Annotated in this window: 365 protein-coding genes, 10 tRNA genes, 13 pseudogenes and 1 riboswitch (1 of these 389 only partly in view); of the genes and pseudogenes, 215 read left to right on the forward strand and 173 right to left on the reverse strand. The window is 70.8% G+C overall.

The genetic code is table 11. The annotated features are described in order from the left end of the window. Both ACIQHQ_RS00450 and ACIQHQ_RS00455 read left to right on the forward strand, forming a co-directional pair. Positions 1-277, forward strand: the 3' portion of a protein-coding gene (locus ACIQHQ_RS00450; protein WP_283972987.1) for an IclR family transcriptional regulator. Its footprint begins 365 nt before the window's first position; only the last 277 of its 642 coding nucleotides appear in the window; the start codon falls outside the window, past its left edge; it ends in the stop codon at positions 275-277. A gap of 76 nt (positions 278-353) precedes the next feature. After that, positions 354-1,145: a S16 family serine protease gene (locus ACIQHQ_RS00455; RefSeq protein ID WP_402608621.1), complete on the forward strand. Its 792-nt coding sequence runs from the start codon at positions 354-356 to the stop codon at positions 1,143-1,145. On the opposite strand, the gene ACIQHQ_RS00460 is transcribed toward ACIQHQ_RS00455, so the two are convergent. The 6 genes from ACIQHQ_RS00460 to ACIQHQ_RS00485 all read right to left on the reverse strand — a co-directional run bounded on the left by ACIQHQ_RS00460 (position 1,142) and on the right by ACIQHQ_RS00485 (position 5,307). Then, on the reverse strand, positions 1,142-1,315 hold the full coding sequence (locus tag ACIQHQ_RS00460) for a hypothetical protein (RefSeq protein ID WP_402608623.1): 174 nt from the start codon (positions 1,313-1,315) through the stop codon (positions 1,142-1,144). The genes ACIQHQ_RS00455 and ACIQHQ_RS00460 overlap by 4 nt on opposite strands. A gap of 11 nt (positions 1,316-1,326) precedes the next feature. Next, the gene (locus tag ACIQHQ_RS00465) at positions 1,327-1,899 is read right to left on the reverse strand and encodes an ArsR/SmtB family transcription factor (RefSeq protein ID WP_402608625.1); all 573 of its coding nucleotides are present in this window, start codon (positions 1,897-1,899) and stop codon (positions 1,327-1,329) included. A 210-nt stretch (positions 1,900-2,109) separates the two neighbouring features. Further along, complete coding sequence (locus ACIQHQ_RS00470) at positions 2,110-2,916, reverse strand: ABC transporter permease (protein ID WP_402608627.1); 807 nt, start codon at positions 2,914-2,916, stop codon at positions 2,110-2,112. Further along, positions 2,913-4,178 (reverse strand): betaine/proline/choline family ABC transporter ATP-binding protein, encoded by a 1,266-nt coding sequence (locus tag ACIQHQ_RS00475; RefSeq protein WP_402608629.1) that lies wholly within the window; start codon positions 4,176-4,178, stop codon positions 2,913-2,915. The genes ACIQHQ_RS00470 and ACIQHQ_RS00475 overlap by 4 nt, the downstream gene beginning before the upstream one ends. Beyond that, a complete protein-coding gene (locus tag ACIQHQ_RS00480) occupies positions 4,171-4,818 on the reverse strand; it encodes an ABC transporter permease (protein WP_402608631.1) in 648 nt (215 codons plus the stop codon). Before ACIQHQ_RS00480 ends, ACIQHQ_RS00475 begins: the two co-directional genes overlap by 8 nt. 18 nt (positions 4,819-4,836) lie before the next feature. After that, complete coding sequence (locus ACIQHQ_RS00485) at positions 4,837-5,307, reverse strand: Lrp/AsnC family transcriptional regulator (RefSeq protein WP_402608633.1); 471 nt, start codon at positions 5,305-5,307, stop codon at positions 4,837-4,839. 123 nt (positions 5,308-5,430) lie between these two features. Here ACIQHQ_RS00485 and hppD point away from each other — a divergent pair, with 123 nt between their 5' ends. Next, positions 5,431-6,576 (forward strand): 4-hydroxyphenylpyruvate dioxygenase, encoded by a 1,146-nt coding sequence (gene hppD / locus ACIQHQ_RS00490; protein ID WP_402608635.1) that lies wholly within the window; start codon positions 5,431-5,433, stop codon positions 6,574-6,576. 51 nt (positions 6,577-6,627) lie between these two features. Here the strand turns inward: hppD and ACIQHQ_RS00495 are convergent, their stop codons facing one another. Beyond that, positions 6,628-8,058, reverse strand: coding sequence for a tetratricopeptide repeat protein (locus ACIQHQ_RS00495; RefSeq protein WP_402608637.1), 1,431 nt, complete (start codon positions 8,056-8,058; stop codon positions 6,628-6,630). A gap of 92 nt (positions 8,059-8,150) precedes the next feature. Here ACIQHQ_RS00495 and ACIQHQ_RS00500 point away from each other — a divergent pair, with 92 nt between their 5' ends. Then, a complete protein-coding gene (locus ACIQHQ_RS00500; protein WP_402608639.1) occupies positions 8,151-9,557 on the forward strand; it encodes an FAD-binding oxidoreductase in 1,407 nt (468 codons plus the stop codon). Between the two features lie 11 nt (positions 9,558-9,568). On the opposite strand, the gene ACIQHQ_RS00505 is transcribed toward ACIQHQ_RS00500, so the two are convergent. After that, positions 9,569-9,979, reverse strand: a complete 411-nt coding sequence (locus ACIQHQ_RS00505; RefSeq protein WP_402608641.1) for an SsgA family sporulation/cell division regulator — start codon at positions 9,977-9,979, stop codon at positions 9,569-9,571. A 244-nt stretch (positions 9,980-10,223) separates the two neighbouring features. Between ACIQHQ_RS00505 and ACIQHQ_RS00510 the strand changes: the two genes are divergently transcribed. Beyond that, a complete protein-coding gene (locus ACIQHQ_RS00510) occupies positions 10,224-11,906 on the forward strand; it encodes an RDD family protein (protein WP_402608643.1) in 1,683 nt (560 codons plus the stop codon). Positions 11,907-11,966: 60 nt separating this feature from the next. Continuing rightward, positions 11,967-12,674: an RDD family protein gene (locus ACIQHQ_RS00515; protein WP_402608645.1), complete on the forward strand. Its 708-nt coding sequence runs from the start codon at positions 11,967-11,969 to the stop codon at positions 12,672-12,674. A gap of 44 nt (positions 12,675-12,718) precedes the next feature. Here ACIQHQ_RS00515 and ACIQHQ_RS00520 read toward each other — a convergent pair whose 3' ends face one another. Next, a complete protein-coding gene (locus ACIQHQ_RS00520; RefSeq protein ID WP_402610585.1) occupies positions 12,719-12,997 on the reverse strand; it encodes a hypothetical protein in 279 nt (92 codons plus the stop codon). Between the two features lie 415 nt (positions 12,998-13,412). Here ACIQHQ_RS00520 and ACIQHQ_RS00525 point away from each other — a divergent pair, with 415 nt between their 5' ends. After that, on the forward strand, positions 13,413-15,764 hold the full coding sequence (locus tag ACIQHQ_RS00525) for an immune inhibitor A domain-containing protein (RefSeq protein ID WP_402608647.1): 2,352 nt from the start codon (positions 13,413-13,415) through the stop codon (positions 15,762-15,764). Between the two features lie 121 nt (positions 15,765-15,885). After that, positions 15,886-16,230, forward strand: coding sequence for a hypothetical protein (locus ACIQHQ_RS00530; protein WP_402608650.1), 345 nt, complete (start codon positions 15,886-15,888; stop codon positions 16,228-16,230). 25 nt (positions 16,231-16,255) lie between these two features. On the opposite strand, the gene ACIQHQ_RS00535 is transcribed toward ACIQHQ_RS00530, so the two are convergent. Both ACIQHQ_RS00535 and ACIQHQ_RS00540 read right to left on the reverse strand, forming a co-directional pair. Continuing rightward, the gene (locus ACIQHQ_RS00535) at positions 16,256-16,846 is read right to left on the reverse strand and encodes an isochorismatase family protein (protein WP_402608652.1); all 591 of its coding nucleotides are present in this window, start codon (positions 16,844-16,846) and stop codon (positions 16,256-16,258) included. A 113-nt stretch (positions 16,847-16,959) separates the two neighbouring features. After that, entirely contained in the window at positions 16,960-18,306 is a 1,347-nt protein-coding gene (locus tag ACIQHQ_RS00540; RefSeq protein WP_402608654.1) for a nicotinate phosphoribosyltransferase, read from the reverse strand. 107 nt (positions 18,307-18,413) lie between these two features. Here ACIQHQ_RS00540 and clpS point away from each other — a divergent pair, with 107 nt between their 5' ends. From clpS to ACIQHQ_RS00575, 7 genes are all read left to right on the forward strand, one after another. Further along, complete coding sequence (gene clpS, locus ACIQHQ_RS00545; RefSeq protein WP_384153606.1) at positions 18,414-18,731, forward strand: ATP-dependent Clp protease adapter ClpS; 318 nt, start codon at positions 18,414-18,416, stop codon at positions 18,729-18,731. 32 nt (positions 18,732-18,763) lie between these two features. After that, positions 18,764-19,372 carry a DUF2017 domain-containing protein gene (locus ACIQHQ_RS00550; RefSeq protein ID WP_402608657.1) on the forward strand — a complete coding sequence of 203 codons (609 nt, stop codon included), beginning with the start codon at positions 18,764-18,766 and terminating at the stop codon, positions 19,370-19,372. Between the two features lie 364 nt (positions 19,373-19,736). Beyond that, a complete protein-coding gene (locus ACIQHQ_RS00555; RefSeq protein WP_402608659.1) occupies positions 19,737-21,161 on the forward strand; it encodes an amino acid permease in 1,425 nt (474 codons plus the stop codon). Between the two features lie 132 nt (positions 21,162-21,293). Beyond that, the gene (locus tag ACIQHQ_RS00560; protein WP_190899287.1) at positions 21,294-21,716 is read left to right on the forward strand and encodes a Mov34/MPN/PAD-1 family protein; all 423 of its coding nucleotides are present in this window, start codon (positions 21,294-21,296) and stop codon (positions 21,714-21,716) included. A 98-nt stretch (positions 21,717-21,814) separates the two neighbouring features. Next, positions 21,815-21,910: a putative leader peptide gene (locus ACIQHQ_RS00565; RefSeq protein WP_311688247.1), complete on the forward strand. Its 96-nt coding sequence runs from the start codon at positions 21,815-21,817 to the stop codon at positions 21,908-21,910. 116 nt (positions 21,911-22,026) lie between these two features. Further along, positions 22,027-22,359, forward strand: a complete 333-nt coding sequence (locus tag ACIQHQ_RS00570) for a MoaD/ThiS family protein (protein WP_402608661.1) — start codon at positions 22,027-22,029, stop codon at positions 22,357-22,359. A gap of 6 nt (positions 22,360-22,365) precedes the next feature. Continuing rightward, positions 22,366-23,316: a PLP-dependent cysteine synthase family protein gene (locus ACIQHQ_RS00575; RefSeq protein ID WP_402608663.1), complete on the forward strand. Its 951-nt coding sequence runs from the start codon at positions 22,366-22,368 to the stop codon at positions 23,314-23,316. 60 nt (positions 23,317-23,376) lie between these two features. On the opposite strand, the gene ACIQHQ_RS00580 is transcribed toward ACIQHQ_RS00575, so the two are convergent. Continuing rightward, positions 23,377-23,877 (reverse strand): type II toxin-antitoxin system PemK/MazF family toxin, encoded by a 501-nt coding sequence (locus ACIQHQ_RS00580; RefSeq protein ID WP_402608665.1) that lies wholly within the window; start codon positions 23,875-23,877, stop codon positions 23,377-23,379. A gap of 212 nt (positions 23,878-24,089) precedes the next feature. Between ACIQHQ_RS00580 and ACIQHQ_RS00585 the strand changes: the two genes are divergently transcribed. Continuing rightward, the gene (locus ACIQHQ_RS00585) at positions 24,090-24,842 is read left to right on the forward strand and encodes an MBL fold metallo-hydrolase (RefSeq protein WP_402608667.1); all 753 of its coding nucleotides are present in this window, start codon (positions 24,090-24,092) and stop codon (positions 24,840-24,842) included. 84 nt (positions 24,843-24,926) lie between these two features. On the opposite strand, the gene ACIQHQ_RS00590 is transcribed toward ACIQHQ_RS00585, so the two are convergent. Next, positions 24,927-26,189: a PTS transporter subunit EIIC gene (locus ACIQHQ_RS00590; RefSeq protein ID WP_402608669.1), complete on the reverse strand. Its 1,263-nt coding sequence runs from the start codon at positions 26,187-26,189 to the stop codon at positions 24,927-24,929. Positions 26,190-26,365: 176 nt separating this feature from the next. Continuing rightward, a pseudogene (locus ACIQHQ_RS00595) lies at positions 26,366-26,730 on the reverse strand (PTS transporter subunit EIIC); the annotation flags it as partial. 332 nt (positions 26,731-27,062) lie between these two features. On the opposite strand from ACIQHQ_RS00595, the gene ACIQHQ_RS00600 reads away from it, so the two are divergent. The 4 genes from ACIQHQ_RS00600 (at position 27,063) to rdgB (ending at position 29,414) form a co-directional block, all read left to right on the forward strand. Beyond that, entirely contained in the window at positions 27,063-27,296 is a 234-nt protein-coding gene (locus tag ACIQHQ_RS00600; protein ID WP_086602225.1) for a glucose PTS transporter subunit EIIB, read from the forward strand. 107 nt (positions 27,297-27,403) lie between these two features. Next, positions 27,404-28,141 (forward strand): ribonuclease PH, encoded by a 738-nt coding sequence (gene rph / locus ACIQHQ_RS00605; protein ID WP_390981733.1) that lies wholly within the window; start codon positions 27,404-27,406, stop codon positions 28,139-28,141. 144 nt (positions 28,142-28,285) lie between these two features. After that, the gene (locus tag ACIQHQ_RS00610) at positions 28,286-28,684 is read left to right on the forward strand and encodes a hypothetical protein (RefSeq protein ID WP_402608672.1); all 399 of its coding nucleotides are present in this window, start codon (positions 28,286-28,288) and stop codon (positions 28,682-28,684) included. A 127-nt stretch (positions 28,685-28,811) separates the two neighbouring features. Then, entirely contained in the window at positions 28,812-29,414 is a 603-nt protein-coding gene (rdgB, locus tag ACIQHQ_RS00615; RefSeq protein ID WP_402608674.1) for an RdgB/HAM1 family non-canonical purine NTP pyrophosphatase, read from the forward strand. A gap of 44 nt (positions 29,415-29,458) precedes the next feature. Here the strand turns inward: rdgB and ACIQHQ_RS00620 are convergent. From ACIQHQ_RS00620 to bcp, 4 genes are all read right to left on the reverse strand, one after another. Beyond that, positions 29,459-29,533 (reverse strand) — tRNA-Leu (locus ACIQHQ_RS00620). Between the two features lie 15 nt (positions 29,534-29,548). After that, positions 29,549-30,043, reverse strand: a complete 495-nt coding sequence (locus ACIQHQ_RS00625; protein WP_402608676.1) for an HNH endonuclease signature motif containing protein — start codon at positions 30,041-30,043, stop codon at positions 29,549-29,551. Continuing rightward, positions 30,040-30,702 carry an HNH endonuclease signature motif containing protein gene (locus tag ACIQHQ_RS00630; RefSeq protein WP_402608678.1) on the reverse strand — a complete coding sequence of 221 codons (663 nt, stop codon included), beginning with the start codon at positions 30,700-30,702 and terminating at the stop codon, positions 30,040-30,042. Before ACIQHQ_RS00630 ends, ACIQHQ_RS00625 begins: the two co-directional genes overlap by 4 nt. A gap of 141 nt (positions 30,703-30,843) precedes the next feature. Further along, positions 30,844-31,311 carry a thioredoxin-dependent thiol peroxidase gene (gene bcp, locus ACIQHQ_RS00635; RefSeq protein ID WP_033308146.1) on the reverse strand — a complete coding sequence of 156 codons (468 nt, stop codon included), beginning with the start codon at positions 31,309-31,311 and terminating at the stop codon, positions 30,844-30,846. A 95-nt stretch (positions 31,312-31,406) separates the two neighbouring features. On the opposite strand from bcp, the gene ACIQHQ_RS00640 reads away from it, so the two are divergent. The 3 genes from ACIQHQ_RS00640 to ACIQHQ_RS00650 all read left to right on the forward strand — a co-directional run bounded on the left by ACIQHQ_RS00640 (position 31,407) and on the right by ACIQHQ_RS00650 (position 32,614). Then, entirely contained in the window at positions 31,407-31,736 is a 330-nt protein-coding gene (locus tag ACIQHQ_RS00640) for a DUF3618 domain-containing protein (RefSeq protein ID WP_402608680.1), read from the forward strand. Positions 31,737-31,780: 44 nt separating this feature from the next. Continuing rightward, positions 31,781-32,137, forward strand: a complete 357-nt coding sequence (locus ACIQHQ_RS00645) for a co-chaperone GroES (RefSeq protein ID WP_031140106.1) — start codon at positions 31,781-31,783, stop codon at positions 32,135-32,137. A gap of 51 nt (positions 32,138-32,188) precedes the next feature. After that, a riboswitch (guanidine-III (ykkC-III) riboswitch) is annotated at positions 32,189-32,259 on the forward strand. A 34-nt stretch (positions 32,260-32,293) separates the two neighbouring features. Continuing rightward, positions 32,294-32,614, forward strand: a complete 321-nt coding sequence (locus tag ACIQHQ_RS00650; RefSeq protein ID WP_053669887.1) for a multidrug efflux SMR transporter — start codon at positions 32,294-32,296, stop codon at positions 32,612-32,614. Positions 32,615-32,627: 13 nt separating this feature from the next. Here the strand turns inward: ACIQHQ_RS00650 and ACIQHQ_RS00655 are convergent, their stop codons facing one another. Next, a complete protein-coding gene (locus ACIQHQ_RS00655; RefSeq protein WP_402608682.1) occupies positions 32,628-35,036 on the reverse strand; it encodes a transglycosylase domain-containing protein in 2,409 nt (802 codons plus the stop codon). Positions 35,037-35,512: 476 nt separating this feature from the next. Between ACIQHQ_RS00655 and ACIQHQ_RS00660 the strand changes: the two genes are divergently transcribed. Genes ACIQHQ_RS00660 through ACIQHQ_RS00675 form a run of 4 tightly spaced genes read left to right on the forward strand, consistent with a single transcriptional unit; the run spans position 35,513 to position 38,877 of the window. Continuing rightward, positions 35,513-36,313 carry an ABC transporter permease gene (locus ACIQHQ_RS00660; protein ID WP_402610586.1) on the forward strand — a complete coding sequence of 267 codons (801 nt, stop codon included), beginning with the start codon at positions 35,513-35,515 and terminating at the stop codon, positions 36,311-36,313. Further along, entirely contained in the window at positions 36,306-37,127 is an 822-nt protein-coding gene (locus ACIQHQ_RS00665; RefSeq protein WP_402608684.1) for an ABC transporter permease, read from the forward strand. Before ACIQHQ_RS00660 ends, ACIQHQ_RS00665 begins: the two co-directional genes overlap by 8 nt. Before the next feature lies 1 nt (position 37,128). Further along, entirely contained in the window at positions 37,129-38,130 is a 1,002-nt protein-coding gene (locus tag ACIQHQ_RS00670; protein ID WP_402608686.1) for an ATP-binding cassette domain-containing protein, read from the forward strand. An 18-nt stretch (positions 38,131-38,148) separates the two neighbouring features. Further along, positions 38,149-38,877 (forward strand): DUF1707 domain-containing protein, encoded by a 729-nt coding sequence (locus tag ACIQHQ_RS00675; RefSeq protein WP_402608688.1) that lies wholly within the window; start codon positions 38,149-38,151, stop codon positions 38,875-38,877. A gap of 226 nt (positions 38,878-39,103) precedes the next feature. Here the strand turns inward: ACIQHQ_RS00675 and ACIQHQ_RS00680 are convergent, their stop codons facing one another. Next, positions 39,104-40,438 carry an SGNH/GDSL hydrolase family protein gene (locus tag ACIQHQ_RS00680; RefSeq protein ID WP_402608690.1) on the reverse strand — a complete coding sequence of 445 codons (1,335 nt, stop codon included), beginning with the start codon at positions 40,436-40,438 and terminating at the stop codon, positions 39,104-39,106. A gap of 194 nt (positions 40,439-40,632) precedes the next feature. On the opposite strand from ACIQHQ_RS00680, the gene ACIQHQ_RS00685 reads away from it, so the two are divergent. Both ACIQHQ_RS00685 and ACIQHQ_RS00690 read left to right on the forward strand, forming a co-directional pair. Next, positions 40,633-41,976, forward strand: a complete 1,344-nt coding sequence (locus ACIQHQ_RS00685) for a DUF445 domain-containing protein (RefSeq protein ID WP_402608692.1) — start codon at positions 40,633-40,635, stop codon at positions 41,974-41,976. A gap of 74 nt (positions 41,977-42,050) precedes the next feature. Next, a complete protein-coding gene (locus tag ACIQHQ_RS00690; protein ID WP_402608694.1) occupies positions 42,051-43,532 on the forward strand; it encodes an MFS transporter in 1,482 nt (493 codons plus the stop codon). A 603-nt stretch (positions 43,533-44,135) separates the two neighbouring features. Here the strand turns inward: ACIQHQ_RS00690 and ACIQHQ_RS00695 are convergent. Together ACIQHQ_RS00695 and ACIQHQ_RS00700 are read right to left on the reverse strand one after the other, a co-directional pair. After that, positions 44,136-45,560, reverse strand: coding sequence for an alginate lyase family protein (locus ACIQHQ_RS00695; RefSeq protein WP_402608696.1), 1,425 nt, complete (start codon positions 45,558-45,560; stop codon positions 44,136-44,138). A 304-nt stretch (positions 45,561-45,864) separates the two neighbouring features. Beyond that, entirely contained in the window at positions 45,865-46,173 is a 309-nt protein-coding gene (locus ACIQHQ_RS00700; RefSeq protein ID WP_402608698.1) for a hypothetical protein, read from the reverse strand. A gap of 222 nt (positions 46,174-46,395) precedes the next feature. Here ACIQHQ_RS00700 and ACIQHQ_RS00705 point away from each other — a divergent pair, with 222 nt between their 5' ends. The 10 genes from ACIQHQ_RS00705 (at position 46,396) to ACIQHQ_RS00750 (ending at position 57,687) form a co-directional block, all read left to right on the forward strand. After that, positions 46,396-46,818, forward strand: coding sequence for an Hsp20/alpha crystallin family protein (locus ACIQHQ_RS00705; RefSeq protein ID WP_402608700.1), 423 nt, complete (start codon positions 46,396-46,398; stop codon positions 46,816-46,818). 114 nt (positions 46,819-46,932) lie between these two features. Further along, positions 46,933-47,391: a DUF2267 domain-containing protein gene (locus tag ACIQHQ_RS00710; RefSeq protein WP_402608702.1), complete on the forward strand. Its 459-nt coding sequence runs from the start codon at positions 46,933-46,935 to the stop codon at positions 47,389-47,391. A 97-nt stretch (positions 47,392-47,488) separates the two neighbouring features. After that, positions 47,489-48,301, forward strand: coding sequence for an alpha/beta fold hydrolase (locus ACIQHQ_RS00715; protein ID WP_402608704.1), 813 nt, complete (start codon positions 47,489-47,491; stop codon positions 48,299-48,301). Positions 48,302-48,319: 18 nt separating this feature from the next. Then, the gene (locus tag ACIQHQ_RS00720) at positions 48,320-48,805 is read left to right on the forward strand and encodes a MarR family transcriptional regulator (protein ID WP_402608706.1); all 486 of its coding nucleotides are present in this window, start codon (positions 48,320-48,322) and stop codon (positions 48,803-48,805) included. Between the two features lie 72 nt (positions 48,806-48,877). Next, the gene (locus ACIQHQ_RS00725; RefSeq protein WP_402608708.1) at positions 48,878-49,264 is read left to right on the forward strand and encodes a VOC family protein; all 387 of its coding nucleotides are present in this window, start codon (positions 48,878-48,880) and stop codon (positions 49,262-49,264) included. Between the two features lie 479 nt (positions 49,265-49,743). Beyond that, entirely contained in the window at positions 49,744-51,273 is a 1,530-nt protein-coding gene (locus ACIQHQ_RS00730) for an ATP-binding protein (RefSeq protein WP_402608710.1), read from the forward strand. Between the two features lie 146 nt (positions 51,274-51,419). Then, positions 51,420-52,301 carry a PD-(D/E)XK motif protein gene (locus ACIQHQ_RS00735; RefSeq protein WP_402608712.1) on the forward strand — a complete coding sequence of 294 codons (882 nt, stop codon included), beginning with the start codon at positions 51,420-51,422 and terminating at the stop codon, positions 52,299-52,301. Between the two features lie 51 nt (positions 52,302-52,352). Beyond that, the gene (locus ACIQHQ_RS00740) at positions 52,353-55,331 is read left to right on the forward strand and encodes a Z1 domain-containing protein (protein WP_402608714.1); all 2,979 of its coding nucleotides are present in this window, start codon (positions 52,353-52,355) and stop codon (positions 55,329-55,331) included. Between the two features lie 75 nt (positions 55,332-55,406). Next, positions 55,407-56,450 (forward strand): DNA cytosine methyltransferase, encoded by a 1,044-nt coding sequence (locus ACIQHQ_RS00745; protein ID WP_402608716.1) that lies wholly within the window; start codon positions 55,407-55,409, stop codon positions 56,448-56,450. A gap of 61 nt (positions 56,451-56,511) precedes the next feature. Next, a complete protein-coding gene (locus ACIQHQ_RS00750; protein ID WP_402608718.1) occupies positions 56,512-57,687 on the forward strand; it encodes a DNA cytosine methyltransferase in 1,176 nt (391 codons plus the stop codon). Between the two features lie 924 nt (positions 57,688-58,611). Here the strand turns inward: ACIQHQ_RS00750 and ACIQHQ_RS00755 are convergent. The 6 genes from ACIQHQ_RS00755 to ACIQHQ_RS00780 form a co-directional block, all read right to left on the reverse strand. Next, complete coding sequence (locus ACIQHQ_RS00755; RefSeq protein ID WP_402608720.1) at positions 58,612-59,580, reverse strand: DUF6339 family protein; 969 nt, start codon at positions 59,578-59,580, stop codon at positions 58,612-58,614. Next, complete coding sequence (locus tag ACIQHQ_RS00760) at positions 59,580-60,554, reverse strand: hypothetical protein (protein ID WP_402608722.1); 975 nt, start codon at positions 60,552-60,554, stop codon at positions 59,580-59,582. Before ACIQHQ_RS00760 ends, ACIQHQ_RS00755 begins: the two co-directional genes overlap by 1 nt. Then, entirely contained in the window at positions 60,551-62,668 is a 2,118-nt protein-coding gene (locus ACIQHQ_RS00765; protein WP_402608724.1) for a helix-turn-helix transcriptional regulator, read from the reverse strand. Before ACIQHQ_RS00765 ends, ACIQHQ_RS00760 begins: the two co-directional genes overlap by 4 nt. A gap of 132 nt (positions 62,669-62,800) precedes the next feature. Next, on the reverse strand, positions 62,801-63,223 hold the full coding sequence (locus ACIQHQ_RS00770) for a very short patch repair endonuclease (RefSeq protein ID WP_402608726.1): 423 nt from the start codon (positions 63,221-63,223) through the stop codon (positions 62,801-62,803). A 45-nt stretch (positions 63,224-63,268) separates the two neighbouring features. Continuing rightward, positions 63,269-64,285 (reverse strand): SEC-C domain-containing protein, encoded by a 1,017-nt coding sequence (locus ACIQHQ_RS00775; RefSeq protein ID WP_402608728.1) that lies wholly within the window; start codon positions 64,283-64,285, stop codon positions 63,269-63,271. Between the two features lie 128 nt (positions 64,286-64,413). Further along, positions 64,414-65,889 carry a beta-1,6-galactanase gene (locus ACIQHQ_RS00780; protein WP_402608730.1) on the reverse strand — a complete coding sequence of 492 codons (1,476 nt, stop codon included), beginning with the start codon at positions 65,887-65,889 and terminating at the stop codon, positions 64,414-64,416. Between the two features lie 223 nt (positions 65,890-66,112). Between ACIQHQ_RS00780 and ACIQHQ_RS00785 the strand changes: the two genes are divergently transcribed. From ACIQHQ_RS00785 to ACIQHQ_RS00795, 3 genes are all read left to right on the forward strand, one after another. Next, complete coding sequence (locus ACIQHQ_RS00785) at positions 66,113-66,442, forward strand: DUF6412 domain-containing protein (protein WP_402608732.1); 330 nt, start codon at positions 66,113-66,115, stop codon at positions 66,440-66,442. Positions 66,443-66,513: 71 nt separating this feature from the next. Next, complete coding sequence (locus ACIQHQ_RS00790; protein ID WP_402608734.1) at positions 66,514-67,224, forward strand: YidC/Oxa1 family membrane protein insertase; 711 nt, start codon at positions 66,514-66,516, stop codon at positions 67,222-67,224. 143 nt (positions 67,225-67,367) lie between these two features. Beyond that, the gene (locus tag ACIQHQ_RS00795) at positions 67,368-68,225 is read left to right on the forward strand and encodes a fumarylacetoacetate hydrolase family protein (protein ID WP_402608736.1); all 858 of its coding nucleotides are present in this window, start codon (positions 67,368-67,370) and stop codon (positions 68,223-68,225) included. Positions 68,226-68,325: 100 nt separating this feature from the next. Here the strand turns inward: ACIQHQ_RS00795 and ACIQHQ_RS00800 are convergent, their stop codons facing one another. From ACIQHQ_RS00800 to ACIQHQ_RS00810, 3 genes are all read right to left on the reverse strand, one after another. Next, positions 68,326-69,192, reverse strand: coding sequence for an LLM class F420-dependent oxidoreductase (locus ACIQHQ_RS00800; RefSeq protein WP_402608737.1), 867 nt, complete (start codon positions 69,190-69,192; stop codon positions 68,326-68,328). A 90-nt stretch (positions 69,193-69,282) separates the two neighbouring features. Beyond that, positions 69,283-69,804, reverse strand: coding sequence for a heme-degrading domain-containing protein (locus ACIQHQ_RS00805; RefSeq protein WP_402608739.1), 522 nt, complete (start codon positions 69,802-69,804; stop codon positions 69,283-69,285). Beyond that, positions 69,801-70,892 (reverse strand): Gfo/Idh/MocA family oxidoreductase, encoded by a 1,092-nt coding sequence (locus tag ACIQHQ_RS00810; RefSeq protein WP_402608741.1) that lies wholly within the window; start codon positions 70,890-70,892, stop codon positions 69,801-69,803. The genes ACIQHQ_RS00805 and ACIQHQ_RS00810 overlap by 4 nt, the downstream gene beginning before the upstream one ends. Positions 70,893-70,988: 96 nt before the next feature. Between ACIQHQ_RS00810 and ACIQHQ_RS00815 the strand changes: the two genes are divergently transcribed. Next, complete coding sequence (locus tag ACIQHQ_RS00815; protein WP_402610587.1) at positions 70,989-72,098, forward strand: ROK family protein; 1,110 nt, start codon at positions 70,989-70,991, stop codon at positions 72,096-72,098. A gap of 179 nt (positions 72,099-72,277) precedes the next feature. Here ACIQHQ_RS00815 and ACIQHQ_RS00820 read toward each other — a convergent pair whose 3' ends face one another. Then, a complete protein-coding gene (locus tag ACIQHQ_RS00820) occupies positions 72,278-73,111 on the reverse strand; it encodes a TetR/AcrR family transcriptional regulator (RefSeq protein ID WP_402608743.1) in 834 nt (277 codons plus the stop codon). 123 nt (positions 73,112-73,234) lie between these two features. Between ACIQHQ_RS00820 and ACIQHQ_RS00825 the strand changes: the two genes are divergently transcribed. The 6 genes from ACIQHQ_RS00825 (at position 73,235) to ACIQHQ_RS00850 (ending at position 78,145) form a co-directional block, all read left to right on the forward strand. Continuing rightward, positions 73,235-73,450: a hypothetical protein gene (locus ACIQHQ_RS00825; protein WP_402608745.1), complete on the forward strand. Its 216-nt coding sequence runs from the start codon at positions 73,235-73,237 to the stop codon at positions 73,448-73,450. Between the two features lie 99 nt (positions 73,451-73,549). Then, on the forward strand, positions 73,550-74,371 hold the full coding sequence (locus ACIQHQ_RS00830; RefSeq protein WP_402608747.1) for an LPXTG cell wall anchor domain-containing protein: 822 nt from the start codon (positions 73,550-73,552) through the stop codon (positions 74,369-74,371). Between the two features lie 107 nt (positions 74,372-74,478). Next, positions 74,479-75,258, forward strand: coding sequence for an HAD-IIA family hydrolase (locus ACIQHQ_RS00835; RefSeq protein ID WP_402608749.1), 780 nt, complete (start codon positions 74,479-74,481; stop codon positions 75,256-75,258). A gap of 121 nt (positions 75,259-75,379) precedes the next feature. Beyond that, the gene (locus ACIQHQ_RS00840; protein WP_402608751.1) at positions 75,380-76,078 is read left to right on the forward strand and encodes a hypothetical protein; all 699 of its coding nucleotides are present in this window, start codon (positions 75,380-75,382) and stop codon (positions 76,076-76,078) included. Position 76,079: 1 nt separating this feature from the next. Then, positions 76,080-76,775, forward strand: coding sequence for a class F sortase (locus ACIQHQ_RS00845; RefSeq protein WP_402608753.1), 696 nt, complete (start codon positions 76,080-76,082; stop codon positions 76,773-76,775). A 338-nt stretch (positions 76,776-77,113) separates the two neighbouring features. Then, positions 77,114-78,145, forward strand: coding sequence for a glycoside hydrolase family 6 protein (locus ACIQHQ_RS00850; protein ID WP_402608755.1), 1,032 nt, complete (start codon positions 77,114-77,116; stop codon positions 78,143-78,145). 75 nt (positions 78,146-78,220) lie between these two features. Here the strand turns inward: ACIQHQ_RS00850 and ACIQHQ_RS00855 are convergent, their stop codons facing one another. The 4 genes from ACIQHQ_RS00855 to ACIQHQ_RS00870 all read right to left on the reverse strand — a co-directional run bounded on the left by ACIQHQ_RS00855 (position 78,221) and on the right by ACIQHQ_RS00870 (position 83,393). Beyond that, entirely contained in the window at positions 78,221-80,161 is a 1,941-nt protein-coding gene (locus ACIQHQ_RS00855) for a galactose oxidase-like domain-containing protein (RefSeq protein WP_402608757.1), read from the reverse strand. Beyond that, positions 80,158-82,143: a glycosyltransferase family 2 protein gene (locus ACIQHQ_RS00860; RefSeq protein ID WP_402608759.1), complete on the reverse strand. Its 1,986-nt coding sequence runs from the start codon at positions 82,141-82,143 to the stop codon at positions 80,158-80,160. Before ACIQHQ_RS00860 ends, ACIQHQ_RS00855 begins: the two co-directional genes overlap by 4 nt. Before the next feature lie 325 nt (positions 82,144-82,468). Further along, complete coding sequence (locus tag ACIQHQ_RS00865; RefSeq protein WP_402608761.1) at positions 82,469-83,182, reverse strand: FadR/GntR family transcriptional regulator; 714 nt, start codon at positions 83,180-83,182, stop codon at positions 82,469-82,471. A gap of 137 nt (positions 83,183-83,319) precedes the next feature. Then, positions 83,320-83,393 (reverse strand) — tRNA-Lys (locus tag ACIQHQ_RS00870). 200 nt (positions 83,394-83,593) lie between these two features. On the opposite strand from ACIQHQ_RS00870, the gene ACIQHQ_RS00875 reads away from it, so the two are divergent. The 4 genes from ACIQHQ_RS00875 (at position 83,594) to ACIQHQ_RS00890 (ending at position 87,424) form a co-directional block, all read left to right on the forward strand. After that, entirely contained in the window at positions 83,594-84,913 is a 1,320-nt protein-coding gene (locus ACIQHQ_RS00875) for a peptidoglycan-binding protein (protein WP_402608763.1), read from the forward strand. Positions 84,914-85,028: 115 nt separating this feature from the next. Beyond that, positions 85,029-86,150: an SPFH domain-containing protein gene (locus tag ACIQHQ_RS00880; protein ID WP_402608764.1), complete on the forward strand. Its 1,122-nt coding sequence runs from the start codon at positions 85,029-85,031 to the stop codon at positions 86,148-86,150. Between the two features lie 101 nt (positions 86,151-86,251). Then, complete coding sequence (locus ACIQHQ_RS00885) at positions 86,252-86,857, forward strand: lytic polysaccharide monooxygenase (protein ID WP_402608766.1); 606 nt, start codon at positions 86,252-86,254, stop codon at positions 86,855-86,857. 99 nt (positions 86,858-86,956) lie between these two features. Further along, positions 86,957-87,424 (forward strand): hypothetical protein, encoded by a 468-nt coding sequence (locus tag ACIQHQ_RS00890; protein WP_402608768.1) that lies wholly within the window; start codon positions 86,957-86,959, stop codon positions 87,422-87,424. Positions 87,425-87,484: 60 nt separating this feature from the next. Here ACIQHQ_RS00890 and ACIQHQ_RS00895 read toward each other — a convergent pair. From ACIQHQ_RS00895 to ehuB, 6 genes are all read right to left on the reverse strand, one after another. After that, positions 87,485-87,558, reverse strand: a tRNA-Lys gene (locus tag ACIQHQ_RS00895). Positions 87,559-87,653: 95 nt separating this feature from the next. Next, positions 87,654-88,412 carry an IclR family transcriptional regulator gene (locus ACIQHQ_RS00900; RefSeq protein ID WP_402608770.1) on the reverse strand — a complete coding sequence of 253 codons (759 nt, stop codon included), beginning with the start codon at positions 88,410-88,412 and terminating at the stop codon, positions 87,654-87,656. A gap of 479 nt (positions 88,413-88,891) precedes the next feature. Beyond that, a complete protein-coding gene (gene ehuA / locus ACIQHQ_RS00905) occupies positions 88,892-89,677 on the reverse strand; it encodes an ectoine/hydroxyectoine ABC transporter ATP-binding protein EhuA (protein WP_402608772.1) in 786 nt (261 codons plus the stop codon). Beyond that, positions 89,667-90,317, reverse strand: coding sequence for an ectoine/hydroxyectoine ABC transporter permease subunit EhuD (gene ehuD / locus ACIQHQ_RS00910; protein ID WP_402608774.1), 651 nt, complete (start codon positions 90,315-90,317; stop codon positions 89,667-89,669). Before ehuD ends, ehuA begins: the two co-directional genes overlap by 11 nt. Continuing rightward, entirely contained in the window at positions 90,314-91,024 is a 711-nt protein-coding gene (ehuC, locus tag ACIQHQ_RS00915; RefSeq protein WP_402608776.1) for an ectoine/hydroxyectoine ABC transporter permease subunit EhuC, read from the reverse strand. The genes ehuD and ehuC overlap by 4 nt, the downstream gene beginning before the upstream one ends. Continuing rightward, on the reverse strand, positions 91,021-91,962 hold the full coding sequence (ehuB, locus tag ACIQHQ_RS00920) for an ectoine/hydroxyectoine ABC transporter substrate-binding protein EhuB (protein ID WP_402608778.1): 942 nt from the start codon (positions 91,960-91,962) through the stop codon (positions 91,021-91,023). Before ehuB ends, ehuC begins: the two co-directional genes overlap by 4 nt. Before the next feature lie 107 nt (positions 91,963-92,069). Here ehuB and ACIQHQ_RS00925 point away from each other — a divergent pair, with 107 nt between their 5' ends. Next, positions 92,070-92,564, forward strand: a complete 495-nt coding sequence (locus tag ACIQHQ_RS00925; protein ID WP_402608780.1) for a DUF3830 family protein — start codon at positions 92,070-92,072, stop codon at positions 92,562-92,564. On the opposite strand, the gene ACIQHQ_RS00930 is transcribed toward ACIQHQ_RS00925, so the two are convergent. Both ACIQHQ_RS00930 and ACIQHQ_RS00935 read right to left on the reverse strand, forming a co-directional pair. Then, positions 92,545-93,954, reverse strand: coding sequence for an amidase (locus ACIQHQ_RS00930; protein ID WP_402608782.1), 1,410 nt, complete (start codon positions 93,952-93,954; stop codon positions 92,545-92,547). The genes ACIQHQ_RS00925 and ACIQHQ_RS00930 overlap by 20 nt on opposite strands. A gap of 18 nt (positions 93,955-93,972) precedes the next feature. Continuing rightward, positions 93,973-94,920 (reverse strand): D-2-hydroxyacid dehydrogenase, encoded by a 948-nt coding sequence (locus ACIQHQ_RS00935; protein ID WP_402608784.1) that lies wholly within the window; start codon positions 94,918-94,920, stop codon positions 93,973-93,975. Between the two features lie 197 nt (positions 94,921-95,117). On the opposite strand from ACIQHQ_RS00935, the gene ACIQHQ_RS00940 reads away from it, so the two are divergent. Both ACIQHQ_RS00940 and ACIQHQ_RS00945 read left to right on the forward strand, forming a co-directional pair. Next, on the forward strand, positions 95,118-95,933 hold the full coding sequence (locus ACIQHQ_RS00940; RefSeq protein ID WP_402610588.1) for an aspartate/glutamate racemase family protein: 816 nt from the start codon (positions 95,118-95,120) through the stop codon (positions 95,931-95,933). After that, positions 95,930-96,661, forward strand: a complete 732-nt coding sequence (locus ACIQHQ_RS00945; RefSeq protein ID WP_402608786.1) for an aspartate/glutamate racemase family protein — start codon at positions 95,930-95,932, stop codon at positions 96,659-96,661. The genes ACIQHQ_RS00940 and ACIQHQ_RS00945 overlap by 4 nt, the downstream gene beginning before the upstream one ends. A 58-nt stretch (positions 96,662-96,719) precedes the next feature. Here the strand turns inward: ACIQHQ_RS00945 and ACIQHQ_RS00950 are convergent, their stop codons facing one another. Both ACIQHQ_RS00950 and ACIQHQ_RS00955 read right to left on the reverse strand, forming a co-directional pair. After that, a complete protein-coding gene (locus ACIQHQ_RS00950) occupies positions 96,720-96,860 on the reverse strand; it encodes a hypothetical protein (RefSeq protein ID WP_402608788.1) in 141 nt (46 codons plus the stop codon). A gap of 272 nt (positions 96,861-97,132) precedes the next feature. Beyond that, complete coding sequence (locus ACIQHQ_RS00955; RefSeq protein WP_402608790.1) at positions 97,133-97,333, reverse strand: hypothetical protein; 201 nt, start codon at positions 97,331-97,333, stop codon at positions 97,133-97,135. A 327-nt stretch (positions 97,334-97,660) separates the two neighbouring features. Here ACIQHQ_RS00955 and ACIQHQ_RS00960 point away from each other — a divergent pair, with 327 nt between their 5' ends. Both ACIQHQ_RS00960 and ACIQHQ_RS00965 read left to right on the forward strand, forming a co-directional pair. Continuing rightward, positions 97,661-97,933, forward strand: coding sequence for a hypothetical protein (locus ACIQHQ_RS00960; protein WP_402608792.1), 273 nt, complete (start codon positions 97,661-97,663; stop codon positions 97,931-97,933). 91 nt (positions 97,934-98,024) lie between these two features. Next, positions 98,025-99,116, forward strand: a complete 1,092-nt coding sequence (locus ACIQHQ_RS00965; protein WP_402608794.1) for an LLM class flavin-dependent oxidoreductase — start codon at positions 98,025-98,027, stop codon at positions 99,114-99,116. On the opposite strand, the gene ACIQHQ_RS00970 is transcribed toward ACIQHQ_RS00965, so the two are convergent. Further along, on the reverse strand, positions 99,092-100,951 hold the full coding sequence (locus tag ACIQHQ_RS00970; RefSeq protein ID WP_402608796.1) for a putative bifunctional diguanylate cyclase/phosphodiesterase: 1,860 nt from the start codon (positions 100,949-100,951) through the stop codon (positions 99,092-99,094). The two genes, ACIQHQ_RS00965 and ACIQHQ_RS00970, sit on opposite strands and share 25 nt — an antisense overlap. A 307-nt stretch (positions 100,952-101,258) precedes the next feature. Between ACIQHQ_RS00970 and ACIQHQ_RS00975 the strand changes: the two genes are divergently transcribed. After that, the gene (locus ACIQHQ_RS00975) at positions 101,259-102,524 is read left to right on the forward strand and encodes a M6 family metalloprotease domain-containing protein (protein ID WP_402608798.1); all 1,266 of its coding nucleotides are present in this window, start codon (positions 101,259-101,261) and stop codon (positions 102,522-102,524) included. Between the two features lie 133 nt (positions 102,525-102,657). On the opposite strand, the gene ACIQHQ_RS00980 is transcribed toward ACIQHQ_RS00975, so the two are convergent. The 7 genes from ACIQHQ_RS00980 to ACIQHQ_RS01010 all read right to left on the reverse strand — a co-directional run bounded on the left by ACIQHQ_RS00980 (position 102,658) and on the right by ACIQHQ_RS01010 (position 109,083). Beyond that, positions 102,658-102,731 (reverse strand) — tRNA-Lys (locus ACIQHQ_RS00980). After that, positions 102,722-103,372 carry a bifunctional DNA primase/polymerase gene (locus ACIQHQ_RS00985; RefSeq protein WP_402608800.1) on the reverse strand — a complete coding sequence of 217 codons (651 nt, stop codon included), beginning with the start codon at positions 103,370-103,372 and terminating at the stop codon, positions 102,722-102,724. The genes ACIQHQ_RS00980 and ACIQHQ_RS00985 overlap by 10 nt, the downstream gene beginning before the upstream one ends. Before the next feature lie 125 nt (positions 103,373-103,497). Further along, complete coding sequence (locus ACIQHQ_RS00990) at positions 103,498-103,866, reverse strand: hypothetical protein (protein WP_107455154.1); 369 nt, start codon at positions 103,864-103,866, stop codon at positions 103,498-103,500. Positions 103,867-104,044: 178 nt separating this feature from the next. Beyond that, positions 104,045-105,379, reverse strand: a complete 1,335-nt coding sequence (locus tag ACIQHQ_RS00995; RefSeq protein ID WP_402608802.1) for an AAA domain-containing protein — start codon at positions 105,377-105,379, stop codon at positions 104,045-104,047. Then, positions 105,376-106,968, reverse strand: a complete 1,593-nt coding sequence (locus ACIQHQ_RS01000) for a hypothetical protein (RefSeq protein ID WP_402608804.1) — start codon at positions 106,966-106,968, stop codon at positions 105,376-105,378. The genes ACIQHQ_RS00995 and ACIQHQ_RS01000 overlap by 4 nt, the downstream gene beginning before the upstream one ends. Continuing rightward, positions 106,959-108,182 carry a hypothetical protein gene (locus tag ACIQHQ_RS01005; RefSeq protein WP_402608806.1) on the reverse strand — a complete coding sequence of 408 codons (1,224 nt, stop codon included), beginning with the start codon at positions 108,180-108,182 and terminating at the stop codon, positions 106,959-106,961. Before ACIQHQ_RS01005 ends, ACIQHQ_RS01000 begins: the two co-directional genes overlap by 10 nt. Continuing rightward, entirely contained in the window at positions 108,133-109,083 is a 951-nt protein-coding gene (locus ACIQHQ_RS01010) for a phosphatase PAP2 family protein (protein WP_402608808.1), read from the reverse strand. Before ACIQHQ_RS01010 ends, ACIQHQ_RS01005 begins: the two co-directional genes overlap by 50 nt. Before the next feature lie 187 nt (positions 109,084-109,270). Between ACIQHQ_RS01010 and ACIQHQ_RS01015 the strand changes: the two genes are divergently transcribed. Further along, the gene (locus tag ACIQHQ_RS01015) at positions 109,271-109,864 is read left to right on the forward strand and encodes a histidine phosphatase family protein (protein WP_402608810.1); all 594 of its coding nucleotides are present in this window, start codon (positions 109,271-109,273) and stop codon (positions 109,862-109,864) included. Between the two features lie 19 nt (positions 109,865-109,883). Here the strand turns inward: ACIQHQ_RS01015 and ACIQHQ_RS01020 are convergent, their stop codons facing one another. Next, positions 109,884-111,335, reverse strand: a complete 1,452-nt coding sequence (locus tag ACIQHQ_RS01020) for a hypothetical protein (protein ID WP_402608812.1) — start codon at positions 111,333-111,335, stop codon at positions 109,884-109,886. A gap of 297 nt (positions 111,336-111,632) precedes the next feature. On the opposite strand from ACIQHQ_RS01020, the gene ACIQHQ_RS01025 reads away from it, so the two are divergent. Both ACIQHQ_RS01025 and ACIQHQ_RS01030 read left to right on the forward strand, forming a co-directional pair. Further along, complete coding sequence (locus tag ACIQHQ_RS01025; RefSeq protein WP_402608814.1) at positions 111,633-112,040, forward strand: hypothetical protein; 408 nt, start codon at positions 111,633-111,635, stop codon at positions 112,038-112,040. Between the two features lie 70 nt (positions 112,041-112,110). After that, positions 112,111-112,980 (forward strand): spermidine synthase, encoded by an 870-nt coding sequence (locus ACIQHQ_RS01030; protein ID WP_402608816.1) that lies wholly within the window; start codon positions 112,111-112,113, stop codon positions 112,978-112,980. Positions 112,981-113,020: 40 nt separating this feature from the next. Here ACIQHQ_RS01030 and ACIQHQ_RS01035 read toward each other — a convergent pair whose 3' ends face one another. Continuing rightward, complete coding sequence (locus ACIQHQ_RS01035) at positions 113,021-113,539, reverse strand: hypothetical protein (RefSeq protein WP_402608818.1); 519 nt, start codon at positions 113,537-113,539, stop codon at positions 113,021-113,023. Between the two features lie 131 nt (positions 113,540-113,670). Here ACIQHQ_RS01035 and ACIQHQ_RS01040 point away from each other — a divergent pair, with 131 nt between their 5' ends. The 6 genes from ACIQHQ_RS01040 (at position 113,671) to ACIQHQ_RS01065 (ending at position 120,567) form a co-directional block, all read left to right on the forward strand. Beyond that, positions 113,671-114,375 carry a response regulator transcription factor gene (locus tag ACIQHQ_RS01040; RefSeq protein ID WP_402608820.1) on the forward strand — a complete coding sequence of 235 codons (705 nt, stop codon included), beginning with the start codon at positions 113,671-113,673 and terminating at the stop codon, positions 114,373-114,375. Next, on the forward strand, positions 114,372-115,781 hold the full coding sequence (locus ACIQHQ_RS01045) for a sensor histidine kinase (RefSeq protein ID WP_402608822.1): 1,410 nt from the start codon (positions 114,372-114,374) through the stop codon (positions 115,779-115,781). Before ACIQHQ_RS01040 ends, ACIQHQ_RS01045 begins: the two co-directional genes overlap by 4 nt. Before the next feature lie 173 nt (positions 115,782-115,954). Continuing rightward, positions 115,955-117,268 (forward strand): ABC transporter substrate-binding protein, encoded by a 1,314-nt coding sequence (locus ACIQHQ_RS01050; RefSeq protein WP_402608824.1) that lies wholly within the window; start codon positions 115,955-115,957, stop codon positions 117,266-117,268. Positions 117,269-117,301: 33 nt separating this feature from the next. Beyond that, positions 117,302-118,285 (forward strand): carbohydrate ABC transporter permease, encoded by a 984-nt coding sequence (locus ACIQHQ_RS01055; protein ID WP_402608826.1) that lies wholly within the window; start codon positions 117,302-117,304, stop codon positions 118,283-118,285. Then, positions 118,282-119,223, forward strand: a complete 942-nt coding sequence (locus ACIQHQ_RS01060; RefSeq protein WP_402608828.1) for a carbohydrate ABC transporter permease — start codon at positions 118,282-118,284, stop codon at positions 119,221-119,223. Before ACIQHQ_RS01055 ends, ACIQHQ_RS01060 begins: the two co-directional genes overlap by 4 nt. 27 nt (positions 119,224-119,250) lie before the next feature. Next, positions 119,251-120,567: a glycoside hydrolase family 36 protein gene (locus ACIQHQ_RS01065; protein WP_402608830.1), complete on the forward strand. Its 1,317-nt coding sequence runs from the start codon at positions 119,251-119,253 to the stop codon at positions 120,565-120,567. Positions 120,568-120,622: 55 nt separating this feature from the next. Here the strand turns inward: ACIQHQ_RS01065 and ACIQHQ_RS01070 are convergent, their stop codons facing one another. The 4 genes from ACIQHQ_RS01070 to ACIQHQ_RS01085 form a co-directional block, all read right to left on the reverse strand. Then, positions 120,623-122,059 carry a GH1 family beta-glucosidase gene (locus ACIQHQ_RS01070; RefSeq protein WP_402608832.1) on the reverse strand — a complete coding sequence of 479 codons (1,437 nt, stop codon included), beginning with the start codon at positions 122,057-122,059 and terminating at the stop codon, positions 120,623-120,625. 94 nt (positions 122,060-122,153) lie between these two features. Next, positions 122,154-123,062 (reverse strand): carbohydrate ABC transporter permease, encoded by a 909-nt coding sequence (locus ACIQHQ_RS01075; RefSeq protein ID WP_062927022.1) that lies wholly within the window; start codon positions 123,060-123,062, stop codon positions 122,154-122,156. A gap of 12 nt (positions 123,063-123,074) precedes the next feature. Further along, positions 123,075-124,088 carry a carbohydrate ABC transporter permease gene (locus tag ACIQHQ_RS01080; protein ID WP_402610589.1) on the reverse strand — a complete coding sequence of 338 codons (1,014 nt, stop codon included), beginning with the start codon at positions 124,086-124,088 and terminating at the stop codon, positions 123,075-123,077. 5 nt (positions 124,089-124,093) lie between these two features. Next, positions 124,094-125,413, reverse strand: coding sequence for an ABC transporter substrate-binding protein (locus tag ACIQHQ_RS01085; protein WP_402608835.1), 1,320 nt, complete (start codon positions 125,411-125,413; stop codon positions 124,094-124,096). 408 nt (positions 125,414-125,821) lie between these two features. Here ACIQHQ_RS01085 and ACIQHQ_RS01090 point away from each other — a divergent pair, with 408 nt between their 5' ends. After that, entirely contained in the window at positions 125,822-126,877 is a 1,056-nt protein-coding gene (locus tag ACIQHQ_RS01090) for a LacI family DNA-binding transcriptional regulator (RefSeq protein ID WP_402608837.1), read from the forward strand. 74 nt (positions 126,878-126,951) lie between these two features. On the opposite strand, the gene ACIQHQ_RS01095 is transcribed toward ACIQHQ_RS01090, so the two are convergent. From ACIQHQ_RS01095 to ACIQHQ_RS01120, 6 genes are all read right to left on the reverse strand, one after another. Continuing rightward, positions 126,952-127,482, reverse strand: coding sequence for an NUDIX hydrolase (locus ACIQHQ_RS01095; RefSeq protein ID WP_402608839.1), 531 nt, complete (start codon positions 127,480-127,482; stop codon positions 126,952-126,954). 21 nt (positions 127,483-127,503) lie between these two features. Beyond that, positions 127,504-128,694 (reverse strand): MFS transporter, encoded by a 1,191-nt coding sequence (locus ACIQHQ_RS01100; protein ID WP_402608841.1) that lies wholly within the window; start codon positions 128,692-128,694, stop codon positions 127,504-127,506. A 101-nt stretch (positions 128,695-128,795) separates the two neighbouring features. Further along, a tRNA-His gene (locus ACIQHQ_RS01105) sits at positions 128,796-128,868 on the reverse strand. Between the two features lie 115 nt (positions 128,869-128,983). Continuing rightward, the gene (gene orn, locus ACIQHQ_RS01110; protein ID WP_402608843.1) at positions 128,984-129,586 is read right to left on the reverse strand and encodes an oligoribonuclease; all 603 of its coding nucleotides are present in this window, start codon (positions 129,584-129,586) and stop codon (positions 128,984-128,986) included. 101 nt (positions 129,587-129,687) lie between these two features. Further along, positions 129,688-130,923 carry a helix-turn-helix domain-containing protein gene (locus tag ACIQHQ_RS01115; RefSeq protein ID WP_402608845.1) on the reverse strand — a complete coding sequence of 412 codons (1,236 nt, stop codon included), beginning with the start codon at positions 130,921-130,923 and terminating at the stop codon, positions 129,688-129,690. Between the two features lie 377 nt (positions 130,924-131,300). Further along, positions 131,301-131,633, reverse strand: a complete 333-nt coding sequence (locus ACIQHQ_RS01120) for a hypothetical protein (protein WP_402608847.1) — start codon at positions 131,631-131,633, stop codon at positions 131,301-131,303. Between the two features lie 318 nt (positions 131,634-131,951). Here ACIQHQ_RS01120 and ACIQHQ_RS01125 point away from each other — a divergent pair, with 318 nt between their 5' ends. Continuing rightward, on the forward strand, positions 131,952-132,479 hold the full coding sequence (locus tag ACIQHQ_RS01125) for a universal stress protein (protein WP_402608849.1): 528 nt from the start codon (positions 131,952-131,954) through the stop codon (positions 132,477-132,479). A gap of 112 nt (positions 132,480-132,591) precedes the next feature. Beyond that, positions 132,592-133,190 (forward strand): annotated as a pseudogene (locus tag ACIQHQ_RS01130) (hypothetical protein). A gap of 139 nt (positions 133,191-133,329) precedes the next feature. Here ACIQHQ_RS01130 and glmS read toward each other — a convergent pair. Next, positions 133,330-135,147: a glutamine--fructose-6-phosphate transaminase (isomerizing) gene (gene glmS / locus ACIQHQ_RS01135; RefSeq protein ID WP_402608851.1), complete on the reverse strand. Its 1,818-nt coding sequence runs from the start codon at positions 135,145-135,147 to the stop codon at positions 133,330-133,332. Between the two features lie 12 nt (positions 135,148-135,159). Beyond that, positions 135,160-135,417, reverse strand: a complete 258-nt coding sequence (locus ACIQHQ_RS01140) for a hypothetical protein (RefSeq protein ID WP_402608853.1) — start codon at positions 135,415-135,417, stop codon at positions 135,160-135,162. A 185-nt stretch (positions 135,418-135,602) separates the two neighbouring features. Between ACIQHQ_RS01140 and ACIQHQ_RS01145 the strand changes: the two are divergent. Continuing rightward, positions 135,603-135,764 (forward strand): annotated as a pseudogene (locus ACIQHQ_RS01145) (phosphoesterase); the annotation flags it as partial. Here the strand turns inward: ACIQHQ_RS01145 and ACIQHQ_RS01150 are convergent. Next, a pseudogene (locus ACIQHQ_RS01150) lies at positions 135,760-135,855 on the reverse strand (Tat pathway signal sequence domain protein); the annotation flags it as partial. The pseudogenes ACIQHQ_RS01145 and ACIQHQ_RS01150 overlap by 5 nt on opposite strands. A gap of 145 nt (positions 135,856-136,000) precedes the next feature. On the opposite strand from ACIQHQ_RS01150, the gene ACIQHQ_RS01155 reads away from it, so the two are divergent. Continuing rightward, entirely contained in the window at positions 136,001-137,536 is a 1,536-nt protein-coding gene (locus ACIQHQ_RS01155; RefSeq protein ID WP_402610590.1) for a beta-N-acetylhexosaminidase, read from the forward strand. A gap of 229 nt (positions 137,537-137,765) precedes the next feature. Here ACIQHQ_RS01155 and ACIQHQ_RS01160 read toward each other — a convergent pair whose 3' ends face one another. From ACIQHQ_RS01160 to ACIQHQ_RS01205, 10 genes are all read right to left on the reverse strand, one after another. Beyond that, on the reverse strand, positions 137,766-139,535 hold the full coding sequence (locus ACIQHQ_RS01160; RefSeq protein ID WP_402608855.1) for an IucA/IucC family protein: 1,770 nt from the start codon (positions 139,533-139,535) through the stop codon (positions 137,766-137,768). Further along, on the reverse strand, positions 139,532-140,083 hold the full coding sequence (locus ACIQHQ_RS01165; RefSeq protein WP_402608857.1) for a GNAT family N-acetyltransferase: 552 nt from the start codon (positions 140,081-140,083) through the stop codon (positions 139,532-139,534). The genes ACIQHQ_RS01160 and ACIQHQ_RS01165 overlap by 4 nt, the downstream gene beginning before the upstream one ends. Continuing rightward, complete coding sequence (locus tag ACIQHQ_RS01170) at positions 140,080-141,357, reverse strand: lysine N(6)-hydroxylase/L-ornithine N(5)-oxygenase family protein (protein ID WP_402608859.1); 1,278 nt, start codon at positions 141,355-141,357, stop codon at positions 140,080-140,082. The genes ACIQHQ_RS01165 and ACIQHQ_RS01170 overlap by 4 nt, the downstream gene beginning before the upstream one ends. Then, a complete protein-coding gene (gene desA, locus ACIQHQ_RS01175; RefSeq protein ID WP_402608861.1) occupies positions 141,341-142,783 on the reverse strand; it encodes a lysine decarboxylase DesA in 1,443 nt (480 codons plus the stop codon). Before desA ends, ACIQHQ_RS01170 begins: the two co-directional genes overlap by 17 nt. Positions 142,784-142,942: 159 nt before the next feature. Continuing rightward, positions 142,943-143,797, reverse strand: coding sequence for a siderophore-interacting protein (locus ACIQHQ_RS01180; RefSeq protein WP_402608863.1), 855 nt, complete (start codon positions 143,795-143,797; stop codon positions 142,943-142,945). A 34-nt stretch (positions 143,798-143,831) separates the two neighbouring features. Beyond that, entirely contained in the window at positions 143,832-144,875 is a 1,044-nt protein-coding gene (locus ACIQHQ_RS01185; RefSeq protein WP_402608865.1) for an ABC transporter substrate-binding protein, read from the reverse strand. 755 nt (positions 144,876-145,630) lie between these two features. After that, positions 145,631-146,791 (reverse strand): acyl-CoA dehydrogenase family protein, encoded by a 1,161-nt coding sequence (locus ACIQHQ_RS01190; RefSeq protein ID WP_402608867.1) that lies wholly within the window; start codon positions 146,789-146,791, stop codon positions 145,631-145,633. A gap of 5 nt (positions 146,792-146,796) precedes the next feature. Further along, positions 146,797-147,747: a hydroxymethylglutaryl-CoA lyase gene (locus ACIQHQ_RS01195; protein ID WP_402608869.1), complete on the reverse strand. Its 951-nt coding sequence runs from the start codon at positions 147,745-147,747 to the stop codon at positions 146,797-146,799. Further along, entirely contained in the window at positions 147,744-149,660 is a 1,917-nt protein-coding gene (locus tag ACIQHQ_RS01200; RefSeq protein ID WP_402608871.1) for an acetyl/propionyl/methylcrotonyl-CoA carboxylase subunit alpha, read from the reverse strand. The genes ACIQHQ_RS01195 and ACIQHQ_RS01200 overlap by 4 nt, the downstream gene beginning before the upstream one ends. 14 nt (positions 149,661-149,674) lie before the next feature. After that, positions 149,675-151,291: a carboxyl transferase domain-containing protein gene (locus ACIQHQ_RS01205; protein WP_402608873.1), complete on the reverse strand. Its 1,617-nt coding sequence runs from the start codon at positions 151,289-151,291 to the stop codon at positions 149,675-149,677. Between the two features lie 87 nt (positions 151,292-151,378). On the opposite strand from ACIQHQ_RS01205, the gene ACIQHQ_RS01210 reads away from it, so the two are divergent. The 3 genes from ACIQHQ_RS01210 (at position 151,379) to ACIQHQ_RS01220 (ending at position 154,916) form a co-directional block, all read left to right on the forward strand. After that, the gene (locus ACIQHQ_RS01210) at positions 151,379-151,972 is read left to right on the forward strand and encodes a TetR/AcrR family transcriptional regulator (RefSeq protein WP_402608875.1); all 594 of its coding nucleotides are present in this window, start codon (positions 151,379-151,381) and stop codon (positions 151,970-151,972) included. 851 nt (positions 151,973-152,823) lie between these two features. Further along, positions 152,824-153,981 carry an acyl-CoA dehydrogenase family protein gene (locus tag ACIQHQ_RS01215; protein WP_402608877.1) on the forward strand — a complete coding sequence of 386 codons (1,158 nt, stop codon included), beginning with the start codon at positions 152,824-152,826 and terminating at the stop codon, positions 153,979-153,981. Between the two features lie 44 nt (positions 153,982-154,025). Next, positions 154,026-154,916, forward strand: a complete 891-nt coding sequence (locus tag ACIQHQ_RS01220; RefSeq protein ID WP_402608879.1) for an acyl-CoA thioesterase — start codon at positions 154,026-154,028, stop codon at positions 154,914-154,916. Here the strand turns inward: ACIQHQ_RS01220 and ACIQHQ_RS01225 are convergent. Then, positions 154,909-155,697, reverse strand: coding sequence for a phosphatase (locus tag ACIQHQ_RS01225; protein ID WP_402608881.1), 789 nt, complete (start codon positions 155,695-155,697; stop codon positions 154,909-154,911). The genes ACIQHQ_RS01220 and ACIQHQ_RS01225 overlap by 8 nt on opposite strands. Positions 155,698-155,790: 93 nt before the next feature. Continuing rightward, entirely contained in the window at positions 155,791-157,377 is a 1,587-nt protein-coding gene (locus tag ACIQHQ_RS01230; protein WP_402608883.1) for a helix-turn-helix domain-containing protein, read from the reverse strand. A gap of 176 nt (positions 157,378-157,553) precedes the next feature. On the opposite strand from ACIQHQ_RS01230, the pseudogene ACIQHQ_RS01235 reads away from it, so the two are divergent. The 3 genes and pseudogenes from ACIQHQ_RS01235 to ACIQHQ_RS01245 all read left to right on the forward strand — a co-directional run. Further along, positions 157,554-157,779 (forward strand): annotated as a pseudogene (locus ACIQHQ_RS01235) (sodium:solute symporter); the annotation flags it as partial. A gap of 56 nt (positions 157,780-157,835) precedes the next feature. Continuing rightward, on the forward strand, positions 157,836-158,816 hold the full coding sequence (gene speB / locus ACIQHQ_RS01240; protein ID WP_030838119.1) for an agmatinase: 981 nt from the start codon (positions 157,836-157,838) through the stop codon (positions 158,814-158,816). After that, positions 158,813-160,498, forward strand: coding sequence for a thiamine pyrophosphate-binding protein (locus ACIQHQ_RS01245; RefSeq protein ID WP_402608885.1), 1,686 nt, complete (start codon positions 158,813-158,815; stop codon positions 160,496-160,498). The genes speB and ACIQHQ_RS01245 overlap by 4 nt, the downstream gene beginning before the upstream one ends. A gap of 16 nt (positions 160,499-160,514) precedes the next feature. Here ACIQHQ_RS01245 and ACIQHQ_RS01250 read toward each other — a convergent pair whose 3' ends face one another. Next, positions 160,515-161,117 (reverse strand): hypothetical protein, encoded by a 603-nt coding sequence (locus tag ACIQHQ_RS01250; RefSeq protein WP_402608887.1) that lies wholly within the window; start codon positions 161,115-161,117, stop codon positions 160,515-160,517. A gap of 178 nt (positions 161,118-161,295) precedes the next feature. Next, positions 161,296-161,898, reverse strand: a complete 603-nt coding sequence (locus tag ACIQHQ_RS01255; RefSeq protein ID WP_402608889.1) for a hypothetical protein — start codon at positions 161,896-161,898, stop codon at positions 161,296-161,298. Between the two features lie 398 nt (positions 161,899-162,296). On the opposite strand from ACIQHQ_RS01255, the gene ACIQHQ_RS01260 reads away from it, so the two are divergent. From ACIQHQ_RS01260 to ACIQHQ_RS01280, 5 genes are all read left to right on the forward strand, one after another. Further along, complete coding sequence (locus ACIQHQ_RS01260; protein ID WP_402608891.1) at positions 162,297-163,151, forward strand: serine hydrolase; 855 nt, start codon at positions 162,297-162,299, stop codon at positions 163,149-163,151. A gap of 121 nt (positions 163,152-163,272) precedes the next feature. Then, a complete protein-coding gene (locus ACIQHQ_RS01265) occupies positions 163,273-164,259 on the forward strand; it encodes an esterase-like activity of phytase family protein (protein WP_402608893.1) in 987 nt (328 codons plus the stop codon). A gap of 135 nt (positions 164,260-164,394) precedes the next feature. Then, positions 164,395-168,126: an ABC transporter ATP-binding protein gene (locus ACIQHQ_RS01270; RefSeq protein WP_402608895.1), complete on the forward strand. Its 3,732-nt coding sequence runs from the start codon at positions 164,395-164,397 to the stop codon at positions 168,124-168,126. Between the two features lie 114 nt (positions 168,127-168,240). Continuing rightward, positions 168,241-168,633, forward strand: a complete 393-nt coding sequence (locus ACIQHQ_RS01275; RefSeq protein WP_402608897.1) for a hypothetical protein — start codon at positions 168,241-168,243, stop codon at positions 168,631-168,633. Between the two features lie 115 nt (positions 168,634-168,748). Continuing rightward, entirely contained in the window at positions 168,749-170,185 is a 1,437-nt protein-coding gene (locus ACIQHQ_RS01280) for a S28 family serine protease (RefSeq protein WP_402608899.1), read from the forward strand. A gap of 27 nt (positions 170,186-170,212) precedes the next feature. Here ACIQHQ_RS01280 and ACIQHQ_RS01285 read toward each other — a convergent pair whose 3' ends face one another. From ACIQHQ_RS01285 to ACIQHQ_RS01295, 3 genes are all read right to left on the reverse strand, one after another. Then, positions 170,213-170,869, reverse strand: a complete 657-nt coding sequence (locus ACIQHQ_RS01285; RefSeq protein ID WP_402608901.1) for a hypothetical protein — start codon at positions 170,867-170,869, stop codon at positions 170,213-170,215. A gap of 112 nt (positions 170,870-170,981) precedes the next feature. Beyond that, complete coding sequence (locus tag ACIQHQ_RS01290; protein WP_402608903.1) at positions 170,982-172,817, reverse strand: glycoside hydrolase family 3 N-terminal domain-containing protein; 1,836 nt, start codon at positions 172,815-172,817, stop codon at positions 170,982-170,984. A 334-nt stretch (positions 172,818-173,151) separates the two neighbouring features. Further along, a complete protein-coding gene (locus tag ACIQHQ_RS01295) occupies positions 173,152-174,069 on the reverse strand; it encodes a LysR family transcriptional regulator (RefSeq protein WP_402608905.1) in 918 nt (305 codons plus the stop codon). 90 nt (positions 174,070-174,159) lie between these two features. Between ACIQHQ_RS01295 and ACIQHQ_RS01300 the strand changes: the two are divergent. After that, positions 174,160-175,066: pseudogene (locus ACIQHQ_RS01300) on the forward strand (EamA family transporter). A 470-nt stretch (positions 175,067-175,536) separates the two neighbouring features. Here the strand turns inward: ACIQHQ_RS01300 and ACIQHQ_RS01305 are convergent. From ACIQHQ_RS01305 to ACIQHQ_RS01315, 3 genes are read right to left on the reverse strand one after another with little or no spacing between them, the layout of a single operon-like run. Next, the gene (locus tag ACIQHQ_RS01305; RefSeq protein WP_402610591.1) at positions 175,537-176,334 is read right to left on the reverse strand and encodes a sugar phosphate isomerase/epimerase family protein; all 798 of its coding nucleotides are present in this window, start codon (positions 176,332-176,334) and stop codon (positions 175,537-175,539) included. A 32-nt stretch (positions 176,335-176,366) separates the two neighbouring features. Continuing rightward, positions 176,367-177,518, reverse strand: coding sequence for a dihydrodipicolinate synthase family protein (locus ACIQHQ_RS01310; RefSeq protein WP_402608907.1), 1,152 nt, complete (start codon positions 177,516-177,518; stop codon positions 176,367-176,369). Beyond that, positions 177,515-178,666, reverse strand: coding sequence for a Gfo/Idh/MocA family protein (locus ACIQHQ_RS01315; protein ID WP_402608909.1), 1,152 nt, complete (start codon positions 178,664-178,666; stop codon positions 177,515-177,517). The genes ACIQHQ_RS01310 and ACIQHQ_RS01315 overlap by 4 nt, the downstream gene beginning before the upstream one ends. A 331-nt stretch (positions 178,667-178,997) precedes the next feature. Here ACIQHQ_RS01315 and ACIQHQ_RS01320 point away from each other — a divergent pair, with 331 nt between their 5' ends. Further along, the gene (locus tag ACIQHQ_RS01320) at positions 178,998-180,047 is read left to right on the forward strand and encodes a LacI family DNA-binding transcriptional regulator (RefSeq protein WP_402608911.1); all 1,050 of its coding nucleotides are present in this window, start codon (positions 178,998-179,000) and stop codon (positions 180,045-180,047) included. Positions 180,048-180,250: 203 nt separating this feature from the next. Here ACIQHQ_RS01320 and ACIQHQ_RS01325 read toward each other — a convergent pair whose 3' ends face one another. Next, a complete protein-coding gene (locus ACIQHQ_RS01325) occupies positions 180,251-180,823 on the reverse strand; it encodes a dihydrofolate reductase family protein (RefSeq protein WP_402608913.1) in 573 nt (190 codons plus the stop codon). Between the two features lie 228 nt (positions 180,824-181,051). Here ACIQHQ_RS01325 and ACIQHQ_RS01330 point away from each other — a divergent pair, with 228 nt between their 5' ends. The 3 genes and pseudogenes from ACIQHQ_RS01330 to ACIQHQ_RS01340 form a co-directional block, all read left to right on the forward strand. Next, positions 181,052-182,017, forward strand: a complete 966-nt coding sequence (locus ACIQHQ_RS01330; RefSeq protein ID WP_402608915.1) for a GNAT family N-acetyltransferase — start codon at positions 181,052-181,054, stop codon at positions 182,015-182,017. 11 nt (positions 182,018-182,028) lie between these two features. Further along, positions 182,029-182,832 (forward strand): sugar phosphate isomerase/epimerase family protein, encoded by an 804-nt coding sequence (locus ACIQHQ_RS01335; RefSeq protein WP_402608917.1) that lies wholly within the window; start codon positions 182,029-182,031, stop codon positions 182,830-182,832. Between the two features lie 155 nt (positions 182,833-182,987). Further along, a pseudogene (locus ACIQHQ_RS01340) lies at positions 182,988-183,202 on the forward strand (IS5/IS1182 family transposase); the annotation flags it as partial. Between the two features lie 113 nt (positions 183,203-183,315). On the opposite strand, the gene ACIQHQ_RS01345 reads toward ACIQHQ_RS01340, so the two are convergent. Both ACIQHQ_RS01345 and ACIQHQ_RS01350 read right to left on the reverse strand, forming a co-directional pair. Continuing rightward, positions 183,316-183,516 carry a DUF397 domain-containing protein gene (locus ACIQHQ_RS01345; protein ID WP_402608919.1) on the reverse strand — a complete coding sequence of 67 codons (201 nt, stop codon included), beginning with the start codon at positions 183,514-183,516 and terminating at the stop codon, positions 183,316-183,318. Further along, on the reverse strand, positions 183,503-184,327 hold the full coding sequence (locus ACIQHQ_RS01350) for a Scr1 family TA system antitoxin-like transcriptional regulator (protein WP_402610592.1): 825 nt from the start codon (positions 184,325-184,327) through the stop codon (positions 183,503-183,505). Before ACIQHQ_RS01350 ends, ACIQHQ_RS01345 begins: the two co-directional genes overlap by 14 nt. Positions 184,328-184,656: 329 nt before the next feature. On the opposite strand from ACIQHQ_RS01350, the gene ACIQHQ_RS01355 reads away from it, so the two are divergent. After that, entirely contained in the window at positions 184,657-184,965 is a 309-nt protein-coding gene (locus tag ACIQHQ_RS01355; protein WP_402608921.1) for a hypothetical protein, read from the forward strand. Positions 184,966-184,975: 10 nt separating this feature from the next. On the opposite strand, the gene ACIQHQ_RS01360 is transcribed toward ACIQHQ_RS01355, so the two are convergent. Next, positions 184,976-185,569: a CGNR zinc finger domain-containing protein gene (locus tag ACIQHQ_RS01360; protein WP_402608923.1), complete on the reverse strand. Its 594-nt coding sequence runs from the start codon at positions 185,567-185,569 to the stop codon at positions 184,976-184,978. A gap of 86 nt (positions 185,570-185,655) precedes the next feature. Here ACIQHQ_RS01360 and ACIQHQ_RS01365 point away from each other — a divergent pair, with 86 nt between their 5' ends. Further along, positions 185,656-186,456, forward strand: coding sequence for an MBL fold metallo-hydrolase (locus ACIQHQ_RS01365; protein WP_402608925.1), 801 nt, complete (start codon positions 185,656-185,658; stop codon positions 186,454-186,456). Positions 186,457-186,463: 7 nt separating this feature from the next. Here the strand turns inward: ACIQHQ_RS01365 and ACIQHQ_RS01370 are convergent, their stop codons facing one another. Together ACIQHQ_RS01370 and ACIQHQ_RS01375 are read right to left on the reverse strand one after the other, a co-directional pair. Beyond that, positions 186,464-187,111, reverse strand: a complete 648-nt coding sequence (locus ACIQHQ_RS01370; protein ID WP_402608927.1) for a dihydrofolate reductase family protein — start codon at positions 187,109-187,111, stop codon at positions 186,464-186,466. 81 nt (positions 187,112-187,192) lie between these two features. Further along, on the reverse strand, positions 187,193-187,558 hold the full coding sequence (locus tag ACIQHQ_RS01375) for a hypothetical protein (RefSeq protein WP_402608929.1): 366 nt from the start codon (positions 187,556-187,558) through the stop codon (positions 187,193-187,195). Positions 187,559-187,790: 232 nt separating this feature from the next. On the opposite strand from ACIQHQ_RS01375, the gene ACIQHQ_RS01380 reads away from it, so the two are divergent. The 5 genes from ACIQHQ_RS01380 (at position 187,791) to rbsD (ending at position 193,643) form a co-directional block, all read left to right on the forward strand. Further along, a complete protein-coding gene (locus ACIQHQ_RS01380) occupies positions 187,791-188,810 on the forward strand; it encodes a LacI family DNA-binding transcriptional regulator (RefSeq protein WP_402608931.1) in 1,020 nt (339 codons plus the stop codon). Beyond that, the gene (locus ACIQHQ_RS01385) at positions 188,807-190,339 is read left to right on the forward strand and encodes a sugar ABC transporter ATP-binding protein (protein WP_402608933.1); all 1,533 of its coding nucleotides are present in this window, start codon (positions 188,807-188,809) and stop codon (positions 190,337-190,339) included. The genes ACIQHQ_RS01380 and ACIQHQ_RS01385 overlap by 4 nt, the downstream gene beginning before the upstream one ends. After that, complete coding sequence (locus ACIQHQ_RS01390) at positions 190,329-192,278, forward strand: substrate-binding domain-containing protein (protein WP_402608935.1); 1,950 nt, start codon at positions 190,329-190,331, stop codon at positions 192,276-192,278. Before ACIQHQ_RS01385 ends, ACIQHQ_RS01390 begins: the two co-directional genes overlap by 11 nt. A gap of 76 nt (positions 192,279-192,354) precedes the next feature. Then, positions 192,355-193,257 carry a ribokinase gene (locus ACIQHQ_RS01395; RefSeq protein ID WP_402608937.1) on the forward strand — a complete coding sequence of 301 codons (903 nt, stop codon included), beginning with the start codon at positions 192,355-192,357 and terminating at the stop codon, positions 193,255-193,257. After that, positions 193,254-193,643: a D-ribose pyranase gene (gene rbsD, locus ACIQHQ_RS01400; RefSeq protein WP_402608939.1), complete on the forward strand. Its 390-nt coding sequence runs from the start codon at positions 193,254-193,256 to the stop codon at positions 193,641-193,643. The genes ACIQHQ_RS01395 and rbsD overlap by 4 nt, the downstream gene beginning before the upstream one ends. 292 nt (positions 193,644-193,935) lie before the next feature. Here rbsD and ACIQHQ_RS01405 read toward each other — a convergent pair whose 3' ends face one another. The 3 genes from ACIQHQ_RS01405 to ACIQHQ_RS01415 are packed head-to-tail and all read right to left on the reverse strand — an operon-like array spanning position 193,936 to position 195,092. After that, positions 193,936-194,466: a GNAT family N-acetyltransferase gene (locus ACIQHQ_RS01405; protein WP_402608941.1), complete on the reverse strand. Its 531-nt coding sequence runs from the start codon at positions 194,464-194,466 to the stop codon at positions 193,936-193,938. A gap of 15 nt (positions 194,467-194,481) precedes the next feature. Continuing rightward, complete coding sequence (locus tag ACIQHQ_RS01410; protein ID WP_402608943.1) at positions 194,482-194,925, reverse strand: NAD(P)H-dependent oxidoreductase; 444 nt, start codon at positions 194,923-194,925, stop codon at positions 194,482-194,484. After that, entirely contained in the window at positions 194,922-195,092 is a 171-nt protein-coding gene (locus tag ACIQHQ_RS01415; RefSeq protein WP_402608945.1) for a hypothetical protein, read from the reverse strand. Before ACIQHQ_RS01415 ends, ACIQHQ_RS01410 begins: the two co-directional genes overlap by 4 nt. Before the next feature lie 542 nt (positions 195,093-195,634). On the opposite strand from ACIQHQ_RS01415, the gene ACIQHQ_RS01420 reads away from it, so the two are divergent. Together ACIQHQ_RS01420 and ACIQHQ_RS01425 are read left to right on the forward strand one after the other, a co-directional pair. Beyond that, the gene (locus tag ACIQHQ_RS01420) at positions 195,635-197,914 is read left to right on the forward strand and encodes an ATP-dependent RecD-like DNA helicase (protein ID WP_402608947.1); all 2,280 of its coding nucleotides are present in this window, start codon (positions 195,635-195,637) and stop codon (positions 197,912-197,914) included. A 179-nt stretch (positions 197,915-198,093) separates the two neighbouring features. Beyond that, positions 198,094-199,383 carry a citrate synthase gene (locus ACIQHQ_RS01425; protein WP_363121849.1) on the forward strand — a complete coding sequence of 430 codons (1,290 nt, stop codon included), beginning with the start codon at positions 198,094-198,096 and terminating at the stop codon, positions 199,381-199,383. A 714-nt stretch (positions 199,384-200,097) separates the two neighbouring features. Here ACIQHQ_RS01425 and ACIQHQ_RS01430 read toward each other — a convergent pair. From ACIQHQ_RS01430 to ACIQHQ_RS01440, 3 genes are all read right to left on the reverse strand, one after another. Continuing rightward, the gene (locus ACIQHQ_RS01430) at positions 200,098-202,335 is read right to left on the reverse strand and encodes a heavy metal translocating P-type ATPase (protein WP_402608950.1); all 2,238 of its coding nucleotides are present in this window, start codon (positions 202,333-202,335) and stop codon (positions 200,098-200,100) included. A gap of 142 nt (positions 202,336-202,477) precedes the next feature. Beyond that, positions 202,478-202,717, reverse strand: a complete 240-nt coding sequence (locus ACIQHQ_RS01435) for a heavy-metal-associated domain-containing protein (protein WP_402608952.1) — start codon at positions 202,715-202,717, stop codon at positions 202,478-202,480. 84 nt (positions 202,718-202,801) lie between these two features. After that, on the reverse strand, positions 202,802-203,653 hold the full coding sequence (locus ACIQHQ_RS01440; protein WP_402608953.1) for a TetR family transcriptional regulator: 852 nt from the start codon (positions 203,651-203,653) through the stop codon (positions 202,802-202,804). 162 nt (positions 203,654-203,815) lie between these two features. On the opposite strand from ACIQHQ_RS01440, the gene ACIQHQ_RS01445 reads away from it, so the two are divergent. Together ACIQHQ_RS01445 and ACIQHQ_RS01450 are read left to right on the forward strand one after the other, a co-directional pair. Beyond that, positions 203,816-206,032: an MMPL family transporter gene (locus ACIQHQ_RS01445; protein ID WP_402608955.1), complete on the forward strand. Its 2,217-nt coding sequence runs from the start codon at positions 203,816-203,818 to the stop codon at positions 206,030-206,032. A gap of 99 nt (positions 206,033-206,131) precedes the next feature. After that, a pseudogene (locus tag ACIQHQ_RS01450) lies at positions 206,132-207,173 on the forward strand (zinc-dependent alcohol dehydrogenase family protein). A gap of 103 nt (positions 207,174-207,276) precedes the next feature. Here the strand turns inward: ACIQHQ_RS01450 and ACIQHQ_RS01455 are convergent. Continuing rightward, complete coding sequence (locus ACIQHQ_RS01455; RefSeq protein WP_402608957.1) at positions 207,277-207,477, reverse strand: helix-turn-helix transcriptional regulator; 201 nt, start codon at positions 207,475-207,477, stop codon at positions 207,277-207,279. 446 nt (positions 207,478-207,923) lie between these two features. On the opposite strand from ACIQHQ_RS01455, the gene iolC reads away from it, so the two are divergent. The 13 genes from iolC (at position 207,924) to ACIQHQ_RS01520 (ending at position 224,937) form a co-directional block, all read left to right on the forward strand. Next, positions 207,924-208,874, forward strand: coding sequence for a 5-dehydro-2-deoxygluconokinase (gene iolC / locus ACIQHQ_RS01460; protein WP_402608959.1), 951 nt, complete (start codon positions 207,924-207,926; stop codon positions 208,872-208,874). Then, on the forward strand, positions 208,871-209,752 hold the full coding sequence (locus ACIQHQ_RS01465; RefSeq protein WP_402608961.1) for a deoxyribose-phosphate aldolase: 882 nt from the start codon (positions 208,871-208,873) through the stop codon (positions 209,750-209,752). The genes iolC and ACIQHQ_RS01465 overlap by 4 nt, the downstream gene beginning before the upstream one ends. Positions 209,753-209,762: 10 nt before the next feature. Beyond that, the gene (locus ACIQHQ_RS01470) at positions 209,763-210,269 is read left to right on the forward strand and encodes a 5-deoxy-glucuronate isomerase (protein ID WP_402608963.1); all 507 of its coding nucleotides are present in this window, start codon (positions 209,763-209,765) and stop codon (positions 210,267-210,269) included. Next, a complete protein-coding gene (gene iolD, locus ACIQHQ_RS01475; protein WP_402608965.1) occupies positions 210,266-212,152 on the forward strand; it encodes a 3D-(3,5/4)-trihydroxycyclohexane-1,2-dione acylhydrolase (decyclizing) in 1,887 nt (628 codons plus the stop codon). The genes ACIQHQ_RS01470 and iolD overlap by 4 nt, the downstream gene beginning before the upstream one ends. A 14-nt stretch (positions 212,153-212,166) precedes the next feature. Beyond that, positions 212,167-213,669 carry a CoA-acylating methylmalonate-semialdehyde dehydrogenase gene (gene mmsA, locus ACIQHQ_RS01480; protein ID WP_402608967.1) on the forward strand — a complete coding sequence of 501 codons (1,503 nt, stop codon included), beginning with the start codon at positions 212,167-212,169 and terminating at the stop codon, positions 213,667-213,669. Between the two features lie 193 nt (positions 213,670-213,862). Further along, entirely contained in the window at positions 213,863-215,254 is a 1,392-nt protein-coding gene (locus ACIQHQ_RS01485; RefSeq protein WP_402608969.1) for an APC family permease, read from the forward strand. 192 nt (positions 215,255-215,446) lie between these two features. Then, positions 215,447-218,101, forward strand: a complete 2,655-nt coding sequence (locus tag ACIQHQ_RS01490) for a CocE/NonD family hydrolase (RefSeq protein ID WP_402608971.1) — start codon at positions 215,447-215,449, stop codon at positions 218,099-218,101. Beyond that, positions 218,098-218,964: an ABC transporter permease gene (locus ACIQHQ_RS01495; protein WP_402608973.1), complete on the forward strand. Its 867-nt coding sequence runs from the start codon at positions 218,098-218,100 to the stop codon at positions 218,962-218,964. Before ACIQHQ_RS01490 ends, ACIQHQ_RS01495 begins: the two co-directional genes overlap by 4 nt. An 801-nt stretch (positions 218,965-219,765) precedes the next feature. Next, positions 219,766-220,110: a hypothetical protein gene (locus ACIQHQ_RS01500; protein WP_402608975.1), complete on the forward strand. Its 345-nt coding sequence runs from the start codon at positions 219,766-219,768 to the stop codon at positions 220,108-220,110. Between the two features lie 949 nt (positions 220,111-221,059). After that, positions 221,060-221,458: a hypothetical protein gene (locus ACIQHQ_RS01505; protein ID WP_402608977.1), complete on the forward strand. Its 399-nt coding sequence runs from the start codon at positions 221,060-221,062 to the stop codon at positions 221,456-221,458. A 749-nt stretch (positions 221,459-222,207) separates the two neighbouring features. After that, a complete protein-coding gene (locus ACIQHQ_RS01510) occupies positions 222,208-222,990 on the forward strand; it encodes an LPXTG cell wall anchor domain-containing protein (RefSeq protein ID WP_402608979.1) in 783 nt (260 codons plus the stop codon). Positions 222,991-223,496: 506 nt separating this feature from the next. Further along, positions 223,497-224,087 carry a tyrosinase family oxidase copper chaperone gene (locus ACIQHQ_RS01515; protein ID WP_402608981.1) on the forward strand — a complete coding sequence of 197 codons (591 nt, stop codon included), beginning with the start codon at positions 223,497-223,499 and terminating at the stop codon, positions 224,085-224,087. Next, positions 224,071-224,937 carry a tyrosinase family protein gene (locus ACIQHQ_RS01520; RefSeq protein ID WP_402608983.1) on the forward strand — a complete coding sequence of 289 codons (867 nt, stop codon included), beginning with the start codon at positions 224,071-224,073 and terminating at the stop codon, positions 224,935-224,937. Before ACIQHQ_RS01515 ends, ACIQHQ_RS01520 begins: the two co-directional genes overlap by 17 nt. Before the next feature lie 163 nt (positions 224,938-225,100). Here ACIQHQ_RS01520 and ACIQHQ_RS01525 read toward each other — a convergent pair. Next, positions 225,101-225,477 (reverse strand): annotated as a pseudogene (locus ACIQHQ_RS01525) (NAD(P)-dependent oxidoreductase); the annotation flags it as partial. Positions 225,478-226,669: 1,192 nt separating this feature from the next. Here ACIQHQ_RS01525 and ACIQHQ_RS01530 point away from each other — a divergent pair. From ACIQHQ_RS01530 to yjfF, 4 genes are all read left to right on the forward strand, one after another. Continuing rightward, positions 226,670-227,674 (forward strand): substrate-binding domain-containing protein, encoded by a 1,005-nt coding sequence (locus ACIQHQ_RS01530; protein ID WP_402608985.1) that lies wholly within the window; start codon positions 226,670-226,672, stop codon positions 227,672-227,674. A gap of 97 nt (positions 227,675-227,771) precedes the next feature. After that, entirely contained in the window at positions 227,772-229,310 is a 1,539-nt protein-coding gene (locus ACIQHQ_RS01535; protein ID WP_402608987.1) for a sugar ABC transporter ATP-binding protein, read from the forward strand. After that, a complete protein-coding gene (locus ACIQHQ_RS01540; RefSeq protein WP_402608989.1) occupies positions 229,307-230,401 on the forward strand; it encodes an ABC transporter permease in 1,095 nt (364 codons plus the stop codon). The genes ACIQHQ_RS01535 and ACIQHQ_RS01540 overlap by 4 nt, the downstream gene beginning before the upstream one ends. Beyond that, positions 230,398-231,420, forward strand: coding sequence for a galactofuranose ABC transporter, permease protein YjfF (yjfF, locus tag ACIQHQ_RS01545; RefSeq protein ID WP_402608991.1), 1,023 nt, complete (start codon positions 230,398-230,400; stop codon positions 231,418-231,420). Before ACIQHQ_RS01540 ends, yjfF begins: the two co-directional genes overlap by 4 nt. A 542-nt stretch (positions 231,421-231,962) precedes the next feature. Here yjfF and ACIQHQ_RS01550 read toward each other — a convergent pair. The 5 genes from ACIQHQ_RS01550 to ACIQHQ_RS01570 all read right to left on the reverse strand — a co-directional run bounded on the left by ACIQHQ_RS01550 (position 231,963) and on the right by ACIQHQ_RS01570 (position 236,243). Then, on the reverse strand, positions 231,963-232,439 hold the full coding sequence (locus ACIQHQ_RS01550; protein WP_402610593.1) for an AbfB domain-containing protein: 477 nt from the start codon (positions 232,437-232,439) through the stop codon (positions 231,963-231,965). A gap of 155 nt (positions 232,440-232,594) precedes the next feature. Continuing rightward, positions 232,595-234,028, reverse strand: a complete 1,434-nt coding sequence (locus ACIQHQ_RS01555) for a glycoside hydrolase family 43 protein (protein WP_402608993.1) — start codon at positions 234,026-234,028, stop codon at positions 232,595-232,597. A gap of 915 nt (positions 234,029-234,943) precedes the next feature. Beyond that, positions 234,944-235,372 (reverse strand): VOC family protein, encoded by a 429-nt coding sequence (locus ACIQHQ_RS01560; RefSeq protein WP_402608995.1) that lies wholly within the window; start codon positions 235,370-235,372, stop codon positions 234,944-234,946. Positions 235,373-235,528: 156 nt separating this feature from the next. Further along, the gene (locus ACIQHQ_RS01565) at positions 235,529-235,984 is read right to left on the reverse strand and encodes a type II toxin-antitoxin system VapC family toxin (protein ID WP_402608997.1); all 456 of its coding nucleotides are present in this window, start codon (positions 235,982-235,984) and stop codon (positions 235,529-235,531) included. Further along, the gene (locus tag ACIQHQ_RS01570; protein WP_402608999.1) at positions 235,974-236,243 is read right to left on the reverse strand and encodes a type II toxin-antitoxin system Phd/YefM family antitoxin; all 270 of its coding nucleotides are present in this window, start codon (positions 236,241-236,243) and stop codon (positions 235,974-235,976) included. The genes ACIQHQ_RS01565 and ACIQHQ_RS01570 overlap by 11 nt, the downstream gene beginning before the upstream one ends. Before the next feature lie 749 nt (positions 236,244-236,992). On the opposite strand from ACIQHQ_RS01570, the gene ACIQHQ_RS01575 reads away from it, so the two are divergent. Beyond that, the gene (locus tag ACIQHQ_RS01575; protein ID WP_402609001.1) at positions 236,993-237,376 is read left to right on the forward strand and encodes a VOC family protein; all 384 of its coding nucleotides are present in this window, start codon (positions 236,993-236,995) and stop codon (positions 237,374-237,376) included. 843 nt (positions 237,377-238,219) lie between these two features. Here ACIQHQ_RS01575 and ACIQHQ_RS01580 read toward each other — a convergent pair. After that, positions 238,220-238,292: transfer RNA gene (locus ACIQHQ_RS01580), tRNA-Arg, on the reverse strand. 321 nt (positions 238,293-238,613) lie between these two features. On the opposite strand from ACIQHQ_RS01580, the gene ACIQHQ_RS01585 reads away from it, so the two are divergent. From ACIQHQ_RS01585 to ACIQHQ_RS01610, 6 genes are all read left to right on the forward strand, one after another. Next, entirely contained in the window at positions 238,614-240,221 is a 1,608-nt protein-coding gene (locus ACIQHQ_RS01585; protein WP_402609003.1) for a dynamin family protein, read from the forward strand. Between the two features lie 3 nt (positions 240,222-240,224). Further along, complete coding sequence (locus ACIQHQ_RS01590) at positions 240,225-242,051, forward strand: GTP-binding protein (RefSeq protein ID WP_402609005.1); 1,827 nt, start codon at positions 240,225-240,227, stop codon at positions 242,049-242,051. Between the two features lie 424 nt (positions 242,052-242,475). Then, a complete protein-coding gene (locus tag ACIQHQ_RS01595; RefSeq protein ID WP_402609007.1) occupies positions 242,476-242,952 on the forward strand; it encodes a single-stranded DNA-binding protein in 477 nt (158 codons plus the stop codon). A 278-nt stretch (positions 242,953-243,230) separates the two neighbouring features. Then, positions 243,231-244,640: a Cys-Gln thioester bond-forming surface protein gene (locus tag ACIQHQ_RS01600; protein WP_402609009.1), complete on the forward strand. Its 1,410-nt coding sequence runs from the start codon at positions 243,231-243,233 to the stop codon at positions 244,638-244,640. 228 nt (positions 244,641-244,868) lie between these two features. Beyond that, complete coding sequence (locus tag ACIQHQ_RS01605; protein WP_402609011.1) at positions 244,869-245,414, forward strand: hypothetical protein; 546 nt, start codon at positions 244,869-244,871, stop codon at positions 245,412-245,414. Between the two features lie 551 nt (positions 245,415-245,965). Further along, positions 245,966-246,175 (forward strand): DUF2180 family protein, encoded by a 210-nt coding sequence (locus tag ACIQHQ_RS01610; RefSeq protein WP_344456402.1) that lies wholly within the window; start codon positions 245,966-245,968, stop codon positions 246,173-246,175. A gap of 86 nt (positions 246,176-246,261) precedes the next feature. On the opposite strand, the pseudogene ACIQHQ_RS01615 reads toward ACIQHQ_RS01610, so the two are convergent. From ACIQHQ_RS01615 to ACIQHQ_RS01630, 4 genes and pseudogenes are all read right to left on the reverse strand, one after another. After that, a pseudogene (locus ACIQHQ_RS01615) lies at positions 246,262-246,636 on the reverse strand (transposase); the annotation flags it as partial. A gap of 185 nt (positions 246,637-246,821) precedes the next feature. Further along, positions 246,822-247,208 carry a hypothetical protein gene (locus tag ACIQHQ_RS01620; protein WP_402609013.1) on the reverse strand — a complete coding sequence of 129 codons (387 nt, stop codon included), beginning with the start codon at positions 247,206-247,208 and terminating at the stop codon, positions 246,822-246,824. Next, positions 247,209-248,294: a CU044_5270 family protein gene (locus ACIQHQ_RS01625; RefSeq protein ID WP_402609015.1), complete on the reverse strand. Its 1,086-nt coding sequence runs from the start codon at positions 248,292-248,294 to the stop codon at positions 247,209-247,211. Continuing rightward, the gene (locus ACIQHQ_RS01630) at positions 248,291-248,935 is read right to left on the reverse strand and encodes an RNA polymerase sigma factor (protein ID WP_123990613.1); all 645 of its coding nucleotides are present in this window, start codon (positions 248,933-248,935) and stop codon (positions 248,291-248,293) included. The genes ACIQHQ_RS01625 and ACIQHQ_RS01630 overlap by 4 nt, the downstream gene beginning before the upstream one ends. An 872-nt stretch (positions 248,936-249,807) precedes the next feature. Here ACIQHQ_RS01630 and ACIQHQ_RS01635 point away from each other — a divergent pair. Further along, positions 249,808-250,128, forward strand: a pseudogene (locus ACIQHQ_RS01635) (UTRA domain-containing protein); the annotation flags it as partial. A gap of 663 nt (positions 250,129-250,791) precedes the next feature. Here the strand turns inward: ACIQHQ_RS01635 and ACIQHQ_RS01640 are convergent. After that, complete coding sequence (locus ACIQHQ_RS01640) at positions 250,792-251,337, reverse strand: HAD domain-containing protein (RefSeq protein ID WP_402609017.1); 546 nt, start codon at positions 251,335-251,337, stop codon at positions 250,792-250,794. A 242-nt stretch (positions 251,338-251,579) separates the two neighbouring features. Between ACIQHQ_RS01640 and ettA the strand changes: the two genes are divergently transcribed. The 3 genes from ettA to ACIQHQ_RS01655 are packed head-to-tail and all read left to right on the forward strand — an operon-like array spanning position 251,580 to position 254,329. Then, complete coding sequence (gene ettA, locus ACIQHQ_RS01645; protein WP_390981344.1) at positions 251,580-253,244, forward strand: energy-dependent translational throttle protein EttA; 1,665 nt, start codon at positions 251,580-251,582, stop codon at positions 253,242-253,244. A 6-nt stretch (positions 253,245-253,250) separates the two neighbouring features. Next, positions 253,251-253,664, forward strand: a complete 414-nt coding sequence (locus ACIQHQ_RS01650) for an acyl-CoA thioesterase (protein WP_402609020.1) — start codon at positions 253,251-253,253, stop codon at positions 253,662-253,664. Then, entirely contained in the window at positions 253,661-254,329 is a 669-nt protein-coding gene (locus ACIQHQ_RS01655; protein WP_402609022.1) for a hypothetical protein, read from the forward strand. Before ACIQHQ_RS01650 ends, ACIQHQ_RS01655 begins: the two co-directional genes overlap by 4 nt. A gap of 18 nt (positions 254,330-254,347) precedes the next feature. Here ACIQHQ_RS01655 and ACIQHQ_RS01660 read toward each other — a convergent pair whose 3' ends face one another. After that, a complete protein-coding gene (locus ACIQHQ_RS01660; protein ID WP_402609023.1) occupies positions 254,348-254,761 on the reverse strand; it encodes a globin in 414 nt (137 codons plus the stop codon). Positions 254,762-254,820: 59 nt separating this feature from the next. Here ACIQHQ_RS01660 and ACIQHQ_RS01665 point away from each other — a divergent pair, with 59 nt between their 5' ends. Then, the gene (locus tag ACIQHQ_RS01665; protein WP_402609025.1) at positions 254,821-255,804 is read left to right on the forward strand and encodes a methyltransferase domain-containing protein; all 984 of its coding nucleotides are present in this window, start codon (positions 254,821-254,823) and stop codon (positions 255,802-255,804) included. A gap of 8 nt (positions 255,805-255,812) precedes the next feature. On the opposite strand, the gene ACIQHQ_RS01670 is transcribed toward ACIQHQ_RS01665, so the two are convergent. The 14 genes from ACIQHQ_RS01670 to ACIQHQ_RS01735 form a co-directional block, all read right to left on the reverse strand. Continuing rightward, on the reverse strand, positions 255,813-257,228 hold the full coding sequence (locus tag ACIQHQ_RS01670) for an FHA domain-containing protein (protein ID WP_402609027.1): 1,416 nt from the start codon (positions 257,226-257,228) through the stop codon (positions 255,813-255,815). A 32-nt stretch (positions 257,229-257,260) separates the two neighbouring features. Next, complete coding sequence (locus ACIQHQ_RS01675) at positions 257,261-258,607, reverse strand: VWA domain-containing protein (protein WP_402609029.1); 1,347 nt, start codon at positions 258,605-258,607, stop codon at positions 257,261-257,263. Between the two features lie 99 nt (positions 258,608-258,706). Continuing rightward, positions 258,707-260,122 (reverse strand): PP2C family serine/threonine-protein phosphatase, encoded by a 1,416-nt coding sequence (locus tag ACIQHQ_RS01680; RefSeq protein WP_402609031.1) that lies wholly within the window; start codon positions 260,120-260,122, stop codon positions 258,707-258,709. Between the two features lie 3 nt (positions 260,123-260,125). Further along, a complete protein-coding gene (locus tag ACIQHQ_RS01685) occupies positions 260,126-262,681 on the reverse strand; it encodes a tetratricopeptide repeat protein (protein WP_402609033.1) in 2,556 nt (851 codons plus the stop codon). A gap of 17 nt (positions 262,682-262,698) precedes the next feature. Continuing rightward, a complete protein-coding gene (locus ACIQHQ_RS01690) occupies positions 262,699-264,030 on the reverse strand; it encodes a hypothetical protein (RefSeq protein WP_402609035.1) in 1,332 nt (443 codons plus the stop codon). 79 nt (positions 264,031-264,109) lie between these two features. Then, positions 264,110-265,081: a glutamate ABC transporter substrate-binding protein gene (locus ACIQHQ_RS01695; RefSeq protein ID WP_402610594.1), complete on the reverse strand. Its 972-nt coding sequence runs from the start codon at positions 265,079-265,081 to the stop codon at positions 264,110-264,112. 68 nt (positions 265,082-265,149) lie between these two features. Then, entirely contained in the window at positions 265,150-266,601 is a 1,452-nt protein-coding gene (locus ACIQHQ_RS01700) for a hypothetical protein (protein ID WP_402609037.1), read from the reverse strand. Positions 266,602-266,783: 182 nt separating this feature from the next. After that, positions 266,784-267,755: an N-acetylglucosamine kinase gene (locus ACIQHQ_RS01705; protein ID WP_402609039.1), complete on the reverse strand. Its 972-nt coding sequence runs from the start codon at positions 267,753-267,755 to the stop codon at positions 266,784-266,786. Continuing rightward, on the reverse strand, positions 267,746-269,011 hold the full coding sequence (locus tag ACIQHQ_RS01710; RefSeq protein WP_402609041.1) for a 6-phospho-beta-glucosidase: 1,266 nt from the start codon (positions 269,009-269,011) through the stop codon (positions 267,746-267,748). Before ACIQHQ_RS01710 ends, ACIQHQ_RS01705 begins: the two co-directional genes overlap by 10 nt. Before the next feature lie 89 nt (positions 269,012-269,100). After that, positions 269,101-269,994 carry a carbohydrate ABC transporter permease gene (locus tag ACIQHQ_RS01715; RefSeq protein ID WP_402609043.1) on the reverse strand — a complete coding sequence of 298 codons (894 nt, stop codon included), beginning with the start codon at positions 269,992-269,994 and terminating at the stop codon, positions 269,101-269,103. After that, positions 269,991-270,935, reverse strand: a complete 945-nt coding sequence (locus tag ACIQHQ_RS01720; RefSeq protein WP_402609045.1) for a carbohydrate ABC transporter permease — start codon at positions 270,933-270,935, stop codon at positions 269,991-269,993. The genes ACIQHQ_RS01715 and ACIQHQ_RS01720 overlap by 4 nt, the downstream gene beginning before the upstream one ends. Positions 270,936-270,938: 3 nt before the next feature. After that, the gene (locus tag ACIQHQ_RS01725; RefSeq protein WP_402609047.1) at positions 270,939-272,276 is read right to left on the reverse strand and encodes an ABC transporter substrate-binding protein; all 1,338 of its coding nucleotides are present in this window, start codon (positions 272,274-272,276) and stop codon (positions 270,939-270,941) included. Between the two features lie 61 nt (positions 272,277-272,337). Then, entirely contained in the window at positions 272,338-273,549 is a 1,212-nt protein-coding gene (locus tag ACIQHQ_RS01730) for an ROK family protein (protein WP_402609049.1), read from the reverse strand. Between the two features lie 284 nt (positions 273,550-273,833). Then, entirely contained in the window at positions 273,834-274,913 is a 1,080-nt protein-coding gene (locus ACIQHQ_RS01735; RefSeq protein WP_402610595.1) for a mechanosensitive ion channel family protein, read from the reverse strand. A 342-nt stretch (positions 274,914-275,255) separates the two neighbouring features. Between ACIQHQ_RS01735 and ACIQHQ_RS01740 the strand changes: the two genes are divergently transcribed. After that, positions 275,256-275,792: an HNH endonuclease gene (locus ACIQHQ_RS01740; protein WP_402609051.1), complete on the forward strand. Its 537-nt coding sequence runs from the start codon at positions 275,256-275,258 to the stop codon at positions 275,790-275,792. A gap of 91 nt (positions 275,793-275,883) precedes the next feature. On the opposite strand, the gene ACIQHQ_RS01745 is transcribed toward ACIQHQ_RS01740, so the two are convergent. The 4 genes from ACIQHQ_RS01745 to ACIQHQ_RS01760 all read right to left on the reverse strand — a co-directional run bounded on the left by ACIQHQ_RS01745 (position 275,884) and on the right by ACIQHQ_RS01760 (position 281,436). Beyond that, positions 275,884-277,233 carry an FtsX-like permease family protein gene (locus tag ACIQHQ_RS01745; RefSeq protein WP_402609053.1) on the reverse strand — a complete coding sequence of 450 codons (1,350 nt, stop codon included), beginning with the start codon at positions 277,231-277,233 and terminating at the stop codon, positions 275,884-275,886. Continuing rightward, the gene (locus ACIQHQ_RS01750) at positions 277,230-277,928 is read right to left on the reverse strand and encodes an ABC transporter ATP-binding protein (RefSeq protein WP_402609055.1); all 699 of its coding nucleotides are present in this window, start codon (positions 277,926-277,928) and stop codon (positions 277,230-277,232) included. Before ACIQHQ_RS01750 ends, ACIQHQ_RS01745 begins: the two co-directional genes overlap by 4 nt. Continuing rightward, positions 277,925-278,458 (reverse strand): PadR family transcriptional regulator, encoded by a 534-nt coding sequence (locus ACIQHQ_RS01755; RefSeq protein ID WP_402609057.1) that lies wholly within the window; start codon positions 278,456-278,458, stop codon positions 277,925-277,927. The genes ACIQHQ_RS01750 and ACIQHQ_RS01755 overlap by 4 nt, the downstream gene beginning before the upstream one ends. Before the next feature lie 98 nt (positions 278,459-278,556). Further along, complete coding sequence (locus tag ACIQHQ_RS01760; protein WP_402609059.1) at positions 278,557-281,436, reverse strand: beta-N-acetylglucosaminidase domain-containing protein; 2,880 nt, start codon at positions 281,434-281,436, stop codon at positions 278,557-278,559. Between the two features lie 225 nt (positions 281,437-281,661). Here ACIQHQ_RS01760 and ACIQHQ_RS01765 point away from each other — a divergent pair, with 225 nt between their 5' ends. From ACIQHQ_RS01765 to ACIQHQ_RS01775, 3 genes are all read left to right on the forward strand, one after another. Beyond that, the gene (locus ACIQHQ_RS01765) at positions 281,662-281,919 is read left to right on the forward strand and encodes a hypothetical protein (RefSeq protein ID WP_402609061.1); all 258 of its coding nucleotides are present in this window, start codon (positions 281,662-281,664) and stop codon (positions 281,917-281,919) included. After that, positions 281,920-284,004 (forward strand): 4-alpha-glucanotransferase, encoded by a 2,085-nt coding sequence (gene malQ, locus ACIQHQ_RS01770; protein ID WP_402609063.1) that lies wholly within the window; start codon positions 281,920-281,922, stop codon positions 284,002-284,004. Positions 284,005-284,067: 63 nt separating this feature from the next. Further along, positions 284,068-284,355, forward strand: coding sequence for a hypothetical protein (locus ACIQHQ_RS01775; protein WP_175432574.1), 288 nt, complete (start codon positions 284,068-284,070; stop codon positions 284,353-284,355). 56 nt (positions 284,356-284,411) lie between these two features. Here the strand turns inward: ACIQHQ_RS01775 and ACIQHQ_RS01780 are convergent, their stop codons facing one another. After that, on the reverse strand, positions 284,412-284,924 hold the full coding sequence (locus ACIQHQ_RS01780; protein ID WP_402609066.1) for a MarR family winged helix-turn-helix transcriptional regulator: 513 nt from the start codon (positions 284,922-284,924) through the stop codon (positions 284,412-284,414). Positions 284,925-285,030: 106 nt separating this feature from the next. Between ACIQHQ_RS01780 and ACIQHQ_RS01785 the strand changes: the two genes are divergently transcribed. After that, a complete protein-coding gene (locus ACIQHQ_RS01785) occupies positions 285,031-285,966 on the forward strand; it encodes an EamA family transporter (RefSeq protein WP_402609068.1) in 936 nt (311 codons plus the stop codon). Positions 285,967-286,056: 90 nt separating this feature from the next. Here the strand turns inward: ACIQHQ_RS01785 and pepN (ACIQHQ_RS01790) are convergent, their stop codons facing one another. Beyond that, positions 286,057-288,636: an aminopeptidase N gene (pepN, locus tag ACIQHQ_RS01790; RefSeq protein WP_402609070.1), complete on the reverse strand. Its 2,580-nt coding sequence runs from the start codon at positions 288,634-288,636 to the stop codon at positions 286,057-286,059. Positions 288,637-288,806: 170 nt separating this feature from the next. Between pepN (ACIQHQ_RS01790) and ACIQHQ_RS01795 the strand changes: the two genes are divergently transcribed. Next, the gene (locus ACIQHQ_RS01795) at positions 288,807-289,298 is read left to right on the forward strand and encodes a DUF1203 domain-containing protein (protein ID WP_402609072.1); all 492 of its coding nucleotides are present in this window, start codon (positions 288,807-288,809) and stop codon (positions 289,296-289,298) included. Positions 289,299-289,397: 99 nt separating this feature from the next. Here ACIQHQ_RS01795 and ACIQHQ_RS01800 read toward each other — a convergent pair whose 3' ends face one another. Beyond that, positions 289,398-290,417, reverse strand: coding sequence for an aspartate-semialdehyde dehydrogenase (locus ACIQHQ_RS01800; protein WP_402609074.1), 1,020 nt, complete (start codon positions 290,415-290,417; stop codon positions 289,398-289,400). A gap of 347 nt (positions 290,418-290,764) precedes the next feature. Between ACIQHQ_RS01800 and ACIQHQ_RS01805 the strand changes: the two genes are divergently transcribed. Together ACIQHQ_RS01805 and ACIQHQ_RS01810 are read left to right on the forward strand one after the other, a co-directional pair. After that, on the forward strand, positions 290,765-291,319 hold the full coding sequence (locus tag ACIQHQ_RS01805; protein WP_402610596.1) for an RNA polymerase sigma factor: 555 nt from the start codon (positions 290,765-290,767) through the stop codon (positions 291,317-291,319). Position 291,320: 1 nt separating this feature from the next. Beyond that, entirely contained in the window at positions 291,321-292,406 is a 1,086-nt protein-coding gene (locus ACIQHQ_RS01810; RefSeq protein ID WP_402609076.1) for a hypothetical protein, read from the forward strand. Between the two features lie 67 nt (positions 292,407-292,473). Here ACIQHQ_RS01810 and ACIQHQ_RS01815 read toward each other — a convergent pair whose 3' ends face one another. Beyond that, positions 292,474-295,782: a S8 family serine peptidase gene (locus tag ACIQHQ_RS01815; RefSeq protein ID WP_402609078.1), complete on the reverse strand. Its 3,309-nt coding sequence runs from the start codon at positions 295,780-295,782 to the stop codon at positions 292,474-292,476. A 224-nt stretch (positions 295,783-296,006) separates the two neighbouring features. Between ACIQHQ_RS01815 and ACIQHQ_RS01820 the strand changes: the two genes are divergently transcribed. Then, the gene (locus ACIQHQ_RS01820) at positions 296,007-296,465 is read left to right on the forward strand and encodes an NUDIX hydrolase (protein WP_402609080.1); all 459 of its coding nucleotides are present in this window, start codon (positions 296,007-296,009) and stop codon (positions 296,463-296,465) included. Positions 296,466-296,696: 231 nt separating this feature from the next. Beyond that, on the forward strand, positions 296,697-298,457 hold the full coding sequence (locus ACIQHQ_RS01825; RefSeq protein WP_402609082.1) for a TIGR03767 family metallophosphoesterase: 1,761 nt from the start codon (positions 296,697-296,699) through the stop codon (positions 298,455-298,457). A 226-nt stretch (positions 298,458-298,683) separates the two neighbouring features. Here the strand turns inward: ACIQHQ_RS01825 and ACIQHQ_RS01830 are convergent, their stop codons facing one another. Together ACIQHQ_RS01830 and pepN (ACIQHQ_RS01835) are read right to left on the reverse strand one after the other, a co-directional pair. Beyond that, positions 298,684-299,724, reverse strand: coding sequence for a hypothetical protein (locus tag ACIQHQ_RS01830; RefSeq protein ID WP_402609084.1), 1,041 nt, complete (start codon positions 299,722-299,724; stop codon positions 298,684-298,686). 196 nt (positions 299,725-299,920) lie between these two features. Next, the gene (gene pepN, locus ACIQHQ_RS01835) at positions 299,921-302,500 is read right to left on the reverse strand and encodes an aminopeptidase N (protein ID WP_402609086.1); all 2,580 of its coding nucleotides are present in this window, start codon (positions 302,498-302,500) and stop codon (positions 299,921-299,923) included. 137 nt (positions 302,501-302,637) lie between these two features. Here pepN (ACIQHQ_RS01835) and ACIQHQ_RS01840 point away from each other — a divergent pair, with 137 nt between their 5' ends. Further along, entirely contained in the window at positions 302,638-303,276 is a 639-nt protein-coding gene (locus ACIQHQ_RS01840) for a DsbA family protein (RefSeq protein ID WP_402609088.1), read from the forward strand. Positions 303,277-303,279: 3 nt separating this feature from the next. Here the strand turns inward: ACIQHQ_RS01840 and ACIQHQ_RS01845 are convergent, their stop codons facing one another. The 10 genes from ACIQHQ_RS01845 to ACIQHQ_RS01890 all read right to left on the reverse strand — a co-directional run bounded on the left by ACIQHQ_RS01845 (position 303,280) and on the right by ACIQHQ_RS01890 (position 313,263). Continuing rightward, positions 303,280-303,507 (reverse strand): hypothetical protein, encoded by a 228-nt coding sequence (locus ACIQHQ_RS01845; RefSeq protein WP_402609090.1) that lies wholly within the window; start codon positions 303,505-303,507, stop codon positions 303,280-303,282. Next, the gene (locus ACIQHQ_RS01850) at positions 303,504-304,541 is read right to left on the reverse strand and encodes a glycerophosphodiester phosphodiesterase family protein (RefSeq protein ID WP_402609092.1); all 1,038 of its coding nucleotides are present in this window, start codon (positions 304,539-304,541) and stop codon (positions 303,504-303,506) included. Before ACIQHQ_RS01850 ends, ACIQHQ_RS01845 begins: the two co-directional genes overlap by 4 nt. Before the next feature lie 26 nt (positions 304,542-304,567). After that, a complete protein-coding gene (locus ACIQHQ_RS01855) occupies positions 304,568-305,998 on the reverse strand; it encodes an FGGY family carbohydrate kinase (RefSeq protein WP_402609095.1) in 1,431 nt (476 codons plus the stop codon). A 19-nt stretch (positions 305,999-306,017) separates the two neighbouring features. Further along, on the reverse strand, positions 306,018-307,049 hold the full coding sequence (locus ACIQHQ_RS01860) for a 2-hydroxyacid dehydrogenase (RefSeq protein ID WP_402609097.1): 1,032 nt from the start codon (positions 307,047-307,049) through the stop codon (positions 306,018-306,020). After that, positions 307,046-308,125, reverse strand: a complete 1,080-nt coding sequence (locus ACIQHQ_RS01865; RefSeq protein WP_402609099.1) for an ABC transporter ATP-binding protein — start codon at positions 308,123-308,125, stop codon at positions 307,046-307,048. Before ACIQHQ_RS01865 ends, ACIQHQ_RS01860 begins: the two co-directional genes overlap by 4 nt. A gap of 116 nt (positions 308,126-308,241) precedes the next feature. Then, complete coding sequence (locus tag ACIQHQ_RS01870) at positions 308,242-309,051, reverse strand: DeoR/GlpR family DNA-binding transcription regulator (protein ID WP_402609101.1); 810 nt, start codon at positions 309,049-309,051, stop codon at positions 308,242-308,244. Further along, entirely contained in the window at positions 309,048-310,136 is a 1,089-nt protein-coding gene (locus tag ACIQHQ_RS01875; protein ID WP_402609103.1) for an ABC transporter ATP-binding protein, read from the reverse strand. The genes ACIQHQ_RS01870 and ACIQHQ_RS01875 overlap by 4 nt, the downstream gene beginning before the upstream one ends. Then, positions 310,133-310,957 (reverse strand): carbohydrate ABC transporter permease, encoded by an 825-nt coding sequence (locus ACIQHQ_RS01880; protein WP_402609105.1) that lies wholly within the window; start codon positions 310,955-310,957, stop codon positions 310,133-310,135. The genes ACIQHQ_RS01875 and ACIQHQ_RS01880 overlap by 4 nt, the downstream gene beginning before the upstream one ends. Next, complete coding sequence (locus ACIQHQ_RS01885; RefSeq protein ID WP_402609107.1) at positions 310,954-311,838, reverse strand: carbohydrate ABC transporter permease; 885 nt, start codon at positions 311,836-311,838, stop codon at positions 310,954-310,956. The genes ACIQHQ_RS01880 and ACIQHQ_RS01885 overlap by 4 nt, the downstream gene beginning before the upstream one ends. Before the next feature lie 3 nt (positions 311,839-311,841). Next, positions 311,842-313,263, reverse strand: a complete 1,422-nt coding sequence (locus tag ACIQHQ_RS01890; protein WP_402609109.1) for an ABC transporter substrate-binding protein — start codon at positions 313,261-313,263, stop codon at positions 311,842-311,844. A gap of 156 nt (positions 313,264-313,419) precedes the next feature. Here ACIQHQ_RS01890 and ACIQHQ_RS01895 point away from each other — a divergent pair, with 156 nt between their 5' ends. From ACIQHQ_RS01895 to ACIQHQ_RS01905, 3 genes are read left to right on the forward strand one after another with little or no spacing between them, the layout of a single operon-like run. Beyond that, positions 313,420-314,892 (forward strand): FGGY-family carbohydrate kinase, encoded by a 1,473-nt coding sequence (locus ACIQHQ_RS01895; RefSeq protein WP_402609111.1) that lies wholly within the window; start codon positions 313,420-313,422, stop codon positions 314,890-314,892. Beyond that, the gene (locus ACIQHQ_RS01900) at positions 314,889-315,512 is read left to right on the forward strand and encodes a histidine phosphatase family protein (protein ID WP_402609113.1); all 624 of its coding nucleotides are present in this window, start codon (positions 314,889-314,891) and stop codon (positions 315,510-315,512) included. Before ACIQHQ_RS01895 ends, ACIQHQ_RS01900 begins: the two co-directional genes overlap by 4 nt. Before the next feature lie 12 nt (positions 315,513-315,524). After that, a complete protein-coding gene (locus tag ACIQHQ_RS01905) occupies positions 315,525-316,301 on the forward strand; it encodes an SAM-dependent methyltransferase (protein ID WP_402609115.1) in 777 nt (258 codons plus the stop codon). A gap of 124 nt (positions 316,302-316,425) precedes the next feature. Here the strand turns inward: ACIQHQ_RS01905 and ACIQHQ_RS01910 are convergent, their stop codons facing one another. Both ACIQHQ_RS01910 and ACIQHQ_RS01915 read right to left on the reverse strand, forming a co-directional pair. Beyond that, entirely contained in the window at positions 316,426-317,073 is a 648-nt protein-coding gene (locus ACIQHQ_RS01910; RefSeq protein ID WP_402609117.1) for a superoxide dismutase, read from the reverse strand. Positions 317,074-317,207: 134 nt separating this feature from the next. Beyond that, positions 317,208-318,590, reverse strand: a complete 1,383-nt coding sequence (locus ACIQHQ_RS01915; RefSeq protein ID WP_402609119.1) for an amino acid permease — start codon at positions 318,588-318,590, stop codon at positions 317,208-317,210. 609 nt (positions 318,591-319,199) lie between these two features. On the opposite strand from ACIQHQ_RS01915, the gene ACIQHQ_RS01920 reads away from it, so the two are divergent. Next, positions 319,200-319,820: a biotin transporter BioY gene (locus tag ACIQHQ_RS01920; RefSeq protein ID WP_402609121.1), complete on the forward strand. Its 621-nt coding sequence runs from the start codon at positions 319,200-319,202 to the stop codon at positions 319,818-319,820. A gap of 85 nt (positions 319,821-319,905) precedes the next feature. On the opposite strand, the gene ACIQHQ_RS01925 is transcribed toward ACIQHQ_RS01920, so the two are convergent. Continuing rightward, positions 319,906-320,631 (reverse strand): hypothetical protein, encoded by a 726-nt coding sequence (locus ACIQHQ_RS01925; RefSeq protein WP_402609123.1) that lies wholly within the window; start codon positions 320,629-320,631, stop codon positions 319,906-319,908. Between the two features lie 242 nt (positions 320,632-320,873). Here ACIQHQ_RS01925 and ACIQHQ_RS01930 point away from each other — a divergent pair, with 242 nt between their 5' ends. Next, positions 320,874-322,760 (forward strand): protein kinase, encoded by a 1,887-nt coding sequence (locus ACIQHQ_RS01930; protein ID WP_402610597.1) that lies wholly within the window; start codon positions 320,874-320,876, stop codon positions 322,758-322,760. 89 nt (positions 322,761-322,849) lie between these two features. On the opposite strand, the gene ACIQHQ_RS01935 is transcribed toward ACIQHQ_RS01930, so the two are convergent. Next, positions 322,850-324,340 (reverse strand): amino acid permease, encoded by a 1,491-nt coding sequence (locus tag ACIQHQ_RS01935; RefSeq protein ID WP_402609125.1) that lies wholly within the window; start codon positions 324,338-324,340, stop codon positions 322,850-322,852. Positions 324,341-324,616: 276 nt separating this feature from the next. Here ACIQHQ_RS01935 and ACIQHQ_RS01940 point away from each other — a divergent pair, with 276 nt between their 5' ends. Both ACIQHQ_RS01940 and ACIQHQ_RS01945 read left to right on the forward strand, forming a co-directional pair. Continuing rightward, positions 324,617-325,102, forward strand: coding sequence for a ribose-5-phosphate isomerase (locus ACIQHQ_RS01940; protein ID WP_402609127.1), 486 nt, complete (start codon positions 324,617-324,619; stop codon positions 325,100-325,102). A 272-nt stretch (positions 325,103-325,374) separates the two neighbouring features. Continuing rightward, positions 325,375-326,184 (forward strand): Fpg/Nei family DNA glycosylase, encoded by an 810-nt coding sequence (locus ACIQHQ_RS01945; RefSeq protein WP_402609129.1) that lies wholly within the window; start codon positions 325,375-325,377, stop codon positions 326,182-326,184. Positions 326,185-326,275: 91 nt separating this feature from the next. On the opposite strand, the gene ACIQHQ_RS01950 is transcribed toward ACIQHQ_RS01945, so the two are convergent. Beyond that, entirely contained in the window at positions 326,276-327,526 is a 1,251-nt protein-coding gene (locus ACIQHQ_RS01950; RefSeq protein ID WP_402609131.1) for a GNAT family N-acetyltransferase, read from the reverse strand. A 162-nt stretch (positions 327,527-327,688) separates the two neighbouring features. Between ACIQHQ_RS01950 and ACIQHQ_RS01955 the strand changes: the two genes are divergently transcribed. Further along, positions 327,689-328,867 (forward strand): PP2C family protein-serine/threonine phosphatase, encoded by a 1,179-nt coding sequence (locus ACIQHQ_RS01955; RefSeq protein ID WP_402609133.1) that lies wholly within the window; start codon positions 327,689-327,691, stop codon positions 328,865-328,867. 134 nt (positions 328,868-329,001) lie between these two features. Further along, on the forward strand, positions 329,002-329,439 hold the full coding sequence (locus tag ACIQHQ_RS01960) for an HD domain-containing protein (protein WP_402610598.1): 438 nt from the start codon (positions 329,002-329,004) through the stop codon (positions 329,437-329,439). 15 nt (positions 329,440-329,454) lie between these two features. Here ACIQHQ_RS01960 and ACIQHQ_RS01965 read toward each other — a convergent pair whose 3' ends face one another. Next, positions 329,455-330,639: an acyltransferase family protein gene (locus ACIQHQ_RS01965; protein WP_402609135.1), complete on the reverse strand. Its 1,185-nt coding sequence runs from the start codon at positions 330,637-330,639 to the stop codon at positions 329,455-329,457. A 620-nt stretch (positions 330,640-331,259) separates the two neighbouring features. Between ACIQHQ_RS01965 and ACIQHQ_RS01970 the strand changes: the two genes are divergently transcribed. Continuing rightward, positions 331,260-331,454: a hypothetical protein gene (locus tag ACIQHQ_RS01970; RefSeq protein WP_086603929.1), complete on the forward strand. Its 195-nt coding sequence runs from the start codon at positions 331,260-331,262 to the stop codon at positions 331,452-331,454. A 104-nt stretch (positions 331,455-331,558) separates the two neighbouring features. Then, on the forward strand, positions 331,559-333,925 hold the full coding sequence (locus tag ACIQHQ_RS01975) for a PQQ-binding-like beta-propeller repeat protein (RefSeq protein WP_402609137.1): 2,367 nt from the start codon (positions 331,559-331,561) through the stop codon (positions 333,923-333,925). A gap of 222 nt (positions 333,926-334,147) precedes the next feature. On the opposite strand, the gene ACIQHQ_RS01980 is transcribed toward ACIQHQ_RS01975, so the two are convergent. Then, positions 334,148-334,221, reverse strand: a tRNA-Gly gene (locus ACIQHQ_RS01980). Positions 334,222-334,385: 164 nt separating this feature from the next. Here ACIQHQ_RS01980 and ACIQHQ_RS01985 point away from each other — a divergent pair. The 5 genes from ACIQHQ_RS01985 (at position 334,386) to clpX (ending at position 339,192) form a co-directional block, all read left to right on the forward strand. Next, positions 334,386-334,462: transfer RNA gene (locus ACIQHQ_RS01985), tRNA-Pro, on the forward strand. A gap of 193 nt (positions 334,463-334,655) precedes the next feature. Next, positions 334,656-336,044: a trigger factor gene (gene tig / locus ACIQHQ_RS01990; RefSeq protein ID WP_402609139.1), complete on the forward strand. Its 1,389-nt coding sequence runs from the start codon at positions 334,656-334,658 to the stop codon at positions 336,042-336,044. Positions 336,045-336,302: 258 nt separating this feature from the next. Further along, positions 336,303-336,908, forward strand: a complete 606-nt coding sequence (locus tag ACIQHQ_RS01995) for an ATP-dependent Clp protease proteolytic subunit (protein ID WP_030818448.1) — start codon at positions 336,303-336,305, stop codon at positions 336,906-336,908. A 109-nt stretch (positions 336,909-337,017) separates the two neighbouring features. Beyond that, positions 337,018-337,725, forward strand: coding sequence for an ATP-dependent Clp protease proteolytic subunit (locus tag ACIQHQ_RS02000; protein ID WP_306925332.1), 708 nt, complete (start codon positions 337,018-337,020; stop codon positions 337,723-337,725). A gap of 180 nt (positions 337,726-337,905) precedes the next feature. Beyond that, complete coding sequence (clpX, locus tag ACIQHQ_RS02005; protein ID WP_010041898.1) at positions 337,906-339,192, forward strand: ATP-dependent Clp protease ATP-binding subunit ClpX; 1,287 nt, start codon at positions 337,906-337,908, stop codon at positions 339,190-339,192. A 60-nt stretch (positions 339,193-339,252) separates the two neighbouring features. Here clpX and ACIQHQ_RS02010 read toward each other — a convergent pair whose 3' ends face one another. After that, complete coding sequence (locus ACIQHQ_RS02010) at positions 339,253-340,197, reverse strand: hypothetical protein (protein ID WP_402609142.1); 945 nt, start codon at positions 340,195-340,197, stop codon at positions 339,253-339,255. 138 nt (positions 340,198-340,335) lie between these two features. On the opposite strand from ACIQHQ_RS02010, the gene ACIQHQ_RS02015 reads away from it, so the two are divergent. The 26 genes and pseudogenes from ACIQHQ_RS02015 (at position 340,336) to ACIQHQ_RS02140 (ending at position 375,800) form a co-directional block, all read left to right on the forward strand. Next, complete coding sequence (locus ACIQHQ_RS02015; RefSeq protein WP_402609144.1) at positions 340,336-342,960, forward strand: valine--tRNA ligase; 2,625 nt, start codon at positions 340,336-340,338, stop codon at positions 342,958-342,960. Between the two features lie 161 nt (positions 342,961-343,121). Then, positions 343,122-344,645, forward strand: coding sequence for a bifunctional folylpolyglutamate synthase/dihydrofolate synthase (locus ACIQHQ_RS02020; RefSeq protein ID WP_402609146.1), 1,524 nt, complete (start codon positions 343,122-343,124; stop codon positions 344,643-344,645). Between the two features lie 5 nt (positions 344,646-344,650). After that, on the forward strand, positions 344,651-345,007 hold the full coding sequence (locus tag ACIQHQ_RS02025; RefSeq protein WP_402609148.1) for a DUF4233 domain-containing protein: 357 nt from the start codon (positions 344,651-344,653) through the stop codon (positions 345,005-345,007). 65 nt (positions 345,008-345,072) lie between these two features. Beyond that, complete coding sequence (gene ndk / locus ACIQHQ_RS02030) at positions 345,073-345,486, forward strand: nucleoside-diphosphate kinase (RefSeq protein WP_402609149.1); 414 nt, start codon at positions 345,073-345,075, stop codon at positions 345,484-345,486. A gap of 274 nt (positions 345,487-345,760) precedes the next feature. Further along, positions 345,761-346,780 carry a rod shape-determining protein gene (locus ACIQHQ_RS02035; RefSeq protein ID WP_030569938.1) on the forward strand — a complete coding sequence of 340 codons (1,020 nt, stop codon included), beginning with the start codon at positions 345,761-345,763 and terminating at the stop codon, positions 346,778-346,780. Between the two features lie 144 nt (positions 346,781-346,924). After that, the gene (gene mreC / locus ACIQHQ_RS02040) at positions 346,925-347,872 is read left to right on the forward strand and encodes a rod shape-determining protein MreC (protein ID WP_402609151.1); all 948 of its coding nucleotides are present in this window, start codon (positions 346,925-346,927) and stop codon (positions 347,870-347,872) included. Positions 347,873-347,885: 13 nt separating this feature from the next. Then, entirely contained in the window at positions 347,886-348,557 is a 672-nt protein-coding gene (gene mreD, locus ACIQHQ_RS02045; protein WP_402609153.1) for a rod shape-determining protein MreD, read from the forward strand. A 148-nt stretch (positions 348,558-348,705) separates the two neighbouring features. Next, positions 348,706-350,952 (forward strand): penicillin-binding protein 2, encoded by a 2,247-nt coding sequence (gene mrdA / locus ACIQHQ_RS02050; protein ID WP_402609155.1) that lies wholly within the window; start codon positions 348,706-348,708, stop codon positions 350,950-350,952. Beyond that, positions 350,949-352,151: a rod shape-determining protein RodA gene (gene rodA / locus ACIQHQ_RS02055; RefSeq protein ID WP_402609157.1), complete on the forward strand. Its 1,203-nt coding sequence runs from the start codon at positions 350,949-350,951 to the stop codon at positions 352,149-352,151. The genes mrdA and rodA overlap by 4 nt, the downstream gene beginning before the upstream one ends. 55 nt (positions 352,152-352,206) lie before the next feature. Further along, positions 352,207-353,709, forward strand: coding sequence for a CHAD domain-containing protein (locus tag ACIQHQ_RS02060; RefSeq protein ID WP_402609159.1), 1,503 nt, complete (start codon positions 352,207-352,209; stop codon positions 353,707-353,709). Positions 353,710-353,799: 90 nt separating this feature from the next. Beyond that, a complete protein-coding gene (locus ACIQHQ_RS02065; RefSeq protein ID WP_402609161.1) occupies positions 353,800-355,764 on the forward strand; it encodes a TIGR03960 family B12-binding radical SAM protein in 1,965 nt (654 codons plus the stop codon). 706 nt (positions 355,765-356,470) lie between these two features. Next, a pseudogene (locus ACIQHQ_RS02070) lies at positions 356,471-356,966 on the forward strand (DUF2975 domain-containing protein). Continuing rightward, complete coding sequence (locus ACIQHQ_RS02075) at positions 356,966-357,196, forward strand: helix-turn-helix domain-containing protein (RefSeq protein ID WP_402609163.1); 231 nt, start codon at positions 356,966-356,968, stop codon at positions 357,194-357,196. The pseudogene ACIQHQ_RS02070 and the gene ACIQHQ_RS02075 overlap by 1 nt, the downstream one beginning before the upstream one ends. After that, positions 357,196-357,567 carry a hypothetical protein gene (locus tag ACIQHQ_RS02080; RefSeq protein WP_402609165.1) on the forward strand — a complete coding sequence of 124 codons (372 nt, stop codon included), beginning with the start codon at positions 357,196-357,198 and terminating at the stop codon, positions 357,565-357,567. Before ACIQHQ_RS02075 ends, ACIQHQ_RS02080 begins: the two co-directional genes overlap by 1 nt. Then, positions 357,528-357,662, forward strand: coding sequence for a GNAT family N-acetyltransferase (locus ACIQHQ_RS02085; protein ID WP_402609167.1), 135 nt, complete (start codon positions 357,528-357,530; stop codon positions 357,660-357,662). Before ACIQHQ_RS02080 ends, ACIQHQ_RS02085 begins: the two co-directional genes overlap by 40 nt. Positions 357,663-357,760: 98 nt before the next feature. Further along, positions 357,761-358,933: a hypothetical protein gene (locus ACIQHQ_RS02090; RefSeq protein ID WP_402609169.1), complete on the forward strand. Its 1,173-nt coding sequence runs from the start codon at positions 357,761-357,763 to the stop codon at positions 358,931-358,933. A gap of 48 nt (positions 358,934-358,981) precedes the next feature. After that, positions 358,982-359,764, forward strand: coding sequence for a TIGR03936 family radical SAM-associated protein (locus ACIQHQ_RS02095; RefSeq protein WP_402609171.1), 783 nt, complete (start codon positions 358,982-358,984; stop codon positions 359,762-359,764). Positions 359,765-360,024: 260 nt separating this feature from the next. Next, the gene (locus ACIQHQ_RS02100) at positions 360,025-364,215 is read left to right on the forward strand and encodes an Rne/Rng family ribonuclease (RefSeq protein ID WP_402609173.1); all 4,191 of its coding nucleotides are present in this window, start codon (positions 360,025-360,027) and stop codon (positions 364,213-364,215) included. A gap of 266 nt (positions 364,216-364,481) precedes the next feature. Further along, complete coding sequence (gene rplU, locus ACIQHQ_RS02105; protein WP_402609175.1) at positions 364,482-364,802, forward strand: 50S ribosomal protein L21; 321 nt, start codon at positions 364,482-364,484, stop codon at positions 364,800-364,802. A gap of 14 nt (positions 364,803-364,816) precedes the next feature. Next, the gene (gene rpmA / locus ACIQHQ_RS02110) at positions 364,817-365,071 is read left to right on the forward strand and encodes a 50S ribosomal protein L27 (RefSeq protein ID WP_062926831.1); all 255 of its coding nucleotides are present in this window, start codon (positions 364,817-364,819) and stop codon (positions 365,069-365,071) included. A 139-nt stretch (positions 365,072-365,210) separates the two neighbouring features. Further along, positions 365,211-366,647 carry a GTPase ObgE gene (gene obgE, locus ACIQHQ_RS02115; protein WP_161367408.1) on the forward strand — a complete coding sequence of 479 codons (1,437 nt, stop codon included), beginning with the start codon at positions 365,211-365,213 and terminating at the stop codon, positions 366,645-366,647. A gap of 137 nt (positions 366,648-366,784) precedes the next feature. Next, a complete protein-coding gene (locus tag ACIQHQ_RS02120) occupies positions 366,785-368,278 on the forward strand; it encodes an FG-GAP-like repeat-containing protein (protein WP_402609178.1) in 1,494 nt (497 codons plus the stop codon). A 168-nt stretch (positions 368,279-368,446) separates the two neighbouring features. After that, a complete protein-coding gene (locus ACIQHQ_RS02125) occupies positions 368,447-369,997 on the forward strand; it encodes an alkaline phosphatase D family protein (protein ID WP_402609180.1) in 1,551 nt (516 codons plus the stop codon). Between the two features lie 592 nt (positions 369,998-370,589). Next, positions 370,590-372,086, forward strand: coding sequence for a D-ribitol-5-phosphate cytidylyltransferase (locus tag ACIQHQ_RS02130; RefSeq protein WP_402609182.1), 1,497 nt, complete (start codon positions 370,590-370,592; stop codon positions 372,084-372,086). Between the two features lie 173 nt (positions 372,087-372,259). After that, entirely contained in the window at positions 372,260-374,392 is a 2,133-nt protein-coding gene (locus ACIQHQ_RS02135) for a hypothetical protein (protein WP_402609184.1), read from the forward strand. Between the two features lie 250 nt (positions 374,393-374,642). Continuing rightward, positions 374,643-375,800: a glycosyltransferase family 2 protein gene (locus tag ACIQHQ_RS02140; RefSeq protein WP_402610599.1), complete on the forward strand. Its 1,158-nt coding sequence runs from the start codon at positions 374,643-374,645 to the stop codon at positions 375,798-375,800. A 16-nt stretch (positions 375,801-375,816) separates the two neighbouring features. Here the strand turns inward: ACIQHQ_RS02140 and ACIQHQ_RS02145 are convergent, their stop codons facing one another. Beyond that, complete coding sequence (locus ACIQHQ_RS02145) at positions 375,817-377,853, reverse strand: hypothetical protein (protein ID WP_402610600.1); 2,037 nt, start codon at positions 377,851-377,853, stop codon at positions 375,817-375,819. Between the two features lie 346 nt (positions 377,854-378,199). On the opposite strand from ACIQHQ_RS02145, the gene proB reads away from it, so the two are divergent. The 5 genes from proB (at position 378,200) to ACIQHQ_RS02170 (ending at position 383,189) form a co-directional block, all read left to right on the forward strand. Then, positions 378,200-379,306, forward strand: a complete 1,107-nt coding sequence (gene proB, locus ACIQHQ_RS02150) for a glutamate 5-kinase (RefSeq protein WP_402610601.1) — start codon at positions 378,200-378,202, stop codon at positions 379,304-379,306. Positions 379,307-379,440: 134 nt separating this feature from the next. After that, the gene (locus ACIQHQ_RS02155; protein WP_402610602.1) at positions 379,441-379,899 is read left to right on the forward strand and encodes a hypothetical protein; all 459 of its coding nucleotides are present in this window, start codon (positions 379,441-379,443) and stop codon (positions 379,897-379,899) included. 72 nt (positions 379,900-379,971) lie between these two features. Beyond that, positions 379,972-381,258 carry a glutamate-5-semialdehyde dehydrogenase gene (locus ACIQHQ_RS02160; protein WP_402609186.1) on the forward strand — a complete coding sequence of 429 codons (1,287 nt, stop codon included), beginning with the start codon at positions 379,972-379,974 and terminating at the stop codon, positions 381,256-381,258. 165 nt (positions 381,259-381,423) lie between these two features. Further along, a complete protein-coding gene (locus ACIQHQ_RS02165) occupies positions 381,424-382,026 on the forward strand; it encodes a hypothetical protein (RefSeq protein ID WP_402609188.1) in 603 nt (200 codons plus the stop codon). A gap of 89 nt (positions 382,027-382,115) precedes the next feature. Next, a complete protein-coding gene (locus ACIQHQ_RS02170; RefSeq protein ID WP_402609190.1) occupies positions 382,116-383,189 on the forward strand; it encodes a hypothetical protein in 1,074 nt (357 codons plus the stop codon). 87 nt (positions 383,190-383,276) lie between these two features. On the opposite strand, the gene ACIQHQ_RS02175 is transcribed toward ACIQHQ_RS02170, so the two are convergent. Continuing rightward, positions 383,277-384,401 carry a M48 family metallopeptidase gene (locus tag ACIQHQ_RS02175; protein ID WP_402609192.1) on the reverse strand — a complete coding sequence of 375 codons (1,125 nt, stop codon included), beginning with the start codon at positions 384,399-384,401 and terminating at the stop codon, positions 383,277-383,279. Positions 384,402-384,525: 124 nt separating this feature from the next. Here ACIQHQ_RS02175 and ACIQHQ_RS02180 point away from each other — a divergent pair, with 124 nt between their 5' ends. From ACIQHQ_RS02180 to ACIQHQ_RS02225, 10 genes are all read left to right on the forward strand, one after another. After that, on the forward strand, positions 384,526-384,684 hold the full coding sequence (locus ACIQHQ_RS02180) for a hypothetical protein (RefSeq protein ID WP_402609194.1): 159 nt from the start codon (positions 384,526-384,528) through the stop codon (positions 384,682-384,684). A gap of 163 nt (positions 384,685-384,847) precedes the next feature. Beyond that, entirely contained in the window at positions 384,848-385,012 is a 165-nt protein-coding gene (locus tag ACIQHQ_RS02185; RefSeq protein WP_192583393.1) for a hypothetical protein, read from the forward strand. A gap of 85 nt (positions 385,013-385,097) precedes the next feature. Then, a complete protein-coding gene (nadD, locus tag ACIQHQ_RS02190; protein WP_402609196.1) occupies positions 385,098-385,841 on the forward strand; it encodes a nicotinate-nucleotide adenylyltransferase in 744 nt (247 codons plus the stop codon). 16 nt (positions 385,842-385,857) lie between these two features. Continuing rightward, the gene (locus tag ACIQHQ_RS02195) at positions 385,858-387,573 is read left to right on the forward strand and encodes an LCP family protein (protein ID WP_402609198.1); all 1,716 of its coding nucleotides are present in this window, start codon (positions 385,858-385,860) and stop codon (positions 387,571-387,573) included. Positions 387,574-387,677: 104 nt separating this feature from the next. Further along, a complete protein-coding gene (gene rsfS, locus ACIQHQ_RS02200) occupies positions 387,678-388,124 on the forward strand; it encodes a ribosome silencing factor (RefSeq protein WP_390981140.1) in 447 nt (148 codons plus the stop codon). Further along, positions 388,121-388,789, forward strand: coding sequence for a histidine phosphatase family protein (locus ACIQHQ_RS02205; RefSeq protein WP_402609201.1), 669 nt, complete (start codon positions 388,121-388,123; stop codon positions 388,787-388,789). The genes rsfS and ACIQHQ_RS02205 overlap by 4 nt, the downstream gene beginning before the upstream one ends. A 72-nt stretch (positions 388,790-388,861) precedes the next feature. Then, a tRNA-Ala gene (locus ACIQHQ_RS02210) sits at positions 388,862-388,934 on the forward strand. 201 nt (positions 388,935-389,135) lie between these two features. Continuing rightward, positions 389,136-389,309 carry a hypothetical protein gene (locus tag ACIQHQ_RS02215; protein ID WP_283971272.1) on the forward strand — a complete coding sequence of 58 codons (174 nt, stop codon included), beginning with the start codon at positions 389,136-389,138 and terminating at the stop codon, positions 389,307-389,309. 3 nt (positions 389,310-389,312) lie between these two features. Then, positions 389,313-389,546: a hypothetical protein gene (locus ACIQHQ_RS02220; protein WP_006136074.1), complete on the forward strand. Its 234-nt coding sequence runs from the start codon at positions 389,313-389,315 to the stop codon at positions 389,544-389,546. 128 nt (positions 389,547-389,674) lie between these two features. Next, a tRNA-Ala gene (locus tag ACIQHQ_RS02225) sits at positions 389,675-389,747 on the forward strand. 107 nt (positions 389,748-389,854) lie between these two features. On the opposite strand, the gene ACIQHQ_RS02230 is transcribed toward ACIQHQ_RS02225, so the two are convergent. Continuing rightward, positions 389,855-391,465, reverse strand: a complete 1,611-nt coding sequence (locus tag ACIQHQ_RS02230; protein ID WP_402609204.1) for an NADH-ubiquinone oxidoreductase-F iron-sulfur binding region domain-containing protein — start codon at positions 391,463-391,465, stop codon at positions 389,855-389,857. Next, positions 391,462-392,718, reverse strand: a complete 1,257-nt coding sequence (locus tag ACIQHQ_RS02235) for a cytochrome b/b6 domain-containing protein (RefSeq protein ID WP_402609206.1) — start codon at positions 392,716-392,718, stop codon at positions 391,462-391,464. The genes ACIQHQ_RS02230 and ACIQHQ_RS02235 overlap by 4 nt, the downstream gene beginning before the upstream one ends. 470 nt (positions 392,719-393,188) lie before the next feature. Between ACIQHQ_RS02235 and leuS the strand changes: the two genes are divergently transcribed. The 7 genes from leuS to ACIQHQ_RS02270 all read left to right on the forward strand — a co-directional run bounded on the left by leuS (position 393,189) and on the right by ACIQHQ_RS02270 (position 403,853). After that, complete coding sequence (gene leuS, locus ACIQHQ_RS02240; RefSeq protein WP_402609208.1) at positions 393,189-396,068, forward strand: leucine--tRNA ligase; 2,880 nt, start codon at positions 393,189-393,191, stop codon at positions 396,066-396,068. 136 nt (positions 396,069-396,204) lie between these two features. Continuing rightward, positions 396,205-396,993, forward strand: coding sequence for a hypothetical protein (locus ACIQHQ_RS02245; protein ID WP_402609210.1), 789 nt, complete (start codon positions 396,205-396,207; stop codon positions 396,991-396,993). A 72-nt stretch (positions 396,994-397,065) separates the two neighbouring features. Beyond that, complete coding sequence (locus ACIQHQ_RS02250) at positions 397,066-397,911, forward strand: DegV family protein (protein WP_402609211.1); 846 nt, start codon at positions 397,066-397,068, stop codon at positions 397,909-397,911. A 119-nt stretch (positions 397,912-398,030) separates the two neighbouring features. Then, the gene (locus tag ACIQHQ_RS02255) at positions 398,031-399,185 is read left to right on the forward strand and encodes a helix-hairpin-helix domain-containing protein (RefSeq protein WP_402609213.1); all 1,155 of its coding nucleotides are present in this window, start codon (positions 398,031-398,033) and stop codon (positions 399,183-399,185) included. Continuing rightward, a complete protein-coding gene (locus tag ACIQHQ_RS02260) occupies positions 399,182-401,647 on the forward strand; it encodes a ComEC/Rec2 family competence protein (protein WP_402609215.1) in 2,466 nt (821 codons plus the stop codon). The genes ACIQHQ_RS02255 and ACIQHQ_RS02260 overlap by 4 nt, the downstream gene beginning before the upstream one ends. Before the next feature lie 184 nt (positions 401,648-401,831). After that, on the forward strand, positions 401,832-402,095 hold the full coding sequence (locus ACIQHQ_RS02265; RefSeq protein ID WP_364903993.1) for a hypothetical protein: 264 nt from the start codon (positions 401,832-401,834) through the stop codon (positions 402,093-402,095). A 789-nt stretch (positions 402,096-402,884) separates the two neighbouring features. Further along, positions 402,885-403,853, forward strand: a complete 969-nt coding sequence (locus ACIQHQ_RS02270) for a helix-turn-helix domain-containing protein (protein WP_402609218.1) — start codon at positions 402,885-402,887, stop codon at positions 403,851-403,853. Between the two features lie 917 nt (positions 403,854-404,770). On the opposite strand, the gene ACIQHQ_RS02275 is transcribed toward ACIQHQ_RS02270, so the two are convergent. The 6 genes from ACIQHQ_RS02275 to ACIQHQ_RS02300 all read right to left on the reverse strand — a co-directional run bounded on the left by ACIQHQ_RS02275 (position 404,771) and on the right by ACIQHQ_RS02300 (position 411,516). Further along, the gene (locus ACIQHQ_RS02275; protein WP_402609220.1) at positions 404,771-404,989 is read right to left on the reverse strand and encodes a hypothetical protein; all 219 of its coding nucleotides are present in this window, start codon (positions 404,987-404,989) and stop codon (positions 404,771-404,773) included. 1,065 nt (positions 404,990-406,054) lie between these two features. Then, a complete protein-coding gene (locus tag ACIQHQ_RS02280; protein ID WP_402609222.1) occupies positions 406,055-406,810 on the reverse strand; it encodes a hypothetical protein in 756 nt (251 codons plus the stop codon). Positions 406,811-407,333: 523 nt separating this feature from the next. Further along, on the reverse strand, positions 407,334-408,773 hold the full coding sequence (locus ACIQHQ_RS02285) for a phage/plasmid primase, P4 family (protein ID WP_402609224.1): 1,440 nt from the start codon (positions 408,771-408,773) through the stop codon (positions 407,334-407,336). 2 nt (positions 408,774-408,775) lie between these two features. After that, positions 408,776-409,066 carry a hypothetical protein gene (locus ACIQHQ_RS02290; RefSeq protein ID WP_402609226.1) on the reverse strand — a complete coding sequence of 97 codons (291 nt, stop codon included), beginning with the start codon at positions 409,064-409,066 and terminating at the stop codon, positions 408,776-408,778. Between the two features lie 27 nt (positions 409,067-409,093). Then, positions 409,094-409,297: a hypothetical protein gene (locus tag ACIQHQ_RS02295; protein WP_402609228.1), complete on the reverse strand. Its 204-nt coding sequence runs from the start codon at positions 409,295-409,297 to the stop codon at positions 409,094-409,096. Positions 409,298-409,848: 551 nt separating this feature from the next. Then, positions 409,849-411,516, reverse strand: a complete 1,668-nt coding sequence (locus ACIQHQ_RS02300; RefSeq protein WP_402609230.1) for a recombinase family protein — start codon at positions 411,514-411,516, stop codon at positions 409,849-409,851. A 237-nt stretch (positions 411,517-411,753) separates the two neighbouring features. On the opposite strand from ACIQHQ_RS02300, the gene ACIQHQ_RS02305 reads away from it, so the two are divergent. From ACIQHQ_RS02305 to holA, 4 genes are all read left to right on the forward strand, one after another. Continuing rightward, entirely contained in the window at positions 411,754-412,584 is an 831-nt protein-coding gene (locus tag ACIQHQ_RS02305) for an arylamine N-acetyltransferase (protein WP_402609232.1), read from the forward strand. A 173-nt stretch (positions 412,585-412,757) separates the two neighbouring features. Continuing rightward, complete coding sequence (locus ACIQHQ_RS02310) at positions 412,758-413,639, forward strand: YceI family protein (protein ID WP_402609234.1); 882 nt, start codon at positions 412,758-412,760, stop codon at positions 413,637-413,639. Positions 413,640-413,677: 38 nt separating this feature from the next. Next, positions 413,678-413,923: a hypothetical protein gene (locus ACIQHQ_RS02315; protein ID WP_402609235.1), complete on the forward strand. Its 246-nt coding sequence runs from the start codon at positions 413,678-413,680 to the stop codon at positions 413,921-413,923. 75 nt (positions 413,924-413,998) lie between these two features. Next, the gene (gene holA / locus ACIQHQ_RS02320; protein ID WP_402609237.1) at positions 413,999-414,988 is read left to right on the forward strand and encodes a DNA polymerase III subunit delta; all 990 of its coding nucleotides are present in this window, start codon (positions 413,999-414,001) and stop codon (positions 414,986-414,988) included. Between the two features lie 316 nt (positions 414,989-415,304). Here the strand turns inward: holA and ACIQHQ_RS02325 are convergent. After that, positions 415,305-415,727 (reverse strand): annotated as a pseudogene (locus ACIQHQ_RS02325) (VOC family protein). A gap of 104 nt (positions 415,728-415,831) precedes the next feature. On the opposite strand from ACIQHQ_RS02325, the gene ACIQHQ_RS02330 reads away from it, so the two are divergent. Continuing rightward, complete coding sequence (locus ACIQHQ_RS02330; protein ID WP_402609239.1) at positions 415,832-416,227, forward strand: nuclear transport factor 2 family protein; 396 nt, start codon at positions 415,832-415,834, stop codon at positions 416,225-416,227. Positions 416,228-416,403: 176 nt separating this feature from the next. On the opposite strand, the gene rpsT is transcribed toward ACIQHQ_RS02330, so the two are convergent. Next, on the reverse strand, positions 416,404-416,670 hold the full coding sequence (gene rpsT / locus ACIQHQ_RS02335) for a 30S ribosomal protein S20 (protein WP_053669127.1): 267 nt from the start codon (positions 416,668-416,670) through the stop codon (positions 416,404-416,406). 241 nt (positions 416,671-416,911) lie between these two features. Between rpsT and lepA the strand changes: the two genes are divergently transcribed. Together lepA and ACIQHQ_RS02345 are read left to right on the forward strand one after the other, a co-directional pair. Continuing rightward, the gene (gene lepA / locus ACIQHQ_RS02340; protein WP_402609242.1) at positions 416,912-418,780 is read left to right on the forward strand and encodes a translation elongation factor 4; all 1,869 of its coding nucleotides are present in this window, start codon (positions 416,912-416,914) and stop codon (positions 418,778-418,780) included. A 246-nt stretch (positions 418,781-419,026) separates the two neighbouring features. Continuing rightward, the gene (locus tag ACIQHQ_RS02345) at positions 419,027-420,901 is read left to right on the forward strand and encodes an AMP-dependent synthetase/ligase (protein WP_402609244.1); all 1,875 of its coding nucleotides are present in this window, start codon (positions 419,027-419,029) and stop codon (positions 420,899-420,901) included. 90 nt (positions 420,902-420,991) lie between these two features. Here the strand turns inward: ACIQHQ_RS02345 and ACIQHQ_RS02350 are convergent, their stop codons facing one another. Beyond that, a complete protein-coding gene (locus tag ACIQHQ_RS02350) occupies positions 420,992-421,462 on the reverse strand; it encodes a two-component system response regulator (protein ID WP_402609246.1) in 471 nt (156 codons plus the stop codon). Further along, the gene (locus ACIQHQ_RS02355) at positions 421,459-425,604 is read right to left on the reverse strand and encodes a HAMP domain-containing protein (RefSeq protein WP_402609248.1); all 4,146 of its coding nucleotides are present in this window, start codon (positions 425,602-425,604) and stop codon (positions 421,459-421,461) included. Before ACIQHQ_RS02355 ends, ACIQHQ_RS02350 begins: the two co-directional genes overlap by 4 nt. 285 nt (positions 425,605-425,889) lie before the next feature. Between ACIQHQ_RS02355 and ACIQHQ_RS02360 the strand changes: the two genes are divergently transcribed. Together ACIQHQ_RS02360 and hemW are read left to right on the forward strand one after the other, a co-directional pair. Continuing rightward, a complete protein-coding gene (locus ACIQHQ_RS02360; protein WP_402610603.1) occupies positions 425,890-428,010 on the forward strand; it encodes a SpoIIE family protein phosphatase in 2,121 nt (706 codons plus the stop codon). Between the two features lie 27 nt (positions 428,011-428,037). Then, positions 428,038-429,270, forward strand: a complete 1,233-nt coding sequence (gene hemW, locus ACIQHQ_RS02365; protein WP_402609250.1) for a radical SAM family heme chaperone HemW — start codon at positions 428,038-428,040, stop codon at positions 429,268-429,270. A gap of 6 nt (positions 429,271-429,276) precedes the next feature. On the opposite strand, the gene ACIQHQ_RS02370 is transcribed toward hemW, so the two are convergent. Together ACIQHQ_RS02370 and ACIQHQ_RS02375 are read right to left on the reverse strand one after the other, a co-directional pair. Further along, positions 429,277-430,086, reverse strand: a complete 810-nt coding sequence (locus ACIQHQ_RS02370) for a DUF3097 domain-containing protein (protein WP_402609252.1) — start codon at positions 430,084-430,086, stop codon at positions 429,277-429,279. A gap of 31 nt (positions 430,087-430,117) precedes the next feature. Further along, entirely contained in the window at positions 430,118-430,849 is a 732-nt protein-coding gene (locus ACIQHQ_RS02375) for an MBL fold metallo-hydrolase (RefSeq protein WP_402609254.1), read from the reverse strand. Between the two features lie 171 nt (positions 430,850-431,020). Between ACIQHQ_RS02375 and hrcA the strand changes: the two genes are divergently transcribed. Beyond that, positions 431,021-432,037: a heat-inducible transcriptional repressor HrcA gene (gene hrcA / locus ACIQHQ_RS02380; protein ID WP_086603820.1), complete on the forward strand. Its 1,017-nt coding sequence runs from the start codon at positions 431,021-431,023 to the stop codon at positions 432,035-432,037. After that, on the forward strand, positions 432,037-433,170 hold the full coding sequence (gene dnaJ, locus ACIQHQ_RS02385) for a molecular chaperone DnaJ (protein WP_402609256.1): 1,134 nt from the start codon (positions 432,037-432,039) through the stop codon (positions 433,168-433,170). The genes hrcA and dnaJ overlap by 1 nt, the downstream gene beginning before the upstream one ends. Positions 433,171-433,339: the final 169 nt, after the last annotated feature.

Here is a 433,339-nt window from a genome sequence, read left to right on the forward strand (position 1 = left end):
TCACGTCGCCTACCGGGCCGGGTTCCGGCACCCGCTGGACCGGGGAGCCGCCGGCAAGGCGATCCTCGGGGCCCGGCAGCACCCGATGGCCGGTCCCGGCTACACCCTGACCCACGGGGAGCTGGAGGCGGGCGCGTGCGGGGCGGCGGCGCCGCTGCTGGGCGTGACGGGCGTCGAGGGCAGCGTGGGCGTGGTGATGCTGGCGGAGGCGGTGCCGGAGCGGGTGGGACCGCGGGTCGTCGACGCGGCCCGGGAGGTCGCGGAGGCGCTGCGCTGACGGACGCCGGGTCGCGGGGGAGGGCCGCCGACGCCCTGATCCCGGGCGTACCGCACGCCCGCGTTAGATTGATCCCGTGTTCTCTCGCCTCACACGCCCCCAGGCCATCGCCGTCTGCGCCCTGCCCGTCGTGGCCCTGTTCGCCACGGCGGTGTTCGCGCCGCTGCCGTTCTCGGTGGCGCAGCCGGGGCTGACGGCGAACGTGCTGGGCGAGAACAAGGGCACGGAGGTGATCACCATCTCCGGGGCACCGGTCCGGGACACCCGGGGCCAGCTGCGGATGACCACCATCGAGGCGACCTCCCCGGGCACCCGCGTCTCGCTCCCCGACATCATCGACAGCTGGTTCCGCACCGACCAGGCGGTCATGCCGCGCGACTCCGTCTACCCGAGCGGGAACAGCGTCAAGGAGATCGAGCGGCACAACGAGAAGCAGATGAGGGAGTCCCAGGACGCGGCGACGCGGGCCGCGCTGGGCTACCTCGGTCTCGACGGCGAGGACGTCGAGGTCAGCCTGAAGCTCGCGGATGTGGGCGGGCCCAGTGCGGGGCTGCTCTTCTCCCTCGGGATCATCGACAAGCTCGACGGCGACGGCACGGGTGGCGATCTCACGGGTGGCCGGGTCATCGCCGGTACGGGCACGATCGACGCGACCGGCCGGGTCGGTGCGGTGGGGGGCGTCGCCCTCAAGACGCAGGCCGCGAAGCGGGACGGTGCGACGGTGTTCCTGGTGCCGAAGGCGGAGTGCGGGGACGCCCGCGCCGAGCTGCCGAAGGGCTTGCGGCTGATTCCGGTGACCACCCTCAAGGGCACGGTGAGTTCCCTGGTGGCCCTGGAGACGGGCAAGGGGTCCGTGCCGAGTTGTTAGTGGGCGGTGGCCGCTGTCCCCGGCCGGGTGGCGAGCCGTAACCCGACTTCTATCAGGGTCCAGCCGAGGCGTGCGCGGAGGTCGGGACGGGGCGTCGGGTGGGGTCCGGTCTCGGCTCGGAGTTCCGCGGAGCGGGCGTGGTGCAGGGCGAGGTGGATGTCCGGGTGCATGGCGAATCCCTTCAGTCGGTGCGGACGGGGAAGACGTGCGTGTGGACGCGTACCGACTCGGCGTCCGGGGTGCCCTCGGGCAGCGGGCTGTAGCTCTGGACGAGCTCGTGCATCCTGCCGATCAGCTCACGTGCGAGTTCGGGAGTGAGCCGCAGTGTGAAGTCGCTCAGATCGGTCGCGCCGTCCCACTGCGCGCCCCATTCGCTCGTGTTGCCGAGATAGGTCGCGACCTCCCGCGTGTGCACGTTCGCGAGCTCGTAGCGGAACAGGGCGACGGCTCCGCGTACGGTGGGATCCGGATCCTGGATGAGCGTCTCGTCGAGTTGGACGCCCCGGTCCACCGCCTTCCACCAGCGCTCCCGCCCCTTGCCACGCTCCGGGTCGTCGGTGACGAAGCCGTGCGCGGCGAGTTGCCGTAGGTGGTAGCTCGTGGCACCGCTCGACTCGCCCAGCCTCTCCGCCAGTTGGGAGGCAGTGGCGGGTCCGCCCCGCCGTAGTGCGGTCAGCAGCTGCATCCGCAGGGGGTGGGCCAGGCCGCGCAGGGAGCGGGCGTCGAGCAGTCGCGGAGCCGGTTCGTCGGGCATGCATGCAAAGATAACGTTGCAAAGAAACCCTTGCAAGGGTTTCTTTGCAACTCTGGGGGCTAGCCCTCTCTGGCAAACGTCTTCCCCACCAGCCACTCCCACGCCACCTGATGTGGATCCTCGCCGTCCGCATCCGCCTTCGCGTTCAGCGAGGTCCTGAACCCGGTGACGGCGCGGCCGAACAACTTCGTGGCGCGGACGTACGCCGCTTCACGGCCGCAGCCCTCGCGGCCGCAGCAGCAGTTCGGCGATCGACGCCAGCCAGTCCACCAGCAGTGCCAGCACCACCGTGAGGACCGATCCCAGCACCAGCACCGGCATCCGCTGGTTGGTGATGCCGGTCGTGATCAGCACACCGAGGCCGCCGCCCCCGCCGAAGACCGCCAGGGTCGCCGTACCGACGTTCAGGACGAGGGCCGTGCGCACGCCCGCGAGGATCAGCGGGACCGCCAGGGGGAGTTCGACTCGCGCCAGCACCCCCCACGGGGACATGCCGATGCCCCGGGCCGCCTCCAGCAGGGTCGGGTCGTTCGCCTTCAGGCCGGTGATCGTGTGGGAGAGCACGGGCAGGACGGCGTAGACGATGATGCCGGTCAGGGCGGCCCTGCGGCCGATGCCCAGCCAGACGACCAAGAGGGCCAGCAGGCCGATCGCCGGGGTCGCCTGACCCGTGTTGGCGAAGGCCATCACCACCGGGGTGGCCCTGCTCACCGCCCCGCGGGTCAGCAGGATGCCCAGCGGGATCGCGATGCCGAGCACGAAGAACGTAGAGAGCACGGTCAGTTGGATGTGCTGCCACAGCGCCTTGCTCACCTGGCCGCCCGACAAGGCGTCGCGGGTGAGCGCGTCCAGGTCGGCCTGCTGGAACCACAGCCAGGTGGCGAGCAGCACGGCGATCAGGGCAACCGGCAGGAACGTCAGCTTCCGCCAGGTGAGGCGGGTGGGCCGGCGCTCCGGTGGGGGCGCCGCGGCCTCCTCGAGAGGCACGGAGGTTTCCTCGACCTCCGTGGCGCTCACCGTTCTCCTCCCGGGCCGCTCAAGGCCGCCGGGCCGGATGCCCCCTCCTGCTCCGCGTGCGCCTGCGAGGCCCGCAGCGACTCCAGCTCGTGCTGGTCCTCCATCGCGTCGAGCCGCAACCGGTCGGCCACCAGCATCTCGTGCACGGAGTTCATGAGGGTCTCCATGTCGACGACGCCCGTGTACTCGCCGCGCCGCCCGGTCACCGGCACTCGGCCCACGTTGTCGGTGAGCACGGCCTCCAGGGCGTCCCGCAGGGTCGCGTCCCGGGTGACGGTGTCGTGCACCGGTGTCCCGGCGCGGGCCAGCGAGCCCCGGGCCCGCATCAGATCGCCGCGCCGTAGCCACTTGTAGGGCCGTCCGCGCCGGTCGAGCAGCAGGACCTCGTTGCTGCCGCTGGTGCGCAGCCGGTTGAAGATCTGCTGCAACGGGTCGTCGACCGTGACCGTCGGATAGTCGGTGATCTCCACGTCCCGTACCCGGGTCAGGTTCAGCCGCTTCAGTGCCGCACCGGCGCCCACGAACCCGGACACGAAGTCGTCCGCCGGGTTGGTCAGGATCGCCTCGGGGGTGTCGAACTGCGCGATGTGCGACCGCTCGCGCAGGACGGCGATCCGGTCGCCGATCTTGATCGCCTCGTCGAAGTCGTGGGTGACGAAGACGATCGTCTTGTGCAGTTCGTGCTGCAGCCGGATCAGCTCGTCCTGGAGGTGGTCCCGGGTGATGGGGTCCACCGCCCCGAACGGCTCGTCCATCAGCAGCACCGGGGGATCGGCGGCCAGGGCCCGGGCCACGCCCACACGCTGCTGCTGCCCGCCGGACAGCTGACGCGGGTAGCGGCCGTGGAACTCCCCGGGGTCCAGGCCCACGAGGTCGAGCAGCTCCTCCGTCCGCTCCTCGATCCGTGCCTTCGGCCAGCCGATCATCTTCGGGACGATCCCGATGTTCTGGGAGACCGTCATGTGCGGGAAGAGCCCGGCGGACTGGATGGCGTAGCCCACCTTGCGGCGCAGCTTGACCGGGTCCATGTCGGTGACGTCCTCGCCGCCGATGCGGATGCGGCCGCAGGTCGGCTCGATCAGGCGGTTGATCATCTTGAGCGTGGTCGACTTCCCGCAGCCCGACGGGCCGACGAAGACGACGACCTCGCCCGCCTCGATCTCCATGCTCACGTCGTCCACCGCCGGCTGCGCACTGCCGGGGTAGCGCTTGGTCAGGCCCTCCAGCTCGATGGAGGCACCGTGGCCGCCGGTCTCAGGCACGGATCCCCCTGGGGATGGTCAGCCGTCCCATCAGGACGTACGCGGCGTCGAACAGCAACGCCAGGACGACGATGCCGAGCGTCCCCGCGAGGACCTGGTTGAGCGCGTCGGCGCTGCCCAGCGAGGCGAGGCCGCGGAAGATGACGTTGCCGAGACCGGGCCCCGAGGCGTACGCCGCGATGGCCGCGATGCCCATCAGCATCTGGGTGGAGACCCGGATCCCGGTCAGGATCGGCGGCCAGGCCAGCGGCAGCTCGACGCGCAGCAGCCGGGCCGGCCGGGACATGCCGATGCCCGCGGCGGCGTCCACCAGTGTCGGGTCGACGCGGCGCAGCCCGACGATCGCGTTGCGCACGACCGGCAGCAGCCCGTACAGCGTCAGCGCGACCACCGTGGGCGGCACGCCGAGGCCCACGACGGGAATGAGCAGGCCGATCAGCGCGAGCGCCGGCACGGTCAGGATGGTGGCGGTGGTCGCGGTCGCGAGGTTCCCGGCCCACTCGCTGCGATAGCCGGCGACACCGATCAGCACGCCGAGCACGGTCGCCACGACCATGCACTGAAAGACGACGCTCGCGTGCTGGTAGGCGTCCGTGAGCAGCTGCTGGTGCCGGCTGACCAGGTACTCCCAGAAGTTCACAGGCGCTCACCCCACGACTCAGGTCTCCTCCGCGGCCTGCTCCACGAGCGGGATGATCCGCAGCGGAACGGGGTTCTCCATGACGATCGCCGTGGAGGCCCGGACGATGCCATCAAAACCGACGACCCGGTCGATCACACGCTGGAGATCGGCGTTCGAGCGGGCCACGAGCCGGCACAGCATGTCCCCGGTGCCGGTGGTGGTGTGCAGCTCCAGCACCTCCGGCACGGTCGTCAAGTGGGCTCGTACGTCGGGCCCTTGCCCCTGCCGGATCTGCAGCGTCGCGAACGCCGTGACCGGGTAGCCGAGCGCGGCGGGATCCACCTGCGGACCGAACCCCCGGATGACTCCGTTCGACTGAAGCCGGTCCAGCCGGGCCTGCACGGTGCCGCGGGCCACACCCAGCCGCCGGGACATCTCCAGCACCCCGATCCGCGGCTCCCGGGCGAGCAGCAGGATGATCCGGCCGTCCAGATGATCGATCGCCACAGCAGCCTCCCGGCATGGTCATCCTGTACAGAAGGGCGGCCTGTACGGCCGTATTGCTGAGCAGATTGCCCAGCAGAATCGCCAACTATTGCGCACCTTGCCGGTCGGGGAGACCCTGCGGCTATGACGCAGACCACACACCACACTCCCGACACCGCCCGGCAGGCCGACCCCTTCCCGGTCAAGGGAATGGACGCGGTCGTCTTCGCCGTGGGCAACGCCAAGCAGGCGGCGCACTACTACTCCACCGCCTTCGGCATGAAGCTGGTCGCCTACTCCGGACCGGAGAACGGCAGCCGCGAGACCGCGAGCTACGTGCTGGAGAACGGCTCCGCCCGCTTCGTCCTCACCTCGGTCGTCAAGCCCTCCACCGAGTGGGGCCACTTCCTCGCGAAGCACGTGGCCGAGCACGGCGACGGCGTCGTCGACCTCGCCATCGAGGTCCCGGACGCGCGCGCCGCCTACGCCTACGCCCTGGAGCACGGCGCCCGCTCGGTCGCCGAGCCGTACGAGCAGAAGGACGAACACGGCACGGTCGTCCTGGCCGCCATCGCCACCTACGGCGAGACCCGCCACACCCTCGTCGAGCGCTCCGGCTACGACGGCCCCTACCTGCCCGGCTACGTCGCGGCCAAGCCGATCGTCGAGCCGCCCGCCCAGCGCACCTTCCAGGCGATCGACCACTGCGTCGGCAACGTCGAGCTCGGCCGGATGGACGAGTGGGTCGGCTTCTACAACAAGGTCATGGGCTTCACGAACATGAAGGAGTTCGTGGGCGACGACATCGCCACCGAGTACAGCGCGCTGATGTCCAAGGTCGTCGCCGACGGCACGCTCAAGGTCAAGTTCCCGATCAACGAGCCGGCCATCGCCAAGAAGAAGTCCCAGATCGACGAATACCTGGAGTTCTACGGCGGGGCGGGCGTGCAGCACATCGCCCTCAACACGGGCGACATCGTCCAGACGGTCCGCACGATGCGGGCGGCCGGCGTCGAGTTCCTCAACACGCCCGACTCCTACTACGACACGCTCGGGGAGTGGGTGGGCGAGACCCGCGTCCCGATCGACACCCTGCGCGAACTGAAGATCCTCGCCGACCGCGACGAGGACGGCTACCTGCTGCAGATCTTCACCAAGCCGGTCCAGGACCGTCCGACCGTGTTCTTCGAGATCATCGAGCGCCACGGCTCGATGGGCTTCGGCAAGGGCAACTTCAAGGCCCTGTTCGAGGCGATCGAGCGCGAGCAGGCCCGCCGCGGCAACCTGTGATCCGATGGCCCCACCGAGCTCGTGCGGGTGTCACGGGGCACCCGCACGAACTCATGGCCCGGCCATCTCCGGAACATTCTCGTCGGGCGGTTCCCCCAGCTCCTGCGACGCCTTCCGGGCCGCACGCGCGTGCAGGGGAGAGAAGTGCGGGTTGATCCGCAGCGCCTCCGCGAGGTGCCGGCGGGCCGCGCCGTAGCGCTTCAGTTCCCGCTCGATCACGCCCCGGTGGTACATGGACACCGCGTCGCGCACCCCGCCCCCGCGTTCGGAGTCCGTCGCCGCCAGCGCGAACCGCAGGGCCTTCTCCGGCTCCCCGGCCCGGTACAGGGCCCAGCCCAGCGCGTCGGCGACCTCCGTCCCGGGCTGGCGCCCCCACTCCGCCCGCAGCCGCCGCACCGCCGCCTGCGGATCGCCGTGGTCGGCCTCGAAGCGGCCCAGCACCAGCTCCTCGTCCGCCCCGCCCGCGGCGGCGGCCCGCACCCGCTCCCGCAGCAGGTCGTACTGCACCCGGGCCGCTTCCGGCATGCCCAGCGACTCGTACAACTCGCCCAGTTCCAGGGCGTACCGCGGGCACGGCTGCCGGGCGAGGGCCACCCGGTAGGCGTTCAGGGCCTGCGTCGTCCGGCCGAGGGCCGCCAGCGCCCGGCCCTGACCCGCCTGCGCGGCCCGCTGGTCGGGGTCGAGCCGGACCGCCTCCCGGAAGTGCCGCAGCGCGACCTCGGGGTCTCCGCGCTCCCAGGCCAGCTGCCCGGCCCGCTCCAGGTAGGCCGCCCGCTCGGCGGGGGTCCGCGCGCCCGCCGCCGCGTCCGCCAGCGAGGCCGCCGCGTCCTCCTGCCGGCCCCGGTCCCGGTACACGGCCGCGGCCCGCGCGAGCACGGCGGGGCCGGAGCGCAGCTCGGTCAGCCGCTCCAGCGTCCGCTTGACCGCCTTGTGCTCGCCGAGCCCGGTGTAGGCGTCGATGAGCAGCGGATACGTCGTCCACCGCCGCGGCTCCAGCCTCAGCGCCGCCTCGCCCCACCGGCGCGCGGCACGGAAGTCCCGGCGGGCGTTCGACAGCGCGGCCAGCCCGGCCAGGGCCCGGGTGTTGCGCTGCGGACGCACCGCCAGCGACGTCCGCAGCGCGTGCTCCGCGCGCGGGTAGTACGCCGGGTCGGCGAGGCGCCGCCCCTGCTCCACATAGGCCGCCCCGAGCACCGCCCAGGACGTCGCGTCGCGCGGACGTGCCCGCACGGCCTTCTCCCGCTCGTCGATCAGCTCCGCCAGGCCGGGCAGCGCGGCCGGCACCCCGTTGCCGACCGCGGCCATGGCCTGTGCCCCGGGGGACGGCGGGGCGGGCTCGGCGGGCCGCTCCCGCGGCAGCAGCACCAGCACCCCGCCCAGCACGGCACACCCCGCGACGGAGGCGATCAGCACCGGCCGGGTGCGCACGCGGCGCTTCGAGCCGCTCTCCCGCCGCACCGGACCCTCCTGCTGCTTCTCCATGCCGTTCACTGTGCGTCAATACGACGACCACACCCGGGCAGGTGAAGGGTGCCGCCGACGGGGTTCACACCGATGGCCCCGGGTGCGAACCTGTGATCATGAGCCGTATCGAAGCGCCCGGCGACGAAACGACCTCCCACCTGGCCGACCTCCTGCTCGGCGGCCTCCCCGCCGAGGCGGTCCTCACCGACCCCGACGTCACGGCCTCCTACGCCAACGACATGGCGAGCTTCTGCCCGGCCGGCACCCCGGCCGTCGTCGTACTGCCCCGCACGACCGAGCAGGTACAGCACGTGATGCGCACCGCCACCGCCCTGCGCGTCCCGGTCGTCCCGCAGGGCGCCCGCACCGGCCTGTCCGGCGCCGCCAACGCCTCCGACGGCTGCATCGTGCTCTCCCTGACGAAGATGGACCGGATCCTGGAGATCAACCCGGTCGACCGCATCGCCGTCGTCGAACCCGGCGTGATCAACGCCGCCCTGTCCCGGGCCGTCGGCGAACACGGCCTGTACTACCCGCCGGACCCCTCCAGCTGGGAGATGTGCACCATCGGCGGCAACATCGGCACCGGCTCCGGCGGCCTGTGCTGCGTGAAGTACGGGGTGACCGCCGAGTACGTCCTCGGTCTCGACGTCGTCCTCGCCGACGGCCGCCTGATGTCCACCGGCCGCCGCACCGCCAAGGGCGTCGCCGGGTACGACCTGACCCGCCTGTTCGTCGGCTCCGAGGGCTCGCTCGGCATCGTCGTACGAGCCGTCCTCGGGCTGCGCCCCAAGCCGCCCGAGCAGCTGGTGCTGGCCGCCGAGTTCGCCTCCGCGGCAGCCGCTTGCGACGCCGTGTGCCGCATCATGGAGGGCGGCCACGTCCCGTCACTCCTCGAACTCATGGACCGCACGACGGTCAAGGCCGTCAACGCCATGGCGCAGATGGGCCTCCCCGAGACCACCGAGGCCCTGCTGCTGGCCGCGTTCGACACCACCGCCCCGTCGGCCGACCTGGCCGCCGTCGGCGCGCTGTGCGAGGCGGCCGGCGCCACCCAGGTCGTCCCCGCCGACGACGTGGCCGAGTCCGAACTGCTCCTTCAGGCACGGCGGTTGTCGCTCACCGCGCTGGAGGCGGTCAAGGGCGTGACGATGATCGACGACGTGTGCGTGCCGCGCTCCCGGCTGGCCGAGATGCTCGAAGGCGTCGACCGGATCGCCGAGAAGTACCAGCTCACCATCGGCGTCGTCGCCCACGCGGGCGACGGCAACACCCATCCGACGGTCTGCTTCGACCCCGCGGACCCCGGCGAGTCCCGGCGCGCCCGCGAGTCCTTCGACGAGATCATGGCCCTCGGCCTGGAACTCGGCGGCACCATCACCGGCGAGCACGGCGTCGGCGTGCTGAAGAAGCAGTGGCTGGCGCGCGAGATCGGCCCCGTGGGCATGGAGATGCAGCGGGCCGTCAAGCAGGCCTTCGACCCGCTGAACCTCCTGAACCCGGGCAAACTCTTCTGAGGCCCGGGCTCTCACCGGGCGAGCAACTGGGCCAGCTCGTCGTCGAGTCCGAGCTGCTCACCCTCCGTCCCCGGCGGGACCACCCGCAGCGTCCTTTCCAGCCAGGCCGACACCGCCGCCGCGGGGGCCTCCAGCAGGGCGTCCCCGCCAGGTGAGCTCAGCGCCATCAGCACGACACCGCGCCCCTCGGTCTTCGTCGGCCACACCCGCACGTCCCCCTGCCCGCACGGCCGGAAGACGCCCTCCACCAGCAGGTCCCGGGCGAACGTCCAGTGCACGGGGTGCTCGGAGTCGATGTGGAAGGTGACGTGGACGGCGTAGGGGTCGCCGGTGAGATACCCCAGCCGGGCCGGCACCGGGATCCTGCACTCCGGCGACAGGACGAGTTTCAGCTCCAGATCCCGCTCCACCACGGTGTGCATGGCGGTGTTCCCTTCTCCTGACGGCTGCCCGTGAGGGCCGGTCAGGGGGAGAGAGCGGGCAGAGGCCGCGGCATTACGCGCCTTGCCGGAAGTTTTTTCGCGGGGGGACCCGCGGAGCGGTGCCGTGCGTAGCACATCGGTGCTCGAAAGGGGCGGGTCCCGTGGGAGCGACGGTGGGGCTTGCGCTCGTCTGATAGATGTGGAGGCCCCCATTTGACCCCCGAGCAGATACGGGACGACGGACATGAGCGCCCCAACCCCGGCCCCCGGTGACGACAGGCCCCGCGAAGGGTATTACCCGGACCCGTCCATTCCTGGATATGTCCGGTACTGGAACGGCGCCTCCTGGGTGCCGGGCACCAGCCGTCCGGCGCCCAAGGACGGCGAGTCGCTCGCGCCGCCCGGGGCGGGGGCCGCGCAGCCCGCCCCGGTGGAGGAGACAGGCCCGCACTTCTTCGACGAGGACCCGGTCGCACAGCCGTCCGCCGCCGAGGCCCAGCACGGCAGCCGTCCCGAGCCCGCGTCCGCCTGGGGCGCCGACCGCTCCCGCCAGTCCGGCTTCGGCGGCGACCAGGACCGCCGGGTCTCGTGGGGCGCGCCGCAGGGAGCGCAGGGTGCGGCCCCGCAGGGTGCTCTGAGCGCTGATCCGAGGGTGCCGCACGCCGACGGCCGGCCCGACGGGGAGTCCGCCCGCGCCGAGGGCACCGAGGGCGTCCCGCCCTCGGGTCAGGCGAACGCCGCGGCGGGGGACGGCACGTTCGTGTTCCGCCGCCCGACGGGCAACGCCGGGGGAGGAGCCTCGGCCGATGCCCAGGACGACGGCACGATGGCGTTCCGCGCGGTGGCCTCGCGCACGGGCCGGGCCGGCGGTCCGGACCGTGGGGCGGGTCCCGGCGACCACTCCGGCTTCGGACCGGCGGGCTCGGCCGGCGGCGCGGCGGCGTCCGGTTTCGCGGGGCAGGCCGGGGCGGCCGGCGGCGGCTTCGGGTCGGCCGAGGGCGCGGCGGCGTCCGCCTTCGGCGGTGAGCACGGACCGGCGGGCGCCGTAGGGGGCCCGTCGGGGCCCGCCTTCGGCGCCCAGGCCGGGCCGGCCGGCCCCGGGAGCGGCGCGTCGGGGCCCGGCTTCGGCGCGGGCAAGGCCGCCGCCGCCCGGGCCGCCGCGCAGGCGCCGGGCGGCAGCGCACCGGCCTCCGCGGCGGGTCCGACGGCCTTGTCCGGGCCCCAGGTGTCGCCCCCGATCCCCCCGCAGTCCGGCGGCCCCGGCGGTGCCCGGTCCGGCGCCGCCGTCTCCGCCCCCCTCAGTGCGGGCTCCGGTGGCGGTCAGTCGTCCTGGGCGCAGCAGGTGCACCGGCTCGCCGGGGGCGGCGGTGGTGACGAGCAGCCCGTCGCGCCCTGGAAGCCGCCGGTCGAGGACGTGTTCCAGGCGGCCGCCCGGCGCCAGGCGGAAGCCCGCCCCGCCGGGCTCGGCAAGCGGCTGGCCGCCCGGTTGCTGGACACCGTCGTCCTCGCCGCGCTCACCGCGGTGGCCGCCGTACCGCTCGGTGCCAAGGCGATCGACCACGTCAACGAGAAGATCGACGCGGCCAGGCTCTCCGGCGAGACCGTCACGGTCTGGCTGCTCGACGGCACGACCTCGGTCTGCCTCGGCATCGTCCTGGCGGTGTTGCTGCTGGCCGGTGTGCTCTGCGAGGTGCTGCCCACCGCCAAGTGGGGGCGCACCCTCGGCAAGAAGCTGATGGGTCTCGAAGTCCGGGACATCGAGGGCCACGACTCCCCGGAGTTCGGCGCGGCCCTGCGCCGCTGGCTGGTCTACAGCGTGCCCGGGCTTCTCGTCGTGGGGCTCGTCGGCGTCGCGTGGTGCCTCTTCGACCGGCCCTGGCGCCAGTGCTGGCACGACAAGGCCGCGCACACCTTCGTGGCGGGCTGAGCTCCCTCGGACGGCCGTCTGCCGGATGCGGAGGCCGGGTGTTCGCGGTCGACTCGGGCCATGAGCAGTGAACCGCCCCCCGGCTCCGGTCAGCAGCCCCCGGAAGACGACCCGTTCAGGAAGCGCCCCCCGGGCGAGCCGCCCGGTGAGGGCACGGGCTCGCCCTACGGCAGCGAACCCCCGTACGGGGGCGGCAGGCCGGGCGCCCCCGGTGGCGGGTTCGGGGGCGGCCCGCCCGGCGGTGGTGTTCCGCCCGGCGGCGGACCCTATGGCGGTGATCCCTACGGCGGCGGCTCCTATCCGACCGACCCCCTCGCCGGTATGCCCCCGCTCGCCGACAGCGGCAAGCGCACGCTCGCCCGCATCATCGACATGATCCTGGTGGGTGTCGTCGTCTGGCTGCTCACATGGGGCTTCGGCGTCAACGAGTACGACGTGGACAGCGACCGCATCGAGGTCGCCAAGTCGTTCTGGCAGTCGGCGGTCGCCGCCGTCCTCTACATCGGCTACGACACCCTCATGACCGCCAGGACCGGTCAGACCCTCGGCAAGAAGCTGCTGCACCTGCGCGTGGCCAACCTGGACAACGGCGCGACGCCCTCCGTGCAGAACGCGCTGGTGCGCGCCGCGGTGCTGTGGATCCCGTTCGCCTTCTGCTGCGCCTGTGTCTGGACCGCGATCTCGGGCGGCTGGAGCTTCTTCGACCGGCCCTACAAGCAGGGCCTGCACGACAAGGCGGCCAAAACGGTCGTGGTCAGCACCAATTGAGGCAGGCGGGGACCAAAAGGCGGTACCGAAGGATCAACGGGCGGTCAGGAGGCCGCCCGTTCGCGCACCGGCTTTTGGGCCGGCGCCGGGATGGAGGCCCGCACCGGTTCCCGGGGGGTGGGTCGTTCCACCGCGGCCGGGCGTTTGCCGGGCGATGGCACCGTCAGGGCTACCAGCAGTCCGAGGGCGAGCGCAGCGACGGCGATGATCGCGATCCCCACGCCCGAACTCGTCTGAGACAGCAGCAGCATGGCGAGGGTCGAGAGGATCACGGTGCAGGAACCGTAGGCGAGCTGTGCGGCAGTCGGACGGGGCATGGCCATCATGTCCTCGAAAGTGGGGGTCCACGGGGGTGTCGGCCCGGCTTTGCGCCGGCTTCCGGGCGTTCCGCCGAACGACATTCTCTCGGGCAGGGTGCCCGACCGGAACCGACGGTAAGCGTGACCTCGTCAACACGGCCGGTGCACAGGGGGCGCACGGAGTCATGACGTCCACGGAGTGGACACATGCACGCGCCCGCTCGGCCGGTGGAGGGGCCACGGGACAACCGTTCGGTTGTTCGTAAAACGAACGTCGCCTCCGCATAGTGCACTTGACCTGCTCAAGTCAAGGTCTGTCTTTTCTTCTAAACCTCTAGTCAAATGTCGTCACTTGACTACACGCGTTGATCACGCGCGCGCGGATTTCCATGACCGGGACCCTGCCTGCCGCGCGCCGCAACGCGGGGGAGGATCTCAAGTGATCAGTAGAACCCGGACGTTCAGAGCGGCCGCCATCAGCGTGGCGCTCGCGGCGGCCACCGCCACCGCATCGACGTACGCGGTGGCCGACGACGCCTCGGCACCCCGGTCCACCACCGTGGACCGGCACGACCCGGCGGATCGTCACCATGACGAGCACGACCTCGAAGGCCCGCTGAGCAAGACTCAGGACGCTCAGCGCGAGGAGGCCCTCAAGCAGGTCCTCTCGGGCAAGAGCAAGGTCAAGAACCGTGATGGTTCCAAGGTCGTCCAGCTCAAGAGCAAGAAGGGCGACGCGAAGTACGTCGAGCTCGGCCGCGAGAAGACCGACAAGATCTTCACGATCCTGGTCGAGTTCGGGGACAAGGTCGACAGCCGCTACGGCGGCACCCCGGGCCCGCTGCACAACGCGATACCCAAGCCCGACCGCAAGAAGGACAACTCCACGGCGTGGAGGGCCGACTACGACCGGGACTACTTCCAGGACCTGTACTTCGGTTCCGGCAAGGGCGTCGACTCGGTCAAGACCTACTACGAGAAGCAGTCCTCGGGCCGCTACTCGGTCGACGGCGAGGTCTCCGACTGGGTCAAGGTCCCCTACAACGAGGCCCGTTACGGCAACAACGCCTGCGGTGACACCAACTGCCCGAGTGTGTGGAACGTCGTCAGCGACGGTCTGAACGCCTGGGTCTCCCAGCAGAAGGCAGCGGGGAGGACCGACGCGCAGATCAAGGCGGACGTCGCGCGCTTCGACGAGTGGGACCGTTACGACTTCGACGGCGACGGCGACTTCAACGAGTCCGACGGCTACATCGACCACTTCCAGATCGTGCACGCCGGTGAGGACGAGTCCGCGGGGGGCGGCGCCCAGGGCACCGACGCGATCTGGGCCCACCGCTGGTACGCCTTCGGCACCGACAGCGGCGCCACCGGCCCCGAGAACAACAAGCTGGGCGGCGCGAAGATCGGCGACACCGGCATCTGGGTCGGCGACTACACCGTCCAGCCGGAGAACGGCGGGCTCGGCGTCTACGCCCACGAGTACGGCCACGACCTCGGTCTGCCGGACCACTACGACACCACTGGCGACGGTGAGAACTCCACCGGCTTCTGGACGCTGATGTCGTCCGGTTCCTGGCTCGGCACCGGCAAGAAGGAGATCGGCGACCTGCCCGGCGACATGACCGCCTGGGACAAGATGCAGCTGGGCTGGCTGAACTACGACAAGGCCAAGGCCGGGGTCAACTCCTGGCACAAGCTGGGTGTCGCCGAGTACAACACCAAGCACAAGCAGGCGCTCGTGGTGGACCTGCCGCAGAAGGCCGTCACCACCGAGCTCGTCACCCCTGCCCAGGGCGCCACCCAGTGGTGGAGCGGCAGCGGCAACAACCTGAAGAACACGCTGACCCGTTCCGTCGACCTGACCGGGAAGAAGTCGGCGTCACTGGCCCTCGACGGCTGGTACGAGATCGAGGCCAACTACGACTACCTCTACGTCGAGGCCTCGACCGACGGCGGCGCCAACTGGACGGCCCTGGACGGCACGGTGGACGGCAAGCCGATCCCGCGTGACGGCAGCGACAAGCCGGCCCTGCACGGCACGGTCGACGGTTACAAGAAGCTGGCCTATTCCCTGGATGCCTACGCGGGCAAGAAGTTCGACCTGCGCTTCCGCTACCAGACCGACGGCGGCCTGGCGATGAAGGGCTTCGCGGCCGACCGGATCGCCGTGACCGCCGACGGCGCCACCGTCTTCTCCGACGACGCCGAGTCCGCGGACGCGGCCTGGACGGCGAACGGCTTCTCCCGCATGGGCGCGTCCTTCACCAAGAACTACGCGCAGTACTACATCGCGGAGAACCGGCAGTACGTCTCGTACGACAAGACGCTGAAGACCGGCCCGTACAACTTCGGCTTCACCGAGCGTCCGGACTGGGTCGAGCACTACGCGTACCAGAACGGCCTGCTGCTCTGGAAGTGGGACACCTCCCAGGCGGACAACAACACCAGCAAGCACGAAGGCACCGGTCTCATCCTGCCGATCGACTCGCACCCGACCGCGCTCAAGTGGGCCGACGGCACGCTGATGCGCAACCGCATCCAGAGCTACGACGCGCCGTTCAGCAAGTACCGCACGGACGGCATGACGCTGCACAAGGCGGACGTGGCGAAGTACATCCCGGGCTCGAAGGGCGTCTCGGTCTTCAACGACCGGAAGAACGACTACTACGACGAGTCGACCCCGACCGCGGGTGTCAAGATCACTGACACCAACACGAAGATCAAGATCCTCAAGGAAGCCAAGGACGGCTCGACGATCGAGCTGGAGGTCGGCCCCGCGGGTAGGTAATTCGCATCCTTGCAGGTCAGAACATGATCGGCGGTGACCCACTGGCGGGTCACCGCCGATCCGTGTTTAGGTGCGTCCTGTGGCTCTCTTATTGACACCGACCGACACGGGGGATGACCGCATGGCCGCAGGAGGCTTCTGCAAGCTGCCGAACGGCATGGTGGTGGTGGCACTGAACCTGCCCAGCCCCGCCGCCGACGGCCCCGGCGCCGTCCGCGTCCTCGTGCACTCCGTGAACCGCGCCCGGGCCCTGACCAGGCTCCGCAACCTCGGTCTGCGGTCGGTCTACCTGCGCGGCAACGCCGCCCCGCCGACCCCGGACGAGATCACCGCGGTCCTGCACCACCCCGACGGCCTGATATGGCGCACGGCCCACGACAACGGTGTCGCGTCGAGCCCGGACCTGGTCCAGGAGCTCTGGCGCCCGATCAGAGCCCTCCTGCGGCGCCCGACGGCCCAGACCTGACCCACGGGGCCTGCGGGCCGCGGGGCTACTGCACGACCGGCTTGCCCGACAGCTCCACGCCCGCCTCGCGCAGCTCCTCCAGGGCCCGCTCGGTGCTCTCCGGGGCCACCCCGGCCGTCAGGTCCAGCAGGACCTGCGTGCGAAAGCCCTCCCGGGCGGCGTCCAGCGCCGTGGCGCGCACGCAGTGGTCCGTGGCGATGCCCACCACGTCCACCTCGGTGACCTCGCGCGAGCGCAGCCAGTCGGCCAGGGACGTGCCGTTCTCGTCGGTCCCCTCGAAACCGCTGTACGCCGCCGAGTACGCCCCCTTGTCGAACACGGCATCGACCGAGCCGGAGGCGACGGCCGGGGCGAAGTTCGGGTGGAAGCCGACGCCCTCCGTGCCGGCCACGCAGTGCGCGGGCCAGGAGCGGGCGTAGTCCGGGTTCGCGGAGAAGTGGCCGCCGGGGGCGATGTGGTGGTCGCGGGTGGCCACCACGTGCTGGTAGCCGGACCCGGCCGCCTGCCCGATCAGCTCGGTGACGGCGGCGGCCACATCGGCACCGCCGGCCACCGCGAGGCTGCCCCCCTCGCAGAAGTCGTTCTGCACATCGACGACGATCAAGGCGCGGCGCATGGTCGGTGTCCTTCGGCTATGAGGTCGGCAAGCCCGGCCGGTGAACCACCGAGCCTATTGACAGAGGAGAGCGGACGGGAGGGGGCACGGGTCGGCGCGTCACGGCACACCCCCTAGCTACCCGAGGTCTCGTGCAGGTACTCGGTGGGCAGGACGGGCTCCCCGCGCGAGAGCTGCGTGGCCGACATCGGGAGACCCGCGCGTGCCCTCGTGTGCCGCTCGCGCGCCGCGTCCAGCGGCTCCCGCGCCACGACCTCGCCACCCTTGACCAGCTCCACCAGCAGCTGCCGGCCCGCGAGCTCGCCCGGTACCGGTCCGGTGCCGATCACCTCGGCCTCGGCGATCCCGTGGGCGTCCAGCCGCCGCGCGGCCCACTTGCGTCCGCCGACGGACGTCTTGCCGCCGCTGGACTTCTTCGCCACCGGCACCAGCGGCGCCTTCGGGTCGGCGGACTCGGCGCGCGCGACCAGCTTGTAGACCATCGAGGAGGTGGGGTGGCCGGAGCCGGTCACCAGCTGGGTGCCGACCCCGTAGGCGTCCACGGGCGCCGCGGCCAGCGAGGCGATGGCGTACTCGTCCAGGTCGGAGGTGACGACGATCTTCGTCTCGGTCGCGCCCAGCTCGTCCAGCTGCTGGCGCACCCGGTGCGCGACCAGCAGCAGGTCGCCGGAGTCGATGCGCACCGCGCCCAGCTCGGTCCCGGCCACCTCGACGGCCGTGCGGACCGCCTCGGCGACGTCGTAGGTGTCCACCAGCAGCGTGGTGCCCCGGCCCAGCGTGTTCACCTGGGCCTGGAAGGCGTCGCGCTCGCTGTCGTGCAGCAGGGTGAAGGCGTGCGCGGAGGTGCCGACGGTGGGGATGCCGTAGCGGAAACCCGCCGCCAGGTCCGAGGTGGTCGCGAAGCCGCCGACGTACGCGGCCCGGGAGGCCGCCACCGCGGCGAGTTCGTGTGTGCGCCGGGCGCCCATCTCGATCAGCGGCCGGTCGCCCGCGGCGGCCGCCATGCGCGAGGCCGCCGCGGCGATCGCCGAGTCGTGGTTGAGGATCGACAGGATCACCGTCTCCAGCAGCACGCACTCGGCGAAGGTGCCCTCCACACGCATGATCGGCGAGCCCGGGAAGTACACCTCGCCCTCGGGATAGCCCCAGATGTCCCCGCTGAACCGGTAGCCGGCCAGCCAGTCCAGCGTCTCCTCGTCCACGATCCCCCGCTCGCGCAGGAAGGTCAGCACGGCCGTGTCGAAGCGGAAGTTCTCCACCGCGTCCAGCACTCGTCCGGTGCCGCCCACGACGCCGTAGCGCCGCCCGTCCGGCAGCCGCCGGGTGAAGACCTCGAACACGCTCCGCCGCTCGGCCGTGCCCGCCGTGAGGGCGGCCCGCACCATCGTCAGCTCGTACTGGTCCGTGAAGAGCGCCGTCGAGGGAACGTCCACCGGCAGCCCAAGGTCCGCTGTGTTCATGAGCGGGATCGTACCCCCATTTCGTCAATCTGACGATTGTAGGCCCGGAGGGCGCGATCGCCCTACGGCCAGGCCCGTTTGTGCGACTACCCCCCTCGGGTGGCAGCATGGGCAGTGTGACGTCACCCGCGCCCCTGGAGATCGAACGCACCGAGTCGGCGGAGGAGGTCTTCGCCGTACCCGAGCCGGACGTCCCGTGGGTCACCATCGTCCACAACGACCCGGTCAACCTCATGAGCTACGTGACGTACGTCTTCCAGTCGTACTTCGGCTACTCCAAGGAGAAGGCCACCAAGCTCATGCTCGACGTCCACCACAAGGGCCGGGCGGTCGTCTCCAGCGGCAGCCGCGAGGAGATGGAACGCGACGTGCAGGCCATGCACGGCTACGGCCTGTGGGCCACCCTCCAGCAGGACCGTAAGTAGCCAGCTCTCCGCCCAGCAGCGAAAAGGCGTTCATGCCCGGAACCTTCGAACCGCTCCCCGGCGGCGGCGCGGCCGTCGCGCTCGACGACGTCGAGATCTCCATCATCCGGTCGCTGGCCGTCCAGCTCCTGGAGCTCATCGGCCCCGGCCCCGCCGAGGACGTCTCCGGCGACCCGCTCGCCGAGCTGTTCGCCGAGGGCCCGAGCGAACCGCCGGCCGACCCGGTGCTCAGGAGGCTGTTCCCGGACGCCTACGGCGACCCCGACGGCGCCCCGCAGGCCCCGGAGGCCGAGGAGCAGCGGGCGTACTCCGCGGAGTTCCGCCGCTACACCGAGAACGACCTGCGCGCCGGCAAGCGGGACAACGCCCTGGTCGTGATCCGCTCCCTCGACGCGCTCTCCTCGGCGTCGGCCGGTGAGGGCGGTGCGGTGCTGAAGCTGTCCCCGGCTCAGTCGCAGCAGTGGCTGGGCGCCCTGAACGACCTGCGGCTCGCGATCGGCTCGCGACTGGAGATCACCGACGACGAGGACACCGAGCTCCTCTACCGCCTTCCCGACGACGACCCGCGCAAGCCGATGGTGATGGCCTACCTGTGGCTGGGCGGCCTCCAGGAGACGCTGGTCGGAACCCTTATGGCCTGATCGGTGCAGGTTTTGTGACCGCCGGATGGTCGATCGGTGTTCGCTCAGAGGACACTCAAATCCGGATAACGATCCCATCACCGCACCGGCCGTCTATGGCCCCTCCGAAAGTGTTTTGTCCGCTTTTCCTGTGCGGTGCGCCACATTCCATGCCGGTGATCAGTGTTGCGGCCGTGATAAATCTTCACGACCGCCCGGTCGGAACACCACCCGAATGTTCGGCCGGGTGCGCCACCGAGCCGGCAACCGCCGGCCAGGCACGAGCGGGCTTCCGGGCCCGCTCAGCTCCATCATCCGGGGGGATCGAAACCCGATCCGAGGCCGACGAGAGGCCCGGGTCGGCATGGAGAAAGGCGCACCACACATGACCTCTGCGCAGGTCGACACGGAAAACGTGCCCGAAGAGGGGTACGAACGCGGCCTCGGCAGCCGTCAAGTCCAGATGATCGCGATCGGCGGCGCCATCGGCGTCGGCCTGTTCATGGGCGCCGGAGCGAACATCGCGAAGGCCGGCCCCAGCATCATCCTCATGTACGCCCTCGCGGGCGTCGTGATCTTCTTCATCATGCGGGCCCTGGGCGAGCTGCTCCTCTACCGGCCCGTCTCCGGCTCCTTCGCCGAGTACGCCCGCGAATTCCTCGGCCCGTTCTTCGGGTTCGTCACGGGCTGGACGTACTGGCTCATGTGGGTGGTGACCGGCATGGCCGAGCTCACGGCCGCCGCGATCTACATCCACTTCTGGTTCCCGGAGATCCCCCAGTGGGTCAGCGCCCTGGTCTTCCTGGTGGTGCTCTTCGGCGTCAACCTGATCTCCGTCAAGATCTTCGGCGAGGTCGAGTTCTGGTTCTCGATGATCAAGGTCACGGCCATCATCGGCATGATCGTCATCGGTCTCGGCGTGCTCACCCTTGGCTTCTCCGACGCCGGTGACACCGCCGCAGTCTCCAACCTCTGGTCGCACGGCGGCTTCTTCCCGAACGGCATCGGCTCCAGCCTCATGACGCTCCAGGGCGTCATGTTCGCCTACCTCGCCGTCGAACTCGTCGGCGTCACCGCGGGCGAGTCCGAGAACCCCGAGAAGACCCTGCCCAAGGCCATCAACACCCTGCCCTGGCGCATCATCGTCTTCTACGTCGGCGCCCTGCTGGTGATCCTCTCCGTCGTCAAGTGGACCGAGTTCTCCGCCGGTGAGAGCCCGTTCGTGCACGCCTTCGGCAAGATCGGCATCCCGCTCGCCGCGGGCATCGTCAACTTCGTCGTGCTCACCGCGGCCCTGTCGTCCTGCAACTCGGGCATGTACTCCACCGGCCGCATGCTGCGCGACCTGGCCGCCAACAGCGAGGCGCCGCAGGCGTTCGGCAAGCTCAACGCCCGCAAGACGCCCGCCGTCGGCATCACGGTCTCCGTCGCGCTCATGGGCATCGGCGTCGTCCTGAACTACGTCGTCCCGGAGAAGGCGTTCCTTTACGTCACCTCCGTCGCCACCGCGGCCGGCATCTGGACCTGGATGATGATCCTCGTCAGCCACATCCGCTACCGGGCCGCGGTCGACGCGGGCCGGCTGCGCGCCTCGTCCTTCCCCGCTCCCGGCGGCGCGCTCTTCAGCTGGGTCGCGCTCCTCTTCCTCATCGGCGTGACCTGCATGATCGCGTACGACAAGGACGCGCGGGTCTGCCTTTACGTCGCGGCCGGCTGGGCCGTCGCCCTGGGTGTCGGCTGGGCGGTCCTCAAGCGCCGCAACCCGCAGCTCACCGGGCGCCGCGACGCGGAGTTCGAGAAGGTCGGCTGACCACCCCGAGGACGCCCAGCCGCAGGGAGTACTCGTGGCACCCCCTGCGGCTGCCGCTCAGGGCGTCCGGCATATGGGCCGTTCCGTACCAGTCCTCGGTACGGAACGGCCCTTCTGCTTATCCTTGCCGACATGCTGACCATCACCCAGGCCCTCGTCGACCAGATCGTCGCCCACGCGCGCAAGGACCACCCCGACGAGGCGTGCGGCGTCGTCGCAGGACCGGCGGGCTCTGACCGCCCCGAGCGCTTCATCCCCATGCTGAACGCGGCCATGTCGCCCACGTTCTACGAGTTCGACTCCGGGGACCTGCTCAAGCTCTACCGCGAGATGGACGACCGCGACGAGGAGCCGGTGGTCATCTACCACTCGCACACCGCGACCGAGGCCTACCCCTCGCGCACCGACATCTCCTACGCCAACGAGCCCGGCGCGCACTACGTCCTCGTCTCCACCGCCGACACCGACGGGGCCGGCGAGTTCCAGTTCCGCTCCTTCCGGATCGTCGAGGGTGAGGTCACCGAGGAGGAGGTCCGGGTCGTCGAGGCCTACTGAGTTCGCCTGAACAGCGCAGTCTCACTCCCCGGCCCCAAAACGTCCGCCATGTGGGATCACATTCCAGGACCCGGACCGGGAATCGATACGATGAGCCCATGGTTTTCCATGACGTGAGCGAAAAGACGCCGGGCGATCTGCTCGTGGCGCGGCTGCACGTCGACCTGTGCAGGCTCGCCAGCGCCATCTGTTGACGCCGGACCCTGCCGCCGTACGGCCGTCAGCCGCGGCGCCGCACACACGCACCACCCCGCTGTTCCTGCGCTGCCGCGCGCCCCGACCGACCACTCCCGACAGGAGCCCTGAAGCCATGGCCATCGAGGTCCGCATCCCGACCATCCTCCGCACGTACACCGACGGTCAGAAGGCGGTGGAAGGCAAGGGAGACACCCTCACCGAGCTCTTCAACGACCTCGAGACACGGCACCCGGGCATCCAGGCCCGCATCGTGGACGACGGCCAGCTGCGCCGCTTCGTCAACGTGTACCTGAACGACGAGGACGTCCGCTTCCTCGACGGCATCAACACCAAGCTGTCGGACGGCGACAACGTCACGATCCTGCCGGCCGTGGCAGGAGGTTCTGCCGCGGCGAAGCCGCGTCCGGCTGGGGTGGCGGTCGGGCGGCGCGCGGGAACGGTCTGATCACCGATGCGCTACGACTCCCCCCTGGCCGCGGTCGGCAACACCCCCCTGGTGCGCCTGCCGCGGCTGTCGCCGTCCGCCGACGTCCGCATCTGGGCGAAGCTGGAGGACCGCAACCCGACGGGGTCGGTCAAGGACCGTCCGGCCCTGCACATGATCGAGCAGGCGGAGAAGGACGGCCGCCTGACCCCGGGCTGCACCATCCTCGAGCCGACGTCGGGCAACACCGGCATCTCCCTGGCCATGGCGGCGAAGCTCAAGGGCTACCGCATCGTCTGCGTGATGCCGGAGAACACCTCGCAGGAACGCCGGGACCTGCTGGGCATGTGGGGCGCGGAGATCATCTCCTCCCCGGCGGCGGGCGGCTCCAACACCGCCGTGCGCGTCGCCAAGGAGCTCTCGGCCGAGCACCCGGACTGGGTGATGCTCTACCAGTATGGAAACCCGGACAACGCGGGCGCCCACTACGCCACGACCGGCCCCGAGATCCTCGCGGACCTGCCGTCGATCACGCACTTCGTGGCCGGCCTCGGCACCACCGGCACCCTCATGGGCGTGGGCCGCTTCCTGCGCGAGCACAAGCCGGACGTCCGGATCGTCGCGGCCGAACCGCGCTACGACGACCTGGTCTACGGCCTGCGCAACCTGGACGAGGGATTCGTGCCCGAGCTGTACGACGCCTCCGTCCTCACCACCCGCTTCTCGGTCGGCTCGGCGGACGCGGTCACCCGCACCCGCGAGCTGCTCCAGCAGGAGGGCATCTTCGCCGGCGTCTCCACGGGCGCCGCGCTGCACGCCGCGATCGGCGTCGGCAAGAAGGCCGTCAAGGCCGGGGAGCCGGCCGACATCGTCTTCGTCGTCGCCGACGGCGGCTGGAAGTACCTCTCGACGGGCGTCTACACGGCGGCCACCACGCAGGAGGCCATCGACACGCTCCAGGGCCAGCTCTGGGCGTAGCCGACGGAACGAACCGACACGAAAGGGCTGGAATCCGCGACTCCAGCCCCTTCGCGCTGCTCAGCCCGCCAGGTAGCGCACCTGGTCCCACAACGCCGGGTCCACCACGCCGACCCGCCGCCGGAAACCCCACACCGGGACCTCCCGCAGCTCGTCCGTCTCCAGGAAGCTCGCGCGGCCCTGGGCGTCGCCGGCCGAACCCGGGGGCAGCGGGATCACCCCGGCGCGTTCGTCACGGAACCGGGTGGTGATCTTCGCGACCGTCGCCCGCTCCCCGCGCACCGCCAGCACCAGGCAGGGCCGGTCCTTCGCCCGCCCGTCGCCCACCACCCTGCCTGACGCGCCTCGCGCGGCCCCCTCTGATTCCGCTTCGTCCTCGTAGGGCACCTCCGCCCACCAGATCTCCGCCGGCTGCGGCCGGCCCTCCGGAGCTAGCACCGGCGCCGCCGCCCCACCCCGCTGGGCCGACGGCCGCCGCCCCCGGCCCCAGCCGTCGACGAGAGTGGCGACGAGCGCGAGCAGCACCACCGCGGCGAGCGCCAGCCACCAGGACGTGTCCATACTGAGACGTTACCGGCGCCGCCCGCGCCGCGCGCCCTCCTCGCGAGGATCACCCCCGGCCTTGCCAGCCGAACCGGTGACAGCACAGGTGAGTTCGCCCACAACAGGCCTTTGTGGAGGAGCTACCGGAGGTTTTGCGCCTTACGCTCGACGGACCGCACGACCCCCCGACGCCCCTCTCAGACATTCCCGCCAGCGGAGGTTTCTGCTTCATGAAGCTCACCGTCGTCGGCTGCTCGGGGTCGTTCCCGTCCGCGGAATCGGCCTGCTCGAGCTACCTCGTCGAGGCCGACGGCTTCCGGCTGCTTCTCGACCTGGGCAACGGTGCCCTGGGCGAGTTGCAGCGCCACTGCGGTCTCTACGACCTCGACGCGATCTTCCTCAGCCACCTGCACGCCGACCACTGCATCGACATGTGCGCGTACTTCGTCGCGCGCTACTACCGCCACGACGGCGGCCGCTGCGATCCACTCCCCGTCTTCGGCCCCGAAGGCACGGAACACCGGCTGACCACCGCCTACGCGGACACGCCCTCCGCCTCCTCCATGAGCGAGGTCTTCGACTTCCACACGGTCAAGCCGTCCACCTTCGAACTCGGGCCGTTCACGGTGCACACCGAGCGGGTGGCCCACCCCGTGGAGGCGTACGGCATCCGCATCGAGCACGGCGGCCGGACGCTGGCGTACTCCGGAGACACCGGCGTGAGCCCCGCGCTGGACGAACTCGCCCGGGACGCCGACCTGTTCCTGTGCGAGGCGGCGTTCACGCACGGCAAGGAGAACATCCCCGACCTGCACCTCAACGGCCGTGAGGCGGGTGAGACGGCGGCCCGGGCCGGTGCCCGCCGCCTGGTCCTCACTCACATCCCGCCGTGGACGGACCCCCAGGTCAACCTCGCCGACGCCCGCGAGGTCTACGACGGCCGGGTGGACCTGGCCGCGCCGCGGCAGACGTACGAGATCTAGCGTCCCCCGCTCGGACCCCGGAACACGCGCGAAGGCCCCGGAACCACAGCTTGGGTTCCGGGGCCTTCGGCGTGTGCGAGTTCCTTACTTCGCCTCGGCCTTCTGGAGCTCGGCGAGTTCCTCGTCGGACTCCCGGCCCGGCGTCGGCAGGTTGAACTTGGTGATCGCGAAGCGGAAGACCGCGTAGTAGACCGCCGCGAAGCACAGACCGACCAGGGCCAGACCCCACGGATTGGTCGCGATACCCAGGTTGAGGAAGAAGTCCACCGCGCCGGCCGAGAAGCCGAAGCCGTCCTTCATGCCCAGCGCCCAGGTCAGCGCCATCGAGACGCCGGTGAGCACGGCGTGGATCGCGTACAGCACCGGGGCGATGAACATGAAGGTGAACTCGATCGGCTCGGTGACGCCCGTGACGAACGAGGTCAGCGCCAGCGACAGCATCATGCCGCCGACTATCTTGCGACGCTCGGGCCGGGCGCAGTGCACGATCGCGAGGCAGGCGGCCGGCAGGGCGAACATCATGATCGGGAAGAAGCCGGTCATGAACTGCCCGGCGCTCGGGTCACCCGCCAGGAACCGGGCGATGTCGCCGCTCTTGCCCTCGTAGGTGCCGGCCTGGAACCAGGGGAAGGAGTTCAGCAGGTGATGCATGCCGATCGGGATCAGCGCACGGTTGGCGACACCGAAGATGCCCGCGCCGACCGCCCCGGAGCCGACCAGCCACTCACCGACGTTGTGCAGAGCCGTGCCGAGGACCGGCCAGATGTAGCCGAAGACGATGCCGATGACCAGACCCGCGAAGGCGGACAGGATCGGCACCAGACGGCGCCCGCCGAAGAAGCCCGCCCAGTCGGGCAGCTTGGTCCGGTAGAACTTCTGGTAGAGCAGGGCCACGACGATGCCCATGACCACGCCGCCGAGGACCTTGGCGTCCACGGGAGCGTCGACCATGACGACCTTGCCGTCGACCGCCGTGGCGACCTTCGGCAGGTTCTTGTCGGTGAACGTGGCCAGCACGTTCTTGAAGACGAGGTAGCCGACCACGGCCGCCAGCGCGGTGGACCCGTCCGACTTCTTGGCGAAGCCGATCGCGATGCCCACGGCGAACAGCAGCGCCATGTTGTCGAGGATCGCGTTGCCGCCGGCCGCCATGAAGCCCGCGATCTTGGTGATGAAAGCAGGGAACGACTCGCGCCCGAGCATGTCGGTGTTGCCGAGTCGGACCAGCAGGGCGGCGGCGGGCAGGACGGCGACGGGGAGCATCAGGCTGCGGCCGATGCGCTGCATCACCGCCATCACCGCCGCCCCCTTCTTCGGGCTCGCGGGCGCGGCTGTGGCTGTGGACATGAACTTCCTCCAGGGGGCACGGCGCCGCCCAGGAAGAGTTCGACGGGGGACGGCGGCGTCTCAAAGAAAGGGGAACGCGGTCATCACCGCGCGACCTCCACCACTGAGTGGTGTAGACCAGTTGTAGCACGGTAGGCCGAACGAGTGGAACCCGCCAATTCCACCCGCTGTGACGATCACGCCTTGGCGCTGTCCTCGACGTCCTCCTCGGGTTCGCGCCCCACAGTGGCCAGATCCAACCTCGTGATCGCGAACCGGAAGATCACGTAATGGACGAGCGCGAATCCCGCACCGATCGGAAGGATCAGTCATGGCCCGGTCGCCGGATTCCAGTTGATGACGTGATCGATCAGCCCCGCCGAGAAGCCGAACCCGTCACGCATCCCCACCCCCACATCACCGCCATCGACACACCCGTCAGCAGCGCGTGCAGCACGTACAGACCGGCGCGACGAACAGGAACGAGCCCTCGATCGGCTCGGCGATGCCCGTGACGAACGACGTCAGCCACCGACGGCATCAGACCCCCGACCTCCAACCGGTCGAGGATCCCCGCCGTCGGCAGCACCGTGATCGGCAACTGCAGAGTGCGGCCCATCTTCTGCGACCCCTGGAACAACCGGTTCCAGCGAACACGGGGCGGGGTCGGCGGCAGCCTTGGCGCCGGCAGGGCTGCCGGCACTCGTTCCGATCCCCCCGGTCGAGACACTTTCGGCGAGAGACTTTTGTCGAGAGGCCCGCTCGTGGTGTAGACCAGTCGTTCGACGGTCGCACGAAGGTGACGCCACCAGCTGGTACACGACTTGGCCGCTCGCAAAGATGGGCCAACTGTGGGTTACTGCGACAAAGCGGTTCGGATCAGGGAGAACGAACATGGCCACCAAGGCTGAGAAGATCGTTGCCGGGCTCGGCGGCATCGACAACATCGAAGAGGTCGAAGGCTGCATCACCCGCCTCCGGACCGAAGTCGTGGACCCCGCCAAGGTCGACGAGACCGCCCTGAAGGCCGCCGGCGCCCACGGCGTCGTCAAGATGGGCACCGCGATCCAGGTCGTCATCGGCACCGACGCCGACCCCATCGCGGCGGAGATCGAAGACATGATGTGAAGCGCGGGGATCGTCCCGGGCCTCACCGCCTGACACCCCCAGCCCCACCGGGGCCCCGTCCCACCGCGGAAGGGGCCCCTTCCGCACGTACGGATAGGCTCAGCCGCATGTCTCGAATCGACGGCCGCACCCCCCAGCAGCTCCGCCCCATCACCATCGAGCGCGGCTGGAGCAAGCACGCCGAAGGCTCCGTCCTCGTCTCCTTCGGCGACACCAAGGTCTTCTGCACCGCCTCCGTCACCGAAGGCGTCCCGCGCTGGCGCAAGGGCAGCGGCGAAGGCTGGGTCACCGCCGAATACTCCATGCTGCCCCGCTCCACCAACACCCGCGGCGACCGTGAGTCCGTCAAGGGCCGCATCGGCGGCCGCACCCACGAGATCAGCCGCCTCATCGGCCGCTCCCTGCGCGCCGTCATCGACTACAAGGCCCTCGGCGAGAACACCATCGTCCTCGACTGCGACGTCCTCCAGGCCGACGGCGGCACCCGCACCGCCGCCATCACCGGCGCCTACGTGGCACTCGCCGACGCCGTCGCCTGGGCCCAGCGCAAGAAGCTCATCAAAGCCGGCCGCAAGCCCCTCACCGGCACCGTCTCCGCCGTCTCCGTCGGCATCGTCGGCGGCATCCCCCTCCTCGACCTCTGCTACGAAGAAGACGTCAAGGCCGACACCGACATGAACGTCGTCTGCACCGGCGACGGCCGCTTCGTCGAAGTCCAGGGCACCGCCGAAGCCGAACCCTTCGCCCGCGACGAACTCAACGCCCTCCTCGACCTCGCCGTCGCCGGCTGCGACGAACTCGCCGCCCACCAGCGCACCGCGCTTGACACCGTCCTCGAAAAGTAAAGGACACACCAAGAAGGCCGCTCGGTACGGGCAACCGCGCCGAGCACACACGCGTCTGAAGGAGTACGGGCGCACGGCTCATCCCTGTGCGCCCGGCCAGCCACGCGGGCCCGACCGGCCCCACCGAACGAGAGGGACCGCTCCATGGCCGCGAGCCGCCGACGCCGCACCGCAGCCGTCGCCGCCACCCTGGCGGCCGTCGCGCTGACCGCCGGACTCACCACCGGCTGCGCCGCCGTCGACAAGGCGCTGGACTGCGTCCAGACCGCCGACGCCATCGCCGACAGCGTCACCGAACTCCAGCAGGCCGTCGACAGCGCGGCGAACGACCCCACGCAGCTCGACGAGTCCCTCGACTCCATCGACAAGAACCTCGGCGACATCGGCGACAAGACCGACAACGCGGACGTCGGCAAAGCCGTCGACGACCTCAACAAGGCCGTGGACAACGTCCGCACTTCGATCGAGAACGGCGACGAGACACCCGACATCAGCCCCGTCACGGACGCGGCGGGCGAACTGACGAAGGTCTGCACGCCGTAACACCACCTCACCGGGCAGGGCTTCTCATGTGCCGGGTTTCCCACGGAGGCCGGATACGGGTCCGCGAGGGCTGGTCGCGCAGTTCCCCGCGCCCCTGACGGGGCGCGCCCCGGCCATACTGGTGGCCATGAGTCGCCTGATCCTCGCCACCCGCAACGCCGGGAAGATCACCGAACTTCGCGCGATCCTCGCCGAAGCCGGGCTGCCCCACGACCTCGTCGGCGCCGACGCCTACCCGGACATCCCCGACGTCAAGGAAACGGGCGTGACGTTCGCCGAGAACGCCCTCCTCAAGGCCCACGCCCTGGCCCAGGCCACAGGCCTGCCCGCGGTCGCCGACGACTCCGGCCTCTGCGTCGACGTCCTCAACGGAGCCCCCGGCATCTTCTCCGCCCGCTGGTCCGGCCGCCACGGCGACGACAAGGCCAACCTGGACCTCCTCCTCGCCCAGCTCTCGGACATCGCCGACGAACACCGCGGCGCCCACTTCGCCTGCGCCGCGGCACTCGCCCTGCCGGACGGCACGGAGAGGGTGGTCGAAGGGCAGCTACGGGGCGTCCTGCGCCACCAGCCCGCCGGCACGGGCGGCTTCGGCTACGACCCGATCCTCCAGCCGGAGGGCGAGTTGCGAACCTGCGCGGAGATGACCCCCGAGGAGAAGAACGCGATCAGCCACCGGGGGAAGGCGTTCCGGGCGCTGGTGCCGATGGTGGGGGAGCTGTTGGGCTGACGCGTGCGGAAGGGCGCCCACTGAAGTGGTGCGCCCTTCCTGGATGAGCCCGGTGGGACTCGAACCCACGACACACCGGACCTAAACCGGCGCCCTCTTGCCAGCTGGGGTACGGGCCCACAGCGTCGCCTACTCTACTGGGCCTCGCGGATCGCTCGTCGGCCTCCTCGGCACCACGTCTTGGTGATCGCGTGGCAATTGGGACACAACAGCTGCAGATTCTCGCGCCGGTCGTCGCTCCAGTCCCCGTTGATGTGATCCACCTCCAGCGTCATGGGTTTGCCGAGCCACTCGGGGCCGATGCCGCACCGCACGCACTGCTCGGGTACGCCGACGCTGCTGAGCGCTCGGCGCAACAGCGTGGTCGCGGTCCTGTGCTTGCTGTCATGACGGACCAGGATCTCCTCGGGGCGCTTGGCCGGGACGGTGCCCGGCTTGCCCCGGTTGTGTGCCTGGCCGAGGAAGTGCGCCGTGTCGAGGCGCTCCTGTGCGATGAGTCGACGCAACGCCGACCGCTGTCCGCCGTTGTCCGGCCGTCCCAGCCGGCGCAGCACCTCGGCGAGCGATAAGGACGCGGCGACCGCGACGCGCAGTTCTTCGGGCGTGGGCCAGGCGCGCCGCCCGCTCATGAGGCCCGCCTCCGCGCGCGTCCCCTGCCACGCCCTCGGTAACTGTCCGTCGTCGAGTGACAGTTGGGGCAGAGGAACCGAACGTTATCCACCCGATTGTTGCGCCAGTCGCCGTCGATGTGGTCGACCTCCAAGGACAGCGGCTCCCCCTGCCAGACGGCTCCGATACCGCACATCGCGCAGCGCTCCTCGACGCCCAGCTCGCGCATCGCCCTCTTGAGGCGGGCGCTCGGAACCCGTCTGGGGTGCGTGGAGGTGTCCTCGACGAGGATCTCCTCGGCCGTGCGGCGGCGCTGGTTGTGCCTCATCTTCTCCGTGCGGACCACAGGTACGAAGTGCGACGTGTCGATGCCGTATGCCTTGATGCGGCGGCTGATGTGAGTGTGGTGTCCCCCCACCAGCTCAAGCCCGACGTGCCGCAGCACGTCGTTCATGCTGGTCGAGGCGGACACGGCCGCTTGCAGAACTTTCCGGGTCCACCTGCTCCCCTCCCGCTCGAAGTGAGCGGTGTCCACCCCCAGCTTCTTCATTCGCTGCCGGATGTAGTCCCGCCTGGAACTCCGAGGATCCACCCCCAGCCTCTCCAGCGCCTCCGTCAACGACCTCGCCCCCCGGGCCGCCTCCTCCAGTCGCTCCCTGGTGTACGCACTGGCCCCCATGAAAAGCCCTCCGTCCCCGATCACCCGTTCGTGATCCCGTACGGAGTAACGAACCGCTTATCGGACCGTCACGCCCGAAACGCGGAGCGGCTCGTGCCGGACATCCCCGGTACGAGCCGCGCCACCACGAACAGCGGGATCTCAGACCCCCAGGTCCTTGATGATCTTCGCTACGTGTCCCGTCGCCTTGACGTTGTACAGGGCGCGTTCGACCTTGCCCTCCTCGTCCACCACGATCGTGGAGCGGATGACGCCGACGACCGTCTTGCCGTACAGCTTCTTCTCGCCGAAGGCGCCGTAGGACTCCAGGACCTGCTTGTCCGGGTCGGCCAGCAGTGTGACCTTGAGGGACTCCTTGTCGCGGAACTTGGCCAGCTTCTCCGGCTTGTCGGGGGAGATGCCGATGACGTCGTAGCCCGCGCCCGCCAGCAGCTCCAGGTTGTCCGTGAAGTCGCAGGCCTGCTTGGTGCAGCCGGGGGTGAGGGCGGCCGGGTAGAAGTACACGATGACCTTGCGGCCCTTGTGGTCGGACAGGGACACCTCGGTGCCGTCGGCGTCGGGGAGGGTGAAGGCGGGGGCCACGTCCCCCGGCTGGAGTCGCTCGCTCATCGGGCCAGGGTAACCGGGGGTGCTGACAGTGTGATGAGTCGTGGAGCTGACAGACTGTCCCCCACAGGCTTCACACCGACTTCGGAGGCGACACGGTGGCGGACACGGCGGACACCAGGACCCCGGCGCAGATCGAGGCGGACATCAGGCGCCGCCGCGCGACCTTGGCCGAGACCCTCGACGAGCTCGGGGTGCGGGTGCACCCGAAGACGATGGTCGGGGATGCCAAGGCCAAGATCGCGTCGAACATCGATCACACTCTCGGGCGGGCCTACGTGGGGGTCAACAAGGCCGTCACGGACGTCCGGGCCCGGTTCGTGGACGAGGACGGCGCGCCGCGGCTGGAGCGGCTCGTGCCGGTCGCGCTCGTCGTGGTGGGTGTGGTCGGGCTGCTCGCGCTCGGCACGCGGCGGCGCAAGGGCTGACCCGACTGCGTACGTTTGTGGGGAAGGCAGGTAGGTTTCAGGGCGTGAGCGCCAAGAGAAACGAGCACAGTACCCATCCGGACAAGCTGCCCATCCGGATGCTGCACGATCGCGTACTCGTGCGGCAGGACACCAGTGAGGGCGAGCGGCGTTCCGGCGGCGGCATCCTGATCCCCGCCACGGCGGCGGTCGGCCGGCGGCTGGCCTGGGCCGAGGTCGTCGCGGTGGGGCAGAACGTGCGGACCGTGGAAGCGGGTGACCGGGTTTTGTTCGACCCGGAGGACCGGGCCGAGGTGGAGGTGCGGGGGATCGCGTACGTGCTCATGCGCGAGCGTGATCTGCACGCCGTGGCCGCGGACCGGTTCGAGGGGGCCGAGGACTCGACGGGCCTCTACCTGTAGATCCATGCCCGTGACGCAGGGGCCGGTGACAACCGTCACCGGCCCCTGCGTCATGGGTCTTGCTACGGTGGGGACCCCCGACGAGACGCGCCGTACCGGGATCAAGGCAAAGACGACGCACCGACACCGTCAGCCCGTTTCCCGGAGGTGCCCGTCATGGCCTGGGTTCTGCTCGTCGTCGCCGGTCTGCTGGAGGTGGGCTGGTCCGTCGGTATGAAGTACACCGACGGGTTCACGCGCCCGCTGCCCAGTGTGCTGACGGGCGCCGGCATCGTCGCCAGCATGCTGCTGCTGTCGCAGGCCGCCAGGACCCTGCCGATCGGTACCGCCTACGGCGTGTGGGTGGGGATCGGTGCGGCCGGGGCGGCGGTGTTCGGCATGGCGGTGCTGGGTGAGCCGGCGACCGCCGCCCGGATCTTCTTCGTGTGTCTGCTGCTGGTCGCCGTGGTGGGGCTGAAGGCGACCAGCGGTCACTGATCCGCTCGCGTGTCTACTCGCGGCGGGCGCCCTGCGGGACGACGCCCCGGCCTGGGCCGGTCGGGCCGCCCGTCGCGCCGCCGTCGCTCGCGTCGCCGCCGCCCTCCGTCGTCCCGCCGTCGGTGGTGCCGCCGGTGGTCGTGCCGCCGTCGGTGGTGCCGCCGTCCGCGGTGCCGCCGCCGGTGGGGGACTCGCCGCCGGTGCCGCCGTCGGTGGTGCCGCCGTCGGTCTGGCCCTCGGTCTGGCCCTCGGGGGCGCTGGGTGTCTGGCCGGGCGTCTCGGTGCCGGTGTCCTCCCCGCCGGTGGTCGTGCCGCCGTCGGTGGTGCCGCCGGTGGTGGGGTCGGCCGGGGCGTCGCTGCTGGGGGCCTGCGAGAGGTTTGCGCCGGGCTGGAGCCTGAGGTCGAATTCCTTGGCGGGCTTGCCCTTGAGGGCGTCCTGGGTGAACTGCGTCCAGATCTCGGCCGGTGCGCCACCGCCGTTGATGCGCGGCAGGCCCATGGCGCCGTAGAGCGACTTGTGGGCGGCGGTGACGGGGTCCTGGCCCATGACGGAGACGACGGTGGCGAGGTCGGGGGTGTAGCCCGCGAACCAGGCCGCCGTGTCCTCCTCGGCGGTGCCGGTCTTGCCGGCGACGGGGCGGCCCGCGGCCTGGGCGGCGGAGGCCGTGCCGTTCTGGACGACGCTCTGCAGCATGGAGGTGGTGGTGTCGGCGGCCTCGCGGCTCACGGCCTGGCGGGTGCGCCGCTCGGGCAGCTCGACGGGCGTGCCCTCCTTGGTGACCTTCTCGACCATCGTGTAGGTGCCGTGCCGGCCGTGGTTGGCGAGCGTGGCGTAGGCCTCCGCCATGTCGAGGACGCTGGCGGTGGCGGTGCCGAGCGCGATGGCGGGGCCGTCGGCGAGGTCGGGGGTGGTCTCCGGGACGCCCAGGTCGATCGCGGTCTGCTTGACCTTCGCGGGGCCGACGTCGGCGGCCATCTGCGCGTACACCGAGTTCACGGAACTGTCGGTGGCCTCGGTGACGGTGATGTCGCCGTAGGAGTGCTGGTCCTCGTTCTCGGGGGCGTAGGGGTCGCCGGTCCAGCCCTGGACGGGGCGCTTGTTGGTGCCGTCGTAGATCGTGTTCGGGGTGATGACGCGGCCGTCCTGGGTCTCGGAGTGGTTCTCGACGGCCGAGGTGAACACGAACGGCTTGAAGGTGGAGCCGACCTGGAAGTCCCTGCGGGTGGCGTTGGGGGTGTACTGCTTGACGTAGTCGACGCCGTTGTACATCGCCACGACCTTGCCGGTCCTGGGGTCGACGGAGGCGCCGCCCGCGCGGACGTAGCGGTCCACCTTGTTGTTCTTCTTGTCGAGCTTGGACATCAGCTTGTCGTTGACGGCCTTCACGAACGCGTCCTGCTTGCCCTTCTGCAGGGTGGTCGTGATGCGGTAGCCGCCGGCGTCGAGCCGCCTCTCGTCGACGATCTTGTTCTGGACGAGGTAGTCCTTGACGATCCGGACGATGTAGCCGCGCTGTCCGGACATGCCGGTGGAGAGGGTGGACTCCTTCGGCATGGGGAACTTCATGCCGGTGCGCTCGGACGCGCTGAGCCAGCCCTTCTTGACCATGCCGTCCAGGACGTAGTTCCAGCGGGACTCGGCGGCCCCCCGGTTCTCGGGGTGGGCGACGACGTCGTACTGGCTGGGGGCGTTGACGAGCGCGGCGAGGTAGGCGGCGCGGGCCGGGTCGAGGTCCTTGGCGTCCTTGCCGTAGTAGGCCTGGGCGGCGGCCTGGATGCCGTAGGCGTTGCGGCCGAAGTAGCTGGTGTTGAGGTAGCCCTCGAGGATGTGGTCCTTGCTCACCTCGCGGTCCAGCTTGATCGCGATGAAGAACTCCTTGGCCTTGCGCGTGACGGTCTGGTCCTGGCGCAGGTAGTAGTTCTTCACGTACTGCTGGGTGATCGTGGAGCCGGACTGCTTGCCCTTGCCGAGGGCGGTGTTCCAGGCGGCGCGGACCATGGCCTTGGGGTCGACGGCGGACTCGGTGTAGAAGTCGCGGTCCTCGGCGGCCAGGATGGCGTGCTGGGCGGCCTTGGAGATCTGAGGGAGGGCGACGTTCTCCCGGTTGACCTCGCCGTCGCGGGCGATCACGGAGCCGTCCGCGTAGAGGTAGACGTTGGCCTGCTTGGTGGCGAGCGCGTTGGCCGGGGGGATCTTCACGAGGGAGTAGCCCAGGAAGAAGCCGCCGATCAGCAGCAGCACCACGATGACGAAGCCGCCGAGCGTCATGCGCCAGGTGGGGAAGATCCGGCGCCAGCCGGTCCGCTTCGGTTTCCCGGCCGCCGTGGCCCCGGGCGTGCCCGCAGTGCCGTCGGCGTTCGCCTGCGGCTCTGTCGGTGCCCAGCCCGGATTCGGCTGCTGCGGCTGAGGCTCGTCACTCATGTCGTGCACGGACTCCTGTTTCGCGTCGTACGTCGTTCCCGTACGTCTCTGCTCGCTCTTGTGCCCCTGTGATGAAGACTGTCCCATCCATTGATCAGTTCCCTGATCGAGGGCCGGGCTGTGAGCCGTGGTGAGGCGGGTCGTGCGCGGGTGAGCGCGCGGGCGGGCACGGGGTGGACCGCGCTGTTCCGCACGTCGGCCCGCATCGCGATCTCGCCTGTGCGACCTTCGCCCGAAGGGGGACACGACCGTGGCTGGTGACGGCTCGTACGCTCCGTCCGGCCGGCACCGCCGCCACGCTGCTCGCCCTGGCCACGGGCGCCTCGGCCCGCGCGGACGCAACGGATCGTACCGTCTGGGCCGGTGCGCGCTCGCCTCGCGCCACCTTCGCGCTCCCTGAAATTGCGTGGCATGCCCGGTCAGGGGGCCACTAGGCTCCTGCGCTTCGGTGCCGTGCGGCGAGGAGGGCGGTGGATGTGGGCTCGGGACGGTTGTACGCGGCCGTCGCGGCGGGCGGTTTCCGGCGGTACGCGACGTATCGGGCGGCCACGGCGGCCGGGGTGTTCACCAACACGGTCTTCGGCGTCATCCTCGTCTACACGTATCTGGCGCTGTGGGACGAGAAGCCCCATCTCGGCGGGTACGACCAGGCGCAGGCCGTGACCTACGTGTGGCTGGGGCAGTGCCTCTACGCGACGCTGGCGATCCAGGGCGGGGGCGCGGAGAAGGACCTGATGGAGCGCATCCGCACCGGTGAGATCGCGGTCGATCTGTACCGGCCGGCGGATCTGCAGTTGTGGTGGCTGGCGGGTGATGTGGGGCGGGCGCTGTTCCAGATGCTGGGGCGGGGGGTGATCCCGTTCGTGTTCGGCGCGGTCTTCTTCCCGATGGCGCTCCCGACGGACGTCGCCCGGTGGGCTGCTTTCGCGGTGGCGCTGCTGCTGGCGACGGTCGTGAGCTTCGCGATCCGCTACCTGGCGGCCCTGAGCGTGTTCTGGCTGATGGACGGCATGGGCGTCAGCCAGGTTCTGATGGTGACGGGGGTCTTCTTCTCGGGCATGGTGCTGCCGTTGAACGCGTTCCCTGGTGTGCTCGGGGAGGTGGTGCGGGTGCTGCCGTGGGCGGCGCAGATCCAGATGCCGGCGGACGTGCTGATGGGGGAGACCGACCCGCTGCGGGCGTTCGCCTTCCAGGCGGCGTGGGCGGTGGCGCTGCTGGGGGTGGGGCGGCTGGTGCAGTCGGCCGCGACGCGGCGGGTGGTGGTGCAGGGTGGGTGAGCGCGGTGCCCTGGCCGAGGGGGCGCGGGCCTATCGGCTGATCGCCGGGATGTGGGTGCGGTCCAGCATGACCTACCGGACCTCCTTCGTCGTCACGGCGATCGGGAACCTGGCGGTGACCGGCCTGGACTTCGTGGGGATCCTGCTGATGTTCTCGCAGGTCGACTCGCTGGGCGGCTGGTCGCTGCCCGAAGTGGCGTTCTTGTACGGGCTGTCGGTGACGTCGTTCGGGATCGCCGATCTGGCGCTCGGTTCGATGGACGTGCTGGGCGCCCGGATGCGTGACGGCTCGTTCGACACGCTGCTGGTGCGGCCGGCGCCGGTGCTCGCCCAGGTCGGGGCCGACCGGTTCGCGCTGCGCCGGCTGGGCCGGATCGTCCAGGGCGCGGTGGTGCTGGGCTGGGCGCTGGTGTCGGTGGACGTCGACTGGAACGCGGCCAAGGTGCTGCTGGTGCCGGTGATGGTGGTCAGCGGCGCGGCGATCTTCTCGGCGGTGTTCGTGGGGGGTGCGGCCTTCCAGATCTACGCGCAGGACGCCGCCGAGGTGCAGAACGCCTTCACCTACGGCGGGACGACGCTGTTGCAGTATCCGCCGGCGGTGTTCGGCAAGGACCTGGTGCGGGGCGTGACCTTCATGGTGCCGCTGGCCTTCGTCAACTGGGTGCCCGCCTCCCATGTGCTGGGGCGGCCGTATCCGGTCGGGCTGCCCGGGTGGGCGGCCTTCGCCTCGCCGCTGGTGGCGGTGGTCTGCTGCGCACTGGCCGGGGTGGCGTGGCGTACGGGGCTTCGTTCGTACCGGAGTACGGGGAGTTGAGTTGACCGGGTCGGAAAGCGGGTTCATCGAACTCGACGGTGTGGAGAAGGTCTTCGAGGTGCGCAAGAAGACCGGCTTCATGAAGCGGGAGCGGCGGCAGGTGCGGGCGGTCGACTCGGTCTCCTTCGGCGTGGAGCGCGGCGAGATGGTCGGGTACATCGGGCCGAACGGCGCCGGCAAGTCCACCACGATCAAGATGCTGACCGGCATCCTCACCCCGAGCGCGGGCCGGCTCCGGGTGGCCGGGATCAACCCTTCCGAGGAGCGGACGCGCCTCGCGCACCGTATCGGCGTGGTGTTCGGGCAGCGTACGACGTTGTGGTGGGACCTGCCGCTGCGGGACTCCTACCGGCTGATGCACCGCATGTACCGGATTCCGGACGCCCGTTACCGGGAGAACCTCGGCCGTCTGGTCGAACTCCTCGATCTGGGCGACCTGCTGGACGTGCCGGTGCGGCAGCTCTCCCTGGGGCAGCGGATGCGCGGGGACGTCGTGGCGGCGCTGCTGCACGACCCGGAGGTCCTGTACCTGGACGAGCCGACGATCGGGCTGGACGTCGTGTCCAAGTCCAGAGTGCGGGAGTTCCTGCGGGAGTTGAACGCCGAGCGCGGTACGACGGTGCTGCTGACCACGCACGACCTCCAGGACATCGAGCAGTTGTGCAAGCGGGTGATGGTCATCGACCACGGGCGTCTGATGTACGACGGTCCGCTCGCCGGGCTGCACGAGGCGGGGGAGAGCGAGCGGATCCTGGTGGTGGACCTGGAGCGGGAACTGCCGCCGATCGAGGCACCGGCGCCCGCGCGGGTGGTCCGTGTGGACGGGCCGCGGCAGTGGCTGGCGTTCCCGGCGGGGGCGTCGGCGGCGCCGCTCGTGGCGCGGATCGCGGCCGACCACCCGCTGGTGGACCTGTCGGTGCGGGAACCGGACATCGAGGCGGTGATCGCGAAGATGTACGCGGACCGGGCCGAGCGGGCGATCTCGTGGCCCCCGGCGGGGTGAACTCGTAATCTGCTGTGTATGACCGACGACGCAGTCCCGGACCTCCGCGCCTCCGACGCCGACCGTGACCGGGTCGCCGGCATCCTGCGGGACGCCGTCGCGGAGGGACGCCTCGACATGGAGGAGTTCGAGGAGCGGCTGGAGGCCACGTACAAGGCGCGGACGTACGGGGAGCTGGCCCCCCTCACACGGGATCTGCCGGCCGGGGGCGTCACGGTGCCGGTGGTGTCCCTGACGAAGGACCCGGCCGCCGGCCCGGAGTGGTCCGGGCGGATCGTCGGTGGCGAGGGGTCCTCGAACCGGGCCGTCGCCGTGATGTCCGGCTTCCAGCGCAAGGGGCGCTGGACGGTGCCCCGGCGGTTCACCTGCTTCGTCCTCTGTGGCGGCGGGGAGGTCGATCTGCGGGAGGCGAACTTCGCGGACCGCGAGGTCGAGATCAACGCGATCGCGCTCATGGGCGGGGTGGATGTGATCGTGCCGCCCGGGGTCGAGGTCGTCGTCCGCGGCATCGGCATCATGGGCGGCTTCGACCACCGCGAGGAGGGCGTGCCGGGGGAGCCGGGCGCGCCGCGGGTGGTCGTGACCGGGTTCGCGCTGTGGGGCGGCGTCGGGGTCCAGCGGAAGCTGACCCGGGCGGAGAAGCTGCGGGTCCGGGAGGAGCGGCGCCAGGAGAGGCTGGAGCGCCGGGCGGGGCGGCGGGGGGAGTTGGACGAGCCGCGTCGGCGCAGGGCGCACGGGGAGCACTGAGCGCCGGCAGCAGTGTGCCCGCCGCCTGCGGGCAGGCGACGGGCACGGGGCGGGACGGGGGCGGGGCTACAGCTCCGCCGGCGCAAGCCGGAGCGCCGGGCGGGCGGCGGGAGTTGGGCGAGCCGCGGCGCGTCGGCGCAGGGCGCACGGGGAGCACTGAGCGCCGGCAGCAGTGTGCCCGCCGCCTGCGGGCAGGCGACGGGCACGGGGCGGGACGGGGGCGGGGCTACAGCTCCGCCGGCGCCGACCCCTTCAGCATCTCCAGGTCGAAGGACTCCGCCATCCGCGTGTACCCCTTGTCGCTGGGGTGGAGATGGTCCCCCGAGTCGTAGTCGGTGCGCAGCCGCCGCGGGTCGTACGGATCGCGCAGCGCCTGGTCGAAGTCGGCCACGGCGTCGTACACCCGCCCGGCGCGGATCTCCGCGTTGATCGTCTGGCGTACCGCCTCACGCGCGTCGGTGTATCCGCGGTGCCCGTGGAACGGCATCAGGGTCGCCCCGACCACCTTCACTCCGCGCGCGTGTGCCTGCCCCACCAGAGTGCGCAGCCCGTCGAGGATCGCGTCCGGGTCGGCGAGGCGCGGGTTGCGCAGGATGTCGTTCACACCGAGGTCGATCACGACGACCTTCACGTTCGTCCGCTCCAGCACGTCCCGCTGGAAGCGGTTCAGGGCGCTGGGGTTGTCCGCGGGGCGGCCGAGGCCGTCGGTGAGGACCCGGTTGCCGCTGATGCCCTGGTTGACGACGCTGTAGCGGGGCAGGTCCCGCCCGGCCGCGATCTGAGCGCGCAGCCGGTCGGAGAGCACGTCGGTCCACCGGTTGTTGGCGCCCGAGGTGGAGGTGATGCCGTCGGTCAGCGAGTCGCCGAGCGCCACGATCGTGCCGTCGGACTCGTTGCTCAGCACGTCCAGCGCGGTCAGGTAGCGCCAGTGGACGCTCCGCTCGGTGTACGGCGTGCCCGTCGCGTCCTGCGCGTGGTCGCCCTGGGCGACGTAGGAGGTCTGGCGGGCGTGCCGGTGGTACGTCACCGGGCCGGAGCTGGTCGGCGTGTAGGTGGTGATCAGGACGTCGGTGTCGTGCGGGACGGCGATCCGGACCGCGTCGCTCATCACCTGCCGGCCGGGCGGGACGACGACCGTCGGTCCGCCGCCGAAGGTCAGCTGCCGCATGGTGTCCGCGAGTGCCGCGGCCGTGCCGCTGCCCGCGGAGACGGCGATCGTGGCCCGCGTGATGTTCAGCGGCGACTGGCCGTAGAGATTGGACAGCGTCACGCGGGCACCCGTACCGCCGACGCTGGTGTGGACGACGTTGCGCACCGACCGGTCCGCCATGCCCGTCGTCTCGGTGCCGGGTTCGGCGGCGGCCGGGGACGTGGACCAGGTGCTGACCCAGGTGCCGGTGGAGGCCGGGGCGGCCGAGTTGTGCGGGACCCGGCCTTCGCCGAGGGTGTTCTGGTCGCGTGTGCCGTTGTCGGACGCCACTCCGACGTACAGGGCGGTGGAAAGGGCCATGATCGCTGCGACGATCACACCCAGGAGGGCGTAACCACGTCCTCGGGTCATGCTGTGTTGTTCTCCTCGGGCGATGGGAGCCCAAGGCTCCGATCTGATGTGCCCATGATGCGTCATGGGCCGGGGGGAGCTCACAGGACCCCGTGACAATGCCCCCTCCCGACAGACGCCGGGAACTCCTGTTTCGTTCCAGGAGTCGGTCAGGAAGGGACAATGTGTGCGGGATCACCAAGCGGGTGGAGCGGATGAATCGAACGAAAGCAGAACAAAAGGGCGACGGTGTCGGAGGGCAGCATGCCCGGCCCGGTGCCGCCGTGAACCGTGCGATGACGACCTTCAGCCCGGCGGACGAGGAGAAACAGCGCGGCGTGCGGCAGATGAAGCTCACCGCCACCGGGCTGCTGTTGTTCGTGGCCGTGGTCTACGTCCTCGCCAAGTGGGCGCAGAACTCCGGCGCCGGCCCCTGGGCGGGCTATGTCGCCGCGGCCTCCGAGGCGGGCATGGTCGGCGCGCTCGCCGACTGGTTCGCCGTCACCGCCCTCTTCCGGCACCCCCTCGGCATCCCCATCCCGCACACCGCGATCATCCCCACCAAGAAGGACCAGCTCGGTGTCTCCCTGGGCGAGTTCGTCGGCGAGAACTTCCTCTCCCAGGACGTCGTGCGACAGCGGCTGCGCACCGTCGGCATCGGCAGCCGCCTCGGCGCCTGGCTCGCGGTCCCCGAACACGCCGACCGGGTCACCGCCGAGCTGTCCACCGCCCTGCGCGGCGCCCTGACGGTCCTGCGCGACTCCGACGTCCAGGCCGTGGTCGGCGAGGCCATCACCCGCCGGGCCAATGCCCAGGAGATCGGGCCCGGCATCGGCAAGATGCTGGAGAAGGTCGTCGCCGACGGCGGCCACAAACGGGTCGTCGACCTCGTCGTCAACCGCGCCCACGACTGGCTGGTGCTGCACCGCGAGGAGGTGATGGACGCCGTGGAGGGCGGCGCCCCAGGCTGGACGCCGAAGTTCGTCGACCGCAAGGTCGGCGAGCGGGTCTACCGGGAGCTGCTGCGCTTCACCACCGAGATGCGCGACATGCCCGGCCACCCCGCGCGCGGCGCCCTCGACCGCTTCCTCACCGACTTCGCCTCCGACCTCCAGTCCGACACCGACACCCGCGCCCGCGTCGAGCGGCTCAAGGGCGAGGTGCTGGGCCGCGGCGAGGTCCAGGACCTCATCGCCAGCGCCTGGACGGCCGTACGATCCATGGTCGTCGCTGCGGCGGAGGACGAGCGCAGCGAACTGCGGCTGCGGGTACGCGCCTCACTGCTCTCGCTCGGCTCCCGGATGGCGGCCGAGCGCAAGGTGCAGGACAAGGTCGACCAGTGGGTGGAGGACGCGGCCGTCTATGTCGTCACCACCTACCGCAAGGAGATCACCTCCCTGATCACCGACACCGTGGCGAGCTGGGACGCCGAGCACACCACACGGAAGATCGAGGCCAACATCGGCCGCGACCTGCAGTTCATCCGCATCAACGGCACGGTGGTCGGCTCACTGGCCGGCCTGCTCATCTACACGGTGTCGCACGCGCTCGGGGCGTGAGGAAACCAGCCCAGGGCGTAAGGGAAATCGCTCAGGGCACTAGAACCGGGTTCCGCTCGACGAGGAGGGAGCCCATGGGCACCGCGCAGGCCGAAAGAGGCCGAACCATCACCACCGACATCCCCGCCCGCCTCGACCGCCTCCCGTGGTCGCGCTGGCACTGGACGATCGTGTTCGGCCTCGGCACCGTGTGGATTCTCGACGGACTCGAAGTCACCGTCGTGGGCAACATCGCCGGCCGCCTGTCGGAACCGGGCAGCGGCCTGCCCATCACGTCCAGCGAGGTCACCGGCATGGCGGCCGCCCTGTACGTGGCGGGCGCCTGCCTGGGCGCCCTGTTCTGGGGCCGCCTGACCGACAAATGGGGGCGCAAAAAACTCTTCATGATCACCCTCGCGGTGTATCTGGGGGCCACCGCCCTCACCGCCATCGCCTTCGACACCTGGTGGTTCTTCCTCTTCCGCTTCCTCACCGGCTTCGGCATCGGCGGCGAGTACGCGGCGATCAACTCCGCGATCGACGAGCTGATCCCCAAGGAGTACCGCGGCCGCGTCGACCTGATGATCAACGGCAGCTTCTGGCTCGGCGCCGTCTTCGGCTCGCTGCTGTCGATCGTCGCGCTGGACACGGACATCTTCGCGGCGAACGTCGGCTGGCGCCTCACCTTCGCGCTCGGCGCGGTCCTCGCCCTGGTGATCCTCCTCGTGCGCCGGCACGTCCCGGAAAGCCCCCGCTGGCTGCTGATCCACGGCCGCGACGACGAGGCCGAACGCATCGTCTCCTCCATCGAGCGCACGATCGAGGAAGAGCGGACCGAACCGCTGCCGCGCCCCGAGGGTGAGATCACCATCCACCAGCGCCGCAGCGTCTCCTTCCTGGAGATCGGCCGCACGGTCTTCTCCGACTACCGCAAGCGCGCCGTCCTCGGCTTCTCCCTCTTCATCGGCCAGGCGTTCCTCTACAACGCGATCACCTTCGGCTTCGGCGCGATCCTCACGAAGTTCTTCGACGTCCCGAGCGGCAACACCGGCTACTACTTCGCCGTCATCGCCATCGGCAACTTCTTCGGCCCGCTGCTCCTGGGCAAGCTCTTCGACACGGTCGGCCGCCGCATCATGATCTCCGGCACCTACATCCTGTCCGGCCTGCTCCTCTTCGGCACGGCCTGGCTCTTCGACCAGGGCTCGCTGAGCGCGGCCACCATGACGGCCTGCTGGTGCGCGGTCCTCTTCTTCGCCTCGGCAGGCGCCTCCAGCGCCTACCTGACGGTCTCCGAGGTCTTCCCGATGGAGACCCGGGCGATGTCGATCGCCTTCTTCTACGCCATCGGCACCGCGGCCGGCGGCATCAGCGGCCCGCTCCTCTTCGCCAAGCTCACGGAAACCGGTGTCGTCAGCGACACGGTCCTCGCCTTCTCGATCGGCGCGACGCTGATGTGCCTGGCGGGCCTGGTCGCGGCGCTCCTGGCGGTCAAGGCGGAACGCCGCTCCCTGGAGGACATCGCCAAGCCGCTGACGGCGACGGAAAAGAGCGCGAGCACCGTCAGCGGAGGGTAGGAGCCCGCGGATTCCCCGTGTCGCGGGCGCGTATCGCGAGCCTGTTGCGGGGGGTATGGAAAACCCCCACGCCCCCGCAACAGGTCCCCCTCTGCACTGGGGCCATGACGCCCCACGCATCCCTGCCGACACCACCCCGCCGCACGCGCGGGTGCGTGTTCCGCGGCCTGGTGCTCCTCGGCCCGGCGGCCGCCGTGTTCGCCCTACGGCGGCCGCTCATGATGTCCGCCCCGACGCGCAGGACCGGGCGGTGCCGGTACGGCCCCCGCGGCGTCCGTGGCGCCCCGCCGCCGTCCGGACCTCCGGCACCGCACCCCGCACGCCCCGCGGCACCCACCGCTATCCGGCCCGCCCCCGTCGACGCAGCATCAGCAGCCCGCCGGCCACCGCGCTCACGCCCGCCGCCGCCACCCGCCCCGCCGCCGTCCGGACCTCCGGCACCGCACCCGGCACGCCCCGCGGCACCCACCGCTATCCGGCCCGCCCCCGTCGACGCAGCATCAGCAGCCCGCCGGCCACCGCGCTCACGCCCGCCGCCGCCACCCACCCCGCCGCCGTCCGGACCTCCGGCACCGCACCCGGCACGCCTCGCGCCGCCCGCCGCTATCCGGCCCGCCCCCGTCGACGCAGCATCAGCAGCCCGCCGGCCACCGCGCTCACGCCCGCCGCCGCCACCCACCCCGCCGCATCCCCGGTCCCGGTGGCGGCGAGGTCGTCGCGCGCCACCGGAGACGCAGTAGCCTGCGCCCGGACACCCCCACCGGCCGGACCCGAACCCGGATCCGAACCCGAACCCGAACCCGAACCCGGACCCGGATCCGAACCCGGCGTCTTCACCGCCGCCTCCTGGCGGTCCCGGCTGAACGCCAGTGTCCCGAACCCCAGCTGATCGAACCCCCCGCTGTTCGGCCCGTAGTCACCGCCCCCGCCCTCAGGCGCGGCCTTCGCCGCCGCCCGCGTGACGTACGACGCCGGCAACCCCCGCCGCTTGGTGTAGTGATGGGCGATCATCGCCCAGATGGGCCGGACCATCCCCGGGTCCACGCCCGCGACACCGGACGCGGTCTCACTGCCCGACCACCCCCCGATCGCCCCCTTCTTCCGCGTGTTCGCCGTGTACGGCACGTCCCCGCCCAGGCTCCACTTGGCCACGTACTGGGCGCCCTTGAGGAACCGGCTGTCGTCGTAGCCGTACAGATCGATCCCCTGGTTCCACGCCATCTCGCACACCGTGCCCATCAGCCCGACCCCCAGCAGCGCATGCCCCTGGTCGCGCCCGGCCTCGACCCACTCCCCGAGACCGTCCTCGTGCACCACGGGAATGGCGTGCTTCACCGACCCCATCCCGTCCCCGTGCTTGAAGTACTCCACGGCCCGTTCCACGACGGCGCGTTGATCGCAGAAGATCCCGGTCGCGAGCACACAGGCGATCGCCGCCAGATCCCAGTTGGGCCAGTAGTTGGTGACGACCGCGCCGTTGTGGCGGGTCAGGAAGTCGTCGCTGAGCGGATGGAACACGTTCAGCAGCAGATCCCGCGCCCGCCCGAGCTCGAAGTCCCCATGGTCCCGCACGAGTTCTGCGGCGTTCGCGAACTGGTACCCGTACAGCCCCGCCGCGAGGAACCGGTCCGCACTGCCCTCCAGCGCGGTCAGCTTCCCCGACCAGGCGTTGAGGATCGCCACGGCGGTGTCGGCGTGCGCCTCCTCGCCGCTGACGTGATAGCGCAGGGCGTTCTGGTAGGCGGCGTGGATGTCGTTGTAGAGGATCCGGTAGTTCTCGGGCGAACCCGACCCCCGGTACACGATCGCCTGCGGATTCGCCTGCCAGCCGCTCTGCGCGTGCCGGTTGGCGGTGAGCTTGGCGAACCCGGCGGCGTACGGTCTGGCACCCGCTCTCACCCCGGCCGCCATACGGTCCAGATCGGCACGGGTGTGCAGCAGCCCGGGGTGAACGAGAGGGGCGCCGGCAGCGCCGGCCGGGGTGGCGAGCGCGGTCGCACCGATAGCGATGCCCGCTGCCTTCAACATGCTCCGGCGGCTGATCTGTCGTGTCACGTCGTCGTACCTCAGCGTCGTAAGTCGCGTACCTGCGGGGGTCGGTGAGGAGACGGCCGGGCGGTGAAGGGGATAACAGAAACTTGCTATAGTTGATCTGCATCCGGTCGCCGGACTCCGGCAGACGGACGATGCGTTGGTGGTCCAAGGAAAGACGCCCCACTTCCTGTGGGGAGATGCAGGTGCAAGGCCTGCCCGGCGCTCTGACAAGAACCCCGGCCCTGGTTTCAGGGCCGGGGTTCTTTGCCGTAGGCACCGGCATCAGCCGGTCAGCCGGTCAGCCGCGCCGATCCGCCACCACCCACGACGCCAGCCCCACGGCCCCCGCCACCCCGAACACGGCGGGCCAGGCACCCACCTTCCTCGCCAGCGGATGAGACCCGGCGAAAGCGGCGACGTACGCGGCCGACAACGCCCCCGCGGCCACCCCACCGGCCTGCTGCCGCCACTGCCGCGCGGCCGCCACCCCGGCCGCGGCGAGCACGACCCCGCCGAGCGGCCGCTGCCTGGTCCAGCGGGCCACGCCGTACCCGCCCACGAGCCCGCTCGCCGCGACCACCGCACTGGGAACCCGAACCTTCGCCATACCTGCCTCCTGCGTACCGCGCCCTGCGCCGCGCCCTTCCTCCGGGCCCTGCTCGATCTTGAGGCTAACCCCCTCCCGGCGGGGCATCCGCGCCAGGGGCACAGCAGAGACCCTCCCTCAACCTGAGCCGGGGCTTGTCAACTTTCCTCCTCCGAGCTATATAAGAAGACGCAGACCGTAGGGCATCGCACCGACTGCACCCGAAGAGAGGAGTGACCAGTGATGCTCATGCGCACGGACCCCTTCCGTGAACTCGACCGGCTCACCCAGCAGGTCCTGGGCTCCGCCACCCGCCCGTCCGCGATGGCCATGGACGCCTACCGCTTCGAGGACGACTTCTTCGTCCACTTCGACCTCCCCGGCATCGACCCCGAGACGATCGAGCTGGACGTCGAGCGCAACGTCCTCAACGTGCGAGCCGAGCGCAGGTCCCCCGCCCCCGAGGGCGCGGAATCGCTGGTCGCCGAGCGTCCCACCGGCACCTTCACCCGCCAGCTCTTCCTCGGCGACACGCTCGACACGGAGCGCATCGACGCCTCGTACGAGGCGGGCGTCCTGACCCTGCGCATCCCGGTGGCCGAGCAGGCCAAGCCCCGCCGCATCCACATCACGGGCGGCGACACGCGCAAGCAGATCAGCGGCTGACCCCCGCGGCACCGCGGCAACCGCCCGTACACAGGTCGCGCCGCCGGCACGATCCCCCCGGCGGCGCGACACCCACCTCGCACCCACGCACACACCCGGAGGAAAACCCCACACATGAGCACGACGACGGTGCCCCGTGTGACGGCAAGAAGCGCCCCCCGCCTCGACGACGGCGACGGCTGGCCCCGGCTGATCGAAGCGGTCCGCGAGTCGGGCCTGTATCCCACCCGGTCGAAGGCGGAACAGGTCACCCGTACCGTCCTGGCCGCCCTCGGCACCCACGTCGTCGGCGACGAACGCGTCGACCTGGCCCGCGCCCTGCCCGGGGAGGCCGCCCGGCTGATCGCCTCCCAGGTCCCGGCCACGCACCGGCTGACGGCCGCCGAGTTCGTCGACTCGGTCGCGGCCCGGACACCGGCAGCCACCCCGGCCACGGCCCGCTGGGACGTCAGCTCGGTCCTCGGCGTACTGCCGTCCCTCATCGGCGACGACCTGGTCACCCGCATCCTGGCCCAACTCCCGGCGGGTTACGCCCTCCTGTTCGGCCGGGGTGACCTGACCCCGGCACCGTAGAACCCCAGGCTCCTGAAGCGCGCACGACGGTCGCCCCGCGACGCACAGGGAGCGGCCGTCGGCGCGGGCGCCCGAGCCGACGACAACGGGGGACCCTTTGACCCTCACGACGTCCGGAACCCTCACCACCCCCGACGGCACGCACATCGCCCACAGGACTCACCACCCCGCGGGCCCGCCCGCGACCACGTTCCTCCTCCTGCACGGCCTGGCAGGCCACCAGGGCGAGTGGGACACCCTCGCCGGGCAACTGCCGGCCGACGGCCACCGCGTGGTGACCTACGACGCACGGGGCCACGGCGCCAGCACCCGCACCCCGGCGACCACGACCCGCGAGGCCCACGTCCAGGACGCCGTCACCCTGATCGAGGAACTGGCTCTGGCTCCCGTGACCCTGCTCGGCCAGTCCCTGGGCGGCCACACGGCGATGCTGCTGGCCGCGTCCCACCCCCACCTGGTGGAGTCCCTGATCCTGATCGAGGCCGGCCCGGCGGGCCCGGCCCCCGACCTCCCGGCACAGATCGCGACCTGGCTGGACGGCTGGCCCACCCCCTTCACGTCCCTGGAGGAGGCGGAAACCTTCCTGGGCCACGAGGCGTGGACGAGAACCCTGCACCAGCGGGACGACGGCTGGTACCCGGGATGGGACCGCACCACGCTCATCGACACCATCGCCGAACTGGCCACCAATGCCTACTGGGAGGAGTGGTCCCGCATCACCTGCCCCACGCTCCTCATCCAGGGCGAACACGGCACGATGCGCCCCGACGAACCGGCCACGATGCTCGCCCACCGCCCGGACACCAGGACGGTCCGCATCCCCGGGGCGGCCCACGACGTCCACCTGGACCGGCCGGCCCGCCTCCACGCGGAGATCCGCGCCTTCCTCCTTGACCTCAAGCTCGGTTGAGCTCCTACGTTGACCGCTATGAGCGCACCGATCGACAACCTCAAGGAGTACTCCCAGGAGGAACTGGCCGCCCAGCCGATCGGGGCATGGACCGGCCAGGCCTACCGCAGGGTCGTAGGGGCCATACGAGGCCAACTGGCCGTGGAGAACCTCACCCAGCCCCACTGGTGGACCGTGAACCACGCCTCCGGCGCCCCGGCCACCTGGACCCGTGCCACCCTCACCGACCGCCTGACCCCCTACGACGACCAGAACACCGACTTCGACGCGATCTACGACGACCTCATCGCCCGAGGCTGGCTCACGGAGGACGCGACAGGCGGCATGACCCTCACCGAGGAGGGCGAGGCCGGCCGCCTCCGCGCCCGGGAACGCAACCTCCGCGTCCACCACCAGACCCACGAGGGCATCACCGAGGCCGACTTCGTCACCACGATCAACGTCCTGCGCCGCATGGTCGCCAACCTGGGCGGCGACGGGAACCTTCCCGAGGACCCGAAATAGATCGACAAGGCCCGGCCTTCCCACGCATCCTGCGACAACGCACCTGGCGCAGACCTCTCAGGGAGACAGGCGTTGAACCCGACCATCCGCCACATCACCTTCGACTGCACGGGCGAGCCTTACGAACTGGCTCGCTTCTGGTCCGAGTTCCTGGGCCACCCGATCTCCGAGATAGACAAGCCCGGCGACGACGAGGTCCTGGTCGAACTTCCGGACGGCACGCCCGGCCTCCTCTTCGTCAGAGTCGAGGAGGCCAAGGCGACGAAGAACCGCATCCACTTCGACCTGGGCCCCACGGGCCGCACCCGTGCCGATGAGGTCGAACGCGCCGTGGCCATGGGCGCCAGCATCCTCACGGACCGCGCCCTCCCGAATGGCAGAGGCTGGGTCGTGATGGCGGACCCGGAGGGCAACGAGTTCTGCGTCGAACGGGGAGAGCTGGACCGAGCGGAGGACTGAATGCCCCGGGGCCGACGACAACGGCGCCCTTCAACCCGAACCCGTCACTCGGCAACGCAAGCGGCACCCGACTCACGTCCCCCCGCCGCCCCACCCTCGCCCGGGAACCGCCAACCTCAGAAACCTCCCCGGTGGAAGTCATGATGGGCGGGAAGGCCGCCGCCAGGTCATGGTCGGCCATCGCTATGGATCGCGACTGCTGCATGACGGGGGAGTAGGCGGCCCCGCACCTCCACCTCTGCGGACTTTTGGACGAGCGGCCCTACTAGCAGTCGCTTGGGGGCTTGCGGGGTGCCGACGGCCGTCGGCCCGACAGGGGCCTGATGCTCCGGCCAGTCGACCCCGTGGCGACGGACTGCAGCAGGAGCGTTGTCCAAGTCCAAACCATGACGCTCGCTGTCGACTACGGTGATATCCGCGTCGCATCATGATGACGTCCGATACATCTATAAGCAGGTGCTCGCCCGAAAAGGCAGGTCATGGTCTCCGAGTGGCTGTTCGAGGTTCCCACGACGGGTAGCAAGCGCCTGCCTCCCGATGGGCGCTACATGGAAGCGCTCAGCAGCCAGGGCTATGGCTTCGACGCCGCCATCGCAGACCTGGTCGACAACTCCATCGACGCCGGGGCTGAAAACGTCGTCATCCACTTCCTGCGGGACGGGGACGATCTTGTCAGCCTCGTGATTGTCGACGACGGCAAGGGGATGGACGAGGACGAGCTCGATGTTGCCATGACCGTCGGCGGTCGTCGGGGCTATGAAAAGCGGTCACTCGGTATGTTCGGCACGGGTCTGAAGTCGGCTTCTCTCAGCCATGCCGAGTCGGTCACGGTGGTCAGTCGCACCAAGCGCAGTCGGCCCGCAGGCCGGCGCTGGCTCATGGAGCGTGCCAAGCGTGGTTTCGAGTGCGACATCATCGATCCATACTTCGCACAGGACTTCGTCGACTTCTACCAGGGCCGCCCCATTGCGTTCCAAGGAACCATCGTCCGTTGGGACGGTGTGAAGGATTTCCCGAGCCATGGTGGTGGCGGCCAAGTTGACCGCTATCTGCACCGAACAGTCAACAAACTCGGTCTACATCTGGGCCTTCACCTGCACCGGTTCCTCGCGCGGGAGAACTTCCACATCACCATCTCGATCCAGGACGTGCGCACGGGGGTGGAATACGCGAATTACGGAGTCGAATCGCTCGACCCCTTCGGGTACCCCGTCCCAGGGGACCCTGCATATCCGAGCGTCTTCACTGCCCTGGTCCCGTCGGTGGGACCCGTTGGTCTCACAGCGCATATCTGGCCCCCACGGTCCTCGCTTGACGAGTACAAGGCATTCGGGGCAGTAGTGGAGCGGGAAGGGTTCTACTTCTATCGTAACGACCGACTCGTACAAGCCGGCGGCTGGAACAACTTCCGGCAACCTGAGCAGCACCTCGCGCTCGCACGGGTGGCCGTCGATCTGCCGGACGACCCGGATGGCAAGGTCTTTCGGCTGACAGTCAAGAAGGAAGGGGTGCAGGCGTCTCCGGAGTTCATCGATTCGCTCGATGCCGCCGCAGATGCTCAGGGTCGTACGTTCGCCCAGTACGTTCTGGACGCAGAGCGGGTCTACCGGGACGCCCGCAAACGCGCCGGGGTAGAGCGCAAGCCAGTGGTTCCCCCTGGTCGCGGCATCGATCCGCAGGTACGCCAGGTGATCGAGGAGGAGCTGCCCGTCCTCTCGCACGAAGAGCCCTTGCAGTTCCGTTGGCAGAAATTGTCCAACGAAAAGTTTTTCGAGATCGATCAGGAGTCCCATGTACTCCTTCTCAATCAGCACTACCGCGCCGCCCTGCTCGGCGGTCGCACTGGGTCTCTCAACGACGCACCGATGGTCAAGTCTCTGATCTACCTCCTTATGCAGGATGCCTTCCGGCACGAGAGGATGGGCAGCCGCCTGAAGGACAACATCGAGTTGTGGCAGTCCGTCCTCGTTGCCGCCGCTCGTGCGGAGCTCGACAGAGTGGCCGACTGATGGGGCTGCGTAGGGGCGGGGGCTCGGAGACCGCGGCTGAGGGCCCCGTATCCTCTGTATCGCCGTCTGCAGAGCTGCCCTGGACCACGGTCGAGCACTATCTGGGTCGTGGGCTCGGCGCGAGCTATCGCCTCTCTTCCCTCGGTATGCCACTCGTTTCGTACGAGATATCGGATGGTGGGCGCGGCATAGCACTCCATGTGGAGCTCGACGGTCGGCATCTTCCACCCCGCTCACCCCTGCCTGCTGTGCGTGTTGATCAGGTCGCTCACGCCGGGCGACGCTTGGCACGTCTCACCACACCACAACCTGAGCTGCTCCGTGATTTCCACGACCTGCTGTTGGCTGTAGCGGATCGCATCATCTGCGGCGGACAGAAACTGGATGAGGCCTTCAGCGAGACAGTGCACGGCTGGAGCGCACTGCTCGGGAGGCCGCGAGGAATGTCGCTGGAGAAACGACTGGGTCTCCATGGTGAACTCGCCGTACTCGTCAGGATTGCCGGAGCCGTCGGTTGGCGGGCAGCGATCGACACCTGGGTGGGACCGACTGGCGAAGAGCATGACTTTGCCCTGGGCACAGACGACTTGGAGATCAAGACCACGGCGTCGGAGCGGCGCAAGCACACCATCCACGGCCTCGGGCAGTTGTCTCAGTCCCCGGGACGGTCTCTTTGGCTCGCATCCCTCCGTCTCACACGAGGAGGAGCCGGGGGTCGCACGCTGCGGGATTCGGTCACTGCTGCTCGTGATGCAGCTGCATCCGAAAGTATCGCCCTCGGACGACGTTTGGACCGGCTGCTCGAAGCCGTCAGCTGGGATCCGGATCAGCCGGATGATGAACGCTGGACCCCACGTGACAGTCCTTTGCTGTTGCGGGGCGACGACGTACCCCGCATCACGGACGTTGATGTGCCGGGCAGCAGTCGAGGGCGAATCGGTCATGTCGTCTACGACATCGACCTCACTGGTTTGCCGCCGGCCGAAGGATCCTCGCCAGTCGACCTCACCGACCTACCGCTCCCCTGAAATGCCATAGCCCACGCCCATCCGGCCACGTTCGGCACCTTGAGGAAGATCATGATCACCGGTTCCAGCGACGCTCTCCTCCTGCAGCTACACAATGCTGCTCTTTCGGATATGCACACCAGTCGTCCAAAGAAGCTGGAGAGGGCGCTCGCCTACCAGGCGGAGGACTTGTCGCCGGAAGCGGAGGAGCTGGCCACCGAGGATGCGCTGCGTGGGGCGCTGGAGAAGGCACGTTCCACGGATCCGCTGGTGGAGCTGTGGCGAAGGAAGCTCACGGAGTGGGATTTTGCGCCGCACGCCACCTGGTCGACGAGTCCGGAGCGCACCGAGATGCGGCGATCAGACGTCTATGCGCTCCTCGGTCTCACCCACGAGACCCGCAAGTTGTTGGACGACCTCATCCCCGTCTCCAAGACCGAAGCGCCGGTCGTCATCTCGGACGAGTTCACCCCCTGGTATACGCCACAGTCACAGCAGGGCCGTCCCTGGTACTGGCCGTCGTACCGCACGTACCTGGAACAGAAGGGGTGGGACTCAGCGGCAATCGCCGGTCTCGATGTGGCCACCGACGCTGTGGTCGAGCGCCTCGCAAACCCGACCCAGGCCACTGCCTACCAGTCGAAAGGACTGGTCGTCGGATATGTGCAGTCGGGCAAGACGGCCAACTTCAGCGGCGTGATCGCGAAAGCCGTCGACGCCGGATATCGACTGATCATCGTGCTCGGCGGCACTCTCAATATGCTTCGTGCCCAGACTCAGCGGCGCTTGGACATGGAACTTGTGGGTCGCGAGAACATTCTGCGCGGGGCGAGCGAGTTCGAATCTGATTACTCTGACGATCCGGCTTGGAGCCAGGGCAGATTCGTGACCTTCGGCTCTCTTCCATCGGCCCTCGGCGCCTTCGACATCGTTCGGTTGACCACGCGAGACGACGACTACAAGAGCCTGCTCCAAGGGATCACGGCGCTTGAATTCGAGAAGCGGGAGCCGGCGCTTCCCCTATACGACCAGCAGAACCTGCACCGGTCGTCGGCCCGGCTCATGGTGGTCAAGAAGAACAAAACCGTGCTCGGCAAGCTCGTCAAGGACCTCAAGAAGATCAAGACGCCGCTCGCAGAGATTCCCGTGCTCATCATCGACGACGAGTCGGACGAGGCCTCGGTGAACACGTCCAACCTCGCCAAGCCGGACTCCGAGCGCACCGCGATCAACCAGAAGATCTCCGAGCTTCTCCGGATGCTGCCGCGATCGCAATACGTCGGCTACACGGCCACGCCATTCGCCAACGTCTTCATCGATCCCAGCGACGCCGAGGACATTTTCCCGAAGGACTTCATCGTTTCCCTGCCCCGTCCGGAGGGATACATGGGGGCGAGAGATTTCCACGACCTCGACTCCCCGGTCCCAGACGAGGACCGAACCGTTGCGAACTCGAACGAGCTGGCTCACGTGCGCAACATCACCGTTGACGACGAGGGCGGGGAGGACGAGGTCTGCCTTCAGCGAGCCATGGACATGTTCGTGCTCACGGCGGCCATGAAGCTGTACCGAGAGGACCGAGGAGGTCTGGGCGACCGGTACTTCCAGCACCACACCATGCTCATTCACGAATCGGTCCGCACCAACGTTCACCGTGAGCTCCTGGGCAAGGTGAGCCAGATGTGGTGGAACGCCGGCTACATGGGACCACGTGGCCATGAGCGCCTCCGCGAGCTGTTCGAGAGCGACATCGCTCCGGTATCGGCCGTCCGAGCCGACGGCTATGCGGTCCCACCCTCCTATGACGACCTCAGCCGCTATGTCGGCCCGGCCGTCACTCGGATCGGTGGAGACGACAACCCGATCATCGTGGTAAACGGTGACAAGGACATCGAAACCGGCGAAGCCGACTTCGACAAGCGTTCCATCTGGAAGATGCTCATCGGCGGACAGAAGCTGGCTCGCGGCTTCACCGTGGAAGGGCTGACCATCTCCTACTTCCGCCGGCGAGCAGGCAACGCTTCCACGCTGATGCAGATGGGTCGATGGTTCGGGTTCCGCGAAGGATACCGCGACCTTGTACGTCTCTTCCTCGGCCGTGCCGAGACTGTGGGAGCAAAGGAAATCGACCTGTACACGGCGTTCGAGGCGATCTGTCTGGACGAGGAGAATTTCCGCACCGAGTTGAAGCAGTACGCCACGATGGTCGACGGGAAGCCGCAAGTCACCCCGGCGCAGGTACCGCCCTTGGTGTCCCAGCATTTGCCCTGGCTCAAGCCGACGAGCCCCAACAAGATGTACAACGCGCGCCTCGTCGAACTCCACTCGCCGGGGCAGTGGCAGGAGCCCACCGCCTACCCGACGAAGGCTGTCGATCTCCGGCACAACACGCAACTCTGGACGCCGCTCCTCGAAGCGTTGCCCCCTGCCGTGACATCGCTCGCGTACCACTTCCCTCCGGAGAAGGGACGTGCGGCGGTCACCCACAGGTTCGACGCGTGCGTAGGTCTGATCGCGTCGGCTGAGTTCCTGGACATCGTGAGCGAGCTGCGCTGGGGTGCTCCTTCTCAGTTCGCTCCCAACCTCGCGTACCTGAAGGAGATCACAAGAGCCGCTTCGCAAGGGGTGGACGAATGGTCGCTCATCGCGCCGCAGCACTCCAGGCGAGGTCAGCGACTGGTGCTCGGTACCGACGAACGCGCCTTTGCATGGTTCGCACGTGAACGTCGGCGCTATCCGCTGTTCGGTGCCATCAGCGAACCAAAGCATCGTGCGGTTCCTCTGCGCATCGCAGGATCCCTCGCCGATTCGGGCGACCTCGCTACCGAAAACCTCGTTGCACCCCGCCGAGGCGTAGTCATCGTCTACCCCGTCGTTGAAGAAAAGCATCGATCCGCGATTCCCGACGACGGTCGGCTCGCACCGGACAAGGTAGTCATGGCGTTCTCCTTCGTGGCTCCCGCCTCTGCTCGCCGCGACGACGGCCGCGTTCTCCGCTTCACCACTGTCGATTCGGCCAAGGAAGGCCAAGCCATCATCGATGCTCCGTGATCGGGCTGCGGATCGCGGGCAGAGGACGGGCGGCGAAATGAACTCGGCAGCGGGGACGAAGGGAGCCGGTGCTACATGACCCGGGGGAGCACGACGGTTGCCGCGCGCGATGGGGACAGCGCCCCACGGGGCCGGCTGCGTTCGCTGGAGATCTGCGCGGGTGCAGGAGGGCTGGCGCTCGGTCTCGAACGTGCAGGGTTCGATCCCGTGCTACTCATCGACAGTCGCCCTGTCGCAGGTGAGACGCTCCGTTGCAATCGTCCGTTATGGGACGTCCGCGAGGTGGACATCCTGCAGTTCGATCCGGCCGAGGAGCAGCAGGTGTACGACGTACACCTGCTCTCAGGCGGTCTGCCGCGGGTGAAGTCTCCTGCGGCCGTGGCACGAACACGCGGGGACGACGCGGAGCTGTCCGTGCTGAAAGCTGCAGTCGACCTCGTCTACGGTGTGCAGCCACGCGCCATCCTGTTCGAGAACGTGCCGGAATTGATCAGGAAGAGCGACTACGAGCCGATCCGGGAACTGATCGCCAAGGAGCTCGGTCACCTTGGCTACCAGTTCCGCTGGCATGTGTTGAACGCCAAAGACTTCGGCGTCCCCCAGAGCCGGGAAGTCGGTTTCCTCGTCGCATTCAAGGATGATCTGATCGATCGCTTCGAATGGCCGCGACCGCACGATGATCCGGCTCCTACCGTGGGGCAGACCCTGCAGGAGTCGATGGGCGCCAGAGGTTGGCCCGATGCAGCCAGGTGGGCCGCCCAGGCGGATTCGATCGCTCCCACCGTCGTGGGCGGTTCCTGGGAGCGTGGTGGGGCGGACTTGGGGCCGACGGGCGCCAAGGCGAAGTGGGGGCGCCTCGGGGTCGACGGTGCCACCGTGGCCGATCAGGTTCCGGACGCCGCCTTCTGTTGGAACCCGGCATTGGGGCGCCGAGGTCTGGTGCCGCTCACCGTTGATCAGGTGGCTCTGCTGCAGGGCTTCCCGCCGGATTGGCGGATCGCGGGCCGGAAGACTGCACGGTACCGGCAAGTGGGCAACGCCACTCCGCCGCCTCTTGCTCACGCTTTGGGGCAATCGATCGCCGAAGCGCTGCGGACGGCAAGTGGCGACGTGGTATGAGCAACCGGGGGACGACAGTGCGAACACCGCCTTGCCCAACCGGCCGATAGACTTCCGCACCATGACCAGCACGCCATCCGGCCAGGCCAATTGTCAGGGTTTCCGCATCGTTGACCTTTTTGCGGGGCCTGGAGGTCTGGACATGGCAGCGGAAGTGCTGGGCATCCCTTCCGTAGGCATCGAGTGGGACGATGACGCCGTGGCCACGCGGCAGGCGGCCGGGCTGCCGACCGTCCATGGGGATGTGCGCCTTTTCGGGCCGGACAACCCGGGGTTCGAGGATTGCAACGTGCTGGCCGGTGGGCCGCCATGCCAGACGTTCTCCATCGCCGGCAGCGGTTCGGGCCGTAAGGCGTTCGACCTCGTCACGGGCTTCATTCACCGCATACACGCCTGGTACAGGCGAGAGCAGGCGGGCGGCAAGGGTGAGACCTGGGAAGACATCCAGCGAGAGCTGGACAAACTCGATGACGAGCGCACAGGGCTGGTCCTGGAGCCGCTGCGGTGGATTTTCGAAGCGATGCTGCGTCCTCGTCACGGCAGCACGACTCCCGAGCCGTTCGAAGTGATCGTCCTGGAGCAGGTGCCGGCCGTTATCGAGGTCTGGCATGAGTACGAGAAGGTCCTGAACGACATCGGTTACACGACCGACGCGAAGGTCTTCCACACCGAGCAGTACGGAGTCCCTCAGACCCGTCGGCGTGCCGTTCTCGTGGCTCGCTACGGGGATGCGCCCGCTCGGTTGCCGGGCCCGACACACCAGCAGTATCGCAAGCGCACGGTGCCTGCCGACGCCCTCTTCGGCGGTCGCGAGGCGTGGGTCTCCATGGAGAAGGCACTCAACGAGGTGTACGCGCGTGTACCGGAGGCTCCCCGGCGTCACATGCCGTTCTGTGTCGTCTCCAACTACGGCAGCGGTGGTGACCCCAAGGCACGCGGACGCCGTTCGTCACACGAACCGGCAGCAACGATCACCGGCAAGTGGAAGCGCAATCGAATCGTCAGTGCAGATGCTCGAGAAGCAGACCTGGGGCGCTTGAGCAACGAGGAAGCAGGGGTCCTCCAGAGCTTCCCGTACCGGTACCCGTGGCGCGGAAACGAGCAGGCTCAGCAAATCGGCAACGCCGTGCCGCCGCGGTTCGGGGTACATGTGCTGAGCGCAGCCCTGAGCTTGGGCGACCCCGGAAGCGACGTGTGGGAGAAGCTGTTGCGGTGGCCGGAAGAAGAAACCGCCTGAGCCGTGTGCGAACATCACTCCGTTCACCGGCGGAGTTACTGCCAGGGCGCGTGTGTGACCGTCCTGCTTCCGATGTGACGAGGCCGGTCGCTCCTCCCATGCGGCAGACTGCCCCCTGTGACTGATCAGCAGTTCGAGGAGGCGTACCGCGCTTGGCAACTCTCCTTACGCACATTGATGTCGGATGCACCGCGGCTCGCACGCTGGCAGGAGCGACGGTTTCGGTTCGCCCATCACGTGGGCGAGTTGTTGACGAAGCCCTTCGGGAATTCACCCGCGACGACCGGCCCCGCGCTCTACGGGGTGTTTCTCGCCGGAGTGGAGCTTTGCTACGTGGGACAGACGTTGGAAGCCGACCGACGTCTGAGGGACCTTCCCGTGGGTGAAAGCCACCATTTGGCGAACACCGCCCCTCCTGAGGTCTGGGACAGGGTCGTCGTGGTGCGTTGGGCCGATCTCCTGGCGAGGACCCCGGGACCCGAACAGAAGGCTGCCACCGAGCTCGGGGACGGGGTCTGCGGCCTCGCTCTCGAGCACCGACTGCAATTGGAGTTCTTGCCTCCTCTGAACAGCCGCCGGCGGCAGCGCAGCGGAGAATGGCGTCCCCGCGACCACGCGCAGAGCCGGTCACGTGGCGCCGCCAACGCGCATGCATTGCCCGTGTTGTGGCAAGAGGTGTGTGCCACGTGGCAGCATCTCGCTGCATCCCCACCACCCGCGCAAGACGTCCCGATCCTCACCGCAGCGGCTGGTCGTGCAATCTTCCCCTCAAGAGACCGGGGCATGTTTCTCGCCGAACAACCGGAGTGACAGCCCTTGCCTTGCGTGCGGCAAAGGGAATGGGAGCGTCGGATACGAGCCACCGGTTGCGCAGAGCGGGCTCTCAGGGCCACGTCCCGACAGCTGCTGGAGATGCTGCGCGCACTAGGCCATCCAGGCAGGAAGATCCTTGGCGAGACTCACCCCCTCTCGCTGCGTCGGCACCGAGGACTGCTGTGGGATGTTGCCCGCCTCCTCTGCCGCAGACATGCTGCCTCGGCGGCGAATCGGTGCCTCGGCCAACAGTTTCTCGAACAGGGGTACCAGGGCGTCGATGGCGGTACGTGGCACCCGGCCGTCGTCGGGGCCCTCGGGGAGCCGGTCCCAGTGCACGGCGGGAGCCGTCGCGGCGTCAGCGATCCAGTCCTGCAGGTCCTCGACGAGGGGTGGATTGTCAGGAGCGAGTACGTCGTATACGAGGGTGCTGCCCGCGGCGTTGACCGCCGAAGACAGTGCGTTGATGTGGTCACCGGGGCGAGGGACGCCGGATGAGATCAGTCCCTTGAACACGGCCAACAGCGCCTGCGCCGTGGGCCGGTGGTCGATGACGTCCAGACGAAGCGTGGTGTTGAGGATGTCCTGAATGCTGCAGGCGACTTCGACGGGGCGATAGTCCGGTCCGTCACGGAACAACTCCGCAGCCCACCAGAGGCGGGAAAAGCATTGCGTGTAATGAGGGCCGGAGAAGCGCGAGCTCTGGGCGATCTCAGTGCCTTTGTGCCGCCACACCACGTAGTCGGGAGCAACCAGCATCGCCAGATGGTTCCACAGGTTCCCGTCGCCTGCTTCGGCGCGGGTCATGCGCAGTGTGGCGTGTAGACGCGGAGCGAGCCAGCCGTCGGCGGCCGTGCGGTTGGCGGCGAATCTTGTCATCGCGACCTCGAGGAGTTCGCGGATCGGAGCAGTGTGCCACCGTGTCTCGTCCTCGGGAAGGTGCGTGCTCGCCTTGTGCAACGCGACTTGGGGCGGGTTCTCCTGGCCCGACTGCATGCCTCTGCTGAGGTACTTGGCCACTGCTGCGTCCGGTAGCAGGCCGAGCAACGGGGGGACCTCGAAGGGCACGGCGCGCGGCATCAGTCGGTCCTATCTGCGCGGTCTGCGGTTCGCACTGCAGCGGTGAGTTTCTTGGAGATCTGCGCGCGGCGGCCGGCTGCGTACTGGATGCCGGTTTGCAGTTCCGACCAGCCAAATCCTTTCGTGCGACGCTCGCTGATCTCGAATAGGGCGTCTGTCAGTTGCCGCCCTGGTAGGACGTCGGGCAGCATCTGGCGCAGCACCGACTCACGCCATCCAGTCGGCATGACAGGAGTACCGTCCTCGTCCTTGTCGAGATCACTGACGGCGGTGTGGAACATGGCTGTCCAGGCGTCCTGGGCGATTTGCGAGGCCGTCATTTCCCGGACAACCTTCTCCGTGGGGATGCCACCGCGACTGCCGAGCAATTCCGTGAGGCCCTCGACGGCGGTGGTGTTGAGGTAGACGATCGGTATGTCCCCCGAGGTTTCAACGATCCAGGGCGACTCCTTGTACGGCCGCAGCCATTCGTGCGGGCCCTCACGGAAGTCGACTTCCATGATCTCGATCTCACGCTGACGGACCGGTGTGGCCTCATCGAGATCGACGTACCAGTCCTGCTCCAGCGCGCCCACGAGCCGTCCCGGAACGCCATGGACACTGGCCACCACCAGGACGGAAAGAGTTGCCCGACGATGATGCAAGGCTCGCGACAGCGTGATCGAGCCCGTGTGGACACCCTCGACAGTCGGAGTGAGGCGAGCGGTGGCGCGCGCGTTGGTCGCCTTCTCGGTCAAGGTTGCAAGGCAGGTCACGTCTTGCCACGGGCCTTCGGTCAGTTCCTTCGCAGGAAGGGTTGCCCGCAGGTCCAGAATGGCCTCACCCCAACCGGCTCGACCTGATTGGTGTAGGGCGACTACACGTTCATTCACCGACACGTTGGTATACGAGAGCGGTTTGCCGTCGACGCTGACGGAGACGACGTCGCACCCCACGTCGCCGAGAAGAGTCGGGTAGGGAAATACCGGCCTCACGCCGTACCTCCTCGGGCCTTGGGAACATCCACGGCCAGTCGGGCATAGCCTCCGCGGACGGGGTGAGTCGCAGGATCGGTCACACCGCTGAACACCGCAGTCCGAACGCCAGGTTGGACGATGATGGTGCCGCTCTCTGCGCGGCAGGACTCGGACCCGAGGAGCAATTCCCACTCCACGGATGGCCGGCCACCGGAGCGCACATCGAACTTGGCTACGGGAGCCAGCACCCAGGGGTCAGATGCATCCGGCAACCGCAGGTGGACGGTTACGTGCCAGGCGCCGCGTTCGTCGATGCGGGCCTCGACGTTTCGTACGGTCGGGAATGATTGGGTGCGGCGCCCCGTGGGACCGGCGTTCGTGTCGAGCTTGAGCAACTCGCGCAGCACCGCCGGGCCCCCGGTACGAACGATGTCTCGCTTACCCAGGAGTGTGCGAACGGTTTTGTCGATCGAGGACCTGAACTCTTTCAACCTTGTCAACGCCCCGCGTTCGTAGGCTGTGGTCAGTTCCTCGGTCCTGTCCCAACGATCGTGTTCCGGTGGCTCGGAGGCACGCAGGAAAGCCTCAGCGAGCACGACGTCCTCGGCGTCACGACCGGTCGCATAGCCCGCCAGTAGAACGGCTTGGAAGGGTGTGGTACCCAGAGGCAGGTCTCGTGGACGGTGCTCGGTGATGGTCATGCGATTGCCGCGCATACAGACGACACGGTTGATCTGCGAGTCGTTGTCGTCGGCCGGGGTGAGCAGGAGCACGGCGAGATGTTCGCGGCCCTTGTCACGCGCACGCCCTTGACCCTTGAGCGGAGTGACGATCATGGGAACGTCGGCACGGACCACCTGGCTTGCCGACGTCAGTTCGGTGACCGTGTCTCCGTCGAGATAAGCCTGGAGCGCGCGGCTGAGTGCAGGGTGATGAGCATGCGGATCGACCCTCTTCTCCGGGACGTAGACCTCGCCGTTTCGTAGGGTCGTGACCCGCGCCTCCAACAGCGGGCCGGCCGATTTTCCGCCCAACATGGCCGCCCAGAAGCCGTTGGCAAGTGCACGAACAAGCTTGTCATGCATCTCCTGCAGAGACTCGGCGTCCCCGGAAGCGTCGTGCGCGCCCACAATGAGGAAAGAGGTGCCTGCTTCGTCGCTCGCACGTCCGAGATGCAGTGCGCGCAGGGTTTCGTCGTCGGCCCACCAGGATCTCGCCACACCCTCGTGCTCCGGTTCGGTGTCCGGCTCTCCGAGCCAAGCCGGCCCCGCGAATGCCTCTCCGTCCACCTCGTGCCAGGGGAGATCGATGCGTCCGATGACACGTCCTGCGGTGCGTCCCTCGTGTGGCTCCGACAATGTCGAATTGATCAGCACGAGGCCGAAACGACTAGTCGCCCAAAGGGTGGCCTTGCCCAGGCCGTAGGAACCGCCCGCCCGCCCACCGGTGACTTTGTGGCTGTCGAGTTGGCGGCGGACCACGGCGGCGAATCGGCCGTCGCTGTACTCGGGGCCCGTCAGACCTGCAGCGTTGTAGTCATCGATGCGCAGGAGCCGCAGACGACGCTCCTTGGACAGGTCTTCCAGGGCGGAGCGAAGGCTCCGCGAGACCTTCTGATTGCCCCGTGAGGCCTCGGTGTAGTGGGGAAGCAGTTCATCCCATTGCAAGGCCGTCAGAAAGGCGTCGAGATGGGACCCGTCCAACTCGTGCAGCGTGTAGTGCACGCGCACGGGAGAACGGTCGTCGCAGCGCTCGTCCAAGGAGTTCTGCGTCGCTTCACGTGCCAACACCGAGAGGTCCGCATCGAAGGCGAAGGCGGCCGCGTTCCCATACTCGCGACCACCGTCGGCGTGCGCAGGCCGATGGTGCCAGATGACTGGTCGGCCCGTCGGAACGTCGACCGTGCGCGTCACGAGGGCGGCGAGATCGGTTCCGAGGATTTCTGCGATGCGTGCCTTTGTTTCGTCTCGGGGCTCTGCGCGGCCATTGATCCAAGCGGACACGGCAGCGCGGGTCTTACCCACTTGCGCGGCAAGATCGGCCTGAGACATGTCAGCTCGGCGAAGCTGGCGCCCCAACCATGGGCCGAAGGCCTCACCGCGTTCAACGGGCGGCGGAAGAGATTCGGGCATGGCGAGTCACGCCTCCTGACACTGGGACCCAGGGTAGTTCGGCAGATTGGGCCCCAGGCTACAGGCATGTTTGACACCCCAGGGTCATGTCAAAAAAGATCTGACGGTCCGCCTCGTGACCACATCAGGGCATCACCTCCGACGGATTGTCGCCTGCCGCTCCTTCACGACATCCCGAACGCGGAGCGCAGCCTCGATGGGATCCTCGTGCTCCCACACCCGCAATGCCAACCATCCGGCCGCTGCCAGCCGTTCGTCCGTGTCCTGGTCCCTCCGCTGATTGCCTTCGATTTTCGTGCGCCAGAACTCCGAGTTCCTCTTGGGCCACGTGGCGTGTTCCGGGCACCCGTGCCAGAAGCACCCGTCCACAAATACGGCTACTTTGCTGGGACCGAACAGGATGTCGGCTTCCCGCCGAACCCCTTTGAGCGGCTTTCGATGGACTCGGTAGCGCATACCCGCCGCGTGCAACGCACGCCGCAGCGCCATCTCGACATCCGTGTCCCGGCTGCGCTGCCGGCTCATCCGCGCACGCGTCTCAGGAGTGGTGTCCACTGTGGACCGTGCCTTCCGTTCCTGAGTTGATTCGTTGCTGCTTGGCTACGCGTCCGACCCGTGGCACTCCCCATAAGCCCGCCCCGACCCACACCAGCACCCCGCCCCCCGCTGCGGCGGCCAAGCCACCGCCCGACCCCGTGCCGCCAGCGTCGTCGCGTACTGCGGAAGGAGGGTCGTGTCGCCCGGGGACGAGCTCTCCGATGCGGCGAAGGCCTCGTAGGACGGGACCGTGCCGGTGACGATGCCCAGGTTGGGGGTGCCGGAGGCGGAGAGTTCGCGGAGGGACTGCTCTATCGAGGAGAGGTGGTCGGCGTGGGACGGGTACTCCGTCGACAGGGACGGATACGCGTCGAGGAGTTCCGTGAGTTCGGCTGCCGGCCAGTGCAGGACCGCCACCGGGAAGGGGCGGGAGAGGGCCTGTCGGTAGGCGCCCAGTTCCGCTCGGAGGCGGAGGATCTCCGCTTCCAATTCCGCGGGGTTCTCCGAGCCCAGGGACCACACGCGCTTGGGGTCGTGGAGTTCGTCCAGGGTGATCGGGAGGGAGTGGACCGAGTCCGCCAGGGCGTCCCACTCGTCGTGGGACTTGCCGAGCATGCGCCGTACGCGGTGGCGGCCGAAGAGGAGGGGACGGGTGGCGTAGGGGGGCTCCGCGACGTCCGTCAGGAGGCGGCGTACGGCCTCGGTGAAGGTGTCGTGGGCCGCTTCCAGTTCGTCGTGGGATTCCAGGGACTCCGCGACGATCACCCAGGGGGCCGGGTCCGCGGGGGACGCCACCCGGACGCCCTCGATGATCGCGCGGGCCTCGGCCTCGTGGCCGTACTCCCAGAGGTTGGAGGCCTTGAGCGCCCGTACCAGGTGGGGGTTCTCCAGGCCGTCGGGGGAGGAGAGCAGGCGGTCGTAGAGCGTGGTCGCGGTGGGGCGGTCGCCGGAGAGCTCCAGGTGGGCCGCTGCCCGCAGCAGCAGGGCCTCGGCGTCCTCGGGATACAGGCCGGCGGTCCGCTCCAGGCGTGCCGCCTCGGCGGTGTGGTCGACGTTTTCGGCAGGCGTGTCGGGGCGCATGGGGGACACCGTACTGCCGGGAGGTGACGAGCGTGAGAGATGCGCAGGCCAGACCACCCGGCCTCCCGACTTCCCACGCTCGCCACCCAGGTTTCACGGTTCGCCCCGAATCGCCGACCGCCGCAGACTTACAGCGTCACGCCGTCGATCTGCAGGGTCTGGACCGCCTTTGCCGCGAAGGGGACGCTTACCGACTTACCGGACAGGCGGATGTCGGAGCGGGCCGTGTAGAGGTCGCCGCCGCCTGTGGTGACCGTGTTCCAGCGGGGGACCAGGCCTCCTGAGCCGCCCGTCACCGTCGAGAAGCGGGAGAGGTCGAAGGTGAGGGTCTGGGCGGACGTGGCCGTGTTGACCGCGACGATCACCAGGCGGCGGGCCGTCGCGTCGTACGCCGCCACCGCGTAGCCCACGCCCGTGTCCAGGATCGTCATGCCGGGGCGGATGTGGCGGCTGAACTGGGCCATCACGTAGTGCTTGGTCTGGACGGTGGTCGGCTGGAGGGTGTTCGCGTCGTAGGCGATCATCGCCCAGCCCGCCGTCGGGTCCATGACCTGCCAGTAGCACCAGGCCGTGGGGTGCAGCCAGCGGAAGTCGAGGCAGAGGTTCGAGGCCATGGTCAGGCCGGTGCCGTCGCTGTCGCCCGTCTCGGAGTTCCACAGCTTCTTGCGGGAGGTGGTCACCACGTCCGTGTAGAGGAGGTCGCGGCGGCCGCCCGAGCCCTGGTAGCCGTGCACGTTGACCTGGGAGACCAGGCCCTTGGTCGTCGAGCTGAAGCTCGACCAGGTGGAGCGGGCCGTGTCGTAGTTCGTCTCGTCCGAGGCGGCGATGCGCAGGCTGGTGAGGCCGCGTTTGTCCAGTTCGCTGCGCATGTAGGGGAGGACGGCCGCCTGGACCGCCGGGTCCATGTGGCAGCCCTCCTGGGTGCCGGTCGCGGTCCACCAGGTGGAGGCCGGCTCGTTGAAGGGGTCGACGGTCGCGAAGTTCACGCCCCAGTTGTTCTTCGCGTACAGGGCCGTCGCCGCCAGGTGGGAGGCGTGCTGGCGGTAGTTCCAGGTCTGGAGGTTGTTGCCGCCGCCGGACGCGCCCGAGGGGTTGTGGTTGCTGCACATCCACCACATCGGGGAGTTGGCGAACAGTTCGGTGATCGCGCCCCGCTGCGTCGCCTTCACCAGCATCGCGCGCTGGTTGGCGTCCGCCGTCCACTTCCACGCCGAGGAGGTGGGGTCCTCGTTGTTCCAGTCCTGCCAGAAGCCCTCGATCTGCTTGAAGGCCGGGATGTTGGGCGACTTGACCATCGTCTCGCCGCCGACGCTGTTCCAGCTGCACGCGCCGAGGTTGTAGCGGGCGATGTTGAGGCCCAGGCCGGGCAGGGAACGGCCGTTGTACGTCACGGACTTGGTGGTGAAGAACAGATCGGCGAAGTCGTCCCGGGCGCCGAAGACGTTGGCCCACCAGGCGAGGGAGGTGCCCCAGCCCTCCCAGGTGCCGTACGTCGTCGAGGGGTTGACGGCGATGGTGGCGTCCGCGCGCGCGGTGCCGGTCGCCAGGGCGCTGCCGAGGAACGTACCGCCTGCTGCGGCCAGCAGGCTTCTGCGTCGGATCACGGCTCCTCCGTAAGGGAGATGAGGGCGCACGCCGGTCCCCGGCCCGGCGTCGCAGGGGTGTCCCGTTGTCGGGTGACGAGAAGCATCGGGTGTGGCGGGTGGGTTGTCGAGAGTTCTGACGAACCTTTCTCAAACCCGTGTACGAAGTCGCCGGCCCGCTGGCGGGGGTGATCCTGTATAACGAACAACAGGGCATGCACACGTATGAGAGGAGGGGCAGCCGATGAACCGGAGCTGGGCGACTCTGCGTCCCGCTCTCGCGCTGCTCTTCCTGCTCGCCGGGGTGGCGCTGCTCGACACCGGCAGTCTCTCCGCCACCGTCGCCCTCGCCGCGACCGCCGCGGCCTCGTCCGCCCTGGCGCTCTGCGCCCTCGTCGCCTCGCGCTGCGCGCCCGCCGTGCCGCGTACCCGCGTGCGGACGGCCATCCGCGACCGGGACCGGCGTACGGCCTTCCTGCCGCAACGCGATCCCGACGCCCGGGGGCGTACCCGTCCCCGAGCACCCGGCCACGCCCTCCGGGCGACCGTCGCGCAGGGGCACCTCCACATCTGAAGTGACCCCGCGCGGGTCGTCATGCCGCCATGACCTGTTCCGGCACGACGAGACCCCCGGAGGGCTCACCCATGTCCGTCTTCGCCAACCTGGTCGAGCACCTTGCCGACCTGCTCCAGCCGCTGTTCGGCGCCTCGGCGGCCGCCGCGGCGATCGTCCTGTTCACCGCGCTCGTACGGCTCCTCGTCCACCCCCTGTCCCGGGCCGCCGCGCGCGGCCAGAAGGCCCGGACCGCGCTCCAGCCGAAGATCGCCGAGCTGCGGAGGAAGCACGGGAAGAACCCCGAGAAGCTCCAGAAGGCCGTGCTGGAACTGCACGCCGAGGAGAAAGTGTCGCCGCTGGCCGGCTGTCTGCCCGGACTGCTCCAGGTGCCGGCGTTCTTCCTGCTCTACCACCTGTTCTCCAGCGACACGATCGGCGGCGAGGCCAACGGGCTGCTCGCGCACAGCCTGTTCGCGGCGCCGCTGGGGGAGCGGTGGGCGGACGCGCTCCAGGACGGTGTCCTCGGTGGCGCGGGCCTCGTCTACGCGGGGCTGTTCGTGGTCGTCGGATGCGTCGCCGTGTTCGGTTACCGGCTCAGCAAGCGCATGATGGCCGCGAACCCGGCCGCCCAGGCCGGGTCGGGGGAGCAGCCGCCCGGGCTGGGGGCGGTGACCAGGGTGATGCCGTTCATGTCGTTCTTCACGCTCGTCACCGTGGCCGTCGTACCGCTGGCCGCCGCCCTGTACGTGGTGACCAGCACGACGTGGAGTGTCGTCGAGCGGGCCGCGCTGTACCGGTGACCGGGCGGTCGGGGTCCAGTAGGTGAACCGGGTATTGCGGAGTGGACTCCCAGCTTGGAGGATCGACCAGTCCTCCGATGGCTGCCCCGCCGCATCCGGGTCGCGCGCATCGGTCGAGCGCCCGCGATCGAGGGAGACTGATCATGAAGCTGCTGCGAGTCGGTACGGCGGGGTCGGAGCGGCCCGCTCTGCTCGACGCCGACGGGACCCTGCGGGACCTGTCGGGCCTCGTCCCGGACATCGACGGCGCGCTGCTCGCCGACGAGGAGGCCCTCGGCCGCGTCCGGGCCGCCGCCGACGCCGGTGACCTGCCCGTACTGGACGACACCGGACTGCGGGTCGGGCCGCCGCTCGGGCGGATCGGCAAGATCGTCTGCATCGGGCTGAACTACCACGACCATGCCCGCGAGACCGGTGCGGAGCCGCCCGCCGAGCCGGTCGTCTTCATGAAGGCACCGGACACCGTGATCGGGCCGAACGACACGGTCCTCGTGCCGCGGCGGTCCCTCAAGACCGACTGGGAGGTCGAGCTGGCCGTCGTCGTCGGGCGTACGGCCAGGTATCTCGGGTCCGCGGAGGAAGGGCTCGCGCATGTCGCCGGGTACGCCGTGGCGCATGACGTGTCCGAGCGGGAGTTCCAGATCGAGCGGGGCGGGACCTGGGACAAGGGGAAGAACTGCGAGACGTTCAATCCGCTGGGGCCGTGGCTGGTGACGGCGGACGAGGTGCGCGACCCGCAGGACCTGTCGCTGAGGCTGTGGGTCAACGGGGAGTTGAAGCAGGACGGGACGACGGCCGAGCAGATCTTCCCGGTGGGGGAGGTCGTGCGGTATCTCAGTCAGTTCATGACCCTGTACCCCGGTGATGTCATCAACACGGGGACGCCGGCGGGGGTCGCCCTGGGGGCGCCCGAGCCCAAGCCGTTCCTGCGGGCCGGGGATGTCGTGGAGCTGGAGATCGAGGGGCTCGGGCGGCAGCGGCAGGAGTTCAAGGACGCGTAGACGCTCCGCTGGGTGAGCCGGGGAACTGCGGTCCGTTTCCGGCTGCGGGCAGCCCGTGGCCGGTCGCGCAGTTCCCCGCGCCCCTTGGGGCGCGCTCCCGTCACGCCAGTGCAGAAGCCAGCTCGCGCCACGCCTTCCTCGGGAGGTCGTCCCGCGGCTCGCCGGTCAGGACCTGGAGGGCCACGTGGTCCGCGCCTGCCTCGAAGAAGGCGTCGATCGTGGTGCGGATCGCCGTGTCGTCTCCCCAGGCGAACAGGGCGTCGACCAGGCGGTCGCTGCCGCCGTCCTTGAAGTCGTCCTCGGTGAAGCCGTGCCGGAGGAAGTTGTTGGTGTAGTTCGCCAGCGGCAGGTAGAGCTCCAGGAACTCCCGGGCCACGGCGCGGGCGCGGGCGGGATCCGTCTCCGGGATGACGCCCAGTTCCGGGGCCAGCAGCGGGGCCTGGCCCAGGATCTCGCGGGCGTGCGCGGTGTGCTCCGGGGTGACCAGGTACGGGATCGAGCCGGCCGCCCGGTCACGGGCCAGCCGCAGCGACTTCGGGCCCAGGGCGGCAAGGAGGCGGCGGTCCGCCGGCACTCCGGCGGCGTCCAGGCCGTCGAGGTGGCCGACCAGGGCCGAGTAGGGGCGGGCGTACTGCTCCACCCGCTTGGCGTGGCTCACTCCGAGGCCCAGCAGGAACCGCCCGGGGTGGGCCGACTCCAGCTCCGCGAAGGCCGTGGCGGCGGCGTCCGGCTCGTGCTGCCAGATGCTCTGGATGCTGGTGCCGACCGTGAGCTTCGAGGTCGCCTCGATCAGCGGGGCGGCGTTGGCGGCGGAGCTGTTGCCGCCCAGCCACACGGCGCCGTAGCCGAGTTCCTCCAGTTCGGCGGCGGCCTCGGCCAGTTCGCCGCGCCGGTCCGGGTCCTCCGAGCGCAGGCCTACGCTCCAGATGCCGTACCGGCCGACGGTCTCCTTCAGGGGGGTGGTCATCGGTTCGGGATCCCTCCGGTTGGGGCGCCGCGCCTGATCACGCGTACGCAGGTGCCAACCGGAGGGAGCCGGTGATGATTCCGGCGCGGGCTACGGGTTCAGGAACCGCTCCAGTGCCTCCACCACGAGCCGGTGGTCCTGGAGTTGGGGCAGCCCGGACACCGTCACCGCGCCGATCACGCCCACGCCCTCGACGGTGATCGGGAAGGAGCCGCCGTGGGCCGCGTAGGTGTCGGGGTCGAGGCGCGAGGACTCCTCGAACGTGCTGCCCTTGGCGCGGAAGCGGGCGCCGACCAGGTAGGAGGCGGAGCCGTAGCGCTCGACCACACGGCGCTTGCGGGCGATCCAGGCGTCGTTGTCCGGGCTGGAGCCGGGCAGCGCCGCGTGGAAGAGCTGCTGGCCGGAGCGGTGGATGTCGATGGCGACCGGGGCCTGCCGCTCCCGGGCCAGCTCGACGAGGAGCGAGCCGAGCGCCCAGGCGTCGTCGTGCGTGAACTGGCGGAACACCAGGAGGCGTTCCTGCTTCTCCAGCTCCTCCAGGCTCGGGGTGAGCTCGGGGTGGAACTTCGGGGTGAGTCCCTGGCTGTGGGAGGGGGTGCTCTTGTGGGTCACAGCGTCACCGTCACTTTCTCGCGGGCCGAACGACGGGCGGCTTCCAGTACGTCCAGGGCGGCGGCCGCCTCCCGCGCGGTCACCGGGTTCGGGGCGCCCTCCAGCAGGGCTTTCGCCACGGCCGCATAGTAAGCGGGGTAGTCGCCCGGGAGGGTGGGTTCGGGGCGGCCGCCACCGGTGACCGGGGACTCGCCGGAGCCCACGCGTCCCCACAGCGACTCGGGCTCCACGCCCCAGTCCGGGCCGGGGCGCAGTCCGTCCCGGAGCGCCGCCTCCTGGGGGTCGAGTCCGTACTTGACGTAGCCGGCGGTGGAGCCGAGGACGCGGAAGCGGGGGCCGAGTTGGGCGGTCGTCGCGGAGACGTAGAGGTGGGAGCGGACACCGTTGGTGTGGGTGAGCGCGATGAACGTGTCGTCGTCCGTCTCGGCGCCCGGGCGGCGGATGTCCGTCTCCGCGTAGACGGAGGCCGCAGGGCCGAAGAGGGCCAGGGCCTGGTCGACGACGTGGCTGCCGAGGTCGTAGAGCAGACCTCCGATCTCTGCGGGGTCGCCGGACTCCCGCCAGCCGCCCTTCGGCTTCGGGCGCCAGCGCTCGAAGCGGGACTCGAAGCGCAGGACGTCGCCCAACTCGCCCTCGTCCAGCAGCTTGCGCAGGGTGAGGAAGTCGTTGTCCCAGCGGCGGTTCTGGAAGACGGACAGGAGCAGTTCGCGCTCCTCGGCGAGGGCTGCCAGGACGCGGGCCTCGGCGGCCGTGCCCGCGAGGGGCTTGTCGACCACGACCGGCAGGCCGGCCTTCAGTGCGGTCGTCGCGAGCGGCACGTGCGTCTTGTTCGGGGACGCCACGACGATCAGGTCCAGCTCGTCGGCCCGGCCGAACATCTCCTCCGGGGTGGCGGCGAGGTGCACGTCCGGGAAGTCCGCACGGGCCTGCTGCTGCCGCTCCGGGTGGGAGGTGACCACCGTGTCGAGGGCGAGGCCCTCCGTGGCGGCGATCAGGGGGGCGTGGAAGACGGAGCCGGCGAGGCCGTAGCCGACGAGGCCGACGCGGAGGGGCGAGCCGGAGGCTGTGCCGAGGGGTGTGCCAGTCATGTCACCCACTTTCGCAACGCTGTTGCCAAAGTGCAAGCGCCGGGGACAATGGGCGGCGTGAACAGGGCGGACGACCGTACGGGCGGAGTGGGCGGCATGCACGGGCCGGGACGGACGGGGACGGCTGGGGCAGGGGGCGGGGTGAATCTGCTCGCCTTGCGCAGCCACAACACCGCGCTGGTGCTCGACCTGCTGCGGACGGCCGGGGACGAGGGCATCAGCCGCCTCGAACTCGCCGAGCGGACCGGGCTCACCCCGCAGGCCGTCAGCAAGATCACGGGCCGGCTGCGGGAGGACGGCCTGGTGGCGGAGGCGGGCCGCCGTGCGTCGACCGGGGGCAAGCCGCGCACGGTGCTGCGGCTGGTGCCGGAGGCCGGGCACGCGGTCGGGGTCCATCTGGACCGGGACGAGGTGCGGGCCGTGCTCGTCGACCTGCGGGGGACCGTGGTGGGGGAGCGGCGGGCCGCGCTGGATCTGGGAGCCGGGGCGGAGGCCGTGCTGGCGGCGGTGACGGGAGCGGTGCGGGAGTCGGTGGCCGGGCTCGCCGGCACCCTGCTGGGGGCGGGCGTCGCGCTGCCCGGGCCGCTCGACCATGCCCGGGGCGTGCTGCACCGGGTGACCGGATTCCCTGAGTGGGACGGCTTCCCGCTGCGGGAGGCACTCGAGGAACGGCTCGGGGGGCCGGTCGTGGTCGACAAGGACACCAACGCGGCGGCGCTCGGCCTGGCCGCCGGGGGCGAGGGCGGCTCCTTCGCCTATCTGCACCTGGGGACGGGGCTGGGAGCCGGGCTCGTGATCGGCGGCAGCGTGCACCGGGGTGCCAGGACCGGGGCCGGGGAGTTCGGCCACCAGGTGATCCAGCTCGACGGGCCGCCGTGCACCTGCGGGAACCGGGGCTGCATCGAGGCCCTCTGCCTCGAAGCGGTGGAGCGCGGCGATCCGGAGGAGGCGGCGCGGGTCCTGGGAGCCGGGGCGGCGAACCTGGTCGGGCTGCTCGACATCGACGTCGTCCTGCTGGGCGGCTGCACGGTGACGGCGGCACCGGAGGCCTTCGCGAACGGGGTCGGCACGGTCCTGAAGGCCCGGGCCCGGCGGACGGGCCAGGACACAGTGCCGGTACGCGTCGTGCCCGGGGGCGGCCGGGTGGTGGCGGTGGGTGCGGCCCAACTGGTGCTGGGGCCGGTGTTCGGGCGTGGGGGTGGGTGAGACGGGGATGCGGGGTTGTGAGGGCGGCTCGGCTCGTGCCCGGAGGGGTGTTCGGGCGGGGAGTGGCTGAGGTGGGGACGCCGGGTGGTGGGCTTGCTCGGCAGGGTGGCTCGGCTCGTGCCCGGAGGGGTGTTCGGGCGGGGAGTGGCTGAGGTGGGAACGCCAGGTGGCGGGCCTGCTCAGCCGGCGTCCGCCGGGTGATCGGACGGCAACGGTCGAGGTCCGGGCGCCGCGGTTTCGGCGGCCCTGGCGGTCTCGGTGGCCGCGGTGGGGAAGATCCTGGCCAGGTGGTAGTCCAGCACGGTCCGTACGCCCGCGAGGGACCGGCGCTCGTGCACGACGTCCAGGCCCAGCCCGACGGCTCCCGACACCAGGAGGTCGGCCTCGTATGCCCGGTCGATGCCCGGGGCTGTGATCCCCGCCGCCTCGCCGGCCCCGATGATGTCCGCGACGAGCCCTTCGAGCGGCTGCTCGGCCGCCAGGAAGACCGCCGCGAGCGCGGGATCGGTCAGGCTGCGCGCGTAGTACGCCGTGAACACGCGCAGCGCGAAGGTGCGTTGCTCGTCCAGCGGCAGGAACTCGTCCAGCACCGCCCGCAGCAGCCGGCACGGGTCTGTCACGTCGTACGGAATGCGCCCCCGGGCCAGCCGTTCGTTCTCCTCGTGCAGCAGGCGCAGCGCGTCGACCAGGAGGGCGTGCTTGGAGTCGAAGTGGTACTGCACGACCCGCAGCGACACCCCCGCCTCCAGCGCGATCCTGCGCATGCTCGCCGCGTCCAGGCCCTGCCCGGCCGCGATCCGCCACACCGCCTCGGCGATCCGGCGTCGCTGCCCCGCCCGGACGTCCGTCGGCCGGGACACGGGCGGTGTGCCCGGTTCGGGCAGCGGTTGCCTGCGTCGGCGGTAGGCCCGGGCCTGGCAGCTCCGCGAGCAGTAGACGGGCGGACGGCCGCGGCTCGGACGGGCCAGGGGCGTGTCGCACATCGAGCACGTCCGCATCTTTTCGTCACGCACCGCTTCACTTTAGCGCGTAGAAAAGGTGTGACGTAAAGGAGGGTTCTAGCGTGATTGCAGGCCAAAACCACACCCTCCTGTTGATACGTTCGTATCGTCACTCCTCGCGCGGAAAGGAAGGCTGTGAAATACGACGTCCTGCAGGTTTTCGGCATGCTGTTGCTGGCGGTGTGCATTCAGGGGCTCGCCCGGCTCGTCATCGACGACAAGCGGGGTCTGCTGGGAGGGCTGCCCGGCGGGTTCGCCCCGCTGCTGCTGACGTACGCGGTCCTCACCGCGGTCGGCGCCTGCCTGGCAGTGTGGGCCCACTCGCGCGCGAAGGCCCTGGGGCGCCGCTAGGCGGCGTGTCCGCCGACCGGGGGGATTCGCGCCGCCGTTCGGGGGCGGTTCGCGGGGGTGTCGTCTGCCGAGTGCCATCGGTCGGAAGGTCACATCATCATGCGACTCTGCACGCCCGCTCACCTCTGCCTGGCGGCGGCAGCGGCGGCTGCCGTCCTGCTTCCCGGTGCCCATCCGGCGCACGCGGACGCCCCGGCGCCCGCCTGTGCCGCGCCCGACGACCACACCTTCCCGCTCACCACCCGCGTCCACGGCGGCCCGGACTCCTACACGGCCGGCGGCGGGTTCGGGACCTGGTACGTCGACCTGACCAACACGACCGACCGGACCTGCACGGGCATCCACCCCGTCGTCGTACTCGTCGACGACAAGCGGGCCCTGGAACCGTCCCAGCCGCGCCTCGAATTCTTCGAGGGGGCGCGGGCCCACCCCGTGCGGTTCGAGAAGACCGGCGAGGACGAACTCGTCGGGGCGTTCGCCGACGAGGAGGACCGCTTCGCCGGGTTCACCGTCGGGCCGGGCGAGACCGTCACCGTGAAGGTGCGGCTCATGGTCACCTCGGACGCCGTGCCCAACGACGTCACGGCCAACGCCGCGGTGGTGCAGCGGCACGACGACGACGGCGACTGGGTCGGGCAGTCGAACGACTACCGGTTCGGGATCGACGACGGCGAGCCGGCCCCTGACACCGGAACCGACACCGATACCGGAACGGATACCGGCACGGGAACCGATACCGGACCCGGCACCGGCACCGAGCCGCGCCCCGACTCCGACGCCTCCGTCCCGCCTCGCGAGGAGCGGCTCCCCTTCGCGGAGGAACTGGCCCGGACGGGAAGCGGCACACAGGTCGCCGCGGCCGCCGCGGCCCTGCTGCTCGCCGGGGGCGGGGCGCTGCTCGTCGTACGCCGCCGCCGCTGAGCAGGCCGTCCGCCAGTCGGGACGCCGCACACGGGCCATTCCGCAAGATCCCGCCACTGTTTAGGCTGGGTCGCACGCTGGACCGCGTACGGCAGGAGATCCCGCACATGGCAGACCGCAAGCCCATCGAGTCGTGGCTCACCGACATGGACGGTGTGCTCATCCACGAGGGCGTACCGATCCCCGGAGCCGACGCCTTTCTGAAGAAGCTGCGCGAGTCCGGGAAACCCTTCCTGGTCCTCACCAACAACTCGATGTACACCCCGCGCGACCTGCACGCCCGGCTGCGCCGCATGGGCCTGGAGGTGCCGATCGAGTCCATCTGGACCTCGGCCCTGGCCACCGCCCAGTTCCTGGACGACCAGCGGCCGGGCGGCTCGGCGTACGTCATCGGCGAGGCCGGCCTGACCACCGCGCTGCACGACATCGGCTACATCCTGACCGACCACGAGCCGGACTACGTCGTCCTCGGCGAGACCCGCACGTACTCCTTCGAGGCCATGACGAAGGCGGTGCGGCTCATCCTCGGCGGCGCCCGGTTCATCTGCACCAACCCCGACGAGACGGGCCCCTCCACCGAGGGCCCGCTGCCCGCGACCGGCGCCGTGGCCGCGCTGATCACCCAGGCGACCGGCAAGAAGCCGTACTTCGCGGGCAAGCCGAACCCGCTGATGATGCGGACCGGGCTGAACGCCATCGGGGCGCATTCCGAGAGCAGCGCGATGATCGGTGACCGCATGGACACCGACGTGCTGGCCGGCATGGAGGCCGGGATGCAGACGTTCCTGGTGCTCACCGGCCTGACCCGGCCGGAACAGGTCGAGGACTTCCCGTACCGGCCCTCCCAGGTCGTGGACTCGATCGCGGACCTCGTCGAGAGGGTCTGAGCCCCGGACGGCAGCGCACCAGGCCTCAAACCCGCCGTCACCCGTACGGAGCAGCCGCCGCGCCCCTGAGGATGCGGCGGCTCACCGCGCGGGGGAGGCTCCAGGCATCTGGAGGTTCACGATGGGTTCCCTGAGAGTCACTGTCTGTACGAGCGTCCTGGCTGCCGTCGCCCTCGCCCCGGCGGCCTACGCGGCGGACGCGGGGAGCGTGTCGGTGACCCCGGCGGCCCCCGCCCCCGGCGGTGACGTCACGCTCCGCGTGACCGGCTGCGCGCAGCGCACGGCCGTGGCCACCTCACCGGCGTTCGTCGCGGACGCACGCCTGACCGCCACCGGCGCACACGAGCTCACCGGCGACAGTCGCGTCCGCTCCACGCTCGCAGCGGGTTCGTACGCGGTGCGGGTCGCCTGCGGCGACACGCGACGGACCGGCACGCTCACCGTCCACGACGGTGCACGGCACCGGTCCGGGGCCCTCCCGGTGCCGGACGCCGGCGGGCAGCCGCCCGTGCCCGGATCCGCCGGACAGCCGCCCGTGCCCGGCAAGGGCGGGCAGCCGTCCGCGCCAGGCAAGGGCGGACAGCCGTCCGCTCCCGGCGCCGACGAGCCGTCGTCCCTCTCCTCTCACCGGCCCGGCGCACCGGCCTCACCCGTCGCCCCCGTCCGGGCGGGCGGTGGTGGCGCCGCCGCTCTCGTCGCCGCCGAGGACCGCGGGACCGGTCCCGGTACGGCGCAGGGGGTGGCCGGGCTGCTGCTCGCGGGGGTGGCCGCGGTGGTCGTCGCCTGGCGCGGTGTCCGCCGGAGTCGTGGAACGGACTGACATGCGGTATCGAGACGAGGATCCCGACCAGGTGCGGGTTCAGGGACGCTTCTCGGGCACGGGACGGATGCTGGCCGGCCTGGCCTGGGTGGTGCTGCTGCTCGGGTTGTGGCTGTGGGGCCGCGAGGTCACCGAGATGCGGCACGGCATCTCCGCCCCCACCACCGGCGACATGGCGGCGGCAGGACGGCCCCCGGACATCAAGCTGCCGCCCGAGCACCGCCCGCTGGGCGACGCGCTGCCGCAGCGGGTCGACATCCCCGGGCTCGGCGTCCAGGCGCCGGTGGTGGCACGCGGCCTCGACGAACGCGGGGCGCCCGATCCACCGCCGTACGACCAGCCGGGCGTGGTCGGCTGGTACGCCGGCGGGGTCGCGCCCGGGGCGCCGGGGACCGCTCTGATGGTGGGCCACGTCGACACCGACGCCAGGCCCGCCGTCTTCTACAAGGTCAGTGCCATGCGGCCGGGCCAGACGATCAGGGTGATCCGGGCCGACGCCGAGGTCGCCGAGTTCACCGTCGAGTCCGTCCAGGTCCTCACCCGCGACCGCTTCGACGCCCACCAGGCCTACGGGCCGCGCGAGTCGGGGCGGGCCGAGCTGCGACTGGTCACCTGTGGCGGCAGTTTCGACCCTGCGACCCGCAGCTACACCGCGAACGTGGTCGTCTCGGCGTATCTGACGGGAACCGGCCTGTGAGGGTCCGACGCGAACACGGCTCCCCCACCCCGGTCGACGGCCCGCTTCCCCTGAAGCCGCCGACCGGGCCGGTCCTCGACCGCGCACACGGACCGCGGGAGTAACCCGGCGACTGCGCGGGAGGCCACGGGAGCCACGGTGGGTGAATCTCCGGCCGAAGGCCGGGCACGTGCTGAAAGGACTCTGGAACCAAAGGTCCGCCCCGGCCTGGAGGTTGGATGACGCCAAGTCCCGATACGGTGGCGCTGCGTCATCCGCGCAGGTGGAGTTCGCCTCGTGGGTGCCGCGGGACGTATGTCAGGATTGAGACTTGGAACGGTGCATCAAGGGGGAGTCGGATGTACGGCAGCAGGGGGGTCGGGGTGTTCGCCGGGAGGCGGATGTCCGCAGTGGTGCTGGGGGCGGCACTGCTGATCACAGGGTGCTCCTCCTCCGGAGGGGGAGACGGGTCGGACGAAGGTGCCGACGCGGAGATCACCCAACAGCCCAAGGAAAAGGCCCCTTTCTGGGTCAATCCGGACGGGACCGCGGCCCGGCAGGTCGCCGCCCTGGAGAAGTCCGGCAAGAAGCGGGACGCCGAGCAGATCCGCAAGATAGCCGAGCAGCCGGTCGCCGAATGGGTCGGCCCGGACGATCCGCAGGAGCAGACCCGGGGCTTCACCGAGGCCGCCGACAAGGCCGGCCGTACGGCGCTGCTCGTCCTCTACAACATCCCGCACCGCGACTGCGGCCAGTACTCACAGGGTGGCGCCGCCGACGGCAACGCCTACCGGGAGTGGCTCGACGGCGTGGCGGCGGGCATCGGCGACCGGTCCGCCACGGTCATCCTGGAACCGGACGCCCTGCTGCACCTGGTGGACGGCTGCACCCCGGAGCAGTTCCACGAGGAGCGCTACGACCTCCTCAAGGGTGCCGTCACCAAGCTGAAGTCCCTGAAGAACACGAAGGTCTACCTGGACGCGGGCAACGCCGGCTGGCAGAACCCCGACCAGATCTTCGAGCCGCTGAAGTGGGCCGGTATCGACAAGGCCGACGGCTTCTCGGTCAACGTCTCCAATTTCTACTCCACCGAGGAATCCATCGCCTACGGCAAACAGCTCTCCGCCAAGGTGGGGGGCAAGCACTTCGTCATCGACACCAGCCGCAACGGCAAGGGCCCTTACACCTCCGGCAACCCCGACGAGCGCTGGTGCAACCCGCCGGGCCGCTCCCTCGGCGAGACCCCGACGACGAAGACGGCCGACCCGCTCGTCGACGCGTACCTGTGGGTGAAGCGGCCGGGCGAATCGGACGGCGAGTGCAAGGGCGGGCCCAAGGCGGGCCAGTGGTGGGCGGACTACGCCCTGAAGCTGGCGAAGGCCACCGGCTGACGATCCGGCCCCGCCGGACCGGCTCACACGAAAGGGGCGCCCTCCCGGCGGGAGGGCGCCCCTTGGCGTCGGTTCTCAGGGCACCTTGACCCACTGGGCCTTGCTCGGGGTGCCCTCGGCGTCCGTCACGAACATCATGTACCAGCCCGCCTGGACCAGGTTCCGGTTCTCCGGCACGGTGACCGTGAGCTTGTTGCCGGACGCCTTGAAGGCCAGGGCGATCGACCGCTGGTCGACGTCCGTGACGTGCGTGGCGGCGCTCGGGCGGATCAGCCGGACCTTCTTGACCTTCGCCGCGTCCGACGAGGTGAACGTCCCCGTACCGCCGCGCTCGATGGTCTGAGGTCCGCCCGCCAGCGAGGGCCGGTCCGCGTCGCCGTACAGATAGGGCGGCGTGTAGATCTCGATGCGCTGCTCGAACTCGCCCGGCTTGGTGTTGGCCTTGTCGGCGTAGAGCGAGTCGGAGCCGAAGAACATCACGCGTCCGTCGGGCAGCAGGATCGAGCCGGAGTGGTAGTTGCGGCCCACGAGCGGGTCGGCGACGCGCCTCAGCTCGTTCTTCTCCGTGTCGTAGAGCCGCGCCTCGAAGATGTTCGAGTCGCCGCGGCCGCGGTAGTCCTGCGAGCCGCCGGAGATCAGCACGCTGTCGTCGGGCAGGATCGAGGCGTTCGGGTAGCGCGTGCCCTTGTCCAGCGACGGGCCGTCCGCGAAGCGCGGGTTCGCCTTCTTCAGGTCGACGATCCGCGTCTTCTCGCTGGACCGCTCGGACTCGCCGACGCCACCGCCGCCGACCACCATGTACTTCTCGTCCTGCGCCGGCGGCAGCAGCACCGTGCCGGACGTCTCCATCAGCGTGGGGTCGCTCAGGCCCGGGATCTTCCTGAACTTGTTGGTGTCCACGTCCCACACGCCCGGCTCACGGCCCACGTTGTCCGGCCCGTAGCCCGCGTTGGAGCCCGAGTAGAAGACCTTGCCGTTCTGCATGAGGAACAGCGCCGGGTAGGTCGGGAACTGCCGGACCTTGTCCGTGTAGGTCCACTTCTTGGTCTTCGGGTCGAATATCTCGTTCTTGCCCGGGACCAGCTGGCCGATGTCGTCGAGGCCGGAGACGCTGAGGATCTTCCCGTCGCTCAGGGTGGTGAGCGTCGGGTACCAGCGGGCCTCCTTCATCGGGTCGACCTTGATGTACTTCTCGGCGACGGGGTCGAACTCGAAGGCGTCCCGGATGCCCTGGAAGTCCTTCTTGTCCAGGGCGAGCTTCTGTGCGATGCCGTAGGTGTTCTTGGCGTCCGCGCCCTTCAGGCCGTGCACACGGTAGTTGTCCTGCGTGCCGGTCTCGAACTTCTTGCCGCGCTTTTGCGCCTCGACGTAGATCCGGCCGAGACCGGGGTCGTTGCGCAGGAACCTGCCGGTCGCCTTGTCGAAGACCTTCTTGGCGCGCGGCACCAGCACCGGGTCCTTGGAGACGAAGGTCTTGCCGTTCTTCTTGCCGGTGAACGTGGTGCCCGCGGGCAGGGTGATCGGCTTGTCCGGGTTCTCGTTGTGGACGATCATCAGGCCACCGGCCTTGGTGACGTCACCCTTGAGCTTCTCGTACCGCTTGGTGCCGCCCGCGATCAGCAGATTGCCGTTGGCGAGCTGGGTGTGGCCGGTGCAGAACAGGTCGGCGGGCGTGGGGACCTTCTTGACGGTGCCCTTGACCGGGTCCCAGATCCGGGTGTCGAACCTCTTCGCGTCGAAGTTGTCCTGGTCGTTGCCCGACCCCGCGACGAGCAGCACCTTGCCGGTGCGCAGCAGCGCCGCGTGGATGGTGTTCTGCCGGTACTCCTCGGGGAAATCGACGATCTCCCACTTGCCGTTGGCGGCCTTGTACTCCGGCTTGTTGATTGTGTACTGGTGGTATTTCTCGGTGCTGAAGCGGTAGAGCCACGGCCCGTTCATCCCGGCCAGCGCGAGTACCACCGCCGTGCCGATCGCGAGTCGACGGGCCCGGCGGCGGCCTGCACGGTCGTTCATTCCTTACGTCCCCCAAGTCCACCAAGGGCGATCTGCATGGTCTGGTCGGATCCCCCGACCTCCCCGTGTGCGCCCGGGGTCGCGGCCCACGTGGGCTTGTGCTGCGGGGTGTGCCCCGTCGGCTGCTGCGGGATGGGCGGCGGCTGCGCCGGGTCCTGCGGCTGTCCCCCGGCCTGGGCGGGAGGCTTCTTCGCGTCCTGCCGCAGCTGCCAGCGCCAGGCGAACACCGGCGAGGCGGTGATCAGCAGCGCGAACGTCGCCCAGATGATCATCGCGGGGTGGGAGTGGCCGAAGACGAATCCGGCGGCGATCGACCCACCGAAGATCGCGACGAAGTACCAGTGGTAGCGGAACGTGCCGAACCAGCGGTCCGGGCTCGCCGAGTCGCCCTTGGGCGTGACCACGAACTTGCTCTTGCGCCGCAGCACGGAGTCGATGAGCGCCTTCGCGTACAGCGGCGCCGACAGCGCGGACATCACCATGCCGGCCACACCGCCGGAGCCCTCCGGCTCGTGCGGCGAGACGTTGTGCCGGCGGTTCCAGACGTACAGGCCGATCTGCAGGGCGGAGGCGTTGCCGTAGAGCATCAGCCAGACCGCCGGGTCGATGTTCACACCCGAGGCGCCCAGGCCCAGGAACAGGCAGCAGCTCAGCGCCGCCAGGATCCAGTTGAGGGCTGACATCGGGTAGAAGATGATCATCATCGTGTAGTTGAAGAGCTTGCTCGGCGGCAGCGAGTACCAGCCCTTCCAGTACTGCCCGATGATCGTCTCGTACGTCCCTCGCGACCAGCGCATCTGCTGGGTGAAGAAGTCCGTCCAGGCGCTGGGGCCCTCACCGACGGCGAGCACGTCCGGCGTGTACACCGAACGCCACTTCCTGCCCGTCGCCGGGTTCTTGTGGCGGTGCATCTCGAAGCCGGTCGCCATGTCCTCGGTGATCGAGTCGTACAGACCGCCGATCTGCTTCAGTGCCTTGATGCGCACGGCGTTGGAGGTGCCGACGAACATCGGGGAGCCGTAGCGGTTGCCCGCGCGCTGGATCAGCGCGTGGAAGAGGAACTGCTGCGACTCGGCGGCCTTGGTGATGGGGTTGTCGTAGTTGCCGTAGACCTGCGGGCCGATGACGAAACCGACGTCCGGGTCGCGGAAGAAGCCGAGCATCCGCTCCAGGTAGTTGGGCAGCGGCACATGGTCGGTGTCGACCGAGGCGAAGAAGTCGTAGTCGTCGCCGTGCGCCTCGAGCCAGGCGTTGTAGTTGCCGTGCTTGGTCTTGGCGCGATGCGGGCCCTTGGCCTGGTTCCACTTCGCGACGCCCTTGCGGGAGAAGTGGTGCACGCCGAGACGCTCGCAGACCGCCTTCACGTCGGGGTCGTCGCCCTCGTCGAGCAGCCACACGTGCATCAGGCCCCGGTGGCGGATCCTGACGGCCGCCTCCAGGGTCTTCGTCACCATCTCCAGCGGTTCCTTGCCGGGCACGAAGGAGGTGAGGAAGGCCACTCTGGTGCCGGTCTCGGGCACCACCGGGATCGGGTCGCGGGCCACCAGCGTGGCGTGCGCGTTGGACAGCACGTTCATGCAGCGGAAGAACTCGATCAGGCCGATCGAGACGAGCATCACCATGTCGAGCGCGGGCAGCCAGTCGAAGGCCGGGTAGTCGCGCTCGGTCCAGTGCTCGGGCTGGAGCAGCCAGAACAGCAGCACCAGGGACAGCACCGGGGCCGCGGCCAGCATCAGGGCGACCCGGATGCGGTGCGGCTCCTGCGAGATGAGCGAGCGGTACTGCACCTTGTACGGCTTGCTCGGATCCGGCTGGGTGAGGGGACCCGCGAGCCGGCTGTAGTGCTCGTAGTCGTACCTCGGCAGGGTCTTCTTGATCCTCCGGAACGTCCCTGTCGTGCTCATCCGGTGTGACGGCACCCTGAGCTGGGTGGTCTGGGACGGGTCGTGGTCCTGCCGGGCACCCGTGGGCCTCGACGTCATGAGTCATCCCCCCACACGCGGACAACCGCGTGTTTCGTAGCTTCCTACCGTCTGCTGCAGGTCCCCCTCGACCTTCACAGACGTATCAGTGGTGGATCGCAGTCACCACGTCATCCACACCTTATAGACACGGCAACGCGACCTTCCGGTTGCATGATGCCCCCCTCGGCATCGGTTCACGAACGGGGGCCCCTAGCCCCGCCCAGTCCGCAACCGGCTCCAAAGCCCCCCAACTGCCGCGAACCCGCAGCATCTTGTAAAACCAGAAAACCAGGGTTCTACGGCGTCCATCATGATCGCAAGATGCGAAAGGCGGTGTTACCGGTCATACGCGTTCATTGTGGCGGGTGTGCGGGCTCTGTGGAGTCGTTGTGGACAGACGGGCGCGGATGTTGCCGAAGTGCTCCCTTATGGCCTCCTCCGCCCGCATCGAGTCGCCGGACCGCACCGCGTCGAGGATTTCCCGGTGCTGCCGACAGGTGACCTTCGGGTCCTGCGGTTCGCCCCCGAGATCCGTGCGAACCCGGTGGAAGGCTTCCCAGAACGCCTCCAGGACCTCGCACAGCAGGACGTTGTCCAGCCCCCGGTAGAGGGCGGCGTGAAAGGCCCGGTCGGTCTCGGCGAGGCCGGCTCCCTGCGCGGCATGCTCCTCCATACGGCCGGCGAGCGCGTCCAGTTCAACGAGGTCCGCTTCCGGCATCCGGCCGGCGAGCCGGGACACGAGCCCCGTCTCCACCGCCTCCCTCAGCTCCAGCAGCTGGAGCAGGGAGTCCTCGCCCCGGTAGTGCCCGGCGACCGTACGGAAGGCCAGACCCTCGATCATCGGGGCCAGGGACATCGGGCCGACGTACGTGCCGAAGCCGTGCCGGATCTCCACGATGCCCATCGCCTGGAGCGCCTTCAGCGCCTCCCGCACCGAGTTCCGGCTCGCGCCGAGGAACTCCATCAGCTCGGGCTCGGTCGGCAGCGGGGCCCCGGAGGCCAGCCGGCGGTCGATGATGAGCTTCTTGATCCGCTCTTGAAGGTCTCGCGCTGCCATGGCGAGAGGGTATCCGGCCAATCGTGCGGTGGGCCGGGTTCCGGCCAGAGCGAGGTTCGGGCCAGGGGGAGGTGGGGGCCGGGCTCTCCAGGGAACGCAAGAAGGCCCCTCGCTTTCGCGAGAGGCCTTCCGGTCGGTGCGCCGCCAGGGACTCGAACCCCGGACCCGCTGATTAAGAGTCAGCTGCTCTAACCAACTGAGCTAGCGGCGCGCGCTGACGTCGTAACTCTACAGGACGCCGCGAGGTGCCCCCGACCACCCCGGCCGGGCCCGGCCGGGGTCCCGCAAGGCGCCCGCGTACATCATTCGGACCGTCAGCATGCGCGTGCCGAAGACAGTTGCGAAACTGGCGACGCGCGCCCCGAGGTGCCCGGGTGCCGCATTTTCCGCCGGAAGTGTGAGGGGAATCGCATGGAGTCTCGGGTATTCGAGGAAATCGACCCCGCGAGCGACTGCGACTGCCCCCTCTGTCTCCACTGGCGCCGTGTCCTGCCGCATTCCCGGTCCGGCCGGACGAGTGCCCACCCGGCCGCCCGCCCCCAAGCTCTCGGCGGCGCTAGAGCAGGGGGGACCCCCATGGCTCTCGCGCTGGCCGCCGTACCCGCCGCAGCCGCCTCGTACGACCCCCACCGCCCGGGCGTTCCCGCAGGTGACGAGCCTGACAGCCCGCAGGGCGGCACAGCTTTGCCGCACGGCCCCGGCGGCCGGCCGGCGAAGCCCTCGGCCGCTCCCAAGCCCACCGCGATCACCCGCACCGAGATCATCGACCGGGCCAGGACCTGGGCCACCGCGAAGGTGCCGTACAGCGTGAGCGCCTGCTGGGCGGACGGTTACCGGCAGGACTGCTCCGGCTATGTCTCGATGGCCTGGAAGCTGCCCGGAAACGAATGGACGGGCAGCCTCGCCCGGTACGGGGAGGAGATTTCCAAGGAAGAACTCCAGCCGGGCGACATTCTGCTGTTCCACCATGCGTCCGACTCCGAGAACGGCTCGCACGTCACCATTTTCGGCGGCTGGACGGACTGGGCGCACACCCACTACACCGCCTACGAGCAGACCCGCCCGCACACCCGCCGGCAGTCCACCCCGTACGCCTACTGGAACAACTCCGACCGGTACGTGCCCTACCGCTACAAGGGCGTCACACCGGAGGAACCGGCGCCCGCATCCGACAGCGGCCGGCCGGGCGCCCCGGCCGGCACGCCGTACCCCGGAGCGGCGTATTTCGGCCCCGGCGCGAACAACACGTACGTCACGCAGCTCGGCCGGATGCTCGTCGCGCGGGGGGCCGGCGGCTTCTACGCCTCGGACCCGGGTCCGCGCTGGAGCGACGCCGGCCGGCGGGCGACCCGGGCGTTCCAGCTGGCTCAGGGCTGGAGGGGCGCGGATGCCGACGGGCTGCCCGGCCCGCGCACCTGGGAACTGCTGATCACGGGAAAGGGCAAGGACGTGAAGGGCGGGGTGGTCGGCCCGCCGCCCGCCTCCCACGGCGTCCCCGGCTATCCGGGGCGGGCGATGTTCCGTCCCGGCGCCGACAACACCTACATCACCCAGCTGGGCAGACAGCTCGTCCGGAAGGGATTCGGCAGGTTCTACTCGGCCGGGCCCGGGCCGCGCTGGGGCGAGGCGGACCGGCGCGCCGTCGAGGCCTTCCAGCGCACCCAGGGCTGGCGGGGCGGTGCGGCGGACGGCTGCCCCGGGCCGGAGACCTGGCGGCGCCTCTTCTCGTAGCGCGTTCACGGCCCGCTTCGGGCGGGCCCCGACATCCCGGTCGGCCCCCTCCGGCGGGTCCTGCACCCGGGAACCAACCGTTGTGACGCATCTGGCGCGGAGGCTGGAGGCACGCGTGAGCACGACCACTTCCCACCCGTCCGAACCCGACGGACCGGCCGACGGCACGGTACGCCCCGCCCGGCTCATCCAGAACGAGTCCACCACCGAGATCCCCGTCCACCTGCTGTTCCGCGACGACCCCGGACCGGCGACGGTACCGCTGAAACCGGCGGTCGTCGGCCGCAGGCAGGGCACGGGGGAGCAGCCGCGCCTGCGGCGTCCGGCGATCGCACCGAGGCGGCCGGTGCCACAGGTCGACCCCGGCATCGTGGAGCGGCCCGCGCGGGTGCTGCCCGGCGCGGCGGGCGTACTGGCCGGGGCGTGCGGTGCGGCCGGATGCGTGGCCACCTCCTGGTGGGCCGGGGTGCTGCCCCCGCTCGCGCTGGAGGCGCTGCGGTTGCCCGCGTACGCCGGGACCGGGCTCGGCCTCGCGCAGTGGGCGGCGTACGCGGGGGCCGGGGCACTCGGGCTGTTCGGGCTCGGCGGGCTGGCCCGGGGCCGCACCGGGCGCGCCTGGGTGCTGGACCTCTTCGGGCGCTACCGCGGGACCGTCCGGCGCACCGGCCTGCTGTGGGTCAACCCGCTGCTGCTGCGCCGCGGGGTCGACGTCCGGCTGCGGCACTGGCGCAGCGAGCCCGTGCCGGCGGCGGACCGGGCCGGGTTCGCGCTGCGGGTGGTCGTCCTGGTGGTGTGGCGGGTGCGGGACACCGCCCGGGCCACGCTGACGGTGGACGACCACGAGACGTATCTGCGCGAGTGCGTCGAGGCGGCGCTGGCCCGGGTGCCGGTGCAGATGCCGGGCGGGCCGAAGGGGGCCGGGGACGCGGTGGCCGAGGCGCTGACCCGGCTGGTGGCGGCGGACGCGGCCCCGGTGGGCCTGGAGGTGTTCTCCGTGCAGCCGGTCGGCGTGGAGTACGCCCCCGAGGTCGCCGCCGCGATGCACCGCCGGCGGATCGCCGCGCTCGACGCCCAGCACCGGGCGAGCGTGCTCACCTCGGTCGTGGACTCGGTGGAGGACACGGTGACCCGGCTGACCATGCGCGGGCTGGTCGAACTCGACGACTGCGAGCGGAAGGCGCTGGTGAAGGACCTGACGGTGGCGTTCTGCGCCGGCCGGGGAGAAACAGCTCCGTGATTGGTATGGACATGTTCAACTAGCGGCCATACTCTCGAACTTGGTCTAGACCTACATGCACGGCTCACTGAACCTCCCCCACGTTCTCCAGGAGCGGCAGCATGCGCACAAGGACCAAGTTGTCCGCAGCCGCGGTGGGACTGGCCACGACCGGAGCCCTCGTTCTCTCCTCCGGCGGCGCCAGCGGCCACGGCTACACCGACCTCCCCATCAGCCGGCAGAAGCTCTGCCAGAACGGCACCGTGACCAACTGCGGCTCGATCCAGTGGGAGCCGCAGAGCGTCGAGGGGCCGAAGGGCTTCCCCGCCTCGGGCCCCGCCGACGGGCAGATATGCAACGCCGGCCTCGGCCACTTCAGCCAGCTCAGCGCGCCGCGGACACCGTCCGGCGGGGACTGGCCGACCACCCGGGTGTCGGGCGGTCAGACCTACACCTTCCGTTGGCAGTTCACGGCCATGCACGCCACGACCGACTTCAAGTACTACATCACCAAGCCGGGCTGGAACCAGAACCACCGTCTGGCCCGGTCCGACCTCAACCTCACGCCGTTCTTCACGGTGCCGTACAACGGGCAGCGTCCGCCGTCCACGCTCTCCCACAGCGGCAGGCTGCCGTCCGGGCTGAGCGGCCACCACGTCATCGTGGCCGTGTGGACGATCGCCGACACCGCCAACGCGTTCTACGCCTGCTCGGATGTGACCTTCTGATACTTCTGAGCTTCTCTTGAGTCACCGGTGAGGCCGGCGTGGGTAGGTTCCTTCCACGTCGGCCGCTCGGGTCCGGCGCATCGACTCGGGGGATGCGCGATGGACGTGATGTTCTACGGCATACCAGGCCTGATCATGGCCGGCGTGCTCTTCATGGCGTACTGCGTGCTGCGTCGCTGGACGCAGATCCGCGGCGCCTGGGCCAGCGGCCTGACGGCTCGGGCGCGTTGCCTGCGGACGTACACGACGACCCATGGGGGCGGTCATGACACCTCCGTCCGCACCAGGCTGCACCACGTCTACGAGTTCTCCACGCACGACGGCCGGGTGATCCGGTTCGAGGAGGAGAACGGGCGGGGGACGATCCTCGAGGGCGACTTCGTCACCGTCCACTACACCGACGGCCCCCGGGTCCGGGCCACGGCTCACGCGCCGAGCCGGGGCAAGCACGCGGCGGCCACGTTCGGCGTCCTGGCGTTCCTCGGCGTGATCGTCGTGTTCTGCGTCAGCTTCATGGTGGTGTACACCGAGATGTCGGCGATGGCATCGGACGTCACCGGATTCTGAAACCGCCGAACCTCGAACGCGCTGAGGGGCCCCTCGCTCCCACGAGAGGCCCCTCATCCGTGCGCCGCCAGGGACTCGAACCCCGGACCCGCTGATTAAGAGTCAGCTGCTCTAACCAACTGAGCTAGCGGCGCATGACTCTCGCCTGCTGCTGGAACCGTGTTCCGCGGCGGGCGACGGAGAAAATACTACCCAATGCCGAGGGGTGCTCCGGACCACGCGGCGGCGCCTAGATCGCCATGGAGAGCAGCACCGGAGCCGCGTTGCGGTTGAGGGCGTCCGCGGCCCGGCGCAGACGGTGGGCGTGCTCGACCGGGAGGGACAGGGCCAGGCAGCCGACGGAGGAGCCGGCCGTGATCGGGACGGCCGCGCAGACCGTGCCGATCGCGTACTCCTGGAGGTCCAGGACGGGCACGGTCGGCGGCTGGGCCTCCAGGCGGGAGAGCAGGAGCCGGTCGCTGGTGATGGTGCGCGAGGTGAGGCGGGCCATCTTGTGCCGGGCGAGGTGGTCGCGGCGGCCGGCGTGGTCGAGCTGAGTGAGCAGGCTCTTGCCGATGGCGGTGGCGTGGGCCGAGGAGCGGAAGTCGACCCACTCGATGACCTTGGGCGCGGCCGGGCTGTCGGCGTACTGGGTGACGCTGATCTCGCCGTCGACGTACCGGCTCATGTAGACGGCGGCGCCGACCGAGTCGCGGAGCCGGTCGAGGGTGCGCTGGAGCTTGTCGCGCAGGGCCTGCTGGCGGTGCTGGGCGGAGGCGAGGCGGGCCAGGGTCTCGCCCGTGACGTACGCGCCGTCGGCGATCTGCTCGACGTAGCCCTCGCGGCGCAGCATCCGCAGGAGCGTGGTCAGTCGCTCCGGGGTGATGCCGGTGTGCCGGGTGATCTCGGTGTCGGTGACACCGCTGGAACCGTGAGCCACCGTCTCCAGGACGCGCAGGGCTTCCTGGGCCGAGTGGTACGGGGTGGTCGGCTCGTGCTTCAGCGCCACGGTGGTCTCCCCCTGCGCTTGCTTCGGCGGCCGTCGCCCAGTCGACGATCCCTTGTCACGATAGCCCTTGGGGCATGGCGCCGGAGGAGGCATCGCCCAGTTTCTTGACCGGATCGGGCGTTCCGCCGTACGGCATGACCTCTGGGTATGTCGGCCGAATATGTCAGGTGGCCGGCTCGGCTTCCTTCCGAGCGCCCCCGCCCCGGCATGCTCCCGGGGCGCTCCCCGGCGTTTCCGCCGCTGATCGACCGGCGGCCCCGGGCAAGCCCGCAGCCGCATCCATCGGCGCGGGCCGACCGCCCGGTCGGCCCGCACCGATGGATCATCGAGCGCCGCTGAATCCGGCTCGGCACCGCAACGCCCTGGCGGCTGCCGGGGACCTCGAACGCGCTGAGGAGGTGCCTCCGAACTCTTAGCAGAGGAAGTTGTCGCCGGTGCGCTTCGCGCCCTCGTGCCGCTGACGGTTTTCGCCCGCGTCGTCACAGCACGGCGCCGAGGAACTCCCTGGTGCGCTCGTGCTCCGGATCGCTGAAGATCTTGTCCGGATGCCCGGACTCGATGACGCGTCCCGAGTCGAACATCAAGACGTTGTCGGAGATGTCCCGGGCGAAGTTCATCTCGTGGGTCACACAGAGCATCGTGATGTCGGTGGAGCGGGCGATGTCCCTGAGGACGTCGAGGACGCCCGCGACCAGTTCGGGGTCGAGCGCGGAGGTCACCTCGTCCAGGAGCAGCACCTGCGGGCGCATCGCCAGGGCCCGGGCGATCGCCACCCGCTGCTGCTGGCCGCCGGAGAGCTGAGCCGGATGCGCGTCGCACTTGTCGGCCAGGCCCACCATGTCCAGCAGGTCCTTGGCCCGTTCCACCGCCTCGTCCTTCGACATGCCGAGGACGGTGACGGGCGCCTCGGTGATGTTCCGCAGCACCGTCATGTTCGGGAACAGGTTGAACTGCTGGAACACCATCCCGATCTTCTTGCGGACCTCGCGGACCTGCTTGTCGGAGGCCGGGAACAGTTGCCGCCCGTCGACCGTGATCGTGCCCTCGTCGGGCTTGAGCAGCGTCATCAGCAGCCGCAGGATCGTGGTCTTGCCGGATCCGGACGGCCCGATCAGGGTGACGTGTTTGCCGGCGTCGACCGAGAAGTCCAGGTGGTCCAGGACGGTGTTGTCCCCGAACCGCTTGGTGACCTGTTCCAGCCGGATCAGCTCGCCGGTGCTCCTGGCGGGGTTCTTCTCGGGGTTGGGGAGAGTGTCAGTGGGCAAGGCGTCGCTCCAGGACTCGCAGGGCAAGGGAGGCCACGTAGGAAAGGACGACGAAGGCCACGCCGATCACCGTCAGGGGTTCGGTGAACTGGAAGTGTTCACGGGCGAAGAGCTGCGCCTCACCGAGCATCTCCAGCACCGTGATCGCCATCAGGATCGGGGTGTCCTTCAACATCGCGATGACGTAGTTCCCGAGCGCGGGGACGACACGGCGGACTGCCTGCGGAAGGATCACCGCGGACCAGGTCCGGTGCAAGGGCAGGTTCAGCGCCGTGGCGGCCTCCCACTGGCCCACGGGCACGGCATCGATGCCGGCCCGGTACACCTGCATCGTGTAGGTCGAGTAGTGCAGGCCGATGCCCACCACGCCGGTGGTCAGCGCGGAGAAGGTGATGCCCCACTCGGGCATCACATAGAACAGGAAGAAGAGCTGCACCAGCAGCGGAGTGTTCCGGACGAACTCGGTGATCGCGCCGACGGGCCAGGTGGCCCAGCGCGAGGGCACCCGCATCAGCAGGGCCCACACCAGGCCCAGCACGAAGGAGATCACCGAGCCGATGACCAGGATCTGCATCGTGACCAGCAGACCGTCCCAGAAGTGCGGCATGAAGTCGGCCACCGCGTTCCAGTCCCACTTCACGAGACACCTCCCACACCGGTGGCCTCGGGCTGCCGCGTGACTTGGACGCCGGTTCGAGGCTCCTTCCCCACCCCTGCCTTCAGCTTCTTCTCCAGGCTCCGCATGAGCCGGGTGAGCAGGAAGGCGATGACGAAGTAGATCAACAGGACGTACATGTAGATCTCCGCGCTCTCCTGGAGCGCGAGGCGCACCAGGTTCCCGCTGAACGCCAGGTCGCCCATGCCCATGAGGGACACCAGCGCGGTGCCCTTCAGCAGTTCGACCAGCAGGTTGGAGAACGGCGGGATCATCTCCGGCACCGCCTGGGGCAGAAGGATCAGCCGCATCCGCTGCCAGGGGGTGAAGCTGAGAGCGATGCCACCTTCCCGCTGGGCCGGATCGACGGCGGCGATCGCGCCGCGCACGATCTCCGAGCCGTATGCCCCGTAGGTGAGCCCGAGCGCGAGCGTTCCCGCCCACATGGGTACGAGCTGCCAGCCGAAACTCAGCGGCAGCACGAAGTAGATCCAGAAGATCATGATGAGCGCGGAAGTCCCGCGGAACACCGTGGTGTACAGGCCCGCGAGGAACCTGACCGTCCGCGACCGGTGGGTGCGGGCGATACCCACGACGAACGAGACCGCCGCGCCCAGCAGGGCGCTGAAGACGAGCAACTGGACGGTCGTCCACAGGCCTCTGACGACGAGTTCCCAGAGTCCGGATGTCATCCGCCGCAGAGCTCCTTCGCGGTCATGTCCGTCATCTCGTTCTCGGTGAACCCGAAGGGCCTGAGAATCCGGAGCAGTTCGCCGCTGTCCTTGAGCTTGTGCAGCTCCCGGTTGAAGGCGTCACGCAGGCCGGTCTCGCTCCGCCGGAACGCGAAGGCGCCTCCGTCGACGTGCGGTGTGCCGTCGACGACCGGCCTGAACGGTTCGGTCACCTCGGCCTTGGTGGACTTCTTCACCACTTCCCGGGTGGTCAGCGCCGTACCGGCGAAGACATCGGCACGCCCGGTCTCGACTGCGTTGAGACCGGCTACCTGGTCCGGCACGATGAGGATGTCGCCCTGCCGGTAGCCGGCCTCCACGGCGTAGCCGATCTCGGCGTAGCCGGTGCCGGTGGCCAACGTCGCCTTCTTCTCGACGACGTCCTTGTAGGTGTGCAGCCCCTTCGGGTTGCCCTTGCGCACGATGAACGAGTCGAGCATCTGGTAGTCGGGGTCGGCGAAGATGACCTGCTCGCAGCGCTCGGGGGTGACGTACATCCCGGCCGCCACGACGTCGAACTGCTGGGAGTTCAGGCCCGGGATGAGCGAGCCGAACTCGGTCGGCACGGGCTGCACCCGGTCGACGCCGAGCCGCTTGAAGATCACCTTGGCCAGTTCCGGTGCCTCACCGGTCAGCTCGCCGTTCTTGTCGATGAAGCCGAACGGGATCTCGCCGGCGATGCCCAGGCGGACGACGCCCGCCGCCCGGAGCCGGCCGAGCAGGTCACCGCCCTTGGCGTCCGAGGCGGTGGCGACCCGGCTGCATCCGGCGGTACCCAGCGCGCCGAGCGCCGCCACCCCCGCGAGCAGCGACCGGCGTGTGGGCTCGGAGACGGACCGGGATGGGTGTGCGGGATGGCGCGGTGTGCTTGTGTGTGGGCTTCTCTTCGGTGGAGCCATGGGCGCGCCGCTACCCGACCGTCCGCGAGTCATGCCGACCTTTTCAAGCCCTGCACTCACCCCGCACGCCCTTGACCGCAGCGGCGCCGGGCACTCCCATGGAGGGCATGGCTGATCGCTACATCGAAGTCTCGCTGGTCAAGCGCGACGTGACCTGCACGGCCAGGCTGCTGGACGACCGCGCGCCGATCACCTGCGCGGCCGTGTGGGATTCCCTTCCGCTGGCCGGCGACGTCTACCACGCGAAGTACGCACGCAACGAGATCTACGCCCTTTTCCCGCCCCTCGCCGAAACCGAACCACCCCTGGAAAACCCGACCGTCACCCCGATCCCCGGCGATCTGTGCTACTTCACCTTCGCCGGGGCGGAGTTGGGGACCAAGGCCTACGGCTACGACCGCGAGGTCCGTGCCGGGACCACGCTCGTCGACCTGGCCCTGTTCTACGAACGCAACAACCTGCTGCTGAACGGCGATGTCGGCTGGGTTCCCGGCATCGTCTGGGGCCAGGTCGTCGACGGCCTGGAGACCATGGCCGAGGCGTGCAACGACCTGTGGAGGTCGGGAGCGGCGGGGGAGTCGCTCAGCTTCCGGAGGGCGTAGGCCGGCCGGCCGAGGCCGCCCCCGCCTCGTACAGCGCGTGGGCCGCCCGCAGCACCAGATCGTCCCGGTGCCGGGCGGCCACGAGTTGCAGCCCGATCGGCAGACCGTCCCCGTCCGCGCCCACCGGCACACTCGCCGCGGGCTGCTGCGTCATGTTGAACGGGTAGGTGAACGGGGTCCAGCCCGTCCACCGCCGGAGGCCGGATCCCTTCGGCACCTCGGCGCCCGCCTCGAACGCCGTGAGCGGCAGGGTCGGCGTGACGAGCAGGTCGTAGGAGTCGTGGAAGCGGCCCATCCGGCGGCCCAGGTCCATCCGGACGTCCACCGCGGCCAGATAGTCCAGTGCCGAGTACCGGGCACCCCGCGCGCAGATCTCCCGCAGGCCCGGGTCGAGCAACTCCCTCTGTTGCGGGCCCAGATGCTGCGTGACCCGGGCCGCCCCGCTGAACCACAGGGTGTGGAAGGCCTCCACCGGGTCGGTGAGGTCCGGGTCGGTCTCCGTGACGTACGCGCCGAGTTCCGCCAGCCGCTCCACCGCCCGCCGTACCGCTCTCGCGACGGCCGGCTGCACCGCCACCTGCCCGCCCAGTGACGGCGAGTACGCCACCCGCAGCCCGCGCACCCCGCCCGCCAGACCGTCCGTGTACGGACCGGCCGGGGCGGCCAGCGCCGACCAGTCGCGCGAGTCCGGGTGGCCGATGACGTCCATGAGCAGCGCCGCGTCCGCCGCGTCCCGGGTCATCGGCCCGACGTGCGCCAGCGTGCCGAACGCGCTCGCCGGGTAGAGCGGCACGCGCCCGTACGTCGGCTTCAGCGCGAAGATCCCGCAGAACGCCGCCGGGATGCGGACGCTGCCGCCGCCGTCCGTGCCCAGCGACAGCGGCCCCGCGCCGAGCGCCACGGCCGCCGCGCTGCCGCCGCTGGAACCGCCGGCGGTGCGTGAGGGGTCGTGCGGATTGCGCGTCACACCGCTGAGCGGCGAGTCCGTCACGCCCTTCCAGCCGTACTCGGGGGTCGTCGTCTTGCCGAGGAAGACCGCCCCGTGCTCGCGCAGCCGGGCCACGGAGGGGGCGTCCTCGTCCCAGCGCCCCGCGGGGTTCACGGCCTTCGACCCGCGCAGGGTCGGCGCCCCGCGCAGCAGCAGGATGTCCTTGACGGTGACCGGCACCCCGTCGAGCAGCCCCCGTGGCTCACCGCGCCGCCATCGCTCCTGCGACTCCCGGGCCCGCTCCAGCGCGTCCTCGGCGGTCAGCCGGACGAAGGCGTTCACCTGCGGCTGGATCGCCTCGGCGCGCTCCAGCGCCGCCCGGGTCGCCTCCACGGGACTCCACTCGCCCTTGCGGTATCCGTCGAGGAGCCGTGCGGCGGTCAGCTCGGTGAGCTCGGTCATCCACCCTCCCAAGGAACGTCAGTGACCAGGTACGTACCCACGCTGCTTGTCGACCACGTTCCCCAGTGGCTCCCCGGCCGCCCACCGTTCGTACAACTTCACGAATTGCGCGCCGAGTTCATCGCGCCAGCCGACGGTGTCGCCGCTCATGTGCGGGGACACGATCAGTCCCGGGGCCTGCCACAACGCGCTGTCGCCGGGCAGGGGTTCGGCCTCGAAGACGTCCAGGGCCGCGCCCGCGATCCAGCGTTTGGCCAGGGCCTCGGCGAGGGCGTCCTCGACGACGAGCTGCCCGCGGCCGATGTTGACGAACCGGGCGGACGGCTGCATCAGGCCGAAGCGGCGGGCGTCGAACATCCCCCGCGTCTCGTCCGTGAGCGGTGCCGCCGCGATCACCCAGTCGGCGCGTGCCAGCAGCCGGTCCAGGTCCTGTGGGCCGTGCACGCCGGAGCGCGCGGTACGGCCCACGAGCGCGGTCGTGATGTCCAGCGCCCCCAGCGTGCCCGCGATCGCCCGGCCGATCGGCCCGGAACCGACCACGACGGCCCGGCTTCCGGCGATCTTGTGCGACTCGCGGTGCCGCCAGGTCCGCTCCCGCTGGAGTTCCAGCGTCCTCGGCAGGTCCTTGGCCATGGCCAGCACGAGCGCGGCGACGTACTCGGCGATCGGCTGGTCGAAGACGCCGCGCGCGTTCGTCACCACCGTGTCCGAGGCGGCGAGCTCCGGGCACATCAGATGGTCCACACCGGCGCTCGCCGTGTGCACCCAGCGCGGCCGCGGACCCTCGCCCGGCCACGCGTCCCGTACGGCGCGCGAGGTGAAGTCCCACACCAGGAGTACATCCGCACGCGGGAGGCGCTCGGCGAGATGCGCCGCGTCGGTGTGCTCGATACGGGCGCGACCGGTGAGACGCCCGAGGCGGGGGAGGGGTTCGGCGTCCAGGACGAGGAGGGTGGGGGTGGGCATGAGCAGCCGTTTCTCCAGCCGTTCGGCGGGGGCGGACGGCCGTGACGCGGCCGCCTGTGACGACGGGTTGACCCGGTGTCGACCAAGGAGCGATCCGGGCGGATTGACCACGCTCGCACCCGAACCTACCGTCGTCAACACGGGCGTTCCCACGATCCGTTGCACACTCGTTGCCCAGCGTGAGGCCGGTGGCTGCCATGGACGTCTCCTTTCTCGACGGGCCCCGCCCGCAGCGTGGGGTCGGCGTGGTCGCCCCCTTCGACTTCGCCCTCGACCGTGAGCTGTGGCGCTGGGTGCCGGACGAGGTCTGCCTCCACATGACCCGCACCCCGTTCGTGCCGGTCGAGGTGAGTCTCGACCTGGCCCGCATGGTCAGCGAGCACGAGACGCTGGGCGAGGCGGTCCGCACGCTCACCGCGATCGCCCCCGAGGTGGTGGCCTACGCCTGTACGTCGGGCAGCTTCGTCGGCGGCATGATGGGCGAGCGGGCGATGTGCGAGGCGATGAGCCGGGCCGGTGCCGTACCGGCCGTCACCACCTCCGGCGCGCTGCTGGAGGCCCTGGTCGAGCTGGACGTACGGCGGGTGGCCCTGGTGACCCCGTACACGCTCTCGGTCACGCAGTCCCTGGAGGAGTACGTCGCCCAGGCCGGCGTCACGATCTCGGGCTGCGCCTTCATGGGGCTGACCCGGCACATCTGGAAGGTCCCCTACCGGGAGGTGGTGGACATGGCGCGGCAGGCCGTCCGGGACGACGCCGACGCGCTGTTCATCAGCTGCACCAACCTGCCCACCTACGACGTGATCCCGCAGCTGGAGGCCGAGCTGCGCATCCCCGTGATCTCGGCCAACCAAGTGACGATGTGGGCGGCACTGCGCCGACTGGGTACCCGTGCGGTGGGGCCGTACCAAGCGCTGATCAATCCGGCGGCGCGTTCCGGTCCCGTAGCACCGGGGGCGGACCCCGGTCCCGTACTGCCGGAAGAAGAGCAGCAGCAGGAAGGCTGGACATGACAGCGCTGGGATTTCTCTACCCGGGCCACTCCGCCGAGGACGACTATCCGCGCATCGAGCAGTTGCTGGGCAGCGACATCCGGGTGGACCTGGTGCACACCGACATCGGCGAGGACGCGCACCGGGTGGACGCGCTGCTCGAGATGGGCGCCGCCGGCCGGCTGGCGGCGGGCGTGCAGGAACTGCGGCACGCCGGTGCGGACGCCGTGGTGTGGGCCTGCACGAGCGGCAGCTTCGTCTACGGCTGGGACGGCGCGCAGGAGCAGGTCCGCGCCCTGGCTCAGACGGCCGGCATGCCCGCCTCCTCCACGTCCTTCGCGTTCGCGCACGCGGTGCGGGAGCTGGGGGTGCGGCGGGTCGCCGTCGGAGCGACCTATCCCGAGGACGTGGCCCGGCTCTTCAGCGAGTTCCTCCGCTCGGCCGGCGTGGAGGTCGTCTCGGTCAGCAGCTCCGGCATCATCACGGCCGCCGAGGTCGGCACGTGGGGCGAGACGGAACTCCTCGCCCTGGCCCGGGACTCCGACCACCCCGACGCGGAGGCCCTCCTCCTGCCCGACACGGCCCTCCACACGGCGGCCCACATCCCGGCCCTGGAGAAGGAACTCGGCAAGCCGGTCCTCACCGCCAACCAGGTCACGGTCTGGGAGGGCCTGCGCCTGGCGGACCGGCGGGTGAACGCCCCGGAGCTGGGCGCACTCTTCACGAGGGAGCCGCTCGTCCAGGTCTGAGGCCGACGGTCAGGACCCGCGCCGCCCGCGACGACACCGCCGAGGGCGGCGCGCAGCACTACGACCGATCACGCCGCTTCGCAGCGACGACCATCCACACGCAGACGAGCACGATGATCGCGACCGACACCCAGTCGGGCATCCCTCCCAACCCCTTGTAGGCCCAGGTGACATCGGCATGAGTCGGCACTTCCGGCATGGCTCATCCCCTTCGTTCCGGTGGTGGGGGCGGGGGGTACGGCGGTGGCGGGACGGCGGGCCGCTCCCGGCGGCGACGCGGAAGGACGGCGGGGAAGGCGAAGCCGACGGCTCCGCCGGCGACCGCCCCGACCGCCCCGACCGCCGAGGCCACAAGGAAATCCCATCCGACACCCGAGTCGAACAACCTCTGCGGCCCGGCGACCACCGCTCCGAAGAGGCCCGCCGCGCAGGCGGCCCGCCGACGGTCGCGCAGACCGGGCCTGTTCCTGCTCATGGACGCCCGGTCCTCGTGCGACGCCACCGCAGCACACGCAGCACGACGTAGGTGACGAGGGCGACGGCGAAGATCATGCCTGCGGCCGACCGGGCCGCTCGCCAGGCGATTCCGCCAGGGTCCCACAGGGCCTCGGCCAGATTCATGCCGACGGCCACCGTGAACGCCGCCTTGAGGCATGCGGTCGCTCGTGCCACCCGGTACGCCGGGGGCGCCGTACGCGTCGCGCCCCCTCCGCCGTGAGACCTCCCCCCGTTCGTCATGGAGCCCGGGTGCCCCCGGCGCACGGGCTGAAAGGCGCCATGCCCTCGAACACGCGCTCCATACGGGCCGGAATCGGTCCTACCCCTTCTACGGGGCGAAGCGGGGCATAGGTGCTCCAACGTGCCACCCGGAGCTGAGGAATGCTCAACTCCGGCGCATCAGAGGGCGCTTGGGTTGACCGAAAGCGCGTTCCCCTTTCGTGGTCCATCCCGTGCACACTGGCCACGTCCGCAGCCAGTCGTGCCGTGAAGGACTCCCCGATGGCCGAAACGGGCCCGTTCAGATTCTCCGCAAGCGCTGTCCAGCTGTCCGGTCGCCTGCTGTGCTGGAGTCTGGCCGCGGCCATGGCCTCGGCCGCCGCGGACGCCTTCCTCGATCCCCGGGCCGACTGGTGGGGCGTCGTGTGGCCGGTGCCCTGGTGGCTCGTCGGCGCGAGCACCCTCGCGTGGACCGTCCTGAGGGCTCGCGAGAAGGCCCACCGCCCGCCGCCCCCGCAGGGCAGTGTGCGCGGCGACTGGGAGCGGGCCGCCTGACGCCCGGGAGCAGTGGCCCGGAATAACCGGAGACAGTCCCCTGTTGGAGCCGGAACGACAGCACACGGCCCACAGCAGGAGGCACCCCACCGTGGCGGCAGACGAGATTCGCGGCGCAGCACAGGGCAGCGCCCCCGTCCCCCTCTCCGTACTGGACCTGGTCACCGTGGGGGCCGGCCGCACCGCCTCCGACGCCCTGCGCACCAGCGTCGACCTGGCCCGCCTCGCGGAGAACCGCGGCTTCCACCGGTACTGGGTCGCCGAGCACCACTCCATGCCGGGCGTGGCCTCCTCGTCCCCGGCCGTGATCCTGGCCCACCTCGCCGCGCACACCGACCGCATCCGGCTCGGCTCGGGCGGTGTCATGCTGCCCAACCACGCCCCGCTGGTGATCGCCGAGCAGTTCGGGACGCTGGAGGCCATGGCCCCAGGCCGGGTCGACCTCGGCCTCGGCCGCGCTCCGGGCACGGACGGCGCCACGGCCGCGGCCCTGCGCCGCACCGAACGGCTCAACGAGGGCGCCGACGACTTCCCGCAGCAGCTCGCCGAGCTGACCCGGTTCCTCGACGACGACTTCCCCGACGGGCACCCCTACCGCCGCATCCACGCGGTTCCCGGCCCGGTCCAGGCCACGTCCCCCGGCGGCGTCCAGTCCCCGCACCGCCCGCCGATCTGGCTGCTCGGCTCCTCCGGCTTCAGCGCCCGCCTGGCCGGCGTCCTCGGGCTGCCCTTCGCCTTCGCGCACCACTTCTCGGCGCAGAACACCATTCCTGCGCTCGACCTGTACCGCGAGTCCTTCCAGCCGTCCGCCGTGCTCGACGAGCCGTACGCCCTCGTCGGCGTCTCCGCCCTCGCCGCCGACGAGGAGCGCGAGGCCCGCCGGCAGGTGCGGACCGCCGCCCTGAGCATGGTCCGGCTGCGCACCGGGCGCCCCGGCCTCGTGCCCAGTCCGGAGGAGGCGGAGGCCCACGAGTTCAGCCCCATGGAGCGCGACTTCGTCGACTCCTGGAACGCCAACGTCATCCACGGCACCCCCGACGAGGTCCGCTCCGGCCTGGACGACCTCGCCAAGCGCACCGGCGCCGACGAGTTGATGATCACGGCGAACGCGCACGGCGGAGACGTCCGCGTCCGTTCCTACGAACTCATCGCGGACGCCTACGGGTTGCCGACGCCCGCCTGAACATCCGGCGTGCCCAGCAGCTCGGAGATACGATCCGGCGGCACCGGACGGGAGTAGAGCCAGCCCTGTCCGGTGTCGCAGCCGATGCGGCGCAGTCGGGTCGCCTGGGCCGAGGTCTCCACGCACTCGGCGGTGACGGTCAGCCCGAGCCGGTGCGCGAGCTGGATCATCGCCTCGACGACGACCTCGTCGGCCGGGTTGGCGCGGGCGGCCGCCTCGCGGTCGTCGTACTGGAAGCCGCGCACGAACGATCCGTCGAGCTTCAGCACCGACACCGGCAGCCGGCTCAGGTAGGCGAGGTTCGAGTAGCCGGTGCCGAAGTCGTCGATGGCGATGCGGACACCCATGTCGCTGAGGGCCTTCAGGGTCTGCAGCGGGCGGCCCGCCGAGCCCATCACCGCCGACTCGGTCAGCTCCAGCTGGAGCAGATGCGGTGCGAGTCCCGTCTCGGCCAGGGTCTCCGCGACGTCCGCCACCAGGTCGGAGTCCCAGACCTGGCGCACCGCCACGTTCACGCTGACGAAGATCGGCGGTTCGTCCGGGTGGTCCAGCTGCCACCGGCGGGCCTGCTTGCAGGCCGTGCGCAGCACCCAGCGGCCCAGCGGGACGATCGAGCCGTCCTCCTCCGCGAGTCCGATGAACCGATTCGGCGTCAGTACGCCGAACTGAGGATGATTCCAGCGGATGAGCGCCTCGACCCCGTGCAGCCGGTCGTCCTCCATGCCCACCAGCGGCTGGTACTCCAGCCGGAACTCACCCCGGTCGATGGCCGGGCGGAGTGTGGAGGCGAGGGCCTGGCGGGTCATGCGGTGGGCGTTGCGCTCCGGGTCGAACAGCGTCCAGCGGGCCTTGCCGTCGGCCTTCGCCCAGTAGAGCGTCGTGTCCGCCGCCTGCATCAGCGCGGTGGGGGTGGTGCCCGCCGCGTGCCGCTCGACGACACCGATCGACGCCGAGACCGACAGGCGCTGGCCGGAGATGTCGAACGGGTCCTGGACCGCCCGCAGCGCCGACTCGGCCAGTTCGGCCAGCTGTTCGGTGCCCGTGGAGTCCTCGACGAGCAGCGCGAACTCGTCACCGCCGAGCCGGGCCACCAGCGGGATGCTGGTCCGCGAGTGGCCGGCCTCGTCCGCGCAGCGCGTCAGGCGCTCGGCGACGGCGGCCAGCAGCCGGTCGCCGACACCGTGGCCGAGGGTGTCGTTGATGGCCTTGAAGCCGTCCAGGTCCAGGTAGCACAGCCCGATCCGGCCCGTACCGCTCTGCTCGTACGACTCCGCCTCCAGGGCCGCAGAGAGCCGCTCGAAGAACAGCGTGCGGTTGGGCAGCCGGGTCACCGGGTCGTGCATCTGCAAGTGCCGCAGCCGGGCCTGGAGTTCCCGCCGGGCACTGATGTCGGCGACGGACAGCAGCACACCGCTGTCCTCGGCGGGCAGCGGGGCGATCGTCACCTGCACCCACAGCGAGTGCCCGTCGGGGTGCTTGAGCCGGCGCGCGCAGCGCAGCCGTGACTGCCGACCACGCAGCACCTCGCGGTAGGCGTGCCAGGTGCGGGCGTCGGAGGTCAGGTCGACCAGGTCGGCGGCGACGGACCCGGCGAGCTCGTCCGGGGTGCCGCCGAGCAGCGCGGCGAGCGCGTCGTTGGCACTGACGACCGAGCCCTCGCGGTCCACCACGGCCATGGCGAGCGGGGCGGCCGTGAAGACGGAGCGATAGGGCTGCCGGGACGGGGGCTCGGTACGGGGGGACGTGTCGATCTCACTCTCTGTGACGACCGGCCGGTCCAGGTCTGCCGCGGGCGCCGGCCCTTCGGAGGTTCCGCTCACCGCTCGCTCCCGCATGTATTCGATCTCTGTCCGTGCAGGAAAGGTCAGGAAAGTGTGCCGATCATAGAGGCTGGCCCCAGGGCCTTCCAGCCGGTGTTCAGCCTTCCCGGCCAACCGGCCCTTCTGCCAGATCGTTTCTGCGCGCCTCTGGACGGCTCCTTCACGGCCCCGACCAGTTGTGACGTTCTGTGAGTGCTTCGGGGGTGTCGGCTTCCGTGATTTTTCGCCCCGTTCACCCGACCGGTGCAGGCGAACAGGGCGCGGTAGGACAAATCATCACAGGCTGGGTGCGGTGTCCCGCGAACCGCACTCGGAGGTACCCGTGCCGCGTCCGTTTCCGCGCGCCCGACTGCGCAGCACCGCGGCCGTGTTCACCACCATGTCCGCGCTCGCCGCCACCTCCCTGGGCGCCGGACCCGCGGCCGCCGGGGCCGACGCGCCCGCGCCCTGCGCCCTGACGCGCACCGACGCCCACCACTCGGAGGGCCTGGACACCTGGAACGCGGCCTATCCGCGCCCGGCCAGGACCCTGGACGCGGTCATGGTCTTCCTGTCCTTCCCGGACTCCCACCCGCTGACCACCCCGCGGGAGCTGACCGCCGACCACTTCCCGGCCACCACCCGCTTCTTCGAACGCGCCTCCTACGGCCGCTTCACCCTGCGCCCGCATGCGCTGCGGCACTGGATCGGGATGCCGCAGCCGTCCACCGCCTACGACATACGGCGCGACTGGAGCCCCGGGCGCCGGGCCGCGTACCTGCGGGACGCCCTCTCCGCGGCCGACCCGCAGGTGGACTTCTCGCGCTACGACGTCGTGTACTTCGTGGCCGACCCGGACGCGCCCGGCGTGGACTCCGACGCGACCAAGGTGGTGAACCTGACCAGCCCGCTGCGGGCCGACGGCACCGACCTGCGCCGGATCGTCACGGTGTTCGAACAGCACCCGCCGGACCGACTGGTCCTCGCCCACGAGACGGGGCACGTGTTCGACCTGCCCGACCTGTATCACCGGCCCGTGGACGGCAAAGGCGACTGGGACACACACGTCGGCGACTGGGACCTGATGGGCAGCCAGTTCGGACTCGCTCCCGACCTCTTCGCCTGGCACAAGTGGAAGCTGGGCTGGCTGAATCCGCGGCAGGTGCGGTGCGTGCAGGACGCCGGGCCCACCCGGCTGACCCTGGAACCGCTGGCGGCGGGTCCCGGAGGGCCGATGACCGGGACCGCGGGCGCGCAGGCCTTCGGTCTCGGGCGGGGCACCAAGCTGGCGGTGGTGCGGACAGGACCCGACAGCGTGCTCGCGTTCGAGGCGCGGGGGCCCGTGGGCAATGACGTGGCCGCCTGCCGGCAAGGGGTGCTCGTGTACCGGGTGCGGGGCGGAGCGCAGTCCGGGGGCGGACCCATCGAGGTGATCGACGCCCACCCCCGCACCGAGGCCTGCTGGGAGGACTCCGTCTACCCACCCCTCGCGGACGCGCCGATCGGCATCGGGGAGAGCTTCACGGTGCCGGGCGAGGAGGTGCGGGTCGAGGTGGAGGGGCGTACGGCGTCGGGGTCCTGGACCGTGAAGATCGCGGTGGGGCGTTGAGGGGGCGGCGGCGCGACGCCGGGAGGCGGGGGCGTGGGTGGCGCAGCCCCATGGCGCGCGGCGAAGCCGCGCACAAACGACGGTGGCGGCTTGTGTTCACGTTGTCCGTGAACACAAGCCGCCACCGGCACAGTGCGCCGCCAGGGACTCGAACCCCGGACCCGCTGATTAAGAGTCAGCTGCTCTAACCAACTGAGCTAGCGGCGCCTGCTGACGTCGTAGACCTTAGCATCCTGGTCGGCGGGAGGAAAAATCGAAATCCGCACGGCGGAGCGGGCCGCCCGGACGGCCGCCCAGAGCACTACCTCGGGACCGGGGAGCCAGGGCTGACGGGTGTCCGGGGCGACGAGCCAGCGGGAGCCGGAGCGGGACGGGATGGTGGCCCCGCCGGACCCCGACCCGGTGCGGGCGGCGGGCGCCGGGCCGGGGGTGGAGGCGCTCTGAGACGGGGCCGGGACGGTCACCGCGTCGCCGATGCCGTGGCACAGCAGCGGCGGCACCGCGTCCGTGCGGTGGGCCTCCCGACGGTCCCTCGCGCCCCACTCCTCCCACTCCAGCAGCGCGGGGAGCCGCTGAGCCGTCCCCGGGGCGGCGAAGAGCAGCATCCGGCCCCGGAACTCCGCGACCGGCCCCGAGCCGGGCCCGTCGTCCCACAGCCGGTCGAGCATCCGCCGGCCGAACATCGCCGGTGCGCTGACCACGTCGAAGACCGAGCCGCAGGGCAGGACGACCGGCGCGTCCGGCCGCTCCACCCAGAGGGCGAGCGTGCTTCGCGGATACGTTCCTGCCGAGGCGAGCCAGGCGGCCCCGGCCGGGGTGACATCGGAGGCGTTCCATGCGCTGCTCATGGCATCCAGGTCTACCCGCCGTGAGCACCCGGTTTCCATGGGTTGCGGGAAATCGGGACAGGAGGGGGCGGGGAGGGGTATCTTGCCCGCCTGGCATATGCCATGGGATCGGGGAGGGCCGGGTCTCAGGCGGTCTCGCCGGGTCCCCGGCCCTCGGCGTCGCCCCGCATCAGGTCCCGCCCGAACTCGACCATCTTCTTGGCGTAGTCCTCGGTCCACTCGGCCCGCTCGGCGATGTCCGCGGTCGTCAGCCGGTCGAACCTGCGCGGGTCGGCCAGCTGCGCCGCCGCCATCGCCTGAAACTCCACGGCCCGGTCCGCCGCGGCCCGGAACGCCAGCGTCAGCTCCGTCGCCCGGGCCAGCAGGGCCCGGGGGTCGTCGATCGACTCGAGGTCGAAGAAGTGCTCAGGGTCGGAGGCCGCCTCCGCGGGCTCGAAGAGCAGGGGCGCGGGGCGTAGCCGCGGTTCGTTCCGACGCGGCGTGGGCTCCGCCATGTCTTCTCCTCCTCGTACGTCGCGCTGACCCTCCTGGTGGAGCGGGCCACCGTCCATTGTCTCGCGGGCGCGCAAGTGGGCATCGCGGTAGTGGTACGGCCGCCCCACCACCCGGTGCTCGTCACGGCTCCCGGGACAGACGATGTCCGGCCACGCCGAAGGTGTTCGCCGGCGCCGGTCACGGGCGCCACACCACGCGGTGCTCCGCCAGATGCGCGAGCACCGCGTGATTGGCCTCCCAGCCGTCCGGGAACTTCACCACCGTCCCCAGCTGCACCGGCTCCGTCGACGGATAGTCGTCCAGCAGGTCGGTCACCCCCGCTCGGCAGACCACGATGCAGGCGTGCCGGTGGCGGGAGGCCAGGACGCAGAGGCGGCCGGTTTCCAGGTGGAACGCCGTGGCGTCGGGGCGGCCGGACAGGGGGTGGAGGACCACCGTCACGTCGTACTCACGGCCCTGCAGCCGGTTGGCCGTGTCCACGACCACGTCGGTGACACCGAGGCCGGCCAGGGCCGCGCGGACCGCGGCCGCCTGGTCCCGGTGGGCCGTGCCGACGGCGATCCGGTCGGAGGTCAGCGCAGAGGGAAGGGGAGAGCGCTCCGAGGTCGCCGCGCCGGCCCGGTCCAGCAGGCGCCGTACGACCGCGGCCACCGCCCGCACCGCCTCCGGGTCCGTGCGCGGGGTGTGCCGGGCGGGCAGTTCCAGCAGGCCCCAGCCCGACCGGGCCGCCTCGTCGATCACCCGGTCGGGGCCCGAGCCGTCCGACGGCACCCCGAAGGCCAGTGTCCGGTCACCGTGGCCGGTGCCGCTGCGGAACGGCGTGTACGGGTAGAACGCGTCCGAGACCAGGGGCGCCGCGGAGGCCGGGAGCCGCCAGGAAACCGGCAGCCGGTGCTGCGGAAGGTCCGGGTTGTGCGCCAGCAGGGTCGTCACCGCCGAGGCCGACGGGTCGTACGTCAGGCCCGCCCACTGTTCGCTGCCCACGATCGCGAACGGATCCAGCTGCCCCGGGTCGCCCACAAACAGCGCCCGCTCGAACAGCCCGGCCACCGCGAGCAGCGCGTCCGAGCGCATCTGGTACGCCTCGTCGACGATCGCGTGCCGCCACGGTTCGTCGACCTTCACGTGCGCCCACTTCGCGGCCGTCGAGATCACCACGCCCACTCCGGCGAGGTCGGCCGCCTTGGCCGACTTGCGCACGTTCGGCAGGTCGTCGAGCGCCTTGTCGTACGGGTCGGAGTCGCTGCTGTGCAGCCGGCCCACCGGCAGCTCGGGGTTCTTCTCGGCGAGCCGCAGGACCAGGTCGTCCACCTGGGCGTTGGTCTGGGCGACCACCATCAACGGGTGGCCCGCCTCGGCCAGTTCCAGGGCCGCGCGGACCACCAGCGTGGACTTGCCAGCGCCCGGCGGGGAGTCCACGACGACACCGCGCGCGGTGCCCCGCAGCGTGTCGCGCAGGATCGCGTCGGTCGCCTGCGCCGCGGCGGCCGAGGGATCGAACACCGTGGTCACAGCACATCCTCCTCGGTCACCGGGTCGGCGGCCTCCAAGGTCGCCTCACCGGGCGGCCCGCCGTGCGTCCACGGCGTTCGGTCCGGGTCGGGCAGCTTCGCGCCGCCCCGCTGCTCGTGCTCGAAGAGCGTGTAGCAGACCCGGTCGCCCTTCTCCGGCACCGAACCCGGCTCGGGCTCCTTTCCGCGGCCCATCTTGTCGAGGACCCGCAGCACCACGTACGCCCCGTCCTCCTCGGCCGCGACGAACTCCGCCGACTGCGGCTTCCCGCCCAGCGACCGGTACACCTTCGTCCGCTCGCCGAGATGCGGCCGGTCGTCCGTGCGCACCGTGACCAAGGGGCGCGGGCTGGGGCGCTTGCCCTCGCTGTACGCCATCACGACGTCGGTGACCTCACCCGCGAACGCCTCCCCGGCCAGCCGGCGGCCCGCCATCACCAGCGGGTCGTCGAGGGCCTCCTGCGCTTCCAGCCGGGCCTGTTCGCGCTCGCGCGTGGCGAGCTTGTTCGCCGCGGTGACGGCGTCGTCGCGGCGCGGCTGCGGGGGCTCGCCGGCCAGGACGCGGTCGCGGTGGCCGGTGAACGACCAGCGGTCGCGGGTCCACCGCTCCTCGACCCGCGTCCCCTCGGGCAGCTCCCGCAGCAGGTCGAGGCCGCGCCAGACCGCGTCCCAGGTGGGGCGGGTGCGGCTGAGCACCAGGTCGCGGATCTCCCGCTCGGCGGCGGTCAGCGCCCCGAGCCGGTCGTCGGCCTCCAGACCGTCTCCGGCGGCGGCGAGGGCGGTGCGGGCACGGTCGTAGCGCTCGATGGCCGGGGCGAGCAACTTGTTGTCGAACGCCGGGTCGGTGGCCGGGCCGGCCGGCGGGCAGATCAGCTGGCCCCACGCGTCCCGCTCCAGCTCGGCGCGCAGCGCGGCCTCCGCGCCGGTGACACCCTCCGGCGGGTCGATCCAGGCGAGCAGCGCCCCCAGGTGCTGGTCCTCCAGGGAGGACTGCCCGGTCACCCAGTGCCGGCCCAGCACGTCGGTCATCGCCAGCAGCAGCGAGGAGCCGGGCACCCGGGCCCGCTCCCCGAAGTGCGTCAGCCACCGCCCGAGCAGCGGCACCCGGGGCGGCGCCGGATAGGGGGCCTCCGGATCCTGCTCCGCCGTGCGCCGGAACCGCATCGAGCGCCCGAGCAGCCGCACGAGGTCGATGCCCGCGCGGCTCGGCACGATCAGCTGGGGCGCGTCCGCGCACAGGTCGACCTCGACCTTGACGCGCTTGCCGGTCTCCGGGTCGGTCTCGGTGCGCTCGGCGGCCTCCACGGCTTCGGCGTAGGCGTCGACGTACGGCAGCACGATGTCGGCCAGCTCGGTCAGGAACGCGAACCTGAGGTCGCGGTCGCGGGGCTGCGGGACGGCCAGCAGGCGCGGCGCGTCCCGGTCGGTGCCCACCAGCGCGCCGAGCGGGGCACCGGCCTCACCGGCGGTGGTCAGCGGCACGAACACCAGGGGGCGCTCGCCGAGATGACGGTGCCGGACGGTGGCGGCGGGCTGGGCACGGCCGGCGCTGACGGCTTCCAGGCGGGCCAGGGTGGCAATCAGCGACACGCCGCCTCCAGCGCCTCGGCGCGCAGGGCGGCCGCCCGTCGCAGGGCCGCCACGGCCGGGTCGTCGGGATCGCCCGCCTCGCCGCGCGCGGCCGCGAGGACGTCCTCCACGGTCGTCAGACCGCCCAGCTCCGCCCGGACGGGACGCCCGAGCGTGGTCACCGCGCCCTCCCGGCGGGACCGGGCCCGGCAGTGGAAGGCCAGCTCGCACGCGGACAGGCACTCGGGCGCGTACGTCGCCGGGACCGACTCCACGGCCGCCGACAGGTCCGGTGCGGGAAGCTCGGGCGAGAAGCACGTGCCCTCGGGGAGCGCGTCGGCGATCTCCTCGATACGGGTCAGCCGGGCCAGCTGGCGGGCCGTCACCGCCCGTTGCTTGCGGATGTCGACGGCGGACGCGGCCGGCAGGTTGGAGAAGTCCCGCGGGCAGACCAGCAGGATCCGGTGCCGCACGCGCGGGGCCGCCGTGGCCCCGTCCGGGGCGCTCCGCCTCCGGGGCACGTCAGCCGGTGCCGAGAGGGCGGCCGTGCTCGACCCTTCGACACCGGCGCGCCCCTCCGGTTCCGCGCCGAGACGTGCCGCGACCTCCTCCAGTGCCAGCACGTACACCGCCGCCTGCCGGGCCGCCGCCCCGACCTTCGCGGGGTCCGCCGAACCGTCCAGCAGCGGGAACGACTTGATCTCCACCACCGTCCAGCTGCCGTCCGGATGTACCACCACCGCGTCGGGCTCCAGGAAGGCGGGGGAGCCCGCCACGTCCAGGGAGAGCATCGGATGGTCGAGCAGCGTCCACGCGCCCGGGTGCGCGGCGGCCTCCCGCAGTTCCAGCGCCGTACGGGCCGTGCGCCCCTGGGGGCCGCTCGCCGTCAGGTCCGGCACGCGCGCCCGTGCGGGCGGCTCGGCGGACCGGTCGAGCTTCTCGTGCACCAGTCGCAGCAGCTCCGCGCCGCCGTCGGCCTTGACCTTCGCCTCGAAGGCGTTGCCTCTGGTGAGCGCGAACTGGGACTGCCCGAAGGCGGACGGCGAGCCCAGTGCGCTCGCCAGCGCCGCCTTGTTCACACCGGCGCCGTCGAGGATCGCGCGCCGTGCACAACCGGGGTTGGCGGCCAGTGCGGCCAGGGCGCGCGCGTCCAGCGCCTTCGCGGGTACGTCGGGGCCGCGCAGCTCAGCGAGCCGGTGCCGGAGCGCCGTCCCCCGCGTCCTTGGGAGAGGCACCCGGCTCGGCTCCCGCTCCGACCGACTCGCGCTGCCGTGGAATTCGCTCACCCGCGGAAGTCTGGCATCCGGCACTGACAATCGAGGAACCCGCGGTGGAGGAGTCCGCCGTGACCGGTGCGGCAGACGGCACGAACCGTGCCTTGATCCGGTCCGCGCCGCGCATCACGAGGGGTGCCAGCAGCAGTCCGACGCCCATGACGGCCGCGCCCGCGACCGCGTCGAGGAAGTAGTGGTTGGCGGTGCCCATGACCACGATCGTGGTGATCAGCGGGTAGGCGACACCGGCCGCCTTCGTCAGACGCGTACCGCCGTGACGCCACAGCATCACCCCGCACCATAGGGCCCAGCCCACGTGCAGACTCGGCATGGCAGCGTACTGGTTGGTCATGTCCCCCATGCCGCGCGGCGCGCTCGCCGCGCCGCCCCACCAGCCGTACGAGCTGTACTGCGCCATCGTGTCCACGAAGCCGTGGCTCGCGTCGAGGAGCCGGGGCGGACAGGTCGGCAGCAGCGTGAAGCCGATCAGGCCGATGAGGGTGGACGTCATCAGCCAGGTGCGCGCGGCGCGGTAGCGCACGGCGCGGGAGCGGAAGAGCCACACCAGGACGGCCGGTGTGACCAGGTAGTGCAGCGAGGCGTACCAGAAGTCGGCGGGTATGCCTATCCACGCCTCGCGTGTGAAGAGGCGGTTGAGCGGGTGCTCGAAGTTGAGGTACAGCGCCTTCTCGAAGCGCAGGATCGTCAGACCGTGGTCGACCGCGCCGGAGACGTCACCGCGGGCGAGGAGCCGGCCGGCCGAGTAAAACGCGTACACCACCAGGATCAGCGGCAGCTCGGTCCACCAGCGCAGCCTGGGCGCGGGGGCCGCCTCGGTGCCCGGTGTCTCGGTGTGCGGCATCCGATCGTCCTCCCCCTTCAGTCTCATGTGTAGCCCGGTCGGCCGTGCCACTTTACGGTGTGCGCGCCCGCCACGGGGGGCGCCTCCGGACCTCGAAGACGCAGAGATCGCCCCCCGGGTTGCCCGCAGCGGGCGTGCGCGATGATGGAGGAGTTCCCCTTGCGTTCCTTTTCCGGAAAGGTGCCTCATGGCCGCGCGCATCCTGCTGGCCCGCCACGGACAGACCGAGTGGTCCCTGTCCGGCAAGCACACGGGCAGGACCGACGTGCCGCTCCTGGAGGAGGGCCGGCGCGGCGCCAAGCTGCTCGGCGAGCGCCTGCACCGGGCACCGTACGAGGGTCTGGCCGGGGTCGAGGTGCGCACCAGCCCGCTGGCACGCGCGCGTGAGACCTGCGAGCTGGCCGGTTTCGGCGACCGTGCCCGGACCTGGGACGCGCTGCTGGAATGGGACTACGGGGCGTACGAGGGCATGACCCCCGCGGACATCCAGGCCGTCCGGCCCGGCTGGCTGATCTGGCGCGACGGTGTCCCGGACGGGGAGTCGCTCGCCGAGGTCACGGCCCGGGCCGACGAGGTGGTCTCCTGGGCACGCTCCGCGGACCGCGATGTCCTGGTCTTCGCCCACGGGCACATCCTGCGCTCCATCGGGGCGCGGTGGCTCGGCCTCCCGGTCGGCTTCGCGGCCCGGATACGGCTGAACCCGACGTCGCTGTCCGTGCTGGGCTGGGCCTACGGGGAACCGGCGATCGAGATCTGGAACGACGTGGGGCACCTGTCCTAGGGGGTGCCCGAGGCACCCTCTAGCTCATCCGCGGGGACGACGTGTGCCTCTCCAGGAACGCCGACACCCCGGCCGCCCCGCGATGCGGCAGCAGGACCCGCGCCGTGGCCGCCAGCATGGTCTGCACGCGGGACGACTGGACCTCCTCCAGCAGATCCAGCACCCGCATCCCCGCCACCGCGGCCTCGTCCGGCCGGCCACCGCGCGCGAGGTCGTCCGCCAGCTCCGCCGTGTACAGGGCGATGTTCCGGGTGAAGTGCGGATCCTGCAGCTCGGCCGCGCGCCGCGCATGCCGTGCGGCCCGGGGCCAGTCGCCGAGCGTGGACCAGCACTGCGCCTCCAGACCCTCCAGTTCGGCCTCCCCGTAGAAGCTCATCCATTCGGGGTCGGCGTCCGAGGGGCCCCGTTCGAAGAAGGCCTGCGCCCGGGCCAGCGCCTGCTCGCAGCCCACCCGGTCGGCGAGCCCCGCCCAGCCGCCCGCCTCGCGCAGGGCGAGCAGCGACATCAGCCGCGCCGAGCCCACCGGCCGGGCGACGCGCTGCGCGGCCTGGGCGGCCCGGACCGCCTCGCGCGGCCGGCCCGCGTCGCGCGCGAGGAACGCCGTGTTGCAGAAGGCGTGCGCCTCCAGGCCCGGGTCGGCGGTCATCCGGGCGGTCGCCAGTGCCTCCGCGTAGTGGGACCGGGCGTCGTCGAAACGCCCCGAGTCGTGGGCCAGCCAGCCCACGGAGATGGCCAGTTCACCGGCGCCCGAATAGAGCCGGTCCGCGGTCGTCTGCCGGGTCGCGCCGGCGTCCAGCAGGGCGTAGGCGGCCCGCAGCGGGGCAGCGGCACGACGGTAGAGACCGTCGGCCCCGTGCCGGTCGTCCAGCAGCCGGATCCGGCGGACGGCTTCTTCCAGGGCGCCCGCGTCACTCGCCCCGGCGCGGTGCACGGGGCGCTGTGCCGCCGTCGCGTCGAGGGCGAGGCCGACAGGCCCCAGTGAGGCGGCGGCCACTGTGGCTCCTCCGCCGGTCATGAACGCGCGACGCAGCACGTCGCTCTCCTCGTAGGTGTCGTGCGGGTGGTGCGGGTCGTACGGGTTCTGCGTTTCATACGGCTCGCACGCCCTGCTGGTCTCACTCGTGGCGTTCGCCGGGTTCGTGGTGCGCGTCGGGGGCGTGTCATCGGTGCCGCGCGCCCGGCGTCCGCGTACCGACGAGCGGGGCGCGAACCCGAGATCGGTGAGCGTGCGGTCTGGGAACATGTGCAGGAACACCCGTTCGTACGCGTAGTTGGGGCAGCGGATCTCGCCCGCCTCCACCCGGCCGATGTACCGCGCGTCACAGCTGACCTGCTCGCCGATCTCGAGTCCGGCCCGGCGGATCACCGCGGCGAACTCGGCCGGTGAGCGCTGTCCGCGCAGTCGCCGGAAGACGAGGTTCGGCCGTGCCGGCCGGTCGGGTGGAGACGAGGTCGGTGGTGACGACGCCATGGCCGGGTCCTCTCGTGCGAACCGTCGAACCATGCCGGATTCGAGGCGACCTGCTGTGAGTTGTCCCCATGTTCTTCCCCGTGTCCGGCGGGCAAGAACGTACCTGCTGTGATGAAGCAACCACGCTGAGTTTGGCTACAAACCGGATATCTCATCCGTGATCTGCCATGAAGTGCCATCCTTTGCGGCTGACTTCCGCCGTAGCCGTTGACGGTCTGCCGCGTTGAACCCTGCGGACCGGGAGGCCCCCGACTCCCGGCCGCTCGTCCAAGCAGGGTTTTCGTGGTGGAGGCCGGGATGAAGACCAGCCGGATCAACGATCCTCGTCCGCAACCGGGCAGACCGCCGGGCGCACCGGCCGTCGGCTGCGCTGTGGTGACGGTGCCGGCGCGGCAGGGACTGGAGGCGGTCGACATCCTGCGGCGCGGGCCGGGCGACGCGGTGGGACCCGTACTGCACGACGACGGTGGTGACACCCTCGGCTTCCTGGTCCCGCCGGGGACGGCGGCCGCGTGGGACGTGCCGGGGAGCACCTGCACCGAGACCGACGGACGCGGACTGTCCCTGACCCCCGAGCCACCCGTGGAGGGTTCGGACTGGCTGCTGCCGCCCGGCGAGGCCGACCTCGCGACGGACCCCGCGGTGCTGCGCGAGGCCCTCGGGGAGGCGGCCCGGATGATCAGGGCGGCGGACAGCTGCCGCTGAGGCCTCCTTTGATGCCGGGCGGCCGCCGGAGCGTGCGCCCCGCTCGGCGGCCCGCCCCGATAATGACCCCATGGGAAAGTCCAGGGGCGGCCGGCGCGGACAGGCCGAAGCGGAGGCCGTCGTCGAGAGCGTCGACGGCGGGCTCGCCGAGCTCATCCCCGACCGCGAGCGCGCCCGGGCCTGGACCCTGGTGATCGACGGGGCCCCGCAGTCGCACGTCGACCTGGACGACCCGTCCCACCTGTCCTTCGAGTACCAGCGCCGCCTCGGGCACGTGATCGACCTCGCCGCCCCGCCCGGCCGGCCCGTGCACGCCGTGCACCTCGGCGGCGGCGCGCTCACCCTCGCCCGCTACGTCGCCGCAACCCGGCCCCGCTCCACCCAGCAGGTCGTCGAACGGGACGGCGCCCTCGTCCAGCTGGTCCGCCGCGCGCTGCCGCTGGACCCGAACGCACGCATCCGGGTGCGGTCCGCCGACGCCCGCGAGGGCCTCGCCAAGGTGCCGGACGGCTGGGCCGACCTCGTCATCACCGACGTGTTCAGCGGGGCGCGGACACCGGCACACCTGACCTCCACGGAGTTCCTCGACGACGTGCGCAGGGCCCTCAAGCCCGGCGGTGTCCACGCCGCCAACCTCGCCGACGGACCGCCGCTCGCCCATCTGCGCGGCCAGATCGCCACCGCCGCCGCCCGTTTCGAGCAGCTCGCGCTGGTCGCGGACGCGCCGATGCTGCGCGGCAAGCGCTTCGGCAACGCCGTCCTGGTCGCCTCCGACCGTCCGCTGCCGGTCGCCGAGCTCACCCGGCTGGCCGCCTGCGACCCGCACCCCGCCCGCGTCGAACACGGCAGGGCGCTCACCGACTTCACCGGCGGGGCCGCGCCCGTCACGGACCTCGCGGCCGTGGCGTCGCCGGCCCCGCCCCCGTCGGTGTTCGGGTGACCGGGTACGGCACTCGGGCGCCGATGACCGCCCGCGGCAGTCAGTAGGTCCCGATCTCCACCCGGGGCGGCCCGTCGTGCCAGGTGCAGAACACCGACACCCGGTCCGCGCCCGAGGCGAACTCCACGCGGATCCACGACTCCGTCTTCCACACCTGCATCGACCAGCCGGCCCCGGGCGTCGCCGAGACGAGCGAGGCAGAGGTCTTCCCCAGGTCGAAGACCGCCCGGCCACCGGCGGTGTCATAACTCCTGACCCGGCCGGAGGCGCCCGGGGCGCTGCTCGGCGAGGGCGACGGCGTGGGGGCGGGGCTCGGTTTCGCGGACGGGGACGCCGGAGGCGTGCTCGGCTCCCGCCGCTGGGGCGAAGGCGTCCGTTCCGGCGCGGTGGCCGGAGCCTTCGGCTCCCGCGCGGACGCGTCGGCGGCCTTGACGGGCAGGGCGCGCGGCGGATCGTAGGCCGTCCCCGCCATCACGGTGTGGACTCCCCACCACGACAGCGTGACCGCCGCGCCCGTGGCGAGCAGCCAGGCCAGTACGTGTACGAGTCCTCTGCGCATCGCGGGCCATACTGCCTCACGGGTCCCACGCGTTGTCCACAAGGGGCCGCGCACGGGGGCCGGTTGTCCCCGGGCGGGGAGTTGTCCACAGGCCCGCACCCGGCTGTTCGAGATGGCGTACGGTGCGGCGCATGGCAAGTGTGCTCGTGGTCGAGGACGACCAGTTCGTACGGTCGGCGCTGATCCGGCACCTGACCGACGCCGCGCACACCGTGCGCAGTGTGGGGACGGCGCTGGAGGCGCTGCGCGAGGTCGCCCATCTCCGCTTCGACGTGGTGATCCTGGACCTCGGACTGCCCGATCTCGACGGGTCCGAGGCCTTGAAGATGCTGCGCGGGATCACGGACGTGCCGGTGATCGTCGCCACGGCCCGGGACGACGAGACGGAGATCGTCCGGCTGCTGAACGCCGGGGCGGACGACTACCTGACCAAGCCGTTCTCCGTCGAGCACCTGTCGGCCCGCATGGCGGCCGTCCTGCGTCGCGCCCGCTCCGGCGCCGGAGACGGGGAGCCGTCCCCCGTGATCCGGGTCGGCGGCCTGAGCGTCGACCCACTGCGCCGCCAGGCCGAGCTGGACGGCGCGCGGCTCGACCTCACCCGCCGGGAGTTCGACCTGCTCGCCTTCCTGGCCCGCCGGCCCGGCGTCGTCGTGCCCCGCAAGGAACTGCTCGCCGAGGTGTGGCAGCAGTCCTACGGCGACGACCAGACCATCGACGTCCATCTGTCCTGGCTGCGCAGGAAACTGGGCGAGACGGCGGCGCATCCGCGTTACCTGCACACCCTTCGGGGCGTCGGAGTGAAGCTCGAACCACCGGGGGCGGAGGCGCCGCGATGAGGTGGGCCCTGGTCAAGGTGTCGCTGGCGGTGACCACCATGGTCGTGGTCGCCTTCGCGGTGCCGCTCGGGCTCGTCATCCGCGAGATGGCCCGCGACCGCGCCTTCTCGGGCGCCGAGCGGGAGGCCGCGGCCGTCGCCCCCGCCCTGTCCATCACCACCGACCGCGACCAGCTCGAACGGGTCGTCGCCTCCGCCGGCTCCGACGCCCAGATGGCCGTGCACCTCCCCGCCGGCGACGGCCAGGAGGCCCTCGAACTCGGGCGGCGCCGCGCCGCCGACGAGGACATCGCGGCCGTGCGGAGGCTGGGCCGCGCCTCCACCACCGGCGTCCCCGGCGGCTCGACACTGCTCCAGCCGGTCGCGCTCAGCACCGGCAAGATCGCGGTCGTCGAGGTGTACGTGCCGGAGTCCGAGGTCACCAACGGCGTGGGCACGGCGTGGGCGGTGCTCGCCGCGGTCGGGGTGGCGCTGATCCTCGGCTCGGTCGCGGTCGCCGACCGGCTGGGCGTCCGCATGGTCCGCCCCGCACAGCGCCTCGCCGAAGGCGCGCACGACCTGGGGGAGGGCCGCCTGGGCGCCCGCGTGCCCGAGGAGGGCCCGACCGAGCTGCGGCTCGCGGCGGTCGCGTTCAACTCGATGGCCGACCAGGTCGTCCAGCTCCTGGCGAACGAGCGGGAGCTGGCGGCCGACCTGTCCCACCGGCTGCGGACGCCCCTGACCGTGCTGCGGCTCAACACCGCCTCGCTCGGCGAGGGACCGGCCGCCGACCAGACCCGGACCGCCGTCGAGCAGCTGGAGCGCGAGGTCGACACCATCATCCGTACGGCGCGGGAGGCCAAGCCGCAGACCGGCGCGGCCGGTCCGGGCGCGGGATGTGACGCGGCCGAGGTGGTCCGGGAGCGGATGGCGTTCTGGTCCGCGCTCGCGGAGGACGAGGGCCGCAAGTGGCGGGTGGCCGGGGCCGACCGGCCGGTGCGCATACCCGTGGCCCGCGCCGACCTGGCCGCCGCGCTCGACGCGCTGCTCGGCAACGTCTTCCGGCACACCGCGGAGGGCACCGCCTTCGCACTCGACGTGCACAACAGCGAGGACGCGGTGATCGTCCTCGTCTCCGACGCGGGCCCCGGCATACCCGACCCCGAGACGGCGATGGCGCGGGGCCGCGGCTCCGGGAGCGACGGCTCGACCGGGCTCGGCCTGGACATCGTGCGCCGGCTCGCGGAGTCCACCGGCGGAGACGTGCGGATCGGCTCCTCGGTGCTCGGCGGCACCGAGGTGCGGATCTGGATCCAGCTGGACGGCCGCGGCCCCGCGGGCCGAGGGCACCGCCAGATGCGGCGTCGCCGTCCCGGCAGGCTCACTGCCGTATACAGCCGCTCCCGGTCACGCCGACCGCTCTCGTGAGGGGCTTCACGTGTCGGTCACGTTTCGACAAATGAAGGGGACGGCTCTTGACGTATGACCGGACATGCGGCTGTCATTGCGCCACCGTGTTCGGTCAAGTTGATTTCTGGTCGATTGCGACTGGAATTCACGCCACACCCCTCGTGGCCGAACCCTGCCTTCAGGAGCCGTTCATGCACGACCTCTCTCCCTCCGGTCTCTCCCTCCCCGCACCCAGCCGCCGCACCCTGCTGCGCGGAGTGGGCGGTGCGGCCCTGCTCGGCGGCGGCATACCCCTGCTGAGCGCCTGCGGCGGCAGCGGTTCGTCCGCCGACCCGAAGACGGTCAGCCTCGGCTCCAACTCGTCGGACGCCGTGCCGAAGAAGGCGTTCGCCGAGATCTACGCCGCCTTCACCAAGAAGTCCGGCATCAAGGTCGACGTGAACACCAAGGACCACAACACCTTCCAGGAGCAGATCAACTCCTATCTGCAGGGCACGCCCGACGACGTGTTCACCTGGTTCGCCGGCTACCGCATGCAGTTCTTCGCCTCGAAGAAGCTGGCCGCGCCGATCGACGACGTGTGGCAGAAGATCGGCGGCAACTTCCCCGAGGCGATGCACAAGCTCAGCAAGAGCGAGGACGGCAAGTACTACTTCGTGCCGCTGTACACGTACCCGTGGGCGGTGTTCTACCGCAGAAGCGTCTTCGACCAGCACGGCTACAAGGTCCCCACCACCTGGGACGACTTCGTCGCCCTGTGCAAGCGGATGCAGAAGGACGGGCTGGTCCCGATCGCCTTCGGCGACAAGGACGCCTGGCCCGCGATGGGCACCTTCGACCAGATCAACTTCCGCACCAACGGCTACGACTTCCACGTCGAGCTGATGGCCGGCAAGGCCTCCTGGACCGACCCCAAGGTGCGCAAGGTCTTCGACCACTGGACGGAGATCCTGCCCTACCACCAGGAGGGCGCCGTCGGCCGCACCTGGCAGGACGCGGCGCAGACACTGGTGGCCAAGAAGGCCGGCATGTATCTCCTGGGCACCTTCGTCGGCCAGCAGTTCACCGACAAGGCCGACCTGGACGACCTGGACTTCTTCGCCTTCCCGGAGATCGACCCGCAGTTCGGGCAGGACACCGTCGAGGCGCCGACCGACGGCTTCATGCTCTCCAAGGCGCCGAAGAACCGCGCGGGCGCCGTCAAGCTCCTGGAGTACCTGGGCACGCCCGAGGCCGAGCAGATCTACCTCAAGGCCGACTCCAGCGTGGTGGCCGCCTCCACCAAGGCCGACACCTCCTCCTACACCGCGCTGCAGAAGAAGTCCTACGAGATGATCTCCGGCGCGAAGAGCCTGACGCAGTTCATGGACCGCGACTCCCGCCCGGACTTCACCTCCACGGTGATGCAGCCCGCGCTGCAGAACTTCGTCCGCAACCCGAAGAACATCGACAGCATCCTCTCGTCGATCGAACGACAGAAGAAGACGATCTTCGCCTCCTCCTGACCGGAAACGGAGACTCGACGACTCGGATCTGACATGACTGCCACCCCCGCGAAGGCTCCGGAGCCGGCCACCCCGCCCGCTCCGGGGCCCGGCCCCACGTCCCCGCCCGCCAAGACGCCCCACGGGCACCGGCGCCTGCTCACCCGCCGCGACCGCATCACGCTCGGCCTGATGGCGGGCGTGCCGACGATCCTGCACGTCGCCCTGGTGTGGCTGACGGCGCTGGCCTCGATCGCGCTGGCCTTCACCACCTGGGACGGCATCGGCTTCGACTCCATCCAGTGGGTCGGGCTGCAGAACTTCAGGGAACTGTTCACCAGCAACCCGCAGTTCTGGCCCGCCGTCGAGCACAACGTCATCTGGTTCGTGGTGCTCATCCTGCTGCCCACGCCGTTCGGCCTGTTCCTCGCCGTGCAGCTGGACAAGAAGATCCGCTTCAGCCGCGTGTACCAGACCGCGTTCTTCCTGCCGGTCGTGATGTCGCTGGCGGTCATCGGATTCGTCTGGCAGCTGATCTACAACCCGGACACCGGCCTGATCAACAGCCTGATCGGCGCCAACAAGCCCGGCCACTACATCGACTGGATCGGCGACCCGGACCTCAACCTGTGGGCCGTGCTCATCGCCGCCTCCTGGCGGCACGCCGGCTACATGATGATCCTGTACCTGGCCGGCCTGAAGAGCGTCGACCCCGCCTTGCGCGAGGCCTCCGCGCTGGACGGCGCGAGCGAGTGGCAGACGTTCAAGAACGTCGTCTTCCCGACCCTGCGCCCGACCAACACCGTCGTCCTGGTCGTCACGATCATCGAGGCCTTGCGCGCCTTCGACCTGGTCTTCGTCTTCAACAAGGGCGCCCAGGGCACCGAACTGCTGTCGATCCTGGTCACCAACAACATCATCGGCGAGTCCAGCCGCATCGGGTACGGCTCCGCCATCGCCGTCGTCCTGCTGGTGATCTCCCTCGCGGTGATCATCCCGTACCTGATCGCCACCTTCCGGAAGGAGCGGCGCGCATGAGCTCCCACCCGTCGCCCACCACCACCCTGAACGTGGCGCTTCACGCCGCCCCTTTGACCTCTGACGCCCCGCGCAAGCAGCGCGCCCCGATCCGCCCCGCCCGGATCCTGCTGCACACCTTCCTCGTCGTCACGGCACTGGCCTGGCTCGCGCCGCTGCTGTGGGCCCTGCTCGCGGCGATGCGGCCGTACGCGGAGACCAGCACCAAGGGCTACGTGTCCTGGCCCGACAAGCTCACCTTCGACAACTTCACAGACGCCTTCCAGCAGTCGGAGATGCTGCACTACTTCGGCAACACCCTGCTGATCGCGGTCCCGGCCGTGCTGCTGACACTGCTGCTGTCGTCGATGGTCGCCTTCTACGTCAGCCGCTTCGACTTCCGCCTCAACCTGTTCCTGCTGCTGGTGTTCACGGCCGGCAACCTGCTGCCCCAGCAGGTGATCATCACCCCGCTGTACCGGCTCTACCTGCTGATCGACCTGCCCGGCATCACCATGAGCGGCAAGCTCTACGACTCCGCGCTCGGCCTGGTGCTCATCCACGTGGCGTTCCAGGCCGGCTTCTGCGCGTTCGTGCTGAGCAACTACATGCGCTCCCTGCCCCACGAGCTCACCGAGGCCGCCCTCGTCGACGGCGCCTCCGTCTGGCGGCTGTACTGGCAGATCGTGCTGCCGCTGTGCAAGCCCGCGATGGCCGCCCTCGCCACCCTGCTCTCCATCTGGATCTACAACGACTTCTTCTGGGCCATCGTGCTGATCTCCACCGGCGAGAACATGCCGATCACCTCGGCCCTGAACAATCTCTCCGGCCAGTACTTCACCGACCCCAACCTGGTCGCCGCCGGCGCCCTGCTCACCGCGATCCCCACCCTGATCGTCTACTTCGCGCTCCAGCGCCAGTTCGTCAGCGGCCTCACCCTGGGCGCCAACAAGGGCTGACGCCCACTCCCCGAAAGAAGAAGCCCCGTGCACCACCCCTTCACCCCGGTCGCCTCCGTGCCGGTCGACCCCCGCAGGGCGCGCGTCCACGAGGAGGGCTGGCAGTCCTGGAGCCCGAGCGGCGCCTACGCCCTGCACGCGATGCCCTACCGGCCGACCGACGCCAACTGGGCCACGGTCTGTTACCGCCCGGGCGTCACCGTCCCCACCGGCACCTTCCAGGGCGAGGGCCTGCTGGCCCTCGACCCCGGCGACGGCTCACCGGTCCGGCTCTGGGCGGCGGCCGAACCGACGCGTGAAGTGCCGTCGATCCGACTGGCCCGCGAGGACGGGCGGATCGCCGAGATCAGCGCCGACGGGCCGGTGAAGGAGTGGACGGGCACGGACCTCCAGTCGGTCCTGGGCGACTGGGCCGAAGGCCTCGGTCTCGCCGCCCCCCGCCCGGCACCGACCGTCTGGTGCTCCTGGTACGAGTACTTCACGGCCGTCACCGAGGACGACATCCACGAGAACCTCCGTGCCATGGACACCCTCGACCTGCCCGTCGACGTCGTCCAGATCGACGACGGCTACCAGCGGGCCCTCGGAGACTGGCTCACGCTCTCCGGCCGCTTCCGCTCCCGCTCCGGCATCGCCGAGAAGATCCGCTCCCGGGGCCGCCGCGCCGGCATCTGGACGGCCCCGTTCCTCGTCGACCCGGCGAGCGAACTGGCCGCCGGGCACCCCGACTGGCTGGTGCGCGACACCGCCGGCGGCTTCGCGCACGCCGGCCGCAACTGGGGCCACGACCTGCGCGTCCTGGACACCACCCACCCGGACGCGGCGGCGTACCTCACCGAGGTCTTCACGACCCTGCGCGCGGAGGGCTACGACTACTTCAAGACCGACTTCCTCTACGCGGGCGCCCTGGACGGCGTGCGCCACGCGGACGTCGACGCCCTCACGGCCTACCGCACCGGCATCGAGCTGATCCGCGCGGCGATCGGGCCGGACGCGTACCTCCTGGGCTGCGGCGCGCCCGTCCTGCCCTCTCTCGGCCTGTTCGACGCGATGCGCGTCAGCCCCGACACGGCTCCCCACCGCCGCCCCGAGGCCGGTGACTACAGCCAACCCGGCCAGGACTCCGCCGAGTTCACGGGAGCGGCCCGCCAGTGGCAGCACAACCGCCTCTGGATCAATGACCCGGACTGCCTGATGGCCCGCCCGGCGGTCGAGACGCGCGAACGGTGGGCGGCCCATGTCGAGGCCACCGGGGGCCTGATGGCCTCGAGCGACCGGTTGCTGTCCCTGGACGGCTGGGGCGTGGAGACGACCCGCCGGCTCCTGTCGAGCGCTCCCCGCTGAGACGGAGCGGGGCGCGGCACCCCCCTCAGCGTGCCGCGCCCCCGTCCCCCGTCGGTCAGATCGCCTCCACCTCGGGCAGTGACCCGGTCCGCGCCGCCCGGCCGTACCACAGGGCGCTCGTCTTCGGCGTGCGCTCCAGCGTCGCGTAGTCCACGTAGACCGCGCCGAAGCGCTTGCCGTAGCCGTAGGACCACTCGAAGTTGTCCATCAGCGACCACAGGTAGTAGCCGCGGACGTCCGCGCCGTCGGCGATCGCCCGGCGCACCGCCGACAGGTGGCCGTGCAGGTAGGCGACACGCTCCGGGTCGTGCACCCGGCCGTCGGAGTCGATCTTGTCGTCGTAGGCCGCGCCGTTCTCGGTGATGTAGAGCGGCAGGCCCGGCGCCTCCCGGGTGTAGCGCATGATCAGCTCGTGCAGTCCGGTCGGGTCGATCGTCCAGCCCATCTCCGTACGGTCGCCGGGCGTCTGGTGGAAGGCGACGTCGTCGGCGGCCGGCCACGGCGAGTGCTCGCTCGCCCCGTGGCCGTCGGCACGCGGCGCCTTCGCCGACGCGTCCGCGGCCGAGACCAGCGCGGGCGTGTAGTAGTTGAGGCCCAGCGCGTCCAGCGGCTGGTTGATCAGCTCCAGGTCGCCGTCGAGGACGTGGTCCCAGTCCGTCAGGCCCGCCGTCGCCACGTACAGCGACTCCGGGTAGGCGCCGTGCAGCATCGGTCCGTGGAACACGCCGTTGGCCAGGTCGTCGATCCTGCGGGCCGCCGCCAGATCCGCCGGGTCCTGCGAAAGGGGCCGCACCACCGAGGAGTTGAGGCTGATCGCGACCGTGTTGCGGGCCGGCATCACCGACCGTAGCGCGGACGCGCCCAGCCCGTGCGCGAGGTTCAGATGGTGCGCGGCACGCAGCGAGGCCGCCGGGTCCGTACGGCCCGGCGCGTGCACCCCGGAGGCGTAGCCCAGGAACGCGCTGCACCACGGCTCGTTGAGCGTGATCCACTGCTCCACCCGGTCGCCCAGCGCCTCGCCGACGATCTGCGCGTACTCCGCGAACCGGTAGGCCGTGTCGCGCTCGGGCCAGCCGCCCGCGTCCTCCAGTTCCTGCGGCAGGTCCCAGTGGTAGAGGGTGACGGCCGGCTTGATGCCCTTGGAGAGCAGCTCGTCCACCAGCCGGCGGTAGAAGTCCAGGCCCTTCTGCACGGCCGGGCCCCGGCCGGTCGGCTGCACCCGCGACCACGAGACGGAGAAGCGGTAGGCGCCCAGGCCCAGCTCCGCCATCAGCGCCACGTCCTCGCGGTAGCGGTGGTAGTGGTCGACAGCGATGTCACCGGTCTCACCACCGGCCGTCTTGCCCGGCGTGTGGCTGAAGGTGTCCCAGATCGACGGCGTACGGCCGTCCTCCCGTACCGCGCCCTCGATCTGGTACGCGGACGTCGCCGCGCCCCACAGGAAGGCGGGCGGGAAGGACACCGCGGTGGCCGGGTTCTCGGAGTCAGGCATGGAAGCGCTCCCAAGGGGTCGTGTGGACCGACGAGTGAAGGGGAGGGGGGAAAGGGGCCGAGGCGGCTGTGGCTCGGCCCCCGGGAAGCAGGACTCAGCCCTTGACGGCGCCCTGCATGATGCCGCCGACGATCTGCTTGCCGAAGATCGCGAAGACGATCAGCAGCGGCAGCGTGCCCAGCAGGGCGCCGGCCATGATCAGCGACTGGTCCGGGGTGTAACCGCGCCCCAGCCCCGCCACCGCCACCTGCACGGTCGGGTTGCCGGTCTGGGTCAGGACCAGGAAGGGCCACAGGAAGTCGTTCCAGGTCTGCACGAACATCAGCATGCCCAGGACGGCCATCGCGGGCCGCGCGGTCGGGAACACCACGTGCCACACCACGCGCCAGCTGCTCGCGCCGTCCACCCGGGCCGCCTCGATGATCTCGTCCGGCAGCGCCTGGATCAGGTACTGCCGCATGAAGAACACACCGAAGGCGCTCACCAGCGACGGGAAGATCACCGCCTGGAGCTGGTCCGTCCAGTCGAGCTTGGCGACCATCATGTACAGCGGGATGATGCTGAGCTGCGGCGGCACCATCATCGTGCCGATCACGATCAGCATCGCCGCGCCACGGCCCTTGAAGCGCAGTTTGGCGAAGGCGAATCCGGCGATCGTCGACAGGAACACGATGGTGAACGACGAGATGCCGGCCACCAGGGTGGTGTTGAGGAAGGCCTCGCCCAGGTTGGCGTCCGTCCAGGCCACTTCGAGCTTGTCGAAGAGACCGGAGCCGAACCAGAACGGCGGCGGGGTCTGGGCCAGGCGCTGGTTGTCGCGCGAGGCTGCGATCGCCGTCCACACCAGCGGGAACAGCGAGATGACGGTGAAGAGGGCGAGGATGACGTACGCCACCGGGCCGGCGTGCAGCTGCCCGCCCGCGCGTGCCGCCTTCATGCCGCGTGACCGCTTCGGCGGCTCGGGGACCGCGTCGGCCGGGGGTTTCGTCAGGGTCGTCGTCACGGCCGGTTCTCCTTAGCTACTGGCGCGCAGCCGGCGCGAGATGACGTAGTTGACGACCCCGATCACGATGAGGATCAGGAACATCGTCCAGGCGATGGCGGAGGCGCGGCCCAGGTGCTGGTTGACCCAGCCCTGCTCGTACAGGTACAGGCCGAGCGTCTGGAACTGGTGCTGGGATCCGCCGGAGGCGCCCTTGTTCGCGTCGAACAGCAACGGCTCGCCGAACACCTGCGAGGCGCCGATGGTCGACACCACGACCGTGAACAGGATGGTCGGACGCAGCGAGGGCAGCGTGACGTGGAGGAACTGCCGCCAGCGGCTGGCTCCGTCCAGTGCCGCCGACTCGTAGAGGTCCTGCGGGATCGCCTGCATCGCGGCCAGGTAGATCAGCGCGTTGTAGCCCGTCCAGCGCCAGATGATGATGCTGGACACGGCGATCTGGGACGGCCACTTGTCGTTCTGCCAGTCGACGTGGTCGATGCCGACGGCGTTCAGTACCCAGTTGATCATGCCGTAGTCGCGCCCGAAGAGCAGCACGAAGACCAGCGAGGCGGCGGCGATCGACGTGGCGTAGGGGGCCAGCATCACCACGCGGTAGAAGGTGGAGCCGCGCAGTTTGTAGTTGAGGATGTGGGCGATGCCCATCGCCATCAGCAGCTGCGGAACGGTGGAGATGACGCCGATGGTCAGGGTGTTCTGCGCCGCGTTCCAGAAGAAGTCGTCGTCGAAGATACGGGTGTAGTTGCGCAGGCCCACCCAGGACATGTCCGTGGGTGCCGTCAGCTCCACCTGGTGCAGCGAGGCCCAGCCGGTGTACAGCAGCGGGAACAGGCCGAACGCGAGAAAGAGCAGGAAGAACGGCGAGACGAAGGCGTACGGGCTCCACTTCATGTCCCGCTGCCAGCGACGGGAGAGCCGGGCGCGCTTCTTCCTCGCCGCCTCCTGGTCCGCGTCGGCCGGCGGGCGGCCCGGGGCCGCGCCCCCCTCCTTCACGGGGGGCGCGGCGGTGTCGTGCCTGGTTGCCATTCCGGTCACTGGTCCAGGTTGTTGTCGATGGTCTTGACGGCCGTGTCCCACGCCTCCTTGGGCGACTTGCCCTGGGTGACGAGGATGACGCCGTTGTCCGTCAGACCCTGCTGGATGATCTGGTCCTTCGGGCCGATCGTCTGCACCGGGCTGCTCTTGGCGGCGGCGGCGAAGATGGTGCCGATCGGCGCGTCACCGGTCATCTCGTTCTTGGCGCTCTTCACCGCGTCCGACTCGTACGCGGCCGGGGTGCTCGGGAAGCTGCCCTGCACGGCGAACAGCTTGGCCTGCTGCTCGGGCGCGGTCAGCCACGCGGCCAGCTTCGCGGCCTCCTCGGCGTTCTTGCCCGACTTGGGAACCGCCAGGAAGGAACCGCCCCAGTTGCCGGACTTCGGCGACGCGGCCACGTCCCACTTGCCCTTGGCGTCCGGCTTCGACTTGCCCTTGATGTATCCGAGCATCCACGGCGGGCAGGACATCGCGGCGAACTTGCTGTTGGCGATGGTGGTGTCCCAGGCGGGCTGGAACTGTGTCTGGTTTCCGATCAGTCCGTCCTCGGCCGCCTTGGCGGTGAGGTCGAAGGCGGCCTTCACGGCCGGGTTCGACTTGTAGATGACCTTGCCGGAGGAGTCGTAGAAGCGGTCCTTCTCGCTGCTGAGGATCGCCTGGAGCAGACCACCGGGGGAGTCCAGGAAGGTGGTGCCCTTCGGCGCCTTCTTCTTGTAGTCCTCGCCGACCTCGATGAGCTTGTTCCAGTCACCGGCCCACAGCTTGGCGACCTCCTCGCGGTCGGTGGGCAGGCCGGCCTTCTCGAAGAGGTCCTTGCGGTAGCAGATGGCCATCGGTCCGACATCCGTGCCCAGGCCGACGGTCTGACCGCCCTCGGTGGTGGCCTGCTGCCACTTCCACTCCAGGTAGTCGCTCTTCTTGCCGTACTTGGAGAGGTCCAGCAGCTTGTCGGACTGGGTCTTGACGATCTCGGCGATGTTGCCGACCTCGACGCCCTGGATGTCCTGCAGACCGCTGTTCGTGGTCAGATGGTTGACCAGGGTGGGGTAGTAGTTCTCGTTCCGCTCGACGACCGTCTGCTGGATGTCGATGTCCGGGTGGAGCTTCTCGTACTCCTTGTAAAGGCCGGCCTCCTCGAACCCGAAGGTGCCGAAGAGCCCCAGAGTGATCTTGGTCTTGCCGCCGCCGCCGCTGCCGCCCGACGAGGAGCCGTCGTCCCCGCCGTCGTCGGCACAGCCGGCCAGCAGCCCGGCGCCCAGCGACGCGACGGCCGCCACGACCATCGCCTTGCGGGCGGTTCGGATGCGTGCTCGCATGTCGTCCTCCTGTTGCCCTGACGTGCCGACCCCCCGGCCACCTGCATGGTCGGACCGTTTTACGCGCTTAAGGCTCGGGTGGGGAACGTGCGGGTTGTGTATGTGTCAGGTACTGTGGGAGCGCTCCCACCGGTGATGTGTTGAAGAGTCCCCGGTCGCGGCGGGGGTGTCAAGGGACCGGACAACGAGAGATGCGTTCAGTTATCGGGCTGTTAACTGGACCGGTCCCGTGACCGGTTGGGGTTCGGGCCGGTGGTATCAAGCCAGCCGGGGCGCCGGTCGCACCGGCCGTCCGGCCGAACCGGAGGACCCGGGGCGGCGAGCCCCCGGCGGCGGTCATACGGCTGACGAGCCTGTTAAATTCCAGGCCAGTCGCAGAGTGCGGGTGTGGACGGGAAGGCGGAACCCATGGCAACCCACGGAGCGCGGGGCCGAAGCGGTGGCCGGCCCACTCTCGAAGAGGTGGCGGCGCGCGCCGGTGTCGGACGCGGCACCGTCTCGCGGGTGATCAACGGCTCGCCCCGGGTCAGCGACGCGACCCGCGCGGCCGTCGAGGCGGCGGTGGCGGAACTCGGCTACGTCCCCAACACCGCGGCCCGGGCCCTGGCCGCCAACCGTACGGACGCGATCGCGCTGGTCGTGCCCGAGCCGGAGACCCGGTTCTTCGCGGAGCCGTACTTCTCGGACATGCTGAAGGGTGTCGGGGCGGCACTGTCCGACACGGAGATGCAACTGCTGCTGATCTTCGCGGGCAGCGACCGGGAACGCCGCCGCCTCGCGCAGTATCTGGCGGCGCACCGGGTCGACGGTGTCCTGCTGGTGTCGGTGCACGCGGACGATCCGCTGCCCGACCTGCTGGCCCAGCTGGAGATCCCGGCGGTGATCAGCGGCCCGCGCTCCTCGGCGGAGACCCTGCCGTCGGTCGACTCGGACAACTACGGGGGCGCCCGCCAGGCCGTGGAGCATCTGCTGTCCCGGGGCCGGAGCCGGATCGCCCACATCACCGGCCGCCTCGACGTCTACGGCGCGCAGCGCCGGGTCGACGGCTTCCGTGAGGCCCTGAGCGACGCCGGCCGCTGGGTGGACGAAGGGATGATCGAGGCGGGGGACTTCACCGAGGAGGGCGGGCACCGGGCCATGACCGCCCTCCTGGAGCGCCACCCGGACCTGGACGCGGTCTTCGCCGCCTCCGACGTCACCGCGTCCGGCGCCCGCCGGGCGCTGCGCGAGGCGGGCCGCCGCATCCCGGAGGACGTGGCGCTCGTCGGCTACGACGACTCCGCCATCGCCCGCCACATGGAGCCGCCCCTCACCAGCGTCCGCCAGCCCATAGAGGAGATGGGCCGCCGGATGATAGACCTCCTGCTCACGGAGGTCGCAGACCGCCGTCCCCTCGCGTCCCGGGGCCTGGAGCGCCGGCAGATGGTCCTGGCCACGGAGTTGGTGTCCCGGTCGTCGTCGTGACGGGCGGTGTCGTACGGGGTCCCGCCGGCGATCGGTGAGCTGGTTCGTGATCCGGGCCGACCCGGGTGAACGGTTCACCGGGGTGCGGTGGTTGACCACGGCCCGGCGGTGGTCGGTGGGCTGAGACCGGGATACCGCCGCAGGGCCTCCACACCGTCCGGCACGAACGGCCACGTCCGGAGCGCCGCGTGAAGCTCCTCCTCGCCGAACCAGCCGTGCCAGGCGATCTCGGACGGGTCGGGGGAGAGGGGCTCCGAGACGACGGCCTCGTGCACTCCGAGCCAGTACGGGCTGATCTCCCCGCGGCAGAGGAACGTGGAGAGAAGCCGCACCGGGGCCCGCACGCCCAGCTCCTCCGTCAGTTCCCGGGCCGCCGCCTCCTGGTACGACTCGCCGACCTCGACGCCCCCGCCGACCAGCCGGTCGTAGTACCCCGGGAATCGTGACACGTGCTCCGGTCTGCGGTGCACCAGCACGCGCCCCCGCGGATCACGGCACACCGTGGTCGCGACCCGATGCGGCCGGCCGTTGCGGATCGCCTCGTCCCGGTCGACCACGCAGAGCACCCGGTCCCGCTCGCCGACCCGCTCCACCAGCTCACCCATGGGCTCACGATCGCACGTGCTTCAGGTCCGAGCCGGTGCCCGGCGGCGTACCAGGTAGGCCGCCGCCGTCACGACCAGAATCGCCATGCACGCGATGAACACCAGCCCCGCGCCCTCCAGGCCGATCGGGCCGGTCAGGAGGCCGACGCCGATGACCGGGAGGGAGATGCCCGCGTAGGCCACCACGAACAGGGTCGAGATCACCGCCGCGCGCCGGTGCCCCGGAGAGGCCTCGGCCACGTCGGACAGGGCACCGCGGAACGCCAGGCCCTGGCCGATTCCGCCGACGAGGGCGCTGGCGATCAGCAGGGGCATCTGGTCCCACCGCAGCGCACCGGCGAGCAGTGCCAGCCCGGCCAGGAGCCCGGCGCAGCCCAGCGGGAGGGAGCGCCGAACGCCGACCCGGCCGACCGCCAGTTGCCCGGCCGTCGACGAGAAGAAGGCCAACGCGACGATCAGCCCGCTCACGGCGTGGTCGTCCACGTCCAGGGACTCCGCGAGGAAGGCCGGGCCGACCGAGGTGAACACCCCGAACAGGGCGAATCCGACGAAGGAGGCGGTGGCTGCGGGACCGAACACCGCACGCACCTGCGGGGGCAGCGCGGGCCGCTGCGGGCGTACGGTGCGCAGCGGCTGCCGCTCCCGTACCGTCTCCGCGAGCCGCAGCAGGACGGCGGCCGAGGCGGCCACCAGGGCGAGGTGGGCGGCGAACGGCAGGTACAGCGGCCAGGGGGCGTACTGCGCGAGCACCCCGGACAGCAGGGGACCGCAGCCCAGTCCGCCCATGTTGGCGGCCGTCGCCACGAACGTGGCCCGCGAGGCACCGCCCCGCGGCGCCAGCTCCATCACGTACGCCGTGGCGGCCCCGGTGAACAGCCCGGCGGACAGTCCGGACAGCAGCCGCCCCGCGTACAGCCAGCCGAGCCCGGTGGCGCACAGGAAGCAGACGGCGCTCACCGCAGCGAAGCCCAGCCCGCACAGCAGCACCGGACGCCTGCCCACGGCGTCCGAGGCGTTGCCGACCAGCAGCAGCACACCGATCACGGCGAAGGCGTACAGCGCGTACACCACGGTGACCGTCAGCTCGGAGAAGCCGAACTCGTCCCGGTAGAGGGGATAGAGGGGAGTCGGCAGCGTGGTGCCGGCCATGCAGACGGCGAAGACCGCTCCGCCGAGCACACACGCGCGCCATCCCGGGCGTCCACCGTCCATGGCGCCGACGCTAGCCGCGCCCCGCGGACGTCACCTCGATCGGCGCGCTGGAAAACGCTTCAGCCGGTGGCCTCTTTCGAGGCCACCGGCTGAAGACTCAGGGTGAGTGACGGGACTCGAACCCGCGGCATCCTGGACCACAACCAGGTGCTCTACCAGCTGAGCTACACCCACCATGACCGGCTTGGAGATCAGTGTTGTCCCCGACCGGCCGAGAAAAAGTGTACAGGGTCCGAAGGGGTGCTCGCGCCAGGCTTTCGCGGCGGCCCCCGACGGGCCCTTCTTCCGCCTACTGAGCAGGCAGGACGTGCTTCGCGGCGATCGTCCGCGCGGTGTCCGAGTCGGGTCCGGGCTGCGGGACGAACACGGCCTCGCGGTAGTACCGCAGCTCCGCGATCGACTCACGGATGTCCGCGAGCGCGCGGTGGTTGCCGCTCTTCTGCGGGCTGTTGAAGTACGCCCGCGGGTACCAGCGACGCGCCAGCTCCTTGATCGACGACACGTCGACGATCCGGTAGTGGAGGTAGCTCTCCAGCGTCGGCATGTCACGCAGCAGGAAACCGCGGTCCGTGCCGACGGAGTTCCCGCACAGCGGGGCCTTGCCCGGCTCCTTGACGAACTCCCTCACGTACGTCAGGACCTGGTCCTCGGCGTCCTTCAGCGTCGTGCCCCCGGCCAGCTCGGTGAGCAGCCCGGAGGAGGTGTGCATCTGACGCACCACGTCCGGCATCGTCTCCAGTGCCTGCTCCGGCGGCCGGATGACGATGTCCACGCCCTCGCCGAGCACGTTCAGCTCGGAGTCGGTCACGAGGGCGGCCACCTCGATGAGCGCGTCGTCCGACAGCGAGAGGCCGGTCATCTCGCAGTCGATCCACACCATGCGATCGTTCATGTGTCTCACCCTACGGCCCACCGCGTCCCGGCCGGGACGCCCGGTCCGGGAAAGCCGCGGGGCCCGCGAGGAGGCGTGCTCCTCGCGGGCCCCGCCGGCCGTCACGGCGCGCTGCGCTGCCCGGGCAGGCTCGCCGACAGGGCCGGGGACTGGCCGACCGCGCTCGCCGCCGCCGCACGGCGGGACTGGAGCGGGACCGGGTGTTCCGGGTGCAGCGGCGACACCTGGCCGGGCTGGCCCGGATGGTGTCCCGCATGGCCCGGCATGCCGGACCCGGGACCGCCCGGTGCGCTCTCGGTGTCCTGAGGCCGCTCGCCCTGCGGGCGCCGGGCACGGTACGCCGCCCGGTACGCGGCCGGGGACGATCCCAGCTGGCGGCGGAAGTGCCCGCGCAGGGCGACCGGTGACCGGAAGCCGCAGCGCCCCGCCACCTCGTCCACCGAGTAGTCCGACGTCTCCAGCAGGCGCTGCGCCTGGAGCACCCGCTGCGTGATCAGCCACTGCAGCGGAGCGCTCCCGGTCAGCGAGCGGAAGCGGCGGTCGAACGTACGCCGGCTCATGTACGCGCGTGCCGCCAGGGTCTCCACGTCGAACTGTTCGTGGAGGTGCTCCAGCGCCCAGGCGACGACCTCGGCGAGCGGGTCGGCGCCGATCTCCTCGGGTAAAGACCTGTCGAGGTAGCGCTCCTGCCCGCCGCTGCGGCGCGGCGGCACGACGAGCCGCCTGGCCAGGGCCCCGGCCGCCTCGTTCCCGTGGTCCGTGCGCACGATGTGCAGGCACAGGTCGATGCCCGCGGCGGTGCCCGCCGACGTCAGCACGTCGCCGTCGTCGACGAACAGCTCACGCGGGTCCACGTGCACCGACGGATAGCGCTTGGCCAGTGTCGGTGCGTACATCCAGTGTGTCGTCGCGGGGCGGCCGTCCAGCAGGCCGGCCGCCGCGAGGACGAAGGCGCCGGTGCACAGTCCGACGATGCGGGCGCCCTCCTCGTGGGCACGGCGCAGCGCGTCGAGCGCCTCCTCCGGTGGCGGAGAAGTGATCGAACGCCAGGCCGGTACGACGACCGTGCCCGCGCGTGAGATCGCTTCCAGGCCATGTGGTGCGGTGAGTTCGAGTCCTCCGGTGGTCCGTAGCGGACCGTCCTCACCCCCGCACACCAGCAATCGGTAGCGCGGTACGCCGGCGTCCTGGCGGTCAACCCCGAACACCGACAGTGGTATGGAACTCTCGAAAATGGGGCCGCCGCTGAACAGCAGCACCGCGACGATCTCCTTGCGGCGTCGCCCGGAAAGCTTCCGGGCCGCGGCTTCCGGCGCGGCAGTGGAGTCGTGGCTCATACTGCTAAGCCCCCCTCGGTGGTCGCGGCTCCTCGGTTGTGTCGCTCCTGCACGTTTCCCCTCGGTCCTGCACGAGTCCCCCGCCGTAGACAGTCAAGATCGAATCTACTGTGTCCCGTTGCGCCGAAGTGGCCGGTTCGGCACTCGGCACATTGTCGACTTGGCAACTTGGCGTGAAGCATTCGATCACGAAGCGTTGCACTCGTGGGGCGTGCAGGGAAGTGCGCCTTGTCGCCGTGGCCAATCCACGTAGGGTGCGCCGACCCCCTGAGGCCCTTTCCGTGCAGGTCGAACGGGGGTTGGGGGGTGGTGGGACCCGCAGATGCACAGGGACGAGAAGTTGGCTGAAAAGCAGCGTGCGCGTGCGCGGAAACCGGTCAGCCGACCGGTGTATCTCCTCCAGTGTGCCGTCCGCCACGGTGCGACCCCGTGCCGGTGCGGTGGCGCCGGCCCCGGTGCGGTGCCCGGTCCTCGGCCGCGAGCCGGGCCGCGCCGCGCTCGGACTGGCGCAGCAGGACCCGGCAGGCGCCCGTGACGGCCGCGAGCCCGAGGGCGGTGCCGGCGGCTCCGGCCAGAGAAGCGCCGTAGGCGAGGAGCACCACCGGGACGAGCAGGCAGCTGAAGGCGGCCCAGCGAACCACATCCGTCGCGGTGTCCCGCGGCGGCGGGGTCGCGCGGTCCGCCTCGGCGGCGGGGCGTGGTGCGGACATGCATGCTCCCTGTGGCGTGACTCACGGGGTTCAACGCGCGGCGGGGGCGTCGGTCACTGGCTGTCCCGATCACCGCCACAGGTCATTGAATCCCGTGCAAACCGCCTGTACAGCGCAGCAACCATTGCGTTACGGGCGGTGCCTCGTGCATGCTCCCTGGAACCCGCACGCACCGTGAGCGGGATCTGGGCTAAGGAGGCGTGCCGCCGTACCCTTGGGGGTATGGGGTTGGGAAGACCATTCCCGGACACAGCTCCGCCGCAGCACCGCCGCACACTGTTGTCCCTCCCGTATAAGGATCACAACGCCGAGACAGCCATGGCCGGTCACGAATTCTTCGAACCCGCGGACCGCAAGCGGCCCGTCGCCGATCCCACGGCGGCCGAGCCCCTGGCGGCGGAAGAGCCACGCCATTCCTGCGATCCCGCCTTCAAGCACGGGGTCGTCGTCGGCTTCGACGGCTCCACCTCCAGTGAGCGCGCCCTGGCGTACGCGATCGGCATGGCCCATCGCTCCGGATCGGGCCTGATCATCGTCCACGTCGCCAACCGGCTGCCGACCACGGTGTGGGCCGGCTGTGAGCCGCCCGTCTTCGTGGACGTGCCGGACCACCGCACCGAGGTGCTGGGCCTGGAGCTGGCCTGTGCGGACTATCTCACCGAGGTGCCCTGGATCCTGGTTGAGCGCGGCGGTGACATCTGCCACGAACTCGAAGAGGTCGGCCGGGAGTACGAGGCCGACGCGATCGTCGTCGGGTCCACCCACGGCCTCGTGGGCCGCATCTTCGGCTCGGTCGCCGGGCGGCTCGCCAAGCGGGCGCAGCGGCCTGTCATCGTCATCCCCTGAGCTTCAACTCCCTTCGTGCGCGCGAATCTCTTCGCGCGTAGAGGTGTTTGTGCCCTTGTGAAGGGCATATACGGAACACCGCACGACTGCACATGCACGAAGGGAGCCCGCCGTGGACAAAGACGTCTCCGCGGGAAGCGGAATAGCGACGTGGCCGGTCGACTCGCCCTCGGCATCACCCTGTTGGCCTTCGGACTGGGCAACTCCGCCGTGATCGACGGGGTGTCAGCCGCTGACGCCACCTCAATCGCCCAGTGTGTGGGCGGAGTCGCCCTCTTCGTCGCCGGGACGGTGGCGCTGCGCGAGGGCGAAGCCGCCGGTGGCGCGGCGCTCCCGGTGCTCGGGGCGCTGTGGTTCACCTGGGCCGTCTCCGAGGTCGCCGTCGGCAATGAGGCAGGGCCCTTCCTGCTGGTGTTCGCCCTGCCGGCGCTGTCTCTCACGCCGGCCGGCGGGGATCAGTTCGGGCGGGGCGTGTGCGGGCTGCTCTTCGTGTCGCTGCTGCCGCTCGCGGTCGCCGTGTTCGCGGGGAACGGCGGGCTCGCCACGGTCTCGGGCTGGTTCGCCCTGGCCGCGGGGGCGGTGGCCTGGTATGTGGCGGCCGCGGCGTCGGCGCACTGGCCGACGGCGCTCCCACGACGCGCTGCCGGCCGGGGAGTGACGGCCATCGGTCAGCTGCGCGGGCCGGGGAGTTGGGCGGCTTCCCGGCGCTGAAAACGGACCCCTCGTGCGGCGGTGGCAGCACGGGGGGTCCGTCCTCTTGTCCGGCCTGTGCGGGTGCGTGTCGGTTGTTCGCGCTCACGCGGCGGAGCCGCACATCGATACGGCCCCGCGCCCCTCAGGGGAGGGTCACTTACTCCACCGTCACCGACTTGGCCAGGTTGCGCGGCTTGTCGATGTCACGGCCGAGGGCCAGAGCCGTGTGGTAGGCCAGGAGTTGGAGCGGGATGCCCATCAGGATCGGGTCCAGCTCGTCCTCGTTCTTCGGAACGACGATCGTCTCGTCGGCCTTCTCCTGGTGCTGGTGGGCCACCGCGAGGATCCTGCCGCTGCGGGCCTTGATCTCCTCCATGGCGGCGCGGTTCTTCTCCAGCAGGTCGTCGTCGGGGACGATCGCGACCGTCGGGAGGGCCGGCTCGATCAGGGCCAGCGGGCCGTGCTTGAGCTCCGAGGCGGGGTAGGCCTCGGCGTGGATGTAGGAGACCTCCTTGAGCTTCAGGGAGGCCTCCCGGGCCACCGGGTAGCCCCGGACGCGGCCGATGAAGAGCATCGAGCGGGCCTCGGCGAACTGCAGGGCCAGCTTCTTGACGTCCTCCTCGTGCTCCATGATCTCGGCGATCTGGGCGGGCAGCTTGCGCAGGCCCTCGATGATCCGCTTGCCGTCGCGGACCGACAGGTCGCGGGTGCGGCCCAAGTGGAGGGCGAGGAGGGCGAAGGCGACCGTGGTGTTGGTGAAGCACTTGGTGGAGACCACGCAGACCTCGGGGCCGGCGTGCACGTAGATGCCGCCGTCCGCCTCGCGGGCGATCGCCGAGCCGACCACGTTCACCACGCCCAGGACGCGGGCGCCCTTGCGCTTGAGCTCCTGCACGGCGGCCAGCACGTCGTAGGTCTCGCCGGACTGGGAGACCGCGACGTAGAGGGTGTCGGGGTCGACGACCGCGTTGCGGTAGCGGAACTCCGAGGCCGGCTCGGCGTCGGCGGGGATGCGGGCCAGTTCCTCGATCATCTGGGCGCCGATCATGCCCGCGTGGTACGAGGTGCCGCAGCCGAGGATCTTCACGCGGCGGATCCGCCGGGCCTCGCGGGCGTCCAGGTTGAGGCCGCCCAGGTGCACGGTGGAGAAGCGGTCGTCGATGCGGCCGCGCAGCACGCGGTCCACGGCGTCGGCCTGCTCGTGGATCTCCTTGTGCATGTAGGTGTCGTGGCCGCCCATGTCGTAGGAGGCGGCCTCCCACTCGACGGTGGTGGGCTCGGCGGTGGTGCGGGTGCCCTCGGTGGTGTACGTGCGGAAGTCGTCGGCCTTCAGGGTCGCCATCTCGCCGTCGTCCAGGGTGACGATCTGGCGGGTGTGGGCGACCAGGGCGGCGATGTCGGAGGCGACGAACATCTCCTTCTCGCCGATGCCGAGGACGACCGGGGAGCCGTTGCGGGCGACGACGATGCGGTCGGGGAAGTCGGCGTGCATGACGGCGATGCCGTACGTGCCCTCGATGAGCCGGAGGGTCTCGCGGACCTTGTCCTCCAGCTTGGTCGCCTGCGAACGGGCGATGAGGTGGGTGAGGACCTCGGTGTCGGTCTCGGAGAGGAACTCGACACCGTCCGCCTCCAGCTTGCGGCGCAGGTCGGAGGCGTTGTCGATGATGCCGTTGTGGACGACGGCGACCTTGCCCTCGGCGTCCAGATGCGGGTGGGCGTTGACGTCGGAGGGGGCGCCGTGGGTGGCCCAGCGGGTGTGGGCGATGCCGGTCGTGCCCTTGAAGCGGGCCGGGACCTTGGCCTCCAGGTCGCGCACGCGGCCCTTGGCCTTGACCATCCTCAGGCGGCCGCTCGAGGGGGTGGTGATGACGACGCCCGCGGAGTCGTAGCCGCGGTACTCCAGGCGCTGCAGGCCCTCCAGCAGCAGAGGAGCGACGTCACGCTTCCCGATGTAACCGACGATTCCGCACATAGATACGTATTCCTAGCCGTAGACGATGCGCCGCAGCTGCCGGAGCGAGAGCTCCGGCGGGGCCACCGCGCGGTATTTGAGATCCGCCTCGATCAGCTCGAAGATCGCCGCGTTGACCAGGCCCTGGGCCTGGAGCTCGCGGTGGCGGCGACGGACGTACTGCTCGGTCGTCTCGTCGAAGTAGGCGAGCACGTCCTGGATCACGCGCAGCGCCTCACCCCGGCTGAGGGCGGTGGACCGCGTCAGATGATCAACGAGTTCGTCGTGCACTCGCTAGATCCTGGGGTACTGGCGCCATTTTCGCAACAAATCTGCCCGGTTCCGGGCAGGTGCCCGTGGTGGGCCTCTGGGGGAACGTTGGACCTGTCATGAGTGCTTATTCGTGACGCGGCCACCGGACGTCCGGCATCCCGTTGCCCGGGGCTCCATTTTTGAACGCCATGGACACGCCTCGTATGGGCGTACCCGAGCGGCTCGCCGCGCGCATGAGCATGGCCGAGCAGCACGAGTACCTGCGCGCCAGGTTCTCCCGGCGCACGATGACCAGAGGCGGTGCCGTCACGCTCGGCGCCGTCGCGGGTGGCGCGTTCGTGCCCGGCGCCACCGCCCAGGCCGCAAGCGGCTGACGTTCTTGTCCCGTCCGGGAGTGAGTCGCAACGCGTCCCCGTCGAAGGCCCACGTGCCGTCCTTCCGGATGATTTCCACCATGGGGTGGATTGTTGCGCCCCTCTCACGAGAGAGTGGTCCAGACCTCTTGGAGCTCAATGGCTCGTGAAGGGACACGCTTGTGAGAGATGGCCGTAGACAGCCCCGCAGAACGTTTCGCCTTCTCGGCTCCCTGCTGCTGGTCGCGATGGCCGCCTCGGTGGCCGGGGCCGCTCCCGCACCCGCGGCATCGCCCACCCCACTCGACCGGGTGGTGCCCGCGCCCGCCTCCCTCGCCCCGGGCGGATCCCCGTACCGGATCACCCGCGGCACCCACATCCGTGTCGACGGCTCCCGCGAGACGCGCGGCGTCGGCGAGTACCTCGCGGGGATCCTGCGCCCCTCGACCGGCTACCGCCTCCCCGTCACGGCGCACGGCGCCGGTGGCATCCGACTGCGGCTCACCAAGGGCCCCTTCGGGGCCGAGGGGTACCGGCTCGACAGCGGCCGGGGCGGCGTCACGATCACCGCCGCCCGGCCCGCCGGCCTCTTCCACGGCGTGCAGACCCTGCGCCAGCTGCTCCCCGCGGCCGTCGAAAAGGACTCCGTCCAGCCCGGCCCCTGGCTCGTCGCGGGCGGCACGATCACGGACACCCCGCGCTACGGCTGGCGCGGCGCCATGCTCGACGTCTCACGCCACTTCTTCACCGTCGACCAGGTCAAGCGCTACATCGACCAGCTCGCCCTCTACAAGATCAACAAGCTGCATCTGCACCTCAGCGACGACCAGGGCTGGCGCATCGCCGTCGACTCCTGGCCGCGCCTGGCGACCTACGGCGGCTCCACACAGGTCGGCGGCGGTCCCGGCGGCTTCTACACCAAGGCCGACTACAAGGAGATCGTGCGGTACGCCGCCTCCCGCTACCTGGAGGTCGTGCCCGAGATCGACATGCCCGGCCACACCAACGCGGCCCTCGCCTCCTACGCCGACCTGAACTGCGACGGGGTGGCGCCCCCGCTCTACACCGGCACCGAGGTCGGCTTCAGCTCGCTGTGCGCCGGCAAGGAGATCACGTACGACTTCGTGGACGACGTGATCCGGGAACTCGCCGCGCTCACGCCGGGCAGGTACCTCCACATCGGGGGCGACGAGGCGCACTCCACCAGCCATGAGGACTACGTGACGTTCATGGACCGGGTGCAGCCGATCGTCGCGAAGTACGGCAAGACGGTCGTCGGCTGGCATCAGCTGACCGGGGCGACCCCGGCGAAGGGGGCCCTCGCGCAGTACTGGGGCCTGGACGGCACCAGCGCCGAGGAGAAGGCCCGGGTCGTCAAGGCCGCGCAGAGCGGGACCGGGCTGATCCTGTCCCCGGCGGACCGGGTCTACCTCGACATGAAGTACACGAAGGACACACCGCTGGGGTTGTCCTGGGCGGGGTACGTCGAGGTGCGGCGGTCCTACGACTGGGATCCGGGGGCGTATCTGCCCGGGGTGCCGGCCGGGGCCGTGCGGGGGGTCGAGGCGCCGCTGTGGACGGAGACCATCGAGAACTCCGGGCACATCGAGTACATGGCGTTCCCGCGGTTGCCCGGTGTCGCGGAACTGGGGTGGTCGCCGGCGGCTGCGCACGACTGGGAGCGGTACAAGGTGCGGCTTGCCGCGCAGGCCGAGCGGTGGAACGTCCTGGGGATCGATTGGTACCGGTCGCCGCAGGTGTCGTGGGGCTCCGCCGGGCGGTGATGTCTCGGCGGGCCGGAGGAGATCGCCGCCGTACGGGCGCTCGCCGAGGCCTTCCCGGGGCACCCGCTGCGGCTCGACCAGAACGGCGCCTGGTGCCAGGGCACGGCCGCGCCCGCGCGGCGGAGCCGCACATTGATACAGCCCCGCGCCCCTGAAGGGGCGCAGTCGCCCTGCGCCCAGGACGGGCACCCCGGAGGACCGTACTCCGGGGTGCCCGTCTGCCTGTGGGTCAGAATCCCGCGATCGGGTTCTCCAGGGTGCCCACCAGCTGGAGGGCGCCGGACGGATCCGACAGGTCGACCATCTGCTGGTTGTCGCGGAGTTGGAGGCGGTTGAGGCAGGAGAGGGCGAACTCGGGGGCGAACATGTCGTACTGCCTGAACCTCTCGGCGAGTTCCGGCTTCGACTCCTGGTAGGCGCGGGTGACCTCCGCGACCGTGCGCCAGAAGTCGTCCTCCTCCAGCAGGCCCTCCGTGGCGAGGTTCGCCGCGAGGAAGCGGAAGAAGCAGTCGAAGACATCCGTGAAGATCGACAGGAGCTTCTTGTCCTCCGGGACCTCCACCCGCAGCCGCTCCACCGTCGGCGGCAGCACCGCGTCCGGGTCCATGACCGCGATCTCCTCGGCGATGTCCTTGTAGATCGCGCGCTGCACGACCCCGTCCTTCAGCACCAGGATGACGTTCTCGCCGTGCGGCATGAACACCAGGTCGTAGGCGTAGAAGCTGTGGAGGAGGGGAGTGAAGTAGGCCTGGAGGTAGCGGCGCAGCCACTCCTTCGGGGTGAGGCCCGACCGTTCGATCAGCGCGCCCGCGACGGACGCCCCCTGGTGGTCGACATGGACCAGGGCCGCCATGGTGGCCAGGGACTCGCCCTCCTGGAGGGAGGGCACCGGGCTCTCCCGCCACAGCGCGGCGAGCATCTTGCGGTACGGCGAGTAGCGGTCCGTCGCCTGCTCGTACTCCAGGTGCCGGTAACCGACCGCCGCACGCTCCCGGATGATCGACAGACCCGTGGACTTCAGCACCGGGTCGCCCTCGATCAACTGGGCCAGCCAGTCGTTGATCGCCGGGGTGGCCTCCATGTAGGCCGCCGACAGACCGCGCATGAAGCCCATGTTGATGACCGACAGGGCCGTTTTGACGTAGTGCTTCCGCGGGCTCGTCCTGTTGAAGAAGGTCCGGATGGACTGCTGGGCCAGGTACTCGTCGTCCCCCTCGCCCAGGCACACGAGGTGCTTGCGGGCCACCTCGGCGGCGAAGGTGACGGTCAGCTTGTTCCACCACTGCCAGGGGTGGACCGGGATGAACAGGTAGTCGGCCGGGTCCAGGTCCTGGTCGCGCAGGACGCCGTGGAAGCGCTCGACCGTCTTTGCGCCCAGCTCCTCACGCAGGAAGGACTCGTACTCGATGCCGACACCGGCCGTGAACGCGGCCCGTGACCTGTGCGCGGCCAGCCACACCAGGCGGACCGGGCTCGCCGTCTCCGGCGCGTACGACAGGTACTCGTGGATGCCGAAGCCCAGCCGCCCGTTGTTGGCGACGAAGCAGGGGTGGCCCTCGGTCATCGAGGTCTCGATGGTCTGGAAGTCGCCGCGCGCCAGCTCGGCCGCCGTGGTGTCCGGTTTGGTGAGCTTGTAGCAGGTGCCGGAGAGGGTGGAGGAGATCTCCTCCAGGTAGACCGGCAGGATGTCGTCGCTCAGACTGAGGGACTTCTGCAGTTCGATGAAGAAGTCCAGGGCGGCGAGCGGAAGTTCGGTGCCGTCCCGGTGCCGGGTGATGGACTCGGCGTCGACCTGCCAGTGGTCCAGGGCCCGGCGGGCCGCGAAGAAGCGGTAGCTCGTCAGGCCGTCGTCGCTGCGGACGACGTACTGCTCCCCGTCCTTCTCGGGGGTGATCAGCCGCTCGTGCGCGAACTCGGCGAGCGCTTTGCGGATCAGGAGGCGGTTGGCCCGCGCCCAGCGGTGGGGGGACAGATGCGCTACGGCGTCGGACAGGGTCATACGGCTACTCCTCGGGCGGCCAGGAACTGTTCGCGTGTGCAGAAGCTCAGCAGCGCGCGCTTCTCCGGCTTGTCGATCTCGCGCTCGGCCACGAAGCCGACGGCCTCGTTCAGCGCGTGGACTGCCTTGTTGCCCACGTCGGGCTCCACCACGACCCGGCGGGTGCGCGGGTCGGCGAACAGCTCGTCCATCACGGCCGTGATGACGGCCTTGGTGAAGCCGTGGATCGGCCGGTCGGTCGGCGCGACCAGGAAGTGCATGCCGACATCGCCGGGTTCCGGGTCGTACAGCCCCACCAGCTCCACGTACCGGGGGTCGTACGTCTCCATCAGGAACGCCGGCCGGCCCTCGTGCAGACCGAGGTACGCGTGGTGGTGCTCGTGCGCCGCGATCCGCATGTACTCGCGCTCGACGTCCTGGAGTTTGGCGTCCTGCATCATCCAGTAGGCCGCCTTGGGGTGGGTGACCCAGGAGTGCAGCAGCTCGGCGTCCTTCAGGGGGTCGAGCGGGCGGACGGTGAGCGTTCCGATGCCGGTGGTGGCGCTCATACGGCGAACTCCTGGAACGCGATCGTCTTCTCCACCGGGTAGTACTCGCTGCCGAGCAGCTCGCGGATGATGTACGCGTTGCGGTACGGGCCCATGCCCAGGTCGGGGCTGGTGATGCTGTGCGTGTGGACGCCGGCGTTCTGCAGGAAGATCCCCCGGCCGGTGACGTCGATCGCGTAGTTGCGGGCGACGTCGAAGTTGCCCTGCGAGTCGTAGACCAGGCGCTCCTTGACGGGTGCCAGGAACTCCGGCTCGGCGTACTTGTAGCCGGTGGCCAGGACCAGGCCCTGTGAGTCCAGTTCGAAGTCCTTGCCCTGCTCCTCCTGGCGGAAGCCCAGGGTGTACGTGCCGTTCTCGTGACGGGCGCTGTTCAGCGAGCAGTTGGTGAGCAGCCGGGTGGGGACCGGGCCACCGAGGTTCTTCTGGTAGAGCAGGTCGAAGATCTCGTTGATGAGGTCGCCGTCGATGCCCTTGAACAGGCCCTTCTGCTCGGCCGTGAGACGGTAGCGGGTCGCCTCGGGCAGCTCTCGGAAGTAGTCGACGTACTCCGGGGACGTCATCTCCAGCGTGAGCTTGGTGTACTCCAGCGGGAAGAAGCGCGGGGAGCGGGTGACCCAGTTCAGCCGGTAGCCGTGGACGTCGATCTCGCTGAGCAGGTCGTAGTAGATCTCGGCGGCCGACTGGCCCGAGCCGACCAGCGTGATGGAGTCCTTCTTCTGGAGCTCCGCCTTGCGGCTCAGGTAGCGGGAGTTGTGCAGGAAGTCGCCGCCCAGGCCCTGGCAGGCCTCGGGTATGTAGGGCGGGGTGCCGGTGCCGAGCACGAGGTGACGGGCCCGGTAGGTGTCTCCGGCGGTGGTCCTCACGAGGTAGAGCTCGTCCTCGTACGTCACCTCGGCGACCGTCGTGGAGAAGCGGACGCTGCTCAGTTTGTTCGCGGCCCAGCGGCAGTAGTCGTCGTACTCGACGCGCAGCGGGTAGAAGTTCTCGCGGATGTAGAACGAGTAGAGCCGGCCCTTCTCCTTCAGGTAGTTCAGGAAGGAGTACGGGGAGGTCGGGTCGGCGAGGGTGACCAGGTCCGACATGAACGGGGTCTGGAGGTGGGCGCCGTCCAGGAACATGCCCGCGTGCCACTCGAAGTCGGGCTTCGACTCCAGGAAGACGCCGTCGAGCTCGTCGATGGGCTCGGTGAGGCAGGCCAGGCCGAGGTTGAAGGGGCCGAGCCCGATCCCCACGAAGTCATGGGTTCCGGTCGGGTTTTCAGGACGCGCGGTCAAGGGACTCTCCCAGGTACTGCTCGGCGTGGCCGGCGATCAGATCGAGGACGGCGGCGATGTCGGACGCCTGCGTCTCGGGGTTGAGCAGGGTGAACTTCAGATAGTGGCGGCCGTCGACCTTGGTGCCCGCGACGATGGCGTCACCGGAGGCGAACAGGGCCTTGCGGGCGTGGAGGTTGGCGCGGTCGATCTCGGCGGGGTCGGTGACGGCCGCCGGTGTGTAGCGGAAGACCAGGGTGGACAGGCTGGGGCGGACGACGACGTCGAAGCGCGGGTCGGCGGCGAGCAGCCGCCAGCCCTCCTGGGCCAGGTCGCACACCTCGTCGAAGAGCTGCCCGATGCCGTCGGCCCCCATGGTCCGCAGGGTCATCCACAGCTTCAGGGCGTCGAAGCGGCGGGTGGTCTGGAGGGACTTGTCCACCTGGTTGGGGATGCGCTCCTCCACCATGCGGCGCGGATTGAGGTACTCGGCGTGGTAGGTGGCGTGGCGCAGCGTGGCGGCGTCCCGCACCAGCACGGCCGAGGAACTCACCGGCTGGAAGAAGGACTTGTGGTAGTCGACGGTGACGGAGTCGGCGTGCTCGATGCCGCTGATGCGGGCCCGGTGCTTCAGGGAGGCGAGCAGGCCGCAGCCGTAGGCCGCGTCGACGTGCATCCAGGTGCCGAACTGCTCGCACAGTTCGGCGATCTCCGGGAGCGGGTCGATGGAGCCGAAGTCGGTGGTGCCGGCGGTGGCGACGACGGCCATGGGGACGAGGCCGTCCCGCGCGCAGCGCTCCAGCTCGCGGGCGAGCGCGACGGTCTGCATGCGCTTGTCGTGGTCGACGGGTATGGAGACCACGGCGTCCTGGCCGAGGCCGAGGAGCTTCGCGGACTTCTTCACGCTGAAGTGGCTGACCTCGGAGGCGAAGATGCGCAGTTCGGCGAGCGAGTCCGTCTTGGCCTCCTCGCGGGCGAGCAGCAGCGCCTGGAGGTTGGACTGGGTGCCGCCGGAGGTGAACACGCCGTCGGCGGCGGGCCCGAGGCCGATGCGGTCGGTCGTCCAGTCGATCAGTTTCCGCTCGATGAGCGTGCCGCCGGCCGACTGGTCCCAGGTGTCCACCGAGGAGTTCACGGCGGACAGGACGGCCTCGCCGAGCACGGCCGGAATGACGACCGGGCAGTTGAGGTGCGCCAGGTAGCGGGGGTGGTGGAAGTAGATCGCGTCCCGGAGGTAGACGTCCTCCAGTTCGTCGAGCACCGCGGTGGTGTCGTGCAGCGGCCGGTCGAGGTCGATCTCGTCGATGCGCGGGGACAGGGCGTCGACGGTGATGCCGGTGAACGGCCGGTCGGTGGCGGCGAGTTTGGCGGCCACCCGCTCGACTCCGTCGGTCACGGAGCGGCGGTACTGCTCCGCGGTGGTGTCATTGAGCAGGTGCGAGCGCATGTGGGGGTCCTCCGGTGGGGACAGTCCGGTGTGGGACGGGGTGGGCTGATCTCCGGCGTCCCAAAACTTAGGTAAGCCTAACCTGAGTTGATCGAGGTCTGAGCGGAGTGTGCCGTGACTGTGGTCACTCGTGTCACCACGGTCCTGGCGTGGCTGCGGTCATGCCTCGGCCCGCAGCTGTTCCTCGCTCACGCCGTGCCGCCAGTAGCCGACGAACGTCACCCGGCGGCGGTCGATGCCGCGCTCGCGCACGAAGTGCCGGCGCAGCTCCTTCACACACCCGGACTCGCCGGCGATCCAGACGTACGGCCGCTCGGCGGGCGGCAACGGGGCGTCCCGGAGGGCGTCGAGGGCCATGGGGTGCCCCTCGGCGCTCCGCTCGTCCCGCACGAGCCAGGTGATCTCGGCGTCGGCCTCCGTCACCAGGTCCTGGATGTCGCCTGCGTGCGGGACCTCCAGCCAGACCCGGGCGCGGGTGCCGGCCGGCAGTGCCTCGACGATGGCCGAGGCGGCCGGCACGGCGGTCTCGTCGCCCCAGACGACCACGAGGTCGGTGTCCTGCGGCGGCCGGAAGCGGATCGCCCGGTTGTCGGCGACGGCCGGGCCGAGCAGCAGCACCCGGTCCCCGGCATCAGCCTGGGCGGCCCAGCGGGAGGCCGGTCCGGCCTGGACGGAGGCGCCCGGGCCGATGCCGTGCAGGGCGAAATCGATGTCGATCTCGTCCGGGTCCCGGCGCAGGCCGCGCAGGGTGTACGAGCGCATCACGGCCCGTACGTCGTCCGGGAGTTCACGCCAGCCCTGCCACCATCCGTCCCCGAGCTCGAGCGGCACGACCGGCTCGCTCTGCCCCGGGTGCGGCAGGAACAGCGACAGCGACTGGTCCTGCCCGTCGGAATGAAAGGCGTGCAGATCGGGCCCCGCGAAGGTGACCCGCACCAGAGACGGCCCGAGCCGCCTCGTCCGCACGACCTGGAGGGAGAAGAAACGGAACGGGGCGGCTACGGCGGTGGTCACGTACGGCTCCGGGACGTCGGGAAGGGAGAGGGGGTCAGGCGACCTTCTTGGCCGACTCGATGGCCTTGGCGAGGTTCTCCACCAGAGGCGTGCACTTGTCGTACGACAGGATCGGCTCGGGCGAACGGGAGATGACCTGGCCGGCCTTGACCGCGGGCAGCTTCTTCCAGGTGGCCTCGGTGATGTCGGCCGGCTGGATGGTCGAGGCGCGGTCGTCCATCATGATGATGTCCGCCGGGTACTTGTCGACGTTCTCCCAGCTGAGGTTCTCGAACCAGCCGCCGTTGGCCTCCATGGCCTTCTCCGGCGGCTCGACGAGGTTCACGCCGAGGGCCTTGAAGTACTCCAGATCGATGGAGAAGTTGGAGCCGGAGACGTAGAAGATGGCGTCCGAAGCGGAACCGGCCAGCACCTTGATCTCGGGGCGGGACTTGGCGGCCTTGCGCAGCCGCTCGGAGGCGGCCTCGAAACGCTTCTTCGCCTCGACGGCCTTCGCGGCCTTGAGGTCGGCGCCGAGCGACTCGGCGAGCTCGGCCATGCGCTGCAGGGGCTTCGGCATCTGACGGTCGAAAACCGAGATCGCGACACTCGGAGCGAGCTTGGCGATCTTGTCCTTGGAGGTCTCCGGGACGTACCAGAGGCTGCCGGCGGCGTCGAAGGTCGTGGTGATGAGCACCTCGGGCTGGAAGGCCGCGTACTGCTCGACGTTGAACTGGTCGAACCTGTTGCCGAAGACGGTCAGCTTGCTGACGTCCAAGTCACCGGCCTGGACGTCGGCCTTGCCGTCCTTGGTCTTGGTCGGCCCGAAGACGCCCTTGACCTCGATGCCGTAGTCGTACAGGGCGGCGGCGACACCGGTGAAGGCGACGATGTTCGAGGGGACCTTGTCGAGCTTCACGGTCGTGCCGCGGTCGTCCTTGAAGGACCACGGGCCGGACTTGGCGGCACCCTTCGCGTCCGAGCCGCCGTTCTTGGAGTCTTCACTGCCACACGCGGTCACGAGGGCGCCGAGCCCGAGAGCACCACCGGCGGCGAACAGGCCGCGGCGGGAGAAGCGGGCGGTTCTGGCGTTCGACATGACTGGGTCTGCTTTCGTACGTACGGAGCCACTGCGGGCACGGCTGACAGCCACTTGGCTGAAATCAGGCTTAGGTTAGCCTAACCTGCGTTCGTGTCCAGAGGGTCCTGGGGGTGTGCCCGGGGCGGATCGAGGCGATGCCCGGGAGGGCGGCGATCCGAATCACGAAGGCCCAAGGGGCGGGGGTGGCTCGATTCGGCCCAGGCGCAGGGCGCGGGAAGGTGAGGGGTGGGCGCTGAATCCACCCTCGGTGAGCGGCCGTTGCACGACTCGCCATTGCGCGGCCTGTGCGACATGTGGGCCCGCGTGAAAGCCCGCGGCACACCTGTGCCCGGCGCGACCGTGACCTGACCGGCGCTGCCGGTGACCACGTGACCTCTCGCCCCGGGTGACGGGCTGTCGACCCGGTCGTCCCGCCCGACGCTCGGTAGCGCCAGCCTGTACGCCGACTCCGTGGAGCGCACCCCATCGGCATGGGCCTGTGAGCGCACCCGATCGGCATGGGCCTGTGAGCGCACTCGATCGGCATGGGCCTGTGAGCGCACCCCATCGGCATGGGCCTGTGAGCGCACCCCATCGGCATGGGCCTGTGGGGCCCCGCCCGCCCCGGGCCCGGGGCGGGCGGGGCCCCACTCGCGCCGCCGCCCTCGCCCCCGCAGATCGACGGCCAGGCGATCCGGCGCGGGCCCCGCGGGCCTCCCGCATCCGAAGGGGCTGCGGGAGGCCCGGGGTCGTCGCAGGCCCTTCGGCGTGGCTCAGCCCACCAGCCCCAACTCCCGTGCGATCAGCATCCGCTGGACCTCGCTCGTGCCCTCGCCGATCTCCAGGATCTTGGAGTCGCGCCACATGCGGGCGACCGGGTATTCGTTCATGAAGCCGTAGCCGCCGTGGATCTGGGTGGCCTCCCGGGCGTTGTCCACCGCCACCGTGGAGGAGTGGAGCTTCGCCAGGGCCGCTTCCTTCTTGAAGGGGGCGCCGGTCACCAGCCGGGCCGCCGCGTCGCGCCAGGCGAGGCGGGACGTGTGGGCCTTCATCTCCATGTCCGCGATCTTGAACTGGATGGCCTGGTTCGCGGCGATCGGCCTGCCGAACGCGTGGCGCTCCTTGGCGTACTTGACCGACTCGTCGACGCAGCCCTGCGCCAGACCCGTCGCCAGGGCCGCGATCGCGATGCGGCCCTCGTCGAGGATGCGCAGGAACTGGGCGTAGCCGCGGCCCTCCTCGCCCAGCAGGTTCGCCGCCGGGACGCGGACGTCCGTGAAGGACAGCTCACGGGTGTCCGAGGCGTTCCAGCCGACCTTGGAGTAGGGGGCCGCGACGGTGAAGCCGGGGGTGCCCGACGGGACGATGATCGAGGAGATCTGCGGTCTGCCGTCGGACTTGCGGCCCGTGACCGCCGTGACCGTCACCAGGCCCGTGATGTCCGTGCCGGAGTTGGTGATGAAGCACTTCGTGCCGTTGATGACCCACTCGTTCGTCGACTCGTCCAGGCGGGCCGTCGTGCGGGTCGCTCCCGCGTCGCTGCCGCCGTCGGGCTCCGTCAGGCCGAACGCGCCCAGCACTTCGCCCGAGCACAGGCGGGGGAGCCACTCCTGCTTCTGGGCCTCGGTGCCGTAGAGGTGGATCGGCATCGCGCCCAGCGAGACGCCGGCCTCCAGGGTGATCGCCACGGAGGAGTCGACCCGCGCCAGCTCCTCCAGGGCCACGCCGAGGGCCAGGTAGTCGCCGCCCATGCCGCCGTACTCCTCCGGGAACGGCAGGCCGAACAGGCCCATGCGGCCCATCTCCCGGACGATCTCGTACGGGAACTCGTGCCGCTCGTAGAAGTCGCCGATCTTCGGCGCCACCACCTCGTGCGCGAACTCCTCGACCGTGCGGCGGAGTTCCTCCAGTTCGGGGGAGAGACGGTAGTCCATGGTGATCAGTGCTCCTCGGTGTCCTCGTGGGACAGGGCTCGGACGGTGCGGGACGGGCTGGGTCGGCCCAGGTGGGCGGCCATCCACGCGCTCGTGGCGACGAGGCGGCCGAGGTCGATTCCGGTGTCGATGCCGAGGCCCCGCAGCATCCACACGAGGTCTTCGGTGGCGAGGTTGCCCGTCGCCGACTTCGCGTACGGGCAGCCGCCCAGGCCGCCCGCCGAGGCGTCGACCGTCGTGACGCCCTGCTGGAGCGCCGCGAGGGTGTTGGCCAGGGCCTGGCCGTAGGTGTCGTGGAAGTGGACGCCGAGGGCGGAGAAGGGAATTCCTGCCTCGTCCAGGGCCGCGAGGAGCGCGACCACATGGCCCGGGGTCGCCACGCCGATCGTGTCGCCGAGGCTCAGTTCGTCGCAGCCCATGTCCACCAGGGCCCGGCAGACCTTCACCACCTGGGGGATGGGGACCGGGCCCTCCCACGGATCACCGAAGCACATCGAGAGGTAGCCGCGGACGTGGACCGACTCGGTCTTCGCCCGGTTCACCACCGGCTCGAACATCGCCAGGGCCTCGTCCACCGTCCGGTTGAGGTTGGCCTTGGCGAAGGACTCCGTGGCGCTGGCGAAGACCGCCACCCGGCGGGCGCCGAGGGCCAGGGCGCGGTCGAGGCCCCGTTCGTTCGGCACGAGGACCGGCAGGGCCACCGGAAGGTCGGCGACACGGGGGAACAGCTGCTCCGCGTCCGCCAGTTGGGGCACCCACTTGGGATGGACGAAGCTCGTCGCCTCGATCGTGGTCAGGCCCGCGTCGGCCAGGCGGCGGATGAACTTCGCCTTGACCTCCGTGGGGACCGTCGCCTTCTCGTTCTGCAGGCCGTCGCGCGCGCCGACCTCGTGGACGCGGACCCGGGTGGGGAGGTCCCCGGCCGGGACGGCCATCGGGAGTCCTGGGACTGTCATTCCGCCGCCTCCTCGTGCGGTGCGATGACCGCCAGGACCTGCTCCATGGCGACCGTGCTGCCGGGCGACACGTCCAGTTCGGCGACCTTGCCGGCGTGCGGGGCGGAGATGACGTGCTCCATCTTCATCGCCTCCACCACCAGCAGGCTCTGACCGGCGCTCACCTCGTCGCCCACCGCGACCTTGACCACCGTGACCGTGCCGGGCATGGGCGCGGTCAGGGAGTCGGCGCCCGCGTGCGCCGACCGGGTCAGGGACGCGGCCACCGGGTCGTGGTCGCGCACGTGCCAGGCGTCGCCGTCGCGGCCGAGCCAGTCGGCGGCGCGATGGAAGGTGTGCCGGACGCCGTCCAGGGTCACCGCGACCCGGTCGTCCGTGACCATGGCCGTGCCGCGCGGGGTGTACTCCAGGGGCTCCTGCACCCGCAGGTGGAAGGCGGGTGGCTTCAGGGCACCGCCCAGGCGCCACCCGCTCGGCACCGAGAAGGGGTCCGTCCAGCCGTCCGGCTCGGGCTTCAGGGCCTCCAGGCGTACGGCCGCCGCCGCCTCGTACACCTCCTCCGGTACCTCCGTGGGAACCAGGTCCTCCACCTCGCGCTCGACCAGGCCGGTGTCCATGTCGCCGGAGACCACCGCCGGGTGGGCGAGCAGACGGCGCAGGAAACCGGCGTTGGTCTGCACGCCGAGCGTGACCGTCTCGGCCAGGGCCGCACGCAGCTTGCGCAGGGCGGTCGCGCGGTCGGGGCCGTAGGCGATGACCTTGGAGAGCATCGGGTCGTAGAGGCTGCCCACCTCCGTACCCTCGGTGAGGCCCGAGTCGGTGCGGAGGCCGTCGCCCTGCGGCTCGCGCAGCCTCAGGACCGTGCCGCCGGAGGGGAGGAAGCCGCGGGCCGGGTCCTCGGCGCAGATGCGGGCCTCCACCGCGTGGCCCGTCAGCCGTACGTCCGCCTGCGTGAAGCCGAGGGGCTCGCCGGCCGCGACCCGCAGCTGCCACTCGACCAGGTCCAGGCCGGTGATCAGCTCCGTGACCGGGTGCTCCACCTGGAGGCGGGTGTTCATCTCCATGAAGTAGTACGACGACGGGTCGGTGCCGGGGACGATGAACTCCACCGTGCCCGCGCCGCGGTAGCCGCAGGAGCGGGCCGCCTGGACCGCCGCCTCGCCCATCGCGGAGCGCGTCTCCTCGTCCAGGAGGACGCTCGGCGCCTCCTCGATGATCTTCTGGTGGCGGCGCTGGAGGGAGCACTCGCGCTCGCCCAGATGGACCACGTTCCCGTGCCCGTCCGCCAGGACCTGGATCTCGATGTGGCGGGGGCGGTCGATCCAGCGCTCCACCAGCAGGGTGTCGTCGCCGAAGGAGGCGCGGGCCTCGCGGCGGGCCGAGGCGATCTCCTCCTCCAGCCGGGTCAGGTCCCGCACCAGGCGCATGCCCTTGCCGCCGCCGCCCGCGCTGGGCTTCAGCAGCACCGGCGCGCCCAGTTCGCGAGCCGCCTCGGCCAGATCCGGGTCACGGCCGCCGGGCACCACCGGCACCCCGGCCTCCCGGACCGTCTCCTTGGCGCGGATCTTGTCGCCCATCAGCGCGATCGCGTCCGCCGGGGGGCCGATGAAGACCAGGCTCGCCTCGGCGCAGGAGCGCGCGAAGGCGGCGTTCTCGGCGAGGAAGCCGTAGCCGGGATGGACGGCCTGCGCGCCCGCGCGGGCCGCGGCCTCCAGGAGGCGCTCCACCGACAGGTAGCTCTCGGAAGCCGGGGCCGGGCCGATCCGGACCGCCGTGTCCGCCTCGCGGACGTGCCGGGCGTCGGCGTCCGCGTCGGAGAAGACGGCCACCGAGCGCACGCCCATCGACCGCAGCGTCCGGATGACGCGTACGGCGATCTCGCCACGGTTGGCCACCAGCACTGTCTCGAACATCGTCGTCCGTCCCCTCACATCCGGAAGACGCCGAACTGGGGGTCACCCAGGGGCGCGTTGGCGCAGGCGGTCAGGGCCAGGCCCAGGACCTGACGGGTGTCCAGCGGGTCGATGACACCGTCGTCCCAGAGGCGGGCCGTCGCGTAGTAGGCGTTGCCCTGGCGCTCGTACTGGGCGCGGATCGGGGCCTTGAAGGCGTCCTCGTCCTCCGCCGGCCAGGTCTCGCCGCGCCCCTCCAGCTGGTCCCGCTTGACGGTCGCGAGCACCGAGGCGGCCTGCTCGCCGCCCATGACAGAGATCTTGGCGTTCGGCCACATCCACAGGAAGCGGGGGGAGTACGCCCTGCCGCACATGGAGTAGTTGCCCGCGCCGTACGAGCCGCCGACCACGACCGTCAGCTTCGGTACGCGCGTGCAGGCCACGGCCGTGACCATCTTGGCGCCGTGCTTGGCGATGCCGCCCGCCTCGTAGTCCTTGCCGACCATGAAGCCCGAGATGTTCTGCAGGAAGACCAGCGGGATGCCGCGCTGGTCGCACAGCTCGATGAAGTGGGCGCCCTTCTGGGCGGACTCGGAGAACAGGATGCCGTTGTTGGCGACGATGCCCACCGGGTGGCCGTGGATCCGGGCGAAGCCCGTGACCAGGGTCTGGCCGAACTCGGACTTGAACTCGGCGAAGCGGGAGCCGTCGACGACCCGGGCGATGATCTCGCGCACGTCGTAGGGGGTGCGGGAGTCGACCGGGACCGCGCCGTAGAGGCCGTGGGGGTCGACCTTGGGTTCCGTCGCCTCCGTGACCTCCCAGGGGAGCGCCCCCCGGGCGGGGAGGGTGGAGACGATGGTGCGGACGATGCGCAGGGCGTGCGCGTCGTTCTCCGCGAGGTGGTCGGTGACGCCCGAGACGCGGGAGTGGACCTCGCCGCCGCCGAGCTCCTCGGCCGTGACCACCTCGCCGGTGGCCGCCTTCACCAGGGGCGGGCCGCCGAGGAAGATCGTGCCCTGGTTGCGGACGATCACCGCTTCGTCGCTCATCGCCGGGACGTACGCCCCGCCGGCCGTGCAGGAGCCCAGGACGGCGGCGATCTGGGGGATGCCGGCGCCGGACATGCGGGCCTGGTTGTAGAAGATGCGGCCGAAGTGGTCGCGGTCCGGGAAGACCTCGTCCTGCATGGGGAGGAAGGCTCCCCCGGAGTCCACCAGATAGACACAGGGGAGGCGGTTGTCGAGGGCGACCTCCTGGGCGCGGAGGTGCTTCTTGACCGTCATCGGGTAGTACGTGCCGCCCTTGACCGTGGCGTCGTTGGCGATGACCACCGTCTCGCGGCCGCTGACCCGGCCGATGCCGGCGATGACCCCGGCCGCCGGGGCCTGGCCCTCGTACATCCCGTCGGCCGCGAGCGGGGCCAGCTCCAGGAAGGGCGAGCCCGGGTCGAGGAGGGTGTCCACGCGGTCGCGGGGGAGCAGCTTGCCGCGGGCCGTGTGGCGGGCGCGGGCCTTCTCGCCGCCGCCCCGTGCGGCCGCCGCGAGCTTGCCGCGCAGCTCCTCGACGAGGGTGTGGTGCGCCTCCTCGTTGGCCCGAAAGGCCTCCGACGCGGGGTCTGCCGCGCTCGTGAGCTCCGGTGCCTCGTGCATCCTGCGGGTCCCCTCACCTTGTTAATGAGCGTTAACGCATTTCCTTCAGGTTAACGACCGCTAACCTCCCTGTCTAGAATTGTTTTCATGGCCACCAGAACCGACGCCCCCACCCGCCGTGAGCAGATCCTCAAGGAGGCCGCGCGGCTGTTCGCCGAGCGGGGCTTCCACGGGGTCGGAGTCGACGAGATAGGCGCCGCGGTCGGGATCAGCGGGCCCGGGCTGTACCGGCACTTCGCGGGCAAGGACGCGATGCTCGCGGAGCTGCTGGTGGGGATCAGCGGGCAGTTGCTGACCGGGGCGAAGCGGAGGCTGGCGGAGGCGGACGGGGGTGGGGCGGAGCAGGTGCTCGACTCGCTGATCGAAGGGCATATCGACTTCGCGCTCGACGACCGGCCCCTGATCACCCTGCACGACCGGGAGCTGGACCGCCTCCGGGACACCGACCGGAAGATGGTGCGCCAGCTCCAGCGGCAGTACGTGGAGCTGTGGGTCGGGGTGGTGCGGGAGGTGTACCCGGGGCTCGGGGAGCCCGCGGCCCGGTCGGCCGTGCACTCGGTGTTCGGGCTGCTGAACTCGACGCCGCACCTGGGGAGGGCGGGGTCGTTGCCCGGGCGGGGGGTCACGGCGGAGCTGCTGCACCGGATGGCGCGGGGGGCGTTCGCGGCGGCGGAAGGCTGACGGGCGCGTCCCCGGCGCCCACGGCGTCCCCGCGTCCCCGGCGCCCGCAGGCGTCCCCGGCGCCCACGGCGTCCCCGCGGCCCCGGCGCCCACCGGCGGCCCCGGCCCCGCGCCCACGGCGTCCCCGCGGCCCCGGCGCCCACCGGCGGCCCCGGCCCCGGCGTACCCGGCGCCCCCGCGGCCCCGGCGCCCACCGCCGGCCCCGGCCCGGCGGCCCCGGCGCCGGCGCCCACGGCGCCCACGGCGTACCCGGCGCCCACATTGCCCCCGGCGCCCACAGTGCCCCCTGCCCTACCAATGCCCCCGGCCCCCACCAGTGCCCCCGGCCCCCACCAGCGCCCCCGGCCCCCACCAGCGCCCCCGGCGCCCACCGGCGGCCCCCGCGCCCACCGGCGGCCCCCGCGCCCACCAGTGCCCCCGGCCCCCACCAGCGCCCCCGGCCCCCACCAGCGCCCCCGGCGCCCACCGGCGGCCCCCGCGCCCACCGGCGTCCCCGGCGTCCCCGGCGCCCACCAGTGCCCCCGGCCCCCACCGGCTGCCCCCGGCCCCCACCAGCGCCCCCGGCCCCCACCGCTGCCCCCGGCGCCCACCAGTACCTCCGGCGCCCACCGGCGGCCCCCGCGCCCACCCGCGTCCCGGCGGCCCCGGCGCCCGCAGTGCACCCCGCGCCCACCGGCGTCCGCGGCCCACCGCGGTGACCGCGCCCACCGGCGTCCGCGGCGCCCACCGCGGTGACCGGCGTGACGAGCGTTACCCCGCCCTCCCCGTCTCCACCCTGGACGCGTCTCGATACTCGCCGGTATCTTAGGCTGAGCAAGCGCTTAGACATGCGGAGTCCTGGAGGTGGCGGCGTGCGCCGTACGGTGTTCAACGAGGATCACGAGGCGTTCCGGGAGACCCTTCGCGCCTTCATCGAGGCCGAGGTCGTACCGGTGTACGACGAGTGGTTCGCGGCAGGCCAGGCGCCCCGCGACTTCTACTACAAGCTCGGTGAGCTGGGCATCTTCGGCATCAACGTGCCCGAGGAGTTCGGCGGCGCGGGCCTGGACAGCCACAAGTTCGAGGCCGTCCTCTACGAGGAGACCGCTCGCGCCGGTGTCCAGTTCGGCGGCTCCGGCGTGCACGTGCTGCTGGCCCTGCCGTACATCAAGATGCTCGCCACCGACGAGCAGAAGAAGCGCTACCTGCCGAAGTTCGTCTCCGGCGAGGAGATGTGGGCCATCGCGATGACGGAGCCGGGCACCGGTTCCGACCTCGCGGGCATGAAGTCCACCGCCAAGCTGAGCGAGGACGGCACCCACTACGTCCTCAACGGTGCCAAGACCTTCATCACCGGCGGTGTGCACGCCGACCGTGTGATCGTCTGCGCCCGCACCTCCGCCCCGACCGCCGAGGACCGCCGCCACGGCATCTCCCTGTTCGCCGTGGACACCAAGTCCGAGGGCTACTCCGTCGGCCGCAAGCTGGACAAGCTCGGCCTGAAGACCTCCGACACCGCCGAGCTGGCGTTCGTCGACGTCAAGGTGCCTGTCGAGGACCTCCTCGGCGAGGAGAACAAGGGCTTCTACTACCTCGGCCACAACCTGGCCTCCGAGCGCTGGGGCATCGCCTTCGGCGCCTACGCCCAGGCCAAGGCCGCCGTCCGGTTCGCCAAGCAGTACGTGCAGGAGCGCACCGTCTTCGGCAAGCCCGTCGCGCACTTCCAGAACACCAAGTTCGAGCTGGCCGCCTGCCAGGCCGAGGTGGACGCAGCCGAGGCCGTCGCCGACCGCGCGACCGAGGCCCTGGACGCCGGTGAGCTCACCCCCGCCGAGGCCGCCTCCGCGAAGCTGTTCTGCACCGAGGTCGCCCACCGCGTCATCGACCGCTGCCTCCAGCTGCACGGCGGCTACGGCTACATGAACGAGTACCCGATCGCCCGCCTGTACGCGGACAACCGCGTGAACCGCATCTACGGCGGCACCAGCGAGATCATGAAGTCGATCATCGCCAAGGACATGGGCCTGTAAGGCCCCCGACACCGGCCCGCGATCACTGGCCGTACAACGACCCCATGAGCCAGGCACTACAGGACCTCCTCGATCTGCTCGACCTGGAGCAGATCGAGGAGGACATCTTCCGCGGCCGGTCCCGGTCCGCCGTCGTCCCCCGGGTCTTCGGCGGACAGGTCGCGGCCCAGGCGCTCGTCGCCGCAGGGCGCACGGTCCCCGAGGACCGGCCCGCGCACTCGCTGCACGCGTACTTCCTGCGTCCCGGCGACCCCGGCGCCCCCATCGTGTACACCGTCGACCGGATCCGCGACGGCCGCTCCTTCACCACCCGCCGGGTGGTCGCCGTCCAGCACGGCAAGCCGATCTTCCATCTCTCGGCGTCCTTCCAGACGTACGAGGACGGACTGGATCACCAGGAGCCGATGCCCGGCGCCCCCGATCCCGTGACGCTCCCGACCGGTGCGGAGCGGCTGCGCGGGTACGGGCACCTCGACCCCGTCGTGGTGGAGAAGTTCCTCGAGGCCCGTGCCGCCGTCGATCTGCGGTACGTCGACGAGCCGCCCTACGGGAAGTTCGGCGAGCCGCGCGAGCCGCACTCCCAGGTGTGGTTCCGCACCAACGGCAAGCTCGACAGCGATGTCGACGACCCGCTGCTGCACGTCGTCCTCGCCACCTATGTCTCCGACATGACGCTGCTCGACTCCGTGCTGCTCGCGCACGGGCGCGGCGGCTGGGCCGTCGGGGACGTCGTAGGGGCCTCGCTCGACCACGCGATGTGGTTCCACCGGCCGTTCCGCGCCGACGAATGGCTGCTGTACGACCAGGAGTCCCCGTCCGCGTACGGCGGCCGGGGACTGGGGCAGGCGAGGATCTACACGCAGGACGGGCGGCTCGCCGTCACCGTGATCCAGGAGGGCGTGGTCCGCGTCCCGCGCGGGCCGGGCGCTAGCTGAGCCCCGCCTCCGCCAGCAGGTACGCGGTCATCGGGTCGTAGTGGCGGGGGCTGACCACGTGGTCGTCCAGGGGCACCGTCACCTGCACGGTGCCCTCGGCCTCCGCGAGGAAGAGGGCCGGGTCGTTGCAGTCGGCGTAGCCCATGGAGTCCACGCCGTGCTGTCCCGCGTAGCCCGCCCAGCCGTGGTCGGCGACGACCAGGTCGGGCAGCGGACGACCCTCGCGCTCCAGGCCCTTCAGGATCGCCTTCATCGGTTCGCCCGAGTGGGTGTGCCACAGGGTGGCGCCGTGCTCCAGCACCGCCACGTCCGCGAACTGCATGACGTAGCCCTCCTCGGTCGTCAGCCCGTCCGGGATGACGACGATCTCGCAGCCGGCCGCGCGCAGTGCGGACGCGGTCGCGCGGTGGACGTCCAGGAGGCCGCCGGGGTGGCCGGTGGCGAAGAGGACGCGCTGCTGACCGTCCGCCGCCTTGCGCAGCCGCCCGGCCATCCGCTCCAGACCGGCCACGGTCAGCTCCGGGTCGATGGTGTCCTGGCCGTAGCGGTGTTCGGGGTCGTCGTTCACGCCGACGCGTTCCGCCATCACCGCCAGGACGTCCTGCTCGTCGGTCCAGCGGTCGCCGAGTTCCAGGCCGAGCCAGTAGTGGCGGTCGCCGTTCGCCAGCTTGCGGTAGTGGGAGAGGTTGTTCTCGCGGGGGGTGGCGACGTCGCCCGCGATGCGCGTCCTGACGAGGTGTTCGACGAGTTCGGCGCGGCTGGGTGTCCCGGATATCGGCATGGCATCCATTGTGAGGCAGCCGTCGGTGGGCGTCCCTGGCGTATCGAACGCTGCGATGTGCGTCACGTACTCAGCGGGACCCCGCTCACGTACTCAGCTCCGCCGCAGCGCGAACCAGAGTTCCATCCGCACGTCCGGGTCGTCCAGGTCCGTCTCCAGCAGGGTCGCGCAGCGGGCGATGCGCTGGCGCACGGTGTTGCGGTGCACGGACAGGGCGACGGCCGTACGGTCCCAGCTGCCGTGCAGGGACAGCCAGGTGCGCAGGGTCTCGGTGAGGGCGGGGTGCGCCGCGACGGGGGAGAGGAGGGTCCGGGCGTGGGCCGCCGCCTCCTCGGAGGGCACCAGGTCGGCCAGGGCGGGGCGGGCGCCGTGCCGGACCAGCGGGGCCCTGGTGGCGCGGGCCCGGGCCAGGGCGCGGGCCGCCTGGGTGTCGGCGAGGGGCCAGTCGGACGGCGCGACGGCGGTGCTGACGCCCAGGGTCCAGCCGGGCAGCGGGGCCGGTGCCCGGCCGGCCGGGACCAGGACCCGTACGACGTCGCCCGCCGGGTCGACCAGGGCGGACCCGAGCGCGGCGCCCAGCGCGGAGGCCGCGACGGGGCCGGGGGTGCCGCCCCCGTCCGGCCGGGCGTGCACGACGATCCAGGGGTCCTCGCCGAGCAGCCCCGCGACCTCCTCGGGCGGCGCGCCCAGCAGCAGCCGCGCCAATGCGGCGGAGCGGGCGGCTCCGGTGCTGCTCTGCTGTTCGCCGGTGAGGAGGGAGAGGAGCACGGCGGCGACGGAGGCGACGGTGTGGTCCCCGGGCCCCCGCTGCGCGGTGGCGACCCCGAGCACGAATCCGTGTCCGGCCCCCAGGCTGTAGGCGGCGAGAGGGAGTCCGGCCACGGAGTCGGTGGCGGAGGAGGGGGCGGGACGGCCGGGCTCGGTGGGGGGACGCTCGGACTGTGCCGGGGTGCCGGGCTCGGCCTGCCGTGTCGCGCCTGTGCGCGAGGCGGGGCCGGTCTGCGGTGCCGCGGTCCCCGGCGGCATCGGCCGGACCGGTCGTACCACCTCTGTCAGGCGGGTCAGGGCCGCCCGGGCCTCCTCCCCGGGCTCCCGTCCCGCCGAGGCGATCTCCACCCCTTCGGGCCCGTACAGCACCGCCCATCCGCCCAGCCGTCGCGCGAGTTGCCGGAGCACCGACGGGACCGGGTCGGGTCGGGACGCGGCGGCGGCGAGGCTCTGCTGGGCCTCGGTGACGCGACGGAGCTCGGCCAGGCGGGCCTGGGCCATCAGTTGCCAGACCGCGCGGGCCACGCCGGAGAAGGTGGTGCGGGGCGGCACCTCCAGCAGCGGCAGGCCGTGGGTCTCGCAGGCCGCGGCCAGCCCCTGCGGCACCGTGTCGTGCACCGGCGCCACCCCGAAGCCGAGGGCGGCGCCGCCCGCCGCGACGATCCGGGAGACGTAGCCGTCGAAGTAGGCCGTCCCCGGACCCGCCGCATCCGGGATGTGCACGCCCGCCGTGAGCAGCAGTTCCCCGCCCAGCAGATACGGATAGGGGTCCGCCATCTCCGAGGTGTGCACCCAGTGGACGACGACGCCTTCGGCGGGCGGCCCGGCGATCCGCCGCAGCGCCAGGTCCTCGCGGGCCAGCAGCGCGGTCAGCGCTACCGGCGGGGTGGGCGGTACCGCCGGGTCCGGCATGGTGTGCGTTCCCTCCATCGGGCACCGGCTCGAATGGAGGAAACGTACACTTCGCAGTCGCTTTCCGGCCACCTAGGGTCAGTCCTCGTCACCCGTCGGCGACACCGATCGAAGGAGGTCCCGTGGCCGTCGAGGTCCTCCGGCGCGTTGATCGCCTGCGCCGTTCCCGGGTCGTGGTGGCCTCCGTCACGGCCGGCGGAGTCGCGGTCGTCGTGCGGATGGCGACCCACGGCCCTCGCCGACGAGCCGGTCCACTACGCCCTGTTCGCCTCGCTCGCCGCCTACCCGGTCGTCTCCCTGGCCACCCCCGCCACCGACGCCGCCGTCCTCGCCGCCTGGCGCGAGCGGGTCGCCGGACGATCGTCCGAACGCGCGTCCGAAGCGGTCCCGGCACCCCGGTAAGGTCGTAGAGCAAGCAGTACATACGCGATGAAGCGTAAGAAAGAAGGCATTACTTCATGAGCAGCAACGAGACTCCGCGCGGGCCCGTCGACTCCTCCCGCGTCCCGCGGTACGCCGGTCCCGCCACCTTCGCCCGGCTGCCCCGGCTGGACGAGGTCGGCCGGGCCGATGTCGCGGTGGTGGGCGTGCCGTTCGACTCCGGTGTCTCGTACCGGCCGGGCGCCCGCTTCGGCGGCAACGCGATCCGTGAGGCGTCCCGGCTGCTGCGCCCGTACAACCCGGCGCAGGACGCCTCGCCGTTCGCCCTCGCCCAGGTCGCGGACGGCGGCGACATCGCCGTCAACCCGTTCAACATCAACGAGGCCGTCGAGACCGTCGAGGCCGCCGCGGACGACCTGCTCGGCACCGGTGCCCGCCTGATGACCCTCGGCGGCGACCACACCATCGCCCTGCCCCTGCTGCGCTCGGTCGCGAAGAAGCACGGCCCCGTCGCCCTGCTGCACTTCGACGCCCACCTGGACACCTGGGACACCTACTTCGGCGCCGAGTACACCCACGGCACCCCGTTCCGCCGCGCGGTCGAGGAGGGCATCCTCGACACCTCGGCGCTGTCCCACGTCGGCACCCGCGGCCCGCTCTACGGCAAGCAGGACCTGACCGACGACGAGAAGATGGGCTTCGGCATCGTCACCTCCGCCGACGTCTACCGGCGCGGCGCCGACGAGGTCGCCGACCAGCTCCGCCAGCGCATCGGCGACCGGCCGCTGTACATCTCCATCGACATCGACTGCCTCGACCCGGCCCACGCCCCCGGCACCGGCACCCCCGAGGCGGGCGGCATGACCTCGCGCGAACTGCTGGAGATCCTGCGCGGCCTGGCATCCTGCAACCTGGTGTCGGCCGACGTCGTCGAGGTGGCCCCCGCGTACGACCACGCGGAGATCACGTCGGTGGCGGCCTCCCACACCGCGTACGAACTGACCACGATCATGTCGCGCCAGATCGCCGCGGCCCGGAAGGACTCGGAAGCCAAGTGACTCACGACCACGACCTGGTGCTCCGCCCCACGCCCGCCCAGACGGAGGCCGCGCTGAACCCTCCGCCAGGCCGCACCGGCGGAGACCTGGTCGTGGAGACGCTGGCCGGGCTGGGCGCGACGACCGTCTTCGGTCTGCCCGGCCAGCACGCCCTCGGCGTGTTCGACGCGCTGCGCCGCTCCGACCTGCGCTACATCGGCCTGCGGGTGGAGAACAACGCCGGGTTCGCCGCGGACGCCTACGGCCGGATCACCGGCGAGGCCGCGCCGCTGCTGCTGTCGACGGGCCCGGGTGCCCTGACCTCGCTCGCCGCGCTCCAGGAGGCTGCGGCGGCCTCCGCGCCCGTGCTGGCGATCAGCAGTCAGGTCCCGACGGCGGGTCTGGGCGGCGGCCGGCACGGCTACCTCCACGAACTCCCGGATCAGGCCGCCTCGTTCCGTGGCGTGGTCAAGTCCGTCCACACGGTCCGCGCCCAGTCCCAGATCCCCTCCGCGATCGAGGCGGCCTGGACGTCGGCGCTGTCGGCCCCGCACGGCCCGGTGTGGGTGGAGATCCCGCAGGACGTCCTGCTCGCCGAGACGGCGATCCCGGTGGTGACGGGCGGCGACGCGTTCCCCGAGGAGCTGCCGCCGCGTCCCGAACTGACCGCCGTGGCCGCCGACCTGCTGTCCAAGGCCGCCCGTCCGGCGATCATCGCGGGCGGGGGAGTGGTCCGTTCGGACGCCTCGGGCAAGCTGAAGCAGCTCGCCGAGCGCATCCAGGCCCCGGTGGTGACCACCCCCGGCGGCAAGGGCGCCTTCCCCTGGACGCACCCGCTGTCGCTCCAGTCGTGGATCGAGGACCGGCACACCACCGACTTCCTGGAGGAGGCCGACGTCCTCCTGGTGGTCGGCTCGGGCCTCGGTGAACTCTCCTCGAACTACCACACGTTCAAGCCGCGCGGCCGGGTCGTCCAGATCGAGGCCGACCTCGGCAAGCTGGAGTCCAACCACCCGGCGCTGGGCATCCACGCGGACGCACGGCTGGCGTTGCAGGCGCTGCTGGAGACGGTGGAGGCCCGCGAGGACGCGACGGCGGCGGACCGGGTCCGGGAACTGCTCGCGAAGGTCGCCGACCGCATCGCCGCCCAGGAACTCACCCTGGAACAGGACGTCCTGGCATCCGTCCGCAAGGCGCTCCCGGCCGACTCGCCGTCCTTCTGGGACATGACGATCCTCGCCTACTGGGCCTGGTCGGCCTTCGACGCCAAGGGCCCCAACCACATGCACTCCGCGCAGGGCGCGGGCGGCCTCGGCTACGCCTTCCCGGCGGCGCTCGGCGCGGCGGCGGCCGACCCGACCCGGCCGGTCCTCGCCGTCTCCGGCGACGGCGGGGCCCTGTACTCCATCGCCGAACTGGCCACGGCCCGCCAGTACGACCTGAACGTCACCTGGCTGATCGTCGACGACGGCGGCTACGGCATCCTGCGCGCGTACATGACGGACGCGTTCGGCGAGACGACCGGCACGGAGCTGACCCGGCCGGACTACGTCGCCCTGGCCGAGTCGTTCGGGGTCCCCGGGGTGCGGACGACCCCGGAGGACCTGGAGCAGGACCTCGCCAAGGCGCTTCGGACGCCCGGGCCTTCGGTGGTCCTGCTCCCGGCCGTGCTGCGGATGTTCGCGCCGACGCACCTGGGATGAGCGAGGGTCCGGCGGACTACAGGCCGTCGCGGACCATCGCGGCGACGATGTGGACGTGGCGGTCGGCGGCCGTGGTCGACCACTCGTTGTCGTAGTTCAGGCCGTAGGGCCAGAAGTGGCCGCCACCGGTGGAGATCCTGGCACCGGAGCCGTCGTACCGCTTGACGAGCGCGGTGGCCTGCGCGCCGGTCCAGGTGCCGCTGCCACCGAGGCGGGACCAGCCCCCGCTCAGTCCCACGCCGATGGTGTGGGAGATCTCGTGCAGGGCCGTCCGCTCGTTCATGTAGCCGCGGTTGCTGCCGAAGCGGATGGTGCCGTTGAGGTTGCCGTCGGCGGTGGGGACGCCCGGCTCGTAGCGGACGGTGAGGGTCTTGCCGAGGTCGCTGAGGTTGTTGTAGCGGGTCACCGCCGCGTTCATAGCCTTGGTGATGAGGTCGTAGGCCGAGCGCTGGTCCGCCGTGGGGTTGCTCGCGCGGACGAGGGACCAGGTGATGGTGGCGGCCGCGGCGCGATCCCGGGCCGGGGCGGGCGGAGCCTGGACGGTGGCGGCCCGGGCGACGCCGGGGCCGGCCAGCAGAGCGGCGGTCAGAGCGGCTATGAGTGCCTTGCGTGGGCTCATGTGCGGATCCTCCTGTGGGGGTGGCCGTCACGAAACTTGCGACACTTCGCACGGCGTTCGGGATCTCGGACAGGCGGCGCCACCGACCACACAAAACCCTTGAACGACACGGCAGTTGGCGCGCTGTCGACCGCAAGTATTCCGGCGGGAAAGGCGGCGTCAAGAGGTCCGGCAGGGGTCAGTGGAACCAGAAGAGCAGCGTGTCGGGGTTCCTCCCGAGCTTCCGCGCGCTCTCCCACTCCTGCGCCTCGAACCGCATGACATCGGCGAACCGGCGGGCCGCGCCCCGGAACTCGGCATCGAGGCGGTCGAGTACGCGTGTGTAGGCGTCGGCGAGGGCCGCGGCCCGCCGGGTCGGCAGCGTGCCGATCGCGGGTACGGCGTCACCGGGGTGGGGCAGCCGCAGCGGCGGGCCGCTGAACAGGAACGTGCCGGGGAGCAGGTCGGCCGGTACGCCGTGCCGGGCCAGTTCGTCGTCCATGGCGCGGAACCAGGACGGGCGGCGCCAGGCCCCGAGGTCGGTCGGGTCCGAGAAGTGCGCCGCGACGACCTGGTAGAAGGCGTAGCTGTACGCCGGGCAGAGGTCGGTGCTCGGGGCGCCGTCGATCAGCTCCTCCAGGGCCCGGCTGATGGAGACGTCGAGGTCGATGCCCTGCTCCCGGAAGCGGGCGTCGGTCCGCTCGCACTCCGTGCGCACCCGGGCGAGCGTGCGCTCCTGCTGTCCGGTCCGCTCCACCGCGGTGAGCAGCCGCACCACCGTTCTCATGTCGCCGGTGCTCATCTCCAGACAATGGCTCACCGTCGTGTTTCCCTTCACCCGTTCGCCGGACACCGGTGTCCATGATCCGGGACGGGGGAACGGCCCCGGACCGAGGGACCGTGGGCCGTTCGTTCGTGCGGGGTCGGGGCGTACCGTGAGCGGGGTGGCGCCCTGCGAACCCGACACCGTCAGGAGCCACTTGGGGCCGGCTGGTGCTTCTTCAGTTACGCGACCAGCTCACTGCTCGCGTCGCCGCCCATGCCCGTGCCCCCGGTGCCGTTCGGGGCGTACCGCCGGAGCCGTCGGCCCCTTCGGGACCTGACCGCTCGGCCGTGAAACCGGGGCTGCTCCCGATAACGACTCGTACAGCTTTCGTCGCCCGTGCAACCATTCGCCCGTGCCCGGGAGTCAAGGGGTGCATGACTTTCAGGATATCCCGCCGCGCGAGAGTGCTGGCGGCGGCCGTGGGCACGGGCGTGCTCATGCCGCTCGTCGTCGCCGCCGCCACGCCCGCCGCCGCTGCCACGCCGGCCGTGACCTGCACGTCCGACAAGGCCGGGCTCGCAGCCAAGCTGAAGAAGGACATCACCGCTGCCCTCGCCACCCGCAAGGGCACGGTCGCCGTCGGCCTCCACGACCGCAGTACGAACACGACCTGTACCCTGCGCGCGAGCTCCGCCTACGACTCCGCCAGTGTCGTCAAGGTCACCGTCCTGGCCACGCTGCTGTGGGACGCGAAGAAGACGAACCGGTATCTCACCGACCGCGAGCACACCCTCGCCAAGGCCATGATCACCAAGTCGGACAACGCCGCGACCTCCACCCTGTGGAAGCAGCTCGGCCTGACGAAGATCAAGAACTTCCTCAAGGCCGCCGGCATGACGCAGACCACGCCCGGGGCGAACGGTTACTGGGGTCTGACGCAGATCACCGTCACCGACGAGCAGAAGCTGCTGAAGCTCCTCACCGCCAAGAACGCGGTCCTGAGCGACAACTCGCGCGCCTACATCGTCAAGCTGATGGGCCAGGTCGTCTCGTCCCAGCGCTGGGGCACCCCCTACGGAGTGCCCGCGGGCGTCACCGTGGCCGTCAAGAACGGCTGGCTGCAACGCTCGTCGAACGGCTGGCGGGTGCACAGCGTCGGCGCGTTCAAGGGCGGTGGCCACGACTACGTGATGACGGTGCTGACCCACGGCAACAGCACGATGAACTACGGCATCGCCACCATCCAGGCCGTGGCCAAGGTCATGCACAAGGACCTGGCGGCCAGTTGACGGTTCTGGGCCTCGGAGCCGGGAGCCTGCTGATGAAGGCGAGGAGGGCGCGAAGCGCGCGGGGAAGGATGTACACCCCGCCGCCCACCCGGCGTCACCGGACCGCCCTACGGTGACGCCCATGCCCTTGAGAACCCACCTCGCCCTCCTCACGGCGGGCCTGGCGGCGGCCACGTGCCTGACCGCCGCCGGCCCCGCCCAGGCGCGGACGTCCCACGCCTGCTCCCCGTCCGTCTCCCTCGACCGCTTCTCCGACGCGCTCGACAAGACGACCTACGAGGACACCTTCGTCGGCAACCTGTCCGCGCTGGCCGTGGACCGGGACGGCTCCCTGGCCGCCCTCTCGGACCGCTCGTCGCTCTTCCGTCTCGACGCGAGGACGCTGACGCCCCGCTCGGTGCTCCCTCTCGCCGAGGAGACCGGAGCGGCCCTGGACTCCGAGGGCCTGGTCGTGGACCGGGACGGTACCTACCTCGTCACCTCCGAGACCGAACCGTCGATCCGCCGCCACTCCCGCGACGGCCGCGTCCTCGACCGCCTCCCCGTCCCGGACGACCTGCGCGTGAGCCCCGCGGGCCGCGGCCGGCCCAACGGCACCTTCGAGGGCCTCACGCTGCTCCCCGGCGGGCGCACCCTGGTCGCGTCCATGGAGTACGCCCTCTCCGGCGACCCCGCCGACACGGTCCGCTTCCAGACCTGGACCCGCCACGGGGGTCACTTCCGGCTCGCCGGCCGGTACACCTACCGCACGGACCCCGGGCTCGGCGTCCCCGAGATCCAGGCCACGTCCGACGGCCGCCTGCTGGTTCTGGAACGCGGCTTCACGGCCGGTGTGGGCAACACCGTCCGCCTCCACCTGGCCGACCTCCGCCACGCGACGGCCACGGACCCCATGAGGAAGACCCTGCTCGCCGACCTCGTGACCTGCCCCACCTTGGGAGCGACGGCCGAGCAGCCCCAGCCGAACCCGCTCCTGGACAACATCGAGGGCATGACGATCACGGGCCGGACGCGGAACACCTTGAAGGTCCTGCTGGTCAGCGACGACAACGAGAACGCCGTCCAGACGACCCGCCTCTACTCCCTGCGGGTACGGGTGCGTACCTAGGAGCACGGGGAAACCGCGCGAGCGGCCGGAACGGCGCCGCACCCGGACACCAGGAGAATGGTGACCGCGGGATGAAATCCGCCCCTGAACACGTTGGTGCCTTCCGGCAGCTCAGGGCGACGGGAAGGTACCGGTGTGACACCGCAACGGGGATGGGCACGACGGCTGTGGGCCTACGCATGGCGCCACCCGAAGGATGTCGTACTCGCCCTCGGCTCCTCGCTGGCGGGCATGGCCGTCATGGCCCTCGTCCCGCTGATCACCAAGGTGATCATCGACGACGTCATCAGTGAGCACACCCGGTCCATGACCACCTGGGCCGGGCTCCTCGTCGCCGCCGCGCTGATCGTCTACGTCCTCACCTACGTGCGCCGCTACTACGGCGGACGCCTCGCCCTCGACGTCCAGCACGACCTGCGGACGGAGATGTACGACACGATCACCCGGCTCGACGGCCGCCGCCAGGACGAGCTGTCCACCGGCCAGGTCGTCGGCCGCGCCACCAGCGACCTCCAGCTGATCCAGGGCCTGCTCTTCATGCTCCCGATGACCATCGGGAACTTCGCGCTGTTCCTGATCTCCCTGGTCGTCATGGCGTGGTTGTCCGTGCCGCTGACCCTGGTCGCCCTGGCGGTGGCGCCCGCCGTCTGGTGGATCGCCAAGCGCAGCCGCACCCGGCTGCACCCCTCCACCTGGTACGCCCAGGCCCAGGCCGCGGCGGTCGCGGGCGTGGTCGACGGCGCCGTCAGCGGCGTACGCGTGGTGAAGGGCTTCGGGCAGGAGGACCAGGAGACCGGCAAGCTCAGGGAGGTTTCCCGCCGGCTCTTCGCGGGCCGCCTGCGCACCATCCGCCTGAACTCGCTCTACACCCCGGCCCTGCAGGCCGTCCCCGCGCTCGGCCAGGTCGCGATGCTGGCCCTCGGCGGCTGGCTGGCGGTGCGCGGGCACATCACGCTCGGCACGTTCGTCGCGTTCTCCACCTATCTCGCCCAGCTGGTCGGCCCGGTCCGCATGCTCGCGGTGGTGCTCACCGTCGGCCAGCAGGCCCGCGCCGGCACCGAGCGCGTCCTGGAGCTGATCGACACCGAGCCGTCGATCGAGGACGGCCACAAGGACCTGCCCGCCGACGCCCCCGCGACGGTCGAGTTCGACGACGTCTCCTTCGGCTACGACGAAGCCCCCGGCAAGACCGGCAGCGTCCTCGACGGGCTCTCCTTCGAGATCCGCCCCGGCGAGACCCTCGCCGTCGTCGGCTCCTCCGGCTCCGGCAAGTCCACGGTCTCCCTGCTGCTGCCGCGCTTCTACGACGTCACCCGCGGGGCCGTCCTGATCGGCGGCCACGATGTGCGCGAGCTGACCCTCCAGTCGCTGCGGGCGGCGATCGGGCTGGTCCCGGAGGACTCGTTCCTCTTCTCCGACACGGTCCGGGCCAACATCGCCTACGGCCGTCCGGACGCCACCCGGGAGGAGATCGAGAAGGCCGCCCGTGCCGCCCAGGCGGACCGTTTCATCAGAGAGCTGCCCGACGGCTACGACACCACGGTCGGCGAGCACGGCCTGACCCTCTCCGGCGGCCAGCGCCAGCGCGTCGCCCTCGCCCGAGCCATCCTCAGCGACCCGCGCCTGCTGGTCCTGGACGACGCCACCTCCGCCGTGGACGCGCGGGTCGAGCACGAGATCCACGAGGCTCTGAAGGAGGTCATGCGGGGCCGTACCACCCTGCTGATCGCCCACCGCCGCTCCACCCTGAACCTCGCCGACCGCATCGCCGTCCTGGACGGCGGCCGCCTCGCCGACCTCGGCACCCACGAGGAGCTCCAGCAGCGCTCCGCCCTCTACCGGCGCCTGCTCACCGACCCGGACGAGCTGGGCGGCGTCTCCCCGGGCCACGCCCGGCCGGCCTGTCCCCCGGAGGACACCTCGGTGCGGGACGAGCTGGACGCCGAGTTCGACGCCGAGCGCGGGGTCACCCCACGGCTGTGGAGCGGCGATCGCGAGCGCAAGGACACCGCCCTCGCCGAGAGCCCCACCACCCCCGAGCTGCTCGCCCAGGTCGAAGCGCTGCCCCCGGCCACCGACGTCCCGGACATCGACGAGTCGCGGGCCGTCCGGCCGGAGGACTCCTACGGCCTGCGCCGCCTGTTGCGCGGCTTCGGACTGCCCCTGCTGGTCAGCCTCGCCCTGGTGGCCACCGACGCGGGCATGGGCCTGCTGCTGCCCGTGCTGATCCGGCACGGCATCGACTCCGGCGTCACCCAGGCCGCCCTCGGCGCGGTGTGGGCGGCGGCCCTGCTGGGGCTGGGGACGGTCGCGGTGCAGTGGGCGGCCCAGATCGGTGAGACCCGGATGACCGGGCGCACCGGTGAACGGGTCCTGTACTCGCTGCGGCTCAAGATCTTCTCCCAGCTCCAGCGCCTCGGGCTCGACTACTACGAGCGGGAGCTGACCGGGCGCATCATGACCCGGATGACGACCGACGTCGACGCGTTGTCGACGTTCCTCCAGACGGGCCTGGTCACGGCCTTCGTCTCGGTCGTCACCTTCTTCGGCATCATGGTCGCCCTGCTGGTGATCGACGTGGAGCTGGCGCTGGTCGTCTTCGCGACGCTGCCGCCGCTGATCATCGCCACGTACTTCTTCCGCCGGGCGAGCGTGAAGGCGTACGAACTGGCCCGCGAACGCGTGTCGGTCGTCAACGCCGACCTCCAGGAGTCGGTGTCCGGGCTGCGGATCGTGCAGGCGTTCCGGCGGGAGCGGGACGGCGGGCGGCGGTTCGCGGAGCACAGCGCCGACTACCGCCGGGCGCGCATCCGGGGCCAGTGGCTGATCTCGGTGTACTTCCCGTTCGTGCAGTTCCTGTCGTCGGTGGCCGCGGCCGCCGTGCTGATCGTGGGCGGGGCCCGGGTCGACGACGGGACGCTGGCGATCGGCTCGCTGGTGGCCTACCTGCTCTACATCGACCTGTTCTTCGCGCCCGTGCAGCAGCTCTCCCAGGTCTTCGACGGCTACCAGCAGGCGTCCGTCTCCCTGGGCCGCATCCAGGAACTGCTCCGTGAGCCGACGTCGACGAAGTCCGCCGACGAACCCCGCGAAGTCTCCTCCTTGCGCGGCGATATCGCCTTCGAGGACGTGCACTTCGCGTACGGGGACGACGAAGAGGCCCTCGTCGGTGTCGACCTGCGCATCCCGGCCGGGCAGACCGTCGCGTTCGTCGGCGAGACCGGCGCGGGCAAGTCGACCCTCGTCAAGCTGGTGGCCCGCTTCTACGACCCCACCGGTGGCCGGGTCACCGCCGACGGCACCGACCTGCGGGACCTCGACCTCACCTCGTACCGGCACCGCCTGGGGGTCGTCCCGCAGGAGGCGTACCTCTTCCAGGGCACCGTCCGCGACGCCATCGCCTACGGCCGGCCGGACGCCACCGACGCCGAGGTCGAGGCGGCGGCCCGCGCGGTCGGCGCGCACGACATGATCGCCACCCTGGAGGGCGGCTACCTCCACGAGGTCGCCGAGCGCGGCCGCAACCTGTCCGCCGGGCAGCGCCAGCTGATCGCGCTGGCCAGGGCCGAGCTGGTCGATCCGGACGTCCTGCTGCTCGACGAGGCCACGGCCGCCTTGGACCTGGCGACGGAAGCCCAGGTCAACCAGGCCACCGACCGTCTCGCGGGACGCCGCACGACCCTGGTCGTCGCCCACCGTCTCACCACCGCCGCCCGCGCCGACCGGGTCGTCGTCATGGACCACGGCCGGGTCGTCGAGGACGGCACGCACGCGGAGTTGCTCGCCCGCGGCGGCCGGTACGCGGAGCTGTGGCGGACCTTCGTCGGCGCCGCCGAGCCGGAGGAGCCGGTCGGGGCAACCCGCTGACGGCACCCCGGTGTGCCGCGTGTCCGTGACGCCCGCGCAACCGTCCGACATACGTCATGCGTCCGTACTGGCGTACGCCGATGGTCGCGGACGACGCGGTACGGGAGGACGACAGTGGACAGTGGAGCGATACGCCGGCGGCTCGCGCTCGGGCTGGCCGTGCTGACCGCCTCCGGGCTGCTGGCCGTCGCGGTGCCGGGCGAGGCGCAGGCCGCCACCACCGCGCTCTGCCCCGGGCGCAAGGTCCGCACCCTGCCCTTCTCCACCGGGACCGTGCTCGTCTACAAGCGCGGCGGCTACGTCTGCGCCGTCACCCTCCCCAAGAAACCCGGCGCGAAGCGCAAGATGTCGGTGAGCGTGCAGGCGCGCGGCAACCGGCCGGTCGTCGACATGGGTAGGTACGGCCATCACGCAGGCCCGGTCATCGTGCACGCCGGGCGCCGCTGCGTCTGGCTCAAGGGCCAGGTCGGCGGGGGCAGGTTCAGCTCCGGCTGGATCCTGTGCTGACGCACGGCACCCGGCGACGCGCACGGCGCGCACAGGGTTATCCCCATGTCCCCTGGTGCTCGGGCCAGTTGGTGAGCTAGCTTCCGGCGCACATCTGTCTCACAGGGGAGTGCGCATGCGCAAGGCGCTCAGATGGCTGCTGGCGCTCACGGTGCTCATAGGCACACTGGGCACGACGGGAGCGGCCACCGCCGCCGACGTCGCCGGCACCGACAGCACCACCGACATCAAGGAGAGACTGCTCTCCATACCGGGCATGAGCCTGGTCGAGGAGAAGCCGTACACCGGCTACCGCTTCTTCGTCCTGAACTACACGCAGCCGGTCGACCACCGAAAGCCCTCGAAGGGCACGTTCCAGCAGCGCATCACCATGCTGCACAAGGACGTCTCGCGCCCGACGGTGTTCTTCACCAGCGGCTACAACGTCTCCACGACGCCCCGCCGCAGCGAGCCCACCCAGATCGTGGACGGCAACCAGGTCTCCCTGGAGTACCGCTTCTTCACCCCCTCCCGGCCCGCCCCGGCCGACTGGTCCAAGCTGGACATCTGGCAGGCGGCCAGCGACCAGCACCGCGTCTTCACGGCCCTGAAGGGCATCTACGGCAAGAAGTGGATCTCCACGGGCGGCTCGAAGGGCGGCATGACCGCCACCTACTACGAGCGCTTCTACCCGCGTGACATGGACGGTGTCGTCGCCTATGTCGCCCCCAACGACGTGGTGAACAAGGAGGACTCCGCCTACGACCGCTTCTTCGCGCGCGTCGGCACCGAGGAGTGCCGTGCCCGGCTGAACGGCGTGCAGCGCGAGGCGCTGGTGCGCCGCGAGCCGCTGGAGAAGAAGTACGCGGCCTACGCGCAGGACAACGGCCTCACCTTCAACACCATCGGCAGCCTGGACAAGGCCTTCGAGGCGACCGTCCTCGACTACGTGTGGGGCTTCTGGCAGTACAGCCTGCTCAAGGACTGCGACCAGATCCCGGCCGACGCGAAGAACGCCACCGACGACGAGATCTGGACCTCCGTCGACACGATCTCCGGCTTCTCCGCCTACGCCGACCAGGGCCTGACGACCTACACGCCGTACTACTACCAGGCCGGCACGCAGCTCGGCGCGCCGACCATCCGCTTCCCGCACATCGAGAAGCAGTACATCCGCTACGGCTACCAGCCGCCGCGCAACTTCGTCCCCCGGGACATCCCCATGAAGTTCCAGCCGTCGGCGATGCGCGACGTGGACACCTGGGTCCGCCACAACGCCCGGCACATGCTGTTCGTCAACGGTCAGAACGACCCGTGGAGCGCGGAGCCCTTCCGCCTCGGCAAGGGCGCCGAGGACTCCTACGTCATGACCGCCCCCGGCATGAACCACGGCGCCAACGTCGCGGGCCTCGTGCCCGAGCAGAAGGCCCTGGCCACCGCCCGCATCCTCGACTGGGCCGGTGTCGCCACCAGCTCGGTGCAGGCGGACCCGCAGGCGGCCAAGCCGCTGGCGAAGTTCGACGCCAAGCTCGACAAGCGGGACACCCAGCGTGAGATGACGCTGCGTCCGTAAGGCACCCAGCCGTCGCGCCCGGCCGTCTCACAACGGCCGGGCGCACCCCACGGGCCGGTCGCCGCCGAGCCGGACGTACAGCGCGGTCGAGCCGGGACAGTCGGACCGCTCGGCGACCGCCCGGGTCACTTCGAACTGGGGCCGCTGCTCGCCCGTGCCGTCGCAGGTGGTCTCACGGACCTGCCCGTCGCCCGAGCTGTAGACGCAGTCGCCGACGATCGTGCGGGGTCCGCCCCCGCCGCCCGGGTCGCCGGGGTGCGGCGGCTGGAGGTTGCGCATGCAGGCGTAGCCCCGCGGCACCGCCCCGTCGCCGTCCTCGTCGAACGCGGGCCGCTGTTCGCTGATGTGGAGCACGAAATCGGTGGCCGACGGGCAGCGCGGCCCGTCCCGCACCGTGCCGTCGTGCCGCGCCACGACCCGGGCCGCCGCCCGCTCACCGGCACACGGCACCTCGGTGAAGCTCGTCGTGCCGAAGGAACTGCACTCGCCGACCGCGAGGAACACCGCCCCGTACCCGGACGGCCGGGTCGGCGCCGGCGACACCGTGGCGGTCCTCCCGGTCCCCGCCTCGCTCAGCCGGCCGTCCTCGGCCACGCCTCCCGACGGGCTCTGGCAGCCGGTCAGCAGTGCGCCGAGCAGTACCAGCAGCCCGCCGACCACCCCCACGCCACTTCTCTCACGCATCGCCGTCCCCCCGAGTGTGCCCGCCCAGCGTGACCCGCCGTAGCGGCGCACGCCAGGCACATGGGACGGTTTGCGCACCTTGGGGGTGGTGCGCCCGGTCCGTGGCGTACGTCTAGTACGACAGCCCGTAGCCGATGGGGTACAGCACCTGCTCCGGATCATCCGCCCGCCGCACCGCCACCGGCAGCGTCCCGCGCGGTTTCACCCGCCCCGCGATCACCCGTGCGGCGGCCCGCAGTTCGACGTCGGTCCAGGAGTAGGCGGCCAGGACGGCCGGCACGGACGGCAGCCGGGCCACGTCGTACGGGTTGCGGATCGCCACCGCCACGACCGGCCTCCCCGTCGCCACGAGCTGCTCCACCAGCGTCTTCTGGCTGCTGCTCGCCGTGACGTTGTACGTGGCCACCACCACCGCGTCCGCGTCCCGCGCCGCCGCGACCGCCTTCGTGATGGCTGCCGCGGACGGGGCGGTGCCGGTGGACAGGGCGGTGGCGGTGAAACCCAGTTCGCCCAGCGCGCCCGCGAGCACGCCGGTGGGCGGCCCCGTCGTGCCCGACGGCGAGGCCGGATCCGCCCCGGCCACCAGCACCTTGGGGTACCGGCGCCGCGACAGGGGCAGCAGCCGCCGCTCGTTGACGAGCAGCGTGGTCGTCCGCTCGGCGATCCGGTCGGCCGCAGCGCGATGTGCCCGGCTCCCGACGACCCGGTCCACACCCCCATGACCGACGTACGGCGAACGGAGGAGCCCCAGTCGCGTCTTCAGCCGCAGCACCCGCAGGATCGATTCGTCGAGCCGGGCCTCGGTGAGCTCACCCTCGCGCACGGCCGTCAGCACGGCGTTCCAGGCGAGGTCGAGGTCGGGCGGGTTGAGCAGCTGGTCCACGCCCGCCTTCAGCGCGAGCACCGGCACCCGGGCGTCGCCGTACTTGCTCCGCACGCCCTCCATGCCGAGGGAGTCGGTGACCACGACCCCGTCGTAGCCGAGCCGTTCGCGCAGGATTCCGGTGAGGATCGGACGGGAGAGGGTGGCCGGGTCGCCGGAGGCGTCGAGGGCCGGGACCATCAGGTGCGCGGTCATGATCGAGTCGATGCCGGCGGCGATCGCCGCCCGGAACGGCGGTGCGTCCAGCTTCTCCCACAGCTCCCGGCTGTGGGTGATGGTGGGGAAGCCGGTGTGGCTGTCGACGTCGGTGTCCCCGTGCCCGGGGAAGTGCTTGGCGGTCGCGGCGACACCGGACCCCTGGTACCCGGCGACCTCGGCGGCCACCAGCGCGGACACCGCCCGCGGGTCGGCGCCGAAGGACCGCACGCCGATGACCGGGTTGGCCGGGTTGACGTTCACGTCGGCCACGGGGGAGTAGTTCTGCCGGATCCCCATCGCCCGCAGCTCGGCGCCGGCGATCCGGCCGAGCGCGCGGGCGTCGGACCGCGACCCGCCCGCCCCGAGCGCCATGGCCCCCGGCAAGAGCGTCGCCGGCTTGCCCACCCGGGCGACGATCCCGTGCTCCTGGTCGGTGGAGATGAGCACGGGCAGCCCGCGCGGCAGCTCCAGGGAGGCCTTCTGGATGCCGTTGGACAGATCGGCGATCTGGTGCGGCTCACGGGTGTTGTGCGCCCAGGTGAAGTAGATGATGCCGCCGACCCGGTACTTCGCCACCAGCTCGGCGGCCGTGCGGACCCCGATCTCCTTGAGGTTGGCGTCGATGTCGGCCTGGTCGGGGGCGGTGGCGGAGTGGCCGTAGACCCGCATCACGAAGAGCTGGCCGACCTTCTCCGGAAGCGTCATGCGGGAGATGAGGGCGCGCAGCCGGCTGTCGTCCTGGGCCGCCGCTGCATGCGCGGGCCCGGGGGCCGCGAGGGCGGCGGTGACGCCGGCCGTGGCGGCCAGGACGGTGCGTCTGGAGGGTGGGGCGGTGTTTCCCGTGCTTCCCGTGCCGGTGTCGTGCACGTGCGCTCCTTCCGGAGGTGATCCGCTCGTGGATCCGCTGAAGGAAACTTCCAAGAGGTCACCAATATCCGGGAAGTTTCTGCCGGTCAAGGGGACGCGCGCCGACCGCACGGGGGGCCGCCATCGGCGCGGTTGGAGGGGGGCGCGCCGATGGCGACGGTGCCGCCGGCCGCGGTACGGCGGAGAGGGTGGTCAGCGATCGCAGCCAGTGGCGAGGGCCGACACCGCACCGCGGTGACTCTCCGGCGGTCTGCCCTTGGACGGGGACGGTCCGCCCCGGGTTCCCCACTCGGCCCGGATTTCCGCAAGTCGGTACGCAGGGTGCGGCAAGGGCTCAACGGGGCGGATGAGCCGCCACTTCCGGCCACTGCTCACCGAGTACCCGTACGGTTTCCGCGATGGCCGGACGCCGGGCCGCCCCCGTCCGCCACAGTGCGAACAGCCGCCGCACCGGCATCGGGTCGAGCGGCACCTCCACCACCCCGGCGGGCAGCGGCCCGCGCCCCAGCCGGGGGATGAGTGCGACGCCGAGCCCGGCCGCGACGAGGGCCACGAGGGTGGGGTTCTCGTCCGCCTGGTGGACGATGTCCGGCTCGTGCCCGGCCGTGCGCAGCGTCCGCAGCAGCCAGTCGTGGCAGACCCGCCCCGGCGGCTGGCAGATCCACCGCTCGCCGCCCAGTTCCTCCCGCCGCACGGCGGCCCGCCCGGCGAAGGGATGCCCCTCGGGGACGAGCAGATCGCACAGGTCGTCCCCGATGACCGCCTGCTCCAGGCCCGGCGGCGCGGGCAGCGGCGCGATGTCCCAGTCGTGCGCGACGGCGAGGTCGACGGCGCCCTTCGCCACCAGATCGACCGACAGGTGCGGGTCGACCTCCGAGAGCCGGGCGTCCAGGGCGGGATGCCGGCGGCCCAGCTCGGCCAGCACGCCCGGCATCAGCCCACGTGCCGCCGACGCGAACGCGGCGACCGTCAGCCGCCCGGCCGGCCGGCCCCGCCGCTCTTCCAGCTCGGTCTCCGCACGCTCCACGATGGCCAGCAACTCCTGGGCAGCAACGACCAATTGCCGGGCCTCGTCGGTGAGTCGCACGCCGCGCCCCTCCCGCTCCAGCAGAACGGTCCGGGTCTCGCGCTCCAGCTTGGCGATCTGCTGCGACACCGCGGAGGGCGTGTACCCGAGGGCGAGTGCGGCGGCGCCGACGGTGCCGTGCACGGAGACGGCGTGCAGGGCGCGCAGCCGCTGGAGGTCGAGCACGGGGTGCCCCTCTCTGCTCAGTGATGCTTCATCCAACCATGCAGCAATCATCACTGGTGCTTCATGGTCGTGGGGCGCGATGCTCACCGCATGCGCCCGTCACACCACGCTCTCGCCGTCCTGGTCGCCGCCGTCTGGGGCGTCAACTTCACGGTCGTGGAGATCGGCCTGGACCACTTCCCGCCGCTGCTCTTCTCCGCCCTGCGCTTCCTGGCGGCGGCGCTCCCGGCGGTGTTCCTCGTGGGCCGCCCCAAGGTGGCGTGGACGTGGATCCTGGCGGTCGGCCTGGTCCTCGGGGTGGCGAAGTTCGGCCTCCTCTTCGGGCCTGTCCTCCCTGGTCCTGCAGATCCAGGCGGTGTTCACGGCGGCGATCGCGGCTCTCACGCTCGGGGAACGGCCGTCCCGCGTCCGCCTGCTGGGCATGTTGGTCGCCCTGGCCGGCATCGCCGTGGCGGCCGTGGACGAGGGCACCTCGGGCCCCCTCGGCGCGTTCGCCCTCGTGGTCGGGGCGGCGGCCTGCTGGGGCGCGTCGAACGTCCTCACACGCACGGCGGCTCCGCCCGACGCGCTGAACTTCATGGTCTGGGTCAGCGCCGTCCCGGTCCTCCCACTGCTGGCCCTCTCCCTCCTCATCGAGGGCCCCTCGCGCGACCTGGCCGCCCTGCACGCCCTGGACTGGCAGGGCGCGGGCACGGTCGTCTACGTCGCCTGGATCACCACGGTCTTCGGCTTCGGCGCGTGGGGCTTCCTCCTGCGCCACCACCCCGCCTCCACGGTGGCGCCGTTCTCGCTCCTCGTCCCGGTCTTCGGCATGTCCTCGGCGTTCCTGTTCCTCGGCGAGCCGGTGAGCCCGCTGCGGTGGTGCGCGGCGGCGCTGCTGGTGGGCGGAGTGGCGCTGACGTCCCTGGCACCGCGCCGCGCCGCGCCCGCGCCGGTCCCGGATCTGACGGCCTCCGCCGGGACGCGCCGTGCGGACCCGCTCCCTGTGGCCGAGTGAACACCGCGCCGCGCCGCACCCGCGCCGGTCCCGGATCTGACGGCCCCTGCCGGGACGCGCCGTGCCGCCCCGCTCCCTGTCGCCGAGTGAACACCGCGCCGCGCCACGCCCGCGCCGGTCCCGGATCTGACGGCCCCTGCCGGGACGGGCCGTGCGGACCCGTTCCCTGTCGCCGAGTGAACACCGCGCCGCGCCGCGCAGCCCGGACCGGGCCGGGGACTCGAACAGGGCACCGTCGGCAGGCGGAGCGGTCGCCGGACTCGGCCGTGTTCACGAGGAAGTCGGCCATGGCTGCTCTCCGCGTCGCGAAGCGAGGGGAAGAGAGAGCACCGCGACCGGCCGAGTCCGTGAGAAAAGCGTGCCAGTCCCGGCAGGCGGGTGCATCCGGGGCGGGCACGGGCGGCCCCGACGCGCCGCCGCCCCGCCCCCGGGTACGGGGAGCAGGGCGGCGAGCGTGGTCCGGGACGAGGTCACCCGGTGTGCTCGGCGAACCTCGCAGCCGTCTCGGCCAGGACCTCCTGGCCGTCCCGCGCCCAGAGGCCGTCGTTGAACAGCTCCACCTCGATGGCGCCGGTGTAGCCGGCCGCCTCCACGTGGCCCTGCCACTCCCGCATGTCGATCGACCCGTCGCCGATCTGGCCGCGGCCGGTGAGGACGCCCTCCGGGAGGGGGGTCGTCCAGTCGGCGAGCTGGAAGGTGTGGATGCGCCCGCCCGCGCCCGCCCGGGCGATCTGCGCGGGGGCGGTGTCGTCCCACCAGATGTGGTACGTGTCGACGGTGACGCCGACCTGGTTGGCCGGGAAGCGCTCGGCGAGGTCCAAGGCCTGCGCCAGGGTCGACACCACGCAGCGGTCCGAGGCGTACATGGGGTGCAGCGGCTCGATGGCCAGGCGCACGCCGTGCCGCTCGGCGTAGGGGCCCAGCTCCGACAGGGCGTCCGCGATGCGCTCACGGGCTCCGTGCAGGTCCTTGGAGCCCGCGGGCAGACCACCCGAGACCAGGACCAGGGTGTCCGTGCCCAGCGTCGCCGCCTCGTCGATCGCGCGGCGGTTGTCGGCCAGGGCCTGTGCCCGCTCCCGGGGGTCGATCGCCGTGAAGAAGCCGCCCCGGCACAACGTGGTCACCGTCAGGCCGGCGTCGCGCACCAGCTTGGCCGTGGCCTCCAGTCCGTACGTCCGCACCGGCTCGCGCCAGAGCCCCACGTTGCGGATGCCCAGCCGGGCGCAGCCGTCCACCAGTTCCGGCAACGACAGCTGCTTCACCGTCATCTGGTTGACGGAGAAGCGTTCCAGCGACCCGCTCACTGGTCCACCCCGTACACGCTCAGCAGCGTCTTCATCCGTTCCTCCGCCAGCTTCGGGTCGGGGAACAGCCCCAGAGAGTCGGCCAGCTCGTACGCCGTCGCGAGGTGCGGCAGCGAGCGGGCCGACTGCAGACCGCCGACCATCGTGAAGTGCGACTGGTGGCCCGCCAGCCAGGCCAGGAAGACCACGCCCGTCTTGTAGAAGCGGGTCGGAGTCTGGAACAGGTGCCGGGAGAGCCCGACGGTGGGGTCCAGCAGCTCGCGGAAGCCCCGCACGTCGCCCGTGTCCAGGACCCGGACCGCCTGAGCCGCCAGCGGTCCCAGCGGGTCGAAGATGCCGAGCAGCGCGTGGCTGAAGCCCTGCTCGTCGCCCGCGATCAGCTCGGGGTAGTTGAAGTCGTCGCCCGTGTAGCAGCGCACGCCCTTCGGGAGCCGGCGGCGGATGTCGATCTCGCGCCGGGCGTCCAGCAGGGAGACCTTGATGCCGTCGACCTTGTCGGGGTGGGCGGCGATGACCTCCAGGAAGGTGTCCGTCGCCGCGTCCAGGTCGGACGAACCCCAGTAGCCCTCCAGGGCCGGGTCGAACATCGGGCCCAGCCAGTGCAGGATCACCGGTTCGGCCGACTGGCGCAGCAGGTGGCCGTAGACCTCCAGGTACTCCTCGGGTCCGGAGGCGGCCGCCGCGAGCGCCCGGGACGCCATCAGGATGGCCTGCGCGCCGGACTCCTCGACGAGGGCGAGTTGCTCCTCGTAGGCCGCGCGGACCTCCGCCGCCGAACCGGAGGCGATCTGGTCGGTGCCCACGCCGCAGGCGATGCGGCCGCCGACCGCCTTGGCCTCGGCCGCCGACCTGCGGATCAGCTCCGCCGCGCCCGCCCAGTCCAGGCCCATGCCGCGCTGGGCGGTGTCCATGGCCTCGGCGACCCCCAGCCCGTGTGACCACAGGTGGCGGCGGAAGGCGAGGGTGGCGTCCCAGTCGACCGCGGCGGGCGAGTCGGGGGAGACGTCCGCGAACGGGTCGGCGACGACGTGCGCCGCCGAGAAGACGGTGCGGGAGGTGAACGGCGTGCCGGGGGTCACGGCCAGGGGCTCCGTGCGCGGCTCGTAGGTCCGCGACGTCCCGTCGCCGCCGGGGAGTCGGATGGTCACAGCGCGATCTCCGGTACGTCGAGGCGGCGGCCCTCGGCCGAGGAGCGCAGGCCCAGCTCGGCGAGCTGCACACCGCGGGCACCGGCCAGCAGGTCCCAGTGGTAGGGGGCGTCGGCGTAGACGTGCCGCAGGAACAGCTCCCACTGGGCCTTGAAGCCGTTGTCGAACTCGGTGTTGTCCGGGACCTCCTGCCACTGGTCGCGGAAGACCTCCGTGGCGGGGATGTCCGGGTTCCAGACCGGCTTGGGGGTGGCGCTGCGGTGCTGGACACGGCAGTTGCGCAGACCCGCGACCGCGGAGCCCTCCGTGCCGTCGACCTGGAACTCGACCAGCTCGTCGCGGTTGACGCGCACGGCCCAGGAGGAGTTGATCTGGGCGATCGCGCCGCCCTCCAGCTCGAAGATGCCGTAGGCGGCGTCGTCGGCCGTCGCGTCGTAGGGCTTGTCGTTCTCGTCCCAGCGCTGCGGGATGTGCGTGGCGGTGAGCGCCTGGACGGACTTCACCCGGCCGAACAGCTCGTGCAGCACGTACTCCCAGTGCGGGAACATGTCGACGACGATGCCGCCGCCGTCCTCGGCCCGGTAGTTCCAGGACGGACGCTGGGCGGTCTGCCAGTCGCCCTCGAAGACCCAGTAGCCGAACTCGCCGCGCACGGAGAGGATCCGGCCGAAGAAGCCGCCGTCGATGAGGCGCTTCAGCTTCAGCAGGCCCGGAAGGAAGAGCTTGTCCTGGACGACGCCGTGCTTGATGCCGGCCTCGTTCGCCAGCCGGGCGAGGTCCAGGGCGCCGTCGAGGCCGGTGGCGGTCGGCTTCTCGGTGTAGAGGTGCTTGCCGGCCGCGATGGCCTTCTTCAGCGCCTCCTCGCGGGCTGAGGTGACCTGGGCGTCGAAGTAGATGTCCACCGTCTCGTCGGCGAGGACCGCGTCCACGTCCGTCGACCAGTGCTCCAGCCCGTGCTGGTCGGCCAGCGCCTTCAGCGCGTGCTCACGGCGTCCGACCAGGATCGGCTCGGGCCACAGCACGGTGCCGTCGCCGAGGTCGAGCCCGCCCTGTTCGCGCAGGGCGAGGATGGAGCGGACCAGGTGCTGGCGGTAGCCCATGCGCCCGGTCACGCCGTTCATGGCGATACGCACCGTCTTGCGTGTCACGTCGTTCCCTTCGTACGCGGTCGTCGCGCCGCGTACGCCCCACCCTTCACGGGCGGCCCGGTGAAGGCCGTGGACTGGTGAACGTCACAGCAAGCGCTTTCTATTCACGGAGAAGCTAGCCTCTGAACGGCGGTCCGGACAAGACCGTGACCAGGACGAGTTGTTCGAGGGGGCGAACAACCCGGGGTCGGGGGCTTAAGGTCTGCTCGGAGCCATGGCCATGGGTTCGTCGGAGCAGAGGCGGTCGACCTGCTGCTCCGTTCGGAACCATGGCCAGTGGTCTGGGTGTGTACGAGGGCGGAGACGAGATGCGCGACCGGAGGACGACGAGATGACGGTGACCCTGGCGGACGTGGCGGCCCGCGCGCAGGTCTCGCCCGCGACGGTGTCGCGCGTGCTGAACGGGAACTACCCCGTGGCGGCCTCCACCCGCGAGCGGGTGCTGAAGGCCGTGGACGAGCTGGACTACGTGCTCAACGGGCCCGCGAGCGCCCTGGCCGCCGCAACCTCCGACCTGGTCGGAATCCTGGTGAACGACATCGCCGACCCCTTCTTCGGGATCATGGCGAGCGCGATCCAGGCCGAGATCGGCGGGCCGGGCGGCCGTGCGGGCGGGGAGAGACTCGCGGTGGTCTGCAACACGGGCGGCTCCCCCGAGCGGGAGCTGACCTATCTCACGCTGCTGCAACGGCAGCGCGCCGCGGCCGTGGTGCTGACCGGCGGAGCGATCGAGGACGCCGCGCACCAGGCGGCCATGGACGCCAAGGTGCGGAAGCTGGGGGAGGCCGGGACGCGGGTCGTGCTGTGCGGACGGCCGCCGGCGCCCGACACCGGGGCCATCGCGCTGACCTTCGACAACCGTGGCGGCGGGCAGGAGCTGACCGAGCACCTCATCGGGCTCGGGCACCGGCGGCTCGGCTACATCGCCGGCCCCGAGGAGCGGACCACCACGAGGCACCGGCTCGAAGGCCACCGGGCCGCGCTGACCGCGCACGGGATCGAGGAGGACCCCCGCTGGACGGTGCACGGCCGCTACGACCGGCGGTCCGGCTACGAGGCGACACTGGAATTGCTGCGGCGCGACCCGTCGCTGACGGCGGTCGTCGCGGCGAACGACTCCGTCGCGCTGGGGGCGTGCGCCGCCCTGCGCGACTCGGGCCTGCGGATCCCGCAGGACGTGTCGGTGGCGGGCTTCGACGATCTGCCGTTCAGCATCGACGCCGTGCCGTCGCTGACGACGGTGCGGCTGCCCTTGGCGGAGGCGGGGGCCCGGGCCGGACGGATCGCCATGGGCCGTGAGGAGGCACCGCCCGGGGGGATCGCTTCGGTACGGGGGGAGTTGATGGTGCGGGGATCCTCCGGGGTGCCGCGCACTTCTTAGCGGCCGGGGCCCGCAGGCGGGGGCGGTGGGGGCCCTGTCGACCTCATGTCCCTGCGCCCCCGCTTCGGCCCGAACGTCTCGTTCTCAGGTGATCCGGCGTCCACCGGGCGGGCCCTCCGACGAGTGTCACGTCCGGGAACGCCACGGGCGGACGAGTGCGGGGCCTCAGCGAACGCGACCGGGGGACGAGCGCGGGGCCTTCGTCAGCGAACGACGTCGAAGACGTTCTTCTGCAGCCCGTTGGCATAGGCCTCGTGCTCGACGAGCCGCAGCTTCTGGGTGTCCTTGTCCGTGGCGCTGAAGAGCCGCTTGCCCGCCCCGAGCAGGAGCGGAAAGACGAGCAGGTGGTAGCGGTCGATCAGGCCGGCGTCGGAAAGGGCCTGGTTCAGAGAGGCGCTGCCGTGGACGATGATCGGGCCGCCCTCGGTCTGCTTCAGCGCGGCGACGTCGTCGAGCGAGCGCAGGATCGTCGTCTCACCCCAGTTCGGCACCAGGTCGTCCTCGGTGAGGGTGGTGGAGACGACGTACTTCGGCATCACCTTGTAGTCGGCGAAATCCTCCATGGCGGGCCACACCGGACTGAACGCCTCATAGCTGGTGCGGCCCATCATCATCGCGGTGGCCTCCTTCTGCTCCCGGCCCTTGATCTCGAAGGCCTCGGGAAGGAACTCGACGTCCTTGAAGGTCCACCCGGAGTTCCGGTAACCGGGCTCGCCGCCCGGGGCCTCCATGACGCCGTCGAGCGAGATGAAAGCGGTGCTGATCAGGGTACGCATCCTGGGTTCCTCGGTATCTCGTGTCGGGTTCTCTGCGGATTCCGTCGGTGCACGCTTCCACACCACTCGCGGCCGCGACGCACGAACACCCTCTCCGACTGCCGAACGCGGAGAAACTCATCGGCCGTCGCCTCTCCGCATCATCTCGTCCTGGTCCCAGGCGCCCTGGACGTCTAGGCTCGACCCGCAGACATCCCTGACCGAGTCAAGGATCGGAGGTCGCCGACCATGACCGTCCAGGACATCCGCTCCTTCAACCGCTTCTACACGAACGTCATCGGCGCCCTCGACCACGGCCGCCGGCTGTACGCCCCCTACACCCTCACCGAGTCCCGCGTCCTCTACGAGCTGGCGCACGCACCCCGTACGGATGCCGCCGACCTGCGGGCCCGGCTGCACCTGGATGCCGGGTACCTGACCCGCATCCTGAACAGGTTCGAGGAAGACGGCCTCGTCGAGCGCCGCCCCTCCGAGACGGACCCGCGCCGCCGTCGCGTCACACTCACCGCGTCCGGCCGGCAGGCCGCCGCACTGCTCGACGAACGGGCCCGGGAGTCCGTCGGCGCGATGCTGGACACGGTCCGCCCAGAGGACCGGCCGCGGCTGGCCGAGGCCATGCGGACCGTCCGGACGATCCTGGGCGACGGCCGAGCCCCGCGCCCCGAGGACGTCGTCCTGCGTGAGCCCGCCCCCGGCGACCTCGGCTGGATCGTTCAGCGCAACGCCGCGCTGTACGCAGCCGAGTACGGCTGGAACGCCGACTACGAGGGCCTGGTCGCGCGGATCGTGGCCGACTACGCCGAGCACCGCGACCCGCACCTGGAGCGCACCTGGATCGCCGAGCTGGACGGCCGCCCGGTCGGCTGCGTGATGTGCGTGCGGGGCGACGCGCCCGCCACCGCCCGCCTGCGGCTGCTGCTCGTCGAGCCGGACGCGCGCGGCCTCGGCATCGGCGACCGCCTGGTCGGCACCGTCGTCGACTTCGCCCGCGAGGCCGGCTACCGCGAGGTCGTCCTGTGGACCAACGACGTCCTCAGCGCGGCCCGCCGCATCTACCAGCGCCACGGTTTCGTGCTGGTCGCGGAAAAAGCCCACCGTTCCTTCGGGAAGGATCTGACCGGCCAGGACTGGCGACTGGATCTTCACGCAACACCCGGGGGCCGAAGGGGAGTCGCAGGCGGGGGTGCCGGGTAGATTCCGTCCACATGAAGCTGGCGTTCTCCACTCTCGGTGTCCCTGGCCTGCCCCTGACCGACGTCCTGCGGCTCGCAACCACGCACGGCTACCACGGCGTGGAGCTGCGCACCCACCCCGAGGAACCGGTCCACACCGGCCTCGGTCCGGCCGAACGGGCGGACGTCGCAGCCGAGTTCAAGGGGGCGGGCGTAGAGCTCCTCTGTCTGGCGGGGTACGCACGGGTCGCCGCGCCGGGCGACGACGAGCCCGTCCTGGCCGAGATCCGCGCCCTCCTCGACCTGGCCCACGACCTGGGAGCCCCGTACGTGCGGGTCTTCCCCGGCGGCGACCTCGACGTCCAGACCCCCGAAGAGGCCGACGCGACGGCCGCCCGCCGCCTGGGCACGGCCGCCGAACACGCCAATGACCTGGGCGTGCGCATCCTCCTCGAAACCCACGACTCGCACCGCACCGCCGCCGACGCGATGCGGATCCTGGGCCTCGTCGGCCACCGTCAGGTCGGCGCCCTCTGGGACGTCATGCACACCTGGCTCGGCGGCGAACAGCCCTCCGACACCTATGCGGCACTCTCCCCCCACCTCGGCTACGTCCAGGTCAAGGACATCGCCTCCCCCGACGACACCACCCCCCTGCCCCTCGGCGCGGGGGTCCTCCCGCTGGCCGAATGCGTCGAGGTCCTCTCCCGCCACGGCTGGGACGGCTGGCTCTGCTGGGAGTACGAGAAGCGCTGGTACGAGCAGGTGGCGCCCCTGCCCGACCTCCTCAAGCCAGGGCGTGAGCACCTGAGCAGGCTGCTGAACGACTCGGCGTGACGCGTCAGCCCGGAGGGAGCGGGCGGCCCCCCGGTGGCCAGGACCGTCAGCGGTGCATCCGCCGAGCAGCATGACCGCGGACCGTGACGTGCGGTCCAGGACGACGCCCCCGAGGGGCGCGCCGGTCGAGACGGTCGCCTGGAAAGAGGCGGTGCCGGCGCTTCGCCCGGTGGAGCCGGGCCGGAGTGTGGGCCAGGCTCCACCGCGTCATCCACGACGAACCCGGTGCTCGCGGTGGGCCGGACCGGTCGCGGTGTGCCATCGACTCGGTCAGCGTAAGGGCGACGAGAAGGGGCCACTGACCGGACCGAATCCGACCGGCCGCGGCAAGAACGGACCGAAGATCCACCTGCTCGTGGACCGCAACGGACCGCTCCTGTGACGCGTGGCTCGTGGGGTACCCGGTTGAGCAGACCGGTGGGCGGTGGACATGTGGACGAGAGGGCTGCCTTCGGCCTGGCTCCGCCCAAGTCGGCCACCGTCTCAGCCCCTGATGTGCCCGTCCTTGACGGCGGTGACGAACGCCGTCCAGCCGCTTCGTGAGAAGACCAGGGCGGGGCCGTGGGCGGTCTTGCTGTCCCGCACCGGGACGCGGGGGTGGCCGGGGGCGACTTCGAGGCACTCAGCTTGACTACCGCCGCTGTAGCTGGATTTGAACCACCCGGTGTACTCATTGCTGATCATGCGTGTGATCCTCTGCTGCCGATCTGACGAGGGCCAGTGACTCCTGCTGCGACAACGCCTCGCTCAGAGCCAGAGCGTAAGCGGTCTGGCAGGACCTCACCAGCGCCGGATCGTCCATCAGACGTCCCGTCTCGAACGCGTCGACGTATGCCACCGGGGCGGAGTCCTCAAAGCTCATCAGGGTGAGCAGGCTCTCCATCAGTGGATGAGCACCGACGCGGTACGGAAGCACGTGCAGCCGGATCCGTCGCGACCCGGCCAAGTCCGCGATCTTGTGCAGTTGTTCCGCCATGACCTGCGAACCTCCCACAGCGCGTCGCAGCACGGCCTCGTCGAGAAGCGTCCAGACGACCGGAGCCGACGGTCCGTCAAGGATTCGGGCACGCTGTGTTCGGATGACAACCTGCCTGTCAAGTTCCTGGTCTGTGGTGGTCGGGCGGTAAGCCGCGAACACGGCCCGGGCGTAGTCGGGCGTCTGAAGCAGGCCGGGGACCAATGCGAGCGCGAACTGCTGGATCAGCGTTGCCTGTCGCTCCAGTTCGACGGTCGCAGCGAAGCGGGGGTCGTACTTGTTCTCCAGATCGCCCAGCCACCGCGCGAAGAACCCGTCCGTCCCCAGCGCTCGGTCGATGCGCTGCGCGTCATCCGGCTTGGGAAGGCGCCTTCCCGCCTCGAAGTGGCTGATCAACGTGGGCGAGCACACGACCTGATCCCCGAGTTCCTCCTGGGTGAGGCGTGCCGCGTTCCGCCGGAGCCTCAGCTCTTCCCCGTACTTCTCCCGCAGTGTTCGAGGCGTACGACGTTCGTCCATCAGCCAACTCCCCTTCTTGACAAGCGCGATGTCAAGCTCCACCCCCTGGCAGGGTAGCGAGCGCCGACCCCACGCTGTGAGTGATTCAGTACAGAACGCAGTCACCGCAGGTGAGAAGGCAGGCAGACAGACGTGGTCAACCTCATCGTCCAACTCCTCGAACCGTTCCTCCGCTTCCTCTTCCCTCCCCGCGGCAGGCGTCGGCGATCGCCGGCATCGCCCTTGCGGCCGTACAGGTGCCCGGCGGCCCGCTGCCGTCCCGAAGAGCGTCCGCTCCGGGGAGAGGACAACCGACTGGTGCGTCCCTATCTGATCGCGGAGGCGAACGCATGACCGGCGAAGCGCGCGACCCCGCGGTGGCCGGGAGGCTGTTGCCCTGGACCGGTGCCGATGGCGGACCGTGCTACCTGGTGGGCGACGGAACCGGCTATGTCTCACGGCTCGCGGACGAGATCGAGGACGTGCAGATCGACATGGCGGACCGACTGCTCGGGCACGCCGCCGAGCTCCTCGCGGAACGCCGGGTGGCGAGCGCGGAGCTGCACTACTTGGCCCGGCGGCTCAGCGAGTCGCTACGGGACGTCAGAAGGATCGCGGAGAGCAGAGGAGGGCGGCTCGCCCATCGGCCGCGGCCCTGACCGGACGGTGTCAGCGCTGCTCGGTGCGGCGCGCGTACGCCCTGGCCGCACGGGCGCGGTCGCCGCAGCGGGTGGAGCACCAGTGGCGGCGGCCGTGGCGGAGCAGGAAGCGGCTGCAGGGCGGGGAGCCGCAGGCGGTGAGGCGCTCGGCCTCGGGTGAGGTGAGCAGGTCGGCGGCGTCGGCGGCGAGCGTGGCCAGGGCGAGGTCGACGATCGCGGTGGTGGGGTGGGGGGCGGTGCGGTAGGGGCCGGTGGTGTCGTCCCACCGCAGCAGCGGGGCCGTGGGGACCCTGGTCATCGCGTCATTGATGGCCGACACCGCCGCAGGCAGGGCGGGCACGCCGTCGGTGCGGGCGGCGAACAACGACCTGATCTGTTCGCGCAGCGACCGCAGCTGGGCCGCGCACATCTCCCGCATGCCGGCGTCGACCGGGGCGAGGCCGCGCTCGGTCAGCCAGTCGTTGGCCTGCGCAGGGCTGCCCACCAGATCGAGGGTGCGCCCGCCGGGCAGCGCGATCGCCGAGTTGGCGAGGGCCAGCGAGGGGTGTTCCTCCTCGCCCTGCGCGGGCGGCGGGGCGGGCTGTTCGGTCACGGGCTCCTGCATGTTTCTCATGGTACGGCTTGCTCATACCCGTGAGAAGCGGCTACGGTCGTCTCACGGTTCAACCGCGTCTATCCGTGAGGTGTCGTATGTCCTCCCTTCCTGTGACGACCGACTTCCCCGTCCGTGTCTTCGGCGGCCCGACCGCCTTCTTCGAGTACGGCGGCCTGGGCTTCCTGACCGACCCGACCTTCGACGCCCCCGGCGACTACGGCCGCCCCCAAGGGCCGCTCCTGACCAAGACCGCGCCCGCCGCCGGCAGCCCCGCCGACCTCGGCCGTGTCGACGTGGTCCTGCTCTCCCACGACGAGCACGCCGACAATCTCGACACCTCCGGCCGGGCTCTGCTCGCCGGAATACCCCTGACGCTGACCACGCCCGGCGGCGGTGAGCGCTTGCGCGAGAGCCTCGGCGGCAAGGTCCGGGGCCTTGCCGACTGGGAGTCCGTCGAACTGGACCGCCCCGACGGTGGCACGGTCACCGTGACCGGCGTCCCCGCCCTGCACGGGCCCGGCCCCCGCGAGCAGGTCGAACCGCTCACCGGCCAGGTCGTCGGCTTCGTCCTGACCGGCGAGGGCCTGCCCACCGTCTACGTCAGCGGCGACAACGCCTCGCTCGACGCCGTCCGCGAGATCGCCGACCGCTTCGCCCCCGTCGACACGGCCGTGCTCTTCGCCGGCGCCCCCCGCTTCCCCGTCCTCTTCGACAACCGGGTCGTCGTCCTGGACAGCGCCATGGCCGCCGAGGCCGCGCGGCTCCTCGGCGCCCGCCGCGTGGTGCCCGTCCACTACGACAGCTGGGCCCACTTCACCGAGGGCCGCGACGAGCTGGCGGCCGCCTTCACGGCCGCCGGGCTCGCCGACCTCCTGGACTGGGGCAAGGACGCCTGATCTGCCGTCACCTGCGCCAGAACAGGTGATGCACCACCCCGCTCGGGCTCGGTACGACATCACAGTGGAAGCGGTCGAACAGTTCCTCGGGGGACTCCCACAGCCGTGAGCCGGACCCGAGCACCACGTCGGGCGAGACCGCCACGTGCAGCGTGTCGACGAGATCGGCGTCCAGGAACTGCCGGATGGTCGTCGCCCCTCCGCCGAGCCGGACGTCCTTGCCCCCGGCCGCCTTCCGCGCCTGGGCGAGGACCTCGGCCGGATCCCCGCCGACGAAGTGGAACGTCGTGTCGGACAGGGTGAACGAGGGGCGCTCGTGGTGGGTCATGACGAACACCGGCGTATGGAACGGGGGCTCGTCGCCCCACCAGCCCTGCCACGCGTGGTCCTGCCAGGGGCCGCGCTGCGGACCGAATTTGTTGCGGCCCATGATCTCGGCGCCGATGTTGTGGTGGAAGTCGCGCGTCAGATAGTCGTCGAGGCCGCGAGTGCCCCCGGGGTCGGTGCGGTTCGGCCAGCTCGCCGTGGCCCCGGCCCACGCGAACATCGTGCCGGGATCGGCATGGCCGAACGGCCGCTCAAGGCTCTGGCCCTCACCGGCACCGAATCCGTCACTCGAGACGTTGAAATTCTGCACGCGCAGCAGCTGGGACACGGCGCTCCTCCTGTGGTCGACGGGAGGAAGACCGTCCGGGCCGGCGAAACTCATCGGCACCGGCCCGGCGACTTCCCCGATTCACCCGGCCTGCGCCGTCACGTGGTCGATCACCTGCTGGAAGTCCTCACTCGGCGAGAACTCCACCAACTCGCTGTCCTCCAGGGCGACCGGGACGTGGCCGGGACCCCAGTAGTAGGCCTGCCCCGCCTCGTACTCCTCGTCGCCCGCGGCCGTGCGCATCCTGATCCGGCCCTTGAGCAGATAGCCCCAGTGCGGGCACTGGCACGCGTCGTCGGGCAGGCCCTTGAGGGCGGGGCCCATGTCCGTGCCCCGGGGCAGGGTGATGTAACCCACCGACAGGCCGCCGCCGATGGGCTTGATACGCAGTTCCACTCCGTCGCCCTCCAGGGCGACGGGTACGTCGTTCCGGGTCGCCGCCGTCATGGCTCCTCCGCTCCGGCCCGCCAGGGCCTGGACAGCCCTCCACGCGAAACCCCCGCACCTCCAGCCTGGATCGCCGGGCCACGCCCCGCGACATCACGATCCGGTCAAGAGGTACCGCCGAGGGCTTGATTCGGCGCCGTGTAATCGATTCCATGCTCCCGTCGTTGTAATCGATTCCACGAGCGCTCTCCCGGTGCTCCCCACGACTGATCCACAAGGAGGTGGAGCGGCGGTGGCCAGCATCAAGGACGTCGCTGCCGAGGCCGGCGTCTCCGTCGCCACGGTCTCGCGCGTCCTGAACGACCATCCGTCGGTCAGCGCCGACGCACGCACCCGCGTGCTGGCCGCCGTCGAGACCCTGGGCTACCGCCCGAACGCCGTCGCCCGCTCCCTGCGCACCGACCAGACCCACACCCTCGGCCTGGTCATCAGCGACGTACTGAACCCGTACTTCACCGAGCTGGCCCGCTCCGTCGAGGAGGAGGCCCGCGCGCTCGGCTACAGCGTCATCATCGGCAACGCCGACGAACGGCCGGACCTCCAGGACCACCACGTACGGAACCTTCTGGACCGGCGCATCGACGGGCTGCTCGTATCTCCCACGGACGGCGGCTCGCCGCTGATGCTGGACGCCGTGCGGGCCGGGACGCCCATGGTGTTCGTGGACCGGTGGATCCCGGGCGTGGACGTGCCGGTGGTGCGGGCGGACGGGCGGAGCGCCGTACGGGACCTCGTGGCGCATCTGCACGGGCTGGGGCACCGGCGGCTCGCCATCATCGCGGGCCCGGCGGCGACCACGACCGGCCGCGAGCGCATCGAGGTCTTCCGGGAGGCGCTCGGCGCGTACGGGCTCCAACTGCCGGACGCCTACATAGGGCAGGGCGACTTCCAGGCCGAGAGCGGCCGCCTGGTCACCGAGGGCTTCCTCGACCTGGCCGAGCCGCCCGAGGTCGTCTTCGCCGCCGACAACCTGATGGCGCTCGGCGCGCTCGACGCCGTACGGGCGCGTGGCCTGCGCGTGCCGGACGACCTCGCGCTGGCCGCGTTCGACGACATCCGGTGGTTCGTGCACACCGATCCGCCGATCACCGCGATCGCCCAGCCCACGGGCGAGCTGGGCCGAGCCGCCGTGCGGGCCCTGGTCGACCGTATCGAGGGGCGGCCCGGCGAGTCCGTCACCCTCCCCGCCCGTCTCGTCGTACGCCGCTCGTGCGGCGAGAACCCCACCCCAGTGCAAAGGAGCACGACGTGAGCAACGCGGACGAGTTGCTGCGCATCGAGGGCATACGCAAGACCTTCCCGGGCGTGGTCGCGCTGGACGGCGTCGACTTCGATCTGCGCCGGGGCGAGGTGCACGTGCTGCTCGGTGAGAACGGTGCGGGCAAGAGCACCCTCATCAAGATGCTCTCCGGCGCCTACACCCCCGACGCCGGGCGGATCCTGGTCGGCGGTGAGGAGGCCCGCATCCAGGGTGCGCAGGACTCCGAGCGGCTCGGGATCGCCACCATCTACCAGGAGTTCAACCTGGTACCCGATCTCACGGTCGCCGAGAACATCTTCCTCGGGCGCCAGCCGCGCCGGTTCGGGATGATCGACCGGAGGCGGATGGAGGCCGACGCCGAGGTCCTGCTGAAGCGGGTCGGCCTGACCGTGTCGCCCCGCGCGCGGGTCCGTGAACTGGGCATCGCCCGTCTGCAGATGGTCGAGATCGCCAAGGCGCTCAGCCTGGACGCGCGTGTGCTGATCATGGACGAGCCGACCGCCGTGCTCACCTCCGAGGAGGTCGACAAGCTCTTCGCCATCGTGCGCACGCTGCGCGAGGACGGCGTCGGGATCGTCTTCATCACCCACCACCTGGAGGAGATCGCCGCGCTCGGCGACCGGGTGACGGTCATCCGGGACGGGAAGAGCGTGGGCCAGGTCCCCGCCTCCACCCCCGAGGACGAGCTCGTACGGCTCATGGTCGGTCGCTCCATAGAGCAGCAATACCCGCGCGAGCGGCCCGACCGCGGCGCCCCCCTGCTGTCCGTCGAGGGACTCACCCGGGACGGCGTCTTCCACGACGTCGGCTTCGAGGTGCACGCCGGTGAGGTCGTCGGCATCGCCGGACTGGTCGGCGCCGGGCGCACCGAGGTCGTCCGGGCGGTCTTCGGTGCCGACGCCTACGACAAGGGCACCGTGAAGGTCTCCGGTGCCCCGGTCGCCCAGTACGACGTCAACGCGGCGATGACCGCGGGCATCGGACTCGTCCCCGAGGACCGCAAGGGCCAGGGCCTGGTGCTGGACGCCTCGGTCGAGGAGAACCTCGGCCTGGTGACCCTGCGGTCGGCCACGCGCGCGGGCCTGGTCGACCTCAAGGGCCAGCGCGAGGCGGCCGAACGCATCGCCCAGCGGCTCGGCGTGCGCATGGCGGGCCTCGGCCAGCACGTGCGCACCCTCTCCGGCGGCAACCAGCAGAAGGTCGTCATCGGCAAGTGGCTGCTCGCCGACACCAAGGTGCTGATCCTCGACGAGCCGACGCGCGGCATCGACGTCGGTGCCAAGGTCGAGATCTACCAGCTCGTCAACGAACTCACCGCCGCCGGCGCGGCCGTCCTGATGATCTCCAGCGACCTTCCCGAGGTGCTCGGCATGAGCGACCGGGTGCTGGTGATGGCCCAGGGCCGGATCGCCGGTGAACTCTCCGCCGCCGAGGCGACCCAGGACGCCGTGATGGCACTCGCCGTCAGCACCCCGACGACCACGAACACGACCGGAACGGAGGCCTCCCGTGGCCACTGACACGCTCAAGAGCACGACGGGCGCGGGTGGCGCCTCGGGAGGCCTGCGCCGCCTCCTGCTCGACAACGGCGCGCTCACCGCGCTCATCGTCCTCGTCATCGCGATGTCGGCGCTGTCCGGCGACTTCCTGACGACGGACAACCTCCTCAACGTCGGCGTGCAGGCGGCCGTGACCGCCATCCTCGCCTTCGGCGTCACCTTCGTGATCGTCTCGGCGGGCATCGACCTGTCGGTCGGCTCGGTCGCCGCGCTGTCCGCCACGGTCCTCGCCTGGAGCGCCACCTCGGCTGGCGTCCCGGTCGTCCTCGCCGTCCTCCTGGCCATAGCGACGGGCATCGTCTGCGGCCTGGTCAACGGCATCCTGATCTCCTACGGCAAGCTCCCGCCGTTCATCGCCACGCTGGCCATGCTGTCCGTGGCCCGCGGCCTGTCCCTGGTGATCTCCGAAGGCTCCCCGATCGCCTTCCCCGACTCCGTCTCCCACCTCGGTGACACGCTCGGCGGCTGGCTGCCGGTGCCGGTCCTGGTGATGATCGTGATGGGTTTGATCGCCGCCCTCGTGCTCGGCCGGACCTACATCGGCCGCTCCATGTACGCGATCGGCGGCAACGAGGAGGCCGCGCGGCTGTCCGGCCTGCGCGTGAAGAAGCAGAAGCTCGCCATCTACGCCTTTTCGGGCGTCTTCGCCGCCGTCGCCGGTGTCGTGCTCGCCGCCCGGCTCTCCTCCGCGCAGCCCCAGGCCGCCGACGGCTACGAGCTGGACGCGATCGCCGCCGTCGTCATCGGCGGTGCCTCCCTCGCGGGCGGTACCGGCAAGGCGTCCGGCACGCTCATCGGCGCGCTGATCCTGGCGGTTCTGCGCAACGGGCTGAACCTGCTGAACGTCTCGGCGTTCTGGCAGCAGGTCGTCATCGGTGTCGTCATCGCGCTCGCGGTGCTGTTCGACACGCTGCGGCGCAAGGCGGGGGCGACCCCGGTGGCCGGTGCTTCTTCGGGAGGCAAGGGCAGGCAGGCGGCGACGTACGGCCTCGCGGCCGTGGTCACCGTCGCGATCGTCGGCGCCACGTCCTTCCTGCACAACGGTTCCGCCGCCACGAGCAGCCCGAAGATGGGCCTGTCGCTGTCCACCCTCAACAACCCCTTCTTCGTGCAGATCCGGGCCGGCGCCGAGGCCGAGGCGAAGAAGCGGGGGGTGGACCTGACCGTCACGGACGCCCAGAACGACGCCTCCCAGCAGGCCAACCAGCTGCAGAACTTCACCAGTTCCGGCCTCGGCGCGATCATCGTCAACCCGGTGGACTCGGACGCCGCGAGCAACTCCGTGCAGACCGCCGCCCAGGCGAAGATCCCGGTCATCGCGGTCGACCGGGGCGTCAACAAGGCGTCGGTGGACGCTCTCGTCGCCTCCGACAACGTCGCCGGCGGTGAACTCGCCGCGAAGACCATCGCCGACAAGCTGGGCGGCAAGGGCAAGATCGTGATCCTCCAGGGCCAGGCCGGCACGTCCGCGGCCCGGGAACGCGCGCAGGGCTTCGCCAACGGCCTCAAGGCCTTCCCGGGCATCCGGGTCGTCGCCCAGCAGCCGGCCGACTTCGACCGCACCAAGGGCCTCGACGTGATGTCGAACCTGCTCCAGGCCCACCCGGACGTCCAGGGCGTCATCGCCGCCAACGACGAGATGGCCCTCGGCGCGATCAAGGCGCTGGGTTCCAAGGCCGGCAAGTCGGTGTCGGTCGTCGGCTTCGACGGCACGCCTGACGGACTGAAGGCGGTCGAGGGCGGCACGCTGTACGCGTCCGTGGCCCAGCAGCCGTCCCAGCTCGGGAAGATCGCGGTGGACAACGCCCTGCGGGCCCTGAAGGGCGAGAAGGTCGAGGAGACGGTGAAGGTGCCGGTGAAGGTGGTCACCAAGGAGAACGTGGCCGGCTTCAGCGGCTGACATCGGGGAACGGCGGGTGGTCGCGCACGGCGTGCGGTGGCCGCCCGCCCATGTCACTCACATGGGGAGACAACGCATGTACGACTACGACCTCCTGGTCGTGGGGTCGGCCAACGCCGACCTGGTGATCGGAGTGGAGCGCCGGCCCGCGGCCGGCGAGACCGTGCTCGGCTCCGACCTGGCCGTCCACCCGGGCGGCAAGGGCGCCAACCAGGCGGTCGCGGCCGCCAGACTCGGCGCCCGCACGGCGCTGCTGGCCCGGGTCGGCGACGACGCGCACGGCCGGCTGCTGCTGGACTCGCAACGCGAGGCGGGTGTCGACACGGTGGGTGTCCTGGTGGGCGGCGCGCCGACCGGGGTCGCGCTGATCACGGTCGACCCCTCCGGCGACAACAGCATCGTCGTCTCGCCCGGCGCCAACGGCCGCCTCACCCCGCAGGACGTCGCCGCGGCCGGGTGCCTCTTCCAGAGCTCCCGGGTGGTGTCGGCGCAGCTGGAGATCCCGCTGGAGACGGTGGTGGAGGTCGTGCGGAACCTGGCGCCGGAGAGCCGTTTCGTCCTGAACCCCTCACCGCCCCGCCCTCTGCCGCCGGAGGTGCTGGCGGCCTGCGACCCGCTGATCGTGAACGAGCACGAGGCGAAGGTGATCCTGGGCGACTCCGCCGTCGGGGACACTCCCGAGGACTGGGCGCGCATCCTCCTCGCCAAGGGCCCGAAGTCGGTGGTGGTGACGCTGGGCGCGCGGGGCGCGCTGGTGGCGTCGGCTCAGGGCGTTGCGCGGGTGCCGTCCGTGAAGGTGGACGCGGTGGACACGACGGGTGCCGGGGACTCCTTCACCGCCGCGCTGGCCTACCGGCTGGGGGCGGGCGAGCCCCTGGCGCGGGCCGCGTCGTACGCGGCGCGGGTGGGTGCCGTGACCGTGACGAAGGAGGGCGCACAGGCGTCCTTCCCGACGGCGGCGGAGGTCGCCGGCTCATGAAGAAGGCCGGAATACTGAACCGTCACCTCGCCGGCGCGCTGGCCGAACTCGGCCACGGCGACGGGGTGCTGGTGTGCGACGCGGGCATGCCCATCCCTGAGGGTCCCCGGGTGGTGGACCTGGCCTTCCGGGCCGGTGTGCCGGCGTTCGCCGAGGTGCTGGACGGGCTGCTGGCCGAGCTGGTGGTCGAGGGGGCGACGGCGGCGCGGGAGCTGCGGGAGGCCAACCCGGAGGCGTCGTCGCTGCTGGAGGGGCACTTCCCCGGGCTGGACCTCGTCCCGCACGAGCGGCTCAAGCAATTGTCGGCGGGGGCCCGGCTGATCGTCCGCACGGGCGAGGCACGGCCGTACGCCAACGTCCTGCTGAGGTGCGGCGTCTTCTTCTGACACCCCGGAACGGCTTCCGAACGGTTTCGAGGGGGCCCGGTCCGTCGACCGGGCCCCCTCGGCTCTTCCCCTCCCGCCAGGAACTTCCGCGATCCCCCCGGATCCCCCTCCAGAAGCCCTGACGCCCAGTACGACCCCCTGCGGGCGGGAAGGGTTGCACGGCCGGAGTGAGAATTTCTCGCCGGATTCTCGAGGGGCCCGGGCCGCGGCGGTCGCGCCGGGGCCGCGCAGGGCCCCGGCCTGGTGGCGGAGTCCGGCGCGGACTGCGCGGCCCCTGTCACCGAGGCCGTTCCTACGGCGTGCCGGACCTGGTGCGCAGTGATCTGGTGCAGGCGGTGAGCACGCGGGTGAGACCACCGTCGTCCTCCTCGATATCGCGCACGTGCTCGAACCCGATGCGTCCGAGCAGGCGCAGCGAGGCCTCGTTGCCGGCGGCGACGGTGGCGTGCACCTCGGTGAGCCCGAGCGTCTCGAAGCCGTACGCCACGAGCGCCTCGGCGAGTTCCGTCCCGAGTCCGCTGCCCCAGGCTCCGGGGGCCAGCGCGTAGACGATCTCGTGTCCGTCCACCGCGTCGGTCCGTTTGATCTCCGCGTGCCCGACCAGCCGCCCGGCGCGCCGAACCGCCCACACGTCGAACAGGTCCCGGGCGTAGACCTTGCTGAAGATCCGCCCGAACAGGGCCCGGTCGTCCGCCTCGGGGGAGGGCCCGTCACCCATCCACCGGGACACCCTGGTGTCCTGGAACAGGGCGACGAAGGCGCCCTCGTCGTCCGGGGTGTAGGGGGTCAGGAGCAGACGCGGGGTACGCAGAGTCGGGGGCATGGAAACGGACGCTAGTCAGCCGGAAAGCGGGACGGCAATCGGCTTTCGCGTCGCCCGGCCGACGGCCTGCCCGACTGCTTCCAGGGCCGCGGTCCGTTCCTGGTCGGTCATGCGGGCCGGTCCGTGGTTGATGACCGGGTCGAGCACCTCGAAGCCGACGAACTCCAGCATCCCGCGGTGGATGGGGAACAGGAAGTCGTCCATCGGCCCGAAGGCGCCACCAGGCCGGAGCGACTCGCCGGATTGGCCGGTCGTGAACAGCAGCATCGCGCGCCTGCCGGCGAGTGCCGCCTCGCCGGAGAGCCGGTGGGCACCGCCGAAGACCCCGCCCCTCACGAAGACCCGGTCGCCCCGGCCCTTGAGGACGGCGGGCAGCGAGAACCACTCCATCGGGAACGACGGCACGAGCAGATCGGTCTCGACAGGGGATGCCCGCGATCCTTGGGCCGGCGCCCTCACCGCCGCAGGCTGTAGCTCACCATCGACGCTCCCACCACCGACCCGAACGCCGGGAGCAGGAACTGCGCGAAGGCCTCCCAGCCCCACACGATCCCCGCGCACACCGCCGTGATGTTGATGGCCAGCGACATGATCCACAGGGCGACACTCTGAGCCTGGGGCGACATCGTTCCTCGTCGTCATTCGGGGCGGGGGAAAGGGGGACGGGTGAGCGGGGGAAAGGGGGACGGGGCGGAATCAGCCCGGCCCGGGACCTGGGGGCGGTGGGAATTCCGGCGCGGGTGCCCGGTGCGGCGGGGGAGGGCCGGGGGTGTTCCTGTACGGCGCGGAGGACCCCGGTGCCACGATCGCGTGCTCCCCGGACAACGTCGGAGCCGTCACGAGCAGCGCCAACGTGCCGACGGCGCACAGGCCCACGAGGAGCGAGCCCGCCGTGTGCGCGCGCCGAGGGATGCTCTGGCCTGGGGGACGCATCGGCATCACAGTCGCTCCGGAATCGAATCCGCCCCCCCCTTTGAACCCCTGAATTCTTCCACGGCGAAGAATCGGAAAGGGTCGACATAGATACTTGAACTGTAAAGCTTCGCACTCCCTTGTGAATCCACCGTGAAAAGTGAGCCCCCGCCCGCATACTGATCGGTCGCTTTATGCGTGGGCGGCGGGCGGATCACCCCGCCACAGTGTCGTACCCGGGCGGTACCGTCGGATCATGACCGATCAGGCGGGGGCCGCCCAGGCGGGCGAGCGGCGACTGGCCACACTGGAAGGCGTACTCGAACGCATCACGTACGCCAACGAGGAGAACGGCTACACGGTCGCCCGGGTCGACACCGGCAGAGGCGCCGGCGACCTGCTCACCGTCGTCGGTGCGCTGCTCGGCGCCCAGGTCGGCGAGTCCCTGCGTATGGAGGGCCGCTGGGGCTCGCACGCGCAGTACGGAAAGCAATTCCACGTAGAGAACTACACGACCGTCCTCCCGGCCACCGTCCAGGGCATCCGCCGCTATCTCGGCTCCGGCCTGGTCAAGGGCATCGGCCCGGTCTTCGCCGACCGGATCACCCAGCACTTCGGCATGGACACCCTCCGGATCATCGAGGAGGAGCCCAAGCGACTCGTCGAGGTCCCCGGGCTCGGCCCCAAGCGCACCAAGAAGATCGCCGATGCCTGGGAGGAGCAGAAGGCCATCAAGGAGGTCATGCTCTTCCTCCAGACGGTCGAGGTCTCCACCTCCATCGCCGTGCGCATCTACAAGAAGTACGGCGACGCCTCCATCTCGGTCGTGAAGAACCAGCCGTACCGGCTCGCCTCCGACGTCTGGGGCATCGGCTTCCTCACCGCCGACAAGATCGCCCAGTCCGTCGGCATCCCGCACGACAGCCCCGAGCGCGTCAAGGCGGGCCTGCAGTACGCGCTGTCCCAGTCCACCGACCAGGGGCACTGCTTCCTCCCGGAGGAGCAGCTGATCAAGGACGCGGTCAAGCTCCTCCAGGTCGACACGGGCCTGGTCATCGAATGCCTGGCGGAACTGGCCGAACCCCAGCAGGACGGCGAGGAGCCCGGCGTCGTACGGGAGAAGGTGCCGGGCCCCGAGGGCGGGGAGCCCGTCACCGCGATCTACCTCGTCCCCTTCCACCGCGCCGAACTCTCCCTCGCCGCCCAGCTGCTGCGTCTCCTGCGCACCGGCGAGGACCGCATGCCGGGTTTCCGGACCGTGGCCTGGGAGAAGGCCCTGAGCTGGCTCAAGGGGCGCACGGGCACCGATCTCGCGCCCGAGCAGGAGGCCGCCGTCAAACTGGCGCTGACCGAGAGGGTCGCCGTCCTCACCGGCGGGCCCGGCTGCGGCAAGTCCTTCACGGTCCGCTCGATCGTGGAACTGGCCCGCGCCAGAAAGGCGAAGGTCGTGCTGGCCGCCCCCACGGGCCGGGCCGCCAAACGCCTGTCCGAGCTCACCGGCGCCGAGGCCTCCACCGTGCACCGCCTGCTGGAGCTCAAGCCCGGCGGCGACGCGGCCTACGACCGCGAGCGCCCGCTGGACGCCGACCTGGTGGTGGTCGACGAGGCGTCCATGCTGGACCTGCTCCTCGCCAACAAGCTGGTCAAGGCGGTCCCACCGGGAGCCCACCTGCTCTTCGTGGGGGACGTGGACCAGCTGCCCAGCGTCGGTGCGGGCGAGGTCCTCCGGGACCTCCTGGCCGACGGCGGCCCGATCCCCGCCGTCCGCCTCACCCGGGTCTTCCGGCAGGCCCAGCAGTCGGGCGTGGTGACGAACGCCCACCGGATCAACGCCGGCCGACACCCGCTCACCGACGGAATGAAGGACTTCTTCCTCTTCGTCGAGGACGACACGGAGGCCGTCGGCCGGCTCACCGTGGACGTGGCGGCGCGCCGCATTCCGGCCAAGTTCGGTCTGGACCCCCGGCGGGACGTCCAGGTCCTCGCGCCCATGCACCGGGGCCCGGCCGGCGCGGGCACCCTCAACGGCCTGCTCCAGCAGGCCGTCACCCCCGGCCGCCCCGACCTGCCCGAGAAGAGATTCGGCGGACGGGTCTTCCGCGTCGGAGACAAGGTCACCCAGATTCGCAACAATTACGAGAAGGGCGAGAACGGTGTCTTCAACGGCACCGTCGGTGTGGTGACCTCGCTCGACCCGGTCGACCAGCGCCTGACGGTGCTCACGGACGAGGACGAGGAGGTGCCCTACGAGTTCGACGAGCTCGACGAACTCGCCCACGCGTACGCCGTGACGATCCACCGCTCCCAGGGCAGCGAGTACCCGGCGGTCGTCATCCCGGTCTCCACGGGCGCCTGGATGATGCTCCAGCGGAACCTGCTCTACACGGCGGTCACGCGGGCCAAGCAGCTGGTCGTCCTGGTCGGTTCGCGCAAGGCGATCGGCCAGGCGGTGCGCACGGTTTCGGCGGGCCGACGGTGCACGGCACTCGACTTCCGGCTCGGTTCAACGAAAAATGATCGATCAAATGAGTCGTGAAGGTCACAAGACACTTCCGGAAGGGGAACACAGGGGGCAGGATGAGCAAGTTGACGGCACTCAGTGCCGCCAATAGGCCCGATGGTCGACCCCGAGTGCACTCTCCTGAGCCAAGTGGGGGATGGTAGAGACAGTCAGGGCAACCTCGAAGATGAGGCACAACGTCGGTGAGGGAAGACGTGAGCGACAACTCTGTAGTACTGCGGTACGGCGACGGCGAGTACACCTACCCGGTGATCGACAGCACCGTCGGTGACAAGGGCTTCGACATCGGAAAGCTCCGCGCCCAGACCGGTCTGGTGACGCTGGACAGCGGTTACGGCAACACGGCCGCGTATAAATCCGCCGTCACGTACCTGGACGGCGAAGCGGGCATCCTGCGGTACCGCGGCTACCCGATCGAGCAGCTGGCCGAGCGCTCCACCTTCCTGGAGGTCGCCTACCTGCTGATCAACGGCGAACTGCCGACGGTCGACGAGCTCTCGACGTTCAAGAACGACATCACGCAGCACACCCTGCTGCACGAGGACGTCAAGAACTTCTACAAGGGCTTCCCGCGCGACGCCCACCCGATGGCCATGCTGTCCTCGGTCGTCTCGGCGCTGTCCACGTTCTACCAGGACAGCCACAACCCGTTCGACGAGCGCCAGCGCAACCTCTCCACGATCCGCCTGCTCGCCAAGCTCCCGACGATCGCCGCGTACGCGTACAAGAAGTCGATCGGTCACCCGTTCGTCTATCCGCGCAACGACCTCGGTTACGTCGAGAACTTCCTCCGCATGACCTTCTCGGTCCCGGCGCAGGAGTACGACCTCGACCCGACCGTGGTGTCCGCGCTCGACAAGCTGCTGATCCTGCACGCGGACCACGAGCAGAACTGCTCGACGTCCACGGTCCGCCTGGTCGGCTCCTCGCAGGCGAACATGTTCGCCTCGATCTCCGCCGGCATCAACGCCCTGTGGGGCCCGCTGCACGGCGGCGCCAACCAGTCGGTGCTGGAGATGCTGGAGGGCATCCGCGACTCCGGCGGTGACGTCGACTCCTTCATCCGCAAGGTGAAGAACAAGGAGGACGGCGTCCGCCTGATGGGCTTCGGCCACCGGGTCTACAAGAACTTCGACCCGCGCGCCAAGATCATCAAGGCCGCCGCGCACGACGTGCTGTCCGCGCTCGGCAAGTCCGACGAGCTGCTGGACATCGCGCTGAAGCTGGAGGAGCACGCGCTCTCCGACGACTACTTCGTCTCGCGCAGCCTCTACCCGAACGTCGACTTCTACACGGGCCTGATCTACCGGGCCATGGGCTTCCCGACCGAGATGTTCACGGTCCTGTTCGCCCTGGGCCGCCTGCCGGGCTGGATCGCCCAGTGGCACGAGATGATCAAGGAGCCGGGCTCCCGTATCGGCCGCCCGCGCCAGATCTACACGGGCGTGGTCGAGCGCGACTTCGTGCCCGTCGAGGAGCGCTGAGGCGCCCCACGGCTTCGGGCCCCCGTATCCGCTCGGTCGCTCCGGCGGGTGCGGGGGCTTTCGCGTGCTCGGCCACGCGCCGGGCGCAGAACTCACGGGGCGGGCGCAGAGTTCACGGGACGGACTGAAGAGGCAGGTCCGGGGGCGATAAAAGAAGGCGCCCCGGCGTCGGTCCCCCCACGGGCCGACGACCAGGGCGCCTTCCCAGTCCCGGTACGGATTCCCCCCACGGGATCCGGCCGGGCGTCTGTGGACAGCGCCTGAATCGCTGTTGAGCAGAACGAGCAGAACTCGTCGTACTGCGGTGGTGTGCGATCTGCCGGGACAGCGCACGCCCGGGAGGGCCGCTCAAAGCTTCCCGGTGTACGTGCCCCGGCGACGCTCCCCCAAGCTCTCAACTCCGTTCGAGCAGGGAGGTACCCCCATCCGGAGAAGTCCCCCAAGACATCTCCAGATGCCAGGTGGCGCCCCCCAAGACGCTCCCTGACACCGTCAACTTAGACCTTCGAACCCCTTCGATGGTTACGTTCACATCACTGTGATCTGCGTCTCTTGCTTATGTCCGCTAGATGCGCAAGAGCCCGGATATGTCGTTGGAGACCCAAGCGTAAGGATGATGCGCGAGCCTTGTGAAGAGCTTATGTGAGCCGGGCCCGGGACTCCAGAGGGGCTCAAATCGCATTCGCCATGAACGTGGGGGGAATTCCGACTACTTCACCGAAATGTCCGCAGTCTCAGACTGTTCGTGACGACGAAGACCGACGAAAAGGCCATCGCGGCCCCGGCGATCATCGGATTCAGCAGGCCCGCGGCGGCCAGCGGCAGCGCGGCCACGTTGTAGCCGAAGGCCCACACGAGATTGCCCTTGATCGTGGCCAGCGTCCGGCGGGACAGCCGGATCGCGTCCGCCGCGACCCGCAGATCACCGCGCACCAGCGTCAGATCGCCCGCCTCGATCGCCGCGTCCGTGCCGGTGCCCATGGCCAGGCCCAGATCGGCGGTGGCGAGCGCGGCCGCGTCGTTGACACCGTCGCCCACCATGGCGACGACCCGCCCCTCGGCCTGCAGCCGCCGCACCGCGTCGACCTTGCCCTCGGGCAGGACCTCGGCCACCACCTTCTCGATCCCCACGGCCGCGGCCACGGTCTCGGCCACCGCGCGGTTGTCCCCGGTCAGCAGCACCGGCGTGAGCCCCAGTGCGCGCAACGCGCGCACGGCCTCGGCGCTGGTCTCCTTGACGGTGTCCGCCACGGCCAGAACGGCCTGTGCCGTCCCGTCCCAGCCGGCGACCACGGCCGTGTACCCGGCCCGCTCGGCCCCGTCCCGCGCGCGGGCCAGCTCCGGCGGCACGTCGTCGAAGAGCCGCCCCACGGCGACCTCACGGCCCTCCACCCGTCCGCGCACGCCCCGCCCGGGGACGTTCTCGAATCCTTCGACGTCCGGGAGGTGACCGGCCCTCTCCTCCGCGCCCGCGGCGATCGCGCGGGCGACGGGGTGCTCGGAGGCGTGCTCGACGGCTCCCGCGAGCCGCAGCACCTCCTTCTCGTCGGCGCCCTCGGCGACATGCACCTCGTGGAGGGTCATGCGGCCGGTGGTGACGGTGCCGGTCTTGTCCAGGACGACCGTGTCGACCCGGCGGGTGGACTCCAGGACCTCGGGGCCCTTGATGAGGATGCCGAGCTGGGCGCCACGGCCCGTGCCGACCATCAGGGCGGTCGGGGTGGCCAGGCCCAGGGCGCACGGGCAGGCGATGATCAGCACCGCGACGCCCGCGGTGAACGCGGCGACGCCGTCGCCGGTCAGCCCGAGCCACGCCCCGGCCGTGGCGACGGCGATCAGCAGCACCGCCGGCACGAAGATCCCGGAGATCCGGTCGGCGAGCCGCTGCACCTCGGCCTTGCCGTTCTGCGCGTCCTCCACCAGCTTCGCCATCCGCGCGAGCCGGGTGTCGGCACCGACCCGGGTGGCCTCCACGACCAGCCGCCCACCCGCGTTGACCGTCGCACCGGTGACCGGGTCTCCGGGTGCCACGTCCACCGGCACCGACTCGCCGGTCAGCATCGAGGCGTCCACCGCGGAGGCGCCCTCGACGACCGTGCCGTCGGTGGCGATCTTCTCACCGGGCCGTACGACGAACCGGTCGCCGACGGCCAGGCGCTGCGCGGGGATTCGCACCTCCCGCCCGTCCCGCACCACGGCCACGTCCTTGGCGCCCAGTTCCATCAGCGCCCTGAGCGCGGCTCCGGCGCGGCGCTTGGAGCGGGCCTCGAGATAGCGGCCCAGCAGGATGAAGGCGGTGACCCCGGAAGCGACCTCCAGGTAGATCGAAGAGGCGCCGTCCCCGCGCGCGACCGTGAGCTCGAAGGGGTGCCGCATGCCCGGCATGCCCGCGTCGCCCAGGAACAGCGCCCACAGGGACCAGCCGAACGCGGCCAGGGTGCCGAGGGAGACCAGCGTGTCCATGGTGGCGGCGCCGTGCCGGGCGTTCGTCCAGGCCGCCCGGTGGAAGGGCAGCCCACCCCAGACGACGACCGGGGCGGCGAGCGTGAGCGAGAGCCACTGCCAGTTGTCGAACTGCAGGGCCGGAACCATCGCCAGCAGGATCACGGGCGCGGCGAGAGCGGCGGAAACGGTGAGGCGGCTGCGCAGAGCCGCCGTCTCGGGGTCCTCCGCCTCGGCGGCGGTCTCCTCGCGTGGGGGCGCGGGCTCCTCGGCGGTGTACCCGGTCTTCACCACGGTGGCGATCAGATCGGCGACCTCGGTGCCCTCGGGGTAGGTGATCCGGGCCTTCTCCGTCGCGTAGTTCACCGTGGCGGTGACGCCGTCCATGCGGTTGAGCTTCTTCTCCACGCGGGCCGCGCAGGAGGCGCAGGTCATCCCGCCGATGAGCAGCTCGACCTCGGCGAGGGCCGGCTCGCGGCCGGCCGGTGCATGGGCGGTGGTGCTGGTCATGTCCTCACTCCAGGAGATGCGGGGCGCCCGGGAAGCGGAACGGGCCGTACGGGCCGAGGGCGGCGGCGTACGGCCCGTACCCGGGTACGAGTGCCGGATCCGGCGCGTCTCAGACCCGGCCGGGTGCCGCACTCGGGTGGGTTCAGGCCCGCCCGGCCAGTTCGAAGCCGGCCTCGTCGACGGCGGCGCGCACGGCCTCGTCGTCGAGCGGGACCGCGGAGACGACGGTGACCTCGCCGGTCTTGGCGACGGCCGTCACCGAACTCACGCCGGAGATCTGTGAGATCTCGCCGGAGACCGCGCCCTCGCAGTGTCCGCAGCTCATGCCGCTCACCTTGAAGACGGTGGTGACGGGGCCCGTGGTGTCGGTCTGGGCGGTCATGTCGTTACTCCTCGTCGAGGCGTGTGGGGCTGTGGGGTCCTTTGGGGGGCCGCACACCCAACTGTACCCCTAGGGGGTATTGGTTCACGACGTCCCCGTCAGGGGTCGCAGATAGCGCAGGAGGGCGTCCTTCACCTCTTGGACGTACGCCTCCTGCTCGTCGCCCTCGTGGGCCAGGATCAGCTCCAGGCCGGCCTTGTAGATGCCCACGCACATCTGGGCGGTGCGGGTGACGGCCTCGGCGGGCGCGTCGGGTGCGAACGGAGCGAGGATCGTCTGGACCCGGGCAGTCAGCGTGGTGTGCAGCGCGTCGTGTTCCTCTGCGATGCGGCCCGGGATGTCCGGGCCGTGCATCAGCACGAAGAAGGCCGGATGGCGGCAGTTGAACTCGATGAAGCGGTCGACCGTCCCGGCGATCACCTCTTCGAGCGGGGTCGTCGCGGGGTCGATCGGGGTGAGGACCTCGTCGTACGACTGCCGCATCTCGTGCATGAGCCGGCTTCCCAGCTCGATCGCGATCGCTTCCTTGTTCGGGAAGAACTGGTACAGCGTCCCGGGGGAGACGCCCGCCTCACGGGCGATGGCGTTGGTGCTGGCGGCCGTGTAGCCGGTCGTGGAGAAGACCCGGGCGGCGGCTTCGAGCAACTGGGCGATCCGGCGCTCACCGCGGGCCTGGCGGCGGCGCGGCCGATCCTCGGCCGCCGCCGTCTCCTTCGACCTCGGTTCGGCTGCTGCCGCCGGCGTCCCGGCCGCTGCCGTCTCCTTCGACCTCGGCTTGGCCGCCGCCGTCTCCTTCGGCCTCGGTTCGGCTGCCGCCGCCGGCGTCCCGGCCGCCGCCGTCTCCTTCGACGTCGCCTCGGTCGCCGCCGTCGGTGTCCCGGCCGCGGTCGCACTCGCCGGCGTCTCGGTATCGGCTTTCTCGGTCTTCTCGGGCACGCCCTATCCCCAGGTCTCAGAACGCGATTGACAAACGCGAGTGGGCGCTCGCATTCTGGAGTCGGCAGAATGCGAGCGAACTCTCGTGTTTGCCAGTCTATGGCAGCCCCGTGCGGCCAGGCTGCGCCTGGACACGGGTCACGGTGAAGGGGACACCGCACGATGACCGAAGTCAACACACCACCGCGCGTCGGAGGCTGGACCCGTTTCGTCACCGCCCGGCCCGGACTGTCGCTGCTGGTGGCGCTGGTGCTCACCGCGCTCGCGGTGCTGGCCGGCAGTGGTGTCGCCGACCGGCTCGGCGCCGGCGGCTGGGAGGACCCGGCCGCCGAGTCCACCTACGCGACCAAGGCCCTGGAGCGCGAGTTCCCGGGCTCCCAGCCCAACCTGCTGCTCCTGGTCGACGCGGGCGACGCCTCGGTCGACGCCCCGGCCGTCGCCGCCGAGGCCGAGCGGCTCACCGAGCGCCTCGCGGGCGAGCGGGGCGTCACCGGCGTGGGCTCCTACTGGCAGTCAGGCACCCCGGCCCTGCGCGCCGAGGACGGGCACGAGGCGCTGATAGCCGCCCGTATCACCGGCGACGAGAAGACCGCCGGCGAGACCTTGGAGCGCCTGGCGTCCCACTACCGCGGCACGCACGGCCCGGTGGACATCTCCATCGGCGGCCCGGTCGCCGTGCGGTACGAGATGCAGACGGTCATCCAAGAAGACCTCACCCGGGCCGAGCTCATCGCCCTGCCCGTGACGCTGGTGCTGCTCGTGATGGTCTTCGGCAGCGCCGTCGCCGCCCTGCTGCCGCTCGGCATCGGCATCGTCGCCATCCTCGGGACCAACGCCGTCCTGCGCGGCCTCACCGAGCTCACCGACGTGTCCGTGTTCGCCATCAACCTCACCACGGCCCTCGGCCTGGGCCTCGCCATCGACTACGCCCTCTTCATCGTCCGTCGCTTCCGGGAGGAACTGTCCGCCGGCGCCGAGCCCCTGACCGCGATCGGCACGACCCTGCGCACAGCGGGCCGCACCGTGCTGTTCTCCGCGCTCACGGTCGCGGTCTCCCTGGCGGCGATGCTCGTCTTCCCGCAGTACTTCCTGCGCTCCTTCGCCTACGCCGGGATCGCCGTGGTGCTGCTGGCCGCCGCGGCCGCGCTGATCCTGCTCCCGGCGGCGCTGATGCTGCTGGGCCACCGGGTGAACGCCCTGGACCTGCGCCGTCTCTTCCTGCGCGGGCAGCGGCCTGAGCCCTCCGAGGACGAAGGCAGGGCCTGGGCCCGCACGGCGGCGCTCGTCATGCGCCGCGCCCCGTTCTTCGCCTTCGGCACCACAGCCGTCCTCGTCCTGCTCGGCCTGCCCTTCCTGGGCGTGAAGTTCGGCACGGCGGACGACCGGCAGCTGCCGTCGTCCTCCGAGTCGCACACCGTGCAGCAGCACATCCGGGAGGGCTTCCCGGGCAGCCCCGGCGGCGGCCTCGAAGTGCTCGCCGAAGGCCGCGCCACCGAGGCGCAGTACGGCACCTACAAGCAGCGAATCGCCGCACTGCCCGATGTGCTGCGGGTCGACGGGCCGCTGGTGAAGGGCGACTCGGCGTACTTCACGGTGCTGCCGAAGGGCGAGGCGGTCGACGATCCGGCCCAGCGTCTGGTCGGCGACCTGCGCGAGGTCCGGGCGCCGTTCGACACCAAGGTGACCGGCACGGCGGCTGTCCTGGTCGACTCGAAGAACGCCATAGGCGAGCGACTGCCGCTCGCGGCCGTCTTCATCACCGTCGTCACCCTGCTCCTGGTCTTCCTCCTCACCGGCAGCGTGCTCATACCGATCCAGGCGGTCGTCCTCAACGCGCTGAGCCTGACGGCCATGTTCGGGGCGGTCGTCTGGGTCTTCCAGGACGGCCACCTGTCCGGCCTGCTGGGCTTCACCAGCCCCGGCTCCATCGAGACGACCCTGCCGGTCCTGATGTTCTGCGTGGCCTTCGGCCTGTCCATGGACTACGGGGTCTTCCTGCTCTCCCGCATCAAGGAGGAGTACGACCACACCGGCGACCACGACCAGGCCGTCCGTCACGGCCTGGCCCGCACCGGCGGGCTGATCACAGCGGCCGCCGTCATCCTCGCCGTGGTCATGGTCGCCATCGGCACGTCCCGGGTCACCAACACCAAAATGCTCGGCCTGGGCATCGCGTTGGCGGTCCTGATGGACGCGATGATCGTCCGCAGCCTCCTGGTCCCGGCCGTCATGCGCCTCACCGGCCGCGCCACGTGGTGGGCCCCGGGCCCACTGCGCCGCTTCCACGAGCGATTCGGCCTGAGCGAGGGCGACGCGCCTCAACCGGCGGCGGGCAAGGCCGAACCCGTCAGGGACAAGGTCGGCGCGTCGGCAGGCTGACGCGGCACCCGCTAGCGTCGGACCGTCCGGGGAGGCCGCAGGGGCGGGCGGCCGGATGCCGACGCCCCGGACACGACACGAGTGAAAGGCGGGTGGGCCATGCGGGCCGTGGTGTTCGAGCGGCGGGGAGGCGGCCGAGGTCCGGGAGGTCGCCGACCCGGAGCCCGCGGAGCACGGGGTGGTCGTCCGGGTCGAGGCCACCGGGCTGTGCCGCAGCGACTGGCACGGCTGGCAGGGGCACGACCCCGACATCGCACTCCCGCATGTGCCCGGGCACGAACTGGCCGGTGTCGTCGAGGCGGTGGGCGCCCGGGTGGGCCGGTGGCGGCCCGGCGACCGGGTCACCGTGCCGTTCATCTGCGCCTGCGGCACGTGCTCGTCCTGCGCGGCCGGTGACCACCAGGTGTGCGAGCGCCAGACGCAGCCCGGTTTCACGCACTGGGGCTCCTTCGCCCAGTACGTGGCGCTGGACCATGCCGACGTGAACCTCGTGTCGCTGCCGGGGGAGTTGTCCTACGCCACGGCGGCCTCACTCGGCTGCCGGTTCGCCACGGCGTACCGGGCGGTGGTGCAGCAGGGCCGGGTCGCGGCGGGGGAGTGGGTCGCGGTGCACGGCTGCGGAGGGGTGGGGCTGTCGGCGGTGATGATCGCGGCCGCCTCGGGCGCCCGGGTCGTGGCGGTCGACGTGTCGCCCGCCGCCCTTGAGCTGGCGCGGAAGTTCGGAGCGGCCCAGTGCGTCGACGCGACGGGCGTGGCGGACACCGCGGCCGCGATCCGCGAGCTGACCGCCGGTGGCGCCCATCTCTCCCTCGACACCCTCGGCTCACCCGGCACCTGCGCCGCCTCCGTGGACGGCTTGCGCCGCCGCGGCCGGCACGTCCAGGTCGGCCTGTTGCCCTCGCCGACCGGGACGACACCCGTGCCGATGGGCCGCGTGATCGCCCTGGAGCTCGAACTCCTCGGCAGTCATGGCATGGCCGCGCACAGCTACCCGCCGATGCTGGAGCTGGTCCACAGCGGGGTGCTGCGCCCCGACCTGCTGGTGACGTCGAGGATCGCGCTGGACGAGGTCCCGTCCGCGCTGGCGGCGATGGGGACGGCACCGGGAGCGGGCGTGAGGGTCATCGAGCCGTGGAGCTGACGACGCCCGTGCGGAGGGTGGCGGCCCACGCCGTCCGGGGCCGACGCCCCTGAGATGACCGTGCCCCACGCGGTGGTGGGGCACGAGGCCGGACGGGGAGGGATCAGTCGGCTCTTCGGCCGCGGTTGCGGGGCCGGGAGGCGACCCACGCCCGGACGGTGTCGGCGTACCAGTAGGGCTTGCCGCTCTCGACATGGTCGGGCGGGGGCAGCAGCCCGTGCTTGCGGTAGGACCGCACGGTATCCGGCTGCACCCGGATGTGCGCCGCGATCTCCTTGTAGGACCAGAGCCTTCGGTCGGTCATGACGTGCACCTCCCCGCGCGCACCACGGCGGCGGCCGGGGCCGGCCGGACGGGGGAGCCGGGCGCTGCGCTGGCGATCAACAAGCCTGTGTCCGGTCAACGACTCCCGGTGAGACGGGGCAGGGCCTGTGCGCCGGGTGTGACCGAAGATTCGCGTACACGCGACATGTGTGACGAGAAGAGGGTGTTTGTGACACACCCGGGGCAAAGGCGTACAGCGGAGTGTCGGCGGGGCGCCTTGACGCGGCGCGCGGAGCCCTTGCCGAGCATCAGCCGTCCGGAGAGACGGACCGGGACGCAGGGCTGAAGACTACGGAACCGTGGGACACGGACGGGGACAACCGGAAAGCGCTGTCATGATCTGGTCCGAATGTCCGGACAAAATATTGACACGGCTTCGCGAGAGGGCTACAAAGCCGGGGAGAGCCGAGCACCGAGGGGACACCGATGGCGTACGACCTGATCACCATGGGGCGGATCGGAGTGGATCTGTATCCGCTCCAGACGGGCGTCCCACTGCCGCAGGTCACGTCCTTCGGCAAGTTCCTCGGTGGTTCGGCGAGCAATGTCGCGGTCGCCGCGGCGCGTCTGGGACGGCGGACAGCGGTGATCACCCGCACCGGCGACGACCCCTTCGGCAGCTATCTCCACGAGGCCCTGCAGAGCTTCGGCGTGGACGACCGCTGGGTCACCCCGGTCCCCGGCCTGCCCACTCCGGTCACCTTCTGCGAGATCTTCCCGCCGGACGACTTCCCGCTGTACTTCTACCGGCAGCCCAAGGCACCCGACCTGGAGATCGACGCCCACGAGCTCGATCTGCACGCGATCCGCGAGGCCCGGGTCTTCTGGGTCACGGGCACGGGCCTGAGCGAGGAGCCCAGCCGGACGGCGACCCTCGCGGCCCTCGCCCACCGTGCCAAGGGCGGCCCGACGGTCTTCGACCTCGACTGGCGCCCGATGTTCTGGACGGACCCCCAGGCCGCCCGCCCCTTCTACGGGGAGGCCCTGCGCCACACCACCGTCGCGGTCGGCAACCTCGACGAGGTGGAGGTCGCCACGGGCGAGCGGGAACCCCATGCCGCCGCCCGCGCCCTCCTGGAGGCCGGTGTCGAACTGGCCGTCGTCAAGCAGGGCCCCAAGGGCGTCCTCGCGGTGAACAGCGCCGGCGAGAGCGCCGAGGTGCCGCCGCTGCCGGTGAACGTCCTCAACGGCCTCGGCGCCGGCGACGCCTTCGGCGGCTGTCTCGTCCACGGCCTGCTGGCCGGCTGGGACCTGGAGAAGACCATGCGGTACGCCAACGCCGCCGGGGCCATCGTCGCCTCGCGCCTGGAGTGCTCGTCCGCGATGCCCACCCCGGGCGAGATCGAGGCGGCCGTCACGGCAGGGGCCGTCCGGTGACCGTCGACGTCCGCGAACTCGTCCGCCTGCGCAGCCACCGCCCGGAGGCGATCGCCGAGGCCGCCGCCCGCCGCCCCCGCCGACCGCTGCTGAACGACTCCGGCCGCCTGATGATCGTCGCCGCCGACCACCCGGCCCGCGGCGCCCTCGGCGTCGGCGGCCGCGCCACGGCCATGGCCAACCGCGCCGAACTGCTCGAACGCCTCTGCCTGGCGCTGTCGCGCCCCGGTGTGGACGGTGTCCTCGCCACCGCCGACATCCTCGACGACCTGCTGCTGCTCGGCGCCCTCGACGGCAAGGTCGTCCTGGGCTCCATGAACCGCGGCGGCCTCCAGGGTGCGAGCTTCGAACTCGACGACCGCTTCACCGGCCACCGCCCGGAGGACATCGAGCGCCTCGGCTTCGACGCGGGCAAGCTCCTGCTGCGCATCGACTACGACGACCCGGGCTCGCTGACCACCCTGGAGTCCACTGCCCGGGCCGTCGACGCCATGGCCGCCCGGAGACTCCCCGTCTTCGTCGAGCCGTTCCTCTGCGGGCGCGACGCGACGGGCCGGCTGCGCAACGACCTCTCGGCCGAGGCCGTCACCAAGTCGATCGCCATCGCCTCGGGCCTCGGCGGCAGTTCCGCCTACACGTGGCTGAAGGTCCCGGTGACCGACAACCCCGACGACATGGCCGAGGTCATGGCGACCTCCACACTGCCGGCCGTGCTGCTCGGCGGCGAGGTGGGCGACGACCAGGACGGGGCGTACGAGAAGTGGCGCGGCGCCCTCCAACTGCCCACCGTGTGCGGGCTGGTCGTGGGGCGTTCGCTGCTGTACCCGGCCGACGGCGACGTGGCCGCCGCCGTGGACACCGCCGTCGGACTGCTGTGAGGACCGTGGCATGACCAGTGAGCTGTTCGTCCCCGAGGACACCACCGCCGGCGTGAACCACGTCCCGGAGATCGTGCCGCCCCTCGACGGCGCGTGCACCGTGCGCCTCGAAGACGAAGAGTTCCCCCTCCCGGGCCGGGAGAGCGTGTGCGCGTCGGTGACCGACGTCGCGTACGCGCCCCATGACGCCCGGACCCAGATCGCCTCCGGCGCGGGAGGCCGCTTTGCTTTGGCAGGAGCGAAGTGCGAGCGACAACTCCCCGCCCGCTACGGCCCCGCGCCGGAGGTCTCCGCCGAGGAACGCGGCGCCTGCCTGCTCACTCACTCCCCGGCGAGCTCGGCGAGCACCGGCCCGGCGGGGTGCCGGGGCCGGAGCCGGGGGAGACCCACCACAGGGGAATCGACGGCCCGAACGGTTTCGCCCGCCGGCCCGTCTTCCCCTCGCGTGGGGGCGGCGCCGACGCCCCCACGAAGGTCCGTTCCGGCCACGCCGCTTCACACGGAGGGGTACCGATGACCCTGAAGACGACCAGGCTGACGGTGGCCCAGGCCCTCGTCCGCTTCCTCGCCGCCCAGTACACCGAACGCGACGGCGTCCGGCGGCGGCTCATCGGCGCCACCTGGGGCATCTTCGGCCACGGCAACGTCGCCGGCATCGGGCAGGCGCTCCTGGAGCACACCGAGGAGATGCCGTACCACCAGGGCCGCAACGAGCAGGCCATGGTGCACGCGGCGGTCGGCTACGCCCGCCAGTCGGGCCGCCTGTCCACGCTCGCGGTGACCACCTCCATCGGCCCGGGCGCCACCAACCTCGTCACCGGCGCCGCCCTCGCCACCATCAACCACCTGCCGGTGCTGCTCCTGCCCGGCGACGTCTTCGCCACCCGCCCCGCCGACCCGGTCCTGCAACAGCTCGAAGTGCCCTACGCGGGCGATGTGTCGGTCAACGACTGCCTGCGCCCGGTGTCGCGGTACTTCGACCGGATCACCCGTCCCGAGGCCCTGATCCCCTCGGCGCTCGGCGCGATGCGCGTCCTGACCGACCCGGTCGAGACCGGCGCCGTCACCCTCGCCCTGCCCCAGGACGTGCAGGCCGAGGCGTACGACTGGCCCGAGGAGTTCTTCGCCGAGCGCGTCTGGACCGTACGGCGTCCCGGCGCCGACCCGGCGGAACTCGCCGAGGCGGTACGGATCATCCGCTCGGCCAGGAGGCCGCTGGTCATCGCGGGCGGCGGCGTCCACCACAGCCGCGCCGAGGAGGCCCTCGCCGAGTTCGCCGAGGCCACCGGCATCCCCGTCGCCTCCACCCAGGCCGGCAAGGGATCCCTGCGTCACGACCACCCCCAGGACGTCGGCGGCATCGGTCACACCGGCACGGCGACGGCGGACGAACTGGCCCGCACCGCCGACCTGGTGATCGGCATCGGCACCCGCTACACCGACTTCACCACCGCCTCCGGCACGCTCTTCTCCCACCCGGACGTGCGGTTCCTGAACCTCAACATCGCCCCCTTCGACGGCCACAAGCTGGCCGGGCAGCCCCTGATCGCCGACGCCCGCACCGGTTTGGAGGAACTGGTCGAGAGGCTGCGGATGCACGGCCACCGGGTCGCGCCGGCGTACGCCACCGAGTACACCGAGGACAAGGAGCGCTGGGAGCAGCGCGTCGACGCCTGCTACGAGGTCGACGAACCGGACACCCGCCCGACCCAGCCCCAGGTCCTCGGCGCCCTGGACGAACTCGCCGACGAGTCGGACATCCTGATCAACGCCGCCGGTTCCCTCCCCGGCGACCTGCACAAACTGTGGCGGACCCGGTCGCCCGACCAGTACCACCTGGAGTACGGCTACTCCTGCATGGGCTACGAGATCCCCGCCGCCATCGGCGTGAAGATGGCCGCCCCGGACCGGCCCGTGTGGGCGCTGGTCGGCGACGGCACGTACCTGATGATGCCGACGGAGATCGTGACGGCCGTGCAGGAAGGCATCGCGATCAAGGTCCTGATCATCCAGAACCACGGCTACGCGTCCATCGGCGGGCTGTCGGAGTCGGTGGGCGGCGAGCGGTTCGGCACCGCCTACCGCTACCCCTGCGAGGACGGCTCGTACACGGGGCCGCCGCTGCCCGTGGACCTCGCCGCCAACGCGGCCAGCCTCGGCATGCGCGTGCTGCGCGCGAAGACCGTGCGGGACCTGCGGGAGGCCCTCGCCGAGGCCCGGGCGTCCGACACTCCCACATGTGTCTACGTCGAGACCCAAACGGCAGACACAGTGTCGGGCGCGCCTCCCGCGCAGGCCTGGTGGGATGTACCCGTGGCCGAGACCGCGACACGGCCGTCCGCGGTCAAGGCACGTGAGCTGTACGAACGGCACGTCTCCACCCGACGCCGCCATCTGTGAAGGAGTTCCCGGCCATGACGAAGATCGTCAACCACTGGATCGGCGGCAAGACCGTCGAAGGCGCCTCGGGCACGTACGGGCCGGTGACCAACCCGGCGACCGGCGAGGTGACGACGAAGGTCGCGTTCGCCTCGGTCGACGAGGTGGACGCGGCGGTCGCCGCCGCCAAGGAGGCCTACCTGACCTGGGGCCAGTCCTCGCTGGCCCAGCGCACCTCGATCCTGTTCACGTTCCGCGCCCTGCTGGACGCCAACCGGGACGCGATCGCCGAGCTGATCACCGCCGAGCACGGCAAGGTCCACAGCGACGCCCTCGGTGAGGTCGCGCGCGGTCTGGAGATCGTCGACCTGGCCTGCGGCATCAGCGTCCAGCTGAAGGGCGAGCTGTCGACGCAGGTCGCCAGCCGCGTCGACGTGTCCTCGATCCGTCAGCCGCTCGGCGTCGTCGCGGGCATCACCCCGTTCAACTTCCCGGCGATGGTGCCGATGTGGATGTTCCCTCTCGCCATCGCGTGCGGCAACACCTTCGTGCTGAAGCCGTCCGAGAAGGACCCGTCGGCGTCGGTCAAGATCGCCGAGCTGCTCGCCGAGGCGGGCCTTCCGGACGGCGTCTTCAACGTCGTCCACGGCGACAAGGTGGCCGTCGACCGCCTCCTGGAGCACCCGGACGTCAAGGCCGTCTCCTTCGTGGGCTCGACCCCCATCGCCCGCTACATCCACACCACCGCCTCCGCCAACGGCAAGCGCGTGCAGGCCCTGGGCGGTGCCAAGAACCACATGCTGGTCCTGCCCGACGCCGACCTCGACGCGGCCGCCGACGCCGCGGTCTCGGCCGCCTACGGCTCCGCCGGCGAGCGCTGCATGGCCATCTCCGCGGTCGTCGCCGTCGGCGCGATCGGCGACGAACTGGTGGAGAAGATCCGCGAGCGTGCCGAGAAGATCAAGATCGGCCCCGGTGACGACCCGGCCTCCGAGATGGGCCCGCTCATCACCAAGGTCCACCGCGACAAGGTGGCCTCCTACGTCGAGGGCGCGGCGGCCGAGGGCTGCGAGGTGGTCCTCGACGGCACCGGCTACACCGTCGACGGCTTCGAGGACGGCCACTGGATCGGCATCTCGCTCCTCGACAAGGTGCCCACGTCCGCCAAGGCCTACCAGGACGAGATCTTCGGCCCGGTCCTGTGCGTCCTGCGCACGGAGACCTACGAGGAGGCCCTGGACATCGTCAACGCCTCGCCGTTCGGCAACGGCACCGCGATCTTCACGCGGGACGGCGGCGCGGCCCGCCGCTTCCAGCTGGAGGTCGAGGCCGGCATGGTCGGCGTGAACGTCCCGATCCCGGTCCCCGTCGGCTACCACTCCTTCGGCGGCTGGAAGGACTCGCTCTTCGGCGACCACCACATCTACGGCAACGACGGCACGCACTTCTACACCCGCGGCAAGGTCGTCACCACCCGCTGGCCGGACCCGGCCGACGCCCCGGCGGGCGTGGACCTGGGCTTCCCGCGCAACCACTGAGGGTTTTTTCTCCGGGGGCGCCTGCGGTTACCGCAGGCGCCCCCGTCCCTTTGCCCGCTGACCGCTTGTGCTCAAAAGGACAGTCGGAGCGTATTATCGCTGCGGATTTCGTAGGCAAACCCCCATTGACGTGTTGCTTTTCGTCGGGGTTCGATGCTGCGCACGTTCACCGCCGAGCCGAGGGAACCGCCGCATGACCGACACGCTCCGCCCCGTAGAGACCGCCGTCGCGCACGCGCCGGACGGTCATCCCGGGAAGCTCAAGCGCTCCATCGGAGTCGTCGGCGGCACCCTCCTCACCCTCTCCTGCGTCACCCCCGCCTCCACCCTGTTCGTGGTGGTCCCCGACCTGTTCGGCTCACTCGGCACCGCCACCCCCCTCACCATCGCCATCGGCTCGCTGCTCTGCGTCGCGGTGGCGTTCTGCTACTCGGAGCTGGGCACCCTCATCCCCAGCGCCGGCGGCGAGTACGCCATGGTCTCGACGCTGGCGGGCCGGCTCGCGGGCTGGCTGGTGTTCGTCCTGTCCCTGCTGGTCGTGATGATCGTCCCGCCGGTCATCGCGATGGGCACGGCCGACTACCTCGCCCCCCTCGCGCACCTCGACCCCTCCTGGACGGGCGCCTCGGTCATGCTCCTCGCGACCCTGGCCGGCCTGCTCGACCTGCGCGCCAACGCCTGGATCACCGGCGTCTTCCTGGTCCTGGAGGTCATCGCGGCGGCCGTGGTGGCGGTCCTGGGCTTCACCCACGCCGAGCGCGGAGCCGACAGCCTGGTCTCGATGCAGGCGGCGGGCCCGAGCGGAGCCCCGGACACCGTCACCGCCCTCCTCGTCGTCTCCGGCCTGGCCATCGCCCTGTTCGTCACCCAGGGCTTCTCCACCGCCGTCTACCTCTCCGAGGAACTGGAGAACCCGCGCCGCTCGGTGGCCCGTACGGTCCTGGCCACCCTCGCCATCTCCACCGTGATCATCCTGGTCCCGGTCGCCGCCATCACCCTGGGCGCCCCGGACCTGGCCGCCCTGACCGGCGGGGACATCAGCACCATGGTCACCGCCTGGTCCAACTCGGCCGTCGGCACGTTCGTCAGCCTCTGCGTGGCCCTCGCGATCATCAACGCCGGCATCGTCATGGTCATCCAGAACTCCCGCGTCCTGTTCGCCTCGGCCCGCGACAAAGCCTGGCCGGAGCCGGTCAACGCCCTCTTCTCCCGCCTCGGCCGCTTCGGCTCCCCCTGGTTCTCCACCCTCGCGGTGGGCATCCCCGGCGCGGCCCTGTGCTTCGTGAACCTCGACACCCTCTACGGCGTCACCGGCGTCTCGGTGACGGGCATGTACCTGCTGGTCGCCGTCGCCACGCTGCTGTCCCGCCGGGGACACCACAAGCACACCCCGGCCTGGCGCATGCCCCTGTGGCCGGCGGCCCCGCTCCTGCTGATCGTGGTCCTGCTCCACATCCTGATCCAGCAGGACCCGGCGTACCTCCTGTGGACCGGCGGCATCACGGCAGCGGCCACCCTGTACTGGGCCCTGTACCTGCGCCCGCGCAGGGAGACGCGGTGGCTGGTGTCCGTGCCGGAGGCGTGACGTCCAGGGGCGCGGGGAACCGCGCGAACAGCCACAACGCACACTCGCAGACGACCTCGGGCAGCACACGCCGAGCTGGACGCCGTACACCACCCGCAGTACCCGGCCAACTCCGTGTACACCCCTGGGAGGCCCCCCACTTCCGCCTCCGGTCGACACCTGCTCGACAGGTTCACCCCGTACCGTTGACACATGGATCTTCGACTGCCCGGACTCCGCGGGCTGACCCGGCGACCCCGGCGCCTCATGGCCGCCGGGGCCGCTGTCGTCGTGCTCGCCGGAGCGGGCACCTGGACCGCCGTCGCGGGCGACGACGCACCCCCGGTCCACCGCGAGGACCGGGTCCTGCCCACGGTCGACGGAACCCGCGTCGACACCTCGTTCTTCACCTCCCAAGGAGCCGGCCGCCGCCCCGCCGTCCTGCTCGGGCACGGCTTCGGCGGCAGCAAGAAGGACGTCCGGCAGCAGGCCGAGGACCTCGCCCGGGACGGCTACGCGGTCCTGACCTGGTCGGCGCGCGGCTTCGGCAGGTCGACCGGGAAGATCGGCCTGAACGACCCGAAGGGCGAGGTCGCCGACGTCTCGAAGCTCCTCGACTGGCTGGCCAAGCAGCCCCAGGTCGAGCTCGACAAGCAGGGCGACCCCCGCGTCGGCATGGCCGGCGGCTCCTACGGCGGCGCGATCGCCCTGCTCACGGCGGGCCACGACCCCCGTGTCGACGCCATCGCCCCGTCGATCACCTACTGGAACCTGGCCGACGCCCTGTTCCCCAACGGCGTGTTCAAGAAGCTGTGGGCCGGCATCTTCGTCAACTCCGGCGGCGGCTGCGAGAAGTTCGAGCCCGCGCTGTGCCGCATGTACGAGCGGGTCGCCGAGTCGGGCGAGCCGGACGCCGAGGCGCGCAAGCTGCTGGAGGAGCGTTCACCGTCGGCGGTCGGCAGGAACATCAAGGTGCCGACGCTGCTGACACAGGGCCAGTCCGACTCCCTCTTCCCGCTCGGCCAGACCGACCGGGCCGCGAAGGCGATCCGGGCCAACGGCGCCCCCGTCGACGTCGACTGGATCGCCGGCGGCCACGACGGCGGCGACATGGAGACCGGCCGGGTCGAGGCCCGCGTGACGTCCTGGTTCGACCGCTATCTGAAGGACGACAAGGGCGCCGGCACCGGCCCCGCCTTCCGCGTCACCCGCACCCTCGGCACGGGCTCCGGTGACGGCGAACCCCGCCTGACCGGAGTGACGTCGGATCGCTACCCCGGCCTGGAGAGCAAGCAGCGCTCCATCGCCCTGACGGGCCGCGAGCAGAGCTTCGACAACCCGCCCGGCGCCAGCCCGCCCGGCGTCTCCGCCCTGCCCGGCCTCGGCGGCGCCGGCGGCCTCAGCCGGCTCTCCACGCTGGGCATCGGCGTCTCCCTCGACTTCCCCGGCCAGTTCGCCGCGTTCGAGTCGGCGCCCTTCCGGGACGACGTGCAGATCACCGGCTCCCCGACGGCGACCGTCCATGTGAAGTCCACCAGCGACGACGCCGTGCTCTTCGCCAAGGTCTACGACGTCGGCCCCGGCCGCACCCAGCCGGTGCTGCCCTCCCAGCTGGTCACACCCATCAGGGTCGAGGGCGCCAAGGCAGGCAAGGACGTCACCATCACGCTCCCGGCGATCGACCACGAGGTCGACGACGGCCACCGGCTGCGCCTGGTCCTCGCCTCCACGGACCTGGGCTACGCCTCCCCGGCGGCCCCCGCGACGTACACCGTCTCCCTCAAGGGCGACCTGTTGGTCCCCTCCGTGCTCGGACAGCGCGACACCGGGGCCGGGCTGCCCGCGTGGGTGTGGTGGCTGCCGCTCGCCGGCGCCGCCATCGCGCTGGCGCTGATCATCACGGGACGCCGCCGCACGGCCGCCCCCGCCCCACCCGACCCCGCACTCGCCGGCGTCCCCCTCCAGATCACCGACCTGACCAAGCGCTACGCGAAGGCGTCCGACCGGTACGCCGTCAAGGACCTCTCCTTCCGCGTGGAGAAGGGCCAGGTTCTGGGCCTGCTCGGCCCCAACGGGGCGGGCAAGACCACCACCCTGCGCATGCTGATGGGCCTGATCAAGCCCGACGGCGGCGAGATCCGCGTCTTCGGCCACGCCATCGGCCCCGGCGCCCCGGTGCTCTCCCGGGTCGGCGCCTTCGTCGAGGGCGCGGGCTTCCTGCCCCATCTGTCCGGCCGGGAGAACCTGGAGCTGTACTGGCGCGCCACCGGCCGCCCCGCCGAGGACGCGCACCTGGAGGAGGCCCTGGAGATCGCGGGTCTGGGCGACGCCCTCGCCCGCGCGGTGCGCACCTACTCCCAGGGCATGCGCCAGCGCCTGGCCATCGCCCAGGCCATGCTCGGCCTGCCGGACCTGCTCATCCTCGACGAGCCCACCAACGGCTTGGACCCGCCCCAGATCCGCGAGATGCGCGAGGTGATGATCCGCTACGCCGCCGCCGGCCGCACGGTCATCGTCTCCAGCCACCTCCTCGCGGAGGTCGAGCAGACCTGCACCCACCTGGTCGTGATGGACCACGGCCGGCTCGTCCAGGCGGGCCCGGTCGCGGACATCGTCGGCTCGGGTGACACCCTCCTCGTGGGCACGGCCGCGCCCGTGGACGAGCCCGTCCTGGAGAAGGTCACCGCCCTGCCCGGCGTCGCCTCGGCCGTGCGCGCCGACGAGGGCCTGCTCGTGCGGCTCGACGCCGACGGCACCCCGCAGCGCCTGGTCGCCGACCTCGTACGGCTGGACGTCGCGGTCGCGTCGGTCGGCCCGCACCGCCGCCTGGAGGACGCCTTCCTCACCCTGATCGGAGCCGAAGCATGAGCACGCTCGCCGAGCCGCCCGCCGAGGTCGCCGACGGCTACCGCGCGGGCCGCACCCTGCCCCTGCGCGTCGAGCTGGTCCGCCAGCTCAAGCGGCGCCGCACGCAGGTCATGGCCGGCGTCCTGGTCGCCCTGCCGGTCATCCTCCTCATCGCCTTCCAGGTCGGCGGCGACCCGGGCGGCAACAACAACCGCATCAACCTCATGGACACGGCCACCGCGTCCGGGGCCAACTTCGCCGCGGTCAACCTCTTCTCCGCGGCCGGCTTCCTGCTCGTCATCCCCGTCGCCCTGTTCTGCGGCGACACCGTCGCCTCGGAGGCGAGCTGGTCCTCCCTGCGCTACCTGCTCGCGGCCCCCGTGCCCCGGGCCCGGCTGCTGTGGTCCAAGCTCGTCGTCGGACTCACCCTGAGCCTGGCAGCGATGGTCCTGCTCCCGGTCGTCGCCCTCGCCGTCGGCACGGCCGCCTACGGCTGGGGCCCGCTCGAACTGCCCACCGGCGGCACCCTGCCCACCGGCACGGCCGCCCAGCGGCTGCTGATCGTCGTGGCGTACATCATGGTGTCCCAACTGGTCACCGCCGCCCTGGCGTTCTGGCTGTCGACCCGGACGGACGCCCCGCTCGGCGCCGTCGGCGGCGCGGTGTTCCTCACCATCATCGGCAGCGTCCTCGACGAGGTGACGGCCCTCGGCGACTGGCGCCACTTCCTGCCCGCGCACTGGCAGTACGCCTGGCTCGACGCCGTCAGGCCCCGGCTGGAGTGGTCGGACATGATCCAGGGAACGTCGATCTCGGTCACGTACGCGCTCGTGCTGTTCGCCCTGGCCTTTCGCGGTTTCGCCCGCAAGGACGTCGTCTCCTAGTGCTGTGACCGCATGGGATCGCCGGTCCGGGCTGCGGTGAAGAGGGGGCGTCCGTCCGCCCCAGCGGATGCCCTTCTCACTCCGGACGCGGGCGCGTTCCTTTGCGTTGGCCGGTTCCGCCTGACGGCGCGGGAACGCTGTGTGTCCCCGCCGCCGTGAAAGCGGCCCTCCAGCACGCCCTCGGCACTCTTGCCGCCCGGTCCGCCACGCGGGCAACGCGGTCCGGTGTATGGGGCGCGGACCGCGCACACCTGCCTTCCCGTGGAGACCGGTTCGGATGACGTCACGAGTCCGGCCGCCGCCACCGACGCTCGCAGCCGGGACGGTGTCGTGAAGTGGGTCGACCCTGAGGGGGAGTGGGCGTCATCTCGCAGGACGGCGGAGCACCGGACGTGGCCGGTCACGGCGGCGTGAACCGCACGCCCGTCCGCCGAAGCCCGTCCGAGCCACCAGGGCACACCGCCCAAACGCGTCGTGTGCGGGCCCACGCAGGCCACCGGTCCGAGGGGCCGCGGCCGCGCCGGCAGGCATGAACCGTCCTTGCGTGAACCAGGCGGTCTCCTGCGCCGAGTCCCTCCGCGAGCTCCAACTCGTCGACCCGCCCCGCACACACACGCGAGAAGAACACGAACACCGGTCACCCGCGAGGCGGAGCCCGGCAGAAGCCGGGCGTGGCGGGTTGCGGGGCCCATGGGCCCGTGGTCGCATCTCCCCCGAAAGGCGCATAAGGGATCTCCGGGCGCCTTGGTCGAGGACAGGGCACCTGTGGTGGCCTGCCCCAGAAACAACGTGGAAGGACTCATGCCTCACCTCATGCTCCGTTCGGCGGCCACGGCCCTCCTTGCTTCCGCACCACTGTGGATCGCCGCGCCCGCTCAGGCCGCCGTGCAGCAGGACTTCCCCTGTGACGTCGGGCTTCAGAAGATCAGCGACACCGAAACCAGCACCATCAACGTCAGCGCCACCTGTGCCACGGCGCGGACTGTCGGTGTGAAGATCTCCGCGGGTGACGCCGAACTCGCGAACACCGAGATCGGCGTCAAGGCCGGTGTGCAGCGCACCGTCAGCATCACCGTGCCGAAGGTCGAGCGGGTCTGCGCCACTCTGCAGACCGGCGGCAAGAGCGTCACGATCTGCAGCGGCTGACGGTGCTCCCTCGCCGGCTTCCCTCTGCGACATCCACCTGAACGAACACGGCCGCCGCCCCTTCACGATCCGCAAGGACGGGGCGGCGGCCGTCGGCGTACCACCGGCCGCTGGGGCCGGCACAGGTCCCAGAGCCGCTGCGGGCGGCGAGCGCCGTCGATCCCGCCGTGGCTGACCGCCTCCAGGGGCCACCTGGGCCGCCCCGCCGCTCCCTGCCCTACGCAAGGGTGCTCACCGGCTCCCCGCCGCCACGACCGCCTGACTCTCCGTGAACTGCCGCGCCCGGTCCGGAGCCGGGGCCCGCCCGGCTTGGCGTTGATGACCTCTTGCGGGATTCCGGCTTCACGCATGCGCCGGCCGGGTTCATGCTCCCGTGACCGGTGCGGGGTGTGCGGCATGCCGGAGAAGCTGCCAGGCGTGAGCGCGATGACGTGTGCGGGGCGCAACTCGTGACGGCGATCGCCGACTACGGCTCGGCGCCCGCGGGCGGCACGCCGGCGGACTCCCGGACGGGATTCCGCCGCCGTACCGGGACGCACCGGCCCGCGAGGCGAATCTCCTTCGCATCGACGGGTTGGCTGTTCCCTCACACCCTCACCATCCACTGGGCCGAGCCTCAGGGCGCCGGGCCATACGGGGCGCGAACCTCCGGCCATCGATGCATTCGAGCCGCTGCCGGGGAACGGATGAATGCCCCCCGGGCCCCGCTTTCAAGCAGCAGGCGAAGACAAGGCGCCTATTCAACTCCGTTTCCCGGCCGATGCATCACCGCTCTCCTGGCTGATCGAGGTGCCGTGACCTGCGCTTTATGTAATTCATATCACCCGTCATGCGGGGCCATCTGGATGAAGTTGGGGGGGCAGAGCCCTCTCAAGTGGTGTGCGGTTCGGAGTTGGGGCAATATCGGTTCCGTTCTTCCAACGGAGAAGGACCGAAACGGAGAGATTCAATGCGCAAGAGCATGAAGTTGGGTGCCGCCTCGGCCCTCGCCGCTGTGGCCATCGTCGCCGGTTCCGCCTCGGCCGCCAGCGCCGGTACGAGCCACGGTTCGGACGACCCGTACGTCTGCGGCAACACCGAGGCGGAGGCGGACCGGGACGTGACCGGTGACGGCTCGGTTCCGAACTGCCAGTTCGGCGACATCAACATCTTCAACACCAACACGAACGACATCGAGAACGACAACGAGAACGAGAACGTCAACGTCAACGACAACGAGGCTGAGGCCGAGGCCGAGGCCGACGCCGACGCCGACGCCGCGCTCGTGCTCGACCTCGGTGTGGTCATCGATCTCCTCGACCCGATCCTCGGTGAGGAGCCGGCGCCCGCCCCTGCGCCCGCCGTGTGACGTCTGCAAGACAAACAGAGCTCCCGGACTTCGATCCTGGATGGTGACTGTTCGAGTCCCGTCCGGCGGTCACGGGTAGCCATTCACGATTCCCGAGGATTCGTGACCAAAGCTGAAGGCGTCTCTCCCTGACCGGCGGATGGGGCAGCATCCAAATCTGCTGCGGGAGAGGCGCTTTCTGCTTCACGGGGTGCTGATAGCCGAAATCGTCGCGCCTCAGGCGATTGCGCAAGTGAACGCACCCCGGAGGGAAAATGAGTGAGGCGATCGTCCTGCCGCGTTGTCCGGAGACGGGCAAGGCATCGTTCCGCACCGAAGGCGGGGCTCGCGCGTGGTTGGTCAGACAGCCGCTGTTGGAGCGAATTCCGGACCGGATCTATCAGTGCCCATGCTGCCGGTATTGGCATTTCACCGGATCGCACCATCTGACAAGTCAGAAAATCAAGCGGCGGCGAAACTACGGCAGGCGTGAAGCCGCTCCCCGGCGCAGTCGTGGGAGGAGGGGGAAGGCCTGACAAGCGAGTGGCCGGTCGAAAGGGCACGAGGCTTCACCGTTCCGGCTGCAGCCGCAGGCACCTCCCTTGATCCCGGTGTGCGACAACCATGAGAAATCCACAGCACCTGCCGTCCGGCGACGGCGAGCCGTCATCGGCACAGCGGTCGACTGGCTGTCGGGGGGCCGGCCCTGATCCTGTACCTCGGGCTCCACAGCCCGGTCCACCAGTCCTTCGAGCAGGAAGACGACGAGATTGCGACAGAACCTGAGCAGGGCATTGTTCGTGGCCGCCGCCGCGACGAGCATCCTGCCCCTGTACGGTGGCGCTGCGTTCGCGGACTCCCGGTCCGACGTTCCCGCGAATGCCTGCGGTAGTCCGAGCGGCGCGGGTGCCTCACTGGACCCGTCCCTCGAGAAGCACTGCGATGCCGGCCCGAACCCGCACGCTGCCGTCCGCAACTTTGACAGCAGCGAGAACTTCAGGCACTTCGGCAGAAACCACGCAGGTGGTTCCGCCGGCGCTGACGAAGCCGGTTACGGCGACGAAGGTGGCTACGGCGGCGAAGAGTCCGGCTATGGCGACGAGTCCGGCTATGGCGACGAGTCCGGGTACGGCGACGAGTCCGGCTACGGTGACGACGAGCCCGGCTACGGCGGTGAAAAGCCCGGTTACGGCGGCGAGAAGCCCGGCTACGGTGACGACGAGCCCGGCTACGGCGGTGAAAAGCCCGGTTACGGCGGCGAGAAGCCCGGTTACGGTGACGACGAGCCCGGCTACGGCGGTGAGAAGCCCGGCTACGGTGACGACGAGCCCGGCTACGGCGACACCCCGTCTACGCCGCCGAGCACCCAGCCGCCGGTGAAGCACCAGCCTCCGACGTCGCCCAAGCCCGGCGAAGAGCCCCCCGCTGAGCCGCCCTCCCTCGCCGAAACCGGCAGTGAGCAGCAGGTGCTCGCGGCCTCGGGGCTCGCCGCGATCCTTACGGCGAGCGGCGTCGTCCTGTACCGCAGGGGCCGGGCGATCTCCCGTCGGTAGTGGCTCCACCTCCTCCGGGTGCCGGACGCACAGCGTCCGGCACCCGGGCATGTGGCGAAACCCTCTCACTCGTACGACGAGTGCAGCGGACGTACACATGACTGATCAGTGGAGTGACCCGACCGAACGGGGCGGCGCGCGCTGCGGCTGCTGCCGATGAGCGGACGAAAGAGCAGCCATGGCCGCACAACGACGGTTGCGCGGCAGATGGCTCGTGTACGTCGTCGCCGGTACCGCCGTGTCGGCCGCCTGGTGCCGGGACCGGGGCACGCGGTGGGGACCGGGGAGGAGAGGGCCGCCACGAGACCGGTGCCGCCAACGGCAGGCCAGGCACGGCCGGCAGGCTGCCCCCCACTCCAGCGACCCGCGCGTCCTACCCGCGATCGCGGCTTCGGCGCAGGGACTCGGAGAGGTATGCCCGGGCCGAATCGACCGCGCACGGGATCGGCCCGTCGAGTACGTGTCACGGCGCGGACCGCCTGTCACGGCGAAGGAGGAACCAGGCATTGAGAATCGGTGAACCACCGCACCCACAACCAGCGCGCCCCGCGGCGCCCACACCCGAGGCGACCGGCCCCGCCTGCCCTGCGGCGAAGTCGCCGGCCGTCCACCCCGGCAAGAGCACGGCACGACGCCGGGTGCTGTGGGGACTGCTCGTGGTGCCGTTCGCGGTGGCTCTCCCCGCGGCCCTGGTGGCGTCGGAGCCGGCCCCAGGGGAGTCGGAGCCGGAGGGGAAGGCACCGGGACCGGCCGGAGAGGAGGAGCGGTTCGACGAGACCTATCGCGGGCGCCGCATCGCCGGTGTCAGGGACGACTCCGGGCGGTCCGGGGAGGCCGGCCCGAGCGGGTGGCACGTCACAGTGGACGGGCGGCCGTTGCATCTGATGCGCCGGGCGGACGGCAGCTGGATGAGCATGGTCGACCACTACCAGTCGTACGCGACCCCGCTCGCCGCCGCGCGCGCTGCCGTCGACGAACTCGGCCCCGCCGCACGGCTGGGCACACCGGGTGACCGGAGCAGTCGTACGCAGGAGAGTCGAACGGCGGACGGAAACAAGGGCATCGAGGGGGAGCATCGCCATGGTGTACACACGTAAGGACGTCAGCACGCTGACCCGGTCCGAGCGGAGCCGGCTCGTCAACGCCCTGCTGGAACTCAAACGGCGTGGTGAGTACGACGAGTTCGTGCGCACGCACATCGAGTACTACACCCCCGATGGTGAGGGCGGTCTGCGTGCCGCCCACATGGCGCCGTCCTTCCTGCCCTGGCATCGCAGGTTCCTGCTGGATGTGGAGAACGCGCTGCGCCGCGTGGACGAGTCGGTGACGCTCCCGTACTGGGACTGGACGCGCGATCGCACGCCGAGGGGCGTCCCGTGGACCGATGACCTGCTCGGGGGCACCGGGCGATCTTCCGACCGGCAGGTGATGTCCGGCCCCTTCGCCTACCGCCACGGCAGGTGGCCGATCAAGGTCGGAATCACCGACACGGAGTACCTCACCCGTGACCTGGGCCGTCCCAGGGACCCGATCGCGTTGCCCACGGCTGGGGACCTGACAGGGGCGCTCAACGATCCCGTCTACGACACGGCGCCATGGGACTCCAGGTCGGCCAAGGGGTTCCGCAACAAGCTGGAGGGGTGGGGGCCCGGGCGGGGCTCCACCTCCTGGCGCACCCACAACCGGGTCCACCGTTGGGTCGGCGGCCACATGATGGGCGGCGCATCCGTCAACGACCCCGTCTTCTGGTTGCATCACGCCTTCGTGGACCTTCTCTGGTTCCGCTGGCAGCAGCGGCATCCGGGCGCCCGCTATCGCCCCGCGAAACCGCTCGGCGAGGGGGACGCACAACACGGCCGAGTCGTCGCGCGGCACGAGAGGATGCCGCCGTGGGACATCACGCCGGACGAGTTGGAGGACCAGAGCCGCATCTACCGGTACGCGTAGTCCGTACGAGCCGAGTACGGTGCGGCCGAGTGCGCAGGCGCCCACGAGTGCCGCGGGCCCTCGTGGGCGCGTCCAGCAGAGGCTTCGCGGCCGCGGCCGCCGTCGACGCGGGCGCTGTGACCGCCGGGCAGGGCGTCACTGGCCGCACACCTCGATGGGGCGCCAGGAGCCGCACGCGCGAACCGGCCGGACAGGCACGGACGTTCTCGACCGCCTGGACGTAGTACGTCTCGTGGTCGGCGCGGGATACGCAGCTCAGGTGCAAGGTGGCGAGCAAGCGCGGGCGAACGCATCGGATGGCCGGTGGACGGCGGCACGAGGTCGAAGACGTCGACACCGCGCCGACGATACGACCCGACCTCAGGGGGGCGAGGAGGACGTCCTGGTCGACGATCGCCGCGCCTGAGGTGTTGATCAGGTAGGCGGCCGGCTTGAGGAGCGCGAGTCGGCCGGGCCGAGCAGGCCACGGGTGCGGTCCCCGAGGGCGAGGTGGACCGACAGGACGTCGCTGCCCGCCGGCAGCTCCTCCTTGGAGGGGGCGCACCGGTTCTCGGCGGCCTTCCCCTCGTGGACGGGGGATCGAGCCATCAGCGATTTCGCGCACGCCTTCCGCACCCTCCAGCACATCCCCGGATCGCCAAGAGATCCGGCGTCGGCCGAACCTCCACGGCTCGCCCCGAACCGCGGTGAGACCTCGCCCATCTGAGTTCGCCGACGGCGACGCGGTCCGGACGTCGGTCGTCGGCAGCGGGTGACGGCCCAAGCCATCCGCGTCCGAGATCTCGTACAGGGTTCGATGCGCCGTTCAAGGACCGAAAATATGGCCACGCCCGCCGAGCGTCAATATCTCTGCCGCAAAGACGATTCCGCACCGGGTGACCGTGCGGCCGTTCGCTGCCCCGCGTTACGCAAACGTGATGGCCCGTTCTCGCGCAACCCCTTGACCTGCTGGAACGGTAGGCGCTCACTATGACCTTCGCATTCATCGACCGCTTCAGGGGGAGCCGTGGCACACCCGGCACACAGCAGCACCTCCCTGGCGGATCGCCAACCTGTTACAGACCTGCCGCAGGGCAGCCACCACGGAGGTGCGGTCATGGCGCAACCCCTGCTGCGGCCGCCCGCCCTTTCGGTGGTCGCGGCCGGCAGTGGCCGCGTCCCGGAGGTGCTCCGGCGCCATGAAGGGCCAGCGCCTCGGCGCGCAGCCGGCCACCGGGTGCCTCCTGGTGTCCGGTTGCCGCGTCACCTGGGATCTCGCGGGTTCCGGGAAGCGGCTGGAGGCCGGCGGCCGGATCGCCGTGCGGGCCGGGAACCGCTCCGGCGGGCGGGCCGGGCTCCGACCGCCCTCTTAACCGGCCGACGACCATGAGGTGCCGGCTGTCGCGGACGCCGGGCGAGGCCGGCCTCCGCACCTCCCACGACACCCCGGCGGCCCGGGTGCCTCGCGTCCCCGAATCGCAGTTCTTCGCTCATCCGCCGAGTGCCGTCCGCCAGGACCTCTCCGCGGTGGGGAGGCGAAACCCTCGCCTTTCCTTCGAGCCGCTCCACTTCCCCCGGGAAGCCCACCACGTCCCGACGACCCGCTGACGGCATCCTCCCATATGTTCGACATTTCGAACGTTGGCCGATCGGCAGAACAGCCCCTCCGTTCCACAGCTCCCGACGGACCGTCGGAAGCGACCTCACGCAACCGAGTCCAATCCCCGGGCCGGCTCTACGCAGGAGAAGAAACATGCTGAACAGAAGAAACTTCCTCACCGCGGCGGTCGGTGTGGCGGCCACGACCGGACTCGCAGCCTGCGCCAAGGACGACGGCAGCTCCACCGCCTCCTCCGGCGGCGGCAGCAAGGCCATCACCCTCGGCTTCTCGCAGGTCGGCTCGGAGAGCGGCTGGCGGACCGCCAACAGCGATTCGGTGAAGTCGGCCGCGAAGGAGGCGGGCTACACCCTCAAGTTCTCCGACGCGCAGCAGAAGCAGGAGAACCAGATCTCCGCGATCCGCAACTACATCGCGCAGAAGGTCGACGTCATCGCCTTCTCGCCGGTGGTCGTCACCGGCTGGGACGCGGTGCTCAAGGAGGCCAAGGCCGCGAAGATCCCCGTGGTCCTCACCGACCGCTCCGTGGAGACGTCCGACCAGTCCCTCTACGTGACCCTGGTCGGCTCCGACTTCACGGACGAGGGCCGGCGCGCCGCCCGCATGCTGGAGAAGGTCCTGGAGACGGCCGGCCACAAGGGCAAGGTGAAGATCGCGCAGCTGGAGGGCACGACCGGTGCCGCCCCGGCGATCGAGCGTGCCAAGGGCTTCAAGGAGGTCATGGACGCGGAGCACAAGGACGACTGGAAGATCGTCGCCAGCCAGACCGGTGACTTCACCCGTGCCGGCGGCAAGCAGGTCATGGCGGCCTTCCTGCAGTCCAACCCGGACGTCAACGTGCTCTTCGCGCACAACGACGACATGGCCATCGGCGCCATCCAGGCCATCGAGGCCGCCGGCAAGAAGCCCGGCAAGGACATCCTCATCGTCTCGATCGACGGCGTGAAGGACGGCTTCGTCGCCATGTCCGAAGGCAAGATCAACGGCATTGTCGAGTGCAACCCGCTGCTCGGTCCCCAGTTGATGGAGGTCGTGAAGAAGGTCCACGGCGGCGAGAAGGTCGAGCGGTGGATCAAGACCAAGGAGAGCGACTTCACGCAGGACCAGGCCAAGGACGCGCTCCCCACCCGCAAGTACTGACCGACCGCACCCACCCGCAGGGAGCCTCCGGCCGGCCGAGATCCCCCGGCCGAGAGGCTCCCTGCGGACCTGAACTCTTTGTGTGAGGAGCGCTGCCATGGCAGAGCCGCGGCCCGTCCTGGAGATGACGGGCATAGTCAAGGAATTTCCGGGGGTCAGGGCTCTGTCGGGTGTCGACTTCCGGCTCTTCCCGGGAGAGATCCACGCCCTGATGGGCGAGAACGGCGCCGGGAAGTCCACCCTGATCAAGGTGCTGACGGGCGTCTACTCCCTGGACGGCGGCACGGTCACCCTCGACGGTGAGTCCGTACGGTTCGGCAGCCCGCTGCAGGCGCAGCAGGCCGGCATCAGCACCGTCTACCAAGAGGTCAACCTCTGCCCCAACCTGTCGGTGGCGGAGAACATCTTCATCGGACGCGAACCCACCCGCGCGGGCCGCATCCAGTGGAAGCGGATGCGCAAGGAGGCGGCGGAACTGGTCGACCGGCTCGGGCTCGACATCGACGTCACGGCGCCGCTGTCCTCGTACCCGCTGGCCGTGCAGCAACTGGTCGCGATCGTACGGTCGGTGGGCACCGGAGACAGCGACGGCCAGGGATCCGGCACCAAGGTGCTGGTCCTCGACGAGCCCACCTCCAGCCTCGACCGCGACGAAGTCCTCGAACTCTTCCGTCTGATGCGGCAGTTGAGGGACGAGGGCGTCGCGATCCTGTTCGTGTCGCACTTCCTCGACCAGATCTACGAGGTCTGCGACCGGATGACCGTCCTGCGCAACGGCACCCTGGTCGGCGAGCACATGGTCCGTGACCTCGACCAGGTCGGACTGATCGAGCTGATGATCGGCAAGGCCCTGGACCAGCTCGAGGAGCTCCACGAGCACCAGCTGCGTTCCGACGTCGGCGAGACGCTGGTCAAGGCCGAGGGCCTGGGCCGGACGGGCGGTATCGCCCCCTTCGACCTGGAGATCAAGAAGGGCGAGGTGATCGGGCTCGCCGGTCTCCTCGGATCGGGCCGCACCGAACTCGCCCGGCTGCTGTTCGGCGCCGACCAGCCGGACAGCGGCAAGGTGTCCATCAGCGGCAGACAGGTCCCGATGAACGCCCCGAACGACGCCATCGGCGCCGGCGTCGCGTTCTGCTCGGAGAACCGCAAGACCGAGGGGCTGGTCCCCGACCTGACCGTGCGCGAGAACATCATCCTCGCCCTCCAGGCGGCCCGCGGCTGGACCCGGCCCATCCCGGTCTCCCAGCGCGACGAACTCGTCGCCAAGTACATCAAGGCGCTGGACATCCGCCCCGCCAACCCGGAGGCTCGCGTCGGCCAGCTCAGCGGCGGCAACCAGCAGAAGGTGCTGCTGGCCCGCTGGCTGATCACCCAGCCGCAGCTGCTGATCCTGGACGAGCCGACGCGCGGCATCGACGTCGGCGCGAAGGCGGAGATCCAGAAACTGGTGGTGTCCCTCTCCGAGGACGGCATGTCCGTGCTGTACATCGCGGCCGAACTGGAGGAGGTCCTCCGGCTCAGCCACACCATCGGAGTGCTGCGCGACCGCAAGCTGGTGGCGCGGCTGACCAACGGGCCGGAGATCACCACCAGCAAGATCCTCGAGACCATCGCGAGCGGAGAACACCAGTGACCACCACCTCCCGCTGGCGAGCATTGACGCGTCACCACCTGTTCTGGCCGGTCGCGGTCCTGATCGCCCTGCTGCTCGTCAACGTCCCCTTCACACCCGACTTCTTCTCGATCAAGATGACGGACGGCCACCTCTACGGCAGCCTCGTCTCCATCGTGCTGTTCGGCTCACCGCTGATCCTGGTGGCGGTCGGCATGACCCTGGTCATCGCCACCGGCGGCATCGACCTCTCCGTCGGTGCCGTGGTCGCCATCACCGGCGCCCTGACCTGTTCGTACATCAGTGACCAGGCCGACCAGAACGCCCTGTCCGCGGTGTTCCTGGCGATGGGCATCGGGCTGGTGGCCGCGATCGTCTGCGGCCTGTGGAACGGCTTCCTGGTGGCCAGAATGGGCATCCAGCCCATCATCGCGACCCTCATCATCATGGTCGCGGGCCGAGGTGTCGCACAGCTGATCACCGACGGCCAGATCATCACCATCAACAGCGAGCCGTACAAGCTGATCGGCGGCGGCTACTGGCTGACCCTGCCCTTCTCCATCTTCGTGGTGGCCGCGGTCGTGGCCGTCACCGTGGCGCTGACCCGCCGCACGGCGCTCGGCCTGCTGGTCGAGTCGGTCGGCGGCAACGCCGAGGCCAGCCGCCTGGTCGGCATCAGGTCCACGCGCATCAAGGTCATGGTCTACATGTTCTGCGCGCTGTGCGCGGGCATCGCGGGTCTGATGATCAGTTCCAACACCTCGGCAGCCGACGGCAACAACGCCGGCCTGTGGATCGAACTGGACGCGATCCTCGCCGTGGTGATCGGCGGCACCTCACTGCTGGGCGGCCGGTTCTCCATCGGAGGCACGGTGGTCGGCGCCCTCGTCATCCAGACCCTGACCACCACCATCTACACCATCGGCGTGCCGACCCAGACCAACCTGGTCTTCAAGGCCGTCGTCGTCATCGTCGTCTGCCTGCTGCAGTCCCCGAAGTTCCGGGCCAAGGTGTTCGGCTCGAAGGGCACCAAGGGCCCGCGCCGGGACGCTGCCCCGGTGGAGCCCGCTGCGGCGGCCGGCGCCGCCCCGAAGATGGAGGTGTCGCGATGAGCGCGACCACCCAGACCCCCAAGGCGGCCAAGAGCGGCACCGCCTCCCGTGCCGCGCGCCTGCTCGGTGACCGGCGTCTGCCCGTCCTGGTCACGGCCGCCCTGTTCATCGCGATGTACATCGGTGGCCTCAGCCGGTACCAGAACTACGGGTTCGCCGAACCACAGGTGTTCCTCAACCTGTTCATCGACAACGGCTACCTGCTGGTCGCAGCCATCGGAGCCACCTTCGTCATCCTGTCCGGCGGCATCGACCTGTCCGTGGGCTCGGTGATCGGCTTCACCACCATGTTCACGGCATGGCTGGTGGAACGTCAGGGGCTGCCGCTGGTGCTGGTGGTCCCCCTCGCGCTGGCGGTGGGCGCCTTCGGGGGGTTCCTGATGGGCTATGTGATCCACAACTTCGAGATCCAGCCGTTCATCGTCACCCTCGCCGGGCTCTTCCTCTTCCGCGGACTGTGCCTGGTCATCAGCAAGGAGTCGATCTCCATCGGTGACGCCTCGGTGGGCACCCTGGCCCAGACGCGGGTGTCGCTCGGCGTGGGGGAACTGTCGATCGGCGCCCTGGTGGCCCTGATCCTCCTCGGTGTCGCCTGCTACGTCCTCCACTACACCCGCTTCGGACGCCGTGTGTACGCCATCGGCGGCAACGAGCAGTCGGCTCTGCTCATGGGTCTTCCCCTGGGCGGCACGAAGATCGCCGTGTACACGGTGAGCGGCTTCTGCTCGGCCCTGGCGGGTCTGCTGTTCATGCTGTACATCCAGTCGGGCGACCCTCTGCACGCCATCGGCATGGAACTCGACGCCATCGCCGCCGTGGTCATCGGCGGCACCCTGCTGACCGGCGGTTCCGGTTATGTGCTGGGCACACTCTTCGGTGTGCTGGTGCTCGGCCTGATCAAGACCGTCATCACGTTCGAGGGGACGCTCAGCTCCTGGTGGACGAAGATCGCCACCGGAGTGCTGCTGTGCGCCTTCATCCTGATCCAACGGACCATGACGTCACGTCAGAAGACCTGACCTGACCGGCAGGGTCACGGCGTCCGGGTAACGGCGCACTTCGTACCCATCCGGGCCGCAGTCGTTCTCAACAGCCTGGAAGGCTTCCTCAAGGGGCCGACTCACCAGCGGCGGGCCGCCACCCGTCGCTGGTGAGTCGGCCTGTCGCCGTTTCACGAGGCCGGCCATCGGCAGGCGGGCGTCAGCTCAGTCGCCGAACGCGCCGGCCTCCTCCAGGGCGCGCCTGCGCACCTCCTGGCCACAGGTGCAGGCATCCGTCGCCCAGGGCCCGGAGGATCCTCGTGAGAGCCGACTCGCCCTCCCGTGGCGCGTCCGCAACTCCCGGGAGCGCCCACGCCGGCCAGCCGGGTACCGAGGAAGGCCGCTGCCCCAGCGAGGGCAGTCCCCCTCTTGGGAGAACCGGTGTCGTCCAGGCTGAGCACGAGGTCGGCGGTGCCCAGGTGCTCAGCAACGTTTCGCTGCCGGCCGGCCCGGGCCGCAACACCAACGCCGGGTGCCCCCACGGCAAAGCGGTGCGGGGCACCCGGCGAACGAGGGAACGATCAGGCCCAGGGTCTGACCGCCCTGAAGGAACTGTCGGAGCGGAACGTGGCGTTGTCCTGGAAGGGGTCGACGCGCAGCTCGTAGTCGTAGTGGCGGAGGTAGCGGCCGGGGTGGTTGTACGACTCCAGGCCCACCGAGCCGGTGGCCGAACCCGCCCGGGCGCAGTAGGTGGCGTCCTTGTTGAAGGACGCGGTGCCGTTGCTCGCGTCGAAGCGGGCCCGGAAGTCCACGTGGCGCAGATAGCGGCCGGATGCGTCACGGAACGAGTAGCAGCTGCCGTCGGCCAGGCCGGGGATGACGGTAGACGTGGCGCTCTGCTTGACCGCCGTGGTGCTGGAGGACGTCACCGGATCGAGGTAACCGCGGCTGTCCGAGCGTACGACGGCGTAGCGGCCGGGAAAGTTGACCGACTGGAGCGAGCGGGTGGTGCCGGTCGGCAGGGCGGTGCCGCTGGTGACCGGGTCGATGCCGCTCAGGGTGGGGACGACCCTTCTTGATCAGTGCGTGGCGCGGGCCGCTTGGCGGCGTGGCCGGGAGCGCCGGGATGGTCACGACGACGCCACGCCGCCGGCAGAGGAGTGATGCGGACCCGCCACCGGCGGGCGGGTTCCGGCATCCCCGTCGGCGCGGGTCAGCGCGTCACGCCGAAGGTGGCGTCGCTGCGCCCTGTCGCGTTGGTGATCGGGTCGAGCCGCAGTTGGTACGAGTAGTGCCGGATGTAGCGGTCGGGGTGGTTGTACGACTGGAACGACGACCATGTCGCGTCAGCGAGCCCCGCGACCTGGCGGAAGGTGGCGTCCTGGGCGAACTGGGTGGTGCCGTCGTTGTAGGCGAGCTGGAAGTCGAAGTTGTTCTGGCGCAGGAAGTACCCGGGGAAGTTCACCGACTCGAAGGAGACGGTGCCGGACCCCGCCAGGCCCGTCCTCAGCCGGAACTGGGAGTCCTGGCTGGTACTGACGTTCTGGTCGATGCGCACGTCGAAGTTGGTGTGCCGCACGTACCGGTCCTGGAAGTTGTACGACTGGAGCCGGTTGGCCGCCGTGTTGGGCCAGCGTGCGAGCACGCGGCTCTCCTCGGCGGCCGTCATGTTCAGGATCCAGCCGTGGCGCTTCTTCGTGCCACCCATGTTGTAGCTTCCCGAGGCCTGACGCTGGTAGGCGCTGGGGTTGGACGGGTCGGTCGTCAGCACCGGCATGTAACCGCCACTTGTGGCGTACTGGTCCAGGTAGAGGGCCCACTTGTTGCTGCCGTTGAACTTCATCCACATAGGGCCTTCGACCTGGGAACCGGTCAGGCCGATGCCGGAGAGGTTGCCGAGGTTGGTCCACGTCCCGAGGATCGAATTGCTGCCCTCGAGGGTGATCTGGCCGTCGCCGGAGGCCCGCACGTAGCGGTAGTTGCCCACTCCGGACGGTGTCTCGATGATCTGGGTGTCGATGATGCCCTGGGTGCCGGGCCGGTCGATGTGGAGCTGGGGGGTGGTGATGGTGCGGAAGTCGGTGGTGCGGGCGTAGTAGATGCGGTGCTTCAGCACGCCGTTCAGCGTCGCGTTCGTCGCCCAGTACAGGACGTAGTCGTTGGTGGCCGGGTTCCAGATCGCTTCCGGTGCCCACGCGTTGCGGCCGTCGGGGATCGCGCCGGCGACGTTGAGCAGCCGCGGTGCCGACCAGGTGGCCAGGTCCGTGGACTCCCACACCACGAGGTTGCGGCTGCCGTTGGTCTGGGAGTCGCCCCACGACTGCCCACAGCCGATGCACAGGTCGGTCGCGATGATCCAGTACTTGCTACCGTCGGGAGAGCGCACCAGTGCGGGGTCGCGCACCCCGCGCGTGCCGACCGTGGAGCGCAGGACCATGCCTCCGCCGTTCAGGTCGTTCCAGTGCAGACCGTCCGTGCTGTGCGAGAGGTACATCTGCTGGTTGGTCGACCCCTCCCCGGTGAAGTGCACCATCAGGTAGCCCGGGTCGGCGGCGGCGGCCCGCTGGGGTGTGGTCAGGACCTGGGAGGTGAAGAGCAGGCAGGCAGCGACGAATATCGCCGCCAGCCGGGAGAGAAAGACGGGCATGTGTATTTCCTGTCTTGGTCGGGGCGCCTCGATCGGGTGAGAACGGGTTCAGCGGAGTGGCGACGGTGGGCAGGCCGCCTGTGCGGCGTTCACCCACGTGACCACGAGCCGTTCGGCGGGTGTTGAAATGCGCATGACAAGCACACCCTTGTTCTCACCGCGGAGTGTGGACGCGGTGGCTGTTCAGAACGCGTCGTCGTGCCGGGTCATCGCTCGGACTCCGTCGCGTTCTCGTCATGGCCCGGGGCGTCGGGGGTGTTTCGTCCGGCCGAGGGGGTGGTGGACGAAGAGGCCGTTTTCCACCGCGGTCGCTTACTCAGGTTGGATGCGCGGGCCGGGCGAGAGCGAGGGTCAACGGCCCCATTCTGTTCGATATTTAGAATGATGTCTGGAAATTCGGCCAGACGCTATAGGGGCCGTGAGAAGGTGTCAAGATGGCCGGCGGTAGACGGCCCGCTGCCGTGGCGATGAATCCGGCAGAACGCGTCAGGTGGATCCGTCCGGCCAGAGGGGCCGCATCCTCGCTGGTCACTCCCAGCGCCACCCGTCGTTCGAGAAACACCGAATTTTCGTGATCGGCGGTCTCGGCCCAGCGAGCCCGAGTGCCCGCTCCTTTCGGTGGGGCGACCCGCCATGAATCCTCTGCCGGGACGACGAGTTGCCCACGGGTGCGGGCGCGGGTGCGGGTGCGGGTGCGGGTGCGGTGCGGGCGTCGAGCTTGGCGGGCAGTCGGGCTGTGCGGGTCCCGCCCTTGAGCGACGTCGACGGCTTACGGCCCGCCCGGCGGCCGGATCGTCGGCCTCGTTGGTGTGCGTAAAGCGCTTGCTGTTATTTCTGGGGACCTCTGGCTGATGACCGCCCCTCGTGCCTTCGCCCTGGCTCATGGGGACGGTGCGAAGGCACGTTCGCGGTCTCTCAGTCGATGCAGAACTCGTTGCCCTCGATATCCAGCATAGGGATGCACGAATCATTGCCGTCGTACAGCGTGCGCACGTGCACCGCACCGAGCGGGACCAATCGTGCGCATTCCGCCTCGAGTGCGGCGAGGCGCTCTTCCCCCACGAGTCCGGTGCCGACCCGCACATCAAGATGCACCCGGTTCTTGGCGGCCTTCCCCTCGGGGACACGCTGGAAGTACAGCCGCGGGCCCACACCTGAGGGATCGACGCAGGCGAACCAGGAATCCCGCTGCTCAGGTGGCTGCGAGCGCTTGAAATCGTCCCAAGTGGCAAACCCCGCCGGTGGCGGCGGTATGACGTACCCCAGCACCTCGCACCAGAAACGAGCGAGACGCTCGGGTTCTGCGCAGTCGAAGGTGACTTGGAACTTCTTGATCGGCGTCATCGGGAAACTGTATGGGCGCGTGCCGGCACCGAGGCGCCGGGCGCCGCCCTCGTGCAGATCGAGGTCTCGCGTGACGTGAGGTGGTGACGGGCGGTGGTGCCCGCGACCGGGAGCGGAACCACCTTGCTTCCGGCGCAGGGCGGGGCGGACGGGGTGCTACCGGTCGTGCAGGATCTCGGGCCGGGTGACGGGCACGATGGTGATCAGGTCGTCGAGGCCCTTGAAGTCGTCGGGGTTGGTGGTGAACAGGGGCAGCTCCTCGGCGGCCGCGACGGCGGCGATCATCAGGTCGGCCACACGGCGACGGGGCTTGCGGCCTGCGGAGACGACGGCGGCGCAGATCCTGCCGTAGATGCGGGCCGCCTCCACGTCGAAGGGGATGGGGTCGAATTCGTTTTCGGCGCGCTGTAGGACGTCCATGCGGCGGGCCCGCTCGGCGTGTTCGTCGTAGTCGCTCTGCTCGCCGCCGCGCACCTGGTGGGGGCCTGCGGAGAGTTCCGCGAGGGTGATGGCGCTGATGGCCATCTCGGCAGGTAGCTCGTCGGCGTCGATCCACTTGCGCAGGATCATGATGTTGGTGTCGAGCAGGCCTTGCTCGTACTCAACGGGCATACGGGTCGTCCCACTCCTGATCGACGACGGCGTCCTGGTCGTCACGGAAGGCGTCGAGCGACATGTCGGCGGCGGTACGTGACATGGCCGCGAACTCGGCGCGGGGAACGAAACGGCGACGGCGGCGGAGCGGGATCAGCTCGCCGACCCGGTGTCCGTCGCGGGTGACGGTGAAGGCCTGTCCTCCCTGGACGGCGTCCATGATCTCTTTGGAGCGGGTGCGCAGATCGCGCTGAGTGATCTCCGGCTGCGCTGTCATGCTGTCCACGATAGCGAAGGTGTGCTACCTGGTGCTACACCGTTCCCCGCGGTTGCGGACAGGTGAAGGTGCCTGCTCCAGGGCGATGTGCATCCGGACACGAAAAAACCTCTCACGCGTTTCCGCAGGTGAGAGGCTGTATGCGCCCCCGGCGGAACGTGAATTTGCGGCCAAGCGCTTGGAAGGCGCTTGGTGGATCTGGTGCCGCACCCTTGCTGTCGAACCCGTGCTGGAGAAGGTCCGCGTGCCCCGCATCGGGCCGGGCCAGCCACGCGTCCATCCCAATCGCGTGCGGGCGGACAAGGCGTACGCCTCCCGCAGGATCCGCGCCGACCTGCGCCGCCGCGGGACCCGCTGCACCATCCCGGACAAGGCCGACCAGGCACGCAACCGCCAAAAACTCGGCTCCCGCGGCGGCCGACCGCCACGCTTCGACCCGGCGGACTACCGCGAGCGCCATGCGGTCGAGTGCGGGATCAACGGCATCAAAAGACACCGCGGCCGTCGCCACGCGATATGGCAAGCTCGCGGCGTCGGAGGGTTACTGCCACCGGCAGATGATCGATGCGGTGCGCTACCTCGTCGACAACGGCATCAAGTGGCGGGTGCCCGCCGCTCACTGCGAGATCGTCTACGCGATCCCGATGTGGAGCGTGTATCGAAAGTGCTGCCCTGCGCCTGAGCTGTGTGTGCGAAGGCTGAGCGCAACTCGATGGCGTCCGGAGTGGAAGTAGGGAAGGCTCGCGCGCATGGTTTCGATATTGCATAACGTGGCGATTGACTGTGCGGATGCCTACGAGTTGGCCAGGTTCTGGAGCAGAGTGACTGGCCGTCCGCTACATCCGGAGGACAAACCGGGTGACCGGGAGAGTCAGGTGCTGCTCGCGGAGGGCCCAGTGCTGTACTTCAACCAGGTGCCCGAGTCCAAGAAGATCAAGAACCGCATCCATCTGTGTTTGCGCCCTGAGACATCGCGTGAGCAGGAGGTGGAACGGCTGCTCGGCCTCGGTGCCACCTTTGTCACCGATCACCGGAACCCCGATGGCTCTGGCTGGGCAGTCCTTGCTGACCCCGAAGGCAACGAATTCTGCGTTCTTCGCAGCGAGTCCGACCGAGCCGCGGTGGGTTCCTGACGCCCCGCCCCGGCCCACCAGCCACCCGGGAACCGGCAGCAGATCCCGCACCCGACGCCCACTCGGCATCGCTCATGTCCGAGTCGTACCGGAGCCGACGCTCCGGCCGGTCGGCAGCGTTACTGAACCGATGGGCGAGGCAGTCACACCCAGGAGTGGACGGACCGGACCCGGCAACCACGACCACGCGACACTTCGACAACAGGGCCTCTTGCTTCTCGCTGGACTCGACCACCGCGAGCTACCAAGAGGCCCTTCCTTCATGCCTCGACGCCGGCCAACTCACCCGATCCAGCACCCTGTTCGAACCGGACCGAGCACACGAGCGGATAGAGAACAACCAGTCAGGCCTCAAGGCGAGACCGGCGGCATCCTCGCCGGTTCCGTCATCCGTCGGGCGTGGCGCAACGCCCGAAAGGCCGTACTGCCCCCGCACGTCTTCGAGTCACCCACCGGACGGCGTGTCTACGACAACCGGAACACGCGCCTGACGAAGTGGCTGAACGACGGGATTCCACCCGCCCAGGTGGCCGAGTGGGCCGGAAACAGCGTTGCCGTGCTCCTGGCGACCTACGCCCGCTGCGTCGAGGGCCAGCTGCCAGACCTGAAGGGGCGGCTCGAAGCTGCCGGAGATCTCCCCGAGCGGCCGTCCGCCGACTGACCTCGCGGCCCGCAGAAACTTCGACACGTATTCGACACGGCCACCCGCAGGAACCCGGTAACAGCCGGACAGCCCCGGAGCCCGCCCTTGATCATCAGTGGGACGCCCGGGGCTTCGCCGCGCCGCCCCGCACCCACCCTGACCAGCAAAAAGCCCTCCCTCAAAGGGAGGGCGGAGACTTGCGCCCCCGGCAGGACTCGAACCTGCGGCCAAGCGCTTAGAAGGCGCCTGCTCTATCCACTGAGCTACGGGGGCCGGGTGTGGTGGCCTCTGTCGTGGTGCCCTGGTGTGGGCCGATCCGTGACGTTGCCGGGGACAAGGATAGGGCTCCCGCGTCCTCGTCCCTGTTGCTTCGCCTCCGTGGCTCGATGTGGAGGTTCAGTGAAGCGGTCCTGATAATCGCAGGCAGGTACGAATCGTGCATCGCTTTTGGCGTCAGAGGCATCGGGTGTTGTGCACTCGTTATGCCTCGAGCGCGCCCGTGTCCCAGTCACCCCTTCCGTCCCTTGTGTTCTGTCGGCGCGCAGACATGCTCATATGCTTCAGAATTCCCCTAAAATTGGGCATTCTTCACATGTGGTGACCTTGGACGTACGGCCTCAGCTGCTCGACGCACTCTCCGCCCTGCGCGACCGTGTCGCCGCCGCACGCTTCCCGCTGCCCCTGGCGGGGGCCCCACGCGCGCGTGCCAACCGCGACGAGCTCCTCGCGCAGCTCGACGACTACTTGGTGCCCCGCTTGCGGGAGCCCGAAGCGCCGCTTCTGGCCGTCGTGGGCGGGTCGACCGGAGCCGGGAAGTCGACGCTCGTGAACTCCCTCGTTGGACGGCGGGTCAGCGAGGCGGGCGTGCTGCGGCCGACGACACGCACCCCCGTGCTGGTCTGCCATCCGGAGGACCATCACTGGTTCAGCGGGATGAGGGTGCTGCCCGACCTCACCCGGGTGTGGGTCGCCCAGCCGGACTCCACGGACGACCTGCTGCTCCCCGGCGAGAACCCCGCGCGCGTGCTGCGCGTCGAGACCGCCGAGACCCTGCCGCCCGGCCTCGCCCTCCTCGACGCACCCGACATCGACTCCCTGGTCGCCGACAACCGCGTCCTGGCGGCCGAACTCATCTGCGCCGCCGACATCTGGGTCATGGTCACCACCGCCGCCCGCTACGCCGACGCCGTCCCCTGGCACATGCTGCGCACCGCCAAGGAGTACGACGTCACCCTCGTGACGGTCCTCGACCGCGTGCCCCACCAGGTCGTCAACGAGGTGTCACGGCAGTACGGGGCCCTGCTCACCAAGGCCGGACTCGGCGAGGTACCGCGCTTCACCGTGCCCGAACTGCCCGAGTCCGCATGGGGCGGCGGGCTCCTGCCGGCCTCCGCCGTCGCCCAGTTGCGCACATGGCTGGTCCACCAGGCCCAGGACCCCGCGGCCCGGCAGCACGTCCTCGCCCGCACGGCGTACGGCGTCCTCGACTCCCTCAAGTCCCGGATGCCCGAGCTGGCCGGTGCCGCCGCCGCGCAGCACGCCGCCGCGCTGCGGCTCACCTCCGCCGTGGAAGGGGCGTACGACAGCGAGCAGGCTCGTGTGCGGGGCCGGTTGCACAGCGGCGCGGTCCTCGCCGGGGACGCGCTCAAGCGCTGGCGCGCCTTCCCCCTGGACTGCACGGCGGCCGAACTCCTCGACGCGCTCGTGGAGAGCCTCAGCGCGCTGCTGCTGTGCGCCGTCACCGCCGCCGACGAGCGCGTGGACGATGCCTGGCGGCGCGAACCGGCCGCAGGGGCACCGGAACTCGCCGCACGTGACACCGGCGCCGACAGCGCCGAGCACCGCATCGGGCTCGCCGTACGGCGCTGGCGCCGCGAGCTGGAGGAGCACGCCGAGGACGAGGTGCGCGAACTCGACCGCAACCTCGCACCCGACCCCGAACTGGTGGCCGCCCTGGTCGCCACCTCCCTGCTGGGCGGCCGCCGGGGCCGGATGGCCGGTGAAGGGCTCGCCGAGCGGATCGGCGCCCATGGGGCGCTGCGGCTGCGCGACCGCGCCGGGCGGCTGCTCACCGAGCACGTAAACCGGGTTCTGCACGCCGAACGCGAGCGCCGGCTCGCCCCGCTCGACGCGCTCGACATCCACCCCGAGCCCCAGGCCGAACTCATCGCCGCGCTGTCCGTACTGCAGAAGGAGAGGTGACCGGTGACCGCCGTCACTGACCAGGACCCCACCGAGCACGCCGATCAGCCGGACGACGGGACCGGCAGGAAGGGGGCCGCCAAAAGCCCTTCCCGGGACGCCTCGGGCGGCGATCGCGCGGCGCGTACCGACTCGGCGGAGGCCTGGGACGACGGGCTCATCGCGCGCCGGGTCAACGAGACAGCCGAAGGAGACCGGTTCCCGATGACGGACCACCGCTCCGCCGTCCCTCCGACGGTGACCCCGCTCGTGTACGAGGGGCCACTGCGCTCCCGACTGGAGGCTCTGCGCGAACTCGTCGGGCTCTCCCGCACCCGCCTCGACAGCCGGACCCTCTCGGAGGCCGGCCGCGTGCTCGACGAGGCGTCGGCGCGCCGCAGGCTCTCCGGGCAGCACACCGTCGTCGCCATCGCGGGCGCCACCGGCAGCGGCAAGTCGCAGCTGTTCAACGCGCTCGCCGGGGTCACCATCTCGGAGACGGGCGTACGCCGTCCCACCACCGCCGCCCCCATCGCGTGCAGTTGGAGCGACGGGGCCGCCGGCCTCATCGAACGGCTCGGGATCCCGCCCAGGCTGCGCCGCCGGCCGCTGCCGACCGGGGACGGCGAGTCGCCGCTGCGCGGACTCGTCCTGATCGACCTGCCCGACCACGACTCCGCGGCCGTACAGCACCGGGAGCACGTGGACCGCATCCTGGCGCTCGTCGACGCGGTCATCTGGGTCGTAGACCCGGAGAAGTACGCCGACGCCGTCCTCCACGAGCGCTATCTGCGGCCGATGGCGGCGCACGCCGAGGTCATGTTCGTGGTCCTGAACCAGATCGACCGGCTGCCCGGCGAGGCCGCCGAGCAGGTCCTCGACGATCTGCGGCGGCTCCTCGACGAGGACGGCATCGCCCTCGGCGAGTACGGCGAACCGGGCACGACCGTGCTGGCGCTGTCCGCCCTCACCGGGGACGGCGTCGGCGAACTGCGCGAGGCACTCGGCCAGTTGGTGTCCGAGCGGGGGGCGCCCGCCCGGCGTATCTCGGCCGACGTCGACTTGGCGGCGGCGCGGCTGTGGCCCGTCTACGCCACGCAGCGGCGAACCGGGCTGAGCGAACAGGCCAGGGAGGAGTTCTCCGACCGGCTCGCGGACGCGGTGGGCGCCACGGCGGCGGGTGAGGCGGCCGAACGCGCCTGGCTGCGCAACGCCAACCGCGCCTGCGGCACCCCCTGGCTGCGGCTGTGGCGCTGGTATCAGGACCGCGGCGAGCCCACCACGGGCCGGCTCCCGTCGCGCACGCAGGCCGACGAGGAGGCCACCGCCCGTCAGCGGGTCGAGCAGGCGGTGCGGACCGTCGCCGACCGGGCCTCGGCCGGGCTTCCCGCGCCCTGGGCGCAGGCGGTGCGCGAGGCGGCCGTCCGCGGCTCGCAGGGGCTGCCCGAGGCGCTGGACGAACTGACCGCGCAGGCGGGCGTGCCGACGGGGCGGCCACCGCGGCCGGGGTGGTGGCCGGTGGCCGTACTGACCCAGGCGTCCATGACGATTCTGCAATTCCTGGGCGGACTGTGGCTGCTGGGGCAGATCGTCGGGGTCATGTCGCCGAACCTGGGGGTGCCGGTGTTGCTGATGGTGATCGGCATCGTCGGCGGCCCGCTCATCGAGTGGAGCTGCCGGCTGGCGGCCCGCGGCCCGGCCCGGCGCTACGGCCTGGAGGCGGAACGCCGGTTGCGGGAGGCGGCGGCCGGGTGCGGGAGGGCCCGTGTCCTGGACCCGGTGGCGGCGGAACTGCTGCGGTACCGGGAGGTTCGCGAGCAGTACGGAAGGGTGGTGGGCGCGGGGCGGTGAGCCACGGCGGTGAGGCCGTGGGCGGATGGTGTGGCGCGGGGCGGGCGGTGAGGCGCAGGCGGCAAGCGGCAGGCGCACGCGGCAGATGATGGGTGACAGACGGCGGATGACGCCCCGGCGGGGAGGCGGCGGGTGATGCCCCGGCGGGGAGGCGGCGGATGGTGCCCCGGCGGGGAGGCGCGGTGGGCGGTGACTGCGGGGTGAGGCGGCTGTGACGGGCCGCGGAGGTGCCGTCGTCGCGGCTTGGGCGCCAGCAGGCGTCACCCCTGTGGATGGCGGAGTTGTCCACAGGGCGGGGGGTGGTCCACAGCGCTCAGCGGGCTCGGCCCGGCGGCGGCAATCTGGCAGACACAGCCGTACGGGACAGGCCCGTACGCGTGTCGGCCCGGTGCGGGTGCTGGTCCGGGCGAGGGAGGGGTTCTCGATGAACGAGACGATGGTGTGCGCGGTCGGCAGGGTGGCGACGCAGCCGGTGTACCGGGAGGTGGCGTCCGGCCCGTCGGCGAGGTTCCGGCTGGCGGTGACCGCGCGCTACTGGGATCGCGAGAAGAACACCTGGACGGACGGGCACACCAACTTCTTCACGGTGTGGGCCAACCGGCAACTGGCCACGAACACGGCCGCGTCGCTGACGGTGGGAGAGCCCGTGATCGTGCAGGGCAGGCTGAAGGTGCGCACCGACGTGCGCGAGGGGCAGAACTGGACGTCGGCGGACATCGACGCGGTGGCGATCGGCCACGATCTGGCCTGGGGCACCTCGGCCTTCAGGCGCGCCGCCAAGACCGAGACCGCGCCCTCGTCGACGCAAGGCGAGCCCAACTGGGAGACAGCACCGCCGGGTTCCGCCGACTCCGCGGGCGCGCAGACTCAACCCGAGCCGGAAGCAGCCGCATTGGCATGACAAGCAGTCGTCGACGCGGCTGCCCGAACTGTGGCTTATCGACGAGTGTGCACCGAACAGTCAGGGGTGGATTTGTCGATAAGCCCTGCTCACCTGCGCACTTGGCGATAACGATTCCGAGTCGGATCACTCGTCCGACCGTCTGACCGGCGGGCGGCGTCCCCCGCGTCCCTAGGATGCCGGACGTGGCTCTCGGGACTCTTGCGTCCGGTGAGGCTCTGATTCTGCAGGTGGGACCGTCCCCCCACGTCAACGGGTCCTGCTCGAAGGGGAATTTGGTGTTTGCTTCGTTCTCTGAGCTGTTCGTACGAAGGCGAGGAGCGGCTCGCCTCGCCACCGCGACGGTGGTGTCCGGGCTCGTCGCCGCCGGCGGGCTGGCCGGTGCAGGCCGGGCTGCCGCCGACGAGACGACACACAGCCAGGGCGGAGCGGCCGCGACGATAGGCGGCCTCAAGACGTACGGCGCGGCCGTCATACACGCCGGCACCGGCGACCAGGAGATCTCGGCAGGACTGTTCGAGATGTCCGTCGACGGCGGCGGCATGCTCCAGACGTACTGCGTCGACCTCCACAACCCGACCCAGCGGGACGCCAAGTACCACGAGACACCGTGGAGCGGCACGTCCCTGGGCGTCAACAAGGACGCCGGCAAGATCCGTTGGATTCTGCAGAACTCCTACCCGCAGGTGAACGACCTCGCGGCGCTGGCTCGGAAGGCGGGCGTGCGCGGCGCGATGACCGAACAGGACGCGGCGGCCGGTACGCAGGTGGCGATCTGGCGCTACTCGGACGACGTGGCCGTCGACGCCCTCGACCCGCAGGCCGAGCAGCTCGCGGACTACCTGGAGAAGAGCGCCCGCAGTCTGCCCGAACCCCGCGCCTCGCTCACCGTCGAGCCGCCCGCGGTCTCCGGCCGTCCGGGGGAGCGGCTCGGACCGGTGACGGTGCGCACCAACGCCGGCAGCGCGACGGTCACCCCGCCCGCGGACGCCGCGACGAGCGGGGTGCGGATCGTCGACAAGCAGGGCAAGGCGGTCACCGCGACGTCCGACGGCGGGCAGGTGTTCTTCGAGGTGCCCGAGGACGCGGCGGCGGGCACGGCGGAACTGACCGTGCAGGCCTCGACCACCGTGCCGGTCGGCCGCGCCTTCACCTCCGAGAGCCGCAGCCAGACGCAGATCCTGGCCGGCTCCAGCGAGTCGACGGTGTCCGCGACGGCCGGGGCGACCTGGGCGAAGCGGGGACCGGTCCCGGCGCTGACGGCGGCGAAGGACTGCGCCGGAGGCGGGGTCGACATCATCGCGTCCAACAAGGGCGACGAGCCGTTCACGTTCGAGCTGGCCGGTCTGGAGCACACCGTCGCCGCGGGCGAGTCCCGCACGGTGACGGTCCCGCTCCAAGAGGACCAGGCCTACGACTTCACGATCCACGGCCCCGGCGGCTTCGAGAAGCGCTTCACCGGCACGCTGGACTGCCGGACCCGCGGCAGCGACACCGGCATCACCACCCAGACCCTGAGCGACCCGAGCCCGATGACCGTGGGCGGCACGGCCTCCGACACCAACCTCGCCGAAACGGGCAGCTCCGGCATCACCCCCCTGATCGCGGGCATCGCCATCGGCCTGGTCCTGATCGGTGGAACCACCCTGATCGTGCTGCGTCGCAGGGAAGCGGCGGCGGGGGAGTGACGACGGTGAAACGCCGGTCGACGGACAGCTCCGGCAGCTGACGGCGGCCGGCGTTCAGCCGAGGACGAGCACGACCTCCTGGTCCAGGCGGGCTGTGACGGCGGCGACGAGGCGGCGGGTCCCATCGACACGCCGCCGTGGGACAGGATCACTGCCCTCGCGAGGAGGGTGGTGCTCATACCGGAATTCTGTTGCGCTCGTGGCATGATCATGCGAAAGGTGGTGCGCATGATGCGACCCGTGCGTGCGCTGCTCCCCCTTCTCTTGCTGCCAGTTCTCCTCACAGGATGCGCCGCGGACGAGAACGGTGGGACGGCCGCCGACAGCGCCGCCCTCGACGCCGCCGCTCGCGTCTGGGGTGTCGCACCGGAACTCGTCCATGTCACCGAGGTCTCCGGCTACACCGTGTCGCAGCCGTCGGTCGGCGAGTACAAGGGCGAGTTCTCCGCCGCGTATCTGTCTGAGAAGGGTGCCGGAAAGTTCGGCCTCTTCGCGGGTCGCGGCACGATGACGGCGGAGAGCTGTCCCAAGCAGCCGCTGGGTGAGGTTTCGGCCAAGCAGGTCACCTGTGAGCACGACGGCGACGCCTGGTACCGCACGGCAGGTGACAGCCATGCATACGCCGTGCCCGACGGCGGCGTGCTGATTCATCTCATCGCCGACGCTGACAAGGTCGACCGCGCCGTTCTGCGTAAGGCGGCCGAGGCGGTCCACCGCCCGGACGACGCCGAATTGGCCGCACTCCTGCCGGCCACCGACGGCGCGAACACCTGAGAGGACGGTACGAAGTCGACGGCCGGCCTCTTGTGTGAACGGTGACCCGATGGTCGGAAACGTGCCAGGTCGAGCGGGGGCCCACAGAGAACACCGGGCACCGAGTCGGCGGTCAATCAGGACGCCAGCACCTCTTAGCCGCAGGTCAGCGCGGCAATCAGTACCGGAGCACACGAGCTTCCCAAGCTGAGAGCGCGAGTTCGATTCTCGTCACCCGCTCCGTGATGAAACCCCAGGTCAGCGACCTGGGGTTTGTTTTTTGTCGAGAGACTGTCCCGTAAGTCCCGTCTGGCCGACATCGGAGACAAACGCGCAGTTCGCCGCCTTCAAGCGGGAAGCGGACGCCCGCCGTCGTGCTGTTCCCCGAACGGCAGCAGCAAGATCAGCGGGCAGGCCCAGCCGCGCCCGCACGATCGATCAGATCCTAGGTTTGACAAAGTCTAATCTTAGGCCTAGTTTGCAAGCCTCTTGAGCAGGTGCGTGTGGCCTGGGTGAGTTTGTTCGTGTCGGCTGGCCGCCGCCCCGGCTCCCTACTGAAATCGGAGTTGGACATGAGGTGCTACGACTGCCTCCAGGAGGCGCGCAGCGACACCACCGGTATCGGTGTGTGCTCACGCTGCGGCTTGGCTACCTGCGAGAACCACGCCCGCGTACGTCAGGCACAGGTCACCCGCCAGATCGGCATGGGCGCTTCGTACGGCCGTATCCCGGCGCGCAGGGTGGTGTGCCACACCTGCGACATGGCCGAGACGGCGCACTGACCCGCATGGTGCGCTTATCGCACCCGCCCCGTTCGCCAATGCGCGCAGTCCATTCCGAGCACGCACTCATCGCCTGCTCGGACGCCCGGGAGTTCCTTGCCCTTGGCGCGGCGGTGCGGGATGACGAGTCCGGTGCCCTGGTAGCCGCCGTCGGCGATGGTTGTGGTGTGGCCGACGGCGTCCCTGGCGCCGGATTCTTCCCAGCCGCGGGAGTCGTGACGGTTGCCGGGCACGGGCCGGCCGACTATCACGACTGCCCGGGTGTCGACGCCGGTGTCCAGGACGGCGACGTTGACGCCCTTGCCGTCGTATCCGGCCGCCCAGGCGGCCGGGGCGCCGATCTGCGCGACGCCGCCGCCCGCCTCCCCGGCCTTCGCGCCGTGTTCGTCCGCCGGAGCTTTGAACCGGCCGTCCAGCCAGACCCGCGCGACTCCCTGCTCCTCGGTGAGGGCCTGCCACATGTCGTCGGCCCCGGCCTTGGGCACGGTGATCGCGGCGCCCGCCACACTGGGCAGCTCCCGGCGCACGGTGGCGTCCGCGCCCGCGACCAGTGACTTCTGTGTGCTCCTGCGCTGGGCGGACTTGCCCTCGTACGACACGATCAGCGGGAGCGTGCCGCGCCGGGTGTCGTCGTAGCCGGCGCGTATCAGGCCGCTGACATCGAAGGCCTCATGTCCAGGACGCCTTGGCCGATCAAGGCGGCTGCGTCGGCGGGAACGACGTACTGATCGCCCCCGACGCCGCGCACGGACACCGGGACGTGCTCACGGCCCGGTGCCCGCCGTACGCCCGTCACCCGGCCCCGGGCGTCCAGCCGGACCCGGTCGCCGGTGAGGAGGGTGACGTACCGGCCGGCCGCGGAGGCGGAGCCCGCGGTCCGCGCGCCGAGGGCGGAGCCGCCGGGCGCCGCGACGGTGGCGGTGTCCTGTGTCCGTAAGCCGAGGCCGGAGCCCGTGGCCGCCACCGAGACGCCCGTCATCAGCCTCGCCAGCAGCAGGGCGGCCAGCGAGGCGCTCGTGGTTCTGTCGCGCATTCAGCTCGCCTGCCCGGGGACCTGCTTGCTGGCGTCGACGACCGCGCGCTCGGTGATCGCGCTGGTGTGCGTGACGGTACCGACCTCGAGGGGATTGCCCGCCGTGGCCTTGACCACCACGATGCGCTCGCCGAGGAAGCGCAGCGTCTTCTTGTCGAAGATCCACTCGGTGCGCTCACCGGTGCCGGGGTCCTCCCGCGCGATCGCGACCCCGTGCCGGCCCGTGGCGTCGACCGCGTCGTTCACCGCGACGACGCCGGGGATCTTGGCCGCGGCCTTGTAGAGGGCGGCGCCGACCTCGGCGGGCGGGTAGCTCGCGGTCAGCAGATCGCCGATGGCGACGAAGGCGGCCTGGTCGCGCGGGACTTCGGGGTCCCGGACGGCGTCCGACGCGCGGTAGATCCGCTGGAGCAGCGTGTCGGGGTCGGTCGGCAGCTCGGCCAGGGCGTTGTAGGCGCTGCTGAACGGGGTGTCGCTCTTCAGGGTGATGCCCTTGTCGCTCGTCTTGCCGGCCTCGATCAGCCAGCCGTCCCTGCCGTCGAGGGAGTTCCAGACCTGGCGGGAGTGCAGCTCGTCGCTGACCACCTCACTTTTGTCGCCATCGGTCTCGATGTAGGTGTCGGCCACCTTCGAGGCGATGTAGATGTACTGGCCCTTGCGCGGGGTGGGCGCGGAGGTGTCGGCGGCGGCCAGGGAGATGCGTTCGAGGAGCTGGGGGGCGCCCTTGGGGTCGGCGACGCCGATGCTGGTGGTCAGTGCGGGGCCGGTGGCCAGGGCGGTCTTGCCGCCGTCGGTCCCGCCGCCGGTGAGGGCGAGGCCGCCCACGACCGCGCCGGCCAGGGCGAAGGCCGCGGCGGGCAGGAGGATCGTACGGCGCAGGAACGGGTTGGAGCGCTTCACGGGCGCGACCGGAGAGGTACCGGACGTGCGGGAGGAGGTGCGGAGGTCTTCGTGGATCCGGGCCATCATCTGCTCCTTGTGGAACTGGTGGCGGCCCGCCGGCAGATCCCGCTCGGCGGAGGGCAGCAGACTCTGCGTCTCCGTCCACTCGGCCGGGTGGGGCCGGTGGGAGGGGCTGGCGTTCATCGGTTTCCTTCCTGTGCGGACCGGACCGCGTATCCGCGATCACCTGTTATCTGCCGGTTCGTTCGGGTGGGTTCCCGTTTTTCTCCGAGCAGTTGCGCGTCGGCGAGCTTGCGCAGCTTGGCGCGGGCGCGGGAGAGGCGGGAGCGGACGGTGCCGACCGGGATACCCAGGGCGCGAGCCGCCTCGGCGTACTCCATCCCCTCCCACAGGCACAGCGTCAGGACCTCACGCTCGGGGCGCTTGAGCAGGCTGAGGGCGGCGAGCGTGGCGTTGATACGGCGCCGGTCGTCCAGGCGTCCGGCGGTCTCCTCGGCGTGGTCCTCGACCCGTTCCTCGGCGGCGTGCGCGGCGGCCGCGGCGCTCGCCGCGTTGCGGTAGCGGCGGTTGCTGCGGTGGTGGGAGCGGGCGACGTTGGTGGCGATGCCCAGCAACCACGGCCGCAGCGAGCCGCCCTCGGCCTCGACCGAGGCCCGGCGCCGCCACGCCTCCATGAAGGTCGTCGACATCACGTCCTCGGCCAGCGACCAGTCGGCGGTCAGCCGGAAGGCGTGGTTGTACACCGCGCGGGCGCACGCGTCGAAGAGTTCCGCGAAGGCGTCCGGATCTCCGTTTCGCACCCGGGTTCGCATATCTGTGGTCACGTCTTGAACTGACGTACGGTGCGGGCGAGTTCCGGTGAGACACGTCACAGCCGTCGTACAGGTCACCGGGGCGGTGACCGCACGAGGACTCGGTGGACATGGCAGCCGCTCAGCCGCGCACCGCTCAGGCTGCGAGGCCCGAAAGCAAGGCGCCCGATCTGATGCGGGACCCGGTCCGGGGGTGCGCAGGCTGGTCGAGAAGCTGTTGGAGGTATCGAGGCCGAACGCGGGCGCGGAACAGGCTGATCCGGCAACGCCCACCGGCACGGGCGGGTACCGGTCTCACCGACGGTGAACGGCGCCGTTGTCGTCGTACGCAAACCAGGCCCGGGCTTCGGCAGAGCTGCTCGCCCACGGGCCGCAACACTTGCGGACCGGAGCGGCCGAGAACCGACGGGACCAGGGCCTCGGGCTGACGATCGCGCCAGTCTGGCACAAGCCATCCAGGCGCGCCCGGAGAAGATCTCCCTTCCCGACGATGCTCCGCCCTGTCCCCCGTGCAACAGCCCCTGTGGTCGCGCGGCCTGGTGCTCGCCGGGCAGGACGACGACGGCCGACGGACCTGCCGGACTTCGTGGCGGTGCACATGTAGTGGCAGTGGGCGGACCGACCAGGCGATCCGTTGGAGGTCGCCCAGCACCGGAGCTGTTTCGCTGACATCCAACTCTGACATCAACAGGGCCGGACGGCGGCATACAGCAACATCTTCGGACGACCGCCGGACATACCGACGACGGCCCAAGGGGCGGGCGTTGATCGAACTTCTAATGCGGTGCTCACGAACGAGCGCCCTCCCGGACCGTGGAAGGGCGCTCAATGGTGACCAAAGTCGACATGTGCCAGCAGCTCGGCAGCAGGTCATGACGTTGAGCCGGCTGTCGACGAGTTGGGAACCGTACGACCTCACCGCAGGCACCCTCGTCGTTCTCCTCGAGGGAGGCCCGCACGCCGGGGCCGGTGTCGTGAACCGCATGGCCGCGATCGGTGTCGCCGTCAGTCACGCCGTGGAACAGCCCGAGCCGCGACAGGCGACCGCCGAGGAAGCCTGCCTACTGGGCATTCAGAAGGCAGCGCTCGTCACGCACATCCGGCGGACGTACTACAGCGACCAGGGACGTCCAGTCGAGACGGCGGACATCGTGGTACCGGCAGCTCACTGCGAGATCGTGTACGAGATCCCTATCAACAGGTAGGCGCAGCGACCCACCGGCTACGCGGCAGCACAATGGCTCGCTGCCGCGGCTACAAACGAATCCATGGCCTCCCTCGACACCTCCGCCCTTAGTGTCAACTCTGCCTCATCCGATGCCTCTTCGATGACGATGGACGTCTCGAAGGCAGCCATGGCACGGTCTACGACCAGGTCTGGCACGCCCGTAAGCCTGAGTCGGAGTAGGCAGGCCCTGCTCGCCGTGCGCGCCTCGAAACAGGCGTCCTTGGCCTCACGGTACGTGTCGTTACCGGTCCCGTAATCACGCCTCGTGGACCAACGCCAGATCTGCCGGCGGCGTAGCTCGACGAGCGCCTCCGCCAGATCGATGATGGCCGTTCGCTGCTCTTGCCTCTGGCGTTCCCGGCGGGCGAGATCAGCAGCACGATCGGTATGGCGTCGTTGAAGGACCCCCGTGACTACGGATCCGCCTAATGTCCCTAACACTGCGATGAGCGCAACGAGCACGGCCTGCATAGCGACAAGTTCAGCAGGCCTGCCCCCTGCTGGCGAGACCACGACCGACAGCAAGTTCTGGCATGACGGTGTGGGTCGAATGCGTGTCGACACGTACGCTGTCGGCGCCCTCAGAACTGCCAGGAGTGCTGGTCGGGGCAAGACTTGCCCAACAGTGCGTGAGCGTCTTCTAAGCGCCTGCCCCTCGGCTAGTTCCCAGCGCTTCGAGCCAATCGGCGAACACGGAGAAGTCGGCTTCTTCCAGGCCTTTGGTCGGGTCGACGCGATGAAGAAGTGACGGACCTGGGTGCTGGGCAGTGACCCAGAGGCGGTCCATGCTGCTGATCTCGTCGTCGACCCAGATGAACGGCCGGCACTTGGCCCACTCGACGAGACGAGGGGTCTTCCAGTGCAGGCCCCGCGGACTGCGGTCGGCGTCGGCCTCGGCACCGGCGTCCGGCCACTCGACGACGGGCAACCTTGGCAGTCCGATGCGTGGGGCGACGGCTTCGTTCGCCTCTTCCATCCATGTCGAGGCCCACACCAGATCACAGCCCAGGGCCGTGAGGCGTGATCCAAGATCAGGGGCAAGGCGCCCAAGCAAGGGGTTCCCTTGTTCGATCGACACCTCAGAGTCGGAAGCCGGGGCTTGCAGGCCGCTGAAGCCGGTCCCGAACGGGATAAGGGGTCCGTCGACGTCAAGAAAGAGGAGGGGGCGCTCCGCTGCGCTTGTCACGGCCGCACCATAGTCCGACGTGGCAGGGCGGCGACACCTCCTGTCCTGGGCCGTCTCTGGGCCGTGCGAGGGTGCCCGATGCCGACCGATGGCGACCGACAGTGACGGTCGAGTCTCAGTCGCTCAGCACGAACCCCCAGGTCACAGCCCCCCACCCATACGCGTTTCCGCCCAGGGGTGGCGGTACGGCAAGATGGGGTGTATCTGCCCACTGCCAGTTTCAAGCTGCCGGACGGTTTCTCTTGGCTGAGTTCATTTACACCATGCGCAAGGCGCGCAAAGCGCACGGCGACAAGGTGATCCTCGACGACGTGACGACCAGCTTCCTGCCGGGGGCGAAGATCGGCGTCGTCGGCCCGAACGGCGCCGGCAAGTCGACGATCCTGAAGATCATGGCCGGCATCGAGCAGCCGTCCAACGGTGACGCCTTCCTCACTCCCGGTTACACCGTCGGCATCCTGCAGCAGGAGCCGCCGCTGACCGAGGACAAGACCGTCCTGGAGAACGTCCAGGAGGGTGTCGCCGGGATCAAGGGCAAGCTCGACCGGTTCAACGAGATCGCCGAGCAGATGGCGACCGACTACACCGACGAGCTCATGGACGAGATGGGCAAGCTCCAGGAGGACCTGGACCACGCCAACGCGTGGGACCTGGACGCCCAGCTGGAGCAGGCCATGGACGCGCTGGGCTGCCCGCCCGGCGACTGGCCCGTCACCAACCTGTCCGGTGGTGAGCGCCGCCGCGTCGCGCTGTGCAAGCTCCTGCTGGAGCAGCCCGACCTGCTGCTGCTCGACGAGCCCACCAACCACCTCGACGCCGAGTCGGTGAACTGGCTGGAGCAGCACCTGGCCAAGTACCCGGGCACCGTCGTCGCGGTCACCCACGACCGGTACTTCCTCGACAACGTCGCCCAGTGGATCTGCGAGGTCGACCGCGGTCGCCTCTACCCCTACGAGGGCAACTACTCCAAGTACCTGGAGACCAAGGCCGCCCGCCTCAAGGTCGAGGGCCAGAAGGACGCCAAGCGGCAGAAGCGGCTCAAGGAAGAGCTGGAGTGGGTGCGGTCCAACGCCAAGGGGCGTCAGGCCAAGTCCAAGGCGCGTCTGGCCCGCTACGAGGAGATGGCCGCCGAGGCCGACAAGATGCGGAAGCTGGACTTCGAGGAGATCCAGATCCCGCCGGGCCCGCGCCTGGGCAGCATCGTCGTCGAGGTCAACAACCTCAGCAAGGGCTTCGGCGACAAGCTGCTCATCGACGACCTCAGCTTCACGCTGCCGCGGAACGGGATCGTCGGCATCATCGGGCCGAACGGTGCCGGTAAGACGACCCTGTTCAAGATGATCCAGGGCATCGAGGAGCCGGACTCCGGCTCCATCAAGGTCGGCGACACCGTCAAGATCTCCTACGTCGACCAGAGCCGCGAGAACATCGACCCGAAGAAGTCGCTGTGGGCGGTCGTCTCCGACGAGCTGGACTACATCAACGTGGGCCAGGTCGAGATGCCGTCGCGTGCCTACGTCTCGGCCTTCGGGTTCAAGGGACCGGACCAGCAGAAGCCGGCCGGTGTGCTCTCCGGCGGTGAGCGCAACCGGCTGAACCTCGCGCTCACGCTCAAGCAGGGCGGCAACCTGCTGCTTCTCGACGAGCCGACGAACGACCTCGACGTCGAGACCCTCAGCAGCCTGGAGAACGCGCTGCTGGAGTTCCCGGGTGCGGCCGTGGTCGTCTCCCACGACCGGTGGTTCCTGGACCGGGTCGCCACGCACATCCTCGCCTACGAGGGCGAGTCCAAGTGGTTCTGGTTCGAGGGCAACTTCGAGTCGTACGAGAAGAACAAGATCGAGCGGCTCGGTCCGGACGCCGCCCGTCCGCACCGCGCCACCTACAAGAAGCTGACCCGGGGCTGATCGATCTTGCGGCACATCTACCGCTGCCCGCTGCGCTGGGCGGACATGGACGCGTACGGCCACGTCAACAACGTGGTGTTCCTCCGCTACCTGGAGGAAGCCCGTATCGACTTCCTGTTCCGCCCGGAGAAGGACTTCAAGCAGGGGTCCGTGGTGGCACGCCATGAGATCGACTACAAGCGGCAGCTCGTCCACCGGCACCACCCGGTGGACGTCGAGCTGTGGGTCACCGAGATCCGGGCCGCGTCGTTCACCCTCACCTACGAGGTGAAGGACGGCGACCAGGTCTACGTGCGGGCCTCGACGGTGATCGTGCCGTTCGACTTCGAGGCGCAGCGCCCGCGCCGGATCACCGCGGAGGAACGGGAGTTCCTGCGCGAGTACATGGATGACGCCGAGGAGGAGGCCGTCGCCGCATGACGGTGCTCCACCTCGCCGACGAGGGGGAGGCGGCGGATCTCGCGGCCTTCCTCTCCCGGCTGCTCCACTACGACCGTGGGGCAGCGGTGCGGCTGCAGGCGGCCGGCACCGCGCTGGCCGTCTTCGGGCGGCCCCCCTCCTTCGAGGTGCTGGCCGTGCGGGCGGTACGGCTGGCGAAGCCGTACGAGAAGGGACTCGAGGCCACGCTGGACGTGACCGTCTCGGCCGGTGAGCTGCTGGAGACGGTGGATGAGAACGCCGGAACCGTCCTTGTGCCGGGTGCCGTGACCGGGCCGCCGTGGGCCGGTGTGCTGCCGCCCCGCGGGGGCTGGCGGGCCGAGCCGGGGCTGCCCTCTCCGGACGCCCTGCGGTCCCTCGTCGCCGCCGTCGTCGCCGAATTCCGTTCCCGGACGCGGGAGTTGCCCGCCGAGCGGCGGACGCGGGACGAGCTGGACCGGATCGGGCGGGACATCTGGTCCCGTACGGTCGGGGACACCCGGCTCCCCGTCCGGGCCGTGCACGCGGCGCAGTCCCTCGGGTTCCTGCGGCCCGGAGTGCCGCCGGCACTGTTCTCCTCGGGGCCGTGGCTGAGGCTGCGCACACCGTACGGGTCCGTCGCCGTACGGCGTGCCGGGCTCGGGGCGCTGGACGTCAGCGTCCGCTGACCGGCCCCCCGGCGGGCGTCAGCCCGCGGTGTTGACCATCGAGGCCGCCGCGTACGTCAGGTAGTTCCACAGCGTGTGCTCGTGCTCCTCGGACAGGCCCAGCTCCTCGACGGCGACGCGCATGTGCTTCAGCCACGCGTCGTGCGCCGCACGGTCGACCGCGAAGGGCGCGTGCCGCATCCGCAGCCGCGGGTGGCCGCGGTTCTCGCTGTACGTCGTGGGGCCGCCCCAGTACTGGATGAGGAACAGCGTGAGGCGGTCCTCGGCAGGGCCCAGGTCCTCCTCGGGGTACATGGGTCGCAGCAGCGGGTCCTCGGCGACTCCCTCGTAGAAGCGGTGGACGAGCCGACGGAAGGTCTCCTCCCCGCCGACCTGCTCGTAGAAGGTCTGCTCCTGAAGCGTGCCGCGCGGAATCTCATTCACGCGATCCATGGTCTCAGACGCCCCGGCATAGGACTCAAGACCTAGGTCCTTGCCCCTACTGTGGAGACATGGGCGGCTACGCACTCGGCAGTGAACTCGACGGTCTCGCCGCCGCCGCGCGGGCGGCACTGGTGCGGCGGATCGAGGCGAGCGGGGTCTGGGCCGCCGATCCGGGCTGGCGGGAGGCCTTCGCGGCGGTCCCGCGGCACCTCTTCGTGCCGTACTACTACGTCGGTGTCGCCGGCGGCTACGAACGCCGCTGGGGCGAGAGCGCCGACCGCGGGGCGCGGGAGCGGTGGCTGCGGGGCGCCTACGAGGACACCCCGCTGGCCACCCGGCTGCGCGACGGCGAGCTGCTGTCCTCCAGCAGCCAGCCGTCCCTGATGGCGGACATGCTGGCCGCGCTGGACGTCGCGGACGGCCACACGGTCCTTGAGATCGGCGCAGGCACCGGCTACAACGCGGCGCTGCTGTCCCACCGGCTGGGCGACGACAAGGTCACCACCGTCGACCTCGACCCGGAGATCACCGAGTCGGCCCGCAGGCACCTGGCCGCGGCCGGGTACCACCCGGTCGTCGTCACCGGAGACGGCGCCCGGGGCGTGCCGGAGCGCGCGCCGTTCGACCGGATCATCGCCACGTGCGCCCTGAGCACCGTCCCGTGCGCCTGGGTGGCCCAGAGCCGCCCGGGAGGCCGGATCCTGATGCCGCTGGCCACCGGCCTGATCGTGCTGACGGTGACCGGCGCCGGGGACGCCGAGGGACGCTTCCTGCACACACCCGCCTACTTCGTGCCGCTGCGCGGGACCGGCCGGCCCGGGGGCGAGTCGGCCCAGCTGGGCGGGGTGCCACGCCGGGCCCGGGAGGACGACCTGTTCCGCTTCCTGCTGGCCCTGACCCGCGGCAGCCTCGATCCGCAGGAGGCGCACGCGCTGTGGGAGCGGGAGGGCAGACCGCAGCGCGAGCGCTACGGCATCACGGTCCGGGGCGAGCGGGAGTGGGCCTGGCTGGACGACCCGGAGGGGCCGTACGCCTGGCCCCTCCCGTCGTGACGGGGTCCTCAGCCGCGGCGGATCGTGATCGTCGTCCAGGCGCCCACGTGCACCCGGTCGCCGTCCTGGAGCGGTACGGGGACGAACGGCTGGATCGGTTCCTCCGAGCCGTTGACCGTCGTGCCGTTCGTGGAGTTCTGGTCGACGACCGCCCAGCTGCCGTCCGGCTGCTGGACCAGCACCGCGTGCTGGTGCGAGACGCCCGGGTCCTCCGGCGGCACCGACAGGTCGATGTCGGGGGTGTCGCCGGTGGAGTGCCGACGGCGGCCGATCGTGAGCTGGTTGCCGGTGAGCCGGCGCTGCTGCTCCGGCGAGTACGCGGGCAGGTTCAGGCCCGCGGCCTCGGGGCCGGAGCGCTGCATCATCGCCATGAAGTAGTCGCGGTCCGGGCCGATGGTCGCCGTCCACGTCGCGGGTCCCCGCGGCGGCTGGGGCTGCTGGGGGAAGCCGCCGGGGCCGGGAGGTGCCTGGGTCGCGCCGGGCTGCGGGTAGCCGTAGCCGCCCTGACCGGGGCCACCGGGGCCGCCCGGGCCGGACGACGGCGGGGAGATCACCCAGTCGTCCTCACCGCCGCCGAAGGACGGACCGCCCTGCTGCGGAGGCCGCTGCGTCTCCCGCGGGAATCCGGGCGGGGCCGACGGGCCGGACTGGTGGTAGGCCTGCGGAGCGCCACCGGGGCCACCGGGGCCACCGGGACCGCCGGGGCCAGGCGGGGGCGGGACCGGTCGGGAGGGGTCGGCACCGAATCCGGGCGGACCGGGAGGCCCGCCGGGCCCCCCAGGACCACGGGGGCCGGGAGGAGCCTGGGTAGCGCCGGGCTGCGGGTAGCCGTAGCCGCCCTGCCCGGGGCCGCCGGGGCCGCCCTGACCGGGGCCGCCGGGGCCGCCCTGACCGGGGCCGCCGGGGCCGCCCTGACCGGGGCCGCCGGGGCCGCTCGGGCCGGGGCGGCCGGACGGGTCGCCGCCGAACGGCGGGATCGGCTCGGCCGGACGGTTGATCTGCGAGGGGCGGGAGCCCTGGTACTCGTAGGAGTCACCGCCGCCGTACGGCGGCCCGGGCGGGCCCTGCCGGCCCGGCGGCTGGAAAGGCGCACCCGGACCGGGCGGCGGGGCCGCGGGCGTGTACGACGTCGCCGTGTTCGTCAGGAAGTTCCACCGGCACTCCTCGCAGAACGGGGCGCCGCCCTCGCGCGGGGTACGGCACTGCGGGCAGAGCTCCGGCGCGGCGTTCGGTACGGCGGACAGGTGCGGCGGGCGTCCGCCGGGGCCCTGGGGGCCGCCCGGGCCGGCGGGGGGCGGGAAGCCGTAGCCGCCGGGCGGCGGCGGGGGAGGAGGAGGCGGAGGCACGGCACCCGCCATGCGGTGACCGCAGACCTCGCACCAGTCGTCGGAACCCGACTGGTGTCCGTTCGGGCAGGTCGGCATGTCGGCGCGTCCCTCCTTCGATCTCTTCTAGGTCACTTCTTCACGCGAACAGTCTTGGTGGAACGGGTTTCGAGTGTCATCTCGTCAGCCTCCGCGACCTTCGCCTTCAGTCGCACAGTACCGGTCGCGGCATCGACCACGTCCACCACCTTCGCAAGCAGTTTCGCAGTATCGGCGTTCCCGGAGGCACTCGCGAGCTGAACGGCTCGGCCCAGTTTGGCCGTTGCTCCATCCATATCTCCCGACTTACGAAGATCCAGCCCCTGTTGGATGACTTGTGCCAGTTCGGCCTGCCCGGTGTAGTGGGCGACCTGAGGGTTGATCGACGTCGAGGCGACCATGTCGTCCGTCCACACCGCCCGCACCAGGCCTTGCGCACCGAGGTTCTGGGTGCTGCCGTCGGGCTGCGGAATGACCAGCGAGATCCGGGCCGCCAGCATCTCCTGCCCGATGTGCGCGGCCGGGACCTCCACGCAGACGTGGTAGTCACGGGACTCGTCTCCCCAGGAACCGAGGGGGTAGTCGCCGGCGCGCGGGCCCGCCTCGGTGCGCCGGCCGGTCAGTTCCACGACCGTCGGCGCGACCTGCTTGACGAACTTCACGGTCGTGCCGACCGGGGTCCACAGCCGCAGGGAGACGTCCGCGACCTCCTTGCCCATCGCCGTCTCCATCATCTGCGTGAAGTCGGCGGCGAGCCCGGCCGGATCGGCGACGATGTCGGCCGTGCCGAGCAGGGCGGAGGCGATCGCTGTGACTTCTTTCACTTCCCAGTCCGTGCCCACGCCGCGCGCGTCACACGTGAACCTCCCGGCGCACGCGTCGAGCGCGGCCTTCAGGTCCTCGGGCGACTCGTGCTCGTTGCGGCCGTCGGTGAGCAGGATGCCGTGCCGGATCGCGACGTCCGCGGAGGACAGCAGGCGGTCGGCCAGTCTCAGCCAGGTGCCGATGGCGGTGCCGCCGCCGGCGCTGAGCGAGCGCAGCGCCTGCTTGGCCTGCTCACGGGTGGTGGCGTCGGCGACCGCGACGCGCCCACCGCCCGGGTAGACCTCCTTCGCCACGTGTGTCCCGCCGATCACCGCGAAGTGCACACCGTCACGCAGGGTGTCGATGGCCGCGGCCGTCGCGTCGCGGGCGTTGCGCATCTTGGTCGGCGGGTAGTCCATCGACCCGGAGCAGTCGACCATGACCGCCACGGCCGCGGACGGGCCCTGGCCGGGCGAGTAGAGGTGGGGCGCGGCGACCGCGCTGCCGATCGTTCCGCCGCCGGTCGCCGTCACCGTGACGATGGCGTTGACCTCGCCGGCGCCCTCCGGCAGGTACTCGTTCTGGTACACGTCCACCGAGAACTGGGGCACGTTCGACTTCGAGAAATTGGCCATGCCTGCTTCGATCCCCCTCCAAAGCCCCCGCCGCGGCGGGGTGATGACGGTAGGCGGACCGGTCCCCTCCGGTCCGCCGAGGCGTCCCCGTACGTGGCCTCAGGCCGATCCTGCCCCCTGGGGCACGGCCGGGAACGGCACGAGCGCCACTGTTACGTTGTCGTGGCCCCCGCCGTCCAGGGCGTGGCCGAGGAGCACCCGGGCGCTGTGCAGCGGGTGCACGGCGGCGTCGAGCGGGACGACCCGGGCCATGTCGTCGGCGGCCTCCGCGTAGTTCCACAGGCCGTCCGTGCAGACCACCACCACGCCGGGCCGGTCCGGCTTGAACGCGGCGGTGTGCGGTTCCAGCTCGTAGGCGTCCGCGCCGAGCCAGCCGGTGATCGCGTGGGCGCGCTCGTCGGCGTAGGCCTCGGCCTCGTTCATCAGGCCCGCGGCGACCATCTGCGCGGCCCACGAGTCGTCCTCGGTGAGCCGGGCCGGGGGAGCGCTGCGGTCGACCGGGACCCAGTAGGCGCGGCTGTCGCCGACCCAGCCGACGATCAGCAGGCCCGACGTCACCACGGCGCCGACGATGGTGCAGGCGGGGGCGTTCTGGTGGGGGGCCTGCTCGCGGGCCGTGGCGGGTTCGCCGGCGAGCGAGTTGACGGCGCGCGAGGCGGCGAGGATCGCGTCGTGCATCGCCTGTTGCGGGTGCGTGCCGCGCGGCAGGGCCGCCAGCAGCGCCTCGCCCGCCGCCTTCGAGGCCGCCGCTGAGGCGTCATCGGGGCGGGTCGCCGAGGAGACGCCGTCGCAGACGATCGCGACGGAGGCGGGGGAGCCGTCGGGCAGCGCGGTGGTGCCGATGGCGAACGCGTCCTCGTTGCGGTGGTGGCGCAGACCGCGGTCGCTGACCGCGGCCACCGGGCCGGACTCCTGCTCCATGTGGTCCCGTTCGCGCGGCTGGGCGTGGCCGCAGTTCTCGCAGTAGCCGTCGTCGTCCACGCGGCCGGCCCGGCAGGCGACGCAGACCTTGCCGCCGGTGCCCGCGGCCTGGGCCGCCGGCTCGGCGGACACCCGTGGGTCCGGTGCCTGGAGGAGGTACTCGTCGGGCTGTGTCTGGTAGATCTCCGGCGACGCGGCAGGCCCGTCGGGCTGCGGCGGCCGGTCGAACCGTACGCCCGCGGCCGGGGCCGGCGGGGCGCTCGGGGGCGGGGGCGTCTGAGGCGGCAGCGCGGAGCCGCCCGAGTCGGTTCCCGGCAGGTCCGTCGGCAGGTGCACCGCCTCCGGGGCCCCCGCGCCGTCCGGCCCGGGGGCGGGCCAGGCCGCGCCGGCGGGTGGCGCCGGCGGGGGCTCGGGGTACGCACCCGCCGGAGCACCCTGGGCGGGCACCGAGCCGTTCATGGTGATGGTCGGGTTGTCCTGAGGCCGTGCCGGCACGGCGGACAGGTCGTATCCGCACGCGCCGCAGAAACGGTCACCCGACTCGAGGGGTTCCTCGCAGCTCGGGCAGGCGGACAACTGGGGCATCTGCGACATCAACTACACCCACGTCCGGGGGCGGTAACGATTGGCACGTTCCACCAGGTCGATCCTCTCCTCGCCGCCCCGCGCCAGCCGGGCCAGCGTGCGGTACGAGCGTTCCAGACCGAAACGCAGGCCCCGCTCGTCCAGGCCGCTGCCGAGCAGCGTCCGTCCCCCGGCGGCGGGAGGGGCGGAACCCTGGCCCCCGGAGAGTACCCAGTCCAGCGCGCAGCCGAGGACTTCGGCCGACAACTGCTCCCGGCGCGCCGGATCCAGACCGTACGCCTCCAGCGCCTCGACCTGCGCCGCGGCGGCCGTCAGATCCTCCAGGAACGACGCGTCCGAGGCGGTCGCCGCGCGCTGCCGCAGCCGCGCCCGGACGGCGGCCACCCGCGCGGCCGTGTAGTGGATGGAGGACTCCGGCACCGACTCCAGCGTGCGTACGGCACCCCGCCGGTCCCCGGTCGCCAGCTGCACGCGGGCCAGGCCGAACGCGGCGCTCACATAGCTCGGGTCGGTCGACCACACCAGCCGGTAGTACTCGGCGGCGTTGTCGAGCTGTCCCAGCACCTCCGCGCACAGGCCCAGCGCCAGCTTGGGCGCGATCTCGCCCGGGAAGGCGTCGTAGATCGCGTCGAAGGCGAGCGCGGCGCCCTCGTCGTCGTCCGTCACCAGCGCGGCCACGCCCCGGTACCAGACCACTCGCCAGTCGTCGGGCCGTTCACCCTCCAGCGTGACCAGCGCCTGGAGCGCGGTGGCCGGCTCGCCGGTCTCCAGCCAGGCCCGGATCTGCCGCAGGCGCGTCTCGATCGACGGGGCCGGAGCCGCCGCCAGGGCGCCGAGCAGTTCGGCGGGTGCCGAGGTCATCAAGCCCGCCAGGAAACCGGCGTTGGGGTCCCCCGGGTCCACCCTGGGGACGGGCAGGGCGAAGGCGGCGGCTGGGGCGTCGACGGGCTTGACGAGGCTGTGCGGGCCCTCGGGCCGCCGCGGGTGGGGCAGGGAGGCGGCAGCGGCGGGCGCCCGGGTCCGCACCGCCCGGGCCCCGAGCCGGGACACCTCTGCGTCCAGTCTCGGGAACAACTCCGTGTCCGTGACCCGCAGCTCCGGTCCGAAGAGCGTGGACAGGGCCGGGCGGGCACGACCCGTCTGGAGGGAGACGACCTCCCGCAGGACGCCCGTCAGCTGCTCCGTCATCTCCTGCGCGGAGGCGAAGCGGCGGGCGGGGTCGGGATCCGTGGCGCGGACCAGGAGCCGGTAGAACGACTCGTACTGCCGGAACACCTCGATGTGGTCCGGGTCGGGCAGGGAGTCGGCGTAGACGTTGGTGTAGCCCTGGAAGTCGAACGTCATGACGGCGAGGGTGCGGGCGACCGTGTACAGGTCGCTCGCCACCGACGGGCCCGCCTCGGCCACTTCCGGGGCCTGGTAGCCGACCGTGCCGTAGATGGCCGACTCCTCGTCGTCCATCCTGCGCACCGCGCCCATGTCGATCAGCTTGAGCTGGTCCTCGGTCTGGATCGCGTTGTCGACCTTGAAGTCGCAGTACAGCAGGTTCCGGCTGTGCAGGTGCCCGAGCGCCTCCAGCGCCTCGATGCCGTACGCGCAGGCCTGCTCCACCGGCAGCGGGTCCCGTCTGCCCTGCGCGGTGCGGCGGGCGTTGGCGATCTCCTTGAGGGACTTGCCGCCGACGTACTCCATGACGATGTAGCCGTCGAGCGAGCCCGTGCGCTGGTCCAGGTGCTCCACGAAGTTGTAGATCCGCACGATGTTGGCGTGCTCGATCTCCGCGAGGAAACGACGCTCGGAGATCGCCGCCGCCATCGCGTCCTGGTCGCCCGTGTCGAGCAGGCCCTTGAGGACCACCCAGCGGTCCGAGACCGCCCGGTCGACGGCGAGGTAGATCCAGCCCAGGCCGCCGTGCGCCAGGCAGCCGACCACCTCGTACTGGCCGTGCACCACGTCCCCGGCCTTCAGCTTCGGTACGAACGAGTACGGGTGGCCGCACTTGGTGCAGAAGCCCTCCGTACGGCCCGGCCGGTCGCCGCGCGCCCGGCCCACCGGCGCTCCGCAGTCGGAGCGTGAGCAGAACCGCTTCCTCTCGGGCACCTCGGGGTTGTCCAGGACCATCTCGCGCGGGTCGGGCCGCGGGATCGGCGGCACCTGCACCAGTCCGGCGCCCAGCCGTCCCCGTGACGAGGAACCGGCGGTCGAGCCGGAGCTGCGCACCGACACCGAGCGGCCCGCCGACGCACCCGAAAGGGACCGTGAGAGACGTCCCGACACCGAACGGCGGGACTTCGACGACTGGGAGGAGGTCCGCGAACTGCGGCTGCCGGAGCGCAAACCGCCGCTGCCGGCGGACCCGCGGGAGCCGCCCCTGCCGCCGGCGGTGATGCCGGTGGGAGGTGAGCCGACCATGCCTCTCCCGGAGGGGGCAGCCGCGACGACCGGGGCGAGACCGCAGGTGTCGCAGTACAGTTCCCCGCCGCCCACGTCCTCGTAGGTGCCGCCGCAGGCGGGGCGCTGGCAGGTGCGTCCGGACGCGCCGGGTGGCTCCTGCGGTGCCTGACTCATGGACTCCCCCTCGTCACTCATGCGCCCGGCCCCCTCCGGTCGTCCTCGTCCTGCCCCGGCACCCGCGGGCCGCCGCCCAGCAGCTCGGCGGCCGCGTGCTGGTAGCGAAGCACCGCCTGCTCGGCGACGCGCAGGTCGCAGGGGGCGCTCCACAGCATGCGGCGCGCCTTCTCGTATCGCTCCACCAGCAGGGTGTCCTCCGCGAAACCGTGCCGGGCGACCTTCGCCTTGTACGCGTCCAGCCGGCCGCGCAGCTCGGCGCGGACCGCCAGCGGGGCGGTGACGGCCGTCAACGACTCGCGGGCGCGCAGCAGTTCGTCCTCAGCCTTCTGCTCCAGCGACTCCAGCAGCGGGGACAGCCGGTGCCACTGCGCCTGCCTGCGGTACTCCGCGGCCGCCGCCAGTTGCTCCTGCAGCACGGTCGGCGGACCGCTGACGACCGGCACCTCCGTCGCCGCGATCTTCGCCAGGACCTCGCCGCGTGCCGTGCGCGCCTCGGCGAGCGTGCGGTCCGCGCGGCTGAGGATGTCCCGCAGCCGCACGATCCGCTTCTCGGCGTCCTGGCGCACGGTCAGCACGGCGTCGATCTCGCGGCGTACGTCCTCCAGGGCACGTGCCTCGCGGTCGTACACCGTCGTGTCCGGCCTGCCGCCGCCCGGCGCCGAACTGCCCTCCGCGGCCAGCCAGAAGGCCAGCGGGTCCGAGACCACCTGCTCGCGCAGCTTCGTCAGTATCCGCGTGATGCGCTCCAGGTCGTCACCGGCCGGGTGCTCGCCGGGGCGCACGCCGACCGAGTGCGCGAGCCGGCGGGTGCGCTGGAGTTCCGCCGCGAGCAGATCGATCCGGGCGGGCAGAGCCGACCAGACCGCGTCCGCGGCGACGACCATGTCCAGGCTCGTCGCGTACAGCTCGTTCATCCGGTCGACGAGGGCGGAGAGCGAGTAGCGCTCGCTGAGCTTGGTCGGACCGCCGTGCAGGGTCGGGGCGTTGGCCGTCGCCGTGGCGCTGCCCGCGACGGTGACCGAGTCGCCGTTCAGCAGCTCCGTCAGCTCCACCAGGTCCTCGCGGCTGGACCAGCGGCGGCGGGCGCGGATGTCGCGGGCGGTGCGCAGCGCGTCGGTGTACGCGTCGAAGTACGTCCACAGCAGCGTGATCGACGCCTCCGTGGACGTCCAGCGCTCCTGGGTGACGCCCGTGAGCTGGGCGCCCTCCAGGAGTCTGCGGCCCGCGTGGTCCTGCAGGGCGAGGAGCGAGGTCTCGATCGCCTCGTGCTCCGCGCCGAGCCGCGCCAGCGCACGGTCCACCTCGTCCCGGTCCATCACCGGCCCGGTGGATCCCGTGACGCCCATCGATCACCTCTCGCTGCGGTCGTGTGTCGCGTGTCGTCTGTCGTCGTCTGGTGTGGGTGCTCGCGGGTTCGGCAAGGGGTCAGGTGGTGCGGAGGTACTGCGGTGCCGGTGGTTCCGACTTCTTCGCATCCTTGCCCAGGGTCGCCGACAGCCATTGGCCGTACGACGCCTGCCAGCCGTTCGCGGTGTCCTCGCGGTAGTCCACCAGGATCTGGTTGACCCGGCGCACCAGATCGTCCGCGTCCTTCTTCATCGCCACGCCGTAGTACTCGGCAGTGAAGGCGTCACCCTTGAGCTGGACCGTCGGATCCTGTGCCGCCTGGCTCGCCGCGAGAGCGCCGTCGGTGACCACCGCGTCGACCTCGCCCAGCTGGAGCCGCACCAGACAGTCGAGTTGGTTCGGCACGGTGGTGGAGATGTCGGTGCTGGCCGGGAGGTCGCCGGCCTTCTGGTCCGCCTCCAGTTTCGCGTACGCCGTCGAGCCGGCGGCCGTGCAGACGCGGCGGTCCGCGAGCGTGCCGTCGTAGCCCTTGACGGGTGAGGACGTCGGGGCCAGGACCTGCTGGCCCGTCTTGAAGTAGGGCGCGGAGAAGGCCACGTCGGCGATGCGGGCGCAGTTGATCGTCATCGTGCGGACGACCATGTCCACACGGCCGTCCTTGATCGCCGGGATGCGCTGGTCGGTCGGGATCGCCTTGAACTGCACGGCGTTCGGGTCGCCGAGGATGTCCTCGGCTATGCGGTGGACCAGGTCGATGTCGAAGCCCTCGAGCTCCGCGGTCTTGCCGCTGTTGGGGTTGCGGTAGCCCCAGCGGTAGCTGTTCTGGTCGACACCGACGATCAGTTTGCGCTTCTCGCCCTCGCGGTTCTTGATCGCCCGGATGGTGTCGCCGTCGGCGGAGGAGGGGGAGAGCGTCTGCTTCTCGGGGGCCTCGCAGTCCTCTTCCGCCGTCGTGCCGACGGTTCGCGTGGCCGTGGTGGTGTTCTGGGTGGCGGTGGTGAGCGGCAGGCAGAGGGCCACCAGCGCCACCAGGGCGCAGACGACTGCCATCGCGGTCACTCCGCCCCAGCCCCTGAGTGCGTCTCGCACGGTCGTTCCTCCCTTCGCCCCTGGCCCGTTCACCGGTACTCCGACAGCCTGCGGCCGATGCCCAGGATGGCGCCCGCTGCGCCCAGCACCGCGAGCACGGCCGCGCCGGCCGGCAGGCCCGTCAGCGCGTCGCGGCCGTCATCCGCCGCCCGCTCGAACTCCGTCTCCTCGTGGGCGAGTGCCGTGCGCAGGTTCTCGTCGACGCTGTCGAAGCACTCGCCCGTCGCGCCCTTGGCGCCGATGACCCTGTCCAGCGCCTGCTGGTAGTTGCCGTTCTCGTCCTGCTCGCGGGCCGCGGTGTGGCGTTTCTTCCACTCCGTCATGTTGCCCACGGCGGCGGTGACGGGGCGTTCGCCCGAGGCGTCGTCGGCGAGCTGCTCCGCCGCCGCCAGGTGTGCGGCGAGGGCCTTGATGTCCGAGCCGAAGTCGTAGTCGTAGGCGTCGTAGGTCGTTTCGCCGACCTTCTTCGTCTCCGCGCCGCGGGCCACCAGGGTCAGGTTCTCGTTGCCCCGGGCCTTGAGGGAGGCGATGCGCGCGTCGTGCAGGACGTTCAGGGAGCGGACGCCGTGGTCGTAGGAGTCGTTCAGGCCCGCGCGGGCGAAGGTGTGGCCCACGACCAGCCAGAGGAGGACGGCCGTGGCCGTGGCCGTGGCGGCCACCAGGCCGTGGTTCAGGACCCTGTTCGTCCGCCGGTAGGTGCGGTGCTGGGCCCAGGCGAGGGCGGCCAGGGCGGCGACGCCGAGGGCGATGGCCGCCCACGGGTACGGGGTGGCGCCCGCGTAGTCCGCGCGCAGGCGCTGGTTCTCCTTCTTGTACAGGTCCTCCGCCGCCGGGAGCATCTGCTTCTGCATCTTCTCGTTGGCGTAGCGCAGGTAGGCGCCGCCGACGGGGAAGCCCTGGCGGTTGTACGTACGGGCGCGCTCCACCAGGCCCTTGTACTCAGGCAGGAGCCGGTTGAGCTCGGCGATCGTCGCCGTGGACGGAGAGTCCGGGTCGGCGTTGGCGGCGGCGTTGACGAGCTTGTCGGCGGCCGTGCGGATGTCCCGCTCGTAGCGTTCGCGGGTGGTGGCCGACTCCTGGCCGCCGGCGAGGAAGCCACTGGAGGCGGCGGTGTTGGCGTCCGCGAGGGAGCGGTAGATGTCGGCGGCGTCCGAGCTGAGGGGCTGGCTGCGGGTGAGGACGTCGTCGGCGGCGGCCGCGCGGCCGGTCATCTGCCAGGCGGCGACCGCGCCGAAGGCGATGACGAGGAGGGCCAGGAGGGCGCCGATGATGCGGAGGCGGCCCGGTTCGGTGGTGGCGGCGGAGCGGAGCTGGTCGAGGCCCTCGGCGAAGGCGGTGCGGCGGGGTCCCACCGGGGGTTCGGGCGGTGCCGGGGTGCTGCCGGGGGGCCGGGCCGGGGGTGCCGCCTGTGCCGGTACCGCCGGCAGGATGGGCTGGCCCGGCCCCGGTGGTGGCGGACTGCTCTTCGGCGTGTACGTCACTGTGACCTCCCCCGTGGTCATCCGTCGCCGCAAGTATCGCTGCCGGGGCAGACATCCGCACCGGCCTTGCCTGGATCTTGATCGGATCGCAGCGTGGACACCACCCCCCCGCCCCACCCCTTGCCCAGGAACACGTACGGGGAGGTGGTTCGGTTCCCGGGTTCGCGACGCGTGTGGTCGCCCTAGGCGTCGTAGTACGCCCGCAGCCTCTCCTGCGCCCCCTCCCTCGTGCCGACGTGGTCGAGGCCCAGCAGCGCGGCGCCCAGGACCGGGCTGGCGGTCACCACCCGCGCGACGGCCTTCGGTGCGCGGGTGGCCAGCAACTGCTCGATGTGGTCATTGAGTTGGGCATGCCGGGCAGCCAGGACGCCGCCGCCCAGGAGGACCGGGGTCTCCTCGGACAGAAGGTCCAGGCGGGTCAGGGCGACCACTGCCATGGCGACCACCTCCTCGGCCTGGCGCTCCACGATCGTCCGGGCGATCGCGTCGCCGCCGGCGGCCGTGGCGAAGAGGACCGGGGCCAGCTCGTGGCGCCGGAACGTCGGGATGTGCTCCAGGTGCAGCGCCTCGACGAGGGCGTACATGGAGGGCAGGCCGAAGTGGGCGGGGAGGGTGTGGGACAGGGCGGTGGGGGCGCCGCGGCCGTCCTCCGCCCGGGAGGCGTGCCAGAGGGCCTCCTCGGCCAGGCCCCAGCCGCCGCCCCAGTCGCCCGAGACCCTGCCGAGTGCCGGGAAGCGGGCCGTGCGGCCGTCGGGGCGCATCCCCACGCAGTTGATGCCCGCGCCGCAGACGACCGCCACACCCCGGGGTTCGGTGGCACCGGCCCGCAGGATCGCGAAGGTGTCGTTGCGGACCGTCACCGTCGTGCCCCACGCGCGTGCCCGCAGCGCCGCCGCCAGCCGCTCTTCCTCGATGGGGAAGTCGGCGTTCGCCAGGCACGCCGAGACGTGGGTGACCGAGGTGAGACCCGCGGTGGTGAGGGCCTGCGCCACCGTTTCGGCGAGGCCGTCCATGGCCGTGTCCACGCCCACGGCCGGTGGACGGAAGCCGCCTCCGCGTGCCGTGGCGAGGACGTCCCCGTCCGCCGTCACGATCGCGACGTCCGTCTTGCTGTTGCCCGCGTCGATGGCGAGGACACGTGCGGTCAGGCCCACGCGAGGTGCTCCCGGTTGTGCGCGATCAGCCGGTCGGTGAGCCTCTCGGCGTACGCGTACTGGCCGACCAGGGGGTGCGAGAGGAGGGCGCGGAGGACGCGGTCCCTGCCGCCGTGCAGGGCGGCCCGGAGGGCCAGCTCCTCGTAGGCCGTGACGTCGGCCATCAGGCCGGCGTAGAGCGGGTCCACGGGCTGCACGGGGAGGGGGGACGCGCCCTCGGCCCCCACGGCCGCCTGGACTTCGATCACCGCGTCGTCGGGGAGGAACGGGAGCGTGCCCCGGTTGTGCGTGTTCACCACCTGGTAGGGCGAGCCGCCACCGCCCAGCAGGGCCGCGGCCAGGTCCACCGCCGCCTCCGAGTAGAAGGCACCGCCCCGCTGGGCCAGCAGCGCCGGCTTCTCGGCCAGGGCGGGGTCGGCGTACAGCGTGAGCAACCGGCGTTCCATCTCGGCCACTTCGGCCGCACGGGACGGCTTCGTCCGCAGTTCTTCCACGACCTCGTCGTGCGCGTAGTAGTAGCGCAGGTAGTAGGAGGGGACCACGCCCAGGGTGTCCAGCAGGGGGCGGGGCAGGCGGAGGTCGGCCGCGATCGTGTCGCCGTGTTCGCCCAGCAGTTTCGGCAGGACGTCCTCGCCCTGAGGGCCGCCGAGGCGTACCGCCGTCTCCCAGGTGAGGTGGTTGAGGCCCACGTGGTCCAGGTGGATCCCGGAAGGCTCCACGGACAGCAGGGCCGCGAACTTGCGCTGCAGGCCGATCGCCACGTTGCACAGGCCCACCGCCTTGTGGCCCGCCTGGAGCAGGGCGCGGGTCACGATGCCGACCGGATTCGTGAAGTCGATGATCCACGCCTGCGGGTTGGTGCGGCGTACGCGCTCCGCGATGTCCAGGACGACGGGGACCGTGCGCAGGGCCTTCGCGAGACCGCCGGCGCCGGTGGTCTCCTGGCCCACGCAGCCGCATTCCAGGGGCCAGGTCTCGTCCTGCTCGCGGGCCGCCTGGCCGCCCACGCGGAGTTGGAGCAGGACCGCGTCCGCGCCGTCCACCGCCTCGTCGAGATCGGTCGTGGTGGTGATACGGCCCGCGTGGTCCTGCCGGGTGAAGATGCGGCGGGCCAGGCCGTCCACCAGGTCGAGACGGTCCTGGGCGGGGTCCATCAGGACCAGGTCCTCGACGGGCAGGGTGTCCCTCAGGCGGGCGAAGCCGTCCACGAGTTCGGGGGTGTAGGTCGAGCCTCCGCCGACCACGGTCAGTTTCACTGAGCGATACCTCGCTTCCGGGTGCCCGGGACGACGACCGTCGGCCGCAGGTTCGGGGGTTGGCCCACGGGGAGATGCTGCATGTCTGTCTAACCCTTTACTCCGGTGAGCGTGACGCCTTCTACGAACGCCTTCTGGGCGAAGAAGAACACGAGGATCACGGGGGCCATCACCAGCACGGTGGCGGCCATGGTCAGGTTCCAGTCGGTGTGGTGGGCGCCCTTGAACGACTCCAGGCCGTAGGAGAGCGTCCAGGCGCCCGGGTTCTCCGACGCGTAGATCTGGGGGCCGAAGTAGTCGTTCCACGCGTAGAAGAACTGGAAGAGGGCCACTGCGGCTATGCCCGGTCTGGCCATCGGCACAACGACCTTCAGGAGTGTGCGCAGATCGCCGCAGCCGTCCACCTTGGCCGCGTCCACGTACTCGTCGGGGATCGTGGTGAGGAACTGGCGCAGCAGGAAGATCGAGAACGCGTCACCGAACGCCATCGGGATGATCAGCGGCCAGAGCGTGCCGGACAGGTCCAGCTGCTTCGCCCAGAACAGGTACATCGGGATGATGATCACCTGCGGCGGCAGCATCATCATCGAGATGACCAGCATGAGGGCCGGATTGCGGCCGCGGAAGCGGAACTTGGCCAGGGCATAGGCCACGGGGATCGAGGAGACGACCGTGAGGACCGTGCCCAGGCCCGCGTAGATCAGGGTGTTCTTCCACCAGGTGATAAAGCCGGGGGTGCCGAAGACCTCGGCGTAGTTGCCCCACTCCCAGGTGTGCGGGATCAGGTCGCGGCCGAGCGCCTGGCTGTCGCTCATGAGGGAGGTGAGGAAGACGAAGACGAACGGGAGGGTGAAGAAGAGGGCCGCGGCGATGCCGAACGAGTGGATCGCGATCCATTCCAGCAGAGCCCTGCGGTGGGCCCTGCGTTCCGCCGGCGACGGGGGTGTCTTCGGCTCCAGGCGTTCGTCGAGTGTCTGCGTCATCGTTCACCTGCCTGGATCAGGCCGCCCCTGCGACGCATCAGCAGGGCGGTGAAGGCCATGGAGAGGGCGAACAGGACCAGGGCGACCACACAGGCCGAGCCGTAGTCGAAGCGCTGGAAGCCCAGGTTGTAGACGAGCTGGGGGAGGGTGAGGGTGGACTGGTCGGGGTAGCCGGGCTCGAACTGCGTTCCCGCGCCCTGGATCACGCCCGAGGCGACCTTCCCGGCGATCAGCGGCTGGGTGTAGTACTGCATCGTCTGGATCACGCCGGTGACGACCGCGAACATGACGATCGGCGAGATGTTCGGGAGCGTCACGTGGCGGAAGCGCTGCCAGGGGCTCGTGCCGTCCAGTTCCGCCGCCTCGTACTGCTCCTTCGGCACGTCGAGCAGGGCGGCCATGAAGATGACCATCAGGTCGCCGATGCCCCAGAGAGCCAGGAGGGTCAGGGCGGGCTTCGACCAGGTGGGGTCGTTGAACCAGCCGGGAGCGGGCAGCCCGATCGTCTCCAGGAGCGAGTTGACCGGGCCCGTGCCGGGGTTCAGGAGGAAGGCGAAGGCCATCGTGGCCGCCACGGGCGGGGCGAGGTAGGGCAGGTGGAAGAGAGTGCGGAAGACACCCGTGGCCGTCCTGATCCTGGTGATCAGCAGGCCCACGCCCAGGCCGAAGGCGACCCGGAGCGTGACCATGACGACGACCAGCCACAGGGTGTTGCGCAGGGCGGGCCAGAAGAGGGGGTAGTGCTCGAAGACGTACGCCCAGTTCTTCGTGCCGCTCCACACCGGCGGCTTGAAGCCGTCGTACCGCATGAAGGAGAAGTAGACGGTGGAGAGCAGGGGGTAGGCGAAGAAGACCGTGAAGCCGATCAGCCAGGGGGACAGGAAGGCCAGGGTGCGCAGGGCCGAACGGCGGTGTTTTGCCCGCAGGCTGGAGGTACGCATGGCCTACTTCGCCTGCGCGATGTCCGTGTCGATCTGGGCGGCCGTCTTCTTCAGCCCGGCCTCGAGATCGGTCGCCTTGCCGCTTTCGTAGTCGTAGCCGAACTGCTGGATCGTGGTGAGGTACACGCCGCCGTTGACGGAGGCGGGGGACGTGGTGGAGTCCGGGTGCGCGGCGATCTCCAGGAACGTCTTGAAGCGCGGGTCGTACGTCAGCTTCGGGGACTTCAGAGCGGCCAGCGTCGAGGGCACGTTGTGGATGGCGTTGGAGAAGCTCACCACCGCGTCCGTGTCCGTGGTCATGTACTTCACCAGTTCCCAGGCCGCGTTCTGCTTCGTGCCGGTCGCGGCGATACCGGCGATGGTGCCGGTGATGTAGCCCTTGCCGTACTGGTCGGCCTGGTCGTCGGGGACGGGCAGCGGGGCCACGCCGATGTCGAACTTCGGCTCGGCGTCCAGGGCCATGCCCAGGCGCCACTCGCCGTCGAGCTGCATGGCGACCTGGCCGGTGTGGAAGGGGTGCTTGGGGCCCCATTCGTCGCCGAGCCCGGAGCGGTAGGTCTCCAGCTTGCGGTAGCCGCCGAGTTCGTCGACCAGCTTCTTCTGGACCGTGAAGGCCTTCGCGAAGGCCGGGTCCTTGCCGACGTTCGACTTGCCGTCCTCGTCGAAGTACGTGGGGGAGAACTGGCCGAGGTAGTGCTCGGTGGTGGTCTCCCAGCCGTGGTAGTTCGGCATGAAGCCGAGCTGCTTGTACGTGTCGCCCTGCGGGATCGTCAGCTTCTTGGCGACCCGCTCGAACTCCGACCAGGTCTTCGGCGGGGCGGCGACACCGGCCTTCTCGAACGCCGTCTTGTTGTAGTAGAGGCCGTACGCGTCGCCCAGGAGCGGCACCGCGCAGCGGTTTCCGTCGAACTGGGTGTACTCGTTCATCGCCTTCGGGAAGGTCTGCCGCGGGTCGATGCCCGACTTGTCGAAGAACGGGTTCAGATCCACCAGGGCGCCCGAGGAGCAGAACCTTCCGACGCTGTTCGTGGTGAACGACGAGATCACGTCCGGGGCCTTGCTGCCGCCGGTGCGCAGGGCCTGGTTCATCTTGTCGTCCGTCATGTTGCCGATGACGTCGACGTGGATGTCGGGGTGCGCCTTCTCGAATCCGGCGACCAGGTCCTTGACGGCCTTCACCTCCGACGGCGCGCTCCAGGCGTGCCAGAAGGTGATCGTCGTCTCCTTGGACGCGTCGTCGCTCGCACCGGCGTCCGGCCGGCCGGTGCACGCGGTGGCGAGGAGAGCGAGGGAGGCGGAGGCGGCGAGCGCGAGCGTCGCTTTTCTGGATGTTCCGAGCATGACAAGGCTCCCTGAGGCGCGGGGGAAGGAAGAAGGGAATACCGGGGGAGGGGGGGGTGGGTCAGCGGGAGGTGTCGAAGACCTCGTCGCGTGTGGTGGCGAGCGCGCTCTCCAGCGCGCCGCGCAGCACGGGGTCTTCACGGACGTCACCCACGACCAGACGCGGGCGGGACGCGGCCAGCTCTTCCAGTTCGGCCTGGACGAGGGCGCGCAGCGGTTCGCCGCCCGAGGTGAGGGACGCGCCGCTCAGCACGACGAGCTCGGGGTCGAGGACCGAGACCAGCGAGGCCAGTCCGGTGGCCAGGCGGGTCGCGTAGGTCTGGAGGAGGTGCCGGTGGGCGTCGTCACCGGCCCGGGCCGCCCTGGCCACCAGTTCGGCGGCGGTCTCGGCGTACGGGCCCGGCGGGATGTCCGCGATGCCGAGCTCGCGGGCCAGGCGCGGGACGGCCTGAGAACCGGCCAGCTCCTGGTAGCCGCCGCTGTTGGCCTTGGTGACCTGGCGGACCAGGGGGGTGCCCGGCACCGGCAGGAAGCCGACCTCGCCGGCGCCGCCGGTCCAGCCGCGGTGCAGCCGGCCGCCGAGGACCAGGGCGGCGCCCAGGCCCTCCTGGTTCCACAGCAGCACGAAGTCCGCGTGGCCCCGGGCCGCGCCGAGGCGCTGTTCGGCGAGCGCGACCAGGTTGACGTCGTTCTCGTACTCGAACGGCATCGGCAGGGCGGCGGCGAGCTCGTCCAGCAGGGTGGGGGAGTGCCAGCCGGGGAGGTGGGAGGCGTAGCGCAGACGGCCGGTGGTGGGGTCGAAGGCGCCGGGCGTACCGATGACCAGGCGGCGGATGTCGTCCCGGGCGAGGCCGGCCGCCTTCACCGCGCCCTCCAGGGCGTCGGTGACCTGCTGGACGACGGGGGTGCCGGTGCGCCTGCCGGGGGTGGGCAGCTCGTGACGGCCGATCGTGCGGCCGGTGATGTCGGCGACCGCTGCGCGGATCCGCTGGGGGGTGACGTCGAGCCCGGCGGCATGACCGGCCGCCGGGTTGACCTCGTAGAGCTGGGCGCTCGGCCCGGGGCGGCCTGCGGTGGTGCCGGTGGCAAGGACCAGCCCCGCCGCCTCCAGGCGGGCCAGGAGCTGGGAGGCGGTCGGCTTGGACAGGCCGGTGAGCTTGCCGATCCGGGTGCGGGACAGCGGGCCGTGCTCCAGCAGCAGGTCCAGGGCGGCCCGGTCGTTCATGGCGCGCAGGACGCGCGGGGTGCCCGGCGTGCCGGCGGTTCCTGCCATGCGTGTCCACACCTGCCCTTCGGCTGCTCAGCTTCTCAGTGATCAGTCGGGGAAGTCCACCGGACGGCCGTCCCCTCGGACGTGTTGTTAGGAAAGTTTCCTATCGATGGGAGGAAGGTAGGCCCGGTTCCGGACGGGCGTCAAGAGGGGACGGCCCGTCGGTATCCGGACACGCGCCGCGGCGCGTCGGACCGGACGAGGTGCGGCCGCACGCGCTTCGGGACAGACGAAGAGGGCGGCACCCGGCAGTACCGGACGCCGCCCTCTCCCGCGGGCCGTGACGGCTACTTCGTGGTGCTCGTCGGGGCCGGCGGGGTGAGCGGGGAGGCCGCAGCCGACTGCGGGGACGACGCGTTCGCGTACGCCGACGGGGCGGCCATCCCCGCCGTCGGGTCCGCGGGCTGCTCCCCGGCCGGGGCCGTGGCGCCGCCGACGATCCGGATGTCCGCCGCGTCGAAGGCCCGCTTGACGCGCCAGCGCAGCTCGCGCTCCACGGTCAGGGACTTGCCGGGCATCGTCTTGGCCGTCACGCGGACGACCATGGAGTCCAGCAGCACGCTGTCCAAGCCGAGCACCTCGATGGGGCCCCACAGCAGCTCGTTCCAGGGCTCCTCGGCGCCCATCTTCTCGGCGACCTCGTCCAGGGTGGCCTTGACCTTGTCCAGGTCCTCGCCGGAGTGGACGGTGACGTCGACGTTGGCCGTGGCCCAGCCCTGGGAGAGGTTCCCGATCCGCTTGACCTCGCCGTTGCGGACGTACCAGATCTCGCCGCCGTCGCCGCGCAGCTTGGTCACGCGCAGGCCCACCTCGATCACCTCGCCGGAGGCGACGCCCGCGTCGATCGTGTCGCCGACGCCGTACTGGTCCTCCAGGATCATGAAGACACCGGAGAGGAAGTCGGTGACCAGGTTGCGGGCGCCGAAACCGATCGCCACGCCGGCGACACCGGCGGAGGCCAGCAGCGGGGCGAGGTTGATGTTGAACGCGGACATGATCATCAGGGCCGCGGTGCCCACGATCAGGAAGCTCGCCACCGAGCGCAGCACCGAGCCGATCGCCTGGGAGCGCTGACGGCGGCGTTCCAGGTTGACCAGCAGGCCGCCCAGGGAGGTGCCGTCCACCGTCTGCTCGGTGCGGCTCATCCGGTCTATGAGCTTGGTGATCGCCCGGCGCACCGCGACGCGCAGCACCACCGCTATCACGACGATCAGCAGGACCTGCAGGCCGATCGCGAGCCACGTCGACCAGTTCTGCTCGACCCAGCCGGCGGCATTCGTCGCGCTCTCCTGGGCGTCCTCGAGCGAAGGCACTCTCGGGGACTGCGTCTCCGAGGGGGTCGGCGACGGTGAGGGGTCGGCGGCCATCAGGACGGCGTCCGCAAGGGACAAGGACACGGCAGGTACCTCCAGGTGCAGCGGTCTGCCCCGGCGCGGTGGTTCAAGGGGTCAAGGTCACGACTGGGTCACCAAAGGGACAGAACCACCACACTAACGGGGCATTGTGTGTGCTCCCGCGGAATGTGTGAAGGAGAGACCGTGCTCACCTGGGCTTGAACAGGCCATGGTCCTGGGGATGAATGAGATGTGGTCGAAAACACTCCCAGCCCGTTACGGGGACATGGTGGCGCTTCCACCAGGCATGAGGGGAGACTGACTACGAATCGTCCCGGCGCGAGCCACGCGCCGCCGGCGTCCAAGGAGGCATCCGTGCCGCATGTCCTGGTCCTCAACGCGTCGTACGAGCCGCTAGGCGTCGTACCGCTCCGCCGCGCGCTCATCCTCGTCCTCGAGAACAAGGCCGTTTGCCTCGAGGAGTCCGGCGCCTATCTGCACAGCGCGACCGTCACAGTCCCCGCACCCAGCGTGGTCCGGCTCAAGCGATTCGTCCGGGTTCCCTATCGGGGGCCCGTTCCACTGACCCGCCGGGCGCTGTTCGCCCGCGACGGGGGCCGGTGCATGTACTGCGGTGGCGTCGCAACCAGCGTCGACCACGTCATCCCGCGCAGCCGCGGGGGCAAGCACGTCTGGGACAACGTGGTGGCGTCCTGCCGCCGCTGCAACCACGTGAAGGCCGACCGCCACCTCTTCGAGATCGGCTGGCGGCTGCGTCACAAACCCGCCCCGCCGTCCGGCCTGGCCTGGCGCATCATCGGGACCGGCCACAGGGATCCGCGCTGGCTGCCGTACTTGCAGCCGTACGGTGCGGAGGACGCCATGGCCCGGATCGACGGCATTTCCGCCTGACGATCCGGGCCTTCGTGTTGGCGCGTGCGGCCTGCCGACCGGCCCGGGGAACCCCCGTTCCCCCGGGCCGGCCCGTCATGGGCGGGAGCGGCTACGCGTACCGCAGTTCCCCCGGGTGCACCGATCGGCGCAGCAGGGGCAGTGAGGTGGCCGCGGCCAGCAGGCAGGCGGCGTAGACGGCGACGGGGACCAGGGCGGGCACCCACGGGACCGGCCGGCCGGAGAGCAGCGCGTACCAGATGCCGATGGCCGTGCCGCCGACGCCCGCGAGCAGCACCGCGGGGGCCAGCGGCAGCGCGGTCTCCAGCAGCAGGGCCCGGCCGAGCACCGCCTGCGGCACACCGGCGGCGGCCTGCGCGGCGAGGCCCCGGCGGCGGGTGGCCAGGGATTCGGCGGTGCCGACGGCGAGGCCGGACAGGGTGATCGCGAAGGCGATGGCGATGGCGGTGCCGGTGAGGTCGAGGCCGGTGGTGTAGTAGGACACGGGTGCGGAGAGCTTCCGGGTGCGCACCATGTCGCCCATGACCTGCCGGATGCCCATGAAGCCGGTCCCGACGACCGTCACCAGCAGCACCGCCGCGTGGGTGCGGGCGGCCGACCAGGGGTCGTGGCGCAGCCGCTCCGCCGCGATCAGCGTCGCCGCCGTCCGGGCCCGGACGGCGAGGAGCCGCCCGGTCGCCTTCGCGGCGGCTCCGGAGAGCCACACCGCGCCCGCGCCGACCGCGAGGATCGCGCCCGTCAGCGTCAGATACCACTCGCCGTTCGGCCGGTTGGCAGCGGCCGTCGTGGTGGCCGTCGCCAGCAGTGCCAGCACCGCGACGAGCAGGAACCCGGCCAGGAACAGAAGCCCCGGCCCCCGCCCGGTGCGCGGCGCGACCCTGCGAACCCAGCCGAGGGGCGAGGCCACCACCCGGCGCAGCGCCAGCGCGCCCGCCGCCGCGCCCAGCAGCGGTACGGCGGCGGCGACCAGGGCGATCCCCGTCCAGACCAGGGGGGTGGGCCGGTTCCACAGGCGCAGCAGGAGCAGCACGGAGAAGACGGTGGCGATCGCCGAGCCCAGCAGACAGGCCAGTCCGGTCTCCAGCGCGGCGATCCGCCGCACCTGCCAGGGCGTCGCCCCGGCCAGCCGCAGCTCGGCCAGCCGCCGGTCGCGGTGCACCGCCCCCATCCGGGCGCACTGGCCGAGGAACCCGAGCACCGGCACGAGCAGGAGCACCAGGCCGGTGACCATGCCCGATCGCGTACCCGGCTGGTCCAGCAGCCCCGCGCCGACGGGCACGTCGTAGATGCCGCGCAGTGACGCCAGGGTGACGGCGGCCAGGGCGAACCCGGTCGCGAGCACCGCGCCCGTCGCCGTGAGCGTCACCCGCCACCACTCCCCGCGGTCGGAACCGCGGGTGAGTTCCCAGGCCAGGCGCAGATCGGAACGCAGGGACGTCACGCCGTCACCCCCAGCTCGGCCACGGCGCCGTCCCGCAACTGGACTTCCCGGTCCGCGTACGCCGCCACCTGGGCGTCGTGGGTGATCAGCAGGACCGACGTGCCCGACTCGCGGGCCGTGTGGACCAGGGCCGTCATGACCTGCTCGCCGGACAGGGAGTCCAGGGCCCCCGTCGGCTCGTCGGCGAAGACGATCCTCGGTCCGGTGACCAGGGCCCGGGCCAGGGCGGCCCGTTGGGCCTGACCGCCGCTCAGCTCTCCCGGGCGCAGGTCCTGCTGCCCGCGGACGCCGAAGCGCTCCAGCTCTTCACCGGCCCGGGCCCGGGCCCGGGCCCGGGCGCGGGCCCGGCCGGTACCGGCCAGCAGCAGGGGCAGGGCGACGTTGTCCAGAACGGTCAGCTCGGGGATGAGCTGCCCGAACTGGAACACCACGCCGAACTCGGTGCGCCGCAGCTCGCTCAGCCGCTTCTCGGGCAGGTCGTCCAGCCGCCGGCCGTCGTAGGTCACCGCGCCGGCGTCCGGGCGGACGATGCCGGCCAGGCAGTGCAGGAGCGTCGACTTCCCGCTGCCGCTCGCGCCGGTCACGGCGAGGATCTCGCCGGCGTGCAGTGTGACCGACGCGCCGCGCAGGGCGGGCGTCCGGCCGTGCGCCTTGGTGAGACCGCCGGCCGTGAGAAGGGGCACGGGTCTGCTCATGCTGCGTCGACCTCCGCGGTCAGGATGGTGAGCCGGGCCGCCGTGGTGTTCATCCAGCGGAGGTCGGCGTCGAGGTGGTTGAGGGCGTAGTCCGCCGAGAGCACGGTCGCGAGGTCCGCCCCCTTGGCGGCCTTCACCGCCGTGAGCTCCCGCATCCGCTCCATGTGCGCGGCGCGCTGGGCGCTCAGGTACGCGGCCGGGTCGCCGCCCGAGAGGATCGCGACCACGACCTTGGCGAAGATCTCGTTCGCCACGAAGGGCGCGGGCGGCGCGATCTCCCCGGCCCACCGGGCCAGTTCGCGCGTCCCCTGGTCCGTGGTCCGGTACGTCGTGCGTTCCGGGCCGCCGTCCGAGTCGGTGCCGTCGACCTCGGCGAGGCCGTCCCGTACGAGGCGCTGGAGGGTCGTGTAGACCTGCCCGTAGGCCAGCGGGCGGGCCTGCGGGAAGCGTTCGTCGTGGCGTCGCTTGAGGTCGTAGCCATGGCTCGGACCCGAGGCGAGCAGGCCCAGCAGGATGTGGCGGGTGCTCATGCCGATCATTATGTACTGAGTACATGTACTGAGTGAATAGTGGGCGGGAAGAAGTTCGCCGAAGTTCGTCGATCTTCTTCGCCGGGTCCTCGAAGGCCTCAGTCCGTGACGGCGTACGCCTCCACCGACCACAGCGAATACCCGTACGGCGTGGCCCGCCCGTCGCCCTGCACACGCACGAAGCGCACGTCCCGCTCGTCCATGCGGACGTTCTCCCGGCCACCCCTGCTGTCCCGGACGGCGGCCGCGTCCTGCCAGCGGCGACCGTCCGGGGAGACCTGGACGCGGTACGCCGAGGGGTGGGCGTCCTGCCAGTGCAGCGCGACCCGGCCGAGCCGAACCGGACGGGCCAGCTCGACCTGCCACCAGGCGCCGTCGTCGACGGGGGAGGACCAGCGGGTGTCCGGATCGCCGTCGTTGGCCGCCGACGCGGGGAAGTCGGGCGTCTCGTCGCCCGAGGACCGGGCGGTGCCGGTGCGGGCGAGGTCGGGGCCGCCGGTGGGCGGGACGGCGCGGACGGTGAGCGTGCGGTCCGCTCCCGCGAACCCCAGCCGGATGTCGTACGACCGCATCGGGGTGCCGTGCTCCACGGTCACCTCTAAGGGGATCTCCACCGTCGTGCCGCGCCGCACGGTCAGCTCCGTCCCCGGCACCCGCACCCGGACGCCCTCGGGTGCCTCGACGGTGAGCCTGCCGCGGGCGTCGGCGGGGCGCAGCGCGCTCAGCCGGGCCGTCAGCCGCTCCGTACGGCCGGTCTCGACGTCCGCGCGGTCGCGGGGCAGGCCGAGGGAGGTGGCGGGGGCGTCGGTGAACCAGGGGATGAGGTGGTGGACGCGGGAGGGGGCGGGGCCGGTGATCCGCAGGGCGTCGGCCCGTGCCGAGAGCCGCACCTCGGTCGCCCCGGACCCATCCAGCCGGCCCGCCTCGCGCCAGCCTCGCCCCGGCACGTGCACCTCGACGCCGCCCACCGTGCCCGGCTCGGTCAGGGCCGTCACGGCGGTCAGGGCCCGGGGCCGCGGGAAGCGCAGGGTGCGGCCGTCACCGGGGTTGCGGGGCGGTTCGTGGTGGATGCCCGACCAGGCCGCGTACGACTTCTGCGCCCGTCGCAGGAAGGGGTCCAGCACCTCCGTGCCGACCTCGACCGGCGCCGACTCCAGCCGGGCCCGTAGGACGCCGAGCCTGCGGTACGCCGTCCAGGCCGCCGCCGAACACCCGGCGCGCTGCGCGTCCAGCATGCCGAGCGCGGCCGTGCCCGCCTCACCGTAGGCCGCCAGTTGCTCCGCCCAGGGGGCGACCTCGGAGCCGAGGCCCGTTCCGGTCAGCCGCCGGGGCAGCTCGCGCAGCACGGTGAAGGCCTCGCGCAGCCGCCGCCCGGCGTCGCCGCCGCCGGCCGTGCGGGACCTCCAGTACGCCTCGGTCAACGGGCGCAGATACGCCGACTCCTCCTCGCCGAGCACCGACGACGCGTCGTTTCCGGCGAGCGCCGCCAAGGCCTGCTCACGGCGCCGGTCCCCGCCCGCGAGGTCGGTGATCGCGGCGCGCCAGGACTCCCCGGGACGGTAGGCGCGCGGGTTCCAGGCGTAGTCGGCGGCGGTGAACAGCGGGATGCGGGACGCCTCCGGCTGCTGCATGGCGTTGGCGAGCAGGGCGGCCGAGCCGGCCGCCACGGCCGGATCCCGGCCGCGGTACGGGCCGAGGAAGATACGGCCGGGGTCGTAGTCGTTGACCGGGTAGTTGTCCATCGTGATCAGCGGATGCCGGAACGCCTCGCGCGCGTCGGCCAGTTCGCCGCCCGTGATGGTGCGGGGCACCACCCCGACCCCCGTCCACGCCACCTCGACGCCCGAGTCCAGGTCGCTCGCCAGCGCCCGCCGGTAGTCGGTCGTGCCGTCCTCGTAGTACTCGGTCGGCATCAGGGACAGGGCGGCGGCGCCGGGGTGCCGCCGCGCCAGGTGCCGGGCCACCGCGTTCGCCACCCGGGTCTGCGCCCGGGCCGCCGCCTCGGGGCCGGAACCGAACCGGTCGGAGTCCGCCCCGCAGTGCCACTCGCTGTAGCTGACGTCCTGGAACTGGAGCTGGAACGCCCTGAAGCCCAGCTCCCACATCGCGTCCAGCTTGCGCGTCAGCGCCCGCACATCGGCGTCGGAGGCGAAGCACATCGCCTGGCCCGGGGCCACCGCCCAGCCGAGCGAGACGTGGTTGCGCCGCGCCCGCTCGGCCAGCTCCCGGAACCGGGCCCGCTGCCCGGCCGGGTAGGGCTCACGCCAGCGGGCCTGCCGGTAGAGGTCCTCACCCGGGGCGTACAGGTAGCGGTTCTGCTTGGTGCGCCCCATGAAGTCGAGCTGCGCCAGCCGCTGCCGGTGCGTCCACGTGGTGCCGTAGAAGCCCTCGGTGATGCCGCGGACGGCGGTGCCGGGCCAGTCACGCACCACGACCGCCGCGATCGTGCCGTCGGGGCGCAGGAGCCGGCGCAGCGTCTGCACGGCGTGGAACAGTCCGTCCTCGCCGGTGCCGGTGAGCGAGATGCCGTCGCGGCCCACGGACAGTTCGTATCCCCCGGAGGGCAGGGCATGACGGTCGCCCCGGCGCACGGGCTCGGTCCGCGCCCGCACGACCAGAGCGCCCGGCCCTGGTGTGTCCGTGATCCGGCGGGCCCCGGCCTGCCGCAGCAGCTCGCGCAGGGCTTCGACGGCATGAGGGTCTCCCCCGTTCGAGCGAAGCCCAGAGCTTGGGGGAGGGTCCGCCGGCGCGCCGGTGACCAGGGCGACGTCGTGCGGCACCGCGACCGGGGCGCCGTTCGCGCGCAGCGACTGCGGGCGCGGCCAGACGGAGACGTCCGGTCCGGCGGTGTCGGAGGTCGCCTTCGCGGTCGCGCCCGGTGCCGGCGGAGCCGCCATGGCGGCGGGCGGGGCGAGGAGGCTCCCGGCGACGACGGCGACCGCGAGGGCGGCGGTCCGCTTTCCACGCCGCAGTCCCACAGGTCCCCTCCAGATGCGTTCGACCGGGAGGACGAGCCCACCACCGTCCGGGGACCGTGTCAACGAGAGTGGCCGTTGTGGCGCGAATGCCGGAATCTGGAGTGTGTGGAGGGGGGGGCGGAATGTGAGCAGAAGCACGATGTTCGCCCGGGGGCGTCTGCCTTCGCGCCGACTGGGTAGGGCTGCGATGACCCATCGAAAGCCTTACTCGACAAGGAGGCCCCCGTGGCTGCGATGACTTTCCTTCCGCTCCCGGTCCAGTCCAAACCCGTGGCGGACCCGTCCGCCGACCACGACGACCCCCACTGTGCCGACCCCCGCTACTGCGTCTTCAGCTCCGAGAGCACCCACACCGAACTGCCGCTGACCAGCGAGCCCCCGCTGCCCGACGCCGAGCCCCTCACCAGTGAGCCGCCGCTCGCCGAAGCCGCCCCCCTGACCAGCGAGCCCCCGGCCTTCGTCCCGGACTACTCGAGGATGTAGATGACCGCACCCCGGCCGGCCGACCCGCCCTCCGAGGATCTGTCCCGCCTCGCCGTCCTGCACGGCGTCGCCACGTCCTACAGTCCGTCCCCGGACCGCACGGTCGCGGCCTCGGCCACCGCTCTCACCCTGACCCTGGCCGCCCTCGGCGTGGACGCGCGCACGCCCGGCGCAGTGAGCGCCGCGCTCGCGGCCCGCGAGCGGGAAGTGGGTGCACGGCTGCTGCCGCCGACCGTGGTCGGCTGGAGCGGCAGCCCCCCGGCCGCCCTGGCCGCGCTGCCCGAGGGAACCCGGCTGCGGATCGACACCGAGCAGGGCGAGACCCGCGCCTCGGCCGACGGTCTCCCGCCCGGCGTCCACCGGCTGGCCGCCACCACCCCCGACGGCCGCACCGCCACCGCCCACCTGATCGTCGCCCCGCCCCGCCTGCCCAGCCCCGCCGGGCGCTCCCACGGCCTCCTCGTCCAGCTCTACTCCCTGCTGTCCCGCCGCTCCTGGGGCATGGGCGACCTCGGTGACCTCGCCGAGCTGGCCGGGTGGGCCGGGCGATCGCTCGGCGCCGGGTTCGTCCAGGTCAACCCGCTGCACGCGGCCGTCCCCGGCGCCCCCACCGACCCTTCCCCGTACCGCCCGTCCTCGCGCCGCTTCCCCGATCCCGTGCACCTGCGCATCGAGGACATCCCCGAGACCGCGTACGTCGAGGACCCCGAACGCCTGCGCACCCTCCTGGAGAGAGCCGGACGGCTGCGCGAAGCGGTGCTGCACCAGGGCGCGTTGATCGACCGGGACGCGGTGTGGGAGCTCAAGCGGGAGGCGCTGGAGCTGCTCGGCGAGGTCCCCCTCGGTCCCGGCCGGCGCGCCGCCTACTGCGACTTCCTCGCCGGGCAGGGCCGGGCCCTTGAGGACCACGCCACCTGGTGCGCGCTCGCCGAGGTGCACGGCTCCGACTGGCACCGCTGGCCGACCGGCCTGCGCGATCCGCGGTCGGCCGAGACCGTCCGGGCGCGCAACGGCCTCATGGACCGGGTCGACTTCTGGTCCCGGCTCGCCTGGCTCACCGACACCCAGCTGACCGCCGCGCAGCGCGCCGGGCGCGAGGCCGGGATGCCCGTCGGGATCGTGCACGACCTCGCGGTCGGCGTCCACCCCGGCGGTGCCGACGCCTGGGCGCAGCAGGAGTACTTCGCCGCCGGCATGTCGGTGGGCGCCCCGCCGGACGCCTTCAACGCCCGCGGCCAGGACTGGGGCCTGCCGCCCTGGCGCCCCGACCGCCTGGCCGAGTCCGGTTACGCCCCCTTCCGCGAGCTGCTGCGCGCCCTGTTCCGCTACGCCGGAGCGCTGCGCATCGACCACGTCATGGGCCTGTTCCGCCTCTGGTGGGTCCCGCAGGGCCACCCGCCCACCGAGGGCACCTACGTCCGCTACGACGCCGAGGCCATGCTCGCCGTGCTGGTCCTGGAGGCCTCCCGGGCCGGGGCGCCGGTGATCGGCGAGGACCTCGGCACCGTCGAGCCCGGCGTGCGCGAGGCGCTGCGCGAACGCGGAGTGCTCGGCACGTCCGTGCTGTGGTTCGAACGCGACTGGGAAGGCGACGGCCGCCCCCTGCCCCCCGACAGCTGGCGCGCCGACTGCCTGGCCACCGCCACCACCCACGACCTGCCCTCCACGGCCGCCCGCCTCACCGGCGAGCACGTCGATCTCCGCGACAGCCTGGGCCTGCTGACCCGCCCGCTGGAGGAGGAGCGCGCCGAGGCCGCCGCCGACGCGGGGGAGTGGCTGACCCTCCTCTCCCGGCTCGGCCTGCTGCACGGCTCGGGCGGCGGCAGCGACACCTCCTCGGAGGAGGCCGAGATCCAGGCCGTCCACCGCTTCCTGCTGCGCACCCCGGCCCGCATGGTCGGCGTCTGGCTCCCGGACGGCGTGGGCGACCGGCGCCCGCAGAACCTCCCCGGGACGTGGGACCAGTACCCGAACTGGCGTCTGCCCATCGCGGACGCGCAGGGGCGGCCGGTGACACTGGAGGACCTGGCGGCCTCGCCGCGGCTGCGCGCGCTGATGGAGGTGCTCAGGGAGGGCGGATCATGAGGCGTGGGTCTCTTACGGCACCCCGGGCGCGCGTCCCCGGTCGGCGTTGGATACTTTGACACCGTGGACAAGAAGAACGCCCTGCGCGCCGGCGCCCTGGCAGCCGGTACGACGCTGATGATGCTGCTCATGTCGTCCCCCGCGAGCGCGCTCACCCGCGACGACGGTGACGACCCCGGCCCGGGCCTGAGCGTCATCGAGACGCTGGGCCTCTTCGTCGTGGCCCCGATCGTGCTGTACCTGGTCATCCACGGTCTGGTGATGATCGGCGACAAGTCGCACAAGAAGAAGGACCCGACCAGCTCCAACATCACCACGAAGGCCGACGCGAAGAGCGAAGTCAAGGCCTGATCAGCGTTCCTCACCGAGGGCGCCGCCGCGATGACCGCGGCGGCGCCCTCGGCGTGTCAGGGCCTGTCCGTCCCCGCCAGGAGGTCCCGCAGCAGATCGGCCAGCTGCCCGGCCCGCCGCGCGCCCAGGGCGGACAGCGCCTCCGCCTGGACCGCCAGCCCCGCCCCGACCGCCTCGTCGACCAGTGCGAGGCCCTCGTCGGTGAGCGTGACGTGCAGCCCGCGCCGGTCGTGCGGGTCGGGGGAGCGGCGCAGCAGCCCCGCCCGCTCCAGTTTGTCCAGCCGCCCCGTCATGCCGCCGGTGGTGAGCATCAGCGTCGCGGAGAGCTGGCGGGGTGAGAGCGTGTAGGGCTCGCCGGAGCGGCGCAGGGTCGCCAGCACGTCGAACTCCCCACGGGAGATCCCGAACGTCGCGTACACCTTCCCCACCCGCTCGCCGATCGCGTGCGAGAGGCGGTTGATCCGGCCGAAGACCTCCATCGCGGCGGTGTCCAGGTCGGGCCGGACCGCCGCCCACTGGTCGATGATCGCGTCGACGGGGTCCTTGCGCTGCTCCGGGCGTTCGCTCATGCCGACGAGTATCCGCCGCCCCTCGGTCACCTGCAAGAAAGTAGCTTGACTGAAAGTAGCTTAGCGCTAAGCTACTTTCTACCGACCTACTTGAAGGGTGCCCGCCATGGCCACCTCCCGCGCCGCTCTCATCACCCTCACCGCCCTCGCCCCCGTCTCCTGGGGCACGACCTACGCGGTCACCACCGAGTTCCTCCCGCCCGACCGCCCCCTGTTCACCGCCCTGGTACGCGCCCTGCCCGCCGGCCTGCTGCTGCTCGCCCTCGGCCGGGTGCTGCCGCGCGGTGCCTGGTGGGGTAAGGCCGCGGTGCTCGGCGCGCTGAACATCGGCGCCTTCTTCCCGCTGCTGTTCCTCTCCGCGTACCGGCTGCCCGGCGGTCTGGCGGCGGTCGTCGGCTCGGCCGGTCCGCTGTTCGTGGCCGGCCTCTCCGTGCTGCTGCTCGGGCAGCGGCCGTCGGCGCGCACGCTGCTGACCGGGGCCGTGGCCGCGTTCGGTGTCAGCCTCGTCGTCCTGCGGGCGGCCGGGGCGCTGGACGCGCTCGGTCTGCTGGCGGCCGTCGCCTCCACGGCGTCGATGTCGACCGGCACCGTGCTCACCCAGCGGTGGGGGCGCCCCGAGGGCGTCGGCCCGCTGGCGCTGACCGGCTGGCAGCTGACCGCGGGAGGCCTGCTCATCGCGCCGCTCGCCTTCCTGGCCGAGGGCGCCCCGCCGGCGCTCGACGGCCCGGCGGTCGGCGGTTACCTCTACCTGGCCGTGGCGAACACGGCGGTCGCGTACTGGCTGTGGTTCCGGGGCATCGGCCGCATGACCGCCACCCAGGTCACCTTCCTCGGGCCGCTCTCCCCGCTGACCGCGGCCGTCGTCGGCTGGGCGGCGCTCGGGCAGGCGCTGACGCCGGTGCAACTCGTGGGCATGGCACTGGCGTTCGGGGCGACGGTGGCGGGACAGTTCGTCACCCGGCCGTCGCAAGCCGTCGGCTTGGGCGCGGGGAACGCCCGCACGGAGCCGAGGGACGTGCGGGACCGAGCGCTGCGGCGATAGGCACGGCCCCACCCGCCCGAGGGGAACAGAGGGCAGCGAAAGGGCGCCCGGCACACGCCGGACGCCCCTTCCGCTGTGGAGCCGCCGGGACTACTCCCCGGCCGCCGCGTCCGCCCGCTGGGCCCGCAGGGCGCGCTCGACGCCCGCGCGGGACTCCGAGACCAGACGGCGCAGCGCCGCGTTCGGCTCGGCGGACGCCAGCCAGGCATCCGTCTTGTCCAGGGTCTCGGGGGAGACCTGGACCGCCGGGTAGAGACCGACGGCGATCTGCTGGGCCATCTCGTGGGAGCGGGACTCCCAGATGTCCTTGACCACCTCGAAGTACCGGTCCGCGTACGGGGCGAGCACCTCGCGCTGGTCGGTCTGGACGAAGCCGCCGATGACCGCCTCCTGCACGGCGTTCGGCAGCTTGTCGGAGTCGACGACCGACGCCCACGCCTCCGCCTTGGCCTCCGGCGTCGGACGGGCCGCCCGGGCCGTGGCCGCGTGGCGCTCACCGGCGGCCGTGCGGTCCCGCTCGTACTCGCCCGCGATCTCCGCCTCGTCGAACCGGCCGACCGCCGCGAGGCGCTGCACGAACGCCCAGCGCAGCTCGGTGTCGACGACCAGGCCCTCCACGGTCTGCGAGCCGTCCAGCAGCGCGTCCAGCACATCCAGCTGCTCGGGTGTGCGGGCCGTCGCCGCGAACGCGCGCGCCCACGCGAGCTGGTGGTCGCTGCCCGGGGCCGCCGCCCGCAGGTGGGCCAGCGTCGCGTCGGTCCAGCGGGCCAGCAGCGTCTCGCGGGCGGCCGGGTCGGCGTACAGGTCGATCGCCAGCTTCACCTGGCGGTGCAGCGACTGTACGACGCCGATGTCCGACTCCTTGCCGATGCCGGACAGCACCAGCGACAGGTAGTCGCGGGCCGCGAGCTCGGCGTCCCGCGTCATGTCCCAGGCCGACGCCCAGCACAGGGCCCGCGGCAGGGAGGACTCGAAGTCGCCGAGGTGCTCGGTCACGAAGGCCAGGGACTGCTCGTCCAGGCGGACCTTCGCGTACGACAGGTCGTCGTCGTTGAGCAGGATCACGGCCGGGCGGCGCTTGCCGACCAGCTGCGGCACGGACGTCGACTCGCCGTCCACGTCCAGCTCGATGCGCTCCTCGCGGACCAGCTTGCCGCTGCTCCCGTCGAGTTCGTACAGGCCGACGGCGATCCGGTGCGGGCGCAGTGTCGGCTCGCCCTTGGCACCGGCGGGCAGGGCCGGGGCCTCCTGGCGGATGGCGAAGGAGGTGACGACCCCGTCGGCGTCCGTCTCGATCTCCGGGCGCAGGACGTTGATGCCGGCCGCCTGGAGCCACTTCTGCGACCAGGTCTTCAGATCGCGGCCGGAGGTCTCCTCCAGCACGTCCAGCAGGTCCGACAGCCGGGTGTTGCCGAAGGCGTGGCGCTTGAAGTACGCCTGCACGCCCCGGAAGAACTCGTCCATGCCCACGTAGGCGACGAGCTGCTTGAGGACGCTGGCGCCCTTGGCGTACGTGATGCCGTCGAAGTTGACCAGGACGTCGTCCAGGTCCCGGATCTCGGCCATGATCGGGTGGGTGGACGGCAGCTGGTCCTGCCGGTACGCCCAGGTCTTCATGGAGTTGGCGAAGGTGGTCCACGCGTGCGGCCAGCGCGACCCGGGCGCGTGCGCCTGACAGGCGATGGAGGTGTACGTGGCGAACGACTCGTTCAGCCACAGGTCGTTCCACCACTCCATGGTCACGAGGTCGCCGAACCACATGTGGGCCAGCTCGTGCAGGATGGTCTCGGCGCGCACCTCGTACGCGGCGTCCGTCACCTTCGAGCGGAACACGTACTGGTCGCGGATGGTCACCGCGCCCGCGTTCTCCATCGCGCCCGCGTTGAACTCCGGCACGAACAGTTGGTCGTACTTCTCGAACGGGTAGGCGTAGTCGAACTTGTCCTGGAACCACTCGAAGCCCTGCCGGGTCACCTCGAAGATGGCGTCCGAGTCGAGGTACTCGGCGAGGGAGGGCCGGCAGTAGATGCCGAGCGGGACGGACTGGCCGTCCTTCTCGTACACGCTGTGCACCGAGTGGTACGGGCCGACGATCAGCGCCGTGATGTACGTCGAGATGCGCGGGGTCGGCTCGAACGCCCAGACGTTGTCCTGGGGTTCGGGCGTCGGCGAGTTGGAGATGACGGTCCAGCCCTCGGGCGCCTTCACGGTGAACCGGAAGGTCGCCTTCAGGTCCGGCTGCTCGAAGCTGGCGAACACCCGGCGGGCGTCCGGGACCTCGAACTGGGTGTAGAGGTACGCCTGGTCGTCGACCGGGTCCACGAACCGGTGCAGACCCTCACCGGTGTTGGTGTACGCGCAGTCGGCGACGACCCGGAGGATGTTGCGCCCGTGAAGCAGCCCGGGCAGCGCGATCCGGGAGTCCGCGAAGACCTCGGCCGGGTCGAGCAAGTCCCCGTTCAGGGCCACCTCGTGCACCGTCGGCGCCACCAGGTCGATGAACGACTCCGCGCCGTTCTCGGCTGTCACGTCGAAGCGCACCGTGGTCACGGACCGGTAGGTGCCGCCCTCCTGCGCGCCGGAGAGATCGAGTTCGATCTCGTACGAGTCAACGGCGAGCAGCTGCGCCCGCTGCTGCGCCTCTTCGCGGGTCAGGTTTGTGCCAGGCACGCGGTCATCTCCTCGTTATGGGTGGGTTGCGCCATCTTTCCACGGCGACTCGACGTCGGGCGACGACCCGGGCGTCTCCTAGGGATACCCCTCGGGTGGCGAGGGCCCGGGCGAACGCGACGTCCGGATTCCGCCGGTGGGAAGGCCTCGCGCGAGTGAGCCTGGTGAGCATGACGACGACCACGTACACCGCGCGCCCCATCGACCCCCGGGCCGTGAAGGAGCTGCGCGCGACGGACGACGCGGGCCGTCCCGCGGTCCCCTTCACCGACACCGAGGGCGGCGCCCCCCTCCGCTGCTGCCTGCGCCACAGCGAGCCGGGGGAACGCATCGCGCTGGTCTCCTACGCCCCCCTGCGCCGCTGGGCCGCCGAAACCGGCGCCGCCCCGGGCGCCTACGACGAACAGGGCCCGGTCTTCGTCCACGCCGAGGAGTGCGCGGGCCCGGCCGGTGCGCCCCTCCCCTTCACCGGCTCCCACCGCACGGTCCGCCGCTACTCGGCCGAGGGCCACATCCTGGGCGGACGGCTGGTCGCGGAGCCCGCGGGGTTCGAGACGGCCTTCTCCGAGGCGTTCGCGGACCCGGCCGTGGCGCTCGTCCACGTCCGGGCCGTCGAGTACGGCTGCTTCCTGTACGAGGTGCGCAGGCACCGGCAGGGCTGAGGCCCACGTGCGCCGGCCGCGCGGTCCGGAACCGGCCGGGACGACGCCGGGGCGGTCACCGCAGTGGGTGACCGCCCCGCGACATGCCGTGCCGTCCGGCTACTTGGCGGAGAGCTCCGCCGCCACCAGCTCCGCGATCTGAACCGCGTTCAGGGCCGCGCCCTTGCGGAGGTTGTCGTTGGAGACGAAGAAGGCCAGGCCGTTGTCCGCCGTCTCGTCGCGGCGGATGCGGCCGACGTAGGACGGGTCCTTGCCGGCGGCCTGGAGAGGGGTGGGGATGTCGGAGAGCTCGACGCCCGGGGCGTCCTTGAGGAGCTCCGTCGCGCGCTCCGGGGAGATCGGGCGGGCGAAGCGGGCGTTGACCTGGAGGGAGTGACCGGAGAAGACCGGGACGCGCACGCAGGTGCCGGAGACCTTCAGCTCGGGGATCTCAAGGATCTTGCGGGACTCGTTGCGGAGCTTCTGCTCCTCGTCGGTCTCGTTCAGCCCGTCCTCGACCAGGTTGCCCGCGAAGGGCAGCACGTTGAAGGCGATGGGGCGCTTGTAGACGCCCGGCTCGGGGAAGTCGACCGCCTCACCGTCGTGCGTGAGCTTCTCGGCCTCGGCGACGACCTTCTGCGTCTGGCCGTGCAGCTCGGCGACGCCCGCGAGGCCGGAGCCGGAGACCGCCTGGTACGTGGCGACGACCAGGGCCTCGAGGCCCGCCTCGTCGTGCAGCGGACGCAGGACGGGCATCGCGGCCATGGTCGTGCAGTTCGGGTTCGCGATGATGCCCTTGGGGCGGTTCGCGATCGCGTGCGGGTTGACCTCGGAGACGACCAGCGGCACCTCGGGGTGCTTGCGCCACGCGGAGGAGTTGTCGATCACCACGGCGCCCTGGGAGGCGACCTTCTCGGCCAGCGCCTTGGACGTGGCACCGCCCGCGGAGAACAGCACGATGTCCAGGCCGGTGTAGTCGGCGGTCGCCGCGTCCTCCACCGTCACGCCGTCCAGCTGCGTGCCCGCGGAACGGGCCGAGGCGAACAGGCGCAGCTCCGTGACCGGGAAGTTCCGCTCCGTGAGGATCCTGCGCATGACCGTGCCCACCTGTCCGGTGGCTCCGACGATTCCGACCCTCACGGTGACTCCCTCTCCTGCGTCTTTCACGTGCTCGTTGCTTGGCCGAGGCTTTTCCATCATGCGGCCGACCAGGGCCCGCCTGTCCACTTCTTTCCCCGGTCTGCCCGGAGAGTGGGACGGCTCGTCCCGTCCCATGGTTGCGGACCTGCGGTGTCGACCCCGCTGAGCTGGAGGAATTCGTCCTGCGGGGGTCGTGCGCCGCAAGCTCGCCTGCCCCTGTCGGTTACGGCCACACGGAAGTGTGATGTACGCCTCTGCCGGCCCGGTGGAACTCGCCGTGACGGCGGCCGAACGTTCAGGACCGTGCCGGCGTCGTAGGAGAAACACGGTGAGGGGGGTGGCTTGTGCTGTTGCGCGGAAGGGCACGGCGCGGCCGGGAGGCGCATGCCGCGGCCGGCGGCGATCCGCAGAGCGGGGCGGATCCGCTGGACGCGGCGCAGGAGCGTCGGGTGCGGGCGGTGCTGGCACTCGGCGGAGTACCGCAGGCGGACCTGCCGGACGGGGTGCAGCAGGTCCGCCTGCGGTTGCTGGAGCGGGCCGCGAGCGGCCGGGAGGCGCCGCGGGACGTCTCCGCGTGGGCGGCGGTCGTCGCCTCCAACCTGGCGATGGACTGGCACCGGGCCAAACGCCGCCAGGAACGGCTCGGGGAGCGGCTGGCCGCCCTGCGCCAGCCGGCGCATCCCTCCGGCGAGGACAGCAGTGTGCTGTCCGTCGCCGTCGCCCAGGGCCTGGACGCACTGCCCGCCGCCCAGCGGCAGGTCGTCGTCCTGCGCTTCTACGCCGACCTGCCGGTCCGGTCCATCGCCGAGCAGCTCGGCGTCCCGGAGGGCACGGTCAAGAGCCGGCTGCACACGGCCGTACGGGCCCTTCGCGCCCGCCTGCACGAGGACGAGGTGGTGTGACGTGACCGCCCGGAACAATGACGACCGGCGCCGCGCAGAGCATGACGGCGGTGGTGAGTACGACGGCATGGACGCGCTGATGGCCGTGCTCGTCGGGGCCCCCGTGCCGCGGGAGGCCCGCGAGGACGCGGCCTACCGCGCCGCCCATGACGCGGCCGCGGCGGACGTGGCACTGCTGCGGCGCCAGCTGGGGCTGCTCGGGGACACGCTGGCGCGGACCGGTGAGACGGGGGAAACCGGGACGGAGGCCGGGGGCCCGGCTCCGCGAGCGGCGACAGCGGGACCGGTCGACGACGCCCCGCCTGCCGCGGACACGGCCGGCCCGGGGGCCGACGCCGGCTCGTCACCGAGGGGGGCGTCTTCCAAGCACGGCGGTGGGGAGGCGGACGGCACGCCACCGGTGCCGGCGGTGTCTGCCGGGTCCGGGCCGGGCGGGACGCCCGCGGCGGCCGGAGACGGGACAGGGGCCGAGCCGGACGCGAGGGGCGGCTTCGGCACCGCGCCGGGCGTGGGGGACAGGGGGCACGGGCCCCAGGCGGGCGTGGGTGGGGCGACGGTCACGTCGTTGTCCTCGCGGCGTCGGGCCCGGCCGAAGCCGCTCACCGTGGCGCTGAAGGGACTCGTCGCCGCTGCCGGTGCCACCGTCGTGATCGGAATGGGCTGGCTCGTGGTCCAGAGCGGTGGGGCCGGGGGTGAGCAGGACTCCGGGTCGGCCGCCGCCGACCATGCCGGCCGGCCGCAGGCCGGTGAGGAGGCCAAGCTCAGTCACGCCGGGTATCTCGCCTGCGCCCGGCTCGTGATCGAGGGCACGGTCGCCAAGGTCGAGACCGTCCCGGGTACCGGCCAGGACCGCGTCACCCTCGACGTGGACCGGTACTACAAGCCCGCCACGGGGCAGGACCGGGTCTCCTTCCCCGTGGACGGCGACATCGAGCCCCGGCTGCGCGCGGGCGATCACGTCCTGGTCGGGATCCCGCAGGGACGGGCCGAGCCGGACCTGTGGGCGACGGGAGAGAAGGAGATCGCCCGGGACCGGGCGTGGATCACCGCCGGCCTGCCCGAGTCACGCACCCTGCCCTGCCCCTAGTCCGACGCGCACGACGAAGGGCGGGCGCCCGCACCGCGGACGCCCGCCCCTCAGTCGCCGTGAACCGCTACGGCAGAACCTTCTCGATCTTCACGCTGCCCACGCCCGCGACCGTGCCGCGCGCGTTGACCAGCTGGACCTGACCGAAGAACTCGCGCCCCTCGGGAGCGGCCGCCGCGGCGGTGACGCTGCCCGAGACCGTGGCCGAGCCGCCCGTGCCGAGCTTCACCGGAGCCGACCCGTCGACGGTGACGCTGCCGAGGGACGGGGAGAAGAACACGTCCTGGTAGTCGTACGCCGTGGTGCCGGCCGGCACCGAGTAGCCGACGACCTCGATCGTGTACGTCCCGGCGGCCGGGGACGGCAGCGAGACCGATTCCTCCGAGTCGCCGTCGGCCGAGCTGCCGACCTGCGTGCCCGACGCGTCGTACACGGCGAGGTCCAGGTCCGCGGCGTTGTCCGAGACACCGCCGATGGCGACGTCGAGCGACTTGGCACCCGCGGGCACCTCGACCGTCGTGGTCTGCGTCTCACCGTGCTTGATCGAGGGGCGGGTCGCCTTGGCCGAGCCCAGCGGGCCGCCCACCAGCTTGCCGTCCAGCGCGGCGAAGCCGTTCGTCACCTTCCAGGAGGCGGCGGCCGGGGTGCCGACCTTCGCCTCGGGCACGGTCACCGTCTCCGGGGCGAAGACAGCGCCGAGCACGGCGACGTCCAGCTTGTACGGGTTGTCGAGCAGCGGCGACGTACGGCGCGACTCGACCTCGATCTCCCAGACGCCCGGCTGCGGGTCCGCGTACGAACGCAGGTCCGGACGGCAGGTGTTGGCCGGGTTCGAGTAGTTCGGGTAGCAGTTGACCGTCGACGTCGGGTCGGACGGGACGCCGTACGGGTGGATGGAGATGAACCGGGTCTGGCTCTTGTCCTTCAGCCCGCTCATCGCGACCTCGAGGGTCTTCGCGCCCTCGGGGACGGTGACGAAGTAGTGCTGCGAGCTGTTGCGCTGCACCGAGTCCTTGGCGGAGAAGGTGTACTTCAGCGGCGCGGAGACCACGGCCGTGTGCAGGACCTGCCGGTCGATGCCCTCGGTGCGGGGGTCGTCGACCTCGAGGATCGCGCTCTTGATGCCCGCGGACTTCGGCGCGGCCTGGACCTTGACGGTCACCGGCTTGTTCAGCGGCAGCTTCACCACGTCGGAGCCGACGATGCGGAACGTGCCGCCCGCGTTGTTCTCGAAGTGCAGCTCGTGCCGGATCGCCTTGGCGGTGCCGGACGTACGGGTGATCGTGACCTCGTAGGTCTTCTTCTGGCCGGCCTTCAGGCCGCCCTCACGGTCGTAGAGGCCCGTGCCGAAGCCCGGGGTCTTGAGGAACTGGTCCATCGCGGTGTCGACCGGCGCCTTGACCGTGTAGGAGTGCGCGGTGGCGTCGTCGCGGATGGCGCCCCAGGCGTCCTCGATGTTCATGAGGCCCACGCCCTCCTCGTACGCCTGCACACCCTTGATGTGGTCGGCGGTCGAGGTGAGGGCCGTGCGCAGGGTCGCCGGCGTGAGGTCGATCTTCTTCTGCTTGGCGGCCGAGATCAGCAGCGCCGAGGCACCGGCGGCCTGCGGGGAGGCCATCGAGGTGCCCTGAAGCATGCCGTAACCGGCCGGCAGGGAGTAGCCCGCCTCGGCGACCGGCTGGCCCGGCATCCAGGTCTGGATGGTGTTGATCGCCGCGCCCGGGGCGACCAGGGTCGGCGTGAAACCGCCGTCCTCACGCGGGCCGCGCGAGGAGAACGGCATCATCGCGTACTTCTTCTTCACGACCGAGCCGTAGTTGGCGGCCCAGGTCTCCTTGGAGACGGACGCGCCGACCGAGATGACCTTCTCGGCCAGGGACGGGTCGCCGATGGTGTTGGCGCCGGGGCCGGAGTTGCCCGCGGAGATCACCAGCTGGACGCCGTAGGTGTCGATGAGGCGCGTGTACAGCTCGGCGCGCGCGTTGTTGCCGTCGTTCAGCGCCGGCAGGCCGCCGATGGACATGTTGACGATGTCGACGCCGCGCTTGGTGACGAGATCGATCATGCCCTCGGTGAGCGCGACGTTGGTGCAGCCGCCCGACCAGGTGCAGGCGCGGGAGGAGACCAGCTTGGCGCCCGGCGCCGCACCGTCCATCTTTCCGCCGAACAGGCCGTTGGCGGCGGTGATGCCGGCGACGTGCGTGCCGTGCTCGGACTCGATGACGCCGATGTTGACGAAGTCGGACTTCTTGCCGACCCAGGAGCCGCCCAGCGGGTCCATCGGGACGTCCTTGCGGATCTCCACGACGAACGGCTGCCGCTCGGCGACGTCCGTGGCCGGGTTGTCGGTGCCGAAGTACCCGACCTGGTGGCCGTCCTTGTACGGCTTCATCGGGGCGTCGTCGCCGAAGTCGTTGTTGTTGTTCAGGTCGACCCGGACCGTGCCGGACGCCGCGTCGTACAGCACGCCCCAGGCGTCGGTGGTGTCGCCGTCGCGGTTGGCGTCGCCCTTGGCGTCGCCGCCGGTGGTGTACGACTCCTTGAAGAGGCTGACGGCGTACGAGCCGGTCGGCGCCTTGTACGACTGGCCCTGGTAGGTGAAGGCAGGGCCGGACACGGCCGTGACCATCGGGCGCCAGGTGTTGTCGTTGTCGACGATCGGGTCGGTCGCCGTCACCCAGTCGACGATCTTCCGCTCACCGGTCGTCGTCTTCTGCAGCGCCGGGTGACCGAGGTCCACGCCGGAGTCGAGGATGCCGATGGTGACACCGCGGCCGTCCGCCTTCGGGTGGTCCTCGACGAAGTCGACCGCGCCCGTCTCGAAGGACGGGTTGTACGGGTTCTCGGCCGGGGTCTTCTTGCCCGGCGCCGGGTACGTGCCCTTCGCCTTGGCGCCCTTGGCGGTGTCCGCGCTCGGCGTCGGGTCGTCCAGCGGGATCTCCTCGCGCAGGTCGATGCCGTGCACGGAGGAGAGCTTGGCGGCGGCGGCGATCGCCGAGTCCGCCTTGGCCGTCGGGACGGTGGCGCGGACGTAGCCCAGCTTGTCGTCGGCCCGGCCCACCGAGCCGCCCTTGACCGCGTCCAGTTGCCCGGCGACCTGCTCGGTCTTACCGGGCGCGGTGGCGATCATCATCGTGACGGTCTTGTCGCCGTCGGCCTTGGCCTCCGCGAGCAGGTCAGCGTCGCCCGAACCGAGCTTGGCGTGCGCGGACTTGACGCCAGGGTCGGCCGGAGCGTCCGTACCGGGACCGTCGGCGGAGAAGGCCAGGGGGATCGGCCCGGCCGCGGAGAGCGCGGCGACGAGACCGGCGGCCACGGCGATGCGGACCACACGTCTCGGGCCCGATATCTGATCGCGCGGGGTGGGAGGGGTCATCGGCATCCCTTGTAGGTAAAGGAACGAGCGGGAAGCGACCGGGGCCGATCGGTCCAGGTCGCAAACGGTCCGAACGGCAAGCCCGGACGATCGCACAGCCTTGCGCAAGGGGAAGTTCTTTGGGGAGGGTTGACCGAAACGAAATGGATGTATGGGGAAAACCCCCGATGCGTTTTGTGAGCATCAGTCCTGAAGGTGGCGAAGAAATCGGTTAACGTCCCCAAGTGCGACAGAAGTTGAGGGTGGCGGCCTACGCCATATGCGTCCGGGACGGACAGATCCTGCTCGCCCGCTCGCCCGCCCACGACGGCACCCCCGAGTGGGTCCTGCCGGGCGGCGGCATGGAGCACGGCGAGAATCCCTACGACACCGTCGTGCGGGAGGTGGAGGAGGAGACCGGTTACCACATCGAGGTGACCGGGCTGCTCGGCGTGGACTCCTTCCGCCGCGTCTTCCGCGAGGGCTTGCGGCCCCCGGTCGACCATCACAGCGTCCGGTTCGTCTACGAGGGCCGGATCATCGGCGGCGAACTGTGCAACGAGGTGAACGGCTCCACCGACCTCGCCGCCTGGCAGGACCTTGACGCCGTGCCCGGTCTCGTCCGGGTGCCGATGGTCGACATCGCCCTGCGCATGTGGCGCGAGCGCCCGGTCACCGGACGGCTGGCCAACACCCCGGAATAGGTGCGGTACCCCGGAAGATGAACGCCGCGTGACCGGCTCCGGGCCGGTCCCGGAGCAGGCGACGACGCGCAGGGTAGTCCAAGATCCACGTCCGGTGATCGGCGCTGCGCGTTGCCGCCTCGTTCACGCACAGGTCATCCCCACTGCCAACGATCCAGTACGAGCGGGATGTTCGGGTCACGAACGCCCCGCGACCACTGCCGACGCGTTCGCACTCGGGGAGAGAAGCGCATGTCGCGCACACGCTCAGACGCCGGCTCCGGCCAGGGCATCCACCGTCGTTCCGTCCTCGCCGCCACCGGCGCGGTCGCCCTCTCCGGGGGCGTCGGCTACGCCCTGCGGCCCAGCGACAGCCAGGCCGCCACGGTCAAGGAGAGCACCGACGCCGCCGTGGCGGCCTCCTCGCGCCGGGCACCCGCCGCGCCACTGGCCCCTTACACCAAGGGCACCACCGTGGCGTCCGTCGCCGCCCCGCGCGGCAGCTCCGGCTACCGGCGTCTGGGCGACGGACCCGGCTGGAAGCGGGTCGTCCGCTCCGAGCTGGCCGCGCCCAAGCCCGGCCGGGCGGGCCGCCGTACCGCGCTCGCCGCCTTCGTCCAGCTCACCGACCTGCACATCATCGACGCCCAGCACCCGCTGCGCCTGGAGTACCTGCGCTCGGCCGACATCCACGCCTGGCGGCCGCACGAGGCGCTGACCGTGCAGGGCGCGATCGCGCTCGTGGAGCGGATCAACGCCCTGCGCGGCGCCCCCGTCACCGGCACCCCGCTGCACTTCGCCATGACCACCGGCGACAACACGGACAACAACGCCAAGTCCGAGCTGGAATGGTTCATGAAGATCATGAGTGGCGGACGCATCACGCCCAACACCGGCGACCCGCGCCGCTACGAGGGCGTCCAGAACAGCGGCCTCAAGCAGTACTGGCAGCCGGACGCCGCGATCCGCGACACCGACAAGCAGGCCGGCTTCCCGCACCTCGACGGCTTCCTGAAGGCCGCCATCCGGGAGGTGCGCAGCCCCGGCCTCAACCTGCCCTGGTACTCCACGGTCGGCAACCACGACTCCCTGCCCATGGGCTGCTACGCCTCGCACGGTGACTCCTACCTCACCGAACTCGCCGTCGGCGGCAAGAAGCTGATGAACGTGACCGCGGCCGAGGCGCGGCGGCTCCAGGCACAGATCAAGAAGGCCCGGGACCCCGAAGGCGTCCGCTACCACGACTTCCTCACGTCCCACGCCCGCTCGATGCGTTCGGTCACCCCCGACGAGCGGCGCGCGCCCTTCACGCCGGCCGAGTACCTCAGGGCGCACCTGGACCCGGCCCACCGCGGTGTCGGCCCGGCCGGTCACGGCTACTCCTCCGCCAACCTGGACGCGGGCACGCAGTACTACGCCTTCCGCATCTCCGACGACGTCATCGGCATCAGTCTGGACACCACCGACTCCGGCGGCCACTACGAGGGGTCCATCGGCACCGCCCAGATGAGATGGCTCGACAGGACGCTGCGGGACAACAAGGACTCCTACGCGGTGATCTTCAGCCATCACACCAGCAAGACGATGACGAACCTCCGCCGTGATCCGGCCAGGCCCGAGGAGCGCCGCCACAACGGCCAGGAGGTCCTCGCCCTGCTCGGCAGCCACCCCGGGGTGCTCGCCTGGGTGAACGGCCACATCCACAAGAACGTCATCACCCCGCACTCCGCGCCCCACGGCCGTTCCTTCTGGGAGATCTCCACCGCCTCCCACGTCGACTTCCCGCAGCTGGCCCGGATCATCGAGCTGACCGACAACAAGGACGGCACGATCTCCCTGTTCACCACGCTGGTGGAGTCCTCGGCCCCGCACCGCACGGACTTCTCCGACCTCTCCCAGACCGGCCTGGCGGCCCTCTACCGCGAGCTGTCCCTCAACGCCCCCGGCGCGAGCACGACCCTCGCCGGCGACCCGGACGACCGCAACACCGAACTGGTGCTCAAGAAGGGCTGACACCGGGCCCGGCGGCGACCTGTACCGCTCCCCCTCCCCGGGCCGTCACCACCGGCGACGGCCACCCCTGCCTCGCCCTCGACTTCAACGGCGACCGGACGGGCGACAGCGGCGCGGTCGTCGAGGCGGAGTTCCGCGGCGCGTGGCGATCCCTGACGCGAGGAGGGGCCGCCGGTGCGTCCCGGCGGCCCCTCTTCTCCCCTCCTGGTTCTGTTCCGGTCCGCCACTATCGGGGCAGCACCGCGACGCACGCGGCCGGTTCGCGGTCGGCCGAGGCCATCAGGGCCGTGCGGACCACCGTCGCCTGCTGCTCCGGGCAGTCGCGGAGCTTGCGCGGCGTGATGTGGACGACCGTGATGCCGAGCCGCTCCAGGTGCTCGCGCTTGCGGGCGTACTCGGACCACAGGGCGTCGTCGTCCTGCCGGGGCGCCCGGGTGTCGAGTTCCACCGCCACCGCCTGGTCGGGCCAGTACGCGTCGAGGCCGCCGAGGTAGGGGCCGCCGGGCAGGCGCAGATCGACGTTCCAGACCGGGTCGGGCAGACCGTACTCGCGGACCATCCGGTACAGGCGGTCCTCCGCGCGTGCCCGGCCCTCGGCGAGCAGGGACTCCACCGCGTCCACCACGTGCGGGCGGCTCAGCAGCCGCGCCTGGTTCAGTTCGCGGACCACCGCCGCCGGGTCGCAGTGGGCGCCGCGCACCGCCTCCGTCAGCAGGCGGCGGACCATCACGGCGTCCGCGAGTTCGGCCACCGCGTCGGCCAGCGCGCGGGCGACCGGCGCCACCGGCACCCCGGTGACCTGCTCGGGGGCGGGCATGACGGGCGTGCGGACGATGCGCGCGCAGCCCGTCGAGCGCAGCCGCCGCAGCCGCGGGACCAGGATGTCGATGGTGTCCAGGGACGGCAGCGGGGGAGTGGAGGAGAAGCCGTGCAGCGTCAGTGCCGCCAGGCCCGTGACCATCACCTCGGGGTAGGCGGGGGCGTGCGGCCGGCTCGCGCCCGGCTGGGCGGGCACCCCCACGCCGCGCTCCCGCGCCGCGTACATCAGCGCCGCGTGCAGCCGCTCCTCGCTGGTCGGCGGGCCCGGGTGGAGCAGGACGACGCCGGGGAGGAGCTGCTGCCAGGGGCCGCCCGGGCGGCACCGCTCGTTCGTCTCCGCCGTGGACAGGCCGTGCGAGCGGAGCTGGGCCGTGGTCGTCACGCGGGGGCGCCCGCCGCCGGACAGGTCGTGCAGGGGGCGGGGGGAGAGGGGGGTGTTGTGGGTCATGACCCACAGATTCCCGCGACCCGGCCGCTCTTGAACCGCTGTTACAGGGCCGTCGACAAAAACGGATAACCCACCACTAAAGGACGAGTGTTCGGATGCCGAAAGCCCCTGGTCCGTTCGGGTGCGGACCAGAGGTTACGGCTTACGGGGTACTCATCTCGTAACGAAGGCGGAACGCCCGGATCTCAGGCCAAAGCTAATGGTCAGAGGCCTCGTCGCACGCCTGTCCACGCAACGCCCGTGCCAGATCGTCACGGGACTCCAGCACCAGCCGGCGCAGCGCCGGGGCCGCCTCCTCATGGGCGGCCAGCCACGCGTCCGTGGCGTCCAGCGTCTCCTGCGACTGCTGGAGGAACGGGAACAGACCCCGCACCACGTGCATGCCGATCTGGATCGACCGCTCGGCCCACACCCGCTCGATCGCCGCGAAGTACTTCTCGGCGTACGGCGCGATCAGCTCGCGCTGCGAGTCCTGCGAGAAGCCGGCGATGGTCGCCTCGACCATGGCGTTGGACAGCGCGTCCGACTCCACGACCTGCGCCCACGCCTGCGCCTTGACCGCCGCGGACGGGCGGGCGGCCAGACAGCGCACCTGGTGACGCTTGCCCGAGGCGGTGTCGTCCCGGCTCAGCTCCTCGGCCAGCGCCTTCTCGTCCACGGCACCGTGCGCGGCCAGCGGCTCCAGGAAGACCCAGCGCAGCTCCTGGTCCAGGTCGAGACCCTCGACCGTCGCGGTGCCCGCGAGCAGGTCCCGCAGCAGCTCGAAGTCGGCCTCGGCGGCGGCCGTCCGGGCGAAGAACCGTGCCCAGGCCAGCTGGTGCTCGCTGCCCGCCCCGGCCGCGAACAGTTCGCGCCGCGCACCCTCGGCGAGCAGCCGGGCGCTCGTCTCGCGCCGGGCGGGCGCCGTGTAGTGGGTGAGTGCCGACTCGGCCCAGGCATGCAGCATCTGCACGACGCCGATCTCGGACTCGCGCCCGCCGAACCGCAGTACCAGGTCCATGAACTCCCGTGCCGGGAGCAGCGCGTCGCGCGTCATGTTCCACAGCGCCGACCAGCACAGGGCGCGGGCCAGCGGGTCGGTGACCGCGCCCAGGTGCTCGCGCAGGGCCGCCAGCGAGGTCTCGTCGAAGCGGATCTTGCAGTACGTCAGGTCGTCGTCGTTGACCAGGACCAGGTCCGGGGCGTCGGCCCCGGCCAGTTCCGCCACGACCGTCCGCGCGCCGTCGACGTCGGTCTCCACGCGTGCGTACCGCTCCAGCGCCCCGGCCTCCGTCACCCGGTACAGGCCCACCGCCACCCGGTGCGGGCGCAGTTCGGGATGCGACTCGGCGGCCTCCTGCACCACCGCCAGCTCCTCGACGCGGCCGTCCGTGTCCAGCAGCACCTGCGGCGTCAGCGAGTTCACCCCCGCCGTCTGGAGCCAGGACCGCGACCAGGCGCTCATGTCCCGGCCGCTGGTCTCCTCCAGCACCGACAGCAGGTCGCCCAGGCGGGTGTTGCCGTACGCGTGGCGCTTGAAGTAGCGCCGGGCACCCTCCAGGAACGCCTCCTCGCCGACGTACGCGACCAGCTGCTTCAGTACCGACGCGCCCTTGGCGTACGTGATGCCGTCGAAGTTCAGCTTGGCGTCCTGCAGGTCGCGGATGTCCGCGGTGATCGGGTGCGTGGAGGGCAGCTGGTCGGCGCGGTAGGCCCAGGCCTTGCGGCGGTTGGCGAAGGTGATCCAGCCGTTCGTGAAGCGGGTCGCGCCGACCAGGGAGAACTCGCCCATGAAGTCCGCGAAGGACTCCTTCAGCCACAGGTCGTCCCACCACTCCATGGTGACCAGGTCGCCGAACCACATGTGCGCCATTTCGTGCAGGATGACGTTGGCCCGGCCCTCGTAGGACGCCTGCGTCACCTTCCCGCGGAAGATGAACTCCTCGCGGAACGTCACCAGGCCCGGGTTCTCCATCGCGCCCAGGTTGTACTCGGGCACGAACGCCTGGTCGTACTTGCCGAACGGGTACGGGAAGTCGAAGTGGTCGTGGAAGAAGTCCAGGCCCTGCTTGGTGACCAGGAAGATGTCGTCGGCGTCGAAGTAGGGTGCGAGGCCCTTGCGGCACAGGGCGCCGAGCGGGATCTCCAGCGTCGTGCCGTCGGTGAAGGTGCGCGTGTAGGAGTCCGTCACGTGGTGGTACGGGCCCGCCACCACGCAGGTGATGTACGTCGAGATCGGCTTGGTCTCGGCGAACCGCCACACCCCGTCGGCCCGCTCACCGGTCCCGTTGCTCCACACCGTCCAGCCCTCGGGGGCCCGCACCTCGAAGCGGTAGGGGGCCTTCAGGTCGGGCTGCTCGAAGTTGGCGAAGACCCGGCGGGAGTCGGCCGGCTCGTACTGCGTGTACAGGTACACCTCGCCGTCCTCCGGGTCGACGAAGCGGTGCAGGCCCTCGCCGGTGCGGGAGTAGGCGCACTGGGCGTCGACCACCAGTTCGTTGTCCGCGGCCAGGTCCTCCAGCGCGATCCGGGAGCCGTCGAAGACCTCGCCGGGGTCCAGGTCACGGCCGTTGAGTGAGACGGCCGTCACACTCGGCGCGATCAGGTCGGCGAAGCTGCTCGCCCCGGGCTCGTTGCAGCGGAAGCGGATCGTCGTGATGGAGCGGAAGGTGCGGGGCCCGTCCCCCCGGTCCTCACCGACCGCGGACCGCAGGTCGAGGGACACCTCGTACCCGTCGACCCTCAGCAGGGCGGCCCGCTCCCGGGCTTCGTCGCGGGACAGATTCTCACCGGGCACGGGCGGCACTCCTCAGATGTCGTGGGGCACGGCTGAACAGGACCGATCCTGCCACGTGCACCTGACACGGAGCAGCCGGGAATGACGGGAGCGCGCACCGGCGTTGCCGGAGAAACGGTTTCCTCCTGAGGAGAGACATGTCGGACAAGACACCCGTCGACTTCTGGTTCGACCCGCTGTGCCCCTGGGCCTGGATGACCTCCCGCTGGGTGCTGGAGGTGGAGAAGGTCAGGGACATCGAGGTGCGCTGGCATGTCATGAGCCTCGCCGTCCTCAACGAGGACAAGCTGGACGAGCTGCCCGAGGAGTACCGCGAGCTGCTGGAGACCAAGGCGTGGGGCCCCGTCCGGGTCGTCATAGCCGCGCAGCAGGAGCAGGGCCCCGAGGTCCTCGGCGACTTCTACACCGCGCTCGGCACCCGCATCCACAACCAGGACGAGGGCCCCGGCAAGGAGACGGTCGCCGCCGCCTTGAAGGACGTGGGCCTGCCCGAGTCCCTCCTGGAGCACTGGGACTCCACCCCGTACGAGCCTCAGCTGCGCGCCTCTCACAAGGAGGGCATCGACAAGGTCGGCCAGGACGTCGGCACCCCGGTCATCGCCGTGCCCGGCTCCGACGGCGAGCAGATCGCCTTCTTCGGCCCGGTCGTCACCCCGGCCCCGCAGGGCGAGGAGGCCGGCCGCCTCTGGGACGGCACCCTCGCCGTGGCCTCGGTCCCCGGCTTCTACGAGATCAAGCGCACCCGCACCAAGGGCCCGGACTTCTCCAACCTGTAGGGCTCACCCGGCGGGGACGGCCTGGTTCTTGAGTTCCTCCGGGAGCAAGCCGTCCTCGCCGCGGTTGAGGTAGCGCTGGTACCACCGGCAGCCGACGGCGGTGCAGCGCCAGTAGTCGTCCACGAAGTGTCCGGCCCCCTTCTCCGCCCGTACCGCCGCCCGCTCGGCGGCGTTGAACATCCGGAACTCCTGCATGGTGCCGCAGGTCCGGCACGCCCGGCTCACCGTCATCCGCTCCTCCTCGCCATCACCGCCAGGTCCGGGAAGTCGGTTACGACCGCATCGACCCCCATGCGGTAGTACAGCGTGTATTCGGCGAACGCGTCCCCGAAATCGTTCGCTCCGCTCCCGCGCCGGAGCCGATCCGGCAGGAACTGGTTCTCCGCGCGGAAGGTGTAGGGCCCGATCCGCAGGCCCGCCGCATGCGCGTCCGTGACGAGGCTCGTGCCGGCGACCGAGGACTTGTCCGGCCCGATCCAGTCCGCGTACTGCGCGATGTCCGCCAAACCCGCCGGCGCCATCATGTCCCGGTAGGTCGTGGAGGGCAGGTCGTACGGCCCGCCCGTCGTCCCCAGCGCCTGCCACAGCGGCACGCCCAGATCCGTCATGCGCTTCAGGCTCGTCGGCTCGAAGGACTGCACGACGCACTCGCGCCGGCCGAGCCGGTTGCGGCGGATCGCGGCCGCGAGTTCGGGCTCCAGCGGCAGGCCGATCGACCGGAAGTACGTCGGGTGCTTGGTCTCCGGGAAGACGGCGACCGTCCGGCCGTACGTCCGCGACAGCCGCCGCGCCAGGTCCACGACCTCCTGGAAGGTCATGATCTCCTCACGGCCGTCGAACACGGTGTTGCGGTTGCGGACCGCGGGCAGCCGCTCCACCGCCCGCAGCGTCTTCAGCTCGGCGAGTGTGAAGTCCTCCGTGAACCAGCCGGTGACCGGCCGCCCGTCGACCGTCTTCGCCGTACGGCGGTCCGCGAACTCCGGCCTGCGGGCCACGTCCGTCGTCTGGGAGATCTCGTTCTCGTGCCGGACCACCAGCACGTGGTCCTTCGTCGGCACCAGATCCGGCTCGATCCAGTCGGCGCCGGTCTGCACGGCGTACGTGTAGGAGGCCGCCGTGTGTTCCGGGCGCCAGCCGGCCGCGCCGCGGTGCCCGATGACGACCGGGCCGCCCTGGGGGGCTCCGGCCGCCGCCGAGGTGGCCGTGGCGGCCGTGGCGGTTCCCGCGGCCGCCGCGAGCAGGAGGGATCTCCGTCCGAGCCGCATGCGACTCCCCTTCGTCGAGAGCGGTTTCACTGACGTGCCCGGCCCCGGGCCCGGGCCTGCGCCAGCCGGTCCAGGTGCTCCTCGTAACCCCTCGTGTAGAACGCGGTCCGGCCCGGGTCCGGCTCGACGACCGCCGTCGGTCTCGTCCACGCCGCCGTGTCCAGCGCCACCCCGTGGCGCTCGGCCGCCGCCAGGACCGCGCCCCGCGCTCCCACCTCGCCCTCGACGACCCGCAGCGGACGGCCCAGCACATCGGCCAGCAGCCGCATCCAGGCGGAGCTGCGCGTGCCGCCCCCGCAGACGGCCAGATTCCCGGTGAGGCCCGCCGCCTCCAGGCAGTGCCGGGCGGCGTACCCGATGCCCTCACAGGTGGCCCTGACCAGATCGCCGCGGGTCGACTCCAGGCAGAGACCGGTGAGTTCGGCACGCAGCCGCGGCTCGACGAAGGGAGCGCGTTCACCCGAGGGCGCGAAGTACGGCAGCACGCCGACACCGTTCGCGCCCGGAGGCGTCGCGGCCAGCAGGCCGTCCACCTCGTCGTGCCGCACCCCCGTCGTGGACAGCACCCAGTCCAGCGCCGCCGTGCCGACCATGGCGGGCATGGCGCGCAGCCAGTGCCCCGGCCGGTCGGTGGAGATGTACAGGCCCGCCGGTTCCCCGGTCAGGTCGAGCTCGGTCGTGGCGACCAGACTGGCCAGGCAGGTGCCGACGATCAGCAGACCGTCCCCCGGGGACGTCACTCCGGCCCCCAGCGCACAGGCCGGCAGGTCGTACGGACCGTTCGCGATCCGGGTCCCGGACGGCAGGCCCTCGCCCCGCGCCCCGGCCGTGGCCACCGGGTCGCTGACCGGGGCGAGCAGACCCCGGCGGTGCGCCAGCCCGAGCAGCTCGACGACCCCGTCGTCGTAGGCCCGGGTTTGCGGGTCGAGGAACGGCATCGACGCGTCCGACACATCGGTCGTGGGACCGGCTCCCGTCAGCCGCTGGAACACCACGTCCTTGCAGTACAGGGCGGCCTTCGCGGTGTCGAGCGCCTTCGGTTCGTGACGGTCCAGCCAGGCCAGCAGCGGGCCCGGGCAGCCCGGGAACATCGCGCTGCCCGTCCGCCGGAACACCGCCTCGAACGTGCCGTCGGCCAGCCATCGGTCGACCAGTTCGTGCGCCCGCCCGTCCATCCAGGAGGCCGCCGCCCGCACCGGCCGCCCCTCCGCGTCGACCAGCCACACCCCGTCGCCCTGCCCCGTGAGCCCGGCCAGCTCGACCGGCCCGGGGACCCGCTCGGTGACCTCGCCGAGCACCGCGACGACCGCCCCGTACACCTCCTCCATGTCCTGCTCGACGACCCCGCCGTGCAGGGAGAGGTCCAGCGGGCGTGAGGCCACGGCGAGTTCACGGCCCGTGGCGTCGAAGGCCGCCGCCTTGACCATGGACGTGCCCACATCGATACCGACGTACATGCGGCTCTCCTCCGGGTCCTCAGGTCAGACAGTGCGCGAGCGGCTCACCGCGCACCCAGCGGCCCACCTCTTCGGCGGCGATCCGCGCCGCCTTCTCCGCCACCGCGCGCGAGGCGCCGCCCAGGTGCGGGGTGAGCACCACGCGGTCGGCGAGCCCCGGCAGCCGGGACTGCGCCGGCAGCGGTTCCCGCTCATAGGTGTCGAGCGCCGCCGCCGACACCCGGCCGCTCGCCAGCGCGTCGCACAGCGCGCCCTCGTCCAGCAGCGGACCCCGGGCCACGTTCACCACCACCGAGCCGGGCGGCAGCAGTCCCAGCTCCCGGGCGCCGATCAGCCCCCGGGTCTCGGGCGTGAGCCGGGCGTGCAGAGTGATCACCTGTGAGCGGCGCAGGAGGTCGTCGAGGGAGGTCACGCGCAGACCGTGGATCTCGCCGTGCGCATACGGGTCGTAGACCATCACCCGCGCCCCGAACGCGCAGAGCACCCGCGCGACCCGGCTGCCGACGGCCCCGTACCCGATCAGCCCGACGGGCAGGTCCTCCAGCTCCAGTCCGCTGCGCTCGTACGTGTAGTACGTCGCTTGCTCCCAGCTGCCCTGCCGGGCGAGCGGATCGTGGGCCTGGGGGATGCGGCGCAGGGCGGCCAGCATCAGGCCGACGGTGAACTCGGCGGTGGCGGCGGCGTTGCGGCCGGGCGCGAAACACACCCGCACGTCACGCCGCTTTGCCGCTTCCAGGTTGACGTTGACCGGCCCGCCCCGGCAGACCACGACCAGCCTCAGATCCGGGCAGGCGGCGAGGACCTTCCGAGTCACCGGGCCCATCTGCGTGACCAGGACCTCCGCCCCGGCCAGCGCCTCGATCATCGCGTCCTCGGCGTCACTGGCCTCCTGCACCTCGGCGACCGGCCCGAACGGCTCCAGAGGCCATCCGAGTCGCAGTTCTCTCACGTCCGCCCGTTCCACCTCGTGCTCCACCGCCCGTCTGATCAGCGACGGCAGGACGAAGTGGTCACCGGCGGCCACGACACGCACGCTGTTTCCGTGAGTCATCGCAGGGCATCTCCTGTCTCGGCGTCGAAGACATGGGTGTGCTCGGGGTCGGCGGCGACCCGGACCCGTTCGTCGTGGGCGAGCCGCACCTCGGGGTCGGTGAGGACGACCAGATGCCGTTCGACGCCGTCCAGGGCGAGCGTCGCCAGGCCCGACTCCAGGAGCGGTTCGTGGGCGACGACCCGGGCGGGCAGGCCGTCCCCGGCGGTGAGCCGGACGTCCTCGGGGCGGATGCCGACCACCACCTCACGGCCCCGTTCCACCGGCACGGGCAGCGTGAGGCGCACCGCGTCGGAGAGGCGGGCCCGCCCGTCGCCGTCGGCGATGCCGGGCAGCAGGGTGATCGCGGGTTCGCCGACGAAGTCCGCCACGAACACGGTGGCCGGGCTGTCGTAGATCTCGTACGGGGTGCCGAGCTGCTGGATGACGCCGTCCTTCATCACGGCGATCCGGTCGGCGAGGGAGAGGGCCTCCTCCTGGTCGTGGGTGACCAGGATCGTGGTGTGGCCCAGGTCCTTCTGGATGCGCTTCAGTTCACGGCGGGTGGTGTCGCGCTGGGCCGCGTCCAGGTGGGAGAGGGGCTCGTCGAGGAGCAGCACGTCGGGCTCGCGGATCAGGGCCCGGGCCAGCGACACGCGCTGCTTCTGGCCGCTGGACAGGCCGGCCGGGCGGGCGTCGAGGAGGCCGGTCAGACCGACCCGCTCGGCGATCTCCTTCACCTTGCGGCCGACGTCCCGGCGGTCGGCTCTCTTGCGGGCCTTCAGGCCGAACGCCAGGTTCTCCGCGACCGACAGCGGCGGATACAACGCGTAGTTCTCGAAGGCCACGCCGATGTTCCGCCGCTGTGCGGGCCGTTCGACGATCGACGCCCCACCGACCAGGATGTCCCCGCCGGTGACGGACTCCAGCCCGGCGATCATCCGCAGGGTCGTCGACTTGCCGCACCCGGAGGGACCGAGCAGCCCGAGCAGTTCCCCGGACCGGAGGTTCAGGTCGATCCCGCGCACGGCCTCCACCGAAGGCCGCCCCCGGGACCGGTAGGTCTTCCTCAGCTCACGTAGCTCCAGTCCCGTCATGGCCGTCCCCTCTTCCTGGCTCGTTCGCCTCCAGAGCGCCTCCAGCCGGTGCCGAGGCCGGGCCCGTGCACGGCCCTTCGGCCCCCCGCGCTCGCGCCCTCGACGCCGGCGCGCCCCTACGGCTCACCCACGGGCATCGCGCAGACCTCGTAACGGACTTTGTGCTCGTCCAGATCCCGCAGTGCCTCCGCTGACGCCCCGTCGTCCACGAGGACCGTGTCGAAGCGGGACAGCGGGACGACCCGGTGCAGGGCGACCCGGCCGAGCTTGGTGTGGTCGATCAGCAGGACGTTGCGTGCCGCCGCGTCGAGCATCGCCCGCTTCACGGACACGATGTGCTGCTCCTGGTGGTACGCGTAACCCCCGTGCACGGCCGACGTCGACGCGAAGCACACGTCCACCCGGAGCTGCTCGACCGCCTCCACGCACGACACCCCGAGGAACGAGGAGTGCAGCGGGTCGTAGTCGCCGCCCAGCGCCATCAGGTGGATGCCCCGCTGGTCGGCGAGGAGGTTGATCGCCTCCAGGAAGTTGGTGACGACCGTCAGCGGTGTGACCTCGGCCGTGCGCAGCCGTCTGGCTATCTCCAGGGTGGACGTGGAGTCGTCCAGCAGGATCGCCATACCCGGTTCCACCATCCGCAGCGCGTGCTCGGCGACGGCGGCCTTCTCGGCCCGCATGCTCTTCAGCCGGTACTGCACGTTCGACTCGAAGACCCCCGACGGCTGCGCGGTCACCCCGCCCCGGAACTTCCTCACGATGCCCTGCCGTTCGAGCTCGTCGAGGTCCCGGTGGATGGTCATCAGGCTCACCCCGAACCGCTCGGCGAGCTCCGCCGCCGTCGCCGAGCCGTCGGCCAGCACCTGTTCGGCCATGGCGGCCTGCCGTGCCGCGGGCCCCTGCTGTCCACCGCTGCTGTTGCTCATGGCTGTGTCTCTATCCGTCGTCCCGGTCGCTCCGGCCGGTCGGCCTCGAACAGCAGCAGGTTCTCAGGCCGCACCACGAGCCGTACCGGATCGTCCGGACGAAGGCGTGCCGCGTCCGCGCGGGGGGCCACCAGCGACACCCGCCGCTCCCCGGTCCCGAGCCGGACGGTGACCTCCACGGACCGGCCGAGCACCTCGGTGACGTACACGGTCCCGGACAGTTCGTGGCCCTCGCCGTGCAGGGCGAGGTCCCGGGGCCGGAGACCGACCAGGACGTCCGTGCCGGGCGCGGCCCGCGCGCGGACCGGCAGCTCGACCCCGCCGTCCGACCGCACTGCGCTCTCCGTCACCACCCCCGGCAGCAGATTGATGCGGGGCCGGCCGAAGGCCCGCGCGACCTCGGTGTCCCACGGCTGGTACCAGATCTCCTCCCGGGTGCCCGTCTGCACCATCCGGCCCTCACGGACCACCCCGATCCGGTCACCGAGGGCGAGCGCCTCGACCGAGTCGTGGGTGACGTAGAGGGTGGTGGTGCGCTGCACGGCCCCGATCGCCTTCAGTTCGGCCCGCATCTGCTGGCGGAGTTTGGCGTCGAGATGGGAGAGCGGCTCGTCGAGCAGGAAGGCCCGGGCCGGACGGACCAGTACCCGGCCGAGGGCGACCCGCTGCCGCTGCCCGTTGGACAACTGGCCGACGGGCCGGTCCAGCAGCCCGGAGATGCCGAGCAGCTCGGCGATCGCGCCGATCCGCTGCCGGGCCTCGGCGGCGGGCAGCCGGTGCCGGGGTGAGCGCAGCGGCGAGACGAGGTTGTCGTAGGCCGAGCGGTGCGGGTAGAGGGCGTAGCTCTCGAAGCACATCGCCACACCCCGGTCGTACGGCTCGACCCCCCGCATGTCCTCGCCGTCGAGCACGACCGTGCCGGAGTCGGGCTGTTCGAGCCCGGCGACGGTCTTGAGGGTGGTCGTCTTGCCGGCCCCCGACGGTCCCAGCAGGCAGAAGAACTCGCCCTCGCGCACCTCCAGTTCGAGTCCGTCGAGCGCGACGGTCCTGCCGTACGCCTTCCGTATCCCGCTGAGCCGGATCACGCCTTCACCGCCCCGAACGACAGGCCCCGCACCAGATACCGCTGGATCGTCAGCGCCAGCAGCAGCGGCGGCACGACGGACACCAGCGCGGCGGCGGCCGTCAGGTTGTACTTGGGCCGGTCCCCGCCGAGGAAGGACAGCGCGCCCACGGTCACCGTCTGGGCCTCGTTGGAGGTGAGGATCAGCGGAAAGACGAAGTTGTTCCAGGCGAAGATGAACGCCAGCAGCGACACGGCCGCGACGCCCGGCTTGACCAGCGGCAGCGCCACCTTGAAGAACGCCTGCTTGCGGGTGTAGCCGTCCAGCAGGGCGGCCTGCTCCAACTCGGGGGTGAGGTCGGCGAAGTACGACCGCATGATCCACACGATCAGCGGCAGCGTCACCAGTTGCAGCACCCACACCATGCCGACGTACGTGTCGAACAGACCGAGCTTCTGGTACAGCACGAACAGCGGGATGATCACGGTGAGTTCGGGCGCGAAGCGGAACGACAGCAGGGTGAACATCAGGTTCTCCGACCCCTTGAACCGCCACCGCGCCGAGGCGTACGCGGCCGGCAGCCCCACCACCAGCGACAGCACCACCGCCCCCACCGACACCACCAGGCTGTTGACGAAGAACCGCACGAACGGGATGCCCTCGCTGTCGCCCAGGACCGTCCGGTAGCCGTCCAGGGTCGGGGAGAACGAGAAGTAGGTGGAAAAGAGCTGGTCCGCCGGCTTGAGCGACAGGATCACCATCCAGGCGATCGGGAACAGCGCGAAGACGAAGTAGAGGACGAGGGCGGCGTCGCCGAGCCACCCCAGGGCGCGTCTGCTCATGTGGTGACCTCCGCGGCCTTCCGCTGGATCTTCCCCAGGTGCTTCACCAGCACCATCGCGGCCAGGTACACCACGGCCCACAGCACGATCGTGTAGGAGATCCCGAAGGAGTAGCGCTGGAAGCGGATGGCCTCCAGGTACGCCCGGATCTGCAGGACGACCGTCGAGTCACCCGGCCCGCCCTCGGTCAGGGCGTAGATGATGTCGAACACCTTCAGCGAGTCCATGAACCGGAAGATCACCGCGACCAGCACGTACGGCCACAGCATCGGCAGGGTCAGCCGGCGGAAGGTGTACCACCACCCCGCGCCGTCCACGGCCGCCGCCTCGAACGGGGAGGTGGGCAGCGACCGCAGACCGGCGAGGGCGAGGATCGCCACGAACGGGGTGTAGACCCACACGTCCACGGCGATCGACGACAGCAACGCGCCCGTAGGGGTGTCGGTCCACTGCACCCCGCCCAGACCGAAGGGCCTGAGCAGGTGGTTGACCACCCCGACCGAGGGCTGAAGCATCAGCTTCCAGATGATCGCCGCGATCACCGGGGCGATCATCAGCGGCAGAATCAGGATCTTCTCCAGGACCCGGCCGATCAGGGGCGAGCGGTGCAGCAGCAGCGCGACGGCCACGCCGAGCACGGTCTCCGCGAGCGCCGCCCCGACGGCGTACAGCACCGTCACCCACGCCGAGTTCCAGAACGCCTCCTGAGTGAAGACGGCTCTGTAGTTCTCGAAGCGCACCATGTCCGGCTGCGGTTTGCTCGCCGAGAAGTCGAACAGCGTGTAGTACAGCCCCAGTCCGAAGGGATAGAGGATCCCGCAGGTCAGCAGCAGCGCGGGGACGATCAGGACGTACGGGCGCAGGGTGAGCCGCCACCCCATCGGCTAGCCCACCTTGCCGGCGAGGTCGTCCGCCAGCCCGTCCAGTACGGACTTCGCGCCCTGGCCGCCGTAGATCTCCTGGAGGGCCGCCGCCCAGCTCGTCGTCGCGTCGAAGAACTGGGCCTGCGGGGTGAACTGGATCTTCGTCTGGTCGACGACCGTCTCGAAGGTCTCCAGGAAGCCCGGCAGGTGCCGCATCTTGTCCTTGTACGCGGCGTCGTCGGCGACCGACCTGCGCACCGGGTCGATGTGGTTGTGGGCGATCGCGCTCTTGCGCAGATGCTCTTTGCCCGTCGCCCACTGCAGGAACAGCCAGCTCGCGCTCTTCTTCTTGCTCTTGGCGTTCATGCCGAGCGACCAGATCCACATGTTGGTGGCGAGCGAGCCGTCCGGTCCCTTCGGCCCGGGGTGGAAGGCGATCTTCCCGGAGGCGGGGCTCGCGCCCTGCACCGCCTGGAAGTAGGCGGCGGTGTCGGCGTCGAACAGCATCCCGGCCTTCTTCGCTCCGAGGTCGCTGGAGCACTGGTACCAGGTGTACGACGTCCAGGACGGCGGGCCGCCCCGCTTGACCATCCGCGCCCAGTCCTCGGTGAAGGCGACGGCCTCGGGACTGTTCATGGCGGGGGTGAGCTTCCCGCCGTCGACCGTGAAGTCCTTCAGCCCGTTGCGGGCGTACATCGTCATGAAGCCCGGGTGGATCGTCGCCCAGCTCCTGGACCCACGCACGGCGATCCCGTACATCCCGTCGAAACCGGCGCCCGGCGCCTTCCGCTTGATGGTCCCGGCCAGTTCGGTCAGCTCGTCGAAGGACTCGGCGGGCTTCAGGCCGAGTTTCCGGAACACCTCGGTGTTGTAGGCGACGACGTTCGTCTCCCAGCCCCACGGCAGCGCGTACTGCCCGCCCCGGCCCAGCGGCGCACCCGCCTTCAGCGACCACTGGTCGGCCCGGAGCAGGTTCGGGAAGAAGTCCTCCTGGTCCCATTCGGCGCCCGTGGCCGAGGAGTTGCGCATCCAGGGACCGAGGTCCTCCAGCCAGCCCGGCGGTCCGTACTGCCACACCATGTAGGCGCCGAGCATGAAGACGTCGTAGGAGGCGCGCCCGCTGGACAGGTCCACGGTGAGCTTGTCGAAGTAGTTGTCCTCGGGGAAGACGTCGTACTCGACCTCGATGCCGGTCTTCGCGGTGAACGACTTCAGGTCGGCGATGAGGGCGTCCGTGTACGGGTGCTTGTTGAGCAGGGCCTTGACGGTGGTGCCCTTCTCCCGCTTCCAGTCGAAGGAACCGGTGACGTCGTCCGCCGCGGACCCGTCGCTCTTGTCGTCGTTCCCGCCGAAACCGGCGCCGCAGGCCGTGAGCAGCGGGGCCGCCGCCGCTCCGGCGGCGAGGGCGAGGAAGCGCCGGCGGTCGTGCACGTGCGTGTCCATCCGTACCTCCGCGTGGAGCCTGGCCAACACGTCGAGTCGACTCGTCAACAGAGGGTGGAACGGCTGAAGTTGGGCGTCAATCCCTCGCGCACGGGAAAATATCGGGGCACAGTGAGAAGTTCACAGATCCGGCTGCGACGGCGTGGGAGGTTCCGGATGGTGGACGAGGGTGCGGGCTGGCTGGGCGTCGACCTGGGCACGCAAGGCGTCCGCGTGCTGCTCGTCACCGCCGACGGCACGGTCCTCGGCAGCGGCTCGGCCCCGCTGACCGGGCGGCGGGAGGGGGCGCGGCACGAGCAGGACCCGCTGCGCTGGTGGGCGGCCCTGTGCACGGCGTCCCGGGCGGCCCTCGCCGCCGCGCCCCCGGGCCTGCCGATCGGCGGACTCGCGGTGTGCGGCACGTCCGGCACGGTCCTGCTGACGGACCATGCGGGCCGTCCCGTGAGCCCCGCGTTGATGTACGACGACAGGCGGGCGACGGCGCAGGCGGTGCGGGCCCGGCAGGCGGGGCTCGCGGTCCAGGACACCTGGGCGCTGCCGAAGGCGCTGTGGCTGCTGGGGCAGTACGACGGCACCTCGCTGCGCCTGACGCACCAGCCCGACCTGATCGTCTCCCGGCTCACGGGCGAGCCGCCCCCGGCCGATTCCAGCCACGCCCTGAAGACGGGCTACGACCTGGAGGGCGACCGCTGGCCGGAGGCCGCCCTGGCCGAACTGGGCGTGCCCGACAGCATGTTCCCCGGCGTGGTCCGCCCGGGCACGCGCCTCGGTGAGGTCCGCCGGGCCGCCGCCGACGCCACCGGCATCCCCGCCGGCACCCCGGTGTTCGCGGGGATGACGGACGGCTGCGCGGCCCAGATCGCGTCGGGCGCGCTGCGGCCCGGCTCCTGGAACTCCGTGCTCGGCACCACGCTCGTGCTGAAGGGCGCCGCCCGCGACCCGGTCCGCGACCCCACCGGCGTGGTCTACAACCACCGCGCCCCGGACGGCACCTGGCTGCCCGGCGGGGCGTCGAGCGTCGGCGCCGGGGCGCTCGCGGCGCACTTCCCCGAGGCCGACCCGGCCGAGATGGACGGGCCCGCCATGGCGTTCGAACCGTCGGGCGCGGTCGCCTACCCCCTCGTGTCACCGGGGGAGCGGTTCCCGTTCCGGGCGCCGGAGGCGACCGCGTTCGTCCTCGGTGACCCGGCGGGTGACGCCGACCTGTGGGCCGCGCTGCTCCAGGGCGTCGGCTTCGCCGAACGCCTGTGCCTGGACTACCTCCACCACCTCGGCGCCCCCCTCGACGGCCCGCTCACCTTCACGGGCGGCGGCGCCCGCAGCCCGTACTGGAACCAGCTGCGCGCCGACATCCTGGGCCGCCCGGCCCGCGTTCCCGAGCAGACGCAGCCGGCCCTGGGCATGGCGGCACTCGCCGCGTACGGGGCCTCGGGGTCCGGTGCGCTCGCGGACGTCGCCGAGCGCATGGTCCGTGTCCGGACCGTCCTGGAACCCCGCCCCGGCCGTACGGCCGCCTTCGCCGAGCCCTACGCGCGCCTCGTCGACGCCCTGCGGGAGCGCGGCTGGCTGCCCGCCCCGGTCGCCGCGCACGCACACGGTCGCCTGAGCAGGGATACTTCCGCATCATGAGTACGACCCTCCTGCTGGTCCGGCACGGACAGACCGTCTGGCACGCCGAGAACCGCTACGCCGGCATCAGCGACATCGACCTCACCGACACCGGCCGCGCCCAGGCCGAGGCCCTGGGCCGGTGGGCCGCCGCCCACCCCGTCGACGCGATCTGGACGTCCCCGCTGTCCCGGGCCGTCGCCACCGCCGAACCGGCCTGCCGCGCCCTCGGCCTCACCTCACAGAGCGAACCCCACCTGCGGGAATGCGACTTCGGTGTGCTCGAAGGCCGTACGCTCGCCGAGTTCGAGGCCGAGGACCCGGAGTGGGCCGCGGCCTACCGGACCGACCCGGTGGAGCACTCCTTCCCCGGGGCCGAGGACCCCCTGGCCGCGGCGGCCCGCGGGGTGCGAGCCCTGCGGGAGGTCGCCGCCGCCCACCCGGGCGAACGCGTCATGGTCGTCGCCCACAACACCCTGCTGCGGCTGGTGCTGTGCACGCTGCTGTCCATCCCGGTGAGCGAGTACCGCAGGGTGCTGCCGCGGTTGCGGAACGCGGCGATCAGCGAACTGCGCATGAACCCCGACGGTTGCGCCGCACTCCTCTCACTCAATGTGCCGTGCGAGGTGGAGGTGCCGTAGCACCATGGGCGCATGACGCAGATCGACACATCGGTGCCGCACTCGGCCCGGATCTGGAACTACTGGCTGGGCGGCGAGGACAACTACCCGGTGGACCGGGCGGCCGGCGACGCCTACACGGCGGTCTTCCCGGGCATCGTCACCATCGCCCGCAGCAGCCGCGCCTTCCTGGGCCGCGCCATCCGCCACCTCGTCCAGGAGGCGGGTGTACGGCAGTTCCTCGACGTCGGCAGCGGACTGCCGACCGTCGACAACACGCATGAGGTGGCCCAGAAGCTGGCCCCCGAGGCGCGCATCGTCTACGTCGACCACGACCCGCTGGTCCTCGCGCACGCCCGCACCCTGCTCACCTCCACACCGCAGGGCGCGACCGCCTTCGAGGACATCAGCCTCTACGAGCCGGAACGCGTCCTCGAGGCCGCCGGCAGGACTCTGGATCTCACCCGGCCCACCGCCCTGATCCTCAGCGGCGTCCTCGGCCACGTCGCCGACCACGACCGGGGCCGTGAGCTCGTACGCCGGCTGATGGACGGCCTGCCCGCCGGCAGCCACCTGTGCGTCAGCGACGGCTCGCGCGGCACCGACCCGGCATACGAGCAGGCTCAGGACGCCTACAACGAGACCGGTGCCGTCCCGTACTTCCTGCGTCCGGTGGAGCAGATCGAGGCCTATTACGAGGGACTGGACCTCGTCGAGCCGGGTGTGGTCTCCGTGTCCCGGTGGCGGCCCGAGCCGGGGACGTTCCCGGAGCCGGTCGGCCAGCACGCCGGCCTGGCCCGCAAGCCCTGACCAGAGGCACCGGTACACGGGAAACCCCCGCGAGTCACGTCCTCGCGGGGGTTCCTTCATTCCGCCTGCCGTGCGTGAAGGGTGAGAAGACGATCACGAGGCAGGACGCTTCACGGGGCCGTCGTCACGGCGCCAGCAGCAGCACGTCCGCCCGGGACTTGGCCGCCTCGTAACGCCGCGCCACGTCCTGCCAGTTGACGACCTGCCACATCGCCTCGATGAAGTCCACCTTCTGGTTGCGGTACTGCAGGTAGAAGGCGTGCTCCCAGGCGTCGAAGACGAGGATCGGGGTGGCGCCCTGGCCGACGTTGCCCTGGTGGTCGTAGACCTGCTCCACGATCAGCCGCCCGCTCAGCGGCTCGTAGGCGAGCACACCCCAGCCGGAGCCCTGCGTGGTCGCGGAGGCCTTGGACAGCTGCGCCTTGAACTTGGCGAAGGAGCCGAACGACTCGGTGATCGCGTCGGCGAGCTCACCCACCCCGTCCTGCGCCAGCGGCTCACCGCCGCCGTCCTTCGGGCCGGTCATGTTCTGCCAGTAGATGCTGTGCAGGATGTGCCCGGACAGATGGAACGCCAGGTTCTTCTCCAGCCCGTTGACCGACCCCCACGACTCCTTGTCCCGCGCCTCCGCCAGCTGCTCCAGCGTGTCGTTGGCGCCCTTCACATAGGCGGCGTGGTGCTTGTCGTGGTGCAGCTCGATGATCTCGGGGCTGATCACGGGGGCGAGCGCGGAGTAGTCGTAGGGCAGTTCAGGCAGCGTGTAGACGGGCATGGGCGGGATCCCCTCCGGACCTCTTATTGCAACTAACTTGCAACTGCACGCTAGCAGCAGGAGAGGGTGGGCGCGTGGTCCGGGCACACAAAAGGCCCCCGCGTGTGTCGCGGGGGCCTGGGGCGGCGGTTTCCCTACCGCTGGGCGCGAGCCCTCTGCCACGCGTACCCGATGGCCGCCAGGACCAGGACCATCCCGCCCGTCGAGTACAGCTGCACCCGTGTGTCCGGCTCACGGGCCATCAGGACGAAGACGGCCGCCATGCCGGCCAGAGCGAACCAGGTCAGCCAGGGGAACGCCCACATGCGGACGGCCAGCCTCTCGGGTGCCTCGCGCTCCAGGCGGCGGCGCAGCCGCAGCTGTGACACGGCGATGAAGATCCAGACGGCCAGGATGACCGCGCCGATCATGTTCAGCAGCCAGGGGAAGACGTCGTTCGGCCGCCAGTAGCTCAGCAGTACGCACAGGAAACCGAAGACGGAGGACGCCAGCACGGCGATCCGCGGCACCCCGCCCGAGACCCGCCCCAGCCCCTTCGGGCCCTGGCCGCGCTCCACCAGCGAGTAGGCGATGCGCGAGGCGCCGTAGATGTTGGCGTTCATCGCGGACAGCAGGGCGACCAGCACGACCACGTTCATCAGCTGGCCGGCGCCCGGGATGCCCAGCTCGTCGAGGGCGGCGACGTAGGGGCCCCTCTCCACGACCGCCTCGGAGTCCCACGGCACCAGGGTGACGATGACGGCCATCGAGCCGACGTAGAACAGCGCGATGCGCCACATCGCCGTGCGGACCGCGCTCGCCACGCCCTTGACGGGGTTCTGCGACTCGGCCGCCGCGATGGTGACCGTCTCCAGGCCGCCGTAGGCGAAGACCGACGCGAGCAGGCCGATCACCAGGCCCTCTCCGCCGTTGGGCAGGAACTCGGTGAGGTGGCTCGCGCCGGGCGAGTCCGTGCCGGGCAGGACGCCGGCGATCGCCAGGACGCCGAGCACCAGGAACAGCGTGATCGCGCCGACCTTCAGCGCGGCGAACCAGAACTCGAACTCGCCGAAGTTCTTCACGGCCGCGAGGTTCGTGCCGCAGAAGACGACCATGAACAGCGCCACCCACGCCCACTCCGGCGTGCCCGGCAGCCAGCCGCTGACGATCTTCGCGGCGCCGATGCCCTCCAGACCGACGGCCGTGCACAACAGCACCCAGAAGGACCAGCCGGCGGTGAACCCGGCCCAGGGGCCGATCGCCCGCTCCGCGTGCGCCGAGAACGACCCCGACGACGGATACGCAGCCGACATCTCGCCGAGCATCCGCATCACCAGCATCACGAGGACACCGGAGAGGGCGTAGGCGACCACGATCGACGGACCGGCCGCGGCGATACCGGCACCGGAGCCGACGAACAGACCGGCTCCGATCACCCCGCCGAGGGCGATCATCGACAGGTGGCGCTGCTTCAGGCCGGGGGAGAGGGAGGCGCCGTCCGTGCCGGTCGGCGTCTCCGTGGTGGTGCTGGTGGGCATGGGTGCGGGTCGTCCTGTGCGTGAGGGGCGTACGAGGGCAAAAACGCCGCCAGTCTCGGATGCCTCCCCGCGGGGGCGGAGAGGCATCCCACCATCCGGACACTCGTGTCGCTCTGCGTGCCTGGGCGGCGACCGGTGTGTAGTGCGGGGCGTCGCCCTCGACGCGTCGCTCTCCTCGCCCTCGACGCCGACGTGGATGTCCCTGATCGCCGGCTCGGCCGTCGCCCACCGCGAACCGGGAGTCGTCCAGGTCGAGCGGTCGACGCGGCCCTCACGAGCCCTTGGAGCGCCGCGGCACGGTGGACTCGGGGATGAGCCCGTTCGCGACGCCGGGAAAGCGGCCCGGGACCGCGCGGGCGGCGACCGCGGGCGTGACGGCGGACGCGGCGCTTTGGTGGAAACCTACAGAAGCCCCTCGGTCCGGCCGACGTGGCACGCACCATCCCATCACCGTGACCGGCATCACGCCGTCCTCGGTGTAGCCCGCACCCTTTGTTCGAAGTCGACCAATCGCCGGTCCACGCCTTTGTCGAGCGCTGACGGTGATCGGGGCGAGGGCGCTGGGATAGCGTCACGGTGTCCCACCGGCCCTCACTCCGCGGAGTCCCCATGAGCACCGCTGCCGCCACACCCGCCCGCGCCGGACAGGTCCTCGCCGACCTGCTCCCCTCCCCCAAGCTCTCGGCGGCGCTCGAGCAGGGCGGTGCCCCCACCCGTGTCCGCGACGCGGCCCTCGTGCTCGGCGGCGCCGCGCTCACCGGCCTCGCCGCCCAGCTCTCCGTGCCCGTCCCGGGCTCCCCGGTGCCGGTGACCGGCCAGACCTTCGCCGCGCTGCTCGTCGGCACGTCCCTCGGCGCCGGCCGCGGCTTCCTCGCGCTGGCGCTGTACGCCCTCGCGGGCGTCGCCGGTGTGCCGTGGTTCGCCGGTGCCTCCTCCGGTGTCGCCCCGTCCTTCGGCTACATCCTCGGCATGATCCTCGCCGCCACCGTCGTCGGCGCCCTGGCCCGCCGCGGCGCCGACCGCTCGATGCTGCGCATGGCGGGCGCGATGCTGGTGGGCGAGGCGATCATCTACGCCATCGGCGTGCCCTACCTGGCCCTCGCCACCGGCATGTCCGCCACCGCCGCCATCGCGGCCGGCCTCACGCCGTTCCTGATCGGCGACGCGCTGAAGGCGGCGCTGGCGATGGGCGCGCTCCCGACGGCCTGGAAGTTCGTGAACAAGCGCTGAACCCGCAGGTGTTGCGCCGAGGCCCGCCGGGGGCATGACGCCCCCGGCGGGCCTCTTGGCGTCAGCAGGGCCGCCAAGGGCTGAATCAGCCCTCCCGTACCCCCGGCCGCCGCCGCTGCGACCACCACATTCCGGCCACACCCACCGCGAGCAACGACGCACCGGCCGCGCCCAACGGCAGCAGATCACGGGCCGGACCCGTCTTCGGCAGCTCCTTGCGGCCCGGGCCCGCCGGCTCGTTGTCGGTGCCGAGCAGCAGCGGCGTGGCCGGGGCGTCGGGCGACGGGTTGCTCGTGCCGAACGGCACCGGGCCCTGCTGCCAGAAGGTCTTCTTCCCGTCGCTCGTCTGCACGGGCAGACAGATCTTCCCGGTCTTGCCGAGGTCGTACGTCGCATCCACGGCGTACGACTTCGACTGACCGGCCTCGAGATTGTCGATCGGGCACACGAATCCGCTGTTCGAACCCTTTGGAAGTCCGTTCTCGGGTATCGCCGAACACCCCTCGACGCCCTTGACGACAAGTCCGTCGAATCCGACGACCAACAGCCTGATCTTCCCGCTGTCCTTGCTCCCCTCGTTCTTCACCGTGGCGGTAATCGACGTCTTTTCCGAACCGTTGTCGACCGAGATCCTCCCGGGCAGCAGCGTGGTGAGCCTGACGTCGGCCGGTGCCTCGTCGACCGCCTTTCCCCCCTTGCCGGTCGGCGGTCCGTCGTCCTCCGCGCCGGCCGTGCCGGAGAGGATCATCACCGCCGAGAAAGATGCCATGACCAGCGATCCCGCGATTGTCGTCGTGTGACGAGAACTCATGTTCGGCCCCCCTTGCGTCCCCCTGGGCTGCGCCTGAATTCGCAGCACTGAAAGAGGTACCACAAGATTTCGCCGCACTATCCTGGTGCGGTGCGAAGTGTGACCGTTGTGTTTCACTGGAGTCGGTCGCGGCGTCGTGGAGGGGGTGCAGCGAATTGCCGGGGAACGCGAACAGCGGCGGTGTTCCAGGGATATTGGTGACGGGACGCTATCGGTTGGTCGAAAGTATCGGCCAGGGGGGAATGGGGCGGGTGTGGCGAGCCGCCGACGAAATACTCGACCGGCAGGTCGCCGTCAAGGAAATGCGGATCGACGGTCTCGACGCGGAGGACAGCAGGACCCGCCGCGAACGCACCCTGCGCGAGGCCCGGGCCACGGCCCGCATCGACCACCCCAATGTCGTACGCGTCTACGACGTGGTCGACGAGGGCGAACGCCTGTGGATCGTCATGGAATTGGTGGCGGGCCGCTCCCTCGAACGGATCCTCGCGGAGACGGGTCCCCTGAGCCCCGGCGAGACGGCCCGCATCGGCCTCGGTCTGGTCGCGGCACTCCGGCAGGTGCATGAACGGGGCGTACTGCACCGTGACATCAAGCCCGGGAACGTGCTCGTGGAACACGCGGACGGGCCGGCCGGATCCGCACGCGGCAACGGCAACGGTTCCGGCCACGGACGGCGGGTGGTCCTCACGGACTTCGGCATCGCCGCGATCCAGGACGCCAAGGCGCTCACGATGGTCGGCATGCTGGTCGGCTCGCCCGACTACATGGCCCCCGAGCGCATCTCCGGCCGCCCCCAGGGCCCCCCGTCCGACGTCTGGTCCCTCGGCGCGACCCTCTGCGCGGCTCTGGGCGGCCGCTCCCCGTTCTCCCGCGACACGACGCTCGCAACCCTGCACGCGGTCCTGTACGAGGAGCCGGAACTCCCCGCCTGCGCGGGCCCGGTGCGGGACATCCTGACCGCCCTGCTGGCCAAGGAACCGTCGGCCCGCCCGGACCTGGAAACCCTGGAGACGGCGCTGGAACCAGTGGCGTATCCGGCACCGACACCCACGGTCGCGGTGGGGCCGCGGGACTCGATACCGGAGCCGGAGCCCGCCCTCGATGCGCACACCACCCTCGCGGGGCAACAGCCGGGCACGGCACCGCAGTCGCCGACGCCTCCGCCCACACCCCCACGGGAGTCACCCACCCCCGCCCGCCGCCCCGCTCCTCGCCCCACGGCCCCCGGGGACCCCCGCCGCCCCGCCCCCGTCCCGGACCCGCACCACCACCGCGCACCCACCGCACCCTCCACCCCCGCGGAATCCGCCGCGAGGACCGGGCCGGCGGCGCGCTCCGAGGGCCGAGCCGGTACCACCCACCGCCCGGGCCGCGTCTCCCTCACCCGGGCACAGGCGGAGACCGAGCACCGCCCCCACCCGGCGCCCGTGCCGATGCCGCCGGGTGAACTCCCCGGACCGGCCGCCCCGGCCACACCCCGCCCCGGCCCCCGAACCGGCGCGGGCCGTCGCCGCAGGGTGCTCACCGCCGTGGCGGCCACCCTCGCCACCGCCGGCACCGTCGCGGGAATCCTGCTGGCGATGCCGGCGGGCTCACCCGGCGACGACGACACTTCCCGCGCGGGGTCCTCCACCTCCACACCGGCCACCACCGGCGGCACCACCGCCTCGCCCACCGTCGAGGGCACCTCCAGGCCGCAGCCCCTGCCGCCCGGCACGCACCGGGAGGCCGGCGGTTTCGCCTGGGCGACCCCCGAGGGCTGGCGTCGGGACGTGAAGACGGGCGCGGAGGTGCACTACACCTCCCCGGACGGCTCCCAGGAACTGGTGGGCAGGTCCTCCCTGGCCCGGGGGGACCTGCTGGAGACCTGGCAGACCTCGGAGCGCAACGCCCACCAGGGCCAGGACTACCGCAAGATCCGTCTGGTGGAGACGAGGTTCCGCGGCCACCCGGCCGTGGTCTGGGAGTACACGTTCACGCTGGAGGGCGTCCACTGGCACGCCCGACTTCTCGGCTTCAACGTGACCGGCAAGTCGTACCAGGTCAACACCTGGTACGAGGAGGGGATCGAGCAGGAGGCGCGCGTCACCTACGAGAAGGTCAAGGAGAGTTTCACGGTGCTGTAGGCACACGGAAGGGGGCCCGTCGCATGTGCTGCCGGGCGGCAGCACACACCACGGGCCCCGTTCACCACGAACGACGAGCGGCCGGAGGATCAGCCGGCCGAGACCTCGCTCCGCTCCGCGTCCTGCACCTGCGGGGCGTCGGCGGCGGACCGGCCGCCACCGACCTTCTGCCGGACGACGGCGATGACGAGCACCACCGCCGCGACGAGCAGCGACAGCAGGATGGTCTGGCGCCCGTCGTGCTCGGTGTCGGTGAGCATGTAGCCCAGGATGAACACGATCAGCGCGGCAGTCGCCCACGTCAGATACGGGTACAGCCACATCTTCACCACGAGCTTCTCGGGCGCCTCGGCCTTGATGATCTTCCGCATGCGCAGCTGGGAGAAGCAGATCACCAGCCACACGAACAGGGCGACCGCGCCGCTGGAGTTCACCAGGAACAGGAAGACGGAGTCCGGGAACTTGTAGTTGAAGAAGACGGCGACGAAGCCGAAGGCGACGGACGCGAGGATCGCCGTGCGCGGCACTCCGTTGGAGGTCGTGCGGGCGAAGGCCTTCGGCGCGTCACCGCGCTGGCCGAGGGAGAAGGCCATGCGGGAGGCCGTGTAGAGGCCGGAGTTGAGGCAGGACAGCACCGAGGTCAGCACGATGAAGTTCATGATCTGACCGGCGTGCGCGATACCGAGCGAGTCGAGCGCGGCAACGTAGGAGCCGTCCTTGGCGATGGACTTGCTGTCCCACGGCAGCAGGCACACGACGACGGCGATCGAGCCGAGGTAGAACACGGCGACGCGCCAGATGATGCTGTTGGTGGCCTTGGTGACGGCCTGCCGCGGATTCTCGGACTCACCGGCGGCCAGGGTGGCGATCTCGCTGCCCATGAAGGAGAAGACGACGAGCAGCACACCGGTGAGGATGGCACCGGCCCCGTTGGGCAGGAAGCCGCCGTGCTCGGTGAGGTTGCCCAGCCCGGCCTGCTCGCTGTCCACGCCGGGCAGCAGCCCGAAGACGGCCAGTCCGCCGACGACGATGAACGCGGCGATGGCGACGACCTTGATGCCGGCGAACCAGAACTCGAACTCGCCGTAGGAGCCGACGGAGACCAGGTTGGTGGCGGTCAGCACCAGCATCACGATCAAGGCCCAGCCCCACTGCGGCACGGCCGGTATCCAGCCCTCCAGGATCACCGCACCGGCGGTCGCCTCCACGGCGAGCACGACCACCCAGAAGAACCAGTACAGCCAGCCGATGGAGAAACCGGCCCACGGCCCGAGCGCCCGGTCGGCGTGCGCGGAGAAGGAACCCGAGGTCGGGTTGGCGGCCGACATCTCACCGAGCATCCGCATCACCAGCACCACGAGCGTGCCGACGAGGGCGTACGACAGCAGGATGCCGGGTCCGGCGGTGGCGATACCGGAGCTGGACCCCACGAAGAGTCCGGCGCCGATCACACCGCCGATGGCGATCATCGAAAGATGCCGGTTCTTGAGCCCGGCCTGCAGCCCGGAGCCCTGGGCTCCGGGATCTCCGGGCCCTCCGGGATCGTTTCCGGTCTTGTTCATGGTCGGCTGCGAGGTCATGGACGGGTTTCCTTTGCGCCGGGGAGCTGTACTTCCGTACGGAACCGCACGAGCCGCACGAACGGGGTGTGTCGCGGCACGGCGGTGTACGGGGCTCGCACGAGCGATGTACGAGCCGGTCCAGTGAATCGGAGGTGAACGGACAGGAGAACCTTTGAATTCAGATTGTTACTTGAGGTTTCCCTGGGCTTCCGTAATGTGGCTCACATTGACCTCGGGGTTTCCCGAGCGCCACCCCGCGCGCCTTCCCCGAAACACCCGTGTCACACTCGTCCCATGCGCGTGTACCTCGGCTCGGACCATGCGGGCTACGAACTCAAGAACCACCTCGTCGAGTGGCTGAAGGAGGCGGGTCACGACCCCGTCGACTGCGGCCCGCACATCTACGACGCCCAGGACGACTACCCGCCCTTCTGCCTCCGGGCGGCGGAGCGCGCGGCCGCGGACCCCGACGCCCTCGGCGTCGTCATCGGCGGCTCGGGCAACGGTGAGCAGATCGCCGCGAACAAGGTCAAGGGCGTCCGCGCGGCCCTCGCATGGAGCGAGGAGACGGCGGCCCTGGGCCGCCAGCACAACAACGCGAACGTCGTCGCGGTGGGCGCGCGCATGCATACGCAGGACGAGGCGACGAAGTTCGTGGAGACCTTCCTCGGTACTCCGTTCTCCGGTGACGAACGTCACATCCGCCGCATCGACATGCTGTCGGCCTACGAAACGACCGGCGACCTGCCCCCGATCCCGCCGCACCACCCGCAGCGGTAGTCCCCCCGGCAGTGCGCTGACGGACCAACTCGGGCAGCCGCTCCCACGCGGCTGCCCGATCCGGCGTGGCCCGGAGCCCCTGCCGGCGGCGGGCTACCCGAGCTCGGCCGCAGCCCGAGTGCCGGGGCGGCTCAGGCGGAACCCTGCGGGACGCGGAAGCGAACCCCCGCGAGGGCGGGCCTGCCGTGTCGCGGGGCGCCGTGCTGCCCGCCCGACCGCCCGACACGGTTCACCGAACGGCTGAGGCAAGGGCGACGATCACAAGGAGAACCGTGCCGGAAGGCCACACGATCCACCGCCTGGCCCAGGACTACGGCGCCACCTTCCTCGGCACGAAACCCCGAGTCACCAGCCCTCAGGGCAAGTTCACGGCCGCCGCTGCCCTCCTCACCGGCACGGAACTCACCCACACGGAAGCCCACGGCAAACACCTCTTCCTCGGCTTCCGCGACACCGACTGGATCCACATCCACCTCGGTCTCTTCGGCAAGGTCACCTTCGGCCCGGCCCCAGCACCGCCCCCCACCGACACCGTCCGCCTCCGCCTGGCGAACGACACCGCCTGCGTGGATCTGCGGGGCCCCACCACCTGCGCCCTCATCACACCCCCGGAGAAGCAGGCGATACACGACCGGCTGGGCCCCGACCCCCTCCGCGACGACGCCGACCCGGACACCGCGTTCCGCCGCGTCTCCCGCAGCCGTACGACGATCGCCGCCCTCCTCATGGACCAGAAGGTCATCGCCGGCGTCGGAAACGTCTACCGCGCGGAGGTCCTCTTCCGGCACCGCATCGACCCCTACCGCCCCGGCAAGGACATCACCCCCGCCGAGTGGCACGCGATCTGGACCGACCTCGTCGACCTCATGCACGAGGGCGTCCGCAACAACCGCATCGACACCGTCCGCCCGGAGCACACCCCGGAGGCGATGGGCCGCGCGCCCCGCGTGGACGACCACGGTGGCGAGGTGTACGTCTACCGCAGGGCCGACCTGCCCTGCCACATCTGTGGCGGTGAGATCCGCACCGCCGATCTCGCCGCCCGCAACCTCTTCTGGTGCCCGGCCTGCCAACGCCCCTGAGATCACCCGGGCGTCAGAAGCCGTGCGGCAACCACGGCACCGCGCCCGCCCCGAACCCGAGCGACGCCTCCGCCAGCGCCGCACCCGGGCGTCAGAAGCCGTGCGGCAACCACGGCACCGCGCCCGCCCCGAACCCGAGCGACGCCTCCGCCAGCGCCCCCCGCCGCAACTCCCGCACCCGTCCCGCGGCGCCCAGCGAGGCCAGCGACACACCGCCGAGATACGCCGCGCCCAACTCCCGCACGGACAGAGCCAGATTCGCCGCATCCGCCGTACGCTCGCAGGACGCCCCCTTCGCATCCCCGCTCAGCCGCCAGCGCCCGGCGTTCCAGGGGCAGAACGCGTCCTCCACCTCGAACACCACATCCACCGGCGCCTGATACGTGCGCGCCCCCAGCGCGGCCCCCACCTCCACCGGGCGCACGTACAGGGAGTCCCGCAACCGCGGATTGCACCGCCGCAGGTCGGACACCAGGTACTGCCACGCGTCGTCCACCGGCCGCCCCCGCACGACGATCGTCGACGTCAGGTCGATCCCGAACAGGAACCGCCACAGCGCCGCGTCCGCCGCGGGGTCCAGCGCGGCCGAATCCTCCAGGACCACCTTGCCGTCGGCCCCGGTCGACTCCCACACCGGCTTGACGCGATAGCGCGCGTACCCGACCGTCTCCCCGTCCCGCTCGGCGAGCACGCACTGCAGGGGCGACGCCCCGTCCCGCTCGCTCTCCGGATCGAGCACCCCGAGCCGCTCCCAGCCGGGCCGCCGCTCCAGCATCCCCGGCCGTGCCGGCACCAGCCGGGCGTACACCGCCTCGCACACATCGAGCACCTCGGCCGGCGCCGCGTACCGCACCCGTACGTCGTCCGTACCGTCCGGCACCGACAGCCGCACCCGGCTCGTGTCGATCTCCGCATGCAGCGAGAAGGTCGCGTTGCCGTACCCGAACCGCCCGTAGATCGCCGGCTCGGAGGCCGTGAGCACGGCCAGCGGCTCCCCCCACGAGCGCACATCGTCCAGCTGCCGCCGCATCATCGAGGTCAGGATGCCGCGCCGGCGGTGCGTGGCGGCCACGCTGACCATCGTGACACCCGCGACCGGCAGTGACGCGCCGCCGGGCACGGTCAGCCGGAAGCTGAACGCCCCGGCCGTCCCCACGCACTCGTCCCCGTCCCAGACACCGAGTGAACGGTCGAACTCGGTCAGGGAGTTCCACAACTTCCGCTCCTCGGCGGCCTCCGGCACCCCTCCGAAGCCCCGGACCAGGGTGTCGTACCACTTGTCCCAGTCGTCCTGCCGAAGGACCCGCAGGCCGGTGGAAAGACCGTTCGCGTCAAGTGCCATGAGCCATGCCTACCAGGGCGATGCGGGACGAGCGACGGAATTTCTCCCCGGTGACGGCAGCGCTGCGCGCGGTGAAGTTCACTGTGAAGTCGGCCCTCGGACGGGGGACAAGTGGGACCTCCCGTGCCAAGGGGCTGGTCCGATGGATAGGGTCCCGAACTAATGGCATCAGGACGGCAGCGGCGCGCGGAAGCCGACACGTTCACGGCCCGGTTGAAGAAACAGTGGCACCGGGTCCGCGTCGGCGTGCGCCGAGCCGCCGTGGACTACTTCCGCGGCAACGGCTCGGACTGGATCGCCCTGGGCGGTCTGCTCCTGATGGTTCCCCTGATCGCGGCGGCGACGCTGGCGAACTCGGTGTGGTTCTCACCGGCCGCGCTGGTCCTGCCGGTCGTCGTCGGCGGGTTGCTGCTCCGCCCCGCGAGCCTGCTCGGGCTGTACGCGGCGGCGGCCACGGCCCTGATCGTGGAGTCGGTGCGACTCGGCCCGTACACGGAGGGCCCGTCGAGGGTCACCCCGGGCATCGTGCTCGTGGTCGCCGCCTGCGGTTTCTTCGGGCTGCTCCTGGCCCAGTTCCGCAGCCGGGTCGGTGTGCCCTGGCGGCGCGGCGGCACCATGCTCTTCGACCTGCGTGAACGCATCCGGGTGCAGAGCAAGCTGCCCGACCTGCCGGACGGCTGGCACCGGGAGATGGCCCTGCGCCCGGCGGGCGGCCAGTCCTTCTCGGGCGACTTCGTGGTGGCGGCCCGCACCAACGGCGGCCGTACGCTCGAAGTCGTCCTCACCGACGTCTCCGGCAAGGGCATGGACGCGGGCTCCCGCGCCCTGCTGCTGTCCGGCGCGTTCGGCGGCCTGCTCGGCTCGCTCCCGCCGCACGCCTTCCTCCCGGCCGCGAACGGCTACCTCCTGCGCCAGGACTGGGAGGAGGGCTTCGCCACCTCGATCCACCTGGTCCTCGACCTCGACTCCGGCGACTACGAGCTCTACTCCGCGGGCCACCCGCCGGGCCTCCAGCTCAGCGCCGGCAGCGGCCGCTGGGAGGAGAAGGTGGCCGAGGGCCCGCTTCTCGGGGTGTACGACGGAGCCCAGTTCGACCCGGTGAAGGGCTCACTGCGGCCGGGGGACGTGCTGATGCTGTTCACGGACGGCCTGGTGGAGACCGCCGACCGCGACATCGTCGAGGGCATCGACCGACTCACCGGCGAGGCCGATCGCTATGTCGCCGGCGGCTTCCACGGCGCCGCCTGGCACCTCATCGAGGCCGTGGCCAAGGACGTGAACGACGACCGGGCCCTGCTGCTGATCTGCCGCGAGGGACCGACGGCGGCCGCGATCCGCTGAAGCGGGTCCTCCTGCTCCCCGGGCGTACGGCCACGGTCGCCCAGAGGCCCGGCGGCCGTCCGGACGATGAGCAGCCCGCCGTTCCGGGCGGCGCAGCGCGGGGAGACACTGGAGCGGTGAGCGAGACATCCCCCATGACGCCGGCCGAGGTGGAGGCCACCGCCCGGGCCGCGCACGCCGGCCAGACCGACAAGGCGGGCCGGCCCTACGCCGAACACCTCCGGGCCGTGGCGGAGGGCGTACGGGCCCGGGGCGGCGACGAGGAGCAGATCGCGGCGGCCTGGCTGCACGACGCCGTGGAGGACGCCGCGCTCTCTGCCGAGTGGCTGCGCGGAGCCGCGCTGAGCAGCCGTACGAAGGACATCGTCCTCGCCGTCACCAAGCGGGCGGGGGAGCCGCCGGAGGAGTACGCCGCGCGGATTCTCGCCACGCCCGGCGCGCTGCTGGTGAAGGAGTCGGACCTGGCGCACAACGCCGACCCGGACCGCCTCGCGGTCCTCGACGAGGCGACCCGCACACGGCTGACCGAGAAGTACGCACGGATGCGCGCACTTCTCGGTCTCGTCGGATGAATCCCGCCCCGAGCGTCAGGCGTTGACCTTCTCGCGTTCGCGCTCGCGCCGCTCGGCGCCCTGGCGTTCGCGGGCCAGCTCGGCGGCGTCCCGCTTGAAGGCCCAGTCCATCTTCGGCTCCATCGCGAACCGGAAGACGCGCTGCACCGGCTTGGTGCACAGCACCGTCACGACGGCGGCCGCGAGGGCGGTCACGAGGATCTCACCGGCCGGGTGGTGCAGCCAGGACGCCTCGAACCAGCCCTGGTAGTCGCCGGCCTTCACCAGGAAACCGTGCAGCAGATAGCCGTAGAGCGTGCCGGCGCCGAGGGCGGTGAACCACATGTGGCGGCGCGGCACCCAGGCGAAGAAGCAGGCCGTCAGCACCAGGGAGCAGCCGAACATCGCGAGCACCATGACCGGCCCGGTCCACCACGGGGCGCCCAGCTCCTGCGCGGCGTCACGGTGGTAGAACCACGCGGTGTTCATGCGCGGCACCGCCCACCAGCTGAAGGCCAGCGCGACGGCGAACACCGGCACCGAGGCGATCCGCACCGAACGGCGGCGCATCATGTGGAAGTGCTCGGGCTTCATCACCAGGCCCAGCACGAAGAACGGCAGGAACTGCAGGACGCGCTGCAGGTCCAGGTCGTCACCGATCTCCGGGGTGACGGTCGCCAGCATGGCGAGACCCAGCGCCAGCGGCAGCGGCCAACGCACCAGGTTCCAGATGGGGGTGGTGAGACGCCAGATGAACAACGCGACCAGGAACCAGGTCAGGTACCAGGGGTCGAGGAGGCTGATCTCCTGGTGTGGGTCGCTGTCGATGACCCGCTTGAAGAGCGGATAGGCCGTCTCGAAGATGATGTACGGCACGGCGACGCCGGTGATCAGGCGCTTCAGCCGGTTGGGCCGCATGTCGAAACTGCGGGAGAAGTAGCCGGAGATGATGATGAACGCCGGCATGTGGAACGCGTAGACGACCTGGTACGCCGCCTCGAGTACCCGGCTGTCGCCTTTGAGCGGCTCCCAGGCGTGACCCATGGCCACCAGCACGATCGCGAGGTACTTGGCGTTGTCGAAGAACGCGTCGCGCTGTCTGCCGTTCTGCTTCTTCTGCGTGCTCTGCGGCGAGCGTGGGCTCGGCACTCCGTCGACCGGCGACTGTGCCGGGGGAAGTGGAGCCCTGCGGTCGCCGTTCGGTCGCAGCGAGTTCGTCACAGACCCTCCCACCAAGAGCTCGGGGAGACGGTCCGGGACCTCGCTGCGCATACGGGGGACGAGGCAGCGTGGAACATCTGAGGCACCCTAGCGTTCCCTGCAGCTATTCGTAAAACGCCGGATGTGATTCCTGGCTATTCGCTGCGGGTACCCCGGATTACGGGTGGTTGACGCCGCTGTCGGCGTGATGGCCGACACATCGCCTGATGGCGGATTGGGTGCATGCCCAGCCCCTGCTTGTCATGATACTTCCGGACTAAGTGACGCATAAGACCAGCAGGCGACTCCTGCGGAATGTCCGCTTCCGCCCGCCTTCACCCCTGCCCCGCACGGGCGTTGATGAGTCCGTGGCAACAATTCGAATTAGCTGCGAACGCGTTGTGTGGAGATGGAAACGATGCGGTCGAATTCCCTGTGCGGGTGGCCTGTCGAATTGCCGTACGACTTCCCGTGTCGGCTCCTGCGCACAGGCGTCACGCGCCGGTGAGGGCGACACGGGCGCAGTCGATGCGTCACCGGCCGCATAGGCAGGCCACGTTGGTGGCACGATGGTCCTGGCGGGGTGCGCGGGGTCGCGTCCCCGGGCCGGGAGAGCGGACCGACCGAGGGTGTGATCAGTTGTGGCCATTTCACTGTCTGTGGTGCTGCTGTTGGCGATCATCCTTGTGGTGTTGCTGAGAGGGGGATCCATCAAGGCAGGGCCGGCGATCGTCGCGGTCCTCTTCGGCTTCTTCCTCGCCTCGACCGGCATGGCCGACGACATCCAGCGGTTCCTCAACTCGATAGCGCAGACCATCAACTCCATCAGCTTCTGACCGGGCGGGAGGCCCCCTCCGAGCCCCGTGCTGCGGGCCCGGCGCAGGGGCGGTTACGCTCGCCCCGACCACAGGACGGTGCGTGACGGGGGGAACGTACGGGGATGGCGCTGCGCGATTCTGACCCGGCGGAGGTGGGCGGCTACCGCATCGAGGACCGTCTCGGATCCGGCGGTATGGGAGTGGTCTACCTGGCCCGCTCCGCCTCCGGCCGACGCCTGGCGATCAAGGTCGTGCACAGTCAGTACGCCGACGACGACGAGTTCCGCACCCGTTTCCGCCGTGAAGTGGCCGCCGCCCGCCGGGTCAGCGGCGCCTTCACGGCCCCCGTCGTCGACGCGGACGCCGACGCCACGCATCCCTGGATGGCCACGCTCTACATACCGGGCGCGGACCTCGGCTCCCATGTCCGCGAGCACGGCCCGCTCCCACTGCCCCGCCTGCGCGATCTCGCCGCCGGCCTCGCCGAGGCGCTGCGCGACATCCACCGCGCCGGAGTCGTCCACCGTGACCTGAAGCCGGCCAACGTGATGCTCGCCGAGGACGGCCCCCGCGTCATCGACTTCGGCATCTCCCGCGCCGTCGAGTTCGCCCCCTCCGACGTCCTCACCCAGACCGGCCGCGTCATGGGCACCCCGCCCTTCATGTCCCCGGAACAGTTCGCCGCCCCCCAGGACGTCGGACCGGCCGCCGACATGTTCTCCCTCGGCTCGGTCCTCACCTACGCCGCCACCTGCCGCGGCCCCTTCGACAGCCCCAGCCCGTACGAGACGGCCCTGCGCGTCGTCGAGGGCGACCCGGACCTCACCGGCGTCCCCGGCGAACTGCTCCCCTTCATCCGCCTCTGCCTGGAAAAGCACCAGAAGTCCCGCCCCGCCGCGGACGAACTGTTCACCCTGCTCCGTGCAGGCGGCACCTCCGGCACCGGCACACCACGCCTGGTACGCCCGTGGCCGGGCGCACGGCCGACCGAACCGGCCGGCAGGGTATGGCCCGACGCGGCCCGCACGCAGCGGGGCGAGACGTTCCACTCCTTGCCGGAGGAGGCGGACGGCGGGGCGGACGCCGAACGGCCCGACGCGCCGCGCCCCCGACTCGACGAGACCCTGACGGAACAGCCCCAGCCGTCACGCGACCCGGCCGGAGCTCCAGGACCCGAGGCCGGCCGCACCCGCAGCCGCCGGCACGGGCTGCTGCTGGTCTCGGCCGCCGTGACCGTCGCCCTCGCCGCCATCGTCACCACGACCGTCACCCTGATCCAGGACAACGACCGTCCACCTCCCTCCACCACCACCAGAGCCGCCGATCTTCCCGAGGGATGGAAGCCGTGGGTCGCCAGGGCGAAGGCCCCGGCGGAGGGCGAAGGCGGCCGGAGCGGGGTCGACACGTCCTTCAAGGGCTGCTCCGTCGTCGACGCCTCCCTCGTGTGCGCCGGATCCGACCTCATGGCGACCCGCTTCGCTCTCGCCGACGGCCGCAACACCTGGAGCCGGCCCGTCGACACCACGCCCGGCGGCGTCTTCGGCGACGAGGGCGCAATCATCGGCACCGGCAAGGGGCGCGTCTACGCCTACGGGGCCGAAGACGCGGAAGGCACGAGCGGCGTGGGATCCAGCTACACGGTCCACGCCCTGACCGCCGACACCGGCAAGGAGCTGTGGCGGACCCCGACCGGCAGCGGCGAGATGGCGCGAGTCCCCGACGGGCCCCGCGGCGGTGCCACGGCCGTGTCCCAGGGTGTCGTCACCTTCCACGGATCGCAGGGCGACGAGTACGCCCTGCTCGACGCGGAGACCGGCAAGGTCCGCTGGCGGCAGCCGGAGCCGGGCGCCTGGGGCGACTGCTCGCTGGACTCGGCGGCCGACCGTGCCTACCTGATCTGCACGACCGAGGCGGACGACGAGAAGCGCGCCAGGACCACCGTCTCCCAGATCGACCCGGCCACCGGGACTTTGCGCTGGACCGTGAAGGCCGAGGGCGCCTTGGAGATGCTGGGTCCTCAGGAGGGACATCTGGTGTTCGTGGACGGCACGTCCACCGCCCACGGCCTCACCCTGATCGACGTCTCCTCGCGCGAGCTCACCGTGCGACGGCTGGCGAAGCCCCGGCCCGAGGCGTCGAGGGCCTATCTGGTCCGAGGCACCGTCTACTTCACGCGGGGCAGCGGCGGCGTCCGCGCCGTTGCGCCGCTCACCGGACGCACACGGTGGGAATCCAACTCGACCCTGGAGCGGCAGGGGCCGCCGACCGCCTCCGCCACCCACGTCTACTTCGCTTCGCCCAGCGGCCGCCTCGCCGCCCTGAACGCGCGCAGCGGCAAGGTGGAGGCCACCCGGCTCGGCCGCGACGACGGCGGCCGGGTCGACAGCCTGCTCGTCACCTCCGGCGCGCCGCTGTCTCTCGTCGGCGACGCCCTGTACGTCCCGTACGGCGTCCGTTCCGTCTACAGCGTCGACGTCCGGGACCTCTGACCCCACGGCCGTCCGGCGGCGGTACACGGCAGTCCGGCCCGTGTCGCCGGCCGATGGCCGGGCGACGAGGCGACGATCGGTGCGATGAGGCGGAAGCGCTCACCGCGCAGTCCACCCCACCCGATCGGGGGCGAGCCCGGCACGACACGCCGGACTGGACGCAGCCCCGGAACCACTCAGGGCCAGGCGGAGGAATGATCCTCCGCCTGGCCCTGAGCCGTATGGAGCGGGCGACGGGAATCGAACCCGCGTAGCTAGTTTGGAAGACTAGGGCTCTACCATTGAGCTACGCCCGCACAGCACGCGCCGCGGGTCGGGTGACCGCGGCACTGAAGGCATCGTAGCGGGTCGGCCCCCTCCGTCGCACACCGCATTCCCGTCCCAGACGGCGCGGCGCACACCCTGTGGAAATGCGGCGGCCACGCCGCCTCGCGGCATGTACCCTACGTCTCGCACCAGACGGGGTGTGGCGCAGCTTGGTAGCGCGTCCGCTTTGGGAGCGGAAGGCCGTGGGTTCAAATCCCGCCACCCCGACCAGCCACCCGATCACTCGCGTGATCGCCCATCCGATCGCTTGCGTGATCGCCTTTTGGGCGGTGTAGTCGCTGCCGTTACTATGCAAGCTGCACGCCCGTGTGTCTCATCGTCTGAAGTCCTCCGGGCGGCGAAATCCGCCGGGCCGTTCTGGCCCCGGCAGAAACCAAGAAGTCAGCCACAAGGAGACCGAACCGTGAAGAGCGCCGTGGAGACCCTGAACCCGACTCGGGTTCGGCTCACTGTCGAGGTGCCCTTCGAGGAGCTCAAGGACAGCCTCGACGCGGCGTACAAGAAGATCAACCAGCAGGTCACGGTGAAGGGCTTCCGCAAGGGCAAGGTCCCGGCCCGGGTCATCGACCAGCGGTTCGGCCGCGGTGCGGTTCTGGAGGAGGCGGTCAACGACGCGCTTCCGAAGTTCTACACCGACGCGGTCAACGAGGCCGAGCTCAGCGTGCTGGGCCAGCCCGAGGTCGACATCACGGAGCTGAAGGACGGCGAGACGCTGAACTTCACCGCCGAGGTCGACATCCGCCCGACCATCGAGATCCCGGACTTCTCCGGCATCGAGGTCGAGGTCGACGCGGTCGAGGTCACCGACGAGGACGTCGACAAGGCTGTCGAGGAGCTGCGCGAGCGCTTCGCCTCCACCGCCCCGGTCGAGCGTGCCGCCGAAGACGGCGACGTCGTGACGATCGACCTGCGCGCCAAGGTCGACGGCGAGGTCCTCGAGGACGGAGTCGCGGACGGTGTCTCCTACACCATCGGCTCCGGCGAGCTGCTGGACGGCATCGACGACGCCGTGAAGGGCCTGGAGGCCGGTGGCGAGACCACCTTCACCTCCGAGCTCAAGGGCGGTTCCGCCGCCGGCAAGGAGGCCGAGGTCACCGTCAAGGTCACCCAGGTCGCCAAGCGTGAACTGCCCGAGCTGGACGACGAGTTCGCGCAGCTCGCCTCCGAGTTCGACACCATCGAGGAGCTGCGCGCGGACAGCCGCAAGCGCCTCGAGAACATGAAGCAGTACGACCAGGCCACGCAGGCCCAGGAGCGCGTCCTGGAGAAGCTGCTCGAGCTGGTCGAGGTCCCGGTCCCCGAGAAGCTGCTCGAGGACGAGATCAACACCCGCAAGCACAACCTCGAGCACCACCAGCTCGGCCAGATGGGCCTCGACCTCGCGAAGTACCTGGAGATCCAGGGCAAGAGCGAGGAGGAGTTCGACGCCGAGACCAAGGAAGCCGCGGTCAAGGGCATCAAGACCCAGTTCGTGCTGGACGAGCTCGTCAAGCAGGAGAAGCTGAACGTCAACCAGGAGGAGCTCACCGAGCACCTCATGCGGCGTGCGGCCTCCTCCGGCATGTCCCCCGACCAGTTCGCCCAGGCGGTCGTCGAGGGCGGCCAGGTTCCGCTCCTGGTCGGCGAGGTCGCCCGCGGCAAGGCCCTGGCCGTCGTGGTCGAGAAGGCCACGGTCAAGGACACCAACGGCGAGATCATCGACCTCGACGACGAGGAAGAGGAGACCACCGAGGCCTCCGCCGAGGAGACCCCGGCCGAGGACGCCCCGGCCGAGGAGAAGACCGAGGGCTGAGCCCCCGGCACCGGTTGAATCGCAAGGAGGGCCCGGGGTGCGAACCCCGGGCCCTCCTTGCGTGCACCCGCACCGCTGCCCCCCAGTCGCTACGCCCCCGGCGAACACTCCCATCTCCGGGATTCCCCGAAGGGACCCGCGCGTTAGGGTCCATGAATACGAGGGCAGTGGAGTCCCCGAACGGCTCCTAGCCCCTAGGGAAACGTGAGACGGCCCGGCGCCGTCGTAAGACGAGCAGGTGGATACGTGACGAATCTGATGCCCTCAGCCGCCGGCGAGCCTTCCATCGGTGGTGGCCTCGGTGACCAGGTCTACAACCGGCTGCTCAACGAGCGGATCATCTTCCTCGGCCAGCCGGTCGACGACGACATCGCGAACAAGATCACCGCGCAGCTGCTGCTCCTTGCCGCCGACCCGGACAAGGACATCTACCTGTACATCAACAGCCCCGGCGGTTCCATCACGGCCGGCATGGCGATCTACGACACCATGCAGTTCATCAAGAACGACGTGGTGACCATCGCCATGGGCCTCGCGGCCTCGATGGGCCAGTTCCTGCTCAGCGCCGGCACCCCCGGCAAGCGCTTCGCGCTGCCGAACGCCGAGATTCTGATCCACCAGCCCTCCGCCGGCCTCGCCGGCTCGGCCTCGGACATCAAGATCCACGCCGAGCGGCTGCTGCACACCAAGAAGCGCATGGCCGAGCTGACCTCGCAGCACACCGGCCAGTCGGTCGAGCAGATCACCCGCGACTCGGACCGCGACCGCTGGTTCGACGCCTTCGAGGCCAAGGAGTACGGCCTCATCGACGACGTCATCCCCACGGCCGCCGGCATGCCGGGCGGCGGCGGCACCGGGGCCTGAGCGGTCCCCACGGGGCCTGTGGCGCCCCGTGAGGCCCACGGAGCCCTCCCGGGCCCCAGCGACCCCAGACAGCCCCAGCCGACCGCCTCAGCCCCTATCAGGAGACACCGTGAACCAGTTCCCCGGCAGTGGGATCTACGACCGTCAGCACGCCGTGCAGGACATGAGCGCCTCGCAGGGCCGCTACACCGGCCCGCAGGCCGAGTCCCGCTACGTCATCCCGCGCTTCGTCGAGCGCACCTCCCAGGGCATCCGCGAGTACGACCCGTACGCGAAGCTCTTCGAGGAGCGCGTGATCTTCCTCGGCGTCCAGATCGACGACGCCTCCGCCAACGACGTCATGGCGCAGCTGCTGTGCCTGGAGTCGATGGACCCCGACCGTGACATCTCGGTCTACATCAACAGCCCCGGCGGCTCCTTCACGGCGCTCACCGCGATCTACGACACGATGCAGTACGTGAAGCCGGACATCCAGACGGTCTGCATGGGCCAGGCGGCCTCCGCCGCCGCGATCCTGCTGGCCGCCGGTACGCCGGGCAAGCGCATGGCCCTGCCCAACGCGCGGGTGCTGATCCACCAGCCGTACAGCGAGACCGGCCGCGGTCAGGTCTCCGACCTGGAGATCGCCGCGAACGAGATCCTGCGGATGCGCTCGCAGCTGGAGGACATGCTGGCCAAGCACTCCACCACGCCGGTCGAGAAGATCCGCGAGGACATCGAGCGCGACAAGATCCTCACGGCCGAGGACGCGCTGAGCTACGGCCTGATCGACCAGATCATCACCACCCGGAAGATGGACAACTCGAGCCTGCGTTGAGGCGAGAGGCTGTAACGTCTGCCGCCCCTTGGCACGGTTTGGCTCGGTTCACGTCAAAGCGAACCGCGCCAAGGGGGGCCCGGACGGGGGGCCCGGCAAGGTACCGTCGGACATAAGGCAGCACCAGGAGTCCGCTGGACGTCGCGTCCAGGAGTCTCCCAGGCGAAGGGGAAGCACACCGTGGCACGCATCGGTGACGGCGGCGATCTGCTCAAGTGCTCGTTCTGCGGCAAGAGCCAGAAGCAGGTCAAGAAGCTCATCGCAGGGCCCGGTGTGTACATCTGCGACGAGTGCATCGACCTCTGCAACGAGATCATCGAGGAAGAACTCGCCGAGACCAGCGAGGTCCGCTGGGAGGAACTGCCGAAGCCGCGCGAGATCTACGAGTTCCTCGAGGGCTACGTGGTCGGCCAGGAGGCCGCCAAGAAGGCCCTCTCCGTAGCGGTGTACAACCACTACAAGCGAGTCCAGGCCGGCGAGAACGGCGGGGCGAACGGCCGTGACGACGCCATCGAGTTGGCGAAGTCGAACATCCTGCTCCTGGGCCCCACGGGCTCCGGCAAGACCCTCCTCGCGCAGACCCTCGCGCGCATGCTGAACGTCCCCTTCGCGATCGCCGACGCCACGGCCCTCACGGAGGCCGGTTACGTCGGCGAGGACGTCGAGAACATCCTGCTCAAGCTGATCCAGGCGGCCGACTACGACGTCAAGAAGGCCGAGACCGGGATCATCTACATCGACGAGATCGACAAGGTCGCGAGGAAGAGCGAGAACCCCTCGATCACGCGCGACGTGTCGGGCGAGGGCGTCCAGCAGGCCCTGCTGAAGATCCTGGAGGGCACCACCGCCTCGGTCCCGCCGCAGGGCGGCCGTAAGCACCCCCACCAGGAGTTCATCCAGATCGACACGACGAACGTGCTGTTCATCGTGGGCGGTGCCTTCGCCGGACTGGAGAAGATCATCGAGTCCCGGGCCGGCGCCAAGGGCATCGGCTTCGGCGCGCAGATCCGCTCCAAGCGCGAGATGGAGTCCAAGGACCAGTTCCAGGAGGTCATGCCGGAGGACCTGGTCAAGTTCGGCATGATCCCCGAGTTCATCGGCCGCCTGCCGGTCATCACCTCGGTCCACAACCTCGACCGCGAGGCCCTGCTCCAGATCCTCGTCGAGCCGCGAAACGCGCTCGTCAAGCAGTACCAGCGCCTCTTCGAACTCGACGGCGTGGAGCTGGACTTCGAGCGTGAGGCTCTGGAGGCCATCGCGGACCAGGCGATCCTCCGCCAGACCGGCGCGCGCGGCCTGCGCGCGATCATGGAGGAAGTCCTCCAGGGCGTGATGTACGAGGTCCCGTCCCGCAAGGACGTGGCCCGGGTCGTCATCACGGCGGACGTCGTCCAGTCGAACGTCAACCCGACCCTGATCCCGCGGGACGCGCGGGGGCGGGGGCCGGGGGAGCAGAAGACGGCCTAGTCACCCACAGCACGCGAAGGCGCCCGGCACTGCTGCCGGGCGCCTTTGTCGTGGCCGTCGTCAGGCCGCGACGCGGATTTCCTTGCGGACCTTGGTGGTGAGGTCGATTGCCACGTCCTTGGTGACGCCCTGCGCCACCTCGCCCGGCGACACGATGGCGATGGTGCTGTAGTCAGCCCACGCGCAGAACCAGTTGGTCTTCTCCTTCTTGGACAACCGGTCCTGGCCCTTGATCGACTGGCACTTCATGACTGCGCCGTCGAGGTCGGCCGCCTCAGGCTCGCCCACCAGTTCGGGCTTGCCCGACCCGGTGGCGGACTCCTTCTGCGCCGACTTCTCGAAATTGGCGAAGAACAAGTCCAGCGTCGCCTCCGGGTCGGAGATCTCACCGTAGGCGCCGGCCAGCGAAAGCGTCTTGGCCGCCGCCATCTTCGCCGCAGACGCCGGGTCGTTTGGGTCGTAGTCGCTCAGGTCCGCCGTGGTGTAGAGCCCTGCGGCGGACTTGGCGTTCTTGACGCCGCTCTTCTCCAGCTCCGCCGTCAGGTCGTTGCCGGCGGTCGTTCCGTCCTTCGTGGTGCGCTTGTACTCGCTGAGCACGGTCGCCGGCGTCGTCAGCTTGTGCGGCCCGTCGTCCTCCAGGGCACCCGCGCCGCCACCCCCGCCGATCACGAAGTACGCGCCCACACCGATCGCCGCCACGACCGCCACCGCACCGATGACGAGGCCGGTCTTCTTCTTGCCGCCGCCCGCAGCCGGGGGCTGGGGGACGCCGTACGGCGCCTGGCCGTAGGGCGGCTGAGGCTGGCCGTACGAGGGCTGCTGGCCATACGGGGCCTGCTGGGGCGGGACGCCCTGCGGGGGCTGCTGCGGGTAGCCGTAGCCGGGCTGGGGCGGAGGGGCCTGCTGGGGGTAGCCGTAGCCGGGCTGGGGCGCCTGCGGCGGCTGGCTGTACGGACCGGGCTGCTGGGGCTGCCCGCCGTACGGGCCCGGCTGGTTGTAGCTCATGTTCTGGGTTCCCCTCCAGATGCTGATGTGTTCCGGACATCCTGGCGCAGACCCGCCGTGTGCATGGCATCGGGGCACCCGCCGTTACAAAGGAAACGCGTTTCGGGACGGGCCGGTGACACCTCTAAACTGACCCCCGTGACCGAGAACGCTCAGCAGCAGCCACCAGCGCCCAGCACCGACCTGCCGACCCAGTACGCGCCGGCCGACGTAGAGGGGCCGCTGTACGAGCGCTGGGTGGAGCGGGGTTACTTCGAGGCGGACGAGAAGAGCGAGAAGCCGCCGTACACCATCGTCATCCCGCCGCCGAACGTCACGGGCTCGCTCCACCTGGGGCACGCCTTCGAGCACACGCTCATCGACGCCCTGACCCGCCGCAAGCGCATGCAGGGATACGAGACGCTGTGGCAGCCCGGCATGGACCACGCCGGCATCGCCACGCAGAACGTCGTCGAGCGGGAGCTCGCCAAGGAGGGCAAGTCCCGCCACGACCTGGGCCGTGAGGCGTTCGTCGAGCGCGTCTGGCAGTGGAAGGGCGAGTCCGGCGGGCAGATCAGCGGGCAGATGCGGCGGTTGGGTGACGGCGTCGCCTGGTCGCGTGAGCGCTTCACGATGGACGAGGGCCTGTCCCAGGCCGTCCAGACCATCTTCAAGCGCCTCTACGACGACGAGCTGATCTACCGCGCCGAGCGCATCATCAACTGGTGCCCCCGCTGTCTGACGGCCATCTCGGACATCGAGGTCGAGTACCAGGACGACGACGGTGAGCTCGTCTCCATGAAGTACGGCGACGGGGACGACACCATCGTCGTCGCCACCACCCGCGCCGAGACGATGCTCGGTGACACGGCCGTCGCCGTCCACCCCGAGGACGAGCGCTACAAGCACCTCGTCGGCACGCTGGTCAAGCTGCCGCTGACCGACCGCTCCATCCCGGTCGTCGCCGACGAGCACGTCGACCCCGAGTTCGGCACCGGTGCCGTCAAGGTGACCCCGGCGCACGACCCGAACGACTTCGAGATCGGCCAGCGCCACGGCCTCCCGGCCCTGACGATCATGGACGAGCACGCGGTCATCACCGCCCACGGCCCCTTCCAGGGCCTGGACCGGCTGGAGGCCCGCTCGGCGATCGTCGCCGCGCTGCGGGCCGAGGGCCGGATCGTCGCCGAGAAGCGCCCGTACGTCCACTCCGTCGGCCACTGCTCGCGGTGCAAGACGACGATCGAGCCGCGCCTGTCCATGCAGTGGTGGGTCAAGGTCGGCCCGCTGGCCAAGGCAGCCGGTGACGCAGTCCGCGAGGGCAAGGTCAAGATCCATCCGCAGGAGATGGAGAAGCGCTACTTCGACTGGGTCGACAACCTCCACGACTGGTGCATCTCGCGGCAGTTGTGGTGGGGCCACCGCATCCCGGTCTGGTACGGCCCGAACGGCGAGGTCGTCTGCGTGGGCCCGGACGAGGAGCCGCCGAGCGGCGAGGGCTGGCGTCAGGACACCGATGTCCTCGACACCTGGTTCTCCTCCGGCCTGTGGCCGTTCTCCACACTCGGCTGGCCCGAACAGACCGAGTCGCTCGCGAAGTTCTACCCGAACTCGGTCCTGGTCACCGGTTACGACATCCTCTTCTTCTGGGTCGCCCGGATGATGATGTTCGGCCTGTACGCGATGGACGGCACCCCGCCGTTCCACACCATCGCCCTGCACGGCATGGTCCGCGACCAGTTCGGCAAGAAGATGTCGAAGTCCTTCGGCAACGCGGTCAACCCGCTGGACTGGATGGACAAGTACGGCTCGGACGCGCTCAGGTTCACGCTGGCCCGTGGCGCGAACCCGGGTGTCGACGTCCCGATCGGCGAGGACTGGGTCCAGGGCTCCCGCAACTTCGCCAACAAGATCTGGAACGCGACGCGCTTCGCGCTGATGAACGGCGCGACGGTGGACGGGCCGTTGCCGGACGCCTCGAAGTTGTCGTCGACCGACCGCTGGATCCTGTCCCGGCTCAACTCGGTCGTCGCCGAGGTCGACGCGTTCTACGAGGACTACCAGTTCGCCAAGCTCTCCGACGCCCTGTTCCACTTCGCGTGGGACGAGGTCTTCGACTGGTACGTCGAGCTGTCCAAGACGACGTTCCAGGCGGGCGGCGAGGCGGCCGAGGTCTCCAAGCGGGTCCTCGGCGAGGTCCTCGACGTCACGCTGAAGCTGCTGCACCCGGTGGTCCCGTTCGTCACCGAGACCCTGTGGACGACGCTGACCGGCGGCGAGTCGGTCGTCATCGCCGAGTGGCCGAAGGACAGTGGCTTCCGGGACGCCGACGCCGAGCGCGAGATCGAGAGCCTGCAGTCGGTCATCACCGAGGTCCGCCGCTTCCGCGCCGACCAGGGCCTCCAGCCCGGCCAGCGGGTCCCGGCCCGGCTGAACCTCGACGGCACGCGGTTCGCGCCTCACGAGGCGGCCATCCGCCAGCTGCTCCGTCTCCAGCCGGAGGGCGAGACCTTCACGGCCACGGCGACCCTCCCGGTCGCCGGCGCCGAGGTCGCCCTCGACCTCTCCGGCACGATCGACGTGGCGGCGGAGCGCAAGCGCCTGGCCAAGGACCTCGCCGCGGCGGAGAAGGAGAAGGCACAGGCGCACGCCAAGCTCGGCAACGAGGCGTTCCTGGCGAAGGCCCCCGACCACGTCGTGGACAAGATCCGCACCCGCCTCACCAAGGCGGAGGAGGACATCGCGCGCATCCAGGCACAGCTGGAGAGGCTGCCGCAGGCGTAACGGGTTCGTACGGTCGTGAAGGCTCCGGTGCTGGTCAGCGCCGGGGCCTTCACACAGTTCAGGGGCGCGGGGACCCGCGCGGGCGGCCCCACGGACCCGCGGTCGCCCGCGGGCGCGAGCCACCGCAAGCAATGTCGGTCGGTCTCCGTAGACTGGGCCCCGTGAGCGAGCTCCCTCCAGACCACAACGCCGACGACCAGCCCGACCCCCTCACCGCCTTCGACGAGATCATCGCGGAGGAGACCGACCGCGACCCCGACCTCGCGGTCATCGAGGCCGGCAGCCGAACCCTGCGCACCCAGGGTGGCCCGCCCGACGCCGACATCCCCGCGCGCCCCGCCGACCCCGAGGTCGACAAGGCTCTGCGTGAGGTGGAGACCGAGCTCGCCACCCGCTGGGGCGAGACCAAGCTGGAGCCCTCCGTCAGCCGTATCGCCGCGCTGATGGACGTGCTGGGGGAGCCGCAGCGGTCCTACCCGTCGATCCACATCACGGGCACGAACGGCAAGACCTCCACGGCCCGCATGATCGAAGCCCTGCTCGGCGCCTTCGAGCTGCGCACCGGTCGCTACACCTCACCGCACGTGCAGTCGATCACCGAGCGCATCAGCCTCGACGGGGCCCCCATCGCGCCCGAGCGGTTCATCGAGACGTACCAGGACATCAAGCCGTACGTGGAGATGGTCGACGCCGCGCAGGAGTACCGGCTGTCGTTCTTCGAGGTGCTCACCGGCATGGCGTACGCGGCGTTCGCCGACGCCCCCGTGGACGTCGGCGTCGTCGAGGTCGGCATGGGCGGCTCCTGGGACGCCACCAACGTGATCGACGGGGATGTCGCCGTCGTCACGCCCATAGACCTCGACCACACCGACCGGCTCGGCTCCACGCACGCCGAGATCGCCACGGAGAAGGCCGGCATCATCAAGCAGGGCGCGACGGTCATCATGGCGCAGCAGCCGGTCGACGCCGCCCAGGTGCTGCTGAAGAAGGCCGTCGAGGTGGACGCGACCGTGGCCCGGGAGGGGCTGGAGTTCGGCGTCGTGGAGCGGCAGGTGGCCGTCGGCGGGCAGCTGGTGACGCTGCGCGGGCTCGGCGGCGAGTACCCCGAGGTGTATCTGCCGCTGCACGGCGCGCACCAGGCGCACAACGCGGCCGTCGCGCTCGCCGCCGTCGAGGCGTTCTTCGGTGTCGGCGCGCAGCGGGCGGACGCGCTGGACCTGGACACGGTCCGCAAGGCCTTCGCCGCTGTCGCCTCGCCGGGCCGGCTGGAGGTCGTGCGCCGGTCGCCGACGGTCGTGCTGGACGCCGCCCACAACCCGGCCGGTGCCCGGGCCGCGGCCGAGGCGATCGGGGAGGCCTTCCAGTTCAGCCGCCTCGTCGGCGTGGTCGGCGCGAGCGGCGACAAGAACGTCCGGGGGCTGCTGGAGGCCTTCGAGCCGGTGTTCGCCGAGGTCGTCATCACGCAGAACTCCAGCCACCGTGCGATGGACGCCGACGAGCTCGCCGGTATCGCCGTGGAGGTGTTCGGCGAGGAGCGCGTCCAGGTCGAGCCGCGGCTGCCCGACGCGCTGGAGGCCGCGATCACCCTGGCCGAGGAGGAGGGCGAGTTCGCGGGCGGCGGTGTGCTCGTCACCGGTTCCGTCATCACCGTCGGCGAGGCCCGACTGCTCCTGGGGAGAGGCTGAGTCCCGTGCGCACGCTGTGTTCTTCGACCCTGATCGGCGAGTTCTTCGTCATCGGGTTCGCCGGTCTGGTCGCCATGAAGGACCCCGACCTGTCCATGACGACCGTGTGGACGGTCAGCGGCATCGCGATGTTCCTGTGCCTGGTGCTGTGCGGGCTGGTGACGCGCCCGGGCGGGGTCGTCCTCGGCTGGGCGCTGCAGATCGCGCTCATCGCGTCCGGGTTCATCGTGCCGACCATGTACTTCCTGGGCGCGATCTTCGCGGCGCTGTGGTGGGCGTCCGTGCACTACGGGCGGAAGGTGGACGAGGCGAAGGCCAGATTCGCGGCGCAGGCGAGCTCCTCCACACCTGACGCTGCGTAACGGGCGCCCCGACACGCCGGGTAATCTCGTCCCACCGCAAGACCTTCATCCATAAGGAGCCCGTCGTGAGCCAGCGCACCCTCGTCCTCCTCAAGCCCGACGCCGTCCGTCGAGGCCTGACAGGCGAGATCATCAGCCGCATCGAGCGCAAGGCGGGCTGGCGGATCACCGCGCTGGAGCTGCGCACCCTGGACCAGGACACGCTGGAGCAGCACTACGGCGAGCACAAGGGCAAGCCCTTCTACGAGCCGTTGGTGGACTTCATGGCCTCCGGCCCGGTCGTGGCGCTGATCGTCGAGGGTGAGCGGGTCATCGAGGGGGTCCGCCAGCTGGCCGGCCCGACCGACCCGATCGCCGCGGCGCCCGGCTCCATCCGCGGTGACTACGGTGTGATCGTCCGGGAGAACCTGATCCACGCCTCCGACTCCGAGGAGTCCGCCGAGCGCGAGGTGAAGATTTTCTTCCCCGGCCGGGCGTAGTTCCGCACCTCACCAGCACATGGGTCAGGTCCGGGGGCGAAGGCCCCCGGACCATGCGGCACATGCGTGGCGATCGAGGGAACGATGGGCCCCGAACGCCCGTCTCCAGAAGCGAATGCGGTCGGCATCTGCTGACAATGGCGGAGACCCTCCCGCAGTGTTCGCGAAGGCGCGTCTACGATGGAAGCCTTCACGTCACAGCACCCACCTTTGCCTACCTGAAAAGCCCTCAAAAGCTAGTGGGAAGGCCAGACGAATCCTGATGGGGAACTCAATGTCGTTCATCGGCCGTGACATGGCTGTCGACCTCGGGACCGCCAACACGCTGGTGTACGTCAGGGGTCGCGGGATCGTACTCAACGAGCCGTCCGTCGTCGCGATCAACACCAACACCGGTGGCATCCTCGCGGTCGGTGCCGAAGCGAAGAAGATGATCGGGCGCACGCCCGGCAACATCGTTGCCGTTCGTCCGCTGAAGGACGGCGTGATCGCCGACTTCGAGATCACCGAGCGGATGCTCCGCTACTTCATTCTGAAGATCCACAAGCGGCGGTATCTGGCTCGTCCGCGGGTCGTCGTCTGTGTGCCCTCGGGCATCACGGGCGTCGAGCGCCGCGCCGTCATCGAGGCGTCGTCCCAGGCCGGCGCCCGCCAGGTGCACATCATCGAGGAGCCCATGGCCGCGGCCATCGGCTCCGGCCTGCCGGTCCACGAGGCCACGGGCAACATGGTGGTCGACATCGGCGGCGGCACCACGGAGGTCGCGGTCATCTCCCTCGGCGGCATCGTCACCGCCCAGTCCATCCGTGTCGCGGGCGACGAACTGGACAACGCGATCATCCAGCACATCAAGAAGGAGTACTCCCTCCTGCTGGGTGAGCGCACGGCCGAGCAGATCAAGATCACGATCGGTTCGGCGTACGACCTCGACACCGACGAGCACACCGAAATCCGCGGGCGAGACCTGGTGTCCGGGCTGCCGAAGACCGTCGTCGTCTCCGCGGCCGAAGTCCGCAAGGCGATCGAGGAGCCGGTCAACGCGATCGTCGACGCCGTCAAGACGACCCTCGACAAGTGTCCGCCGGAGCTGTCCGGCGACATCATGGACCGAGGAATCGTTCTGACCGGCGGCGGAGCGCTGCTGCGGGGCCTCGACGAGCGGCTGCGCCGGGAGACCGGCATGCCCATCCACATCGCCGAGGACCCGCTGGACAGCGTGGCGCTCGGATCCGGAAAGTGCGTCGAGGAGTTCGAGGCGCTCCAGCAGGTGCTGGACGCCCAGCCGCGCAGATGACATGACTCTTCGTTTCCGCCGTACGGGACGATCTCCTCTCGTACGGCGGATCGTTGATACAGCTGCATAAGCTCCCACAAAGCAGCCCCTCGGGTTTCCCTGGGGCTTCCCGAATTCCTATGAGGAAGGGCACGGCCGCCGCACGTGAGGGACACACGAGAGAGCCGGCTGCTCCTGGTGCTGCTGATCGCCGTCGCGTTCGCGTTGATCACGGTGGACATCCGCGGTGGGGAGGACTCACCCGTCGACGGTGCCCGGCAGGGCGCGGCGACGGTCTTCGGCCCGATCGAGAACGGCGTCTCGGCCGCGGTCGACCCGATCGGCAACGCGGTCTCCGCCATCCGCGACTCCGGTGAACGGCACGACCGGCTCGCCGCGCTGGAACAGGAGAACGCGGCCCTGAAGGCGCGTCTCGGCAGCGACGACCGCAGCCGCAGCCGCCTCAAGCAGCTCGACAAGATGCTGAAGATCGCCGGCCAGGGCCAGTACGGCATCAAGGGCGCCGAGGTCATCGCCATCGGAGCCGCGCAGGGCTTCTCCTGGACCATCACCATCGACGTCGGCGCCAGGGACGGCATCAAGCGCGACATGACCGTCCTGAACGCCGAGGGACTCGTCGGCCGGGTCACCACCGTCGGCCCCGACACGGCCACGGTCCTGCTGGCCAGCGACCCCGACTTCACGGTCGGCACCCGCATGGAGTCCGGAGACGAGCTCGGCTTCGCCTCCGGGCAGGGGGACCGCCCGCTGCGCGTCGAACTCCTCAACGGCAAGGCCGAGGTGAAGAAGGGCGACCGCCTGGTCACCTTCGGCTCGCAGTCCGACCGGCCGTTCGTGCCCGGCGTGCCCGTCGGCGTGGTCTCCCGCGTCGACCCCTCCGGCGGCGACCTGACCCGCACGCTCTACGTCACGCCGTACGTCGGTTTCACCAAGCTCGACATCGTCGGTGTCGTCGTCGAGGCTCCGAAGAAGGACCCGCGTGACACGGTCCTCCCGCCCAAGCCCAAGCCGACCCCCCGGCCGACGGTGACGGTGACCGTGACGCCGTCGCCCGGGGCGCCCGTGGACGGCCAGAACCAGCAAGAGCAGTAGGAGCTGTCACCCCATGCGCGTCAACCGGATCCTGCTCTCCTCCGCCCTGGTCGTCGTCGCCCTGGTGATCCAGGTGAGCGTTCTCGCCCGCCTCCACCTGCCCGGCGCCGTGCCCGACCTGCTGCTGCTCACCGTGCTCGGCCTCGCGCTGGTGTACGGGCATGTGGGTGGCGCCCTGATCGGCTTCGGGGCGGGTCTGCTCGCCGACCTGGCCCCGCCCGCCGACCACGCCGCCGGACGCTACGCCCTCGTGCTGTGCGTCATCGGCTACCTCGCGGGCCTCGTGAAGCCCGAGACGGGTCAGCTGAAGTCCGCGACCGGCCCCATGGTCGTGGTGGTCGCCGCCGCGGTCGGCTCCACGCTGCTGTACGCCGGGGTCGGCGCCCTGGTCGGTGACACCGCCGCCCGCCACGTGGGCCTCGGCAGTCTGCTGTTCACGGCCGCCCTGTACGACCTGCTGCTCGCCCCGTTCGTCGTGCCGGGGATCATGGCCCTGGCCCGGCGCGCGGAGAACGATCCGCTCGCCGAGACCGGCTCCGCCGCCAAGACCACGAATATCTCCTCCGGCTGGCTCGCCGGCGGCACCGGACTGAAGATCGGCAGCCAGCGCAACGGGCTGCGTGTGAGGGCGGCCCGGGCGCGGATGGCGCGCGCGGGGCGCATCAAGGGGGTCAAGCGGCTGTGACCGCAGGGAAGTTCACCCGAACGGATCGCTCCCGTAGGAACGCCGGCGCGTGGGCCCGTCGTTCCTCACTCGTATCCGCACATCCGTGCCCCGACGCACCGTCGCATCCGCACACCCGTACGCGCACCGAGAGGGGGAGGCAGCCGCAGTGACCAACATTCCCGAGACCGGCCGGAATTCACGGGTCCAGATCCGGCTCGTCGTCATCCAGGTCCTCGTCCTCTCCCTCCTGCTCACCCTCGGCGGCCGCCTGTGGTACCTCCAGATCCGTGAGGGCGCGGCCTACGCCAAGGAGGCCTCGGGCAATCACGTCCAGCAGGTCGTCCAGCCGGCCGTCCGCGGCTCGATCCTGGACGCCCGGGGCGTGGCCCTGGCGGACAACGAGACGCGGCTGGTGGTCTCCGCATCCCGCACCGACCTGCTGAAGATGAAGGACGACGGCGAGGAAGTCCTCACCAAGCTCGCCAAGGTCCTGGGCATGACGCCCAAGGAGGTCCAGGAGAAGGTCCGGCTGTGCGACGCCGAGACGCCGCAGCCCTGTTGGAACGGCTCGCCGTACCAGCCCATCCCCATCACCGACGAGGCCACCGCCAAGCAGGCCCTGCAGATCCGCGAGCGCGCCGAGGACTTCCCCGGCATCACCGCCGAGCCGCAGGCCGTGCGCCGCTACCCGAGCCCGGGCAAGGCCAACACCGCCCAGGTCCTCGGCTACCTCTCGCCGGTCACCGACGAGGAGATCAAGAAGGCGCAGAACACCAACTCGCCGTATCTGCGCTCCGACCAGGTCGGCCGCTCCGGCCTGGAGCGCCAGTACGACAAGGCGCTGCGCGGCAAGGCAGGCGTCACCCGCTACGAGGTCGACAACCTCGGCCGGGTCATCGGCCAGGCCGAGGCCGACCCGGCCCACCCCGGCGACAACCTCGTCACCAGCATCGACTCCCGGGTCCAGCGGATCGCCGAGTACCAGCTGAACGAGGCCATGAAGGAAGCCCGCAAGCAGCACGACCGCAACACCGGCACGAACTACAAGGCGGACTCCGGAGCCGTCGTCGTCATGGAGGCCAAGACGGGCCGCGTCGTCGCCATGGCGTCCAACCCGACGTACGACCCGAACGCCTGGGTGGGCGGCATCTCCGCCAAGGACTACGCACGCCTCACCGGCAAGAGCTCCAACTACCCGCTGCTCAACCGCGCCATCCAGGGCCAGTCGGCGCCCGGCTCGATCTTCAAGGTCATCCCGACGGCCGCCGCGGTCAACGCGGGCTACTCCTTCAACGGCCCCTACGAGTGCTCCAGCTCGTACTCGATCGGCGGCCAGGTCTTCAAGAACTTCGAGTCCAAGGGATACGGCCCGATCAGCCTCGGCCGCGCCCTGGAGGTCTCCTGCGACACGGTCTTCTACCGGCTCTCCCACGAGGAGTGGAAGCGCGACGGCGGCACCAAGCCGAAGAAGAACGCCAACGACTGGTTCTACAAGACCGCCCACCAGTTCGGCCTCGGCAAGGAGACCGGCATCGACCTGCCCAACGAGGTCACCGGCCGCGTCCCCGACCGCCAGTGGAAGCTGGACTACTGGAAAGCCAACAAGGACGCCTGGTGCCGCACCGGCAAGCGCGACGGCAGCTACGCCGAGAAGATCGCCTACGAAAACTGCCTCGAAGGCAACCGCATGCGCGCCGGTGACTCCGTCAACTACTCCATCGGCCAGGGCGACACCCTCGTCACGCCCATCCAGATGGCCACCATCTACTCGGCCATCTCCAACGGCGGCACCCTCTACAACCCCTCCGTCGGCAAGGCCGTCCTCAGCGCCGACGGCAAGACCGTCACGCCGATCAAGCCCGAGGCACACGGCAAGCTCCCGATGAGCCAGAAGACACGCAACGAGATAAGCGATGCCCTCGCGGGAGTCGCCACCCGCGGTACGGCCGCCTGGAGGTTCGGCGGCTGGCCGCAGGACAAGATCCCGATGCACGCCAAGACGGGTACGGCGGAGGTCTACGGCAAGCAGACGACCTCCTGGTTCGCCACGTACACCAAGGACTACTCGATCGTCATGACGATCTCCCAGGGTGGTACGGGTTCCGGCGCCTCGGGCCCCGCCGTCCGCAACATCTACAACGCGCTGTACGGCGTCTCCGAGGACGGCGCCATCGACCCCAAGAAGGCACTGCTGCCGACCCCGCAGAAGGCCCTGCCGAAGGTCAAGACGGACGGCACCATCGCCTCCCCGAAGATCTCCAAGGACCCGGCCAAGGACCAGCAGGCGAAGAAGAAGGACCCCAACGCCCCGGCCGACCCGCTCCAGCCGGCGACAGCGGCCCCGCCGACGCCGGAGAACCGTGACACCCGAAGGCGGCGGCGCCGCCGGGGAAGCCGGAGGTGGCCGGCATGACCGGCGGTGTGAACAGCTTCCAGGTCTCCGGCTACGGGCCCGAGCGGACCGGCTGGACGCGACTGCTGGCCCGTGACTCGGTGACGCGGCGGCTCGACTGGCCGATCCTGCTGTCGGCGACGGCCCTGTCGCTGCTCGGCACGCTCCTCGTCTACTCGGCGACCCGCAACCGCACGGAGCTCAACCAGGGCGACCCGTACTACTTCCTCGTCCGGCACCTGCTGAACACCGGCATCGGCCTCGCCCTGATGGCCGCCACGATCTGGCTCGGCCATCGCGGCCTGCGCACCGCCGTGCCGGTCCTGTACGGCTTCTCGGTGCTGCTGATCCTGCTGGTGCTGACCCCCCTCGGCTCCACGATCAACGGCGCCCATTCCTGGATCCAGCTGCCCGGCGGCTTCTCGCTCCAGCCCTCGGAGTTCGTGAAGGTCACGATCATCCTCGGCATGGCCATGCTGCTGGCGGCCCGGGTCGACGCGGGCGACAAGCAGTACCCCGACCACCGCACGGTCGTACAGGCGCTGGGGCTGGCCGCCGTACCGATGCTGATCGTGATGCTCATGCCCGACCTCGGGTCGGTCATGGTGATGGTCATCATCGTGCTCGGCGTGCTGCTGGCCTCCGGGGCGTCCAACCGCTGGGTGTTCGGCCTGCTCGGCGCGGGCACGCTCGGCGCGGTCACCGTCTGGCAGCTCGGCGTGCTCGACGACTACCAGATCGCCCGCTTCGCCGCCTTCGCCAACCCCGAGCTCGACCCGGCCGGCGTCGGCTACAACACCAACCAGGCCCGTATCGCCATCGGATCGGGCGGCCTGACCGGCTCCGGCCTCTTCCACGGCTCTCAGACCACCGGCCAGTTCGTACCGGAGCAGCAGACGGACTTCGTCTTCACCGTTGCGGGCGAGGAGCTCGGCTTCCTCGGCGGCGGCCTGATCATCGTGCTCCTCGGCATCGTCCTGTGGCGGGCCTGCCGCATCGCCCGCGAGACCACCGACCTGTACGGCACGATCGTGGCCGCGGGCATCGTCGCCTGGTTCGCCTTCCAGACGTTCGAGAACATCGGCATGACACTCGGCATCATGCCGGTCACCGGCCTGCCGCTGCCGTTCGTGTCCTACGGCGGATCGTCGATGTTCGCCGTGTGGATAGCGGTGGGGTTGTTGCAGTCGATCCGGGTGCAACGGCCGATGTCGGCATGACACCGCGCGGGGTGGCCCTCTGCCGCCCCGCGCCCCGGCCGACTAGATTCGAATCATGGCGGACAGCAAGCGCGAGATCGAGCGGAAGTACGAGTCGGCCGACAGCGGGCCACCCGACCTGACCGGAGCCGCCGGGGTCGCGGCCGTCGTCGACAAGGGTGTGTCCCACCTCGACGCCACCTACTACGACACCCTGGACGAACGCCTCGCCGCGTCGTCCGTCACCCTGCGCCGCCGCACGGGCGGATCCGACGCGGGCTGGCACCTCAAGTTCCCGGTGGCGCCCGACGTCCGCGACGAGATCCACGCCCCCCTCTCCGACACCCTCCCCGACGAACTCACCTCGCTGGTCCGCTCCCGTGTCCGCGGCAGCGAGCTGCTCCCGGTGGTCCGGCTGCGCTCCGACCGCGACGTTCGCCATCTGCTCGACGCCGACGGCCGGCTCCTCGCCGAGATGAGCGTGGACACCGTGCACGCCGAGCGGCTCACCGGCCGCGGCGGCGAAGCACGGTGGACCGAGATCGAGGTGGAGCTCGCCGACGGAACGGATCCGGCCCTCCTCGACAAGCTCGAGAAGCGGCTGCGCAAGGCGGGCGTACGGCCCTCCGCGTCGTCGTCGAAGCTGGCCCGCGCCCTCGAGGAGACGGCAGCGGTCGAGCAGCGCGCGTCCGCCCCCGGGAAACCGGTGACCGCCGGAGACCATGTGCTCGCCTACGTGCGCATCCAGCGCGACGCGATCGTCGAGCTCGACCCCGCCGTCCGCCGGGACATCGAGGACTCGGTGCACGGCATGCGCGTGGCCACCCGCCGGCTGCGCAGCACCTTCAAGTCGTTCGGCGAGGTCCTCGACCGGGCCGTCACGGACCCCGTCGCCGACGAGCTGAAGTGGCTCGCCGGCGAGCTGGGCCTGGAGCGCGACAGCGAGGTGCTCACCGAGCGGCTGACGGCGGCCGTCGACGAAGTGCCCGCCGACCTGATCCGAGGCCCGGTCGCCGAGCGCCTGCGCTCCTGGTCCAGCGCGGAGCACAAAGGGGCCCGCGGCCGCCTCCTCGGTGTCCTCGACTCCCGCCGCTACCTCGCCCTGCTGGACACCCTGGACGCGCTGATCGCCGACCCACCGCTGTTGAAGGCGGCCGGCAAGGAACCCCGCAAGCCGATCGCCAAGGCCGTGCGGAAGGACTTCCGCAAGGTGTCCCGGCTGATCGAGCAGGCCACGGACCTGGAAGCCGGCACCGACCGGGACGTCGCGCTGCACGAGGCCCGCAAGAAGGCCAAGCGCACCCGCTACGCCGCGGAGGCGGCCGAACCCGCCCTCGGCAAGCCGGCCACGACCATGGTCAAGTCCATGAAGTCGCTGCAGAACCTGCTCGGCGAACACCAGGACAGCGTGATGGCCCGCCGGACCCTGCGCGAACTGTCGGCGGTCGCCCACGCCGCGGGGGAGAGCGCCTTCACCTACGGCCTGCTCCATGAACGCGAGGAGCAGCGGGCGGCACGCGCGGAGGCCGACCTGCCCGGGTTCTGGGACGGGATCAAGGACGGTGCGGCGGACCTCTGACCTCCGGGCGTACGGAGGCTCCCCGCGATCGCGTTAGTCTGGATGGTCACCCCTGTCAGTTCAGTCCTCCAGCTCACGAAGGTGCGCGACATGCCTGCCGAAGTCGCTGCGTCGGTTTTCCCGCAGCTCGAAGCTCTGCTCCCGCATGTGCAGAAGCCGATCCAGTACGTCGGCGGAGAGCTCAACTCCACGGTCAAGGACTGGGACTCCTGCGACGTCCGCTGGGCGCTCATGTACCCCGACGCCTACGAGGTCGGTCTGCCCAACCAGGGCGTCATGATCCTCTACGAGGTACTCAACGAGCAGCAGGGCGTCCTCGCCGAGCGCACGTACAGCGTGTGGCCCGACCTCGAGGAGCTCATGCGGGAGCACCGCGTCCCGCAGTTCACGGTGGACAGCCACCGGCCCGTGAAGGCCTTCGACGTGTTCGGCCTGTCCTTCTCCACGGAGCTGGGCTACACGAACATGCTGGCCGCCCTCGACCTGGCCGGCATCCCCCTGGAGGCCAAGGACCGCGGCCTGGACGACCCGATCGTCCTGGCCGGCGGCCACGCCGCGTTCAACCCCGAGCCGATCGCCGACTTCATCGACTGCGCCGTGATCGGTGACGGTGAGCAGGCGGTCCTGGAGATCACGGCGATCGTCCGCGCCTGGAAGGCCGAGGGCCGCCCCGGAGGCCGCGAGGAGCTGCTGTTCCGCCTGGCGAAGACGGGCGGGGTGTACGTCCCGGGCTTCTACGACGTCGAGTACCTGCCCGACGGCCGTATCGCCCGTGTCGTGCCCAAGCGCAGCGGCGTGCCGTGGCGGGTCTCCAAGCACACCGTGATGGACCTCGACGAGTGGCCGTACCCCAAGCAGCCCCTCGTTCCGCTGGCCGAGACGGTCCACGAGCGCATGTCGGTGGAGATCTTCCGCGGCTGCACCCGTGGCTGCCGTTTCTGCCAGGCCGGCATGATCACGCGCCCGGTGCGCGAGCGCTCCATCACCGGCATCGGCGACATGGTCGAGCAGGGCCTGAAGGCCACGGGCTTCGAGGAGGTGGGCCTGCTGTCCCTCTCCTCGGCCGACCACACGGAGATCGGAGACATCGCCAAGGGCCTCGCCGACCGCTACGAGGACGACAAGATCGGCCTCTCGCTGCCCTCCACCCGCGTGGACGCCTTCAACATCGACCTGGCGAACGAGCTGACCAGGAACGGCCGGCGCTCGGGCCTCACCTTCGCCCCCGAGGGCGGCTCGGAACGCATCCGCAAGGTCATCAACAAGATGGTCTCGGAAGAGGACCTGATCCGCACGGTCTCCACCGCGTACGGCAACGGCTGGCGCCAGGTGAAGCTGTACTTCATGTGCGGTCTGCCGACGGAGACCGACGACGACGTCCTCCAGATCGCCGACATGGCGACCCGGGTGATCGCCAAGGGCCGTGAGGTCTCCCGCTCGAACGACATCCGCTGCACGGTCTCGATCGGCGGCTTCGTCCCCAAGCCCCACACCCCCTTCCAGTGGGCCCCGCAGCTCTCCGCGGAGGAGACGGACGCCCGTCTGCAGAAGCTGCGGGACAAGATCCGCGGCGACAAGAAGTACGGCCGCTCCATCGGCTTCCGCTACCACGACGGCAAGCCGGGCATCGTCGAGGGCCTCCTCTCCCGCGGCGACCGTCGCATCGGTGCGGTCATCCGCGCGGTGTACGACGACGGCGGCCGCTTCGACGGCTGGCGCGAGCACTTCTCGTACGACCGCTGGATGGCCTGCGCCGACAAGGCCCTCGCGCCGTTCGGTGTCGACGTCGACTGGTACACCACCCGCGAGCGCACCTACGAGGAGGTCCTCCCCTGGGACCACCTCGACTCCGGCCTGGACAAGGACTGGCTCTGGGAGGACTGGCAGGACGCCCTCGACGAGACCGAGGTCGACGACTGCCGCTGGACGCCGTGCTTCGACTGCGGGGTGTGCCCGCAGATGGACACACAGATCCAGATCGGCCCGACGGGCAGGAAGCTTCTGCCTCTGACGGTGAAGAACGCGGCCCCGGCGCCGAGCGGTCACCAGCATTGAGGTGAGTGACGCACTCGTTCCGGAAGGGGGTGTCGCGGGCAGTCGCAGCGGGCCGCGCTCGCGCACTGCTGCTCGGGCCCGCGCCCGCGCCGGAACAGCACGGCCCCTGCCGTCGTACCGGCGGCCTGGGATCTGACCGTGCCAGGGGTACTGGGGAGCCGCCGAACGCAAGTCACTCGTGCGAGTGAATGCATCGATCGCACGTGCCGATGTACCGCCTGGGTGTTTCATTCCTTCCCGCTCATCCGGCTCTTCCCCGGCACCGCTCGACTTCGCAGAGATGCCCGGGATGAGTGGGGCTCATTCGAATGACGGAGCAACGCAGGGCCCTGCGCTCCCCTCACGCCTCACACGCGGATGCCGTGGGAGGTGAGAGGCCCGTCTCGCGGGGGACCCGCTGAGCAGGTCGGGTTGGCGACGGTCCCCCGGGGGGCCGACTCGGCCAGGTTCCCCCGGTTCAGAACGTGTGCTGGGGGAGCCGTCGGATCATGGGATGCCCATGCCGGTGTCTCCGGGTTCGTCGTGCGGCAGGCGGATGCCGGCCGCGTCGCATCCGCCGCGCCTTTGCCTGGCCGTTGCGGTGTGGGTGCCCCGGCGCCGTCGCCCGGTCGGCCGTACAGCTTGCTTGTCCACCCGGAGGGTCACCTCTTGTGTCATCTATCGAATCTCGATAGATTCCCATCGTGACTCGATCGAAGGAGTGGTGATGGGGAAGCTGGCCGTGGCGGCGTTGCGTGGGGTGCTCGTGGTGCTGATCGCCGGGTCGTTGTTCGTGCAGGGGGTGATGGTGCCGCTGCTAGCCGTCGACATGAACGGGCTCAAGCCCGAGTACGCGTATCTGCGGACCCCGATCCGTCATCACGGTCCTCGGTGTCGTGACCGCCCAAGTCGTCGTGGTGTGCGTGTGGCGCCTGGTGACGATGGTGCGGCGAGGCACGGTGTTCTCCATCGCCGCCTTCCGCTACGTGCACATCGTGATCGGGGCGTTCGTGGCGGCCGCCCTGCTGATCTTCGCGCTCGCCGTCGTGCTCGCGCCGGGCGAGGCCGTCGCTCCCGGGGTGGTCCTGCTGCTGTGCGGGGTCGTCGTGGCCGTGCTGGGCGTCGCGCTCGTCGTGCTCGTGCTGCGGATGCTGCTCGCCCAGGCCGTCGCACGCGACATCGAGGCGGCCCGGATGCAGGCCGAGTTGGAAGAGGTCATCTGATGCCGATCGCCGTCGACATCGACGTGATGCTGGCCAAACGGAAGATGTCCGTGGGCGAGCTGGCGGAACGCGTCGGCATCACCCCCGCGAACCTGGCGGTCCTCAAGAACGGCCGCGCCAAGGCGGTCCGTTTCTCCACCCTCGCCGCGCTCTGCGAGGTGCTGGAGTGCCAGCCGGGAGATCTGCTGCGCTGGGAGACGGACGGGGCCGCGGACCCGACACTGTCCTGATGGAGAACATCGGCATCCGCCGGGGCCGGCCCGCCGAACTGGCCACCGTGGCCACCCTCCGGTGGGAGTGGCTCGTCGAGAACGGCTCGATGGACCTCGGCGAACGCGACGACTTCGCAGGGCACTTCGTCGCCTGGGCGGGGGAGAACGCCGGCTCGCACCGCTGCATGGTCCTGGTCCGGGACGAGCGGGTCATCGGCATGGCGTGGCGCGCGGTGGTGCAGCGGGTGCCCACGCCCCGGGCGCCGCGGCGGGCCTCCGGAGACCTCACGTGCGTGGACGTCGTACCCGAGGCTCGGACGGCGGGCTGGGCGGACGGCTCATCCGTGCCGTGCTGGACGAAGCCCGCGAGCTCGGGCTGGAGCGCGTGACCGTGCACTCCAGCCCGCGGGCTGTCCCGGCGTACGCCCGCAGCGGCTTCCAGGAGTCGCCGCGGCTGCTCCAGGCGCAGGTCAGCCGCGTGTGAACCGTATGGTCATGGGGCCGAGCCGAAGAACTGCGGCAGAGGGGACTGGGACCGTGCGGTGCTGCATCCGGACGAGGCGCTGAGGCGTCTACGACGGTATGGATCTGGAGAAGCATCCCCGCGACCGTTCCGGCACGCGGGTCGACCTGCACAAGCGGCGCGACGCCGGGCCGCCTGTCCCGCGGGAGCCGGAAGTGTCCGGGGGATGCCTCGCCGTCGCGATCCGGATTCCCGTACGGATCATCGTGCTCGTGCTGGTCGTCCCGGTACGGATGCTGTGGGACGCGCTCGTCGTGACCGGGCGGTTCATGAACGGCGCGCTGCTCCGGCCGCTCGGCCGGGCGCTGCTGTGGCTCACGCGGGCGGTGTTCGTCTGGCCCTTCGTCGGACTCTGGCGCTACGTCGTCGTCCCCGTGGGCAAGGCCCTCGGATGGCTCGGGACCGTCCTCGTCGTGCCTCTCGTGTGGCTGTACCGGCATGTGCTGACCCCTGTGGGGCACACGATCGCGTGGGCCGCCCGGGGCGTCGGGGCCGCGCTCGGCTGGGTGTACGCGCACCTGCTCACTCCCCTCGGGCACGCGGTGAGGTGGGTCCTGAGGGGGCTCGGCGCCGGGCTGGCAGCGCTCGGGATCGGCGTCTGGACGGTCGTGGCCTGGTTGGTGACCTACCTCGTCGTCGTACCCGCCGTCTGGCTGTACAGCTGGGTGCTCGCACCTCTCGGCCGTGCCATCGTCTGGTGCGGCAAGGGCCTCGTACGGCTGGTGGGCATGATCGTCACCGGGATCGGCACGGCCCTCTTCTGGATCGCCCGCGTCCTGCTCGTCCTGCCCGCGCTCGCCCTCCGGCGCTGGATCCTCACCCCCGTCGGACGGGTGCTGGCCGTCATCGGGCGGGAGGTGGGGGACGCCCTCGGCCACGCCTGGCGCGTCGCCGGGCACATCTCGCTCGCGGTCGGGCGGTTCCTCGGCACGCTCTTCCGGTGGATCTTCGTCGAACCGGTCCGCTGGACGTACCGCAGCGTGCTGGCGCCCGTCGGGCGCGTCGTGCGGGACACCGTCCTGCGGCCGGCGGCGGAGGCTGCCCGCAGTGCGGGGCGGGTCACCCGGCAGGCGCTGGCCGCCGCGCGGGCGTCCGTACGGCAGACCCGCGCCGACGTCCGGCGGATGCTCTTCGGCGAACCGAGGCAGCCGCGGCCGGTCGACCGGAGGGAACCTTCCGGACGCGAGGCACGTACTCTTGGTAGCAGGACGACCGCTCTCACGAAGGACTGAACGACACTGGGCAAGCGACAGCCCGAAGGCCCGCCGCCCGCACCCGCGGTGCAGCGCATCCGACTGCGTTACACCAAGCGCGGCCGCCTCCGGTTCACCAGCCACCGTGACTTCCAGCGCGCCTTCGAGCGTGCGTTGCGCCGTGCCGAGGTGCCGATGGCCTACTCGGCGGGCTTCACACCGCACCCGAAGGTGTCGTACGCCAATGCCGCACCCACCGGTACGGGCAGTGAGGCGGAATACCTGGAGATCGCGCTCACCGCGCCGCGCGACCCGGAGCAGCTCAGAGCCCTTCTCGACGAGTCGCTGCCCACCGGGCTCGACATCATCGAGGCGGTCGAGGCCCGCACCTCGGGACTCGCCGACCGGCTGACGGCTTCCGTCTGGGAGCTCCGGCTGGACGGAGTGCCGCAGGAGCAGGCCCGCCGAGCGGCGGACGCCTTCAACGCGGCCGAGACCGTCGAGGTCCAGCGCCTCGCCAAGAACGGTGTGCGCACGTTCGACGCCCGCTCCGCCGTCGCGAGCCTGGAGGTTCGCGGCCTCGAGGAAACGCACAGTTCGCAGGCTGATAGGCCGACCGACCAGCCCTGTGCGATACTGCGGCTGGTGGTTCGGCACGTGACGCCTGCCGTACGACCCGACGACGTCCTGTCCGGTCTTCGCGCCGTGGCCGACCTGGCGCCGCCGGTCCCCGCAGCGGTGACCAGGCTGGCGCAGGGGCTGTTCGATGAAGAGACCGGCACGGTGACCGACCCGCTCGCGCCCGACCGCGAGGCAGTCGAGGCCCTCACAACGGCCGAACCGACTGCCGCCGCGACGGCGTCGGCGTAAGGAAGGTCCCGCGAAGGGACGGACGTCGTAGCGCCGCCCTCGGACTCGGGAGCCACCTGGGTCGGGCAGCGCACCGACCAGAAGACTTTCGCCAGGCCGTGCGCATTCGGCGTACGGAACCGGCGAGACAGGACACAGAGAGCTCCCGTGCGGCGCCCGCGCCCCGGACGGCGGCGAACGCGCACTGCGCGCGCCGCGGACGTCACCGGCATCGCCGGGCCAGGCGCGGCGCCCGGGAGCCTGACGGGAGATAAGCCCGCATGCTCGAACCGACCGAACCCGCAGAGGGTTCCGAACAGAACACTCCGAGCGACACGCTGCCGCCGCGTCGGCGGCGCCGTGCCGCGTCCCGCCCGGCGGGTCCGCCCGCCGGCGGGTCCTCCGAGGCGCCGGCGGAGACCGTCGCGCCGGCCATACCGGCCGCTGATGCCGAGGAACTCGCGGCTGAGGCCGTGGAGGCCGACGAGGTCGAGGAAGCCGTCGCCGCGACACCCGAGGCCGCCGTGCAGGCGCCCGAGGCCGTGGGGAGCGACGAGGACGCCGCGCCCGCCGGGCGCAAGCGGCGTCGTGCCGTGCGCCGCGCTTCCGCGCCGGTCGGCGCTCCGGCGGCCGCGGATGCCGCCGAAACCGTGGTCCCGGTGACCGCCGGCACTCCCACCGACTCCGGGGCGACCGAGCCGGCCCAGGCCGCCGCGCCCGCCGAGGCGACCGAGACCGCCGCCCCCAAGCGCACCCGGCGTCGTGCCACGCGCACCGTCACCTCGCCTGCCGCCACCGCGGCCGAGACGGCCGAGGCCCGAGCCCCGGAACCGGCGGTCGTGACCGACAGCGCCGCCGAGGGTGCGGAGGCCGCGGCAGCCGAGAGCGCCGAGGCCGTTGAAGAGGCTGCTCCGCGTCGCACTCGCCGGCGTGCCTCACGACGGGCGTCCGCGCCCGCCGGGGCGCCTTCCGCCGCGGACACGGTGGAGGGCGACGCCGAGGAGGCGAAGGCACCCGTGAGTGAGAATCCGGTCGCCGAGCCCGCCACCGCGTCCGAGGCCACGGCGTCCGAGACCATCGCCTCGGAGCCACCCACCGAGACCGCACCCGCCACCGAGACCGCACCCGCCACCGAGACCGTCCCCGCCACCGAGACCGCCCCCGCCACCGAGGCCGCCGAGTCGGCCGAGGAGGCCGGTCCGCGTCGCCGTCGCCGAGTCGTGCGCCGGGCCGCCAGTGGCTTCGCCGAGCCCGCCCAGCCCGCCAAGGGCGCGAAGGTCTCGAAGGCCGCCGACCGGGCGACCACGAGTGCGGCCGACAGCGACAGCGAGCCGCCGTCGCGTCCGAGGCGGCCCGCCGTCGCGCTGTTCCAGGCGCCCGTCTTCACCGAGCCCCAGTTCCAGACCCCGGAGCGGGCCGCCGCCGCGGCCGCCGCCGAGGCGGCGGGGACGGCGGAGCCCGAGGAGATCGAGGAGTCCGCGCCGGTCGAGGCCCAGCGTGAGGAGCCGACCGGTGGTTCGCGTCGCCGGCGTCGGCGCCGGGGTGCCGGTGACGAGTCCGAGGCACCGGCCGCCGAGACCACCGCCGTCGACACCGCCGCCGACGAGCCGGAGGACGCCGACGAGTCCGTCGAGGACCAGGCCGACGGCGACGACCAGGAGGACGAGTCCGAGGGCACCGGTTCGCGCCGCCGCCGTCGCCGCGGCGGTCGCCGCCGCCGGCGTGGCGAGTCGGCCGAGTCCGACGGCGAGGACGCCGAGTCCGAGCAGAGCGCCGCGCAGGACCAGGACACCGAGGACGGCGCCGAGGAGGACGACGAGGACTCCGAGGACGCCACCGACCGTGACGAGTCCGGCGCGGGCGGCTCCAGCAGCAGCCGCCGTCGCCGTCGCCGCCGTCGCCGTGCCGGGGACTCCGGCACCGAGCCCGAGCCGTCCGACGACGACCCGGAGCGCACGGTCGTCAAGGTCCGCGACCCCCGCCCCAAGGCCGAGCCGTCAGACGAGGTGCAGTCCATCAAGGGCTCGACCCGTCTGGAGGCCAAGAAGCAGCGCCGCCGCGAAGGCCGCGAGCAGGGCCGCCGGCGGGTGCCGATCATCACCGAGGCCGAGTTCCTGGCCCGCCGCGAGGCCGTCGAGCGTGTGATGGTCGTGCGCCAGCACGGCGACCGCACGCAGATCGGCGTCCTCGAGGACGACGTGCTCGTCGAGCACTACGTCAACAAGGAGCAGTCGACCTCGTACGTCGGCAACGTCTACCTCGGCAAGGTGCAGAACGTGCTGCCGTCGATGGAGGCCGCCTTCATCGACATCGGCAAGGGCCGCAACGCCGTGCTGTACGCCGGTGAGGTCAACTTCGAGGCGCTGGGCATGGCCCACGGGCCGCGGCGCATCGAGTCCGCCCTCAAGTCCGGCCAGCCGGTGCTCGTCCAGGTGACGAAGGACCCGATCGGCCACAAGGGCGCCCGCCTGACCAGCCAGGTCTCCCTCCCGGGCCGCTACCTCGTGTACGTGCCCGAGGGCTCCATGACCGGCATCAGCCGCAAGCTGCCCGACACCGAGCGGGCCCGGCTGAAGACCATCCTCAAGAAGATCGTCCCCGAGGACGCGGGCGTCATCGTGCGCACCGCCGCCGAGGGCGCGAGCGAGGACGAGCTGCGCCGGGACGTCGAGCGGCTGCAGCAGCAGTGGGAGGACATCCAGAAGAAGGCCAAGAACGGCAACGCTCCGACGCTGCTGTACGGCGAGCCGGACATGACCGTCCGGGTCGTGCGCGACATCTTCAACGAGGACTTCTCCAAGGTCGTCGTCAGCGGTGACGAGGCGTGGTCGACCATCCACGGCTATGTCTCGCACGTCGCGCCGGACCTCGCCGAGCGGCTGTCGAAGTGGACCTCCGAGGTCGACGTCTTCGCCACGTACCGGATCGACGAGCAGCTCGCCAAGGCCCTCGACCGCAAGGTCTGGCTGCCCAGCGGCGGTTCCCTGGTGATCGACCGGACCGAGGCGATGGTCGTCGTCGACGTCAACACCGGAAAGTTCACCGGTCAGGGCGGCAACCTCGAGGAGACCGTCACCAGGAACAACCTGGAGGCGGCCGAGGAGATCGTGCGTCAGCTGCGGCTGCGCGACCTCGGCGGCATCATCGTCATCGACTTCATCGACATGGTGCTGGAGTCCAACCGGGACCTGGTGCTGCGGCGCCTGCTGGAGTGTCTGGGCCGGGACCGTACGAAGCACCAGGTCGCCGAGGTGACCTCACTGGGGCTCGTGCAGATGACCCGCAAGCGGGTCGGACAGGGCCTGCTGGAGTCCTTCTCCGAGACCTGCGTCCACTGCAACGGGCGCGGTGTCATCGTGCACATGGAGCAGCCGACGGCCCCCGGTGGCGGCGGCAAGCGCAAGAAGCGCGCCCGTGCCGGTGCCGCCGAGCAGCCGCACGTCCACGAGAGCGCCGTCGAGACCGCCGAGGAGGAGGCCGAGACCGAGGCCGAGATCGGAGCCGAGGCCGCCGAGCCGATCGCGCTGCCCGAACCGGTCTTCGAGCCCGACGAGGAGCTGTACAGCAGCGCCGCCGAGGCGGAGGCCGCGGCCGGCCGCGGGCGGACGCGACGCCGGGCGAGCCGGCGGGCGTCGGCTCCGGCGGGTTCCCCGCGCGGTGAGGAGACGGAGCCGAAGGCCGAGCAGGGCAGGGACAAGGCCCGGCGTGGCAGGGGCAGGGCCGAGCAGGCCGAGGCCGAGGTGCCGACGGCTCAGGACGTGACCGCCGCGCAGGAGGTCGCCCGTCCGGTGCAGCCGGAGCCGGCCGCCGAGGCGCAGGCCGAGCCGATGGCCGTCGAGGACCCGGTGGTCGAGACGGCGCAGGCCGCTCCGGTCGAGGAGGCCGCGCCCAAGGGCCGTACCCGGCGGCGGGCCACCCGCAAGGTGTCCGCTCCGGCCGGTTCTCCGGCGGGGGCCGAGGCGGCCGTGGTGACGGTCGCCGAGACCGCGCCCGCGGTGTCCGAGACCGCTGAGACGCCCGAGCCGGCGGCCGAGGCGCCCGCCGAGAGCGCCGCCCCGGCCCGCCCGCGGCGCCGTGCCGTGCGCAAGCCCACCGTGTCCACCGCCTCCGAGGAGACGGCCGTCGTGGTGGTCCCGTCGGCGCCGTCGGAGGCCGCGTCCGAGGACGTCGCGTCCGAGGCCCCGCAGGCGCCCGCGCCGGACGGTGCCGTCACGGAGGAGGCCGCCGAGGAGTCGGCCCCCGCCAAGAAGACGGTCCGCAAGACGGCCAAGAAGGCCACGGCGAAGAAGGCGGCCACCACCAAGAAGACGGCGGCGAAGAAGACCGCCGCCAAGAAGACGACGGCCAAGAAGGCGGCCACCAAGACCGCCACCAAGACCGCCGCCAAGAAGGCCACGTCGAAGAAGACCGTGGCGGCGGAGCAGTCCGGGTCCTCCGGGTCCTCCGTCTCGGCCTCCACCGACGAGGGCTGACCGGCCTCGATGCCCCCGGGGCGTGCGCGGACCCCGCGTGCGCCCCGGGGGTGCGACCGGCGTGACCGGTCGCACAGGGGGTGGGCCCGGCTCGGTTTGACCCCTTCGGCCGCGGCCCCGTAACCTTGACCGTCGGCGTGTCGACTGACACGTCACATCCCCGTAAACCTCATCCTCCGGGCGCCGGGCGCCCAGGAGAGGCCGCTCGCTGAGCGGGCGGCTGGCCTGCGGGGGTGCCGTTTCCCGAGCTAGAGAGTGAGTTCCGCGTGTACGCCATCGTGCGCAGCGGTGGTCGCCAGCACAAGGTTGCTGTCGGCGACATCGTTGAGGTTGACAAGATTTCCACTGCCAAGGTTGGCGACTCGGTCGAGCTCTCGACCCTGCTCGTTGTCGACGGCGACACCGTGACCAGCGACCCGTGGGTGCTGGCCGGCATCAAGGTCCAGGCCGAGGTCGTGGACCATCACAAGGGCCAGAAGATCGACATTCTGCGCTACAAGAACAAGACCGGTTACCGCCGTCGCCAGGGCCACCGCCAGCAGTACACGGCGATCAAGGTCACTGAGATCCCCGCGGCTGCGAAGTAAGGGACTGAGGAGAAATGGCACACAAGAAGGGCGCATCGTCCACCCGGAACGGTCGCGACTCCAATGCCCAGCGGCTCGGCGTGAAGCGCTTCGGCGGTCAGGTCGTCAACGCGGGTGAGATCCTGGTCCGCCAGCGTGGCACCCACTTCCACCCCGGCTCCGGCGTCGGCCGTGGCGGCGACGACACGCTGTTCGCGCTCTCGGCGGGTGCGGTGCAGTTCGGCACCCACCGTGGCCGCAAGGTCGTGAACATCGTTCCGGTCGCCTGATCGGAAGCTTTCGCGAGGCGGACCTCACTTCCCTCACGGGAAGCGGGTCCGCCTTTCGCGTGTTAGGCAGACAAGAACCTCGTACGACTCGTACACCTATGACCTCGTACACATGCGTACGCACCTGGAGGCACACACCATGACCACCTTCGTGGACCGCGTCGAGCTGCATGTCGCCGCGGGTAGCGGAGGCCACGGCTGTGCCTCCGTCCACCGTGAGAAGTTCAAGCCCCTGGGCGGGCCGGACGGCGGCAACGGCGGACGCGGCGGGGACGTGATCCTCACCGTCGACCAGTCGGTCACCACGCTGCTCGACTACCACCACTCCCCGCACCGCAAGGCCACCAACGGCAAGCCCGGCGAGGGCGGCAACCGCTCCGGCAAGGACGGGCAGGACCTCGTCCTGCCGGTGCCGGACGGCACCGTCGTGCTGGACAAGGCGGGCAACGTCCTCGCGGACCTCGTCGGGCACGGCACGTCCTACGTCGCCGCGCAGGGCGGCCGGGGTGGTCTCGGCAACGCGGCACTGGCCTCCGCGCGGCGCAAGGCGCCCGGGTTCGCGCTGCTCGGTGAGCCGGGAGACCTGCGAGACGTCGTCCTGGAGCTGAAGACAGTCGCCGACGTGGCGCTCGTCGGATATCCGAGTGCCGGCAAGTCGTCGCTGATCTCGGTGCTGAGCGCCGCCAAGCCGAAGATCGCCGACTACCCCTTCACCACCCTCGTGCCGAACCTCGGTGTCGTCACGGCCGGTTCCACGGTGTACACCATCGCCGACGTGCCCGGCCTCATCCCCGGGGCCAGCCAGGGCAAGGGCCTGGGTCTTGAGTTCCTGCGGCACGTGGAGCGGTGCAGTGTGCTCGTGCACGTGCTGGACACCGCGACGCTGGAGTCGGAGCGCGACCCCGTCTCCGACCTCGACATCATCGAGGAGGAGCTGCGGCAGTACGGCGGGCTGGACAACCGGCCGCGGATCGTCGTCCTGAACAAGATCGACGTACCGGACGGCAAGGATCTGGCCGAGATGGTGCGGCCCGACCTGGAGGCGCGCGGCTACCGCGTGTTCGAGGTGTCGGCCGTGGCGCACATGGGCCTGAAGGAACTGTCGTACGCGCTCGCGGAGGTCGTGGCGCAGTCGCGGGCCGCGAAGCCGAAGGAAGAGGCCACCCGGATCGTGATCCGGCCCAAGGCCGTGGACGACACCGGCTTCACCGTGACGCAGGAAGCCGACGGCCTGTTCCGGGTGCGCGGTGAGAAGCCCGAACGCTGGGTGCGCCAGACCGACTTCAACAACGACGAGGCCGTCGGATACCTGGCGGACCGGCTCAACCGGCTCGGTGTCGAAGCGGAGCTGATGAAGGCCGGCGCCCGAGGCGGTGACGGCGTGGCCATCGGCCCCGAGGACAACGCGGTCGTCTTCGACTGGGAGCCGTCCGTGACGGCCGGGGCCGAGATGCTCGGCCGCCGCGGTGAGGACCACCGCCTCGAAGGGGAGCGGCCGGCCGCGCAGCGCCGCAAGGACCGGCAGGCCGAGCGGGACGAGGCCCAGCAGGAGTTCGACGACTTCGAGCCGTTCTGAGCGGTTCGAGTCAACGGACAGCACCTGCGCAACGGACTTCGGCGCAACCAAGTCGTCCTTCGGTGAGTCGTACGGGGCGGGCGGACGGATCTTGTTCCGTCCGCCCCCCAACCCCCCAGCGGATCACCGGAGTCCACGTGTCCCAGCCCCTGAGCAAGCGCAGTCCCGGCCGAACGGCCTTGGCGGCTGCCGCCGTCGTCGCTGCCGTCATCACTCCGATGGCCGCGCACGCCGCCCCCGCCGCCGCGGCCACCGCGGCGAAGCTCCATGACGACTTCAACGCAGACGGCTACCCCGACCTCGCGGTGGCCGCCCCGAGCGCGACGGTCGGCGGCAAGAAGGGCGCCGGCTACGTCGCTGTCGTCTACGGCTCCGAGAACGGGCTGAACGTCACGACGAGGCAGGTCCTCACCCAGAGCACGGCCGGCGTGCCGGGCAGCCCCGAGGCGGACGACGCGTTCGGCGGCGCGCTCACCACCGCCGACCTCGACCGCGACGGGTTCGCGGACCTGGTCGTCGGCGTGGGCGGTGAGGACACCGCCGACGGCGGCGCCGAGTCGGGTCTGGTCGAGGTGCTGTGGGGCGGTCCGAAGGGGCTGACCGGTGGTGCCACCCTGGCCACCGGGAAGGCGTACGACGGGCTCGGCGGGCAGGGACGGCTGGCCGTCGGGGATGTCGGCGGTGACGGCGCCGAAGACCTGGTGACCGTGGAGAACCAGTTCAACCTGCGGGTACTGAACGGACCGTTCTCCCGGGACGGTTCCACGGGTCACGGCGAGCAGATCGTCCACGACGAGTTCGACAGCCGTGTCCTCGATCTCGCCACCGGCGACCTCGACGGCGACGGGATCACCGATGTCGCCGCCACCCAGAACGACGGCGACGAATACGACGCCCGACGGGTCGTGACCTGGCTGGGTGGCAAGCAGGGGCTCTCCCCGTACACCACCGTTCAGGGCGGTGACGGCTACCGGCTCCAGGGCGGAGAGAACCTCGAGATCGGGGACGTCGACCAGGACGGCTTCGAGGACATCGTGGTCGGCCGGGCCGTCGACGGGTACGACAGCGACCTCGACACCCCCGCCGCCAAGGGCGGCCGGGTCACCTGGATACCGGGCGGCGCCGAGGGAGCCGACGGCACCAGGGCCAGGTACCTCAACCAGGACAGCGCCGGTGTGCCCGGATCCGCCGAGAAGGGCGACGGCTTCGGGACGGACGTCCGGGTCGCCGACGTCACCGGTGACGGCCACCCGGACGTGGTGACCGGCGTGCCCGGCGAGGACCTGGGCACGGTGTCCGGCGCGGGCGCGGTCGTCGTCCTGCGCGGCGGCGCGGACGGACTCACCGGCGCCGGCGCCCAGGTGGTCACGCAGAACACCCCCAACGTGCCGGGTGCCGCCGAAGCGGGCGACGCGTTCGGCAAGGCCGTGCACCTCGCGGACGCGAACGGAGACGGCCTGGCCGACCTGGCCGCCGGTGCGCCGGGGGAGAACGGCAACGCCGGATCCGTGTGGTACTTCAGGTCCGGCCCCACGACGGTCGTGAGCCCCAACGCCACCACGGCCTTCGGCAACACGCTCCTCGGCACGACCGCCACAGACGCACGGCTCGGCACCGGCTTCGCTCACTGAGCACCTGTCAGACTCGTCCCGGCAACGGCTTGTTCCGGTGCTGGCGGCGAGTCTCTCTTTGTCTGCTTAGTTGTCATGTACGTGAACACCGGTGTTCAGCGGGCGGACCGCCCGCGAGCGTGAAGCTTCCCCGTGTCCAAGTGGCCAGCGAGGTAAGGGAGTCAGCCGATGACCGGAGCAGTGTCCCCCGACAGACGCCGCTTTCTGACCGCCGGCGCCGCGGTGCTCGGGGCGGCGGCCTCCGCCCAGCTGTGGCTGCCGGCCGCCGCCCGCGCGGCCGAGACGCCGCTGCCCGACGGAGTGTTCAGCCTCGGCATCGCCTCGGGTGACCCGCTCCCGGACGGCATCGTGCTGTGGACCCGGCTCGCCCCCGAGCCCCTCGCCGGCGGCGGCATGCCCGACCAGGTGGTGCCGGTGGAGTGGCAGCTCGCGGAGGATCCCCGGTTCAAGAAGGTCGTCCGCGGGGGGACCGCCCAGGCCCGGCCCGAGTACGGGCACAGCGTTCACGTGGACGTACGCAGACTGCGCGCGGACCGTACGTACTGGTACCGCTTCCGCGCCGGCGGGCAGCTCTCCCCCGTGGGCCGCACCCGCACCGCACCCCACCCCCACAGCTCCGGCGGTTCCCTGCGCATGGCCCTCGCCTCCTGCCAGAACTGGCAGCACGGCTACTTCACGCCATACGCGGACATGCTCGACCAGGACCCGGACGTCGTGGTGTTCGTCGGCGACTACATCTACGAGTCCACGCCCTCGGCGACGGCCCTGCGGCGGCACGAGGGCACCGGCGAGCCGTTCAGCCTCGTCCAGTACCGCAACCGGTACGCCCAGTACCGCACCGACCCGGACCTCGCGGCGATGCACGCGAACGCGCCCTTCGTGGTCACCTTCGACGACCACGAGGTGGACAACGACTTCGCCGGCGAGATCCCCCAGGACCCGGACAAGCAGCCGCACGACGCGTTCGTGGCCCGGCTGACCGCGGCCTACCAGGCGTTCTACGAGCACATGCCGGTCCGTGCCACCGCCGTCCCGAACGGCCCGCGCATCAGGATGTACCGCCGCCTGGAGTTCGGCCGCCTGGCCCGGCTCAACGTGCTGGACACCCGCCAGTACCGCAGCGACCAGGCCACCAGCCAGACCGGCGCCCAGGACCCGTCGCTGACGATGCTCGGCGCACGGCAGAAGCAGTGGCTGCTGAACGGGCTCCAGAACTCGCCGGCCCGCTGGAACCTCATCGCCTCCCAGATCATGATGGCCGAGACGGACCTCCAAGTCGGCGAGGGCAAGCTCTGGTTCTACGACGCCTGGGACGGCTATCAGGCCGAACGCAACCGGTTCCTCCAGGAGTTCCGGCACGTCCGCAACCCGGTGGTGCTCTCCGGCGACCGGCACCTGACGATGATCAGCGACCTCAAGGAGGACTACGCCGACCCGGGCTCCCGGGTCGTCGGCGCCGAGTTCGTCGGCACCTCCATCTCCAGCAACGGTGACCAGGACCAGGAGGCCTTCCGCCGGGAGTGGGACCCGCGGCGCCCGGACAACCCGCACTGGAAGCTGCTCGACGCACACCGCGGCTACCACCTCTTCGACGTGCGCCGCGACCGCATCGACGCGCAGGTCAGGGTGGTCGACACCGTCCGGCGGCCCACCGCGACCGCGAGCACGCTGGCCCGGCTGAGGGTCGAAGCCGGCCGCCCGGGCGTCGAGGTGGTCTGACCTCGAGCGTGAGACGCGTGAGCCCGGGACTCCCCGTAGTCCCGGGCTCTTCGCCGTCCCGGGTTCCTCACCGTCCCCGAAGGGACAGTCGAGCCGTGTGAGAAGTCCGACCCGGTCGCGCGGCGTACTGCTCTGGCCGAGACCGAAATGCTGCGAAATCTTGACCGCGAATTCGGCGGAATGAGCGGCCGGGCGAGCCGTATTCACGGCCGGACCGATGAAGAACACGTGCTGTCCGGCGTCCCCGGGTGTGAAGGTCCGCACATCGCGGCCCTCGTGCCCGGCGCCGCGAGCGGCGGGCGTGGTGCGCGGGGCATCCTCAAAGCGCGTACCGTGCACGGGACATCGTCCAAGGAACCGGTGAGGGTCCTCGGTCACCGCCGTCCCGAGCGCCTCGGCTGCCGCTGAGCTTCTGTGCAGTTACTCACAGCGCATTTCCCGGGGCACGCACAGCACGTCTCACCAATCACCAGGAGTGGGAGGTGAATGACAGGTTGCGCGCACATATGCGGCGGAGGTCGCTCACCTTGCATTGCGGTAACCACAAGTGGGACCATTTCGAGGTTCCCTGTCGCCCCAAGGTAGGTCACCTGTGTCCCAGCACATAGCCAAGCCCCGTACCACCGCAGTGATCCTGGCCGGTGGTACCGGTCAGCGGGTGGGTCTGTCGATCCCCAAGCAGCTGCTGAAGATCGCCGGCAAGGCAGTCATCGAGCACACGCTGGCCACCTTCGAGAACACCGATTCGATCGACGACATCATCGTGCTGATGGCGCCGGGTTACGTGCCCGACATCGAGAAGATCGTCGCGAAGGCCGGATTCCGGAAGGTCTCGAAGGTCATCGAGGGCGGCTCCACGAGGAACGAGACCACCGAGCGCGCCATCGCCGCGCTGGGCGAGGGCCTGGCGGAGGGCGAGGACGCCAACGTCCTCTTCCACGACGCCGTGCGGCCCCTGCTCTCGCAGCGCGTCATCGACGACTGCGTCGTCGCGCTGGAGCGCTACCAGGCCGTCGACGTGGCCATCCCGTCCGCGGACACCATCATCGTCACGCGCACGCACGGCGAGGACGGCGAGTTCATCACCGAGATCCCGGACCGCTCCCGGCTGCGCCGCGGCCAGACGCCGCAGGCCTTCAAGCTGTCCACGATCCGGCGGGCCTACGAGGTCGCCGCCGGCGACCCCAACTTCCAGGCCACCGACGACTGCTCGGTCGTGCTCAAGTACCTGCCGGACGTGCCGATCCACGTCGTCGCGGGTGACGAGTACAACATGAAGGTCACCCAGCCCGTCGACGTCTTCATCGCCGACAAGCTCTTCCAGCTCGCCTCCACGGCCGCGCCCGAGCAGGTCTCCGAGGAGGCCTACCGCGAGCTGCTGACCGGCAAGACCATGGTCGTCTTCGGCGGCAGCTACGGCATCGGCAAGGACATCGCCGAACTCGCCGAGTCCTACGGCGCCAAGGTCTACGCGCTGGGCCGCTCCACCACCGGCACCCACGTGGAGAACCCGGAAGAGGTCGACGACGCCCTGTCCAAGGCGTACGCCGAGACCGGCCGCATCGACTACGTGGTCAACACCGCCGGCGTGCTGCGCATAGGCAAGCTCGCGGAGACCGACAACGCCACCATCGAGGAGGCGCTGAAGGTCAACTACCTGGCCCCGGTGCAGATCGCCCGGTCCTCGTACAAGTACCTGTCCGAGACCAAGGGCCAGTTGCTGCTCTACACCTCCAGCAGCTACACCCGCGGCCGTGCCGAGTACAGCCTGTACTCCTCCACCAAGGCCGCCATGGTGAACCTCACCCAGGCCCTGTCCGACGAGTGGGCCGGTGACGGCGTCCGCGTCAACTGCATCAACCCCGAGCGCACCGCAACCCCGATGCGCACCAAGGCGTTCGGCCAGGAGCCGGCCGGCTCCCTGCTGTCCTCCGAGGCCGTGGCCCGCACCTCGCTCGACGTGCTGCTCTCCGAGCTGACCGGCCACGTCATCGACGTCCGCCAGCAGGACCCCACGGCCGGCGCGGCCCGTGCCTCCGGCTTCGAGCAGGCCCTGGCCACGGTGCTGGACCGGCAGGACGGCGTGTAATAATTGGCGCCAATCAGACTTCGGTAATTCAGGCCTCTGCGCCCTCCTGTTAACGGCATTTGTCGGCAGGGGTGTTCGCAGGGGCCTGAATCCATACAGTCCCGCGAATATTCACAGACCAGCCGCATTCTCGAACCAAGACCGGCACACCCCTCCCAAGAGCAGGTTTCTCCGTGATATCCACCGCTATTCGCGTCGCCCGGGTGGGCAGCGCGGCCGAGCTGGCCGCGGCGGTCCTCATGGTGGCGGGCTTCCCCGCTCTCATGCTGGCCGCGCTCGTCCCGAGCGTTCCCGCCTTCGCGGCAGCGGCCGCCGTGACGTACCTGGCGGACCACTATCTGCACCGCAAGGGCAGCTATCTGATCAACCGCCTCGGCAAGGTGCGGGCCGGCCTGTCGATCCGCTTCCTGATCCGGCAGCTGCTGCTCATCCTGCTGCTGGCCCGGCTGTCCCTCGCGGACAACCTGATCTACTACGGGGCGATCGCCTGCTTCATCGCCTTCTACGGTCTTCAGGCCCCGCACGGCGCGCTCGTGCAGCTGATCCGCAACCGCCGCCGCATGCCGGTCGCCACCCGCAACGTCGACCTGGCCTCCCGCATCCGCATCCCGGACGCCCCGCCGCGCAAGCTGCTGCACCGCTCCGCAGAGAAGATGCTCCACCTCGACCTCGCGGCGGTCGTCGGCGTCCTGCTCGCCGCGCAGCTGAAGTCGGCCGTGATCGGCTTCATCGGCATCGGCATCACGGTGGTCCTCGCCACTTCGTACGTCCTGACGCTCGTGCCGTACGTGCGCGGCCGGAGGATCCCCCCGAAGGCCGAGAGGGTGCTGGCCGCCGTCGACGACTGGCTGGGCGAGTACAAGCCGGAGACGGTCCTGTACTTCTCCGGTTCGAAGGACTCCGCGTACCAGGTCAACATGTGGCTCGACACCATGGAGAAGCTGGACTCCAAGCCGCTGATCATCCTGCGCGAGCGGGCCATCCTGAACAATCTGGCGCCCACCACGGTCCCCGTCATCTGCGTGCCCGGAGGGGTGCACCTGATGAACATGGACCTGTCCACGGTGCGGGTCGCGCTCTACGCGGCCAACGTCGGCAAGAACATCCACATGCTGCGCGTGCCCACCATCAAGCACGTCTTCATCGGCCACGGCGACAGCGACAAGCTCGCCAGCGTCAACCCGTACAGCAAGGTCTACGACGAGGTGTGGACGGCCGGCCGCGCGGGCCGCGACCGCTACGCCATCGCCGACGTCGGCGTCCGCGACGACGACATCGTCGAGGTCGGCCGCCCGCAGCTCGCCCCGATCCAGACCTGGCAGGGCGTCCCCGAGGGCTCCCGCGGCCCAGCCGCTGACGGACGCTGCCCGACCGTGCTGTACGCCCCCACCTGGGAGGGCTGGGACGGCAACCCCGGCAACACCTCGATCGTGCTGGCCGGCGAGAACATCGTGAGGACACTGGTCGCGGCCGACCCGCCGGTCCGTGTCCTGTACAAGCCGCACCCCTTCACCGGCACGGTCAGCAAGGAGGCCGGCGCGGCCCACCGGCGGATCACCGCACTGGTGGAGAAGGCCGCCGCGGAGCGCGCCATCAACCCGCGGTTCATCGCCGACACCGCCGCCCAGGCGCAGGCCAAGGCCGAACTGGAGCGGATCGAGGCCCGGCTCGCACAGCTGTCCGGCTCGGGCGGCGACCGCGGCGACGAGGCCGTGGCCACCCGTGACGGACTGATCGACGTCGCCCGGCACGAGGAGGCCGCCCGGCTGCGCGCCGAGTGGAACGACGCCTACTGGCGTTCCTTCCCGTCCTGGGAGCACCGCGTCATCACCGGCGCCACGCCGCGGCTGTACGACTGCTTCAACGTCTCCGACGCGATGGTCTCGGACATCTCCAGCGTGGTGTCCGACTTCATCGCGAGCGGCAAGCCGTACGCGGTCACGGACTCCGCCGAGGTGGGCGTCGAGGAGTTCAGGCGGAACAACACGGCGGTGCGTGCCGCGGTGATCCTGTCCAACAGCGCGTCCGAGCTGGGCGAGCTGCTCGGCGCGGTCCGCGACCCGGAGGCCGACCCGCTGGCCGAGGACCGCAAGGAGCTCAAGCAGTACCTGCTGGGCCCCGACGAGCCGACCTCCCTGGAGCAGTTCAACACCGCCGTCGCGAACCTCGCGCTCAAGGCCGAGGCGCGCAACGTCGGCCAGGCGTCGAGGGTGGCGGCCGCCGGTGCCGACGCCGAGCTGGCGAACGCCGTGCCGGGGCAGCGGGTGGCCGCCGCCGGTGACACGGACGGTGTCGGCACGGGCTGAACCGCCGCCGCCGAGTGAAGAGTTCGGCCCCGAGGAGAACTCCTCGGGGCCGAACTCTTTCCTTTTCCGGCCCCTTGTGCGTGCTCCGTGTGAGGTGACTCACGGACATGCATGCGAGAGGCAACCGCTTGCCTCGATCACCCGTCTACCAAGTAGCGAATGAGGCGATACGGGGGGAATATCCCATTGACTAGGGGGAAACGTGGCCGCGCAGCCTGATGTGAGTGTGATCATCGGCGCGTACGAAGCGATGCCGTATCTGATCGAGTGCCTCTCGTCCGTCGAGGCACAGACCATCGATCCGACACGCGTCGAGGTCATCGCGGTGGACGACGGTTCGACGGACGGAACGGGGGAGTACCTGGAGGAGTTCGCCGAGCGGGCTCCCATGCGCGTTCTGGTGATCCGGCAGGAGAACTCCGGCGGCCCCAGCGGGCCGCGCAACGTCGGACTGAGCAAGGCGAGCGGACGTTACGTCTTCTTCCTCGACGCCGACGACCGGCTGGGCCCCGAGGCCCTGGAGCGGATGGTGGCCATGGCCGACCGGGCCGGCACGGACGTGGTGCTCGGCAAGGTCGAGGGCGTCAACCGCTCGGCGCCGAAATCCATGTTCGGCCGGACGGTGGAGCGGACGGACGTCTTCTCCTCCAACATCAAGTTCACGCTGAGCGCGCAGAAGCTGTTCCGCCGCGAGCTGCTGGACCGGCACGGCATGCGCTTCGACGAGTCGCTGTTCACCGGCGAGGACGCGCTGTTCACCATGGAGGCGTATCTGCGCGCGGACGGCGTCTCCGTGGTCGCCGACCACACCTGCTACTACCTGGTCGGCCGGGAGGACGGCAAGCACGTGACGAAGAGCGGCAGTTACACGCTGCGCTTCGACTCCGCGCGGGCCCTGATGGAGCTCATCGCCGGCCTCGTCCCCGCGGGCGGCCGGCGTGACCAGTTGATGGTCCGGCCCTTCCTCATCACGCTGCTGCCGCAGTTCGGGCCCAAGTACCTGACGGACGGCGAGGAGGTCCGCCGGCACAAGTTCGAGCTGGCCAAGCCGCTGATGGACACCTACTGGAGCGAGGGTGTCGCCCAGCGACTCAAGGTCCACGAACGGCTGCGGCTGCACCTGGTCGCCGAGCAGCGCCCCGACCTGCTGCTGGACGTCGTGACGTTCGTCAAGGACAAGAAGCAGGCGGCGGCCCTCCTGGAGAGGAATGGCCGCCGTGTCTACCTGGCCTACCCGCACTTCCGCGACCGCGCCGCCGGTGTGCCCGACTCGGTCTACCTCGCCGAGCCCCGGGAGGCCCGCGCCTTCCCGGGCTACCGCGAGGGCGGCATCGACACGTTCATGCGCCGTGCGGTGCGCAAGGCGCGGCGGGTGCTGACGTCCCGCGAGGTGCGGCACGCGGCGTGAACGCGCGTGCCGCCGTTCAGCGTGGTGCCGCCGGGACAGCGGTCCCGGTGCGCTGGCCGGGCAGTTCCGCGGCCAGCCGCTCCGCCACCCGGGCCCGGTGGTCCAGGGCCTGCGCGCACAGCGCCCGGACGGCCGCGTTGAAGCGCTCCTGCGACGACGGCTCCGCCGGACCCAGCAGGCGCAGCTTCAACGCGGCGCGCGCCTGAGCCAGTTCGTCGTTCTCCGGGTGCCGGACGCTCTGAAGCAGATCCGGCACCCCGGCGGCGTCCGGCGTCAGCACCGTCGCCGCCACCACCGTCGGGAACGCCGCACGGAAGGCGTCCTCGGGCAGGCCGCTGGTGTTCGCCACCGCGTACGGCTTCTCGCTCGCCAGGAAGTCGCTGATCACGCTCGACACATCACTGATCAGCAGATCGGCCACGTTGAAGCAGGAGTACAGCGTGGGCCGGGCTTCCGTGATGATCTGGTGCTCGCCCTCCGGCAGCGAGGCCCAGTACGCCTCCTCCCACGCGGCCGTCGCCCGCGCCACCGCCGCCGCGCGGCCCGGCTCCGGCGCCGACTGCACCAGCATCCGCTCCACGGTGTCGGAACCGGCCCGGAAGGCCGACGTGGTGAGCCGGTCCAGCTCGGCGGTGCGGCGGGTGAGTTCCGCGCCGTCCGAGGGGCGTGCCCCCGTCCGCTCCCGGTTGGCCGCCCGGATCAGCTCCCGGATCCGCAGATCGGCGGTGCCCGCGCGTGGGTCCACCGAGCCCGTCAGCGGATGCGGCTTGTACAGCAGCCGCACGCCCGGGTCCGCGAGCAGCGCCCGCACCAGGTTCTCACCGGCCGCGATCACCGACGTGTTGCCGGGGTTGCCGTCCCAGCCCTCCCAGGTCGGCGCGTACAGCACGGTCGTCCGTGCCCCGGCCGGCGGACCCGCGTAGGGCAGCACGCCGTCCAGCTGCGGGCGCCCCGTCTCCACCACGTCCTTGTCCTCGACCCCGACCTCGGCCAGCGCGTACCGTTCGCGCGCGGCGGGCCCGGCCACCCACACCTCGTCGTACGCCTTCGCATACGGGTTGCAGGAGGACAGCTTGTCGCTCTCGCCGTGGTTGACGAAGGTGTGCTTGATCGTGGGGATGCGCAGCACCTGGGAGGTCTTGCCGGAGTTCGACGGGTGGATGAGTACCTGGAGCGTGGAGTGCTCCAGACGCATCAGCGTCGACACCTTCGGCAGGCAGACGATCGGGATGTCCGTCGCCTCGATCTTCTGCACCATGAACCGCTCGCGCAGGATGATGACCGGCCTGCCCCCCAGCCCGGCGAGCGGCTCCAGCCACATGTTCGCCTGGTAGGCCGAGGCGGGGCCGCCGGAGAAGTACAGGCCGACGGTCGGCCGGTAGTCGGCCAGCCACGCGTCGAACCAGTCGAGGACCTGCTGATCGTCCGCCGGACGACGGCCCGGCAGCAGCCGGAGAAGCAGCACGCCGAGGCCGGTCAGCCCGAGGGCGAGGGAGAGCGCGATGCCCACCGCCGCGTACACGGGCCGGTCGCCCGGAGCGCTGGCCAGCAGCCCGGCGGTCGCCGGCAGGCCGAACACCAGCAGCCGGTGGCCTGGGCGGCGCAGCAGCACGGACGGGGCCGGAGACAGCCGCAGCGCCGAGGCGTCGATGTTGCGGGTCACCACCGGCAGGGTGCGGGTACGGCGCACCAGGACGGAGACCGCCTGGATCGCGCAGTGCAGCACGTAGAAGACGAGCAGGCCGGCCACCAGCGGGGCGTACACCGTCTCCCGGTCCTGCTCGCCCAGCCGCAGCAGTCCCACGACCAGCAGCAGGTCCCGCAGCACGTGCCGCACGGTGATGTCGGCGTGCGATTTGGCGAACAGCGACAGCACCCCGCGCTGCCACCGGTACAGGACGCCCTCCATGGCCAGGGAGACGACGGTCGCGGCGAGCAGCAGCGGAACGTGGGGCAGCAGCGCCGCGACCGCCTGTGCGGCGAACGCGGCGGCCAGGACGACGGTGACCAGCCCCTTGAGGAGGGCCTGCGGGCGGGGGTGAGGTACGGGCACTGCGGTCACTCCAGGAGCGTCGGGTCGGCGCAGGTCGGCCGTCCGGGTTAACGCGCGGCGACCTCCCGACGACACGCGCGTGTCGTCGGGGCGTGGTGGAGGCTGTCGTTCCGCGTGTCGTGGACCGTAGCGGAAGATCTCGTTCCTGTCCTGGTCGGGGCCGGGAAAAGGGCGGTTGCCATCCTGTGACGTGGGCGGTAGGGCGGCTGCCGTCCCGTGACGCGGGCAGCACCGTCCGTAGCGTGGACCGGCGCCGCACCCCGTCCGGGCGTCCCGTAGATTTCCGGTTGAGGGAGCGAATCGACGCGAGGGGACGGACGACGACGTGGCAGGGGCAAGGCAGGCCGTGGGCGAGGCCCGCAGGATCGTCGTCAAAGTCGGGTCCTCCTCGCTGACCACCGCCTCGGGCGGCCTGGACGCGGACCGCGTGGACGCGCTGGTCGACGTCCTCGCCAAGGTCCGCAGCGGCGGGGAGCGCGAGATCGTCCTGGTCTCCTCGGGCGCCATCGCCGCCGGTCTCGCCCCGCTGGGCCTGCGCCGCCGCCCCAAGGACCTGGCACGCCAGCAGGCCGCCGCCAGCGTCGGGCAGGGCCTGCTGGTCGCCCGCTACACGGCCTCCTTCGCCCGCTATGGCGTCCGGGTCGGCCAGGTGCTGCTGACCAGCGACGACATGAGCCGCCGCGCGCACCACCGCAACGCCTCGCGCACCCTCGACAAGCTGCTCGCGATGGGCGCCTTCCCGATCGTCAACGAGAACGACACCGTCGCCACGGACGAGATCCGCTTCGGCGACAACGACCGCCTCGCCGCCCTCGTCGCCCACCTCGTCCACGCCGACCTGCTCGTCCTGCTGTCCGACGTGGACGGCGTCTACGACGGGGACCCCGCGAAGCCCGGCACCTCCCGCATCGGCGAGGTGCGCGACCCCTCCGACCTCGCCGACGTCGAGATCGGCAGCGCGGGCAAGGCCGGCGTGGGAACCGGCGGCATGGTCACCAAGGTCGAGGCCGCCCGGATCGCGGCCGCCGCCGGTGTTCCCGTCGTCCTCACCAGCGCCGTCCACGCGGCCGACGCCCTGACCGGCCAGGACACCGGCACCTTCTTCCACCCCACCGGCAAGCGCTCCGCCGACCGGCTGCTGTGGCTCCAGCACGCCTCCACCCCGCAGGGCGCCCTGACCCTGGACGACGGCGCCGTACAGGCCGTCGTGGACCGCCGCAAGTCGCTGCTGCCGGCCGGGATCGCCGCCGTCGAGGGCGACTTCGGCGCCGGCGACCCCGTGGAGCTGCGGGACGGCACGGGGCACGCGGTGGCCCGAGGGCTCGTCAACTTCGACGCCAAGGAGATCCCCCGGCTGATCGGCCGCTCGACCCGGGAACTGGCCCGCGAACTCGGACCCGCGTACGAACGCGAGGTCGTACACAGGGACGACCTGGTGGTCCTGCACCCGTAATGGGTCGAAACGTCCGCCCCCGGTGGTGGACGTTCCGCAAAACCGCCCCGCGATCCCTTGCGGCCTGCTCAACTTTGTCCCAGGGAACTGTTCCGCAGCAGTGTCACTGTGCAAAGGAGGCCGTCGTGAGACGAGTGCGCCCTGGGACTCAGGCGTCCCACGGTGGTGCCGGCTCCCGCGCGGCCGGTGAGGAGCGTGCCCTGACGAGCGTGGCGGCCGGGGACCGGTTCCGGGGAAAGGAACCCGGCGACACCCCGCGTCTGTGGCACGTCACCCTCAGCGTCTCCGGCAAGGAGGCCCCGCTCCCGGAGGTCCGGCGCGCCCTGGAACAGCTCGCCCACGACCACCCCTTCTTCCTGACCAGCCGGTACGCGGTCGACCACGCGGAGATCCGCTACTGGGAGGAGGCCCGCGACCTGCACGACGCGGCCGCCGTCGCCCTGCGCCTGTGGGGCGAGCACCGGCAGACGGCCGGACTGCCGCCCTGGGAGATCGTCGGCCTGGAGGTCATCGACCGCGCCACGTACCACCACCGCATCGCGGAGGGGTACGGGCCGCCCCCGGCCTCACCGGTCGGAGTTCACCCGTTCTGATCCTGTCCGGGGCGTGTCTCGGGGTGTGAAACGCGCGATGAACGGATCCGCCCGGCGCACTACCCTTCCCTCATGACCACGCTTTCGCCGTACGACTCCATGTCCCCGGTCACCGAGGCCGCCTACCGCGCCAAGGCCGCCGCCGCGACCCTCGCGCCGCTGCCCCGGGCCGAGAAGGACGACGCGCTGCTCGCCGTCGCGGACGCCCTGGAGGTCCGTGCCGGTGAGATCGTCGAGGCCAACGCCAAGGACGTCGCCAAGGCCCGCGAGGCCGGCATCAGCGAGGGCATGATCGACCGGCTCACGCTCACCCCGGAGCGGATCCGTGCCATCGCCTCCGACGTCCGCGACGTCGCCGCCCTGCCCGACCCGGTCGGCGAGGTCGTCCGCGGCTCCACGCTGCCCAACGGCATCGATCTGCGCCAGGTCCGCGTGCCCCTCGGCGTCGTCGGGATCATCTACGAGGGCCGGCCGAACGTCACGGTCGACGCCGCCGCCCTCTGCCTGAAGTCCGGCAACGCGGTCCTGCTGCGCGGCTCCTCCTCGGCGTACCAGTCGAACACCGCCCTCGTGCGCGTACTGCGCGACGCCGTGGGCGGGGCGGGGCTGCCCGCCGACGCCATCCAGCTCGTCCCCGGCGAGAGCCGCGACAGCGTGCGCGAGCTGATGCGCGCCCGCGGTCTGGTCGACGTGCTCATCCCGCGCGGCGGCGCCTCCCTGATCAACACGGTCGTGCAGGAGTCCGTCGTCCCGGTCATCGAGACCGGCACCGGCAACTGCCACGTCTACGTCGACGCCCAGGCCGACCTCGACATGGCCGTCGAGATCCTGATCAACTCCAAGGCCCAGCGGGTCGGCGTCTGCAACGCCGCCGAGACCCTGCTGGTCCACCAGGACATCGCCGCCGAGTTCCTGCCCCGCGCCCTGGACGCCCTCGCGGAGGCCGGCGTCACCGTGCACGCCGACGAGCGCGTGCGGGCCTACGCCAAGGACTCCAAGGCCACCGTCGTCGAGGCGACGACCGAGGACTGGGAGACGGAGTACCTCTCCTACGACATCGCCGCGGCCGTCGTGGAGTCGCTGGACAAGGCCGTCGAGCACATCCGGCTGTGGACCTCCGGCCACACCGAGGCGATCGTGACGACCTCCCAGCAGGCCGCCCGCCGCTTCACCCAGCTGGTCGACTCCACCACCGTCGCCGTGAACGCCTCCACCCGCTTCACCGACGGCGGCCAGTTCGGCTTCGGCGCCGAGATCGGCATCTCCACGCAGAAGCTGCACGCCCGCGGCCCGATGGGCCTGCCGGAGCTGACCAGCACGAAGTACATCGTCACCGGGGACGGCCACGTACGGCGCTGAGCCACGGACGGGGTAACGGGGCATGCCGGTGAGCGCATACGTGTGCGGGGCCGCGCGGAGGGCGCATCCGGTGCGGCAGGGGCGGACCGGCCGGACGCGCGCCTGCCCGGAACTCCGTGAGAGCCGCCCCGACCGGCGGATGGATTTCCATACCGTCTGCCCAAAATGACCCCCCAGGTCTACTCTGGATCCGTGCCGGAGGACGTGGGGGGCACGCCGTTTCCGGACGGCCGGGAGCCCGACGACGACCACGACCGCGGGGTGTCGGACGAAGAGTTCGCCTCCGTGGTCTTCGACGAGGCCTTCGTACGCGCGGCCGTGGTGCACGAGCCGAGCGCAGTGGAGCGCCTCCTGGCCGCGGCACAGGCGAGAGCCGAGGCCTCCGAGGCGGAGGCCCGCCGCGCCCACGCCAGAGGCGAGCGCTACGACGACGGGTTCGGCCCGGACGGCCACGGACGTTTCGGCCATGATCCCGACCTCGGCGAGCTGGACGACCCCGATGTCCTCGAGGACCACTACGGCCACCCGCGACCGTACTCCAAACAGGTCCGCTGGCACCGGCCCGTCGCCTGGCTGCTCGCGCTGGTGATGGGCCTCGGCATGGTGGCCCTGGCCTTCACGGCGGTCTACCGGGGAGCGTCCTCCCACCGCGAGGAACCCGTGCCGCCGCCGGCCTCGACCGGACTGGAACAGGGCAGCGGGCCCGCCCCCTCCGCTTCCGCCGACCACTCCCAGCCGGCCATGTCGGTGATCCCCCGCACCCCCTGACCGGAACCCGCCCATCCTGGTGAGAACCTGTCAGGACTTGTGGTGCGGCGGGGCGTTTACCCGAGCTTCGCGCGACCTACCCTGAAGATATGGGCGGGCCTGGAAACCCACCGGAGGGGACTCCCGAGGGCGCCCCCGGAGGTGGCGAGGACGAGTACCGATCCGTCGTCTTCGACGAGTCGTTCGTCCGTGCTGCCCGCCTTCAGGAGTTCTCCGCCGAGGAACGCATCGCCGACCACGCGCCCGCCGTGCGACGCAGGCCGCCGCTGCGCCGGGGCCTGTCCCGGCAGGCGCTGGTCCTGGTCCTGCTGATCGCCGTCGCCTTCGGCACCGCGATCTACATGGGTGTACGGCACCCCTACCAGAGCCCGGCCGCCCAGGAGCCCGGCGAGCCTACGCGGATGACCGTCATCCCGCTCGTCCCCGCGGGCAAGGTCCCCGGCAGCGCCGACCCGGCGTACCTGTACGAGCACAGCCCCGCCGCACAGTTCAAGACCGGCGCGGCCGGCGTGCCGCTGCCCGCCTCGCGGCGCACCGCGCACTTCTCGGACAGCCAGGTCCTGAGCGCCCTGACCACGGCCAAGGACTACATCGTCCGGTCCGCACTGGACCCGGAGGTGCTCACGGGCGGTGAGGTCCGGGCCGTCCGGGTGCTGCTCGACGCCGACCAGCTGGACCAGTTCGACCAGAGCTTCGCCCGTCCCTCCGCCGACGGACGCCACGCGCCCACCGGCTGGCTGGTCCGCTTCGATCCCTCACGGGCCGAGCTGGCCGACCGCAAGGTCCGGGTCCAGGGCACACTCCAAGCCGCCGAGGCCGACGCGTCCACGCTCGAGGTCACCGCCGACCACACGTTCGTGTACGCGCTGCGGGCGGCCGGGGCCGCGGACGACAAGGACGAGACGTCCCTGTTCACTCTCCGGCGCGAGCTGCACTTCCGCTTCGACCGCGACGACCTGCGGCTGCACCAGGCGCAGCTCGTCGTCTCCTACGTCCAGGCCGGGCCGCTGTCCTGCGCCGAGGACTCCACGAACCACCTCCGGCCCCTCCTGGCCGGCCAGACGGCCAAGGAAGGCGGCCCCGCGGGCACCGACCCCTACGCCACGGGCAGCGCGACGGCCCTGTGCGGCTCTCTGGCGACCAGCGCCCAGCCGACGGTGTGAGGCGCGCGAGCCGGGCGCGCACGAAAGGGCCGCGTGGGCCTGGTGGCGCCCCTGGCGGTGACCGGGAGGCGCCCTCGGCGGTGGCGCCTAGTCCCCGTTGCGCGGCGGCCGGTCGTCCCCCGGGGAATCCGACGACGTCCCCGTCTGCGGCCCCTGTGGCGGCTTCGGGGACGTGGTGCCGAAGCCGCCGAAGCCGCGGCGGACCCGGTCGCCCAGGTCGCCGGCTCCGCCCGCGAGATCCGTGACCAGCTTCATCAGCGGATCTTTCGAGTTCTTCACCTGGGTGGTGTAGTGGTTCGCCGAATCCCGCCAGGAGTCCCGGACCGAGGTGTCCTGATCCTCGTCGCGCCGCGGGTAGTGGCCGTCCATGATGCGCTGGTGGTCCCGCGACTCGGCCCACTTCTTCAGCTCGGCCGCCCGCACGGTGGTGAAGGGGTGGGAGCGGGGCAGCACGTTGAGGATCTTCAGCACGGAGTCGCGCAGATCGCCCCCCGCCTCGTACTCCTCGGCCTGGGCGAGGAACGCGTCCACGTTCATCTCGTGCAGGTGGTTGCCGCCCGCGATCTTCATCAGACCCCGCATGGAGGCCTGCACGTCCTGCCCGACCAGCAGCCCCGCGCGGTCCGCCGACAGCTCCGACTTGCGAAACCACTCCCGCAGCCCGCTGACGATCGCCATGATCGCGAGGTTGCCCAAGGGAATCCAGGCGACCCGGACGGCGAGGCTGGTCAGGAACAGCAGGATCGTCCGGTAGACGGAGTGCCCGGACAGCGCGTGCCCGACCTCGTGGCCGACGACCGCTCGCATCTCCTCCTCGTCGAGCAGTTCCACGAGGCCCGTCGTCACGACGATGATCGGCTCGTCCAGGCCGATGCACATCGCGTTCGGCTGCGGGTCCTGGTTCACGTACATCGGCGGGACCTTCTCCAGGTCCAGGATGTAGCAGGCGTCCCGCAGCATCACGTTCAGATGGGCGAACTGCTGGTCCGAGACCCGCACCGAGTCGGACAGGAACAGCAGCCGCAGACTGCGCTCGGGCAGCAGAGCGCTGAGCGCCTTGAACACCGTGTCGAAACCGCTCAGCTTGCGCAGCGCCACCAGGGCGGAGCGGTCGGCCGGGTGCTCGTACGCACGCGAGGAGATCCCGGGGAAGCGCCTGCGCTGCCTGCTCGGCACGTGCTCGTGCCCGTGGTGCTCGTGGCCGTCGGACATGTCTTCCCCCATGCGTCTGGTGTGACCTTTGCGGCCCCTTGTGCGGCCTTTTGCTTCCCCGAGGCAGAGCCCAGCCTAGGCGGAGTTACGGTGGTCGGGCAGTACAGCGAAGGAGACCACCGCCATGGAGCACCACCCCGCCTCCGCCTGGCTCGCCGGGGCCGCGGACGCCGCCGAGGGACAAGGGCCGGGGATGCTGCGGATCGTGCTGGTCGTGATGATCCTGGGCTGTGCGCTGACCGCGTGGTTCCTGCTGCGCGGCTACAGACGGAAGGACGACTGAGGTCACACGAAGGTTCCCCGCCGGCCCCCGGGACCGGGCCGGCGGCGGCACGTGCGACCGCCCGCGGCACGAACAGGCGGAGTCGGGGTGATCGTGGAACGGGCGCCCGCTTACGATGAGCCCACGTCTTTATCCCGCCCACACGCGATAGGTCCTGCCGAAGATGAGCTTCCACAGCACCGCTGCCCAGTTGGTCACCCTCGCCGCCGAGGGCGAGGAGCACGGCGGAAACCACGAGAGCCTCAGCCCCTACCTCACCGGTGGCGGCGCGCTCTTCGTCCTGCTGCTCCTGCTGTGGATCACCACCCGCTTCAACCGCGACCGCTGAGCCCGGCCGGGCGCCCCCTGCGGGGCGCCCCGGGGACCACGGGGGCGGCCGGAGCCCTCGGGCGGGGCCGGTAGGGTCTGCACGCATGGGAGAGCAGGACATGCCTACCGGTCCGGCGAACGAGACGCCGCACGACCCGGCATCGGACACGGCGAGCGGCACCGAGCGGCGCCCGGAGCCCCGCCGTGCCGCCAGGGCGACGCGCCAGATCGACGGCCCCGGCAAGAGCCCGTCGCGGTCCGGCAAGCGCCGCCTCGGCGTCATGGGCGGCACCTTCGACCCGATCCACCACGGGCACCTGGTGGCGGCCAGCGAGGTGGCCGCGGCCTTCCACCTCGACGAGGTGGTCTTCGTCCCCACCGGCCAGCCCTGGCAGAAGAGCCACCGCAGCGTCTCCCGGGCCGAGGACCGCTACCTGATGACGGTCATCGCGACCGCCGAGAACCCGCAGTTCTCCGTGAGCCGCATCGACATCGACCGCGGCGGCCCCACCTACACCGTGGACACCCTGCGCGACCTGCGCGCGCTCAACCCGGACACGGACCTGTTCTTCATCACCGGCGCCGACGCGCTCGCGCAGATCCTCACCTGGCGGGACAGCGAGGAACTGTTCTCCCTGGCGCACTTCATCGGGGCCACCCGGCCGGGTCACCACCTGGACGACTCCGGACTCCCGGAGGGGGGCGTCTCGCTCGTGGAGGTTCCCGCCCTCGCCATCTCCTCGACGGACTGCCGTGCGAGAGTCGCCAAGGGGGACCCCATCTGGTACCTGGTGCCGGACGGAGTCGTGCGCTATATCGACAAGCGCGAGCTGTACCGCGGCGAGTGAGCCGAGAGGGGCACCGGTGAACGACCGATACGACGCGGGGGCCGCGGGCCACGGCGCCGACCAGTACGAGCTCGTCGGCTACGACGAGTACGGCCGGCCTGTCTACCGGCAGGTCGAGGCTCAGCAGACCCAGCAGCAGACGTACGACCCGTACGCCCAGCAGCACCAGCAGGGTTACGGCTACGACCCGTACGGGCAGCAGTCGCCGCCCGCCTACGACTACGGCACGGGGCAGCAGCAGCCCGCCTCCTCCTACGGTGCCTACGACCTGTACGCCACCGGCGCGCACCAGGGCGCTCCCGCCCAGGGCGCGCCGCACGAGACCTACGGCGGGGCCACCGCGGCCGGAGCCGCCGGCGGGCAGCCCCGCGTCGCCGAACAGACCGCCCGGCACACGGCCCACATCCCGCAGCAGGCCGGCCCCGTCGACCACGAGGAAGCCGCCGAGCCGCAACGGGATTACCACACCGAGCAGTTCGCCTTCGTCGAGGAGCCGGACGCCAACTCCGAAGACGTCATCGACTGGCTGAAGTTCACCGAGAACCGCACCGAACGCCGCGAGGAGGCCCGTCGCCGCGCCCGCAGCCGGATCGTCGCCCTGGCCGTCGTCCTCGCGCTCGTCGCGGCCGGCGGCGTCGGCTACCTCTGGTACGCGGGGAAGCTGCCGGGCCTGTCCTCCGACGGCTCCAAGACGGGTACCGCGACGGCGGCGGGCGCCCAGAAGCGCGACGTGATCGTCGTGCACCTGCACGACACCAAGGGCGGCGGCACCTCCACGGCCCTCCTCGTCGACAACACCACCCTCCAGCGGGGCACCACCGTCCTGCTCCCCAACTCCCTCGCCCTGACCAGCGACGACGGCACCACCACGACGCTCGCGAAGTCGGTCGAGGACGACGGCTCCGACGGCACCCGCGACGCGCTCGACACGGTCCTCGGCACCGACATCGAGGGCACCTGGCGCCTGGACACCCCGTACCTGCAGAACCTCGTCGACCTCGTCGGCAACATCGACGTCGACACCGATGCCGAGGTGCCCGACCCCGACGCCAAGAAGAAGGGCGAGGCTCCCCTGGTCAACAAGGGCCAGGACCAGACCCTCAGCGGCAAGATGGCGGTCGCCTACGCCACCTACCGCGCCCCCGGCGAGGCCCAGAACGCCCAGCTGGAGCGCTTCGGGCAGGTCATGCAGGGCGTCCTGCGCAAGATGTCCTCCGACCCGCAGGCGGCCACGACCACCATCCAGACCCTGGCGCAGATCCTGGACCCCTCCCTCACCGACAAGGACCTCGGCACCTTCCTCGCCGGGCTCTCCGACCTCGCCAAGGGCGGCGATGTCAAGACCGCCCTGCTGCCGCTCCGAAACGACGGCACGCTCAGTCCCCAGGCGAGCGCGGGCGTGGTCAAGAACGTCCTCGGCGGCACCGCCAAGAGCCCCGACAAGGGCGCCGCCGTCAGCGTCGCCGTCCAGAACGCCACCGGAGTCGAGGACAACACCGAGAAGGCCCGGGTCGTGCTCCTCAACGGCGGCTTCACCTTCCTGGAGAGCGGCACCGCCGCCGCCCGGGCCACCTCCCAGGTCGTCTACGCCGACGCCGCCGACAAGGCGAACGCCGTCGAGGTGGCCAAGACCCTGGGCCTGCCCGCGGGCTCCGTCACCAAGGGCAGGATCTCCGCGGGCGCCGACGTCTCCGTGGTCCTCGGCCAGGACTACAAGCCGTCCGCCGGCTAGCCGGGGAGCGCGCCCCCTCCACGTGATCCCGTCGATCGCGTGGGGGGCCCGCTGCGGTCCGTGAGACCCTTGGTGACAAGTGCCCGCCGACCGAAAGCCTTGTAGTGACCGTGACCGACCGCTCTCACGAGCTGATCAACACCGCCGCCCAGGCGGCCGCCGACAAGCTGGCCCACGACATCGTCGCCTACGACGTCAGCGACGTGCTGTCCATCACGGACGCCTTCCTGCTGGCCTCAGCGCCCAACGACCGTCAGGTCAAGGCGATCGTCGACGAGATCGAGGAGCGCCTCTCGAAGGAACTCGGCGCCAAGCCGGTGCGCCGCGAGGGCGACCGCGAAGCACGCTGGGTGCTGCTCGACTACGTCGACATCGTCGTCCACGTCCAGCACAGCGAGGAGCGTGTCTTCTACGCCCTGGAGCGGCTGTGGAAGGACTGCCCCGAACTGGAGCTGCCCGAGGAGGCCAAGGCCACCCGCGGCAAGGCCGAGGAGCACGCCAAGCTGCGCGCGGCCGAGGAGGCGGCGGAGCTGGACGGTGACTGGCGGTGACCTCCCCCAGTGAGGCGTCCGCCGGGAAGGGCCGGTGCCGCCGCATCATCCTCTGGCGGCACGGCCAGACCCTGTGGAACGTGGAGCGCCGCTTCCAGGGCAGCACGGACGTCGAGCTGACCGAGACCGGTGTCGCCCAGGCCCGCCGCGCCGCCCGGCTCCTCGCCTCGCTGAAGCCGGACGCGGTGATCGCCTCCGACCTCCGGCGCGCCGCGGCCACGGCCGCCGAGCTGGCCACTCTCACGGGCCTCGACGTCACCCACGACGAGGCGTTGCGAGAGACCTACGCGGGCGTCTGGCAGGGCCTCACGCACGAGGAGATCATCGCCCGGTACGGCGAGGAGTACGCCGCGTGGAAGCGCGGTGAGCCCGTCCGCCGCGGCGGTGGCGAACTGGAGACCGAGGTCGCCGACCGCGCCGCCCCCGTGGTGCTGCGGCACGCCGAGAAGCTCCCCGACGACGGCACCCTCGTCGTGGTCAGCCACGGCGGCACGATCCGCACCACCATCGGACGCCTCCTCGGTCTCGACCCCCACCACTGGGAGAGCCTCGGTGGACTCTCCAACTGCTGCTGGTCCGTCCTCGGTGAAGGCGCCCGGGGCTGGCGCCTGCTGGAGCACAACGCCGGCACCCTGCCGGAAGCGGTGCTCGGCGACGACGACTGACCCCGGATTTCACTTTCCGGCAGGTCGCAGGCTAAAGTTCTTCTTGTTCGCCCCGCCAGCGGGGAGACACGAGGGGCTATAGCTCAGTTGGTAGAGCGCCTGCATGGCATGCAGGAGGTCAGGAGTTCAATTCTCCTTAGCTCCACATCAAGATCCCGTTCCCGCCAGGGGGCGGGATTTTTCATGCTCCGGCTTGAGTCGCTCGGGCCCTTCCCGGCGTATACCTCTACGGCCCCGCCGGGGTGCCGTGCCCGGACTGGTACTGAGGCGTCGCTGACCGTATTGGTCCGGCCGTGGCAGAATCAAACGGCCGGAAGGGGGCCGCGACCCGACGGGAGGAGTAGCGATGCCTGCGAGCATCCTCGAGGAGGCCGACCACCTCCTCGAAGCAGCGTTGACCCGGGAGATGTCCACCCGCCTCAGCTGCCCTTCCTGTGGTTCCGCGCACGTGGCCCAGATGCTCGGCGACAACGGCGGAGTTTCCTACGTGTGCACGGCCTGCGGCCACAGCTGGAGCTGATCGATGGGTGCACACAGGCGGAAGTGCGACTGGTGTGGCAGCGGGACTCCGATCGTCCGTGACATGGAACCGATCAATCCCGACTACCAGTACTGGTGCGAGGAATGCGCGCGGGCGCTGATCATAAAAGGCGACCCGATCGAGACGTACCGCGAGTTGGAGGGTGAGCCGATCTACGGCCGGCTTCTGGAGGAGCACTGCACGCTCAAGCGGTTCTATTCGTTCGTCACGGCCTGAGCCCGCAGAGTCGGTGCGAAACCGACATAGCGGGCATCTCCGTACGAGGCGAAATCGATTTGGTGTTGGGCCCGGTGGACCAGTAATGTTGGCGTCGCCGCCGGGGAAACCCGGAGGAACACCGGCAAGGGGCTATAGCTCAGTTGGTAGAGCGCCTGCATGGCATGCAGGAGGTCAGGAGTTCAATTCTCCTTAGCTCCACAGCAGATGAGAAGGCGGACCATCCGATTCGGATGGTCCGCCTTCTTCGTGTTGCCTCGTGTGCGGGTGCGGACGGCGGGCCCACGAGGAGCCCGCCGTACGTGTGCTCAGCGGCCGAGGGCGCGGCGGCCGCGGCCCTGGGAGAGGACCGGGAGGTTGCGGGACGGCCCGCCCTGCGCGCCCCCCTCCTCGATACGCAGCGCCAGCGCGGGGCAGCGGCGCACCGCGCGTAGAGCCTTGGCCTCGGCGTACCGCGGCACCTGCGCCTGCGCCACCGTCGGGAAGCCGTCGGCGCCCAGCTGGAACACCTCGGGCAGGATGTCCGCGCACAGACCGTGGCCCCGGCACAGCGTCCAGTCGACGTAGATCTTCTGACGGCTGGGGCCGTTCTCCTCGGACTCGCCGCCGCCCGGGATGCCCGTAGGGGCCCTGCCGCCCTCGAAGAGCGGCAGAACGCCCTCCACGGGCCGTCCGCAGCCGTTGCCGAGGACGTGGGCGGCCAGGTCGTCCGTGAACGCCTTGATGGTCGACTCCAGGAACATCGCGGAGCCGTCCGGGTGCGAGCACGCGCCGCGCCGCTTCACGTTCTTGGCGACCTGCTTGAGCGCCTCCAGGGCGGCCGGTCCGCCGCCGTTGAGGATGTCCTCCAGACCGCGCGCGGCGGCCGGCAGACCGAGGTAGCAGGGGCCGCACTGGCCCGCGCTCTCCTCGGCCAGCCACTGCGCCACACGCAGCGACTCGCCCAGGGGGCAGGTCTCCTGAGTGATCGGCAGAATCGCGCCGGCGCCGAGCGCGCCGCCCACCGCGTCCAGGGAATTGCGGGAGACGATCGCCTCGTTGACCGTCGCCGCGTCGATCCACTTGCCGTGGTAGCCGCCGGTGAGCACGCCCTGCGGCACCGGCGGAGCGCCGGCGAGCTGCAGGACGTACCGCAGGGGCACGCCCGTCGGGACCTCGATCACCATCGGGCGGGCGACCGCGCCGGAGACCGTCAGCATCACGGTGCCCGGCTCGTCGTACAGGCCGGTGTTGCCGTAGCGCTCCGGGCCGATGCGGGCGGCGATCGCCAGCTGGGCGAAGGTCTCGGCGTTGGACAGCAGCGTGGGTGCGCCGCCGACGCCGTTCTGCGAGGCGCTGACCTTGCGGCCGGGCGGGATGGCCGGGCCGCCGTCGATCGAGCGGACCAGCGAGGCGGCGGCGCCGGTGACCATGCGGACCGGATTGCGCTGCACCCGTGCGCGCAGCGCCGATCGACGGCCGTTGCTGAGGCCGCGTTCGGCGAGCGCGGCCTCCATGGAGCGCTGGGTCGACTCACGGGTGACCCCCACCACGAGCGTGCGGGCACCCAGGGCCTCGGCGCACAGCAGCGCGCCGTCCAGGATCAGATGCGGGGCACGGTTGATCAGCACCGTGTCCTTGCGGCAGGCCGGTTCGTCCTCGCTTCCGTTCACGACGACGACCGGCCGGACGCCGCGCTTGATCGCCGCCTCGGCGACCGAGCGCAGCTTTTTGTGGAAGGGGAACCCCGCGCCGCCGCGGCCCTTCAGGTTGATGCGTTCGGCGAGTTGCGCGAGCTGCTCGCCGCCCATCGGCTCGAGCGGCCCGTGCACCTTGAGGTGCATGGGCAGATCGAGCCGATCGACAAGGTCGAAGCCCGACGTGAGCTGGGGAAGGCCGACCACGCGGACTTCGGGTACGTCGGGCAGGGCCTCGTTCACTTAAAGCCTCCGGAAGGCGTGTTCCAAGGTTCGCCCGATCCCGGTGCGTCGAAGTCATAGGACGCACCGGGCGTTGTTTCAGTGGCGGGACCGCTGTTGTACGTGTCGTTCGGGTAGTACGTGCCATAGAGGCCGTTCGTCTCACCCGTGTCGTACACGTCACTCGATCCATAGCCGGCGGCGCCTGGATTGCCATAGGCCGGGATGCTTTGTCCGGTGTCCTGCAGGGGGTCGTAGGGCGGGATGTTGAAGCCCGTGTCCTGAAGGGGGTCGTAGGCCGAGGGCGGGGCCTCGCCCACCGGCGGCGGCGAGGGGATGGGCCAGTTGCCCGAGGTGCTGGAAGGGCCGTCCACGGTCGGGAAGGCCTCGGTGGGCTGCAGGTCCAGCGGCAGCTGCATGCTGGTGGCCGGCCCGGGCGCGAAGGGCTGCTGGCCCTGGGGAGGACCCGAGACGGCCCGGTAGGCGGCGGCGAAGCCGTTCGCGGGTTCCTTGGCCGCGGGGCGTTCCGCCTTCTCGTACAGCGGCCCCGACGCGGAGGCCCTCGCGGGTGCCTCCCGGCCGCCGTAGCCGGGCAGTGCGGAGCCGCCGGCCGCCCTGGACCGGCTCTCCTCCAGATCCCTGCGGCCCTGGCCCTCGCCGGGCCCGATCAGGGAGGCGACCTTGTCGGCGACCTTGCGCTTGACCTGGCGCGGAGCCGCGCGCAGGGCGAGGGCTCCGGCCACTCCCGCCAGGGAGAGGCAGTACAGGATGACGAAGATCGGCTTGGCCGAGCGACCCGCGTAGAGCCCGTGGACCAGCGCGGCGCACCAGGCCGGGTAGGCCAGCATGTGCATGGCTCGCCAGCGGGCCGCGACGGGTGCGGGGGAGGCGAAGCGGTTGCGCAGCACGCCGGTGATGCCCACGAAGATCATGAGCATGCTGGCCAGGGTGCCGAGGCCGATGAGGAACGACCGGCCGGTGACGACCTCGTCGTCGCTGAGGAGGAGCCCGAAGGGGATGAAGACCGCGATCCACGAGGTGTGGGCCAGCGCCAGCTTGATCCCGATGTGCATCAGCAGGAAGACGATCGAGGCGACGGCCGTGGTCCGGTGCACGGCCTGCGCCAGGATGCGCCTGCGGGTGTCCAGCAGGACCCGGTCCTGGGCGACCAGACCCCAGATCACCGAGCAGGTGAGGCACACGAGGGACAGCACGCCCGCGCCGAAGTTGAGGAATTCGGCGAAGGAGTCGTCTGCCGTGGAGTCGTGGGTCACGGCCGGCCTCCCCGCGTCCCGGCGACCGGGGAGGGCGAGGTGTTACTGCGATGAGGGTTCATGGGGGCAACTCCGAGCGGTTCGGGAAAGCAGCGGTCCCGTTGCCGAACTCTAAGCGCAGCCATACCGATGAGTACGAGGTTTGGGTCGTTGCGTTGTTATCAAAGGACAATGTGGTTGTGGTGATGTCCCTTAGTGGCTGTTACGCGAAGTAACTATTGACCCTGGTTCAGCTTTTCGGACACCGAGACGGCCCCCCAAAGCGCGTCGCGACGCGCTGGGGGCCTGCGGTACCCTAGCGCCATGCGTGCCGTACGCCTTCTGCTTAGCGGGCCGCGCTGATCAGTCCCGGCCACCGGACGAGTCGAGTGGCCGGAATCGGCGCGGCGTCCCCTCCTGTGCGAGGGGATTTTTCGTTTCTCGAACCACACAGGCCGCAGGCAGAGACGATCGATGGAGCTTTGAGGATCATGAGCGAGACGAACCCCGCTGCCGCCGCAGCGGATGCCGCGCCGCACCGCTACACGGCCGCCGTGGCTGCCGAGATCGAGGCACGCTGGCAGGACTTCTGGGACGCCGACGGCACCTACGCCGCGCCCAACCCCAAGGGCGACCTGGCCGGGGACGCGGAGACCGCCGCCAAGCCCAAAAAGTTCATCATGGACATGTTCCCGTACCCCTCCGGTGCGGGCCTGCACGTCGGACACCCGCTGGGCTACATCGCCACGGACGTCTTCGCGCGCTTCCAGCGGATGACCGGCCACAACGTCCTGCACACCCTGGGCTTCGACGCCTTCGGCCTGCCCGCCGAGCAGTACGCGGTGCAGACCGGCACGCACCCGCGCGTGTCCACCGAAGCCAACATGGAGAACATGAAGGCCCAGCTGCGCCGGCTGGGCCTGGGCCACGACAAGCGCCGGTCGTTCGCCACGATCGACCCGGACTACTACAAGTGGACCCAGTGGATCTTCCTGCAGATCTTCAACTCCTGGTACGACCACGACGCCCGGCGGGCCCGCCCGATCGCCGAGCTGGTCGCCGCGTTCGAGTCGGGTGAGCGGCCGGTACCGGGGCACACGCGCGCGTGGAGCGAGCTGAGCGCCGCCGAGAAGGCCGACGTCCTGGGCGAGTTCCGGCTGGCCTACGCCTCCGACGCGCCGGTCAACTGGTGCCCCGGGCTGGGCACCGTGCTGGCCAACGAGGAGGTCACCGCCGACGGCCGCTCCGAGCGCGGCAACTTCCCGGTCTTCAAGGCCAAGCTGCGCCAGTGGAACATGCGCATCACCGCCTACGCGGACCGTCTGCTGGACGACCTGAACGAGCTGGACTGGCCCGAGGCCATCAAGCTGCAGCAGCGCAACTGGATCGGCCGCTCCGAGGGCGCCCGCGTCGACTTCCCCGTGGACGGCGAGCGCATCACCGTCTTCACCACCCGCCCGGACACCCTGTTCGGCGCCACCTACATGGTGCTGGCGCCCGAGCACCCGCTGGTCGAGAAGCTCACCCCGGCCGCCTGGCCGGAGGGCACCCACGAGGTGTGGACCGGTGGCCACGCCACCCCCGGTGAAGCCGTCGCCGCCTACCGGGCCCAGGCCGCCTCCAAGTCCGACGTGGAGCGGCAGGCCGAGGCCAAGGACAAGACCGGCGTCTTCATCGGCGCGTACGCGACCAACCCGGTCAACGGCGAGCAGGTCCCGGTCTTCATCGCCGACTACGTCCTGATGGGCTACGGCACCGGCGCGATCATGGCAGTCCCGGCCGGCGACCAGCGCGACTTCGAGTTCGCGCGTGCCTTCGAGCTGCCGATCACCTGCATCGTCGAGCCGACCGACGGCCGCGGCACGGACACCGCGACCTGGGAGAACGCCTTCTCCTCGTACGACGCCAAGATCATCAATTCCTCGAACGACGAGGTCAGCCTGGACGGCCTGGGCGTCGCCGAGGCCAAGGAGCGCATCACCGGGTGGCTGGAGCGGTCCGGCGTCGGCGAGGGCACCGTCAACTTCCGGCTGCGCGACTGGCTGTTCAGCCGCCAGCGCTACTGGGGCGAGCCCTTCCCGATCGTCTACGACGAGGAGGGCACCGCCCACGCGCTGCCCGAGTCGATGCTGCCCCTGGAACTGCCCGAGGTCGAGGACTACTCGCCGCGCACCTTCGACCCGGACGACGCCGACACCCAGCCCGAGACGCCGCTGTCGCGCAACGAGGACTGGGTGAACGTCACACTGGACCTGGGCGACGGGCGTGGCCCGCGCCGGTACCGGCGCGAGACCAACACCATGCCCAACTGGGCCGGTTCCTGCTGGTACGAGCTGCGCTACCTGGACCCGCACAACTCCGGGAAGCTGGTCGACCCCGAGATCGAGCAGTACTGGATGGGCCCGCGCGAGGGCCAGCCGCACGGCGGTGTCGACCTGTACGTCGGCGGCGCCGAGCACGCCGTCCTGCACCTGCTGTACGCGCGCTTCTGGTCCAAGGTCCTGTACGACCTGGGGCACGTCTCGTCCGCCGAGCCGTTCCACAAGCTGTTCAACCAGGGCATGATCCAGGCCTACGTCTACCGCGACAGCCGTGGCATCGCGGTGCCGGCCGCCGAGGTGGAGGAGCGCGACGGCGCGTACTACTACCAGGGTGAGAAGGTCTCCCGGCTGCTGGGCAAGATGGGCAAGTCCCTGAAGAACGCGGTCACTCCGGACGAGATCTGCGCCGAGTACGGGGCCGACACCCTGCGCCTGTACGAGATGGCCATGGGCCCGCTGGACGTCTCCCGGCCGTGGGACACGCGCGCGGTGGTCGGCCAGTTCCGGCTGCTGCAGCGGCTGTGGCGCAACATCGTCGACGAGGCGACCGGCGAGGTGACCGTCGTCGACGCCGAGCCCGACGAAGAGACGCTGCGCGCCCTGCACAAGGCGATCGACGGCGTCCGCGGTGACCTGGAGGGCATGCGGTTCAACACCGCCATCGCCAAGGTCACCGAGCTGAACAATCACCTGACCAAGGTCGGCGCGGCCGTGTCCCGCCCGGTCGCCGAGGCCCTGGTGCTGATGGTCGCGCCGCTGGCCCCGCACATCGCCGAGGAGCTGTGGCGCAGGCTGGGGCACACGGACTCGGTGGTGCACCAGGACTTCCCGGTGGCCGACCCGGCGTACGTCGTCGACGAGACCGTGACCTGTGTCGTGCAGGTCAAGGGCAAGGTCAAGGCGCGGCTGGAAGTCTCGCCGTCGATCTCCGACGACGAGCTGGAGAAGGTCGCGCTGGCGGACGAGAAGGTCGTCGCCGCGCTGGGCGGTGCCGGCATCCGGAAGGTGATCGTGCGCGCGCCGAAGCTGGTCAACATCGTTCCGGCGTAGCCGCAAGGGCATACGGACCCCTCTCGGGGTGGTCCCCTACGGGCAGGTTCGGGGTTCTTCCGGAACTCCGGACCTGCCCTGTGCGTTTACCGTTGAAGAGCGACGAGGCGCCATGACGTCCTGAGGAGGAGCCCTTGTGGAAGCAGTGATCGCAGTCTTCGCCCTGCTCTTCGTGCTCCTTGCCGGGCTCGGGGTGTACGCCACGGTGAAGGTGGTGGGCGCCGCCAAGCGCGGCGTGGACCGTGGCATCACCCAGGCCCGCCGCACGGTCGAGGACCACACACTGCGCGCCAAGTCCTTCGTCCAGCTCGGCACCGCGGGTGAAATCGCCCAGCTCCGGGTGAAGCTGCGCACCTCGATGCGCGCCACACAGGAAGCGCTGCACGCGGCCGTCGTCGAGGACGAGTCCCTGAAGGAGTCCGTCGGCCTCTTCGAACGGCTGAGTGCGCACGGATTCGAGCTGGACGACGAGCTGAAGCGCCTGGAGTCCGAGCCGGACCGTACCGCGCTCGCCGAGCGGCTCCCCGACCTGCGCGAGCGCACCGAGCGCATCACGCACTCGGCGGACTCGCTGCGCTGGGCGGCACGCGACCGCGCCAGCCGCTTCGCGGAGGACGACCTGGACTCGCTCAGCGCGCAGATCGACCTGGAGTCCGGGGCACTGCGGCACTGGACGGCGCCGGAGCCGCAGTCCGCGTCGTCGCCGCCGTCCGGGGCGTCCCGGCAGCCGGCCTCGCCGCCGAAGGCCGCGACACCGCCGTGGCCCGACGCATCGGCCGCCGATGCCGCCACGGCCGGGCAGACCTGGCAGGACAGCGCGCAGTCGAGCCCGGCGCAGGAGCCGGCGCGGCCCGCCATCACGCCGCCGGGACCACGTCCGACCTACCCCTGGCAGAAGAAGCCCCGCCCCGAGAGCACCACTTGATCCCGCCACCCGCTCCGCAGGGCGCGGGGGCCGGGCTGCCACAGCGGCGCTACGGCAGGTAACCTCCAGCTCATGTCCCGCCATGTCGCGATCGTCACCGATTCAACGGCCTACCTGCCGACCCGGACGATGGAGCATCACGGCATCACGGCGGTCCCACTGACCGTGGTCCTCGGCGACCGGGCGCTGGAGGAGGGCACCGAGATCTCCACCCGGGCCCTCGCCCAGGCTTTGCAGAAGCGGCGCCCCGTGACGACCTCGCGGCCCGGTCCCGAGGTCTTCGCGGAGACGTACCGCAAGGTCGCCGAAGCGGGCGCCACCGGCATCGTCTCCCTCCACCTCTCCGCCGAACTCTCCGGTACGCACGACGCGGCCGTCGTCGCCGCGCGGCAGGCGCCGGTGCCGGTGCGCGTGGTGGACACCGGCATGATCGCGATGGCACTCGGGTTCTGCGCGCTCGCCGCGGCGGAGGCCGCGGAGTCGGGCGGGACGGTGGACGAGGCCGTCGCGGCCGCGGAGAAGAGGGCCGCGGGCACCTCTGCCTACTTCTACGTCGACACCCTCGACTACCTGCGCCGCGGCGGCCGTATCGGAGCCGCACAGGCCCTGCTGGGCTCGGCGCTCGCGGTGAAACCACTGCTGCAACTGGCCGACGGCCGTATCGAGCCGCTGGAGAAGGTGCGGACCGCGTCCAAGGCGATCGCCCGCCTGGAGGAGATCGCGGCCGACCGTGCGGGCGCCGCCCAGGTGGATGTCGCCGTTCACCATCTCGCCGCCCCGGACCGGGCGTCGGCCCTCGCCGACCGGCTGCGGACACGGGTGCCGGGGTTGGCCGATCTGCACGTCAGCGAGGTCGGGGCGGTGATCGGGGCGCACACGGGGCCCGGTCTGCTGGGAGTCGTCGTTTCGCTCCGGTGAAGGTTGCTGGAGGGCTCGAGTCACCCGTGTGAGTGGCGGAGTTGTCCACAACCGGGGGACCGTCCCCGGAAATCGACCAAGATCATCGCGGGTGCGGCGAGGTGGCCGATCCTCGTCGCATGGCACTTCGATCACGTTCACGCACAGCGACCGCGACCAGTGGGCCGGGCCGCGGGCCGGCGTCCGACGGGCGCGTCCGTCACCGCCGGTCCGCTCCGCGCGGGCGGGCCCGGCAGCGTCATGCCTCGGCAGAGGAACTCCGGCGGCGCGCCGGAACGTTGTTCGGCGGGCATCCCGCAGGGGCCGAGCCCAAGGAGCGGACCGGGCCGTCCGAACCTGCCGAACGGGCGGGAGAACGGCGCGACTCGGGGCAGGGGCCGCCTGGGTGGTTGGGTTCCGTCGCTGTCGAGGAGCCCCGGCGAGGGCTTGACGGCCGTACGGCGTCCATGGCTCACAGGGGCGCTTTCGCCGAGGTGGATCACGAGGGGGTCCTCGGGGACCAGCACGCGGCGGAGGGAGCCTGGCGGGAGCGGGCGGGGCTGGCGCTGCGGGAGCGGATGCCGCTGTGGCTGCAGACGAGGTGTGGCCTGGAGCGGCGGAACGTGATCGCTTTGACTGTCGTGCTCGTCGTCGCCGCGGCCTTCGCCGTGCACCACTTCTGGACCGGCCGCACCCAGACCGTGCGGCCGCCGGAGGTGGTGCGGGCGGCGGCGGCGCCGTTCGGGGAGGGGCAGGAGAGCGGGGCGGCGGAGGAGAAGCGAGGCCCGGGCGGTGCCGGGACGCCCGCCGGGATCTCCGCCGGTACTTCTGCCGGGGCCGGTGAGGCGGGGGCGGCCGAGATCGTCGTGGACGTGAGCGGCAAGGTCCGTGATCCGGGGATCCACCGGCTGCCGGCCGGCTCGCGGGTGGCGGACGCCCTGAGCGCGGCGGGCGGGGTGAAGCCGGGCACGGACACCGACGGGCTCAACCGCGCCCGGTTCCTCGTGGACGGCGAGCAGGTGGTCGTCGGGGGACCGGCCCCCGCCCAGGGGCCCGGGGCGGGCGGCGGTTCGGCTGCCGGTGGTGCTCCGGCCGGGCCGGCGGCTCCCGTCTCCCTCAACACGGCCACCGCCGACCAGCTCGACACGTTGCCGGGAGTCGGCCCGGTCCTGGCGCAGCACATCATCGACTACCGCACGCAGCACGGCGGCTTCCGCACGGTGGACGAGCTGCGCGAGGTGAACGGCATCGGCGATCGCCGCTTCGCCGACCTGCGCGATCTCGTACGGCCATGAGGAGCGCCCCCGGCCCGCCGGTGCGGCGCGACGAGGCCGCGTCCGGGCTCCGCCCCGACCGGTCCGCCGTGCACGCTTCCTCCGGCGCGCGTCTCGGCGCCGCCCGGCCACGCCAGGAGGGTCCGACGGACCTGCGGCTCGTTCCACCCGCCCTGGCGGCCTGGGTGACGGCGGCGCTGGTGCTGGGCGCGTCCCCGAAGTGGGCGCTCGGCATCGTGATCGGCTGCCTGGCAGCCGTCGCGCTGCTGCCGTCGGCCCGGCGGCGCAGGGCGGCGTCCTGGCCGCGCGCCTCGGCCGCCGCCCTGCTGCTGTGCGTGGCCGCGGCTGCCGCCTCGGCCGGGCTGCACGGGGCGGATCTGCGCCGCGGGCCCGTGCCCGGCCTGGCGCGGGATTACGCCACGGTGACCGCCGAGGTCGAGCTCACGTCCGACCCGCGACTCACCCGGCCGAAGGTCCGGGGCGATCACGTGGCTCCGACGGCCGTGCTGATCGACGCCGATGTGCGGAGCGTCCAGGAGGCGGGCGGCGCGGCGGTGACGGTCCGGACGCCGGTGCTGATGATCGTGGACGTGGACTCGTCCCTTCCGAGCCGGGTCGCGGGCGGGCCGCCGCGGTCCCCGTGGCTCGGCCTGCTGCCGTCGACGCGGCTGCGGGTCAGTGCCCGGCTGGTACCCGCGATGACGGGTGGAGACCGGGTCGCGGCCGTGCTGCGGGTGCGAGGCCGCGGTGGACCGGACGTGGTCGGCGAGCCCTCGGGACCGCAGCGGCTCGCCGGGCGGTTGCGCGCCGGGCTGCGGGAGGCGACCGACGGGCTGCCGGCGGACGCTCGGGCGCTCCTGCCGGGCCTCGTCGTGGGAGACACCTCACGGATCACCCCGGAGCTGGAGGAGGCCTTCAAGGAGACCGATCTCGCCCACACCCTGGCCGTGTCCGGGGCCAACTTCACGATCCTCCTCGCGCTGCTGCTCGGACCGCCGGGCCTGGCGCAGCACGTGGAGCGGCGGGGGCTCGCACCACAGCTCGGCATCTCGCTGCGGGGGACGGCGGTCCTCGGGGGCGCCCTCTCGCTCGCGTTCGTGGTCGTGTGCAGACCGGACCCGAGTGTGGTGCGGGCCGCGGCCTGCGGGGCGGTCGCGCTGCTGGCCCTGGCGACCGGACGCCGGAGGTCGATGATCCCGGCATTGGCGACGGCGGTACTGCTGCTGGTGCTCTACGACCCGTGGCTGGCGCGCAGTTACGGGTTCCTGCTCTCCGTCGTGGCGACCGGTGCCCTGCTCACGCTCGCGCCGCGCTGGAGCGCCGGGCTGCGGCGACGCGGGGTGCCGGCGAGGCCGGCCGAGGCGCTGGGCGCCGCCGCTGCCGCGCAGGCCCTGTGCGCCCCCGTCGTGGTCGTGCTGTCCGCACGGGTGAGTCTGGTGGCGGTGCCCTGCAATCTGCTCGCGGAGTTCGCGATCGCGCCGGCGACGGTGCTGGGGTTCGCGGCGATGGCCACGGCGCCGGTGGCGATGCCGATGGCCAAGGCCCTGGCGTGGTGCGCGCATTGGCCCGCCGGGTGGATCGCGCGGATCGCGCGGACCGGGGCGGCGCTGCCCGGCGGGGGGATCGACTGGCCGGGCACCTGGGCGGGCGCGGCGCTGCTCCTGGCCGTGACCCTGGTCGTGGTGCTCGTCGGACGGCGACTGCTCGGGCGCCCCTGGTGGTGCGGGATCTGCGGCCTGCTGCTGGCGCTGGCGGTGGTGCAGCCGCCCCCGCTGACCCGGGTGGTCACGGGCTGGCCACCGCCGGGCTGGCGGCTGGTGATGTGTGACGTGGGGCAGGGCGATGCGCTGGTGCTCGCCGCGGGTGAGGGGACCGGCGTGGTGGTCGACGCCGGGCCCGACCCGCAGCTCGTGGACCACTGTCTGCGCGCCCTCGGCATCACCAGGGTCCCGCTGGTCGTGCTCACCCACTTCCACGCCGATCACGTGGCCGGTCTGCCCGGGGTACTGCGCGCACGGACGGTGGGCGCGATCGAGACGACGGGCTTCGAAGAGCCCGCGGACCAGGCCGCGTTCGTACGGAGACTGGCGGCGGCGCGGCGGATTCCCGTGACGCGGGCGGCGGCGGGCGAGCAGCGGCGTACGGGGGAGCTGTCCTGGCAGGTGGTGTGGCCGCCGCCGGAGCCGGAACCGGGGGTGTTTGCGGGCCACCCGGTTCCGGAGGGGCCGAACGACGCCAGCGTCGCCATGCTGGTCCGCGCTGCCGGGCTGCGCCTGCTGCTCCTGGGGGACCTGGAGCCCCCGGCGCAGCGGGCACTGGCGCGTTCCCCGGCGGCCGGGGCGCTGGAGGGTGTGGACGTGCTGAAGGTCGCCCACCACGGATCGGCCTACCAGGACCCCGGCCTCCTGCGCCGTGCGGCACCGCGGCTGGCCCTCATCTCCTGCGGCTCGGACAACCCAAAGGGTCGTGACTTCCAGTTCTAGCACGTCTGCCCTGGTCAGCGCGATACCCCTGCGGCAAGACCAGGGCAACAGAGGCCAGGCACACCCGTTTTCAGGGCACCCAAGGGCACACGGATTTCCGTACGCTGATCAGGTCGAAATGAAAGCGCCCCAGCAGGAAGGGTCAGAGCTTCCTACCGGGGCTAACCGACTGGTTGGAGTCGGCATGACTGAGCCTAGCGGCGCCGAGCAACTGCGCGACCGCACCGAAGATCACACCATCAGCACGGCCCGCAACGATGCCGTGTACGCGCTGGCCATGTCTCAGCGTCCCGAAGCGTCGCGCGCTGAACTCTGCTCACTCATCGGGCAGTTGGCTGTGCGCGTCAGAGAGGTTGCCCATGTGGCAGAGCTTCGCGGGGAACGGCTGAACTCCCCAGCGGCACGGGCACTGGAGGAGGCCTTGCGCGCGGCTCTGGGTCAGCGCTGAAGCAACAAAGCCCCGTAGCGATCCCGGAAAGTTCCCAGGGCGCTACGGGGCCGCTCAGTGGGGCGCAGTCACCGATGCATCAGGGCCACTGCTGCGCTCTCCGGGTGGCCGTACACGCGGTGCTGGAATCGCAGTTCGTATGTGTCAGCGGATCCGTCCACGTCTTCGGCATATCTGAACAGACGCAACGCCATGGCAAGCCCCGCACAGACAGGGCACGTGTCTTCGTCTACCGGACCAGAACGCGGGGTCAGATGCGACTCACCGTTAATGATCACGTGGCAGTGCCTCCAGCAGTTTGGCCGCTGAGCCGACCGGCAGAGTCCCGAGTTCGACGTACGCACGCCCGCTGTTCGTGACCAGGGGGCGCACCCGCGCGGTGTCACGTTCAGGGATTCCGGCGCGTTGTAGGGCTGCCTTCAGTAGTGCCGCTGTGTGCTCAGCTTCAGCGCGTGCGCTCTTGTACTCGTTCATGGGGATCATCTGGCTGCCTCCGCTCGCTGGCGTCGTTCATGGGCCACGAGATAGGGGCGGACAATTCCAATCGCTTCACCGCTCAGCGGAGGCACGCGGGGCGCGGGGCGGAACAGCAGCGCAGCAGAAGCCCTGTGACGACCCTGGGCAGGCAGCACAAGGGAAAGTAACCGGCAGGCAAGTCGCACGTCGTGAACCTCCTGAGGCGTACGTGCATCGCTGAGGCCACCAGGCTGAACGATCTAGTGCTTACGCGGGAGTTGACCGGCGTTGACTATCCTGGAAGCACAACCAGTCAACCCCCAGAGGTTCACGATGAGTGACTTTGCTGATCTTGCGCGCAGGGCGCTGCTGGACAGCGGATATTCGATGAAGGCTGCCGCGCGCGAGATCAATTACGACGTGGCCTACCTGTCGCGTGTGCTCAGCGGGAAACAGAAGCCATCGGCAAAGCTCGCATCCTCTCTGGACAGTCTTCTTGGGGCGGATGGTGCGCTGACAGCGACAGTGCTGGGTGACGACGACAGCGAACGAGTGCAGCGCAGCGCCGCTAACCCTTCGCGCCTTGACGCTGGGACCGTTGATGCTCTCGCCGGCGTGCTGGCTGCGTACCGTCGATTGGACGACACCGCAGCGCCAAAGACAGTCATCCCGGCGACCATTAAACAGATGCAGGAAGTAACCCGCATGCTCCGGAGCGCTCGTGGTCCGCACCGTGACCGACTCGCCGAAGTAGCGTCAGAATGGATGCAGTTCGCTGGATGGATGTTGGCTCAAGTCCGCAAAGACAGCGAAGCGGTCCGGCTGCTCAATGATGCGTTAGAACTCGCCGACGAGATCGGGAACGGAACCCTCGCTGCACAGGCGCTGAATTTCAAGGGCTACATTGCCCGACAGCAGGGGCGACCTCAGGGCATTGCCCGCTGGTTTGCTGCGGCAGCGAATACGCCCGGTGCGCACCCTGCACAGCGAATCGGGGACTACCTGCAAGCAGCGGCAGGAATGGCAGCGCTGGACCAGCGTGATGGGGCGCTGCGCCTGGTTGAGGATGCGGAACGGCTGACCGATAAGGCTGCCGCGCTACCACCGCCAGACACCGCCTATTGGCTGACGCCAGCCTTTAACCGGCTGAATATGGGCATCTGCACACTTGCGCTGGGCCGATACAGCGAGGCAGCCGATCACTTGAGAACTGGCCTCGCTGGTCTGCCCGACGAACTACGGGATGCGCCCTGGTCGTGGGAGCACAAAGCGGCCCTCAGTAAGGCGCTTGAGGCAGCGTGAACGACAGAAAGCCCCGACCCCGGGCCATTGCGGCTCAGGGTCGGGGCTCTGTCTATGTGGCAGTGAGTGCGGACCGGATGCGCTGGGCTCGCGCCTGTCCGATGCTCAGATGCGACTGAAGTGCGCGCAGGGAAGGCGCCTTGCCCGTAGTGCTGCGCACCTCAGCGTCGAATGCACGAGCAGATGCAAGTAGCGGGTCAGGCTTCGCCACAGGTGCACTCGACGGAAGCGCTACAGGGGCCGCAGAGGGCCGCTCAGGCTTCGGAGGCTCCGGGATCACCGGCGAGGGCCCAGGGACGCGTACAGGGGTGCTCAGGGCCTTCACACGCCAGAGAACCAGCGGGGCTATCGCGCTGACAGCGACAACCAGGGGCACACCCACGGGAATCAGCTCTGAACTGACCAAGTGTGCTAGCGCATTCGTCACGATCAGCGCAGCGACGACAGCGGGTACATCGCGCCTCACGCTGAATGCACGCAGGGCGTAGACATCGAGTGCGGCCGGGATGCATCCAGCAGTGAACTCGCCGAACCCGACTGCACGCGCTAGCTGATACTCGGCACTGGCCGTAGCAGTCAGGGCAGCGAGCAGCGCGAGTGCGCCGAGTAGATCTCTGGGCTTGGTCATCTGACGCTCTTTCAGATATGGGAATGCCCCCGACTCCAGCGAGGGAACAAGGGCACTTGGTATGCGGCTGGTCAGAACCGGTACGCCACACCGTTCGTGAGGGCTACGCGCACCCTGGCTTTCAGCGGCAGTGCGCGCCACTTATCCCATGTGATCGGCGAGTAGTCAGCGAGCCATTCGGCGTACTGCGCGGACGGTAGATCAGCGACATAGGCCAGCGGATGAACCTGGGGCGCTTCCCGATTCGGTTCGGTCGAGTTTCGCGCTGCTATTGCCCGGCGACGTGCGCTCATTCGGGCCACCCTGGCAGCGCATAGCCGGCCGCACTCAGCGATCCGGGCGTAAGAAGCAGCGTTTCGGAAATCCGGCGCACCTCGGTTAGCTGCGCTGCATTCACATTGGTGCCCAGCGACTCAAGTTCGACCAGCAGCGCGACCATGCCAATACATGCGTCATCCCACAGATTCGCGCTGGGTCCCTTCCAGAGCGATGACCAGCGGGCAATCATGTCGTCAGTCCAGCCTTCCGCGCGGGCAGGTGGGACAGGTACGGGCAGGGCGCACTCAGCGGGTAGGATCGTGCGAGCAATTCCGGGGCGCGAACGGCCACGGCGTAGGTTCTCTGGATTGGCCACGGTGAGTGACATCCTTTCGGTAGCAATGGGTGACTAGAATGCGGTTTTTGAACACGCGCCGTATTTTCTCCCGAGCACACTCCTGAGCGCCCTCCCCCGCGCTCTGGCGTCCCTATGCCTAAGGGGTCCACCCGCAGGGGGAGGGGTCACCGTGTGTGCTCGTCAGCGCTAACGGCCGAACGATTCGCGCGCTGTCTTCCGTGAGTGACACGGCTTGCACAGTGCCTGCCAGTTGGTTGGGTCATCCCAGCGCGGACCCTGTAGGCCTAGCCCGTCGACGTGGTCTGTCTCTGTGGCAGCGGGACGCAATGGTGCGGGAATGGCAGCGCACTCGGCTGACTCGCATAGCGCGTGGTCACGCAGATGCGCCTTACTCAGGTGGCTCCAGCGGGCACGGCGCGATGACCCAGCGGTGTAGCTATCCCGGTAGCGCTGACCCTTGGCACTACTGCGAGCGTGCGCCTGGCATTTCCCGCTGTAGGTCAAGCAGGGGCAGCCAGCGACAGGGCAAACCTGCATGGCGCCACGGTGTTTCGCTGGCCTAGGCCCCGGATCGCACTCAGGATGACCCGCAGACGGCTCTGTAGCGGCCTCAGGCGGCTCTGTGGGCACCCCGGGCGTAATCCCTCGCCAGTCACCATCTGCGGGCGTACAGAGGCCGATAGTTAGCAGCGCAACGGGTCCGTCAAACTCCTCGCCGGCTGAGCGCGTTGCATCGCCGTACACGAACTGGCGACCAAATGCCACCCGTAGCCGGATCATGAGCGCTTCCGCTGGCGCTTTAGCCGAGACCATTCGTAGGTGTGCACTAGGCAGCGATCAGCGCCATCTGTCTGTACCTCGCAACGCGGATGCTTGCAGATTCCTGTCATGTGTTTCCTCCCCAGGGGGCCTGAGCACGTACGAAAGTGGCATGTGCTCAGGCCCCGATTGAGCGAATTAGGACAGCTTGGTGCGCCGGTAGCTTCGCGCGGCTATGCCTGCCTTACGCAGGTGAACCAGAGCCAGCGCGGTACGGCCAGCAGCAGCGCGCTTAGGTTCGCCAGAGGCAGCAGCGGAACGGAACACCTGATCCTTGACCAGGGCCTTGATTGCGTCCGCCATATCGGATTCGACGCCACGAGAACTCAGGTACATGTCCAGCCATGCGCCATCCGCCACCAGGGCGCCCGCAGCGTCACCCCGCTGGGCAAGACCCTTGATTCGGTCGGCAAGTTGACTCGGCGAAACCCCGTCCAGAATCATCCGCACGTCAGCGCGAGCAGCCATATCGCCACCAGCAGGCATAGCCGGACGCGCAGCGAGGTAGAGATCAGCCTCAGCCACGGTGAGCTTGTCCTCAGCGGAATCCAGTGCGGCGGTCACCTCGCTGTCCGCCTTGGCGATTTCCGCAGTAGCGAGCCGCTCACGGCCGGCAGGGAACATCGTGTCATTCGCTCGGTACCCAGCAGCCATAGCAACGGCCACATCGACCTTGCCAAGGGTCGCAGTGATGTCACGCACGGCACTGCTAAGCAGCGAACGGACGTCAGCGGGTACTTCGATGCTGATGTTCGCAGCGTTGCTGAAGTCGCCGATCAGTGACTCAGTGGTGGAGCTAATACGGGCGATGGATTCCGCCACCGTGTCTCGGTCGTTGATGCTGACAACAGTGGTGCTGCCGTCGGGGTTCTGCTGAATCATGGGCTCAGTCATTTTCGGTGGTTCCTTTCGAGCGCCAATCGGCGCATGTGTTTTGGGTACAGTGGCGCGCTGAACGGCGGCCCAGCGCTTTAGTTGGGCAGGTCAGCGGGATTAGCGCCGGCCCTTCCACCAGGGCAGGATTAGGCCGGTCACGCGTCCGTCGCTTACGCGGTATCCAGCGCGTTCAAGGGAGGTTCCCAGCGCACGAAACGGGATGGCCTCGCGTCCCATGCCGGTCAGCCAGCCATTTACGGCGGCGTACACCAGACCTAGAGTCGTCCAGCCTTCAGCGTCGTCGACAGTGACAGCACGGAGGGCGTCATAGACAGCAGATGTGCGGGCGGGACTGACTGCGGGTCGCTTCGGCATGTCAGCGGGGGTAGGCGCGTCAGCATTCATGGCGATTTCCTTTCAGCGGGCAGCGCGAAGCGGGGAGGGTGACAGGATTTCTTGCATCTGTAGAGACCCCCTTTAGTACTAAGAGGGGTTTGCACAGATGCCAACTTTTCTGGCACCCGCCCTGCTTCGCTGTGGTCTACGCGTCAGCGCGGTTGAAGATCCCGGGGGCGTTGGCCGTATCTGGGTCAGACATCAGCCGGATACCCCGGTATTTCCAGCCCTCAGTCTTGTGCCGAATTTCCTCGACCTTTCCGCTGTCGAGTAGATGGCGCTTCACGCTGCTCGGGCTGTACTTGTTGGATCGGTCGCCGTTCGTGTCCCGCCAGTCCTTCAGCTCACGGTTGAACGTGGACCGCTGAACCTCGCAGCCTTCCGCGTAGTCGAACAGTTCCCCAACCAGATCCTTCAGCGGGTCGACAGAGTCTTTGTGGAACTCGGTTGCAGCCACTACGGCCAGCGGATCACGCAGTCCCTCGGCGTAATACTGCTTGGCGCCCTCGACTACCCACGCTGCAACGCCCTCGATCTCCGGCCCCTGGATAGTTGGCTCTAGCTCAGGGTCTCGCCGATCGGCAAAGGACTGGCCGAACAGAATGGCCTTGGTTCGTGCCCACAGCGCTGCACCGCCTGAGGCGAATTCCGGCAGATGGTTAGTGGCCAGTACGATCGTGAACGTCGGCGAGTACGAGAACGTACGGCCCATCAGATGTCGCGTGCTTACTCGGTCCCCACCGCTGAGGTTCTTGAGTAGCGCCGTGTTCATCGGCGTGCCCTGGTTACCTTCTTGGGCGACAACCATGCGGGCACTTCGCATTCCGGCGATCTGCTCAGTGTGGGGTGCCTGCCCGCGCACGTTCTCAAAGATGCTGAATTCAACCTCGCGGATGATGTCCGGCCCGAACGCTGCTTGCATGGTGCGCACGGTTGTGCCCTTGCCATTGCGTCCATGGGCGCCGTACCAAACCCCTAGCGCGTGCTCACGGACCTCGCCGGTAATGCAGTAGCCGAGGAACGTTTGGTAGTACCGCTGAAGCTCACTGTCGTCTGGGAAGACTTCCTCGACGAACCGCAGCCAGCGAGGGGCCTGTGCGTCCGGCCGGTAATTCACCTGCGCGCACTGGGTCAGCATGTCCGCTGAATCGTGTTCGCGCAGATCACCCGTGCGCAGATCCACCGTGCCGTTACGGAAGCTCAACAGATGCCGCGCGCTGTCGAATTGATCGGCCGTTACCCGCAGGCTGCGCAGGTTCTCAAGCTCAGCGACGATGGCGCGGCGGTGTGGGCTGTTGAGCATCAGCTTTACTGCGCTGTTGACCCAAGCCAGTGCTGCCGGGTTTTCCGTGGCGTAGCGGTTGAGCACGTGCGCTGCATCCGTAATGGCCTGAAAGGCTGCGCCATTACCGCCCGTCGCTTCCCAGATAACGCCATTCCAGCGATACCAACCGACGTTCTCCATATAGCGCAGGTGGTGCCCAGTGTGCCGGGCGACGAATCGCGCGTAGTTCACGTGCTGTACCGGCTGGTCACGGCTGTATTCCAGCTTGGCCGGCAGGGTCTCCCAATTTTCGTCGCTCATACTCACATGTCCTCGTCGTCAAGCAGGTTGGCAGTAGGCTTTGGCGCCGGCGTACGGGTGGGCAGCTCCATTCCGTTGGCCTGCGCGAGTGCCCTGCGGAATGCCGTTGCGTCTGCCGTGGCAGCCGAGTTAGCGAGCAGCGCGTGAACGTGTGCGGTGTGAATCATGTGCGCCCGTTCCTCATTGCCGTGCTTGTAGCTCAACACTTCCCCCGTGACTGACTGCACGATGGATGGTTCGTGCGCGTCGGCCAACAACTTCTCAGCGCGCTTGTAGTGGTCGATTCCGTTCATGGTTTTTCCTTCCTTGGCGGGTTGCGCTTAGGCGCCCTGTGTCCAGAGGCGAATGGTGGGGACGCTCAGCGCACAGGCGTCCCGGATTGCTTCCTGGCTCATCTGCGCCACACTTCGGGCGTCCGGCATCAGTGCGCGTATCTCGCGGTCGACGCTGGCGAGTTGTGCGCGGAGTTCCTTGCGCTGTGCCCCGAGTGTCTTGACCCGGGTCTCTACTTCGCGTGCGTTCACGCTGACTCCGTTCCATGTTTTGTTTCAGTCAGCGGGCAAAGCAAAGGCCTCAGCCGTGTTGACTGAGGCCCTGCGCCACCCGCCAAGGTGGAAATCTGTGCGGGGCGCTGTGCTTGCCCTGTGCCATATAGATAGCGAGTGGATTGCCTACGCCGGTCGCTGTCAGTGCAGACGCCTGCCTGAGGGCGTCAGAGAGCCCCGCCCGAGCGATCCCGCATGGGACGCCTGAACGGGGCTGAGGGGGGCGCCGAGGGGCCTAGCCGGCGAGCATCTGAGGCTGACCCATCAAGCACTGTTGAACGCGTTCCAGTCGGTCAACGCGCTGTGCCACGTACGTGCTCACGTCTCCAGCAGCTTGCTGGGCATACAGCCTGTCGAGTTGACGGGATATCGTTCTGAATTCGAACTCACGTTCCCATGCTGCTCTTTCTGCGTCTGCCTTAGCCAGGAACTCCGCGCGTGTCATATGCTGCTGTCTCCTCTGTTGAGGACACAGGCCCGGTTCCAGTCGCCAAACTTCAGCCGGGCCTGTGCCATTGGTTACCGCTGACTCAGGTTGTGGCCCCCGTGCGGCGTGACTCCCATTCCCATGCGGCCTCTTCCGCTGTCGGGTCAGTGATTGCGTGCGCAGCCTCAGTGAAGAACGGGTCTCGCACGCTGAAATCAACGCGACGTTCGTCCAACTTGCGCCAGCCGCCCCGTGCTCCGCGCTTGACGCTCAGGTGCGCTCCAGCTTCCTGCATCAGCCCTCGCTTACCTGCTGTGTCAGCTTTCGCCCACAGGTCTGCGTAGGTCTTTCCGGTACGGATTTCCTCTGTGCGGGTCTCGACGCGTTCGCGGGTCTCAAGTTCAGCGAGTCGCGCGTCAAGGGCATCTGCGTGTCGCTGCCATGCCGCCTTTGCCGCACTGCTGCGCTGTCGCCCTTGCTGTTCCTGGTGTGCTTCGAACTCAGCGAGAGTGGCGTCAATCTCGGGCTGCGGGTCGTATCCAGGAATGGTGCGCGTCTGTGTGACTTCCAGCGCCCCCAGCATGCGCAGAAACTCGCGCTCTGCGTATTCGTCGGCCCATTCCCGCTTGATGATTGCGGGTGTCTCACACTGCTTGCCCCTGATGTTCGCACCACACTTGTACGTTTCCGTTTTGCTGGTGCTCTTGCTGTTCGGGGACGGCCTGTGTAGGTACATGCGTTCCCCGCAGCCGGCGCAGTGAATGACGCGAAGCAAAAGCGCCACGGTGTCCACTCGATCCGCAGACTTGTTATCGACAGAGCGTCCAGCGAGCACCGCGCCGATTGCGTCGAATTCTTCACGAGTCAGGATCGGTTCAGCGGTCGCCATGACAGGGGCGCCCTCGCTGTCACGTACAGGCCTGTTGTCAGTGAGCTTCCAGCCCAACAGCCGCTCACTGGTGAGCAGTTCCTTAATGGCGTTGTGGCGCCAGGCAAAGCGCCCACGAACGACAGTCTCACCAGCCTTACCGCCAGTCTTTCCGCCAGTGCTCCGCCCTTGCTTGATGCTCCAGTGGTCACGGGACGACGGAATACCATCTGCGTTCAACCCACGCGCGATTGATGCGAGACTTTTCCCTGACACGCCGTTGTGCGGGTCTCCCATGAGTTCTTTGATGATGCGTTCAAGCACGGCCACGGCATCTGGGTCCTGAACAAGGGTCCAGCCGCCACCTTCCAGGGGTGCGGGCATATAGCCGTAGGGGGGACGCGAGCCGCGCCAGCGAAGAGGCATGGCCCGCATTGCTGCCTGCGCGCTGGTAACACGTTCGCGGATTGCCTGCGCTTCCATCTGTGCAGCGAATGCGAACAGTGTGACCATGAGTTGTGCCATGGGGTCCAGCGGGTTGCGGAAGTCCAGCACCAATCGCCCACCAGGACCCTCAGCGAAGACGATCATTTTCCGCTGTTCGCGTGCCCACTTGGCCAACTCGTGCATGTCGTCCATAGACCGAACGGCGCGATCGAATCGCCAGAACACCAGCGCGTCAAAGTCATCCGGTCGACGAAGCCAGGCACCCAATTCCGGGCGCTCAAAGGGCGTGGTCTTGCTGGCGGATACGCCAAGGTCAACGGCTTCGCGGTCGCCCAGGTCAATGCTCAGCGATGCGGCTGCGCCCCGGTTGGCCTCCCGCTGGCGCTCGGGTGAGGTGCTTTCGTCCGTGAGGACAGACAGGCGGAGGGCAGACACGCCCCTGAGTTGAGTGTTCACAGGGGTGCGGTAGCGAGTGGAGTGCCTAGCTGGTCTGACCTGCGAAGATGCCGCCATGGGTGGTGTCTCCTAGAACTGCTAGTCGGAGACCCCTTGGAAACTCCTACGGTCACCCGGCCCCCGGTACCGTCGCCGCCCTGCGCGCCGGGGGAGCCGCGGTGCTGCGGACGGACCGGGACGGCGCGCTCGCGGTCGTGGGAGGGGGCGGGGAGCTGAGCGTGGCGCGAGACTGAGGGCATGAACTCAGCACAGGTTGATGCCTATCTCCGCCGGCTCGGGGTCGAGCCCCCGGCGTGGCCCACCGTCGACGCACTGCGCGAGCTGCACCTGCGACACCTGCAGACCGTGCCGTTCGAGAACCTCTCGATCCATCTGGGTGAGGAGATCGTGCTGGAGGAGAAGCGGCTGCTGGACAAGGTGGTGGGCGCCCGGCGGGGTGGGTTCTGTTACGAACTCAACGGCGCCTTCGGGGCGTTGCTCGCCGCCCTGGGGTTCGACGTGGCGCTGCTGGCGGCGCGGGTGTACGGGGACGGGGAGCAGCTCGGGATCCCCAACGACCATCTCGCGCTGCGGGTGCGGACGGTGGACGGGGGCGACTGGCTGGCGGACGTCGGCTTCGGGGCGCACAGCCATCTGCCGTTGGCGTTCGGGGAGCGGGGAGAACAGGAGGATCCGGGAGGCACGTTCCGGATCGTCGAGGCGGGGCCGGACGCGGCCGGGGTGCGCGGGGGGCACGGCACGGCGGAGGCGGCGGACCTGGACGTGTCCCGGGGCGGCAGACCGCAGTACCGCCTGGAGGTGCGGCCGCGGGCGCTCGACGACTTCGTGGCCGGGGCGTGGTGGCACAGCACCTCGCCGGTGTCGCACTTCACGCGGTCGCCTGTCTGTTCGCGGGTGACGGAGGACGGAGGCAGGATCACGCTCAGCGGGCGCCGGCTCACGGTGACGGCGGCCGACGGCACACGCGACGAGCGGGAGCTGGGGGCGGACGAGGAGGTACTCGGGGTGTACCGGGAGCGGTTCGGTATCGAGCTCGACAAGGTGCCGGTAGCGCGAAATCCCTCATAAAGCATCAATTGAGGCCACACGGGGCTACTCGTGCGTAGTACCAGCACATCTGCTGGTTTCCCGTGATGTGGTCCCGTGTTGCCTCGAAAGCCTCACCGGTGGTCGAATGCGTCTTCGCACCGTGTGATCAACGGTGATCAACAGGCGATTTCGAGTCACTCAGGGGAGTCGTGATGATCGGCCGCTGGCGGGGAAACCGCACCGACCGGGTGCAACGGACGAGTCCCCTGGCGGCGGTGCCGACACCGCCGAGCGCCGGGGTGCTGGTCTGCCGGGTGCTGGACCCGGTCCACGAGCCTGTCAGGCACGCCGAGTTCGCGGTCACGGACGCCGTGGGGCGGCCGGTCGTCAGCGGGGGAGCGGATCCGTACGGGTCGTTCATGACGACACTGCCCGCGGGCGAGTACCGGCTCGCGGTGTCGGCGGAGGGGTACACGCCGTACCGGGCGACCACGCAGGTCGCGGAGAACGCGCTCGCGTCGCTCGGGGACGTGACGCTGCAACTGGCCCGGCCGCCGGAGCTGCCCGATGCCGGTGACTGGGAGATCGAGCCGGCGCACTCCTCGGTCGGCTTCACCGCGCGGCACATCGGACTGGCCCGGATCCACGGGCAGTTCAAGTCGTTCGCGGGCGTCATACGGGTCGCCGATCCGATGGAGCGGTCGGCGATGCACGTGGTGATCGACGCGGCGTCCATCGACACCAACATGAGGATGCGCGACGACCACCTCCGATCGGCGGACTTCCTGGACGTCGAGAGGTTCCCGACCCTGGAGTTCTACAGCGAGAGGTTCGTGCACAGGGGCGGGAACCGGTGGGCCGTGACCGGGGCGCTGTCGCTGCACGGCGTGACGCGGACGGTCACGCTGGACACGGAGTACCTGGGGCTGGGCAACGGCATGGAGGGCGAGGTGCGGGCGGCCTGCCGGGCCACGACCGAGCTGCACCGGGACGACTTCACCGTGAGCTGGCAGACGATGCTGGCGCGGGGCATCGCGGTGGTGGGGCCGAGCATCAGGGTCGATCTCGATGTGCAGGTCGTGCGCAGGGGCTGAGCGGCCGGGCCGCTGTGCGGTGCCGGACAATGTCCGGCGTGAGTGACGTGCGACATGTGCTGGTACTGCCCGACCGTGATGCCGCGGAAGAGGCGGTGGACGCGCTGCGGGAGAGGTTCGGGGTCGTCGAGGAGCCGCAGCTGGTGCGGGACGCGCTGGCCGGTGAGGACGACGCCGAGGACGCGCAGTGGCTGGTCGTCCTGCGGGACGAGGACCGACGGCTGGACGCCGGGGAGCTGGACCGGCTGGCCGGCGAGTGGGAGGGCTGGCGGGAGGAACCGTAGGCGCCGGGACGTGTGCGGGGGCGCCTCCCGGTCAGCCGGGGCCCGCTGTCAGTGGCGCGTGGGATGCTTGTCGCGATGGCCAGGAAGACTGCGAACGACGACCCCCTCGCCCCGGTGACGCTCGCCGTGGGCCAGGAGGACCTGCTCCTCGACCGTGCCGTGCAGGAGGTGGTGGCCGCGGCGAAGGCCGCCGACGCCGACACGGACGTGCGGGACCTGACCCCGGACCAGCTGCAGCCCGGCACGCTCGCCGAGCTGACGAGCCCGTCGCTCTTCGCGGAGCGCAAGGTCGTGGTCGTACGCAACGCGCAGGATCTGTCGGCCGACACGATCAAGGACGTGAAGGCGTATCTCGGGTCTCCCGCCGAGGAGATCACCCTGGTCCTGCTGCACGCCGGCGGGGCCAAGGGCAAGGGGCTGCTCGACGCGGCGCGCAAGGCGGGGGCGCGTGAGGTGGCCTGCCCGAAGATGACGAAGCCGGCGGACCGGCTGGCGTTCGTGCGGGGCGAGTTCAGGGTGACGGGGAGGTCCGCCACGCCGGAGGCCTGCCAGGCGCTCGTCGACGCGATCGGCAGCGATCTGCGGGAGCTGGCCTCCGCGGTGTCCCAGCTGGTCGCGGACGTCGAGGGGACCATCGACGAGGCGGTCGTCGGACGGTACTACACCGGGCGGGCCGAGGCGTCGAGCTTCACGGTCGCCGACCGGGCGGTCGAGGGGCGGGCCGCGGAGGCCCTGGAGGCGTTGCGCTGGTCGCTGGCGACCGGGGTGGCGCCGGTGATGATCACGAGCGCGCTCGCGCAGGGCGTCCGGGCGATCGGGAAGCTGTCGTCCGCGCGCGGGGGCCGGCCGGCCGATCTCGCGCGGGAGCTGGGGATGCCGCCGTGGAAGATCGACCGCGTGCGGCAGCAGATGCGGGGCTGGACCCCGGACGGGGTGTCGGTCGCGCTGCGGGCCGTGGCCGAGGCGGACGCGGGGGTGAAGGGCGGCGGCGACGACCCCGCCTACGCCCTGGAGAAGGCAGTGGTCACCATCGCCCGGGCGGCCCGCTCCAGGGGCCGGGGCTGACCCGGGCCGATCGGATCCGGGTCGGCTCGGCCCGCTTCGAGAAGCGGGGCCGGCCGGACCGGGGCCGGCGAGGTCCAGGGCCTGAGCCGACCGGTCTGAGCGGGCCGGTCTGAGCGGGCCGGTGTGAGCCGGGCGGTCCAGGCCGGCCAGGAACCGGGCCGCTCGGCTCCCCTCGAGGGCCGGCCGGTCGGGCCGGCTCCGCAGCCGGGGGTCCAGGCGGGCCGGTCCCGGGCTCGCACGGCTCCCAAGCGCGGGCCGGGCCGGTCGGGCCCGGCTCCGCAGGCACCCGCTGCCCGCGCGTGGCAGCGGCCTCCGCTCAGATCACCGGCTCCCCCGTCCCCAGCAGGTTTCTCTCGCTGTCGTGGAACCAGGCGCCGCGTTCGCCGCGTGCGCCCTCGCTCGGGTAGTTCCCCTCGATCTCGGCGATTCCGCCTGCGTGCGGAAGCCGGGGGCGTCGACCTCCTCGAACACCACGCCGCGCCGCTTCAGCTCCGCGACCGCCGCGTCGATGTCCGCGACCTCCAGCGCCGTCCGGGTGAAGGTGCCGGGCGAGGCCCCGTCGACCGGAAGAGGACGAACTCCGCTCCGCCGCACCGGTAGAGCAGCCCGCCGGGGCGTTCGTCGACGGGATCCGGACCGAGTTTCTCGGAGTGGAAACGCCGGGCCCCTCCAGGTCCTGGGTGGAGAGTCTGGTCGCCGCGCGGACCAGGACCGGTGCGCTCGTGTCGTCTGCGTCCATGTCTCCACTGTGTGTGCCGTGATCGAGTCGCCCTCCTCCTGCCGAAGAGGAGAATCGGGTGTATCAGCCTTACGTCGCCGAGTGACGGAGAGGTGGCGAGGGTCATGGCTGAACACCCGCACGCAGCGCTGGTCCGCAAGGGGTTCGAGGCCTTCTCGCGCGGTGACATGGACACCCTGCGCGGACTGATCGCCTCGGACGCCACACACCACGTGCCGGGAGAGCACCCGATGTCGGGCGACTTCAAGGGGGCGAACTCGATCATCGAGATGTACGAGCGGCTCGGCGCGGAGACGAACGGGACGATGCGCGCCGACGTCATCGGCATCTGTGTCGACGGCCGCGGTCATGCGGTCGGCATGAGCCGCTTCACGGCCGAGCGCAACGGCAAGCGCCTCGACGACACCGGCTGCATCATCTTCCGGATCGTCGGCGACAAGGTCACCGACCTCGACGAATGCGTCGAGGACATCGACAAGAACAACGAGTTCTGGTCCTGAACAGGCCGAAGGCCGGGTTGCCGTCCCATGGGGAACAGGAGGGCACCCGGCCTTCGATTCAAGCTGCTGGATCCGCGCCCGCGTGGCGAACGCAGGCCGCGCGCGGATCCGAGGGGTGCCGGACGGGAGCGGATGAGAGAGGGCCCGCTCGATTCCCTCCGGCGTCACATCAGATGTCAGCCCTTGAGCGCGTCGACCTTCGAAGCCAGCGCCGACTTCTTGTTGGCGGCCTGGTTCTTGTGGATGACGCCCTTGGAGACGGCCTTGTCGAGCTGACGCGCGGCGACGCGCTGGTACTCGGTGGCCTTCTCGACGTCACCCGCGGCAGCAGCCTCACGGGCCTTGCGGATCGCGGTCTTCAGGGAGGACTTGACGGCCTTGTTGCGCAGCCGCGCCTTCTCGTTGGTCTTGATCCGCTTGATCTGGGACTTGATGTTCGCCACGAATGAGCCTTCTCAGGTTCTGGCACGAGGCCGCACGGATGCCGCACGATTCCCGCACCGGGTGATTTCTTGAGGTCGTGCCTCCTGCGAGAGGGCATGAGGCACAGCCACCCAGGCTACCAGTGGCTCCATCCACGGCCCAAACCCGTTCGTGGTCCTCACCCGTGGGACCATGGAGGCTACGTATCGATCCGACCCGAGACCGCAGACACTGCGGACGCCTCAAGAATCAGGACCCTGCGTGCCCGCGACCCCCAGCCACGTGCCCGAGCCGAGCCGTACCGACCCGGCTCTGATCCGCAACTTCTGCATCATCGCGCACATCGACCACGGCAAGTCCACGCTCGCCGACCGGATGCTCCAGCTGACCGGAGTGGTCGAGCACCGGCAGATGCGCGCCCAGTACCTCGACCGCATGGACATCGAGCGCGAGCGCGGCATCACGATCAAGTCACAGGCGGTGCGTCTGCCCTGGGCTCCGACCCATGACAAGAGCAACACGCACATCCTCAACATGATCGACACCCCGGGGCACGTCGACTTCACCTACGAGGTCTCGCGGTCGCTCGCGGCCTGCGAGGGCACCGTGCTCCTCGTCGACGCGGCCCAGGGCATCGAGGCGCAGACCCTCGCCAACCTGTATCTGGCGATGGAGAACGACCTCAAGATCATCCCGGTGCTGAACAAGATCGACCTGCCGGCCGCCCAGCCGGAGAAGTTCTCCGAGGAGCTCGCCAACCTCATCGGCTGCGACCCCGACGACGTGCTGAAGGTCTCCGCCAAGACCGGCCTGGGCGTCGAGGCGCTGCTCGACAAGGTCGTCGCCGAGGTCCCGGCCCCGGTCGGCGTCAAGGACGCCCCCGCGCGCGCCATGATCTTCGACTCGGTCTACGACTCCTACCGCGGTGTCGTGACGTACGTCCGCGTCATCGACGGGCAGCTCAACAAGCGCGAGCGCATCCGGATGATGTCCACCAACGCCACCCACGAGCTGCTGGAGATCGGGACGAACTCGCCCGAGATGCTCGCCGCGGACGGGCTCGGCGTCGGCGAGGTGGGGTACCTCATCACCGGGGTGAAGGACGTCCGCCAGTCCAAGGTCGGTGACACCGTCACCAGCCAGTCCAAGGGGGCCGAGGAGGCGCTCGGCGGCTACAAGGACCCCAAGCCCATGGTCTTCTCGGGCCTGTATCCGCTGGACGGCTCGGACTACCCGGAGCTGCGCGAGGCCCTGGACAAGCTTCAGCTCAACGACGCCGCGCTGGTCTACGAGCCGGAGACCTCCGCGGCCCTCGGCTTCGGTTTCCGCGTCGGTTTCCTCGGCCTGCTGCACCTGGACGTGATCCGCGAGCGGCTGGAGCGCGAATTCGGCCTCGACCTGATCGCCACCGCGCCGAACGTGGTCTACCGCGTCCTCATGGAGGACGGCAGCGAGCACACCGTCACCAACCCCAGCGAGTTCCCCGAGGGCAAGATCTCGGAGGTCTACGAGCCGGTCGTGCGGGCCACCATCTTGGCGCCCAGCGAGTTCATCGGCTCGATCATGGAGCTGTGCCAGACCCGGCGCGGTGTCCTGCTCGGCATGGACTACCTCTCCGAGGACCGGGTCGAGATCCGCTACACCCTGCCGCTCGCGGAGATCGTCTTCGACTTCTTCGACCAGCTGAAGTCCAAGACCCGCGGCTACGCCTCGCTCGACTACGAGCCCACCGGCGAGCAGACCTCCAGCCTGGTCAAGGTCGACATCCTGCTGCACGGCGACAAGGTCGACGCCTTCTCGGCGATCACCCACAAGGACCAGGCGTACGCGTACGGCGTGCGGCTCGTCGCCAAGCTCAAGGAGCTCATCCCGCGGCAGGCCTTCGAGGTGCCGGTCCAGGCGGCCATCGGCTCCCGGGTCATCGCCCGCGAAACCATTCGTGCCATCCGCAAGGACGTCCTCGCCAAGTGCTACGGCGGTGACATCTCCCGTAAGCGGAAGCTGCTGGAGAAGCAGAAGGAGGGCAAGAAGCGGATGAAGATGGTGGGTTCCGTAGAGGTTCCGCAGGAGGCCTTCATCGCCGTCCTGTCGAGCGATGACAGTGCGGGGTCGGGCAAGGGCAAGAAGTAATCGCGGCTTACCGCGGGTTACACCGCAATCCGGGTTGAACAGGGGCTCGCCGCGTGAAATGCGGCGGGCCCCTGGGCGTACCGGGGTAGTTCTCTGGGTGAAGTGACAGGCCGCTGACCCTTACGCAAGGGCCGGTCGCCCTTTACTCTGTCCCTGCTCGATAGTTACTCACGAGTTAAACAAGGGCTCGTGAGTGAACCCAGCCGCACCTGAGCCAGCCGCACTGTCGCGGGCCCGGAGGATGTCGTGAGCGACACACAGACCCTGATCGAGAACCGTCCGCCGTCCGTGGCGGGCCTCTTCCTGGAGCGCGTAGCGGCCACGCCGGACGCCGAGGCCTATCGGTATCCGGTTCCATCGTCGGCGGGCCAGGGGCCGGACGAGTGGAAATCGCTGAGCTGGGCGCAGGCCGCCGAGCGGGTCTACGCCATCGCGGCGGGGCTCATCGAGCTGGGCGTGCAGCCCGAGCAGCGCGTCGCCCTGGCCTCCAGCACCCGGATCGAGTGGATCCTGGCCGACCTCGGCATCATGTGCGCCGGCGCCGCCACGACCACGGTGTACCCGCAGACCAACGCCGACGAGTCCGCCTACATCCTCTCGGACTCCGAGAGCCGGGTGCTGATCGCGGAGAACGCCGAGCAGCTGGCCAAGGCGAAGGAGAAGCGCGCCGAGCTGCCCGAGCTGACGCATGTCGTGGTCGTCGACGCGGCGGGTGTCGAGACCGCCGACTGGATCCTCACCCTGGACGAGCTGGAGAAGCGCGGCGCGGCCCGGCTGGAGAAGGACGCCGACCTGATCAAGGAGCGGGTCGGCGCGATCGCCAAGGACCAGCTGGCCACGCTCATCTACACCTCCGGCACCACGGGCCGACCCAAGGGTGTGCGCCTGCCGCACGACAACTGGTCGTACATGGCGAAGGCGATCGCCGCGACCGGGCTGGTCGGCCCCGAGGACGTGCAGTACCTGTGGCTGCCCCTCGCGCACGTCTTCGGCAAGGTGCTCACGTCCGGACAGATCGAGGTCGGGCACGTGACCGCCGTGGACGGACGGGTCGACAAGATCATCGAGAATCTGCCGGTGGTGCAGCCGACGTACATGGCGGCAGTGCCGCGCATCTTCGAGAAGGTCTACAACGGCGTGGCCGCGAAGGCCCGCGCGGGCGGCGGCGCCAAGTACAAGATCTTCCAGTGGGCCGCCGAGGTGGCCCGCGAGTACGCCAAGGTCTCCCAGGACAACTTCCGCCGGACCGGGACCGCGTCCGTGCCGTTCGGGCTGGGCGCGAAGCACAAGGTGGCCGACGCGCTGGTGTTCGCCAAGATCCGTGAGGCCTTCGGCGGGAACCTGCGGGCGTGCGTCTCGGGTTCCGCCGCGCTGGCGCCGGAGATCGGCTACTTCTTCGCGGGGGCCGGTGTTCACATCCTGGAGGGCTACGGACTGACCGAGTCCTCGGCGGCGTCCTTCGTGAACCCGGGCGAGGCCTACCGCACCGGCACCGTCGGCAAGCCGCTGCCCGGCACGGAGGTGCGGATCGCCGACGACGGGGAGATCCTGCTGCGCGGCCCGGGCATCATGGAGGGCTACCACAAGCTGCCCGAGAAGACCGCCGAGGTGCTGGAGCCGGACGGCTGGTTCCACACCGGGGACATCGGGGAGCTGTCGCCCGACGGGTACCTGCGGATCACCGACCGCAAGAAGGACCTCATCAAGACCTCGGGCGGCAAGTACATCGCCCCGGCGGAGGTCGAGGGACAGTTCAAGGCGGTGTGCCCGTACGTGTCCAACATCCTGGTGCACGGGGCCGACCGGAACTTCTGCACGGCGCTCATCGCGCTCGACGAGGTCGCCCTCACCGACTGGGCCAAGGACAACGGGCTGGAGGGCAAGTCGTACGCGGAGATCGTCGCCGCGCCGGTGACCGTCGAGATGGTCGACGGGTATGTGAAGCAGCTCAACGAGGGGCTTCAGCGGTGGCAGACCATCAAGAAGTTCCGCCTGCTGCCGCGGGACCTCGATGTGGAGCACGGTGAGATCACGCCGAGCCTGAAGCTGAAGCGGCCGGTGGTGGAGCGGGAGTACAAGCATCTGATCGAGGAGATGTACCACGGCTCTCGCGAATCGTAGGAGGCGGCGGGGGCTGTGTGGCGGCGACGGGCCCGTTGTGGCTCGTCGCGCCCACGCGGCCGAGCCGCACCTTGATACGGCCCCGCGCCCCTAAGGACCCTGTCCCACCCGGCGTTTGAGGTCCCGGACCTCCGCGCGCAGGCGTTCCACCTCCCGGCCTTTGCGGTAGAGGTCCAGGAAGACCCTGACCTTGGCCCTGAGCACCCACGGGTCGAAGGGCTTGGTCACGTAGTCGGCGGCGCCGGTCGCGTAGCCGCGGAAGGCGTAGCCCGAGTCGTCGTCCGCCCCGGTGAGGAAGATGATCGGGACGTTCCGGGTCTGGTCGAGGCGTTTGATGTGGGCGGCCGTCTCGAAGCCGTCCATGCCGGGCATGCGGATGTCGAGCAGGACCAGGGCGATCGGCTGCCGCAGCAGGGCCTTCATCGCCTCCTCGCCCGAACGGGCGCGTACCAGCGGCTCGTCGAGGGAGGCCAGGACGGCCTCCAGGGCCGTCAGGTTGTCCTCCATGTCGTCGACGAGGAGGATTCCGGCGCGTTCGGGGTGAGTGGCCGTGCTGCTCATGCCTCTTCTTCCGTGCCCTCGGAGTCCAGCAGTCCGCACACGACCGTCAGCAGGCCGTCGATGTCCACCGGCTTGGGCACGTGGTCGTCGGCGCCGCGGGCGATGGACTTCTCCCGGTCGCCGGGCATCGCCTTGGCGGTCAGTGCCACGATCGGAAGGCCCGCCCAGCGGGGTGTGCGGCGGATCGCGGAGATGGTCTCGTAACCGTCCATCTCCGGCATCATGATGTCCATCAGGACCAGTTCGACGTCCGGGCTGCGCTCCAGTGTCTCGATGCCCTCGCGCCCGTTCTCCGCGTACAGGACGGTCATGCCGACCCGGCCCAGGACATGGGTGAGGGCGAAGACGTTGCGGATGTCGTCGTCCACGATCAGCACCCGCCGCCCGGCCAGGATCCGGCCCGGCCTGCCGGACGTCCACGCCTCCAGCTTGGTCGGCGCGGGCCACGCGTCGTCCGTGTCGTGGGCCACGGGGAGGGGCCCGGCGGCAGGCTGGAGCGCCACGGGCAGGTCGGTGCGCTGCTCGGGGAGCGGCACGGGAGCCGTGTGACCGGGACTGACCACGGGGACGTAGAGGGTGAACGTGGAACCCTTGCCGGGTTCGCTCTCGGCGACGATCCGGCCGCCGAGCAGGCCCGCGATCTCCCGGCTGATGGACAGGCCGAGGCCGGTCCCGCCGTACTTGCGGTTGGTGGTGCCGTCGGCCTGCTGGAACGCCTCGAAGATCACCGGGAGTTTCTCCGGCGCGATTCCGATGCCCGTGTCGGAGACGGTGAACGCGACGACGTCGTCGGTGTCCCGGACTCCCGCACTCTCGGTTTCTCTCCCACTCTCGACTTTGCTCGAGCGGGGGGACCCCCATCGGGGCTCGCCGTCCTGCACCCGGTCCACCCGCAGCTCGACCTTGCCGTTCGCGGTGAACTTGATCGCGTTGGACAGCAGGTTGCGCAGGATCTGCTGGAGCCGCTGCTCGTCCGAGTACATCTCACGCGGTACGTCCTCGCCCACCGCCAGCTCGAAGGCGAGCCCCCGGTCCAGGGTGAGCGGCCGGAAGGTGGCGTGGACGTAGTCGAGAAGCTTGATCAGCGGCAGCCGTTTGGGACGCACGTCCATCCGGCCGGCCTCGATCCTCGACAGGTCCAGGATGTCGTTGATCAGTTGCAGGAGGTCCGAGCCCGAGCGGTGGATCGTCGCCGCGAACTGCACCTCCTGGTCGGAGAGATGGCCGTCCGGGTTGTCGGAGAGCAGCCGGGCCAGGATCAGCAGGGAGTTCAGCGGCGTGCGCAGCTCGTGCGACATGTTCGCCAGGAACTCCGACTTGTACTGCGAGGACGTGGCCAGCAGGGCGGCCTTCTCCTCCAGTTCGGCGTTGGAACGCTGGAGTTCGCCCTGCTGCTTCTGGAGTTCGTCCGAGCGCTCCTGGAGCTGTCTGGCGAGGCGCTGGGACTCGCCGAGCAGGGACTCCGTCCGGGAGTTGGCAATGATGGTGTTGATGGCGACGCCGATGGTGTTGACGAACTGGTCGAAGAACGCCAGGTGCACATCGGAGAAGCGGGAGAAGGAGGCGAGTTCGATGACACCGAGGAGCTTGTCCTCGAAGAGGATCGGGATGATGACGATCGTGGTCGGAGCCGCCTCGCCCAGCCCGCTGTTGATCTTGATGTAGTCGGGCGGGGCGCCCTCGACCAGGATCCGCTTCTTCTCCCGGGCCGCCTGCGCGACCAGCCCGTGCACCGGCAGGCCGCCGGTCTCGACGGTCGTGTCCTGGGCGGCGCCGTAGCCGGCGATGAAGGCCAGGCCCTTGATCGGCACGGTGGTGCGCGCGGCCGCGCCGTCCTCGTCCGCTTCGGCCAGGTAGAACGCGCCGTACTGGGCGTTCACCAGCGGGGTCAGCTCGCGGAGTATGAGGTCGGCGACCTCCATCAGGTCCCGGTGGCCCTGCATCAGGGCGGCGAGCCGGGCCAGGTTGGACTCCAGCCAGTCCTTCGCGCGGGTCGTCTCGCGGAGGTTGGCCACCATCAGGTTGATGTTGTCCTTCAGCTCCGCGACCTCGCCCTGCGTCTCCACCGTGATCGAACGGGACATGTCGCCCTGGGCCACGGCGGAGGCGACCTCGGCGATCGCCCGGACCTGGGTGGTGAGGTTGGAGGCGAGTTCGTTGACGTTCGTCGTCAGGCGCTTCCAGGTGCCGTACACGCCCTCGACCCGGGCCTGGCCACCGAGTCGGCCCTCGCTGCCGACCTCTCGGGCCACGCGGGTGACCTCCGAGGAGAAGGAGGACAGCGTGTCGACCATGGTGTTGATGGTGGTCTTCAGCTCCAGGATCTCCCCGCGCGCGTCCACGTCGATCTTCCGGGACAGATCGCCCTGCGCCACGGCCGTCGCCACCTGGGCGATGTTGCGCACCTGGGAGGTGAGATTGTCGGCCATGTAGTTGACGTTGTCCGTCAGATCCCGCCAGACGCCGGAGACACCCAGCACCTGGGCCCGGCCACCGAGCCGGCCGTCGGTGCCCACCTCGCGGGCCACCCGCGTCACCTCGTCGGCGAAGGCGCGCAGCTGCTCCACCATCGTGTTGACGGTGTCCTTCAGCTCCAGGATCTCCCCGCGCGCGTCGACCGTGATCTTCTTGGACAGATCGCCGTTGGCGACGGCCGTCGTCACCTGGGCGATGTTGCGGACCTGCGAGGTCAGGTTCAGGGCCATGAAGTTGACGTTGTCGGTGAGCTCCTTCCAGACGCCCGAGACGCCCCGGACCTGCGCCTGGCCGCCGAGGTTGCCCTCGGTGCCGACCTCGCGGGCGACGCGGGTGACCTCGTCGGCGAAGGCGGAGAGCTGGTCCACCATCGTGTTGATCGTGGACTTCAGCTCCAGGATCTCGCCCTTGGCCTCCACCGTGATCTTCTTGCCGAGGTCGCCCTGGGCGACGGCGGTGGAGACGAGGGCGATGTTGCGGACCTGGGAGGTGAGATTGTCGGCCATGAAGTTGACGTTGTCGGTGAGGTCCTTCCAGACGCCCGAGACGCCCCGGACCTGCGCCCGGCCGCCGAGGTTGCCCTCGGTGCCGACCTCGCGGGCGACCCGGGTGACCTCGTCGGCGAAGGCGGAGAGCTGGTCGACCATCGTGTTGATGGTCGACTTCAGCTCCAGGATCTCGCCCTGCGCGTCGACCGTGATCTTCTGCGACAGGTCGCCGTTGGCGACGGCCGTCGTCACCTGGGCGATGTTGCGGACCTGGGAGGTCAGGTTCGACGCCATGAAGTTGACGTTGTCGGTGAGGTCCTTCCAGACGCCCGAGACGCCCCGCACCTGCGCCCGGCCACCCAGCCGGCCCTCGGTGCCGACCTCGCGGGCGACCCGGGTGACCTCGTCGGCGAAGGCGGACAGCTGGTCGACCATCGTGTTGACGGTGAGCTTCAGTTCGAGCAGCTCGCCGGTCGCCTCCACCGTGACCGTGCGTGTCAGGTCGCCGCGGGCCACCGCCGTCGTCACCGCCGCGATGTCCCGGACCTGGGCGGTCAGGCGGGAGGCCATCGTGTTGACCGCCTCCGTGACGTCCCGCCAGCTTCCCGACAGGCCCTGCACCTTGGCCCGGCCGCCGAGCCGGCCCTCGGTGCCGACCTCGCGGGCGACCCGGGTCACCTCGCCGGTGAACAGGGAGAGCTGGTCCACCATCGTGTTCACGGCCCGGCCGAGGCGCCGCAGGTCGCCGCGTAACTCCCGCGTGCCGTCGTGCAGATCGACCCGCTGGGTCAGATCGCCGCCGGCCACCGCGTCCAGTACGCGCGTGGCGTTCGCCGCCGGGGCGACCAGGGCGTCGAGCAGCTGGTTGACGTCGTTGACCCGGGACGTCCACAGACCCTGACCCGGGCTGGCCGAGAGGCGCTCGTCGAGCCGGCCGTGCCGCACCAGCTCCCGTCTGACGCGTCGGGTCTCGGTGGTGAAATGGAGGCTGCGGTCCATGATCTGGTTGAAGACCGCGGTGAGTTCGGCCACCATTCCGTGGCCGGATTCCGGCATCTTGGCGAAGTCTCCGTCACGCGCGGCCGTCATCGCGGCGAGCAGGGGACGCAGATCGGATGCACGAATCTGACCGTCTCCGTGCCGGTCTTCGACCACAGGAGTAGCACTGTTCTCACTCATGGCGGCCCACTTCGGTAACTCGGCGCTTATGGGCGTGGTCAGTCTGTCACTCTGTCGGCATCGACTGTGGCGTATTCGTACGAACTGCCCGGGGAGCTGCCCATGGGGGCCATTCCGACGCAACGGGAGACCGCTTCCCGTGCCTCGCAGGCGCCTGCACACGCTGGGGAGACGCCCGTGCCCGTTCAGGAGGGGCCCGTTTCCGAGGAGCCCGCACCGCCCCCGGAGGTGATCACACCGTCCTCCGGGGCGCTCGCTCCCGATACGCGTGAGCCCGCCCGTGCGATGCCCGGGTCCGCCTCCGAGGCGCCCGTACAGGAGCGCACGCGGGCGCACGCGACCCTGTCCGGCAGCTCTCTCGCGCCGGGCGCCGCCCGCACCCTGGTGCGCGCGGCGCTCGCCGAGTGGACCGGGCTCGGCCTGCCCGGCGCCGGGCACCTCAGCGACCGCCTCGCCGGCGACGCCGCGCTCGTCGTCAGCGAACTCGTCACCAATGCCGTCGTGCACGCCGGCACCGACGTCGAGATGGAGTGCCGACTCGAAGGCGACACCCCGGACACGGCCGCGCTCGTCGTCGAGGTCTCCGACCACCACCCCTCCCGCGCCCCGCGCGGCAGCGAGCCGGAGACACCGCACGACACACCCGAGTACGGGCGTGGCCTGCGGCTGGTCGGCGCGCTCTGCGAGGCGTGGGGGATCACGTACCGCACGGGGCGGAAGACCGTGTGGGCGCGGCTGCCCGCCGGGGGGTGCGCGGCGGGCGAGCAGATCGAGGCGTACGCCGGGGAGCACGCGCTGGCGCGTGGCCTGCGGGTGGCGGAGATCCTGGCGCCCGAACCACGCCAGGTCGGCGAGGCGGGGGAGACCGTCCGGGCCTGGCGTGCCGGGGGAGACCTGTGGGACTCGCGCGAGGGAGGGGAGACATGGGACTCGCGGCAGGGCGGAGAGGCACGCGACTGGCCCGCCCCGCGGGACTCCCGTGACCTGCGTGACTGGAACGACCTGCGGGACTGGCGGGACCGGCACGAGAGCCGGCACGGACGCCACGGGCCCGATGGCGCCTGGCTCGGCCGCGGCGCCCTCTCCTTCCTCGCCGAGGCCTCCGACCTGCTCGCCGGACAGCTCGACGAGGACCTGGTCGCGGCCCTCGCCGGGCAGTTGATCGTGCCCCGGCTGGCCGACTGGTGCGCGGTGTGGCTGGAGGACGAGGCCACCGGTGACGGCTGGAGGGGCGGAGCCGGCGCGGGCGGACCGCGCCTCGCGCGGGTCTGGCACGGCAGTGAGAACCGCATCGAGGAACTGCGCCGCACCCTGGAGAAGGACCCGCCGCACCCGTTCGACCCGATGGGGGCGGCCCCCTTCGAGCGAGGTCGGGAGCAGGGCGGGTCCGGGCCCGTCGCCTACCCCTGGCCCGCCGAGGCGCTCGGTGACGACATCGGTGAGCCCGGCGCGGCCATCGCGTACCGGCTGGTCGCCGGAGGACGCCCGCTGGGCACCCTCGTCATCGGCCGGTCCGGGACGGCCGGCTTCCCCGACGAGATCACCGGCCTCGTCGAGGACCTCAGCCGCCGGGTCGCCCTCGCCATCGGCGCCGCCCGCCAGTACGCCCGCCAGGCCACCATCAGCGCCGTACTCCAGCGCGGGCTGCTGCCGGGCGCCGTGGCCGAGATCCCCGGCGTGCGCAGCGCCCTCGTCTACGAGCCGTGCGACAAGGGCGGGCCGAGCGGTGACTTCTACGACCTGTTCCCGGCCGGCGACGGCCGCTGGTGCTTCGCCGTCGGCGACGTCCAGGGCAAGGGGCCCGAGGCGGCCGTCGTGATCGGCCTGGCCCGGCCCTGGCTGCGGCTGCTGGCCCGCGAGGGCTATCGGGTCGCCGACGTGCTGGACCGTCTCAACCAGCTTCTGCTCGACGACGCCACGGAGGCCGCCGACGCGGCGGCCCGGGCGCTGGTCGCCGCGGGCGCGCGGCCGACCCCGCCCGGTGACGGCCCCCAGACGCGGTTCCTGTCCCTGCTGTACGGGGAACTCGTCCCCTTCGACGGCGGTGTCCGCTGCACCGTCGCCTCCGCCGGGCACCCGCTGCCCCTGCTGCTCGGGGCGGGTGGCGAGGTCCACACGGCAGCGACGCCGCAGACCCTCCTAGGCGTCGTCGAGGACGCCACCTACACCAGTGAGACCTTCGAGCTGCGGTCCGGCGACACGCTCCTGTGCGTCACCGACGGCGTGACCGAGCGCCGCTCGGGCTCCCGCCAGTTCGACGACGGGGACGGTCTCGCGGCGGCGCTGGCCGGGTGCGCCGGACTGGACGCGGAGCTGATAGCAGAGCGGATCAAGCGGCTGGTGCACGACTTCGGGGCGCGGCCCCCGGCGGACGATCTCGCGCTGCTGGTGCTCCAGGCGGAGTGAGCGCTCGGGTGCTGGACAATGGAGGACATGCCTTCCGCACTCCCCGACGGCGAGCCCGTCCCCGACGACGGCGCGCTGCCCGCGTCCGCGCTCGCCGGGGCCGCCGACCGCCCGCTCGGGTTCTACCTGCACGTTCCGTACTGCGCGACCCGCTGCGGCTACTGCGACTTCAACACGTACACCGCGACCGAGCTGCGCGGCACCGGCGGCGTGCTCGCCTCCCGGGACAACTACGCCGAGACGCTGGCCGACGAGATCCGGCTGGCGCGCAAGGTGCTGGGGGACGATCCGCGGCCGGTGCGGACGGTCTTCGTGGGCGGCGGGACACCCACGCTGCTGGACGCCGGTGACCTCGTCCGGATGCTGAAGGCCGTCCGGGACGAGTTCGGGCTCGCGCAGGACGCCGAGGTCACGACGGAGGCGAACCCGGAGTCGGTCGACCCCGCGTACCTGGCGGCTCTGCGCGAGGGGGGCTTCAACCGGATCTCCTTCGGGATGCAGAGCGCGCGGCAGCACGTGCTGAGGGTGCTGGACCGCACGCATACGCCGGGGCGGCCCGAGGCGTGTGTGGCGGAGGCCCGGGCGGCCGGGTTCGAGCACGTCAACCTCGACCTGATCTACGGCACCCCCGGCGAGTCCGACGACGACTGGCGGGCCTCGCTGGACGCGGTGCTGGGCGCCGGGCCGGACCATGTCAGCGCGTACGCCCTGATCGTCGAGGAGGGCACGCAGCTGGCCCGCCGGATCCGCCGGGGCGAGGTGCCGATGACCGACGACGACGTCCACGCCGACCGGTACCTGATCGCGGACGAGGTCCTCTCGGGCGCGGGCTTCGCGTGGTACGAGGTGTCGAACTGGGCGACCTCCGAGGCCGGGCGCTGCCTGCACAACGAGCTGTACTGGCGGGGGGCCGACTGGTGGGGTGCCGGGCCCGGTGCGCACAGTCATGTGGGCGGCGTCCGGTGGTGGAACGTGAAGCATCCCGGGGCGTACGCCGGGGCCTTGGCGGCGGGGCGGTCGCCGGGAGCCGGGCGTGAGCTGCTGTCCGGTGAGGACCGTCGGGTGGAGCGGATCCTGCTGGAGCTGCGCCTGCGGGAGGGGGTGCCGCTCTCCTTGCTGCGCGAGGAGGGGCTCGCCGCTTCGCGCAGGGCGCTGTCGGACGGGCTGCTGCAGGAAGGTCCGTACGAGCAGGGGCGGGCCGTGCTGACACTGCGGGGGAGGCTGCTGGCGGACGGGGTGGTGCGGGACCTGGTGGACTGAGGCAGCTCAGGGCGCTGGTGCCGTGACGAAGTCGATCAGTTCCTCGACCCTGCCCAGCAGCTCCGGCTCCAGGTCCTTGTACGAGTGCACCCCCGACAGGATCCGCTGCCAGGCCGCCCCGGTGTTCTCCGGCCAGCCCAGTGCCCTGCACACGCCCGTCTTCCAGTCCTGGCCGCGTGGGACGCGGGGCCAGGCCCCGATGCCCAGGGACGACGGCTTCACCGCCTCCCAGACGTCGATGTACGGGTGGCCCACGACCAGGGCGTGGTCACTGGTGACGGACCGTGCGATGCGCCACTCCTTCGAGCCCGGGACCAGGTGGTCGACCAGGATGCCGAGGCGGGCGTCCGGGCCGGGGGCGAAGCTCTCGACGATCGACGGGAGGTCGTCGACGCCCTCCAGGTACTCCACGACCACGCCCTCGATGCGCAGGTCGTCGCCCCACACCTTCTCGACCAGCTCGGCGTCGTGGCGGCCCTCGACGTAGATGCGGCCGGCGCGGGCCACGCGGGCGCGCGCGCCGGGGACGGCGACCGACCCGGAGGCCGTGCGGGTGGGACGCGCGGGACCGCCCGGAGCCGGGCGGACGAGGGTCACCACCCTGCCCTCCAGCAGGAAGCCGCGCGGCTCCATGGGAAACACCCGGTGCTTGCCGAAGCGGTCCTCCAGCGTCACCGTGCCCGCCTCGCAGCGGATCACCGCACCGCAGAAGCCGGTCACCGGCTCCTCCACCACCAGACCCGGCTCCGCCGCGACCTCGGGCACCGGCTCGGGCTTCTTCCACGGCGGGGTCAGGTCGGCGGAGTACTGGCGCATTCGAACGACGATAGGAGAAGGCGAACGGCGATCACCGCGACACGCCGAAACGCGCCGCCAGCGCGTCGCGTTGCGCCCGCACGAACGCCGCGTCCACCACCGCTCCGTGACCGGGTACGTACAGCGCGTCCTCGCCGCCCAGGCCGAGCAGCCGGTCCAGGGCGGCCGGCCAGTGCGACGGCACCGCGTCGGGGCCCGCTTGCGGCTCGCCGGACTCCTCGACCAGATCGCCGCAGAACACCACCTCCGGATCTCCCGGCACCAGCACCGCCAGATCGTGCGCGGTGTGCCCGGGGCCGACGTTCGCCAGCAGCACCTGCCGGCCGCCGCCCAGGTCGAGGGTCCACTCGCCGGAGACCAGATGGCCGGGCGCAGCCAGCCGCTCCGCCGCCTCCCCGGCCGTGGGCGCCGCCAGGCCGTGGCGTACCGCGTCCGCGCGCAGCTCCTCCCGGTCCCGCACCCGCGTCAGCACCGCGTCCACGCCGACCGCGCCGAACACCTCGGTGTCCGTGAAGGCCGCCGCCCCGAAGACATGGTCGAAGTGGGGATGGGTCAGCGCGAGATGCGTCACACGGTGACCCGCGGCCGCCCGCGCCTGCGCCCGCAACTTAGCGCCCTCGGCGAGGCTCGACCCCGCGTCGATCATGAGGGCCGCGCCCTCGCCGATCACCAGCCCCGCCGTGCAGTCCCACACCGGCAGCCGGCACCGCCCCACCCCGGCGGCCACGCGCTCCCATCCGAGGTCTTCCCAAGTCACCGTCATACGGCGACGCTAGCGGTGCGCCCCGCCCGGGGCACGGCGCCGCACGACCAGCCTTGCCGGGGGTGTACCCCACCGCCGTACACTGGGCCCGGGGAATGCTGGCACTCGCACCCGCAGAGTGCCAGGCCGGACCGGCAGGGCAGCAGGCTCAGACATCTGGAGGTGTGCGCGATGCTCAGTGAACGCAGGCTTCAGGTGCTGCGCGCCATCGTCCAGGACTACGTCGGCACCGAGGAGCCGGTGGGCTCCAAGGCCCTCACCGAGCGGCACAACCTCGGCGTCTCCCCGGCCACCGTCCGCAACGACATGGCGGCCCTCGAGGACGAGGGGTACATCGCCCAGCCGCACACCAGCGCCGGGCGCATCCCCACGGACAAGGGCTACCGGCTGTTCGTCGACAAGCTCGCCGGCGTCAAGCCGATGACCGCGCCCGAGCGGCGCGCGATCCAGAACTTCCTCGAGGGTGCCGTCGACCTCGACGACGTCGTGGCGCGCACGGTACGGCTGCTCGCGCAGCTCACGCGTCAGGTCGCCGTCGTGCAGTACCCGTCGCTGACCCGCTCGACCGTGCGGCACGTGGAGTTGCTCTCCCTGGCGCCCGCGCGGGTGATGCTCGTGCTGATCACGGACACCGGGCGGGTCGAGCAGCGGGTGGTCGACTGCCCGGCGCCCTTCGGCGAGGCCTCGCTCGCGGATCTGCGCGCGCGCCTCAACAGCCGCGTGGCGAACCGCCGTTTCGCGGATGTGCCGAGTCTGGTGGAGGATCTCCCGGAGGCGTTCGAGCACGAGGACCGGGGTACGGTCTCCACGGTGCTCTCCACACTCCTGGAGACGCTCGTCGAGGAGAACGAGGAGCGGCTGATGATCGGCGGCACCGCCAATCTGACCCGTTTCGGTCATGACTTCCCCCTCACGATCCGGCCGGTGCTGGAGGCGCTTGAGGAGCAGGTCGTGCTCCTCAAGCTGCTCGGCGAGGCGCAGGATCCGGGCGTGACCGTACGGATCGGTCACGAGAACGCCCACGAAGGACTCAACTCCACGTCCGTCGTGTCGGTCGGCTACGGTTCGGGCGGCGAGGCAGTCGCCAAGCTCGGCGTGGTCGGACCGACCCGCATGGACTACCCGGGAACGATGGGAGCGGTACGCGCAGTGGCACGGTACGTCGGACAGATCCTGGCGGAGTCGTAGTGGCCACGGACTACTACGCCGTACTCGGCGTGCGCCGCGACGCGTCGCAGGAAGAGATCAAGAAGGCCTTCCGGCGGCTCGCCCGCGAGCTGCACCCGGACGTCAACCCCGATCCGAAGACCCAGGAGCGGTTCAAGGAGATCAACGCCGCTTACGAGGTGCTGTCGGACCCGCAGAAGAAGCAGGTCTACGACCTCGGCGGCGACCCGCTCTCGCAGGCCGGCGGCGGCGCGGGCGGCTTCGGCGCCGGCGGCTTCGGGAACTTCTCGGACATCATGGACGCGTTCTTCGGCACGGCGTCGCAGCGCGGACCGCGCTCGCGCACCCGCCGCGGCCAGGACGCCATGATCCGCATCGAGATCGAGCTCGACGAGGCCGCCTTCGGCACGACCAAGGACATCCAGGTCGACACGGCCGTCGTCTGCAACACCTGCAACGGTGAGGGCGCGGCCCCGGGCACCTCCGCCCAGACGTGTGACATGTGCCGCGGCCGAGGTGAGGTCTCGCAGGTCACCCGGTCCTTCCTGGGCCAGGTCATGACGTCGCGCCCCTGCCCGCAGTGCCAGGGCTTCGGCACGGTCGTCCCGACGCCGTGCCCCGAGTGCGCGGGCGACGGCCGCGTCCGGTCCCGCCGCACCCTCACGGTCAAGATCCCGGCCGGTGTCGACAACGGCACGCGCATCCAGCTCGCCGGCGAGGGCGAGGTCGGCCCCGGCGGTGGCCCGGCCGGTGACCTCTACGTCGAGATCCACGAGCTGCCCCACGCGCAGTTCCAGCGCCGCGGCGACGACCTGCACTGCACGGTCACGCTCCCGATGACGGCGGCGGCCCTCGGCACGAAGGTGCCGCTGGAGACGCTCGACGGCCTCGAAGAGGTCGACATCCGCCCGGGCACCCAGTCCGGCCAGTCGATCCCGCTGCACGGCCGGGGCGTCACACACCTGCGCGGCGGCGGACGAGGCGACCTCATCGTCCACGTCGAGGTCACCACCCCGACGAAGCTCGACCCCGAGCAGGAACGCCTGCTGCGCGAGCTCTCCAAGCTCCGCGGCGAGGAGCGCCCCACGGGCCAGTTCCAGCCCGGCCAGCAAGGGCTCTTCTCGCGGTTGAAGGATGCCTTCAACGGGCGTTGAGGCGGGTGCTGGGGGGTGCTGCCGGGGGTCCGGGGGTTGTGCCCCGGGTGGGCGCGGTCAGCCGGGCCGGCAGGGGCTCTTCTCGCGGTTGAAGGATGCCTTCAACGGGCGTTGAGGCGGGTGCTGGGGGGTGCTGCCGGGGGTCCGGGGGTTGTGCCCCGGGTGGGCG

It is taken from the genome of Streptomyces sp. NPDC092370 (assembly GCF_044755265.1).
In the GTDB taxonomy this organism is placed as follows: domain Bacteria; phylum Actinomycetota; class Actinomycetes; order Streptomycetales; family Streptomycetaceae; genus Streptomyces.

Excerpts from the sequence above, each read along its gene's own strand:
- ACIQHQ_RS00855 (WP_402608757.1), bottom strand. The coding sequence starts at position 80,161 with ATGAACGACCGTGCAGGCCGCCGCCGGGCCCGTCGACTCGCGATCGGC.
- ACIQHQ_RS01920 (WP_402609121.1), top strand. The coding sequence starts at position 319,200 with ATGAGCACCGCTGCCGCCACACCCGCCCGCGCCGGACAGGTCCTCGCC.
- ACIQHQ_RS02080 (WP_402609165.1), top strand. The coding sequence starts at position 357,196 with ATGGAGAACATCGGCATCCGCCGGGGCCGGCCCGCCGAACTGGCCACC.
- bcp (WP_033308146.1), bottom strand. The coding sequence starts at position 31,311 with ATGAGCGAGCGACTCCAGCCGGGGGACGTGGCCCCCGCCTTCACCCTC.
- ACIQHQ_RS01595 (WP_402609007.1), top strand. The coding sequence starts at position 242,476 with ATGAACGAGACGATGGTGTGCGCGGTCGGCAGGGTGGCGACGCAGCCG.
- ACIQHQ_RS02035 (WP_030569938.1), top strand. The coding sequence starts at position 345,761 with ATGTCGTTCATCGGCCGTGACATGGCTGTCGACCTCGGGACCGCCAAC.
- ACIQHQ_RS02215 (WP_283971272.1), top strand. The coding sequence starts at position 389,136 with ATGCCTGCGAGCATCCTCGAGGAGGCCGACCACCTCCTCGAAGCAGCG.
- ACIQHQ_RS01050 (WP_402608824.1), top strand. The coding sequence starts at position 115,955 with ATGCACGACCTCTCTCCCTCCGGTCTCTCCCTCCCCGCACCCAGCCGC.
- ACIQHQ_RS01720 (WP_402609045.1), bottom strand. The coding sequence starts at position 270,935 with ATGCGTACCTCCAGCCTGCGGGCAAAACACCGCCGTTCGGCCCTGCGC.
- ACIQHQ_RS02270 (WP_402609218.1), top strand. The coding sequence starts at position 402,885 with ATGAGTGACTTTGCTGATCTTGCGCGCAGGGCGCTGCTGGACAGCGGA.
- ACIQHQ_RS01660 (WP_402609023.1), bottom strand. The coding sequence starts at position 254,761 with ATGGATCGCGTGAATGAGATTCCGCGCGGCACGCTTCAGGAGCAGACC.
- ACIQHQ_RS01025 (WP_402608814.1), top strand. The coding sequence starts at position 111,633 with ATGAAGACCAGCCGGATCAACGATCCTCGTCCGCAACCGGGCAGACCG.
- ACIQHQ_RS02330 (WP_402609239.1), top strand. The coding sequence starts at position 415,832 with ATGGCTGAACACCCGCACGCAGCGCTGGTCCGCAAGGGGTTCGAGGCC.
- ACIQHQ_RS01500 (WP_402608975.1), top strand. The coding sequence starts at position 219,766 with ATGCCTCACCTCATGCTCCGTTCGGCGGCCACGGCCCTCCTTGCTTCC.
- ACIQHQ_RS00550 (WP_402608657.1), top strand. The coding sequence starts at position 18,764 with ATGCCCGGAACCTTCGAACCGCTCCCCGGCGGCGGCGCGGCCGTCGCG.
- leuS (WP_402609208.1), top strand. The coding sequence starts at position 393,189 with ATGAGCGAGACGAACCCCGCTGCCGCCGCAGCGGATGCCGCGCCGCAC.
- ACIQHQ_RS01305 (WP_402610591.1), bottom strand. The coding sequence starts at position 176,334 with ATGACGGTGAAGCAGCTGTCGTTGCCGGAACTGGTGGACGGCTGCGCC.
- ACIQHQ_RS00830 (WP_402608747.1), top strand. The coding sequence starts at position 73,550 with ATGCGACTCTGCACGCCCGCTCACCTCTGCCTGGCGGCGGCAGCGGCG.
- ACIQHQ_RS00720 (WP_402608706.1), top strand. The coding sequence starts at position 48,320 with ATGAGCGCACCGATCGACAACCTCAAGGAGTACTCCCAGGAGGAACTG.
- ACIQHQ_RS01690 (WP_402609035.1), bottom strand. The coding sequence starts at position 264,030 with ATGGGCGTCACGGGATCCACCGGGCCGGTGATGGACCGGGACGAGGTG.
- ACIQHQ_RS01365 (WP_402608925.1), top strand. The coding sequence starts at position 185,656 with ATGTCCTCCCTTCCTGTGACGACCGACTTCCCCGTCCGTGTCTTCGGC.
- ACIQHQ_RS01090 (WP_402608837.1), top strand. The coding sequence starts at position 125,822 with ATGGCAACCCACGGAGCGCGGGGCCGAAGCGGTGGCCGGCCCACTCTC.
- ACIQHQ_RS01915 (WP_402609119.1), bottom strand. The coding sequence starts at position 318,590 with ATGCCCACCAGCACCACCACGGAGACGCCGACCGGCACGGACGGCGCC.
- ACIQHQ_RS01870 (WP_402609101.1), bottom strand. The coding sequence starts at position 309,051 with ATGAGCAACAGCAGCGGTGGACAGCAGGGGCCCGCGGCACGGCAGGCC.
- ACIQHQ_RS02370 (WP_402609252.1), bottom strand. The coding sequence starts at position 430,086 with ATGCGCCAGTACTCCGCCGACCTGACCCCGCCGTGGAAGAAGCCCGAG.
- ACIQHQ_RS01405 (WP_402608941.1), bottom strand. The coding sequence starts at position 194,466 with ATGCCCCCGACTCTGCGTACCCCGCGTCTGCTCCTGACCCCCTACACC.
- ACIQHQ_RS02065 (WP_402609161.1), top strand. The coding sequence starts at position 353,800 with ATGCCTGCCGAAGTCGCTGCGTCGGTTTTCCCGCAGCTCGAAGCTCTG.
- ehuB (WP_402608778.1), bottom strand. The coding sequence starts at position 91,962 with ATGGCTCCACCGAAGAGAAGCCCACACACAAGCACACCGCGCCATCCC.
- ACIQHQ_RS01715 (WP_402609043.1), bottom strand. The coding sequence starts at position 269,994 with ATGACGCAGACACTCGACGAACGCCTGGAGCCGAAGACACCCCCGTCG.
- clpS (WP_384153606.1), top strand. The coding sequence starts at position 18,414 with ATGGGCAGTGTGACGTCACCCGCGCCCCTGGAGATCGAACGCACCGAG.
- ACIQHQ_RS01845 (WP_402609090.1), bottom strand. The coding sequence starts at position 303,507 with ATGACGGTGAGCCGGGCGTGCCGGACCTGCGGCACCATGCAGGAGTTC.
- ACIQHQ_RS02100 (WP_402609173.1), top strand. The coding sequence starts at position 360,025 with ATGCTCGAACCGACCGAACCCGCAGAGGGTTCCGAACAGAACACTCCG.
- ACIQHQ_RS01205 (WP_402608873.1), bottom strand. The coding sequence starts at position 151,291 with ATGCACGAGGCACCGGAGCTCACGAGCGCGGCAGACCCCGCGTCGGAG.
- ACIQHQ_RS00795 (WP_402608736.1), top strand. The coding sequence starts at position 67,368 with ATGAAGCTGCTGCGAGTCGGTACGGCGGGGTCGGAGCGGCCCGCTCTG.
- ACIQHQ_RS00695 (WP_402608696.1), bottom strand. The coding sequence starts at position 45,560 with ATGTTGAAGGCAGCGGGCATCGCTATCGGTGCGACCGCGCTCGCCACC.
- ACIQHQ_RS01485 (WP_402608969.1), top strand. The coding sequence starts at position 213,863 with ATGACCGACACGCTCCGCCCCGTAGAGACCGCCGTCGCGCACGCGCCG.
- ACIQHQ_RS00585 (WP_402608667.1), top strand. The coding sequence starts at position 24,090 with ATGAAGCTCACCGTCGTCGGCTGCTCGGGGTCGTTCCCGTCCGCGGAA.
- ACIQHQ_RS01225 (WP_402608881.1), bottom strand. The coding sequence starts at position 155,697 with ATGCCGATATCCGGGACACCCAGCCGCGCCGAACTCGTCGAACACCTC.
- ACIQHQ_RS01220 (WP_402608879.1), top strand. The coding sequence starts at position 154,026 with ATGAGCCAGGCACTACAGGACCTCCTCGATCTGCTCGACCTGGAGCAG.
- ACIQHQ_RS02165 (WP_402609188.1), top strand. The coding sequence starts at position 381,424 with ATGACCCCCCAGGTCTACTCTGGATCCGTGCCGGAGGACGTGGGGGGC.
- ACIQHQ_RS00990 (WP_107455154.1), bottom strand. The coding sequence starts at position 103,866 with ATGGCGGAGCCCACGCCGCGTCGGAACGAACCGCGGCTACGCCCCGCG.
- ACIQHQ_RS01320 (WP_402608911.1), top strand. The coding sequence starts at position 178,998 with ATGACGGTGACCCTGGCGGACGTGGCGGCCCGCGCGCAGGTCTCGCCC.
- ACIQHQ_RS01865 (WP_402609099.1), bottom strand. The coding sequence starts at position 308,125 with ATGACGGGACTGGAGCTACGTGAGCTGAGGAAGACCTACCGGTCCCGG.
- ACIQHQ_RS00945 (WP_402608786.1), top strand. The coding sequence starts at position 95,930 with ATGACAGCGCTGGGATTTCTCTACCCGGGCCACTCCGCCGAGGACGAC.
- ACIQHQ_RS01280 (WP_402608899.1), top strand. The coding sequence starts at position 168,749 with ATGCGCAAGGCGCTCAGATGGCTGCTGGCGCTCACGGTGCTCATAGGC.
- ACIQHQ_RS02350 (WP_402609246.1), bottom strand. The coding sequence starts at position 421,462 with ATGAGCAGCACGGCCACTCACCCCGAACGCGCCGGAATCCTCCTCGTC.
- ACIQHQ_RS01570 (WP_402608999.1), bottom strand. The coding sequence starts at position 236,243 with ATGACAGCGCAGCCGGAGATCACTCAGCGCGATCTGCGCACCCGCTCC.
- ACIQHQ_RS01445 (WP_402608955.1), top strand. The coding sequence starts at position 203,816 with ATGACCGAAGTCAACACACCACCGCGCGTCGGAGGCTGGACCCGTTTC.
- ACIQHQ_RS00930 (WP_402608782.1), bottom strand. The coding sequence starts at position 93,954 with ATGACCGAGCTCACCGAGCTGACCGCCGCACGGCTCCTCGACGGATAC.
- ACIQHQ_RS01035 (WP_402608818.1), bottom strand. The coding sequence starts at position 113,539 with ATGCGCAGAGGACTCGTACACGTACTGGCCTGGCTGCTCGCCACGGGC.
- ACIQHQ_RS01160 (WP_402608855.1), bottom strand. The coding sequence starts at position 139,535 with ATGACCCTGTCCGACGCCGTAGCGCATCTGTCCCCCCACCGCTGGGCG.
- ACIQHQ_RS02255 (WP_402609213.1), top strand. The coding sequence starts at position 398,031 with ATGGCACTTCGATCACGTTCACGCACAGCGACCGCGACCAGTGGGCCG.
- ACIQHQ_RS00580 (WP_402608665.1), bottom strand. The coding sequence starts at position 23,877 with ATGGACACGTCCTGGTGGCTGGCGCTCGCCGCGGTGGTGCTGCTCGCG.
- ACIQHQ_RS00765 (WP_402608724.1), bottom strand. The coding sequence starts at position 62,668 with ATGCCCGAATCTCTTCCGCCGCCCGTTGAACGCGGTGAGGCCTTCGGC.
- ACIQHQ_RS01045 (WP_402608822.1), top strand. The coding sequence starts at position 114,372 with ATGAGGTGGGCCCTGGTCAAGGTGTCGCTGGCGGTGACCACCATGGTC.
- ACIQHQ_RS01840 (WP_402609088.1), top strand. The coding sequence starts at position 302,638 with ATGTCGGACAAGACACCCGTCGACTTCTGGTTCGACCCGCTGTGCCCC.
- rdgB (WP_402608674.1), top strand. The coding sequence starts at position 28,812 with ATGAGTCGCCTGATCCTCGCCACCCGCAACGCCGGGAAGATCACCGAA.
- ACIQHQ_RS00495 (WP_402608637.1), bottom strand. The coding sequence starts at position 8,058 with ATGGAGAAGCAGCAGGAGGGTCCGGTGCGGCGGGAGAGCGGCTCGAAG.
- ACIQHQ_RS02280 (WP_402609222.1), bottom strand. The coding sequence starts at position 406,810 with ATGACTGAGCCCATGATTCAGCAGAACCCCGACGGCAGCACCACTGTT.
- ACIQHQ_RS01735 (WP_402610595.1), bottom strand. The coding sequence starts at position 274,913 with ATGGCCGCCGACCCCTCACCGTCGCCGACCCCCTCGGAGACGCAGTCC.
- ACIQHQ_RS01265 (WP_402608893.1), top strand. The coding sequence starts at position 163,273 with ATGCCCTTGAGAACCCACCTCGCCCTCCTCACGGCGGGCCTGGCGGCG.
- ACIQHQ_RS00730 (WP_402608710.1), top strand. The coding sequence starts at position 49,744 with ATGGTCTCCGAGTGGCTGTTCGAGGTTCCCACGACGGGTAGCAAGCGC.
- rph (WP_390981733.1), top strand. The coding sequence starts at position 27,404 with ATGTCTCGAATCGACGGCCGCACCCCCCAGCAGCTCCGCCCCATCACC.
- ACIQHQ_RS00505 (WP_402608641.1), bottom strand. The coding sequence starts at position 9,979 with ATGCACACCGTGGTGGAGCGGGATCTGGAGCTGAAACTCGTCCTGTCG.
- ACIQHQ_RS02140 (WP_402610599.1), top strand. The coding sequence starts at position 374,643 with ATGCCGTATCTGATCGAGTGCCTCTCGTCCGTCGAGGCACAGACCATC.
- ACIQHQ_RS02285 (WP_402609224.1), bottom strand. The coding sequence starts at position 408,773 with ATGAGCGACGAAAATTGGGAGACCCTGCCGGCCAAGCTGGAATACAGC.
- ACIQHQ_RS01505 (WP_402608977.1), top strand. The coding sequence starts at position 221,060 with ATGCGCAAGAGCATGAAGTTGGGTGCCGCCTCGGCCCTCGCCGCTGTG.
- ACIQHQ_RS01255 (WP_402608889.1), bottom strand. The coding sequence starts at position 161,898 with ATGAGCACCGGCGACATGAGAACGGTGGTGCGGCTGCTCACCGCGGTG.
- ACIQHQ_RS00610 (WP_402608672.1), top strand. The coding sequence starts at position 28,286 with ATGGCCGCGAGCCGCCGACGCCGCACCGCAGCCGTCGCCGCCACCCTG.
- ACIQHQ_RS01490 (WP_402608971.1), top strand. The coding sequence starts at position 215,447 with ATGGATCTTCGACTGCCCGGACTCCGCGGGCTGACCCGGCGACCCCGG.
- ACIQHQ_RS01185 (WP_402608865.1), bottom strand. The coding sequence starts at position 144,875 with ATGTCGAACGCCAGAACCGCCCGCTTCTCCCGCCGCGGCCTGTTCGCC.
- ACIQHQ_RS01755 (WP_402609057.1), bottom strand. The coding sequence starts at position 278,458 with ATGAGCACCCGCCACATCCTGCTGGGCCTGCTCGCCTCGGGTCCGAGC.
- ACIQHQ_RS00745 (WP_402608716.1), top strand. The coding sequence starts at position 55,407 with ATGACCCGGGGGAGCACGACGGTTGCCGCGCGCGATGGGGACAGCGCC.
- ACIQHQ_RS01795 (WP_402609072.1), top strand. The coding sequence starts at position 288,807 with ATGACGACGACCACGTACACCGCGCGCCCCATCGACCCCCGGGCCGTG.
- ACIQHQ_RS01950 (WP_402609131.1), bottom strand. The coding sequence starts at position 327,526 with ATGGCACTTGACGCGAACGGTCTTTCCACCGGCCTGCGGGTCCTTCGG.
- ACIQHQ_RS00815 (WP_402610587.1), top strand. The coding sequence starts at position 70,989 with ATGCACGGGCCGGGACGGACGGGGACGGCTGGGGCAGGGGGCGGGGTG.
- ACIQHQ_RS01860 (WP_402609097.1), bottom strand. The coding sequence starts at position 307,049 with ATGACTCACGGAAACAGCGTGCGTGTCGTGGCCGCCGGTGACCACTTC.
- ACIQHQ_RS00535 (WP_402608652.1), bottom strand. The coding sequence starts at position 16,846 with ATGCGCCGCGCCTTGATCGTCGTCGATGTGCAGAACGACTTCTGCGAG.
- ACIQHQ_RS00875 (WP_402608763.1), top strand. The coding sequence starts at position 83,594 with ATGGAGTCTCGGGTATTCGAGGAAATCGACCCCGCGAGCGACTGCGAC.
- rpmA (WP_062926831.1), top strand. The coding sequence starts at position 364,817 with ATGGCACACAAGAAGGGCGCATCGTCCACCCGGAACGGTCGCGACTCC.
- ACIQHQ_RS00560 (WP_190899287.1), top strand. The coding sequence starts at position 21,294 with ATGCTGACCATCACCCAGGCCCTCGTCGACCAGATCGTCGCCCACGCG.
- ACIQHQ_RS02275 (WP_402609220.1), bottom strand. The coding sequence starts at position 404,989 with ATGATTGCCCGCTGGTCATCGCTCTGGAAGGGACCCAGCGCGAATCTG.
- ACIQHQ_RS01815 (WP_402609078.1), bottom strand. The coding sequence starts at position 295,782 with ATGACCCCTCCCACCCCGCGCGATCAGATATCGGGCCCGAGACGTGTG.
- ACIQHQ_RS01085 (WP_402608835.1), bottom strand. The coding sequence starts at position 125,413 with ATGCGAGCACGCATCCGAACCGCCCGCAAGGCGATGGTCGTGGCGGCC.
- holA (WP_402609237.1), top strand. The coding sequence starts at position 413,999 with ATGGCCAGGAAGACTGCGAACGACGACCCCCTCGCCCCGGTGACGCTC.
- ACIQHQ_RS01125 (WP_402608849.1), top strand. The coding sequence starts at position 131,952 with ATGGCCGGTCACGAATTCTTCGAACCCGCGGACCGCAAGCGGCCCGTC.
- ACIQHQ_RS00885 (WP_402608766.1), top strand. The coding sequence starts at position 86,252 with ATGCGCACAAGGACCAAGTTGTCCGCAGCCGCGGTGGGACTGGCCACG.
- ACIQHQ_RS00600 (WP_086602225.1), top strand. The coding sequence starts at position 27,063 with ATGGCCACCAAGGCTGAGAAGATCGTTGCCGGGCTCGGCGGCATCGAC.
- ACIQHQ_RS01285 (WP_402608901.1), bottom strand. The coding sequence starts at position 170,869 with ATGCGTGAGAGAAGTGGCGTGGGGGTGGTCGGCGGGCTGCTGGTACTG.
- ACIQHQ_RS00575 (WP_402608663.1), top strand. The coding sequence starts at position 22,366 with ATGCGCTACGACTCCCCCCTGGCCGCGGTCGGCAACACCCCCCTGGTG.
- ACIQHQ_RS02305 (WP_402609232.1), top strand. The coding sequence starts at position 411,754 with ATGAACTCAGCACAGGTTGATGCCTATCTCCGCCGGCTCGGGGTCGAG.
- ACIQHQ_RS02170 (WP_402609190.1), top strand. The coding sequence starts at position 382,116 with ATGGGCGGGCCTGGAAACCCACCGGAGGGGACTCCCGAGGGCGCCCCC.
- ACIQHQ_RS01020 (WP_402608812.1), bottom strand. The coding sequence starts at position 111,335 with ATGGCGTCGTCACCACCGACCTCGTCTCCACCCGACCGGCCGGCACGG.
- ACIQHQ_RS01040 (WP_402608820.1), top strand. The coding sequence starts at position 113,671 with ATGGCAAGTGTGCTCGTGGTCGAGGACGACCAGTTCGTACGGTCGGCG.
- ACIQHQ_RS01250 (WP_402608887.1), bottom strand. The coding sequence starts at position 161,117 with ATGAGCCCACGCAAGGCACTCATAGCCGCTCTGACCGCCGCTCTGCTG.
- ACIQHQ_RS02260 (WP_402609215.1), top strand. The coding sequence starts at position 399,182 with ATGAGGAGCGCCCCCGGCCCGCCGGTGCGGCGCGACGAGGCCGCGTCC.
- ACIQHQ_RS01535 (WP_402608987.1), top strand. The coding sequence starts at position 227,772 with ATGGCAGAGCCGCGGCCCGTCCTGGAGATGACGGGCATAGTCAAGGAA.
- ACIQHQ_RS00925 (WP_402608780.1), top strand. The coding sequence starts at position 92,070 with ATGGCTGATCGCTACATCGAAGTCTCGCTGGTCAAGCGCGACGTGACC.
- ACIQHQ_RS01345 (WP_402608919.1), bottom strand. The coding sequence starts at position 183,516 with ATGATCAGCAATGAGTACACCGGGTGGTTCAAATCCAGCTACAGCGGC.
- iolC (WP_402608959.1), top strand. The coding sequence starts at position 207,924 with ATGGCGTACGACCTGATCACCATGGGGCGGATCGGAGTGGATCTGTAT.
- ACIQHQ_RS00850 (WP_402608755.1), top strand. The coding sequence starts at position 77,114 with ATGTACGGCAGCAGGGGGGTCGGGGTGTTCGCCGGGAGGCGGATGTCC.
- ACIQHQ_RS00755 (WP_402608720.1), bottom strand. The coding sequence starts at position 59,580 with ATGCCGCGCGCCGTGCCCTTCGAGGTCCCCCCGTTGCTCGGCCTGCTA.
- ACIQHQ_RS00685 (WP_402608692.1), top strand. The coding sequence starts at position 40,633 with ATGAATCGAACGAAAGCAGAACAAAAGGGCGACGGTGTCGGAGGGCAG.
- ACIQHQ_RS01555 (WP_402608993.1), bottom strand. The coding sequence starts at position 234,028 with ATGCCCGTCTTTCTCTCCCGGCTGGCGGCGATATTCGTCGCTGCCTGC.
- ehuC (WP_402608776.1), bottom strand. The coding sequence starts at position 91,024 with ATGACATCCGGACTCTGGGAACTCGTCGTCAGAGGCCTGTGGACGACC.
- ACIQHQ_RS01910 (WP_402609117.1), bottom strand. The coding sequence starts at position 317,073 with ATGCCCGTCTACACGCTGCCTGAACTGCCCTACGACTACTCCGCGCTC.
- ACIQHQ_RS00785 (WP_402608732.1), top strand. The coding sequence starts at position 66,113 with ATGAACCGGAGCTGGGCGACTCTGCGTCCCGCTCTCGCGCTGCTCTTC.
- ACIQHQ_RS00650 (WP_053669887.1), top strand. The coding sequence starts at position 32,294 with ATGGCCTGGGTTCTGCTCGTCGTCGCCGGTCTGCTGGAGGTGGGCTGG.
- rodA (WP_402609157.1), top strand. The coding sequence starts at position 350,949 with ATGACCGGCGGTGTGAACAGCTTCCAGGTCTCCGGCTACGGGCCCGAG.
- ACIQHQ_RS01430 (WP_402608950.1), bottom strand. The coding sequence starts at position 202,335 with ATGACCAGCACCACCGCCCATGCACCGGCCGGCCGCGAGCCGGCCCTC.
- ACIQHQ_RS01335 (WP_402608917.1), top strand. The coding sequence starts at position 182,029 with ATGAAGCTGGCGTTCTCCACTCTCGGTGTCCCTGGCCTGCCCCTGACC.
- ACIQHQ_RS00840 (WP_402608751.1), top strand. The coding sequence starts at position 75,380 with ATGGGTTCCCTGAGAGTCACTGTCTGTACGAGCGTCCTGGCTGCCGTC.
- ACIQHQ_RS01825 (WP_402609082.1), top strand. The coding sequence starts at position 296,697 with ATGTCGCGCACACGCTCAGACGCCGGCTCCGGCCAGGGCATCCACCGT.
- ACIQHQ_RS00710 (WP_402608702.1), top strand. The coding sequence starts at position 46,933 with ATGAGCACGACGACGGTGCCCCGTGTGACGGCAAGAAGCGCCCCCCGC.
- rbsD (WP_402608939.1), top strand. The coding sequence starts at position 193,254 with ATGAAGAAGGCCGGAATACTGAACCGTCACCTCGCCGGCGCGCTGGCC.
- ACIQHQ_RS00690 (WP_402608694.1), top strand. The coding sequence starts at position 42,051 with ATGGGCACCGCGCAGGCCGAAAGAGGCCGAACCATCACCACCGACATC.
- ACIQHQ_RS01935 (WP_402609125.1), bottom strand. The coding sequence starts at position 324,340 with ATGACCTCGCAGCCGACCATGAACAAGACCGGAAACGATCCCGGAGGG.
- ACIQHQ_RS00845 (WP_402608753.1), top strand. The coding sequence starts at position 76,080 with ATGCGGTATCGAGACGAGGATCCCGACCAGGTGCGGGTTCAGGGACGC.
- ACIQHQ_RS01885 (WP_402609107.1), bottom strand. The coding sequence starts at position 311,838 with ATGGGGTGGCGGCTCACCCTGCGCCCGTACGTCCTGATCGTCCCCGCG.
- ACIQHQ_RS00630 (WP_402608678.1), bottom strand. The coding sequence starts at position 30,702 with ATGGGGGCCAGTGCGTACACCAGGGAGCGACTGGAGGAGGCGGCCCGG.
- ACIQHQ_RS01115 (WP_402608845.1), bottom strand. The coding sequence starts at position 130,923 with ATGAGCCACGACTCCACTGCCGCGCCGGAAGCCGCGGCCCGGAAGCTT.
- ACIQHQ_RS01375 (WP_402608929.1), bottom strand. The coding sequence starts at position 187,558 with ATGACGGCGGCGACCCGGAACGACGTACCCGTCGCCCTGGAGGGCGAC.
- ACIQHQ_RS00935 (WP_402608784.1), bottom strand. The coding sequence starts at position 94,920 with ATGCCCACCCCCACCCTCCTCGTCCTGGACGCCGAACCCCTCCCCCGC.
- ACIQHQ_RS00790 (WP_402608734.1), top strand. The coding sequence starts at position 66,514 with ATGTCCGTCTTCGCCAACCTGGTCGAGCACCTTGCCGACCTGCTCCAG.
- ACIQHQ_RS01060 (WP_402608828.1), top strand. The coding sequence starts at position 118,282 with ATGAGCTCCCACCCGTCGCCCACCACCACCCTGAACGTGGCGCTTCAC.
- ACIQHQ_RS01015 (WP_402608810.1), top strand. The coding sequence starts at position 109,271 with ATGGCCGCGCGCATCCTGCTGGCCCGCCACGGACAGACCGAGTGGTCC.
- mmsA (WP_402608967.1), top strand. The coding sequence starts at position 212,167 with ATGACGAAGATCGTCAACCACTGGATCGGCGGCAAGACCGTCGAAGGC.
- ACIQHQ_RS01530 (WP_402608985.1), top strand. The coding sequence starts at position 226,670 with ATGCTGAACAGAAGAAACTTCCTCACCGCGGCGGTCGGTGTGGCGGCC.
- ACIQHQ_RS01780 (WP_402609066.1), bottom strand. The coding sequence starts at position 284,924 with ATGAGCGAACGCCCGGAGCAGCGCAAGGACCCCGTCGACGCGATCATC.
- ACIQHQ_RS00705 (WP_402608700.1), top strand. The coding sequence starts at position 46,396 with ATGCTCATGCGCACGGACCCCTTCCGTGAACTCGACCGGCTCACCCAG.
- ACIQHQ_RS00750 (WP_402608718.1), top strand. The coding sequence starts at position 56,512 with ATGACCAGCACGCCATCCGGCCAGGCCAATTGTCAGGGTTTCCGCATC.
- ACIQHQ_RS01455 (WP_402608957.1), bottom strand. The coding sequence starts at position 207,477 with ATGACCGACCGAAGGCTCTGGTCCTACAAGGAGATCGCGGCGCACATC.
- iolD (WP_402608965.1), top strand. The coding sequence starts at position 210,266 with ATGACCCTGAAGACGACCAGGCTGACGGTGGCCCAGGCCCTCGTCCGC.
- ACIQHQ_RS01120 (WP_402608847.1), bottom strand. The coding sequence starts at position 131,633 with ATGTCCGCACCACGCCCCGCCGCCGAGGCGGACCGCGCGACCCCGCCG.
- ACIQHQ_RS01605 (WP_402609011.1), top strand. The coding sequence starts at position 244,869 with ATGATGCGACCCGTGCGTGCGCTGCTCCCCCTTCTCTTGCTGCCAGTT.
- ACIQHQ_RS01210 (WP_402608875.1), top strand. The coding sequence starts at position 151,379 with ATGGCCACCAGAACCGACGCCCCCACCCGCCGTGAGCAGATCCTCAAG.
- ACIQHQ_RS01940 (WP_402609127.1), top strand. The coding sequence starts at position 324,617 with ATGCGCGTGTACCTCGGCTCGGACCATGCGGGCTACGAACTCAAGAAC.
- ACIQHQ_RS01750 (WP_402609055.1), bottom strand. The coding sequence starts at position 277,928 with ATGAGCAGACCCGTGCCCCTTCTCACGGCCGGCGGTCTCACCAAGGCG.
- ACIQHQ_RS01725 (WP_402609047.1), bottom strand. The coding sequence starts at position 272,276 with ATGCTCGGAACATCCAGAAAAGCGACGCTCGCGCTCGCCGCCTCCGCC.
- ACIQHQ_RS01655 (WP_402609022.1), top strand. The coding sequence starts at position 253,661 with ATGACGGTGCTCCACCTCGCCGACGAGGGGGAGGCGGCGGATCTCGCG.
- obgE (WP_161367408.1), top strand. The coding sequence starts at position 365,211 with ATGACCACCTTCGTGGACCGCGTCGAGCTGCATGTCGCCGCGGGTAGC.
- ACIQHQ_RS02010 (WP_402609142.1), bottom strand. The coding sequence starts at position 340,197 with ATGAGCTACAACCAGCCGGGCCCGTACGGCGGGCAGCCCCAGCAGCCC.
- ACIQHQ_RS01830 (WP_402609084.1), bottom strand. The coding sequence starts at position 299,724 with ATGACCCACAACACCCCCCTCTCCCCCCGCCCCCTGCACGACCTGTCC.
- ACIQHQ_RS00520 (WP_402610585.1), bottom strand. The coding sequence starts at position 12,997 with ATGGCCATGCCCCGTCCGACTGCCGCACAGCTCGCCTACGGTTCCTGC.
- ACIQHQ_RS01260 (WP_402608891.1), top strand. The coding sequence starts at position 162,297 with ATGACTTTCAGGATATCCCGCCGCGCGAGAGTGCTGGCGGCGGCCGTG.
- nadD (WP_402609196.1), top strand. The coding sequence starts at position 385,098 with ATGGGAGAGCAGGACATGCCTACCGGTCCGGCGAACGAGACGCCGCAC.
- ACIQHQ_RS01895 (WP_402609111.1), top strand. The coding sequence starts at position 313,420 with ATGGTGGACGAGGGTGCGGGCTGGCTGGGCGTCGACCTGGGCACGCAA.
- ACIQHQ_RS00735 (WP_402608712.1), top strand. The coding sequence starts at position 51,420 with ATGCCACTCGTTTCGTACGAGATATCGGATGGTGGGCGCGGCATAGCA.
- ACIQHQ_RS01665 (WP_402609025.1), top strand. The coding sequence starts at position 254,821 with ATGGGCGGCTACGCACTCGGCAGTGAACTCGACGGTCTCGCCGCCGCC.
- hrcA (WP_086603820.1), top strand. The coding sequence starts at position 431,021 with ATGCTCAGTGAACGCAGGCTTCAGGTGCTGCGCGCCATCGTCCAGGAC.
- ACIQHQ_RS02360 (WP_402610603.1), top strand. The coding sequence starts at position 425,890 with ATGCCCGGGTCCGCCTCCGAGGCGCCCGTACAGGAGCGCACGCGGGCG.
- ACIQHQ_RS01165 (WP_402608857.1), bottom strand. The coding sequence starts at position 140,083 with ATGAGCGCCACCACCGGCATCGGAACGCTCACCGTCCGCCCGCTCGAC.
- ACIQHQ_RS00860 (WP_402608759.1), bottom strand. The coding sequence starts at position 82,143 with ATGACGTCGAGGCCCACGGGTGCCCGGCAGGACCACGACCCGTCCCAG.
- ACIQHQ_RS01230 (WP_402608883.1), bottom strand. The coding sequence starts at position 157,377 with ATGCCGGACCCGGCGGTACCGCCCACCCCGCCGGTAGCGCTGACCGCG.
- ACIQHQ_RS00940 (WP_402610588.1), top strand. The coding sequence starts at position 95,118 with ATGGACGTCTCCTTTCTCGACGGGCCCCGCCCGCAGCGTGGGGTCGGC.
- desA (WP_402608861.1), bottom strand. The coding sequence starts at position 142,783 with ATGCGCTCGCACCTGCTCAATGACACCACCGCGGAGCAGTACCGCCGC.
- ACIQHQ_RS01155 (WP_402610590.1), top strand. The coding sequence starts at position 136,001 with ATGGCCGCCTCGGTGGCCGGGGCCGCTCCCGCACCCGCGGCATCGCCC.
- ACIQHQ_RS01095 (WP_402608839.1), bottom strand. The coding sequence starts at position 127,482 with ATGGGTGAGCTGGTGGAGCGGGTCGGCGAGCGGGACCGGGTGCTCTGC.
- hppD (WP_402608635.1), top strand. The coding sequence starts at position 5,431 with ATGACGCAGACCACACACCACACTCCCGACACCGCCCGGCAGGCCGAC.
- ACIQHQ_RS01730 (WP_402609049.1), bottom strand. The coding sequence starts at position 273,549 with ATGGCAGGAACCGCCGGCACGCCGGGCACCCCGCGCGTCCTGCGCGCC.
- speB (WP_030838119.1), top strand. The coding sequence starts at position 157,836 with ATGAGCAGCAACGAGACTCCGCGCGGGCCCGTCGACTCCTCCCGCGTC.
- ACIQHQ_RS01565 (WP_402608997.1), bottom strand. The coding sequence starts at position 235,984 with ATGCCCGTTGAGTACGAGCAAGGCCTGCTCGACACCAACATCATGATC.
- hemW (WP_402609250.1), top strand. The coding sequence starts at position 428,038 with ATGCCTTCCGCACTCCCCGACGGCGAGCCCGTCCCCGACGACGGCGCG.
- ACIQHQ_RS00655 (WP_402608682.1), bottom strand. The coding sequence starts at position 35,036 with ATGAGTGACGAGCCTCAGCCGCAGCAGCCGAATCCGGGCTGGGCACCG.
- ACIQHQ_RS01610 (WP_344456402.1), top strand. The coding sequence starts at position 245,966 with ATGAGGTGCTACGACTGCCTCCAGGAGGCGCGCAGCGACACCACCGGT.
- ACIQHQ_RS01435 (WP_402608952.1), bottom strand. The coding sequence starts at position 202,717 with ATGACCGCCCAGACCGACACCACGGGCCCCGTCACCACCGTCTTCAAG.
- ACIQHQ_RS01495 (WP_402608973.1), top strand. The coding sequence starts at position 218,098 with ATGAGCACGCTCGCCGAGCCGCCCGCCGAGGTCGCCGACGGCTACCGC.
- ACIQHQ_RS01975 (WP_402609137.1), top strand. The coding sequence starts at position 331,559 with ATGGCGCTGCGCGATTCTGACCCGGCGGAGGTGGGCGGCTACCGCATC.
- ACIQHQ_RS01325 (WP_402608913.1), bottom strand. The coding sequence starts at position 180,823 with ATGCGTACCCTGATCAGCACCGCTTTCATCTCGCTCGACGGCGTCATG.
- ACIQHQ_RS02355 (WP_402609248.1), bottom strand. The coding sequence starts at position 425,604 with ATGAGTGAGAACAGTGCTACTCCTGTGGTCGAAGACCGGCACGGAGAC.
- ACIQHQ_RS02180 (WP_402609194.1), top strand. The coding sequence starts at position 384,526 with ATGGAGCACCACCCCGCCTCCGCCTGGCTCGCCGGGGCCGCGGACGCC.
- ACIQHQ_RS00510 (WP_402608643.1), top strand. The coding sequence starts at position 10,224 with ATGAGCGCCCCAACCCCGGCCCCCGGTGACGACAGGCCCCGCGAAGGG.
- glmS (WP_402608851.1), bottom strand. The coding sequence starts at position 135,147 with ATGTGCGGAATCGTCGGTTACATCGGGAAGCGTGACGTCGCTCCTCTG.
- ACIQHQ_RS01880 (WP_402609105.1), bottom strand. The coding sequence starts at position 310,957 with ATGAGCAGACGCGCCCTGGGGTGGCTCGGCGACGCCGCCCTCGTCCTC.
- ACIQHQ_RS01850 (WP_402609092.1), bottom strand. The coding sequence starts at position 304,541 with ATGCGGCTCGGACGGAGATCCCTCCTGCTCGCGGCGGCCGCGGGAACC.
- ACIQHQ_RS00700 (WP_402608698.1), bottom strand. The coding sequence starts at position 46,173 with ATGGCGAAGGTTCGGGTTCCCAGTGCGGTGGTCGCGGCGAGCGGGCTC.
- ACIQHQ_RS01685 (WP_402609033.1), bottom strand. The coding sequence starts at position 262,681 with ATGAGTCAGGCACCGCAGGAGCCACCCGGCGCGTCCGGACGCACCTGC.
- ACIQHQ_RS01995 (WP_030818448.1), top strand. The coding sequence starts at position 336,303 with ATGCCCTCAGCCGCCGGCGAGCCTTCCATCGGTGGTGGCCTCGGTGAC.
- ACIQHQ_RS02060 (WP_402609159.1), top strand. The coding sequence starts at position 352,207 with ATGGCGGACAGCAAGCGCGAGATCGAGCGGAAGTACGAGTCGGCCGAC.
- ACIQHQ_RS02220 (WP_006136074.1), top strand. The coding sequence starts at position 389,313 with ATGGGTGCACACAGGCGGAAGTGCGACTGGTGTGGCAGCGGGACTCCG.
- ACIQHQ_RS01625 (WP_402609015.1), bottom strand. The coding sequence starts at position 248,294 with ATGAACGCCAGCCCCTCCCACCGGCCCCACCCGGCCGAGTGGACGGAG.
- ACIQHQ_RS01520 (WP_402608983.1), top strand. The coding sequence starts at position 224,071 with ATGGTGTACACACGTAAGGACGTCAGCACGCTGACCCGGTCCGAGCGG.
- ACIQHQ_RS01330 (WP_402608915.1), top strand. The coding sequence starts at position 181,052 with ATGACCGTCCAGGACATCCGCTCCTTCAACCGCTTCTACACGAACGTC.
- ACIQHQ_RS00590 (WP_402608669.1), bottom strand. The coding sequence starts at position 26,189 with ATGTCCACAGCCACAGCCGCGCCCGCGAGCCCGAAGAAGGGGGCGGCG.
- ACIQHQ_RS01955 (WP_402609133.1), top strand. The coding sequence starts at position 327,689 with ATGGCATCAGGACGGCAGCGGCGCGCGGAAGCCGACACGTTCACGGCC.
- ACIQHQ_RS00950 (WP_402608788.1), bottom strand. The coding sequence starts at position 96,860 with ATGCCGGAAGTGCCGACTCATGCCGATGTCACCTGGGCCTACAAGGGG.
- ACIQHQ_RS02290 (WP_402609226.1), bottom strand. The coding sequence starts at position 409,066 with ATGAACGGAATCGACCACTACAAGCGCGCTGAGAAGTTGTTGGCCGAC.
- ACIQHQ_RS01100 (WP_402608841.1), bottom strand. The coding sequence starts at position 128,694 with ATGGACGGTGGACGCCCGGGATGGCGCGCGTGTGTGCTCGGCGGAGCG.
- ACIQHQ_RS01905 (WP_402609115.1), top strand. The coding sequence starts at position 315,525 with ATGACGCAGATCGACACATCGGTGCCGCACTCGGCCCGGATCTGGAAC.
- ACIQHQ_RS00865 (WP_402608761.1), bottom strand. The coding sequence starts at position 83,182 with ATGGCAGCGCGAGACCTTCAAGAGCGGATCAAGAAGCTCATCATCGAC.
- ACIQHQ_RS00675 (WP_402608688.1), top strand. The coding sequence starts at position 38,149 with ATGACCGACGACGCAGTCCCGGACCTCCGCGCCTCCGACGCCGACCGT.
- ACIQHQ_RS00740 (WP_402608714.1), top strand. The coding sequence starts at position 52,353 with ATGATCACCGGTTCCAGCGACGCTCTCCTCCTGCAGCTACACAATGCT.
- malQ (WP_402609063.1), top strand. The coding sequence starts at position 281,920 with ATGACCGCACCCCGGCCGGCCGACCCGCCCTCCGAGGATCTGTCCCGC.
- ACIQHQ_RS01960 (WP_402610598.1), top strand. The coding sequence starts at position 329,002 with ATGACGCCGGCCGAGGTGGAGGCCACCGCCCGGGCCGCGCACGCCGGC.
- ACIQHQ_RS01360 (WP_402608923.1), bottom strand. The coding sequence starts at position 185,569 with ATGCAGGAGCCCGTGACCGAACAGCCCGCCCCGCCGCCCGCGCAGGGC.
- ACIQHQ_RS01680 (WP_402609031.1), bottom strand. The coding sequence starts at position 260,122 with ATGTCGCAGATGCCCCAGTTGTCCGCCTGCCCGAGCTGCGAGGAACCC.
- ACIQHQ_RS01190 (WP_402608867.1), bottom strand. The coding sequence starts at position 146,791 with ATGGACTACCGTCTCTCCCCCGAACTGGAGGAACTCCGCCGCACGGTC.
- ACIQHQ_RS01420 (WP_402608947.1), top strand. The coding sequence starts at position 195,635 with ATGACCGATCAGGCGGGGGCCGCCCAGGCGGGCGAGCGGCGACTGGCC.
- ACIQHQ_RS00775 (WP_402608728.1), bottom strand. The coding sequence starts at position 64,285 with ATGCGCCCCGACACGCCTGCCGAAAACGTCGACCACACCGCCGAGGCG.
- ACIQHQ_RS00960 (WP_402608792.1), top strand. The coding sequence starts at position 97,661 with ATGGCCGAAACGGGCCCGTTCAGATTCTCCGCAAGCGCTGTCCAGCTG.
- ACIQHQ_RS00970 (WP_402608796.1), bottom strand. The coding sequence starts at position 100,951 with ATGCGGGAGCGAGCGGTGAGCGGAACCTCCGAAGGGCCGGCGCCCGCG.
- ACIQHQ_RS01675 (WP_402609029.1), bottom strand. The coding sequence starts at position 258,607 with ATGGCCAATTTCTCGAAGTCGAACGTGCCCCAGTTCTCGGTGGACGTG.
- ACIQHQ_RS01855 (WP_402609095.1), bottom strand. The coding sequence starts at position 305,998 with ATGTACGTCGGTATCGATGTGGGCACGTCCATGGTCAAGGCGGCGGCC.
- ACIQHQ_RS01350 (WP_402610592.1), bottom strand. The coding sequence starts at position 184,327 with ATGGACGAACGTCGTACGCCTCGAACACTGCGGGAGAAGTACGGGGAA.
- ACIQHQ_RS00530 (WP_402608650.1), top strand. The coding sequence starts at position 15,886 with ATGGCCGCAGGAGGCTTCTGCAAGCTGCCGAACGGCATGGTGGTGGTG.
- ACIQHQ_RS01010 (WP_402608808.1), bottom strand. The coding sequence starts at position 109,083 with ATGCCGCACACCGAGACACCGGGCACCGAGGCGGCCCCCGCGCCCAGG.
- ACIQHQ_RS01055 (WP_402608826.1), top strand. The coding sequence starts at position 117,302 with ATGACTGCCACCCCCGCGAAGGCTCCGGAGCCGGCCACCCCGCCCGCT.
- ACIQHQ_RS01415 (WP_402608945.1), bottom strand. The coding sequence starts at position 195,092 with ATGTCGCCCCAGGCTCAGAGTGTCGCCCTGTGGATCATGTCGCTGGCC.
- orn (WP_402608843.1), bottom strand. The coding sequence starts at position 129,586 with ATGAACGATCGCATGGTGTGGATCGACTGCGAGATGACCGGCCTCTCG.
- ACIQHQ_RS01195 (WP_402608869.1), bottom strand. The coding sequence starts at position 147,747 with ATGACAGTCCCAGGACTCCCGATGGCCGTCCCGGCCGGGGACCTCCCC.
- ACIQHQ_RS01470 (WP_402608963.1), top strand. The coding sequence starts at position 209,763 with ATGACCAGTGAGCTGTTCGTCCCCGAGGACACCACCGCCGGCGTGAAC.
- ACIQHQ_RS00800 (WP_402608737.1), bottom strand. The coding sequence starts at position 69,192 with ATGACCACCCCCCTGAAGGAGACCGTCGGCCGGTACGGCATCTGGAGC.
- ACIQHQ_RS01355 (WP_402608921.1), top strand. The coding sequence starts at position 184,657 with ATGACCGGCGAAGCGCGCGACCCCGCGGTGGCCGGGAGGCTGTTGCCC.
- ACIQHQ_RS02160 (WP_402609186.1), top strand. The coding sequence starts at position 379,972 with ATGACCACGCTTTCGCCGTACGACTCCATGTCCCCGGTCACCGAGGCC.
- ACIQHQ_RS01560 (WP_402608995.1), bottom strand. The coding sequence starts at position 235,372 with ATGACGCCGATCAAGAAGTTCCAAGTCACCTTCGACTGCGCAGAACCC.
- mreD (WP_402609153.1), top strand. The coding sequence starts at position 347,886 with ATGCGCGTCAACCGGATCCTGCTCTCCTCCGCCCTGGTCGTCGTCGCC.
- ACIQHQ_RS02125 (WP_402609180.1), top strand. The coding sequence starts at position 368,447 with ATGACCGGAGCAGTGTCCCCCGACAGACGCCGCTTTCTGACCGCCGGC.
- ACIQHQ_RS02250 (WP_402609211.1), top strand. The coding sequence starts at position 397,066 with ATGTCCCGCCATGTCGCGATCGTCACCGATTCAACGGCCTACCTGCCG.
- ACIQHQ_RS01070 (WP_402608832.1), bottom strand. The coding sequence starts at position 122,059 with ATGCCTGACTCCGAGAACCCGGCCACCGCGGTGTCCTTCCCGCCCGCC.
- ACIQHQ_RS01200 (WP_402608871.1), bottom strand. The coding sequence starts at position 149,660 with ATGTTCGAGACAGTGCTGGTGGCCAACCGTGGCGAGATCGCCGTACGC.
- ACIQHQ_RS01395 (WP_402608937.1), top strand. The coding sequence starts at position 192,355 with ATGTACGACTACGACCTCCTGGTCGTGGGGTCGGCCAACGCCGACCTG.
- ACIQHQ_RS01695 (WP_402610594.1), bottom strand. The coding sequence starts at position 265,081 with ATGGCAGTCGTCTGCGCCCTGGTGGCGCTGGTGGCCCTCTGCCTGCCG.
- ACIQHQ_RS02375 (WP_402609254.1), bottom strand. The coding sequence starts at position 430,849 with ATGACGGTGACTTGGGAAGACCTCGGATGGGAGCGCGTGGCCGCCGGG.
- ACIQHQ_RS00565 (WP_311688247.1), top strand. The coding sequence starts at position 21,815 with ATGGTTTTCCATGACGTGAGCGAAAAGACGCCGGGCGATCTGCTCGTG.
- yjfF (WP_402608991.1), top strand. The coding sequence starts at position 230,398 with ATGAGCGCGACCACCCAGACCCCCAAGGCGGCCAAGAGCGGCACCGCC.
- ACIQHQ_RS00540 (WP_402608654.1), bottom strand. The coding sequence starts at position 18,306 with ATGAACACAGCGGACCTTGGGCTGCCGGTGGACGTTCCCTCGACGGCG.
- ACIQHQ_RS02310 (WP_402609234.1), top strand. The coding sequence starts at position 412,758 with ATGATCGGCCGCTGGCGGGGAAACCGCACCGACCGGGTGCAACGGACG.
- ACIQHQ_RS01030 (WP_402608816.1), top strand. The coding sequence starts at position 112,111 with ATGGGAAAGTCCAGGGGCGGCCGGCGCGGACAGGCCGAAGCGGAGGCC.
- ACIQHQ_RS00515 (WP_402608645.1), top strand. The coding sequence starts at position 11,967 with ATGAGCAGTGAACCGCCCCCCGGCTCCGGTCAGCAGCCCCCGGAAGAC.
- ACIQHQ_RS02265 (WP_364903993.1), top strand. The coding sequence starts at position 401,832 with ATGACTGAGCCTAGCGGCGCCGAGCAACTGCGCGACCGCACCGAAGAT.
- ACIQHQ_RS02185 (WP_192583393.1), top strand. The coding sequence starts at position 384,848 with ATGAGCTTCCACAGCACCGCTGCCCAGTTGGTCACCCTCGCCGCCGAG.
- ACIQHQ_RS00570 (WP_402608661.1), top strand. The coding sequence starts at position 22,027 with ATGGCCATCGAGGTCCGCATCCCGACCATCCTCCGCACGTACACCGAC.
- ACIQHQ_RS00555 (WP_402608659.1), top strand. The coding sequence starts at position 19,737 with ATGACCTCTGCGCAGGTCGACACGGAAAACGTGCCCGAAGAGGGGTAC.
- ACIQHQ_RS01080 (WP_402610589.1), bottom strand. The coding sequence starts at position 124,088 with ATGGCAACCAGGCACGACACCGCCGCGCCCCCCGTGAAGGAGGGGGGC.
- ACIQHQ_RS00985 (WP_402608800.1), bottom strand. The coding sequence starts at position 103,372 with ATGAGCAGCGCATGGAACGCCTCCGATGTCACCCCGGCCGGGGCCGCC.
- ACIQHQ_RS01670 (WP_402609027.1), bottom strand. The coding sequence starts at position 257,228 with ATGCCGACCTGCCCGAACGGACACCAGTCGGGTTCCGACGACTGGTGC.
- ACIQHQ_RS01785 (WP_402609068.1), top strand. The coding sequence starts at position 285,031 with ATGGCCACCTCCCGCGCCGCTCTCATCACCCTCACCGCCCTCGCCCCC.
- ACIQHQ_RS00625 (WP_402608676.1), bottom strand. The coding sequence starts at position 30,043 with ATGAGCGGGCGGCGCGCCTGGCCCACGCCCGAAGAACTGCGCGTCGCG.
- ACIQHQ_RS00890 (WP_402608768.1), top strand. The coding sequence starts at position 86,957 with ATGGACGTGATGTTCTACGGCATACCAGGCCTGATCATGGCCGGCGTG.
- ACIQHQ_RS00465 (WP_402608625.1), bottom strand. The coding sequence starts at position 1,899 with ATGCCCGACGAACCGGCTCCGCGACTGCTCGACGCCCGCTCCCTGCGC.
- ACIQHQ_RS02075 (WP_402609163.1), top strand. The coding sequence starts at position 356,966 with ATGCCGATCGCCGTCGACATCGACGTGATGCTGGCCAAACGGAAGATG.
- ACIQHQ_RS01925 (WP_402609123.1), bottom strand. The coding sequence starts at position 320,631 with ATGAGTTCTCGTCACACGACGACAATCGCGGGATCGCTGGTCATGGCA.
- ACIQHQ_RS01930 (WP_402610597.1), top strand. The coding sequence starts at position 320,874 with ATGGGGCGGGTGTGGCGAGCCGCCGACGAAATACTCGACCGGCAGGTC.
- ACIQHQ_RS02175 (WP_402609192.1), bottom strand. The coding sequence starts at position 384,401 with ATGTCCGACGGCCACGAGCACCACGGGCACGAGCACGTGCCGAGCAGG.
- ACIQHQ_RS00810 (WP_402608741.1), bottom strand. The coding sequence starts at position 70,892 with ATGACTGGCACACCCCTCGGCACAGCCTCCGGCTCGCCCCTCCGCGTC.
- ACIQHQ_RS01575 (WP_402609001.1), top strand. The coding sequence starts at position 236,993 with ATGGTTTCGATATTGCATAACGTGGCGATTGACTGTGCGGATGCCTAC.
- ACIQHQ_RS00835 (WP_402608749.1), top strand. The coding sequence starts at position 74,479 with ATGGCAGACCGCAAGCCCATCGAGTCGTGGCTCACCGACATGGACGGT.
- ACIQHQ_RS00680 (WP_402608690.1), bottom strand. The coding sequence starts at position 40,438 with ATGACCCGAGGACGTGGTTACGCCCTCCTGGGTGTGATCGTCGCAGCG.
- ACIQHQ_RS00460 (WP_402608623.1), bottom strand. The coding sequence starts at position 1,315 with ATGCACCCGGACATCCACCTCGCCCTGCACCACGCCCGCTCCGCGGAA.
- ACIQHQ_RS02090 (WP_402609169.1), top strand. The coding sequence starts at position 357,761 with ATGGATCTGGAGAAGCATCCCCGCGACCGTTCCGGCACGCGGGTCGAC.
- ACIQHQ_RS01900 (WP_402609113.1), top strand. The coding sequence starts at position 314,889 with ATGAGTACGACCCTCCTGCTGGTCCGGCACGGACAGACCGTCTGGCAC.
- ACIQHQ_RS01890 (WP_402609109.1), bottom strand. The coding sequence starts at position 313,263 with ATGGACACGCACGTGCACGACCGCCGGCGCTTCCTCGCCCTCGCCGCC.
- ACIQHQ_RS01620 (WP_402609013.1), bottom strand. The coding sequence starts at position 247,208 with ATGCGCGACAGAACCACGAGCGCCTCGCTGGCCGCCCTGCTGCTGGCG.